The sequence below is a fragment of the Anabaena sp. EIM26 genome, from assembly GCF_057568715.1.
This window is the reverse complement of record NZ_CM172472.1, coordinates 3,162,570-3,623,942: the sequence shown is the minus strand read 5'-3', so window position 1 is coordinate 3,623,942 and position 461,373 is coordinate 3,162,570. Positions and strand designations below refer to the sequence as shown.

The following is a 461,373-nucleotide window of genomic DNA, read 5'->3' as shown; positions in this document are numbered from 1 at the left end:
ACCTCGTGCTGTGGTTGCTTTTACTTCATCTATTTGAAGGATAAACAAGCATTTTGTATTTAATTGTTCCTGTTCAGAGATAGAAAGGATATTATACTTACCAATTGAGTAATCTCCTTCCCCTAGAAAAAGTTGTTTCCTCTTCACAGGATCAACAGGTGACTTTTGATATTCTTGAGGAGGATATTGAGTATAAAAAGGAATAAATACGTGAATTGAACCACATTTTTTGAGGTAAAGCTGATTACTAACTACGATACAATCATAATTACTTTTTTCGGCATAGGTAATAGCTTCTTTCATTCCATATTGCCATTCACTGGTAGTATACTTTGGATAATCTAAAAAATATCGTTTTCCTAAAATGCCTAGACTCGCTACTAAAATAAATATAGTTGTTACCAACAATATTTTGCGTTTTGAATCTAAAAAATCAATTATTTTAACAACACCATAGCCAGAAAAAATAGCGAAGATGGTGACACCTGATATTGCCCGCAGTGCGTGTTCTGGTGTTGTCAGAGCAGCGGGTATAGGATACAGAAATAGCCAAAATAGGAGGATAAATTTTTCTGTTCTGTTTTCTTTTGCTATGTAAAATAAGCCAACTAGAACTGTAATTAATTCAAAATAGTAAAGTTCTCCAATTCCTTCCGGACTATGGCGATCAATGTAATCTCCCTTTAAAAACAGAAATTTTGGATTGAAGTAAGATAAATAGTATTGAAAAATAAGCAATGGATTAGTTTCTACTCCTGTTCCTTTAGCCCTTGCCATTCCTTCTGGTGATATCCAAAAGCTAAAAAGTGGTATAAAAATCAATAAAAATAATATAACAGCGATTAATGTTTGCTTTTTAATTCTCCACAAATATTTCCTGTATATCACTACTATTCCCAGTAAGAACAAAGGAACAAAAACTCTTGCTGCTTGATAAGTATGAAGACTTAAAGCAAAAAATAAAGAACTTAAAATTAGATAGTTTGATTGTTTAAAACTTTTAACAAAAAACAAAACTCCTAAAGTGAAGAGTAAAGGGATAAGAATGGCTTCAAAAGCAATTCTACTAAACTGTATATGCCAAGGACTGATTGCTAATAAAAAAGCACAAATTAAAGCAACTCTATTATTAAAAATTTCTTTAGCTAGATAATATAAAGCTAAAACAGTTCCTGTTCCTATAACAGCAGCAGGTAATCGGGTAGCAAACTCATTAAGTCCAAAAATTTTTATAAAAGGAACTGTTAAATATATATACATGGAAGGGCGATAATCATCTAATGCCCTGGCAAATAAAGGTAAAAAATTACCATGTTGATCGCGTAGTGTCTGAAGAATGGAGTAAGAGTCATATCCATTGGAAGCTTCATCACAAAAAAAACCATTTGGAATAATTCCTAAAAATAGGACTCTTAGTAAGGCGGCAATTAATAAAATGATTGAGATGTATATAAACTCTCCAGGAATCACTCGATTTGATTGTGACATAGTAGAACAATATTTTTCCCAAAATAAAAAGATTAAAGAGAGGGGGCTGATTTAACATGGTTATGGAAAACCATAACGACAACTCAAAAGCCACAAAAACTTTTGTTTAATATTATACTAGTGCTATAGCAAATAACAATAAATCTACGTTAATGCCTTTCACGCCATGATTTTTTATAAAGTGAGCGCGATCACTCTACAGGAATCCGGTTTGACATCTGCAAATTATTGGTGTAGCCATACAAAAGGGTTTCAGAGAATTTAGGTGTACAGAGTTTTTTCAAAAATCAAATAGGAGTCCTATATATTACAACGTAAATTCCGTATTTTATTGGTTTTTGTATAGTTTTTGTACATAAAAATATGTGGGGAAACAATCTGAGTCGTTTCCCCACATACAGGTTTTTTAAGCCTGTAAACAGTATGCTGTGAGCTGTAATAGCGTCATCGTCGCTTACCAGTGCTGCGTCTAAGTTCGCGGGTTTCGTCTTCTCGACGACGGCGATCGCGCCAATCTGCTAATGTCAAATAAACGACACCGCCTGTAACTGACACTAACAGCACTACGGCAACCAAAGCCAAAATACTCAAAAATGGACTTTCCACGATTCCTCTATAGTCCGTTGCGTCCCCAAACTACCATTGAAATCGACCAAGTGAACACAACCAAAAGTGATACCCAACCCAGTGTCAAAATCATAGTTCCACTTTTCAAATAATTACAAAACGGCTCTAATATTTATCATACCGGGAAAAGGCAGTTGATTCGTTAATGGACTTGATAGCAGATTTGGCAAAATTATGGAACTAATGGCAGAACGGTTAGAATCGGTAAAAGCGGGAATCATGGGTAGTATATCTCTGGGTTTAGCTTTCCTGATCACCAGTCTTTTCAATGGGTCTGTGCTAACTGAGTATCTTCCGATACTTGTTACTAAGGAGTTAAATTTAGAGGTATTAGCTAGTGGTGCGATTGCAGGGTTTTCTGGATTTCTATTTGGTGTCACCTACCGCTATATCATCCGCACCGATACAAATCCTCACCTGAAAACTGGTGGAATTTGGGCTTTTGGTTTGGTGCGGGGATTAACTCAAATAGAAGTGGGCTGGAATTATACTGATACCATTTTGCCTTTCTTGATATTTGCAGGAGAAAGTATATTATGGTTTAACTTTGCCGCTATTATTCTCGATACAGCTATTTTACTAGGTTGGCTCAAACCCTTTTCATAATTTATGAGTAATAATTATTTTCTGGTAGTCGATCTGGAAGCTACTTGCTGTAATCAACGTAGTATACCGCGTCACGAAATGGAGATTATCGAAATTGGTGCGGTAATGCTGAATAGAAAAACCTGGGAGATTGATTCTGAGTTTCAACAATTTATCCAACCTGTTCGACATCCCCAACTTACAGCTTTCTGCACGGAATTAACAAGTATTACTCAGCAACAAGTTGAGTCAGCACCTCTATTTATAGAGGTAATTCCCCAGTTTAAAGAATGGATTGATTTATTTCCTAATAATATATTCTGCTCTTGGGGTAATTACGACAAAACGCAATTTATCCAAGATTGTAAATTTCATAATGTCCCCTATCCTTTTGGTTCTGAACACAGAAATATCAAAACAGAGTTTTCCAAATATTTAGGTGTATCTTATAAGTTTGGTATGGCGCAAGCCCTTAACCATTTAGGCATGGAATTACAAGGTACACATCATAGAGGGATTGATGATGCCCGTAATATTGCAGCTATCTACAGATATATGCAAACTAGAAAATTTGGTTAGTTTAATTATTTTACCTCAGTTACCCGCCAGCTTAATTTGAGGTTAACCCAAAAATTCCAGATTGTGGCAACTGCGATCGCTACTAACTTAGCTAAATACTGATTCATACCCAAGCTATTGAAAAGGAAATTAACTACTAAAGTTTGAATAACTATCCCCGCTAAACAGACCATATTGAACTTTAAGAATCTTTTAAAACGCTGCCGATTTCCTATCTGTTTGCGGGAAATATCACCAAAAGTCCACAAATCATTCCAGAGGAAATTATTGAGAATTGCTATTTCAGCAGACACAATTGTACTACGAGTTAAACCCAAATTAATCACGGTACGCATTACGTGAAATATTGTTAAATCAACAAATACCCCACTAAATCCCACTGCACCGAAACGGAGAAATCGCTGCACAGGAAAGTTAACTTTTCTTCTAATTTTTCCTATACGTCCAGTAGATACCCGTAATCGAACTAAGTGATGGATATACTCTAAATATTGCTTCCATGTTACCTTGCTTTCGCCTTCCGTCCGTTCGCGGAAGACATAACCAGCTTCAGCAATTTCACCCACTTTTCCTCTGCCGATCACCTCTAGAAGAATTTTATAACCTACAGGATTAAGTGTGGCATTAGCGATCGCACTCCGCCTAACCATAAAATAACCACTCATCGGGTCAGACACTCTTCCCAGCACCCCTGGTAATATAATCAATCCCAACACTTGCGCCCCACGGGATAAAAAGCGCCTAATCACACTCCAACTACTAACACCACCACCATCTACATGACGGCTGGCTAAAGCCAAATCTGCCCCATCTTCTATCTTCTCCAAAAGTTGCATCAACACCTCTGGTGGATGCTGTAAATCTCCATCAATTACACCTAAAACACGCCCTGTAGCTGCTTGCCACCCACGAATTACTGCCGAAGACAGTCCCCGTTCCTCTTCTCGTCGCATCACTCGCAATTGGGGGTAATCTGGCATCAGTGATTGTGCTACTTCCCAAGTCCGGTCTGGGCTATCATCATCCACCACAATCAGTTCATAATTACCAGGAATAGCCTCATCCAGTAAGTGACTTAAAATATTGACTACATTTCCGATATTATCACGCTCTTTATACGTAGGAATAACTAGAGATAGAAAAATTGGCTGATCTACAGTCACATCAATGGGTGGATATTCAGAAATCTTTAATACGCCAGTGGGAACTGCTAACAGAGAGTTCGACGAGTTGGTATTCATAAATTCAAACTTGGATACTTAAGTGTAAGTGTAAAAATTTACTTTTTACTGAAACAGTCTTTCCCTATTGGATACACTATACTTTTTTATACATCCTTTCTATCCTCTTAGCAATTGTGCAGTTCTAATGTGAAGTATTGGAAAAGTTTTTTGTGCCAGTATTTTCATTTAGTTTATCGTAACTTTATATTTAAATACTGTTATTACATAAATATAGCAATCCGGAATCATTCATGAGAAAATACGGAGAGAGCTTAAAAGTAACGTTTGAAACCAAGGTGCAGGTGTGGTGATGTGGATACAATTATTAGAAGATTTTATCAAAAATAATAAAGAGCCACGTGAAATCAAGCGAGCTACAGCAGTAAAAATGCTGTTATGTGGATACAAGCATGAAGAGATAATGCCAATATTAGGTGTCTCATCTGGCTTCATTAGTACCTATAAAAAAGCATTTTTTAAACTGGGGCTGGAAGGGTTAAAACTAGGGCATAAAGGAAGTAAAGGTTTTCTAGATGAGCTTCAACGTGCCGAGGTAATGGAATGGTTGCAAACCAAAGACAGATGGACTTTAAATGAATTAGAGTACTATATTGCCTCAGAATATGGAGTAACATTCTCCTCAAAACAAAGTTACTACGATTTATTTGATGCTGCCAGTATTAGTTGGAAGAAAACTCAAGCAAATAATCCAAAATATAACCAAGAATTAGTAGATTCAAAAAAAAAAGAGATTTGTGAGTTGTTGGAGACGCGACGGCCTCAAATAGAGACAGGAGACCTAGTTGTGTTCATGGTAGATGAATGTCATTTACTTTGGGGGGATATAATAGGGTATGTTTGGGGGAAAACTAGTGAACGAGTAACAATACCAGTAGTAAATGCTCGTGATAAACAAACATATTTCGGTGCATTGGATTATAAAACCAAAGAATTTCTCACGTATAAAGCTGAAAAAGGTGACTCTAAAAACACAATTAATTTTTTAGAATATCTTCAAAAACAGCGACCTGGAGCCAAACTTTTAATAATTTGGGATGGTGCAAGTTATCATCGTTCACAAGAAATTCAAGATTATCTAGATTCATTAAATCGTGAACTTGAAAAAGAACAATGGTGGATTACCTGCTTGAGATTTGCCCCGAATGCACCACAACAGAATCCTGTAGAAGATATTTGGCTACAAGCAAAACGATTAATTAGAGAGTTTTATTTTTTCTGTCATTCTTTTACTGTAGTCAAGGCGTTATTTGAGTTATCCATTCATTGTCAAATTTTTGACTTTCCAAAACTTTATGAGTATGGTGTTTTCTCATGAATGATTTAGGATTGCTATAACACTTGTTAGGCATTTATTCCCAGCACATTTAGCAGGGTTGATGCTAACAAAATTGGTAGTGCGATTCGACAGCATTGGGGGATTGAAAACTCTGTTCATTGGACATTGGATGTCACTTTCCATGTTCGCGAAGCGGCTCTCTGAAAGAGCAGATGAATCTCGAATTCGTTCTATGCACAGTCCACAAAACTTTGCTTTATTACGTCGCATTGCCCTCAATGCCTTAGACCGAGAACCAACTTTTCGTCGTAGTATTCGACAAAAATCAAGACGATCTGTGATGAATGATCAATACATGGTTTCTGTATTAGCCGCATCCATAGCAAACTATTCTCCTTGAGTAGAATCCTCTTGTCAATAAGTTTTGAGATGCGCTAACCCTGGCACATTTAGTCATTTGCAGTTAACAACAACCGCTAATAAATTCACATTAAAAATCTATATTTACCCCTCTTTTGTCACTTTCCGGGTATTCTGAATAAAAGAATAAAAAAAGAAAACCCTGAAAGGTAAGTAGGGCAATGGATGTAGAGTTACAAATCCTGAAACATTTAGCAAGAGATGCTCACCCAACAGTTGCCATCATAGATGAATATTGTGCAGAGTATAAAGACTTATTTAAGGAAGTAAGAAATTATGAGTGCTTCAAATATTTACACTTGGGAATCATATCAGGGATAAAAAGGAAGTCATTACCAGAGATAGCGAAGGTAGTAAGTATAAACTCAGCCCAGTCATTACATCATTTCCTAGCTAATTCAAATTGGTCAGTGGATGAATTAAAACAACGAAGATTAAATAAAGTTAAGCAAGCATTGAATGGTCAGGCGATAACAGTAGTAATAGATGAAACCGGAGATAGAAAGAAAGGTAAAAAGACTGATTATGTAGCGAGACAATATTTAGGAAGTGTAGGAAAAGTTGATAATGGAATAGTTTCGGTCAATGCTTATGGAGTGTACTCTAATATAACTTTTCCATTAAGTGTAAAAGTATTCAAACCAAAAGGGACGCTAAAAGCAGGAGATAAATATAAAACTAAAATAGAGTTAGCGTCAGAAATAATTACAGAGTTAATTGAAGAGGGGTTTAATATCGAACTGGTACTGGCAGATAGTTTATATGGTGAAAGTAGCCAATTTATAAGAAAATTGGATGAATATGTAGGAAATAGTAATTTACAAACACAAAAAAGATTAATAAAAACAGCGATAAAGCTGTTGAAAAAATGTCGGATTGTGGTATTAGCAGACAGAGAGTTTCATAGTCCAAAACTCGCTAAATGGCTTGATGAGCAAGGAGTATACTTTGCTCTACGTCAGAAAAAAGACCTTCATTTTCAGGAAAACCCAGGACAAGAATATCAATTGCTTAAAAACCAAGGATTTAAGCCAGGAATGTCAAAGTTTTATGAGGGAGTCAAATGTGGTAAAGGGGATGAATTAGGCTTATTTAATATTGCTGTTTATTGGAAGAGAAAATATAGAAATAAGGGACCCAAAGAACCTTGGTATATTTTAACGAATCTGCCAACAATGGAGGGCGGGTTTTCCCCGCCCCTACAGGCTTTATCAATGTAGTGAAAATGAGGCAAGTTTATTTACTAAAGCTGTAAATTTGCTGTGTCTCCAAGCGATCGCTCAACGATGATGGCGGTATATCATGGGTGAAATGCTGCCGATCTAGTTGTACTTGCAAATTACTCAAGGGATCACTACCGGCAGAAATAAGAAATTCTAGCTTGTGGATGTAGGGTAAGTTGACTAGTTCATCGAGAATTTGGCAGATTGCTTGCAGGTATGGATGACCATTTTGTTGATACCAATTTGATTCAGCCACGTTGGCTTGGTCAAAACCCAAGTGTACAGTTAAAGATGGTTTATCAAATAGTGCGATCGCTAATGGACGAGCTTCTTCCTGTAATAATAAATCATTGGTTTTCGCTAAATGACGCAGTTTTTCTAACCTTTCATAGCGTTTGATTACTAATTGGGGGTCATCTTCCCAATGCAAAGCCACTGTCACCAGATAACTTTGTAACAACATATGCCCCAATTTTTTTGCTTTAGTCGCTAGGTAATAGGAATTGTAATCATTAGCCTCAATTAACAAGGGTAAACGATCTACTACTTCCAAACCATAACCCTTGACACCAGCAATTTTCCGGGGGTTATTGGTAATCAGGCGAATTTTTTTAATGCCTAAATCCATTAACATTTGCGCCCCCATACCGTAGTCCCGCAAGTCAGCAGGAAAGCCCAAACGCTCATTTGCTTCCACTGTATCCAGTCCCATATCTTGTAAAGAGTAGGCTTTGAGTTTATTAACTAAACCAATGCCTCGCCCTTCTTGTCGCAGATAGACAACAACACCTTGACCAGCAGATTCAATCATTTTTAATGCTGCTTGCAATTGCATTCGACAATCACAACGCAGAGAACCCAAAGCATCACCTGTTAGACATTCTGAGTGCATTCGCACCATGACTGCATCATCTTGGAAAGTTGCGGGATCTCCTTTGACAATAGCAACGTGTTCCGTATTATCTAGGGTGTGACGATAGCCGTAAATATCAAATTGACCAAATTGACTCGGTAGCTTGGTAACAATTTCTCGATATACCAAGCGATCGTTTTGGAGACGATAACTGATTAAATCGGCAATGCTAATAATTTTTAGCTTATGATTTTGGGCATATTGTACTAACTCCGTTAACCGCGCCATAGAACCATCAGGGTTTTGAATTTCACAAATGACCCCGGCGGGATACAATCCAGCTAATCGAGATAAATCCACTGCTGCTTCCGTATGTCCGGCTCTTTTAAGCACACCTCCTGCCCTGGCTCGCAGTGGGAAAATATGACCAGGGCGGCGTAACTCTTCTGGTTTTGTGGCTGGGTTAAGAGCGACTTGGATAGTACGGGCGCGGTCTTCAGCTGAAATGCCGGTGGAGACACCTAGATGAGGTCCAGCGTCAATGCTGACAGTGAAGGCAGTTTGGTTAGTATCTGTTAGAGTACTCACCATTAATGGTAAATCTAGTTCATCCAAGCGATCGCCTGTCATGGCTAGACAAATTAGCCCTCTAGCTTCCACTGCCATAAAATTGATCATGTCAGGTGTGGCAAATTGGGCGGCACAAATTAAATCGCCTTCATTTTCTCTATTTTCGTCATCTACTACCACAATGACACGACCTGCTTTGAGGTCGGCCAAAGCGGCATCTATCGAATCAAATTCAAAAGCTTGGCTAGTCTTAGGCTGTGACACAGAAAATTTCCAGCTACCAACGTAAATTTTTTTTACAATTTCTTATTATAAATTGTAGCCTCTTTATTGGACACGGAACTAGACGAGCAACGATTCAATAAAATGACGAAAATTTTTAATGCTGAAAATGGGGATTGGGAAAATGGGAGAATATTTATTTTGATGGTGATAGCGTGGCGTAAGCCATACTCCTAAACTCCTGATATTGTGGATAGCTAAGAACGAATTAACATTCATCGGATAAGGATTTCAGATCATGGGTAATTTAAGACGCGTACCAGTTGGGATTGTTGGCGCGTCAGGTTATGGCGGAGTCCAACTAGTCCGACTCCTAATGGATCATCCAGAAGTTGAACTGGTTTATTTAGGTGGTGAAAGCAGCGCCGGCAAATCATTTGCTGATCTTTACCCCCATTTTGGTAATATAGTTGACTTAAAAATTGAAGCAGTAGACCCAGAAATAATTGCTAGTCGTTGTGAAGTCGTCTTTCTTTCCTTACCCAACGGTCTAGCTTGCGAAATTGCTCCTCAACTGATAGAGAAAGGATGCAAAGTACTGGATCTGAGTGCAGATTATAGATTCAGTGACTTGGCAACTTATACAAATTGGTATGGTACACAAAGAAGCGATCGCACTGTTGCCGCTACAGCAGTTTATGGTTTACCGGAATTGTACCGCGATCGCATCGCCGAATCTCAACTTATAGGCTGTCCCGGTTGCTATCCCACAGCCAGCTTACTGGCACTTTCCCCACTGCTCAAACAAGGCTTAATCGTCCCCGAAACAGCCATTATTGACGCTAAATCAGGTACATCTGGCGGTGGACGACAAGCTAAAGTTAACCTCTTATTAGCCGAAGCAGATAACTCCCTCGGTGCTTATAACGTTGGCAGACATCGCCACACCCCAGAAATTGAGCAAATTTGCAGCGATTTAGCCGGACATGAAGTAACAGTCCAATTTACACCCCATTTAATTCCTATGGTGCGGGGAATTTTGGCAACTGTCTACGCCTCACTGCGAGATCCTGGATTAGTCCGTGACGACTTAATTACAATTTACACAGCTTTTTACCGTAATTCCCCTTGGGTAAAAATTTGTAATAGCGGCATTTATCCCCAAACCAAATGGGCGTGCGGTAGTAACGTTTGCTATATAGGCATAGAAGTTGACCCTCGCACAGGTCGCGTTATCGTCATGTCAGCCATCGACAACCTAATTAAAGGTCAAGCAGGACAAGCAATTCAGTGCATGAACATCATGCTGGGCTGGGATGAAACCTTGGGGTTGCCAAAAGTCGGATTTTATCCGTAACAGGGAACAGGGAACAGGGAACAGGGAACAGGGAACAGGGAACAGGGGGAAGACTATTTATCTTTCTTCTACCTTCTAACTTCTGCCTCTTTCTGTCACCTGTCACCTGTCACCTGTCACCTACTTCGGTCCCAAACCAACTGTACCAGCATAAACAGCGCGATCGCCCAATTCATGCTCAATCCGGAGCAAGCGGTTGTATTTTGCTACCCGTTCACTACGACAGAGAGAACCGGTTTTAATTTGACCTGCGCGAGTAGCCACAGCCAAATCAGCGATCGTAGTATCTTCAGTTTCACCAGAACGATGGCTAATAACTGACCGGAAACCGTTGCGATTTCCCAAATCAATGGTTTCCAAAGTTTCAGTTAGCGAACCAATTTGATTCAACTTAATCAAAATTGAGTTAGCTGCTTTTTGCTCAATGCCTTTTTGTAAGCGAGTAGCATTAGTTACAAATAAATCATCACCAACCAACTGCACTTTTGAGCCTAACTTCTGAGTTAGTAATTGCCAATTTTGCCAATCTTCTTCATGCAAGCCATCTTCAATAGACACAATTGGATATTCATCAACCAATTGTCCTAAATAATCAACAAACTCACTTGGTGCATGGGGTTTGCCATCATAGACATATTGCCCATTTTTGTAAAACTCACTCGCAGCCACATCCAAAGCCAAAGCCACTTCTTCCCCAGGCTTATAACCAGCTTTTTTAATCGCCGCTACTAGCAATTCTAAAGCCACTTGATTAGATTCCAGATTAGGTGCAAAACCGCCTTCATCACCTACACCAGTCAGCAAACCTTTTTCATCCAATACCTTGCTGAGAGTTGCAAAAACTTCCGCACCCCAGCGCAAAGCTTCCTTAAAAGAAGGAGCGCCAATAGGTACAATCATAAACTCTTGAAAATCAACGTTATTAGAAGCGTGCGCTCCACCGTTGATCACATTCATCAAAGGGACAGGTAGCAAATTTGATAAAGGACTGCCCAAATAGCGATATAGGGGAACATTCAAAGACTCAGCACTAGCCTTTGCAGCAGCCAAGGAAACCGCCAAAATTGCATTTGCACCCAAATTGGCTTTGTTAGGTGAACCATCCAAAGCGATCATCGTTCTGTCTAAGGCTTCTTGGTTGAGAGCATCCAAACCTAACAATTTTGGTGCTAACACCTCATTGACGTTCTGCACCGCCTTGAGTACCCCTTTACCTCCATAACGGCTTTTATCATCATCCCGCAGTTCATGAGCCTCAAATGTGCCAGTAGACGCACCACTGGGAACCTGTGCTAGTCCGACAACACCATTAGCCAAATGTACTTCCGCTTCCACTGTTGGTTTACCCCGTGAGTCGAGGATTTCGCGGGATACAATTGCTTCAATAGCGGTATCTAGAAATGCAGTCATTCGTGTTTTGTCCTTCGTTTCTATGGTGTTTAAGGGATAAGACTTTACAGTTTAGTCCTAACCCAATCGTTAGCATAGGCGTTTCCGAGGCAAAATCGCCTGACATTAAAGAAGATTTCCAATAGCGAAGGCTTGGAGTTGCTTTACTGGGTAAGAAACAAAACACAGATTACTACTACATCTGCAATCACAGCTAATTACGTTATAATTTGTCTGAATCAGGATTTACAAGATTAAAGGATGTACAGGATAATTTATTGATAATTTACTTATCTTGAATACATCAATGGCTATTTTTAATATTTATATATAAAATCTTGAAAATCCTCAAATCCTGAAAATCCTGCTTCAGACTAATGTTTGTTATTATTGCACATCGAAGTAGAGTTTATGATTAGGAAATTTCAGTGCCTAAGAAATGCTATTCCTACGGAGCGCTTCGCTATCGCTCTGAATGAATTTAAAGTGGCTAGAGAGCGATCGTTTGATTGATAATCTAGTTAATTTAATCACCAGTAATAGAAAAGATATACATGGTGACAAGTATTCAGGTACAAGGCATAAATCACCCAGACGTAAGCGCACAACTGGGGGGAAATTTAATGTATATACATGGAAAAATTGAGGTAAGAGCGATCGCACTCCATTGGGAATAAATTATGGCTATATACTGAAAAATATCGACACCCAATTAAATTAGCATCAAATAAAAATATGGCTATTCCTACCAAAGTAATTGAGTTGGTCGAGCGTTTTCAAGAAAACGAAAGTGCTTATCGCTCAGGTAAATATAATGAAACTCAAGTACGACGTGAGTTTGTTGATCCCTTCTTTAAAGCTCTGGGTTGGGATATTGATAATGAAAAAGGTACAGCCGAAAGCTATAAAGAAGTTATCCATGAGTATGCACTTAAAATTAATGGATCTACTAAGGCTCCCGACTATTGTTTTCGCATTGGTAAAGAGCGCAAGTTTTTTGTTGAGGCTAAGAAACCCTCCGTCAATCTCAAAGATGATATTACTTCTGCTTATCAACTCCGACGTTATGGATGGTCTGCTAGTTTACCCATCAGTATTTTGACAGATTTTGAAGAATTCGCTGTTTACGACTGTCGCATTCAACCTGTAAAGAATGATAAAGCTTCAACTGCTCGAATTCTTTATTTTAAGTATACAGAATATGCTGAACGCTGGGATGAAATTTACTCTCTATTTTCCCGTGAGGCGGTTATTACAGGTTCTCTAGATGAGTATGCTGAATCAATAAAGGTAAAAAAAGGTAGTACTACTGTTGATGCTGCTTTCTTGAAAGAGATTGAGTCTTGGCGGGAAATACTGGCACTTGATTTGGCATTGCAAAATCCTGAACTGAAACAGCGTGAGTTAAATTTTGCAGTGCAGATGACTATCAACCGCCTGATCTTTCTGCGAATTTGCGAAGACAGAGGAATTGAGCCTTATGGACTGTTAATGAGTTTACAAAATAGCAAGAATGTCTATAAAGAACTTGTTAAAATTTTCTATCAGGCTGATGATCGATACAACTCTGGACTATTCCATTTTCGCATAGAAAAAGACCGTCCTGAACTGCCAGATGAATTAACCCTAAATCTGAAGATTAGCGACGAACCACTTCAAGAAATTATCAAAAGCGTTTACTATCCTGATAGCCCTTACGAGTTTTCTGTTATTCCTATTGAAATATTAGGTCAAGTTTATGAGCAGTTTTTAGGCAAAGTAATTATCCTCACTTCTAACCATAGTGCTATAGTCGAAGATAAACCAGAAGTCAGAAAAGCTGGTGGTGTTTATTACACACCAAATTATATTGTAGATTACATTGTTAAAAATACTGTTGGGAAGCTTCTAGAAGGCAAAACACCTAAACAAGCGGAAAAGATAAAAATCATTGATCCTGCTTGTGGATCAGGTTCATTTTTAATTGGTGCTTATCAATATCTGCTAGATTGGCATCGAGATCAATATGTATCTCTGGGCATCAACAAATATAAAAAGCAAATTTATCAAAATTCAAGTGGAGATTGGTCACTAACTTCTGCTGAGAAAAAACGCATTTTGTTGAACAATATTTGTGGAGTAGATATTGATAATCAAGCAGTAGAAACTACTAAATTATCATTATTGCTAAAAGTATTAGAAGGTGAATCTCAAGAAACAGTTTCTAGACAGCTTGAGTTATTTAAAGAACGAGCATTACCAGATTTAGGCAGTAATATCAAATGTGGCAATTCTCTGGTCGAATCAGATTATTACGATAATATACAGTTAAGTTTGTTAGATGAAGAAGAACGTTATCGAATCAATGTTTTTGATTGGGAAGAGGAATTTGCAGACATTATCAAAGCTGGCGGTTTTGATGCAGTAATTGGAAATCCACCCTACGTCCGTCAAGAATCACTTGCGAAGTTTAAGGATTACTTGCAACAGCATTATACATCTTATAGTGGCGTTGCCGATTTGTATGTATTTTTTATTGAAAAAGGTTTAAAACTGCTGCGTTCTGATGGCATTTTCAGCATCATTGTATCGAGTAGCTTTTTACGAACAACTTATGCTGCCCCGTTGCGTCAATATCTTCGTAACACTGTAGCCTTACTTCAGTTCGTTGATTTTGGTGGTCTTCCTGTTTTTACAAAGGCCAAAGATACATATGTTTGTATTCCAGTTTTCAGAAAACAATCTCAGCCTGAACAGGTTGAAGTTTGCAAAATTGAGGTTCTTAAAAATTTAGAATTAACAAACTACGTTGATCAACAAAAATACTCTATTCCTATTTCCCGCTTTGTTTCGCAAGCTTGGTCACTTGATAGTGAATCTCACATGGCAGTTTTTGAAAAGATTAAATATCGTGGTATTGAGCTTGGTGAGTATATTGAAAAGAGAATTTTCTACGGTATCAAGACAGGATTAAATGAAGCGTTTGAACTCAGCAAATATAAACGAACGGAAATTATTGAAAATTCACCGCATTGTGAAGTTCTTATTAAGGAGTTTTTAGGAGGACAAGATATACGGCGTTACTTCGTCAGTAATTCCAAAAGGTATTTGATTGTCATTCCTAACGGTTGGACTGCAAAACAGATAACTAAATCCAATAAAAATATCCTTACAATTTCAGAAGAATATGCTTGGAACTGGCTCAAAGACAATCATGCACCTATTGCCCAGCACTTAGAATACTATATAGATGCAGCTAAACTTCGACAGGATCAGGGGCAATTTTGGTGGGAGTTGCGTTCATGTGATTATTACGAAGTGCTAGATTCTCCTAAAATTATCTATCCTGATATTGCTAAATATCCACGTTTTTCGTTAGATACAACAGGGACGTACATAGCAAATACTGCTTACTGTTTAGGCACAGATGATCTTTACTTACTTGGCATTCTTAATAGTAAACTTGCCTGGTTTGCGATCAGTTGTATTAGCATTCCATTTGGAAGTCGTGCTGGTGAATATAGATATAGACTAATTTATCAGTACATGGAAAAATTACCTATTCGTACTATTAATTTTTTAGATGCTAATGATCAATCGCTTCATGAAAGAATGGTGCAACTTGTAAATCAGGTGATTGGTTTACATCAGCAATTAGCAAACGCAAGAACGCCAAACCATAAAAGCATTTTACAAAAGCAGATTAACGCAACTGACCGACAGATTGATAAAATTGTATATCAACTATATACACTCACTGCGGAAGAGATTAAGATTGTAGAAGGAAAAACATGAAATTCCAATTTTTTGTGATTTGATAATGTCTAACAGTTTGCTGGTATTAAATATTCATTACCCAGCGACTTGCAAATTTTTAGGTATAGTATAATAAGCACAAAGTCAATACTTGTATCGTGATATAATGCCAGAATCATAGTTTAATTACGAGAGGTTAAAGAATTATATGACAGTACCTCAAGCAACAGTAACTACAAACGCTAATCTTTACGAACAAGATTTTTACTTATGGATAGAAACAACAGCCAAACAATTAAAAACAGGGAAATTGGCAGAAATTGATTTAGAAAATCTGCTTGAAGAAATCGAAAGCATGGGAAGAAGTGAGAAACATGCATTAGAAAGTAACCTAGTTATTCTCTTAATGCACCTGCTAAAATACAAATATCAACAAGATAAACGCACTAACAGTTGGAAATCCACTATTAGAGAACATCGGCGTAGATTGACAAGAACTTTTAAAGATAGTCCTAGCTTGAAGGCGTATTTTCAAGTAGTATTTATTGAATGTTATCAAGATGCGAGAAAGCAAGCCAGTGATGAAACTGGGTTAGTGCTTGATATTTTTCCTGTTGAGTCTCCTTTTACTGTCGATGAATGTTTGAATGAAGATTTTTTACCTGATTAATTAAATTTCTAACATTCTTTTTTTCTATTCTGTGATGGTGAAACCTAGAATATAAAGTTTATCCCGATACTTGCAAAAATACTCAAAGCTATGTGTTTTACTTATTTAAGATAGTAATAGTAATTACAGTATCTTGGAGTAAATATGAGTAAATCTGTAAAATTAGATTTGTTGGATGTTGTGTCTATAGCCAAAAATAAAAGTCCTATTGATGCTTCAACATTTCAGGTGGTGGAGATAACGGGTAATTTAGTGGCCAGGGTATATCGGGAATCTAGTAGTACATGGGATGAATGGTTGCTGACAGGTGTTGAGTGCGAAGTGTTGAAACAAACAGGAGGTGGTTGGCAAAAAGGGAGGGTGAGGATTTCCCTGGAATTTATCCCTGACGAGGAGGAACAGGTACTAGAAGCACAGCTAGACGAGGAATCAAATCACCCTAAATTACCAGAGTCACCACTAGATGATCTTCGTACACAACTAAATATTGATTAATTACCAAATAATATTAATGGTGCGTTAGCGACAGCGTAACGCACCCTACATGAGAGAATATTCTTAATGACTTAATAGCGTTTAGTGGGTGAGGAGGGAATCGAACCCGCAACCAATTGATTAAGAGTCAACTGCTCTACCGTTGAGCTACTCACCCACACTAGGACTCATGATATCAGACTTTTGACGCTGGCGCTAGTGTTGCAGTTAAAAAACTGGTTAAAGCGGGAATCTAATGGTGAAACTGATTTGCATATTGCTGCTTTCGACATAAATTGAACCGTTTAAACGTTTTACCATTGCTTTGACTAAAGCCAGTTCTAATCCCGTGTTGGTCGATTTCCAGGGAGAATTGTTAGGAAAGCGGTAAAATGGCTGAAAAACCTGTGTTAGTTCATGACTGGGAATCTCTACACCAGAATGAGTGACTTTTAATTCAACTGTGTCTGCATTCAAGTCAGCGGAGACTTTGATTGATTCACCTGCGGGGGTGCATTTACAAGCATGGTTGAGCAGTTCTGTGATAATGCGCTCAAAATCGGTGATATCGGTTTCTAAAAGCGGAAGTTTCTCCTCAATACTCAGGTTTAAGTTTTGTTTCTGACAATCAGCAACATCCCGAAAAGACTCGACAATGGGAGTTAGCCAGGTTTGTAAGTCAATGGCGATTAATGTCGGGGGTTCGGGTTCAATTTTGAGATAGGTGAGGGTGAGCAAATCGTTAATTAATTTGCTTTCGCGTCCACATTCGTTATGTAAAATCTGCAACAGTTGCGGTACTAATTCTAGATCGATAATACCGTTTGGGGTGAGCAGACTTTCTAGAGTTTGAGCAGCGAGGCTAATACTGGTAACAGGTGTGCGGAGTTCTTGAGAAAGGGTTTTGAGAAATTCGTTTTTGTGACGTTCGCGGTTTTCTAGTTCTTTTACCTGTGCTTTGTTTTTTTCTTGGAGTTGAGATTGACGAATTGCGATCGCACATTCATTAGCAACTTCCTGTACTAAGGATATCTCTAATTCCTCAAATATCGCCTCTGTTGGCTTAATTAACCAAATATTGCCCAAAATTCCCTGAGCATCAAAAATGGGACAAGCTAATTGGGAAACAACCTGCACTTGTAGATAGTTTCCTGGTAGAATTTCCACAGTTTGCAAAGGTTGTTTTTGCAGTAATGGCTGATATACTTCAGGAAAGTCTGCAATCTCCCTCATTAATCCCTGACAATGAGGTGAACTAGAACTATACTCACAAATCACTGTAGCTGAAGTTTGGCAAGGGTTATACAGTTCAATTTGACATCGTTCTAGTTGCAATAATTGTGCTAATTCCTGGGTTGCAGTTTGTAGCACTTGGTTAACATCTACACTATCGCGGATTTGTTCAGTCAGCCGTCGTAACAGTGCTTGAAAATTCTGCACCTGATGGAACTTAAATGCGTGCTGTTGCTTTTGTAATTCTATCTGCTCTTGTAAATATTTTACCTGTTGTTGCAGTTCTGCTTGTTGAGCAGCAATACCAAGTTGAACGGCTATTTGTTTGAATAAATCAATTTCTCCCTGTTGCCATTGTCGCTTTTCTCGGCAATGTTGAGCAATCAACAGTCCCCACAACTTTTGTTGGAATAAAATTGGTACAACTAAATTAGATTGTACCTGCATGGCAGCTAAGAAATCTCGCTGACAAGGATGCAAACCGGTGGCATAAATATCTTCAACCACATGAATACAACCGCGTCTGTAACGTTCTCGATGTTTGGTATCAAAACAGGGATCTTTGATTTTTTTGCCTAATAGGGTATCCCCAGCCGTAATTGTTGATTCAGCAATAATCACACCACCATTATCCGGCTCAAAGTGATAAATTAAAATGCGATCGCTCTCTAATAAATGGCGTAGTTCTTTAACTGTCTGCTGGAGAATCGTTTCTAAATCTTGAAATTGACGAATTCTCAGGGTAATAGCTTCTAGCAAACGTTCTCTTTCTGCTTGTTTGATTCCCGTTTGTTCTGCTAGTTTGGAGGGGGTAATATTGCTACTAGTGCCAATCAGTCTATAAATCCTAGAGTCTGCATCTCGTAATGGTGTTAAAGTTGTACTCCACCAAGTATCTATACCTTGAAATTGCAAACATTGCTCATAGGAAATCGTTTTGCCAAAGCGCACACAATCACTATAACGCTGACGGACTCTAGCCGCATCAATTGCAGAGAGAATATCCTCTGGTTTTTTACCCCGCAGTTCCTCTGAGCGAATCCCCAGCCACCTTTCATGGGTAGGATTAAGTGCTAGATAGCGAAAATCCCCGTCTTCTAGAACATCGACGATAAATATAGATGTCTGCACAGAATCGTACATACTGAGTAGAAATTGCTCGCTACTACTTGTTTTATCTATTTCTGTACCGAAAAAAACCTGCTGAGGTACTGAGTTTGTCAAATTGGAAATTGATTCAACTGGATTTATTTTCATGCGAGAGTCCATATTAGGTGTTGCTGACTCTTCTAGGCGCTCTTTTGGTATTAATTTTGGTGACAAATAATCCCTAGCGCCTAAAGCTAAAGTATTTTTCAGATTTTATTCATGGATTTTTATATCTTTCTCTAGTTATGAATCGAAAATGTCAGCCAGTTAATAGGAGTAGACTTCACCAATATTCCTAATAACAGCCTAAAACACGTCTATAATGCTGTTAATGGGGTGATACTGAAGTTATTGTTAATAATGTTCTAAGATTCTTGCATATACTGAATTATAAACTAGTATGATCCTTCATATTTGTTACAATTCTTCATACTTTCATAAATTCATCCCCACCCTATGAATACATTGAGAGTTAGGACTTGGGCGTGATTTTAAACAATTTGTAAGCGCTGATTCCTGTCAAAATTCCCACTACCAGCCAGGTAAGAACTAAACCGACAACTTCCCCGAAAAACAAGCGTGTGAAGCGGCGTAAAAATAGCCCTAAAATTGAACCAAGAGGTACAGCCACTGCCCAACTTGCCGAACTTACGAACATCCAACACCATGTCCAGGGAACTGATTGGGGGATTGCTAACCACCATTGTGTCAGTCCAATGACGAAACCGCCAGTACCTCCCGAAATAATTCCGAAGAAGATTCTCATTGGTAACAATTCTGTTGACGGTACACACCAACCCACAGCACCTATACCAATAGCCACAATTAGCACCCAACCTAAGAGAGTTGATAAGATCCAGCCTAAAGGAAAAATCTTCTGTTTGAGTATATAGCTTTGCGGGAGTGCGATCGCTAATCCACCTATCGTAGCCTCCACCACACCAATATGTTCTTTTTCCCCAATCTCAATCAAAAATAAACTTAATAAAAAACCAATCAAAGTCGCAAAAGTCCACAGAAATGTAAATGAAAAAAAACTATATTTAGTATGTTTAAATGCTAATTGCATCACGTCTTTTTTATATTTAAAGGTTTAAAAGCTTTAGTAGGAAACATCTCAGAAAAAACTTTACGCCGTTTTTGTGGTGATTCGGGTGTCATGTAACTCCATAAACTTTCCCAATAGAAAAAAGAAAAGCCAAAGAAATTATGATCACGGACAATTTGCACCTTTTCCTTAATGCTGTCAATATCCACAGGACTTGCTAAAGTTCCCGTTGATATGCCAATACTCACAGGAATCTTAGTCAGAGCCAATTTTATAGCAGGTTTTTCTATTTCCGCAATAAAGGCTTTTTTGTCATCTCTATATACCTGTAAAATTAACTCATCTACTAAATCTTTTTTGACCCAATTTTCCCAATCCTGCAAATAATATTTATAGGCAAAATACTGGGAATTAGGAGAAAGAGATATTTTAGCATAAGGCTTAATTGCCTTGACTTCCTGATTAATTTGGGTCATAAAATTAGTAATTTTGTCTGCCCTCCAGCGCATCCATTTAGCATCAAAAGGATCACTCGGTGGACTTTTACCTAAATGTTCTTTTTGATAAAGTTCAATAGTAAAATCATCATAACCAAATTGTACCGGCATTCCAAAATGATCATCAATTTGAATACCATCTACATTGTAATTTTTCACAACTTCCAAAATTAAACTTTTGAGAAATTCCTGTACTTGCGGGTGCAAAGGATTTAGCCAAGCTTGGCGATTAAACACACCATTATCAATTTCTTCCGGTAGATTTTCATCAACAGAGTTTAACCCTTCTTGTCCAATTGTCAACCATTCTGGATATAACTTTGCTAATGCAGAATCAGGTGGAGTCATTAAACCATATTCAAACCAAGGAATAACACTTAAATTTTTATTTTTTGCCAGTTTTACTAGCTTTGCTAAAACATCTTTATTTCCATGTAATAAATTCATCAAAGGCTGAACTTTTTCTCCAGTAATATTTTTAGCAATATCACTTTTGTAGAAAGTATAACCTCTATTCCAGACTACCGGATAAATTGTATTAAAATTGAGTGCGGCTAATTGATTTATTGCGCGTTCAATACCCCAAGGAACAAAAAGCACACCACTAGCAACATTTGTCAGCCAAACACCGCGAATTTCTGTAGTTACCAAACTACTCTTTTGAGAAGAAATCAAACTTGAAGAAATTGGCAATCCTGTTAAACTGAATACAAATCCTAAACACAAAAATAACAAAAAACAACGGCGTAACACCCTATTCATTTGGTAACTAGACTTAATTTGATCATATAAATATAACTACAAAATCAAATTATATTTATCAGGATTATGTAATGATATCGTAAGAATTCAGGAGTCAGGAGTCAGAATTTAGAATGCTTATGAAATCAAGAATAAAAAGAAGCAAGATTTTATCGAAATCATCCAATTTGACTCTAAAAGCCTTTATTATCCTGACTGTAAGTATTATCTAGCCTAAATACTTACATGATATCAATATTTTTTCATGAAAAATAAAAAATTTAGGTAAGGATTCAGGATACAGAATGTTTGATATAGCAGGGAACAGGTAACAGAAGAGAAAAATATTCTTCTTCCTTCTTCCTTCTTTTCTTCTTTCTCCTGACTCCTGACTCCTGACTCCTGAATTCTTACAAATTTAGGTTGGGTTAAGCGACAGCGCAACCCAACAAAAACTTCGATACAAGCTACGTAAATATTGATTTTGGTTACTTGAATAAACTGTATTAGCTTATACTTTGCTAATTAAAATCTCTCCACTCCTGGAAACTGCTGAATTGAAGCCTTTGCTGCTTCACCACAAGTGCGAGGTGTGGGGAAAATCTTCCCAGGATTTGCTAAACCTTGAGGATTAAAAACCTGTCTTACCCATTGCATAGTTTCTAAATCAGCATCACTAAACATATCTGGCATATAACATTTTTTATCAGCACCAATACCATGTTCACCAGAAATGCTACCACCTACTTTCACACATAGTCTGAGAATTTCTCCTCCTAATTCTTCTACTTTTTCTAATGCCCCATGCACGGAATTATCAAATAAAATCAAAGGATGTAAATTACCATCTCCAGCATGAAAGACATTAGCAATTGGATAACCATATTTTTGACTTAAAGCCTCAATTTCATTTAATACATAAGGTAATTGAGTCCGAGGAATTACTCCATCTTGTACATAATAATCAGGGCTTAAATGTCCAGCAGCAGCAAAAGCAGCTTTTCGTCCTTTCCACAATTTTAATCTCGTTTCTGGATCATTCGCCGTCGTAATATTTCGCGCCCCATTTTTTTGACAAATTTCAGAAATACGCTGTTTATTAACTGCAACTTCAACTTCTAACCCATCAATTTCTACTAACAAAATTGCCGTTGCATCACGAGGATAACAATTTGTAGCAACAACATCTTCAACGGCGTTAATACTAATATTATCCATCATTTCCATCCCACCGGGAATAATTCCCGCGCTGATGATATCGGAAACAGTTGCTGCTGCATCTTCAACACTGGTAAAATCTGCTAAAAGCACACAGATTGATTCTGCACTTTTGAGAATTCGCAAAGTGATTTCTGTCGCAATTCCTAAAGTTCCTTCTGAACCGACAAATACACCTGTTAAATCATAACCTGGCATTTCGGGAATTTGTCCCCCGACATCAACAATTGCACCGTCAGGAAGCACAAGCTTTAAACCCAAAACGTGGTTAGTGGTAACACCATATTTTAAACAATGGACTCCACCTGAATTTTCAGCAATATTCCCACCAATTGAGCAAATAATTTGGCTAGAAGGATCTGGTGCATAATAAAATCCAGCACCACTAACTGCTTGTGTCACCCAGCTATTTATGACTCCAGGTTGAACTACAGCCAACTGATTTTCTAAATCAATTTTGATGATTTGCCGCATTAAAGATGTGACAATTAAAACCGAATCTTCTGATGGTAAAGCACCACCAGATAAACCGGTTCCAGAACCCCGTGCAATGAAGGGAACGGAGTGTTGATTACAAATTTTGACTACTTCGGCTACTTGTTCTGTGGTGCGGGGTAAAACCGCAACTGGGGGTGTTTGGCGATAGCTGGTTAAGCCGTCGCATTCATAAGTGAGGAGTTCTTCCCGGCGTTTTACTACTCCTTTTTCTCCCAGAACTGCAATAAATTTTTTGATGATGGGTTTCCAGTCGATTTGTTTTTTTTCTTGGGTAAGCATAGTCAATGGTAGATGTTTATTTTTACTTTAGGGCTATTGGTGTGGTTATGGGAGTTGTTTTTTGCACGCAGAGACGCGGAGGCGCGGAGAGGAGGATTTTTGATGGGACGACTCTGAGTAAATTATATTCCCTCACAAAATCCTCACATTTTCAATTGAGAATCTATAACAGTAGAACTCAACCATAAATTTCTATGGAATGCCACAAATGTATATCAAACGGACAATCTTGTGGAAAAAAATCACGCGGATTGCGATTATTTCGCAAAAGGCAGGAATATAGGGAAGTTTCCTCAAGTCCCCCAATTGCTCTGGTAGGAATGCCCAATGTGGGGAAGAGTGTAATTTTTAATGCCCTAACTGGGATTTATGTAACAGTGTCTAATTACCCCGGTACAACTGTAGAGGTGAGTCGTGGACTGGCACAGATAGGGGAACAAAGCATAACAGTGATTGATACACCAGGGATGTATTCACTACTGCCTATTACTGAAGAAGAAAAAGTTGCCAGAGATTTATTGTTAATCGAACCTGTGGCAGCTGTGATTCATGTGGTAGATGGCAAGAATTTAGGAAGGATGCTGCCTCTCACTTTTCAACTCATTGAAGCTGGACTGCCTGTTGTACTCGCGGTCAATATGATGGATGAAGCGCATAATTGGGGACTGGATTTACGACAAGATCAACTGGAGATGGAGTTGGGAATTCCAGTAGTTTGTATGGCGGCAGCTTTGAAGCAAGGTATAGATGAATTGCGTCACAGGATTGCGCCATTCCTGCCAGTTCAGGCTGCCATGATACCAGCGTAAATATTTGAGATCAGGAGGAAAGGGCATGATTAGCCAAGTTATCTATCCAGAACCGATTGAAGCTGCGATCGCACAACTAGAATCGTGGTGGCAAACTTTAGGTAATCGCTATCTATTTGGGAATTACTCACTCTCACCCCGGAGTCTAGCTTTATTACTGTTACAGAAAGACCCTGGTTTATGGCAAGCTTTGCAACAGGATCAAGAACAGTGTCGCCATCTGGAAGTATTGATTACTGTTACGCAGAATCAACTTAAACAACCCATTGGATTAGCGATCGCCAATACTCGCCAAAGTCAGGCTCATGCTATAGAAAGAGCCGTTTTGCATGAAACTAGAGAGGCGCGATCGTCACTCACTGAAACAATCCACAAACTTACAGTTAATCCCATTACTGGATTCCCCATCCTTGTCGTCATCCTGTACTACGGAGTCTACAAATTTGTCGGTGAATTTGGTGCAGGGGAACTAGTTGATCGCATCGAAACTTTTTTTGAATCACAAATCAATCCATTCGTCAACCAAATCACTGCTCAAGTTATTCCCTGGAAGTCGATTCAAGACTTGATTGCTAATGACTATGGCATCATCACCTTGGGAATTCGCTACGCTACAGCGATCGTCTTACCTGTGGTTGCTACCTACTTCTTGATGTTCTCATTACTAGAAGATAGCGGTTATCTCCCACGTCTATCTTTAATGTTAGATCGCTTATTTAAATCCGTGGGGTTATCTGGTCGCGCAGTCATTCCCATGGTATTAGGCTTAGGGTGTGACACCATGGCCACGATTGTCACCCGCACCTTAGAAACCAAACGGGAACGGTTAATCGCTACCTTTTTACTCTCCCTGGCTATACCCTGTGCAGCGCAGTGGGGTGTGATTGTGGGATTACTGGCACAAAAACCAGCCGCCTTACTATTTTGGGGAGGCTTTATCACTGCCATCTTCTTAGTAGTTGGCTATCTCACAGCCAAATTATTACCCGGTACTTCTGGCAAATTTTATATGGAAGTCCCGCCTTTACGTCTGCCCAAATTGCGGAACGTGCTAGTTAAAACCTGGGTACGGATGAAGTGGTATTTTTTGGAAGTCTTACCGTTGTTTATTTGGGCTTCAGTGTTGATTTGGGCGGGACGATTAACTGGATTATTTGATGCGATTATCCGGGCGATTGAACCTCTGACTTTGGCTTTAGGAATGCCAACACAAGCAGCACCGATATTCCTTTATGGCTTTTTTAGAAGAGATTATGGTGCAGCCGGACTGTTTGATTTACAGCAACAAGGCAGCCTGTCAGGTAATCAGTTAGTGGTAGCAGCGATCGTGTTGACGTTGTTTTTACCCTGTATCGCCCAATTGCAAATGCTGATTAAGGAACGGGGAACTAAAACTACTGTTGCGATCGTACTGTTTATTTTTCCCTTCGCTTTCTTGATGGGATATCTCGTCAACCTCGGCTTAACCTTATTCGGAGTCAACTTTTAATATGAACGCCTTATCAACAGTCAAAATTGGTCAACCGCAAACCGTAGTTTGTTTGCAAACGCAAGATGATGCAGTGTTACAAAAGCTGATGGCATTCGGCATTTTACCAGGCAGCAATTTAGTTTTGGAACAACGCTTTCCATCCTACATCATCATGGTCGGCAGAACCCGCGCCGCCTTGGATCAGGAAACAGCACAAAGTATTTATGTGGAATCGAGTTGAGTCTGATCTGAGAACTGGGGATATTGAGATTTCAAACTCCTTATTCTCTCGGTGTGAGATAAATAATTCCACAACTAAGCAACGCCCAATCCAAAATCCAAAATAGTATAACAAGGAGTCAGAAATATGCTATCTCAAGCTATGATTGCTCGGTTGAATGAACAAATCAACTTAGAAATGTATTCTTCCCATCTTTATCTACAAATGAGTTCTTGGTGTGCCTACAAAGCTTTAGATGGATGTGCTACCTTTCTGAGTCAACACGCGGATGAAGAAATGATGCATATGCGTCGCTTACTCAATTATTTGCATGAAACAGGCTCATTAGCAGTAATCACTGGAATGCAAGCTCCACCTAGTAATTTCTCTTCTCTGACGGAACTGTTTGCACAAATTTATGAACATGAACAGTCCATCACTCGTAAGATTAATGATTTGGTACATTTAGCAAATACAGAACCAGATTATTCTACCCTGCAATTTCTGCAATGGTATGTTGCCGAACAACATCAAGAAGAGTTTTTGTTTAAAGGGATTCTCGACAAAATTCATCTAATTGGCACGGAAGGACAAGGTATATTTTTTATTGACCGAGAAGTCGCCAATCTAGCAGCTAATAAAGGAAAAGAAGCAACTGCAATGACTTCATCTGCATGAAGATAAATATGTTCGTAATCAGGACTAAAATCATTGTTGTAGTAAGCATTAAATTGCTTACTACAAACGCTAAAAATGTAGAATTAAATGCGCCAATCAACTAAAACATTCTCTAAGCAACTCCATAATCTGTATACGGACGTTTATAAGGAGGATGTAAACCCAGGACGATATCTTCTCTGGGAACACCCATTTTTACTAAATCTTCAGCGGGATTTTCTTCTGTTAAATTCTGTTGTAACCAAATTTTGCCGTTTTTAATATCGAAGTGGATAACAGTCATATAAACGCGAGTTAAATGTTCCCAACCAACGTTCATCCACTGATAATGGTCGCGTTCTGTATCAAAGATAAGTTCTACATCTACTTCGTTGGTGGAAATATCATCTTTGGCATAATTTGTGAGTAAGGTTTGAATTTATTCTCGATATTTAGCTATGTTATCCATCGTTAAAATTATTAAAATAAACCATACATAATTTTCTAAATTCCTTCAGGTAAAGCTCTCTGAAATTGACTCAATTTAACTAATAAAACTCTTCTGCGATTTTCCAGCATCAAAATTTCTTTATGCTTCTGTGGGTAACGCCCTTCAACATATTGAATGAAATCATCTATTGTACAGCTTTTCTGAGAACCTCCATTCCATTGATGGAAATCATCATGAATTTGTTCTGTTACTGTAATAATATTATCTGGATCATCAGCCAGAAATTTATAAGTCTTTCTGTCATATAAATGATGTCCAACTAATTCAATTGATTTATTTTCATATTTGTTACGTTCAATACCTGTAACTTGGCAACAACCATCTCTAGTTTTGACATAACGAATGGCTTTTTCTATATTCTCTTCTGGTGGAGTAGGAGTAAAAGCAAGAAATTCGACAACAGGTGGCGCAACTTCTCTCACTCTGATACAATATTCTCGTCTTTCTTTGGAACGCAAATTTAATGATAATTCAATACTTAACTTTTCTAGTCCAGATAAGGAAAAATACACTTGATCTACACTTTCAAAATCCGCATTAATTATCATTGGATCATCACTGGTTTGAATGCTATTAAACGCTTCTATAATCCTAGATTTACTACTTTTAAATATATTCACAACATCTTCAATATTGAGCCAGTGACGTTGGCGTTTCATAACTAAAGAAGAACTATTTTCATAAACAGAACGCCGCACTATGCTATCTATTTGATGAATGCGATACTCTTCAAATAATGCAAAAACTTGATTCAGGGCATTTTTACTGACTGTACCTTCAATATCTAAGTATTTAGCAATAGCTATTGCTCCCTCTCTGGAGAAAATTCTGATTATTTGTTTATTTACTTTTCCTTGAATAATAAAGTGTACCCATTCTTGGAGTCTAATACTATCATCAGATGAATCAATTAACTTTTCACATTTTTCATCAAACTTACGTTGTGTAAATTCAAATGCTTCCGCTAGTTTTTCTTCTTGTATATAAAAAGTTTCTCGATCAAATGACATATTTAAATCCTGGCACTAATACTTTTATACATAATTTCAATGCGCTCAAATATTGCTCTATCACCGGTTTCTGGATTATCAGGATGATATATTTTAGAAAGTCTATAATAAGCAGCTTTAATTTCTTCTTTTGTCGCTGTTTTTGGATCTAGTCCAAATACCTGCCAAGGTTTGAAGTAATTAAATACATTAATTCCATTAATACAACCATATCCCTCTTGGTTGTCTTCTCCTGGTAAAATACCAATAAATTTACGATATAACATTTCCCATGTTAGTTTGAGGCGAAAGTCAAGCTTTTCCATTCCATCCGTTGCCATTTTAAAAGCACCAGCATTTTTTAATTCTTGCGTATTGTTTACATTAAAACGTCGATAAACCGCTTGTTTTAAATCATTTATATTAACAAATGTGACCTTTTTAGATTGCTGCTGAGAATTTTGGATAATAAAACAAGCAAATTGTTCCAAGATTTTAGTATCAACTTGACTAACCCTGGAAAGACGAATAATTTCATCCTGTAATTGTTGGTTTAGAAGTAGTGTAGTCATCTCTTATCAGCTACATCTTTTATCTTATTATACCTTGAGTTGTAAAATAGCAATCTTACTCTGAAATAATTTGTTTCAATTCAGGCGTAAAGGATGTACTCATATATCAAGCCACCTGAATCAATTCTTGTCTATGACTGATTAACTCAAAGCTAATAGAACCGAAATAATTAGGAGTTACAATTTTATTCAATACCAGAAGTTCAGGAATTATTACGCGCAATTTTTCTGTCAAAACTTCAATTGTAGAAGCTTCCGTTACCAAACCTGGAACATCTTCGCTAGTTGCAACCCAAACCTCTGCTTCTGAATCCCAAAATGCTTCAACTTGATAGGTAATTGGTGTCATAATCCACGATTCTCTACACTGAACAGAAAAAATGGTGAAGTATAAAGGTTAGATTGATAATATCATCCATTATACTTCATTTCCTTACTTCCTTATTAAGGATTACATATCTTGTTACTTTCTTCCTTCGTGTACTTCGTCCCTTCGTGGTTCATTCTTTCATGATTTATGCATAACTCATACAATTAATACTTCCTCTCCTTTGGCTCAAACATATTAATCATTACCGGACGATATTGAATATCAATTCCCGCTGGTGAATAATAAGCCATTGTGTGTTGCAGAAATTGACTATCATCTCTATTTGGAAAATCTTCGCGGAAATGTGCGCCACGACTTTCTTGACGATTTAAGGCTGATGCTAAAATTGTCTGTCCTACAACCATTAAACTTTGCAATTCTAAAGCTTCTACTAATTCTGTATTCCAACAAGTTCCTTTATCATCTAAATAAATCTGTGGATATTGTTGTTGTAATGCTTCAAGTTTCTGCAAACCTTCTTGCATTAATTCTTCTGTTCTGAACACTCCACAATATTGCGTCATTGTGTCTTGAAATTCTTGACGAACTTGGTTAATCCGATATTTTCCAGGTTGTTCTAATAAAGATTGAATTTGTTGTTTTGCTTCGGTAATATAAGGTTGCTCATTTACATTTGGTAATTTGCGGTTCTGCACATATCTGGCAATACTTGCCCCTGTTCGCTTGCCATAAACTACACATTCTAATAGCGAATTACTACCAAGACGATTTGCACCATGAACGGAAACACAAGAGGTTTCCCCAGCAGCGTAGAAGCCTTCAACTAAACCATCTCCACTGCTGCGGACTTGTCCATCGGTGTTAACTGGTATACCACCCATGCAATAATGAATTGTGGGACGTACTGGCATCGGTTGAGTGACAGCATCAACGCCTACTAAACGGTGTGCTTCTTCCCAACAAAAGGGAACGCGACTCATGATTTTTTCTTTACCCATGTGGCGCAAATCTAGGTAAACAAAAGGGCCGCCTGAGCTACCATCGAGATTGACACCGCGACCGGCACGAATTTCATAAGCGATCGCTCTTGAGGTAATATCACGAGGAGCCAATTCCATTCTACTAGGCGCATAATTAGCCATAAAGCGATCGCCCTCAGCATTAATCAAATACGCCCCTTCCCCGCGCACAGCCTCAGAAATCAGCACTCCTACAGGATATAAACCAGTGGGATGAAACTGCACAAACTCCATATCTTCTAAAGGCAAACCTGCGATCGCAGTCATTGCCAAACCGTCACCAGTCGAAGCATAATCATTAGAAGTAGTGTTATAAACGCGACCATATCCCCCCGTCGCAAACATCACCGCCTTAGCCCGGACTACCTCAATTTGCCCATCCAACAGGTGAAACATCACCAAACCTTTCGCCTGACCATCTTCTAAAATCAGGCGCATTACATACCATTCTTCGTAAATCTGCACACCATAACGCCGTAAATTATTCACCAACTCATGCAGAATTGCATGGCCAGTTTTATCAGCAGCGTAACAAGTGCGGTTGTGCGAATGTCCACCAAAAGCCCGTTGAGCAATCCTACCATCAGCAAGACGGGAGAACAAAACCCCCATGTGTTCTAAATCAATGACCACACTTGGCGCTTCTTGGGTGAGAATAGCCACAGCGTCCTGATCTGCCAAATAATCAGAACCCTTAACAGTATCAAAAGCGTGTGCTTCCCAACTATCCTCATCATCAACATTTTTCAAAGATGCCGCCATACCACCTTGAGCAGCAACAGAGTGAGAACGAATCGGATGGGTTTTGGCGACTACTGCCACATTCAAACTAGGGTCAGTGCGGGCGATTTCTAACGCAGCCCGACATCCCGCCAAACCACCACCAACAATAATTACATCATGCTCTAACATAAATTTAACTCACATTGCAAAAAAAATACCCCGCCTCTAGACAGGGATGTTATCTTAAGTTCTTAGTTTATTGCCATTACCAATTACCGATTACCAATTACCAATTTATCAACTACTTGCTTGTACAGGTTGTTGCTGAGAAATATTGCCAGGTATAGGTTCAGTCTTTGTCCCTGGTTCTATAGCAGTTAATTCAATATGATTTAACAATGTCGTCACAAAGGCAAACAGTAAGAAAGGTAGTGTGAGAAAAACGACTAGTCCCACTGTAGCTAAAGCATATACTGGTCTTCTTGCACCCATTAGCGCCAAAGCCGATGCCAAACTAATGGTAATTGTGATTAACCAAACAATGATTTGACCGTATATATCACCAAATGTCAAGGTGCAGACAAACCGATAGTTTTGAATATTATTTTTATTCATCTTATTTGCCTCAATTTTATCCTATAGGTTCTACCTTAGAGCCATGTTTGGCTGACGGGCATTTTCTAAATATTTTTCCAAAGTTCGTAATATCACTTAACAATTTAGTTGTTAATGATCTAAAAAAGCCAGAGAATTAGTACTTTAGACTGTTCCTACTCTCTTCTTAATTTTTATCCCCTAGTTTTAACTATGGGCTAACACTCAGTACTCAATACTCGGTACTCGGTACTACTTAACCCGCGCTTGCTTCACCATCGCAATTAGGGTTTGATGAGCATCTTCCGCATCTGTGAGAACATGATCAAACTGAATGCGAACTGGCACTGTTTCTCCGTTCACCTGTGCAGTTAAATCCATGCCTTCGGCATCTATTGAGAGCATTTGGGCTGTTGTGGCATTTTTGGCACTACCAAAAGCCTGGGCATAGATAACAACAGCATTGGCATGATCTTCGTTCATGTGTTTGCAGATGCGATCGCTAATTTCTGGAGAAAACTGATCAGACATTGTACGGTTTCCACTGGGGTAGACAACTATCTTCTACATTCTAAGCCACCGTAACGCTTTTAGGACTTACTCAAGATTGAACTCAAAACCTGATTCTTGCGTAGGGGTAATTCATGAATTACCCACTACTTCCGTTTTTACCCAAAACCAGGTTTCAATTAAATTTTTATAAAACTTGGCTAATTTTCACAAAAGTTATGTTATGTCTGATAAAATTTAAACTAAAGTCACTTAATATTTTTGTTAAAAATAAATCATGTAATTAATCAAGTATTTAGTGATCCTTCCATACGGTAATCAGAAAAATAAAACCGTAATACAACTTCCTAGTAAATTTATTTAGAGCTAGAGCCGATGAACGAAATTAGTCCACGCAGAATTGTTATCGGGGATGTACATGGTTACTACCAAGGTTTAATGATCCTGTTGGAGAAAATTGCACCTACATCAGCAGAAAAAGTCTATTTTTTGGGAGATTTAATAGATCGGGGGCCTCAAAGCGCACAAGTAGTAGATTTTGTCAAACGAAATAACTACGATTGTCTGCTAGGTAATCATGAGCAGATGTTACTAAATGCAATTAATAACAACAAATTTAATTCTAATCAAACAATACAAGCATGGCTATATAGTGGTGGACAGGCAACAATTAGCAGTTATCAAACAGCCCAAATTCCTCAAGATCATCTAGATTGGTTTGAGAATTTGCCCACCTATATTGACTTAGGAGATGTGTGGTTAACCCATGCAGGTGTAGACCCCAATAAATCAGTTTCAGAACAAACCGCTGAGGAACTTTGCTGGATACGTGAAGAATTCCACAGTATGGAGCAGCCATATTTTAGCAACAAGTTAATTATCGTCGGTCATACTATCACCTTTACTCTACCTGGTGTTGCTCCAGGTCAATTGGCACAAGGACAAGGTTGGTTAGACATTGATACAGGTGCTTATCATCTCCGTAGCGGTTGGTTAACAGGATTAGACATTACCAATCAGTTGGTTTATCAAGTCAATGTTTTTAACAACTCTGTTCGGACTTTACCTTTAGAAGATGCAGTTACTATAGTTGAGCCAAAGGAAATTAAAAATAGTCGTCGTCATAGACAAAGAGTCTAAGAGGGTGTTTGAAAAGTCTCCTTCCATGTCATGCTGAGGAACGTTCGCTTTTAGCGTTCCCGCAGGGTAGCATCTCAGTATGTGGGCTAAACTCCAGATTCTTCGTTGCGTAAGACTCCACTCAGAATGACAAATTATACGTCCCTAAACTTTTCAAACATGCTCTAAGTTGAGAAAGTGTTTGAGTTTTAATTATCAAGGCTAATTTATAGAACTAGCCTTTGAGTATCACTTGAAAAATCTTTTTCTCTCTCTGTGTCTCTACGGTTTAAAAGTAATCTCTCTAACCACAGAGGCACAGAAAATACAAAGGAAAGAGGTTAATTAACCACCAATTACAGCAATACACTCAATTTCCACCAACACATTTTTAGGTAAACGCGACACCTCCACACAAGCGCGTGCGGGGGCTGTATCTTCAGGAAAATATTTTGCATAAACCGCATTCACAGCGGCAAAATCATTCATATCAGCTAAAAATACACCAGTTTTAACTACATCTGCAAATGTAGCTCCTGCTTCTGTCAGGATAGCTTCAATATTCCTCATTACCTGTTCAGTTTGTTTAACTACATCTTCGGTGTAGACAACATCACCCAAACGAGGATCAATAGCAATTTGTCCAGCGACAAACAACATTTGCCCAGAAGCAAGAATTGCTTGATTATAGGGGCCAACTGGTGCAGGTGCTTTATCAGTACGGATAACTTTACGAGTCATAATATAAATCTCTTTTGGATCTTTTGGTAATGGTGCTTCTAGTTTATCGAAATCTAAATCAACAGATGTTGTATAAACTTCTCCATCTGGCATTATCGCACCTGTGAGGTCAGCATTTTTAAAGGTTGCACCATAAATATTCGCGCCGGTTAAATCTGCTCTTCTCAAATTCGCACCATTTAGATTTGCTCTACTTAAGTTTGCAAATAGTAGTTTAGCTCTTTCTAAATTTGCCCCTTGAAGAACTGCTTTTGCTAGGTTTATACCTACTAGACTAGCTTCTGTAAAATCTAAATTAGCTAAATTCATCCCTGACAAATTAACTTGAGATAAATTTGCTTTATGAAATTTAGCTCCTTGAATTTTGGCTTTTTGTAACTTTGCTTCACTTAAAGTTGCGAGAGTAAAATTAGCTCCGATTAAATATGCTTCTTCTAAATTTGCCTTATTTAACATAGCCTTACTCAAATCCGCTCCGGCTAATGAAGCTATATTTAGGTCTGCATTAGTAAGATTTGCACCACTAAGATTAGCTGTATCTAAGTTGGCAAATGATAATTTTGCATTGGTTAAATTTACCCCTATCAGAGTTGCCTGTTGTAAGTTTGCAGAGTTAAACTCAGCATCATTCAAAGTTGACCAACTTAAATCAACACCCTCCAGATCTGCAAAAGTAAATTTTGCGGAAGAAGCATTAACACTATGCAAATTGGCATTTTTGAGAGATGCTTTAGTGAAATTCGCATTATTAAGGTTTGCTTTCGTTAAGTTTGCTTCGCTTAAATCAGTTCCTGTCAAGTTTGTACTATATAGAATTACCTCGCTTAACTCAGCACCTTTTAGATTTTCTTCCCTCAGATTTACTTGTCTAAAATCCCGTTCCCCAGCCGCGTATTTCTCTAAAAGTTCCTCAGCGTCCATAAAGCACCAATAAATACCCTGAACCAAGTATAAACGCAAAAATTTGTATCAATGGTCTTCCCTTCCTTCTTCCTTCGCGCACTTTCCTTCGGAACGCTGCGCGAACGCGCCTTCGCGGTTCGTTTCTTCTTTATCCGTCAAAATAACTAGGAACACTCCAAAATCCAGAATCCTCTACCCCAACCGAGGACGAATCCCATAATGACGATACCGCCAATAATCGCGCAAAATCCTGTCATGGTCAAAACACAAATTACCAGGAACAGACCAAGGCTCAAAAATTCCCACACCCTTAGCATCATCACCGGCTAAAGGCTCACCCGTCGCAGTTAAGAATATTCGTAGGTTGGGTTGAGGAACGAAACCCAACATTTTGGGGGATTTGTTGGGTTTCCTTACGTCAACCCAACCTACACATTTTTATTTTTTAGCCTTAACCAAGAAGTATTGAGTACAAATCTCATAGCAAAATTTCGTGAAAACGGAATGAATAAACTAGCTATTCAAATCAATATAGTCAATAATTAAAGATCGACATCTCTGGCAGATACATAAAATGATGCAACTTTATGGAAAAACTGATCCAAGAGATATTCCTTCCTACTCCATTAGAGATGCTGCTAAGTATCTCCGTATCCCAGCAGGAACAATTAGCTCTTGGGTAAAAGGTAGAAATTATCCTACTGCAAACGGGTCGAATTTTTTTAAACCACTTATTCTCACTCAAGAATTAAAACCAAAATTGCTTTCATTTACTAATTTAGTAGAAATTCACATTCTCAGAGCAATTCGGAAACATCATAAAATTCAACTAGATAACGTCAGAAAAGCTCTCGATTACATTGATGAGCAGTTTCAAGTACCACACCCCTTAGCGCGTGAAGAATTCCGAACTGATGGTGTTGACTTATTTATTGAAAGATACGGTTCTCTAATTAACGCATCTAAAGCTGGACAAACAGACATGAAAGAAGCTTTAAATGCTCATCTTGAACGCATTGAACCTGATGATACTGGGTTAGCAATCAAATTTTATCCTTTCACTCGCTCCCACGAGGAAGATAACCCTCGTATTGTTGTTATTGATCCCCGCATTGCGTTTGGTCGTCTTGTAATTGCTAATACAGGAATTACTACGAGTATTTTGGCGGAAAGATTGAAAGCTGGTGATTCAATAGAGGATCTAGCTGATGATTACGACTGCGATCCTGCAATAATTCAAGAAGCTATTCGTTGTGAATTACCTGCTGCTGCATGAGCCAATCCCAATCAATTACCTTTTTCATAGATAGATGCTTAGGTAAAAAATCTATTCCAGAAACACTTCGCGCAGCAGGTATCACTGTAGAAATTCATGATGATCACTTTGATAAAGGTGCTTTAGATGTAGATTGGCTACCACAAGTAGGTGAAAAAGGCTGGATTGTGCTAACTAAAGATGACAGAATCAGCAAAAATCAATTAGAAAGAATTGCTGTAGCACGCGCTCAAATAAAAATGTTTGTGTTAGCCTCACAAAGCTTACCAGGGAAAGATATGGGCGAAATCTTTCTCAAAGCAATCGTCCCCATGCAAGAATTTGTCCGCAAACATCCTGCTCCATTTATCGCCAAAATCTATCGTGATGGCAAAATTAATCTGTGGAAAGACAGTAAGGAATTATTGAAAGAATTAAAGCATTTTGATGAATCTATCTAAGTCTTCCTGTCTTCTCTCCGTGACCTCTGTGCCTCTGCGGTTCGTTTCTCTTATCCTAATCTTGGACGAATCCCATAATTTCTATACCGCCAATAATCGCGCAAAATGCGATCATGGTCAAAACACAAATTCCCAGGAACAGACCAAGGCTCAAAAATCCCCACACCCTTAGCATCATCACCCGCTAAAGGCTCCCCCGTCGCTGTCGCTAAAAACACAATGCTGATTGTATGCTGACGAGGATCACGACTGGGGTCAGAATATACCAACAACTGTTCAACCAACTCCACCTGTAGCCCTATTTCTTCCTCAGCCTCGCGCCGTGCTGCTACCTCCACTGGCTCACCATAATCTACAAACCCACCTGGTAAAGCCCATCCTAAAGGCTGATTATGTCGCTCAATTAATACAATCGGTCGATGCGGTCTGTCAATTAATTCAATAATAATATCAACTGTCGGCGCAGGATTTTTGTAACTCATATTTGTGAATCGTTATTTTTACCAATCTTCCCATTTCTTTACCGTTGTTCCTATTTCTTCATGAACAACAACTGTCAACACTGACTATGCCATGATAAATTCGATGCGTGTTTTACAGATTCCTATATTTCAGGTTCATTATGCCTTTTCCTAGATCAAGCGGTATTTTGTTACATCCAAGTTCCTTTCCCAGCCGTTTTGGTATTGGGGATTTAGGTTTAGAAGCTTATCGTTTTATTGATTTTCTCAAAAATAGTTATCAGCAATATTGGCAAGTTTTACCTCTTGGCCCTACTGGGTACGGTAATTCTCCTTATATGTGCTACTCAGCAATGGCAGGAAATTACTTTTTGATTAGTTTAGAAAAACTGGTAGATGAAGGTTTTTTAGCTGAAGCTGATTTTGCTAATTTACCGGAATTTCCAGCAGATAAGGTAGATTTTGAGCAAGCTATCCCTATTAAAGTTAATCTGCTCAAAAAAGCTTGCGAAAGTTTTAAAACTCAAGCAACTGCTATCCAACGCAAGGCATTTCACCATTTTTGTAACACCAAAGGCTATTGGCTCGATAATTATGCCTTATTTATGGCGCTCAAAGATGCCCAAAATGGTGCAAGTTGGCACACTTGGGAACCAGAACTGGCAAGAAGAGAACCAGCAGCATTATCGCAAATAGAAAGAGAACTGACAGATGAAATATTTTATTACAAGTTCGTTGAATATGAGTTTTTCCGTCAGTGGTCAGAATTGAAGAATTATGCTAATCAAAATGGGATAGATATTATTGGTGATATCCCCATTTATGTAGCTCATGATAGTGCTGATGTGTGGGCAAATCCTGATAATTTTGCTCTAGATGAAGAAACGGGTGAAGCGGCTTTAATGGCGGGTGTACCACCTGATTATTTTAGCGCTACTGGTCAATTATGGGGAAACCCGGTTTACAACTGGGAGGAGTTGCAAAAGCAAGACTTTAAGTGGTGGGTACAACGGTTTGAAGCAATGCTGGATTATGTGGATATAATTCGCATTGACCATTTCCGTGGTTTTGAGGCTTATTGGGCTGTACCTCAAGGGGAAGAAACTGCTGTTAATGGTGAATGGATTGAAGCCCCTGGAGTTGCTTTTTTTGAGGTTATTAAACAGAAGTTGGGTAAGTTGCCCATTTTGGCAGAAGATTTGGGGATTATTACACCGGAAGTGGAAGCACTGCGAGATCAGTTTGAGTTTCCTGGGATGAAGGTATTACATTTTGCTTTTGGTTCTGATCCTGGTAATCCGTTTTTACCTTTTAATTACCCCAGAAATGCTGTAGTTTATACTGGTACTCATGATAATGATACGACCGTAGGCTGGTTTAATAGTGCCAATGATTACGAAAAGCAAAATTTGTTGCTTTATTTGGGATCTATTAGTTCTGATGGGATAAACTGGGATTTAATTAGATTAGCTCTGAGTTCCATCGCTAATCAAGCGATTATTCCTTTACAGGATGTTTTAGGATTGGGGACTCAAGCCAGGATGAATTATCCTAGTACTGCTGAGGGTAATTGGGGTTGGCGCTATCAATCTGGTGTTTTGAGTGGGGAATTGTGCGATCGCTTGCAAAGTCTTACCAAACTCTATGGACGCGCTCCCAGAAATTCCTGATCACCTAATCATAATTGCGTACTCTCAATAGGAGTAAGCTGGTATTACTCAAAATTAAATGCTCTAATCAGGAGCTGGTTTAACCTAGTTGCTATGCAAACTTCAAAATAATTCTTCGTTTGTAATTACAATCAGTCTTAGCTCTGGGCTGATCACTGATTACACACAATCTTGATTCGTGATTATGGTAATGGCTTATACCCTCTTCAATTACGAATTAAGAATTACGAATGATTACTTAAACCAGCCCCCTAATTAATTCAGCACTTTTTAAGACCTGAGTTTAGCCGCAATCCTGATTTCTTCCACTTTCCCTGTTTTTCCCATTTGTTTGGGTTTTTGCTGATTGACACTCATCAAAACACCACCAGCATTATTAGTCTTGACTGTGAGTTCCTCAGACGCTTTCCAATTACGGTGAGATCCTTCCGGTAAAACCCCTTCAAACTCGGTTTTACCATCAGCGACAACACGAAGCCAAGATGATGACTTCAATGTGACACCAATCTCTACTGCTTTATCTTCTGAAGTACTGCTACTAAATTGGGTTTTCTGCAACTCATTGGCTTGGAGTACTTCTGATGTAACATCAGAGTTACTTTCTGCCTTTAGTTGATTTTGGTTATTTGCTTGCAAAGCGGCCTTGTTCAATAATTGAGATAAGCCGTTGACAGAGCAGATAATCAGAAAAATGTAAAGTAGGTAAAGATGAAGAGGACGTAATTGAGCAACAGGTTTAGGTTGCCAGCTGCTTTGTAAACTCACCTGTTGAGAACCGAGGGGAAAATTGCTGGCTAATTCTGTTCCCTTCAGCCCTAGTGCATCAGCAAATTGCCTAATTAACCCCTGTATATAAACTGGTTCTGGCAAATCGTTTAAATCACCTGTTTCAATTGCGTGCAGCAGTCTTCGGGGAATTCTGGTCATTACCACAATTTCGTCTAGGGATAAACCCTGTTCTTGACGCAATGAACCAAGTTTATTGCCCAATTGGGTCAATTTTTCTACTTGTTGTTGCTCTATTGACGGTTTGCTCGAATTTTCATCTTTCCTTCTCAGCCATTTCATGATTTCCCTACACTCCTTAACTCAACTGAATTGTTAATAGGTATCCGCTTTATCTGCTTGTTTAAAAAAATAATCTCTTCTGGTGTGAGATGACGATAGTCACCTAAACCGAGAAAATCGCTTTTTGATGTTTGTAATTGAATTGAACCTATGGCGGTGCGATGTAGTTGGATAACAGGATATCCTAATTGTTCAGCCACACGACGAATCTGGCGATTTCTTCCCTCCTGTAAAATAATTTCTAATTTGCTTTGGTTCGCCAAAGTTTCAATTAAGCATACTTTAGCAGGTCGTGTTTTTCTATTGTCCAGAACTACACCTTTACGCCACATCCCTAGAACTGTTTCTGGGGGATTTCCTTTCACCACAACATGATATGTCTTAGAAATATTATGACTAGGATGAGTTAGCGCAAATGTCAAGTCCCCATCATTTGTTAATATCAATGCGCCTGTAGAGTCTGCATCTAAACGCCCAACCGGGTGAATACCTAGACCTTTTTGTAATTTTGGCGGTAATAGCTCCAAAACAGTAGGTCTTCCTTGGGGATCATCGCAAGTAGAAAGCACACCCGCTGGTTTGTGTATCAACAAATAAATCAAAGACGGACGCTGGCTTTCAGAGACAGGTTTACCATCAATGCAGATTGTGTCTCGTTGGGGATCGACTTTTTGACCTAAATGTGCCAAAATCCCATTTATCTGCACTCGTGATTGTTTAATCATTTCTTCGGCCTCCCGACGTGAGGCTATACCTAGTTGAGAAATAATTTTTTGTACCCGTGCCTCCATGTGAAAATTGCTTCTTCCTTTAATACTTAAACTTAAATATTGGCATTTTGTAGTTAATAGTCATAAGTGCTACAGTTAAGAACTGTTTAAGGTTTGTGAATTTTTAAGCAAATACAGGCAATAAAGTTGTTAAATGACAGATAAAAGTTCCCCCGTTACGAATGGGAAGAAAATACGATTAATCACTCAAGTTCTGACTACAGCAATCAAGCTATGGCTGAGAACCCAATTAACTCAAGTATCTCAGATTGAGGTCGAGATTGGATCAAGCGATCGCCAACTTCTTTCTGGTTCTATCCCATCGGTATCTATTTTTGCCACTAATGCAGTTTATCAAGGTGTTCATGTTACAAAGGCTCAACTTTGGGCAAAGAATATACGCTTAAACATTGGAGCCATACTTAAAGGCAAACCACTAAAATTGTTAGAAGTAGTACCAGTAGTTGCTGAACTGCTGGTGGAAGAACAGGATCTTAATAACTCCCTCTCATCTGAATTATTATTGACAGCTTTAAATGATGTACTGGTTAAATTATTACCAGAAGAATGGCAAAAATCCAAGCCTATTAATTGGCAGGAAATTACCCTTGACAATCAGCGCTTAATACTCTGTGGTGTTTTATTACTTGAGAGTGAACCTGCTGTCATAGAGATTTCTGTGGGTTTAGAACTGCTTAATGGGCAAGAGCTACAATTATCACCAATTCAAATTAAATCAAATCAGGAAATTATTGGTGATAGTAATTCTAAATACCATATAGATTTAGGTTCAGATGTCGATATCAAAGAAATAACTTTGACATCTAGTCAATTAATATGTCATGGACAAATTAACGTCAACCCGTAAAATACTTGATTCGATAAACATTTACGCCTACTTACTTAATCAGTAGCGTCACGAAATAGTAAACTAAAGGAGCTGTAAAAATATAACTATCAGTACGGTCTAATATCCCACCGTGACCGGGGATCAATTGTCCTGAATCTTTGACTCCCGCATCTCGCTTCAACATAGATTCGGTCAAGTCACCTAAAAGACTAGCAATACCAATCAATAAACCCAACGCTGAACCAGTAATGAGGTAGTGAGGTAAATTGAGAAAATAAGCTCCTACTAGGGCTACTATAACGCTGCCTGTGATTCCAAATACGGCTCCCTCTACAGTTTTTTTCGGGCTGATATCCGATAAACGAGTTTTACCGAAAAACTTGCCAATCACGTAAGCACCGATATCAGCAGCCCAAATACATAAGAAAGTTAGAATTGTAAATGTTAAACCTTGTGGTAGAGCGGTTAAATTTCCCTGGGTTAAAACATCGTTCCAGTTGCTGGGCCAGTAACCACCAAAGGGGAGATTGCTGATAGATAGACTATCGAGATTTCGCAACCTTACCCAGTAACTAGGTAAATAACCTACATAAAACAGCCCCATAATAGAAGCAGAAATATCGGCTATGGTGGCTAATTGGGGTTGAAACAGCAGGTAAAAACAAATTAGTGTACCTGCTATTGGCATGACAGCATCAGCTAAACTGCTATCGAGAGTGCAAATTGCTAATAAAATTTGGCTGACCAATATGGTGGTTTTAGCAGCAGGAGCTATGCCTCTGGCGCGGACTAAATTAAAATATTCCTGTTGACCTAAAAAGACAACGATCGCGATCGCTACAGTAAAATACCAACCACCTAATAGGGTTGCAGTCAAAGCAAGAGCGATCGCAATAATTCCACTAATAATTCGAGACCAAGGCATAATATTATTTTGAATTTGAGATTTTGGATTTTGGATTTAGTCCAAAACCGACCCTGGGAGGCAATATTCAGACCCATAGAACTACGGAATTCTAGAGGCTATTCCCGATGAATTAGAAAGCCCCGTCCTATACGGTGGGGTAGTTCACTCTAGTTTCTCACCACTGAGAATAAAAATGGGATCAGCCGCTACAAAGGTTTGTGAAAAGCCTCGTGTTTCTAAGCGGTTAACAGCCGACTGCACAACTTCGATATTTCTGGCTCTTAACTGAGAAAAGCTTTGGGAAATAGCATACAGACTTTCTAGATTAGCAGCTGTAGCCACAACTCGACCGGATGTAGGTAAATAACGCCACACAGCTTGCAAAATATCCTGAATAGTGCGCCCTCCTTCAATGCAAACGCGGTGAGGAGCCAGCTTAATATCATGTAAACATTCAGGGGCGCTACCTTCAATTACCTCTACATTTTTGACCTCAAAGCGATCGCAGTTGCGTTTAATTAAATTAGCCACTTCTTCATCTCTTTCTACAGCAATAACCCGCCCCTGTGGACACAGCAACCCCACCTCAACAGGAATCGTACCCGTACCTGCACCAATATCCCATAACACCGAATCTGGTTTTAGTCGCAGTTGGGAAATCAATAGCAATCTTAATTCTCGTTGACTGAGGGGAATACCTGGTAAATTCTCAAATAATTCATCAGGAATACCTGGACTAATGTAAGGCCAAAGTTGGGAAGGCATAAAAGATTCAAAATAATAAAAGGAGTCAGAAGTCAGGATTCAGGAGTCAGGAGGTATAAGAAAGCGAAATATTTCCTGTTTCCTCGCTTAAACCAAATCAATTTATAAGGAGTCAGGAGTCAGGAGTCAGGAGGTATAAGAAAGCGAAATATTTCCTCTTTCCTCACTTAAACCAAATCAATTTATTTTGCAACACTACTTATAAACAATCATAATGACTAGGGAAATATTGGTAAATCGCTACGAAATTCAACAGCAGTTAGGAAAAAAAGCCGGACGACGGACTTTATTAGCGCGTGATTTAACAACTGATGAATTAGTAATTATCAAATTACTCTCTTTTGGTAGCGACTTTGAATGGGATGATCTCAAGCTGTTTGAGCGAGAAGCAGAAACCTTAAAATCTTTATCACATCCCTGCATACCTCGCTATCTCGACTATTTTGAAGTAAATTCGCCCACTTATAAAGGATTTGCTCTCATCCAGACGTATATCCCAGCCTCAACTCTAGAGCAATACTTACAAACCGGACGGACTTTTACAGAAATTGAAGTCAAAGCGATCGCATCATCAATTTTAGAGATTCTCATTTATCTACATGGGTTATATCCGCCTGTTATCCACCGTGATATTAAGCCTAGCAATATTTTGTTAGGAGAGCGATCGGGCAATAGTGTCGGTCAAGTTTATCTAGTAGATTTTGGCTCAGTTCAAACAGTCTTAGCCGCAGAAGGCTCAACCCGCACAGTAGTTGGTACTTACGGCTATATGCCACAAGAGCAATTTGGTGGGCGCACCGTTCCAGCCTCTGACCTTTATAGTTTAGGCGCAACTCTGATTTATTTAGCAACAGGTACTCAGCCAGCAGACTTACCTCAAAAAGATTTTCGCATTCAATTTCAGCAACTTACTAACCTCAGTCCCACCTTGACTAACTGGTTAAAGCAAATAACAGAACCAACTTTAGAAAAGCGTTTTGCATCTGCAACTGAAGCACTCACAGCTTTAGAACAGCCACAAGTTACTAACACCACCACTTTAACCATTGGTAAACCAGCGGGTAGTAAAATTCAATTAACTAAAAATGAAGAATTTCTAGAAATTACCATTCCCCCAGTTGGCTTTCAATCGTCAATGATGTTCTTAGGTTTCTTTGCAGTAGCCTGGAATTCATTTATCTTAATTTGGACTATTGGCGCTCTTTCTGCCCCCTTTCCTGCCAACATTCCCTTTGCTTTATTCTCCCTACCTTTTTGGGGCGTAGGCTTTTCTATGATCTACGGTATATTGTACGGCTTATTTGGCAGTGTCAAACTACGTATAGATTACCAACAAATTTCTCTTAATCATCAGTTGGGAAAATGGAAAATCCCTCGTCGTCGTTCAGCTTTTAGAGAAAGTATTAACAAACTGGTTTATACACCGAAATATTTTACTAAAGACTCTGACGGCGATAAAACTCAAATACCTGCAAAATTAGTACTTTGGGCAGGAGTAGAAAAATTTGAGCTTGATGTTAATAATACCAGTATCAAATCCGAAGCAGAATTAGAATGGTTAGCCCATGAATTGAGCATTTGGTTAAATATGGAGATCACCAGTCTGTAGGGGTAAAGCACAGTGCTTAATGGTGTCAACTTAAGCTTAAATCTTGATGATATCTCGTTCCCAGTCTCCGACTGGGAATGCTATTAAATAGGCTCTGCCTTCTAGAATTCATTCCCATACAGAGTATGAGAACGAGAAAGGGTGAAACTGATATTTTACAAGGCTTTCACGTTAAGTTGATACCAATGAGCTTTTGCTTTACCCTACTTGTGAAGGCAAGTAATAGGTTATAGAAAACAGATTTTTTAGATAATTTTTGTAATTTCTATTCACTTACTTGGCATTTAGTAGTTATCTAATCCATGATAGATTTGTTACAACAACTAAGGTGTAAACTTATGGAAAATATCTTAGTCAATCGCTATGAAGTTCAACAGCAGTTAGGCAAAAAAGCTGGACGACAGACCTTGTTAGCAAAAGACTTGAATACTGAACAACTAGTAATAGTTAAATTACTTTCTTTTAGTAGTGATTTTCAATGGGATGATTTGAAATTATTTGAGCGAGAAGCCGAAACCTTAAAATCTTTATCCCATCCCTGCATACCCCGCTATTTAGACTATTTTGAAATCAACTCATCTGAATTTAAGGGATTTGCCCTTATTCAAACTTATATCCCAGCTAAAACCCTAGAGCAGTATTTACAAACTGGACGCAAATTTACAGAACCAGAAGTTAAACAAATTGCTAAAGATGTACTCAACATTCTCGTTTATTTACATAGCTTAAATCCACCAGTAATTCACCGTGATATTAAGCCTAGTAATATTTTATTAGGAGATAGAACTGGTAATAGTGTTGGTGAAGTTTATTTAATAGATTTTGGATCAGTACAAACAGTTCTAGCTACAGAAGGAACAGGAACAAGAACTATTGTTGGGACTTATGGTTATATGCCACAAGAACAATTTGGAGGGAGAACTGTTCCCGCTTCCGATCTTTATAGTTTAGGATGCACAATAATTTATTTAGTGACAGGTTCACATCCTGCTGATTTACCAGAAAAAGATTTTCGTATTCAATTTGAAGAAGTTACTAATCTGAGTCCAAATTTTACTAGCTGGTTAAAATTAATGATTGAACCCAGTTTAGGAAAACGGTTACGTTTTGCGAATGAAGCAATCACAGCTTTGGATAGACCAAAGTCTTTAACACCAACCAACACTAATTTAACTTTCAAAAAACCGACTGATAGTAAAATTCAATTGACAAAAAATCAGGATTTTATAGAAATTATAATTCCACCGATTGGCTTAAAGGTATCTACATTAACATGGTTTTTAAGTAGCATGATTCTAGTTTTTATTAATTGGATTTATCTGGCTTTGTACATCCAAAATCCAGTAAATAATCTATTCATTTTGACGATATTATTGATATTTTTAACAGCAGGATTGATATCAATATATAAGTTATTTTTCCGCTTGTTTGGCAGGATAAAATTAGTAATAAATCAATATCAAATTACATTAATTCGTGAATTGTTTGGCACAAACATAAAAGTCCCTAAACCAGCAAAAAAAGAGGATATTTGTCTAATACAAAGAATTAGGAAACCTGTTTATAAAGATCTTCGTGTTAGTACATTAGAAATTAAAGCTCAAATTATAATTTGGGCAGGTAAAAAGAAAAAATTTATTATTGGCAATGATAATGATTTAGTATCTGAATCGGAACTTGATTGGCTGGTACATGAACTGAGTGAGTGGTTAGATATACCAATTAGGACAGAATAAATCTTATAGTTAGTTACAGTGGCTTAAAAGGAAACTTATATGTTTGGACTAGGATGGCCAGAAGTAGCAATTATTGCCATTGTCGCAATTTTGATTTTTGGACCCAAGAAAATTCCCGAACTTGGTAGCGTATTAGGAAAAAGCCTCCGGGGTTTTAAGGAAGAAATGAAAAATTCCGATGACGAGACGAAACTAGAACACGAAGAAAGATAATCACAAGTAGAGACGGGTTGATTCGCGTCTCTACTGTGGACTACAGTAGCGTATTTACTACAGAAGAAGGTGCTACTCCATTTTGGGAATCGTTAATTGTTGTTGAGTTTTGTGGTTGTATTTCTTCCTGTACACCCCGCACCTTAATTAACTTAATCGCCCGGTTAACACTTTCTGGCAAAATGACTACCAGACTACCATCAGGAGCCATATCTAAGGCTTTGTTGATAGCTTGGGTTTCATCTAGAATTGACTCAAAGCGGCAACTAGGCTTGGCTTGAGTAATGCCTTGAGTAATCAAATCAGCAGCTGAACCGCGCAACCTACCTCTGGTGTCATCATCCTCTTTGATAATGATGTAATCAAAGATATTTGCTGATAATTTACCCAGAGTTACAAAATCTTCGTCACGGCGATCACCAGGACCACCAACGACACCAATTCTCTGTCCAGTCGTCCAATTACGCACAAATGATCCCAAAGCTTCATAACTAGCAGGATTATGGGCATAGTCCACCAAAGCGTGGTATTTACCCAAATTGAACAAATTCATCCGTCCTGGTGTTTGACTAACTGAAGCGCGGAAAGTCTTTAAGCCAGCACGAATTTGCTCTATTGTCACATTTTGTACAAATGCTGCCAAACTTGCGGCTAAAGCATTGGCAATCATAAATGGCGCTTTTCCACCCATTGTCAAGGGGATATTTTCGGCTCTTTCTATACGGTGTGTCCAATCTCCTTTGGCAATTGACAGATAGCCATTTTCATATACTGCGGCTACTCCTCCCTTTTGGATATGCTTTCGCACCAATTCCGAGTCTGGGTTCATGGTGAAGTAAGCAATATTGGCTTTAGTTTTTTCTGCCATAGCGGCAACACGGAGATCATCAGCATTGAGAACTGCATAGCCATCAGGGTATACAGCTTCTGCAACTACACTTTTCAGGTTAGCTAACTGCTCAATGGTATCAATATCACCAATACCTAAATGATCCGCAGCTACGTTTAATACCACACCCACATTAGCAGCCTCAAAACCTAAGCCAGAGCGAAGAATACCGCCTCGAGCCGATTCAAGTACAGCTACCTCAACAGTTGGGTCTTGGAGGATCACATGGGCGCTTTGGGGTCCAGTATTATCTCCAGCTTCTACTAAATAATCACCGATATATGTACCATCAGTGGTTGTATAACCTACTACTTTGCCGGTCTGCTTATAAATATGTGCTAATAGGCGAGTTGTGGTAGTTTTGCCATTAGTACCTGTGATGCTGAGGATGGGAATCCGGCTGGGTTTTTCGTTGGGGAACAGCATATCCATGACTGCACCAGCAACGTTCCGGGGAGTGCCTTGACTGGGAGCGACGTGCATTCGGAAGCCAGGTGCGGCGTTAACTTCCACAATTACAGCATCTACTTCCCTAAGAGGACGGCTAATATCCGAGGTAACAATATCCAAGCCTGCAATATCTAAACCGATAATTCTCACTACCCGTTGGGCTAACCAAACGTTTTCCGGGTGGATTTCGTCAGTGCGGTCTACAGCACTACCACCTGTACTGAGGTTAGCGGTTGCCCGTAGATAACAAATTGTTCCTTTGGGTGGCACACTATTAAGGGTGTAGCCTTGCCTTTCTAATAATTGGTAACTGGTACGGTCAAGCTCAATTTTGGTGAGGACGTTATCGTGACCTTCACCTCGATTGGGATCTTGGTTAGTTTCTTCAATTAAATCACTAATGGAAGATCTGCCATTACCAATTACGTGAGCAGGTACCCGTTCAGCTACTGCAACAACTTTGCCATCTACCACTAGTACCCTATGGTCGCGTCCGTCGTAATAACGCTCAACAATAATAGAGCGGGATACTTGTCTGGCTGCTTCATAGGCGGCTTCAGCTTCATCCCAACTGCGGATATCAATGGTGATACCACGTCCATGATTGCCATCTAGGGGCTTGATAACAATGGGATAACCGCCAACATACTCAATAGATTCTTCCAAGTCGTCCAGGAAGTTGATGACTGTACCTCTGGGGACAGGTACACCGTTAGCAGCAAGGATGCGTTTAGTGGCTTCTTTGTCACAGGCTAGTTCTACACCGAGAATGCCTGTGTTATCGGTCATCGTTGCCTGCATCCGCTTCTGGTTGATACCGTAGCCCAACTGAATTAGAAAGCGTGCGGCTAAGGGCATCCAAGGAATGCCTCTTTTTTCTGCTTCTTTGACAATGGCTTCTGTAGAAGGCCCTAAAGAAGCTTCACGCAGAAAGTCTTTCAGGTCTTGGATATCTTGCTCTAGTTCTGCCTTGGGATAACGACCCCGATCAACAATACTTTGACATAGCCGTACTGCTGCACGTCCTGCATAACGTCCCGCTTCCTCATTTATGTACTCAATCACTACCTGATAAACTCCAGGTGTGGCAGTCTCACGGGTGCGGCCAAAACCTACGTGCATTCCAGCTAATTCTTGGAGTTCTAATGCTACGTGTTCTACGATATGACCCATCATTGTGCCTTCTCGTACCCGCATTAAAAAACCACCACGACAGCCAGGAGAGCAATAATGACCCTCCAGACTTGGCAGCGCCTCAACTAATCCTTCATAAAAGCCGGAGATTTCATTTGAGGGCATCTCAGCCAGGTTTTCGAGATCTAGGCGCATGACGATCAGTTTATGGCGTCGAATGCTCCAGTAGTTTGGGCCGCGTAAGGTCTGGATCTTGAGGATTCTCATGGGAATAGGTAGATGGAGATTCGGAACCAAAATTCTAGTTTCTTACTGGAATTGACCGCTAAACTGTTCATTACAAACAGTTTTTTCTTTTCAGATAGTAATTGTTTAAATCTGGTGGGAGTAAGAAATAAAGGCGCGGTCAAGTCAGTGTAACCTCAGATACTCTATACCGTCAGCTGGAGATCCGATGCACAGCAGGTAAAACAGTCCGTTGGTAAAGATGGAAACGATCTCCGTAACTGAGGATATGTAAGCGCAAATTATGCACGGTTAAGGGTTCATTGGCACTGACATGAGGTTCGTTGGTATGGGTGAGTTCTGTGGGATCAACAATTGTGACACTGCCTTTGCCCATGACTTGCAACCAACCGTCACGTTCAAATACAGCACAGGTGTCTTCATCAATGCCAATGCCTAGACGATCAGGATGCGCGGCGATCGCACTAATTAAACGTCCCATACGATTTCGGTTGTGAAAGTGCTGATCAACAACAACTTCAGGAATGAATCCCAAACCCGTTGCCATATCAACTAGGGAACGATTGGGTGCTTCACCACTCCCACCACCAGCAATCATGTGATGTCCCATCACTGCTGCTCCTGCACTTGTACCGGCTAAAGTCAATTGTCCAGCCCTTACCCGCTGCCGGATAATTTCCATGGCTGGTGTGTCTGACAGGACACCACAGAGACGTAATTGATCTCCCCCTGTTAAAAACACCCCTGTACAGGCTTCTAAGGATGCTTTAATTTGTGGGTTTTCGCATTGTTCCCGTTCTCGAATGTCTAAAATCTCAACCTTTTCAGCACCCATTTCTTCAAATATGCGAATATACCGGCCACCAATAATGGCTGGTTCACGGGAGGCTGATGGAATAATTGTAATATACGCCTTGCTAGCACCGGCACGAGCAACAAAAGTCCGCAGGATTTCGCGTCCGTGAACTTTGTCTTCTGCGCCTCCGATAACTAGAACAGCGGTTTTAGTTGCTTGGGGTGTCCTCATTTCCAGCGATTTAGCTTTTAATTGCTGCATTGTGTTTCTCCGGTCAACAACTTCAGAAGCCATCGCCTTGGACGGGTTTCCAAGGCACTCCGTTGGGGAGGCAGTGCGTTGCGGAGGTTCCCTCTGTTGAAGCAACTGCTGTCGCCAATGCCCAACTTGAAGGAAGTGCCGTCGGCTTGTGGCGAATGGCGGGTGAATTTAACAAGGTTTACCAGCCTGTTGATTTTCGCCCTTTGCTTCTTTGAGAGGACACTTGTGATCAGTGTGGAGTGGCTAAAGCCTTTTTGATACTCTTCTCCTATTGGAGATGCTACCAAGTGGCTTGCTTCCCTGGAAGGGTGCGGGTAAGGCTGTCACCTGAGACGGGCTAACCGTGCTTTAGTGCTTTCTCACCTTCTCTCCAACTTCTCATTTAACGCACACGATGCCTCAGTTTTCATGTGTCCGTTGCTGTCCCTCATCGCCAGAGCCTTGTTTTTTGCCTATCCACTTGTTCCAGATTGGCAAAATAGTACTAGGGGCTAGATTTATCCTCTGGATTTGGGGCAAGCAGGTCTTGACACTCTTATTTCTGAGGCTGGCTCGATGCATCCTGGAAGTTGTTAACTTTGGTTGGATTATTAATTTAAATTTAGTTGTGACAATATTTAAACATAAATTAAGTAATTAGAAAAACTTTTGATCGCACCAAAAAATATATAGTTCTGGTACTTTTAGATACTATTGATTAAGTTTCTCTATGGTCTTACCTCTCTTTGGCTGCTTTTGTTGGTTAGATATTTAAATCTTAGTTTAGTGTCCTTGAATACGAATTACTGTGCGTTTTGATATAGTTACGCTTTTTCCTGACTGTTTTAGCTCGGTTCTGAGTTCCGGTCTTTTGAGTAAAGCCCTAACCAAACAGATTGCCCAAGTGCATCTGGTTAATCCTAGGGATTTTACAACTGATAAGCATCGGAAGGTGGATGATGAACCCTACGGTGGGGGTGTAGGGATGCTGATGAAGCCTGATCCCATTTTTGCGGCTGTGGAGTCGCTGCCGACTTTACCCCGCCGAGAAGTGATTTTAATGAGTCCTCAAGGTCAAACCATAAATCAACCTCTGTTGCGCGAATTGGTGAGCAATTACGACCAATTGATCGTGATTTGTGGACATTATGAAGGGGTGGACGACAGGGTGCTAAATTTAGTCACTCGTGAGGTGTCTTTGGGTGATTTTATTCTGACTGGTGGAGAAATTCCGGCTATGGCTTTGATTAATGGGGTGGTGCGTCTGCTACCGGGAACGGTGGGTAAGGTGGAATCTCTCAAAGCCGAAAGTTTTGAGGAGGGGTTGTTAGATTTTCCCCAGTATACTCGTCCAGCCAATTTTCGGGGTTGGAAAGTCCCAGATGTTCTGCTGAGTGGAAATCATGCGGAAATTGCTAAGTGGCGTTTCCAACAACAAATTCAACGTACAGCTTCCCGCCGTCCCGATTTGCTGGAACAATGGCAACAGGAGAGGCAGGGGGGCAGGGGGCAGGGTGCAGGGGGGCAGGGGGAACATTAATTCTTTATACTGAATAGCGCAGCGTGGGTAAGCCATACTCCTGAACTCCTGAACTCCTGAAATCCTCTTTCTTATGAACATCAGAATTGGTAACGGCTACGATATTCACAGATTGGTGAGCGATCGCTCTTTAATTTTAGGCGGTATTCACATTCCCCATGAACTCGGTTTGTTAGGACACAGTGACGCTGATGTGCTAACTCATGCCATCATGGACGCGATGCTAGGCGCTTTGTCTTTGGGGGATATTGGTCATTATTTCCCCCCCACAGATCCTCAATGGGCTGGGGCTGATAGTCTTGTACTATTAACCCAAGTACACCAGCTAATTCGTGACCAAGGTTGGAAAATAGGCAATATTGATTCTGTCGTTGTTGCAGAACGTCCGAAATTAAAACCCCATATTTCTAAAATGCGAGATAAGTTAGCAGCGGTTTTACAACTAGAACCAAATCAAATTGGTGTCAAAGCTACCACTAATGAAAAATTGGGGCCAACTGGGAGAGAAGAAGGTATTTGTGCTTATGCTGTAGTTTTGTTGACAGCAGCATAATTAATTGATTAATAGGAGGATGGGAAAATGTTTAGTTTAGATAAACCCGAAGAATTAATCAAAATTAGACTTATTTCTAGTATTTGGAATAATCAATTTGATTCACCGGAAAAAATAGAAAGTTTATTTCTTCTTTCCCATCCAGATATTGTTGTATTAGACAAAAATAAGCAAATCGCACTATTAGTTGATGTTCAAGCTAAAAAACTCCCAAAAGGAGATGTGAAGGAAGAATATTTATCACAATTAACAAGGCTATATTTACAAAATGCTAAAAAAGATACTCGCTTTGCAATGTTAGCTGAATTAGAAGAAATCAATATTTTTAAATGGAGGAATGGCAAATTTTTAGAACCTTTAACTTTATTAAAAACTGCTGATATTCTTAGCCATTATGACCGAGATTTTAGAGACAAGAGCAACCGAATATTTTCTTTCTATTTGAAAACACTCATAGAAGCTTGGTTAAGAGACTTAGCTTATCACTGGAAATCAGAAATACCACCTGCATCTAAAGAATTGAAAGAAATTGAATTATTTTCCAGACTAGAAGGGGGAGATACTTATTTGCAGAATGATGAATAAAATATAGAATTTAATTATCAGGTAAATTCAGGTGACAATACTTTACATAGAAACTAATTTTTTGATTGCAATTGCCAAAGGACAAGATCCCGAAGCAGAAGGTTTACTATATAGCCCACCTAATGAAGTACTTATATTTATGCCAAACATTTGTTATGTGGAAGCTATATCTGTCTTTAAGATAGAAAAACAAGCAAGAGAGTCTTTTAAAACAGAAATAGAAAATAAAATTAAAGAAGCTAAACGCGATCTCTCTTCTCCCCATGCTCAATCTTTATGTAGAAATTTAGAGGGAGCAAAAATTGATAATGATTCATTGCTTAATGATATTCAATATCGTCTTTATAATGCTATCAATCGTAGGGTAAATGGCATAAATTTAGAACAAAATAAGCTCCAGAATATTTGTAAATCAATGCTAAACGAGCCAGAAACATTGCCAATCAAAAAAGATATCATGGATAACTTGATATTACAGTGTATACTCGATCATGCTAATTCACAACCTGATGAGGAAAAGGCATTTATAAGTGGTAATAGTAATGACTTTGGTAAACAGGAAGTAAGAGATGCTTTACGCAACGCTGAAATTAAATACTTTACTATGACACAGCCATTTCTGGGTTGGTTTTATTCTCCTTCATCAAACTAAATAATCAATTATTAAAAATATGTCAATTACTAAAAAAATATCCAATTCCATAAAACGCTTTTTTTTACTCATAACTATCCTGTCATTTACAGCAATCTCAATTACTGCGTGTAACCCAACTAAGCTGAAAAGTGATGCTGCTCAAATACCGCAATTAGTAACAAGTATTCTCAGTGATCCAAAAACTTTCAACTATGCACTAAGTTCCGAATCTCCTAATATTTTTGGTTACACTTACGAAGGCTTAATTAGCCAAAATCCGATCACAGGTAAACTTGAGGCAAATTTGGCAGAATCCTGGCAGGTTTCTGAAGATAAATTAAAGATTATTTTCACTCTACGGGAAGGTTTAAAATGGTCTGATGGGAAACCCCTCACCGTTGATGATGTGGTATTTACATACAACGATATTTATTTAAATGAAGCCATACCAACAAATGTTAGAGATATTTTGAGAATTGGTAAAAATCGCCAATTACCTAGTGTAAAAAAACTTGATGAGCGTCGAGTTGAATTTAGTGTACCAGAACCTTTTAGACCATTTCTACAAAATGCTAGTGCTGCTATTCTACCCTCCCATGCTTTGGGAGAATCAGTAAAAAAGAAAGACCAAGATGGAAAACCAACTTTTCTCACAAAATGGGGTGTGGAGACTCCACCTGAGCAAATAATTGTTAATGGCCCTTATAAACTCGAGCGGTACGATACCAGTCAACGTGTAATCTTTCGACGTAACCCCTATTATTGGCGTAAAGATGCTCAAGGTAATCCCCAACCTTATATTCAACGTATTATCTGGCAAATTGTCGAATCAACAGATACTTCATTACTGCAATTTCGTTCTGGTGGATTAGATGCTGTAGGGGTGACACCTGATTACTTTTCTTTACTAAAAGTCCAAGAAAAACAAGGTAATTTTAAAATCGAAAATGGTGGGCCATCTACTAGTACTAGTTTTGTGCTTTTTAACTTGAACAAAGGTAAAAGAGCAGGTAAGCCACTTATCGATCCTATCAAGTCCCGTTGGTTTAATAGTGTAGAATTTCGGCAAGCTGTAGCCTATGCTATTGACAGAAAAACCATGATCAATAATACGTTTCGTGGTTTGGGTAAAACACAAGATTCTCCAATTTCTATCCAAAGTCCCTATTATCTTGCTCCAGAAAAAGGGCTAAAAGTTTACAATTATAATCTAGAAAAAGCGAAGCAATTATTACTTAAAGCTGGCTTTAAATATAATGCTCAAAATCAACTGGAAGATGCTCAAGGAAACCGTGTGAGGTTTGCCTTGCTTACTAATGCAGGTAACAAAATTAGGGAAGCAATGGGTTCGCAAATTAAACAAGACTTGAGCAAAATAGGTATCCAAGTTGATTTCACGCCTTTAGCCTGGAATACTTTTGTAGATAAGCTATCTAATACTTTAGATTGGGAAGCATCTTTGCTAGGTTTGACTGGTGGGTTAGAACCAAATGATGGCGCTAATGTTTGGTCTCCTGAAGGTGGATTACATATGTTTAATCAGAAACCACAACCAGGACAAAAGCCGATAGAAGGTTGGGAAGTTTCACCTTGGGAAGAAAAGATTCATGCACTTTATATTCAAGGCGCACAGGAGTTTGATGAAGCCAAAGTTAAAGAAATTTATGCCGAAAGTCAACGATTAACACAAGAGAATTTACCATTTATTTACTTGGTGAATTCCTATTCTATGACAGCTATCAGGAATCGCTTTGAAGGTTTACAATATTCTGCTCTTGGTGGTGCATTCTGGAACATTCATGAAATTAAAATTACTGAATAGGTGACAGGTGACAGGTGACAGGTGACAGGTGACAGGTGACAGTTAAGAAGGTTAAGAAGGTTAAGAGGGTTAAGAGGGTTAAGAGTAAATAGCGAACAGCAAGTGAGAATTTTACCAATTACCAATCACCAAAAAATCAATCTAAAATCCAAAATCCAAAATCCAAAATTGTAATGACTCAACCTGAAGCTTTGCGATCGCTCTTAGCAGCCGTCGCCAATGGTAAAATCAGCCCAGATAGGGCATTCGACTCACTCAAAGACTTACATTATGAATCTGTAGGTGACTTTGCCAAAATTGACCACCACCGTCAATTAAGAACCGGGTTTCCAGAAGTGATTTGGGGACAGGGTAAAACACCTGATCAGATTGCTCAAATTATGGAAGTCATGCGTCAACGCGGTTCCGTAGTCATGGCCACCCGGATTGAACCAGCTATTTATGCCACTCTGCAACAGCAAGTAAAAGAACTGCAATACTACGAAATGGCGAGAATTTGTGCCATTAGTCCCGCCAATATTGAACCAAAATTCACCGGCACAATTACTATACTTTCAGCGGGTACAGCCGATTTACCCGTAGCCGAAGAAGCCGCAGTTACAGCCGAACTTTCTGGTTTCCGTGTTCAGCGTCTCTGGGATGTCGGTGTAGCCGGAATTCACCGTTTATTAAATAACCGTCACGTAATTGATTCCGCATCAGTATTAATAGTGGTAGCAGGAATGGAAGGAGCTTTACCTAGTGTAGTTGCAGGTTTAGCCGATTGTCCCGTAATTGCTGTTCCCACCAGTATCGGTTATGGTGCAAGTTTTTCTGGTTTAGCACCTCTACTGACAATGCTTAACTCTTGTGCAGCTGGTATAGGTGTAGTTAACATTGATAATGGCTTTGGTGCAGCAGTTCTCGCAGGGCAAATTCTCCGAACGGCTGAAAAATTGAGCTTGGCATCACAGAAATATGAAAGTTGACAAAATCAAATAGAGACCGAGAGTCAATAATGCGTAATGTCGCTTAAACTTTAGATGTCATCGGCTACTATAAATTGTCAAAACTAGGCTATAGAAAATATGGACTACCTAAGTGTAAGTGATTCAATCTCTCATATACTTTGGCATTTGCCTGTAGATATCACTTTCCTAGCTCAACACGTTCGTGATGCTGATCTTATGGGTCAGATACAACGAAATTGGAACCACTTTGTCCAGACCGGACAAATTTGGGCTTTATTAATCGGGTTGGTTATTGGCTATATGCTCAAAAGTTTAACTAGTTACGGTTAAGGTAATTTTAGATTTTAGATTTTAGATTTTAGATTTTGGATTGATTTCAAAGTCTAAAATCGCCAATTGTTATTTCCTCTCCCTTCTAATTTATGACCGAAAAACAAACTTGGAGTCAGCGGTTTGAATCCGCGCTACATCCGGCAATCGCTCGTTTTAATGCCAGTATAAGTTTTGATATTCAACTTATAGAATATGACATCACTGGTTCCCAAGCTCATGCCAAAATGCTGGCTCATACAGGAATTATTTCTCCAGAAGAAGGAGAAGAATTAGTTATAGGTTTAGAACAAGTCCGGCAAGAATACCAACAAGGCAAATTTCAGCCGGGTATTGATGCTGAAGATGTGCATTTTGCCGTAGAAAAACGATTGACTGAAATAGTGGGTGATGTTGGTAAAAAGCTACATACTGCCCGTTCTCGTAATGACCAAGTAGGTACTGATACCAGACTCTATCTCCGCGACCAAATTACCCAAATTCGTCAGTATTTACGGGAATTTCAAACTGTATTACTCGATATAGCTGAAAAAAATGTTGAAACCCTGATTCCTGGCTATACTCACCTGCAACGCGCTCAACCAGTGAGTTTAGCCCACCATCTGTTGGCGTACTTTCAAATGGCACAACGTGATGGGGAACGCTTAGGAGATGTTTACAAACGAGTGAATATCTCTCCTTTGGGCTGCGGCGCTTTAGCGGGAACTACTTTTCCCATTGACAGACACTACACAGCAAAACTATTAGATTTTGATAGCGTTTATGCTAACAGTTTGGATGGAGTAAGCGATCGCGATTTTGCGATCGAATTCCTTTGTGCAGCCAGCCTAATTATGGTTCACCTCAGCCGTCTTTCAGAAGAAGTGATCCTCTGGTCATCAGAAGAATTTCGCTTTGTCACCCTCAAAGATAGCTGTGCCACTGGTTCCAGCATCATGCCCCAAAAGAAAAATCCCGACGTTCCCGAATTAGTGCGTGGGAAAACAGGACGTGTCTTTGGTCATCTCCAAGCCATGTTGGTGATTATGAAAGGGCTACCCCTGGCATATAACAAAGACCTACAAGAAGACAAAGAAGGCATATTTGACAGCGTTAACACAGTTAAAGCCTGTTTAGAAGCCATGACAATTTTGCTGCGGGAAGGGTTAGAATTTCGCGCCCAACGCCTTGCCCAAGCAGTTACAGAAGACTTTTCTAATGCCACCGATGTTGCAGATTATCTAGCTGCGCGGGGAGTACCCTTCCGGGAAGCTTACAACATGGTGGGCAAAGTGGTGAAAACTAGTATAGCCGCAGGTAAATTGCTCAAAGATTTAACATTGGCAGAATGGCAACAAATACACCCAGCGTTTGCAGCCGATATTTATGAAGCAATATCCCCCCGTCAAGTAGTTGCAGCCCGTAATAGCTACGGTGGTACTGGTTTTGCCCAAGTTAACCAAGCTATCCTCGCAGCCCGTACTCAAGTCAATACTTAGTGAGTACCGAGTAGTGAGTACCGAGTGGTGAGTGCTGAGTTGTATTCATTTTCTGCCTCCTGCCTCCTGACTCCTGACTCCTGCCTCCTGACTCCTGCCTCCTGACTCCTGACTCCTGACTCCTGCCTCCTGCCTCCTAGTCCTAACGAAAAGACTTATTCAGCAACCCCTAAATAAGTAAGGGCGTACAAATAAAATAAATGTACGCCCGCAGATAAAAAATTAATTCAAGAGTAAATATTTAAAACAGTTAATTCATCTCAGCCCCATCAACTGCTGCTGCTCCTGTTCCTTCTTCTTCTTCACTCTTAGGTGGTCTTTGTTGGAACCTTCTTTGCATTCTTCCTGTAGTCGTCCGTTTACGAAACTTCCTGGCATAAGCCTGGTTCCGTAGCGCCTTTTCTTTTTTCGGATTACGGCGCTTGGCCATATTCACCTCATGAATAAACAACAAAAAATCGGCATCTAGGCAATATCAGCTACCGATGTTATTGATATACTTTTAGCCTAGTGCAGAAAATCAATATACTTGAAACAGTATACTAGTCTACCGTACTACAGGGGTCTTTGTCAAGCTAAATTGAGAATTATTTCTGCAAAAGTGAAAATTTGGATGTAATTCATTGTATGGGGGAAGGGGGATTTTACCCCCAATGCCCTATTCCCTGCTACTTACTTTTTAATCTTTTGCCGTTTCACCAAAATGAATAATGCTGCTGCACTGGCAACCAACATCCAGCCACCGGAGGATTCGGGGATGCTGGTTTTTAGGAGATTATTGGGTTTGGTGAGGGTTTCTTTACCATTTTCTATTTTGCGATTAAAGCGATCACTTGCGGCTTCAGCTTCTTTGAGTAACTGTCTTTGTTCATCATTGACTAATACCAACATAGAAGAATAGGGGCTAACAATTGCATACTTTTTAGCGATCGCATGAATTGCATCTAAACTTTTGATATTGTCCAACTTGATTTGTTTACTCAACCCTAAAATCAATTGTCGGGCAGCTAATGGTTGTAAATCCGCTGGCAGTTGAGGGCTATTCACATCTGCTGCCTCATTTTTTTGCAGATACCACGCATAATTATCTACCACATTCACCACAGAGTCGCCTAACGCCGATTTCGTAGCAATTCTTCCCAGCACCTCAGCAATATCTTCCGAAACTCCACCACCAGTATCTTGGATAGATTTGATGATTCCATCATTGTAAGCTGCGGGTAGTCCACCTAAATGCACTATCCATAAAGGTGCAGGTGAGACCACAATAGTTTTGTTATTACGCGACAACTCATAACTTCCTTCATCACTCACCAGTACAACCGCATCATAGGCTGTATCACCACGCAATTGATTAAACTGTGACAACATTTCCTGGGGTTGAATTGTGCCGTAAAAAGTAGTTTTTTCCGCAGTGAATTGTTGAATATCATCTAGCCGTTTGGGTGTTGCACCCTTAGCTACACTGACATATAAATCGCCATCGTTATTAGCTAAATTTTTGTCTGCAAAACCGTGCTGTTTCAACCAATGCCAGGTTTGGGATAATTCCTTGATATGACTACCCATACTGCGGGAAGTATCCAAAACTAAAGCAATGCGTTGTCCTTTGGGTAAAGAGTAATCTTTGAGAGATAAAGGCTTAATGACAATGCGATGGCCATTTTCTAAATTCACTTCATGCAGCGCAGGTTGAACCTTACCACTAGCGGGGACAAATTCTTCTAACCAAGCATCCTGTTTCAAATTCAAAGCTTTACCGTTGCGGGTACGTTTAGTATCCTGACTCCAGAAAATATTGCGTCTTTCTCCTAAATCTGGCATTTTCCAACCTTGTTCTTTACCCATCACCTTGTAGGTTAGCCAGAGGTGCATTTCCGTAGCAAGTGGTGGTTGTTCTGGAATTTGTTGCACATTTTTAGGAGGAATAGGAAAAGCCCGCAAACGATAATGTCTTGGCCCTACTTGTTCTAACAAAGCCGGATCTATAGGGCGTTCTCTTCTCACCTGGGAATTATAAACTTTTTGGGCAGCACCGCGAGGAGAAACAGTAAAAGGGAAACGTTGAGATAGTTTATTCGTATCTCCCAACCATAACCCTGTAATTACAGCACTTTCTGGTAAAGAAAAAGAATAAAAAACTTCTTGAACTTCCGAAGTTTGGTTTTTGTAAACTTCGTATAATTCTACATCAGCCCAATCACCATGTTCTTTAACTGTGACTTGTTGTGATGCCAACCAAACTTTTTTCTCATTAATATTTAATAAACCAGCTTTTACTTCTTGCTGATTAAAAGTTGACTGTACAGCATGGGTGACTGCTGATTTTTCAGCTTTTTGTAATGGAGTATCAAAAAATTCAGCATAAAGTTTTTCAGCTTTTTCTGCATCTTTTTCTGAACCTTGATACAAAAATGGTGACATCAGCAAATTGTAGCCATTTTGAATATTATTAGCTACTGATTTATCTAAGCCTATCCATTTATACATAGCACTAATATGATCATTATCTTCTCTACTGCTAAGATAACGGTAAGAAGATAAATAGGCGTTAACTAAACCGTCACGAATTTGATTTGATTTAGATAAAATAGTTTGGCGACTACGCTCATTATTGGGTGCATTAGCTAATAAAGAAAAAGCTAATACTTGAGGCTGTTGTTGTAAGGATACAAAGGTAATAACAAAGGCAATTAGAACAGCACTAGCCCCAGCAAAAGCCTTTTTAATCCCGTAATCTCTAGCAAAAGCTTGTAAAACTCTAGTACCAGAATGTATATACATTGCTGCTAGTGCCGAGGGCATAAAAATGAATAAAGTGGCACTAAAAGTAAAGAGAATTAACCAAAGACTAAAAAACCAAAATCCACTAAACCAGTAACCATGAGTCAATGCATACCATAAACCTTCTAGCCACTCAAATTTAAGAAACTCCTGCACCACAAATGCTGATAAAGGCAAGGCATAAAATAACAAAATTACACCTGCATAGATGCCGAATAGTAGCATTAAACTGTGTGCCACCATTTGCACCCATTGCAGGGTATTTTTGCGTCTAGAAGCATATCCAAAAAATAATTCTCCACCAAAAGCTGCAATACAGATACCAATTGTGGCGAAAATTTGAGTAGTAGCGGGTGTCAATTCCCTAATCACAAATAAACGCAGTAAACACAACAAAAATAATGGTGCTTCTACTCCGTAAAATAAGCGAATGAGTTGTAGGGGTTGTTTAGTAAAAAACTTGCCACCAATAATTGTAGAAACTGTTGGTATGGCAATTAAGACAACTAAAGTTAGAGAAAATTCTATGGGGATATCACCCCGTAAGGTAGCTTGGAATAATGGTACAGCTATCAAAGGGATCATCCCCAAATACACAAACATTAAAAATATTAAATTCCAGAGCCAAAAAATGGCGTAAAAAGCAGTATTCCAGAAAAACTTCATAGCCTGAACCCCTCCTATCAGCAATAATTGCAATAATTTATGCTTCTACAGAATGCAGCCAGTATATTCCTAGTTTGAGATAAATAAATTAGATAAATTAGATAAATATTTACATTGTCTTCAGAAAATCGGACTGTAACTTTATTAACCAACGTAGCGAGAATTAGATTAAACTAATTCTGTCAGCAGAATTTTAGCGGCTTTACAGAAAAGAATTGTCAAAAGTTAAGTTTTTTGGTCAAATTTTTTTGAATTTAATTTGCTAATATATAGCAGTTATAGTGCAAGGACGCAGAAGGCAAAAGGCTGTAAGGAAAAACCACACTTTATCAGCTTTTTAAACCTTTTCTACTGGATAGTTATTTTTGCCATTCTGTGTTATTGCAGGTGACAGTGCTAAAAGCCTTTTGATGTCCTAGTTATATAATCGTTTCATGTGCTAACCGCCTTGTCTACTGCTTTAAATGCTAGGTAACTAGAAAGTACAGTACAAAAATTTGCAAATTAAACATTCTTGCTATTTTTACACCAGTGATCCAGTTAACACGTTCTTTATGGCACTTTGGACAAACAGTATTGGGTATTATATTTCGACATCCCATTACTGGTACTAGTGTTATCCCGATTTTACCTGATGGTCGAATTGTGCTAATTCGACGGCGAGATGATGGTTGCTGGTCTTTACCTGGTGGTATGGTGGATTGGGGAGAGGATATTCCTAACGCAGTCCGTCGGGAGTTAATGGAGGAAACCGGACTTGAGTTGTTGAAAATTCGGCGTTTGGTTGGTGTTTACTCTGCACCAGATCGAGATCCTAGAATCCATTCAATTTGTATTGCGGTTGAAGCTGAAGTACAAGGAGAAATGAAGGTTAATGACTCCTTAGAAGTATTGCAAATTCAAGCTTTTTCTCCTAGTTCCCTACCTCAAGCACAGATGTCTCATGACCACTCTAGACAGTTAGAAGACTATTTGAATGGTTTAACAACATTGGCATAATAAAAGTTAGAGATTTTAGATTTTGAATTTTATATGTAATCTGGAATCTATCGTTTAAGATCTAGAATCTGTTAACAGTTAGTGCATAATTTCATATGGATATACTATTTCGTAACTCCCGGAGAAAACTTTCTCAAGGGCTATTGTTTTGGCTTGAAGTTGGTGAAGGGACTCCTGTAATTTTTTTGCATGGTGCTTGGAATGATAGTCATCAATGGGTATCAGTCATGCGATTACTTTCTCAAGATTTCCATTGCTTAACACCTGATTTATTAGGATTTGGTGAATCAGAAAATCCTCATATTCACCATTCAATAGATTTACAAGTAGATTGTTTGGCTGAATTACTCCAAGCTGTGAAATTAGAAAAAGTCTATTTAGTTGGAGATTCTCTAGGGGCTTGGATTGCCGCTAGTTATGCCTTAAAATATCCAGAACAAGTATCTGGTTTAGTATTGTTAGAACCAGAGGGTGTAGGGGTAGCAGGACAAGAACAGCATTGGCAAAAAATGCAGCGACTATTTAACTTTTCACCACTATTCGTCAAACTTTTACGCTTACTAAAACCTTTAATTAAATTAATTGGTTGGGAACAAAAAATTACTGAAGATTTACAACTCAGACAAAAATTGTTGCAATATTCGACAGCTTGTCACTTACTTTTTAACCGACAGCAACCGGAAATTGAGGCAGAGTTATTACAAAATCGTTTGTACTCACTAGAAGTACCTTGTTTAATTTTGCAAGGTGGTCAAGATACAGCACTTGCTTTAGCTAAAAGTAATACTTATGCGCGACTAATTCCTCAAGCTGAGTTAAAGATAATTGCCCATGCAGAAAATAATTTACCAGAATTTTGTGCTGGGGTTATAGCTGGATATATTCGTGATTTTGTCAAGGAAAACTTGTAATTGCTAATTTATATTATGGCTCGTTAAAACAAGGCTCCAATTTTCACTCATTTTTGCTGCTAGCGTCTAACTGCTGCATAATAACGTCAATCATTAATGTTTTAGACATAATTTCATGAGCTGTAAACTGCTATCTCTATTCTATGTCATCTGTAACTTGTTATGTTTACTTACGTTAAAAATTCATATTTCTATTAACTATTCCCAAATAATATTTTTCCCATTCCTAAAAAAATCAAATTTTTCTCGGCGATTAACCTTGCTGCTATGTCTGGAAATCTAGCTTGTAAATAGGTTATTAACAAATTACTATCTCCTCCTGTAATTACGATTTTGCTATTAGGAAATAAAGATAACCAAGATTCAACAAAATCTCTAATTCCTGCTAATAAGGTGTAAATTACTCCGCTTTGAATTGCTTCTGGTGTGTTCATGGCAAAACGCTGAGGTAAGTCTATAATTTCCTTAATTTCTAATAATGGTAATTGTCCGGTTTTTTGACCGAGTGTTGTTAGTTGTAAACCTAAACCTGGCAAAATTGCACCTCCAATTAAATGCTGATTAGCATCTGCACCTGTAAAAGTCAGTGCTGTACCAGCATCAATCACTAATATGGGAAAACCCCATTTTTTGCCTGCTCCATACAAAGCCAGGGCGCGGTCAATTCCTAAAGTGGGATACATACCCTGGAGAGGGATGTTGTTTAAGGTAATTAAGCGGACATTGGGGTAAGTTTGCCAAAGTTGTGTTTGACTAGGAACTACGGAGGCTAAAACGAGAGTGATGGTGAGATGGGGAGAGAGGAAGATGGGGATAGAAGAAGATGGTGAAAGAGGAAAAGTATTTGTTTGAGCTAACTGTTGTATATCAGACTCTGATATATGAGGTGTATGCCAGGTTGAGTGGAGAGTTTGGTTGATAAATAAAGCCCAATGCAAGCGGGAATTACCAATCATCAATGCTAACCAACGGTTTTCGTTCACAGTTTTAAGTTTCTTAAGTCAGCCATAGGTTTTTTAAGAAAAACTAATATTCAACCCGTGTCACAATAAAGCAAGAGGAATAAATACTCATTTTGTCAAGGAGGGGAGTTATGGTGTTACTCACCGATAAACATGAAGGGCAGGAAAATCCAAACCCAGAAAAACGGCTCACCATACAGACTGTAGAAATTGCTGAAGATACGACAGCGATTAGGTCTTTGGATTGGGATCGCGATCGCTTTGATATTGAGTTTGGTCTACAAAACGGGACAACATACAACTCTTTTCTCATTCGCGGTGAGCAAATTGCTTTAGTCGATACGTCTCACGAAAAGTTTCGTAAGCTTTATTTTGATACACTCACGGGTTTAATCAATCCTGAAGAGATAAATTATTTAATTATCAGCCATACAGAACCAGACCACAGCGGCTTGGTTAAAGATTTGCTGCAAATGGCTCCTGATATTACTGTAGTTGGGTCTAAGGTAGCGATTCAGTTTTTAGAAGATTTGGTACATCGACCTTTTAAACGCCGAATTGTCAAAAATGGCGATCGCTTGGATTTAGGAAACGGACACGAATTTGAGTTCGTTATTGCCCCTAATTTACACTGGCCTGACACCATTTTCAGTTTTGACCACAAAACCCTAACTCTCTTCACTTGCGATGCTTTTGGCTTGCACTACTGCACAGAAAGCACCTTTGATGATGACTTGGCAGCAATTGAAGAAGATTTTCAGTATTACTACGATTGCTTGATGGGGCCAAATGCTCGTTCTGTGTTGTCGGCGATGAAGCGGATGGCAGAATTGAAAACTATCAAGATGATTGCTACTGGACACGGGCCGTTACTTCTCCATAATGTCGAGGAACTAACCGGACGCTACCGCAGTTGGAGTCAAGGACAAACCAAAGCGGAAACACCGGTGGGGATATTTTACGTTTCCGAGTATGGCTATAGCGATCGCTTGGCGCAATCAATCGCCAATGGTATCAGTAAAACTGGCGTAGCGGTGGAAATGATTGATTTGGGTGGAGCAGTTGATTTACAAGAGTTGAGAGAGCTTGTAGGACGCTGTACAGGTATAGTTGTGGGAATGCCCCCAGCCACTGAAAACCCCACAATTCAAGCTGCACTTAGCACCGTTTTAGGTTCTGCAAAAGAAAAACAAGCGATCGGTATTTTTGAAACCGGTGGTGGAAATGATGAACCAACTTACCCACTATTAAATCAATTCCGGGCTGCGGGTTTGAGTGTTGCTTTCCCAGTGATTGAAATTCGGGAAACACCAACAGAAAACACCTTCAAAAAATGCGAAGAAGCAGGAACTGACTTAGGACAGTGGGTAAGCAGAGACAAAAGCATCAAAGCCATGAAATCCCTTGGTGCTGACTTAGATAAAGCCTTGGGGAGAATTAGCGGCGGTTTATATATCATTACAGCCAAAAAAGGCGACGTATCCAGCGCCATGTTAGCGTCTTGGGTGAGTCAAGCCAGCTTCAAACCATTAGGGTTTTCCATCGCTGTAGCCAAAGACCGAGCGATCGAATCATTGATGCAAGTAGGCGATCGCTTCGTACTCAATGTATTAGAAGAAGGCAACTATCAACCATTGATGAAACACTTCTTAAAACGATTCGCCCCCGGTGCAGATCGTTTTGAAGGAGTCAAAACCCAACCAGCAGAAAATGGCGCACCCATTTTAGGTGATGCCCTAGCATACATGGAATGTGAAGTAGTCAGCAGAATGGACTGTGGCGATCATTGGGCAGTATTCAGCACAGTTTATGCTGGCAGAGTATCAAATCCTGACGCACTCACAGCAGTTCACCACCGCAAAGTCGGAAACCACTATTAAATAATTCTTTCTTGTCCCCCCTCCTCGCTTGCGGGGAGGGGGCTAGGGGGTCTCACAGGGGTAGGTTTTTAATATTAACTGTAAAGGCAGGACTAGGAAGACAAGGAGGGAAGGTAGACAAGGAAGATTTGATACGCACAATGGTATTTTGACGGACTGTTCTTGTTACCAAGAGAATCTGATTTTGCACGGTTTTCCTCCCTTGTCCACTGTCCTCCCTTGTCATCCTTGTCTTGCCCTCACGGCAATGTAAAATACCTACCCTTGTGAGGGCTAGGGGGTGGGGTGTTATCGCTGTGGGAAAACGATTAGAGCCTAAATAACACCAACGATCAATATCAAATGATTCAAGATCATAAGATAACGGGTTTAGAAAAAGGGGTTCCTGTCCCTTGGCAAAGTCCACCAGAACTCTGGAAACAACTTAAACCTATAGCCAGACAGATGCGGACTGAGCCAACATTAGCAGAAAAGCAAATCTGGCAAAGATTAAAAAATAAGCAACTGCTAGGTTTTAAGTTTCGTCGTCAGCAGGTTATTGATAGATTTATAGTTGACTTTTATTGCCAGGAAGTCAAATTGGTGATTGAGGTAGATGGAGAAATTCACAATTACACTCAAGTAGAAGATACTATTCGGCAAGAGTTTTTAGAATCTTTGGGTTTGCGGGTGGTGAGGTTTAATAATGATGATGTTTTGTTCAAGATAGAGGGTGTTTTGGAGGAAATTTCGCATTGGTTGCAATAAAACCCCACCCCTAACCCCTCCCCGCAAGCGAGGAGGGGGATAAGAGGGTTGTTTTATTGGTTCTAAGCCTCTCCTTGTTTACGGGGAGAGGTTTGGAGAGGGGTCTTATTCTAAGGCATTTGCAGTATATACAAATACAACGAAATTCTTTTAAAGAAAGGAAATAAAACCATGTCAGAAAATACTAAACCCCGTGATGTGCAAATTCTCCCCATTGGGACAGATACAACAATATTAAGATCGCGCAGTTGGACAAGATTAAGATTTGAAATAGAATACGCTTTAGCTAAAGGCACAACAGCGAATGCCTTTTTAATTCAAGGTGATAAAATTGCCTTAATTGACCCACCAGGGGAAACCTTTACCGAAATTTATCTCCAAGCTTTACAACAACGGATTGATATTAAAGCAGTTGATTATGTAATTCTTGGTCACGTCAATCCTAACCGAGCCGCCACATTAAAAGCTTTACGAGAAATTGCCCCCCAAATTACCTTTGTTTGTTCAAATCCCGGAGCTATAAACTTAAAAGCAGCATTGGAAAATCAGGATTTACCAATTCTAGTCATGCGGGGAGAAGAAACTTTAGATTTAGGTAAAGGTCATCATCTGCAATTTATTCCTACACCTAATCCCCGTTATGCAGATGAACTTTGCACTTATGATCCCCAAACAGAAATACTATTTTCTGATAAGTTATTTGGAGCGCATATTTGTGGTGATCAAGTATTTGATGAAGGCTGGGAAGTCTTTAACGAAGATAGGCGCTATTATTTTGATTGTCTCATGGCTCCCCACGCCAGACAAGTAGAAACAGCTTTGGATAAATTGGCAGATTTACCAATTAGATTATACGCCACTGGACATGGCCCTTTAGTCAGGTACGCTTTACAGGAACTTACCCACTCTTATCGGGAATGGACTCAACAGCAAACCAATGCTGATATGAAGGTAGCTTTGATTTACGCTTCCGCTTATGGGAATACTGCAACTGTAGCTCAAGCGATCGCACGTGGTATAACCAAAACAGGTGTAAGTGTCGAATCTATTAACTGCGAATTTACAGAACCCGAAGAAATCAAAGCCGCAGTCGAAAAATCCGCCGGTTTTGTCATTGGTTCCCCCACATTAGGTGGCCACGCACCCACACCAGTCCAAACAGCTTTAGGAATTGTTCTTTCTAGCGCCACAAATAATAAATTAGCTGGTGTTTTCGGTTCCTTTGGTTGGAGTGGAGAAGCAGTTGATTTAATTGAAGGGAAACTCAAAGACGCAGGTTACAGATTTGGTTTTGATACCATTCGCGTCAAATTCAAACCCAATGAAGTCACCTTACAAACCTGCGAAGAAGCCGGAACCGATTTCGCCCAAGCACTAAAACGCGCAGCGAAAAAAGCAGTTGTGGCTAAACAACCCGCTACTAATGTAGAACAAGCAGTTGGTCGGATAGTTGGTTCTCTCTGTGTTGTCACCGCTACTCAAGGTGAAGTGAAAACGGGGATGTTAGCATCTTGGGTGACACAAGCCAGCTTTAACCCTCCTGGTTTAACCATTGCGGTAGCTAAAGAACGGGCGATGGAAATAATGACATACACTGGTAGTCAATTTGTCGTCAACATTTTGGCAGAAGGGAGAGAAATACGTAAGCAGTTTATGAAGGTTTACGCCCCCGGACAAGACAGATTTGCAGGTTTGGAAACAGAAGAAGCTAGTAACGGTGGTGTAATTCTCTCTGGTGCTTTAGCTTATCTCGAATGTTCTGTCCAAAGTCGCATGGAAGCTGGTGATCATTGGTTGGTTTATGCCACTGTTAATGATGGGAAAGTCTTAAATCAAGATGCTGTGACAGCAGTACATCATCGCAAATCCGCGAGTTATTATTAATAACACTGTCGCATTTTTATATCTTGCATCATTTTGCTCGTTCCCAGTCTCTGGCTGGGAATGCCTACCAGGAGGCTCTGCCTCCAAACCCAGAATACAAGCCACTTTACCCGATTTTGTAGTGCTTGAGGCAGAGCCTCATCAACTGCATTCCTAGTCTCTGACTAGGAACGAGAAAAGCTTATTTTATCGAAAAACTTATTGCGATCGCACAAATAATCGAAAAACGAACCGCAGAGGACGCAGAGGACACGGAGTAATAAGAGTTTGAGAGTTTTTTTGTAAGTCCTAAGATTATAGCGATCGCTTTCCTCCCCCCAAGCATCTCACAAATAAGAGTTTTTTGCTGGAAATTGCGCGGCTGGGTGGGTGTTAAAAAATGAGTTTCCGAAAAAATCGCTGAAATCGAGTTTACACAATACTTGTAAGGATTTATCTCTACTCAAGCCTCCGCGCACCTTACACAGCAAGGATTTCAGCTATTTTTACTCTTGACACAATTTCTGAAATGGACTATGATAAACCCATCCGCGCAACTGAACCTTGAAAATCAAATACAGTAAGGTTTCTAGCCTCCCGCTATTGCAATTTCTCTTAATCCCTATTAGGGATTGAAACAACTTCTGCAATTTCCAAGCAATCAAGATAATCTTGGAATTGCAATTTCTCTTAATCCCTATTAGGGATTGAAACTGACCAATGCTAATGACTAACAACCTATTAGGAGGATTAGATTGCAATTTCTCTTAATCCCTATTAGGGATTGAAACGAAAATCATCAATTTCTTCCTTCCACTCGCTAAAATTGCAATTTCTCTTAATCCCTATTAGGGATTGAAACGTCATCAGGGATAGCAAGGTTTACGGTGTACTGCCTTAATTGCAATTTCTCTTAATCCCTATTAGGGATTGAAACAGCCTTATTTTGCTCATCAACTGGTGAAATTATATTGCAATTTCTCTTAATCCCTATTAGGGATTGAAACGTATTGAAGGATGCCCCCCAAACTCTCTTGATTGCGATTGCAATTTCTCTTAATCCCTATTAGGGATTGAAACACCTTGCAATCTCCTAAGCTCGTGCTAATCATGAAATTGCAATTTCTCTTAATCCCTATTAGGGATTGAAACGGTCGATACCATCACCGAAGCACGTAAGGCGATAGATTGCAATTTCTCTTAATCCCTATTAGGGATTGAAACTGAAACTAAGACTCTTAAATCTGCCCGGAGATTTCTATTGCAATTTCTCTTAATCCCTATTAGGGATTGAAACCCGAAGTACAAAACTGTACCACTGGGTATAGCCCCTTTCAGATTGCAATTTCTCTTAATCCCTATTAGGGATTGAAACAATAATTTATTGGAACTAGTAGAAAAGCATAAAATTGCAATTTCTCTTAATCCCTATTAGGGATTGAAACAACTTTCCCCGCCTTGTAATCCTGGAATTTTTTCATTGCAATTTCTCTTAATCCCTATTAGGGATTGAAACTTGATTGTGTCGCTACATTTAATCAAATTTCTGCTATTATTGCAATTTCTCTTAATCCCTATTAGGGATTGAAACTTTTTATTTACTGAACTGCTTTCTTTAACTCTTTAAATTGCAATTTCTCTTAATCCCTATTAGGGATTGAAACTTCAAAATCTTCATAAGCATGATCTACAGAATCTAGATTGCAATTTCTCTTAATCCCTATTAGGGATTGAAACCGAACTTCGTAAAGTGCATCATTCCCAAGTTTACGTGCAGATTGCAATTTCTCTTAATCCCTATTAGGGATTGAAACTCTGATATAAACGCTGAAATCAAGCTTATACGTTCCATTGCAATTTCTCTTAATCCCTATTAGGGATTGAAACTTTTTTTTAGAATTTCAAGATTTCTGATTCGTTGCCGCATTGCAATTTCTCTTAATCCCTATTAGGGATTGAAACGCTTGCTAGTAGTTGGCGTTTCTGTAGCAGTATATTGCAATTTCTCTTAATCCCTATTAGGGATTGAAACCTAAGAAGAGGATGGGAAATTTCAGAAGATTCTCAAAAATTGCAATTTCTCTTAATCCCTATTAGGGATTGAAACACCGAATAATGTCCGATGCCCTCTACACCAAATTAATGGATTGCAATTTCTCTTAATCCCTATTAGGGATTGAAACTTACCCCTTCAAAATTAGCGGGGGCAATACTTATATTGCAATTTCTCTTAATCCCTATTAGGGATTGAAACAAGAATGCCAGTAAATTAGTCCCTCTTCAAAATGAAATTGCAATTTCTCTTAATCCCTATTAGGGATTGAAACAGCTCCACTCCTAAAGCTTGCACCTTTGTTAGGGGTATTGCAATTTCTCTTAATCCCTATTAGGGATTGAAACGCATTTCTCCCCAGTTACGCCGACGCTTGGGTGAAATTGCAATTTCTCTTAATCCCTATTAGGGATTGAAACTTCGATTCTGGGGCAGAGCAAGGCTAACCCACGCCGCATATTGCAATTTCTCTTAATCCCTATTAGGGATTGAAACGAAAATCAATAAAGCCATTTCGCGTGATGGACAGCAAAAATTGCAATTTCTCTTAATCCCTATTAGGGATTGAAACTTTTAGAAGAGGCGAAACAATAAAAAAGTCTCAGGAGATTGCAATTTCTCTTAATCCCTATTAGGGATTGAAACTTCATCAAGAATGGATTAGCGTATAAAAATGCTGAATTGCAATTTCTCTTAATCCCTATTAGGGATTGAAACTAGCTTTAGACTATTCTGGATACACACTCCCTAATTGCAATTTCTCTTAATCCCTATTAGGGATTGAAACGTTGCTGTAGGTTTCCCATTGACATCAAGAGTAAAATTGCAATTTCTCTTAATCCCTATTAGGGATTGAAACCTCATTTCCCCACAGTTTCGTGACTCTCATTGCAAATTGCAATTTCTCTTAATCCCTATTAGGGATTGAAACTCCTGAAGCAAAAGTAGTGAAAGCTGAAGCCGAAGATTGCAATTTCTCTTAATCCCTATTAGGGATTGAAACTGAGGTGGCAGTGTAGGTGTCCCCACGCCATAAAAATTGCAATTTCTCTTAATCCCTATTAGGGATTGAAACCATGAGGAGTTGGGCTGGTACTTCACTAGATTCGATTGCAATTTCTCTTAATCCCTATTAGGGATTGAAACTTAGCTTTAATCAAAGCCACAACTGCGTCAAAGTCTATTGCAATTTCTCTTAATCCCTATTAGGGATTGAAACTCCATTCATTAATAGGATTGCCTCCGGGATATAAAAGGTTATTGCAATTTCTCTTAATCCCTATTAGGGATTGAAACAAATTCCTCAACATATCCACTATAGAATCAGCTATAGGATTGCAATTTCTCTTAATCCCTATTAGGGATTGAAACACATTCTAGTTCCCCACAATCCTCCTTCTCAGGAATTTCACATTGCAATTTCTCTTAATCCCTATTAGGGATTGAAACATATAATATTTTTATATGTCTGTTGATTCTGAAAATTTCAACCCAGAACAATTGCACTAATAACCTGAAATGAATACCGTCACCTTAAACCTAGCGCCTATTATTCACCTTACAGATGAACAGTTTTACCAACTCTGTATGGCGAATAAAGATGTAAGCTTAGAACTAAATGCACAAGGAGAATTAATTATTGTGCCACCAGTTGGAGGGGAAAGCGGACGTAGTGAAGCGGATTTAATTTTTAAAGTTAGTCTTTGGAATTACCAAAGCAAATTAGGAATAGTATTTAGTTCTTCAACCATTTTCCGACTTTCCAATGGTGCAAAACGTTCACCTGATGTAGCTTGGATAAAACTAGAAAGCTGGGAAGCATTAACAACAGAAGAACGTGAAAAATTTCCCCCACTTACACCAGATTTTATAATTGAACTGAGATCAAAATCAGACAGACTCAAAACCCTGCAAGAAAAGATGCAGGAATATCTAGATAATGGTTTGCGTTTAGGTTGGTTAATTAATCCCCAAGATAAACAAGTAGAAATTTACCGACTAGGAAAACCTGTAGAAATCGTTCAACTTCCCGCGTTACTTTCTGGAGAAGATGTTTTACCAGGATTTGAACTACAGCTTTAAAATTAAATTTAAAATTAAAAACCAAAAAAGAAACCCACCCCGCAGCCGGAATGGGTTTCTTTTATCTAACAAAACTTAATGGTTTAGCAGATCGAGCGTCGTAGTTGCTACTTAGTAGCGACCACCGCCGCCGCCACGGCCACCACCACCGCCGCCATATCCGCCACGGCCACCGCCGCCGCCGCCGAAGGAACCACCACGGTCTTCTTTGGGCTTGGCTTTATTAACTTTTAAGTCACGACCCATCCATTCAGCACCATCAAGTGCTTCGATAGCCGCTGTTTCTTCTGCTTCTGTACCCATCTCTACGAAAGCAAAACCGCGTACACGGCCTGTTTCACGGTCAGTGGGGATCTGAACACGCTTTACAGAACCGTATTCTGCAAAGACCTGTGTTAAAGCATCCTGTGTAACTTCGTAAGAAAGATTACCTACGTAAACCGACATATTATGTCTCCAAAATCACGGGTTTGTAGAGATTTAGATTTCGGAGAGCAGTCTGTAAATACCACAAGTGGAAAGCCTGTCAATACTAACAACAAAACACTAATCGCCGAATTAATTCTCTCCACAATCATTACATATAAACCGGCTTTTTGGGTGAAAATTTCACAAAATTTTTATAAAAATTTTTTTCGGTCATTGCAAACCGCTGACTGGCTAGTATTTCAACCCGCTTGATGCTCGGTGAAGACAAGCCTAGCCAGGATAGATAAATGGAAGTTTTTCGCTCAATTATCCATTAATGCCCCCATCTGTTCCAATTTTAGCGGAGGAAAAGGATTTTATGCCTGGTTGCAGAATGAGGTTATTGACTTGCAACTAATGGGCTAAAACTGACAACACCTAACTGCTAATCCGCTTTTCCAAGTATTGACCAATCATTAACTGTTCACCTGCACGGGAAATTATACTTTGTCTGGTGCGGTATTTGTTACCAATGAGTTTGATTTCTTCTTCAAAGACTGAGTTGTTGTATTCGGTTCGCAAACACATGGTTTGGGGATTGGGGAAATAAAATTGGGCGGTGACTGGTTTAGTTGTAGCAAAACCGCGATCGCGATACAAAATTTTTCCTAACACGCCAAACACTGTCATCCCAGTCGATTCTTTTCTGGCTTTGTGTACGTTCGTGCTTTCCCAAGTGACTTTAGCACCACAAGTCAAAATCTCTAAATTTGGCAAATCATGTAACTGAGCCAGTTTTTGCAATTCATTATCCCCCTGTTCTAAAAACCGGATGGTAATCATACTCACCATCTCTTGAGTTTCTCCTTGGGGTAGGGTGTAATAGCGCCGTTCAGATCGCCAATCACCTACTGATGCGAGGAAAAACTCTGCAATCTCATGTTGATCAGCAGTTTGGATAATTTTAAGCGGTGATGTCACTGATTGCCTTCCTCATCTAAACAGTGAATAAGTTGCTTTCATAGCTGTATTTTTTCTGCACCGTAAGTCCATCGCCTGGTAATGAATCTGGACTTATATTATGATGGCGACTAAAGCAATAATTGTTTACTATTCGTAATAGTTACACAAAAAAGTCAAAAATACTAGTCCTTGAGATACATTTCGGATGAGGAGCTAGGAATGGTAAAACCGCTAATTAAGTTGAAAAAACGGCGTAAGCGTTACTCTTGTCAGCACAGGGTGGCAAAAGCGATGGTTTGATATTCTTGTTTTTTCATCCCATCTACTCAAACCATGACTAATTACCTATTACCTTTTGCTGACAAAATCTTTATACTTATTTTATAGTTTCTGGGATCATTAGAAATTATATACATCTATGTCCTCTGGATATAGTAAAAATTCTGTCAGTTTTATTTAGTAAAAAAAGTAATTGGGGATACATAAGTAGCATGAAAAAGCTAAATTTTTATCGCTATTTTTTGTCATTCGTATCTATTAAAAATTACTTGCTAATAAACTGCGATTTGAGTGCAAAGACTCCCTAAATTGGAGAAAGATTCATGATTTTGGACGGAAATAAGTCAGAAAAACAGGTGAAAAGCCCCACTTCTCTAGTTGCCAACCCAGTCATGAATGGCCATAGTTTATTAATATTCTGTTTACTGGGATTATTGACAGCAAGTTGTGGTTCATTGCCAAAAGAATCAGCTGAAGCGCAGTCTAGGCAACCGGGTGGTAGAGAAAGAGGGAACAATGAAACTGCTGTAGATGTAGCGATCGCACAGACCAACTCATTAAGCCCCTCACCGGAATATATAGGTAACACCACAGCATATCGGATAGTTTCAGTGCGATCGCAAGTAGAAGGGCGACTACTAGCATTAAATCTAGACGTTGGAGATACAGTCCAACGAGGACAAGTCATCAGCCAGCTAGATGATGTTCTCCTCAAAACCGGATTACAGCAAGCAGAAGCAGAACTAGCATCTCGTCAATCAGAAGTAGCCAGGGCGATGACACAGGTAAGTAATGCAAACGCCGAAGTAGAAAAAGCGCGGTTAGAAGTAGTACAAGCCAAAGCAGATTCTCAAAGACAACAAAAATTATTGAAAGAAGGCGCAATTTCCGAACAAGTCGCCCAACAAGCTCAAACCAAAGCTCAAACCGCAGCCCAAGCCCTACAAGCCACCATTGAACAAGTCAGAACCGAAAAGCAAGCCGTCGCTGCCGCCCAAGGTATAGTATTTGCCCAGCAAGCAGCAGTTTCTGCGGCCAAAGAACGCCGTTCATACTCCCGCTTAATCTCTCCCATTACTGGCATAGTCACAGAAAAAGTCACAGAACCAGGTAATCTCCTTCAACCAGGTAATGAAGTTTTAAAAATAGGTGACTTCAGTCGGATTAAAGTCGTAGTCCAAGTATCTGAATTAGAACTAGGAAAAATTCAGGTTGGACAATCTGTAAAAGTGCGACTAGATGCTTTCCCGGAGACAAATATCATAGGTAGAGTTACTCGCATTTCTCCAACAGCTGATAGTACAGCCCGTTTAGTACCGATAGAAGTAGTAATTCCCAATAGCGGTGGAAAAATTGGTAGCGGACTACTAGCGCGAGTCAATTTTACTTCTGGGACACCACAGCGAGTCGTAGTGTCACAAACAGCAATTACTGATTCCCAAAGACAAACACGACAAGAAGGAAACAATGGCAAAGTATTTGTCTTGGATGAAAAAGAGGGTAAACCCAAGGTCAAAGAAAGAACGGTAACTTTAGGGAAAACAGCAAACGGTAAAGTAGAAATTCTTTCTGGTTTACAACCAGGAGAAAGTTATGTTGTTCGCAGTAGTCAGCCATTAAAAGATGGTGCAGTTGTGAAATTATCAATTTTGTCAGAAAAATAACAACAAGCTGGAAAAATGCAGACAACAAACACTAACAACGGCTTTAGCATCAGTGCTACTTCTATCCGCCAACATATTGGTACACTCATGCTCACCTTGGCTGTGATCGTCATGGGCGTATTTTTCATTATTCGTTTACCTGTAGATTTACTTCCATCTATTACCTATCCTCGGATTGGGGTGCGGATAGAAGCCCCAGGGATTTCTCCAGAGGTAGCAGTTGATGAAGTCACCAAACGTTTAGAAGAAGCCTTTTCCGCGACAGAAGGTGTAATTCAGGTGTTTTCCCAAACCCGTGAAGGTCAAATTAGTTTGGATTTATACTTTCGACCGGGAGGAAATATTGACCAAGCCCTTAATGATGCCACAGCAGCCTTTAACCGATCTAGAAACCGATTACCAGATAATATTCAAGAAGCACGGGTATTTAAAATAGATCCTTCCCAATTACCTGTTTATGAATTTGCGATCACTTCACCCGCGCTTAAAGGTGTTGATTTACGAGTTTTTGCCGAAGAAGAACTAGCTCGTGAATTGGGCGTAGTAGAAGGAGTTGCCGGGGTCAGTGTATCGGGAGGAGTGAAGGAGGAAGTCAGGGTAAATATTGATTTAGACCGCCTCCAAGCCGTTGGTGTAGGTTTGACAGATGTACTCAATGAACTCCAAAACCGCAACCAAGATATTTCCGGTGGTCGGATTTTAGGAACAAATTCAGAAGCTTTAACCCGGACTGTGGGACGCTTCAAAAGTGCTGATGAACTTAATAATCTTTCCTTTGAAGTATCCGCGCCAAATTCTGCTATCAAAAACCGTGTTTACTTGCGCGACTTTGCTGAAGTTATTGATGGGTCAGAAAAACAGCGCGTTTATGTTTTTCTCAATGGCGAAGAAGCAGTAAAAGTCAGCGTTCAAAAACAGCCTGATGCTAACACCATCAACGTTGTCGATGGTGTGAAAAACCGTCTAGCAGAACTGCAAAAAGGGGGTGTGATTCCTGTAGAAGCAACTCTCACGGCTACCTTAGATGAATCAAAATTTATCCGTAATTCTATAGCTAATGTGACCACTTCTGGGTTAATTGGCTCAGGTTTAGCTGCGATCGCAGTTTTACTCTTTTTGGGTTCTTTACGTCAAACCTTTATTATTGTTGTCGCCATTCCCCTAGCATCTTTGACAGCAATTATCTTCATGGGTTTATTTGGCTTGTCACTTAACGTTTTTAGCTTAGGTGGTTTAGCATTAGGCGTGGGAATTGTGGTTGATAATTCCATCGTCATGTTAGAAAACATAGCTGAGGGAATTAGTCAAGTAAAAATTCGCAATCAAGACTCAAAATTATCAGCTGCATCAATTATTCAACAATCTGAAGACAGCAGCCGAGAAGTAGAATCAGCTTTAGTTGCTTCCACTAGTACTAATTTAGTTGCAGTATTGCCATTTTTATTAATTGGTGGTTTTATCTCATTACTCTTCAACGAGTTAATTCTCACCATCAGCTTTTCCGTAGCGGCTTCCATTTTAATCGCCGTTACCGTGGTTCCCATGCTGACATCGCGCTTATTAAGTTTACCCTTTTCCAGTTCCCTCAATAATTTTTGGCCATTGCGGGTATTTAATAACCGTTTTGAGGCAGCCACAAGAGCTTATAGCAGTTTTTTAAGTGGGATATTGCGGTGGCGATTGTTGACAATTGCGATCGCTATTATCTTATTAGGTGGTGGTAGTTGGTGGATAGCGCCTCAACTTCCCCAAGAAATTCTCCCTCGCATCAATACCGGACAAGTCAACTTAATTGCCCAGTTTCCCCCCGGTATACCCTTAGAAACTAACCAAAAAGTCATGAAAGCTGTAGATGACATTCTCCGTCAACAGCCAGAAACAGAATATGTATTCTCTACAGTTGGCGGTTTTCTATTTGGTAACAACAGCACTGCTAACCCTCTGCGAAGTTCCAGTACTATTACCCTTAAACCAGACACAAATATAGAGACTTATGTTGAACGTGTCACCAAAGAATTTAGCAAGCTGAACTTAGTAGATATTCGTCTCCGTCTCAACCCTGGTCAAGTGCGGGGTTTAATTCTTAACAACTCTCCTATCCGCAATGCTGATGTTGATATCATTCTCCAAGGAAATGATTCCGACACTTTAGAACGAGCCGGTCGGGAATTATTAGCAAGTTTAGAACAAAAAGCCACCGCAGTCCGTTTCCGTCCTGATGCAGATGCGCGTCAACCAGAAATTCAGATATTACCCGACTGGGAACGAGTTGCAAAAGTTGGTTTAAATACCAAAGATATTGGAGACACAATCCAGACTGCAATTGAAGGTAGTATACCCACCCAGCTACAACGCAATAACCGTTTAGTTGATGTCCGGGTACAGTTAAACGAAGCTGCTGTACAATCAACTTCTCAGTTAGAAAGATTACCTCTATTTATGGAAGGTAATCAACAAATCCGCTTGAGTGATGTAGCGAAAATTGCCGAAGCTCAAGCACCAGGAGAAATTCAACGGATTAATCAGCGTCAAGTCTTCCTCATAGCTGGTAATTTAGCAGAAGGAGCAAGTCTAACTCAAGCCTTAGAACAGGTAGATCAAGTCCTCAACAGTGCAAATTTACCTCAAGGGGTGAGTCTTTTACCCAGTGCGACAGCTGAATCTAATAAAGAACTACAAAACTCGCTGCAAGTGTTAGGAGGATTAGCGATCTTCTTAGTCTTTGTAGTTATGGCTGTGCAGTACAATTCCCTCGTAGACCCTTTAGTAATTTTGTTTACCATTCCTCTAGCATTAGCCGGGGGTATTTTTGGGCTTTATGTCACTGAAACTGCTATTGGTGCAACAGTAGTTGTCGGTGCGGTCTTGTTAGTAGGGATAGTGGTTAACAACGCCATTATTATGGTGGAACTAGCTAATCAACTTCGGGAACGAGAAAAGATTGACCGCAAAACCGCAATTTTAAAAGCTGCACCCCAGCGTTTACGACCCATTTTGATGACAACCATTACCACTGTTTTAGGTATGTTCCCTCTTGCATTGGGAATTGGAGAAGGTTCAGAATTTCTCCAACCATTGGGTGTGGTCGTATTTTCTGGTTTGTCTTTAGCAACGCTGCTAACACTGTTTATAATTCCCTGTTTTTATACTTTGCTACACGATTTAATCGGTGGACGTTGGGCAAAACCCATATTTATCAGGTTGCGGATTTGGAAAAAGAAGTATCAGTGAAATATTTTCTCCTTTACTTTTTCCTCTTTTACCAATTCCTTATATACTGCTAATGTTTCCTGATGTACACGTGCAATATTCAGCGACTCTAAATTTTCCTGTGACCGATGTTTCCAAGTTTGGAGAATGTTTGGGTTGCTTAATAGCTTGACTAATGCTTCAGCTAAAGCTTGACTATTTTGAGTAGGTACTAAAACTCCAGCTTGACCATGATCTAAGGCTTCGGGGATGCCGTCTACCTCTGTTGCAATAATGGCAGTCCCGGCTTCCCTGGCTTCTGAAAGTACAAGGGGACATGGGTCACGGTGAGAAGCAAGAACAAAAATATCACAAGAGAGTAAGTAGCGTTGTGGTTCTGTTTGAAACCCTTCAAAATGGATACGATCGCTCACAGAAGTGGCTTGTGCTTGTGCTGCAAACATTTCTATATCGGGACCATTTCCCACTAGATAAAGATGTGCTGTGGGGAAATCCGGGGAAATTTTCTCAAAAGCAGCGATTAATTCGGTGATACCTTTACGTTTATACATTCCCGCTACAGTTGCGATCGCAGGATGTTGTAAATTTAAAGGTTGATAATCCGATATTTGTCGGGTACGAGGACTACCTAAAGTCCCATTGCGAACTACTCGCAACTTATTTTCTGCTACACCACGTCGCACCATCGAAATTTGCACAGACTTACTGACAGCAATTACTCTTTCAGCTAAACCCATTAGTAAACTAGCACGCTGGAATTCATTATGTACTGTAGAAACTAAAGCATACTTGTTTTTGAATTTCAAAAAATGTGCTAAAACTAAGCCCGTCATCATATGGGCATGAACAATCTCCGGCTTAAATTCTTGTACAATTGCTCGATAAGCCACCGCTGCTTTTATTATATTTATCGGCTGGCGATTTTGGTCTATTTGGTAGTGTCTAACACCAAATCTATGCAATAGTTTTTCATACTCTCCCCCACCTGAAATTATTGCTACTTCATTACCATTTTTTGCCTGCAAACACGCAAGATCCACAGCTACATTAACAATACCATTACCTATTTCTTGAATATGATTCAATATATGTATGATTCGCATAACCTTGAAAAGGCTTGTTTTAATTGTACAGTTATTTAAATAAAATAGAAGGACATTAAAACTCCTTCTAAGAGGATATTTGAGAGGTTTATTCCCAGCATTTTTGTCATTTTGACACTTTGTAAAATCAAAGAAAAAATATCTTTCCTTAATTTAGGAGATGCTGAAAGTTACGGTTCCCTTTAAGAATAAATTGCCATCTATCTTCCTAACCTGAGTTAAGTAAGCTAAAGCATGACATTTTACACTTTTTAGATATCCTCTAAGTTTCCTTATATCTTATTCCTCATAAGTTTTATGTTATTGCAGTTTCTATTTCTGCTCTATCATATACAAGATGATTATATTGTCTCTACTCCTATATGGATATTTTTTGTTAGCTTTAATTGTCACTTGTAAATAAACTTTCATTTACGGAACAAATAATCAGCAAGTAAATTACAAGCAGTATGTTTTTGTCCACAGTATATTAAACTCAAAAGATACAATAAATAATTGAATTGTAAAAATTATTAATCACATCAAAGTTATTCGACGGATTGGATCATTTTGAAATTTGAAAAGACGTGTGAAAATAACTGATAGCAGAATTTTCCAAGCCTTAAAAGAAAAAATTGTTAAATCTAGTATTGGTAATAAATTTCTAAAATTTCTTTGCTTGATTGCTACCAAAATCCAATGTAATTTTAAGTATTTCTGTATATCTTTAAAATCAGGTATCTTAGAGCGATGCTGTTCGTTCACTAATGTGTAAATCTTTTTCTTCATCAGAATATTTGTAGCTAATCGTTGAGATAAAGAAATTTTTTGATTATAAGCACCAGTCCAAACAGTACGATAGGCAAGGCATTGATTTAGGAAAATAGCATCGCCAAACTGGGAAATATGAATCCATGAATCAATATCATCACAATTAGTATTAAGTGTAGAGTCCCAACCTTCTGTTTTCATAAAAGCATCACGCCGACAAGCTACCTGGGCAGGTGTACCAAAAGGTACAAGTTCTAAGAGCATACCGTAGTGAAGATCCGCTTGCGGGATATAGCAAGCTAAACTGCTTCCAGATGGTCGAGTGCGACTGAGTTCTACTTCTTTACTATCCACTTGAGCCGCAATACAAGAACATATGACAGCATGGGGATGGATAGAAATAGCTTTTTCCATTTCTTCAAGACAATTCGGCGCTAAGTAGTCGTCATCATCCAAAAACTTAATCCATTCACCGTTAGCTTTGGCTATACCAATATTTACAGATGCAGCATGACCTTGATTAACTGGGTTACGATGATAAACTATGCTATTTCCCAAGCTTTTAACAAAAACATCTGTATCATCAGATGAGCAGTCGTCCACAACAACTACCTCGCAATCAATCGTCTGGTTCAGCGCTGAGTAAATTGCTCTTTTCAGCAGATGTAAACGGTTGTAAGTGCTGATGAGAATGGTAAATTTCATAAAAAATACTGAACTGAATTCAGAAATACAACAGATATTGTGATGTTAATAGGATAAATTAGCGCTACTTTATTTAGTGTTCCCAATTGGATAGCTAAAATTGACCTCTATTTTCTAAAATTTAGCTACTAAGTGTTTTAATACAAAAAATCAACAATCTCAAATATCTGGACTGTCAGGCAGTTATAGATTTATGATTGATGATTGTGGGTTTTTTTCAGAAATATAGATAAATTATGAACGCTCAAGAGATTATCCGCTCTATTGAAGCGGAACACCTAAAATCAGATATCCCCATCATTTATGTGGGTGATACAGTTCGGGTGGGAGTCAAAATTAAAGAAGGCGATAAATATCGCGTCCAACCCTATGAAGGAGTGGTAATTGGGAAACGTAACGGCGGCATCAACGAAACAATCACCGTCCGTCGAGTTTTCCAAGGTGTGGGAGTTGAGCGAGTATTTTTGCTGCACTCTCCCAGAATTGACAACATCAAAGTCCTACGTCGTGGTAGAGTACGACGCGCTAAACTATATTATCTGCGCGATCGCGTCGGTAAAGCAACCCGAATTAAGCAACGGTTTGACCGCGCCTTGTGATCTCTTCTCGTCCAACTTAGGAGCGCAATCGCAAGCCACAAGCGGCATCCGCCGCTAATTTGCATTTTCAACAAAAACAGGTTATAATCAAAGTCGAAATTGCGTTAAACTAAAAAAGTTCAGCGCAATGACTGAAACAAAGACAGCTTGTGCGCTCTTAGTTCAGTTGGTAGAACGCAGGTCTCCAAAACCTGATGTCGGGGGTTCAAGTCCTCCAGGGCGCGCTCAAAAGCAAAAAATATTGCCCGAAGCAAAAACGCATCTGTTGAATAAGCAGTTAGCGTTGATTATTTCGGGTATAATTATTTTTTACTTGCAGCTTTCTTGTTTCCATATTAAATGGGGTCGAAGCTGTAAACCTTGGCGAAAAATAGCAAGGTGTAGCTATGTAAGAAACGGGGGGGATAACGACCGTGGCCAAAAAAAATGAAGCAGAAATGCCAGAAACCGGAAATGGGTTTAGCTTAAACAACTTCTTCCAAGGAACAAAAGAAGAACTTGAGAAAGTAGTTTGGCCTAGTCGGAAGCAGTTGGTGAGCGAATCAGCAGCTGTGTTGTTAATGGTGACACTCTCCGCATCTTTGATATATTTGGTCGATGGATTGTTTGCTTGGGCAGCAAAACAGGTATTCTGATGACTTCTGCAACAGATGAACCACGCAACACTTTGCAGTCGGAGGAAGCGCTAGAAACAGCGCATAAGGAAGCACGCTGGTATGCAGTGCAAGTAGCCTCAGGCTGTGAAAAACGCGTGAAAACAAACTTAGAACAGCGCATCCAAACTTTTGATGTTGCTGATAAAATCATCCAAGTGGAGATTCCTCACACACCAACGGTGAAAATCCGTAAGGATGGTAAACGCCAGCCAGCAGAGGAAAAAGTATTCCCTGGTTATGTGTTGGTGCGAATGTTGATGAATGATGATACTTGGCAGGTGGTACGTAACACCTCCCACGTAATTAATTTCGTGGGAGCAGAACAAAAACGTGGCACAGGTAAAGGTCGCGGTCACGTCAAACCATTACCCCTGAGTCATTTAGAAGTTGAACGCATCTTCAAACAAACCAGTGAACAAGAACCGATAGTCAAAATTGATATGGCTACAGGTGATAAGATAATGGTGCTTTCTGGTCCATTTAAGGACTTTGAAGGAGAGGTGATTGACGTTTCGCCAGAACGGAGTAAGCTAAAAGCTCTACTCTCGATTTTCGGAAGGGATACACCAGTAGAATTGGAATTTAATCAGGTAGAAAAACAGAGCTAAATCCAAATGGCGAAGAAAGTAGTAGCGGTCATTAAACTGGCCCTGAATGCTGGAAAAGCCAACCCAGCACCGCCAGTAGGCCCAGCATTGGGTCAACATGGCGTTAACATCATGATGTTTTGCAAAGAGTACAACGCCAAAACAGCAGACCAAGCTGGAATGGTAATACCTGTAGAAATTTCGGTTTTTGAAGACCGGAGCTTTACATTTGTACTCAAAACACCACCAGCATCAGTATTGATTCGCAAGGCAGCGAAAATAGAAAGAGGCTCTAATGAACCCAACAAAAAGAAAGTTGGGAGCATCACCAGAGTGCAATTGCGGGAAATTGCTCAAACCAAACTTCCTGACCTCAATGCCAATGATATTGATGCGGCAATGAATATTGTGGAAGGAACAGCCAAAAATATGGGTGTTACCATCACAGACTAAAAACTTAATAAATTTTGAGTTTTGAAAACTGAGTTAAAAATTAGACTCAATCCAAAATCCAAAATTTAAAAACCAAAATTGTATCGGGGGAGAGGCTAAAAACTTCGGAATTACCCCAGGAGAAAAAAATGGGCAAGAAATTATCACGGCGCTTGCAGGCATTGCAAGAAAAAGTGGAAGATAGGGACTACACACCGGTAGAAGCATTAGCTTTGCTGAAAGAAACAGCAACAGCTAAATTCGCAGAAGCCGTAGAAGCTCATATCAGACTAGGAATTGACCCGAAGTATACAGATCAACAGTTGCGGACAACTGTGGCACTGCCTAAAGGAACAGGACAAATTGTCCGAGTGGCAGTTATTGCTAGAGGTGAAAAGGTTACAGAAGCAACCAACGCTGGTGCTGATATAGCTGGTTCAGAAGAACTGATTGAAGATATTCAAAAAGGGATGATGGACTTCGACAAGCTAATTGCTACACCAGATGTAATGCCAATGGTGGCAAAACTGGGTAAGTTGCTTGGGCCTCGTGGTTTGATGCCATCACCTAAAGGTGGAACAGTAACATTTGACGTAGCAAGTGCGATCGCTGAATTCAAAGCTGGTAAATTAGAATTCCGTGCTGATCGGACTGGAATTGTCCATGTTATGTTTGGTAAAGCATCCTTCGCACCTGAAGATTTGTTGGTCAATCTCAAAGCTCTGCAAGAGACCATTGACCGTAACCGTCCTTCAGGAGCCAAAGGTCGTTACTGGCGTACATTGTATGTGTCCGCTACTATGGGTCCATCCATTAAAGTAGATATCAGCGCCCTACGAGATTTAAAACTGACCGACGCTGCATAATTTTGGCCATTAGCTATTTTTCCTTGGCAAATGACCAATGACTAATGACTAATGACTAATAACAAAATTTAATAAGCAAAGCCGGAGACAGCAGGTGCTAATAGCTTAATATCCTGCCGAGGTTACTACTTTCATGGCCTAAAGTTTGACAAAAACAGTTTAACAACTGTGCCATCAAAAGTACTAATGTGAAACCCCGGCAAATGTAGCTGGGGTTTGTTGTTTTCGGCTGGTCAGGATAGAAGGTTACAGATTACAGGTGACAGTGAAAAGTGAACAGTAATAAGTAGCTAAATCGCCGGTCACTAATAAGATTTTGCCCTTGGAGGTGAAACGAGTATGGGTAGAACGTTAGAAAACAAAAAAGAGATTGTAGCTGACCTCAAAGTTTCTTTGAGTGAGTCAACTTTGGCACTGGTAATTGATTATCAGGGTTTAACAGTTGCCGAAATCACTGACTTAAGACGGCGGTTACGTCCTAGTGGCACTGTTTGTAAGGTGACAAAAAACACCTTTATGGGCATTGCCATTCAAGACGAAGAAAAATGGCAGCCTTTGTCAGAATTGCTCAATGGCGCTTCTGCCTTTTTGCTAGTCAAAGAGGATTTTTCATCGGCAATTAAGAGTTACCAAGAGTTCCAAAAAGTTACCAAGAAGACCGCACTTCGTGGTGGCGTTATGGAAGGGCGCTTGCTGAAAGAAACAGATGTCAAGGCTTTAGGAGACTTGCCATCTAAAGAACAACTTATGGCACAAATTGCCGGCGCTATCAACGCCTTGGCTACCAAAGTTGCTGTGGGTATCAACGAAGTTCCCAGTTCTTTGGCTCGCGCTATTCAGGCTGTTGCTGATAAAGAACAAGGTGGTAGCACCGAAAGTACAGAAAGTGCTGAAAGTGCTGAAAGTGCTAGTGAGTAATCGGTAATGGGTAATAGTTTTTTGCCAATTACAAATTACCAATCATCAACAAAAAATTCAAAATTATTTAGGAGTCATATCCATGTCTGCTGCAACCGAACAAATTTTAGAACAATTGAAATCTTTGACTTTGCTGGAAGCTTCTGAATTAGTTAAGCAAATTGAAGAAGCTTTTGGTGTGAGTGCTGCTCCAGCTGCTGGTGGGATGATGATGATGGCTGCTCCTGGTGCTGCTGCTGCTGAACCAGTAGAAGAAAAAACCGAGTTTGATGCGGTTCTGGAATCAGTTCCAGCTGATAAGAAGATTGCTGTCCTGAAGATTGTCCGTGAAATCACAGGTTTAGGTCTGAAAGAAGCTAAGGACTTAGTAGAAGCTGCTCCTAAGGCAATTAAGGAAGCTGTAGCTAAGGAAGCTGCTGAGGATATCAAGAAGCGTGTTGAAGAAGCTGGCGGTAAGGTAGTAATCAAGTAATTAATAATTCGTAATTCGTAATTCGTAATTCGTAATTGAATTTTTCATTATCAATTATGAATTACTTTACCTTTTTATTTAAGGAGCCTAAATCAGGCTCCTTTTTTTGTGAAAGTATGAATTTCTAACATTGTTTAGCGTCCGCAGGATTTACAAAATCATGTAAGTCTTTGTCCCAAATACTAATGTAAATAAAATCGCAGTTTTGCCGCACAATTTGCCCTTTAACAGCACCTTGACTAAATTTAAAATTATCTTTTTGGCGCTGTTGTATTTGTTGTAGTCCTTGCTGAATTTCTCCCGTCGCTTGTCCGCCTAACATTCCATTCAATGTGGTCTGCATGACTTGGGGGTCTACAGATTGGGCAAAAGCCGCCTCTGTTTGGCGCAGTTTTCCTGAATTACGGTCAAATAAGTAGCCTAGATCAATTTGGTTAGGTACTACTTTATAAGTTACAGCACGAGTATTAGGCCACAAGCCTCTTAAATCTTTATTCTTACCAAGGGTTGCTTCTACGGTGCTTCTTGATGTACCTGTAGGAAAAGCTGGTACATTTTGCCTGGTATTAGTAGTAATTAATTGCTCACGCGACTTCTTTTTTTTCTGATCTGGCTTTTTCTGAGAATCTGTGAATACTTCTGCTGTGGAAACTATATCCGGTTGCTGCTGTTGATTTTCTATTTCTACTTGTGGTGTTGATAGGATTGGGGGTGCTGGAGTGTTTTCAATAACAGGCTCTTGATCTGGTGGTGATGTAAATGCTGTAGAGGGATTGGCTTCTGGTAAAGGCTGAGAAGTGATTCTTTGCTCAGTTGAGGGAGTGGGTGTCAGCGGAGTTGGGGTTGGCTCCACCACGGGGGAAGTTGTCGGTAAGGTATTGGGAGTTTGTGTTTCTGTAGCAACAGTAGTTGTGGGTGGCTGCTGGCGGGTAATGTTAGAAATTGCTACTGCACCAATTAAACTTCCTACTAGCACACTACCAAAAATCACAGCAGGTTTTTGCCAGTTTGTGGAATTGTTAGTTTCTCTAATAAAGGGAGTTTTTGCAGGTGGAGATATTGACTGGGTTGGCCTAATAGTAGCAGCAGGTGGACTCAGGCTAATTGTGGCGCTGGTAGCGGGAGATGGGCGAGAAATATTATTTGTTGATTTTAAAGCATAGAGCATTTTATTAGCTGTGGTGAAGCGATCGCTCGTTCGTGGTTCAATTGCTTGAGTAAGGATCTGTACCATTTCTGGAGATATACCAGCAGCGTATTGTTGCCACAGTATTTGCCCCGTCTGCGGGTGAGTTTCTAATTCTTGGGGTTGTTTGCCAGTCAGCAAATAAATCGCCGTCAAGCCTAAACTATAGATATCTGTGGCGTAAACTGGACGACCGATAGCTTGTTCACTCGGCATATAGCCAGGTGTGCCTATAACAATGGATTGTATAGGATTTCCCGAAGGATTGATGACAGTACGGATAGTCTCTTTAACCGCACCAAAATCAATTAAAACTGGTTTGTTATCTTGAGCGCGAAGAATAATATTATCTGGTTTTATATCTCGGTGAATAATGCCTTTGCTGTGGACATAATCCAATACTGACAGCAAACTTAACAGAATTTCCCGAACGATAGTTTCAGCTATATATCCTTTAGCTTCCATCATCTGGCTGAGAGTTTGTCCATGAATCCATTCTTGAACGAGGTAAAACTGCCCATTTTCAGAAAAATAAGCGTAAAGTTTAGGAATTTGATCACTACTTTCACCCAGGTATTCCAAGGTAGCCGCTTCTCTTTCAAACCGCTGTTGAATAATTTGATAGGTTTGTGGATCATTACTAATCGGTTTGAGTTGCTTGATTACACAGCGACGACGAGAAGGCATATGGGTATCTTCTGCGAGAAAAGTTTCCCCAAACCCACCAGCACCAAGTATCTGGATAACTTGATAGCGATTGTTTAGCAGTATTTGTTTCATGAAAGGTTAGATGCGATATCCTTCCCAAATGTATATCAGATACTTTGACGATGTAGCGATGGGATGTTTCCCACTTTTGACGCTAAGGTGTTGACTTTCGTTTTTTAGTTGTAGGCTGACTAGCTCTTGATTCTAAGGTAAATATGGGAATTTCCTCCAGTTCAGCCTCACTTAAATTATACTGTTCACAAACTAAACTTAAGCGATTTCCCGGTGTTTTGACTGCATTAACAGAATGGGTTAAATCACCTTGAAAGTAAACTAGGGTATTAGTTTGGGGTGTGACTTTCCCTACTTGGCGTTTAGTTGATTTCAGCATTAATTCCCCTCCTTCCATGTTTTCTGGTACACGCACATAGAGAACACTAACAATGTTAGGTGGTTCAATAGTTTTGCAATAGGAACGCAAAGAACGATCTATGTGTGGATCAACACGGGAACCTTCTTTTAGCAATAAGGGATTGAGGTAAAAAGCATTACAATTTGACTGAAGAGCTAAATCCAAATAAGGCTTAAAAAAGGGAAATTTCTGTTCAACTGTTTTTATTCCCTCACGCTGAAATACTACAGAAAATCCCTTGGTATTGATAAAATCGCGGTTGAGGTTGTTAATAGAGAAGTAAGGACTAGCTTGAATTTCTCCCCACAAGTCATTAAGGTAATTATTAGGTAAAACGTTGGTTTGTAGTTGATAGTATTTCACATTCTGTAAATCACAAATTTATCTATTTAGCTTGGGGTGTGGAAAATAAAAAAATTTGTAAGAATTCAGGTGTGATGATTATGAGAAAATATCACTTCTCTCTATTACTGAATTTTATGAGGATTCTGACTGCTGACTCCTGAATTCTTACATTTTGAAAATTCATACACTCCGCAAAATTCGTTCAATCATTTGATTTGCTTGGGAAGCATAACCACCACCAAATAAATTAAAATGGTTTAAAACGTGATAAAGATTATAAAGTGTTTTCCGCTTTTCATAACCTTCATCTAAAGGAAATACTTCCGCATATCCTTGATAAAAAATCGGTGGGAAACCACCAAATAATTCTGTCATGGCAATATCAACTTCTCTATCGCCAAAATAAGTGGCTGGATCAAAAATTACGGGTTCACCGTCAATAGTACACCCCGCATTTCCTCCCCATAAATCTCCATGTACTAAAGAGGGTTGGACATGATGATCTACTAATAATTCTGGAATAGCAGCTAATAATTTATCTTCTAAGGGAAAACTCCCACCTCGTCGTCTTGCTAACTGAAATTGATAACCTAAACGATTTTGAGTATAAAATTCTGCCCAATTATCTATCCAAGTATTGATTTGCGGTGTGGAACCAATAGTATTATTTATATCCCAGCCAAAACCCTTTTGACTGGTAAATTTGTGCATTGCGGCTAATTTGCGTCCTGTTTCTTGCCATGATTTGCTATTAGCACCTGTCATTTCTAACCATTCCATCACAATGTATCCAGAATTACCAGATATACCCCAGCACACAGGTTGAGGAACACGGATAGTTTTTGTGTTATACATCTGCTGTAAACCCAGCATTTCAGATTCAAACATCGCCACTTGGGATGCTTGGTTAATTTTGACAAAATAGGTGAGTGTACTATCAGTAACTGCATAACCTTGGTTAATACAGCCGCCACTTACGGATAAATGTTGTGAAGTGTGAAATTTTTGGCCAGTTACTTGGCTAATATGAGTATCAATTTCTTGCCAAATCATAGTTTTTTATGGGGGCGAATTGTGATTCGCCCTTATTTTTCAGTTGTTAAGAAGAGATCATGAAGTGGGGAAAACTTGCCCCTACGCTGGTTTGATGACAACTACACCATAAGCATCTGGGGAAAGAAAGTCTGTTGCGGCTTGCATCAAGTCTGTTGCGTTCTGGGCTTGAATATAATCTGGATAATTAAATGCTGGTTCTAAATCGCCAATTAAAGATTGATAATAACCATATAAGCCGGCGCGATCGCTTGGAGTTTCATTTCCAAACACAAATCTATTGGCCACACGTCGCCGTACACGGTCAATTTCCGACTCTTTTACGAATTCTGTTTGTAATTTTCGCAGATGTTGTGCGATCGCTTCCTCTACTGCGGCTAAATCTTCAACTTCACACTTAGCCGAAACAGAAAATGCACCTTGTAACAAATGGCTCATATTGCTCACAGAAATTGTACTCACCAATCCTCTTTCTTCCCGTAAATCATAAACCAATCTTGATGTCCGTCCATGTCCTAAAATTCCTGCCAAAACATCCAGTGCATAAGTTTGATTTAGTTCCATTAACCCAGGAACTCGCCAAATCATCACCAACCTTGCTTGCTGGAGAGTTTCATCAATAAATTCTTGTCTGACAATTTCTGTAAACGCTGGTTCAGGAACAACTGTTGACTTTTGACTGTTAGCTATTGACTGCGGATTATTTTTGATCAAGCCTTCAGCCACAATCTCTACTAATTCCTCCACAGGTAAATTACCCACAGCTACAGCAGTAACTGACTGCGGTTGATACCAATGAGTATGGAAATCCCGCATTTGCTGTGGTTTTAGTTGAGAAATCACATCTTCTGGCCCTAGTACCGGACGACGGTAGGGTAGGGAATCAAAAGCAGTTTCCATGATTCGGCGAAAAATCCGCCGACGGGGATTATCCTCCGAACGTCTAATTTCTTCCAGAACTACCAAACGTTCCCGTTCAAAGGCATCATCAGGAATACTAGCATTAAATACCACATCCATTTGTAGTGGTGCTAATTCTGCAAAATCTTGAGGCGCACTATTTATATAGTAATGTGTATAGTCTTGGCTCGTAGCCGCATTAGTCACCGCACCCCGTTCTTCAATTCGCCTTTCAAACTCGCCACTTACCAATTGCTGTGTTCCCTTAAAAATCATATGCTCTAAAAAATGAGCCATACCGTTAATAGGATCTGATTCTACAGCGGAACCAATTTTTACCCATAAGCTGAGGTTAACCGCTTCTACCGGCATTTGCTCGGCGATGATAGTTAAACCATTAGGTAAATGGTGTAGCTTTGGAGCATTTAGGCGAGGAAATTGTAGCAATGTTGATGTCATTGGTAGTGGTGAGTGAAAGGCTAGGTTACTTCTTATATCTTACAACCCTCTTAATGCTGTAAACCTTGTAGAGACGTTTCAATTCAAACATTTAAAATATCACAGAAATAAAAGTGAGTATATAGTGCTTATACTTAACTAATAATAATTGTTTATATGTTATAATATAAAAAATACTAAAACTACTAAAACTACTAAAAATAAGCTTCACCGCAGATTTATCATCTCGATTATAAGAACTTTCTGAGAACAACAAAGCAGGAATACTAACTTCAAAAAAAGGAGTATTGACACCATGATAACTGTAAAGACCCTGTATGAAACCGACTTTAATCTCTGGTTAACGTGAGTTCGGTGTTAGGAGTTTCTCCTGCGGAGACGCTACGCGAACGGAGTTATGATTTTTAAGAGCGAGAGAGTAAGGGTTTGAGACTCCTACTTGTGGCGAGTTTTCCACAAATTATCTTATGTCGAACTCACGTCTGGTTAGAAGAAACTGCAATTCTCCTGAAAAAAGGAAAACTAGACCAATTAGATATCGAAAATTTACTTGAAGAAATTGAAGGGATGAGTCGCAAAGAAAAAGATGCTTTAGAAAGTAATCTAATTCGGGTAATTCAACATTTACTTAAGTGGCATTATCAGATAAAAAAACGCTCTCCCAGTTGGTCTTATACCATTATTGAAAACTCTCGCAGACTAAATAAAGCCTTTAAAAATAGTCCTAGTCTGAAGCCTTACTTCGATGCTGTATTTAATGAATGTTATCATGAAGCTTGTAAAGCTGCGACTGTTGAAACTCAACTTCCTTTAACTACTTTTCCTGAATCATATCCCTTTACCAAGTCTGATGTTTTGGATATTAATGTTGATGATTATTTGATTGAATAAAATCTAATTACTGACATTTTACATAAAATTATTCTCGTTTTAAATTTGATTATTTTTTTGGGTAGGCACGACTTCGACGAACTCAATCCAAGGATGCCTACCCTAGAAAAATTAGACCACTTCTATTACTAAATTTTCATCAACTTTTTGCCATTGGTGGAAAAACAGAAATACTTCTTGGTGATTCAGATGAGGGTAGAAATTTCTCTGCCAATAATTGTTGGAAAGTTTTTAATGAATCTTGCCAATTCTGAATTATATTTTGCAAGTCTTGCAGTTTTTCTGCGGGAATATTTCCTAACAAGGGGTAATTAAAGTTACCTGAAAATAAGATTGCTGATGCTTGTTTATCAGGAAATTGGACATTTACTTGATTGATGCCTAGGTTTAGTGTTCCCCGTTTCAAAGGATAAGTTAACTGTAAGGCAGCATTTACTTTTCCTCCGCCAAACTCCTGCCATGAACCAGGTGATAAAAGTTTACTGCATATGTATTCATAGGCATCGGCATCTGAGTTAAAGGTGACAAATCCTCTGGGGTTAATTCCTACTCGCTGATACTCTACTTGGGATAGTTTTTCTATTAGGTTTAAAGTAACTTTTGGTACTTGTATTTCTGCAATTGGTTTTGTGATTATGCTCTCTAATATGCTCACACTATTGGGCTGGGCTACGATTCCTAAACCACTGTTAAAAAAAAGCTGGACTACACCATTTGCGTAAACTGGCTGTTTTGCTAACTCCCAATCTGCGGGGATAATGCCTGTATATTTCAAGAAATCGGGTGTGAGGACGGTGGGATTAAGATTTTTGGCGGTAATAGCGATCGCAAATTCTTGAATTTCAAAATCTTTGCTCATAAACCTATGTATTTTTTGACAGTACCAATACTGTATAACCAAACATAAGTACAAATATAGCGTTTCCTAAAATTGATTTTCCTCACTTCCCCCTTTTCCACGCCCAATTTAATTTAAAATTATGAGTAGTAATATTAAGAATTGTAAAATTAAGTATCAATGCCTAGTCTTTCCCTTAATAAAAATCAATCCCGCATCATCGTTATCGGTGCAGGTATAGGTGGACTTACAGCCGGTGCATTATTAGCACATAGAGGTTACAACGTCTTAATTCTCGACCAGGCTTTAGTTCCAGGTGGTTGTGCTTCCACTTTTAAACGTCAAGGCTTTACCTTTGATGTTGGTGCAACTCAAGTTGCAGGGTTAGAACCTGGGGGAATTCATCACCGCATTTTCTCAGAATTGGGAATTGAGTTACCAGAAGCAACGCCTTGTGACCCTGCTTGTGCGGTTTATCTCCCTGGGGAGTCTACACCGATTAATGTCTGGCGTGATTCTCAAAAATGGCAGGAAGAACGCCAAAAACAGTTTCCTGGGAGTGAACATTTTTGGCAATTATTAGCAACTTTATTTGATGCTAGTTGGGAATTTCAAGGACGTGATCCGGTTTTACCACCGCGTAATTTATGGGATTTAGGACAATTAATACAAGCGGTGCGTCCGAGTACTTTTATAACTGCACCTTTTACTTTGTTTACTGTGGGGGATGCTTTACGGTTATGTGGTTTAGGGAATGATTACCGACTGAGGACGTTTTTGGATTTACAACTCAAGTTATATTCTCAGGTTAGTGCGGAAGAAACAGCTTTGCTTTATGCGGCAACAGCTTTGAGTGTTTCCCAACTACCCCAGGGATTGTTTCACCTCCAAGGTAGTATGCAAGTTTTGAGCGATCGCTTACTATTTGCCTTAGAACGAGACGGTGGTAAGTTATTAATGCGCCACACCGTCGAAAAAATCAACGTTGAAAATGGCAAAGCTAACGCCGTAGTTATCAGAAACCAGAAAACCGGGGAAACTTGGACAGAAACCGCAGATCATGTAGTTGCTAACGTCACAGTCCAGAATTTAGTAGAGTTATTGGCAGAAAATGCCCCATCTGGTTATCAACAAAGAGTAGAAAAACTCCCCCCAGCTTCCGGTGCATTTGTTATTTATTTGGGTGTAGATGCCAGCGCAATTCCTGCTGATTGTCCACCTCATCTACAATTTTTATATGATGCTAATGGATCGATTGGTGAGAATAATTCTCTGTTTGTATCTGTGAGTCATGAGGGAGATGGCCGCGCACCAGCCGGAAAAGCCACAATTATCGCTTCTTCCTTTGTTGATTTTACTCCTTGGTGGCAGACTAAAGATTACGAAGGGCTAAAACAAAAATTTACCCAAGATGCAATTTCCAAACTTTCACAATATTTCTATTTGAAGCCAGAAACTATCATTCACGTAGAAGCAGCAACACCTCGAACCTTTGCTCATTTTACCGGAAGAGAACGCGGTATTGTTGGTGGTATTGGTCAAAGAATCCCCACTTTTGGCCCTTTTGGTTTTGCTAATCGTACACCTATTAATAATTTGTGGTTAGTTGGTGATTCTACTCATCCAGGGGAAGGAACTGCGGGGGTGAGTTATTCAGCTTTGACGGTAGTTAGACAAATTCAATCTCAAGGTTAAGATTCTTTTTTGCACGCAGAGGCGCAGAGGCACAGAGAAGAGAGAGTAGCAGCATTAGAAGCCAAATGAAGTAAAAAGATTGGACAAGTTGCGGCAACTCGTGCTTTCCGCACTTGGGTTAAATTAGTACTAAATGATTTTTTTTAAATAAAAAAGGGGCTGATTTCACACAGTCCCCAATTACCAATTTCTAATTACCGATTACAACCCATCACTAATTGGTGATGGCTGAGATTGCTGAATTTCCGGTGATGGTTCAGATGATGACTTGGGAAGAATAAATTGTCGCCAAGTCCTGATTTGTTGTTGGGCATCTCTGTAAGCAGAACTACCTTGTGGAATCAACCTAGCTGTCTCTATACTTTTAGCAACATCAAACTCGCTTTGAGAACGCGCCATTTGTAATAACTGTTGACTCCATTGATCAATAGCCAGGTTCGCATCCATACGTAAGACGTTACGATTTGATACCCGATTAGCTAACTTGATCGCCTCGGCTAAAGCTTCTGGTGTGCCAGTAATAGCGACTTCTCTGGCTTTCTTCCAGTTTTCTCTGGCACGGATTTGCTCTTGCCAACTATCAACGGCTGTTTGTGCTTCTCCTGCCAGCGCTCGTCCTGATGAGGCAATTTTTTGAGCTTCCCTCACAGCAGCAGTTAAATCACCACTATCAGCGATGATGCGTGCTTGATCTAGATAAGGTTGATCTTGAATTCGCTGAATTTTAGCCGTCCAAGTGCTGATTTTTTTCCGTGCTTCTGGATGTAGGGAACGACCAGATCGAATTTGACCTGCCTCTGCGATCGCTGCTTGTAATGAGTTAATATCCTCCAATAGAGCTATCTGTTCAGCACGATCTAAAAAAGGTTGGTCTTCAATAGACTCCACTTTGCTACGCCACCGTCCTATTTCTTGCCTCGCTTCTTGAGAGCGGGGGTTATTATCGGGAATCAGCTGCACTTCTGAAATTGCTGCCGTTAAATCGTTAATTGTGCCTTGACTAGCTAAATTTCGCGCTTTTTCCAAACGAGCAACATCTTCAATTTCTAATTGCCAACGAGCAATCAGTTGTTGGGCTTTACCATATACTTCCCTAGAAGCATCAATTTGTTGGGCTTGGTAAATAGCTGCCTCTAAACCAGCAACTGTACCTACCCAAGCATTCCTTTGTGCTTCACCCAAAACCACAAAATCATCTATTTCTGTCTGTAATGAAGTAATTGGCGGAATTTGTCTGACAATTTCTAATGCTGTATCGGCATCCCGTCTGTCCATTTTGGCTTGTGCCAATTGCAACATCTTGCGCCCAAATTCAGGAATCAACTCCTGAGCTTTTTGATGCAAATAGCTGTCTGACTTAATCGATTCAGCGAGTTTAATCGCCTCAAGTAGTTGATCTACCGAGCGGCTTTTTGCTATGCTCTCAGCTTTATAGAGCTTGTCGCCATCTTCTCTCGCTGTCACAATGATGCGATTTAATTGGTCATATTTGGTAGTAGACCAATATTTATTGTTGACGCGTAGGAGTTTAGATGACAGCATAAAAGCTGATTGCCAATTCCTTTGCCGCAGTTCCTTTTCCGATTCTTGGTAAGTCTCTTCTGCCTTTGACCAGATAGACTGCCATTTACCAATTTGTTCTTCTACCAGTTTACGTACTTCTAAGTCTTCAGGAATTTGGCGAGCAGTTGCGATCGCTTCTTCTAAATTTCCAGCTTGAAAACTCTGGTCAGCTAACTGTAAAATATCCCGTGACCACCCCTCTAACAAACCATTAATTTGTCCTCTGAGGGGATGATTTTTTGGCAGTTCCTTTACCAGTGCGATCGCTTGCAATAAGTCGTTTATAGTCTGCTTAGAAGCTGCCAACTGAGCGCAGTGCAACCTTACCGAAGCACTAGCCAAAGGCCAAAAAATTTCTGGGCAATTCGGTGCTGATGGTAATTTAAGCAGCATCGACATTGATATAAATCCTATAGTGCTGGGAATCAACGTTAATAATATTGACCACAGCACCCAATTTTTCATCCAGTGTGGTATTCTCTCAGTAATATAACTGAGCTTTAAATTTAGCTCTGGATGATTATCTATAGGTAATCCTTCTTTATTGCTTTCTTGTTGTTGCGTCACTGATTTAAAGTTAGAACCAGTAGCTAGGACACCAGATGATTGAGTAGTCCCGACATCTGGAGTTCGGGATAATCTTGTATTTTGATCTGGCTTTCTGGCTCTGGCAGGAGACCAACTATCTGAAATATCCCGATCTGTCATCTCTCACACCAAAGTAGTTGAATAGCAGCCATTCTCAGACTGATAATTCTATTTTTGCTATAGTAACTTCCTTTCTCATCATTAAAAAGCTATTTTTTTCATCTTCTATCTCCACAGATAACATTTATATTTTGGGGTTTTAGTATTATTTCATACTTATTCAGCGGCAGAAACTTCCTGCTGTAAATCAGCAATTAGTTGTGCTAGATTATCACTACTTGCTTGATAAACATTGCCACAAAAATCACAAGTTGCTTCTGCACCTTCATCTTTAAGAATCATATCTTGCAATTCTGCTTCCCCCAGCATTTTCAACGCTCCTAACACCCGTTCAAAGGAGCAACGACAATGGAAGCGCAACATCTGACTTTCAGGAAAAATTGTCAGACCCATATCTCCTAGCAAATCACCAAAAATTTCAGTCAGCGTCTTTCCAGCTTGCAATAATGGCGTAAACCCTGATAATGCAGATACTCTTGATTCTAAAGTAGTAACCAAGGCTTCATCTCTTGCCGCTTTAGGCAACACTTGTAATAGTATCCCTCCAGAGGCTGTAACACCACCGGAACCAACGAATACGCCTAAAACCAAAGCTGAAGGTGTTTGTTCTGAATTTACGAGGTAATGGGCGACATCATCACCAATTTCCCCAGAAACAAGTTCGACTGTACTAGAGTATGGATAACCATAGCCAATATCTCGAACAACATACAAGTAACCACTGCCTACTGCACCACCAACGTCGAGCTTACCTTTAGCATTAGGAGGCAATTCCACCGATGGGTTCTGGACATAGCCCCGTACCGTGCCATCCAAGCCTGCATCTACCAATATACCACCTAAAGGCCCATCGCCCTTAACTCGCACATTGACCCTAGACCCGACACGCTTCATACTAGAAGCCATTAACAATCCTGCTGACATCGTTCTTCCCAATGCGGCTGTAGCCACATAAGAAAGTTTATGACGTACTCGCGCTTCCTCAGTTAAGCGTGTGGTAATCACACCAACCGCCCGAATACCCCCATCAGCCGCTGTAGCCCGAATTAATTGATCCGCCATGAAAAACCCTTACAATTCTTAACAAGATGACTTTTCTATTGTAAGTTCTCTGGGGACTGGGGACTAGGAACTAGGAACTGGAGACTAGGAAAAATAGGGGAATATTTATCTTTCTCCTACCACCAATCACCATATGCCTAACGGCAGGCTACCGCCAACACCCATCACCAATTACCAATCACCAATCACCATGCTAGGCACTTTTCAACAAAGCCAACTGCGAATCGAAATTGAAGCATCAGCTACTGCCATTCACGATAGTCTATTGCGTCCAGCACAGCTAGAAAAATGGCTATTAGGACAAAGTTTTTCACCCGGAATGCCAGAAGAACTGCAAACCGGATTTCAGTTTACTACTTCCACTGGGCCAGTCCAAATACATCATCAAGTCGATGTCGTCAAACCTAATTGTCTGCGTTTGCTACTGAGTAATGGTATTGATGGTTTTCACGAATGGTATTGGGGGGAAGGTTGGGTACAATCCCGCTTGGAAGGCGTGTCAATTCTGCCCGTGAAGTTGGCTCAAACTATGAGCTTGTTGAGTTTACGTGAGTTCTTAAGAAATCAACGAGGTTAGAAAGGGTTTCTTGATGCTCACCCAGAAGCACGCACAGAGAGTTAAAGGCGAAGTTTTTTGTAGGGTGGGTTGAGAAATCAACAGATTTTTCAACCTGACTCAGTGAGAAATCACAATTTTGGTTATCAGTTCTAAATTAAAAGCGAATAAATTCTTTTTGATGAATATCTTCAGAATAGATAGCTATTGTATGCGATCGCCTATGGCACTGGCGAAGCCAATCGCACTCTCTTGGTTTTAGATAAATTTCAGTTATGTAAAAATCAAAATAGTTTATGATTTTATAACTTTTAGAGTTTTTCTCTTTATATTTTCTTAATAATTAATTGAGAATTATTTTTATTTATTAACGCTATTGCAATACTTTCAGCGATCTGCTAGGATTTAAGAGAATTTGTATAATCCCTTGTTATGTCTATTTTTAAGCTGGCTGTGAAAGCAAAAAATTAAAAGCCTTTATTTATGGGTGTTTCAGAACTAGCAAAACTGAAAATAGTAAAAAAATCAAGTGAATTATCAAAAATTCCTGACGGTAGAATTACAAAAATTTGATGCTGCTATTTGCGGCTTAGAAATGCAAGATTGACAAATAATATATTTTATGGTATTGAGCCTGGATTACTAAGCTTGATTTAATACAGGTCTTTGTAAAATTGATTTGTGGGAAATCGTAGAAGCAATTAACTACTTTAAAGAAGTTATATTAATTGCTAAAAATACAGATTGTCATAGATATGCAGTTACATCTTGGTATTGTTTAGCTTTTTTAAATTCTGTATTAAAATTGCATCATATCGCATTATATTGTGCTAACAAAAGTTGTAATGATGTAATTAATCTGCTATTGATTCACAAAATGTAAGGGTTTAGCAATGCTAAACCCCTAGTACATTCTTAATTACAAATTACTTACCGGGTTTCACCACTAATACCGAACAATTAGCCTCTTCCATGACCTGAGTACTAACAGAACCTTGGACAATTCTTTTCATCCCCGTTAATCCACGACTACCAATTACAACTAAGTCGGCTTTGTAAATATTGGCTAGTCGCACAATTTCGTCAGCAGGATCACCAGTTACCAGTTCTAATTCACTTTCAGATGATAATTTTTCTTGATAGGATTGCAGCTGCTTTTCAATTTGGAAATAAGAAAACTTTGGTGACTCAGGGTGAGGACGATCAGCGGGTAATTCTATTTCTGACTCTGGTGTGGGAAATACATGACAAAAAATGACTTTGGTGTTTGATGACAAGACCAAATCACCTAAAGCTTGAATTACTCGTTCGGCAATTTCCGAGCCATCCAGAGCTACTAAAATAGTTTTTAACACCGCTTTTGTTTCCTCAAAAGTAGACCCCTTAAATCGTCACATAGGGATTTTTATTGGTGCTAACACCAATAATTTCCCAAATGTAAACTTTAGTTTATTAAAGTTACAAACTTACTATCTTCAACTAAGGAGTAGCTCGTGTCAACCGTATTCAGTCAAGGTTAAGCATTACTAAATTACTCATTTTCCTTAACTCGCCGTCGTACTGAATCAGCGTGGGAAGGTAAACCTTCAGCGTTTGCTAGTGCGTCAATTGCACCAGCTACTTTGTGTAGTGCAGTTGGTGAGTATTGAATAATACTAGAGTGTTTGAGAAAAGTTTCTACACCTAAGGCAGAAGCATAACGGGCTGCACCGGAAGTTGGTAAGGTATGGTTCGGCCCTGCTAAATAGTCACCTACAGCTTCTGGTGTTGAATAACCCAGGAAAATAGCCCCAGCATGGCGAATCTGAGAAATCAAAGCCCAAGGGTCTTTAACTTCTAATTCCAGGTGTTCAGGAGCAAATTCATTTGAGAGTTCTGCCGCTGCGGTGAGAGATTCGACAACGACTATTAAGCCGTAATGAGCGATCGCTTTTTCTGTGTCTATCCGTCGTGGGTGATCTACTAATTGTCTGTCTACGGCTACTTGGACTTTTTTCGCCAAACCAGCATCTGTTGTCAACAAAACCGCCGCTGCCATTGGATCATGTTCTGCTTGAGCTAACATATCCGCTGCCACGTGTGCAGGATTAGCTGTTTCATCGGCAATAATCAGCACTTCGCTGGGCCCTGCTAATGAATCAATTCCTACTGTTCCATAAACTAATTTTTTGGCTAAGGTGACATAGATGTTTCCTGGTCCAGTAATCACATTCACTTTCGGAATTGTTTCTGTACCGTAGGCTAAAGCTGCGATCGCTTGAGCGCCCCCAATGCGATAAATTTCTTGTACTCCCGCCTCTTGTGCAGCTACTAAAACTGCGGAATTAATCGTTTTTTCTCCTCGTGTTGGTGTTACCATCACTACACGGGGGACACCTGCCACTTTGGCTGGAATCGCATTCATCAGCACCGTACTGGGATAGGAAGCGCGACCACCTGGGACGTATAAACCGGCCCGATCTACAGGGGTATAACGTTTACCAAGTACTATTTCATCCTCGCCAAAGTGTACCCAGCTTTTTGGTACTCGCTGTCGGTGAAACTCTTCAATTTGGCGACAAGCCAGTTGAATAGCTGCCAACAAATCCTTTGATACCTGTTGGTACGCTGCATCCAGTTCTGAACCTGTCACCCGTAGTTCTTCTGGCTGCAAGGTTTGGTGGTCAAATTCTGAAGTATAATGCAATACAGCTTTATCGCCTTGACGCTTGACTGCTTGCAAAACTTCCCTCACTGTTGCTTCTTTGTGAAGCAATTGTTCATCCTGGGTGCGTTCGCCTTCGGCGCGTTGGAGACGTTCGCAGATACGTTGTAGTTCGGCTCTAACGTCTGCCTGCTGAGTAATAATTCGCAGCATGGAATAAGGACAATGCCAAAATTAGAATGTTCCCGCTTGAGAATTAGTTTTGCTTTTGCTCACTAGGAGATCAAGCTTTCCCTAACTCTCTTCTCTAGCTTAACCTGGATTTTTTTGATACTCCCAGGATTGCCGTTTCCTTTTTTCCCTGGGGTTATTAATTTTAGTACCCTATCTTAACCTATTTCCCCATGTGAAAACATATCCTGAGCATAGGTATTTCCCAATATCACAGGGGTGATAGGGGACGACTGGATAGTGATTCTTGTTCTCCTGTTTGCTATTGCCTGAATTTTCTGCAACTTATTTTTTGCAGAAATTATAACATTGGCAATTTGGATGCTATATTAGTAAGTCTAGTAGTGTGTGTACATATTAATTAATAGTTTTTTTGGAATTGACTGTGGCGAATACAAAATCTGCTCTCAAGCGTGCCCAAATTGGAGAACGCAACCGACTGCGTAACAAAGCATATAAATCGGCTGTAAAAACGCTGATGAAGAAGTACATTAGTGCTGTTGAAGCCTATAAAGCTGCTCCTACTCCAGAATCAAAACAAGCAGTAGATACTCAGATGTCAGAGGTTTACAGCAAAATTGATAAAGCCGTGAAGCGTGGGGTGTTGCATCCCAACAACGGAGCCAGGAAAAAATCAAGATTAGCGCAGAAACTCAAACCACTGACTCAAACTGCACAGTAGTCATTAGTCATTAGTCATTAGTTTTAAAGCTAATAGATTAATGACCTAATAAATTCCCATCAATGACTCCTGAGCAACCCATGCAGCTAATAGATACCCATGTTCATCTCAACTTTGACCTATTTCAGCCAGATTTAGCAACAGTGCGATCGCACTGGCAAAAATCAGGAGTAGTGCGTTTGGTACATTCCTGCGTTCACCCAGAAGAATTTGCCAGCATTCAAGCCCTAGCCCAGGAATTTCCTGAACTCAGTTTTGCAGTTGGCTTACATCCCCTAGATGCGGCTAAATGGAATCATGAAACAGCCGAGAAAATTAAAACTCTAGCCAGTTCAGATGCCAAAGTAGTAGCAATTGGGGAAATGGGGTTAGATTTTTATAAAGCCCAAGACTATGACAACCAGCAAATAGTATTTGAGTCTCAGTTAGCGATCGCATCTGAACTGAATCTACCAGTGATCATCCATTGTCGAGATGCTGCACCACAGGTAAGAGCAGTCTTGCAAAAATGGCGGGAGAGTCAAGGAGAAAAAGCACGGGGTGTCATGCATTGTTGGGGTGGAACACCAGAAGAAACCCAATGGTTTCTTGATTTAGGCTTCTACATTAGCTTTAGTGGGACAGTGACCTTTAAAAACGCGCAAACTATACAAGCATCGGCTGCTATAGTAAATAGTGACCGCCTACTAATTGAAACAGATTGCCCCTTCCTAGCCCCCGTACCCAAACGAGGAGAAAAACGCAACGAACCTGCTTATGTCTTTTATGTAGCAGAAAAATTAGCCCAGTTGCGCGGGGAAACTATAGAAGCCATAGCCCATCAAACCACCCAAAATGCTTGTAAATTATTTGGACTGGCATTATAAAGAGCAAACCATAAAGGTGAATTACCATGATCTGGCTAACCATCAAAGTAAAGCACTTTTTTGTACCTGCTTTTATAGGCATTTCCTTGACCAATTGTATTAATTTAAAAAAATAAGACTCAAGGAGGACAAAAGTGTGCTAATATTATTCCCTCCAAAACATTTTACTTGCGCCATAATAATGATAAAGGAAGGAATTTATAACTGCTGAAAGCCACTTAATTTCAGGCGGGTATAAAATCTATACTGGGCTGATTAGGGATTTGTAAATATAAAAACCAAAATTTCACGGACATCTAAAACTATCTCTACAAGAAGATGCTCTCAATAGATAACAAATCCTGGCAGACTAGGTTGATATGGACTTTTGCACAACAGCGGATCTGCTGTGAATTGAACCTATACAAAATTGTTAAACATAAAGCGCCTTGTGACTAAAACTCAGCAATATAAATCCATCCTGATTCAGGGACGACTCTCGCGGATTCTTCAATTTTGGGTTCTCACTGTGAGTATAGATAAATTCTTTTAAAGATACAACAGTGTGAATGTGCATAGATTAATGAAGGCACTGTTCTGGAGGCGAAGTGAGGATACAAAATAAACCTCAGCAAGATATCAACAATCTGTTCTGGTTGAGTAAATCTCCTAAATGGATTTTAGCAACCCTTGCTTCTCCACAAGGGAGATTACCCCCTTGTCAAAAGCACCCATTCCAGATTTAATTGCTGCGGATAGCTTTTTTACCTGTTAACAGCAGGTAGTTTAAGAAGGAGTTTCCTCGCAACTTGTATACAAGGGCGCTTGAGTCGGGAACATAATCATAGCAGTGTTCAAGGGAAAGTTTAACCAGGTTGACAAAGGTAGAGGCATGACTAACGAAACATATATGGGACCCGCCTTTCTGTTACCCGACTTAATTGAAATCCAGCGTTCAAGCTTTCGCTGGTTTTTAGAAGAAGGGCTAATAGAAGAGTTGAACTCCTTTAGTCCAATTACAGACTACACCGGCAAACTAGAACTGCACTTTTTAGGTAATAACTACAAACTTAAAGAACCTAAGTACAGCGTCGAAGAATCTAAACGGCGGGATAGCACTTATGCAGTCCAAATGTACGTACCCACACGGCTTTTAAATAAAGAAACAGGGGATATTAAAGAACAAGAAGTATTTATAGGTGATCTGCCGTTGATGACGGATCGGGGTACGTTTATTATTAACGGAGCCGAACGGGTCATCGTCAACCAAATAGTGCGATCGCCTGGAGTTTACTACAAATCAGAAATTGATAAAAACGGAAGACGGACTTATTCTGCCAGCTTAATCCCTAACCGGGGGGCGTGGCTGAAATTTGAAACAGACCGTAACGACTTAGTTTGGGTACGCATCGACAAAACCCGCAAACTCTCAGCCCAAGTACTTCTCAAAGCATTAGGATTATCAGACAACGAAATCTTTGATGCCCTACGTCACCCAGAGTACTTCCAAAAAACCATCGAAAAAGAAGGGCAATTTTCTGAAGAAGAAGCCCTGATGGAGTTATACCGCAAACTACGTCCAGGTGAACCACCAACAGTATTAGGCGGACAACAACTTTTAGATTCCCGCTTCTTCGACCCCAAACGTTATGATTTGGGTCGTGTAGGACGTTATAAACTCAACAAAAAATTACGTCTCTCAGTCCCCGACACCATGCGTGTCCTCACCCCTGGAGACATCCTCGCCGCAGTAGATTACCTTATCAACCTAGAATATGACATCGGTAGTATTGATGACATCGATCACCTCGGAAATCGCCGAGTTAGAAGTGTTGGTGAATTACTGCAAAACCAAGTCAGAGTCGGATTAAATCGCCTAGAGCGAATCATTCGGGAACGGATGACCGTATCTGATGCCGAAGTTTTAACACCAGCATCCTTGGTTAACCCCAAACCACTAGTAGCAGCAATCAAAGAATTCTTTGGTTCCAGCCAACTTAGTCAGTTCATGGATCAAACCAATCCCCTGGCCGAACTGACCCACAAACGCCGTCTGAGCGCATTAGGACCAGGTGGTCTGACAAGAGAACGGGCAGGATTCGCCGTGCGAGATATCCACCCCAGCCACTACGGACGGATCTGCCCCATCGAAACCCCAGAAGGACCCAACGCCGGATTAATTGGCTCCTTGGCTACCCATGCCCGTGTTAACTTATATGGCTTTTTAGAAACCCCTTTTAGACCAGTAGAAAATGGCAAAGTGCGGTTTGATGTGCAACCAGTGTACATGACCGCCGATGAAGAAGACGACCTGCGGACAGCTACAGGTGACATTCCCGTAGATGAAAATGGCTACATCAAAGGTCCTCAAGTTCCAGTCCGCTATCGCCAAGATTGGGCGACAACCACACCAGAACAAGTTGATTATGTAGCAGTATCACCAGTACAGATTGTATCGGTAGCTACAAGCATGATTCCATTTTTGGAACATGACGACGCAAACCGGGCGCTGATGGGTTCCAATATGCAACGTCAAGCAGTTCCCCTACTGAAACCAGAACGCCCCCTAGTCGGCACAGGCTTAGAAGCTCAAGGCGCTAGAGACTCTGGGATGGTGATAGTTTCTCGGACTGATGGGGATGTTGTGTATGTAGATGCGGCAGAAATTCGCGTCAGAGTCAGAGAACAAACAACAGCACCAAGCCAGTTACCAGCTGTTAGCAAAGAGTCGCCAACAGGCAAACCCCAAGAAGTTACATATTATCTTTCCAAATATCAACGCTCTAACCAAGATACCTGTCTTAACCAAAAGCCCCTAGTCCGCATTGGGGAAAAAGTTGTGGCGGGACAAGTGTTAGCAGATGGTTCTTCCACTGAAGGGGGAGAGTTAGCACTAGGACAAAACATTGTTGTCGCCTATATGCCTTGGGAAGGCTACAACTATGAAGACGCGATTTTGATTTCTGAGCGGTTGGTACAGGATGATGTCTATACCTCAATTCACATTGAAAAATATGAAATTGAAGCTAGACAAACCAAACTTGGCCCAGAAGAAATCACTAGAGAAATTCCCAACGTGGGGGAAGATGCCCTCAGACAATTAGATGAGCAGGGTATTATCCGCATTGGGGCTTGGGTAGAAGCTGGGGATATCTTGGTGGGCAAAGTTACCCCGAAGGGAGAATCTGACCAACCCCCAGAAGAAAAACTGTTACGGGCGATCTTCGGTGAAAAAGCCCGCGACGTGCGCGACAACTCTCTGAGAGTTCCCAATGGTGAAAAAGGGCGTGTGGTTGATGTGCGGCTGTTCACCAGAGAACAAGGTGATGAACTGCCACCAGGGGCAAATATGGTGGTGCGGGTGTATGTAGCCCAAAAACGCAAGATCCAAGTCGGCGACAAAATGGCAGGTAGGCATGGCAACAAGGGGATTATTTCCCGGATTTTGCCAGCGGAAGATATGCCCTATTTACCTGATGGTTCGCCAGTCGATATAGTCCTCAATCCCTTGGGTGTACCTAGCCGGATGAATGTCGGTCAGGTGTTTGAGTGTTTGTTAGGTTGGGCTGGTCAAAATTTGGGAGTGAGATTCAAAATTACTCCCTTTGACGAAATGTATGGGGAAGAATCTTCCCGCCGCATTGTTCATGGCAAACTCCAAGAAGCTAGGGACGAAACTGGGAAAAACTGGGTCTATAACCCCGATGATCCTGGCAAAATCATGGTCTATGACGGACGCACAGGGGAACCTTTTGACCGCCCAATTACCATTGGTGTGGCTTATATGTTGAAACTGGTGCATTTGGTCGATGACAAAATCCACGCTCGTTCGACTGGACCTTACTCCTTGGTGACTCAGCAACCTCTGGGTGGTAAGGCTCAACAAGGTGGTCAAAGATTCGGAGAAATGGAAGTGTGGGCGCTGGAGGCATTTGGCGCAGCTTACACCTTGCAGGAATTGTTAACTGTCAAATCTGACGATATGCAAGGCAGAAACGAAGCCCTGAATGCGATCGTTAAGGGCAAAGCTATTCCCCGTCCGGGAACTCCAGAATCCTTTAAGGTATTGATGCGCGAGTTGCAATCTTTGGGATTAGATATTGCTGTCCACAAGGTAGAAACCCAAGCAGATGGCAGTTCCTTAGATGTAGAAGTCGATTTAATGGCAGATCAAGCCACCCGTCGCACCCCACCACGACCCACCTATGAGTCACTTTCTCGTGAGTCGTTGGAAGAAGAGTAGGAAGAAGGGAACAGGTGATTAGGTGACAGTTGACAGGTGACAGGTGACAGAGAAGAAGTAAATAATACATAATTCTCCTCTGCCCCCTGCTCCTCTGCTCCCCTGCTCCCCTGCTCCTCTGCTCCCCTGCTCCCTTACTCCCTCTTTACTGTCACCTGTTACCTATCACCTGTCACCTATTGTTATGAGACCCGCCCAGACTAATCAGTTTGACTACGTAAAAATCGGACTTGCTTCCCCTGAACGTATTCGTCAGTGGGGTGAGCGGACTTTGCCTAATGGCCAGGTAGTTGGTGAAGTCACCAAGCCGGAGACTATCAACTACCGGACTCTGAAGCCAGAGATGGATGGTTTATTCTGCGAACGCATTTTTGGCCCAGCTAAGGACTGGGAATGCCATTGTGGCAAATATAAACGGGTGCGTCATAGAGGTATTGTCTGTGAGCGCTGCGGTGTGGAGGTAACAGAGTCACGGGTGCGACGACATCGCATGGGCTTTATTAAGTTAGCTGCCCCTGTTGCTCACGTTTGGTATCTCAAGGGCATCCCCAGCTATATTGCTATTTTGTTAGATATGCCGCTGCGGGATGTAGAACAAATTGTTTATTTCAACTCTTATGTTGTTTTAGCTCCTGGTAATGCCGATACCCTCACCTACAAACAACTGTTGAGTGAAGACCAGTGGCTAGAAATTGAAGACGCTATTTATAGCGAAGACTCCCAACTGGTGGGGGTAGAGGTAGGTATTGGGGCAGAAGCGCTTTTAAGGTTGCTCGCAGATATTAATTTAGAGCAAGAAGCGGAAAATCTCCGAGAAGAAATCGGCAACGCCAAGGGTCAAAAACGAGCCAAGCTGATTAAAAGGCTGCGGGTGATTGATAACTTTATTGCCACCGGTTCTAAACCAGAATGGATGGTAATGGCTGTGATTCCGGTCATTCCTCCAGATTTGCGCCCTATGGTACAGCTAGATGGGGGTAGATTTGCTACTAGCGATTTAAATGATTTATACCGTCGGGTCATTAATCGCAATAACCGTTTAGCTAGACTCCAAGAAATCTTAGCTCCAGAAATTATTGTCCGTAACGAAAAACGGATGCTGCAAGAAGCAGTGGATGCCTTGATTGATAATGGTCGTCGGGGCAGGACTGTGGTGGGGGCTAATAACCGCCCGCTCAAGTCTTTGTCAGACATTATTGAAGGTAAGCAAGGACGTTTCCGTCAAAACCTGTTGGGTAAACGGGTTGACTATTCAGGACGTTCGGTAATTGTGGTGGGGCCAAAGCTGAAGATTCACCAGTGTGGTTTGCCTAGGGAGATGGCAATTGAGTTGTTTCAACCTTTTGTGATCAACCGCTTGATTCGTTCCGGCATGGTGAATAACATCAAGGCAGCGAAAAAGCTGATTTCTCGCAATGACCCCAGTGTGTGGGATGTGTTGGAAGAGGTGATTGAAGGGCATCCGGTGATGTTAAACCGCGCTCCCACACTGCACCGTTTGGGGATTCAGGCTTTTGAACCAATTTTAGTAGAAGGTAGGGCAATTCAACTCCATCCTCTCGTATGTCCGGCTTTTAACGCTGACTTTGATGGCGACCAAATGGCGGTACACGTACCTCTATCCCTAGAAAGTCAAGCAGAAGCACGGTTGTTGATGTTGGCTTCTAATAATATTCTTTCCCCAGCCACAGGTAAACCAATTGTCACCCCTAGCCAAGATATGGTACTGGGGGCATATTACCTGACAGCAGAAAATCCCGCTGCAACTAAAGGGGCTGGTGGATTTTTTGCCTCTCTTGATGATGTGATTATGGCTTATCAGCAAGATCAGGTTGACCTGCATTCCTATATTTATGTGCGGTTTGACGGAGAAATGGAAACAAGCGTTCCAGATACTGAGCCATTAGAAATCGTAGTTAACGAGGATGGGACTCGGACTTTGCTGTATAAATACCGTCGTGTCCGCCAAGATGCCGAAGGAAATTTACTTTCTCAGTATATCTACACCACCGCTGGTCGGGTAATTTATAACAACGCAATTCAGGAAGCTTTAGCTAGTTAGGTGATAGGTGACAGGTGACAGGTGACAGGTGACAGAAGAAGGGGAGAAGATTTATTTATCCCCTTTGTTCCCCTATCCCTACTCCTTTTCCTCTTTTCTGTTAAGAGTTCCCTATTCCCAATAACCAATGACCAAGGACTAATTACCAATGACTGAAAAAATGATTTTTCGTAACGTTGTCGTTAACAAGGGTCAACTGAGAAACTTAATTTCTTGGGCATTTACCCATCATGGGACAGCACGGACAGCGGTAATGGCGGATAAATTAAAAGAGCTAGGGTTCCGTTATGCCACCAAAGCCGGGGTATCCATTAGCGTTGATGACTTGATGGTGCCACCTTCCAAGCGATCGCTCCTAGAAGCAGCAGAAGAAGAAATTCTCAGCACCGAAGCCCGATTTAAACGGGGAGAAATCACCGAAGTGGAACGGTTCCAAAAGGTAATCGACACCTGGAACAGCACCAGCGAAAGTCTTAAAGACGAAGTTGTTACCCACTTCAAAAAAACCAACCCCCTCAACTCCGTCTATATGATGGCCTTTTCGGGAGCGCGGGGCAACATCTCCCAAGTCCGGCAGTTAGTAGGTATGCGGGGACTAATGGCAGATCCCCAAGGGGAAATTATTGACTTGCCCATCAAAACCAACTTCCGGGAAGGGCTGACAGTTACAGAATATATTATTTCTTCTTATGGAGCCAGAAAAGGGTTAGTAGATACAGCCCTCCGCACCGCCGACTCTGGTTATCTCACCCGACGATTAGTAGACGTATCTCAAGATGTAATTATTCGGGAATTTGACTGCGGCACTACTAGGGGTATCCCAGTCCGGGATATGACCGAAGGCGCTAAAATTTTAATTCCCATCGGCAACCGATTAATGGGCAGAGTGGTAGCAGAAGACATCATTCACCCCACCACAGGAGAAGTTATTGCTACTCGCAACACACCCATCTCTGATGACCTAGCCATAGAAATTCAAAAAGCTGACATCAAAGAAGTGATAGTGCGATCGCCCCTCACCTGCGAAGCCGCCCGTTCTGTGTGTCAACACTGTTATGGCTGGAGTTTAGCCCATGCCAAAATGGTAGACCTGGGAGAAGCAGTGGGAATTATTGCCGCCCAGAGTATCGGTGAACCAGGAACCCAGTTGACCATGCGGACTTTCCACACCGGGGGGGTATTCACCGGGGAAGTAGCCCAACAGGTGAGATCCAAAATTGACGGCACAGTCAAGATATCCCGCAAGCTCAAAACCCGCCCCTATCGCACCCGTCACGGTGAAGACGCACTCTATGCCGAAACCAATGGCACTTTAACCTTAGAAGCCAAGGGTGAAGCCGAGAACCAAGAAATTCAGATCACCCAAGGTTCAACTCTGTATATTGTGCCTGGTCAACAGGTCAAAGCCGCTCAACTGTTGGCAGAAGTAGCCCTGGGAGGCAGAACCACCCGTACCAATACAGAAAAAGCCGTTAAAGACGTAGCCTCTGACCTAGCGGGAGAGGTGCAGTTTGCCGATGTTGTTTCTGAACAAAAAACCGATAGACAAGGCAACACCACCACCACAGCATCAAGAGGGGGATTAATTTGGATTCTTTCTGGTGAAGTTTATAACTTGCCACCAGGAGCAGAACTAGTAGTTAACAACGGTGATGCGATCGCTTCCAATGGTGTATTAGCAGAAACCAAATTAACCTCTGTGCATGGTGGGGTAGTGCGACTGCCAGAAGCAGTTCCCGGCAAAGCCACCAGAGAAATCGAAATCATCACCGCCTCTGTGGTACTAGACCAAGCCACGGTGACAGTCCAGAGTTTCCAAGGACGCAACAACTACCTAGTGCATACAGGAAAGGAGTCAGGAGTCAGGAGTCAGGAGTCAGGAGGAGAAGAGGATAATTCTCCCCTGCACCCTGCCTCTTCTGCTCAAGTCTTTAACCTCCGAGCTACACCAGGCACAAAGGTCCAGAATGGGCAAGTAGTCGCTGAGTTAATAGATGACCGTTATCGTACCACCACCGGAGGCTTCTTGAAGTTTGCTGGTGTGGAAGTGCAGAAAAAAGGCAAAGCCAAATTAGGTTATGAAGTAGTCACCGGTGGCACACTACTTTGGATTCCTGAAGAAACCCACGAAGTCAACAAAGATATATCCTTGTTGTTAGTCGAAGATGGGCAATTTGTCGAAGCCGGCACCGAAGTCGTCAAAGACATTTTCTGTCAAACCAGCGGTGTCATTGAAGTCACCCAGAAAAACGACATCTTGCGCGAAGTGGTGATCAAACCAGGTGAACTGCTGATGGTCGATGACCCGGAAGCAGTATTAGGGAGAGACAACACCCTAATTCAACCAGGGGAAGAATTCCAAGGCACAGTAGCCACAGAACTGCGCTACATTCAGTATGTAGAATCTCCAGAAGGCCCCGCTCTGTTGAGTCGTCCGGTAGTAGAGTTTGCCGTTCCTAGCAACCCAGACCTGCCTTCCACCACATCAGTTAGTCAGCAAACAAGCCGCTCAATTCAGTTGCGAGCAGTGCAACGACTGCCCTATAAAGATTCCGAGCGAGTCAAATCTGTAGAAGGGGTAGAACTGCTGCGGACTCAACTGGTGTTAGAAATTGAGCAAGAGGGTGAACAAGACCACACAGCCTCACCTCTGGCAGCAGACATTGAATTAATCACTGATGCAGACAACCCAGAAATTCAGCGCTTGCAGTTGGTGATTCTGGAATCGTTGGTAATTCGCCGTGATATTGCTGCTGATGCTACCCAAGGTAGCACTCAAACCACTTTGGAAGTAGAAGATGGTTTAAGTATTGCCCCTGGTGCGGTGGTCGCACGAACACAGATTTTGTGTAAAGAGGGTGGTATAGTCCGTGGCGTGAGAAAAGGTACAGAGGCTGTGCGTCGCTGTTTAGTCTTGCGCGACAGTGACATGATCACCGTGACTACCAAAACTGCCCCCAAAGTCAAGAAAGGTACTTTGTTGGTCGAAGGTACAGAAATTGCGGCTGGTGTGTTTGCAGCCGAATCTGGACAAGTGGTAGAGATAAAAGCAGGCGACAAGGAACTCTTAACAGGTGACAGAGACTCTTCTTCACTATCACCTTCTGCTTATACTCTTACTCTGCGGGTAGGTCGTCCCTATCGCGTCAGTCCTGGTGCGGTGTTGCAAATAGAAGATGGGGACTTGGTGCAACGGGGTGACAACTTGGTGTTATTGGTGTTTGAAAGAGCCAAAACTGGAGATATTATCCAAGGTTTGCCCAGAATTGAAGAACTACTAGAAGCTCGCAAACCCAAAGAAGCCTGTATTTTGTGCCGTCGTCCAGGAGAAGTGAAGGTGGTTTATGGAGATGGGGATGAAAGCATAACCACATCTCGTGAAGCTTACGCTATCAAGGTTGTTGAATCTAATGGCGTTATCACCGACTATCCTCTGGGGCCTGGGCAAAACTTAATGGTTTCTGATGGTGTTCAGGTATTGGCAGGTCAACCCCTAACTGATGGCCCTTCTAATCCCCATGAGATTTTAGAAATTTTCTTTAGTCTTGGTTCTGATGATGGTATCTATGCCTGTGCTAGTCATGCATTGCAAAAGGTACAGAGCTTTTTGGTTAACGAAGTGCAGATGGTGTACCAGTCTCAAGGCATTGAGATTGCTGACAAACACATTGAGGTGATTGTCCGCCAAATGACTAATAAGGTGCGGATTGATGATGGTGGGGATACTACCATGTTGCCTGGTGAGTTGGTTGAGTTGCGCCAAGTTGAGCAGGTTAATGAGGCAATGTCCATTACAGGTGGTGCTAAGGCTCAATATACTCCTGTGTTGTTGGGGATTACTAAGGCATCTCTGAACACCGATAGCTTTATTTCTGCTGCCTCTTTCCAAGAAACAACCAGAGTCTTAACTGAAGCAGCTATTGAAGGTAAGTCTGATTGGCTGCGGGGATTGAAGGAAAACGTGATCATCGGGCGGTTAATACCTGCTGGTACTGGTTACAACACCTATGAAGAAACTACCATCGTTGAAGACTATGGGACTGATTTGGGTAACAGCGTCTTAGATGAAGTTGATGACCCGTTAGATATGGTGTTAGATGACCGCACGGCCAAGCTCTATAGTTTAGATGCTCCAGCTTTGGGAGATGGTAGCTATGGGGGAAGAAAGGCAGAAAAGTCAATTTTGGATGATGATGATGATTTGATTGCTGATGAAGTCAGCGACCTTGTAGAAGAGGAAGAAGAAGACGACGACTACGAGGAAGAAGAGGATGATGATTACGATGAAGACTAAAACTGTTTGCTTACGTTAGTAACGTTTGTAGCGTACCAAAAGTAAAAGGTAATAGTTGGAAAGGGCAAAAGATTCATTTCTTTTGCCTTTTTGTATGATTTCTAATTAACTGGAGTTCGACATAAGATAATTTGTGGAAACCCTTATTCTCTCGCCCTTAAAAATCATAACTCCGTTCGCGTAGCGTCTCCATTCGGCGAAGCCGTGCCGTAGGCATAGGAGAAACTCCGAACTCAGGTTAATTAAAGGATTTAATCAAAAGTTAGTAACGGTAACACTTAAACCAGAATCAAGCTTGGGAACCTTTAAATATTCAATCGGCTCATAACTTTGACGGTTTGGGTCATTGGTTGCGGAGCATGGTTGAAAGAAAGTCTCTGGGTTGTTGATATACTCCAGTGGTTTAATTTTTTTGCATTCTGGATCGCTTACTCTCAAGCTGCCATCAGTATTATGAGTCTGATCGCTCACAATATTATTCCATTTACTAGTAATTGTGGCTGCTTCCGTTATCAAATTAGCTGACTGATTATGTTTACCTGTAATATCTGAAGTTTGTTTTGGGTTAGCATAAGCACTAGTAGTAATAGCTACCGCACTAATAGAAACGGCTAAAGTTAAAAGATATAATTTCATAAATTAACGGAATTAAGATTTAGAACTAGTTAAAAAACTACCATTAACTCAGCACAAACACTAGATACTGTAAAACCAGTAGTCTGTCAAATACAGTTTTACGGATCAAGAAGAAATGAACCGCAAAGGATGCAAAGAGCGCGTTCGTCCAAGACGTTCCGTTCGCGCAGCGTCTCCGACAGGAGAAGAAAAGGAAGGAAAGAATAAGGAAGATTTATTTATCCGTCAATTAGTTTTTGACAGACTACTAGTTTAAAGTGCATTTCCTGTTTATTCTAGAACTAGTAGGCGTTTTCGCTGTTTTTCTTCTTAAAAGTCTGTCAAACTTCAAAATTCTTAATTTTAATATCGTTTTCCGATGGCTGACATAAATCCCAAAATCCCATAGGCTAATTTAAAGTGTGCAGTTCATACAAAAGTCATGTACAAGATATACTTAACGTTGTTGTAGGTTTTACTAACCTTTTTCTAGTAAAGGTAAAAATACCTCTCAAAGTGCAAAATCTGGCTATCCTCAATCATTACTCATTTATCGATCATAATTTGTAACCAAAATGTCTTTAAGAATTGTTCAAAATTTTGATAGTAGTTTTACACTCGCACCAGAAGCTCAAGAAACTCTGTTTAAATTATTGACTAGTGAATCATTTTTAAGCCAAATTTGTCAAAATTGGCAATGCGAAAAAATTGAATTTACCGAAATGCTTTTTCAACCAGTTCCTTACAGTCCAGCGACTCCCAAAGGGATGCCACCAGAATTTGAAGAATATCATAAATCTGAAGATTATACCATCATTAATGTCCCCCCAAATTTTATGTTTAATGCTAAAATTTTCAGACCAAGCCGCCTTTGTGCAATTTACAGGAAAAAGCTTTAAGCAGTGGTGAATAAAATATGTTTTGATGCCATTACAAACTATCCAGGCAAATAGTAAATTATTAACTTATAAAGTTCCATCATGACTACTGAAACTAATATTCCTTCTTTAGCTAATCTAGAATATGTTGCTTACATTGATGATAATGGTGAATTTCCAGTACAATTTCAGGGAAAAATAGGAGTTTATGCTATTTTTAATCAAGAAAGAATTCTCCAATTTGTAGGTTATTCCCGCGATATTTATCTCAGTCTTAAACAGCATTTAGTTCGTCAACCTGAAGAATGTTATTGGGTGAAGGTACAAACTATTGAACGACCTAACCGCACAATTTTAGAAAATATTGAAAATGCTTGGATGACGGAAAATGGCAGTCTTGATTTAGGTAATGTGGAAAATAAGCAAAAATGGACTAATCCTATTGATGCTAAGGCACTTATGACAGATGAAGAAAAGGCTAAATATCAAAATCCGTTAATTGATGATTTAGTAAAAATGAAACTTATTAAAAATGTAGCGCGGCGAGTTGAAGAAGAAATTTTAGCAGTATTAGTAGCACGAGGTTTACAAACTCAAATTCGCTTTAATCCTAAATTAAAAGAAGATGGATTACTGGATTTGAAATAGGTCCAAAGCTACTTTTCACACTACAATGTGTCTTAGAGGTTGTTTGAAAAGTCTCCTTCCATGTCATGCTGAGGAACGTAGCATCTCAGTATGTGGGCTAAACTCCAGATTCTTCGTTGCGTAAGACTCCACATGGCTAACGCCACGCTATGCCTACGGCACACTACGTGAACCCGAACAGAATGACAAATTATACGTCCCTAAACTTTTCAAACATGCTCTTAATACGGTGTGCCAGATGCTGAAAATATAAACTGGTATTTTTGACTCAGTACTCAGTACTCAGCACTTTTCCAAGTCAGTTGCTTGTAACCTGTTATGACACTACAACTACTAAACGATCGCTATCAAGTTCTCCAAGTCCTTGGTGCTGGTGGGTTTGGGGAAACCTTTCTAGCAGAAGATACTTATTTACCGTCAAAGCGTCGCTGTGTAGTCAAACAGCTACGACCAATACAAAATAATCCCCAGATTTACCAACTGGTACAAGAGAGATTTCAACGGGAAGCAGTCATTTTAGAAGCACTTGGTGGTGCAACTGAACAAATTCCTGGCTTGTATGCTTACTTCTCCTCTGAGGGACAATTTTACTTGGTACAAGAGTGGGTTGAAGGGGACACTTTAACAGCAAAAATCCAACAACAAGGATTATTTACTGAAAGCGGTATTCAAGAATTATTAGTAAATTTATTACCCGTTCTGGATTATATTCACTCGCAACATATTGTTCACCGGGATATCAAACCAGATAATATTATTTTGCGTCATCGTGATGGTAAACCTGTGCTGATTGATTTTGGTGCAGTAAGAGAATCAATGGGGACGGTGTTGAATTCTCAGGGAAATCCTACTAGTTCAATTGTAATTGGTACGCCGGGATTCATGCCCAGCGAACAAGCAGCAGGTAGACCAGTTTATTCAAGTGATTTGTATAGTTTAGGGTTGACAGCAATTTATTTGCTCACTGGTAGACAACCACAACAATTAGAGACAGATTCTCAAACAGGTGAGATTGTCTGGCGAGGGTATGCTGGTCATCTTAGTTCAATGATGGCAGCGATTCTAGATAAAGCTATTGCCTATCATCCACGCGATCGCTATCCTACAGCTAGATCAATGTTAGATGCTGTGCAAAGCCTAGCCAAACCTATTCCGTCCACGCTACCACCAACCATTCCCACGCCTATAGCACCGATATCACCAACCATTCCCGCTCATCCCCCACTAGTTGCTAAAACTAATAATCAGAATGGTATCCTCATTGGTAGTTTAATTGCAGGTGGGTTAATCGGCGCATCTGTAATTATTGGTCAGGTGTTAACAAAATCTCTCGAATCTGGCACAGATACGGAGGTGTCAGTTTCCACAAAAAGAACAAATACAATACCCCAAGTTCAGGATACTCCCAGTATTATACCAACTTCAGAAACTGCACCAAATCCCACACCCCAAGTTATTGCAACTCCTGAAATTACAACTACTGTTATCAACAAAAGGCTAAAAATAGAAAGCACAAATAAAAATATTAATAATTATGCTTGGCTTTCAGAAAGACAAGTTACAGATACAGATTTAGAAGGTAAAAATGGCTTTGAACTAGATATAATGAGGAATACAATTTTTGCTGTTCATGGTCGCCGTTTTGATACTCCTGGTTTACAAGATTACTTTGATCAACAGCCTTGGTATAATCCCCAATATTCACCCCAGCAATTCCCGATTACATTATTATCAAAATTAGAGCAAAGTAATGTAGACTATATTGCTAAATATCAAGACCGTTATAATATTAGATATTTTAGAAAATGAATAATTCCAGTGAGGTTTAAATTTTAATAAGCGTCTTTGCTCCTATCTTCAATGTCAGTAAAAGCAAATATTTAGAGAAACTACGATAAGCTGGATGCATGAACTACGAAATAGCCCGCAAATTACTCATAGACCAAACAATAAACGACGAAAATCCAGATACTTTCTTAAATCGTCTCAAACAAGGAAAACCTCCAGTACCAGGTCAAATTACTTCTGTTTTGTTAGCCTTGAAGGTAGTGTTTGAAGCCCTAAAAGAAACCCCTAACGTAGATAAAGAACTGGCTTACGCTTTATATAAATTAGGGATTAGAGCCTTGCAGTTATTTGCTACAGGACGCAAAGCAGGTATTGACTGGCCACCACTGTTGAAAGAAGATTTGCAACGCATTTCCCTCGCAGCAGAAAGCATATTTTCTGGTACATGGCAAACCCTAAGCATTGGAGGCTATCTGAAGGACGAAAACTTGAAGTAGCCAGACAAAATTAAATTCATTGGTGAAGAGATAAATAGGGAACGGGAAAATAATCTGTTTAGCCTCTATACGAGGTGAGAAATCATTTTATTCTAACTTAGGGCGGGCAAGATGCCATTGGTGTCAAGTTAAGAAAAATGGATTTGTGTCAAGAGTGGGAAATAAATGGTAAAAGTCAACACAGGGGTGTTGAAAAGAGCCATGAGTAAACCAAGGAAAAAACAAGGGAATCCAGACTTTCGCCATCAAGTTAGCGTACCTGCTCCAGCTAGTGAAGAGATAGAATCACGGTTGATTGGGCTATTAAGTCCAGGGACATTTGCCAACCTCAAAGGGGTAAAAGATAAAGAGCGAAGCTTGCGCTCAAGAGTATTAACCCTACCAGTAATGGCAGCAATAATATTGAGTCTAGTGTATCGACAAGTACAACACTTAACAGATGTATTGCGCTGCCTGGAAATAGAAGGACTAATGTGGGTAGAGGCAACAAAAGTCAGCAAGCAAGCTCTGTCCCAAAGACTCAACAGTTTACCGGCGCATCTGTTCGCCAAGATGTTTGAGCAAGTAGTAGAACGTCTAGCAGCAAAAAGGAATGCAAAAGAATTAGCTCCAGCCTGGGCATCAGTGGCGCAGAGATTTTCCGCCATTTGGATTTGTGATGCCTCAACACTCGAAGCCATGAAAAAGCACTTCGGACAATTGCAAGAAAAAACAGGTTCAGTGTTGGCAGGAAAAATGCTGATGGTAGTAGAAGCTTTCACTCATATTCCTGTAGCAGTTTGGTATGATGCTGATGCCAAGCGGAATGAGACTCGTTGGTGGCAAGCATTGTTAGAACTTTTACCTGATGGTGGTTTACTCATAGTAGACATGGGATTTTATGGTTTTGAGTGGTTTGATTCTCTAACTGCTGCCGGCAAGTATGTTCTCACGCGCCAAAAGGAAAAGGTTAGATATAAGGTAGTGCGTGTACTTTCTAGCGGCTCTCACTACAGGGATGAAATTATTCAAATGGGATTGCATCATACCAACCCATGTCGCTATCCCATGCGCCAAGTATCCGTATTATGGGGTAAGACTTGGTATCATTATTTGACTAATGTTCTTGACCCACAACAGCTTTCACCACAGGAGGTTTGTGATTTATACCGCCGACGTTGGCGAATTGAGGACGCATTTTTATTGACTAAGCGTTTATTGGGCTTGTCCTATTTGTGGGTTGGTGGCACTAATGGTGTACAGATGCAAATATATGCTACCTGGATTTTCTACGCTGTCCTCAATGACTTGTGTGCTGATGTGGCTATTGCTTTACAACAACCTTTAGAACGCATTTCTGTGGAAATGGTTTTTCGCAGTTTGTATTTTTTCCACCGCGCACTTTTACTTGCTCCTGATTTACAACTTATTCCTTGGCTTGTCGAACATCATCGTTACTATGGGCTTAATCAAGACCGTCCGTCAACGTCACCGACGAACGGCTGCTCGCTCTCTTGACATTTGGGCTGATGCCTTAACTTGACACCAATGGCAAGATGCCATTGGTGTCAAGTTAAGAAAAATGGATTTGTGTCAAGAGTGGGAAATAAATGGTAAAAGTCAACACAGGGGTGTTGAAAAGAGCCATGAGTAAACCAAGGAAAAAACAAGGGAATCCAGATTTTCGCCATCAAGTCAGCGTACCTGCTCCAGCTAGTGAAGAAATAGAATCACGGTTGATTGGGCTATTAAGTCCAGGGACATTTGCCAACCTCAAAGGGGTAAAAGATAAAGAGCGAAGCTTGCGCTCAAGAGTATTAACCCTACCAGTAATGGCAGCAATAATACTGAGTCTAGTATATCGACAAGTACAACACTTAACAGATGTATTGCGCTGCCTGGAAATAGAAGGACTAATGTGGGTAGAGGCAACAAAAGTCAGCAAGCAAGCTCTGTCCCAAAGACTCAACAGTTTACCGGCGCATCTGTTCGCCAAGATGTTTGAGCAAGTAGTAGAACGTCTAGCAGCAAAAAGGAATGTAAGAGAATTAGCTCCAGCCTGGGCATCAGTGGCGCAGAGATTTTCCGCCATTTGGATTTGTGATGCCTCAACACTCGAAGCCATGAAAAAGCACTTCGGACAATTGCAAGAAAAAACAGGTTCAGTGTTGGCAGGAAAAATGCTGATGGTAGTAGAAGCTTTCACTCATATTCCTGTAGCAGTTTGGTATGATGCTGATGCCAAGCGGAATGAGACTCGTTGGTGGCAAGCATTGTTAGAACTTTTACCTGATGGTGGTTTACTCATAGTAGACATGGGATTTTATGGTTTTGAGTGGTTTGATTCTCTAACTGCTGCCGGCAAGTATGTTCTCACGCGCCAAAAGGAAAAGGTTAGATATAAGGTAGTGCGTGTACTTTCTAGCGGCTCTCACTACAGGGATGAAATTATTCAAATGGGATTGCATCATACCAACCCATGTCGCTATCCCATGCGCCAAGTATCCGTATTATGGGGTAAGACTTGGTATCATTATTTGACTAATGTTCTTGACCCACAACAGCTTTCACCACAGGAGGTTTGTGATTTATACCGCCGACGTTGGCGAATTGAGGACGCATTTTTATTGACTAAGCGTTTATTGGGCTTGTCCTATTTGTGGGTTGGTGGCACTAATGGTGTACAGATGCAAATATATGCTACCTGGATTTTCTACGCTGTCCTCAATGACTTGTGTGCTGATGTGGCTATTGCTTTACAAAAACCTTTAGAACGCATTTCTGTGGAAATGGTTTTTCGCAGTTTGTATTTTTTCCACCGCGCACTTTTACTCGCTCCTGATTTACAACTTATTCCTTGGCTTGTCGAACATCATCGTTCTATGGGCTTAATCAAGACCGTCCGTCAACGTCACCGACGAACGGCTGCTCGCTCTCTTGACATTTGGGCTGATGCCTTAACTTGACACCAATGGCAAGATGCCCACCCCACAAGAGTTCCATCAAATTTAGATATGCAAAAATTAAGTATGTAGGTGTGTTTGAGCTTGCTTTTAACGAGTTCTGAGTTCTGCTTCTAATTTGTCGAGATCGGCTTTAAGTAAAACTGTTATTTGACCGACCAAAGCATTTCCTTGTCTGGGTTGAGCTATTTCTACCCAATAGGCATAGCGATCGCCTAACCGCAATTCTCCCTTCAATGCTTCCCGAATTGGAGTTTTTGCCAAACGTGCCTGATTAATTGCACTCTCGTTAGGATAATCGTAAACTACCTGAGCGCGATTATAGTCTTGGTAGATATCCAACCCATAAATTACCCGCAAAGACTCCTCAAGACGCTGAGTTGTAACGCCATTCACACCATCATACATAGTCATCCGCTCAGTACGAATTGTACTGCGGTCTTTGGTAAAAGTTATCTTACCTGGAGGTAATACTGACGCTTGAAAGGTGAATCTTTGGGCGGCTGTATCACTCTTACTCACAAACAATCGCTCCCCACTTCTAGGTTTAAGCGTTGGATGGGCTTTAATCCATGTGGTTACTTCCTCAGTACTTTCTCCTGGTAACGCCTGGGCGGGAGAATTCAGTATAATTTCCCCAGATAAGCAAGGTATAAGGGAACAAGACAAAATTAGAAAATTACGCAGAGATTTTTTTAGCATTTTTCTATTGAGATCGCAATTACCCCTAAAAAGGGAACAAAAAGGATAAGTATTCAGCTATCAGCGGTCAGCTTTTTAACGGTTACAAAAAGATTACAATCCGATCATCTACCGATTTATCAAACATTCTGACTTCTGACTCCTGACTCCTGAATTCTTACAAAAAAGGGATGAACATAGTTTTCCCAATTTTTCCATAGCAATGAACTTTATCCCCAGATTGATCTATTATTCAGTACTGCAAAGCTAAAATAATTACTATTAACACGGTAATATTGCCACTTTAATTACCTTCCGCGCCTTCATATCAGCAAACACCTGTTCTAAATCTTTTAACGGGCGATGTTCACTAATTAGCAATTCAAAAGGGATTTTTCTACTAGCTATCAGTGATAACGCTGTTCGTACATATTCGGGTGTATTATGAAACACGCCTTTGAGAGTCAATTCACTATAATGTAGCTGTTCTGTATTCACCGTGATTGTCGTATCTTTGGGACAACCACCAAATAAATTTACAGTTGCCCCAGGACGGGCGCAAGCGATCGCTTTTTCCCACACACTCGGAACGCCCGTAGCCTCTATAACTACATCTGCACCCCAACCCCCCGTTAATTCCTTCACCACACTAGGAATATCAGCAACTTGATGATAATTAAAAGTTTTGGATGCACCTAATTTTTTACCAATTTCTAACCGTTGGTTATTTCCTCCCCACAGCAACACCTCAGCTTTTGTTTGTGCAGCTAAAACCCCCACAAACATCAACCCAATTGCCCCATCTCCCAGCACAACTACCCGGTCTTGAGGTTTGACATGAGAACGCCCCACCCCATGTAAAACACAGGCTAGAGGCTCAGTCATTGCGGCCAATTCAAAGGGCAACTCATCGGGAATCCGCAACGTATTCTGTTGGACAATCGCTGCGGGAATTTTTAGATATTCCGCAAAAGTACCATTATTCCATGTCAAATTTGGACAGAGAGAATATTCTTGACGTTGACAAAAAAAGCATTTCATGCACGGGGCAGAATTATTAGCGACAATGCGATTTCCCACCTGCCAATTATGCACACCAGCACCAACAGCGACAATTGTTCCTGCCGCTTCATGACCAAACAACGTGGGGGGAATCAACATTTTCGCATGGCCACCACGCCGCCAAACCTTCAAATCCGTACCGCAAGTAGTAGCTGCCCCCACCTTAATCACCACTTCCCCATCTGCCGGAGTGGGTTCAGGGACTGTTTCTAAGCGTAAATCTTCCTGTCCATAAAGTAACGCTGCTAACAAAGCTTTTCACCTAAGAATTAAGCTGCTAAATGATTTTACAGGATATCGTAGAAACTCGGAGCAATCAATTAAGCCTGAATCAGGATTTACAGGATTTGAGTATTTTTAGGATGAAACTAATATCCAAAAATGGCATTTGTTTGAAATCGGGAGTTTTGGACTGCTATATTTTAATCCAAACCCTGTCTTACTCTCTTGAGTCTTTGAATTCCCTTCGGAGGAATCCCTGTAAATCGAATCAAGAAATGATTATCAACAGCAGATTTTTTCATCACCTTGGCATATATATCTGGTTCTTCTGTAGACAATGCTGTCTCTGTCAATAACTTGAGTTTGATATTAATTAATTTTTCTAAATCATATTCACACCGAATTTGTGCGCCATTTTCTGAAAGTCCAACTAATGACCCCAGTAAAAATTTTCCATCTACGTGTTTACCATGTAAAACAATAAATTCAATCGGTAATTCTTCGCTTAACATCTCTATATTTTCGTCAATATGAGGCAAAAATAGATTATATTTGCCACCGATACCACCAATTTCATAAATAGTAACGAGATGTTTTATCCCTTTTGGTTCTACCTGTAATTGACTATCAATTCTCAAATCAATCTTGGCATCTTCCCAAGTATGTTCGGAAATAAAAATTTGTCCTCCTACAGAATAAGATTCAATTCGCGCAGCTAAATTTACATGACTACCAATAACTGTATATTCAGCGCGTTTTTGAGAACCAATATTGCCAGCGATCACTTCACCTGTATTGATACCAATTCCCATTTCTAAAATTGGTAAATTCATTTCCTGATTTTTGGCATTTACCTGTTGCATTGCTAACTGCATCGCTACAGCACAAGCGATCGCTCTTTGAGAGTCATCATCTCGATGAATAGGCGCACCAAACATCACCAAAATGCCATCACCCATAAAATCATTAATCGTACCCTTGTACTGATTAATTACATCTGTCATCACTTCCAGATAAAGATTGAGAATTTCTACCACAGTTTCCGGGGGATATTCTTCAGAAATAGCCGAAAACCCCCTGACATCAGATACTAAAACTGTAACTTTTCTCCTTTCACCTCCTAGCTTTAACCCAGAAGGTGTTTCTATTAAACTAGTCACAACTTCATCTGTCAGATAACGTCCAAAGGTTTTTTGCATATTGGCAGCACTACGAGCCATATACTGGGTAATAGCAATGGTTGATCCTGCCAATGCCAATATTGGCGGCACGACAGGAATCCACCAGCCAGCTAAAAATGCTAGAAAAGAACAGGCAATCAACGCGCTACCAGCCAGGAAAATATTAACAGTAATTAGAGATATATTATGACGCTGCTGCCAACACAATAGAGAGCTAATAGTTGACCATAGCAAAATCCACAGCCATTCTACAGTGTCACTCCAAGACTTAATTAAGGGACGACCATCTAAAGTCGAACTTAAAATTTGACTAGTTAAATTAGCATGAATTGTTACTCCAGCCATCCTTTCCGGGGCAGCGAAAACTTGACTGGTGTAAGGTGTAAAAAAGCTATCTCTCAAACTCTCAGCAGTTGAACCAATTAGTACCACTTTTCCTTGCATCAGATTTGGTGAAATTTGATTTTTTAAAACTTCTGTCAGTGAAACTGTGGTAAATTGCTGCTGACGACCCCGGTAATTTAATAATATTTGGTAGCTTCCGGCTTTTGCTTTTACATAAGCACCATCATTAGCCTGAAATCTAGGAAAAACACTTCTATCTAATTGGAGATAATTGGGATTATTGGTTGCTGCTTTTTCAGTAATACCTTCCGGTTGCAAGTACAACAAAGCCAGTTTGAGGCTAAAACTTTCTAAAATATCACCATTATCTAAATATAAATACAACATTCCTCTGCGGATTTTACCATCCCCATCTGGAGGTAAATCATTTGCTCCCACTTGTTGGCGTTGCTTTAAGATAGGTGATGCTTCAACTAAAGAACTATCTATACTTTCAAATACTTTTTGGATGCCAATCAAATTGGGGGTAGATTTAAATAAATTAATCAGGTCTTGATGACCGGGATTAACTGCTAAGTTACGATAAATATCTAAACCGATAGCTCTAGGTTGTTGCTGCTTAATCTTTTCTAATAAGTCAGTTAATACTGCATCAGAAATAGGCCAACTTCCCTGATTACTGATGTCTTTTTCATTAATTTCAACTATAACTATGCGATTATCAATTGGTTCTTGTGGGCGAAGAATAAACAATTGATCTAAAGCTGTTAATTCTAGAGATTGAAGAAATCCAGTTAAACGTAGTGCTATGACAATAAATGTGACATTGGGAACGGCAATGAAAACACCCCGCCATTCCCACATTACTCTTTTCAGCTTTTCCCACATAAGAATTATTGTTTAATTCTTGATTGTGCAAGAATCAATTAATGGCTCAGATGCGATGTTAATCAATTCCACTGATTCTAAAAATTTTCGCCAATTCCGCTTGACTGTTAAATCATTTGGCTGAGTGCAACGTAATTGAACTAAAGAAGTTAGTGCTTCATGCCAAATTCCAGCTTCTGCATAGAGTGTTGGTATTTGGTGTAAGTCTGATTTGGCTAGAGAATCTGATAAAGTTAAATCTGGTTGGGTACGTTTTACAAAACCTTCTACATAAGGATTGTTGCTAGATTCTTCAGAATCGCAAATCAGGGTTAGATACCAGTGGTAAGTAGTATTTATTTGCAGTGCAGGAGCATTTGTCGGCAGAGTAAAACTGATAATTCCTGGCTGGTCGGGAAGAGTTAAAGTTGTTTTATAAATTACTTGTTCGTCTCCAGGAGCCAAAATTGTGAACTCAGCAGTTTTAACTGGAGTTGGAGGCACAGACCAATAAAAGGTAGGATGTTGATTGAAGGTCAACCCTAATTGATTGGTAGGGAGTAAGGGCGTTATTACTCGTTTATCCTTGATACATGAGGAGCTACGAGTTGCACCACCAATGGTGGGAGGATTAGGTTGATTATCTACTGGAGGTTTAAATTTTTGACTTATTTGCCAAGTTTTTTGTGTTGGGTATGACTGAGCCAGTACGGATGGTGCTTGGGAATATACGGTAAAAGAAAATGCCAAAAAACCTAGAGATGCCTGGAGCCATTTCATGGTTTAATAATCTCCTTGAATTAATTATTTTATACTTTACTACGGTATTTTTATTTGATTTTTGTTGGTGTGTGCGCTCTGTAATTAAAAACTGAGTACCGCTTTAATTCTCCTCATTCCCTTTTAGGAGTTGCCTTTGGCAATGACTTGAATGAGTGAATATTATCTAATACAAGGCGTTGATCGCTATTTACGAACTGCCTTAATGAATTGATATTTTTTATACAGGGTTTAAAGTCTTTATAGACGTGATATTTAGCAGCAGTGTTCCCACTATCAGGGTTAAATATAGCACTCTATAAATATAAATTTTAATGACTTAATTTAATGACTTAAAGCGATCGCAGTATTTTGTCCACCAAAACCAAAACTCAAACAGAGTATCTGCTGTATTTCACTATCTCTTGCGGCTGTGACGAAATTTAAATCAAATTCTGGTTGCTGTAATCCCACACAAGGGGGTAATTTTCTATGCTTTAAAGCCATGAGCGAAAAAGCCACACCCAAGGCTCCTGATGCTCCTAGTGTATGACCGGAACTGCCTTTAGTGGAGCTAATTGCTACTTTTGCAGGAAATAAATGCTGGATAATTTTGCCTTCGATCCGGTCATTGAGGAGCGTGGCTGTACCATGAGCATGGATGTAGTCTATATCGGCAGGGGTGAGGCAACTACGTTGTAAACATTGCTTGATGGCTGCGATCGCACTTTTTCCTTGATGTTCTGGTTGATTGCTATGAAATGCGTCTGCTGTCAAACCAAAACCCAGAATTTCACCATAAATATTTGCTTGACGCTGGTTTGCTAATTCTGCTGATTCCAGAACAAACACAGCACCACCTTCTCCCAAAACTAAACCTTCACGGTGGATATCAAAGGGATAAGCGCCTGTTTTTGCTAAAGCACCCATTTGTTGAAAACCACAGATAGTTAAAGGGGTAATTGGTGCTTCCACTGCACCTGCGATCGCTCTTTGACATTGCCCTGTTTGAATTAACATAGCCGCTTGGGAAATTGCCCAAATCCCTGTAGCACAGGCCGCCATTGGCGCTAAAACAGTGCCTGATGTGCCGATTTTTCGAGCTACAGCGATCGCATTCATGTGTGGTAAAGTATCCAACCAATTTTCTAAATTTAAGGCTGCTGGAAGGCAATCTGGACTATATATTTTTCGTGCCAAATTCTCCCAATCTGCTTGATAACCACGACTAGAACCAATTACCACAGCACAATCAGGTAAAGGCGTTACTAATTCAGCATCTTGCAAAGCCGAATTCACAACCATCTGAGTTAGGGTCTTTAAATCGGATGGTTGTTCAGCAATTAAACCTAGAGGGATTTTTAAGAGTTCTGGAAATGGCTGATGTAATTTAATACCAGTTTTACCTACCAGCAAATTTTGCCAGCTATCTTCTAAGCTTTCACCTAAAGCAGAAACCAAACCAATACCAGTGACAACAACCCTAATCAATTTTGGATTTTAGATTTTAGATTTTGGATTTTAGATTGTGCCAGTTATCAGCGTTTTTATAACAACCGACAACTGACCTAATCAATTTTAGATTTTAGATTTTAGATTTTGGATTTTAGATTGTGCCAGTTGTCAGCGTTTTTATAACAACCGACAACTGACCTAATCAATTTTAGATTTTAGATTTTGGATTTTAGATTGTGCCAGTTGTCAGCGTTTTTATAACAACCGACAACTGACCTAATCAATTTTAGATTTTAGATTTTGGATTTTAGATTGTGCCAGTTGTCAGCGTTTTTATAACAACCGACAACTGACTACTAACTACTTGCTAGGGGTTTTCAGGTTTTCAGCACCTTGAGTAACTTTCGCAGAATTAATGCGATCGCCTTGCTGAATTTTATTAACTACATCAAAGCCATCTGTGACATAACCAAACACAGCATAATTACCATCCAAGAAGCCCAAATCTGCCAACGCAAAGTAAAACTGAGAAGAAGCAGAATCAGGTGGTTGCGATCGCGCCATTGCTACTGCACCTAATTTGTGTGTCAACACAGGCTTATTAGTAATTGTTTTACTATAAACAGGCTGATCTGAACCTTCTGGCTTAATTTCTAGTGGTATGCGGCGTTCAGTCCCGATTTTTGGGTCTATATAGCCACCAGTTCCCCATCTTTCTGGTGAACTCTTGGGATCTTTACTTTGGGGATCACCACCTTGAACCACAAACGGCTGAGGTTCCCGCACCACCCGATGGAAAACTAAACCGTCATAAACACCTTTTTGAACTAAATCAACAAAGTTGCCAGCAGTAATGGGAGCATTAGTACCATCTACTTCGATCGTAATTGGTGCGCCATTAACTGTCATCACAACAGTAGCCTTACCTTCGAGACGTGGTAAATTTTTGATTCCCGGAATACTCTCACGACTAGTTTCTGATATTGTTGTCGCTTCAGTATTTGACGTGGAGCTTTCCTCAGTTATGTTTGAGGTTGCTGTGGAAGTGGGAGATGTATTAGAAGTTACTTTTTCTGTTGAACATCCTCCCAGCATCAAACCACCAATCATCAACAGAGAAACTAAAAAGTGTGAAAATTTTAACCGCATTGCCAGTTACTGACTCAACCAGAGTATCTTAGCCTCTCTTCGCAATTTTAGATTTTAGATTTTAGATTGAGAATTTTCTTAGTCAGGCTATGGCATAGGGTTAAACCAATAGACACTATCAGGATTTTGTCATCTGAGACAGTAGATTTTTGATTTACCACCAATCCAAAATCTCATCCAAAATCTAAAATCCAAAATTCTTAGAGTCCTTCTAAAGGAACTGCCAAAAAGCGGGCTAAATTAGCACCTTGAGTTTCTAAATCAGCTAAAGATAACGGTTGACCTATCCGTGTCAAAGGAATATCCCGTCTTCCTTTAACCCTTAGATAAAGTGCGCGTTGGGGATTTAGACCTTCCTTAATAGAGATGCGTACAGATTGTACGTCTTGGATGCGGTTTTCAATCTCAATTTTGCGGTTTTTTCCAGGAAAACCCCATCTAAAGATTTTGAATTTACCAGTTTCCTGATTGAATTCGTTATAGCCGCCACCAACATCCCATAAAATAACTAGCCACAGGTATAACGCTAAGAGCAACCCAGCTAGTCCATACAAGCCCATCACTAACCCTTGGGGTACAAATATCAGTTGAGTTGGATCGGTGACAATGAGTAAATTAACTTTGAGATAGCTAGAGATACCAGCCAATAAAAAGCCAGATGCTCCCAAGCTAACAATAGTTGCCCACCAGTAGTTACTAAACCGACGAGAACCGAGGACATTTTGATGCAGGAGGCCATCGCCTTTATTAATCGTTGTTGATGCCGTCATGGAACTACCTTGGCCTGTGAGATATTCTGCTATATAAAACCTAGACGAGTCTAGACATTTACTTCTTACTTCAACGGGAGTATGGGAGCGGTGATTCCACCCTTCGAGAAGCAAGCTACAGTAAGCTTACACGCTTTAGCCAAACGCGAAAAATTAATTGCTCTCTAGACGTAAGTGTGCCACTTGAACAGTCAGTATTGCAAGTTTTGACCGCATAAAGGTAGAGGGTAGGAAGGAGAAGGTTTGAGAAAATAAATCTTCTTTGTGCCATTCATGGCTCCAGAACAACTAAATATTTATTTATGAAAAATAAAAATTTGTATATTTTAAAACATCGTAGTCTAAAAAAGTACAGCTTCCTGAGTAAATACTGATTTAGCTGACGCTCATAATGGAAACTTAAATTTAGTTGTAGGTATCCCTGAAAACAATTAGCGACCTACTCATATAATGAGGTAACATTTATCTCAAAAAAAATTTTGTAAGATTTATGAGAAAATGTATGTCAGATTGTTAAAATTTTGGTATTTATAATTAATATCAAACCCAAACAAGACAAGAATCCTTAACTACAATTACCACAGATAAGTTGTAGCACGCCAAATACCCCATTGATTTGCGTGTCTCCACCGCAAACCCTGATTAATGTGATAAGTTAAGAATCATTAAGTTACCACAATCTAGAGTTTTAGTTAGTGGTACGCGTAATGGCATAATCCTGAGAAATGCCTAGCTAGTAAAGCATTAGGTTCTCAGAATTTCAGCCGCTTAACGAGTGGCGAAAAGTCTCAAAAAAACGTTTAATTCCTCGCGGTAGTAGCCCCAAATCAGTAAATCTGACCAAGGTACAACCCTAAAAACGTGGCAATTTTAGTAAAAAAGAGGATTTTAGTTCAATGACCATCGCAGTTGGACGCGCCCCCAGTAGAGGGTGGTTTGACGTATTAGACGACTGGTTAAAGCGCGATCGCTTCGTATTCGTAGGTTGGTCAGGAATATTATTATTCCCTTGCGCCTTCCTCGCACTAGGCGGTTGGCTCACCGGTACAACCTTCGTCACCTCCTGGTACACCCACGGATTAGCATCCTCCTACCTAGAAGGAGCTAACTTCCTCACAGTAGCAGTATCCACACCAGCAAACAGCATGGGACATTCCCTGTTGTTACTCTGGGGACCCGAAGCTCAAGGAGACCTAACCCGTTGGTTTCAACTAGGTGGCCTATGGCCCTTCGTAGCCTTACACGGAGCATTCGGTCTGATTGGCTTCATGTTGCGTCAATTTGAAATCGCCAGACTAGTAGGAATTCGTCCTTACAACGCACTTGCGTTCTCAGGACCAATTGCCGTCTTCGTCAGCGTCTTCTTGATGTACCCCTTGGGACAATCAAGCTGGTTCTTTGCACCCAGCTTTGGTGTAGCAGCAATCTTCCGATTCTTACTATTCCTGCAAGGGTTCCACAACTGGACACTCAACCCCTTCCACATGATGGGTGTAGCGGGAATCTTAGGTGGAGCATTACTGTCGGCAATTCACGGAGCCACAGTAGAAAACACCCTGTTTGATGACGGCGAAGGTTCCAACACTTTTCCTGCATTCAACCCCACCCAAGCTGAAGAAACCTACTCAATGGTGACAGCAAACCGTTTCTGGTCACAGATCTTCGGTGTTGCTTTCTCTAACAAACGTTGGTTGCACTTCTTCATGTTGTTCGTACCAGTCACCGGCTTATGGATGGCATCTGTAGGCATCGTTGGCTTGGCACTCAACCTGCGGGCTTATGACTTCGTTTCCCAAGAATTACGGGCAGCAGAAGACCCAGAGTTTGAAACTTTCTATACCAAAAATATTTTGCTGAACGAGGGTATCCGCGCTTGGATGGCTCCTCAAGATCAACCCCACGAACAATTTGTATTCCCTGAGGAGGTATTACCTCGTGGTAACGCTCTCTAATAGATCATCAGTTATTGGCGGTGGACGGGACCTAGAATCAAGCGGTTTTGCTTGGTGGTCTGGTAACGCTCGTTTAATTAACCTATCTGGTAAACTGCTTGGCGCTCACGTAGCCCATGCTGGTTTAATCGTCTTCTGGGCTGGAGCAATGACTTTATTTGAAGTTGCTCACTTTATCCCAGAAAAGCCCATGTACGAACAGGGCTTGATTCTTCTACCTCACATCGCCACTTTAGGTTGGGGCGTTGCCGCAGGTGGTGAAGTTATCGACACCTTCCCCTACTTTGTTGCTGGTGTACTGCACTTAATTTCCTCTGCCGTACTGGGTTTTGGCGGTATCTATCATGCCGTTCGTGGACCAGAAACCTTAGAAGAGTACTCCTCTTTCTTTGGTTACGACTGGAAAGACAAGAACAAGATGACCAACATCATCGGCTTCCACCTGATCATCTTGGGATGTGGTGCGCTGCTGTTAGTGCTGAAGGCTATGTTCTTCGGTGGTGTATACGATACTTGGGCTCCCGGCGGTGGTGATGTTCGCGTCATTACCAACCCTACACTCAACCCAGCGGTGATATTTGGTTATTTAATCAAATCTCCCTTTGGTGGAGAAGGCTGGATTGTTAGTGTCGATAACATGGAAGATGTTATCGGCGGTCACATCTGGATTGCCTTAATTTGTATTTCTGGCGGTATTTGGCACATCTTTACCAAGCCTTTCGCTTGGGCGCGTCGTGCTTTTATCTGGTCTGGTGAAGCTTACCTGTCTTATAGCTTGGGCGCTCTATCCTTGATGGGATTTATTGCCTCAACTATGGTTTGGTACAACAACACCGTTTACCCTAGTGAATTCTTCGGTCCTACTGGCCCCGAAGCTTCTCAAGCTCAAGCTTTAACATTCTTGATTCGTGACCAACGCTTAGGTGCTAACGTCGGTTCTGCTCAAGGCCCTACAGGTTTAGGTAAATACCTAATGCGCTCACCTACCGGTGAAATTATCTTCGGTGGTGAAACCATGCGCTTCTGGGATTTCCGTGGCCCTTGGTTAGAGCCTCTACGTGGGCCAAACGGTCTTGACCTAGAAAAAGTCAAGAACGATATTCAGCCTTGGCAAGCTCGTCGCGCTGCTGAATACATGACTCATGCTCCTCTGGGTTCTTTGAACTCTGTAGGTGGTGTGGCTACTGAAATCAACTCTTTTAACTATGTATCTCCCCGTGCGTGGTTAGCTACCTCTCACTTTGTGTTAGGTTTCTTTTTCCTCATCGGCCACTTGTGGCACGCAGGACGCGCTCGTGCGGCTGCTGGTGGTTTTGAAAAAGGTATTGACCGCGAGACTGAGCCAGTTATGTTTATGAATGACCTTGACTAACGACTAAGTTGTGATCAGGTTTTTTCATCACTGACAATTAATTTTTCTGCTCTTGCTCATAGCAAGAGCTTTTTTTATCACTTATTTAACAGATTTATGACTTACGCAAGATTGAACTCAAAACCTGATTCTTGCATAGGGGTAATTCATGAATTACCCCTACTTCCGTTCTGTTTTGCGTAAGTCCTGAGATTTAAGGATTTCATAAAATCAACGCTTTTATAAAAAACTAAGCCTGCTTGTGCAGGCTGAAATCTTATATTTTCAATGAGGAGAATTGAAAAATTTTCCCCAATTGTCAATCTTAATCTAGAATCCAAAAAACAACCTAACAATACCCAGAATAGTACCTAAAGGACCAGCTACAGTATTGACTGTATCACTGGTTTTAGCAATACCAGAACGGCCGACTACGACAACATCATTATTGCGAAGTATGGGATTGGTTTCGTCATTAATTTCTTTTGAGAAATCTATTTTGACTACTCGTTTGGATACAGTCCCATTGGGATTGAGGCGAATTAAATCTACCGCAGCACTACTAGCTCTAGCATCATTAAACCCACCAGCAGCAAGTAATGCCTGATTTAAAGAGCTATTGGGCTGTAAATCTGTTAATCCAGGTTTTTTAACTTCTCCTACTACCCCAACTTGAATTTTTGCTGGTGACAAAGTAGTGGTAGCTAATTGAGTGGCTTCGGCTGTGTTAATATCAGTGGCTGTGGGAACAACGATTGTATCTCCATCTTGTAATACTACATCTTGATTCAGATCCCCTGTCTGCAATAATTCCCAGAGATTAACATTTAAGCTTTGTTCTGAGCCAATTCTTGTAGGACGACGGATTTTAATACTACGAACATCCGCTTGTGATGTAATTCCCCCAGCTAGTTGAATTGCTCGCATGACAGTTGGTAAACCACTTCCAGGGGCTACAGTGCCTCCTTCCGTAGCAGAAGCACCTGAAGTAACAAGATAGGAACCGGGACGGTAAACTTGACCTGTAATGGCTACGGTGCGGGGTGAGCTTTGACTAGCTGCATAGTTAGTGGCGAATAAATTGCGGGCTTCAGCAACATTGAAATCTGTGGCGGTGGGTACAACGATGGTGTCTCCATCTCGTAGGGTAATATCTTGCGATATCCTGCCTGTTTGAGTGAGTTCCTTCAAGTTAAAGCTGACAACTTGCTCACCAGAACGTCCTATTTTACGGCGTAATTGTACTTTAGTTACATCTGCGGCTAGTGTTACCCCTTGGGCTGTAGTCAGTGCAGCTAATACAGTTGGATATTGTACACCTGGACTGTCTCCTCCACTTCCTTCTAAGCTGAGAGTGTAAGATCCTGGTCGTGTTACTTCTCCGGCTACAAAAACATTGATAGGACGAGAGGATAACAAATTCACAGAGATCAGGGGACGTTTAAGAAAACGAGCATATCTTCTGGCTATTTCATCAGATGCCTGTTCTGTTGTTAATCCCAGAACGGAGATGCTGCCAATTAAGGGCATATTAATCGCACCACCGGGGGGAACTTGGTATTCACCTGTATATTCTGGTACTTCAAATACATTAACGCGAATGCGATCGCCTCCCCCTAATAAGTAATCTGTAGATATACTCGAAGATGATACTGGTTGTTGCTGCGCTAGACTAACAGATGGTAAAGCGATATTGACAGTCGTTAATAAAACTACAGCCGTAGTTGAATGGGTGAAAATTTTCCACAAATGTATATTAAGCATATTTACCTGAGACTCAGAGACTACGATCTGTAAAGTATTGTCTAGACATTTTAACGTTGACTATACTTATTTATTGAAGTTCCTCAACACTGCTATTTTCCTAAGTAATTTTGATTTTCCGGATATAATTTAACGGGGAATTCTGAATCTTTAGTTAAGTTAATTTAAAGCAGAACTCAGTGAGAAAAATTTAATTGATAACGATTAGAGCAATTTTTATGCAAATAGTCAATAGTCAAGAATCAAAATTTATATTTGAAGTTTAAATACTTTGGTAATTTATGCAAACAGTAAAAAATAAAATTAATTAAAGCAGTTTGCGTATTTAGGAAGTCCAAAATCTAAATTTAAACCTATACACAAAACCAGTACATAGCGATGAGTAACAAGTAATGAGTAAGAAGGAGAGTCAAGCACTCGGTACTCCGAACTCCGTTCGCGTAGCGTCTCGGTTCGGCGAAGCCGTGCCGTAGGCATAGGAGAAACTCCTAACACCGAACTCAGGTGACTCCTGAATTCTGCTGTAAGGGTTATTAACACTACCAGGCCTTACGCAACTGGCACATTGGTAAGGTGCGTCAGATATCAACAATCTGTTTATTTGCAAGATTTATGCAGTCTGACGCACCCTACAACAGATTTTTAGTGTGACACTTGCGTAAGTCCTAACTACATTTTCAATTATTTTTTTAACTTAGATGTGGTCGCTAAAATAACTAGTAGAATTTATCAGTTTACGCCTCAGGAGAAGCAAGGTACACGTAGCGTCTCGTAGAAAAGCAGTACTAGTGGGGTTAATGATTTTGTTTTTGGATCTGCTGGATAAAGAATTCCTCTAAAGATTGACGAGATAAGTTCATGGTAATGATTTCACCTCCCATTAACCGGAGACTGGCCAGAAAATCATAGTAATCGTCTTGTAATATGCCTTGCCAAGAACCATCAGGCTTAAATTCTAGATCGGGTATCCTTTTTTTGAGAGTTGCTCCATCGCCCCCTAGACCTTTAACATGATATGAGTTTTCTGTACCTAAGAGTTCATTGAGGGAACCAGAGCAAATTAATTCTCCTTGATTTAGGATAGCTACGCGATCGCATATTTGTTCCACTTCACTCAAAACATGACTGTTGAAAAATATTGTTTTTCCAGCAGCTTTCAAAGCCAGGATAATTTCTCGCATTTGGTAACGTCCCAAAGGATCAAGTCCAGACATGGGTTCATCCAGAAATACCAAATCGGGATCATTAATTAATGCCTGAGCCATGCCAACACGCTGAAGCATACCTTTAGAATAACGACGCATCAGCTTTTTGCGAGCATCAACTTGAGATAAACCAACCAATTCCAGAAGTTGGGTAATGCGTTGACGTTGTAAATGACGGGGGATTTGGAATAAACCCGCTGCTAACTGCAAAAATTCCCACCCAGTGAGATAGTCGTATAAATAGGGATTCTCTGGTAAATAACCAATCTTTTGCTTCACAGAGCGATCGCCAATTGGCTTACCTAATAATAAACCCCTCCCAGAAGAAGGACGGATAATTCCCAGCAACAGTTTTAACAGCGTAGTTTTACCAGCCCCATTAGGGCCTAGTAAACCAAAGGTTTGCCCTGGATAAACTTGTAAAGAACAACTTTTGAGGGATACAACTTTTTGATTCAGCCAAAACCCAGTACGATAGACTTTTCGCAACTCAGAAGTTAGGACTACTGGTGGTTGTTCTAAAGGATTAAGTTGAGGTTCAGGGGTGTCGGCAACAGAATTCATTGCGGTTAAATGATCAATTCCCGGCTAGGTGTGATTAATTACAGAATATCTGGTAGGACGACAATAAATAGCACTCATTATTTTAATGTGTCATTTATCGCCAACCAATGAGCTTTTTAACACTTTTTTTAGCAACTTATAAAACACCTTTAGAACTAGGAATAGTCTCCGCACGTCGAGGATCTATTTCTACTGCCATTCGCATGGCTCTAGCAAAAGCTTTAAAAGTTGCTTCAATAATATGATGTGAATTTATACCATCTAACTGGCGAATATGCAAGGTCATTTGGCTATGATTTACCAATGCCACAAAAAACTCGCGTACCAATTGAGTATCATAAGTTCCTACCCGTTGAGTAGGAATTTCTAAACCATAGCTAAAATGAGGTCTTCCAGAAAAGTCCAAAGCCACCTGAATTAAAGCTTCATCTAAGGGTGCAAGAAAATTACCAAAGCGGACAATACCTTTTTTGTTACCTAGTGCTTGATATAAAGCTTGACCTAAAGTAATACCCACATCTTCATTAGTGTGGTGATCATCAATTTCCCAGTCACCTTGAGCTTGAATATCTAAATCAAACAGCCCATGAGAAGCTATTTGATGCAACATATGATCCAAAAAAGGAATACCGGTGGCAGCCTTACAGATGCCTGTACCATCGAGATTAATAGTAACTTGGATATCTGTTTCCCCAGTAGTCCGGTGAACTGTAGCAATGCGGTTGTTAGTCATTATTCATTGGTCATTGGTCATTGGTCATTGGGCATTGGTCATTGGTCATTGGTCATTGGGAGGATAAGGGAGATGAGGGAGACATATGAAATATTCAGTTAATAATCAAAAATAAAGAAATTTTTCCTGTTCCCTGTTCCCTATTCCCTGCTTTCTATCACATTCCCATAATTTCATATCCTGCATCTACATACAGGATTTGTCCAGTAATGCCGCTTGCCAAATCACTGCACAAAAAAGCTGCTGTATTACCCACTTCTAGCTGAGTAACAGTCCGACGCAAAGGAGCGACTTCTTCAACGTGATGAATCATATCCAAAATACCGCCCACAGCTGAAGATGCCAAGGTGCGGATAGGGCCTGCGGAAATACCATTAACGCGAATATTTTGGGGGCCAAGTTCAGATGCCAAGTAACGTACACTTGCTTCTAATCCAGCTTTAGCTACACCCATGATGTTATAGTTAGGGATTGCTCGGACTGCGCCCAAGTATGTAAGAGTAACAATACTGCCACCATCAGTCATTAGAGGTTTAGCAGCACCACTTAACTGCACTAGTGAATAAGTGCTAACTTCCAAAGCTTTATTGAAACCAGATCGAGAAGTCTGGCTAAAATCTCCAGTTAAATCATCTCTATTTGCAAAAGCTAGGCAATGAATGAGGATGTCTATCTTGCCCCATTGCTGGCGGACTGTTTCAAAGGTAGATTGAATTTGCTCTTCGTTTTCTACATTGCAGGGAAGGAACAAGCTGGGATTGAGGGGTTCTACTAATTCTGAGACTTTTTTCTCGAATTTGCCTTTTTCATCTGGCAAATAGGTAATACCCAAGTTAGCACCTGCATTGTGGAGTTGTTGGGCAATACCCCAGGCGATGGAGCGATTATTGGCAATACCTGTTACTAGGGCGTTTTTTCCGGACAGATTCAGCATAGAAATTGTTAATTTGATCAATCAATAGGAGCATACTAGAATCTGAGCCTATTTTGACTTTGTTGGCGACGTGATTTTCAATAAATCTAATTAATTAGGGTGCTGAGTGCAACAAAATTTTTGCTGATTGTTTAAGAAGTTATAAAGATATCGGAAGTTTTTATAGAAAAAAACCTTTTAACTTGAGGTTTTGAAACTACTTATGAACAATTGATGGCTAAAAATAACAAGAATTAGGTATCATAATAAACAAATGGCTATAAAGCAGCAAATTTGAGTATAGGAAAAAACAAAAAGGTTGACGGTGCTTTCTTGATTTTTCAGGTGTATTCTTAGGTAATCAGTTTTTGTTTTTCCGGCATTGGGTAGGGGAAGGGAGATGATCGTGACACAAGATAAAGCCCTAGCAAATGTTTTTCGTCAGATGGCGACCGGAGCGTTTCCTCCGGTTGTGGAAACGTTTGAACGCAACAAAACGATCTTTTTTCCTGGCGATCCTGCCGAACGAGTTTATTTTCTTCTCAAGGGTGCTGTAAAACTTTCCAGGGTATACGAGGCAGGAGAAGAAATAACGGTAGCGCTGCTACGGGAAAATAGCGTTTTTGGTGTGTTGTCGTTGCTAACGGGCAATAAATCAGATAGATTTTACCATGCGGTGGCATTTACCGCTGTAGAATTGCTTTCAGCACCAATTGAACAAGTTGAGCAAGCGCTCAAGGAAAATCCAGAATTATCTATGTTAATGCTGCGGGGTCTTTCTTCGCGGATTCTTCAGACAGAGATGATGATTGAAACGCTTGCTCACCGAGATATGGGTTCTAGATTGGTGAGTTTTTTATTAATTCTTTGTCGAGATTTTGGTGTACCTTGCGCTGATGGCATCACAATTGATTTGAAGTTATCTCATCAAGCGATCGCTGAAGCAATTGGTTCAACTCGCGTTACTGTCACCAGGTTACTGGGAGATTTACGTGAGAAAAAAATGATTTCGATCCACAAAAAGAAGATTACTGTGCATAAACCTGTAACTTTAAGTAGGCAATTTACATAAAGTTAGGGAACAGGGGGCAGGGAATAGGTGACAGGTGACAGGGATCAGGGGAAATTTATTTATAACCTCAATCTCCGATACCCATTCCCCATTCCCCATTTCCCAAACAATTAGAGGTAAATCTAAAAATTGAGTAATTCATGCTTTTGTCAATCTTCTTTTTCCCACAGACTATGGTTGAAAGTAGTAGGCTGTATCTGGAAAGATTATGCCTCCGGCACGCTCCGTGAACGGTAGTTAAAGATGGCCACTGGGTACATCCTCATTGCAGCAATTTTAATTTTGGGAGGCGTAATTGCCACCGTGGGCGATCGCATTGGCACACGAGTTGGCAAGGCACGTCTCTCACTTTTCAACCTACGTCCCAAAAAAACGGCGGTACTAGTTACTATTTTTACTGGTGGTTTGATTTCTGCATCAACTCTAGCGGTTTTATTTGCTGCTGATGAAGGATTGCGGAAAGGAGTATTTGAATTAGAGGACATTCAAAATGACCTCAGAAATAAGCGAGAACAACTCAAAACCGCAGAAACGGAAAAAAGTCAGGTAGAAGACAAGCTCAATCAAGCCAGGAAAGAACAAACCCGGGCACAACAAGATTTACAGAAAATTAATCAGTCCTTGCAAGCGGCGAATGCCAAACAACGGATAACACAAGCTCAACTTAATCGCACCATTAGCCAACAAGCTAAAACGCAAGCTCAACTCCAAGGTACTCAAAGCCAACTGGGGGAAGTGGCGAGTCAGTACCAACAAGCCAGAGGAGAATTAGAAAACCTTTATAATCAGCGTAAGACATTACAGGCAGCAGTTGAACAATTAAAGACAGAACGCCAGCGATTGTATGTGGAAGCGAAAAAAGCCATTGACGAAGCGAAGACAGCTATTGAAAAACGCGATCGCGAACTTGCTAATCGTCAAGAAGCGATTGAAAAGCGTGATCAGAAAATTACTCAGTTAGATAAACTTATTCAAAATCGCAATCTAGACATTAAAAATCGAGAGCAAGTCATTGCTACTAGAGAATCTCGTCTCAAAGAATTAGAAAAACAGCAAAAATATTTAGAACAGGAAGTAGCACGGCTAGAAAAATATTACCAGTCATACCGTGACTTGCGTCTGGGTAAATTGGCTATAGTGCGGGGTCAAGTCCTAGCCGCTGGTGTGGTGCGTGTAGCTCAACCTACGGCGGCTCGTCAGGTGGTAATACAAATTTTGCGGGAAGCTAACCGCAATGCCAACCTAGAATTAAGTGAACCTGGCACAAATCCGGCAAATGCAGAGTTATTGCGTGTTACTCAAGATAGGGTTGATCAACTGATCAAACAAATTAATGATGGTCGAGAATATGTGGTGCGAATTTTCTCAGCGGGTAATTACGTCAGGGGAGAAAACCAGATAGAATTCTTTGCTGATGCCACGCGGAATCAATTAGTGTTTTCCACAGGTGAAATACTGGCGACAACTTCTGCCGATATGAAAAATATGACATCATATCAACTAAGGCAACGCCTGGATTTATTAATTTCTGCTTCCCAATTTCGCGCTCGAAATGCGGGAATTATCGAAACTGTGCAGATAGATGGTACATTCCTCCGCTTTTTTGCCCAATTGCAACAGTCTGACCAACCTCTGGAAATTAAAGCTATAGCCGCTGAGGATACTTATACAGCCGGTCCGTTGAGAGTCAAATTGGTTGCTCTACTCAACGGACAAATTTTATTTAGTACTTAGGGATATGGAAGGCACGGAAGGTCGGGGAAGCAGCAGAAGAATAATTAACCAATGACCAATGACTAATACACAACCTGCAATTTTAGGCTTTGATCCCGGTCGAGATAAATGTGGTGTAGCCGTGATGGGACTAGATCGGCAATTGTATTATCATCAAGTTGTTCCTGCTGGTGATGCGATCGCTCAAATTGAGACACTACGACAAAGATTTCCTATTTCCTTAATCGTGATGGGCGACCAAACAACGGCGAAAAAGTGGAAACTGCGGCTAAATCAGGAATTAACAGATTCACTGAATATTATTTTAATAGATGAGCGATATAGTACCTTAGAAGCACGCGATCGCTATTGGCAGATGTTTCCACCCAGAGGACTCAGCAAACTCTTACCAAAGGGAATGCGTCAACCTCCACGACCAATAGATGACATTGTGGCCATCCTCTTAATTGAAAGATACTTAAATCGTCTGACTGCCAGTGGTAATACTGACTAATGACTAGTTAGGGCTTGCTCATAGCTAAGTCCAAGCGTAAGCCATAAAAGTCTTTTTGTGGGGACAATAGGTAATAGGCAAGAATTAATTAATCTACGGTTTTTGAGTACATTCTGACTCCTGAATCCTGACTCCTGAATTCTTCTATTTACAACTCAGCCCGAATAGTAAAAGCATAATCGCCTCCTGGCTCTAACTGGTAATCTTGTGTTTCCAGAAAGCGGCCGAGAGGTTCTTTTATTAAAGCCCGACCTTGGGAAGGCTTGACAGACAGTTCTCCCCGACGGAAATGCCACTGAAAATGCCATTCAAAATCGCCGGCGCTGACTTCACCTTCAAGAAAGCCATGTTGCCAAGATTGACGGGTAATTCTGACATTGGCGGTTGTTTCTGGTAGACGTTTAGCACTCACTATGCTTGATGTCAAGTATGGGATAAAAGTAAACCATGTAGGCTACTTAATCTTTATGTACCAAAAATACCTGAAATTGACAAATTGGCAAGAAATGAGAAACTCTCATTTTGTGAAGATGTTACTGTATCTTTATATGTATTGGTTGATGCAAGTATTAAGTTATGAAAATTGAAGAGTTGTTGCAGCGTTATGCTGCTGGAGAGAGAGACTTTAGTGGGATTAATTTGGAAAAGGCTGACCTGAGTAAGACTAACCTGAGCGGGGCTAACCTGAGTCGAGCTAATCTGTTGGCTGCCAATTTGAGTGGAGCTAATTTGAGTGGGGCTAATCTCAGCTATGCTGAATTGGGTTTAGCTAAGTTGACTGGTGCTAATTTGGGGGGTGCTAATGTGACTAGTGCTTCCATAGTTGGTGCCAGTTTGGAAAATGTCAACCTCAAAGGAGCTATTGGTAATTTCGGTCATGCCCACGGGGCTTTGTTTCAAAATACTATTTTGTCTAATGGTGAAATTATAGTCGATCCAGAGATTATTGAAGGATGAAAAATTGTTGGTTTCTCTATCAGCTAATAGAGAGTTACTCAAATCAGGATTGTCATATCTCTTTGTTTTTAGGCTGTACTGTTTCACTATCTCACTTAGGAAATTTGATAGTGCGATCGCCTGTAGGTTGGGTTGAGGAACGATACCCAACATTAATCAACTATCATTAACCTTATAAATATTTCTACATCATCAATATCTGAAGGAACTTTGATTGTCATTTTTTCTAGGGTTTGCCACAGATTTAGTGGGTTATGGTTATCTTTATATGAGTTGATTGATGTAAAGGCTGAGTTATGGATGCTGAAGAGTTGCTCCAGCGTTATGCTGCTGGAGAGAGAGACTTTAGTGGGATTAATTTGGAAGAGGCTGACCTGAGTGGGGCTAACCTGAGTGGGGCTAACCTGAGTGGGGCTAATCTGTTGGCTTCTAATTTGAGTGGAGCTAATTTGAGTGGAGTTAATCTCAGCTATGCCAAATTGAGTCTGGCTAGGTTCATTGGTACAAATTTGGAGGGTGCTAATGTGACTGATGCTGAGGCAATTTGTGCCAGATTTGAAAATGCTAACCTCAAAGGGTCTTACCTCAGTGATTTCGGTCGCGCTCACGGAGCTTATTTCCAAAATACTATTGTCGGTAATGGCGATATTCTTGTCGAAGAGAGTATTGAAGGGTGAAAAGCGCGATCGCCTGATCTTGTAGCGCGATCGCTGATCTTGTAGGTTGGGTTGAGGAACGATACCCAACATTAATCAATTATCATTAACCTTACAAATATCTCTACATCATCAATATCTGAAGGAACTTTGATTGTCATTTTTTCTAGGTTTTGCCACAGATTTAGTGGGTTATGGTTATCTTTATATGAGTTGATTGATGTAAGGGCTGAGTTATGGATGCTGAAGAGTTGCTCCAGCGCTATGCTGCCGGGGAAAGAGATTTTACTGGAGTCAAGCTGCCAGGAGTTCGTTTGGTCGATAAAATTCTTAACCAAGTCATTTTCAAGGGTGCTGACTTCAGTGATGCTTACTTTGAACGTAGTGGGTTTGATGAAGTTGACTTGAGTTTCGCTAACTTGAGAAGAATCCGTTTCTTTGACAGTGGTTTTGGAAGAGCTAATTTGGAAGCTGCTGACTTTAGTGATGCTATCTTCGGTCAAAGTAATCTCAAAGGAGCTAATTTTACTCGTGCCATATTCAGACGGGCTGTCCTTAGCGAAGTTAATTTCAAAAATGCCAACCTCAGCTATGCTGATTTGAGTGGAGCCAGTGAGTTTAGTATCTATTATTGCAAGGGTGCTATCTTCTACGAAACTATCATGCCTGATGGAAGTATCCGAAGTGATAATAGCTGAGGAAGTATCTGACACAATAGGAGTGCGATAGTGCGATCGCAATTCCTCGTAGGTTGGGTTGAGGAACGATACCCAACATTAATCAACTATAATTAACTCTACAAATATCTCTACATCATCAATATCTGCTTGAAGCAAACACAATATTTTGACCCACATTCCGCAGATGTGACTTAGATTATTGATATTTTTGAAAAATTCCAGCCAGGAAAATTTTATCTGCCTAATTTTTCTGGTTGAGTTTAACTTTGTTTGCCAAAAAATAGAGCATATTAAGTAACTTCATTTTATGAGGTTTTAAAATATCTTCTCTCTCTATATTAAATTAGTAATTTCGGGTAAAATAAACATGACAATTACAGCCAAGAATATTTACATCTTCGCTAAAAATTTATATTTACTAATTTTACCCTTGAACTATCTGCATCTTTTTCGGTCAAATAAACCACATCAAGTAATTAGATAATATTTACTACAACTCTTTCCTAAGTATCTAACAATCTTTTCACGTTCCTCTGTTAAATTGCTCATTTGTTTCTGTCCATTTATAATTACCAAATGTACAGCCTGAAACATCTGAAATACCCACCTCATTGTCGGTTTATTTGTGATTTTATTAACTTGATTTCTAATCCCATCATCGAATTTAGCTAATTCTTGTCTTAACTTTCTTTGTGCGAGGTTATAGACCAACAAACACAATCCCATTATCATTGCTATTGCTTCTACTCTTTCCGGGGTTTTGACAAATACACTTGATGTAAAAAACAACGGGTCTTTTAAAAATCTAAATCCTCTCTCGTTGGATTGTTGGGCTTTATATTCCTCTAATACCTGCTCATCACTCAATTCATTGTTATCTAAGATATTCGTTGCTAATATAAATCTACCTGCCTTAATTTTTTCAGCTTCTATTACTTCTTCTCTTATTTCTATTTGACCTTTAACTTGATATTTTATTTGACTTGGTTCGGTCAATTTACTTGGTCTACCTGCTGTTTTATATTCTGGTTTCTCTATGTACTCAATTTCTTTTATTTGGTGATATTTCCAGGATTTTGATAACTTTTCTATTGCTATTTTAGCATCTGGCTGACAAGCAAACTCTTGCCTGGATAGTTTACTAAGTAAGGCTTTTGCTTTTGATTCCTGTTTTTTTACTTGTTTTTCTACTTGTTGGATACTTGATTTTTTTCTTATTTCACTTTCGACGATTACCCATCTTTGTTTTATCCCTCCATATTCTGATTCTTTAGCTGCTATTTTATACCCTGATATTTGACTATCTTTCCATTCCAATTCTTTTATGCCTACGATTTTATTTTTTGCTTCTTTGATACTTAATGGTACTCTTGTTATCCATTTTATTTCTCTCATTGCTGCTAAGTTTTCTGCTGTATATAAGGCACTATATGCTACACATATTCCCTCAAATGTCCATTGTTTTTTAAATTCTTTTAATCTTTCTACAAATACACTTTTATCATCTACATTTCCTGAATCTACTTTTAAATATAAGGGGATGTCTCCATCTCCTGTTACTATCATGTCTATGATAAATTGTTTGAGGTCTGGTCTTTTATCTCTTGAGTATCCATGCACTATTTCTATTGCTTTCATCTCTGCTTCTATCTCTAATTTATTTTCTCCTGTTTCTTGCTTTGTTTCGTCTATTTCTTCGATTTCTTTTTTGTACTCTCCTTCTACACTCATTGATGTTCCATCTAAATGAATACTCTTGCTTTCTACTTGGAATTTATGGGCTGATTTTATGGCTACTGCTGTAAATATTTTTGTTGTTCCTATTTGATGATATTTGTCTAGTTCTCTTCCTAGTTTATCGTCATTTAAATGCTCTGGCAATACTCCTTCTCCTATTAAATGTTCTGTTGCTTTTCCTACAAAAAATTCCCCAAATAGATATAATGGGGCGCTTAAAAAGCCTAATCCATTTAAGATCATTGCTTTTACTACTTGTCCTGGTGTGAGAATTTCTTTTGTTTTTATTCCCACCATTTTATTCACTTCTTCTACCAATTCCATCTCGTCTATTATTCCCGCTACTATTCCTAAATGGTCTATATCTAGGATTTTCATGACCTCTTTTGACTCTTTCATTGTTTTTTCCCTTCTCTATTTGACGCTTATTATTTTACCAAAAAAGCCTGAAATCTTTGCTAGGCAATCTTTTCAGGCTTTACTTTTTCTAAATTTTTAATTCCTAAATTTACTTTAATATCTGCGGAATGTGGGTTTTGATATTGCTAACTCACTATTGAAAGCCAAAAACCAAGCCAGCTTTACTCCTGACTTCTGCGGTATATTCAAAAATAATTTAAAGATCGTACAGCGATGCCTACTGTACAGGCATCGCGGATTTTAGATTTGCGATTCATCCCTAATCCAAAATCTAAAATCCTCAATCAATTTAATGATTTACTGCCGCAGCTTCCCGCGCCGCAGCTGCTGATCTGGGTGGATACCCAAGCGTGTCAGGTTAATTCTACCTTTATTGTCAATTTCGCGCACTTTGACAATCACTTCATCACCAACTGCTACTTCATCTTCAACTTTGCCAACACGATAGTCAGCTAATTGAGAAATGTGAATCATGCCTTCTTTTCCTGGCAAAAATTCCACAAACGCACCAATGGGTATAATCCGTGTTACACGTCCTACGTAAACATCTCCCTCATGCAACTTGCGAGTCATGCCTTGGACAATGTTACGCGCTCTTTTCGCCTTGCTTTCATCAACTGCGGAAATGGTGACTGTGCCATCGTCTTCGATGTCAATTTTTGCACCAGTTTCTTCAGTGATACCTTTAATCGTTTTCCCACCGGGTCCAATGACTAGACCAATCATGTCGGGATCAATCTTGATCGTCAACAGACGTGGGGCATAAGCTGAAGTTTCCGCCCGTGGGGTGTCGATAGTCTGGAGCATTTTGTCCAGAATATGCAACCGAGCCGCTTTAGCTTGATGGACAGCTTGAGCAATAACTTCCAACGACAAACCAGATATTTTCATATCCATTTGCAAAGCTGTGATACCAGTATCAGTACCAGCAACTTTAAAGTCCATGTCACCTAAAAAGTCTTCAATACCCTGAATATCGGTGAGGATTCGCACGTCGTCCCCTTCCTTAATCAGACCCATTGCGGCACCGCTAACAGGTTTAAGAATGGGTACACCAGCATCCATAAGAGAAAGGGTGGAACCACAAACTGAACCCATTGAGGTGGAACCGTTGGAAGAAAGCACTTCCGAAACTATGCGGATCACGTAGGGGAATTGTTCTTTTGTCGGTAGCACAGGTAAAATCGCTCTTTCTGCCAATGCACCGTGACCGATTTCTCTTCTTCCTGGCGCACGCATTGGCTTGGTTTCCCCAACTGAGAAGGGGGGGAAGTTGTAATGATGCAGGTAACGCTTGTGTTGGTCTGCTTGCAAGTCATCATTGAGGTTTTGAGCATCTCCCGGTGTGCCGAGAGTGCAACAACTTAAGACCTGGGTTAGACCCCGGTTAAATAAACCGCTACCGTGAACCCGTTTGGGTAAAACGTCAACTTGGCAAGATATAGGCCGGACTTCATCTAGTTTGCGACCATCAACGCGAACGTTGTCTTCAACGATTTGACGGCGCATAAAGTATTTGGTAATGTCCTTGAAGGTATTACCAAGGGCTTTACTATTGGCGGATGCGGCTGTGCGAATGGGATCTTCTTCGGGAAGAGCTTGAATTTCAGCTTTTATGCCATCTTTGACAACATCTAAAGCGGCATCGCGTTGTGGTTTAGTTAACTCAAATTGCGCCAAGATTTTTTTAATTTCAGCACTTGCGCGATCGCGGATATAGTTTTCTAGTGTTTGGTCTGCTTCCGGTGGTTCTTCCTTAACAATTTTTAGACCCAGTTCATCCAACAAATCTAACTGTGCTTGGATTAAATCCCGCACTGCTTCGTAGCCAAAATCAATTGCCTCGATAATATCTTGCTCTGGTAACTGATTGGCACCTGCTTCCACCATGATCACGCCATCTGGTGAACCGGCAACAATTAGATCCAAATCGCTGGCTTCAATTTCTGCGTAGGTGGGGTTAATAATGAAATCATCACCCACTAAACCTACACGCACTGCTGCCATTGGCCCATTAAAGGGAATTTGGGCAATTAAGGTAGCAATTGAAGCACCAGTTACAGCTAATACATCAGGTGGTACTTGCTCATCCATTGACAAGGTGAAAGCAATAACTTGCAAATCATCCCGCAACCATGAAGGGAACAAGGGACGTAAAGGACGATCAATTAGACGGCTGGTAAGAATCGTTCTTTCTGGTGGACGACCTTCTCGGCGCATGATACCACCAGGAATTCTTCCCGCTGCATACAATCTTTCTTCGTAATCTACAGTCAGGGGAAGAAAATCAATGCCTTCTCTGGCTTGCGATCGCGTAGCTGTCACCAAAACAGCGGTATCTCCCGATTGTATCAACACCGACCCGCCAGCTTGGGGGGCTAATAGTCCAACCTTCAGCCGAATATCCCGTCCATCAAAGGATATTGACTTATCAACTTCTGCCATTCAGTTTTTTTTCCTTCTATGCACGCTATTCTCTTTCTGTGGCAATCCTAACATTTATGCACTATAGACGGCTTCTGTAACAAACAAACATAAAACAAAATTCTCTGCTTTTGGATAAGTTCTTCCTAGCTTGTCATCACACTCTTACTTATTGCCTTTTACCTACATTGTTTTTCTGTCGCCTATCCCCCGACTAATTACTTAAAATTTCGGCGGCTCGTCAAGACAAGAAATTGAGAGGCGATCGCTCTATAAACTCTACAATACGGTAGTTAAAATATTAACTAAGTCCGTTTAGCTTCACTCTGTGCAATGTTAAAATTGTTATTGGTAGTGGCTTCATAACATCTTGTGTATGTCTAACAACTCTTTACAGCCTGATTCAGATGCGCTACACCAGTCTGCTATTGATGTGATTACCCACGTCAGTAATGTGATGTCAAAAAGTTGTGCAATATTGAGAGATCATGATCGGTTGCTGGCGGAAAATCAGGGTGGGAATCGGTTGGGGGCTGAGATTAATGCTATTGAAGAAGATATCAGGCACGTCAATGAGAAGTTAGAAAGGGTGAAGCGTAAAGAATTGACGATGACGATTGTTGCGCCAACCAGTGCGGGTAAGTCTACTATTATTAATGCGATCGCAGGATAAGAAATGATACTTACAATCCAGGGATTTTTGTATGAGTTATTGTATTCAACCTACCTGCAATAAACAGAACCCAGACAATATAAGATTTTGCTGTCATTGTGGACTTCAGCTTCTGTTAAGGGATAGATATCGGGCAATAAAACAAATAGATCAAGGTGGATTTGGTAGAACATTTTTGGCAGTTGATGAAGATAAACCTTCAAAATCTAAATGTGTAATCAAACAATTTTTTCCTATAGATCAAAGTCCAGACATTGCTACTAAATCAGCAGAACTTTTTGCTCAAGAAGCAGTTCGACTAGATGAACTAGGTAAACATCCTCAAATACCTGAACTCTTAGCTTATTTCAAACAAGATGGAAATCAATATCTTATTCAAGAATTCGTTGATGGACAAAATTTAGAGCAAGAGTTCAAGCAAGAGGGAACATTTTCAGAAGCTAAAATTTGGATTCTCATAAATAGATTGATACCCTTGTTGCAATTTGTTCATGAGAATCAAGTAATTCATAGAGATATAAAACCAGAAAATATCATTCGGCATTTTGACGGAGAAATTGTTTTAGTTGATTTTGGGGCATCAAAGTTTACTACAAACACAATTTTATCCGTAACGGGAATAGTAATTGGCAGCGCACCTTATACTTCACCAGAACAAGCAAAAGGTAAACCAATATTTGGCAGTGATCTTTATAGTCTGGGAGTGACCTGTTTATATCTCTTAACAGGAGTTGATCCTTTTAGGTTATTCGATGATTCTGAAAATGACTGGATTTGGAGAAACTACCTAAATACTCCTGTGAGTGATTCCCTTGGCAAAATTTTAGATAAATTAGTTCAGCCAGCAACTAAAAAAAGATATCAATCAGCTAAAGAAGTATTTCAGGATATCAATGCTAAACAATATAATGCTAGTTCTACGAAAGAAAGAGCAACCCAAAAAAGCAAGTTATCATTTCCTTATCTATTTAGAAATAAATCCACAGGCACTATAATTCTTCAAGGAAATATGGAAGAAGTAATTAAATACATTGATAATCATCCTAAATGGTTAGCCCAATGTATATTGCCTTTAAAAGCTAATTTAATTGAAAGAAATGCTTATTCACTAAATATTGGCAAAATAGGGGCTTTGGGATATGAAATAGAGCCTACAGTTAATCTATACATGAACCAACAAAGCAGAGGATGTTATCAAATAAAGACAGAACCCATATCTGGAATAGATCCTAATGGATATGATGTTGACTTTTTCTCCAAAATAAAGCTTATAGACTGTTCTAGTGGGAAACAAGAACTTACTCGCATAGAATGGGAATTAATTCTTGTAACAAAGCTCGATTTTCCTGCTTTTATAATTTTCTTACCAATACCGCTTGTCCAAAAGACTGGGGATGCAATTTTAAACAACATTGTTAAGTCAGTGTCAGACAACTTTTCTGAGAAAATTTCCCGTAATTTTATCGAATTTCTAAAAGTATAATTCAACACCCAAATAGTTTTTATCAAAAATGCATACAAGCTAAAATATGTCTAGAAGAGATGATTTACATTTTCCCTTACGCCGTACCCTTGAAAAAGATGGATGGATAATTACCAGCGATCCGTTGATCTTGGTACTTGGAGAGACACTTTTAAAAGCTGATTTAGGAGCAGAAAAGCTTTTCACCGCCGAAAAAGAAGGGCGTAAAATAGCCGTTGAGATCAAAGATTTTGATGCTTCTTCGGTAATCAGTGAACTGGAGAAAACAATGGGTCAACTTCAACTTTACCAATGGGCATTAGAAGAACAAGAACCAGAGCGTCAATTGTTTTTAGCTATAAGTCAATCTGTGTATATTTCACAATTTCAAAGACCAATTTTTCAGATTGCTATCCAGCGCAATAAAATAAATTTATTAATCTATTCCCCAGATCAGGAGGTAATTGTCAAATGGATAACTCACTAAAGTATGTAGACATCCTCAAAAAAACAGTACAAGATGCCACAATTGATCAACCTAGTCTGCAAGCAATCAAACTTTATCCAGTTTGTGATGCTGAGTCTGGACATTTTGTAGTTCTTGCCACAGGTCGGGATAAACATCGTTGGATGGATAATGTCATATTTCATGCGCGACTCATCGAAGAAGATAACGGCAATTCTCAAATCATCATTGAAGAAGACAACTTTGAAGAAGGATTAGTTGATACACTCATCGAAGCAGGAATCAAAAAAGAAGATATCGTCACCAGTTGGCAACAAGCGATCGCAGGATCTCCAAAGTAGTGTACATCTTCTCCAAGATAGAACGCAACAACTTACTAATAATAGCGAACTGCTTGCAGCAGTACTTACGCGATCGCCTATAATACCAACTAGATAGGCAACTAAATAGCTAGAATACTTTCGAGGTTATTAGGAATAGGTTAAAAATGGCAAAGCGTGGGGAAGTACTTGTAGCAATTATGCCAGCAAAATCGGACATGAAAATTGCCTGTGAGCAAAACTGGTATCGGATTCCTGCTGATCAAGTGGAACGTCTTAAACAACGTAATGTTTGGGAACCAAAATGGTTAGCCTTTTATCAGCCAAAAGTTTTTCGTGATGAGGCATTTGCCGTTAATTACTATGCTTCTATAAAGTCTATTAGTCAGACTTTCAGACATGAGCTTTTTCCTGATGAATCACCAAACTCTAAAAGTCAGAAACGTTATTACAAAATAAACATACACCCTATGGAAAAACTACCGCAGCCAATTTATAGCCGTAGGCTCAGACGTATATTGTTTATTCCTACAACTTGGGAAAAGCTAATAAATGCAGCCGAAATTAACGATCTATGGGACGAAAGCCCATTAGAAGATAAGCTTTGGGCTGAATTCAAGCGTTATTCTATAGATGCCGAGCGTCAACAGGAAGAAAAAATTAAAGATAAAACTTATCTCCTTGACTTTGCCATTTACTGTGAAAAAGGAAAAATAGATGCAGAGACAGATGGCGATACTTGGCATTCAGCCAAAGACCGTATTGCTGAAGATAATCTCAGGGATAACGATCTTGAGACTGTTGGTTGGCGAACTATTCGTTTCAATTCTAAAAAGATCCGAGAAGAAATGACTGAATATTGCATTCCTACAATTCTAGAAAACATCAAAAACCTAGGTGGACTGAAAGATGACCAAAAAAGGATGCCTCGCAAAATTGGCTTAGATGGTTCGGAACAGTTGACTCTATTTTAATTTTAGAAGCATATATTATTTTCATAATATTGCTATAGATATGCGAAATCCTATCAGAACTAATTGCATTTCATTATTGATTATTGAATTGGCAAAAGTTAAATTTTCAATAAATTAAGAAATTAATAATTCAAATTATTACATGAAAGAAGCTAAAATCAAACTCGGATTGGTACTAGGAGGTGGCGGTGCTAAGGGCGCGTACCAATCAGGTGTGGTCAAATATCTGGCAGAAATTGACTTTCTAGCATCTTCACACAAAGCAGGTCAGATTGTCCCCACCATAGGCAATGCGATCGCTTCCAATCTGGGACAATCCGCCGAATATATCCATGTCCAATCAGCCAAAACCGATGAAGAAATTTATCAAACACTACTCGCCAGTGCTGCTATTCCTTTAGCCTTTAAGTCCCGTAAGGTTGATGGAAAGGATTATGTTGATGCTTGGCTGGGTGATAATGTCCCCCTCCAAGCCCTAGCAAATCGCGGCTGTACCCATGCGATCGTCATTCATTTAGGCAATGGTGAAGTTTGGAATCGTCATGATTTCCCTAACCAAACAATAATTGAAATTCGTCCAACAGAAGATATCGGTGGTAATCTGAGAGAATTACTAGATTTCAGCCCCCAACGGATTCAACTCTTGCAAAAACGGGGCTATCAAGATGCCAAACCCATTATCGATCCAATTTTACAAACACTCATGATCGAGCGATCGCGCCAAGAAAGTTTCGCGCGGCTTCAGGAAACATCACAGAGATTAAGAGACGATCCACCAATCTATTAGTTAAAACTGAATGATAAAATATTAGTACGAACCCATCATTGCTACATAGCAATTTATACAATGAATAGTTAGTATATTAAAAAATGGCAATTTTACACGGAAATTGGGTAATAAATAATCAAAATAGCTATTTCTTTATTTGGGGAGAAATTTGGCGTTCTTCACAGGTGCAGACTGAAGTATCTGCCGAAATTCCTTTACATCCATTGGCGATGACATCCGTCGAATTAAATGAATGTTTAGAACTATCTAATTTATCAATTGCTAATTTAATTCAGCCATCTTCCACTACTAAACAAAAACTTAAGAGTCAAGCAATAGCAAAAACAAAATCACCAAGTTATTCACAAATAGTTTCTTTACCAACTGATTTTTTAGCAACCAATAAATCAAAAGTTACAGCAATTTCTCCGATCTATTCTGTTGGTGTGGGCATAGATTTTTTGTCTTCACAACATTTACAACCTTGGCAAATTAATGGTTTCTGTCTCAATTCTACTACAGCAATTAAATTCCTCACTTCATTACCATTGAGTTCAACAGATGACAAATATGCCTTTTTGGGCGGAGATTTACGTTTTTGGGTACAAATAGCTCGTTGGAGTTTAGACTTAATCTCACGCTGTAAGTTTTTACCAACCATTCAAAAACAATCAGATGCTTCTTTAATTGCTAAATGGCAAGTACTTTTAGACAGTGCTGTAGATGTAACTCGGTTGGAAAAATTTGCCGCTAAAATGCCCTTAACTTGTCGCACATATCAACAAGAAATAGGAGATATTGAATCTTACTTAGCTGTTGATATACCTATAGAACCACAAGAATTAATTTTGGGATTTCTCAACAGTGTAATAGATTCCCAAATCCGTGAAATGTTTGGTTCTCAATCTCCCGTTGAAAATAGGGTCATGATATCTTTACCATCTGCGGTACAGCAGTGGTTACAAGCTTTAAACAGTGCATCTAACATCATTAATGCTGATGCAGTGGGACTAGAAAGACTAGAAGCTGCCCTGAAAGCTTGGACTCTGCCATTGCAATATCAATTAACAGGAAAAGCTTTATTTCATACTTGTTTTCAACTACTTCCCCCAGACACAGGAGAAACAGATTGGATATTGGCTTATTTTCTGCAAGCAGCCGATGATTCTGAATTTTTAGTCAATGCAGCAACTATTTGGGCTAACCCGATTGAGAAATTAGTTCATCAAAATCGCACAATTGAAGAACCCCAAGAAACATTTTTGCGGGGTTTAGGTTTAGCTTCTCGATTATATCCAGTTATAGCCCCTAGTTTAGAAACCGAATCTCCTCAATTTTGCCACCTCACACCCATGCAAGCTTATGAGTTTATCAAATCTGTAGCTTGGAGATTAGAAGATAGCGGTTTAGGAGTAATTTTACCACCAAGTTTAGCCAACCGAGAAGGATGGGCTAATCGCTTAGGTTTAAAAATTAATGCCGAAACACCAAAACAAAAACAAGGACGCTTAGGTTTACAAAGTCTGCTGAATTTTCAGTGGCAATTAGCAATTGGTGGACAGACAATTTCTAAAGCTGAATTTGATAAATTAGTAGCCCTGAAAAGTCCTTTAGTAGAAATTAATGGTGAATGGGTGGAATTGCGTCCCCAAGATATTAAAACAGCCCAAACATTTTTTGCCTCTCGCAAAGACCAAATGGCACTTTCTTTAGAAGATGCTTTACGGATTAGTAATGGAGATACTCAAGTAATTGAAAAATTACCTGTTGTAAGTTTTGAAGCTTCGGGTGCATTACATGAATTGATTGGGGCATTAACCAATAATCAAGCTATAGAAACTTTACCCACACCTGCAAATTTCCGAGGACAATTACGCCCTTATCAAGAACGAGGTGCAGCTTGGTTAGCCTTTCTAGAACGGTGGGGTTTAGGCGCTTGTTTAGCAGACGATATGGGATTAGGAAAAACTGTGCAGTTCATCGCTTTTTTACTTCACCTCAAAGAAGAAGACGCACTAGAAAACCCCACTTTGTTAGTTTGTCCCACTTCTGTTTTAGGTAATTGGGAAAGAGAAGTAAACAAATTTGCTCCCACCCTCAAAGTTTTGCAATATCACGGTGATAAACGCCCCAAAGGTAAGGCATTTACAGAAATAACTAAAAAACATGATTTAGTGATCACAAGTTATGCACTTATTCAACGAGATATTAAGCAATTTCAGAGCGTTTATTGGCAAATAATTGTTTTAGATGAAGCTCAAAATGTTAAAAATTCAGATTCCAAGCAATCCCAAGCAGTAAGGCAGTTAGAAACTACATTTCGTGTCGCTTTAACAGGGACACCAGTTGAAAATAGATTGCAAGAGTTGTGGTCTATTTTAGATTTCCTGAATCCTGGGTATTTAGGTAATAAACAATTTTTTCAACGACGGTTTGCCATGCCAATTGAAAAGTATGGTGATACATCATCTTTAATGCAACTGCGTTCGTTAGTGCAACCGTTTATTTTACGACGGTTGAAAACTGATAAAGATATAATTCAAGACTTACCAGAAAAACAAGAAATGACGGTGTTCTGTGGACTCAGTGCTGAACAAGCACAATTATATCAAAAATTGGTAGATGAATCCTTAGTAGAAATTGAATCTGCTGAAGGATTGCAGCGACGAGGGATGATTTTAGCTTTGTTAGTTAAACTCAAACAAATTTGTAATCATCCATCACAATATTTGAAATTAGCAACTTTAGCAGAACATCATTCAGTTAAATTACAACGTTTGGAGGAAATGTTAGAAGAGGTTTTAGCAGAAGGAAATCGGGCTTTAATTTTTACTCAGTTTGCAGAATGGGGAAAATTACTAAAACCCTATTTAGAAAAGCAGCTAGGTCGAGAAATATTCTTTTTATATGGTAGTACAAGTAAAAAGCAGAGAGAGGAAATGATTGACCGTTTCCAACACGATCCACAAGGGCCACCAATTATGATTCTTTCCTTGAAAGCGGGTGGTGTGGGTTTGAATTTAACGAGAGCAAATCATGTCTTTCATTTTGACAGATGGTGGAATCCGGCTGTGGAAAATCAAGCCACAGATAGAGTATTTAGAATTGGACAAACTCGGAATGTACAGGTGCATAAATTTGTGTGTACTGGCACATTAGAAGAAAAAATTAATGACATGATTGAAAGTAAAAAACAATTAGCAGAACAAGTTGTTGGTGCGGGTGAAGAATGGTTAACAGATATGGATACAGACCAACTCCGCAATTTATTATTACTTGACCGCAATGCAGTAATTGATGAGGATGAACAATAAAGAACAATAAGATAGTGATAATTACTAGAATTAGATAAAAATATGAGAGAAAATATAGACCATGACCGCTTATTCAAAGAACTAATATCCACGTTTTTCATAGAATTTATAGAACTCTTCTTTCCCCAAGTGCTGGAATATCTAGACACCAACTCAGTCACATTATTAGATAAAGAACTATTTACCGATGTCACCACAGGAGATAAACATGAAGCCGACTTAGTAGCCAAAGTAAAATTTTTAGGTAAACCTTTTTACTTTCTAGTTCATATTGAAGCAGAATCTGGTGCAAAATCAAAATTTAATAAAAGGCTATTTAACTACTTTGCTAAATTACACCAAAAATTTGACTTACCAGTATATCCTATCGTTATATTTTCCTATGAAGCACCCAAAAAAGTAGCAGTTAATAACTATGAAATTAACTTTCCTGACTTAGAAGTGTTAAAATTTAATTATCAAGTAGTACAACTAAATCGTCTCAATTGGAGAGATTTTTTAAATAGTCAAAATCCAGTAGCATCTGCGTTAATGTCAAAAATGAACATAGAACCAGCAGATAGGCCAAAAGTAAAAGCAGAATGTTTAAGGTTATTAGTAACCTTAAAACTAAACCCAGCAAAAATGCAACTAATATCAGGGTTTATTGACACATATTTGAGATTGAATAAAATAGAAGAGCAGTCATTTGCAGCAGAATTAAGTTCATTTATACCCAAAGAAAAGGATGAAGTTATGCAAATAGTTACCAGCTGGATGGAACGAGGAATTGAACGAGGAATTGAACGAGAGAAAAATTTAATTCTCCGTCAAATTAATAGAAAAATTGGCATCATTGATATTGAATTAGAAACCAGTATTAGAAGTTTAAATGTAGAAATTATTGAAGCTTTGGGAGAAGCAATTTTTGATTTAGATACTGTGGAAGATTTACAAAATTGGTTGAAAAATGTTTAATGGCAGAATCTTCAATAATACTTTTTTATAGGCTAAAATCATGTTATTTGTAAATTAGTTATGACTAACGATACCCTACAAGCAAGTAGAGAATGGTGGTCACAAAGGTGGCTTGATTTACTAGATTCCTATCGCTTTAAAAAGCGTTTGGAACGGGCGAGAAACTATTCTAGACAAGGTAATGTTTTAAGCATTGAGTTTAAAGGAGCAAAGGTATTAGCTAAGGTGCAAGGGAGTGAAGTTGAACCTTATAAAGTTTCTCTTGCTCTTGATTCTTTCACTGATGAAGAATGGGGTTATGTGATTGAAACTATGTCCCAAAAAGCTAGTTATGCTGCTAAGTTACTAGCGGGAGAAATGCCACAAAATATAGAAGATGTATTTACTAGTAATGGGCTGTCATTATTTCCTTTTACTCTAGGAGATGTTCATGGTAAATGTTCTTGTCCTGATAAAGCAGTTCCTTGCAAACATATAGGTGCTGTATATTATCAGTTGGGCGATCGCTTTAGTGAAGATCCTTTTGTTTTATTTCAGCTACGAGGACGGACTAAAGAACAAATTATTAGCGATTTACGACAGTTACGGAGTAATAAATCTGGAATCAAATCGGCAGAAGCATCGTTAAAACAGGAAAAATCTGCAAAAAAACAGGTAACTGTTAATCATCAATCTTCCATAAATCTAGATAGTTGTTGGCAATATAATGAACCTTTAGAATCCTCTTTAGTAGTCATTGTGCCTTCAGTTAATGAGACAATATTAGATGTTTTAGGTACAATTCCCTTAGCTAAAAATGAGGAAGGTCTAGCAAATTCATCAGCCGGTGATGTCGCCATGAATTATTTACAAACAGTTTACAAAGATGTTAGTCAAAAGGCTGTTTTAGTAGCGATGAATGTAGGTGGGTGAGGATTGCAATATGCCCATACAGCAGCAGGACTTACGCACAATACAACGAAAGTAGCGGTAATTCATGAATTACCGCTACGGAAGAATAAGGTTTTCGGTCACATCTTGCGTCAGCCCTGAGCAGTAAAAACTTCTTGGTGAAAGTATTGTTCACGCTTATTCTTTACCTCATTTAACGTGAGTTCGACATAAGATAATTTGTGGAAAACTTGCCCCTAGTAGGAGTCTCAAACCCTTATTCTCTCGCCCTTAAAAATCATAACTCCGTTCGCGTAGCGTCTCCTAAGGAGAAACTCCTAACACCGAACTCACGTTCATTTACCTGCAATAAGCTATATTTCCACGTTGCTAAGTGCTAAGTGTCCGTCGCGTAGAGTTACGGAGAATAAGAGTTTGAAAGCTGATAATTCACAATGGAGTTTTTTTTGGTAAAGTTAATAACAAGATTACTACTTGCCAGCTTGTAATCAAGGTGCTTTAATAGCTATGCGCTTCGTAGGAATAGTATTCCGCTAAAGTTTCCAATCTGTACAATATTTATAAAATTTACAGCTACTCATGTTCATAAAGTTACAAACTCAAAACATTTAGACTGACAGGTAAGAAAAGCCATTACCATACTCTTGACACTAAATTCTATCAACCGCTGAAAAGGAACATATATGGAGCCAATCATTGCTATAGTTTTAGCGCTTATAGGTTACGCCTTAGGATCTGCAAAAATAATTAATGAAGGGAATGAAGCCCTTGTAGAACGGATGGGGCGGTATCATCGGAAACTTACTCCTGGACTTAACTTCATAGTTCCCTTCCTTGACCAAATTGTCATGGAGGACACAACACGGGAACAGGTTTTAGATATTAAGCCTCAAAATGTGATCACCAAGGATAATATCTACTTAGAAATTGATGCTGTTGTTTACTGGCGCATTACTGAGATAGAAAAAAGCTTTTATGAAATTGACGATCTCCAACAGGCACTGTCAAACTTGGCTACAACTACGCTGAGAGAAATTATTGCCCAGAATAGCTTAGACGCAGCTAATATGTCTAGAGCCGATATGGACAAAAGCCTATTAGATTTATTGAATCCAATTACAAAAGGTTGGGGAGTTAATATTATCCGTTTAGATATTCAAAGAATTACACCGCCAGAAAGTGTAAGGAAGTCAATGGAAGATGAACGGGCTGCGGAAATAAAAAAACGGGCAGTGATTACCGAAGCGGAAGGGGAGCGACAAGCAGCGGTTAAAAAAGCGGAAGGAACTAAGACTTCGATGGAGATCATTTCTGAAGTCTTACGTTCCCATCCTGAAAGCAAGGATATTTTACGGTATCTTGTGGCTCAAGATTATGTACAAGCCAGCCAAAAACTTAGTGAAAGCAATAACGCTAAAATTGTTTTTGTAGATCCAGCTAACTCCACAGATATGTTTCAGGAATTGATTGCTGAATCAGTTACTAAAGAAGAACCGAAGAAAACTTCTGGTAACGGTAATGGTGCTGGTTAATATTTACAGCTTTTTTGACTGAGCTTTAAACTCAGAACTAAAGTTTGTTATCTGTTCCCTGTTCCCTTTTTTGTCAGTTATGCTGACTGTCGATAGATAGCATCAGCAACTAGGGAGACATCGCGTATTTCTGAAACATCGTGAATGCGAAGGATGTCAGCACCATTAAAAATAGCGGCACAACAAGCTGCTGCTGTTCCCCAAACTCTGGTTTTTGGATCTGGTTGGTTTAAAATGTTGCCTATAAAACTTTTACGGGAAGCTCCTACCAGTATTGGACAATTGAGCATTTTTAATGATGGTAAACGGCGAAAAATTTCTAAATTTTGTTCATAGTTTTTAGCAAAGCCAATACCAGGATCAATAATGATTTTATTTTCTTTAATCCCCGCAGCGATTGCGGCTTTTTTTTGCTGAGATAAAAAACTATAAATATCCTGTATTAAATTCTGATAATTAGTTTGTTGTTGCATTGTCTGGGGAGTTCCCCGGATGTGCATTAAGATAATTGGTGCATCTAAATTAGATACTGTTGCCAGCATTTCTGGGTCAAATGTACCGCCAGAAATATCATTGACGATATCAGCCCCGCCTTTTACAGCAGCTTTGGCTACGTCGGCTCTAGTTGTATCTACAGAAATTGGAATTGAAATTTCTGGTCGGATGACTTGTAAAACCGACAGTACTCGGTCAAGTTCTTCTGTGAGGGTGATTTGTTTTGCACCTGGACGAGTCGATTGACCACCGATGTCAATTATATCAGCGCCAGCAGTTACCATAGCTTGGGCTTGGGTTAAAGCGGCTGAAGCTGTGTTAAATAGACCACCATCACTAAAGCTATCAGGGGTGACATTTAAAATTCCCATTAAATAAGTGCGCTGTCCCCAGGTGAAACAGCGTTCTCGAATAATTAATTGCTTTGACATAAGTTCCATACCGCCCCGGAATAAATTCCGAGGCTAATAGCAAAAATCCGTTTTAGAGGGCTAAATTGATTTGTCAACAAGTTGTAAATGGCGTTCTACTGATAATTAACAATCCTGGCAAAACTATCAGCTTCTAGACTCGCACCTCCGACGAGAGCGCCGTCAATTTCTGGTTGAGCCATGATCTCATCAATATTATTGGGCTTAACTGAGCCACCATATTGAATTGAGACGTTGGGATTAGTCAATTGAGAGCGAATTAAGCCAATTACTCGATTTGCTTCTTTGGTTTCACAGGTGTCACCGGTTCCTATTGCCCAAATTGGTTCATAAGCGATAACCAAATTATTTTGATCAACATCGACTAAATCTTTTTCTAGCTGGGAGATAATCAGTTTTTCGGTTTCTCCTGCGTCTCGTTGTTGTTTGGTTTCACCAACACAGAGAATGGGGATGAGTCCATGCTTTTGGGCTGTTTGGAGACGGAGGTTAACGGTTGCGTCTGTTTCGCCAAAATATTGCCGTCTTTCGCTATGACCAACGATGACATAGCGGACACCAATTTCTGTGAGCATGGGAGCAGCAATTTCACCTGTGTAGGCTCCATTTTCTTCCCAATGGACGTTTTGTGCGCCCAGTTGGATCAGGCTACCGTGCAAATATTTGGACATGACGCTGAGGTCAGTGAAGGGAGGACACAGTACTACTTCTCGTTCTGAGGGTGTTTCCTCCAGGTGGGGCAGAAATCCGCGTAAAAATTCTTCGGACTCTGACCGGGTTTTGAACATTTTCCAGTTACCGGCTATAACGATTTTTCGCACAGGTGATTTTGTCAAGATGCTAACGCTACTAGATGCATTTTTCACTGTACTACTTTTTCGGACATTCCTTGTCTACAGGGAGGGGAAAGTGCTTTGCTTTGGCGATCGCTCTCTCAACCTTAAAAATGCTTTGCTGCTTCACCTGCTGGAGGTGATTGCGCTTCTTTGCCTTGATTCTAAAAGCGATCGCATAAGTCCTGTCTAAAATTAGCTAAGTTATATTGTGGAACAAATTGATTTCGCTTAAGATCAACAAAATAAGGTGGGGTACATTTCATTAACCCACCCTACAGGATCTGATTTTTTAGAAAAATTGGGGATCTAATAGCGAGCAACCTCACCTAAACCTTGCTCATTACCTGAAAAGCCGAAATATATGTGATCTCAATACTTTCCCCATAAAGCTCATTCATCTTTTCTCGTAAACCAGCAAATAAAGCATCCCGAATTGTAGCTTCTAACTTTAAATATGGTGAAAGAGTACCTAACAGCAGTAAATAATCATCAACACTATAAGTTACTTGACAGATAAAATGATCAGATACTAAATCTTTAAATTTACCGGAAGCTAGGGCTTTTTCTCCGAAAGATTTAACTATTTTTTCTTGCGTTGTTATATCTTCATATCTTGCTGAAGATGGAGCATGAATTTTATAAACTTGATACAAAGTTTGGTATACTTCATAATTAGGTTGAGGTGTCATATTCCACAACAAAATTAAAGCACCGTCATCTTCTAAGGCATCAGCAGTTTTTGTATAAGCTGTTTCAGGGTTCATCCAATGAAAAGAAGTTCCTGCTAAAACAGCATTAAATTTCTTTGGTGCTAATTTCCATTCTTCAAAAGTTGTCTGCTGAATCTCTATATTTGGATATTCTGCACAATTTTTTCTAGCAAACTGACAAGCTGCTGGGCTTGGTTCTAAACAAACCATTGGAAATCCTAGTTGAGCAAAAGATATAGTTGCATTCCCCGGACCACATCCTAGCTCAAGAATCTTGCTATCAGAAGTAAGTTTAGCAATTTCAACAGCACTTTTAATGATTGCTTGGGGATAGCGTGGTCTGACTTTATTATATGCTTCTGCGACAGGAGAATACCAGTTTTTTCTCAGTTCTAAGTCTTGGGAATATAACTTTTTAAGTTGATCTAATTTTTGCATAAATACTTAAGTAGTACTACTACAGAAGAAATTATCTATTTGAGGGAAGAAACTCTTAGAGGTGAACTATGAGAGAATAAAGGGATTTCACACACATTAAAGAATAGCTAAATATTTTGCCATGGGCGCTGATGATATGATAAGGTTTATTCTCTTTTATAGTAGTAAAATATGTATTTAGGACAATTAAACTTACACAGCACGCAGAAATAAAGATTTCTGGTTTTATAGGTTTATAAGAACGCTCCGTCTTGACTTAATTCAGCTATAAGATACTGTATATATTCTATAGTCATTATATTGAACTCAATTGTAAGAGTAATTATCCAAAAAGCAATAAACATACCTATCTAAACAATGTTTGTACCTGCAAAAGCACACACTCAAGCTGAACTCAGATTAGCTATAGTTCGTAACCCACTAGTAGTAACGCCAGAAACAACGGTAGTGGAAGCGATCGCTCAAATGAGTGGTGTCAGATCAGTGTGTTCAGTTTCCCAAGCCACTGACAGCAAACAAGAAAGCTTACTAGCAGAGGTACGTTCAAGCTGTGTCCTAGTTGTAGAAAATAATCAACCGATAGGGATTTTCACAGAAAGAGATGTGGTGCGACTCAGCGCCCAAAGACGAAAATTAAACAACCTAGCCATCCGCGATGTTATGGCTCATCCTCTTGTCACCTTGTACGAGTCGGAGTTTACTGACCTCTTTTTTGCCATTAATCTACTCCAACACCATAAAATTCGTCATTTACCAGTGATTGATGAGCAAAATCAACTGATGGGACTGCTAACTCATGAAAGTTTGCGGCAAAAATCACGGCCTGTGGACTTGTTGCGGCTGCGTCTTGTTAGTGAAGTGATGACAACAAAGGTGATTTGTGCTGCTCCTCATATTTCCATATTAATGATCGCTCGCTTAATGGCAGAAAACCGCATCAGTTCTGTCGTCATCGTACAAACACAGGCATCCCTAATCATTCCCATCGGTATTGTCACTGAGCGTGATATTGTCCAGTTTCAAGCCTTAGACCTAAATTTTGAAACCTGTCTAGCAGAGGCAGTCATGAGTACGCCGATTTTTTGTGTTAAGGACGATGAATCTCTGTGGAACGTACAGCAGATAATGGAGCAGCGATTGATTCAGCGTTTAGTGGTGACAGGAATAAATGGAGAATTGTTAGGCATCGTTACCCAAAGTGATATATTACAAGTTCTTAACCCCTTAGAATTATATAAATTAACAGAAATTTTAGAACAAAAAGTATCGCAATTAGAAGCAGAGAAAATAGAACTGCTAGAAAATCGCACCGTTGAACTAGAAGAGGAAGTAGGTGAGCGCACCATTGCACTCAGAAAAAAAATAGTGCGCGAGCAGTTAATTACTAAAATTGCTTCTCAAATTCGGTCATCTTTAAATTTACAAGATATTCTCAATACCACAGTTGCAGAAATGCGATCGCTCTTGCAATGCGATCGCGTCATTATTTACCAGTTCCGTCCTGACTTTAGCGGTACAGTTATCGCCGAATCCATAGTTGCAAATGGAGTGTCTATTCTCCATAATGAGCCTCAAGATCCCTGTATTACCCCAGAATGGCTGGAACCTTACCGTCAAGGGCAGATTCGGGTTATTAATGATATCCATTGCGAATCCATGAGTGATTGCTATCAGGATATGCTCATCGAGTTGGATATTCGCGCCAAACTCATGGTTCCTATCGTCATAGCAGAACAGCTTTGGGGATTGATATTAACAAGTTACCGCGATCAGCCCCACAATTGGGAACTTGAAGAAATCGAACTGGTGCAGCAACTGTCGATTCAACTTTCAATTGCTATTCAACAAGCAAACACTTACCAACAGTTATATCAACTCAATCAAGAATTAGAAAATCAAATTCAAGAACGTACTAAAGCTTTACAAACCAGTGAAGCCAAATACCGAAATTTGGTAGAAGCAGCTACTCATGTGACTTGGTTATGCAACACAAAGGGAGAATTGATCTACCTTTCACCGCAATTTCAAGAGTTATTTGGCTGGGAAGTAGAAAAATTTTATGGACAATCGTTCATATCATTAATCCATCCAGATGACCGCCCATACATGATTAGCACTTCTGAAGAGTTGGGCAAATCTGATAAGAATTTAGTAAGTGCAGAATTCCGTCATCTCCATCAAAATGGTAGCTATATTTGGGTGGAATCCAAAGCTTCAAACCTCAAAGATGCAAGCGGTGTAATCATAGGATGTCAAGGCGTACTTCTTGATATTAGCGATCGCAAGCAAACAGAAAAAATAATTAAGCAGCAAGCAGAAAGAGAACATTTGCTGTATCAGACCACCCAACGCATTCGTCAATCTCTGGATTTGGCTACTATTTTTAATACTGCGACTCAAGAAATCCGACATTTCATGAATGCAGATCGGGTAGGAATTTTTCAATTAGATCCTGATAGTAATTTTAATGATGGTAAATTTGTCTCGGAATCTGTAGTTGCAGGCTTTACATCTGCTCTAGCGACTCAAATTCATGACCACTGTTTTGGTGAACAATATGCTGCTAAGTATCAGCAAGGACGAATTCAAGCAGTAGACGATATTGACAATGCTGGACTAACAGATTGTCATCGAGATGTTTTGGTGCAATTTCAGGTTAGAGCTAACTTAGTTGTGCCATTGCTACATGGAGAAAATTTGTGGGGTTTGTTGTGTATTCATCAATGTTCTGAAACCCGTCATTGGCAGGAGTTTGAGATTGAACTTGTCAACCAAATAGCCAATCAATTAGCGATCGCCATTCAACAATCTATTTTATATGAGCAAGTACAATCTGAACTAATTATTAGAAAGCAAGCTGAAAATGCAATATCACTGCAACTACAACGGCAGAAAATTATTCAGGATATCACTCAGCAAATTCGCTCTACGCTAGATGTAAACCATATTCTTGCCACCGTTACCCAACAAGTTAAAGAATTAATGCAAGTGGAACGGGTGATTGTCTTCCGTCTGTTTCCTGAAGGCAGAAGTCAAATTGTGGAAGAAGTCGTTTCTAGCGGGTATGCAGCCCTGAAGAATCATCATTGGGAAGATGAAAAATGGTCACAAGAGATTTTAGACTGCTACTGGCAGGGAAAACCCCGGATTGTTCCTGATGTGATCAACGATATCTGGACACCTTGCTTAGTAGAATACTCCACTCAAGGAAATATTCAGTCTAAAATTGTCGCTCCCATCTTACAGGAACTTGGAGAAAACGAAACCGGACGCTGGGTAAGTTCTGAGCATAAACAGAAACTGTGGGGTGTGTTGGTTGTTCATGCTTGTAGCACAAAACGTATTTGGGAAGAAGATGAAGCCCAATTGTTACAACAAATAGCCAACCAATTAGCGATCGCCATTCAACAAGCGGATCTATTTGAGCAATTGCAACTGTCTCTAGTGCAAGAAAAGGAAGTCAGCAAAATGCGATCGCGCTTCATTACTATGGCATCCCATGAATTTCGCACACCTTTAGCCATTATCGCCTCATCTACAGGCATTGTACAAAAATTTCAAGAGCGTCTGACCGCAGAAAAACAACAAGAACATCTAGGAACCATTCAAAAAACCATTAAGCATATCATCCAACTTCTTGACGATGTTCTCATGATTAATCGTACTGAAACCGAGAAGATGGAATTCAACCCAGAAGCATCAGATATCATTGCTTTTTGTCATCATCTCACACAGCAAATAGAAGCCTCTGGCAACAAACACGTAATAGAATTTTCATTCAAAGCCAGTAAGCCAATATTAATATTAGATAATGTTTTCATAGTACAGTTTGACAAAAAAATCCTCCAACAAATTCTCACCAATATCTTGACAAATGCTATTAAATATTCTCCTCAAGCAAACTTAATTAAATTTGATCTGATTATAGAAAATGACAAATTAATCTTTAAAATCAAAGATTCTGGTATCGGTATTCCAGAAGACTACAAAATTAATTTATTTGCACCTTTTCATCGAGCTTCTAACGTTGGCAGTATCTCTGGTACAGGCTTAGGGTTGTCCATAGTCAAAAAGTGTGTTGATCTGCACAAAGGGGAAATTACCTTAGACAGCAAACTAGGAAAAGGAACAACATTTACAGTCAGTATTCCTTACAGCAGAATTTAGGAGTTCGGAGTCAGGTGTTCGGAGTCAGGAGTCAGGAGTCAGGAGTTTCTCCTATGCCTACGGCACGGCTTCGCCGAACGGAGACGCTACGCGAACGGAGTTCGGTGTTCGGTGTTCGGAGTAAAACTGGCTTGGTGTCTGGCTTTGACCTTAGATTCTGTATCTCATTGATCTGCAATCCGTTGTATTTACAGCTATGAAAAAGCTCAATTTTATTTTTTTAACAATAAAAATTTTCTCAATTCTTCTATTGATAAAGGGGGACTAAAAAAATATCCTTGAATTACATCACAATTATTTTGCATTAGCCAATCCAACTCATTTTTTGTTTCTACTCCTTCCGCAACAATATTAAGATTAAGATTATTAGCTGTCTGAATTATACTCTTCACAAGAGCTTGTTTATTTTTAAATTGGTCAATATTAGTAATAAAATAACGATCTATTTTCAGGCTATGAAAAGAAAAATCTTGCAGATATTTAAATGATGAGTAACCTGTACCAAAATCATCAATTGAGATTTTTATACCCTGATTGCTTAAATTATCTAATTTCTGTTTTACTAATTCAATATCTTGAATAAATACTGATTCAGTCAGTTCTAATTCGATAGATTCAGGAGCAATTCCTATTTTTTTAATAATGTCAATAATTCTTTTACTAAAGTTTTCTGTTCTGAACTGACAAGCTGATATATTTATAGCCATATTAAAATTATTAAATTGTTCAGATTGCAAAAGTTTAAATTCTCTACAAGCTGTTGCGATGATCCATTCTCCCAAGGGAATAATAAAACCAGATTTCTCCGCAATGGGAATAAATTCTGCTGGAGAAATCGTTCCATATTCTGGATGTTGCCAACGAATTAGCGCTTCTACACCAACAACTTTCCCTGTGCTAATATTGATTTGAGGTTGATAATAAAGCTGAAATTCATTTCTCTCTAAAGCAGGTATTAAATCAGCTTCTAAAATAACTTTTTGGCGGAAGTTATCTAGTATCTCTTGACTATAAAAATGATATAAATTTGTATCTTGAGGTTGATAATATTCAAGAGCAAATTCTGCACGAGTTAATAATTGGCTGACTTGTAATCCATCATTTGGATAACAAGAAATCCCGATTTTAGCTTGAAGAAATACTTTTTGATTGCTAATAAATAATGGTTCTAATAAATTATTTAAAAATTGTTGAGCAATATCAGTAATAGTCTTAATTTCTTGAATTGGTTTTAATAAAATTACTAGTTGATTTGTTTTTAACTGAGCTATTAGGTCAATCAAATTATTCTGCAAATTTAAATCTTTTAATCTTCCAGACAATATTTTTATAAGAAAATATTGCATACTGGTTTCAAAAAATAATTTGTGAGGATAAAGAATATCTATATCAATAAGTAAAAATGGCAGCATTTGTTGCTGGCTATAAACTTGTAAACGGTTTTGATTAAATTTCTCTTCTAAACAAAGTTGATTAGGTAAACCGGTTAAGCTATCATGACGAGCTAAATATACCAGTTCAGTTTCCATCTGCTGAACCTGATTGATATAGTGTTGGGTAACAGCTTGACGTTTTTTGAGTTGTGTCTTAATGGCTTGCAGGAGTTCAGAGGCTTCAAAAGGCTTGGTTAAGTAATCATCAGCACCAAGTTCCATTGCTTGACGCAGATCACATCGCTCGGCTTTAGCCGTCAAAAAGATCAAAGGAATTGTGGCATTAACTGGATTTTGGCGCAATGTTTGAATTAAAGAATAGCCATCTAATCTAGGCATCATCACATCACAAATAATCAGATCAGGCTGATGCTGTTCTGCCATCTGTAAACCTAGCCATCCATCTTCTGCGGTGATGCTAGAGAATCCTTCCAAGTCGAGAATTTGCTGAATAAGCTCTCGCATGAGAGGATCATCTTCAATGATCAAAATCTTGTTCATTTGCTAAAGTTTAATTAGAGGTAGGAATTTTGATTGTTTATTCAATATTGATGCTTTTTTATTCATAAAAAATTCTCCTTTCTATATTCGGTGAAAAAGGAGAGATAGTCAACTGCTATAATGCAGGAATTACACAGAATTATTTTTAGTAAGTTTAATTAAAATTCAGTAAAATTGCAGATAAAAGCAAAAATAGAGATTATCAGTGATGAAGTAAGAATTATAGGAGTTATGCAGTCAATGCTCTTGTAAGGTGCGTCAGGCTTGATAATGCGGGATCTGATGCACCCTACTAATAACTGAGTTCGACATAAGATAATTTGTGGAAAACTCTCCCCCAGTAGGAGTCTCAAACCCTTATTCTCTCGATTGAAAAAATCATAACTCCTAACTCCTAACTCCTAACACTGAACTCAGGTACTAATAAGTCAGTTACATAAATTATGGATTATAGTAATTTTCTCTATCCTATTTTCTCAAACTCCTGCTAAAAGTTACTAAGATCAGAAGCGAGGTCAATCCAAAATTCGTAGATTAACATGACATCAACATTACCAGAACCCCCTGCAAACGAATTACCCAACTGGGAAGAAGAATTGGACAGCGCCATTTTTACCTTTGAAGATATTCAGTCTGAACTCAACTATAAACAAGCCAAAACGGCGCTGAGAAATTTAGTTAATAGTCTCGACCTCACTGTCCAAGAAAAATCTGGATTGGAGGCAGAAATTGCCGACCTAGAAACCATGCTCTTAAAATTAGAAAGTATGGTGGTGCAAATTGCTGCTTTTGGGATGGTGGGACGTGGTAAATCTTCTTTGCTGAATGCTTTAGTTGGTGAATCAGTTTTTGAAACTGGCCCTTTGCATGGTGTTACCCGTACTGAACAAAAGGTGAATTGGAGAATTACAGAAGAAACAATTGGTAAAAAAGAAAAAGCTTTGCGAGTGACTTTAGGTACTAGTAGTCAGTCTCAAGTTGAATTAATTGATACTCCGGGATTAGATGAAGTTGATGGGGAAACTCGTGCGGTGTTGGCTGAACAGATAGCAAAACAAGCGGATTTAATTTTGTTTGTGATTACTGCTGATATCACAAAGATGGAACATGAGGCACTTTCTCAATTGCGGGAAGCTGGTAAACCGATTATTTTGGTGTTTAATAAAGTTGACCAATACCCAGAAGCCGACCGGATGGCAATTTATCATAAAATCCGGGATGAGAGGGTGCGGGAATTGGTTTCACCTGATGAGATTGTAATGTCTGCGGCTTCACCTTTGGTAAAAACAGCGGTGCGTCGTGCTGATGGGACTAGGGGAGTACAGTTGCGTTCAGGTGATGCTCAAGTTGATGAATTAAAGCTGAAAATTTTAGAGATTTTACAACGTGAGGGTAAAGCTTTAGTGGCTTTAAATTCGATGCTTTATGCTGATACGGTGAATGAGCAGCTTGTGCAGCGGAAATTGATGATTCGGGAAGAGAATGCGAATCAGTTGATTTGGAAAGCGGTGATGACTAAGGCTGTTGCGATCGCTCTCAATCCTGTGACTGTAGTTGATATACTTAGTGGTGTAGTCATTGATATCGCTTTAATTCTCGGTTTATCTCAACTCTACGGCATCCCCATGACAGAAAGCGGTGCTGTACAGTTGCTACAAAAAATTGCCCTGAGTATGGGCGGTATCGGTGCCAGTGAACTACTAGCAAATTTAGGTTTGAGTGGTCTAAAAAGTTTACTGGGTATCTCTACATCAGCTACAGCCGGAATTGCCCTAGCCCCCTATATATCCGTAGCCATCACTCAAGGAGGAGTTGCGGGAGTATCTTCTTATGGCATTGGACAAGTTACTAAAGCTTATTTAGCTAATGGGGCAACTTGGGGGACAGAAGGGCCGAAAGCAGTAGTGACTAAAATTTTGGCAAATCTGGATGAAACTTCAATTCTCAACCGCATTAAAGATGAGTTGTTGACAAAGGTGAAAGTGAGAAAGCGGTAATTGGTAATTGGGGAGGAAGGTTATTAAAAATCCCTGATCTACCTGTAACCTATCACCTACCTATCTTCTTTTTCCTTGAAAGAAGCTAACCATTCTCTCATTTGTTCTTGGGCGACATCACGGCCACCTAAACCAAATGCTAAAGCAATAGCGACAGCGATCGCACCAAATAACAACCCAAAGGCTAAATTCACGATATCAGGCGCAACCCCAATCTGTTGCAGTGCCATTGCTGAAACCAAGGCAATGATCGAAATCCGCGCTACTTGTGCCAAAACTCTGGCTTGGGAATTTCCAGAACTGCTAATAATGCTAAAAGCCAGATTTGCCAAAAATAACCCAATCGCAAATACTATCAATCCCGCTAAAATTCTTCCCAAGATAATGACAATACCTGTCACCAATGATGTTAATGCGGGAATATTTAAAATATTCACTGCTGCCACAGTTGCAAACAGCATGATCCCAACTAAGACGATAATTCCAGCTACTTCTGATGGCGTGCGGGTTGGGGCTGTGGGTTGTTCGGAATAAACTGCTTGCTGGTTGAGTGATGGCAAACCCAAGACGGTGAAAATGTTGTTAAAGCCTAAGCTGGTGAGGATAGTTGTCACTAATTCTGAGACAAACCTACCCAGAAAATAGGCAACAATGATAATTCCTGCTGCTGTGAAAATACTAGGTAAAGTATTGAGAACCTGTTGCAGCATGATAATTGCCGGTGCAGAAATCGCCTCAATTTTTAAAGCATTGAGTGATGCGATCGCAACAGGAATCAAAATTAAAATATAGACAATCGTGCCGATAATCTTGGATAAAGATTGCATCCCCGCAGCTGGAGATAGCCCAAACCGACTTCCTACATGATCAATCCCCGTTGTATGTAGTAAATTTGTGACAATCCGCTGCACGATATTGGCAATAAACCAACCAACTGTACCAATGAGAATTGCCGCTAAAATGTTGGGCAGAACTGAAAGAATCTGTGTAGTTAAAGCTTGTACTGGCAGTAGTGCCTCTTGAAGTCCTAAAGTTTCCAGAAGTAAGCCCAGAAACAATAAAAAGATGAACCAATACAAAGCATTACCAATAGTCTCACTGAGAGACAATTGATTCGTGCTGGGTGTACCATCTTGGGTTTCTTGACTCAGACGCTCATCAAATCGTAACGTCTGTAATGTCCGAATAGTCAATAGCCTGACGATAGTTGCTAAAAACCAAGCCACACCCAAAATTATGCCCGCACCAACTACTTGAGGCAAAAAGCCAATCAGTTGATTGAGGAAATTATTCAGTGGTCTGGAGGCTACTTCTAGGCCTAAACTCTGTAAAACAGCTACTACTGTCAACAGAATTATACTCCAAAAGACTAGCCCAGAGATTAGCTTCTCAATCTGGGGAGCATCTTGACTACCAGTGATTCCAGCAGCAATTCGGTTATCTATTTTTGTGCGATTGAGGATTTTTTCTATGGCCTTGGATGCGATCGCACCAATCAGCCAACCAACTAACAAAATCACAGCCAACCCCAGCAACCGAGGAGTAAACAGAATTAGTTGTTCAACAACTCCTTGAACATCAGCAACTCCTTTACTTACCTCTGATGTTTCAGTTTGTAAACTTGACGATTGTGCTAAAAATTGCTGCACCCGGTTCGACAAACTAACTTCTTTCAACTGGGTTATTCCTTGCCAAGTTGTGTTCATGGTTTTTCGATATTTTAGGTTTTCGTTGCATACACTGGAAACGCTTACAGGAGCGATGTTTCACTGCAATTGCAAACTTCCATAAGCTCATTAGTGTTTACCTATTCATTTACCAGTAAGCACATACATTGATATTTATTTTAAGTGTATTTGCTGAGGTTTATGAATTAGTTTTTGATTCGCTCAAGATATTAACTGTAAAAAATGAATCATTTTTGTGAATTACACAGTAAATATTCGGAACCTATGACACCATACAAGAACCAGGGTCTAAAACGAAACGTCTGAAAGATAGATTTATTTCCTCCAGGTATTCCTGGCAAATGCGATAATAAATGCATATTTAAGCTAAAAAATCATGAAATTTGTCGGCATTGATTTTGGCTGGAAATCCCAACCCAGTGGACTATGCTGCTTAGAACTGATAGATGAAAAACTGCAACTACTAAATTTAGATCGCCAAGAAGCGATTGCAGACATCCTCACATGGATAGATAAAATTGTACAAGCAGATGAAAGTGCAATTATTGCTGTAGATGCACCCACCCTGATCCCCAATTCTACAGGCAGTCGTTTACCAGATAAACTTAGTCATAAATACTTTGGTAAATATCACGCTGGCTGTTATCCCGCCAATCAAAACTTACCATTTGCCGAACGGACAATCAACTTTGGTTTAGAATTAGAAGCACGCGGTTTTGCACACGCACCAAGCATCGAACCGCAAAAACCCAACAGATATCAAATCGAAGTTTTCCCCCACCCAGCCATAGTAAATCTATTTAAATTAGAACGCATCCTCAAATACAAAAAAGGACGAATTAGCGATCGCCGTTCAGAACTAATCAAACTATATAATTATATCCTCGATATCCTCCCAACACTTTCCCCTCCTCTGCGTCTCTGCGGTTCGTTTCCTTCCGAAATACCCACCACAGGTGCAGCACTCAAAGCCACAGAAGATAAACTAGATAGCTTAATTTGTGCTTATGTAGCTGCCTACTGGTGGTATTGGGGAGAAAAACGCAACCTAGTTTTAGGAGATTTAACCACAGGTTATATTGTTATTCCCCAAAGAATTTGTATCTAATTTTTCCATAGATTTTTGTCGTGTTCTGAATAGACATCTCCAAAATAGTAATATTCTGTGGTAAAAGAGAGGATAAGAGATTTTTGATACACAAATATGAGTAGTCTACTGAATTATATTGAAGAGAATCAAAAAGAAACACAGAGGTTGATTGGACTGGAGTATGTGGAGCTACAACAGTTAATCGAAAATGCAGAAAACTTACACAATGAGAAACAAGGTTTATTAGAAGCAAGAAAAATTAGAATTATTGCAGGTGGAGGTGGACGTAAACCCAAATTATCTATCCGTGAACAAATAATTTTAACCTTGGTGTATCTGAGGCACATGACAACATTTCAACTGCTGGGGATTCAATTTGGAGTCAGCGAATCTACAGCCAATAGTACATTTAATTACTGGTTGCCACTCCTAAGAGAATTACTGCCATCTAGTTTACTTGAACAAGTAAAAAAAAACGCATCTGACTATGAAATAGTTAAAGAGATACTGACAGACTATGAATTAATTGTAGATAGCTATGAGCAAGTCAGGGAAAGACCTGGAGACAATCAAGAACAAGAAAAATATTACTCTGGCAAGAAGTGTCATCATACATTTAAAACTCAGATGGTTATCTTGCCAGATGCCAGTGACATAGTTGATGTAGTGGCTGGGGAAAAAGGTCCCAAAAGTGATATTACTTTATTCCGAGAACATCGCTCAAAGTTTGACCAAAACCAAAGATTTAAGGGAGATTTAGCCTATCAAGGAGAAGATTTAATTTCTACTCCCATTAAGAAACCAAAAAAGCGAGAATTAACCATTGAACAGAAAGAAGAAAACCAGAAATTCTCAGCCAAACGGGTGTTTGTTGAACACCGTATTCGTTCCGTCAAAATATTTCGAGTTGTCCAGGAACGATTCCGGTTAAATCCTCACAAATATGAACAAGTAATTTTGACAATTTGTGGCTTAGTCAGATTACGAATTGGCTCCCTCATATTACCAACAGAAATAAATCCCTTAACCCCTGGCTAAAATTGACGCATATAACTTCGTATTTTTATCTTGTTACTATCAGTAAATATCTCAAACACCTATTCTATCGTCTACATTAGCTAGTTTGCAATCCTGGCTTTTGCAGTTTGTCAGCTAGTCACAAAGCGGCTTTGATAGTTTTCGGAGATGTCTAATGAGTCAGGAAAGATTCACAACAATTCATATTATTTACGTTTAGTAATTAACCAACCGAAAATGATAAATAAGCAAGTAGCAATGATACTTAAAACTAAGGATGCGTAAAAAGGATGAGGTGGATTATGGGGAGAGATAAAAGCAATAGGACGGTTAATTTTTTCAATATTTGAAGTAACTACACCAGAAACTATCCCACCACCACCAAAACCAATTCCTAATATTTGAATAGTTTTTTCTAAAGAGCAATCGCTCTCCGTTTGTTCTATTTCCACTATACCACGAATACAGTAGCATTCTCATAAGCAGCGATCGCATTTTCCAGATTCTCGGCTTTATCTCCCCTGATTCTGTATAAGTAGGCAGTCGCTAGATTATTTTGCGTGGTTGCCCAACTTTCTGGGGAAGTAGTACGGGTAAAAACAGTGGAAGCGATTTCATAACCAGTAATAGCAATTTCCATATTATTGGCTTTATTGCCCAAAGGAAATTGTTGAATCAGATTACTAAAATTAAATATATCTACAGTGATTGATTCTGCTGAGTCTGGTTCTGCTTCCGCTAGTGTATTTGTTGCCCAAGCCTGTAATAATTGAGCAAAAGTCAGATTCAGTTTGTCTGTATTTGCTGCCAGTAAGGGGTAAACTACCTGGGGGTTGCCTTGACTTTCTGCGGTGGTTTTTAATACTGCTAATAAAAATTGTAAATAGGTATCTATATCTGCTTCAGTAACTTGATTTGTCTGGGTATTTCCATTTAGGGGTATATCTAACTCTTGACTTAGTTGAGACGCTAAAGCCAGTAACCAGTTAGCTGTATTTTCCTGTCCTTCTTGGGTAAACATCCCTGCTACCGCTACCACCATTTGTAAAAAGCCAGCATCTAATAATTCGTTATTAGCTGCTAATATTGCCGGTTCTTCCCCATTTGGGCAACTTAGCAGTTGTTGAATTAGCTGTTGATATGCCTGGAGACGCTGTTCATCCATAAATTAGGGGTAATGTAGGGTAGCATTTACATGATGCTTCAATAGTATTTTCCCCCATGGCGGACAATTTTATCCTGTAAATCTTGATTCTGACAAAAAATCATCAGCCGGTGCGTCAGATGTCAAATTTCTGTTATTTTGATAAATCATCGAATCTGACGCACCCTACAAAATCTCCAAAATCCTTATCCTGTGAATCCTTAAATCCTGTAAATCCTGATTCAGACAATTGCTAGTTTATAATTAATCTAAATGTAACTTTTCCATTTACCAAAGAGGTATGAGTGAATGAAGGAATGGGAAAATTTAGATGCTATAGAAAGACAACCTGATAAAGTAAGTGGAGCATGGGTATTTATAGTAGGACTTACGCAAGATTAAACTCAAAACCTGATTCTTGCGTAGGGGTAATTCATGAATTACCCCTACTTCCGTTCTGTTTTGCGTAAGTCCTGTATAGGAACGAGAGTTCCAGTTACTGCATTATTTGAAAATTTGCGCGATGGTGCAACAGTAGATGATTTTTTGGAATGGTTTCCACCTGTTCAAAGATCACAAGTTGAAGCTGTACTTAATTATGAGCTTGAAACATTAGCTGCCTAGATATAATGAGATAACCTAAGTTGCTAATTAGGAAAATTGTCAGAATCAGGATATCCAGGATTAAAGGATTTACAGGATAAAAACAGGGATTTGACCCCCAATGCTTATGAAGAAAGATGGTTTAATTTATCAAATAGAGATTTATTAAAAGCTGCTGAATCTAAAGGATATCAAATATTTATTAAACATCTCCAGAAATTAAATATGCTTATCCTAGAACCCTTGTAGAGACGTTCCATGTAACGTCTCTACATTCTTTTTCGGAGATTTCTATTACAACAGATCAGAATTTGCGTTATCAACAGAATTTGAGCGATCGCCAAATTGCAATTGTTGTTTTACTATCAACTTCATGTCCAAAAATTCGGACACAACTTGATAAAATTTCTTCTGTTATTAATACAACTGAATTGGGTGATTATCAAGAAATTCCTATATCTAGCTAAGTTGATTTATTGAGCGATAACTTCACAATCACATCCTGAAAATCCTTAAATTCTGGACATCCTGATTCTGACAAAAGGAGAATAATAAAGGCTCTTCAGTAGTTGCTATGCTAAACTAATAATATAGATGCCAATTAAGTAAACATCTAACTCGGAAATTGTCAAAGTTTCTAAACCCATAACTAGAACGTTTGATCAGCTTAAGTTTGTTATTAATTCCTTCTACAGTACCACTAGTTGTTCGGTTATCAAAGTAAGCAATAATTTCATCAAACCAACGAATAATAGTATTGTTACTATTTGGGAAATATTTTTTAGCTTTTGATAGCCACATACCCAGTTTAAAGACTCCCGTATACCAATCACGAGTATTATTAAAAATCGTTCTAATTTTCTCTTTCAGTTCATGCATTACTTTCAATACAGGGGATACATTTTGAACTTGAATAAGTTTGTGTAATTGCTCCTCATTTAAATTCTCTTCATTCTTAAGTAAGGGATATTTACTATTTTTCAGACCTGATAATATTTGTTCATATTTAGATTTTTCTTCTGCTGAATTTGCTTTTTTAATTAACTCTTCTACGCTGCGTTTTTCTTTTTTTCTTTGTGTATCTAGTTCTTTATTTATCTGTGCCATTACATGAAATCTATCTGCTACTACCTGGGCATTTGGCATTAATTCTATGACTAAATTTTTATAGCCTTGCCACAAATCTATACTGACTTCTTCTATTTGTTCTAAAACCTCAAATCCCCATTCCATAAGAGTTTTCTTGATTATTTCTTGCGTACGTCCATTTAATATAGTAATTAGTTGAGATGTATCTAAATCTATTAAGACTGCACAGTAATTACCTTTGCCTTTAATCAGAGCTATTTCATCAAGTCCAAGTCTTTTTAAGTTCAGAGGTTTTAAATTGGGTAATGTTTCGGATGCATCTTTTAGCATCCGTTCTATTTCTTCCGTTGTCACTATACCTTTTGACGCTACACTATGAATATCATTCTCTAAAACTTCTTGTATTGTCTTATGTGCCAGTCGCTTTGTAAAAGTCCTTTTTTTTCTGACAAAATCTAGGTCTTCGCTAAACGGTTTTTTACATACAGCACATTTGAACTGTCGTCTATTAATTTCTAAAAATACTGGCTTTTCTCCAAAAGGTAAGTCTTTAATAATGTGGTGATGGTTTTGATGTAATTTATGGCTTTTTGTGCCACAGTTGGGGCAAGTACCATATGACTTTTTTGATTCGGTTTGTAAAATCATTCCAATCCCACTATGAAGACGATGTGATATGACTTTTACATCATCTAAATCAAGAAGCTCTGTGAGAATTTTAATATCTCTTTTGCCAGTCATAACTCTAACTTTATCTAAAAATACGGTTAATTGTATTTATACTTAACAATATATATTGTTCATATGTCAATACCTGTAAGACTTTTAGTCAGTTTTTAATATGTTTTTTAATAGTATTTTATGCCTACTGCTAATAATTTGGCATAATAGGTAATGAAGAGCCATAATAAATTATGCAAAGTATGTACTTGTGATATTGTCAAATTTGAGCTTTATTATGGTGCATATAATTGTCATTCTAAATGTAACAAAGTGGAAAGAAAAATCTAGGGTTTCAGGCACATACCGAGATGCTTCACTCCGTTCAGCATGACATTAAAAGACCTTTTTAAAACATCCTCTTAAACCCTTATCTAGCTAAATTTATTTATTGAGCGATAACTTCGCAATTACATCCTGAAAATCCTTAAATTCTGGACATCCTGATTCTGACAAAAGGAGAATAATAAATTATGCAAAGTATGTATTTGTGATATTGTCAAATTTGAGCTTTATTATGGTGCATATAATTGTCATTCTAAATGTAACAAAGTGGAAAGAAAATCTAGGGTTTCAGGCACATACCGAGATGCTTCACTCCGTTCAGCATGACATTAAAAGACCTTTTTAAAACATCCTCTTAAACCCTTATCTAGCTAAATTTATTTATTGAGCGATAACTTCGCAATTACATCCTGAAAATCCTTAAATTCTGGACATCCTGATTCTGACAAAAGGAGAATAATAAATTATGCAAAGTATGTATTTGTGATATTGTCAAATTTGAGCTTTATTATGGTGCATATAATTGTCATTCTAAATGTAACAAAGTGGAAAGACTCTAGGGTTTCAGGCACATACCGAGATGCTTCACTCCGTTCAGCATGACATTAAAAGACCTTTTTAAAACATCCTCTTAAACCCTTATCTAGCTAAATTTATTTATTGAGCGATAACTTCGCAATTACATCCTGAAAATCCTTAAATTCTGGACATCCTGATTCTGACAAAAGGAGAATAATAAATTATGCAAAGTATGTATTTGTGATATTGTCAAATTTGAGCTTTATTATGGTGCATATAATTGTCATTCTAAATGTAACAAAGTGGAAAGACTCTAGGGTTTCAGGCACATACCGAGATGCTTCACTCCGTTCAGCATGACATTAAAAGACCCTTTTAAAACATCCTCTTAAACCCTTTCATTTACTGTCATATCCTTCATTCCGTGAAATCCTGAAATCAGTTAAATCAGTGATCAAAAAAGCGTTGCCAATTTCCATCAGCAACGCCTAATTTTAAAGATTAAAGAACTATTCAGCCCAAGCGATTAACCTGGGTTCATAAGGACTAGAAAGGTATTGATTTTGTGGTAATACCCGCAAAGATAAGCCTTGTAAACCAGAGGTAGTGTAGGTGATATCTACTGTGTAAATACTCAACCCTTGATTATCTTCTCCTTGATAATCCATTACCACTGGTACAGCGTTGACAATATCACCGTTAGCATCAATGGAACCTTGATATAATTCCACTTGCACATCATCTTTTTTCAAAGTGGCTAAATCAACTTTGGCTTTAACAGCAACAGTTTGATTAACTTCAATATCCGATGCTGCGGAGATATCAATATCTTTGATTCTGATGTTAAACCACTGTTCACCTAGTTTTGCTTTCCAGGCTGCTAATTCTTTCGCTGGGGCGTAGTTATCAACGGTGAGGGTGTGATAGCGATCGCTTGCTGGGAAATAAGCTCGTTGTGCATACTCCCGCACCATCCGGGCTGTATTAAAGAAAGGACAATTCAAACGAATTGCATCTTTCATTTTAGCTACCCAAGGACGGGGTAAACCATCTTCATCACGGTGGTCATAGAATAGAGGTACAACTTCCTTCTCTAGTAACTCATAGAGAGCGTTGGCTTCTACCTCATCCTGATAATTAGGATCTTCGTAATTTTCACCATGTCCAATAGCCCAACCGGTGCGGACATAATCAGCTTCATCCCACCAGCCATCGAGTACGCTTAAATTTGGCAAGCCATTCATAGCTGCCTTCATGCCGCTAGTACCAGAAGCTTCACGGGGACGACGGGGGGTATTTAACCAGATATCACAACCTGCAACCATCAAGCGGGCAATGTGAATATCGTAGTTAGGAACAAACACCACCTGTTTTTCTAAGTTTTGTTCGTGGATGAAGTGATTGATATCCCGAATCAGTTCTTTACCGGGGATATCTTTGGGGTGCGCTTTTCCAGCAATCACAAACTGCACTTTCCGATGTTTGTTAGCTAGTAAAATTCGTTTGATTCTGTCCAAATCACGCATCCATAAAGTAGCGCGTTTGTAGGTAGCAAAACGACGGGCAAAGCCGATAGTTAAAACGTTGGGATCAAGTACTTCCTGGGCTACAGCGATTTCTGAAGCTGAAGCACCGCGATCGCGCAAATGTTTGACCAAATGCTCACGCACATACAGTACCATGTCCAACCGGCAGCGTTCGTGATTGCGCCATAATTCCTCATCGGGAATAGAATCCATCCGTTCCCACAACTGATTATCTGGTGGTGCTGATGACCAATTTGGGCCAAGATAGCGATCGTACAACTCCTGAGTTGATTTAGCCACACAACTGCGAGCATGAACCCCATTGGTAATCGCCGCAATTGGCACTTCCTCTACAGGAACTTTTTGCCATAAACCTTGGAACATTTGCCGCGATACCACACCGTGTAGCTGTGCCACACCATTAGAAAATGTTGCCATCTTCAAGGCTAACACCGCCATACTGAAAGGCCCAGATAAATCCCCAGTATTTTCCCTTCCCAAACCTAAAAATTGCTCTTTAGGTAAACCAAAGATATCTGCGTAGTAACCCAAATAATACAAAACTTTGTCGGGCGCAAATAAATCAATGCCCGCTGGTACAGGAGTGTGGGTAGTAAAAATATTACTAGAAGACACCACCTGTTTAGCTTGAGCATAACTTAAGCCTTCTTCTTGAATCAAAACGCGAATGCGTTCTAAAGCAGAAAAAGCTGCATGACCTTCATTCATGTGGTAAGCCGTGACTTTATAGCCCAAAGCTTTCAACATTTGCACACCACCAATCCCCAGCATAATTTCCTGGTGGATACGCATATCTATATCACCACCATACAGCTGATCTGTAATATCGTGGTCATAGGCCTTGTTAGGCTCAATATTGGTGTCCAGCATATACAGTGGTACTGTTCCCACTTGTACACGCCACACTCTAGCATATACCTTGCGTCCTGGATAATCTACCGCAATCCGTAGCTCTGAGCCATCAGGATTACGTTCCAAATGCAAAGGCATATTATAAAAATCATTGATGGGGTAGCGTTCTTGCTGCCAACCATCAGCATTGAGATACTGGGCAAAGTAACCTTGTTGGTAGAGTAAACCTACACCAACGAGAGGTAATCCCAAATCACTAGCAGACTTGAGGTGATCTCCTGCCAATACACCCAAACCGCCAGAATAGACGGGTAGACAATCTACCAGTCCAAACTCAGCCGAAAAATAAGCGTAGCATTCTTTTGGGTTCTGACCGCGCTGCTTGTGATACCACGTCCGTTCTTGCAAATAATCTTCTAATTGACGTGCAGCGCGATCCATTTGCGCTAAGAAGCCTTCATCCTCTACGACTTCTAATAGCCGTGCTTGGCTAATAGTACCCAGCATCAACACTGGGTTATGCCGACTTGATTCCCACAAGTCAGTATCTAGGCGACGAAATAAGTCTTTACTCTCAACATTCCAATCAAAGTGTAGATTGTATGCCAGTTTCCGCAAGGGTTCTAGTCGCTGCGGTAGTGAAGGTGAAACGTTAAATGTGCGAATTGGCTGCATAATGTAGCAAAATTTTAAATTTCCGATATGGTTATTGTTGACCGTCTTTACGCAATGTTGCCAATTCTTTATACTATGTTTGTGGATTTTTGATGACTTTGTTAAGTATTGAGAATAATTCTCTCATACTTGGCTAGACTCTACAGTAAAACAAGTTTGCGGTCTATAGACTTATTTTGTATGTTACCTAAGATTAGTAAAATTTAATTATTTACTAAGTACTTGTATACAAAATGTCTTTCCACAAACTTATATGTACCATTGAACCTATCAATAATTTAGTCTAACGATTTTATTTACCTTGTATATTAACTAATTGCAGAAATTTTAATTATTTCTTAATGAGTAAGATTATTCCCCAGCCATGTTAGTGAGGACATCCCCTCAGAAATAGTAGTGTTATTTAACACATCTCCAGCTGATTCTAGAAAAACAATTCCTCAACATCCATTACACATTAGACATGGGAGTAAAAATTAAATATGCGTGATATGAAACCCTTGTAGAGGCATCTCCGGGAACGTCTCTACATTCATTACCGGAGATGTCTATTGATCAACCTCGTCCAAGTTGAGAACTGGAGTTTTTCAAAAGGGAACAGAGAACAGTATAGGATTGAAAAACAAAACCCAATTAAGAAAAAACTATTGGTTTCTAGACGTGCTTTAGTTATGTTTTTTGATTCTGAGACTTAAACCTGCCTGCAATAAACTCTCGCTTGTGTAAATGCTTCGTTTGACGGTTACTAACTCTCTCTCTCCACATCCGGAAACTAGATTGCTTCATTTCCCGTTTCATTAAAGCAATTACCTGTTTTTCAGGAAGACCAAACTGAGCTTCAATAGCATCAAAAGTTGTTCTATCCTCCCATGCCATTTCTATGATGCGATCTATAGTTTCAGAATCTAAGTTAGGTAGTTTCATTGCTTTATTTCAATGATTTTTAATATTTTTTGAAATCCCAACAATTACAATTATCTCTTAATAATACCATAGATTTGAGCTTGAAAAACAGGGTTTTCAAAAAAGAGTGGTAAAAATCTCGTGACTGTTTTTGACTCTCTATCATTTCATATTCCTAAAGTAGAGGAAATTTTAATCACGTTTAATCCGGATAAATCAAAACATAACTGAAGAGAAAATTATATTGCTATCTTCAATCTTCATGTCAAAACTTATGGAAATGCCACAACGTATATCAATTCGTTACAAAGATTCTGCATACAACATTCATGAAATTCGTTTAAAAACCTTCCGACTGGGATTCCAACTCTGGGAAGAACAAACTAAACCTAGAAAAACTGAGCTTTACGAATTTATATTGTGTTGCTTGAAACAAGTTGACCGCCAAGATCGATTTATGTTTTCTTTGCTGTTTATAGAATTAGCAGATATTATCCGTAATTCTGCAATTGAGAGAGGAATGAAAGAGATTATTCTCAAAACAGCTTTTAGTGAGTTTGGTTCTGCATTAACAGATTTTGAAAATAGTGCCAAATAACTATTTGTAAGAGGTTATACGATTTTTTATCAGGTTGCACCCAAATGTAAGGATTAAACTAGTATGTCAAAAAAAATACTTTGCAAGTATAGATTTGGTACTATCTTAATAATAAGATAAACTAAATGATAAATCGAATACTTTTCCATATCTATGATCAGATATTTTAGCCAAATTGCCAAAAAATATATGACAAATTATGGCTGTCATTAAATATGCCATATTCCAATTGTTACAGATACCCATTATAGAGAATTAACGGATTTTCGATTAAGAATCGTCCATTAAAAATAAAGTATGTTATTATTATTAATAACTGTTATTCAAAGTCGCTAATGTCCTTGAAAGCGTGATTTCTTTAGTCCGTACATTTGTGTGCAACATGATGAAAGCAGCATACTTTATAAATTCGTTGCCAGACAAACGTCATAGTAGTCGAGGAAGCGCTTACTTGTTTGCACCGATGATAAACTTTAACGTGATGGCAGAAGTTGGTGATAATCCACCTTAAATTACTTATACTTAAAAATAATAAAAATTTACCAACATTACATCATCTGCTAGATCAAAAAGTGATTGTAGCGAGAAAAAACCTGAACAGGTAGATGTGGCTTAGTTGAAATTTATCTTGTTGATCTACAGTTATAAGAGGATTCTTTAAAAGTATTTTTGGTAACATCAAATAAATCCTCTAAAACCTTCCCTAGCAGAGAAGGCGAGTAAGAGGATGTTTGATAGCTTGCATGGCGTAGCCATAAACTTTTTCCTGTAGGATCTAAAACTTGTAGATCCCTCTAAATCCACGCCAGTTACTCATGAGGGAAACCCGCCTTAGAAAGAGGGTCTTTGAAAAATTTAGCACACCTTTTTAAGGGGGATTGGGGAGAAATCAATCAATCCTGATACTTTTCAAACAACCTCTAAGTATCAAATTCTCTCTGTAGGACAGATGTACCCTGTGGTAAACAGATCTGTATCTACGGAAATTGTTTTTAGTATACTTTGTAACTTTTTAATCATCCTCTAAAAAGGTATGGAAACCGTCTGATAAAAAGTAGTTTAGAAGACGCATAACTGTATCTATGGTTGCATAACAAGCTTGGCAATTTTTGCCGATCAACAAAATAAAAATTGAACTGTTGAATTTACCAAAATCATGATTTTATCCTTGCTATTCCTAAACACTTTTATTTGCAGATTTAGTGCAATCAATTGTCACGTTTGAGACTATAAACGCAAAAATTGACGAATTAGAATCAACAAAAAATTATTTGAGAGATTTTGCCACCATGATCAACCAGAAAATTTCTGCTAAATTACAGCGATTTCAAGAGCTTTTAATAACTACTTTATTAGGAGATATTCCCACAATTAGTTTAGGCCCACGCCTCCGAAGGTTAGTATATCGCCATATTTTTGGGACTATGGGTGACAACGTGTATATTCAGCATGGTGTAGAGTTTAACAGTACTTCTGCCATTGAACTAAGTGAGGGAGTACACATATTTAAAAATGTCCGTTTAGATGCTCAAGGACACAAAAATAATAGAATTCATCTAGGAAATCGAGTAGCAATTGAGCGCAACGTAGATATAGGCTGTATGGAAGACACTTACATACATATTGATGATGAAACTTTCATTGCGCCTAATGTTTGTATTGCTGGGCCAGGAAATATCAAAATTGGCAAGCATTGTATGATAGCATCTCACTCTGGCATATATGCCAACAATCATAATTTTGCTGATCCTTTGTTACCCATGAGACAGCAAGGTATTACTCGTCAGGGAATTGTCATTGAAGATGATTGTTGGCTAGGACATGGAGTAACTGTATTAGATGGTGTCACCATTGGCAAGGGTAGTGTTATTGGTGCTGGTGCAGTAGTGAATAAAGATATTCCTCCCTATTCCGTTGCTGTGGGTATACCTGCACAAGTTATCAAAAGTCGAATCACCAAGGAATTAGTAAAATCTTCTGAGCATTGACAGAAAGTTGGCTAATTGGGAACAAGTGATTATTGCTCCCACAGGGAACATATCGGGCAGAATTTTCCGATTTTTTCTCTTCACACTCCCTTGTCTACTTTCCTTCCTTGTCTTCCAAGTCCTGCCTTCACCCAATTGTCAAAAACCTACCTCTGTCAGGGGAGGGTGTCAAAATGTTCAGTCGGGAACCCTTTAGGATCAAGCAACGTCAATATTTGTTAGATTTAGTTGGATTATTTGGATTAGCGAACAACCTCAATTCAAAATCCAAAATCCAAAATCCAAAATCCAAAATTGGCACGGTCAAGAGATACCTCCAAAAAGGAACCAGATTATGGGTAAGATAGAGGAGCTATCTTTTCAGCGTAGTAGATTGCTGAGAACTTTTTTGTCATACCCCTGGGAGATATTTCTATGGTGACTTTAAAAATCGCTGTTTATATTGTTGTTGCTTTCTTCGTCGGCATTTTTGTGTTTGGGTTTTTGTCGAATGATCCTGCTCGTAACCCCGGTCGTCGGGATTCAGAGTAAAAACGCAATAAATTATCCGCAACTGCTGGAAGGTGGAAGACACTAAACGCCCGAAACCTGGCGAAAAGTCTGGAAAAATGATACTGTGTCATCCTCTTGGCGGCTTACTGCAAGTCAGCAGAAGGCGAAAGTCGGAAGGCATAATATGTACTGAATCCTTCCGGCTTAAATATCTGCCTTTTTGTTAGCTTGATTGTCCTGAGATATGCTTCATCCAGTTTTGCCACCTGATTCACCTCCTGTTATCGAATATTTACGGCCGCCAATTCTGTCTCTTCAGCTTTAGTTGTAGAGGCTAAGACTGATGTGCAGCAACTGGTAACTCCAGGAAACATCGAGATTTCTCATGATCTGCCAACTCCTACACAGATAAATAAAGATAACTTAGTAGTTGCTAATGAGTTATCTCCAACCCCTCAGCCAGAAATTTTACCTCCTGAACTTTCCCCTGGTGATGCTTCTGGGAAGGCTTCAGATTTAGGAACATCCTTGGGAGTTGGTGATGCCAAGAAGGAAAATTCTGATGGTGAAAATAATTCAGCCGCTACCTCCCCACAAGTTGTTGATGAAGTTGGTAACAAAAACAATTTATGGTTGTCTGATTCTCCAGTTGTGATCAAAAAATTAGTCCTACCACAACAGCCAAATGCTGTTACTTTACAAGAATCAGCAGGTAAGATTAATCTTTCGGGAACATCTACGGCACAGAATATACCGAGTTCTCTCCCAGTCCAAAATATTATTGAGTTTAAACCACGTAATCCCAATAACCAACCTTCAACTTCTACTACGGTAGAATTTCCACCTCCTCCAGAATCTGTTTCACCACCAGATCAACCGTCTGGGAATACTCCACAAGTGAGACAAAGAGTGGTGGAGGTGATTGCCGACCGTCAAGAATATGATGAGCAAAGGCGAATTGTTACGGCTGAAGGAAATGTGGTGGTGAGATTTGATGGGGCGGTTGTAGATGCCGATCGCTTGCAGGTTAATTTGGATAATTTAATTGCGGTAGGGGAAGGTAATGTTGCTTTAACTAGGGGTAATCAGGTATTGCGGGGACAACGCTTTACTTATAACTTTATCCAAGACAGTGGGGATTTGGAAAATGGTAGGGGCGAAATTTATGTCCCTACGACTCAAACAGATTTTGCTTTTTCGCCTGCTGCTACTACAGATATTACAGCCGGTGGTGTACCCTCTCGCCCACTGAGCGATCGCATTCGCGCTAATCAGCCAGTTTCTAATATCAGTAGTCCTGGCGGCATTGATGTGACTCTTGGTGGTCAAGCAGATGCCAGAAACATTCCCCCTCCAAAAACAGGTGGTGTTGTGAAGCGGTTGCGATTTGAAGCCCAACGCATTGATTTCTATCCACGCGGTTGGCAAGCTGAGGATGTGCGGATTACTAATGATCCTTTTTCACCACCAGAATTAGAATTACGAGCTTCTAAGGTAACGTTGACGCGAGAAGCACCTTTGGTAGACCGTGTAACTACTCAGAAGCAACGTTTAGTATTTGACCAAAATGTGACATTGCCTATCCCCATTGATAACCAAACAATTGACCGTCGGGAAAGGGATGTGAATCCATTTATCGTCTCTCCAGGCTTTGATGGTGGTAAACGAGGTGGTTTGTTTGTTGAGCGCAGTTTTTCAGCTATCAATAATGATCAGACACGTTGGAGTATTACACCACAGTTTTTTGTCCAAAAGACTTTTGAAGACAGTAGTAATATTGCCGATTTATTTGGTGTAAAAACTAAGCTAAATAGTGTTTTAAGTCCCAGAACCATAGTTGAAGGCAAGGGAGAATTAACCAGTCTTGATCTCAATAAGGTAGAAGATAATTTACGGGGTAGTTTGCGGTTACGTCAGACATTAGGTGATGTCAATCCACATATCTTGAATCTAGAATCTAGCTACCGCGATCGCCTTTACAATGGTACTCTCGGTTTCCAAACAGTTCAGAGTAGCTTGGGTGGAGTGATTATTTCCCCGAATATTCCTTTAGGAAAAAGTGGGGTTAATCTCAGTTATCAAGGAGGCGCTCAGTATATTAATGCTAACACTGACCGCCAAGACTTACTAGAACCACAACGCAAAAATGATCGCATTTCTCTAGGTCGTTTACAAGGTAGCGCATCTCTCAATAAGGGTTTCTTACTGTGGCAAGGGAAACCTTTAGCAGCGACTGCTACAGAGGGATTAAAATACACAGCCAATCCTGTTGTCCCTTACTTGCAAGCGATCGCAGGTTTAACAGGCACTACAAGTTATTACACCAGCGGTGATAATCAAAGCACCTTAATTGGAACAATTGGTTTAGTCGGGCAACTTGGTCATTTTTCTCGACCATTTTTAGACTACACCGCTTTTAATGTTAGTTATTCCCAAGGTTTCAATAGCGGCTTATCACCATTTTTGTTTGATCGTTCAGTTGATAACCGAGTCTTGAGTGCTGGCATTTCACAACAAATATATGGGCCATTTCGTTTAGGCTTACAAACATCAGTTAACCTGGATACAGGTGAGGCAAGTAGCACAGACTACATCATGGAATATAGCCGCCGCACCTATGGCATCACATTGCGTTATAATTCAGTGCTAGAGCTAGGTGGTTTTAGCATTCGCATTAGTGACTTTAACTGGACAGGTGGTACTGATCCATTTTCTGGAGGAGACATTAAACCAGTTGTGGGTGGTGTAAGTCAGGATAATTAACTAATACTAATTTTAAGTAAGTAATCAAATCGTCAGGGGCGATTACATTGCCCCTATCTGCAATCAAATTGATAAATGAATTAAAATTATATTAATCGTTCTAGGTAATTGACTATGAAATGGCAAGAAGTTTGCGAAAATAGACATTTGCAAGATTTACCATTCAAAATTGAATTAAATAAATGGGGACAAATCGTAATGAGTCCAGTAAAGATTAAACATTCTTTTTATCAGGGAAGAATTCAACGTATATTAGAATCTTTATTGGATACAGGAGAAGTAATGCCAGAATGTGCAATTAACACATCAGATGGAGTCAAGGTTGCCGATGTGGTTTGGTGTTCTGAACAACGATTTGATATTATTCAAGATGAAGTATCAGCTTCAATTGCACCAGAAATTTGTATAGAAGTTAAATCTATTGGTAACACTTTAGATGAAATGGAATTCAAGAAAAAATTATATTTTGAAGCTCAAGCTATTGAAGTATGGTTATGTAATGAACAAGGTGAAATAAAGTTTTATAATGAACAACAGGGTGAATTGGCTAAATCTCTATTAGTTCCCGATTTTCCTAAGCAAATTAAACGGTAATTATAACTTTTCTGTAAGGATTCAGGATACAGAATTAAAGAAAGCAGAATAAATAAGAATTTGAACATCATACTGGATATTTTTGAAAAAATCTCGAATCAGTGAATTACTGGCTTGACAATTATTCTGACTCCTGAATTCTTACACTTTTCTAGCAGTTTCCAGGGCAGGTGAGACTTCGACAGGTCTTACAGTGAGCTTGTCGAACTGCTCAGTCCAAGAATACCTACCCCAGCAGAGACGGAAGAGTTAGCTAAACTAAAACTTGCGCTTTTTCCTCTTCCAGTTTTACCTCAGCTTCTGCTACCAAAAACTCAGCCACTTGCGCCTCAATTTCATCGCGGACAATCTGACGATATTCCATAAAATGCTCAATTTGAGCGCAAACGGCTAAATAACTACTGATACCACCAGGATTATGTTTGTACATATTCCACAGATTGCGCCAGAATTGCCAACGGGTATTACGTAAAGCACCTTGTCGCCAGCAAATAGTCAACAGCGCCCGTAATACTTTCCAATTCAATGGTTTTTTAGCACCTTTGCCCTTTTTCGGGTAAGTTGCTTCGCCTAAAATGCGGAAGTGTCGGTAAGCACGATCTAAAAACCGAGATGGTTCGTATAGTTCCCAAAACGCTTCTACATATTCGCTGGCAATTTCTGGTAAAGGCCGGGTAGGGACAAAATTCATCAATGTGGTTTGATTGATATTTGCCGATTTACTGCGGAGTCGGTTTTCCTTTGCTAATCTATGCCACAATGCTGTATCAGGCAGGGCTTGGAGCATACTAAATAAGGCAGTGGGGATTGATGTCTGTTCCACAAATTTAACGATTCTGCCCCCAGCACCTGTTTTTTCGCCATCAAATCCAATGATGAAACCTGCCATGACTCGCAACCCAGAGCGTGTAATTTTGTGTACCGCTTCACTGAGAGAATCTCGCGTATTTTGGAATTTTTGAGTAAAAGCGAGGCTTTCTTCGTCTGGGGTTTCAATACCGAGGAACACAGAACCGAAATTACACCTTACCATTGCATCCATCAATTCTTGATCTTGGGCTAAATCAACGGAAGCTTCTGTCGCAAAGGAGAAAGGATAGTGATGTGCAACCATCCAAGGTTCTAATTCTTTCAAGAATAATTTGACGTTGCGCTTATTGCCAATGAAGTTATCATCTACCATAAAGATACTGCGTCGCCAACCCAATTCGTAGAGATAATCAAGTTCTGCGAGGAGTTGGGCTGGTGTCTTGGTGCGGGGTTTGCGACCATAGAGGACGATAATATCGCAGAATTCGCATTGGAAGGGACAACCACGGGAAAACTGCACCGACATTTCCGCGTAAGCATCAAACTCTAGCAAGTCAAAGCGAGGAATGGGAGTAGTGCTGACATCTGGCTTTTCACCACCAGAACGAAACATCCCTGTAGACTCACCGCGATTTATGGCATCTACAAATAATGGTAAGGTAATTTCTCCCTCATCCAAAATCAAATAATCTGCACCCACATCTGTAACTTCGTTGGGTAACGCCGTCGGATAAGGTCCACCCACAGCCACACGCTTACCGCGTCGTTTCGCTTCTTGAATTTGTGCGAGCAAATCCTCTTTTTGGACAATCATCGCTGATAAAATCACCAAATCAGCCCAAGCCCATTCTGCTTCTGTGATGTCGCGAATATTCCGGTCTACCAGCTTAAATTTCCATTCTTGGGGTAAAATTGCTGCTACTGTCACCAAACCTAAAGGTGGTAACATCGCCTTACGGTCTAGCAGAGCCAGTGTTTTTTCAAAAGACCAAAAACTTTTTGGAAACAGAGGATATATAAGTAAAACATTCATTATCTTAATTGCAAACCCTGAATTTTGCTTGTAGGTTTATTTTAAACAAAGACTGAAAATAGCGGAATATTGTTCGCACTTGTATAACAATGCAGTGAAAAGTTGTTTATCTGAATTATAGGATAATTACTGGTGTCTTTGTTGTTAAACTGCATCATTTTACCCCATAACTTTTTGCCTTAACAATTCCATCAATTTACGCTTACGACCGTGAATTTCCATCAACTGGTGATAATATTTTTTCCATTCAGCTTGCTGATTCGATGCCAAATAGGCAGCACGAGCTTTTTTCAACCACTCAACTGAATCACGATAATATTCTGATTTTCCTGCATCCATAATTTTTTCAGCACGAAAACGGTAATTTTCAATTACCCATGCAGGATTGATAGAAATTGCTGATCCATAACTAGATAAATTAATTCAGCATTGTTAAGAGAGAAGTGCGCTGATACAAGAAATTGCATCAAATTATTTAATGTAATTCATAGAAAGATTCTTTGTCTAAATGTTTTACATATTTTTCGATGAGTTTCTGGAGAGTATCTGGAGATCCTATGTTTATCCAATCATCAATCGAGCCTAAAAAGCAAAATCTCTCAGTTTGAAATATTCGCTCCTTTTCATCACAAAGAATAAATCGCAGCATTGATGAATAAGATATAGATTGAGAAATATTATCCTGTATATATTTAGCTTCTGCTAATGGGTGAGACGAGTATAGTCTTGTTAGATTAGTTACATTCTGGTCGGGAGTATAAACATAAATTGTGTTTTTCTTTACGTTTATTTGATAGTACTGTAAGCTAGAGAATTTCTTCATTCCTGACTCTACAGTGGCTACTTCATCATCGGTAATAAGTTTGGGTTGGATTCTTTGTAAAAAAACCTGAGCGTTAGGATTTTCATATATTTCAAAGCCATCTGGTATGCTTGTAACCAGAGTACCTTCATTTTTCATAGAAAAGAAATATTTTGGTTTCCCTGTTTTAGTAGTACCTTGATGGAGATAATATTTCTTACCTTTTCTATTAATATGTTCTACAGCCATTTAATTTTACCTCTAGCTATGTTGTGTTTATTAAAATATCCTCAAAATTCCAATGATCTAATTGAATGGTCAGTACTTTATTTTTGTATCCTATATATTACCGTACTTTACATTTAAAATATGTAATTTTGATATATAAATTATTTTTATGGCTACAATAATAGTATCAAACTGATCATTATATTTAGTTTAAATTTCCTCGAAATGTTCAACAGTGGGAAATGGTTCATAAAAATGGTGAAGAAGTTTCTTCCATTCTTGATACTCAACAGAACCTCTAAATCCCACAGTATGAGCTTCTAAAGTTTCCCATTTAACAAGTAATAAATATTTGCCTTTGACTTCTATACATTTATGAAGTGCATGGGATAAATATCCATTCATTGATGAAATAATAGCGGCAGCTTTTTTAAAAGTAGATTCAAAATCAGATTCCATTCCCGATTTAACATTAAGCATTACAGCTTCAAGAATCATCAAATTATCAGTTAATGATTAAATATATTGTTTAAGGATATATACTATTGCAGCACAAAACTCTTCATTTTGACCATTTCCATCAGATTGACTAAAGCGTTGAAATAGGATTTCTCTCTCATCATTTGTCAAATCTTCTAAACCTTCTAAAATTGCTTCTATTGCGCCAACACGCATTTTTTTAAGCTTATCAATATTGAGGTCAAGTTTATCAATAGTTGTTTGAGCAGCAAGTGCTTTATCTGGATTTTCCGTTGATAAAATTTGTCCATCTTCTGTATATCTAAAAAACTCACCACAGTTAATATCTAATGGTGAAACCATTAACTTTTTATCATACCATTTATCTTTTTTCTTACCACAATGTAAAGGTTCTTTGGGTACAGTATCTTTTTGGCATGATGCAAGTAAATTTGTGTAATCTAGAGATAATTGAGGATAAGTTGTTCTTGGTTGCAAATGTTCAATATGGCTACTATCAATAGTAATTAACCTACCACAGTAACAGCAAATACAACCTTGTTCTTGTAACAAGGAATTATGAACATCCGTTTTTTGAGGTTTGCTAAAATTATTCCAGCTTGGTTTCCACTCATCATTTTCCAACTCTTTCCAAGTAGTAAAGCTTTCTGGTTCCTCACTTTTATTGATATATTTCACCGTTTCAAAATCTCTTTTCTTTTAATAGATACACGCGCTTTTACTAATTCTGGCTCACTTTCTCCCATGATATCAGCAATTTGTTGAGATAATTGCCTAGCACCATCCAGATTTCCTTCCTCAATTAATTGAAATAACTGATGTAAACTATCTTGAAATTCTTGTGGACGTTTGGGAACACCCATTAAATCTTCTAGAATTTGATTACTATCTCTACCATAAGAACTTTCAGGACGCACAGCAATAATACCATTATCTGTTTTTTTTAAAATATAAATTCCTTCAGGTTTTACTTCACTAATTACCTGGGGTGAATGAGTAGTAACAATAAATTGACAATTTGGAAATGTTCTGGTTAAAGCTGGAATAATTTCTCTTTGCCATTTTGGGTGTAAATGTAGTTCAATTTCATCAATTAAAACAACACCAAAACCTTGAAGTGGATTTTCTAAACCTGGATTAGCAATTGCTAAACGTCTGGCTAAATCTCCCACCATTGCTAATAAGCATTTTTCACCATCAGATAATTGATTGATTATAAGTTCTTCATCATTTTTTTGTAAAGTCATCCTCAGAGGAGAACGACGTACTCTCAATTTAGAAAAACCTGGCATTAATGAAGATATAGCGACTTTCACAGCTTCTAATTGCTTGTCTCGATAATCACGATTATCTCGAAGTAACTCACTTTCTAAATCTTCTCTATTTCTAAACCATTGAAAAAATATTCCAAAATCAATTCTTCCTCCTGTAAGTGCTTGTTCATAGGCATCTGTTTCTTGGAATTCAGGCTGATTTGAAACTTCTAAATTAATATCAATAAATCCACGATATGCGGGATAATAAACCAATAAAATATTACCTTTATTATTTTCATGTAAATTATAAAATAAAGAATCAATGGTATTCCCTAATAAATATGCTCTCTCAATTCTTTTTACTATTTTATCATCAATTTTATTCTCGTTACTCTCTTGGATTATTTTAAGTAATAATTTAAGTGAATCATCTTGATTTGCACCTTTATTATTGCTTCTTACTTCATTTATTAAAGGCATAAGTAGCTTTAAAATTTCATCGTCTTCACCTTTTTTCCATTTCAAAAGCCATGTAAATTCTTGCTGAATATTAGCTGAAACAGTAATTTCATTCTGAGTTTCATCGTATCTATTAGTTATGTCTTCATTGCTTAAATCACGTACAAATTTAGTAGTGTTTTGAATCCGTCCAGCAAACGGTGACAACAAAATCGCAAGACAATCAAGGATACTTGATTTACCCACACCATTAATACCAACAAGTACCGTTGGTTCTTTTTCATCAAAATCCAAAGTCAAATCGCCAATACCGCGAAAAGATTGCATTTTGAGCTGCTTAACCCTCATAACTTTAATCCAATTAATTTTCTAAACACATCTCAATCATTCCTCATTTCTGTGCCTCTGCGCCTCTGCGTGAGAAAAAACCTCCATATCTAAACACTCCTCAACTTAATCACACCCTGATCAAAAACACGATTATCAGTACCAATACCACTCACTTCAATTCTATCTGCATACACATCATAAGCCGCAAAACTCAAATTACTAGTCGAATATTCAGTCCACTCAGAACGACCAACAGGACGATTACCTGCACCAGCACCACAAATTAAATAACTCGTCCCATTAATAGAACGAGTGCGTTCATAATTGTGTTCATGACCATTGATATAAAGTTGAACATTGTATTTTTGAAACAAAGGAGTAAAAGTTTTAATAAACTTTGAATTACTCCCATATTGGCCAGATGAATAAATCGGATGATGACCAAAAACAACTTTCCAGTCAGCTTTACTTAAACTTAATTCTTTCTCTAACCAAACTAGCTGATTTTTCCAATCAGCATTACCATTAGTATCTAACGCAAAAAACTGAATTTTATCTTGACCAAATGTATAATAACGTCCCTTCATATTAAAGCCAGCATATTTGACTTGGGGAACACCATTATCAGTACGGATATCGTGATTACCTAAACAAGCATGAAACTTCACACCTTTTTGAAGCAACGGTTGATAAGGACGCTCAAAAACTGCATTTATTTTCTCAATTTCGCCGTTGTTATAAATGTTATCACCAGCTAAAACTACTAGATGATATGGATTTTTCTGGTGATAAAAATTCATTGCTTTAGCTACAGAATACTGACCTTTAGCACCAGTTCCTGTATCAGCTACAGATACAAAACGCAATAACCAGTCTTTTTTAGCTGGGTTAGCGGCTATTGCTGGTTCTAAAAGGGAATTTTCAGCATTTTGACCAAATAATTTCCAACCTAGAAATCCTGTACTAATAGCACTAAGACTACCTAAAAACAAAAATTGACGACGTTTGAGTTGCATAAATCACTAAGTTCAATAAATGGCACAATAGACTGCAATAGTCAGAATCTATTGTCTGTATCTTTGATTCGTTAATCTGGGTGAAAGTTCCATGTCACAAGATAAGCAGCAAAAACCAAGAGGTGAGAGAGAAATTCAACCTTCTCAAAAACCTTATCAGAAAAACCAGCCAATTTGGAAGGTGACAATTATCCAATTTCTGAGGGGAACAATTGGGATTTTAGAAAACACATTAGTGAAACTGGAGACAGAACAGCCTTCTAGTACTGAGATAAAGCCTAATATCTTACAACGGCTTTTATTGAGTTGGGATGGATTTTTAAGAACATTTCGCTTGTTTTTACCATCAAATGTTTCTAACAATCTATCAGATACAGTTCTGGCGGGAATTTTTGCGGTAATAACTGCGGTGATAGTTTTGACAACTTCTGTAACTATTTTTAGTTCTAAACCTGCTGAAATAGCAACACTTCCTCCAGTTGAAGAACTTCCCACACCTACGTCAACTGTAATTGAACCAGAACCGACACCAGAAATAAAATCTGAACCAGAACCGACACCAGAAATAAGTCCTGAACCAGAACCGACACCAGAAATAAGTCCTGAACCAGAACCGACACCAGAAATAAAACCTGAACCAGAACCGACACCAGTTATAGAATTAACACCTGAACAAGCTTTAATTGTGGCTATTGAAAATCAATTAGCAGAAATTAGTGTTCCTACAGAAAGTGATGGAAAAGAAATTATTTATACTAACTTGATAAAATCTATTCAGGCGAATTTTCGTAGCAGTGATTTAACTGTTAAAATTAATAATAATTGGTATAGTTTGGAAGTATTACAACAAAATAAATTAATGGCAGATATATTACAACGTTCTCAAGAATTAGATTTTAGTCATTTAGAAATTGTTGATGATCAGGATAATTTAATAGCGCGTAGTCCAGTGGTGGGTAATGAAATGGTGATTTTTAAACGACGAAATAATAAATACAACACAATTCAGAAGTCAGAAATCAAAAGTAAAAGTCTTTTGTAGTAGGAAGAATCCCAAATGTGTAGACTTACAGCACTTCCCGGTGTCATGAGGTACAAGAACCCCAACCCCCTCCCCCTTCGGGTGATGCCTCCGGCTCCCGTAAGGGATACACCAGTCACCTACGGTGGGAAACCCGCCTACATGGCTGGTTCACCGGAAGCGATGAGGGGGATCTAATGTACCTCATAACAAAGCAATACGCTGTATATATAGCAATCCTATTTGATTTATGAACGGAATTTTTAAAACGAACCACACAAGAGGAAGAGAGCGCAGAGGTAGAAAAAAGAGGTGTTCATATCCTATTTAGGATTGCTATATAACGTTTCTACACTCAGGAATACAGCACATAGCACATCTTCATAAAAAAACGGTACTCATACCAAATCTTGTTTTCATAGACCACTTAAAAACTAAGGTAAATTAAACCACTGAAAAAAACTGGCAAGATGCCCGCAATACAAAAAATCAATCAAAAAACTAAGCAATCACACTAAAATCACTACCACTCAAAGTAATCGCAGAATTGCCTATTTTAGCAGGGTAAGAGCATCTCAATTAGGCTTGACATAAGGGATGTGAGGAATCTAATGTAGAGTCAAGAAAACAACAACTGAGAACTTGAATCATGTAATTGTTGTCCATACCAGTGCGTTTCATTTTTTGGCGGAGACTACGTTTGTAAGTTTGTTCGCGATTGAGAGCATTGAGAGCAATGCGCCGTAAAAGAGCAAAATTACGGGGACTATGGAAAGAGCGAATACGGCAGGAATCCTCAGCAAAAGTGCAATCAAGAGTCCAATGAGCTTGGTTTTCAATCCCCCAGTGTTTACGGATAGCCCGACCTAAAAGTTGAGCATCACTGGGTAAAGAAGAGAGATAAAATTGAACTTCACGAGTAGTTTTATTCCAAAGACGACGCTCCCGAACAACCATGACTACAGTTTGAAGTCCAGCCCAGATTTTGGGTTGGTAAAGTTCACCAACAGCCGAAATAGGAACAGACCAAACTTGACGGATTTCCGTGCGGTGATGTCCTTTCTCAATGCGGTGATCGTAACTGACATCAATGCCTTGAAAATCCTGTGTAGATGATGTTTCAAACCATTGTTTTACCTGATTATAGAGAGTTGGATGATTTGCCTTGAGTGCTAAAACATAATCTGCTTTTTTATCAATAATCTTTTTGGCAATCTCAGTTTGAGTCCCCATTGCATCAATAGTGATAATAGCTCCTGTCATATCCAATAATTCTAATAATGCCGGAATTGCTGTAATCTCATTGGATTTATCTTCCACTTTCATCTGTGCCAAGACCAAATTCTGTTCACTTGCCCAGGCACTAACAACGTGCAGTGCTGATTTCCCTTGATTTCGGTTGTAAGAACCCCTAATGGTCTTCCCATCTATGGGAATTATCTCTCCTCCCATGTTTGTGACTAGGCTTTCTATCCATCTGCTGAAACAACGATTTAATTCTTCAGGGTTAATGAACTCAAATACCCTTCGGAATGTGTCATCTGAGGGGATGCCATTTGGTAGTTCTAAAAACTCTTCCAACCACTCCTGCTTGCTGATGCCGTAGTTCTCTATGTCTTCCCATCCTTGCGCTCCTCCTATCACTGCCAGAATTGCAATCACCAGGATATCTGTAAGTTGATGTTTCTTTGTTCGCTCTACTCTTGGGTCTTTGATGTCTCCAAAATTCTCGACTAAACTCTTTTGAATTGCTTCTATGGATGCCACCTGTACTGGCTTTGACTGACGGCAATTTCTCTTCTTGGAATCACTTGATTTAGTTTCAAATCCTGCCGACATAAAGTTTCTTTCCCGGTGTTTTCAGAGCGATTGCATTGCTTTCATCCCATGTCTTTTGCTCTGCTGTCAAGTGTATTTTTTATCCCTTTGCTTATGCTTATCTTAGTCATTTTGTCAAGTTCATACTATACCAAATTAGATGAGCTTACCCTGCATTAATGGCATTTTTACCCGATAAAGTTAGGTTTTCTACTCCTGTGGGTAAGGTAGTGGTAGTGGAAGAACTCAGGGTATCAGTAATAGTTGTAATTACACTACTAGCTGTTCCTAAATTAGCATTAGTAGGATTATTAAGGGTGAGTAAAAAGGTTTCGTTTGCTTCATGAACGGAATTATTAATGATGGGAATACTAATGGTTTTACTGGTTTCCCCTGGGTTAAATGTTAATGTTCCACTGGTGCTGGTGTAGTCTGAACCTGCTTTTGCTTGGATATCAGATGTGGCATATTCAACGGTGATAGTTTGGGTACTTGTGTCATCTAAAGTGACGGTATAAACAACATTTTGGGGGTTGGTTCTACCTTCTACTACTGTTTGTTTTTTGCTGAGGTTGATATTTACAGATGGCGTATTTTCTCCATCGTCAATAGTAACAAGTTGATCGGAAAATTGTAATTTCTGAATATTATATAAAGTATCTATACCATCACGATTACTAACTGTATCTGTGATAGTAAATACTCCATTATTGTTGGTAATTTGATATTGGGAAAAAGTACCAGAATAAACAGCAGTATCATTTCCTAAACCACCATAGAGAGTATCATTACCAACTCCACCTGTTAATATATCATCACCCTGTTCACCAAATAATCGGTCATTTCCACCACTACCTTGTAGAGAATCGTTACCCAAACCACCAAATAAATCATCACTGGCATTTGTACCAGTAATGCTATCATTATTAGCAGCAACATTGAAGAGAAAATCACTAGCTTGTAATTGAGTTTTACTAATACCATTGATTTTTGTGCTATAGCCATAGATGGGATTAGTTGAGTTGAAATAACGAACTTGAATTATCGCATTACCAGCATTATCATTATTTGTGAGCAGTGAGATAGTATCAAAGTCACTAATACCAAGAGTTCTCAGATCAATTTTATCTTGTCCTAAGATGAAATCAGCGACTATATCTTCATTTATTGTCAGTGTACTAGAACCTTGGAAATACTCTACAACAAAGCTATCAGAATCTTCTCCACCATAAAGGGTATCATTACCAAACCCACCCAATAATTGATCATTTCCTTGTTCACCAAATAATCGGTCATCACCATTTTGACCTTGTATGGTGTCGTTACCCAAACCACCAAATAAATCATCGCTGGCATTAGAACCAGTGATACTATCATTATTAGCAGCGACATTGAAGAGAAAATCACTAGCTTGTAATTGAGTTTTACTAATACCATTGATTTTTGTACTATAGCCATAGATGGTATTAGTTGAGTTGAAATAACGAGCTTTGATGACAGCATTGCCAGCATTATCATCACTGGTAAGGAGTGTGATAGTATTAATGTCACTAATGCCCAGAGTTCTCAAATCAATTTTATCTTGTCCCTGGATAAAATCAGCGACTATATCTTCATTTATTGTCAGTGTACTAGAACCTTGGAAATATTCTACAACAAAGCTATCAGACCCATCTCCACCATACAGGGTATCATTACCGAACCCACCGAATAATTGGTCATTTCCTTGTTCACCAAATAATCGGTCATCACCATTTTGACCTTGTATGGTGTCATTACCGAAGCCACCAAATAAGTCATCACTGGCATTTGTACCAGTAATAGTATCATTAGTAGAGGTGGTATAGAAGTTAAAATCACTGGCTTGTAATTGATTTTTACTAATACCATTGATCTTCATTCTATAGCCATAATTACTATTGGTTGAGTTGTAATAACGAACAGCAATTACAGCGTTTCCTGCATTATCATCATTGGTGAGTAGTGAAATGGTATTAAAGTCAGCGATACCAATACTACTCAAATCTATTTTGTCTTGTCCTTTTACAAAATCTGTAACTATATCTTCGTTGAGTGTGAGGGTACTAGAAGCTTGGAAGTATTCAAGAACAAATTGATCATTACCCGTTCCTCCTGTTAAGGTGTCATTTCCCAAACCCCCAAATAATTGATCATTTCCACCTTGTCCAGAGAGTGAATCATTACCAGCTAAACCATACAATTCATCATTTCCAGAACCTCCTGTTAGAGTATCATTACTGTTAGTTCCGGTAAAGGTTAATTGTTCTACTAAAATGGTTTGCCCATTGAGGGTAATATAGGCCGTATCATCTTCTGCTTTCAAATTTTGCAAGGTTGCATCATCTAAAATGTCACCCTGGACTAACTCAGAAAATATTGCCCCTTCATCTCCTGGTGCATCTAAAGTATTAATTTGAGCATCTACAAAATGCCCAATTTCCTCTAACAGAACTGCACTAATAGCTTCTGCTAGTGTGGTAGTTGCTAAGAGGCTATCTGATAAATAAATCTTATTAGTACTGGTGGCGTAAGCACCGTTAGCAGTTCCCAGGATGCTGCTGTCAAGAATTTTTATTTGCGGAATTTGGCTAAAATCACCAGTTTGCCACTGTAAACGCAGAATTTCGGCTGTACTACGGTTGTATTGCGTGCCAAAGGCAGTATCTAAAATCTGCCAAAAATTGTCTGAATTCGCAAAAGCTGTTAATTGAATGTAAGTGAGAGTCAAAGCTTCGTTTGGTAAGAGGTTCATAAAATAAGACTTGTACGCAGGACATTAGACATCTTCAAAAATTAGGTTGCAGATTCCGCAAATTTACCTAAGAAAAAATAATTATGCCCAAAAGTGCTGTGTTTGTAACGTATCTAGCTATAACCGTACAAACCAATCCAAAAAGTACTATGTCTTCTTCTAGTCCTTTTCTATTTGATTAGGACTTACGCAAGATTAAACTCAAAACCTGATTCTTGCGTAGGGGTAATTCATGAATTACCCCTACTTCCGTTCTATTTTGCGTAAGTCCTGTTGATATAACTACAAACATAATATTGCTGTCTAGATGATTGAGTTTTTGGCTCTTCCGTACATCCTATGCTAAATCTAGTTCAGGAAAAGCATAAAACTCTTGCCATATAAACAATACAGGTTTTATTTATTAACATTTTAGAGTTTTTTCGTGGATTTTAGTTTTTTGCCTTATTTTTTAACGAAATTTTGATGTTTAATTAATAGTTTGGCATAACAAGTACCGAAGAGTCGAGTTTTTTGACCTTATAACCATGCAAGAGGAAAAACGAAGAAAACTCCATCAATTCTTGTGGTGCGTAAATATTTAGCACGTTTTAATTGCTGAATTATAAGCCTTAACTAACAAGTCAATTCCAGTAATTGCGCCACCAACTACAACAGCGTTAGCACCTAAATTTAAAGCTTTTTTTGCCATTTCTGGTGAAGAAATGCCGCCTTCACAAATTATAAAAGCATCTATATTTTCTACTATTTGTGTGAGTAATTCCCAGCCAGGAGGAGAAAAATTTTTGGTTTCCGCAGTGTAACCAAAAAGAGTAGTTCCGACAACATCAGCACCAGCATCAACAGCTAATTTTGCTGCTGCAAATGTATCTACATCTGCCATAACTGGTTTACCTAATTCTTGATGAATACGTTTAATAATATCAATTAATTTTTCATCACCAGGGCGATTTCTAGTAGTTGCATCTATCGCAATAATATCTGCACCTGCTTCTGAAACGGCAACAGCATGATGAAACTGTGGTGTGATGTAAACATCTGAACCTGTTATTATTTGTTTCCAAAGTCCAATTATTGGTACTTGTACTTTTTCTCTGACAGATTTGATATGATTTGGCGTATCAATTCTCACACCGATAGCACCATTATTAACTGCGGCTTGTGCTATTGCGGCTATGATATAAGCATCATGTAATGGTGAATCTGTAGGTGCTTGACAGGAAACAATTAAGCTTTTATTGAGGGTTGCAATTAAATTATTCATTAGTTATTTGATATTAAGTTTGGATAATTTGACTAATTACCAATTACCAAGCCAAATAGTGGAAGAACCCCACCTCCAACCCCCTCACAGGTGTAGGTTTTTTACATTGTCGTGAGGGCAAGATGCTCATCCCACAAGATTGGATCATCTTTTTTGTGGAGTTCTCTAATGGTATTAATTGGCATTTGCATGGGCTGGTATCCAGACAGTGAAAATTGAACCTATACCTACAGTAGATTCTACTTCAATTCGACCACGATGGAGTTCTACAATTTGTTTAGTTAGAGCTAAACCAACGCCTGTACCTTCGTAGTGACGACGATAGGGTGTATCAAGTTGTTGAAATTTTTCAAATATTAGTGGTAATTTTTCTTCTGGGATGCCGATACCAGTATCTTCTACTTGAAAGATGGCTGTGTTTTCTTCTACCCACAGACGCAAGGTGACGCTACCGCCTTCTGGGGTGAATTTGATGGCATTAGTTAATAGATTCCAGAGAATTTGTTCTATTCTACTAGAGTCGGCTGTAAAGCGATCGCGCAAAGGGTTTATTTGCAAGTCTAATTTCAGATTAATTTTTTCGCTAGTAGCCTTTTCTTGCAGGGATTCTAGGGTATTTTGCGCTGTCTTTACCAAAGAAAATTCAGCAATATTTAATACGGTTTTACCAGCCTCAATTTGTGATAAATCGAGGATGTCATTAATCATTTCCAATAAATGTTCACCACTATCATGAATGGTTTGTAAATAATTCCGTTGTCGTTGACTCAATTCACCCAAAGGCCAGCGCAACAGTGTAGAAGACATCCCAATCACATAGGTTAACGGCGTAAGTAGTTCATGGCTGATTGTCGCTAGAAATTCGCTTCTGAGACGACTTGCAGCTTCAGCGGCTAGTAATGCCTCCCGTAGTGCCATTGTGCGTTCAATTACTCGTTGTTCTAGAGTTTGCTTTTCCTTGGTGAGACATCGCATTAACTCTGTTTGATGAATAGCGATCGCTAATTGTTCTGCAATTGATGTTAGCAATTTTTTTTCGCTTTGAGTCCACTCATGGGGAGCATGACATTGATGAGCAATCAACAGTCCCCAGAGTTTCTCTTCAAACATAATCGGAGCTACAAATTTCGCCCGAATTTGACTTCTGTTGAGAAATTTCAACAAACACTCTTCTAGAACATAAGTCTTTTCTACATCATCAACGGCTAAGGTAAATCCTTGGCGATACTTTTCCCAACATTGAGAATTTTGCTTTATACAACTTTCTTCCTGATAATTCAATAATGAAGAAATAGTATTTTCTCCCAGGGCTTCATGAACAACAGAACCCTGATAATATTGACTGTTTTCTTGTAAAGATTGAGAGCTAAGTGAATCTTGAACATTCAATAATGTTTGTTGATTATTAACTTTAGTAGATTCAAATTTATAAATTACTAATCTGTCTAATTCCAGAAATTCACGTACTTGTGTAATTACCGTTGTCATAATTACTTGTAAATCTAGGCTTTTACGAATTTGCGTTGTTACCTGATTTAACAGCCGTTCCTGGGCAATTTGTTTTGTGAGAGCATCTTCTACTGCCTGACAAATATAATGTTGAGTACCATTTGCTGGTGCTGTTGCTTCTAAATTTTGCTGCTCAACAAGATAGTCTAATAACAATAGCGTGAATTTACTTTGAAGTGTGGCATTATTAGGAACAATTATTTGCTGATAACCTTCGAGTTTTTGATATGTATAAGAATCACATTCCAGCAAATTTCTTAATTTCGAGACAAATGAAGTTATTACTTCGGAATTAAATGTCAAACTAGCATTTAGTATTGAGTTAACTCCTGGTTTTTCAGATCCTCTACTTCCCTGATCTATATCCTCTATGTTACCCACCAACAGCGCACTAAATTCCTCAGAAACCAGCAGCGTAAACCGTTGTTCTTGCCATTCCACTGGTATGCAAATTCGCACCAGCACAGCTTCTGTTAGTATCAAGGCAGTACTTTCTACAGATTGAACCATCTGCTGCAATAATTCCCCAAGCCGATTAAATAAACTCAAAGGCAAGGTGCGAGAAAAGCTCAAATCGGGAGAACTAAGCATTTTCAAAAATCTAGTGAGATGGGCTAATGGGTAATGGGCAAAGGTAATTTAAAATCCTGTTCCCTAGTTTTTTGATTATTTACTAACCAACATTTTAAAGCGGTAAAACAGGATTATGCATCGTATAAGTGCCACATCAGGTGGATGGAATCAGTCAGAAGGTTTAATTTTTCTAGAACAAACTCCGGCTCCTTTAGTGTTGATTACTGCGGCTGATACCGACATTCAAACCCTAGCCGCAGCAGTGACAAAATTACCTGCACAATTTCCAGCCTTCAGAGTCGCCAGCCTCTTGCAATTACAGCAACAAATAAGTATAGATACTTATGGTGAACAAGTATTAGAACTTGCTCAAGTAATTGTTTTGCGTCTATTAGGAGGGCGTTCCTATTGGGCTTATGGCTTAGAAGTGGTGCAGGAGATTGCACAACGTCAAGGTACAACTTTAATTGTAATGCCAGGAGACGACGCTCTTGATCCCGATTTACTTTCTCACTCTACCGTTTCCTGGGATATTGTTAACCAAATATGGCAGTATTTTAAAGAAGGTGGTGTAGAAAACTTTGTTAATGCCCTCCAATTTATTGCTGATACGTCTCTTTCCACAGCCTTTAATCCCCCACCACCGCAGTCTGTTCCTCGTGTGGGAATGTATGAGTGGGGAGGCAGGGGGGCAGGGAGCAGGGGAGCAGGGGAAGCAGGGGAAGATTTTTCCCAATCACCAATTACCCATTACCAATTACCCATTACCAATTACCCATTACCCAAAGTTGGTATTTTGTTTTACCGCGCTCATTATTTGGCGGGAAATACTAAGGTTATTGATGCTTTATGTGCGGCTTTGGTAAAGAAAAATTTACAACCTATACCAGTTTTTGTTTCTTCTTTACGTGAACCTGGTGTGAGTGAACAGTTAAAAGAGCTTTTCCAGCCAAAAGATTCTGAGCATATTGACCTGTTACTGAATACTACCAGTTTTTCTCTCGCACGGTTGGAAACAGAAACGCCACAAATTGAACTTTGGGAAAAATTAGATGTACCCGTTTTACAGGTAATTCTTTGTGCTAGTTCAGTTGAACAATGGGAGTCACAGTTACAAGGTTTGACTCCTCGTGATATTGCTATGAATGTGGCATTACCAGAGGTTGACGGTAGAATTATTAGTCGGGCTGTTTCTTTTAAAACTCTGCAAACTCGCAATAATGATTTAGAAACAGATGTGGTAGTTTATGAACCAAAGAGCGATCGCATTGATTTTGTCGCTCAACTAGCCGCAAATTGGGTGAAACTCCGCACTAAAACCCCCCAAGAACGCCGCATAGCTCTAATTTTGGCAAATTACCCCAACACTAATGGTCGTCTCGCTAATGGCGTAGGACTGGACACTCCCGCTAGTTGTGTGGAAATTCTCAAAGCTTTACAGTTGGCTGGTTATGAAGTTGAAAATATCCCCGATACTGGAGATGAATTAATTCAACTTCTCACATCTGGCGTTACCAATGATCCAGAAGGAAGAGATTGGAAACCTGTACAGCAAAGTCTTTCAGCCGAAGAATATCAAGAGTATTTTGCAACTTTACCCGAATCTGTACAACAAGAAATGACTGCACGTTGGGGAGAACCAATTTTCGATTCAATCCAAAATCCAAAATCCAAAATCCAAAATTGGGCAATTCCCGGTATTCAATTTGGCAATGTATTTGTAGGCATTCAGCCTTCACGGGGTTATGATCTTGACCCTAGTTTGAATTATCATGCACCGGATTTAGAACCAACTCACGCTTATTTAGCGTTTTATTATTGGGTAAGAGAAAATTTTGGTGCTGATGCGATCGCTCATGTCGGCAAACATGGAAACTTAGAGTGGCTACCTGGTAAAAGTATTGCCTTATCTAATACTTGTTATCCTGAAATTGCATTTGGGGCCATGCCTCACCTGTACCCGTTTATTGTCAATGATCCTGGTGAAGGTTCCCAAGCCAAACGACGCGCCCAAGCAGTCATTATTGACCATCTGACACCACCAATGACTCGCGCTGAACTATATGGCCCTTTACAACAAGTAGAAAATTTAATAGATGAATATTACGAAGCCGAAAGTTTAGATCCTACCCGTTTACCAACAATACGCGATCGCATTCAAGAACTAGTCATCAAAGAAAATCTCTACAAAGACCTAGGAATTACCGACGAAAAAGACATCGCCAACTTTGAAACCCTAATCTTAAACTCCCTAGATGGCTACTTGTGCGAACTCAAAGAAGCCCAAATCCGCGACGGCTTACACATTTTTGGTCAATGTCCCCAGGGTACACAACTGCGAGACTTAATAGTAGCGATCGCTCGTCTCCCCAACCGCCATTCTATCGGCATTACCCGCGCCATAGCCCAAGAATGGGGCTTAGACATAGACCCCCTCACCGACCACTTCAGCACGTCCTTTACCCCACCCACAACCCACTTTGCGCCTTTGCGCCTTTGCGTGAGACTTAATTCTTCCCACATCATCGGCGACGTAGTAGAACTCCTAGAAGAAGAAGCTGCCTTTCTAGTTGAAGAAATTATTGCAGTTGAGGAGTCAGGAGTCAGGAGTCAGGAGTCAGGAGAAGGAAGAAAGAATAAAATTACCAATTACCAATTACCAATTACCCAAACCCTTGACTGGATAAAATTCAAACTCCTCCCCGCACTACAAAAAACCAACGAAGAAATCACCAACTTCTTACGCGGACTAGATGGAAAATATATTCCCAGTGCAGCTTCTGGCGCACCCACACGCGGCAGGCCAGAAGTCCTCCCCACAGGTAAAAACTTTTACGCCGTTGACATTCGCGCCATACCCACAGAAACCGCCTGGGATATCGGCAGAAAAGCCGCTGAAACCCTCATTGAAACCTACACCCAAGAACATGGTGAATATCCCAAAACCCTTGGTCTATCATTATGGGGAACTGCCACCATGCGGACTGGAGGTGATGATATGGCTGAAGCGTTGGCTTTACTCGGAGTTCAACCTGTTTGGGATGGTGCAGCTAGGAGAGTAGTAGATTTTGAAATATTACCTCTATCAATTTTGGGTCGTCCTCGTGTAGATGTGACCTTAAGGATTTCGGGATTTTTCCGCGATGCTTTCCCCAATTTAATAGATTTATTTTCCCAAGCAGTTGCCGCAGTCGCTACATTAGATGAACCAGCCGCAGAAAACCCTCTAGCCGTTGCAGTTCGTGAAGATACGGACTTATGGACTACAGAAGGTTTAAGTTTAGAAACAGCACAAGAGCGATCGCTCTACCGTGTCTTTGGATCTAAACCAGGTGCTTACGGTGCAGGACTTCAAGGCTTAATTGCATCCCAAAACTGGCAAAATGATCAAGACTTAGCCCGCGCTTACATGAACTGGAGTTCTTACGCTTATTCTTCTAGTCAGGGAACAGAAAATAACACTGTCACCTGTCACCTGTCACCTGTCACCTCTACCGCAGCTTTTGAGCAACGCTTGAAGCAAATGCAAATTGTGTTGCACAATCAAGATAACCGTGAACACGATTTACTCGATTCCGATGATTATTATCAATTTCAGGGTGGTTTAACAGCAGCGGTGCGTTCTCTTCAAGGTAAAAATCCCGAAACCTATTTTGGTGATAATTCTATTCCCAGCCAGCCAAAAGTCCGCCAACTCAAAACAGAAATTGCGCGAGTCTATCGTTCTCGTGTCGTTAATCCCAAATGGATTGCAGGAGTGATGCGTCACGGCTATAAAGGTGCATTTGAAATGGCCGCGACAGTAGATTTTTTATTCGCCTACGATGCTACAGCCCAATGTGTCGAAGATTATATGTATCAGGGTGTTGTGCAGGCATACTTAGAAGATCCTATTGTCTGTGAATTCATTCAAAACAAAAACCCGTGGGCGTTGCGTGATATTTCCGAAAGACTACTAGAAGCCCATCAGCGCGGTTTATGGCAGGATGCAAATATACAGACTTTAGATAATTTACGAAATTTAGTACATCAAGCAGAAGCAGCTATCGAAGAAAAATAACTAGTGTAGGAAACATATATTATGGAAAATCTTGCGTATTTACACTTGGCTTTTGCTTACGAAGATAGGGAATCTATGGAACTAGTTCCTTTTGTATTCAACAAAGCCGCAGCACCAAACTGGAAAAGGCTTTCTGGTAAGGCTTGGAAGTATATGCTTCCCCTCGTGTTAATGCTTTCTATCCTCAGTTCTGTCAGCAGCGTCTTCGCATTACAAAAAGGTGATCAAGATGGTTCTGTGAGGGATCTAAAACAACAGTTGACAACAGCAGATTTTCACCAAACTAAAATCACACAAATATATGCAGTTCCCACAGAAAATACTGAGTGGCAGTTTCAAAATGCTGCTAATGTCACAGTCGATGACATCATCGAACTTGACAATTCACAAAACGTAGAAAGTGAGAAAAAATTACCTGCAAGTAACTCAGTCACTACGGCAACGGCAACTACTACCAAAATCCCTATTATTTATTCGGTAACTCCTAAACGCCAAAATCCTAACTTACTCACCAAAGGAGATGAAGGTGAAGATGTCAGAATTTTGCAAGAACGCTTGCGAATCGCTGGCTTTTATTATGGGAATGCTACTGGCATATTTGGGCCAATTACCGAAGAAGGTGTAAAAAGATTTCAACAGGCTTATAAATTAAAGGTTGACGGTGTTGTTGGTGCAGCCACACTTGCCAAATTAACACCCATTGATACAGCTGATGGTGAAGCAACTTCCAAGAAGGCAGTTAATCGAGATCAACTCAGTTTAGGCGATCGCGGTGAAGCTGTCAGAATTCTCCAAGAACATCTCATCAAAGCTGGATATTTACAGGGTCCAGCCAATGGCTACTATGGTTCATACACAGCAGATGCTATCAGTCGCTTTCAGAAAGCCCATCGTCTCGACATGAACAGCATTGCTGACACCACTACCCGCATGAAGTTACATAGCTTGGCCAAAACTTCACCCAAGAGTGATTTTAGTATCCTAGAAATTCAAATGCGACTCCAAGAACGAGGTTTCTATAAAGGTCAACTCAACGGCATGATGGCAGATGACACCAAAAAAGCAATCAAGCGAGCGCAAGAATTTTACGGTATCAGTTTCAGGGATATCAAAAGCGGAGGCTTTTAAACCATCCGCTGAGATTTTGTAGCCAGATTCCCTCACCAATTGATACCATCTGCTCACAGTAAGTTATTGTAGGGTAAATTTGAGTATCTTACCTTGTATCCTACCCAAGTGTTAAAGCGGCATTAGCGCCCTTTGACACTTGGGACAGACAGCATGAATTGTCAGTTGACAGTCAAGGAGGTGAAAACCTTCTTTTTGGGCTGTTTTAGCGCCAATTTTCAAAATTGATTCGTTCTTGAACTCAATCGTAGTGTTGCACTTCACACAAATTAGGTGATGGTGGTGATGGGGATAAGGTTGGTTAAGTTCATAATGTTTATGTCCTTCACCCAATTCTAGTTCCCGCAAAATGCCCATTCTCGCCATCAACTTCAAAGTCCGATAGATAGTTGATAGGCTGATGCCTTCACCGTCAGTTTCTAACCGATGATAAAGATCCTCAGCGCTTAAATGTTCACCTTGCGGAAGTTCTTGAAAAATGTGTAGAATTATTTCACGCTGGGGAGTTAAACGCCAGCCTCGGTCGTTTAGTTCTGCCTTGAGTGAACCAGTTGTGTAGACAGTCATACTAAATTTTCTCAACAAAGCCCGTTAATTGAGAATATAACAAATTTTTGCCCTGATTTGCAACAACCATATCTTATTGAGAATATTTGGTAATTGGGCAAAGAGTACTGAGTAGCGAGTACCGAGTATTCCCTATTCCCTTTACTAAGTTAAAGACTCCAAATAGTCTCTGATCAGATTACGGCGCTTGGGTTGACGGAGTTTTTGCAAAGCTTTGGATTCAATTTGTCTTACTCGTTCCCGTGATAAATCAAGAGCGCGGCCAATTTCGGCTAATGAGTAAGCATGACCATCTGATAAACCAAACCGCATCAGAATTACATCACGCTCACGGCTAGTTAAATCGTCGAGAAGGTTATGCAAATCTTTTTGTAAAGATTCTCGCATTAACATTTCTTCTGGGGTGACGCTATCAGTTTCTAGCAATTCCCCTAATTCTGTATCTTTATCCTTACCTACCTTGGTTTCCAAAGAAACAGAACGAGGTACTCTTAACAACACTTCCCTCACTTGGGTAGGTGTCATATCTAATTCAATTGCGAGGTCTTCTAGGGTGGGAGTACGACCTTTTTCTTGGGCAATTTTACGTTGTGCCTTTTTAATTTTGTTGAGTTTTTCTGTAATATGTACAGGGAGGCGAATTGTGCGACTAGAGGTGGCGATCGCTCTGGTAATTCCCTGACGAATCCACCAATACGCATAAGTACTAAAGCGATAACCCTTTGTGGGGTCAAATTTCTCCACGGCTCGCTCTAAGCCGAGAGTCCCTTCTTGGACTAAATCTAACAATTCCAAACCACGATTTTGATATTTTTTCGCTACAGAAACCACTAAGCGAAGATTCGCTTTAATCATGTGTTCTTTAGCTTGTAGTCCTTGTGACTGAATTTTTTCTAGTTCTATCACTGTCAATTCGGCAATTTCCGCCCAGCGACGTTTACCTTCTGACAAAGTAGGCTTGAGATTCGATAATTCAATACCCGCCGTAGTAGCCCATCTTTCCAACGACGGACGATGTCCTAATTCAGAGGATAAACGCTCTTGAACTTCAATTAATCGCTGATAAGGTACAATCACCTCGTCACCTTGCTTGGCGGCGTTAGCCAGTACTATTCGCAACCGCAAATATCGCTGTACTTTTTGAGCTTCGGAAACTTCTTCATCTCTTCCTAACAATCGCACCCGACCAATTTCTTGTAGGTATAGACGTACTAAGTCTGTACTACGTCGGTTGTTGTTAGCGGCTAAATTATGAGGATCAACCGCAGCTATTTCCAAATCTTGTAAATCCTCTACCGACAAATCGCTGTCATTAAGGTTTAGATCAGAGTCTAATGTTGGTCTAGATTTTTGGGAATCGTAGGCTGCATCTGTATAAAAGGATGTTGCTGGCATAAAGTCTTAATTACTCCAGGTAAAAATAAATTACGGTCAGCTAAAATTACGGTCAGCTAATCAACTGTTGCTATTGTTCCCGTAATTCACGATGAACTAACAAAATTGAGATTTATAGTACAATTCTTTGCAAAAAGTTGTACGAGTGCAAAAAAGTAGAAAGCGGAAGGCAGAAAGCAGGAGGGAATAAAGCAAGTTTTATCAGCTTTTTGACCTTTTTTAACTGGATAGTTATTTTCGCCATGCCGCACTAGTTAATATGGCATTTTTTAGGAACATTAACCGTTATTTTTATAACAGGGTATAAAGATATTCCTAGTAATTTTGCTGTTTATAAACTACATAGTTATATTTACATGACTATGGTGGTAATTTCCTGACGATTTAATAATTTTTTTAGTGATTATTTGGTAATTAGTTGCGGTGAATTACGAAATAATGCTGATAGCACCGTGTGGCACAAGCCATAACTTATTGGTTATACTCTGGCTTGATGTCCCTTAACATTAGTTCATCTAGTGCCTGTTCAGGTGTAACCTCAGTCTCCAGTAACCGATAAACTTGCTCAGTAATAGGGATAGTAATATGTTGTTGCTGGGATATTTGCATCAAAACTCGACAAGTGTTCACTCCTTCAGCCGTTCCTGGTAAATTGGTGAGAATTTCTGTCAGCGTTTTACCATTAGCCAACTGATAACCCACTTGGTAATTGCGACTTAAGGGGCTGTTGCAGGTTGCTAACAAATCCCCTAGACCTGCTAAACCGTAAAATGTTTCCGTCTTTGCACCAAAGACTTTACCAATGCGAACCATTTCTGTCAAGCCGCGAGTGACTAAAGCTGCTTTGGCATTAGTTCCTAAATGTAAACCATCACAGACACCGGCTGCGATCGCTATTACGTTTTTGAGTGTACCACCCAATTCAACACCCACCGGGTCAGGATTGGTATAAACACGAAAACGATTAGAAGAAAATACCAGCTGCACCATTTCAGCAGCAGCAGTATTTTTGCTGGCTACTACCGTTGCAGCTGGTAATTCTTGTTCAATTTCTTTTGATAAATTAGGCCCCGATAAAACCACTACTGCATGATCAGGAAATTCTGCTTGCCAAATTTGCGACGGTGTAAGAGTAGTTTGCGGATCTAAACCTTTTGTCGCTGTGACAAAAATTGTCTGTGGAGATAAAGGGCAAGATTTTACTACAGAAGCTACATCTCTCACCCCTTTCATGGAAATAGCAGACAGGACTATATCAGCATCTTGTAAAACCGCTGCCAATGTTTGCGAACCCTGACGCGACCACAACTGCACCCGATGACCGTTTGCCCGTGCCAGATTTGCCAGGGCTGTACCCCAAGCACCAGCACCCAGAATAACAACAGATTTTGGAATTGGTGATTGGTGTTGGCGGTAGCCTGCCGTTAGGCATATGGTCATTGGTAATTGGTGATTGGTCATTGGTCATTGGTCATTGGTAAAGAAACTTCTTCCCTTGCCTCCTATCGTGGGTAGCGTTTCATTAATTCCCTAACTTGTTCTGCATGATATGAGCTTCTTGTCAATGGAGAAGAAACAATTTGAAGAAAACCTAGTTCTTCTCCATAAGCTTTCCACGCTGCAAATTGTTCTGGGGGGATAAAATCAGCTACTTGCAAGTGTTTTTGACTGGGTTGGAGGTATTGCCCAATTGTCAAAATATCACAATCCACGGCTCGTAAATCTTGCATAACTTGGCGAACTTCTGCATCAGTTTCACCTAAGCCCACCATAATGCCGGATTTGGTGTATGTGCTGGGAGAAATTTGGCGCGATCGTTGTAATAATTCCATCGTCCGCTCATAATTACCTTGGGGACGTACTCGACGATACAAGCGTGATATCGTTTCTGTATTATGGTTTAAAACCTCTGGCGCAGCTTGAAGAATGATTTCCAGCGCCTTCCAATTACCGCATAAATCAGGAATTAGTACCTCAATTGTTGTTTTAGGTGATATGGCACGAACAGCGTTAATACACTGTATAAATTGAGATGCACCACCATCTGATAAATCATCTCGATTCACAGAAGTGATGACTACATGATTAAGCTGCATTCGTCGAACAGCTTCTGCTAGTCGTGCAGGTTCAGTCGGATCTAGAGGTTGAGGTTTTTTTTCAAAATCAATATCACAATAAGGACAAGCCCTGGTGCAAGCTGGCCCCATAATCAAAAATGTGGCAGTACCAGCATTAAAACACTCGCCAATATTGGGACAGGACGCTTCTTCACAAACCGTATTGAGCGATAAATCCCGCAAAATTTCTTTAACGTTACCAACGCGCTCCCACTGAGGCGCTTTTACCCGCAACCAGTCTGGTTTTACAGTCACAATCCACTTTTACCACTGAAGTTATACAAATATAATGGTAGCAAGCAAAGACCAGGGTGTGAAAAAGAGGCTTTTGTGCAGAGGGAAATGACTCCTGACTCCTGCGGTGAAGGGGAGCGCAACATGGGTATTCGACCCCATTGCCCCCTGATAAGTTAATCTATGTTTAAAATCTAAAAATAATGTTAAAGTTCAGCATATTTGCTTGGGAACAATGAATTATCTCTCTGTCAACTGGATTGCCAAGAGATTCGGCAAGGTGTCGCTACAAACCTTGTTGATTGTGCCATTTGTACTGCAAACGGTGGGAGTTGTTGCACTAGTAGGTTATTTGTCATACCGCAGCGGAAAAGTGGCAGTAGAAAACTTAGCAGATAAGTTGATGGATCAAACAGCGCAACGGATTAGCGATCGCCTCAACACCTCCTTGCAAATTCAACAACAAGCAGTGGCAGTCAATAACCCCAATACCCAGCCTTTTGCCTCTGCTACTAAGTTGTCAGATATCAGTACATTTTTGAACCAGCTAAAATTCTCACCTTCAGGACAAACTTTTATCCTAAATCGTTCTGGTGATTTGGTTGCCACGTCTACCCTAGAAATACCCTTGATCAAGCACGACAAGAAACCACCGATACGGTTGCCGGCTACCCATAGTCAAGATGCCCGAACAAAGGCAGTTGCGGCACAACTACAGCAGAAATATGGTGATTTCCAGCAAATTCGAGCTAGTCAACATCTTAAAGTAGCGTTTAGAGAAGAAATACTGTTTGCCCACGTTGATCCTTATGGAGATGAATACGGTCTTGATTGGTTGGTGGTGACAGTCATTCCCGCGTCTGACTTTATGGGAGAAATTCAAGCAAATACCAATTCCACAATTGTATTATGTGGGTTGACATTATTTGCCATCACTGGCATGGGAATACTTACAGCAGGTTTGATTACTCGACCAATTATTCAGCTAAGTCGAACCAGTCAGGCTTTAGCAGATGGAAAATGGCAGGAACCTTTACCGGAAAATGAAGTAATAGCAGAGTTGCAAATTTTGGCAATATCCTTTAATCGGATGGGTGAGCAACTCCAAAAAGCTATTCAAAAATCAGAAGAAAAATTTGCAAAAGTACTTTGTGCTAGTCCCGATCCTATTACTATTATCAATCTTAAAAATGGAATTTATTTGGCTGTAAATGACCAATTTCTTACCCTCACCGGCTATACCAATGAGGAAGTAATCGGTCATACAATAGATGAATTAAATTTGATAGTTCATTCCCAACAAGCACAAGAAATTTACCATCAGTTACAAACTGAGCAGACAATTCACAATTATGAAATGGAGTGGCGAAGCAAATCAGGAGAAATCAAAACTGGATTGCTCTCTTCAGAGTTGATCGAGCTAGAGAATGATATATTTGTGCTTTCAGTTTTTAAAGACATTAGCAATGTCTATAATGAGCTTCGTTTGCGCCAAAAAGCTGAAGCAGAGTTACGCGAAAGCAATCACTTTATCCAACAAGTTACGGATTATTCACCGCAAATTTTATATATTTTGAACCCAATTACTTGGGCTAATCTATATGTAAATCGTCAGTCTCTAGAGATTTTAGGCTACACACCTGAAGAGTTTTTGCAAGGGGGTTCTCAGTTTTTCTTAGATATCTTGCATCCTGAGGATTTGCCTTTGCTATATCGAAATATGGCTCACTGGAAAATTGCCCATGATGGGGAAATTTTAACTACTGAATATCGGATGCGGCATAAAAATGGTTCTTGGTGTTGGTTGCGATCGCGTGATGTGGTTTTTGCTAGAGATGAAAATAATCAAGTGATCAAAATCTTGGGTACTGCCCAAGATATCAGTGAACGTAAACAAGTCGAAGCTGCCCTAGAAAAAGAATTAATTCGCACTAGAACACTTTTTAATACTTCCTTTGATGGTATTGTTCTTATAGACAGCAAAGGTAAAGTATTAGACTCTAATTTAAGCTTTGCTAAGATGCTCGGCTATACTTTAGAAGAAGTTAAAACTTTGCATATTTCTGATTGGGATGCTAAATGGACAAAATCAGAAATTCAAAAGGGAATTGATGAATTCAAGCTCAAAAAAAGAGTCTTATTTGAAACTCGCCATCGTCGTCAAGATGGGTTGATCTGCGATGTGGAAGTCAGTGCCAACAGCGTAAATTTGGATAATGAAATAGTACAGTTCTGTATTTGTCGGGATATCACCCAACGTAAACAGATAGAAGCCGCTCTACAACAAGCCCACAATCAGATTACCTTCCATATTGAAAATACTCCATTGGCCACTATTATCTGGAATGATCAATTTCAAGTTCAAGAGTGGTCAAAACAAGCTGAAAAAATATTTGGTTGGAGCGCAGCAGAAGTATTGAATAAAAATATGCTCGATTGGCCGTTTATTTTTGAGGAAGATTTAGAGCAAGTAAAACTTGAAGCAGAAAGATTAATAAGTAAAGAAAGCAGAGGTATTCGTAATAATCGTAATTATCGGAAAGACGGTTCTGTAATTCACTGTCAATGGTTTAACTCAACTCTTCTAGACGAATTTGGTAATCTGATTTCTATTCTATCTTTCGTCCAAGATGTGAGCGATCGCGTTCAAGCTGAATTAGAACTCCAACAAGCAAAAGAAGCCGCAGAAGCTGCAAACCAAGCCAAAAGCGCTTTTCTGGCAAATATGAGCCACGAACTTCGGACTCCCCTCAACGCTATTCTGGGGTTCGCTCAACTCATGAATTGGGACTCTAAACTACTCCCAGAACATCAAGAACAGATCAAACTCATTTATAGCAGTGGAGAGCATTTACTTAGGCTGATTAATGAAATTCTTGAATTATCCAAAATTGAAGCTGGAATCATGACTTTGGATAAACAAGAGATTGATTTATTTGAACTGCTTAACTCATTAAATAGTATGTTCAGTCAGCAAGTAAGAAAGAAGAAATTGCAGTTACACCAGGAAGTTTTGCCAGAAGTTCCTCAATACATCACTGTTGATGCTCAAAAGTTGCAGCAGATATTGATTAATTTGATTGGTAACGCCATTAAGTTTACTCAAAAAGGTAGCATTTATCTATCTGTTTCCTTAGCAAATCAGCCCACAAAATCCAGTCCTGAATTTAATAACCTTTCCTACATACAATTCCAGGTTATTGATACCGGAGTCGGCATCGCTCCCCAAGATTTAGACATAATTTTTGATGCCTTTACCCAAGCACCAGCAGGTCAGCACAGCCTCCAGGAAGGAACAGGACTCGGACTCACAATTAGTCGTCGGTTAGTGCAGTTAATGGGTGGAGAAATTATCCTCAACAGTACCTTAGGAAAAGGCAGTACATTTCAGTTCACAATTCCCGTTGTGGTAATTACGGGAACCCATATAAAACCTAAAAAACCAACTCAAAGAGTTATAGGACTAGCCACCAATCAACCTAATTATCGGATTTTAGTCGTGGATGACCAGGCTTTAAATCGGCTATTTCTGGTAAAACTGCTCAGTAAACTGAAATTGGAGGTACGAGAAGCCATCAATGGAGAAGAAGCTATTTCTCTATGGCAACAATGGCAACCCCACCTCATCTACATGGATATTCGGATGCCAGGATTAGATGGGTATGAAGTGACGAAACAAATTAGAGCTATTGAGCAATCAGAGCAATCTACTATTATTATTGCCCTTACGGCTCAAGCTTCTAACGATGATAACGAAGAGCGCAGCCATCGCCATCTTGCCTTAGAAGCAGGCTGTAATGACTATATCAGTAAACCCTTTCGAGCCGAAACCTTGTTTAGCAAAATGGCTGAACATTTGGATATATGCTACACATACGACAACTCAGCACCACTCCCATTAGTCCTCAAGCCAGCATTAACGGCTGAAGATTTGGCAGTTATGCCTCAAGCTTGGGTGGTTGAACTCCGTCAAGCTTCGGTATCTTGTGAACAAACAGCAGTCGAGCAGTTGATTAAGCAAATTCCCCCCGAACACTCTTTTCTGGCTCTCAGTTTAGACCAACTCACCCAAAACTTTGCCTTTGAGCAGATTATGAAACTAGCACAAACCTATCTTTGTGGACATAACTTCTAAGCAGAGATAAGTTTTGGATTGTAGGGAGCAAGATATTTTTATTATTTAGGAATTTTTATGATATGATGGCTTGATAATTGGAATTTTTATGACGGGATGTGGCGCAGCTTGGTAGCGCACTTCGTTCGGGACGAAGGGGCCGCTGGTTCGAATCCAGTCATCCCGATTTTACATTCGCAAATTAGTGTTGTTTTTTGCAATTTAACCTCCATATACCTGAGGCCAAGTTGTCCACAGGAAAATTATTACTGCACCAACTGCTAATAAACCCTGAAGCAAATTACCTACCAACGTTCCTACAGTAATTCCTATACCGGCTTTAACTGCCTTTCCTAAATCTTTTTGATAAAGATATTCACCGACAATTGCACCTAAAAGTGGACCGATTAACATTCCCAAGAGTGGGCCACCAAATGGTAAAGCTGGTAATAAGCCAAAGAATCCTAAAAACAAACCCACAAACGCACCAATTTGTCCCCATTTACTAGCACCGGCTTGTTTAGCACCCAAGTAACCAGCTAGGAAATCAACTCCCATGCTCAGAAGTAGGACAACAACTGTAACAATTAGGGAAATTTTAATCGCTGCAAAGGAACTACTAACGATTCCCCAAATAATAATTGCAATTAAAATTAAGCTGCTTCCTGGAATGGCTGGAACTACGGAACCAATTACACCCACGAACATGACAGCTATTAATAACCAGTAAATAATTTGCATAATTAATTGCTCATAATTGAGGAGTTAGATAAATATTATCCATTACCCATTGTCACCGCTAATTTATCAGCGATTCCCGCAATCCAGGTTTCATCTTGTTTGGTGTAACTACGAGGAGCATTTGCTCCTAAAATTAGAACACCTTCTTTACCTATAGGTTGACAAATTACACCTTGTGTATTTTCTGGTAAATAATCAAATTCTATTTTGCCTGGATACACATATAAAGCAACTAGATAAATTGGTTTTTGTGTTTCCAAGACTCGTTTTAAGATTGTTCCGGGGATGACTTCAGATTTAGGAGCCAGAATACCGCGACGTAACAAAACTTGGCCTTGATAGTAAACTATGAGCGATCGCGTCACTGTATTGGTTAATAATAAACGGGATGCCCAAGCTAGTTCTGTTTTCACGGTTTCTGATAAATCTGGCGCTAAGAAAAAACCTTCTTCCCCAATTAGTTCTACTGTATCAGGCGATCGCGGTTGTACCTGCTGCCAAATTAAACCTGTTAAAATTAACACCGCACTCAAAATTACTCCCAACACATCCCCTCGTGCTTGAGAATTTGTCAGTTCCAGTGTTAACAACCGATTAATCAACAAAAGTACAGCACCTAAACCCCCAACTACCAAGGGTAAACGCCGCAAAACTCGATTTGGATCAGATTTGGTCATTAGTCAGTGGTAATTGGTAATTGGTAATTGGTAATTGGGGAAGAATATTTATCTTTCCCCTGTACCCTGCTTTTCCTCAGTCACCTGTCACCTGTCACCTTCTTCACTCTTCTCCCGCTTCTAGTATGCGTTGAAAAAGATAACCAGTACCTCTGGCTGTGAGAATCAGTTCTGGGTTACTAGGATCATCTTCTAATTTTGCCCGTAAACGGGAGATATGCACATCTACCACGCGAGTATCTACGTGGCGTTCTGGTGTGTATCCCCAAACTTCTTGTAAAATTTCTGAACGGGAAAAAGCTTCTCCAGAGCGACTTACTAACAATTCTAGTAAGCTGAATTCCATACCTGTTAAGCGAATACGCTCATCCCCTTTGTATACTTGGCGTTTATTCGTATCAATTTTGATATTGCCGACATGAATTACCCCAGAACTGGGAATACCTGTTGCACCTGTTTTATCTACTCTTCGTAATACTGAGCGAATGCGAGCTTCTAGTTCTTTGGGAGAGAATGGTTTAACTACATAGTCATCAGCACCTAATTCTAGTCCGGTGATGCGATCAGCTACGTCCCCTAAGGCTGTTAGCATGATTATGGGGACATCGGACTCCTTACGTAATTCTTGACAAACACCATAGCCATCTAGCTTTGGCATCATTACATCTAAAACTACCAAATCTGGTTCAGTTTTGCGAAATATGTCTAGGGCTTCTTCTCCGTCGCCAGCAGTTACTACATCGTAGCCAATCATGGAAAGGCGTGTTTCCAAAATCCGGCGAATGCTGGCTTCGTCGTCTACTACCAGGATTTTTTCTTTATGACTTTCCAAGTTTCCCTAAGCTCCCTAACTAAAATTTTACATGATGAATTTTAATACCATAATATTAAGATATCATTCCATCAACTGATTAGAAAAAACCTGTAAATACTACTCTGATTAGATTTCTGTTTTTTCTAAAACTTAAGAAAGAATTAAGATTCTTTAAGAAAAATTAAGCATGGCAAAGCCAAAAACTATATTCATTTGCAGTAATTGTGCAGCAGAGTTCTCCCAATGGTTTGGAAAGTGTTCAAATTGTGACACTTATGATTCTTTGATAGAACAGAATTCCAGCCCTTTTGGAGTGGATGTACCTAATCGGGGGGGAGTTGGTAATTGGCACGCTGCTCAAACTCACAATAAATCTAGTGCTAAATTAACTAAACCGGCTAAAGCAAGAGCTTCTCTGACATTTGATCAAATTAGCGATCGCCAAATTGCTCGTTGGGAATCTGGTTATGGTGAACTAGATCGGGTGCTTGGTGGTGGAGTTGTTCCTGGTTCAATGGTGCTAATTGGCGGTGATCCAGGAATTGGTAAATCTACTTTACTCTTACAAGTATCCAATCAATTGGCGCAAAAATACCGCATTCTCTACGTCACTGGGGAAGAATCAGGACAGCAAGTAAAATTACGTGCCTCTCGTTTGGGAATGTCAAAACCCTTAACTGTGATTACTGAGGAGAAAGCAAGCGAAGAATTAGAAATAAAAGAAACTAACGATTTACAAGAAATTACTGAAGTAGAAATCGATCCTGACAGTATCGGTGCAGACTTATACGTTTTACCAGAAACGGATTTAGAAGAGATATTACGAGAAATAGATTCCCTCAAACCAAACGTGGCAGTGATTGATAGTATACAAACTGTCTTTTTTCCGGCTTTGACCTCTGCACCCGGTTCAGTAGCCCAAGTTCGTGAATGTACAGCAGCCTTAATGAAGGTGGCAAAACACGAAGATATTACCATGTTAATTGTCGGCCACGTCACCAAAGAAGGTGCGATCGCCGGGCCAAAAGTTTTAGAACATTTAGTTGATACAGTATTGTATTTTGAGGGCGATCGCTTTGCCTCTCACCGATTATTAAGAACAGTAAAAAACCGTTTCGGAGCAACCCACGAAATTGGTATATTTGAAATGGTAGCGCAAGGATTACGGGAAGTTGACAACCCCTCAGAATTGTTTTTAGGTAATCGTGATGATCCCGCACCGGGTACAGCTATTGTCGTAGCTTGCGAAGGAACAAGACCAATAGTTGTAGAATTACAAGCTTTAGTTAGTCCTACCAGTTATCCTTCACCCCGAAGGGCTGGAACTGGGATAGATTATAACCGTTTAGTGCAGATTCTCGCAGTATTAGAAAAGCGAGTAGGGATACCCATGTCTAAATTAGATTCCTACGTTGCATCTGCTGGGGGTTTGAGCGTAGAAGAACCTGCTGTAGATTTAGGAATAGCGATCGCAATTGTTGCCAGTTTCCGTGACAGAATAGTTGATCCCGGTACTGTTTTAATCGGGGAAGTAGGCTTAGGTGGACAAGTGAGATCAGTGTCCCAAATGGAATTGCGGTTAAAAGAAGCAGCGAAATTAGGCTTTACAAGAGCGATCGTTCCCAAAGGGACAAAATTCCCCGATTTGAATATCGAGATTTTACCAGTATCCAAGGTAATAGATGCAATTATCGCCGCCATTCCCCACCAAGAACTGACAGAAGGAGATTTAGAACCTGACGAAGAAGATGAGGATGATTGATAACCTGACTGAGTTCGGAGTTTCTCCTATGCCTACGGTACGGCTTCGCCGAACGGAGACGCTACGCGAACGGAGTTATGATTTTTTTAACGAGAGAATAAGGGTTTGAAACTCCTACGGGGAGGGAATTTTCCACAAATTATATTATGTCGAACTCAGGTATAACCTGATCAATAGAGTCTGTTGAAAAAGTTGTTTATTGACAGGATTTAGTAGGGGTAAAGCGCATTGCTTAATGGTGTCAACTTAAGCTCAAATCCTGATGATATCTTGTTCCCAGTCTCCGACAGGGAATGCTATTACAGAGGCTCTGCCCCTGTTTTCATAGAGGGCGGAGCCTTCTAGAATTCATTCCCATAGTCTGTATGGGAACGAGGAAAAAGTTGTTTAGTAGGGGTTTGGCAATGCTAAACCGTAAGGATTCAGGAAAATTTATGAGAACTGGAAGCAAGTACTAAATAGATCAAAACAAATCATCTTGATTCGTAATTTTGTTTAATCCAGTTTTGGTATGTACCTGTACATACAGAGTCTACCCAAGCAGAGTTATTGAGATACCACCGAACTGTTTTTAACAGACCACTATCAAAATTTTCTTTTGGTTGCCAACCTAAATTTTTGTTAATCTTACTACAATCAATTGCATAGCGGCGGTCATGACCAGGACGGTCTTTAATAAAGGTAATGAGAGAAGAATATTGAAAATCTTCTTTAGGTGCTAATTCATCAAGAATCGCACAAATCTTTGCCACAACTACCAAATTAGTTTGTTCATTTACACCCCCAATATTGTATGTATCCCCAATACTTCCCTCTCTGAGAACAAGATAAATAGCCTCACAGTGGTCGCCTACATATAGCCAATCTCTGATATTTTGTCCATCACCATATATAGGTAAAGGTTTACCATTCAAAGCATTGAGAATAGTCAAAGGAATCAGTTTTTCAGGAAATTGCCAAGGTCCATAATTATTTGAACAATTAGTTGTTAAAGCAGGTAGTCCATATGTGTGATAGTAGGAACGAACTAGATGGTCAGCACCCGCCTTAGAAGCTGCATAGGGACTATTCGGCGCATAGGGTGTATCTTCTTTGAAGGCTGGATCTGTGAGACTTAATGAACCATATACTTCATCTGTGGATATGTGTAAAAAGCGGAATTTTTCTTGTTTTGATGATGTTAGCTTTTGCCAATAAAACTTACTAGATTCTAATAATTGAAATGTGCCTACTACATTTGTTTGAATGAAATTTTGAGGACTAAGAATTGAACGATCAACATGGGTTTCAGCTGCAAAATTGATTACTCCATCTGGCTGGTATTGATTGAGCAAATAACTTACTAACTCAAAGTTATTAATATCTCCTTCAATAAAACAATAGTGGGGATCATCCTGCACATCTGCTAAATTTTGTAAATTACTTGCATAGGTCAGTTTATCTAAATTAATGATATTAGCCCATTTTTCTTTTCTAGCTTGGAGGATAAAGTTAGATCCAATAAAGCCTGCTCCACCTGTTACTAATAGAGTAGGCATATCATCTTTTTTGAAGTTTGACATATAACCTGTTATATTCAGGACTTACGCAAAACAGAACCAAAGTAGGGGTAATTCATGAATTACCTCTACGAAAGAATAAGATTTTCAAGCACATTTTGCGTAAGTCCTAATATTCTATTCATTTGTTAAATTAAGCGTAAATTCGGCAATTTCAAAAATACGGATAATAAAGGAAATAAGGCATAAATATGTGTATTTTTCAAATGTAAAGCGCAGGCTAAACCAACAAAAAGCAAATAGGATTCCTAAAGTTTTTATCGTAATTAAACAGTCCTAATTTATCTCCTTAGATTATATTTATACGGAATTTTTCTACCTAACACCATCAGTAAAGATATTATACATAAACTTTGAATACAACTATCAGGTATAGAGCATTCTTACATAATTTTTATATGTATCTTTATAAACTTAATAATATATAGATAATTCCCATATCTCTATCTGAGAGGATTGTTCATAAGTCAGTCACTTAGAAACAAGTATAAATTATAGTAGGGCGAACGGACGTTCGCCCCTAACCGTCTACTTCATTTACCAGAAAAAACGTAAATAAATTACAAATCTAGGGTGTTGGTGACGGCTTTGTTGTCGGTGCTGGTTTGGCTGTGGGTGTAGCTGTTGGTGACGGTTTTGTTGTTGGTTTTGGTTTGGCTGTGGGTGTAGCTGTTGGTGACGGTTTTGTTGTTGGTTTTGGTTTGGCTGTTGGTGACGGCTTTGTTGTTGGTTTTGGTTTGGCTGTGGGTGTAGCTGTTGGTGACGGCTTTGTTACTGGTTGACTAATTATTTTCTTGGCCTCTTCATTCAACTTCTGACGAAGTACCAAATCAGCAATTCCAGTTTCCTGAAGTTGATTTTTTTTCTGATACTCCTTCACTAATTCTTCTACGCGGGGACTGTAAAATTGATCACGAGGTAAGACAGGATTTGGCTTGAGTACAGCATTCAAATTCCCTTGCAGAATTTGTACAATGTTGGCAGCAAAAGCTTGAGTTTTTGGGCCGACTTGACCATCAACACTTAACTTATAGCCTTTTTGAAACTCAGTAATGGCTTTTTTAGTTTCTTCATCTGTTAGTGGACTGTTTGTCACTTTGACGTTATAGCCTAAACCCCGTAAAACAGCACGGAATTCCTCTGGGTTATAATTACGCTGACGGACTGCAAAAGCAGTATCTGAGATTACTGCACCAACTGTCACTACACAGACCAAAGCTATGGTTGTTCCTGATTTTCCTAAATCACACCACATTATTAAAACTCCTTGAGATGAAATCAGCAAAATCCAAATGCTAACAAATGCATCTTAAGTTTCTTTAAGTTATTTTTTGCTAATTATTCATTAATTTTGATTAATTTGGAATCATCAGAATTATTAACTAATATAAATAAGTTGATCCTTTGATATCTATACAATGGTCTGGTTTTTATTAGCAGTAGTCATCACCAGTCCGTAGCTTACACCAAGAGTAAGAAATATCAAAATTCGGTATATTCCATAACTAGTAATGATTAAAATAAAATCCCGCAAGCAAAACAACCTATGGTTTGAAAGGTTAATGGCCATTACTGCTACTGTTAATTTAGGGTTAGTTTTGTTTGATTTAAGTTATGTACCTTGGCGGGATTTCTACTTCCGAAGAGTTCCTCAGATCACTCAGATATATGATCCAGTTAAAGGTATTGAAACTCATCGAGACACGAAAAAATATCTGGAAACAGTAGCTGCATTAGAAGAACAGGTAAGTCAAACAGGGTTAAACTCACCTGTGGTAATCGCCAAGCTAAAGGAAATTAACCGTCTCAGCAGTGAGATGATTGATAGTAACCCTTTTGCGGGTGCGGGTAAGAGTGGATCTTTGGAAAAAATTAAAAACCGGATGCGGGAACATATTGGCCAAGAATCTGCAAAACGCGCCTTTGCTACTTTTTGGAGTCCGGGGTATTTATCTAAAAATGGTTGGATTCAAGAAATTAGTTTTTTCAACCAGCGAATTCGCCCTTCAATGGCTACTAATTATTACCGAAAAATTGAGGAGAATGGGGAGTTTTCCGATACTTTTTGGTTAATTGATTTACCGTTTGTAGTAATATTTGGCTTGGAATTGCTAGGACGTACTTTTTATATCAAACGTCAAAATCCGCATTTAAGCCTGTTAGAAGCGATTTTGTGGCGTTGGTACGATTTATTTTTACTAATTCCTGTTTGGCGTTGGTTGCGAGTTTTACCAGTAATAATTCGTCTAGATCAAGCCCAGTTAATTGATCTACATTTAGTGAGGCGACAAATCCATCAAGGTATAGTGGCCAACTTTGCCGAAGAAATCACAGAAATAGTGGTAGTGCGAGTAATAAATCAAGTACAGGGTTCAATTCAGCGAGGTGATCTGACTCGGTGGCTTTTGCAGCCAGAAAAAGAGCGTGCCTACATAGATATTAATAATATCAATGAAGTGGAAGCGATCGCTGGACTGTTATTAAAAACCATTGTTAATCAAGTACTACCCAAAATCCAGCCAGAAATTAATGCCATTTTGAGCCACAATATCGAAACCGCTTTCCAGCAAATACCAGCTTATCGTCATCTACAGATGCTTCCAGGTGTGGGACAAGCACAAAACCAAGTCAGTAAACAATTAGTCAACCAAATTACCACTAACCTATATAGTGCCTTGGTTAGTGCCATTCAAGATCCAGTGGCAGCAAAACTTACTAACGAGTTAATCGAAAAGTTCAGCACGGTTTTAGGTTCCCAAATCCAGGAAAAACACGTAATTACAGAAATTCAAAGTTTACTCAACGACTTTCTCGAAGAAGTCAAAATTAACTACGTCCAACGTTTATCCCAAGAGGATATTGACCAAATTATTGAGCAAACCAGGCAGATGAGAAATAAAGCATCTGTCCAAACAGTAGTACATAGAGGCGTTCTCCCAGAAATCCGCGATAGGTAAAGGAGATGGGGAAAATAACTAATTCCCTATTCCCTGTCAACTTACTAATGACTAATGACTAACGAAAAAAATACGCTACACTCATGTTAGGGGCGAACCAACGACGGTTCGTCACAAGACTTCTTGGAAGATATCCCTATCGCAGGAAGTGGGTAAATGCCCACTTTTTTTATTGAATTCTCGCATGACTCATCCCTTAGTCCCACAAATTATTGAATTAGCCACACCAGTAGCAGAAGAACTGGGATTGGAAGTTGTTGGTATAGTTTTTCACACCAACCAGCGACCACCAGTTTTGCGGGTGGACATCCGTAATCTCCAACAGGACACTGGCCTGAATGATTGTGAACGGATGAGCCGTGCTTTAGAAGCCTCCTTAGATGCGGCAGAGATAATTCCAGATGCTTATGTATTGGAAGTATCCAGTCCTGGTATTTCGCGACAAATAGTGACCGACAGGGAATTTATTTCTTTTAAGGGATTTCCTGTAACTATCTCCACTTCTCCACCCTACGACGGACAGCAAGAATGGATTGGTCACTTGATTCGCCGGGATGAAACAACAGTTTACCTAAATCAGAAAGGTCGTGTAGTTGAAATTCCCCGTTCCCTAGTTACCAGGGTGCAGCTGGATGAGCGCCACTAATCGATTTTAGATTCTAGATTTTAGATTTTAGATTGGGGGTTTTAGATTTTTATCTAAAATCCAAACTTTAAAATCCAAAATTTTACTGGATGCTGACATAAAATTTAAGGAGATTGCTTATGTCAATGGTTACTTTACCTGGATTAAAAGAGTTAATTGAAAGTATCAGCCGCGAGCGAAATTTACCTCGTTTAGCAGTTCAATCATCTATTAGAGAAGCACTACTTAAAGGTTACGAACGTTATCGTCGCGCCCAAAATTTAGAGCGTAGACAATTTGATGAAGAATATTTTGATAATTTTGAAGTAGAACTTGATATTGAAGGAGAAGGATTTCGCGTTCTTTCTACAAAAACTATTGTTGATGAAGTTAGTAACACCGACCATCAAATTTCTTTAGAAGAAGTACAACAAGTAGCGCCTGAAGCCCAGTCAGGGGACTCAGTAGTACTAGATGTTACCCCAGATCAAGGGGAATTTGGTCGCATGGCGGCAATGCAAACCAAACAAGTACTAGCACAAAAACTGCGGGATCAACAACGGCAGATGGTGCAAGAAGAGTTCCAAGATTTAGAAGGAACTGTACTGCAAGCTAGAGTTTTAAGGTTTGAGCGTCAATCTGTAATTTTGGCAGTTAGCAGTGGTTTTGGTCAACCAGAAGTAGAAGCTGAATTACCAAAACGGGAACAGTTACCCAACGATAATTATCGGGCTAATGCCACCTTTAAGGTATATCTCAAAAAAGTATCTCAAGGTCAGCAACGAGGCCCTCAGTTGCTCGTTTCTCGTGCTGATGCCGGATTAGTAGTTTATTTATTCGCCAACGAAGTCCCAGAAATTGAAGATGAAGTGGTGCGAATTGTAGCTGTAGCAAGAGAAGCCAATCCCCCTTCCCGTTACGTAGGTCCCCGGACTAAAATAGCAGTAGATACCTTAGATCGCGATGTAGACCCAGTTGGGGCTTGTATTGGGGCTAGAGGATCTCGAATTCAAGTGGTAGTTAATGAGTTAAGAGGTGAGAAGATTGATGTAATTCGCTGGTCTCCAGACCCCGCAACCTACATCGCTAACGCCTTAAGTCCAGCACGGGTTGATGAAGTCCGCCTGATGGACCCGGAAACTCGGCAAACCCATGTTCTCGTAGCTGAAGATCAACTAAGTTTGGCTATTGGGAAAGAAGGACAAAATGTCCGATTAGCCGCCCGATTGACCGGTTGGAAAATTGACATTAAAGATAAAGCTAAATATGACTATGCCGCAGAGGATGCTAAATTTGTGGCTGTAAGAGCAAAATATCAACCGGAGGATGATGAAAATGAGATGGAGGAACTAGAAGATGAAAATCAAGAAGAATTAGAATTAGAGCATGATAATTTTGACACTGGGGAAGAAGATTAATCCTTAACTGTGGTTAGGAACTGTCTACTAACTGTCAAATGTCAAAATGGGCGAATCAGAATTAATTTTAGGGGATTATAAACTTCTGAACTGACTGATGAAACCAAACTATCGGCGTTGTATTAGTTGTCGCCGCATAGGACTCAAAGAAGAGTTTTGGCGGATTGTCCGCGTCTTTCCATCTGGAAAGGTACAATTAGATCAGGGCATGGGGCGTTCTGCCTATATTTGTCCCCAAACTAGCTGCTTACAAGTAGCTCAGAAAAAAAATAGATTAGGGCGATCGCTACATGGAACAGTACCTGAAGCAGTTTATCAGGAACTGAGTCAGCGTCTAGCCCAAAGCAATACCCAAAAAAATCACATTTAATTGGAACAACTTAAAGACGGTAATCTCTAGAGCAATTGTGATGAAAGCCAAACAATTGGCACTCTCATCACTCCCTCTGGTATCGTTGGGGTTAGTGCCAAAATAGTAAATGGGTAGTAGAAAGCAAGTTACTCTCCTTTCATTGAGAGAAATGACTAAGCAATACTCCCAACAAGTTTTACTCGATTGTGTTGTGGAAGACTCAGAATCAGCAAAACAAAAAACTCAAGTATGGCAACCTGGTAGCGCTTTAGCGCAGTTCGGCTTCAAGGCTGTCCATAAAAATTTTTTAAATCAAAAATTTTTGTGGGAATCAGTCAACCATCATTCCAGATGGGGATGCCAGAATTAAACCGAAACATCTCTCTTTCCTAATTGGAGGCACCGGCAACATCACCAAGGGCAACCTAAAAAACAGTGATCAAAGGATGGAGATGTCACAAACCAGGCAACCATCCGCTAAAACTGTAAATTAAAGGGGAAAGAGTGGATGAACAACGGCAAAGTTAGAATCTACGAATTATCAAAGGAATTGAATTTGGATAACAAAGAGCTATTAGCAATTTGCGACCAGCTCAACATCGCGGTCAAAAGTCATAGCAGCACAATCTCAGAATCTGAGGCTGAACAAATTCGTATGGCTGCGGAAAAACTCGCAGCTACGACTGTCTCGCCCAAAAAGGAATTAGGTACAAATAACCATAAACCAAATTCACCTCAAACTGGCGGACGTAACCGACCTGCTGCATCCCACAAACAGCAAATTTTGGAAATTCGCAAACCCAAAATATTGAGAAACACTACCTCCAACGCCCCAGAGGCGTCAATTGATACTAATAACCAAGCGGCTTCGTCTGATAGCCTGAGTGACATTCGCGATAGCGCGCAGGAGGCATCAGCCATGGCTAATTCTCCTTCACCCCCAAGGCCTTTCGCTACACCAGTCTCGCCCATGAAGCCGACGGCACCAACTCGACCTGTACCCCGGAATCAATCGGAGACTCCGCAAAAACCTAATATTGCGGAACCGGATCAGCCAACTAATAACGCCAATCCAGTAGGGGAAAAACCAGAAAAAGTGGTTGCCCCAAGAGCAAAACCAGAAAAAGCTCAAAAACCGCAGTTAGTTTCTCCGCCCTCAAGACCGTCAGAAGAAACCGAATCTGCCACTGAGCCGCTGGTTCCGGCAATCAAACCTGTCCTCAAACGGGAACGACCGACGCGGGGTGAAGACGAACGCGACCAAGCCAAGCCCAGAAGCAAACCAAACACAGATCAGAAGGTACGTTCAACCCCATCACCGCTCAAACCTGAACACAGAGCGAGTAGACCATCTGCGCCTGGAACATCAACGGATGTACAACGTCCTAGACCAGCGCGTCCTGGTGAATCGCCAGCTACACCAACGGCGACTCCACCAAGGCATATGGTAGGAGCAGGGGCGAAAAAAGAGGGATTAGATGATAATACCCCGATCGCACCTGATCTCCTGGATTTGAAACGCCCCACACCTCCTCGACTAGCCAAAGGTGGAAAAAAATGGCAAGAAGAGGAGATAATTGACGAAATTAAAGAAAAGGCGAAGATTGGCCCGAAAGGCAAACGAGTCAAACCCATCCTAGATGATGATTTTGAAGAAGACGATTTGCTGGATGAAGAGGGTCTGGAAATTCCAGCAACCGTCCAGGTAAGTCTTTCTATCGCACGTCCTCCTAAGCCCAAATCTACTCGACCTGCACAGCAACCAACATTAGTTGCTGCTGCTCCAACTACCAGAAATAATAAAAAGTCTGGTTCTTCTTACCGTGACAACAATCGTCGTCAACAAGAAGCAGAGGTCAAACAGGAACGTCCAGAAAAACTGGTTGTCACTGGGCCGCTGACAGTCCAAGAGTTGGCTGAAGGCTTGGCTGTTGCCGATACAGAGATTGTGAAAATCCTGTTTATGAAAGGCATGGCGGTAAGTATCACCCAAAATCTGGATATTCCGACCATTACCCTGGTAGCTAAAGAGCTAGAAGTAGAAGTCGAAATTACTGAACCAGAAGCAGAAGCCCGGAAAGTCACGGAAATGATCGACGTGACCGACTTGGAACACCTGATTCGTCGTCCACCAGTTGTGACGATTATGGGTCACGTAGACCACGGTAAAACCACTCTACTCGACTCAATTCGCAAAACTAAGGTGGCGGCTGGTGAAGCTGGCGGTATTACCCAGCATATCGGCGCATACCACGTGGATATAGAACATGATGGCAAAAAGCAACAAATTGTTTTCCTAGATACTCCTGGTCACGAAGCTTTTACAGCTATGCGGGCAAGGGGAGCGCGGGTAACAGACATTGCTATTTTGGTAGTAGCTGCCGATGATGGTGTCCGTCCCCAAACTATAGAAGCTATTAGCCATGCTCAAGCAGCAGGTGTACCAATCGTTGTTGCCATTAACAAGATTGATAAAGAAGGCGCACAGCCAGAACGGGTTAAACAAGAATTAACCAATTATGGACTGACGGCAGAAGATTGGGGTGGTGAAACAATCATGGTTCCTGTCAGCGCTATTAAGGGCGAGAACCTAGATACGTTACTAGAAATGATCTTGCTAGTAGCTGAGGTAGGAGAACTATCTGCTAACCCAAATCGTGTGGCTAAGGGAACAGTCATTGAAGCTCATTTGGATAAAGCTAAGGGTGCAGTTGCTACCCTGCTGATTCAAAACGGTACTCTCCATGTTGGAGATATGCTGGTAGCTGGTTCTGCCTTTGGTAAAGTCCGGGCGATGGTTGATGACAGAGGCAAACGAGTAGATGTTGCTAGTCCTTCCTGCGCTGTTGAGGTACTGGGTTTAAGTGATGTACCCGCAGCTGGTGATGACTTCGAGGTGTTCGAGAACGAAAAAGTAGCACGAACTCTAGCAAGCGATCGCGCCGACAAACAACGCCTATCACGTCTGTTACAAGGACGTGTAACCCTCACAACCCTTTCTGCTCAAGCCCAAGAAGGCGAGTTGAAAGAACTCAACTTGATCCTCAAAGGAGATGTTCAAGGTTCAGTAGAAGCCATTATCGGATCTCTCAAGCAAATTCCCCAAAACGAAGTCCAAATTCGGATGCTGTTGGCTACTGCTGGAGAAATTACCGAAACAGATATCGACTTGGCTGCTGCTAGTAACGCCGTCATCATTGGTTTTAATACCACTTTTGCCAGTGGTGCCAGACAAGCTGCTGATGAAGCAGGTGTAGACGTGCGGGAATACAACATCATCTACAAACTTCTGGAAGATATTCAAGGAGCCTTAGAAGGTCTTCTCGAACCAGAATTGGTGGAAGAACCCTTGGGACAAACAGAAGTCCGTGCTGTCTTCCCCGTTGGTCGTGGTGCGGTTGCCGGTTGTTATGTTCAATCAGGCAAACTACTTCGCAATTGCAAAGTACGAGTGCGTCGCGGTAGTAAGGTGGTCTATGAAGGCGTACTTGATTCCCTCAAACGGATGAAAGAAGATGCCCGTGAAGTCAACTCCGGTTATGAGTGCGGTATCAACATTGATAAGTTCCATGACTGGGTTGAAGGTGACATCATTGAAGCCTATCAGATGGTAACCAAACGCCGTACCCTCACCCTCACTAAGTAATGTTGAGTAGGGAGTGCTGAGTTAATTTATGAATGTTGGGTTGGCGTAGCTTTTAGTTCAACATTCAAACCTGAAACCTCAGCACTCTTACACCTTCAAACAACAAAACAGGAGGCAGGGGGAGCGCAGCCAGAGGCAGAAGGCAGAAAGCAAAAGGAAAAAAGATTTTGTTTCATTTGTTGCTAGTGCTAACTGCCACTAGTTGGAGTCTCACTTACTTAAAAAAATCTCTTTTTAATTACAAACAACTTGTTTTTACACAAAAATTTGAGTGTAGTGCCAATTTTAGTGACCAATAACACAGAACTTGTTGCTACATAAACGTTATCTTTAGAAAAGATTTAAGTAAAATTTCAGAATTTGAGGGGTACAGGTGAATTACATCTTGACCCTGTTTACAGATTTTAGGTTTGACTTCGTTCATATCTTCCCCCTTGTGGGCAAAACAAATCATCAATCCGAAGTCAAAAATCTAAAATAGTCTAACTCTGGAAGTTAAAAATGAGGAATGAGAAACTATGGCTCAAATTTCAGCTTCTAGCACTGGCCAATTCTCTCGTGATGCTCAATTTTGGCACAACCTTAAGAATGCAATTTCTACTAGTTCCGGTTTCCAGCGCTGGCAACTAGAATGTACTGCTCAATTACAAGGTCTGCGCCTAGAACAGCAAGTCCAAAGGTATTTACGAGAAACCTTAGAAACTTTAGCTTATTAAAAAAAACAGTAAATCTTTTGAGACCTGTTGACAACTAGCGGAGTGTATGGGAAAAATTTCCCAGAGCTTTAACCGCAAACTCCATGACAAAATTTCACAATAGCAAAAAAATTACCTCTTTTAATCTAATACGGTTTAATTAACCCCCCAGACTAAACACTGTGGCTCAAGTTAATTGAACCGTATTATTTTGTAATCACAATTTTGGCTGAACAAGCGTTAATCATCCAGTATAGTTTCGCATGGGTTTTACAGTTAAACCCTGTTACCTTAGACTATGTTAAAAGTCGCGTCATCAAGTACATCAGAAAAATAAAAATGAAATATAGGGGTTTTCATATCTCTACCTTAACCTTAGGAACCAGTCTAACAGCTTTGTTAGTTATTGCTGGCGCTTCTATGCTACTGCCCAGTACAGTCAATGCTAGTTCCAGACCAACTTTAACTGCACAAATTCCAGCCAGTGCCACAGTGATTTACGTAAATCCTGTTACTGGTAACGATCGTAACAGTTTTGGTACTACTCCAGAAGCACCATACAAAACAATTACCTTCGCTATTTCGCGGGCCCAATCAAATACAGTTATTCAACTAGCACCTGGTAGCTATACCAAGGATACTGGAGAGACTTTTCCCTTGTTACTCAAACCAGGAGTAATACTTCTGGGTAATGAAGCTATCAAAGGTCAAGGAACAGCAATTATAGGTGGTGGTTATTACACCAGTCGCACCTTTGCTAGACAAGACATTACAATCTTGGCTGAGAATAACACTACTATTACAGGTGTCACTGTTACTAATCCCAATTCACGGGGTACTGGGATATGGGTAGAGTCAAGTAATCCCACTATCAAAAACAGTACTTTTACAAACAGTGCTAGAGATGGTGTTTTCATTACAGGTACAGGAAATCCCAAAATTGAAAATAACGTCTTTGTGAAAAATCAAGGCAATGGGGTTTCAGTAACTAAATCTGCTCAAGGTGAGATCCGCAATAACTTATTTCAAGATACTGGTTTTGGTTTGGCTATTGGTGGTGCTGCCACAACTCTAGTAGTAGGTAACAACATCGTTGGTAACAACGACGGGATGTTTATCTCAGAATCGGCTCAACCTGTACTGCGTAACAATGTTATTCAGAGTAATAAACGAGATGGTATTGTAGCCACAATTGATGCTCTTCCCAATCTCGGTACTAATGACAACCCTGGTGGGAATCTGATCCGTGATAACGCCCGTTATGACTTGAATAATTCGACGAAGGTTAACAGGATTGTTGCTATTGGGAATGATATCGATCAAAAGCGCATTTTCGGCGCAGTCGATTTTGTGGCTGCAACTGTTAACCAACCTGGTGGGCCTGTAGTTTTTCAGGATGTGCCTACAGGTTATTGGGCAAAAACCTATATTGAAGCTTTAGCTTCCCAAAATATTATTGCAGGTTTCCCCGATGGTACTTTTAGACCCAATGAGCCTGTTACTCGCGCTCAATTTGCTACCATTATCACCAAAGCGTTAACACCCCCGGCTAAACGTACAGCTATTCAGTTTAGGGATGTGGCAAGTAATTTTTGGGCTTATGGAGCAATTCAATCGGCTTACCAAAGTCAATTTGTAGCTGGGTATCCTGATGGTACGTTTAAACCACAGCAACAAATTCCCAGAGTACAGGCATTAGTTGCTCTAGCTAATGGTTTGAATTTCACTGCCAATAATAACAATATTCTCAGTTTTTACACTGATGCGGCTCAAATTCCCAATTATGCGATCGCTCCTGTTGCGGCTGCAACTGCAAGGCAACTAGTGATTAATTATCCTATGGTGCAACAACTTGATCCTAATCGTGAGGCAACTAGAGCAGAAATTGCGGCTTTTGTTTATCAGTCACTTGTGACTATTGGCAGGGCGCAACCAATTTCTTCTCCCTATTTGGTGACAGCACAGTAGGCTAAGTTGAGAAACTGAAAGCGCCAGACTATGGGTAAAATTTTCATCGGGCGCTTGATGTAATGTGACGTGAGTTCGACGAATTTGTAGAACCCCTCTCCAAACCTCTCCCCGTTGCGGGGAGAGGCTTAAAATTCTTAATTTTAAGCCGTTAAAGACGTTTTTGCCGACTTTGTTCCCATTTCCAAAGAAATATCATCAAGGCAACTATTCCCACTTGCAGCGCGAAATTGGGCAAAGTGCTGTCGATATTCTTGCCAGCCAAGAGTTTAAAAAAGAAGGTGAATGCGCCGATAAAACCAGAAGCACCAACACCTATATAGATAAATTGCCGCAAACCACGATAGGGGGCTGCTATTTCGGCTTTCAGGTGGGCATATTGTTTAGAGTTAAAACGATTTTGGGAATTTGGGTCTATCATAGGTAAATAATGATATAATATCAAATTGTGTATGCCGATGTGGCTCAGGGGTAGAGCAACTGATTCGTAATCAGTAGGTCGTGGGTTCAAATCCCATCATCGGCTTTGGTTATTCAATATTATTACCGTCGCTTTCTCTTATAAAATTTGATCGCATCCCTCTATGAAGGTAAACCTGTGATTCCTGCTTGGCTGGACTTGATTTATCAGCCTACGTTCACACCCTCAAAATTAATCGCATCAGCACCGTAAATAGACCTATTTAGATAATGTGGTGCTTTATAATGAGTATGTATAAAATTTAGTTCACATAAAACCGACTGAATATATCACTCCTTTGGTAACTAAAGTTATCGTTTTTTGCTGTGTAAAAATTAGGAAATTTGAAATTAGAGGAAAATCTTGCTTATGAACACCGGATTTTTTGCTTACAGTGGTACACCAAGCTATTCTGGTGAATCAATTGAAGATGCAATTCATCGAATTAACAATACTAATGTAACTACTCTTAGGTCTTGGAAAAATTCTAGTGTAAGTGGCAAGATAATCATTAAAGAAGTTATAAATGCTATAGATGAGGCAGACTATTTCTGTGCTGATTTAACTGGTCTTAGCGATAATGTTTTATTTGAATTAGGCTATGCAATTGCTAAAGATAAACCTATTTGGCTTATACTCGATACATCTCATACCGTATCAAAAAGAAGGTTTGATGAATTAGGGTTACTAAGATCAATCGGTTATACTCGATATCATAATACTAATGATATTGAAAAAAATTTTTTTATTGATAATCCGTTTAATGATGAAAGCGGTCACTACAAAAAATTTTTAGAAATGGTTGATCGCAATAGAAGTAAAAGTATAATTCTATTTTTAAAAAGCCAGATTGATACAAATTATAGTCAGACAATTACCAATTGTATTATGAAGGATAAATTGCCTTGTATAACAGATGACTCATCAGAGGTGAGAATTCAATCACTTACATGGTATTTGCAAGGGTTAAATAGTGTTAATGCTGTCTTAACAGAGTTTTCAAGTACAGATAGAGAAGGATTTGAAATTCAAAATTCTAAATGTTCTCTAATTTCAGGTATGGCTCTTGGTTTAGGTTTAAACCTTTTAATGGTGAGTGAAGAGCCATATAAAGTTCCAATAGATTACCAAGAATTTTTCATAAAATATGATAATCAATCAAAATGTAAAGATGTAATTACATCATTTTTAAGACCTATTGAAGAAACTGCATTAGAATCATTATCAAAACAACGTACTAATAGAAGAATCGAAAGGCAAAGAACAGAACTACAAAAAATTAATTTTGGAGAATATTTAGCAGAACAGGAAAGTAATGAATTGTATGAATATTATATTGAAACATCTAGATTAACGAATATATTAAAAAATGAATACAACATAGTAGTAGGTAGAAAAGGTTCTGGTAAGACTGCTACTCTTTATTTTATGAATGAAGATTTAACTAGAGATGCTAGAAATCATGTATGCTTAATTAAACCAATTGATTTTGAATTGGATGCTCTACTTCACTTACTTAAAAGTTTGCCAGAGGAGTATGAAAAGAGCTATTTAATTGAGAGTGTATGGAAATTTTTAATTTATACAGAAGTTTCTAAATCTGTATATGAAAAACTAAAGTTAAAGTACCTATACGCTCTAAGTCAGGCAGAAATTAGTTTTATCGATTTTATAGAAAGCAAATCTAATATTTTCTTAAAAAATTTTTCTGTCAGACTTGAAGAAGAATTATCTAATATTACTAACTTTGGCAACAGAGAAAAAATTTCAGATTTCAAGGTGAAAGTCTCGGAAGTATTGCATGAAGAAACCCTAAAAAACATCAGAGATTTGCTTAGTGAAATTTTTGACAAAGGCAAGAAAATTATAGTACTTATAGATAACCTTGATAAATCCTGGAGAATAGATGCTAAACTTGAAATTCAAAGTAAATGGATTCTAGGCTTACTAGGATTAACAGAGCGAATAATTAAAGATTTATATTCTTTTAGAGTTAAGGGTGTAGAAAAAAAGATAGGATTTCATTTAACAATCTTTTTAAGAAGTGATATTTTTAACTATATTCTTAAATATGCTATAGAACCAGATAAAATAGCGTTCACTAGACTTGAATGGAATGACAGAGAAATTCTGTTTAGAATTATCGAAGAAAGATTTGTACAATTAAATAACAAAACAGTATTATCTTCAGAATTATGGGAAAAATATATCACTGAAAAAATTGATAATATGCCGATTAAAGAATATATTTATCAGAATATAATGCCACGACCTAGAGATATTATTTACTTCTTTAAAGAAGCTCAGAATGCTGCCATTATGAAAGGGCATTCCAAGATTGAGGTAGAAGATGTACAATTAGCATACAAGGGATATTCCAGCTGGTTCTTTATATCTCTCATTGCAGAAAGTAAAATTACTGTAGAGCAAATAGAATCTTTTTTATATGAATTAGTAGGTTCACCAAATATCATAAATAAATCAGTTATCGTTGATGGTATGAAAAACGCTAAAATTACCATAGATACAGAGGAAAAAATTGACGATTTTATTGATTATCTGGCCTCAGTTTCAATTATTGGAAGAGAAATTAGATTGAATGAATTTCGCTATGAGTATGATGCTGAAGAAGCAAATAAAATAAAAATATTAGCAAAGAAATTTAATAGCGATAGATTCAGAATTCATAACGCATTGCTTTCCTATCTTGAATGTTCATTTATTCTGTAATACAGCGTTTATCTTCAGAGAGATAAAATGTAAAATTATTTTATCAGCCTTAAAATAGCATAAGTCATCAACATTAAGTAAGGAATTGCCATCACTAATGGTATATATTGCTCAATATTCGCTAAACGAATATATTTTCTAGTTTTGTCTTCTTTAAGAATTTGCCACTCTCTATCGTAACAAGGAAATGGAAGATAAGTTTCCATTTCATGAATTACTTTAAATTTTAAAGAGTTTAGTTGCTTGTAAGAACGCACATTTATATTCCATAAAAAACATACGACTAACCCTAAAAAGCAGATAGAAATAAGAACTATATTCTGAGAAACATCAAAAACTTCTTTATTATTTGTTATTGCTAATAAAGCAAGCAAAGCGGAAAGGATTGATATATAAATACTACTAGTTTGTAGTCGTCTTGAAGTAACCCTATCCATCATTTCAACGTAAACTTTATATTGTTCTAAAAGGTGAACGTGAAAGTCTTTTCCATATATATCTTCGGATAATTTAGTTGTATTTATCTTGTTTGTTTGGGTATCTAAGCTTTCTTGCGGAGAAGTGTTAACATTACTATTCAACTTTTTCTTCAAAATGTCATCGTGCATAATAATACTTAGCAATTCTATTTATATGGTATATCAACTATGTATCAAATATCTAGTAAAAATCTATATAGATAAATTACTTCATAATGGAACTTAGTTAGGTAAAAAACACCGATAAAATAGCTGAAAACACATATCCCAAGAGACTTTGACTAAATGACTCAGTGATCCTCTAGTGAGCTTTAAGCGACTCCTTTTATAAGAATTTAGTATATAAAGTTACAATCATTGGCTGTTACTTCTCTGACTTCTGTTCAAGGTAGTGAATAATAAAGTTCAATAAAGTTGATTTACCAGAACCCCAAGAGCATAAAGTACCATTCAATCCTATGACAAGGTGACTCAATATAACAAGCAGTACATAACCAAATCGGCTCTATTTTCATCCCCGCCCCAGCAGATGCTAACATCTGCAATAACCTATCCACATCAACCCCCACAACCTTAGCAAATGCCTCAAACTGCTGCCGAGATGGTGGGGGGTTAAACCGAAATTTTTCCCAACGAGCGATGGACGTAAGCGATCGCCGTAAGCCCCAACCTAAGCGATACCTTTCCTACGGAACACTACGTGAACGGTCAGCTTTGCGATCGCACCCCAATCACCCCAGGCCTTTCAAGTTACCCAAAAAGGTTGACAAGTTCTGTGTCAATTCAGGTATTTTCCCATGCAAGGCCGTAACTTTTAGCAGGAAATGGCGTAAATCCTTGCGTTGTATTACAGAGATAGTAAGAAAACCCCAGTACCGCTATAATTTATCTCTATCGGATACCTATAACTCGTAGCAACCAGAGATTCACCAATGCAGACTCTATTTAGCCTTGACGAAGTAACTAAAAATTTAGAACAACATGAAAACTCAAAACGGATTAAAAAATTAATCTTTTGTGCTTGTAAAAATGTTTGGGAGAATGATCAAGATACCTTAGATCAGTTTAAATTACAAGAATTAATTGAAGAATTATGCAGCTTGAACCCCACCATAGAACATTGGAATTACACTTTATCTGAAGTTGTCAAAACCCTGAATAAAAAGTCCGAATATACTCTTGTCGCCAGTGTAATTTTAAATGAAATAGAAAAAATATATATAGTACCCGAAGAAGTAACAGCAATAGTATTAAAACAACCTACTCAAAATGAAATATCATCCAAAAGCTTACCAGAAAAATCTCATAGCAAGGCAATTAAATCTCAATATAACCAATTTGATTTACGTCAAAATCTAATGAAATATACTAACCCACTTAGGGCTAAAATAGTTTTATTTTCTGCACTTTATAATAAATTTACTTTCAAGGAAGAAGACTGGCTAAAATTGAAGACTAAAGAACTTGATGTTTTGTTGCAAAAGTTATTTGATTCTTGTGCCACTCTCAAAGAGCTAGAATCTAAACTAAATAATACTATTAGACATCTAGGCAACTCAGATGAAAATACTCAAGCATCTAGTGCAATCATTCGCGTTATGCAAGATTTTTATGGCGATATTGTATCTACACAACAAGAAAAAGCGTTGAATAACTATTCAATTCCAGAAGTTAAAACTATAGTCAATACCAGTTATCAACCTACACCAATTGATGAATATGAATATGACGAAAATGAGGATAAGGATGAATATGAAGAGGATAATAACACTTGTCAAATTGTCATGTCACCTCTAACAAATACACCTGACAAAAAAGAATAATAGCAATTTTAGACTATTTTAAATCTTGTAAAAATTGAGAACTTGTAATAACTGAAACTGAAAAATATGAATGCTAATGAACTTCTTAAGCAATATGCAAATGGAGAAACAAAATTTATCGAGGCTGACTTAAATGGGGTCAATTTATTTGGAGCAGACTTAATTGGTATACGTTTAAGTCGCGCAGATTTGTGTAACACTATCCTAATTTTTAGCTATCTCAATAGAGCAATTCTCGATAGGGCAAATCTCATTTGTGCAAAACTAAGTGGTGCTAACCTAAATCAGGCAAGTTTAATCAGTGCTAACTTACATGATGCGGATTTGCATGGTGCAAGTTTACAGGGTGCTGATTTGCGTAATGCGAATTTAACTTTAGCGGATTTGCGGGATGTTAACTTAATGGATGCAGATCTGCGTGGTGCTGATTTAAGTGGTGCTAACCTAAAAGGTGCTTGTTTACGTGGTGCGAACCTGCGAGAAGAAAAAAGAACCTACAGCGCTATTCTCCGAGGTGCTAACCTCAGTAAGGCTGATCTGCGGGGAACCAATTTAACTGGTGCAGACTTAGCTAAAGTTGATTTTAGTGGTGCTAACTTGAGTGAAGCAATGCTGCGTAATGCTGATTTGAGTGATGCTAACTTGAGTGAATCTATTTTGAATCAAACAGGTTTGAGTGATACTAACCTGGAGCGTGCTAATTTGAAAGGTGCCAACATGATCAATGCCAGATTGGAACGGTCAAATCTGAATGAAGCCGAACTTACAGGTGTTAATTTGTATGGTGCAATTATGCCAGATGCTAAACTAACTAAAGCCAAGTTGAGTCGAGCAAATTTGAGTTTTGCTAGATTGAGTAGAGTTGATTTAAGTCGGGCTAACCTGCGTGAGGCTAACCTAACGGAAACCGACTTGGTTGATGCCTATCTTGCCAAAACAGACTTGACGGGTGCTAATTTAAGTCAAGCGAATCTGATCAGAGCAGAAATTAGCAGTACAAATTTGACTGGTGCAGATTTAACTGGCGCAGTAATGCCTGATGGTAAAATCAATTACTAAATATTAGGTTGTGAATTTTAGCTTTGTAAATACAGCGTATTTATAGAAAACTTGATAAGTGTAAAACTCAGTCTCTTTCAAGTTGAAATATAAGCGATTCGTAGAGTTTAGTAGGATCAGAACTTACACAAAACATCACGAAAGTAGGGGTAATTCATGAATTACCCCTGCGAAAGAATCAGGTTTTTGATTATTTCTTGCGTAAGTCCTAAAGCTCTCTTGATGGTATGCAAATTACATTTCAGAAAAAATTAATAATATGATCCAAATACCAACTTTTAATTCTGTTGCAGAACAACGGTTATATCTTCAGCAGCGCCTAGCTGCTGCATTTCGCTTATTTTCTCGGTTTGGGTTTGATGAGGGTGTTGCTGGTCATATTACTGCACGCGACCCCGAAAATCCTCAAAATTTTTGGGTTAACCCCTTTGGAATGCACTTTGGTTTAATTCGAGTGAGCGACCTCATTTTAGTTAATCATCAAGGTGAGGTCATTTACGGTAGTAGTCCAGTAAATCGGGCAGCTTTTGCTATTCATTCCCAAGTTCATGCAGCCCGTCCTGATGTCATTGCAGCGGCTCATGCTCATTCTATCTACGGTAAAAGCTGGTCAAGCCTTGGCCGTCTGCTTGACCCGATTACCCAAGATGCTTGCGCTTTTTATCAAGACCATAGTCTGTTTGATGACTACACAGGTGTTGTTCTTGACCCTAAAGAAGGTCAACGTATTGCTCAAACTCTAGGTCAAAATAAAGCTGTCATTCTCAAAAATCATGGACTGCTGACAGTTGGTCAAACAGTTGATGAGGCTGCTTGGTGGTTCATCACAATGGAGCGTTCTTGCCAAGCTCAATTATTAGCGGAAGCGGCTGGAAAACCTAGCCTGATCAAACCAGAGTATGCTAGTTTGACCCAGAGCCAGGTTGGTTCCCATGAATTGGGTTGGTTTAGCTTTCAATCGTTGTACGAGATGATTGTCCGACAAGAACCCGATTTATTGAATTGAGCGCCTTTTGTTTGCGCTTCATAACTCCTGTCGCACCCAAAGCCCCCAGTGCCAACATTCCCAAAGTTACTGAAGGTTCAGGAATCTCTTTCAGTGATTCTTGCGCTCCTCTTGCTACTATGCTGTGCATATAGGTTGTAGGATGCAATTTATCCCAAAATAAATACTCGTCTGGGTTGTTACAAAGTGTCTTAGCATCGCTGTCAAAACAAGCGTCAGTCACATTTTGTAAACCAAATTTTTCTGGTAATGCGATCGCACTATTTACTAAAGAATTAACATCAAAAAGAGTGATATTCAGGCTTGGTTGCTGCTGATTCAACCCATTGAGAGCCTGGCTTAAAGTCGAATTATGCAATCCAGTTAAAAAGTTGAGTTGATCAGAATAAAGACCCCCATTAGTCAAAGGAACATCACCCAAATTAGGTAAATTAGCCACTAAGAAATTTTTAGCACCAATAGACGCAAGTGAAGTAATTGCACTCGCCAAATTGTTGACTATTTGAACAAAATTTGTGTTTCCTTCACCAAGATAATCATTAGCACCTGCTGATATTATGTATAAAGCGTTTTTATCAGCTTGCGAATTAGTTCCCTTAAAAGCCTGAATTTGTTGTGTCAAGCCTGGGAAATTTAAGGGATTCTCAATAATATCCGGGGTTAACGGATCATTAAACAGGGTGTTAACAGTACTAGTAGTAGCGCCACCAAATGCATAGTTAGTTTCTTTTAAACCTAGATTCCCTGCCAGGTATTCTACCCAGACTGGCCCATTAGAAAAACGTCCATTAAAGTATGGAGCAGGTGGAATTCCATCATCTATAGCTGCTTCGGTGAATTTGAATGTATTGCCGTTATCAACAGTGCTGTCTCCAAAAGCAATAATTTGACTAAAAGTTGCTGCTGAAGCTTTCAGTGGCAACATAAAAGAGAAAACAACAAACCCGGCCGCTACAACTTGTTTTTTCATGTTTATTTAGATTGTTGGTATTTTTTGTGAATCTTGCACATCAATAAATCTGTAGGGATTAGTAAACCTACGGTTATTTATGAAGTTGTTAAAAAACTCATGCAACAAAGTGAAAAATTACGATGCTTGCAATCTAAGTATTTTTACAAAATTTGAGATCTGTTTTTTCTGCCAGCTTGACTCAGCGCAAACTGCTGTAAGTTAATTTACGTAATTATATTTAGTTTATGTCAAGATATAGGATCTTATTTCAATAAAAACCCTGAGATTTACTTTAACTTTATAATTAATGGCGTATTATAAAGGACTTATGAAGTTATAGATATCAAAAACCCATAGTCCAAATCTTGTGTCTGGTGATAGGAAGTTGTATACTCAACACGCCTTAATCATTTGATTCTATGGGTAGGAGTTTAGCAGTGTTCATTGGTGTCAACTTAACGTGAAAGCTTTGTAAAATATCAGTTTCACCCTTTCTCGTTCCCATACTCATATGAAAACAGAGGCAGAGCCTCTGTAATAGCATTCCCAGTCAGAGACTGGGAACGAGATATCATCAGGATTTGAGCTTAAGTTGACACCATTAAGCAATGCACTTTACCCCTACAAATCTAGGTTTTTCGTAATTTCGTAAAAGTCCATGTCCCAACCGTGTTTAGTAGACAAAGCTAAAAACGTCTATTCTGGTTTTTAATTTTTTAACTTTAAAGCCTCAGTTGCTGTTATTCCCTCGCTCTGAATGCCGAAATACCACAAAGCTGCACCAGCTTCAGCACGAGTCACGGCTTTCTTGGGTTGAAACAGCGTTGTATAGCCAAAGACTCGCCGGATATTTGATTGTTCAGCATTTTGGAAATCTGCCAAAATTGCTTTTAATGCTTTAGGCTCAATTTTTTCTGTATCTTGGAAACCCCAGGTTTGTTTGACTGCTTCTAAATTGGCAGCAGGTAAAGCTTGGCGAGTATCTAAAGGTACTTTCCACAATAGTAATTGTTCTCGTGTTAAAGGTGCATCAGGACGAAATAAAACTGCTGTAGCATCTCCAGATAGAGAACTGGGAATTAAACCAGCTTCGGCTAAACCCTGAATTGCCGGAAAATCAGGATCTTTGGCTAAAACATCTCTAAAAGCGGGTTGATTGCTTTCTGATGCCAAACGCACCTTTTTAGCGGGATTATTACCATACATGGCATTATTAGCAGCCACTAACCAACGTGCATATTCTCTGCGGGTAATGATTTTATTGGGTTCAAGAAGCTTAGTTTGAGTTGTGGAGTTGCTTTTAGTTGTTTTTGGTTCTATGGACAACACACCTAAGGTTGCTAAATCTTGAATGTGTTGTCGCCATTCTGGTGGGACTTTATTTAAATCGGTGAATTCTTGAGATTTAGATGTTTCAGATTGGTTTATTGGCGATTTAACTACATTTGTAGTGGGGGGAACTGTAGCGGGTGAAACAGGGCCAATAAATGTTGGATCACTTGACTGGGGAACTTCGCTAGAATTGGTATTTGGTTGAGTTGAAGTAGTTGTATTATTAGTTACGTATTCAAGTAGTAATTCAGTTGCTGTTTGGGGTTGATTGGGTGCAGCGTTGGTAACTGATTTTGGTTTAATTGTTACGTTCAACAGTAAATTATTTCGTTTTACTTCAAAAGCGCTTTCGACATCATCTTTTGGCTGTTGCAAGATTTGCCAGTTATTCCCTTGGAACTGACTACTGTAAAAGCTGGCAATTAAATTGCTGGGGTCAGAACTTTGCCAACGAGTACTTATTTTATTTTCTGATTTATTTTCTGAACTACTCGCAGGTTTAACTTCTTCAAGTTTGGCATTGGGATATATGGGAATATCTTGGGGAAAGTCAGCAGGTAACTGAACTGTGGATGCGGTTGCTACTTCCTTACTCTTAGTTTCGTCAAAAACCGCAGGATTAGTTTGCAGCCTGGGGTCTGCCGCCAAAGACTGCTCCAAATTTTTAGCGGCTGGGCCGTTAGCGCAGGCTGTTAAGGAACAAAGTAAAACAGCCAAACTGAGAAAGATAAGTGGACGTTTATAGAGCAGCACAGGAAATTACAAATCGAGTTTCCGTTTCTACCCTAGCATTTTCAACGAAACTGGTAATGGGTAATTGGTAATTGGTAATTAGGAAAAACTCTTCTCCCTCTGTCACCTGTCACCTGTCACCTGTCACCTATTCACCTATTGACATAATTCTCTAAATCTTCAATTTCTGGTGTGGGTAACTGTTTGAGAACTCGCCAGAGAATGGTGTAACTGCCATCAGGGCGGCGGCGGACGGCGCGGAAGGCAAGAATAGTATCACTACTAGGTATTTGTCCTATTTGCTGGGTAAGGCGGCTATTTTGGGGGGAAATGGGTTGACGATTTAAGATAATTTCTGGAAGTTGGAATTGAAGCGATCGCACTAAATAAGTATGATTTATTTTGGCTGTAGCACCAGCTAAAAATATTTGCTGCTCCTGCCAGTTCTGATCCTTACCTGTTAAAAACCTCCGTCTGTCTATTTGTAAGGCTTCCAACTGCTTCGGAGGCTGGTAATTAAGCAAAAATTCTCCCGTAGAGGCAGAAACAGCTTGTAGTTTTTCATCCAATTTTGCTAATGGCACATCACCCACATCTATGATGAAGCCATAATCTATTCCTTGATGGACTAACTGGAAGTTATCGCCCATCATCTTCAGTGCTAAACTAGGATTAAAATCTCCCTTCACCTCACCCACCGAGGGAAAAGGATAACGCTCACTAACACTGGCTTGCAATCTATTCTGGAGAAGATTCAGCGGACGACGGTAAGCTGAATCAGGTAAAACTCGGAAAATTCCCGTGTTAGGCAGTTTCAAAAAATGAGCGTAGGTTTGTCTTTCTTGGGAATCAATGTCGTAAGCAAAACGGTCAAGTGTCGCAACGTCTTCCTGAGGATTTATAAATTTAATATTTGCGGGAAATGCTTTTTGGACTGCTGTCAAGATTTGATTAGCAGTTTTAAGAGTACTAACAGCTTCCTCTGGTACAGCAATAGCAGGTTGCATGGGCGCTACATAGTTAGCTAGTGCTGTTTTTGCAGTGCTGCCAACTACAGGTAATGGAGATGAAGTTAAATTTGGTTCCCTACTAGCAAAAGGTGTGGCTGGTTTGCCAAGATTAGGAAGCTGCACTGGTGCAATGGTAAGTACCGGATCTGATTGTCGTTCTCCAGAAACTAAGGGTAGGGGTTTAACTAAAGCTAACTCACCTCGTCTAGACAACAACCGATCTATAACTGGGTACAACTTCAACAATTCTTGGTTAGAAGCGTACAAAGAGCAGTAAATTTGTGATTGGGACTCAGTTAACTGGACAGCTAAAGAAGACTGTGGGGAAAATTCTCCTCGTGAATTACACAATGTTTTCGGACTTGAGTATTGACGCGTAAGAAACCTTTCCACAGCATAGGTACGAACAGTTAATTGTCCTCGTACGGATCTCATTTTATTGGGGTCTGGATCAATAAATGCTTGCTCAAGACGGGCTACTAAATAAATTTGCTGCTGTACTAGTTGCACTGCTGTAGTATAAAATTTTTCAGTAGCTTCTTCTGAAGCCAGATTTTGACTCAGGTCAAATTCCGCTTTATTTTGACTCAAGTCAAATCCCGCTTTATATTCCATAGCTAAGGTGAAGTTGGGAGTAGAAACTAGTGAAAAAGGAAGCAAAAGTCCCAAAAAGATTTTACTCATGTCAAAAATGTAGATCAGATAAGAGTATGAAAAATCTAAAATAGATATTAAATTGGAAGAAAACAACGACCATCGACAACCGTCAATCTAGTTTACTTTCTGTAAAGCGTCGCCAGGTTGTTACCAGTGCTGAAACACGATTACATGCAAGTTTCCCAGGATCAGCCTATCTATTCTGAGGCTCCACTCCAGCTGTTGCTGTTTGTCGATGGGCGACCGAAGTCCCGACAACAGGTACAGCGAATACGCGCCTATCTAAAAGAACTAGAAGCTGAGTATAGTTTTGAACTTCAAATCATTGATGTCGGGCAACAACCCTATTTGGCGGAACACTTCAAATTGGTAGCTACGCCCGCCTTAATCAAAATCCACCCTGAACCCCAGCAAAGTCTGGCTGGCAGTAATATCATAGCCGAATTGAAAAACTGGTGGCCTCGCTGGCAATCTGCGGTAGACGCATTTTTAAAGCTACAGGAAGATCTACATGAATGTATGGATGAGAATGTCCTGGTGATTTCACCTAAATCTACAATCCGTTCTGTGGCTGTTTCTGCTGAGTTAATCAAGCTTTCAGATGAAATTTTTCACTTGAAGCAAGAAAAAGAAAAGCTGCAAGAACAGCTACAGTTTAAAGATCGAGTGATGGCGATGTTGGCACATGACCTCCGCAATCCTTTAACAGCGGCGGCTATAGCTATAGAAACTCTCCAATCTAACTACAATGCTGATAGGGGAGAATTCCAGCGTCTAAAACCGGGCATGATTGTCCATTTATTAAAACAAGCCCGCAGTCAAACGCGAATCATTGATCGGATGATAGCTGATTTGTTAGAAGTTGGCCGTGGTAATGATACGGAATTCCCGATTATACCGCAAAAGCTGGAATTGGGTAAGCTCAGTTTAGATGTTTTGGAGGAATTGCGCGATCGCTATATTGCCAAATCTCAAAAAATAGAAACAGATATCCCCAGCGATTTACCCTCTGTATATGCAGATCCAGAACGTATCCGCCAAGTGCTAGTTAACCTTTTGGATAATGCCATTAAATACACACCAGAAGGCGGGATTATTAGTATTGCTGGACTGCACCGCACCACTCAAAAAATCCAATTTAGTATTGGTGATACTGGCCCTGGTATTCCCCTAGAAACCCGCGATCGCATTTTTGAAAATCATTTCCGTTTGCAACGTGATGAAGGCAAAGATGGTTATGGAATTGGTCTTTCTTTATGCCAACGCATTATCCAGGCGCACTATGGTCAAATTTGGGTAGATTCATCCGCTAATGGGGGTGCATGGTTCCACTTTACTTTACCAGTTTATCCGTCTTAGATAAGCGGTCAGGAGGCAGGAGGCAGGAGGCAGGAGGCAGGAGGCAGGAGTCAGGAGTCAGGACTTACGCAAAACAGAACAGAAGTAGAAGGAAGTGAAGTAAGACCCTTAAGGGAAGAAAACTAAATGCTTACATGAACTTTAATAAGCAATTTAATAAATGCCAAATCCATTAATGTATCAACAGGATAACTTTGTTGTTCTGGAAACAAACCAACCAGAACAATTTTTGACGACATCAGAGTTATTAGAAAAGTTGGCAAATACTTTGCAGCAACTTCCATTTGATGACTTACCTCCTGATGTGCAGAAATTTAAACTGGTATCAGATCAAGCACAATACTTGATAGATACCAGTTGTGAGTTAGATATTGGCCCTGGAAAATATTTACAGTGGTATGCAGTGCGACTAGAAAAGTAAATATTTGGTCATTGGTCATTGGTCATTGGTCATTGAAAGAACTTCTACCCATTACCCATTACCCATTATCCATTACCCATTACCCATTACCAGCAATTATTGTTGAGTGGTAATTAACTCCAGTTCAATTTTATCTTCACTAGGTTGTGTAATTTTCACATCAACATTAGGAGCGAAATATTTGATCATTTTTTCGTGTTTTTCTTGCCAAATATCCAGCGGAATGAGGGGTGAATCAAATTCTAAAATAATACAATAAGCCCCATTAACTTCTGTTTCTCGCAAACCAGTAACTATTGGTCGTTCGTCGTTGCTAGGATTCAAACCCAGGTAAGTAAGCGCCCTATCAAAATGACCTGCTTGACCATAGCAAAATCGTGTGATATCAGTACGAACTCTGTTTTGAGTCACAGTTGCTTGCTGTTTCCTTAACTCCAACACTGACGGTGTGGTAGTTTGACTAAAAGGGATGGGCTTGAGTTCATTGGCTTTGAGTGCTAAACCTCCCAAGAAGAGAGGAAACCCATAGAAAAATCCCACAAGATTAAGAGAAGCATTATCAGCAGCATAGGCGACAAAGCCAACTATGATTAATATGCTACCCACGGTTAAACCGAGTGTTCCCAAAGAAATGTTGCCTAGCATGATTTGAGGTTAATATAATTACGTCACATCTTAGTTTCATAATCATAAAACCTTACGGTAGTTTGGCAACACGATTAAAAATACGTTAGGAAATAAGCTGAAGCTTTTATCCTATTTTGCGTTAAGTTAAAAACTGAGAATACTTATTAAGACTGGAAAAAACAATGGATTTGCAAACAGTTAAAGAACGAATTGCTGTAGTACAGAATAAACGTGACTACCTGCTGAGTCTATTAGAACAACCCAATCTAGGAACTTTGAGAGTTGATGTCAATCAGGCTTTAGAAGAATTAGATGATTTAATTGATGAATTTCGCCGCACTATTCCAGAAGCAGGAACTAATTAAGCTGGACTGGTTCTGAAGATAGAATAGAACGTCGGTCAACCGTAAATTTACGGTTAAACCGACACTTATAAACTTAAAAATAATTTTTTCTGAACCAGAATTTAGATAATTTAGCCTCTAACTGAATTTTTGATAGATAGCACGCTGGCCCATCTGTCTAACTAAAGCGATGAGTTGAGTTGTAGGTGCATCTTTGTTGCAAACTTCATCGAAGTTAGGCATCGCCTTTGTCTGCTGCAAATGTGCATCATCAATCGAGGAGTAAGCCAGAATTTGAGTATTAGGAGATATGGATTTAATATAACTAGATGCTCGCCAACCATCCATAACTGGCATATGTAAATCTAGAACAATCACATCAGGTTGAGAAATTTTGACCATTTCTATAGCTTCTTGACCATTACTAGCTACACCTACTACCAGCATATTTTCTTGGCAAGAAAAAGCTAATTGCAGGCTTAAACGAGTCAATTCATGATCATCAACCAATAAGACACGCAAGACAGAAGACTCACAGGACAACATTAACATTCCCGGCCACAGACAACTACATACAAGAATTCTTATAGTTTATGGGAACTAGTGTCATTCTTGACTCTATCTTATGGTGGAATAAATGGGGTTTATTTATGAAGTAATGATGAAGTTATGATGAGAGTTTTTAGAAAAAATAAATTTTTCTTAAAAACTCCTAAATTAGTACACCTTTCAAGGTATATTTATGCGTCTCTTTTAAGGTTTTAGATTTTTAAGTCATACCTACAGAGCGTAATGCCATAGACATGAGATTTTTTTGTGAATTAGTTTCTGTGCAATCATCACTGGGAAGTCTTTGGATATAACTACCATCAGGTTGTAATTCCCAAGCTTGACGATTATCTGCCAACATAATTCCCAATATTTCTTGCAAATCTTTAGCAATATCTTGGTCTCTAATTGGAGTAATTACTTCTACCCGACGGTCTAGATTGCGGCGCATCCAGTCAGCACTACCAATATATATTTCTTCTTGGCTGTTGTTGTAAAAGTAGAAAATGCGAGAATGTTCTAAAAATCTGCCGATGATGCTGATGACGCGAATATTATCGCTGATGTCTTTGAGTCCTGGACGTAAACAGCAAATACCTCTGATAATTAAGTCAATTTGGACTCCAGCGCGGGAGGCTTCGTATAAGGTAGCGATGATTTTGGGATCGACGAGGGCATTCATTTTAGCGACGATGCGGCCAGAAAATCCATTTTGGACATTTTCGATTTCTCGCTGAATAAGTTCAAAAAAGCGATCGCGCATATTCACTGGTGCAACTAATATTTCTCGATAAGTCTTTTGGAGAGAATAACCGGTTAAAAAGTTAAATACATCTGTTAAATCAGCACCCAATTCTTCACGACAACTAAACAACCCTAAATCTGTATATAGTCGTGCTGTTTTCGGGTTATAATTTCCAGTCCCAATATGCACATAACGACGCATCCGGTCTTTTTCCCGCCGCACCACCATGACAATTTTGCTATGGGTTTTTAGACCTACCAAACCATAAACAACGTGGACACCAACTCTTTCTAAACGCCTAGCCCAGTAAATATTATTTTCTTCATCAAATCTGGCTTTTAATTCCACCAACACAGAAACTTGTTTGCCATTTTCCGCAGCAGCAATTAAAGCGTTAACGATTGGTGAATCTCCAGAAGTGCGGTAGAGAGTCATTTTGATTGCTAACACATTCGGGTCATGGGCTGCATGGGTAATAAAGCGTTCCACTGTCCCAGAAAAAGATTGATAAGGATGATGCACTAGCAAATCTTTTTCTCGAATAATGGCAAAGAAGTCTTTTCCTTCTTCTAGTTCCAATAAATCTGGATTGACGCTTGGTTCTCTCAGACGTTGTAAGCGGGAAGGGACGACTGATTGACGGGGAGGTTCTTTGAGTTCTGGTAATGGTAAAGCCATAAAATACATTAAATCTCGCAGTCCCAGCAAACCATCTACTTCATAAATATCGTTGTCGGTTAATTCTAAATCTTGCAATAACCTGTAACGTACTGATTCTGGAGTTTGAGATTTAATTTCTAAGCGGACTGGAGTTCCACCCATGCGGCGTTTGCGGAGTTCCTGTTCAATGGCTAATAACAGGTCATCGGCTTCGTCTTCTTCTAGTTCTAGGTCAGCATCACGAGTAATGCGGAAAGGGTGATATTCCTGAATATTCATCCCTGGAAACAAATCTTGGAGATTATGTGCGATCGCTTGTTCTAAAGGTACACCTGACCAATAAACAGGTTTTCCCTGATTTTGAATTGCTAAATCTGCGGGTAAAGGTAAAAAACGCGGTAAAACTTTAGGAACTTTGACTCGCGCAAAAAATTCTTCTTCCGTATCTGGGTTTTTTACCACCACAGCCAAATTTAAGCTGAGATTGGAAATATAAGGAAAGGGATGACTAGGATCAACAGCTAAAGGAGTCAGAACGGGAAAAATTTGTTCTTTAAAGTAATTATCCAGATAACTGCGCTGTTTTTGATTTAATTCTATGTAATCGAGGATGTAAATTCCCTGATTTACCAATAGAGGTTGTAAAATCTGCTCAAATTGCTCATTTTGTTTTTTGATTTGGGGACTGAGTTTTGAGCGAATATCATCTAGTTGTTGTTGTGGTGTGCGTCCATCGGGAGTTAATAAGTTAACTTTAGCTTCTACCTGTTGCTTGAGTGCTGCAACTCGCACCATAAAAAATTCATCTAAATTAGAACTAAAAATAGCTAAAAATTTGAGGCGTTCTAGTAGTGGTGTGCGCTCATCACAAGCCTCATGCAACACTCTACTATTAAACTCCAACCAGCTTAACTCGCGGTTTATATAGTATTGTGACTCATTCAGATTAATGGTAGGGTTAATTTTTTTGGGTTTTGGCATGATTACTTAGGAGTGAGTAGCTGTCGCGCAGCCAACGGGAGAAGTCTTAATCAATATAGTCAGTTTTGGTTAAGTGAAATTTAACAACCACATCCAATTTTAGATTTTAGATTTTAAATTTTGGATTGGTTCCACAGATCAATCCGGGGGCTTGTACCATCAAGGAATTATTGCAGGACTTACGCAAAACAGAACGGAAGTAGGGGTAATTCATGAATTACCCCTACGCAAGAATCAGGTTTTGAGTTTAATCTTGCGTAAGTCCTATATTGGTAAAAATAATGTTTCAAGCCACTCGTCGCCGTCTTGCCCTTTGGTACACTGCTGTTACTGCTATCTTACTACTCCTGTTTGCGACTGGTGTGTATTTATATGTTCGCAGTACGCTAGTTGAACGAGTTGATGATACTTTGAATCATGTAGTAGAAGTAGTAGAGCGATCGCTCGTCATTGAACCAGTTAACTTCCAAACTAATCAAATTCGCGTCAATATAGAAGCCAGTTTTCGCAACAATGCTGATAACGCAGAAGATGATCACATTGATCTAGAATGGTTTAGCCCCACGGGAAAATTACTTTGGTCAACATTCTCCGAACCTTTAGATATTCCCATTCATAACAATCCCACTGGGGAAACTGTGCGCGTAGTCGGAATGGGACAATGGGGTGATAGTGATCCTCACTCACCACTCTTATTAAGACAAATCACACAAAGAGTAGAAATGGGAAGACAGGTATTAGGCTATCTGCGCGTCAGTCATCCCTGGTTTGAAGTGACTAAACCCAGTCGTCAGTTGATATTCGATTTGGCTTTGGGTACTGGATTAATGGTGATTTCTGTAGCAGCTAGTGGTTGGTTTCTTTCTGGTAAAGCAATGGAACCAGTAGGGGAATCTTACCAACGTCTCAAACAATTTACTGCTGATGCTTCCCATGAACTCAGAAGCCCGATAGCTTTAATTCAAACCAATGTCCAAGTAGCCCTTGCTGATTTAGAATTAGCAGAGATAACAGCGAATAATTTTGTAAATTATCGACAACAATTAAAAATTGTAGAACGTTTAACCCAGCGTTTAGGTAAATTAGTCAATGATTTACTATTTCTCGCACGACAGGATAGTGGTATTAGCAAAGAGGTTTTTTCACCATGCCCTCTTGATGCTTTATTAATAGAAGTTGTGGAAGAACAGCAACTTTTAGCTACAGAAAAAGACATTACGCTAATTCTCAATTTAATTGATCCGCCATCAGAACTCAACCCCGAATTGCTAGAAAATTGGTTTACTTTAACAGGGAATTGGGATCAACTAGTGCGTTTATGTACAAATTTGATTAGTAATGCTTTGCAATATACCCCGATTAAAGGAGAAGTAAAAATCGAGTTAGCGAGATTAGAGGGAATAAATCGGGTTTCGGGAATGCGTTACACCAGTTCCCAGTTACAAATAAAAGTTAGTGATACCGGAGTTGGGATTCCTCCAGAGGCTATACCACGCTTATTTGACCGATTTTATCGAGTTGATCCAGCGCGTACTCATCAGACACCAAAGATAGCTAATACCACAGGTTCAGGATTAGGATTAGCGATCGCGCAAGCTATAGTCGAACGTCATCAAGGTCAAATTCAAGTCGATAGTATCGTTGGTCAAGGTACTACTTTCACCGTTACTTTACCAATAACTCTTCAAAATTAATGCTTAATGCAATGTGAGTTCGGTGTTGGGAGTTCGGAGTTTCTCCTCCGGAGACGCTACGCGAACGGAGTTATGATTTTTAAGGGCGAGAGAATAAGGGTTTGAGACTCTTACTTGTGGCGAGTTTTCCACAAATTATCTTATGTCGAACTCACGTTAATGCAATATAGCCGTTCCCATACTCGTGAGGTACAAAGTTTTTTCATTTTAGGGAACTCTTATAGCGGTTTTTTGAAAAGTCTCCTTCCATGTCATGCTGAGGAACGAAGCATCTCAGTATGTGGGCTAAACTCCAGATTCTTCGTTGCGTAAGACTCCACATGGCTAACGCCACGCTATGCCTACGGCACACTACGTGAACGCGAACAGAATGACAATTATACGTCCCTAAACTTTTCAAACATCCTCTTATAGCGGTTTTTTGAATTTTGGAATTGCTAATAATCGCAGACATTTAATTTTCTAATTTTGAATTAACCGGATTCATCCATTTTTCTAATTGACTAATGGCTTGAGAAGAAATCAGTGTTAAACACAAGTAAATCACAGCTACGGCAGCATAAATTTCAAAGGCACGATAATTTCCTGCCACTATTAGCTGTCCTTTACGAAACAATTCTTCAAAACCAATTACCGCTACTAAACTAGTATCTTTTAATAAACTAATAAATTCATTACCTAAAGGTGGAATCATGCGTCGGAAGGCTTGGGGGAAAATAACATGGCGCATTGTTTGTAAAGGATTTAAACCCAGTGAACTCGCTGCTTCTGCTTGCCCAAGTTCGATTGATTGAATCCCAGCCCGAACAATTTCGGCAATGTAGGCAGAACTATTTAAACTTAAAGCAATTACTCCAGCGACAAGGCGATTTAATGAAAAGGTAAAACCTAATTCTTGAAAAAATGCCGGTAAACCAAAGTAAATCATAAATATCTGCACGAGTAAGGGAGTGCCTCGAAAAAAATCTACATAAGCCCTCGCTAACCAATGTACAGGTTTAAGTGCAGAAAGGCGAAAAATACCAATTAATGAACCAAAAATTAAACCAAATATGATTGATATTAATGCTAATTGCAATGTTACTAATACGCCAATTAATAATGTGGGTAAAGATTGCCATATTAAACTAAGAGAATTTAATTTATCTGTATTTTGATTGGCAAATAATGATTTTTCTGGTAAAATTGGTGGTGTGGATTTAAACCATTTTTGGTAAATTTGTTGATAAGTTCCGTTTTCTAATATCTTGGTTAAACCTTGGTTAATCGAAGATAAATAAGGGGAATTTTGAGCGGTAGCAATTCCGTAGAATTCCTCTGTTAGCAATTGTTGTATGACTTTGATTCCTTGCAGATTATTTGTATTAATGGCGTATAACGTTACGGGTGCGTCATTAATAACTGCATCGACATTGCCATTGAGTAGTTCTTGCAGTGCTAGAGGTGCAGAATCAAAACTGCTAACTTGCGCCCCAATGACACTTTTGGCTTTTTCTGCGCCTGTGGTTCCAATTTGGACGGCGATTTTTTTATTTTGGAGACTGTCAAAACTAGTGATATCTTGATTATCTGTGCGAGTTGCTATCGCTAATCCGGCTTTAAAATAAGGACGGGAAAAAGCTACAGTTTTTGCCCTCTCTGGGGTGATGGTAATTGAACTAATCGCCGCATCTATGGTTTTTGCTTGCAGTGCGGGGATGATGCCATCAAACGGTAAACTCTGAAAATCTACCTGAAAATTAGCCGCATTCGCAACCGCCCTCATTAAATCAATTGAAAAACCTTCTAACTCACCACCTTTCCCCTGTAACTCAAAAGGAGGAAACGCTGGTTCAGTAGCTACTCGCAAAGTTTTCCCATCAACAGAATTGACACTACAGCCAGTTAATAACCAACAACTAAACCCAAGCACCAAACACCAATGCAAACAACGCTCAAAAGTACATTTAAACATTTTTATTGATTAATTCAATCTTTGTTTTAACCATAAAGCCAATAAAGGCAAAGCTAACCGATAACCTTGTTCAGCATTATAAATTAAACCTTTATTTTGTAACCCGGTTAAACCACCTTGGAGACTACCACCTCTAGAAAGTCCATGTTTTTGGATATATTCTTTACTTTGTGGTTTGTCTGTAGGATCAATCGCTAAACATTCTAAAAGATGTATCTGACTTGCAGGAAGTAACATTAATAAAGATTCATAAGTTATAGATAAATCTTTGAGCATTCCTTCAATGACTTGCTGTACTTCTTGTTCAGTAATTAACCCTTGATGATGTGGCAAAGTTAATAATCGGCGAATTAATGTCATCGCATCACCGACGTTTCCCTGAACTGCATCTAAGAATATTTGTAATGCTTTGGAATGAGGATCAAATTTAAGATTTTCTGTATGTAAAATTTCTCTTGCCCACAATGCTAAAACATCTTTGGCTAAAGGAACTAATTGGATTGTGTCTATTGAATAGCTATTCTCATCTGTATGATTGCTTGTCTCACCAATTGTCGCCAGTAAAACATAACTAACATGAGGATGATCTTTAACTTCTTGTCTAAATTTTGATTCCCATAAACTATTGCGATCCCAAGAGCGAATATGAGGGAAACTCTGTAAAATTAAAACTATTCTCTGATCTAAATCAACAGCGATGATTTGCAACAGATCAAGCAAGATTATAAATGCTTGCCATAGCTGTTTTTGATCCAGAGAACGCACTAATTTAAGTTTACTTTCTGCATTAAATATAAAAAACTCACTTGCAGTTTGTTGAAGCCATTTTTCGATTTTTTTTGATTCCCAGTTTTGGCTAATTGCTTCTGCTAATAATTGCAAAAATCTTTCTCCATCTGTAGCACGGATACAGTCTATATCCAAAACCACTGCACTCACTTCCTGCGCTGCTACCCTAACTAAAGTCCGTCTTCCGCTTCCAGGGACTCCAGTAATCAGCAAATCACCATCCTGGGCAAGTATTTCTACAATGCGCTGAAATTCTAGGGAACGCCCAATTAATTGTAAAGAAGTAGACAAATCCAAGTTCACGGGTTTCTCGACTCTGGTTGTGGTTCGCGCTGTTAGGGAAAACATAAATCATTAAGTATAATTATGATTATCATTTAAATAATTTAGTGCTTTAACGAACTTAGCACTAAAGATTCGTGCTATTAATAATTTAACACTTTATACAACTGAAAAACAACCTAATATCCAAATCCCCACTCAAGGAAGTCGGGGACACATCCCCTATCCCTTATTAAATTATTAAATAGGTAATTTTTGTGTTAGAAGCGTGCGTACTGGCAACAATACTGTGCGGGTTTTTCGGCATCATCCTCAAAAAAAACCTGGTGATGAAGATTGTCTCGATGGATGTGATGAGTACGGGGGTGATTGCCTTTTACGTGCTAATTGCATCACGAGAAGGTTTATTTACTCCGATTATTTCTGAGGTAAAAAAAGCTGCTTATGCTGATCCTGTTCCCCAAGCAGTGATTTTAACAGCGATCGTCATCGGTTTTTCGATTCAGGCTTTGATGCTAGTTGGTGTCATGAAGTTGGCACAGGATAATCCGACGTTGGAAAGCAACGAGATTGAGAACAATAATACGCCATGAATACTATTACTATTGCTTGGGTTGCAATCCCATTTTTTTTAGGGTTCATTATTTTTCTAGTTCCCAAACTTAACCGACATTTGACGCTGTGGGGTGCGATCGCATCTGCGGCTTATGCAGTGCAACTATTTCTAGAACCATCACCTCTAAATCTGAATTTACTGGATAGTTTTGGTATCACTTTAGTCGCTGACCAGTTAAGTGCCTATTTTATCTTAACTAATGCTTTGGTAACGGCTGCTGTAGTCCTCTACTGTTGGGGTAGTGATAAAACGGCTTTTTTCTATGCCCAGATGATTATTGTGCATGGTAGCCTGAATGCGGCCTTTATCTGTGCAGATTTCATCAGTTTATATGTGGCTTTAGAGGTCAGCGGGATAGCTGCTTTTTTGTTGATTGCATATCCTCGAAGCGATCGCTCAATTTGGGTAGGTTTACGCTATCTGTTTGTCAGCAACACAGCCATGTTATTTTATCTGGTGGGTGCGGCGCTGGTTTATCAAACACATCATTCCTTTAGTTTTGCAGGTTTAAAGGGTTCACCACCAGAAGCACTAGCATTAATTTTTCTCGGACTATTAATCAAAGCTGGGATTTTTGTTTCAGGATTATGGCTACCCTTAACACATTCAGAATCAGAAACTCCAGTTTCCGCTTTGCTTTCAGGTATCGTCGTTAAAGCCAGTGTTCTACCCCTTTTGCGTTGCGCTGGCATTTCTGATGAAATTAATACCATAGTCAATATTTTTGGTGTGGGAACAGCTTTGCTGGGTGTATCCTATGCTGTTTTAGAAAAAGATACCAAGCGCCTGTTAGCATTTAGCACTATTTCCCAGTTAGGCTGGATACTCGCTGCACCTGAAGTAGGAGGCTTTTATGCCCTAACTCATGGAGTGGTAAAATCATCTTTATTTCTGACTGCGGGTTCTTTACCCAGTCGCAATTTTAAAGAACTGCAATATAAACTTATTAATACTAAGATTTGGATTGTCTTAGTTATAGCCAGTTTATCAATTTCTGGTTTTCCTTTATTGTCAGGTTTTGCAGCCAAGGTGTTAACTCTGAAAAATTTAGAATCTTGGCAATTGATAGCCATGAATGTGGCAGCAGTGGGAACAGCCATATCCTTTGCTAAATTTATCTTTTTACCCCATAAAAAAGACGATGAACAAAAAGTAAAACCCGGTTTTTGGGTAGCAGTAATATTCTTGCTGACTGGTTTAGTTGCAGCAAATGTTGTCTATTTACAAGCTTATAATATTGCCGACATTACCAAAGCGATCGCAACTATAGCCGTTGGTTGGTTAGCATATCATCTGATTTTCAAACGATTAGCAATATATCTACCCCGTGTATTTGAAGAATTTGAGCATTTAGTTGGTGTAATGAGTCTAACTTTAATCCTGCTATTTTGGATGGCATTAGCATGATCGGACATTTGATATTAAGACTAACAATTTGGTTTTTACTCACATCAGATGTGAGTTTGATAAATATTATCATTGGCGTAACAATTGCCCTTCTCTTACCACGTGGCTACACATCACGGGAAAAATTAACAGAATGGGTCAAGGTTCTCAGTCAAATCTTGGTCGCTATTCCGGTGGCTTTTAAAGAGGCATTTGAAATTATCTTTTTTCCTCATCAGCAAGAAGAAATTATTATGGAAACAGTGAAAATTAAACGTTCTCCTCTCCTAGTTTTCATAGATATATTTCTCATTACCTTTACACCTAAAACTATAGTTGTTAAACACCATGAAGAAGAAGGCTCTTATGAAGTCCACTACATTAAACCCAGGGGGAAATAATAATCATGAATCTAGAAATAGTCTTAATAGCCATGATAGTGGCTTTACTTATCCCCATTTATGAAGCCTGGAAAACCGATGATACCTGGCAGAAAATGTTAGCTTTTGCCAGTATTTCTAGTAAAGCAGCAATCATCATTTTAGTCATTTCTGTTTCGAGAGATGATTGGATGATTGGTGTAGTAGCAGCGATTATTTTGAGTGTAGGAAATGCCGGATTAATGTTATTAGCACATATTTTGAGGAGATTGAGTGAAGCATGATCAACATTATTAGTTATATCTGTATTGGCATAGGCATAGTTTTTTGGTTTTGGGGAACTTCTCATCTAGTCAGCAACAGATCAGTATTATTCAAATTACACGGACTTTCTGTTGCTGATACTCTGGGTTCAATGATTATTATTGTCGGATTATTACTAAAAATACCCAGTGAATGGCCATTACTTATTTTGGGCATTATTTCCTTAGCAATTTGGAATACTATGCTTGGTTATGTATTAGCATACTGTTCAACTGAAGAGGCGAAAAATGAATGATACCTATCTCTATTTAATTATTGCTTTGTTACCATTAACTGCGGGAATGCTAGTCACTCAAGTTAACCCCTACCATGCCTTAGTTATGCGTGGGGTATTGGGTGCAGTAGCAGCAATGGTAGATGCAGTTTTAGGAGCAGCAGATGTAGCTTTAACAGAAGCATTGATGGGAACAATGTTATCTATTACTCTCTATGCAGTGGCGGTACGTTCATCCTTAGTTTTACGTTTGGGTGTAATAGAAGAACAGTCAATAGAAAAAAATCAGGATAGCAATTTTCAAGAACTGATACACAACTTCCGTAGCATTTTTAATAAACATTATATGCGTTTGGAACTTGTACCTTACAACAGTAATCAATGTTTGCAAAAGGCTTTGATAGAAAAAGAAGTTCATGCAACTTGTGCGCTCATTGAAGAAACCGAGCAAACACATAAAACTTACAAAACTGCGATTCGAGTACGACGCATTTATAAGATCGTAGAAAGCGAACTATCATCACCAAATACAATTTTAACCTATCACAATCTTTTAGATTTAGGGGAGAAGAATTCATGAAATTTGTTTACATTTTCGCGGGAATAGCTTTGTTTGTAAAAATGCTAATTCTACCTGATTCAGCACCTAACTTAGCAGATATTTCTATTACAGAAACAGTGGTTAAAGAAAGTGGGGTTATTAATGCGGTATCAGGTATTATTTTCCGAAATCGTCTATATGATACTATTTTTGAAGTAATTGTATTTACAATTGCTATTCTCGGAGCTAATTTTTTACTCGCTAATGAAACTCCTTCCTGCACAATTTATCAATTCAAGGATCAACCATCCATTATTTTAGCTCGTTTGGGGGCGACAATTGCGGCGTTAGTTGGTATTGAATTAGCAATTAGAGGACATTTGAGTCCTGGGGGTGGTTTTGCTGCTGGTGTGGCAGGTGGAACAGCAATTGGATTAATAGCAATCACTTCATCATACCAATGGATGCAGGATATTTACCAGCGTTATCATGCTGCTATTTGGGAGAAGATTTCGGTGTTAGTTTTTATCGTTTTATCAGTGATAACTTTGTCGGGAATAGAGTTACCACATGGGGAGTTAGGGACGCTATTTAGTGGTGGCATTTTGCCGATATTAAATATCCTAGTTGCTGTGAAGGTAGCGTTAGGATCTTGGGCAGTTCTTTTGATTTTTATTCGTTATCGGGGTTTGTTGTAGCTTTGAGTTTGAGTTCGCGCAAAGTATCAGAAAAATTACTATGATAAATTGCGCTACCCATAAAATAAGCTATCAATCTCAAAGACATAATATTAACATCGCTTTATTTGTGATAATACAACTACAATTTCGTCCATTGCTTTTCTAACAATGCTTGCAGGTTGTTCAGATTGATTTACCATAATACTGAACACTAAAGGTTCATAATTAGGTGCATTTATATATCCAGATAGGGCAACTACACCCATCATTGTACCTGTTTTTGCTTGCACAATTCCCTGAGCAGATGTGTTAAGAAAGCGATTTTTTAAAGTCCCACTCATAGCTGCAACAGGTAAGGAAGAACGGAACACTTCTGCTTGGGAAGATTTACCCATAATTTGCAAAAGTTGTACTAAAGCTTCTGGACTAATTAAGTTTTTGCGAGATAATCCAGAACCATCTACTAAAATGTAACTTGTTGGTTCAATTCCTAATTCAGTTAAAGTAGTTTTTAAAACTTGCAATCCTACATTAACAGTAGTTTGATTTTTTTCTAGTGGTTGTTTATTAGCTATAGTCCTGAGTAAAGCCTCAGCATATAAATTATTACTATTTACATTTGTTTCTACCAATAACTCAGACAAAGGTGGAGATTCAACAGATGCTATTTCTTGTTCATTTTTACCAATATCACTGCTAGAAGATGTTTGTTTAACAGCAATTCCTTCTGATGCTAAACTCTGCCGAAAATGCCTTAAAAAATTATCAATGGGATTAAAAACAGCCAAAGCTGTGATATCAGGTTTGGAATTAATAGGTAACTGTCCATTAATATGTAAAGTTTGTCCTTTTAAATCACGGGTAACTTCAACATAACCCGGTTCATCTTTTTGAGTAGTTACAGAATTATTTTCGACTTGCCACCAATATCCTTCTATCGGTTCAGCCCAATTAATTTTTAGAGGTTGCCCAATATTTTGAGGTGATAATGTTAATATAGAAGCGTTTTCATTTAAAATTAAGCTATTGACTGGTGCGCCATAATAAGCCTGTACATCTTCCCATTGCCAACTAGGATGAACAACTTCACCTTGAAAATAACTATCATCAGCAATTAATTGATTAATTTCACGAATACCTTTTTGCTGTAGTTGTTTAGCCAAGATTGTTAATTGGGTATATTTTAAACTTGGATCTCCTCTACCTACAACACGTAAAACACCATTATTATCTTGATAAATAGAGGTACGAATGCGAAAATTTGCTCCCAATTTTTGCAATGCAGCAGCAGTAGTAAATAATTTGGTATTAGAAGCAGGAATAAAATATTTATTTGCATCTAAACTGTAAAGAGTTTTTGTGGATACGAGGGGTTTGACCAAAATTCCCCAACGCATTCGACTAAATGGAGGACGATTAATAACTGCATCTATAGATGATTGTAATTGATAGGGACAGGTGGATTTTGTATTAGTGACTGGTGCAGTTGGAGTTTGTGCTTGAACTATTTGCTGGTTAACACCAATTTGGACACTAATAAATAGAAGCATCAAGCTAATAGAAATTTTTTTGTAAATCATTTTTGTAGATAATTTTAAGTTCGGATAACTACACATACTAAAGCTATAATAATCATATTTGATTTCTGAAAAAATCTAGGTATATGTAGTATATGTAGGGTGTACTAGGCGTAAGCCGTAACGCACCAAAGGCTTCGAGGAAGGTGCGTTACGCTCCGCTCTAAGCGTAGCCATGCGCCCTAGGGCTTTACGCACCCTACGTGTATTTCAAAAGTCAAATATTAGTCCTATAGTAGTCTGTCAACTCAAAAATGACGGGTTCATTCGTCAGATGTCAAATGTCTGTTAATTGTTGGTAAATTATCGAGTCTGACGTAGTTGGTGAGCTTGCCGAACCACACCCTACAAAGCAAGCCAATTGGCTAAGTCCTGAATCAGTCAAAATGTCTTTGACAAACTACTAGTATATTTGATAATTGCGATCGCTCAAATCCATGATATTCAAGGTAAATAAGTTAAAAAAAATGCTTCACATTAATTTACTTACGTAAAGCCTGAAACTAGGCAATTTCGTTCATACATATCATATACAGTTTGTACAGTGCGTAAGTCATAGCTGTAATCAATTTTACCGATTCAATGAAAGTAGTCGTTTTTTAGCTACTTTAGTTCTCAGCCTGAGTTTTCTAAATAAACCTCGTCCAAGTTGAGAGCTGGAGTTTTTCACAAGGGAACTCTTAACAGGGAATAGGGAAGAGTATAGGATTTAGGAACAAAACCCGATTAGGAAAAAACTATTGGTTTCAAAGTAGACGTGGTTTATGTCCCTGTATATGTAGCCGAGAGAGTTCTAGAGTTCTCCAATTAAAAAAATATCCCAAAATTTCTTGTGGTGCGGGCATCTTGCCCGCTAATAATACAAGGACGGGCAAGATGCCCATCCCACAAGATTGGATCATCTTTTTTGTGGAGTTCTCCTATGGGTTGTTGAGAAAATGTTACTTGTCATGAGTTCATATTTAAAGGCTGTGCTATACTCGCGGATATAAGGATTACTTTCGGTTGAGTTAGTCGTTTTGATTTCTTTTAAATGAGTCTCTCCGAATCTAACTCTCTACAATCGCTGGTTTGGGAGACTACCCATTTATGTCGATTTACCTTGGCAATTTGTCCTATCATGTTATAGAAGAAGGACTGAAAGCCTATTTTTCTGAATCATGGAAAAATTAGCCTTGTGCAGTTTACCCACTGATGCGGAAACAGGTCAGCCGCGTGGCTTTGGTTTCATGGAGATGAAATTTGAAGGACAAGAAACAACAGCTATATAAGTGCTTGATGCTTCTGAGTGGATGGGGCGCAATTTCAAAGTGAACAAAGCTAAAACCCGTGAAGAAAAAATTTCTCCTCGTGGTGGTAGTTGGGGTCATAACAATTGTGGCGATCGCTAATAATCCTGTTTCTGAAAAATTTTCCAATCTAGAGTCTCTAGTAAATAACGCCAAACGTTCGACGCTGCTGAGACATTTTTTTAATTCTAGTATAGTATATATTCACCCACAATAAGGAGTAATGAATATGACGCAAGTGGTTTTGGGAGAAAATGAAGGTATTGAATCGGCTTTGCGGAGATTTAAGCGAGAAGTTTCCAAAGCTGGAATTTTCCAGGATATGCGTAAAAATCGCCATTTTGAAACACCTTTAGAAAAAGAGAAGCGCAAAGCAATAGCTAGACATAAGCAACGTCGTCAACAACGTTCTCGCTTCAAGTAATAAATCAGGGTAATGTTCACTGCGACTGGAAACCCAGTCAGAGTCTCTTCATTATTCCGCGTGACTTCTGTTCTGTGTGGCAATGTATTTTAAAAGCCGCAACTAACTAGCAGAAATTAATAAAAAAACCTGTTTGTAGTAGCGCTGTATATGCATTCGGCGCTACTACAAGTTGTATTAAGGCTAGAAATGTCTAAATTTCCGCAAAGGCTCTTTCAATCAAACGTCGAGCTAAAGTCTGTGTTCCGGTGTGTTCATAGTAATTTGTAGCCACATCCAGGAACGCTGCCAGATAGTCTAATTTATCATCAGCAAGTTCCATAAAACTTTGTAAGTTTCCAACGACCTTTTGTGGCGTTAAATTATTGGCTGTCACAATCCCATTCATCCAACCTTTAACTGAATCAAAGCTTTCACCGATAAAGTTGAGTTTACCAGCATCATTACTGCCCGGAATTGAATCTTTGATAGTTTGGAAAGTCGAGTTTTGTGCTAACTCCTGTGGATTTGTTTGACTAGTTAAAGATAAAGCTTTGTTGATGAAGTCAGGTCCCAGGGGTATTAAACCATCAACACAAATTAAGGCTACCATGCGGATGAGTGACTCACCGCTATACTCACCTAAAGCGCCGACGAAATCACCAATGCTGTCTCCGGGAATACCGTTAATTTGGCAAAAGGCTACTAATTCAGCGACTACTTTTAAAGTTAAGTCAATGGTTTGGGCTTTGTCTGGTTTGGGAGTGAGGGAGTTTAAAAAGCCCAACATGGGTATGTTTTGACCGACTTTGTTAGCCAAAGCTGCTGCACCAAGCGCCCTGTCAGTACCGTCAACGGTTTGATAAAGCCACATGGCTCTTTGATATCCTTGGGATTTATCGTTATATAGATAAATCGCTCGTTCACCAATTTGCTGAATTAAACTTTCATCATCTTCACCAGTGACGGTTTTAATTGTGTTGACGAAGCCAATGGTATTTTGCCACTCACCAGGAGCGACAAAATCTAAAGCATTCAACATGGAAACTGTCAAGTTGCTACTTGGTAGCTGATCAACTAATTCAAAGATAGATTTACTCACAAAAAAAATCTCCTGATTTTAGGTTTAGCGTAATTTAGACATTTAAATTAGTGCTGAGTGCAATTATGACTATAATTACTCAGCACTTAGGAATATTGTGATAATTCAACTCATTTTAATTCAGCCAAGTCGTCGAGATTAAATTTTTCTATCCATTCAGAGCGATCGCTTGCAGTAAATAATGGATCTTTAGAAATCACCTTCACTTGGTACTTACCAACCAAAACAGAAGTTTGGGTTTTGCCCTGTTCCACAGCAGGATAGCCGTCAATTTTCTTAGTGCTATTAGCATATTTTGACGCTGTTGCTGGTGTGCTGCTAGTGTCAGAAATCGCTAATTGAGCAACAACTTTACCGTCTTTTTTCAAATTCGCTTCCGAAAAGCCTTTTTTCTCTTGGGTATAAACTCGATCATAGCCATCTTCCCCTGTTGGGAAAAATTTGTTTAATTTACTACCTTGAGTTGCATTCTTGACAACAGCCTGTCCACTTTTTTGCTTAGTACTTTCCTGTTGTACTTGATCAAAGCGATTAGGTGCTGCTGTAGAACAAGCTGTAGTTAGTAGTAACACAGACAGCAATAAACTAGCTAAAATCCTGCGCCCACGCAATAAACTCACCTTTGTTCTCCTTAAAAATGCTTGAGAGTTGAAGCAATTATCTGTTCTACTATCGTCTTTACACCAGAAAATTTACTTTTTGATCATTATTCGTATTGAAGATTACTAATTTCCAGGGGCGAAGCATTCAGACAGGTCTAATGGCTTGGACGACAGGTTATAGCCCGAATGCTTCGCCCGTTAGCAGTCAGTCGATTCTGCTTCACAGCGATAAGCTACCACCGCATAGAATGGATCTCCTGCACCTACACCCAACCACTGTAAAAAATTTGGTGCTGTTGATTGATTAACAATCACCTCAGGAGTAGTAAATCCCGGTACAGAAGAAAAGTAACGCTTCACTAATTCGACTCTGGACGCTTCAGAAGCATCTCGCCAGACTTGAATCGCCTTTTGATGAAACATCCGGTTAGAAAAGCTGATAATTGCCACACCACCAGGTTTGAGGATGCGATGAATTTCTGAAAATATCGCCTCTGGATATTGTACATACTGCACAGAAACACAGTTAATAACAGCATCAAAGTCTTGATCCGGAAAGGGTAACTCAGGCTTTTGATTGAGGTTCTGCACCAAATAATGATTCAAGCGAGGATTACGCGCCAGTTCCTCAGCATTGAGTCCATGTCCTTCAACATGATCAAACTCTATTTCTTCTGGTAGATGAGACACCCAGCTGCTCATCATATCAAATATCCGTGTATTGGGCTTAAGTCGCTGACGATATAAATCTGTCAACTGTTGAATAAAGCCTTCATCCACATGAGTAACAAAGCGCGGATAGTCATAAAATAACTTGTCATCACTATCATCTAACTTAAGACGTTGATTTGGTCGCAATATCATACAAATTTGTTTGGAAAAATTTTTTTGCCTGATTTGGGTCAATTTAGTTAGTATTTTGATTTTAAATTGTGTATACTAACCAAAATAATTTTAGAATAAATCCGTCACTGTATTTAAAAAAATCGGCTTTTTATCAGTATTAATTAAATGTTTTATAAATCACCTTTATTTACCTTTATTTGGCATCAAATTCGTCTATCATCAAAATCTCATTTTACTAACTTGTTAATTTGGCTATTACCTTTATTGCTATTTAGCTCTGGTGAAAATAGCCTCATGGCACACGATGAAGCGCTTTATGCTAGGCGAGCGCGGCTAATGTTTGAATCTGGTGATTGGATAGCTCCTTGGGGTAATGCCCATCATAAAACCCCTGGTTTTTATTGGTTAATTGCTATTTTTTATAAATTATTTGGTGTTAGTGATATTAGTGCGCGAATACCTAGCATGATTGCTGGAATATTGAGCATATTTGTCATATATGAAATAACTAAAATATTCTTTAATGAAAAATTGGCATACCTAACATCAGCTATTTTAAGCGTAACATTTCTCTGGTTGCAATATTGTCGCCTAGCCACACCTGATGTGCCGATGATCTTATTGGTATTGATAGCTATTTATTCTTTACTGCAAGCTGAATTATATCCAGAATCTCGATCTATTTACGGTTTTATTGTCGGTGCTAGTCTTGCTTTATGCTTCTTGATGAGAAGCTTTATGATTGTATTACCAATAACAGCATTATTACCTTATTTAATTTGGGAAAATCCCCGCCATCGTCATCTTACCAACCCAATGTTGTTTGTAGGGACTTTAGCCGGGTTAATTCCTACTATAATTTGGTTGTCGTTTAACTGGCTACGTTATAGTAGTGATAGTTGGAGACAGCTATTAGGATTTGTAGTACAACTGGGTAGCCGTGAACAAAATGGTAACAACATACTTTTCTATTTCTGGAATCTGCCTTTAAAATCTTTTCCTTGGTTTGGTTTCGCTATTTTAGGGTTAATTTTGGTAATTCGTAACCCAATTCCCCGCTACCAGTTGCTATTAGTAGGTTTTCCCTTAATTCTATTTACAGAAATTAGTCTATTCTCCACTCGTTTGTCTCACTATAGTCTTTCTCTTTATCCCTTTATCGCCATATTTGCTGCTGTGGGTTTAGACTGGTTAGCAAAAATTTACCAACACAGAAAATCGACTAAAATAAAAGCATATTTTCCTCGGAATATTAGTTATGCAATTGGCATTTTAGGATTTATCTGTGCTTCGGCTGGTGTAGCGGTTTTAATCGCAGGCATTGTTGATATTCAAAAATATGCAATTCTCGCCTTAATTTCGGGTTTAGCTTGTTTAATTGTACCTTTAATTTGGATTGGGCGTTACCATTTTAATTACAAATATCTTACTGCTAGTCACTGGGTAAGTGGTTGGTTAATTGCAAGTTGGCTATCTATAGCTACCGCAGGTAGTTTAGGCTTGTTAGGAGATTTTAACCCTGCATTTAGAATTTTCTTTCAGCAAAAATCTATCGCTGCAATTCTGCAAAATCATCCTGTCTCTTTTGTTAAATCAGACGATAAAAATTCTGTGTTAATTAATTTCTATACTCCTATTCATGGTCAGCAAGTAGACTCAATTTCTCAATTGTCAGCTTTGAGTTATGCTTGGATTTATGCACCTGAAACTGTTAATGTATCTAAAAAATATCGTGTTATTGGTACTGTTAAAAATTATCAGTTAATTCAAGTTTTATAGCCTTTCCCACTCTAGTTAGATACAAAATTACCCCTCCCCAACCCTCCCCTTGGTAAGGGGAGGGTGCGCGACAGCGCGGGTGGGGTGTATTTCATGAGCTTGGGAATTGCTATATCTTTTTAATAGATCGCAGAGGCAAAGAGATAGAGCAAAAATAGGAATTAGATAATTTTGTGCTTAAAAGAAGTAGTTTGTAGTTCTAAGCTGGATGATAATAATAACGAACTACAAACTAACCAGAAAGATGCAAAATTTACTTAACATTAGTCTCTTCTTTACTGGCTTCTTTGTCTTTAAATAAGTCAGCAGTTGTTAATAGCAAATCTCTCAAAGTTTGCTTTAATTGACGTTCTTTTTTCGCTATTGATGCACCTGCTTCACCCAGCTTATTTTCTAATTGAGAATGTTTTTCTCCTACCTGTGTAACCATAGATTCAGCTTGGGGACGTGCTTGATCATACCAAGTTTTTGCTTCGTCTAAGTAGTCTTTGACTTCCCCAGAACGTCCACCATAACGTGCAGCTAGATTAGCACGAATAATCGCTAATTGTGCTTGCAGTTGTGCGTAGCGTTTCTTTAACAAAGAAACTTCTTCACTATCTTGGATAGCATGGATAGCAGATGCGATCGCACTTTTAGTATTAGCAGATGTTTCTTGACCAGTTTCTACTATCTCTGCTAACATTCCATCAACTTCATGCTGGAGTTGTTCTTCTTCATGATCTAATCTAGTCTGTAGCGTCTTCAATTCGATTTGGGTTTGTGCGATCGCTTCATGTCTTTTACTATTTACCCCTTCTAACGCACCTTCAATAGAGGCCGTGACCTCTTCTTTGATTTCGCTACCCTTATCTTGTAAATTTTCAATTACTGCTGAAACCGCATCTTTAACTAAAGTGCGTAACTCGCTAGAACCTTCTTTCAATTCAGCAGCTACCTGAGAAACTGCGGATTTGACAATTTCGCGAATATTCTCAGTTCTCAACTGTCCAGTAGCTTTAGCTTCCTGTAAATCTGCTTGAATTGTTTCTTTAATGTTGTTAGTCATGTTTACCCTTAGGAATTTAGCTAATTTGCATAGCAATCGGACATGATGCTACATCTTCATTATGGCGCAGTCTTCTTTATCCATACACCTCCTTTAGATAGAAAAACACAAGTTCAAATAGATGATTTTTACTGCGTTACCAGTTTGTGAGATGATGAATATGTACTGATAATAATTGCAAATTAATTATGTGGAAAGTAAATATCACCTGTAACGATGAAGCCTGGAAGCTTTATGGCGTTGAGTTTAAGACACTTGCAGGTAAATATAAAGGCGAATTGATTGGTTCTAAAAAAATGCCAGATGGGATACGTATCATGTCCTATAAAATCGAGGATGTCAGCGAAGCAGAAGCTTTCCAAGAAGAATGTGCAAAATTTGCAGGATTTACATCCGACTTTGAATCACTGTAAAAATATTTTTGGCTACTTATTTCTGTCAAAATTCAGAACAAAATTAGGAGATGTGGGGTGATAAGACTACTAACATTAATATTAGTTACTATGTCATTATGGACAAGTATTTTAATTTTACCTGCCAGTGCAGTAGATACCGCAAATGGCACAGAAATTTTTAGCGTGCATTGTGCAGGTTGTCATCTTAATGGTGGTAACATTATTAGAAGAGGAAAGAACCTCAAAAAGAATGCACTTAAGAAATATGGTATGGATTCCCTAGAGGCGATTACAAACATCGTCACTAATGGTAAAAATAATATGTCAGCCTATAAAGACCGTTTGACAACCGAGGAAATTCAAAACGTTGTAGCTTATGTTTTGGAACAAGCAGAAAAAGATTGGAAATAATACAAAAAATATGACTTTACCCCAAGAAAGCTATCTTCAATTTACCCCTGATTTAAAAATTTGCCGAATTTTAAATGGAATGTGGCAAGTTTCCGGTGGACATGGACGCATTAACCATAAAACTGCTGTTGAGTCGATGTTCCAATATGTCGATGCTGGTTTTACAACTTGGGACTTAGCAGACCACTATGGCCCAGCAGAAGATTTAATAGGTGAATTTCGTCGTCAATTAATTGCGACTCGTGGTGAAGAAGCTGTAAATAATATTCAAGCTTTTACAAAATGGGTTCCTCGTCCTGGAAAAATGACGAAAGAGATTGTCGAGAAAAATATTGATATATCTTTGGGTCGAATGGATGTGGAAGCCTTAGATTTAATGCAGTTCCATTGGTGGGAATATCGAGATTCTGGCTATTTAGATGCTCTCAAATATATGGCAGAATTGCAAACTGAGGGCAAAATTAAGCATTTAGCTTTAACTAATTTTGATACGGAACATTTGCAAATTATTACCGAAGCAGGAATCAAAATTGTTTCTAATCAAGTGCAGTTTTCATTAGTTGATAGAAGACCACAGGTAAATATGGTTAAATTCTGTCAAGAACATGATATTAAATTATTTACCTATGGTAGTGTTTGCGGTGGTTTGTTATCAGAGAAATATTTGGGAAAACCAGAACCAAAAGGTTTTGACCTCAACACCACAAGTTTGAAGAAATACAAAACCATGATTGATAATTGGGGTGGTTGGGTATTATTTCAAGAGTTACTTTCTGCCCTAAAACAAATAGCTGATAAGCATCAGGTGAGTATTACTAATGTAGCTGTAAATTATATTTTACATCAGCCAGCAGTGGGGGGTGTAATTGTCGGTGCAAGGTTAGGAATTGCGGAACATTTAGAAGATAATGCTAAGGTGTTTGGATTTAATTTAGATGCTGAGGATATAGCTAAAATAGATGCGGTTTCTCAACAATCAAAAGATTTGTATAAATTAATTGGTGATTGTGGGGATGAGTATAGACGGTAGAAATTAGGGGTTGGGTGTTTGGGTGTCTTGAATCAAAGCTTGAAAACGTTTATCTTCCCGAATAGCATCAAAATCAGAATCAGCTTTTGCCATTTCACGGTATTTGTCAGGATTCAAATTAATTACTGTTTGCAGATTTTCAATGGCTTTTTCAATATTACCTTGCAAGGCATAGCTACAAGCTTTATTGTTCCAAGCTAGGTGGTAATCAGGTTTAAATTCCACTGCTTTGTCGTAGGAAGATATCGCTTCTTCATACCTGCCTAAATTCTTGAGGGAAATGCCCCGGTTGTTCCAAGCTAGGTGGTAATCAGGTTTAAATTCCACTGCTTTGTCGTAGGAAGATATCGCTTCTTCATACCTGCCTAAATTCTTGAGGGAAATGCCCCGGTTGTTCCAAGCTTCGTGGTAATCAGGTTTAAATTCCACCGCTTTGTCGTAGGAAGATATCGCTTCTTCATACCTGCCTAAATTATGGAGGGAAATGCCCCGGTTGTTCCAAGCTAGGTGGTAATCAGGTTTAAATTCCACTGCTTTGTCGTAGGAAGATATGGCTTCTTCATACCTGCCTAAATCATCTAGGGAAATGCCCCGGTTGTTCCAAGCTAGGTGGTAATCAGGTTTAAATTCCACTGCTTTGTCGTAGGAAGATATGGCTTCTTCATACCTGCCTAAATCATCTAGGGAAATGCCCCGGTTGTTCCAAGCTTCGTGGTAATCAGGTTGAATTTCTATTGCTTTGTCGTAGGAAGATATGGCTTCTTCATTCCTACCTAAATTGCGTAGGGAAATACCCCGATTGTTCCAACTATGGTGGTAATCAGGTTGAATTTGCAGTGCTTTGTTGCAGGAAGATATCGCTTCTTCATACCTGCCTAAATTTCGTAGGGAATTACCTCGGTTGTTCCAAGCTAGGTGGTAATCAGGTTGAATTTCTATTGCTTTGTCGTAGGAAGATATCGCTTCTTCATACCTGCCTAAATTTCGTAGGGAATTACCTCGGTTGTTCCAAGCTAGGTGGTAATCAGGTTGAATTTCTATTGCTTTGTCGTAGGAAGATATCGCTTCTTCATACCTGCCTAAATTATGGAGGGAATTGCCCCGGTTGTACCAAACTTCGTGGTAATCAGGTTGAATTTCTATTGCTTTGTCGTAGGAAGATATCGCTTCTTCATACCTGCCTAAATTTCGTAGGGAATTGCCCCGGTTGTACCAAGCTAGGTGGTAATCAGGTTTAATTTCTATTGCTTTGTCGTAGGAAGATATCGCTTCTTTGTAATCTTGCTCAGAACGTTGTAATTTACCTAATTCAACTAACAAAGTAGCTTTTTTCTCACTAAATATTTCATGTTCAAGGAGTTCTTGAATTTCCAGAATTTTCCTGTTTCTTTCTCCATCAGTTAAATTTACATATTGTTCATAATCTCCCTCTTCTAAAATGCGCGTTGATTCTTGTTCTAGAGTTGTTGAATCTAAAGGAAAATCAAAGAAACCAGAACGCCAATCAAAGAAATCAGGAGCGCGTTGAATAAAATATTTAATTGCAAACTGAGGTAGTAAAAATATAAAACAGATATTAAAAGTATCTCTAAACCTTTCTCGCTGCTGATTTATGTTAATTAAAATAGGTGGTACACTTTCCCAACTATATGAATAAAGTTCTTTACTATTCCAACCTGCTAATTTTTTACTTTCTTCATATTGATATAAAGCAGACTCTAAACCTGTAATAAATAAAATGTTTGTCTCGTTTTTATTATCTAGGTTATCAATTATTTCATATAAGTTATGAGCATCTTTATCTAATTTGATAACTTCTATATTTTTATCATTAATATCTTCTTTAATTTTTAAAATTAATTGTTCACTTCCAGCCGGAGAACAGCGTACAAACAATAGACCAAAGCCTTCTGTAAACCTAAGTGTACGAATAAAGGCTTGATATTCTTCATCTTCTTCTATTGGTAAATCATGATCCCAATCGGTTAATTTAAGAGGCATAATTTTAGTTAGATAATACTAATCAAATAATGTAGGTTGGGTAGAACGAAGTGAAACCCAACAAAATTACGGAATAAAGTTGTGAAAATGTTGGGTTTCGTTCCTCAACCCAACCTACAATTTTCTATTTTTATTCAGGATATGATTGATTATAAGCGTCCTGAAAATCTTTTATGCCTTTAATTAAAGGATGAATATCATACCAAATGTTACTTTCTCCATCAGGTTTTTGATAACGATATTCTAAGATACAACGATTAAATAATAAACCTCGATATAGTTGATCATTAACTATTTCTTTGGTATGATAAACCTTTGCCAGTGCTTCCCATTCATTAGCATAAATGGTATTTTTATAGGTGTTTCGCAATTCGCTAATTGAATGCTGCAAAGCTTTGTTAGAAATAGGCAAAGTGTTTGTATATTTCAAGGCTTCCTTCATTAATAATAACAAATTCCGCGCATGACCTCCACTCATTAAACATAACATCTCTAGAGATTTTCTACTTTCAAACAAATCAACAATAGATTTACTCTCATCTACTGTATTTAGTCGTTTTTGGAGAAGTTCAATAACTTTATTAATTCCTCTTTGGTAAGGTTCATTTTTAGAAGTTTGTACCATAATCATCGGTAAAACTTGAGGAGTTCCATAGATATCTACTAATGATGCGGCTCGGTCAGAATAAAGTAAAGAAATTGGTACGGTATAAATTAAATGACAATCTAAATCTTTTATTTGTTCGTTACGGTCTATAAAAATTTGGTCATGATTGCTGCGTTTATCTTCTTGGATGACAGGAACAATTCTATCTAAGTTATCGGCAATTAAGACTATTTCAGAATATCCAGAAGGTAGATTATTTTTGGCATCTTGAATAAATTCATTCAATGCCTTAGTCAAAGTAATAGTATGAGGATTAATCAAATCACGAATTTTTCGGCGTTCTCCAGGTTCACTCCGCATTTTTGTAGTAATTTTCGCAAATTGCGAAACCTGTGCCTCAATTGATAATTCTTCTATAGAAATTTTTGTTTGTAATAAATCTTTTAAATCTTCACATCGTTCTTTTAACCAATTCAATACAGCTTTAGAGTTAGTTCTATCTTTAAATGCTGCTAAAATATTACGTGTGCAAGCTAAGAGAATATCTGTATATTGAACATCCTCTGGATCAATATCTTCTTCATCAGCCGCAAAGTAGACGACAAAAAAACCTTTTTCATCTAAAAATTGTTGTAATCGCAGTAATTCTGTAGATTTACCCGCACCACGATGACCTGCATAAAGTTGACAGGTTATTCTGTCAGAATATAAAATTCCTCTCCCCACTGCTTCCAATATGTCACCATCTCCCCGGACTTCGTGACAATCAACATAAGCAGGATCTCCAGCCGGTAAAGGTCGGAATGGGTCAAAAGCATTATATAGCCGTTTTAAGAAAGCGAAATCTGATGTCATAGTAGAAAAGCTCACCACCTAGCGTCATATTAACGCAAAAATACTGAGATTTAGACATTTGCTGGCGTTACAGTATATTAAAAAATACTCGATAATCAAAAATGATTGCGAACAATACTATTCCAACAGGATATTTACGCAAAGTTCATCATATCGCTTTAAATGTCCGTGATATGCAAGCTTCCCGCCATTTTTACGGTCATATTTTGGGTTTACATGAACTCACAGGAGAAGAAGTACCCGCAACTTTAATAGAACTTGTCGCATCTGGTAAAGTTGCTAATTTTGTCACTCCTGATGGGACGATTATTGATTTATTTGGAGAACCGGAATTATCACCACCAGATTCTGACCCAGAAAAGGCTTTTACTAGAGCTTATCATTTGGCGTTTGATATAAATCCAGAACTATTTGATCAAGCTGTGGCCGTGATCAGGGAAAATAATTTAGTTATTGCACACGGCCCAGTTACCCGTCCTACTGGTAGAGGTGTGTATTTTTATGACCCTGATGGGTTTATGATTGAAATTCGTTGTGATCCTCATTAAATGCGAAAATGGAAAAAATATTAAAGGTCATTGAAGACGTAATTACTAACCCACCAATTCCCCACGAACCCTATAAGCAATCATTGAAAAATTGGGCTATGTATTGCTTACGTGATAGAGGTTTTATTGTGGTTTATGCTCAAAAAGCTGATTTTGCGGTCGAATTTAAAAGCGGAGAAAAGTTTTATTTTAAAGTGTCTAATACTGCTGATGATTTAGATAATAAATTTAACTGGATTGTTTGGGATAGTGTTGCTAAAAAAGTTAGTTTGATTAAGCAAGTTGTTGAGGCTGGTAATTAGTAATTGGGGCGCAAAACTATCACATGGACTAGTAGAATATAGAGGGTGGGGAACCCCTCACAAGGGTAGGTATTTTACATTGTCGTGAGGGCAAGACAAGGATGACAAGGAAGGACAGTGGACAAGGGAGGAAAACCGTACAAAATCAGATTCTCTTGGTAACAAGAACAGTCCGTCAAAATACCATTGTGCGTATCAAATCTTCCTTGTCTACCTTCCCTCCTTGTCTTCCTAATCCTGCCTTTACAGTTAATATTAAAAACCTACCCCTGTGAGGTGGGGAACCCCGCCCCTAAAGGTTTGGTCATGATAAATTATTGGTAATATATCCAGTTTGATTTTCGGAAGTTCTTTGCTTAAACCTATTTTTGATGAAGAGTAGAAAATTTAATACTTCTTCGATTAAAAAGTCCGGTGCTTGAGCAATTTTTTTAATGAGTTCTTCTTTTGTTGTCATGATTTCACATCATTTACTTCTTGATTTATATCATCTTTAGCTGCACGCTTTTGTGTAATTCGTTTTAGAGCATCATGTACCTGATAACGTTCACGTCGTGATATTACATAATTAGTTGGTTGATTCTCGTACCATTGATTCACTAAAGAAACAATATCATTTATTGCTTCGTTTGTTAATTTTCTAAATTTTGGACTTTCATTAGATTTTAATTTGTTACTGTTTTCGTTATCAAGAATTGGTTCTCTAATCCATTTATAGTAGCCATTATCATTATCGAGGGTAAAGAAAAATAGACATATTGGGAAATTACACTTTATGAATCGTGATTGCAGAACATTTATATCTGCTCCTTCAATATTGAAAATATGATCATTTTCAATGATTTTAGGGCTAGATTTTATTGCCTTTACCTCAACGCCAAAAATCCTATTAATATTTTTACCATTTTGCCTAATTGAAACTAAAATATCTAAATCATGCTCTTTTTTTTCGGTATCAACAATCAAGTCATCACGACGAGTTAAGTACACAACTGCCAAAGCTTTTGAACGTAAACCAATATACCAAGCTTGCTCTGTTTGCATAGTTTTATCTCCATTGTTGATCAGAAAATTGTGAAGCTAAATTCTTATTCTTATATTGACTCCAAAAATTATTGACTTCATGTCAAAGGATTTGTCTATTTTCTTTATTAATAGGAAATTTAGTAGATAGACTTGAGAGAGCTTTTAAATTTTCTCCATTGGCAGAAACTAAATAACCAACTTCTTGAATTTCATCAATTCCAACTATATAAGTTGGTGCTGGATAGGATGCTATACCAATTACAGATTCTTCTTCTACTTTCACCTTGAGGCGATGCTCTTTTTTAGTATAACCTTGCCTCGTAGTTTTGACTTGAACAAAGAAATAGGGAATATAAGAATCAGCACCTACTAATTCAACAATAAAATCAAGATACTGCCATTTATCTCCTAAAAACTGCGGCTTAAAAATGGGACTACCACCCAAGGGAAACGGTGTCATTAAAAGGTGAAATAGCGATTCTCCTCTCGCTCCCAGTGCATCTCTCATTTTTTTACATATACTCCTATCATAATTCAATCTATAATTTTCTTCACACAATAAAGGGTAGGCAATTTTGCCCACCCCATACAGATTTTACACAGTTATGAAAAGCTATCCTAAATTAATTCCCCTCTCGCAACTTATCCAAAACACTACGATCTTCTAAGGTTGAAGTATCACCAGATACCTCCTCACCCGCAGCCAGATTCCGCAACAAACGCCGCATAATTTTACCCGATCGCGTTTTTGGTAAAGCGTCAGTAAACCTGATTTCACCTGGACGGGCGATCGCACCAATTTCACTCACAACGTGCTTCTTCAGTTCCTTACTCAACTCTTCACTGGCTTGATAAGTCCCCTCTAAGGTCACAAAAGCCACTACTTCCTCACCCTTCAAATCATCCGGTTTACCCACTACCGCAGCTTCCGCAACCGCAGGATGAGACACCAACGCAGATTCTACTTCCATTGTTCCCAGACGGTGTCCTGACACATTCAGTACATCATCTACACGCCCCATGACCCAGAAATAACCATCCTCATCCTTTCTGGCACCATCACCAGCAAAGTACGTATAATTACCATCTTTGGGGGGAATATGTTCCCAATAAGTCCGCCGGAAACGGTCTGGATCACCGTAGACATTCCGCATCATTCCCGGCCAGGGATGCCGAACGGCTAAATAACCACCTTCATTATCCGAGACAGAGTTACCTTCTAAATCAACAATATCGGCAATAATTCCAGGAAAAGGACGAGTTGCAGAACCGGGTTTAGTGGGAATTGCACCAGGTAGGGGTGTAATCATAATCCCACCTGTTTCCGTTTGCCACCAAGTATCCACAATGGGACAACGTTCACCACCAATGATTTTGTGATACCACATCCAAGCTTCTGGGTTAATTGGTTCACCGACGGTTCCCAGTAAACGCAAAGAAGACAGATTCCGCGTATTTGGTAAATGTTCACCCATTTTAATAAATGCCCGAATCGCTGTCGGTGCTGTATAAAATGTGGTTACGCCGTATTTTTCAATGACATCCCAGAAGCAACCAGGATTAGAAGCACGGGGCGCACCTTCATACATGACAGTGGTTGCACCGTTGGAAAGCGGGCCATAGACAATGTAGCTATGTCCAGTAATCCAACCGACATCAGCAGTACACCAATATACATCTGTGTCTTGGAGGTCAAAAATCCATTTAGTGGTGATATGGGTGTATAAGTTATAACCCCCGGTGGTATGCACAACCCCCTTCGGTTTGCCGGTACTTCCAGAAGTGTAGAGGACAAACAGCATATCTTCGCTGTCCATTGGTTCGGCGGGACAATCAGCGGAAACACCTTTTTGTAAATCATGCCACCAATGGTCGCGCCCTGCTGCCATCTGTGTTTTTTGACCTGTGCGTTTGACCACTAACACATCTGTAACGCTGGGAACAACGCCATTATCTAAGGCTTTGTCTACCTGTTCTTTGAGGGGAACGATCGCATCTTTACGCCAGCCACCATCGGCTGTGATTACTAGTTTAGCCTCAGCATCATTCAAGCGATCGCGCAAAGCTTCGGCACTAAAACCCCCAAAAACCACGCTGTGGGGTGCGCCAATTCTGGCACAGGCTAACATCGCAATAGCCGCTTCTGGTATCATCGGCATATAAATCCCAATGCGATCGCCTTTTTTCACCCCTAACTGCTTCAAGACATTGGCAAATTGACAAACTTCCCGATGTAATTGAGCATAAGTAAGAGTGCGAGAATCTCCCGGTTCTCCTTCCCAAATCAACGCCGCTTTATTTTTCCGCCAAGTAGTCAGATGTCTGTCAAGACAGTTGTAAGAAATATTAATCTTACCGTCAACAAACCACTTCGCAAACGGAGGTTGCCAGTCTAGTACTTTGTTCCATTTTTGGAACCAATGCAACTCAGTTTCTGCCAAGTCTGCCCAAAATTCCTGAGGATCAGCTTTAGCTTTATCATATAGACGCTGATAGTCTTCTAAACTTTTGATCTTCGCTTGTTGCGAAAAATCACTTGGAGGATGAAACAGACGCTTCTCTTGTAAAATGGACTCTATAGTCGGTTGAGACATAATGATGTATGCAAAGAATATTGTGACTAAAAACTATAGTAGTGGTAAATTATGTAGTGATAATAAAATTATGCGGTACAACAAGAATTTTAATAATGAATAAAATGCCAAGTAGCACAAATTATGATTATCTATCCTTTTAGAAAAGGATAAAGTATATTTAACGGTGCGTTACACTTCATTAACTCACGCTACAAAATCAGCGATTCCTACGGATCGCACTATGGAATACCGCAGAGCTAAGGTAGAAGAAGGGACTTTCTTTTTTACTCAAGTTACCTACAATCGTCGTCAATTTCTGTGTGATCAAGAAAATATTTTCCTGTTACGCAAAGTTTTTAGAAAAGTTATCCAGCGGCATCCATTTACTGTAGATGCAATTGTTATTTTACCAAACCATTTACATTGTATTTGGACATTGCCACCAGGAGATGATGATTTTTCTCGGCGGTGGCGGTTAATTAAGAGCAATTTTACTCGTCTTTGTCATCCACAATATAGGGGAAAAATCTCTGCATCACGTCAACTCAAGAAAGAGCAAGCTGTTTGGCAACGTCGTTTTTGGGAACACCAAATTCGTGATGAGTTTGATTTTCAGCAACACGTTGATTACATTCATTATAATCCAGTGCGACATGGATATGTAACAGCACCCAAGGATTGGCAATATTCGAGTTTTCATCGTTATGTCACCCAGGGTATATATACAATTGATTGGGGTGTTGGTATGAAGTTAGAATTTCCAGATGATGTAGGAAGTGAGTGAACAATATCAAAATATTGTGTTGGTTTAAAGCAATATCTTGTCCATTTTTTGTAGGTTGGGTTGCGCTGTCGCTTAACCCAACAAATGCGTTGGGTTTCATTCCTCTACCTACAAATTAAGACTTTTTTCGATTTGGACAAGGTATTGTTAAAGTGAATATATATTATGTGGGAATATTTGTACAGTTAATTTATATTTATCAATTCTTTTAGATATCGTTAATGTTGGGTTTCGTTCCTCAACCCAACCTACGAGGAATTGCGATTCCACTGGTTATGATTTTTTCTCTAATTTGCTAGTGGATGTACAAGCGCAATTAGAAGCTAGAAAAACAGATCGGTTTATTAACGGTGTTCCGCTGCTTGCTGATAATCCCTTAATGTCTTCAGAGATTTTCTCCTTCCAATCTGGGGAGGGTGTAAATCTCCCCATCCGGCAAGGTAACTCTGACAGCACGATGATCCACAACATCGCTAATGCTAATTTTGGCTCCAGTAAAGTCAGTATCAGTAAAGCTGAGATCGCTGGACAGAATATCTTCAAGATTAGCTCTTCTGAGGGTGGCTTCTTGGAACGAAGCTTTACGCAAATCGGCTCCTTTGAGAGAGGCATCATCCAAGTTGCACCGATTGAAGTAAACACTAACCAAGATACTATTGTCAAAGTTGGCTCGACGCAGGTTGGAATCTTGGAATCTAGCCCCATTCAAGTCAGCACTCTCGAAACACGCTCCTTCCAAGTTGGTATCGTCGAACATAACGTCCTTCAAGTTAGCCCCAGCGAGGTTAGCCCCAACCAAAATAATTCCAGTCAGATCCAAAGTGTGCAAACTGGCATCGCTCCAATCAACACCAGAGAAGTCTCTTTCTCCAGCATAAATCCGTCTTTCCAATTCTTTTCTATCCATAATCTAATTTCTCAAATAATTAATCAAATCAATAGTAACCCACTCAACCTCTGGCAAAGCCTCTTCGACCCCACGAATCCCTTCAACATCAACCTCCAAATAACCGACCTCCCCACAGGACAACTAACAGAAGCCCAAATCACCTCCTTCGACCAATACGGTCGCCCCAACAGCGGCACAATCCTCATCGACGACAACGCCAACGGAATCGGCTGGTTCATCGACCCCACTCCCTGGGAAAACAGTGAATTCACCTCCACCCTCACCGACACAGCTTTCCGCGCCACCACTACAGTAGGTTGCGTTAAGCGATCGCACTGTGTCCCGCAGGGATACGTTCACGTTCCACAAACCAACCTACAAATCAAGACTTTTTTCGATTTGGACAAGGTATTGTTAGAGTGAATATATTATGATGTAGGAATATTTGTACAATTAATTTATATTTATCAATTCTTTTAGATATCGTTAATGTTGGGTTTCGTTCCTCAACCCAACCTACGAGGAATTGCGATTCCACTAATGTAGGTTGGGTTAAGCGACAGCGCAACCCAACAAATGCGTTGGGTTTTATCCCTCTACCTACAAATTAAGACTTTTTTCGATTTGGACAAGGTATTGTTAAAGTGAATATATATGATGTAGGAATATTTGTAAAATTAATTTATATTTATCAATTATTTTAGATATCGTTAATGTTGGGTTTCGTTCCTCAACCCAACCTACGAGGAATTGCGATTCCACTAATTTATAGTGGTCAATTATTTTAGATATCGTTAATGTTGGGTTTCGTTCCTCAACCCAACCTTGTATCTTAGAGGTATGTTAGAAGAAGTGGTAGACCGTCAGGAATATCTGCCAATTTAATAGTCGGTTTCGATAGCTCCTTCAGGGAAATTTCTTCCTTCAGTCCACAAACAGTTCTCGAAGGTAACTTGGGCTATTCGAGTCCTGTGAAAGAAAGCGTTCCTAAAGTCACACTCTTCGATGATCAGTCGGTAAAAACTTCCATCGGAGAGGTCGGCATTACTGAAGTTACTTTTGGTAAAGGCAGTTTCAATTCCGACACCGCCCATAGAGGCATAGGTGAAATTAACTTTGGTAGCGTCACAATACATGAGAGCGGCATTAATCAAGTTAGCAGCAGTAAAGTTGGCATAGTCAAGCACCGCGTACTCTATCCTAGCTCGCTCCAAATTGGCTTTTCTCAGATAAGCTCTGTTGAAGAAGCCATGCGTAAAATTAGTGCAGACCGCTTGAATGGAAGCCATTACAGCATCGACAAATTTGCACATTATAAGATCGGCACAAGTCAAGTCGGCATGGCTGAGGATCGCTTCAGTCAAATCCAATTGAGTGAGCTTGCTAAATCCCAGATTAGCTCTGGTCAAGTTAGCTCTTTGCCAATTAGATTCATGAGCTTCCAACCCTCTCAAATCGGCTCCAGTCAGATTGGCTCCAGTCAGAGTAACATCGTGCATCCCAGCTTTGAGCAAGATTGCCGCACTCAAATTGGCATTGGTCAAGTTAACCGAGCCAAGCACAACTTGAGTGAGATCGGCTCCACTGAGATCGATACCAGTCAGATCAATACTAGTGCCATTGATAGGGATACTATTGAAATCAACCCCACTCAAGTCAATCCCACTAAAGTGTCTCTCCCCAGCAGCATATCGCTTCAGCAATTCTTCACCAGTCATGCCAATACCTTTTTACTAACTAACATCTACTCTACCGCTCAAACCCTGTGGCAAACTGCCACACCCAACAACAACTTCATCGGTACAGACACCTTCACCTACATCATCCTAGACAACAACGCCATTTCAAACGAAGCCACAGTCACCGTCACCGTCAACAACATCGACCCCACGATCAACAACGTTACGGTAGAATCAAATATTCAAGAAGGTAAAATCAGCACCTTCAGCGCCACAGCCACCGACCCTGGTAATGACCTCACCTACAGTTGGAACTTTGGCGATCGCACAGATGCAGGCATCCTTAACCCCACTTACACTAATAGTGGATACTTACACTTTTAGTCAGCCTTTACTCAAAACCCTCCAGAATTTGGTTAAACCTAAAGGAATTGTTAAGTGTGATTTAGGAAAATACAAATTGCACCTCTTGTCCCTTCTTAAAGGGTAAAATAACAATACATCCATAAATTAATAGGTATATTGCACCCATTAGCCTGAGAAAAGCCCGTGTTGTTACATACTCGAAAGATTGTTAATTAAAATACTTTAGAACAATGAGCTTTCTAGAGAATCTTCTTTTAAAACCAGATTTTAACACTCAACCATGTTTTCGATACTGCTTTGGCAATGTATAAAATTTTAACAAAATTGTTAGTCACTGAAGAGTAGGACGTAGTTTGCAAGCAAAAGAGATTAAGGAGAAACTCAAGTCACTGATCGATAAAGCCTCAACGATAGATCCTCAGTTAGCAAAAAGGCTAAATGAGATTAATCGCTGGGTAAAATTTATTCGACCTGGTTCTCTGACTGCTAAACCATTTGTACTTGCCTTCCTCCTAGAGGTAATTACGGACTCTACAATTTGGCTGATCATTCAATCATTACCTTCGGAAGCAGCACGAGAAGCAAAATTTGCTCAAATGACACCAAATGAGCGATATTGGTATAGTTATCTCTTTCCTAGATGGATAAACTCAACAGATGCCAAATTTTATATTTGGAAGAAAAAAATAATGGCAGGAGAGTTTAATCATTTGGATGGTGATATTATTAAATTAATAGCTCAAGATGTTGTCCGTCGTGAAGGTAGTTTTTGGCAGCGCTATATTGCCGACCTTTCTATGGCAACAGATTTAATTATTAGTAATCATCAACAAAAACCACTTTGTATTCAAGTTACCAGTGTTAGTGAAGAGTTTCATGGACGAAAGTATGAGAAGTGGCAAAATGCACTGCAATTGTGGGAAATAGAAAGAGGATTGTTCCTAAGTTACAATCCCGGTTCAAGTGATTTTATCAATCAGTTAGTCAATGTGGCACTGTATAACAGTGACCATCTTGCTGAAGGGAAGTATGTCAATTTTTCCTGATGTCAATTTTTTGATGTCGAATATCTGAGTCCTAGCCCTACATCGTTACCTGCTTACAACAGCATTTATGGTTAACCAACAAGAAATGAACAGCATTACTCAAGTAGATGAATTTGCTGAAATTTTAGCAGCAGCCCGCAGGATGCAGCAAGACTGGCTAGAAAATGGGTTAAATTTTGTTCATCTTTATGTTGAAGATGTAGATGGAGATTGGCTAGAAACTTGGGAAGATGATGAAATCTCTAATTCTTTATTTGATGCTATTAAAGAGTTTCTGGTGAGTGATGATGATGTGGCTGTGAAAATTAGGTATTATTTGAGAAATGAATCACTGTTTGATTTAGCTGTAAATTTAGAAGAATCTTTGCGGATTTATAGAGGAGATGAAAAATTATGTGCTGTGAGGGATATCTTAATTGGTAATGGTGATATTTGTCATCAGGAATTATTAAATTTAGCAAATAATCTAGTTGATAGGTTTTCTAGATTTTCGTAAATCGAGAAATTGAATATTTAGTCCAATTTATTTGCTAGAAAATAAGCATTACCTACTCTAAGTAATGCTTAGATCTTTCTTTGTCTAGTTTAGGACTTATGCAAAATGTGCTTGAAAATCTTATTCTTTCGTAGGGGTAATTCATGAATTACCCCTACTTTAGTTCTGTGTTGTGTAAGTCCTGTAGTTATCAACAATTTTGTAAATTACCGTCTCCCATGGCTGTGCGAGAAGGTTAACCACTAAGAGGATGTTTTAAAAGTATAGTTTCAACACTGTTCGGTTAAAACAACCACTAAGGAACAATAACAGTTCTTAATTCTTGTACGTGTGGTTTATAGACAAACCAGGTGGGATTATTGTCTGTATCCTGTTGACAAGGTAGTGGTTGTTCAAACGTAACTTCCCAATAATCACTCAATTTCTCAGTGTTACCTTGAGGACGTGCTGGGGCATTCTGAATTTGTCTTCTGATGGCAGAAACAAAAAATTTCGTACCTTGTCTCACTGAGCATTTTTCTTCATTACTGGTTATATCTTTTGATTGTTTATACCAGTTTTCTCGGCGCTTAAAAGTAGTACTGAAATTAGGTTTAACCCTTAAAATGCGGTCTACAGAAGTAGTTTGAGAAGATACAGTTTCAGTATTTATTATACCCAAAATACCACATACCACCGTTAGAGATAAAAGTAATTGCTGAGGACGTAATGTAATGTTACTAATTTTCATCTTGTAGTGTTTAGTTTTACGTTAGATGTTAATAACACCATTTTTGCATAAATTCTGTTTGTAGTTAAGTACCCACGCAATATTAATAAATCCTATTCTGTATAGAAGTGTGCCTTGATGACTACAAGTACTTGTATATCTGCCATCTTTTTAGGATTGTTGACACCGCAAATATACTGATATGATAAAATTTTTTGGGATTTATTTCTCAAGAGGGTCGTCATTAAATGCGCTAACTACACGTTAAACTGGACTAAAGTAGCAATTTCTTGCACTCTTGATCATAAAAAATATCTAAATCCTCTTAATCGAGATTTTCACTGTCTGAGAAATTGGAATGCTAGACCAAATTTTTAATTACTTAAACTTTCATTTCAGCATAGAAGCCTCTATAGTTCTCTTAATCTTAGTGTTTTTAGAGGCTGTGCTATCAGCAGATAATGCGATCGCACTGGCTGCGATCGCACAAGGACTAGAAGACAAAAAGCTGGAAAATCAGGCACTAAACATCGGTTTAGTATTTGCCTATGTGCTACGAATTACATTACTACTCACTGCCACTTGGGTACAAAAATTCTGGCAATTTGAACTGTTGGGTGCTGCTTACCTGCTGTGGCTAGTATTCCAACACTTTATATCACAGGAAGATGAGGACAATCACCATCACGGGCCACGTTTTAAATCTCTGTGGCAAGCTATACCCGTGATTGCTTTTACCGATTTGGCATTTTCCTTGGATAGTGTGACAACTGCGATCGCAGTTTCTCAAGAAAAATGGTTAGTAATTACAGGAACCACAATCGGGATTATCACACTTCGATTCATGGCTGGGTTATTTATTCGCTGGTTAGATGAATATGAAAATTTAGAAGATGCTGGCTATATCACCGTAGCATTTGTGGGTTTACGCCTATTGTTGAGAGTGATCAATGATGATTTAGTGCCACCTCAATGGATCATGATTAGTGCGATCGCCATCATCTTAGCTTGGGGATTTTCCAAACGCACCATCATTGAATTAGTCCCAGAAGAACCAGAAAAAAGCGAAGTATCGAAATAATTAGGAGTTCGGAGTTCGGAGGCAGGAGTCAGGAGTCAGGAGTCAGGAGTCAGGAGTCAGGAGTCAGAAGAAATATTCTTCCCTTGCACCCCTGCTCCCTTTCCTCTTCCCCAGTACCTAATTACTCATGTAACCAAGGAGTTAAGTGTGGCTGCCAAGTTACTAATTCTTCATCCTTAAACCAGAGTGCAATTTCCTTTTGTGCAGTTTCTGGAGCATCAGAACCGTGGATCAGATTACGGCCAACATTAATACCGAAATCGCCGCGAATCGTTCCTGGTTCTGAGTTTAAGGGATTAGTTGCCCCAATAATTTTTCTGGCAGAAGCGATAACGCCATCACCTTCCCAGACCATCGCCACAACAGGACCGGAAGTGATAAATTCGACTAAACCTGGAAAAAATGGTCTTTCCCGGTGAACATCATAGTGTTGTTCAGCTAATTCCCGGCTGACTTTCTGGAACTTCAAGCCAACGAGGGTAAAGCCTTTAGTTTCAAAGCGACGGATAATTTCACCTACCAGTCCGCGCTGTACACCATCAGGCTTGATTGCTAAAAATGTGCGTTCCAAAGCTATCTCCCAAAACTTAATAAAGCTTTTATGCGTTAATTGTCAGTCGTCTTTGATTTTTTGTCCAGTACTCCCAGAAGATTATCTGAGTCATGAGTACCGAGTACCGACTACCAATCACCAATCACCAATCAAAAATTCTTGCTGGGTGCATATCGCTTCCCTGCCTAATTTGTTAAATTGTTATCTCGTGGGCGAAAAATAGAGGTCAGGAATCAATGGGTGTCGAGTCAACCGCTGATGAGATTATCAAAATGCCTCCCAATGGGCATAAATCTGAATTGAAAAACCACAAGCACAAAAAGCTGCTACCACCTATTACCACGACAAGCGATTTACCTCGTACTTGGAAAATTGAGGATAGCGAAGACCTTTATCGAATTGAAGGTTGGGGAAAGCCTTATTTTTCCATTAATGCGGCTGGACACGTTACAGTTTCCCCCAAGGGCGATCGCGGTGGTTCGCTAGATTTGTTTGAATTGGTTAATTCATTAAAGCAACGTAATTTGGGGTTGCCCATGTTAATTCGCTTTTCCGATATTTTGGAAGATCGAATTGAACGATTAAACGCTTGTTTTGCTAAAGCGATCGCTCGTTATAACTATCCCGGTGTTTATCGCGGTGTTTTTCCCGTCAAATGTAACCAGGAAAGGCACTTAATTGAAGACTTGGTACGTTTTGGCAAACCCCATCAATTTGGTCTAGAAGCCGGTTCCAAGCCAGAATTAATGATTGCACTGGCTGTACTGGATACACCAGGCGCATTGTTAGTTTGCAATGGCTACAAAGACCGAGAATACATTGAAACAGCAATGTTATCCCAAAGGCTGGGACAAACGCCAATTATCGTCATAGAACAGATTGAAGAAGTTGATTTGGTAATTGCTGCTAACAAGCAATTGGGAATTAAGCCAATTTTGGGAGTACGGGCTAAGTTAAGCACCCAAGGCATGGGACGTTGGGGAACTTCCACAGGCGATCGCGCTAAATTTGGGTTAACCATTCCTGAAATTATGGAAGCGGTTGACAAGTTACGGGAAGCTAATTTACTCGATTCCTTACAGTTGTTACACTTTCATATCGGTTCACAAATCTCGGCCATCAATGTCATTAAAGATGCCATCCAAGAAGCCAGTCGCATTTATGTAGAATTAGCGATGTTAGGCGCAGATATGAAATATTTGGATGTTGGTGGTGGTTTGGGTGTCGATTACGATGGCTCTCAAACCAACTTCTACGCCTCCAAAAACTACAATATGCAAAACTATGCAAATGATATTGTAGCCGAATTAAAAGATACCTGTTCAGAAAGTCAAATACCCGTACCTACACTGATTAGTGAAAGTGGCAGAGCGATCGCATCCCATCAATCAGTCCTGATCTTTGACGTTCTCAGTACCAGCGATGTCCCCCTCGAACTCCCAGAATCACCACAAGAGGGAGAATCACCAATTATTAATTACCTTTGGGAAACCTACCATTCCATCAATCAAGAGAACTATCAGGAGTTTTACCACGACGCAGCTCAATTTAAAGAAGAAGCCATCAGCCGCTTTAACTTAGGAATTTTGCGTCTCAAAGAACGTGCTAAAGCCGAGCGTCTCTACTGGGCTTGTTGTCAAAAAATTCTGGAGATTACCAGACAGCAGGAATACGTACCTGATGAATTAGAAGACCTAGAGAAAATCATGGCTTCTATCTACTACATCAATCTTTCCGTATTTCAATCAGCACCGGATTGTTGGGCAATTGATCAACTATTTCCCATCATGCCCATACATCAGCTAGATCAAGAACCCACACAACGGGGAATCTTAGCAGACCTCACCTGTGATAGTGATGGTAAAATTGACCGCTTTATTGACTTGCGTGATGTCAAATCAGTTTTAGAACTGCATAAATTTAAACCTGAACAACCCTATTATTTGGGAATGTTCCTGAATGGAGCGTACCAAGAAATTATGGGCAACTTACATAATCTTTTTGGTGATACTAACGCTGTTCATATCCAATTAACACCCAAAGGCTACCAAATTGAACACGTTGTCAAAGGTGATACAATGAGTGAAGTAGTTAGCTACGTGCAGTACGACTCTGAGGATATGGTGGAAAACATCCGTCAGCGTTGTGAAAAAGCCTTAGAAGAAAATCGTATTACCTTAGCTGAGTCTCAGCGACTACTACAAACCTACGAACAAAGCCTCAGAAGATACACTTACTTGAATAGTTAGAATCGGTAATAGGTAATTAGTAATAGGTAATTGGTAATTGGAAAAGCTGTTACCCATTACCTATTACTCATTACCTAATTAATATTTGTTCCCAACAATTCTGCGATCGCTTGGTGTTCCAAAGGAGTTTCCGTCGGTGGGGTTTGACGAGCATCCGTAATCAGCCAGTCTAAAGCAGCCGCTTGCACATCAATCGCCGCCCCAGTCTTATCTACGCAATAACGTCCAAACACCAGCTTATCTACCAACCGCACTCCTGGAGCTAAACGCGACCATTCAAAAATCACGCTGTTATCTACAGTTGCACCATTACAAATCCAGCAATTGGGGCCAATCATTGCCGGGCCAACAATCTTCGCTCCATCTTCAATTCTGGTCATACCACCAATGTAAACTGGCCCTGTAATATCTACCTTATCCCAATTTACCGCTACATTTAAGCCAGTGTATATACCCGGTGCTACTTCATGACCAGGAATTTGCACATTTTTAATTTCTCCTAGCAACACACCGCGAATAGCCCGCCAATAATCTGGAACTTTTCCAATATCTACCCATTCAAAATCCATCGGGATAGCATAGAAAGGCGCATTAATTTCCACCAATTTGGGAAACAAATCACCACCAATGTCATATTCCACCCCAGACGGAATATAGTTAAATACTTCTGGTTCAAAAATGTAAATACCTGTATTGATATTAGTGCTAAGAGCTTCTTCAGTAGAAGGTTTTTCTTGGAAAGCTTTGATGCGATTATCCTCGTCAGTAACCACTACACCATAGCTAGAAACCTCTTCCTGTGGAACAGATTTAGTAATGATCGTTGCAATTGAACCCTTAGATTTATGCCATTTCACCGCCGCAGTTAAATCTAAGTCAATTAAGGCATCACCGCACAGTACCACAAAGGTATCATCAAAAAAAGGCGAGAAGTCTTGGATACGGCGCATCCCCCCAGCAGAACCAATTGCTTCCCCTACTAATTTACCGTCATCATCAATTTTGCCTTCAAAAGAATAGGCAATCTGCACCCCAAACCGTTGACCATCACGGAAATAATTTTCTATTTCCTCAGCTAAGTGGCTGACATTAACCATAATCTCGTCAAATCCATGCTGACGCAGCAGTTCTAGCAAAAATTCCATCACTGGCTTTTGCAGAATAGGAATCATCGGCTTGGGAATAGTATAAGTTATCGGACGGACACGAGTACCCTTACCCGCTGCGAGAATCATTGCTTTCATAAAATTTTATTCCTCAACCACGAGCCAGTTTACTTTCATCAAGAGCTTCTTAATCATCAGTTTTTATTCTGTTCTCAGCTAAAGGTATAACTAGATGATCATTAGTCAGTTATCTTTAAATTTACTAGGATTCTGGGTTTTGCTGAAGCAAAAATTTAGTTGATCGAGTTGGAACTGTTGGCTAAACTAGGCAAGCGGATTTTTATCTCCTGATAAAATTCTTCTTGAAATAGCTCTACCTTAGATTGAGCAGACAGCAGTAATAAGGCCCAAAAAACACTGACTAAGTTACCATGTTCCGACTCATGGGACTCCCGATTTTTATCTGCTTGCTTTGTTTGCGTCCACAACTGTACCAGTTGTTCTAAATTCAAACATTGTCCCTCTAAATTTAGGTCTTTAGCCGAAAGATGCAACACCTGTTCTAGTTCTAAAGCTACTTCTGTCAGATTCTCTTGGTGAGCTAATTCTAGTGCTTCCCGCATGGTTTGCATACTAGGCTGACGCTTAGGGCGGTGAGGCTTGCTGGCCTTATCTACCCGTTTTAGCTGGTTAGCCATAATCTGCAATTGCTCAATTAGCTCTTGCAAAGTCACCCGACGTTTTGGTGGCGGCATTGCGGCTGGACGGCGACGCAACTGGCGCTCTAATTGCAACCGCTGAATGGGATACAACTCACCATCTTCCCCATCCAAAAGTGAATCATCTGACACATTTTCTATATTATTATCTACTGTTGACAATTGCACCAAAGTATTAGCTTTGAATAATACAAGCATTGATGCAGATAAAAAAGCTTGCCCAGATTGAGACAAGTCAGCCTCATAGCCTCTTGCTGTTGACTCTGGTGCCATTAACTCTAAGTAGCGGTCTATTACCTCAATTACCTGCACATCCCAAGGATCAATTTCCCCCTGTTCAGCTTGGTGGATTAAATGTGTAATTGTTTCTAATAGCTCGGCAGCATCCATCAATTTTAGATTTTAGATTTTAGATTTGTCTTGTCCTTTAAAGACAAGGTTTTTTATTGATACAACTTAAATTACGAATTACGTTAGTGCAGCGGGGCGTAGCCCATTACTAAGTATCTTAATGGTCTGTATCGGACGGAGAATCATAGTTGATTGTAAAATTTGATGCAAAATTACTATGTTTACTGTTTTTGATAGCATCGAAAGTGCCTTTGATAGTACCAGCTATTGGCACTGCCACCAGTGTTCCCAACAAACCAGCAATTTCAAATCCCATCAAAATAGACACAAAAATCCAGATGGGATTGAGTCCGATAAATTCGCCCATTAACTTAGGAGCTAAGAGATTATCTTTAATTTGCTGTAAAATAGTTGCTACCATTGCCACTGGAAATGCTAACCACGAATTTTGTAATAAAACCAACAATGTTACTAAGCCTATACCTAAAGCTGCGCCCACAAAGGGTATAAGTTCAGAAATACCAATAATGATCGCAAATAGCAGAGCAAATGGTACTTTCATAAATAAGAAAATTGGCGTTAGCGCTATTACCATAAACAGTCCCAGCAATAGTTGACTCAGGAAAAAGTTCTGGAAATTTAGTTGTAAGGATTTAGTTAAAGGGACTCCAATATTAGATGGTAAGAGATTAACTAGACCAGACCAGACGCGATCGCCATATAACAGCATATAAAACGCCAGTACCACCACTAACACTATGTTCAATAACCCTGATAATAGCGACCCAGCGAATCCCACAGCACCAGAAGCTATCTGTTGTACCAAATTTTGAATATTAGCATTGATTTGATTGGTCACTAAGCTCAAATCAATATTGATACGTCTCTGACGTGCCAATAACTGTAATTTACCTAGGTTATCTTGACTAGAGACCAACCAATCAGGAAGCTTATTTAAAAGTTGGATTGCTTGGTCAACTACCATTGGTACAAGCGTAACACCCAAAACAATTAACAAAGTTAAAGTAAAGAGTAAAACTATAATCACCGATTGAGTGTGAGTAATTCTAGCCTTCTCAAATAATTTCACCGGATAATTGAGTAAAAACGCCAAAATAGCCGCAATACTCAAGATTGTAATCGGGTGCTGGAAATAGCGAAACAGCACCGACAGTAGCCAAACATTGAGCGCGATAATCGGGCCACTCAAACCGTAAATTAGCAAACTTTGAAGGGAGGTTGAACGGTGCATCTTGAGCAAACTAAAGAAATTTTATCAACTAAACCCGATATGAGTCCCCCACAATAAACTTTCTCTTGATAGTGTAGGTAGTTGACTCTGTGTTGCTACTGATTCCTATGATAGATATTTTTCTTCAACAATCCCACAATCGTATCAGCGTAGCTGATGAGAAGGAAGCAAAAAACTATGGATAAAAACATAGCAGACCTACGCAAAGACTACACTTTGCAAGATTTGAATGAAAATCAAATTGACCCTAATCCTTTTATACAATTTAAAATTTGGTTTGATCAGGCAACAGCAGCACAATTACCTGAACCTAATGCAATGACTCTGGCTACCTGCACACCAGATGGTAAACCCTCAGCGAGAATGGTACTACTCAAAGATTTTGACGAGCGAGGTTTTGTTTTATTCACCAATTACAACAGTCACAAAGGACAAGAACTAGCAGCAAATCCCCATGCCGCTTTAGTTTTCTGGTGGGCTGAACTAGAACGCCAAGTCAGAATTGTGGGGACTGTAGAAAAGATTTCAAAAGAGCAGTCTGATGGGTATTTTGAGATACGTCCACCTCATAGTCGCTTAGGTGCTTGGGCTTCTAATCAAAGTGAAGTAATTGCTGGCAGAGAAGTTTTGGAGCGACAATTACAAGAATTCCAGCGCAAATATGAAAATCAAGAAGTTCCCAGACCACCTCATTGGGGCGGATTTCGGGTAATTCCCCAAGAAATTGAATTTTGGCAAGGACGTTCTAGCCGTTTACACGATCGCTTGCTTTATACTCGGTTAAATGATGGCAGTTGGAAAATAGAGCGGTTATCACCTTAATTTTTTAGCGGGCAAAGATGCCCGCAGCACAAATTTACAACAATTCCGGATCAACACCTAGCTCACGTAACTTAGCTGCTAATAAATCAGCCCGTTGGCGTTCTTGTTCAGCCCGTTGATGTTCCTGTTCAGCCCGTTGATGTTCCTGTTCAGCTTGTTCACTACTCCAAAGTAGCAAATCTCCTCCCCTATCCCACCACCGCAACCAGTTCATGGTTTGACATAATCTTTCACCTGGCCAAATTCCTAAAAATAGCTCTAACTCAGGAATCCAAAAACGCCCATTAGTATCTGCTTGTTGTTTGGTGTATTCTCCATTTTGCAAACAGCGTACTTCTAAACTGGGTTCGTAGGGGTCGTAGGTGACATAAGTGGGAACTTTGAGTATGTGTTCGTAAAAATACAGCTTTCCATAAGGTGGTGTGGAACGCACAGATAATTCTCCACCTTCTGTATCTGAGAGAAATTCCATCACCACAGCCACGGGTTCCCCTTCTAGATTAGGGGTATAACTGCGACGTACCACTTCAGTCGCCACAGGATGCACCTGTGGTACATAAAACCAGTCAGGAGCTTTGATGATGATTTTTTTGTTTAAGGTGGCTACAAGCCCAAAATTAGAGCCAATTAGCATTTGTGGTAGAATGCACCCTGTTGCACCTAAAGCATCGGTTAATGCAGCAGCGAGAGGAGGTTGTTGAATGTTTTCCACTGGGTCGTCAGGTAAAATAAAATCTGCTGGGAGTGCTTCCCAAGTGACAGTTGGTGTTTTTTGGATGGGTTGCGTTTGTAGAATCATAGATTTATTTATAGGTTGTCAGAATCAGGATTTGCAGGATTTTCAAGGTTGAAATCAGAAACAATTTGGATATTCTTTAACCTCCCATTTTCAACCAAGCAAATATTTGATTAACAGTTAATTGTAAATTGATTCCTTCTAAAATTGGTAATTGCTGTTCACCTCTGAATAACTCCGGTTATTGGTGGGGACGAAAAACTAAAATAGAACGATCTTCAGGATCTATTAACCAACCCAATAAACAACCATGATTTAAACAATATAAAATATTATCTATCACCCGATTTGAATTCTGTTCAGGAGAGAGAATTTCAATAGTCCAATCTGGAGGAATGAAAAAATCATTAGGAACTTCCCCTTCAGCAGTAAAAGAAATATTTGACCATTTCAAAACCGTGATATCAGGAACTACTGAACGCACATCAAAACTGCAACGCAACTCAGGAAAAGCATAAGCGATTTTTTCCGCTTCGGTGATATCGTTAATACTGTTGCATAGTCTTAATTGTAAGCGGCTATGTTTTCCTTTGGGCATGGGTTTAGTGATAATTTCTCCGTTGATATATTCTCTAACTGGTTTTGTTTCTGGGAGTTGGAGAAATTCTGCTAAGGTGAGGGATTGATTAATTACTGTTGTCATTATTTCTCAATCCTGTAAATGGGATACTATTCTAATTTAACCTTTTTTGTCTGAATCAGGATAACCAGGATTTGAGGATTTTCAGGATGTTGTTTAATGATGGTTGGTTATTCTTGAAGGATTTTTTTGTCTGAATCAGGATGTCCAGGATTTGAGGATTTTCAGGATGTGATTTAATGATAGTTGGTTATGCACAAGTCACTAAAGAATGAACCACGAAGAAACGAAGGACACGAAGGAAAGAGGTTGCAGAGAGATTTTCCTCTTTCATCCTCTACATCCCTAAATGTTGGTTGTCCTCATTCTCACCATCTGCGTCTATCTGCGTTCATCTGCGTTCTTATCCTGTACATCCTAAAATCCTGGTTATCCTGATTCTGAGAATAACAATCTTTTAATTCTGCAAATCCTGTAATCCTGAGTCTAAAAATGTATATCTGAGATAAAAACCACCCCAAACGAATAGGATAATTATCAAAGTCCCGATACCCAACATATTGGGAAGCCAAAAAACTACTTCTATATGGTTTAATTCACCGGGTTTGAGTTTCCATATTAGTTGTTTACCATTTTTTTCTGGTTGGATTGGATCTTCAGTTTGTTGAATATTTTTAACTCCCCAAGGTGTTTGTAGGCTAAAGTCTAAATTTATGATTGAACCTGTACCAGTTAAAACATTTCCTTTACTGGTTAAAACAGAAAGAGAACGCAAATCTAAATCATAAATCAAGCGATTTCTAGATAAGAGTAAAAAATTGTTATTTTGTACGAGTAAGTTTGAGGAGATATTCGGCAATTCTGAATCACTGGAAACTGTATCGGGTTTTTGGGAAGTGCGATAGTTGAAAAATCCACTAAATTTTTCTTGTAATTCTCTTCCATTACTAAAGGGAATTTTGAGAATGATTTCTTCTGGAGAAATTCGTCTTGCTGATCCTGCTAATTTTTGGGCGCGTCGCTCTAAACTATTTAACCATTCGGAAACATAATCACTGCTAAAACTGGTGAGTTTGTCAGATAATTGAATGTGCTGTATTATTTCGCCGTTATTGGCATTATTAAAAGTAACACCTAAATCATATTGAACACAACCAGATAATATGAAAGAGGCGCATATTAACAACCACAAAATAGGTTTTACTCGGAAATTAGGTATATTCATAAAACTTCGACATCTCCACAAAGTTGAAATTCTGATTCCCTGTTTACATACTTAACCAAACTAAATAAGAAATGGTGATACCAACAGCAATAAATGCTACCCAGATAAAACGATTATCTTTTGTATTAACTGTGCTGAGATCAACATATTCTGGTTCCGCAGACTTCTGTCTTGAGGTAGATTTTGTGGGCTTGACGGTGACGAGCCTTTTGGTGTCGTTGTCAGAAATTGCGCCCAAATCGGGAATTTCGCTCATCCACTCTTTTGGTCTTTTGAGTTTAGGCGCTTGTAAAATATAAATTAATTGTCGTGCTTGTTTTTTGGTTTCAGCGTGGGGATGACGACGAAGTTGTTGACAAAGTGCGATCGCATCATCAGTCCTGTCAGCCGCTTCATAAGCTGTCACTAACCATATATCAACTTCGCCAGCAAAGCGTGTATTCCGAGCTAATAAAGCACTGGCTTTTTCCAAATTTTCTACCGCCTCTCGATATTGTCCATTTTCAAAGGCGAGTTTTCCAGTTTGGTAACGAGATTTAGCAATTTCTAAACTTTCTGTCATTAGTCATTGGTTATTCGTCATTTGCTAATCGGTAATGGGTAATTGGTAATAGGTAATAGTTTTTCCTAGTCGCCAATCCCCCATCACCAAATCATTTAAACTGAGAACCGAGAATCATGGTTCCAATCCCCACATCTGTAAAGATTTCTAACAGGAGGGCGTGGGGAATGCGGCCATCAATGATGTGTGAAGCTTTGACTCCTTGGGCGAGCGATCGCACACAACAAGTTACTTTAGGAATCATACCCCCACTGACAACACCATCATTAATCAATTGGCGAGCTTCCCGAATATCTACTTTAGGAATCAAGGTAGATGGGTCTTTGTAATCTGTTAAAATACCCCGCGTATCGGTCAACAAAATCAGCTTTTCTGCCCCTAAAGCCGCAGCTATTTCCCCCGCTACAGTATCAGCATTAATATTGTAAGCTTGTCCGCTATCATCAGCAGCGACGCTAGAAACCACGGGAATATAGCCGTTACTAGAAAGAGTTTCTAAAATCTTGATATTCACATTACTGACTTCCCCAACAAAACCAATACCTTCATCACCTTGAGGACGAGCAGTAATTAAGTTACCATCTTTACCACAAAGCCCCACAGCCATACCACCAGCTTGGTTAATCAGAGAGACAATTTCTTTATTGACTCTACCCACTAACACCATTTCTACCACATCCATTGTTGCCGCATCGGTGACGCGTAAACCATTCTTAAATTGAGCCTCAATTCCCAGTTTATCTAACCAACTGTTAATTTCTGGGCCACCACCATGTACTAAAATTGGTCGCAACCCGACACAGGATAAAAATACAATATCGCGGATAACTTTATCTTTCAGGGTGCTATCTTTCATGGCCGCACCTCCGTATTTGACAACCACAGTGCGACCTGCAAATTTTTGAATGTAAGGTAGTGCTTCGCTGAGGATTTCAACGCGATTAGCTTCAGCTTGCCTGATATACTCTGTATCGTTTACCATTCTGAGGATCGTCCAATTTTGGATTTTAGATTTTGGATTTTAGATTTTACAGGATACAAGAAAAGACAACGGCGAATCTACTTCACCCTTCTCAGAGATCCTCTTAGCAACTTAGTATCACAAAATTTCCTCAGATCAATTTTGCTGTTGAAAATCTTGATTTTTGAGAACGCTAGGAATTGCGTCTAGGATGCAGGTGACAATTTGTTCTGGTGTTTGTGTTGCCGCGATGGTAATATGTAAATCCGCTTGGGAGTAAAGTGGTTGACGTTGTTCGAGCAGCTTTTGGATTTTAGATTTTGGATTTTAGATTGTACAGGATACAAGAAAAGACAACGGCGAATCTACTTCACCCTTCTCAGAGATCCTCTTAGCAACTTAGTATCACAAAATTTCCTCAGATCAATTTTGCTGTTGAAAATCTTGATTTTTGAGAACGCTAGGAATTGCATCTAGGATGCAGGTGACAATGTGTTCTGGTGTTTGTGTTGCCGCAATGGTAATATGTAAATCCGCTTGGGAGTAAAGTGGTTGACGTTGTTCGAGCAGCGATCTCAATTTACCTTCAGCGTCAGAATTTTGTAAAAGCGGTCTTGTATCATCCTCCGCTAACCGATTTAATAATATTTCCACTGGTGCATCTAGCCATACAATCAACCCATGACGCAGATAACCCCAGTTTTCCCGCCGCAACACAATACCCCCGCCAGTAGCTATAGTTAATTTGGTATAAGCACAAACTTGAGCCAAAACATCACTTTCTAACTGACGAAACTCTGCTTCACCCTCATCAACAAATATCTCATTGATAGATTTTCCAGCCGCTTTAACGATGACATCATCAGTATCTAAAAACCCGTAACCAAGTTTCTTCCCTAGTAAGCGTCCTACGGTTGTCTTACCAACACCCATCATCCCAATTAAATACAGGTTGACTCCTCTTAATAAGTTACTCACAAATACCCTTAACTCCAATTAAAAATTCTGATTTTTCTTATTTTTACTCAGAACTCAGTCCAAGATTGAAAATCTTTTTCCATTAACCGCTCAATTAGATAATTCCTCCAGACTGTGCTGAGGGATAAATTGGCTGCTTCTATATCCAGTAAAGATCTCCGTCGGAGCAATTCTAGAGTTTCTAGGATTAATCTTTGTCCTAATTGCACCGGCCATCCCGGTATCATATTGGTTTTTAAAGTCATCACAGAAGTACAATCTGGATTGAGTACCAGACAATACATCATATACTTCTCTAATTCAGACAAGCGATTAAACTGCTGCTCTAGACTTCTGCGAATTTCACCAAAAACTAGAGTACCGTGTTCCAAAAACTCATAAACACTACCGCCAAATAAATCTTGAATAGTAGTGGCAACTAATTTCAAAAATAACGGATTACCAGCATACCAGTCAATCAATACAGTGCATTCTGTATATTCTAATTCGGCTAATCCTTTAGTTTTGAGGATAGCCAGGCTTTCTGTTTTGCTCAAACCAGTCAAGTTTAAAGACCGTACAGGTAGCTTTTCTCCTTCAATCACAGCAATTTCTGGTGGTTTTTCCCGACTAGTTAATAACAGGCAACTTTGATGTTGAGAATCTCCTATCCTTCTAATTAATTCACCGTAACCTTCATAACCAGGAAGATATTGGATTTGTGAACCCAGATCAGGTTTACTAGCTGCTACGGAAGATTGAGCTTGTATCTCATCTCCATTGCTAGATAAAATCGAGTCAACGTTATCTAAGACCAAAAGACAACGCACCTTACGTAAACAATTAATCAATTGGGAAATTTTAGTATTCAAAGTTGCATTTTGGTCTATCTCGATAGTTGGTGATAATATCTGCACAACATTATTTAACATCGCATCTATCGAAGGACATAGATGTAGCGATCGCCAAATTACATATTCAAACTGCTCTTGAATCTCCTCAGTTAACTTAATCGAAAAAGCCGTTTTACCAATTCCACCCATCCCTAACAGTACAACTAACCGACAGCGGTGTTGTAAAATCCATTTTGCAGCAGTGGTTAGTTCTTTCATCCTTCCAGAGAAGCTACTAACATCAATTGCTTCACCCCAATCTTGAATATTTGGGGATTTAATTTTCAGTAACTCAATTTCTTGCTCTCTAGTACTTTTATTAAAAGTAGTTATTGGTTTGACTTGGAACCAATTTTTTTTATACCCAGCTTTTTCTAATAGATGAGTCACATGACTCCAATTTTTTACCTTAACTGAGTAACCTAATTGATTACCCAGCATATCTTCTATGTATTTATATAGTCCATTTGACAGATAAACTCTCACAGTACTACTACTGCGACTTTGATACATTTTATTTGCTATTTCCGCAGGACTACAACCACAAAGTAAACCCCTCAAAAGCTTCTTTTCGACAGGTGTTAAGGCTTTTCTTTTGACAGAAGCTAAATCTACATATAATTTTTCTAACTCCCAATTTTTTTGAGCTTCTATAAATTCTTCTTCTGTAACTTGGGAATTGACTACCACCATTGTTATTAGTGTATTTACAGTTACGTTAGATATATACTAACGTTTATACCGTAAAGTCCGAATAAAGTAACAGTAAATTTATAACGAATTTCATAACAAGTGTTAGGTGCATTTTCATTTATTACTTAGGTATGCTTATGCTTAATGGAAAATTCACATAACTTGTTTGAAACTTTAAGGAAATAAATTCTGTCAATATAAAAAGGCGAAATCCGTTGTAAGTAACAATAATGTTGTTGACAACACAGTATTATGCTGCTCAAATTTACTGTTAAATCAAATGTCTATTGTTTACTAAGTGCTAAAAACAACCAAAATTTCTGTCTTTTACAAAAAAGCTTCTCTCCCTTGAGTAAGCTCTCATCAAATAATGTGGTATGCATGGGGTGTCAGCTATGACTCGAATTAGAGATATTGTGCAAACAGCTTTAGCAACTGGATATTTAACGTTGCAAGCAGAAAACCAACTCAGAGAACTTTTAACTAGTCAGTATGACTGTGAGGACTTGAATGCCTTTATGGCTTTACAGGAAGCTGCGATGACGGGTCAAATCAAGCAAGAGTCACGAGAATCAAGAGAACAGTGTGTCATCAAATAGACTCAAGTTACTGACGGGGGCGTTTATTTTCATCATCCAAATCCTCGTCTTCAAAAAAATCCCAATCATCATCATCTGTTTGATTAGTGGTTGATGGTTGATAAGGAGGGATAATTACCCGGTAATCAGCGTCGTAAATAGATTCAGTTTTTCCCACACCAGTATTTTTAGGTTCTTGGGAACTGTAAGAGTAAACCGAGTCAGATGGGGAAGCATTTTTAGGTACTTGTTGATCTTCGTAGGTTTTCGGGCTGGAAGCGCGTCGTGATTCTTGATAATCCCAATCATCACCTTGATTAGGGTCTGTCTCCCAATCATCAAAGTCGTTGCTGGTAGTGTACTCAGTTGGATTCACTGGCATCTTTGGACTGCTAGTAGGCTGTGTAGTTTTTTTACTGCTAGTTGTCTTCACACGGGATGGTGCTGCATTTGATGTAAATGAAGTTTTTGATGTTTGTTGAGTCGATACATAATTAGCAACTTGAAACAAGGCAGCAATTAACAAAGATGTAAAAGCACCAGCGGCTATACTCAATAAAACCCATAAAGCCAGTGGTAATGGTTGAGTCCGCATACCTAAAAATACTAGCGGGAGGGTAGGAGACAAGTTTTGAACTAACAACAGTGTTAGTCCTCCCAGCACCACCACCAACAAAATTAAGCGAATTACAGCCATTTTAATTCAGTTATTAATTATCAGTTATCAGTGGTTATACTTATAGCAGTTTCCATGCTCGTGAGGTACAAAGTTTTTTCGTTTTAGGGAACTCTTAACAGGGAACAGGGAATAAATTGGTGTGTACTTCATTAGACTGGGAAACGCTATATCATCTCCCATATTCCCAGTCCTCAGTCTCCTAATTTAAAGATGACCTTGCCAACGCTGAATGGGAATACAATCAATATCTAGTTGATCTAAGGCACGAGCTACGACAAAATCAACTAAGTCTTCAATGGTTTGAGGGTTGTGATACCAAGCTGGAATAGCGGGAACAACTCTAACTCCTGTTTCTGCTAAGGTTGTTAAGTTCCGTAGATGAATCAGGCTAAAGGGAGTTTCCCTAGGGACAATAACCAGCTTACGTCCTTCTTTAATTTGCACATCTGCTGCCCGTTCGAGTAAGTCTGAACTCAGACCTACTGCTAGTTTAGCTACTGTACTCATGCTACAGGGCATGATGATCATTCCCAGAGTTTTAAAGGAACCACTAGCGATACCAGCACCAACATCACTCCAAGGATGACAGCGGAGTTGCCCAGATAGGGGAATTCCGGCTTGCTTTCGCCAGAATTGCTCTTGTGCTTCTGGTTCTGCTGGCATTCGGATATCTTGCTCTGCTTGCCAAACCATGTAAGTTGATTTTGAAGCAACTAGTTCAATTTTATACTCTGCTTCCAGAAGAAATTTAAGAGCGCGAACGGCGTAAATCAGGCCGGATGCGCCTGATACGCCTAAAATAAGTGGTTTTATGTTATTGGACACGAATTTATACGGGAAATTTACTCATCCTCACTATAGGGATCTAAGTCAAAAGATTCCATGTTGTTTGGTAAGTAAATATTGGATGTATCTTCATTGCTGATTCCCAAGCCTTTGACTACACCATCAGGGCCAACGGTGACTAGATCAATTTGCTGGCGGTAGTAATCAACACTTTTAACTTGTACCGCTACGCGATCGCCCAATCTATAGGAAGCACGATTTTTGCGGCCAAATAGAGCTTGTTGTCTAGCTCGGTATTCATACCAATCATCTTTGAGCGAACTGACGTGTACTAGTCCTTCTACTCGTAGGGGTGTACTTAGCTGGGAGCCGATTTCTGACTCTGTAGCGGGAACTTCGATTTCGACAAAGAATCCGTAAGATTGCACCCCAGTAATTACACCGGGAAATACTTGACCGATGCGCTGTTTCATCAGTTGGGCTTTTTGCAGTCCTGCTAAATCAGCTTCGGCTTCTTGGACTTCTTTTTCTCTGTCGTTAATCTGGACGAGTACTCTAGTTAAGTCGCTTTGGAGTTCTTGTTGTAACTCTGGGGGGAGAACGTTCCAGTTAATTTCTTCATGGGAGGAGGAATGGCGCAGGTTGACACGCTCTTTGACACGGGTGTTGCGGCGATCGCGCCCGTATTCTAATAAGGCATGATATACCCGTTGCATCAGTAAATCTGGATAACGCCGTAAGGGGGCGCTGAAGTGGATGTACTGTGGTAGAGCCAAACCAAAGTGTAATCCTTTAGTTGTGTTGTATACAGATGGTTTGAGGGTATCCTGTAACAGGTAGGTGAGAACTTGCTCTGATGGTGACTCAGCGAAGGCTCTAGTTAAATGTTGATAATCTAGGGGTTGAATGTCTAACTCTGGATCAAGTGTTAATTCCACACCTAAATTCATCGCTAGTTTGAGCATTTCCTGAACATCTTCAGGATCAGGTGTGCCTTGGACTCGCCAAATGGCAGGAACTCCCAAAGCGTTGAGATGTTCTGCTATTAGTTCATTCACCAACAGCACTAACTCTGAGAGGAGCGATCGCACGGGTACATCATTAACTACCACAGCGCCCATTACGCCCTCATCATAGTAAGGATTTTGGCTTGGTGGTAGATTTAATTGCAAGCTACCGCGAGATAATCGAGCTTGTTTAGCTGCTTTGGCTAGGGTTGCTAGGTCATGTAACATCTGGATAGTCTCAGCAGACATTTTGGGTGCATCACCGCTGAGTATTGCTTCTGCTTGTTGTTTGCTCACAGATGTGTCTACTTTGATCACGCTGGGTTGAATTTCCCACTCCAGCACTTTTCCTGATTGGGGATCAATTGTGATCACAAAGGAGAGAGCTAGGCGATCGCTACCAGATATCAAAGAACAGCGTTCAGCCACTGCTTCTGGCAACATCGGCAAAATTAATTCTCCCAGATAAACTGACCTGCCGCGTTTGAGTGCTTCCCTATCTAGGGCTTCATCAGCTTGAATGTAGTGAGATAAATCAGTTATATGAACCATCAATCGCCAAGGTTCGCTTGGGGTTTTTTCCAAGCTAAAGGCATTCTCTACTACTTTATCGTCACCATTTACCCCCGCAATCGTGATGGTGAACAAATTACGTAAATCTACGCGGTTTTTTAAATCTGCTTTCAGTAACTTTTTAGGCAACTTAGCTGCTGCATCCAGGATATTATCCGAAAAAGTCCGAGATAGATCGTGCTTACAAGTTACCAAATCTATATCAGCAGCAGCTTCTGCATCACTACCAAGGATTTGTACAACCCGACCCAAAGGTGGATACTGAGCCAGAGGATAACGCAGGACTTCTACATGGGCTAGATGGTCTATAGCTTCAGCCAATTTCAAGCCGTTTGTCAGCAGTTTCAATTCAAAAAGCAAGCGATCGTCTAAAGGAACAGCACGGAAACCCCCTTCTACCTGTTTAATCCGTGCTAGTAAAGTGTGATTAGAACGCTCCAGAATCAGTTTTACCTCACCTTCAGGAGAACGTCGGCGACTACCTTCCTTGAGAACTCTGACCAAAACGCGATCGCCATTCCAGGCATTACTCAGATAACTTTCGCGGATATAAATATCCTCCGAGCCTTCCACATCTTGAATGGCGAAGCAAAAGCCTTTACTAGAGCAACGAAGTTTAGCTTCAATCAGCCCCTCTTCGGATACACGACGATACTTACCTCGTTCCTTGACCAACAACCCGATTTTTTCTAGCACCTCCAAAGCAATGTGAAGTTTTTCTAAACTGTCTTCATCCTCACAACCCAGTTTCTTTTCCAAAACCTTACGAGCTACCAATTTATCATCCGTGAAATTGGCAAGAAGTGTAGCGATTGAAAATTCCATGCAGTGAACCGACCTTTGGTCAAAACATCATTTTTTGAGGACACCTGCGTGCGGGAGTTCCCCCCTCACAAGGGTAGGTTTTTAACATTGTCTATGAAGGCTGGACTGGGAAGACTTGGAGGGAAAGTAGACAAGGAAGATTTTCTCCGCAAAATAGTCTTTTAACGGTGTGTTGTTGTTACCAAAAAACATCATCCTGTAGGTTTTTCCTCCCTTGTCACCTTGTCCACCTTGTCGCCCAAGTCTTGCCCTCACGAGAATGTAAAAAACCTACACCTGTCAGAGGGGTTCCCCCCCGTTCAGGAACCAGCACTATGGGAAAATTTCCCAAATCGAGGAGCCACTACATTCCAGGAGTTCCCCCCCGTTGTAGCAACTGGCCTGTGATTGGCGTTAAAGTGTCCGGTGTTTAATCTGGTTCTTCCCTGTATACCCTCACGGCTTACAGACACTTGCTACAAACGAATTGCCCGTACTCCTGCAAAGAAGTAAGCTAAGGTAAGGCTGCCAAAGTTCCTGTCAGAGTAAGACTCTGCTCGGACTTCTCACTGCAAGATCCTCTCAGAATTCACCTGGGTGAAACTTTCTTCAACTAAGCAATCTTAACAAGGCACTCCTGATACTCGACTTGGCCTCACCAGGTAATTACACAATGGGTTTTTGAGAGGTTTGATTTACACAACTCTCGATGTTACCCAAAAGCAGGTACGCAGGGAAGGCACAGGTGTTTGATTGTCTAGATTAAAGGTAATTTCACGCCATGATCATCTGAAATTTAACTGAGAGAAACTGCCTATTAACCCAATTTTACCATCTGTAGAATCGGTAACAATCAGGTAAGCAGCTGTCACTTGCAATGAGGGCGAACCTTATCTTTATTATTGTAGATTTAGAGCGCACTTCCACAAAATACTTCTAGATATCGAATTGGGTAATTAGTATAGCATTGAAAGGAAGAACACCCTGATTTAGTCAACAGTAGCTAAAAATTTTCGCAAAAAACAGCTACTGCTACAATCGTGACAAACGATCATAGCGTGAAAAGTACCTGGAAATCTTACAAGTACAACTAAAGTTAAACATATTTAGATGGGTGGCATGATTATGTTGGCTCAATTTCAGAGCTTGTATCCCAATGGCAGCATTATTTCGGAATTAGTACAAATTTTCCAAGGAAAATATATCGTCCGAGTTAGCCTACAAATTGAAGGCGTTACCCGCGCTACGGGAATGGCAGCAGCAGAAACCGTAGAAACTGCGGAAGACCAGGCCAGAAATAGGGCATTAATGGTTTTAGGAATCACAAATGAGACAGAGGGAAGAGTAGCATTTTCCCCAAAACCTATTTCCCCAGTCCCAGTCAAGACAACTGTAAATACCACAACTGCTTTACATGAGTCTGTCCCCACCTCCCAGGATGTTGCCAGTACTCAATGGTCAGTGACTAAAAATACAGAAATATCTTCATCTTCTGCGATCGCACACAACAACACGAGTGATACCTACAACCAACCCTTAACTCAAGGAACTTTGGGAAGTGTCACCAGAGAAGAACAACTGGATACCGCAACAGAAAAACTGGAGATGTCATTTAGTTCAGAACCTGAACATCAATCTTCACTAGGAATCACTGCTAGTAACGTTACACCCTTTACACCACGCAATTATTCTTCCCCAGAAGATATTGGTTTTCCATCAGGACTAGGAATCAGGAAGAAGAAAAATGAACCAGTTAATTTATCTGATGTTATTGCTCAAACAGATGTACAAATAGAGCGATTAGCCTGGACAAAAGAACAAGGACGAGAATATCTCAAAAAAACCTACGGTAAGTTAGGGCGTTCTTTACTCAGTGAAGAAGAGTTACTAGATTTTCTCAACTACCTTAAATCTCAGCCAGATCCTATTGCGGGGTTTTAAAAGGAGTTCGGAGTTCGGAGTTCGGAGTTCGGAGTTCGGAGTTCGGAGTTCAGGAGTTAGGAGTTCAGGAGTCAGGAGTCAGGAGTCAGGAGTCAGGAGTCAGGAGTCAGGAGTCAGGAGTCAGGAGTCAGGAGTCAGGAGTCAGGAGTCAGGAGTCAGGAGTCAGGAGTCAGGAGTCAGAAGAATAGTCTTCCCCCTTGCTCCCTGCTCCCTGCCTCTTCTACACCACAGCCATTGGACGAATACCGACGGCGTGACGGTCAATTACTTGGTCAATTAAACCGTATTCCTGGGCTTCTCCTGGAGACATGAAAAAGTCACGTTCGGTATCCTCAGCAATACGTTCAATCGGCTGACCTGTGTGTTCAGCTAAATAATCATTCAACCGTTTTTTGTGGTATAAAATTTCCCGCGCCTGAATTTCAATATCAGTCGCTTGTCCTTGAGCGCCACCTAGAGGTTGATGAATCATAATTCGTGAATGGGGTAAACTCATCCGTTTACCCTTAGCACCAGCACTGAGCAGAAAAGCACCCATACTTGCGGCAAGTCCGGTACAAATAGTACAAACATCAGGGCGGATGTGCTTCATGGTGTCAAAAATACCCATCCCTGCCGTTACCGAACCACCGGGAGAATTTATGTACATATAAATGTCTTTCTCCGGGTCTTCAGAATCTAAGAACAACAATTGGGCAACAATCAAGTTAGCAAGACTGCTATCAACCTGTTGACCTAAAAAGATAATGCGCTCACGTAACAGCCGTGAGTAGATATCAAAGGCGCGTTCGCCGCGACCCGATTGTTCAATAACGATTGGAATCATTGAGCGTATTTGTAGCTATTTGTCATTTATTCTATCGACGACAAAGGCTATTTGTGTTGATACGGCTAAATTAACCTTGGGCAAAATCTTCATAAATTCAAAATTTTACTTCCTAATCGGTTCTCAGCAAGCGGATTCGGCTAAAAGGTCAGTCTACAATCAGATATCTCAAATCAAAAAAAATTTTCAGGCACTTTTTGATGGTGATAGGTGTCTAAGTGGGTATGGTGAGATGAAAAGAGGCTAAATGAAAGGAAGATAAAGTCCTGTTCTGCCCCTTGTACACTGCACCTTAACTATGTAACTTATTGCACTGCCTTGTCTTCATTTAGCGATCGCAGATTAGTTGAAATTATTTTTCAGGTGTTAGTAACTTTTTTCACATTTTTTCACATTTTTTTTGGTTAATTATCCGGACATATTTAGCAAATCCGGTAAACCGGGAGTAAGAGGTGTATTCAGAATAACCAATCTTACTTGAAATGCTATTCATCAAGAGAGAGAGAGAGAGAAGTACTATGCTCGAAAGATTTATACAAGCTGCTTTAATCACCTTTTTGCTGCATCTGATCGCTGGACTAAACGCTAGTACTCAAATTCCTCGAAAAACTATATCACCTATCACAGAAATACCACCTGCTGTTATCGGTTCAACGATTCACTTTTTCAAGTAACAGATGCCAGCAATAAGGCAGGGATCAAGAGAAAGATCAATTTAAGAGAACTCCATAGAATAATTGATCCTGTTTTAATATCATTCCCCTAAAGCTTGTCCCCGCGAAAGTAGGGGTAATTCATGAATTACCCCTACTCCATTGGATCAAATTTTTTATGAAGTTCTCTAAATACTCTCCCCAATGCCCCATGTCCAATGCCCAATCAACAGGCTAGACTGGTGATAAAAGGGCAGATGCTTAGATCATGACTAATCGCCTTGCTGAAGAGAAAAGCCTTTATCTCCGCAAACACGCCGAAAACCCGATTGATTGGTGGCCTTGGTGTGATGAAGCACTGGAAACTGCAAGGGTGCAAAATAAACCGATTTTTCTCTCCATCGGTTACTCTAGTTGCCACTGGTGTACTGTGATGGAAGGGGAAGCATTTTCTGATTTAGAAATTGCTCAATATATGAATGCCAACTTTCTACCTATCAAAGTAGACAGGGAAGAAAGACCTGACCTTGATAGTATCTATATGCAGACTTTGCAATTCATGAGTGGTCAGGGGGGTTGGCCGTTAAATGTTTTTCTGGCGGCAGATGATTTAGTGCCGTTTTACGCTGGAACTTACTTTCCTGTAGATCCCCGCTATGGTCGTCCTGGATTTTTACAAGTTTTGGAAGCTCTGCGCCGTTACTACGATACAGAAAAAGAAGAGTTACGCCAACGCAAAGCGTTAATTGTTGAGGCTTTGCTGACATCTGCGGTATTGCAAAAGGTTACTAGTCAGGAAGTCGCAGATAATCAATTATTGCAGAAAGGTTGGGAAACTTGCACGGGGATCATCACTTCTAAGCAGGTTGGTAATAGTTTTCCAATGATCCCCTATGCTGAATTTGCATTGCGCGGAACTCGGTTTAATTATCAATCTCAATATAATGGACAGCAAGTTTGTACTCAATGGGGTCTAAATTTAGCTTTGGGTGGTATTTATGATCATGTGGGTGGTGGTTTTCATCGCTACACTGTTGACCCCACTTGGACTGTCCCTCATTTTGAAAAGATGCTTTACGATAATGGTCAGATTTTGGAATATCTGGCGAATTTGTGGAGTTCAGGAATACAGGAACCGGCTTTTGAAAGGGCTGTGGCTGGAACTGTAAAATGGTTGCAACGGGAAATGACTGCTCCAACGGGTTACTTTTATGCTGCTCAAGATGCTGATAGCTTCATTAATCCCACAGCCATAGAACCGGAAGAAGGTGCTTTTTATGTCTGGAGTTATAGGGAATTACAACAACTGTTAACAACTGAAGATCTAAAAGAATTACAACAACAGTTTGCTGTTACTGCTAACGGAAATTTTGAAGGACAGATTGTTTTACAAAGGTTACATTCAGGGGAATTGAGCCAAACGCTGGAAATTGCTTTAAGTAAGTTGTTTATGGCTCGTTATGGTGCTACACCTGAGTCACTGTCAACTTTTCCACCAGCGCGAGATAATCAGGAAGCGAAAACGACTAACTGGCCTGGTCGGATTCCGGCGGTGACTGATACTAAGATGATTGTAGCCTGGAATAGTTTGATGATTTCTGGTTTGGCTAGGGCTGCTGAGGTTTTCCAACAACCAAATTATCTGGAATTAGCAGCACAAGCAGCTAAGTTTATCTTAGATCATCAGTTTGTCGATGGACGTTTTCACCGACTCAATTATGAAGGTGAAGCGACGGTTTTGGCTCAATCTGAAGATTACGCTTTTTTTATTAAAGCATTGCTGGATTTACACCAAGCTGCTTTGGGACAACTTGATGATGTTTCGACTCAGGACTCTGATTGGTTAGAAAAAGCTGTTTCTCTCCAAGATGAATTTGACGAATTTTTATGGAGTATCGAACTAGGTGGTTACTTCAACACATCTAGTGATAATAGTCAAGATTTAATTGTCCGAGAGCGTAGTTATATAGATAATGCTACACCTTCAGCCAATGGGATTGCGATCGCTAATTTAGTACGTCTAGCTTTATTGACTGATAATTTGCATTATCTCGATTTAGCTGAACAAGGTTTAACAGCCTTTCAAGGTGTAATGAGTAATTCTCCTCAAGCTTGTCCTAGTTTATTTACTGCTTTGGATTGGTATCGTAACTCAACCTTAATTCGGACTAGTACTGAACAAATAACATCATTAATCAACAAATATCTGCCAACTGTTGCTTTTTCAATGGTATCAGATTTACCAGAGGGAAGCGTTGGTTTAGTCTGTCAAGGTTTGAAATGTCTTCCCGCACCAGCGAGCGTTGAGCAGTTGTTAGAACAAGTGCAGCGCAGCCAAAATAGAGGTTAGTGGTAGTATATACTACACATGGTGGGCAATGCCCACCCTACAAAATATAGAAATTATTCACCTTTTCCCTGCTTTCCAATCTTCACCACCTGGTAGCTGAGTTAATGTTTCTGCTACAATTGTGGGTAATTCTTTAGCTGAATAGGAATAAGTTAAAGTTAAAAACTTCAAAGCAGTTGCAATTAACTGTGTTCTATCTATTAAATCACCAAGCTGAAATTGGCTATAGATACCATTCATTACTTCCAAACTGGCATCAGCTATAGCATCTTCAATTACTTCCTCTTCTATGAAATTTTCCCATTCATCTTGATTGATATAGTAAGATTTTTTATTATCTTTAATATTCACTTTTTTAATTTCTCTAATTGAATTACGAATAGAAGCAGACCAAGAATTTGTTAACCGCTTTTCTATTTGATTTTTAATTAAATGAATCAGTAAAATCTTTAAATAAGATTGGATATTACCCAGAATTGCTTGTTTACTCATTCCTTCTAATTCATCCACAATTGCTAAAGCATCTGCGTAACGTCCTTGTACAATACTATTTCTGAGGTCGATTAATTCTTGTGTCATTTGTATTCACCTCAAGCTCTAAAGAAATGAACTTTAATTAAGCTGGTATAATGTGGGTATTTTGGTAAGAATTCAGGAGTCAGGAGGAAGAATATTTTTCTCTTCTGTTAAGAGTTCCCTGCTATATCAAATATTCTGTATCCTGAACTCTTACGTATTTTGCTATATATATTATATATGAACCTAAATGACAATCTATCAATGACTGATTTAAGCGTCATCATCTTAGCCGGTGGGAAAAGTTCACGTATGGGTGAAGATAAAGCCTTAATTCCTATTCAGGGAATCCCATTATTGAAAAAAGTTTTTAACGTTGCTAAAAGTTGCACTGATACTATATATATAGTTACACCTTGGCCAGAACGTTATCAAAACTTGCACTTACCTGAATGTGAATTTATTCAAGAAGTCTCCACAGAAACACAAGGTCCCCTAGTAGGTTTTGTTCAAGGACTAGAAAAAGTAAAAACAGAATGGGTATTATTATTAGCTTGTGACTTACCAAACTTGCGAATTGAAGTGTTGCAAAATTGGGTAAAAATAGTTGATACTGTAGAAACAAAGAATATTGCCGTTTTAGTAAAAAATCCTAAAGGTTGGGAACCTCTATGTGGCTTTTATCGCTGTAACTGTTTACCCCTGCTTCAGGATTTTATTAACCAAGGAGGACGCTCATTTCAAGAATGGCTAAAACTATATCCAGTAGCGGTTTTACCATTATCATCACCAGATATGCTCTTTAACTGTAACACCCCAGAAGATGTACAACAATTTTTATTGAATTGAGCCATAATAAAAATACAATCATCTCTCTCCTCTTAACCTCAAAAAACTCTGTGTTCCTCTGTCCTACCTCCGCATACCTCTGCGTTAAAAAACAATAATCATGCGTTGGAAATCATCTGCAATAGCACTCATATTAACTCTATTTCTATTCTCTTGTACTACAGCAACAACTCAAACCCCATCTAACGTCGTACCAGTACAACAACTACCAAAAACCTCAGCTAAAAGAGTTGTAGCACTTTCCTCTCTTTCTGCTGATATTATTTCTCAACTTGATCAAACTAAACTTGTAGGAGTAACTGGTAGTACCTTATTTAAAGATAACCCTAAACTGCAAGATATTCCCCGCGTTAGCGAAGGTCGGAGTATCCCCAACTTAGAAAAAATTGTTTCTTTAAAACCAGATTTAGTTATTGGTGCAGCAGGATTTTCTGATGTAACTATTCAGAAACTTAAACAGCTAGGAATACCTACTTTATCAACTAAAGTAAATAATTGGCAATCTCTAGAAGAACTAACTAAAACACTTGCTCAATCAATTGATGTAGATCCCCAGCCTTTATTAAATCGCTACAAAACCTTTTTACCTGCCAACTCAACTCAAAATATTTCTACTTTAGTCTTGGTTAGTCGCCAACCAATTTTAACACCCAATAAAAACAGTTGGGCAGGTGATTTAATTTCTAGATTTGGTGCTAAAAATATAGCCGCAGAATTACAAGGTACGAGTCCCATAGGTGGATATGTGACACTCTCGGCTGAAAAAGTTTTAGAGGCTAACCCAGAAGTTTTAATTGTAGTTAATGCTGAACCAACGCTGTTAGATTCATTAAAAAAAGAACCGTTTTGGCAGCAGTTACAGGCGACTAAAAACAATCGAGTTTATGTTTTTGATTATTACGGACTTGTGAATCCAGGTAGTCTAGAAACGATTGAAAAAGCTTCTCTAGAGTTAAAGAAGATTTTTGTAGCAAAAGAAATATAGCACATTTCATCTGATACAAGGGTTTGTTGGGTTTTACTTTGTTCAACCCAACCTACGAAAATCCTTTTACGAATTACGAATTATTTTAATCCTTCAAAGAACTAATTGGTTTTTGATTACCTCTAAGATTCTTTTTATCCTGAGGAGAACCACCTGTAATACTGCGTAAATACAAACCGCCAATGCTGAGTAGAAACACAAAATATCCTACAGCTTGAACAATATAGATTTTATCTCTGTAGCCAAACAAAGATTTAAAAATAATACCGGGAAAATTGTCATCAGGCAAAATGTTGGCAGTATTCCAAACCATTGGCCCTAAAATACAAGAATGAACTCTGGTAAAGCGTTCGTAATAGAAACAAAGATTTTCGGAAGCGCGACTGCTGAGTGCAAGACTAGACATTGCGGTATCAAAATGTTGTAAAGCTGAAACTACTAATCCAGCCACAATCAAAACTAATAAAATGCCCATTACCTGAAAAAACTGGCGGATATTAATTTTGACACCCCATTTAAATAACAATACACCAATTACTGATGCTGCTGCTAAACCACTAAGTGCGCCTAAAGTAGGTATTAATCCTTGTTGAAAATTTGCAGCCACAAAGAGAACAGTTTCAAAGCCTTCCCGAACAACGGCGACTAAAATTAAACTAAAAACTCCCCAACCTGCATTTGAGTTTTGCGTTAGTGCTTCTGTAACTGCGCCTTCAACTTGCGCTTTCATAAATCTGGCTTGTTTAGTCATCCAGATGAGCATCCAACTGAGCATGACTATTGCTAACATACTAAATACACCTTCTAACATCGGTTCAACGACAGGGGTGTATTGAGGATTAATTGCTCCTAATATTTTAATCAGCCAACTAAATAAAATGCCTATTAATGCACTAACAACAAGCCCGACGGCAACACCTGCATACACCCAAGGGTTGAGTCGAGATTGTTTTGCTTTTTTTAATAAAGCCAGGACAATACCCACCACTAGAGCAGCTTCTACGCCTTCTCGGAGGGTAATTACAAAGGTAGGTATAGCAGTACTAAAATTCATAGTGATTTAGTTATTAGTTATTGGTCATTAGTCCAAAACTTATTGGACTAATGAGTATTGATTATTAGCTGAAATCGCGTAACATTTTTTTCAGTTCAAGATTATGCATCTCTTCTTGTCCAATCATGCCACGAGCGAATTCTTCTAAATAGATGCTGGCATTAGTTACAGTTTCTAGCAGATTTTTGTACAAATCTAGTGCTGTTTTTTCGTGAGTTAAGCTTTCTGCCAGAATATCCTTGACGTTGTGTTTATAAGTCTCCTCCATCTGGGCGATTTTTAGAGAGGGATGTCCATCTAAACCTGTGAGAATTTCGCCTACTTGTTGAGCGTGGAGTAGAGATTCAGCGGCTTGGGCTTTGAAAAAAGCTACAATGGGAATACGGTTTGGGCCTGTCACCATTAAGGAATAATGTGTGTAGCGAACTACCCCAGCTAGTTCAAATTCCATGATGGCATTTAGTAGGTCTATGGCCTTTTTTTGATCAAGTTCTTGCATCAGTTGTTAAGATAAGCAAAATTACCATTGGAGAATATTTAGTTAGAAGTTGTGAGTTAGAAGTTATGCTTTCTTCAGGTGTTGAAAAACCAAACTATCCTCTCTCTTCACTGCTAACTCTTTTTTCTCTTCTTATTCATTTTAAACTTGTTATTCTGTACTTCCAATGGTATGGAAATACTAACTTTGTGCTTTAGTGCTAGTTTTTTCTAGTACTTTTTGAGTGTTTTCCTCTATGGTTTTCACTAGTTTGGTAACATCCTCAGGGGTTTTAACTGCTTGGGTTGGTGGGATAGCTGTAGGCCAAACTTTCACCAGTTCAGCCAAAGCTGTATCTATTGCTTTATATGCTTCAGGATTATCTTGTGCTATTTGGCTAGAAATGCCTTGATATAGTTCATTAGAGTAGACTACAAAGCCACGGGAGTCTTGATACTCAATAGGGGCGCTAATTTTGCCTTTTGTAATCGCTGCACCATATTCTGAGTTAGCAGAATCTAGCAAACCGTTGATGACTTGGAGAATAAATTCGGGTTTTGAGCGTTGCTCTGTGGGTAAAGCTGCGATCGCACTATCAACAGATGCCATCGAACTGGTAAAATTGGTTTTTATCTTGGCATCTTTAGGATTGGACTTAACTAAATCAGTTAAACTGACCAAATTTGTTTTAAATTCTTTAACTTTGCGTTCATTTAATTGTTCTTCAACATCAACATAAATCTCCTCAACTGGATGTCCAATATGGGGTTCAGCTTGCTTTGGCTGATTTTGGTCTAAGAGTTCTTTGGCTACTAAAAGATGTCCCTTCATTAATCCCAACTTGGTCATGTAGTCAACATCTTTAGCCTCACCTGTCAGCACTACTTCCTGAACAGTCACCATCTCTTTAATTTGGTCAAACTGATCTTGAGTAATTACTTTTTTGCTGACTAAATCTTCTGGAGAAACATAGGGACGGCTGGCTTGAATTTTGTTCGACAATGCTGGCACACCTAGTTTAGCCTCAAATTTATCTAACTCGGACAAGATAGCAGTATTAATATTAATTTGCGCTTTACCACCGTGACCACTGTGACTTTTTGTTTCTGTAACTGGAGTAGTACTTGGGTTGGATGGACTTTCTGCTGTTGGTGCGTTGTTAGTGCAAGAACTTAGAGTAATTATGGCACAAGTAGCGATCGACAAAAATATGTAACGAGATTTGATCATTTTTGTTCCTGATTAAGTAAATTTATTTATAACGTTAGATAAGTATCTAGCATAAATGATATTTATTATCAACTATTTCATAAAAAGTATACTTTGTCCTATTCGCTACCAGAATCAACATGATAATACGCGTATTGTAAATTACGTTGATACTCAAGAATCTTTTTTTGAGCGATCGCATAATCTATACTAGAAATTTACGTTTTGCTTATTTAGAAAAATATAAAATATTCTAAAAAGTGACAAATGAGCCAACTGAAAAACTAGGTCAGGTATTCTTTCCAGGTGTTTTAACGTCCTTTGCGGCTATGACTTCAAATTGACCCATACATCCATTTTCAGCCACAGCATCTTGATGAGGATGAAACATATACTTACCCGGATAACGAAATGCAAATTCCAATATATGCCTTTCCGCAACACCCATTGTTAAAACATCGGTTTTCTCACTAGGAGTCATTGTCATCCCTGAACGATAAACATTAAAAAAATTGGCGTGGAGATGAAAAGTCACAGCAGGGTCAAATTCAATAATATTCAGCACATAGGCCCGAATTAACTGATTTTGATAAATTGGAATTGGATGGTGCATATAGTGATGGGGTACACCATTAAACGCATAATATTCGTTTCTATTATCGTCATTCACGTCATACCCAGACATGATTAACACAATTTCATCAGCCGGGGGACGGGGTTGAGGAGGATCAATAATAAACATTCCATACAAACCCTTAGCAATGTGACGGGTCACTGGTGCTACATGACAGTGATATAAGTGAACACCATAGGGTTCAGCATCAAATTCGTATATTGCCGCCTTATTATTACTAATTGGGCGCACACCATCCATTTCTGAGGGATGAACACCATGAAAATGGAGAGAATGGGAATGTCCCGCTTGATTAAGGAACAATACCCGTACCCGTTCCCCTTCTTTGGCCCGTAGGGTTGGCCCTGGAATGCGACCATTTAAATCCCAAATATTGTATGAGACAGCACTATTAAGCTGAATTGTGGAAGTACCTGCTGTTAATTGAAATTCTCGGATTGTGCGACCATTTTCTTGTTTAAGTGTCCCATAATCGAAATTACGTAGCACCTGCATGGGATTGGTAGCGCCCTTAGATGCCTCCATTTCCATTGGTGGTATCCTGACATTATTGGCATGATTGTTTCTATTTAGCATTTGCCAAATTGTGGCTGCACCAGTCACACCAGCACCGGCTAAACCCAAATTTAGCAGTTGACGGCGACTCCAAAGTTTATCTTTACTCAGGGTGAAGTGGTCAGACATGAGATTAAACAGGGTAAGCACAGAAATTAAATTGCAAATTATTTGCAATTACTACTGCGTATAATAGAAGGCTTAGGAATTATTGTCAATAATCTTTCAAGTTAATTCAAGTAAGGGTCTGTTGTCGGAGTTTCCCAAACAACTAAGCCTCATGTGCAACTTTCGACTAATCCTTCTTTCCTCAATTTGGTTAGTTGAACAATTACCACGTCGAACCCAAATTACTTTCGGTGGATATCCACGCAGGATGCTTAATTCGTTAAAATCTGCATTTCTGGTGACAACGATCAATTCATTTTGTTTTGCATATTCCCACAAAATTCGATCATCTGCTTGATCTAAACCTAAAAGAAAAACGTGGTGAGAATTAGGGTAAACAGCAGCGAGTTTATCTATTAACCGAGGTGATAGATTATGATCAAATAGTAACTTTATACTTGCACAATGAGCATTTGTCTTTCTCTATCGGCCGCATAAATAAGACAAGCTAAAATATCTTCTTGTGTCAAACAAGGAAAATCATTAAGTATTTATTCATAAGTCATATCAGAAGCAAGATATGATAAGACATCATAAACAGTAATTCGCATCCCCAGAATACAAGGTTTACCTCCTCTTTTTCCTGGTTAGATGGTAATAATATTTTGATATTGCATATTGTTGTTTAAGTATTGGTTGTTTGTTCTATTTTAATGTTAGCAAGTTCAGGTGATAGCGAAGCGCTCCGTAGGAATCGCTTTTTTTTATTTCGCGCAAAGTCGCAAAATCGTGAATAATAGCCTTATCAATTGGTAAATCATAAAAAGTAAACTATTTTTATGGAAGCAGTTAGAAATCTGAGATTATGTCATAAAGATTTATAAATATTAACGATTCAAAAAACAAATATATTATTTACAGTATCATTTTTAATATAAATCCACCCTCCGTAACACCAAAATATCCCCCAATAGGGCATTGTAAAAGAAGGAAAAATATTGTTCTCTTATAAAATTGATACTGTAGTTATATTGCTTAAGTTAGTGTAAAGAAAACACGAAAATAGGGATTTTCATGCATATACCCGATGGATTTATTTCAGTTCCAGTGGCAGGGGCTACTAGTTTAGCAAGTGCAGCAGCTTTATTTGTGGCCTTTGGGCGATCGCAAGAAGCTTATGGAGTTCGTCGCGCTCCCATACTAGGATTAACCACAGCCTTTATTTTTGCTGCCCAGATGATTAACTTCCCTGTAGCGGGAGGAACCAGTGGACACTTACTAGGAGGCACTTTAGCGGCAATTATTTTAGGTAGTCCTTGGGCGGGAATGTTGTGTATTGCCACAGTATTAATTATTCAAGCAGTGTTATTTGCTGATGGTGGTATTACTGCTTTAGGCTCGAATATTTTGAACATGGCAGTTATTGGCGTTTGGGTAGGCTGGGGATTAACCCAAACTTTACAACGGCTATTTGGTGGTTCCAAAGGGCGTTTACCCTTAGCGGCTGGGATTGCAGCTGGTTTCGGTGTCATTGTCGCTGCGATCGCTTGTGCCATTGAATTAGCCCTTTCGGGAACAGCATCAGTCAACGTAGTTTTACCCACCATGACGGGTGTACATATTTTGATTGGTATTGGTGAAGGAGTAATTACAGGGGGTGTGCTGACTTACCTAGCCACCACCAGACCAGATTTATTACCAGGAGAGGAAGAGAAATTTAAAGGCTGGTTAGTACCCATTGTTAGCATTATTCTAGTTGCAGGTGTGCTGTCGCTATTTGCTTCGGCTTGGCCTGATGGTTTAGAAAAAGTAGCGGAAAATTTAGGCTTTATCAATTTAGCGGAACAAGTCAGGGTAGAAGTACCAACACCCTTCGCTGATTATGGAATTCAAGGTTTGGAACAAATCGGGACTAGTATTGCAGGTTTGGTAGGTGCTGCGGTTTGCTTTGCGGTAGCCTTTGGAATTGCCAAAGTTATGAAACCGAAGAATGCTTAAACTTTCTTTGCCTTTACGGTTACAACTATCTTTAGTAATAGTGATTGGGGCAGCTTTTTTAAAGCATCATGCTTGGTCTAATTTACTTGTGTATGGTGCGATCGCATTTTTGTGGATGTGGCTATTACGCGTCCCCATTCGCAAATTAGGCGGATTACTGGGTACAGAATTAATCTTTCTATCATTAGTGGCTTTACCATTGGGATGGGAGCGAGCTAGTTTTTTGCTAGTGCGATCGCTAATCTGTTTAATTACCATGAATAGCTTTTTACTCACCTTACCACCCCACAGCTTTGGCATCGCCCTCAAAGGCTTACCCATACCAGCACCATTAAAGGAAAATTTACTTTTATCTGGGCAATACTTAGAAATATTGTTATCAGAAGTAGCGAGAATGCAACGTAGCGCCCAATTACGAGGACTCAATGGTGCAGCCGGATGGTTACGTTATGCTAGTACTGCTATGATTGGAGCTTTATATCTCCGTACCCTCGACAGAGCAGAGCGAGTTTACGCCGCAATGGTTACTCGTGGTTATAATGGGCAACTACCCATAGATTCCACCCTCAGACCAAAAGAACGTCTTACAATATTAACAGCTGGAGCGATCGCTACTTGTATAACTCTCAGTTCTTATTTTCAGAGTTTTGCTCATAATTAAAATATGAGTAAAAGAGCAGTTGTGAATCTTGAATTGTGAATTTTGACATCTTTAACATCTCATCCCCAAACTTCTATCTCTCATCCTCATACTGCTGTAGTTGAGGTAAAAAACCTGGTCTATGCCTATTCCCACCAGCAGCCAGTATTACGAGAAATTTCCTTTACACTAAATTCAAGCGATCGCGTCGCCTTAATGGGTGCAACCGGCTCAGGCAAAAGCACCCTCCTAGAAAACCTCATCGGCTTAAAACATCCCCAAAGTGGCTCAATTTTCATCAACGGCATCCCCGTAGAACCAAAAACCCTACCTCAAATCAGAAAGCAAATCGGCTTTACCTTCCAAGATGCCAACGACCAACTATTTATGCCCACCATCTTAGAAGATGTCACCTTTGGCCCACGCAACTACGGTGTCTCACCAGCAACAGCAATTGATAAAGCACTGCAATTATTAGCTGACTTTGGACTAGAAGAATATGCCCACCGTTCTGCCCACGAACTATCAGGAGGACAAAGACGTTTAGCAGCCCTAGCATCAATATTAGCCTTAGACCCAGCAATTCTCATTCTAGATGAGCCAACCACCGGACTAGATCCCGCATGGCGACGGCATTTAGCCCAAGTATTATTAAAATTGCCAGTTCAGGTCATGTTAATTGCTTCCCATGACCTACATTGGTTAGGAAGAGTCACAGAACGCGCTTTAGTCCTCTCTGCTGGACAAATTCAAATAGACAGCCATATTCAACCACTTTTGCAAGATGGAAAAACCTTAGACCAGTTAGGTTTACCAGTAGATTGGTAATTTGTAATTCGTAAAATTAAGTAGTCGGACAAAATTAAATTCATTGGTGGAGAGAAGGAACTCGTTCCTAGTCTCTGACTAGGGATGCGATCGCAGTCAACTCCCATTAATAGCACCTCATTGTAAGCGCCATTATCTCGTTCCTAGTCTCTGACTAGGAATGCGATCGCAGAGGCTTTGCCTCAACTCTCATTAATAGCCCAGCAAGCAGAGCCTCCTAGAATTCATTCCCGAATGAAACCCAGTTTTTACGTTAAGTTTACACCAATGGGTTTCCCCCCTCGATTGTATTGCATCCGACCAAAAACTATTATTTACAGGAATTACGAATTGATGATCTACTTACACCACAACTACTAAATTATTCGGTACTATTAATAGGATTTTACTGCCGTTGGATATTAATGTTTTTTGTGCGTAAAAATACCGTTATCACTTCCCTAAGTCTGAGTATTGCTTTATTGGTAACTAGTTGTAATGAAACTAAAGTTTCCCAGTGTCAACGATTGATTAAAGTTGTTAATCAAGGAACATCTCTAATTGATAACAATAAAGGAAAACAGGTAACAACTAGCTTGCAACTATCCAGAGATTTGCAAACAGTTACCAAGTCGATTCAAGAACTAAAATTAGCAGACCCCAAACTCCAGGAATTTCAAAGCAATTTTGCCAAAGTTTTTGATAATCTCAGTCAAGGATTTTACACAGCAGCTAAGGCTCTAAGTACCGCTAAGACATCAGAAGCCTCCTCAGCTGGTAGACAAAAAATCCAAAAAGCCCGAACAGATATTAACTCCACACTCACCGTAGCAGCCACAACCGCTGGTAAACAATCGGATACCTTCGGGAATCAACTGAATGAGTACTGTAGTCAATCGAAATAGACATCTTTGATCAACAGGACTTACGCAATTGGCATATCAGATATTTGATATCTGACGTGGTTGGTGAGCTTGCCAAACCACACCATAAAATAGATGTGTGACACTTGCGTAAGTCCTAATCAAGCAGAGACGTTTCATATAATGTCTCTACAAGTATTCCAAAACAAGCAAATTTAATTTTTGGAGATGTCTAAAAAAAGCACGGTTTAACCGATTCTAGATTAATCAAACTTATTGCGTATGAAATCAGAATTAATTGAATTAACAGCTATTGTAACCCAAGTATTACAAACCAATATGCGTTGGATGACTTGGAACTTATTTTTGGCTTTTATCCCCTTGGCTTTGAGTATTTGGCTGTTTCGCACTAAAATTGGACGCTCTTGGGTTTGGTGGCTAGGATTTCTAGCTTTTTACGCCTTTTTACCAAATGCGCCTTATTTATTGACTGATGTCATTCACTTAATAGATGATATCCGTCGGATTCCATCTGTGTGGATAATTACATTAATATTAATACCCGTTTATCTACTAGTAATTCTTAGTGGATTTGAAGCTTATGTAATATCCCTCATAAATGTAGGTCACTATTTGCATCGCATTGGCAAAAGTAAATGGATCTTTGGTGTTGAATTAATTACTCATGCTTTGTCTGCTATTGGTATTTATTGGGGCAGATTTTTGCGTTTTAACAGTTGGGATTTTATTACTCAACCAGATGCCATACTCACTAAAGGTGTGGAGGAACTCTTTGGTAAACAGCCCTTGGTGATTATGACTGTCACCTTTGTGATTCTTTTTGGGCTGTACTGGATTATGAAACGAGTAACTTTGAGTTTTGTGAAGAAAGATGTCAATTCACCACCAGGTAATCCTCACATCTCCAAAGCAGGATAATTAACAGGTTGATTTACAACTCATGCCGATTCTATCTAAAGAAAGGAATAAGAAAATATAATTTCTCGTCACAAGAAAGATGCAGCGATACCACGACAGAGGTTGAATAAATTTAGATTATTCAAAATTATTGACGTGGAATAAATCATAATATGACACTATTGTCTATTGATGAACTCAAAACTTTAGTTGCAAATCCTGAAACCCCATGTATATCTCTGTATATGCCTATGCAAAAAGCCGGGCCAGAGATTCGACAAAACCCCATTCGCTTCAAAAATTTAATTCGAGAAGCCGAGGAACGTTTAGATGCTATAGGGATACGCCACACAGAAGCATTAAATCTGCTCAAACCAGCTATGGAACTGGATAGAGTTGATTTCTGGGAACACCAAGATCAGGGATTGGTAATTTTTATTTCCCCAAATTTATTTCAGTACTATTGTTTACCAATTGAATTTTCTGAATTAGTAGTTGTTGGTGAGCAATTTCACCTCAAGCCGTTGCTGCATTTAATTAACAATGATGGTAGTTTCTACGTTTTGGCTTTGAGTCAAAAAGACGTGAAATTATTTGCAGGAACAGCCCATAGCCTCAATGAAGTTAAAGTGGACAATATACCACATCGTCTAGCAGAAACTCTCTTGGAAGACGAGTTACAAAAAGGGGTACAGCACAGAATTGGTACACCAAAAGGAGCAACTGCTTCTGCTCAACACCCCGGTTCAGTTCATGGACAAGGTAGCCCTGATAGAGAAAAGCACGAAGAAGACATTCTCCAATTTTGTTATGCTATTGATACGGCATTACATGAGAAATTAAAAGAGGAAAAAGCGCCTTTAGTATTAGCAGGAGTAGAGTATTTGTTTCCTATTTACCAAGAAGCAAATACCTATCCTCATTTAGTAGAAGAAAGTATTAATGGTAATCCAGAAATTATCAATTTAGAACAATTACATGATGAGGCTTGGAGAATTGTCGCACCTTCTTTTCAAGAAGAAAAAAAAGCAGCTATAGAACTTTATCAACAATTCGCTGGTGAAGATAATGGAAAAGCAACTAGTGATATCAAAGAAATTATCCCAGCGGCTTACTATCAAAGAGTCGATTCTTTGTTTGTATCGCTAGGTGAGCAGAAATGGGGAAAATTTAATTCAGAAACATCAACTGTGGACTTACACGCAGAACCAGAACCAGATGATGAAGATATGTTAGATTGTGCTGCTGTTCATACGCTGTTAAATGGTGGCAGAGTTTATACTCTTGAATCTCAGGAAATGCCACATGGGGCAACAGCAGCGGCAATTTTTAGATATTGATTGTTAATGGTGTGTTGCACCTCCTGGGACAACGCACCTGTTTCTAAATTTAACTTAATTTGCGATCGCTTGTTCAAGTAACTGAGTTATTGCTGTAAAGCTTCTGTAATAAGGCTTATCAGCTATTGTGTCCGACAAGTGATGATAAAATGGTTTTTGTAAGAAAGCGAGTTTCGAGAAAATTCATCAATCTGTTTTTGAACATCTCGCCGTGATTCAGTGGGAACTTCATCCAGTCCATCTAAAAAAATCAAGACTTTACCTTGCTTGAGAATTTGCTTTGTTTGTTCCTAATTGGGTAAATCAAATTCTTTATGTATTTCGTTAAATAAATTGAATTGACTAGCATTCGTGATGGATCTAAGTTCAATAAACACTGGAATATTCTCAGATTTAAACTCACCCTGACAACAAGCAACAACTAAGTGTCTTAAAAATGTAGTTTTACCCGAACCTGGTTTACCCAAAATCATTAATCTGCTGCGTTTCTTTGCTACTTCAAATCCATCTATTCTACCTCGACGCTTACCTAATCCAAAACTGTCAAAGTTATCTTGCAAATTTGAGTTTTTAACTAGACTATCAATTGTTGCTAAAATCCCACATTCCGCAGATATTAAAGTAAATTTAGGAATTAAAAATTTAGAAAAAGTAAAGCCTGAAAAGATTGCCTAGCAAAGATTTCAGGCTTTTTTGGTAAAATAATAAGCGTCAAATAGAGAAGGGAAAAAACAATGAAAGAGTCAAAAGAGGTCATGAAAATCCTAGATATAGACCATTTAGGAATAGTAGCGGGAATAATAGACGAGATGGAATTGGTAGAAGAAGTGAATAAAATGGTGGGAATAAAAACAAAAGAAATTCTCACACCAGGACAAGTAGTAAAAGCAATGATCTTAAATGGATTAGGCTTTTTAAGCGCCCCATTATATCTATTTGGGGAATTTTTTGTAGGAAAAGCAACAGAACATTTAATAGGAGAAGGAGTATTGCCAGAGCATTTAAATGACGATAAACTAGGAAGAGAACTAGACAAATATCATCAAATAGGAACAACAAAAATATTTACAGCAGTAGCCATAAAATCAGCCCATAAATTCCAAGTAGAAAGCAAGAGTATTCATTTAGATGGAACATCAATGAGTGTAGAAGGAGAGTACAAAAAAGAAATCGAAGAAATAGACGAAACAAAGCAAGAAACAGGAGAAAATAAATTAGAGATAGAAGCAGAGATGAAAGCAATAGAAATAGTGCATGGATACTCAAGAGATAAAAGACCAGACCTCAAACAATTTATCATAGACATGATAGTAACAGGAGATGGAGACATCCCCTTATATTTAAAAGTAGATTCAGGAAATGTAGATGATAAAAGTGTATTTGTAGAAAGATTAAAAGAATTTAAAAAACAATGGACATTTGAGGGAATATGTGTAGCATATAGTGCCTTATATACAGCAGAAAACTTAGCAGCAATGAGAGAAATAAAATGGATAACAAGAGTACCATTAAGTATCAAAGAAGCAAAAAATAAAATCGTAGGCATAAAAGAATTGGAATGGAAAGATAGTCAAATATCAGGGTATAAAATAGCAGCTAAAGAATCAGAATATGGAGGGATAAAACAAAGATGGGTAATCGTCGAAAGTGAAATAAGAAAAAAATCAAGTATCCAACAAGTAGAAAAACAAGTAAAAAAACAGGAATCAAAAGCAAAAGCCTTACTTAGTAAACTATCCAGGCAAGAGTTTGCTTGTCAGCCAGATGCTAAAATAGCAATAGAAAAGTTATCAAAATCCTGGAAATATCACCAAATAAAAGAAATTGAGTACATAGAGAAACCAGAATATAAAACAGCAGGTAGACCAAGTAAATTGACCGAACCAAGTCAAATAAAATATCAAGTTAAAGGTCAAATAGAAATAAGAGAAGAAGTAATAGAAGCTGAAAAAATTAAGGCAGGTAGATTTATATTAGCAACGAATATCTTAGATAACAATGAATTGAGTGATGAGCAGGTATTAGAGGAATATAAAGCCCAACAATCCAACGAGAGAGGATTTAGATTTTTAAAAGACCCGTTGTTTTTTACATCAAGTGTATTTGTCAAAACCCCGGAAAGAGTAGAAGCAATAGCAATGATAATGGGATTGTGTTTGTTGGTCTATAACCTCGCACAAAGAAAGTTAAGACAAGAATTAGCTAAATTCGATGATGGGATTAGAAATCAAGTTAATAAAATCACAAATAAACCGACAATGAGGTGGGTATTTCAGATGTTTCAGGCTGTACATTTGGTAATTATAAATGGACAGAAACAAATGAGCAATTTAACAGAGGAACGTGAAAAGATTGTTAGATACTTAGGAAAGAGTTGTAGTAAATATTATCTAATTACTTGATGTGGTTTATTTGACCGAAAAAGATGCAGATAGTTCAAGGGTAAAATTAGTAAATATAAATTTTTAGCGAAGATGTAAATATTCTTGGCTGTAATTGTCATGTTTATTTTACCCGAAATTACTAATTTAATATAGAGAGAGAAGATATTTTAAAACCTCATAAAATGAAGTTACTTAATATGCTCTATTTTTTGGCAAACAAAGTTAAACTCAACCAGAAAAATTAGGCAGATAAAATTTTCCTGGCTGGAATTTTTCAAAAATATCAATAATCTAAGTCACATCTGCGGAATGTGGGTAAAATCTCGCTAGAAATCTTTTCCAATAAGATATCCAGGGAATAAATTCCCTGTCTAAAAGCGAAAGTCGGTTAAAACCGACTAACAAAAAATCTCTCTTCCTCTCTGCGCCTCTGCGTGAGAAGATATTAACTATGATTACCCATCCAACTCAGCCAAAGATATTTTCACACAATTACAAACACCCAGCCAATCACGTTCTGATAAATGACCAATTAAAATCAAATTGCCTGAAGGTGGAAGAGTAACAATATAACTGCGAAAAATAGATGCAACTCGCAAACCAGCTTCATTCCAATCTTGAAGTATATAGTCAGTAATACCCAATGCTGTTGTTTGAGAAGTAATTAATCAAATGATAACATCAGGACGATTTGCATGATAAATAGCAGATGATAGAACTACAGCCGGACGGCGTTTAATACCTGTAACACCAGGAAAATCAACCGTTACTACATCCCCAGGATTAAATTTCACTGTGTTATTTCCTCACTTTCTGGAAATATTGAAGCTGCATATTGTAAGGAGAAAGATGTAATATCAAGTTGGTCTTCTTCAGTCCAAGTATCACCGTCATCAATAATAGATAAACCTTTCTCAACTAAATTATTTTCTAAAGCATTAAGAATAAATCTAGCAATCACATCTTGTTCAGTTTCAGGCAGTTGTTTTATTTGTGCGATCGCTTGTTCAAGTAACTTAGTCATAAGTGTTCACTATGAATCATTATCTATTTTACTGGATCTAAAATCCAGGGAATAAATTCCCTGTCTAAAAGCAAAAGTCGGTTAAAACCGACTCACAAAAAATCTCTCTTCTTCCTCTCCGTGCCTCTGCGCCTCTGCGTGAGAAAACTCCTAAAAATCCTCATCATCAATAAAAAACTCCGCTTCCTCATCAATCCTAGACTTCGACACACCCAACCCCCAGAGAGGCTGCAAAATCGCTACACCAAGCAAACCCACAGCCACAGAAAAAGCCAACACCAACCCAAAGGGAATTTGAATTGATTGAAAAACCAAAAACCGTAAAGATACAGGCGTAGCATTCTGCACAGAAATAAGTGCGATCGCAATTACCCAAACAGCTATAACTACAGATATAAATAAATTCGCAAAACTTTTCATAACTTCAAATATAATTTCCTAACCAATTGTAGAGACGTTTCATGAAACGTCTCTACATAATTATCAGGTAATGGATTAACCTAACTTAGCAATTTCACTCTCCATAAATTGAGCAATCTGACTAAGTTTTTCTGGCGAGTTAGTTTCCATATACACCCTCACCAAAGGTTCTGTACCAGAAGGACGCAGCAACACCCAGCTACCCTCTTCTAAATACAATTTAATCCCATCCTTCCTCCCGACTTCCTTCACCTTAATTCCTGCCACTACTGAAGGCGGATTTTTGGTGTAAGCATCAATCACAGCATTTTTGTGAGATTCAGTCAGGTGTAAATCCAAGCGATTGTTATACAGCGGGCCATCAGCTTCTGCGATCGCTTCCTGAACCAATTGACTTAGAGGCTTACCCTCATAAGCGATCGCCTCAGCCACTAGCATATCGGCAAGAACGCCATCCTTTTCAGGAATATGACCAATGATACTCAAACCGCCAGACTCTTCCCCACCAATCAAAACAGCGGTTTCCCGCATTTTCTCACCGATGTATTTAAAACCCACAGCAGTTTCATAAATTTGCAGACCATATTTAGCCGCAAAATTATCTAATAAGTGAGTAGTCGCCACAGTCCGCACAATCGCGCCGCTTTTACCCTTGTTTTTTATCAAATGCCGTGCTAGAACTAACAGCACTGTATTGGGAGTGAGGACATTACCTTGTTCATCGACAATACCAAAGCGATCGCTATCGCCATCTGTCGCCAGACCTAAATCCGCATTATCAGCGCGGACAGCATCCACCAATTCAACTAATTGTTCCCCTTTCGGTTCCGGCATACCGCCACCAAAAAGTACATCCCGCCAATCGTGGAAACTTTCTAACTGGCAACCACATTGTTGCAAAACTTCATCTAAATAACCGCGAGAAGTAGAATAAAGGGCATCATACTTGACCTTTAAATTCGCGCTTTTGATTCTTTCTACATCCAGTAGAGTGTAGATAAAATTCAAATAATCGGGCTTCGGATCAAAAGTAGAAATTGAACCTGATGGATTGCTTCCGGGCAACTCATCAGATGCACTCTCTATATTTGCCACAATAGTATCAGTAATTTCTGGTGTGGCAGGCCCCGCATAATCGGGTATATATTTAATCCCACAATAAGGTGCAGGATTATGACTAGCAGTAAACATCAAAGCCCCTGCGGAATTCAGGTGACGGGCGTTGTAGGCAATTACAGGAGTCGGACAATCCCGATCTGTAATTTTCACATTCCACCCTAAATCAGCCAGAACTGCGGCAGATGTCCGGGCAAACTCGTCAGCTAAAAACCTAGTATCGTAGGCGATTAGGACTGGTCTGTCTTTACTGTAGGCTGTTTCCAGATAACTAGCTATTGCCCTGGTTACTTTTCGCACATTGGGAAAAGTAAAATCATCAGCAATAATGCCGCGCCAACCATCAGTACCAAATTTTATCTTGCTGGAATTGCTACTGTTGCTCATTTTGCCACTCTCTCCCCTGCATCATTATCACTATTAGGAAGCTTCCCGCAAAGCGTGCGTAGCCGCAAGTATGCCACCGTATTTTCTCTCACTCTACCTGAGCAATGTCAACCCCCGATAGACCTTTTGCTAGTTATCACCTTTGGTCTTTAGTTGCCCCAGCCACAGGGCAAGAACGTTGGCATTGTCAAATGAGGCGAGGATTTATCAAGGCACGACAACATGAACCACAAGTAAAAGCTTTGTTAGCCCAAGCCACACCACCCCAGCGGATTGGCATACTTGCCCAAAAAGGTGTTTATGAGTTTCATCATCATCACCATTTGTTAAATCAGTCTGATGGCGTAGAAAAAGTTGCCCAGTTACTGAAATTAAGTAACTTCACTTGTCAAGTTAAGCAAAGGGTACTACAAATTTTACGAAAATATCACAAATCGCCTTTGTTGTTGGGTAAACGGATTATCCAATTAACCCCAGGCGATGAAGGATTTCCCAAACCAATTGTGATTGAACAAGAAAACTATTGTTTTCGTTTGTATGCAGCGATGGATTGTGTGTTTATTGAGTCTGATAGCACTTTACATATTTTAGATTTTAAAACTGGCAAATCTGCCTTTGATAAACGACAAGCATTAGTTTATTTACTAGCAGCCCGCTATCTTTATCCTGGGAAAACTGCTGTCGCCTCATTTTATAATTTGGAAGTTTGTCAAAAGTCTGATTTAATCACTATTAATAATAATGAATTAGCAACTCTTGAATTTGAGTTATCTAATATAGCGAAGCAACATCAACTAGACTTAAAAAAATATCAATCAAGAAGCAGTAATTTTAGTAAAATATTTCCACCAAATCCCGGCTATCATTGTCGGTTTTGTCCATTTAACTCAATTTGCGAATTTGCTGATTTTAAAGCTGGTGAATCTCACTCAATGCCAATTACTAAAAATCGCAGCTAATTTGGCTAAACTCTGATTTTATTTTTAACAAAACTGCTTAAAAAATGATAAATCAATTTCACCAAAATTAATACTCATAGCAATATTTAATTGTTCTAATGTTCTCACTAACCAAATAATACTCTCAGTCGTAGCAGATTCATAGTGGTTAAACAGAATTGCAAATCTTTTTTCTAAATACGGTTTGACCTTATGACAAATTAATACAACTTTTAACAACAACCCAATTGTTGTTAATGAACCTTGATTACTAATCAAATCCAAAAATGTTGAGTGTTGAGGTGATGCTTGGCTATTGACAACTAAGAAGTTTAGTAGTTGGCTACAAGTTCTCACCAGCAAGAAGTCATTGGGTCTCTGGTAATCCGCTTGGGGTAATGTATTTTGTAAATGAGTGTATAGGCGCTGACTAAACTGATTCTTGACATATTGTCCATCTACAGATGATATTAAATATTCATATAAATCATCTTTGAAATCATGGAATTTGGTAGTTTGACTGCTGTATTTTAAGAACTTTTGCGCTCCTTCTTGATAAGTATGGCCATTTTCAGCATTACCAATAAATTGTTTGAGAGTGCTGTAAAGATCGCGATCGCTTAATAAAGTAGGGTTATTAACATGGCGCAACATCCGATTAGCTTCAGATGGAGAAACTTTACTTAAAATTTGAACTCTGCGTACTTTATAAGTTACGTATTGTGATAGATCGATTTCAAATTTTCTCTGCACCTTTGATTGAAAGTGTCTAACTGTTTCCTGTTGTTCAAAAGTAGAGTCTTCACTAATTAAACAATGTTCATATAAATAAGGGTAACGACTAATCAAATTGATCAAAGGTTGATTATCTTGACTTTGATTTAATTTAGAAGTTTGACTCACTATCTGACTAAATCGTCGCAAGATCAAATACTGCTCGCTGTCAGAGAAAATCTGCACTAGCTCACGCAAGCGTCTAATTTCTCTTACACGGAAGCTATTTATGCCTAATCTATTAGATGGAGTTTCAAATAAGTTGATTAACTCAGCAATAGCATGATGCAACCCCAATTGCATATACCAGCGGTTAATTAAGATATGGCAACAACGGTTTAGGAAGAATTTAAAATCTTCTGTTGCGTTCTTGCACGATGTAATTTTATCTAAAATCGTGATAATTTCAGGCTCAGGATAATTAGCCCTTTCAATAAACAAACAGCGAAAACGCTCAATCATTTGGCCAGGGGATTCCATTTGCACCAAATGAAGAAAATGTTGATATATCAACTGTTCTTCTTGAAAACAGTGATGATAATTGTGTAGGTATTCTAGCCTACCACTGGCTATCTTAGCGGAGGGTGTTTGTTCCACAGTTTTTTCAGATTCAGAACTAATACAATTATTCACCTGTTATTACCGTTTACAAACTTACTTATATGTTATTTCTCATATTTAAAGCTGGGTATGTCAACCGCAGAAATTCGGGTTTTCAACTACTTTAACTATTTTCAACTCCATATTTCTATTGAATACTGTTATATTAACAGCTTACTACCTATTCCGAAAAATTACTGAGTTTTTTATTAAAGTGAACATGAATTTTCGCTATACAAGCGTAAACTTTTGATTAACTCAGGTAAGAAACTTGCAGCAAAGGGCAAATTTCGGGTAAACGCACCAAAAAATGCTCCTACCTAATACCCCATTGCTAACTACAAGTTCCCAGTTCCTCATTTCCGAACTAGAAAGGCGGTAATTCTTTAAGAATTGTAAACCGAATATGGTTAATAGCCAAATCGCCAATGGATGTTTCTTCTTTAGTTAACCGCTGACCGTTACTGGTCAAAGTTTCAAAAGTAACTCCTTTGCCAATTTCGATATGATACCAGCACAATCCCATAAAAAAGCGTGTAGGATAAGGCCCATCTTCGCCTATATCATCAGGATTGGATTCCATTGGCACCCAACCAAAATTAGGGATGTAGAATTCTAGCCAGACATGATTAAAATCAGGTTGCAGTGGAACTCCCTGTTGTTCACCATAAGGTGGGCATTTATACCTACCTACAGTTCGGCAGGGAACACCATTCAAACGGCACAAAGCTAACAGTACACCAACATATTCGCCACAGGAGCCAATACCCCGTTCTAAAACTATATCTGGCGTGTCAATGTGGGGTTTAATGCCATAGGATAACTCATCATATACATAGTTACGGATATTGTACATTTTCCGTAACACATTAGTTTCTGAACCGACTGCTTCACGGGCTGCACGGCGAACAATAGCCGTATCCATTGCTAAATCGTCATCATCCACCAAATAGCGACTTTGTAATTCTGATGTTATTTCAGGTACTTCTTCTACATCTCTTGGTGTGATGCGATATTTAATTCCTCTAACTTCCAAAAGTGCTTTCCAGCCAAATATGTGCCGTTCTCCTGGGGTAAGGGAATCAAACTTAAATACTGCTACCCGTTGTCCATCAATAATTTCTTCTGTGAAGGGTAAACCAACTGGTTCAACTTGCTTGACTTTTTGACGTTCAGTTTCTGATGGTAGGGCAATACGCCATTCTACATTGGGTAAATAAACTTCATCTAGGGGAGAAATTTCTTCCACGTAGGACATTTCTATGAGATAACCATTGGAAAGGGCGTAACGCTTATTTGGTTCGTAATGATAATAGAGGGGATGAATGAAGGTAATATCTCGGTAGGTTAGTTCGTGATTAGGTTCGGCGTTGGGGTTATCCCGAATATAAGGCTCTTCATTGGCATAAGCGATGTAAATATTTTCCTGATTTGTGTCGAAATTTTTATGAACTGCTATGCCTGTAGGAGATGCAAAGGGAGTGAGAACACTGAATTGAATTTCTCCAGTTGCCCTGTCCATGAAGTAAACTGTTTGTTCTGTGCGATCGCAAACCCAAAGCGTTTCCTGGGTAACTGCCAAATTTTCTATACCGACACCAGGAGCATAAAATCTGGTAATTTCTTTGCGTGTATCGAGGTCAAAAACCAGAATATAGCCAAGTCGATGACAGCTGACGTAGACTGTTGACTCCCACACAGCAACACCGTCAGCGGAATAAGGTAAAGTCACAAAATGCTCTAAACCCAAAGAAGAGAGTTTACATAAATAAACACTATTCCCACGGCTGACCCATAGCGTATCTTCCCACACTGCTAAACCAGTGACTTCGCTAAATTCTTTGACTTGGTGGGGATTAATAATGGTGCTGTTATCGGAGTTAAGGTCAATCTCCAGTAGATGCCCTTTGATTGTGTCGATAGCAATAAGTCTATCTTTAATGAAAGCAATACCACATAGGCTGGCAGCAGTAAGCGGTCGGATTGTTCTTTGCCCAAACATCTGGCTAACAGTAAAACTAGAGAGTGCAGAACTCATAATTATTCGTCATTAGTTATTGGTCATTAGTCAGAAGAAGGAGTTCAGAAAAAGGAGTTCAGGAATATGGCTATAGCTTGAGTGCTGACGTAGGAGTCATACGCCACACTATCAGTAGTGAAGAGAATATGTTCCCCAGTCTCCAGTCCCCAGTTCCCATTCCCCAGTCCCAAAGTAACTTTAGTTGATGGTTTTCCTGCCACCACTCAATTATGATCGAATTTTGTAACCATTTCCTGTGACTTACACGATGTCTGCTCATTCTTTACCTGAAGGTGCCGCAGTTTGGCATAGTTTGGAGGTTGATAAAGCTTTAGACCTGCTTGATAGTAACGCAGACCGTGGCTTAACACCTCAAGAAGTTGAACAACGTTTGCAAAAATACGGAACCAATGAACTAGAAGAACATGGTGGCCGTAGTCCTTGGGAGATTTTACTAGATCAGTTTACAAACATCATGTTGTTAATGCTGATTGGTGTAGCTCTCATTTCTGGTTTTTTAGATTTTTGGGCGTTGCGACAAGGTACATTAAAAGTTGGTGAGGTGCCATTTAAAGACACAATTGCGATTATGGCGATTGTTGTCCTCAATGGTATTTTGGGCTACGTGCAAGAAAGCCGTGCTGAAAAAGCCTTAGCAGCCCTGAAAAAACTATCCTCTCCCTTAGTCCGCATTATCCGTAACGGTAAGCTGGCAGATGTAGCAGGGAAAGATTTAGTACCTGGGGATGTAATGCTACTAGAAGCTGGTGTGCAAATAGCTGCTGATGGGCGCTTAATAGAACAATCAAACTTGCAGGTACGAGAATCTGCACTGACTGGCGAAGCTGAAGCTGTTAATAAGCAAGCAATACTAACGTTACCAGAAGATACGGCTTTAGGCGATCGCATTAATTTAGTTTTTCAAGGAACCGAAGTAGTCCAAGGACGGGCTAAAGTTCTTGTTACCAACACTGGCATGACAACAGAATTAGGCAAAATTGCCGCTATGTTGCAGTCGGTGGACAGTGAACCTACACCCCTACAGCAGCGCATGACTCAATTGGGTAATGTGCTGGTATCGGGTTCTTTGATACTCGTGGCAATTGTCGTAGTCGGTGGTATTATCCAAGCCAGAGGTTTTAGCAACTTACAAGATTTGCTAGAAGTTTCCCTGAGTATGGCTGTGGCTGTAGTTCCTGAAGGTTTACCTGCTGTAATTACCGTTACCCTAGCCCTAGGAACTCAGCGCATGGTACGCCACCAGGCCTTGATTCGCAAACTCCCAGCGGTAGAAACATTAGGTTCTGTCACTACCATTTGTTCCGATAAAACCGGGACTTTGACTCAAAACAAAATGGTGGTGCAGTCAGTTTATACCAATCAAAAAACTTTCCGGGTCACCGGAGAAGGTTATACTCCCACAGGAGATTTTCAGTTAGATGGACAAAACATTGATCTAGATGAAAATCCAGAAATTTCAGCTTTGCTAGTTGCTTGCGCTGTGTGTAACGACTCGGTGCTGCAAAAAGAAGCCGGTGAATGGGCTATTTTGGGCGACCCCACAGAAGGCGCTTTGGTAACATTGGCAGGAAAAGCCGGGATTGAAAAAGACCAGTGGCAAAGTAAATTACCCCGTGTATCTGAGTTTCCCTTTTCTTCAGAACGGAAGCGCATGAGTGTAATTTGTCAAGCAGAAGCAGTGGCCACAGGTGAACCGACGATGAATGGGGTTGACCCAGTAATTGCGGGATTTTTAGAATCTGAACAATATTTAATGTTTACGAAAGGTTCCCCAGAATTAACCTTGGCACGTTGTACTGAGATTTATGTGGGTAATACCTCAATCCCCATTGACAAAGAACGACGCGCTCAAATTTTGGCAGCAAATGACCAAATGGCGAGTCAAGGTTTAAGGGTATTAGGTTTTGCCTACAAACCTCTAGCAGAAGTGCCACCAGAAGCCTCAGAAGACACATCTGAAAACGATTTGGTATGGTTGGGCTTAGTGGGAATGTTGGACGCGCCACGCCCGGAAGTCAGGGCATCTGTGGCAGAATGTCGGCAAGCTGGGATTCGCCCCATTATGATTACTGGCGATCATCAATTAACAGCACGAGCGATCGCAATAGATTTAGGAATAGCTGATGCCGATGCTAGAGTTCTGACTGGTCAAGAATTGCAACGCATGACTGACCAAGAACTAGAAGAACAAGTTGATTTAGTCAGTATTTACGCCAGAGTTTCCCCAGAACACAAACTGAGAATTGTCCAAGCACTGCAACGTCGTGGTCGATTTGTGGCTATGACAGGTGATGGTGTCAACGATGCCCCTGCCCTCAAGCAAGCTGATATAGGCATCGCTATGGGCATTACAGGTACAGATGTGAGCAAAGAAGCCAGCGATATGGTATTACTAGATGACAACTTTGCCACCATAGTTGCCGCTACCAAAGAAGGTAGAGTGGTTTACACCAACATTCGCCGTTTTATTAAATACATTTTGGGTAGTAATATTGGCGAAGTTCTCACCATTGCGGCTGCACCTTTAATTGGCTTAGGAGGTGTTCCTCTCACACCGTTGCAAATTCTCTGGATGAACTTAGTCACGGATGGTTTGCCAGCTTTGGCATTAGCTGTAGAACCCCCAGAACCAGATGTCATGCAACGCCCACCTTTTAGTCCCCGCGAAAGTATTTTTGCTAGAGGGTTAGGTGCTTATATGGTTCGGATTGGGATTGTGTTTGCCGTCATTTCTATTGCGTTGATGTCTTGGGCTTATAATCACACCCATGCAGCAGGGTATCCGGGCGATCCTGATACTTGGAAAACAATGGTATTTACTACTTTGTGTATTGCCCAAATGGGTCATGCGATCGCAATTCGTTCTAACAACCAACTCACAATTGAGATGAATCCCTTCTCTAATCTTTTTGTACTAGGTTCTGTGGTTGTAACAACGATTTTGCAGTTGATGTTAGTTTACGTACCACCCCTGAGAGATTTCTTTGGTACTCATGAATTAAGTCTCTCGGAATTAGGAATTTGTGTCGGTTTTAGCGCCTTAATGTTTGTTTGGATTGAAGGAGAAAAAATATTTTTCCGCTTGATAGGTAAAAAGACTGTTTAATTTGGTGATTGGTGATTGGTGATTGGTGATTGGTGATTGGAAGAAACTCTTACCCATGACCCATGACCCATGACCCATGACCTATGACCCATGACCCATTACCCAACTTTATGTATCTGAAAACCCTACACCTCCGACAGTTTCGTAATTACCAAGACCAAAAGGTTGAGTTTAATGCTGCCAAAACAATTTTGGTGGGTAATAATGCTCAGGGAAAATCGAATTTGTTGGAGGCAGTGGAGTTGTTAGCCACATTGCGATCGCATCGCATGGCACGCGATCGTGATTTAATTAGGGATGGGGAAGCTGTAGCCCAAATCAACGCCACCCTAGAACGAGCCGCAGGTATCAGTGAATTAACCCTCACCCTTCGCCGTCATACTCGTCGTAGCGTCGCTATTAATGGCGAAATATTTCGCCGACAAATGGACTTTCTTGGTGTTATCAATGCAGTTGAGTTTTCCAGCTTAGATTTAGAACTAGTACGCGGTAGCCCCGAAAGTCGTCGTAATTGGTTAGATACACTCTTAATTCAACTCGAACCAGTTTATGCTCACATTTTGCAGCAATATAACCAGGTCTTACGTCAACGCAATGCTTTTTTAAAACGTCATATAGACAAGCCTGTTAAATTGCTACAATCAGAATTAGCAATCTGGGATGCACAGTTAGTTACCACAGGAACAAGGGTAATTATCAGAAGGGAAAGAGCTATCCAAAAATTAGCACCCATCGCCGCTGCATGGCACACTAGTATTAGCGGAAGTACAGAATTTTTGCAAATCAACTATGCACCTAATGTCCCTCTCTCCAACAATCACCCCGAAGCAGTCCAACAAGCTTTTTTAGCTAAAATTCAACAGCGTTCTGTGGCTGAATCGCATCGAGGTACTACTTTAGTCGGACCACACCGTGATGAAGTAGAATTAATTATTAACCAAACACCTGCTCGCCAATATGGCTCCCAAGGTCAGCAACGAACATTAGTTCTGGCTTTAAAATTAGCGGAATTACAATTAATTGAAGAAGTCGTCCAAGAGCCTCCTTTACTTTTACTAGATGATGTCTTAGCAGAATTAGATCCATCACGCCAAAATCAATTGCTTGATGCCATTCAAGACCGTTTCCAAACCTTAATTACTACTACTCATTTGGGTTCTTTTGACTCTCAGTGGTTAAAGTATTCGCAAATTCTCTTTGTGCAAGCAGGAGAAATAAGTGAGTCGGTGTAAATATTTATGTAAGGAGTCAGGAGTTCGGAGTTCGGAGTTCGGAGTTCGGAGTCAGGAGTCAGGAGTCAGGAGTCAGGAGTCAGAAAGAAGGAAGGAAGGAGTCAGAAGGAAGGAAGGAAGAATATTTTTCTCTTCTGTTCCCTATTACCTATTCCTTGGCATATCAAACATTCTGTATCCTGAATCCTTACATATTTATAGTAATTCATACTCATCCATTAGTAAAACCATTTGATAGAAGATTTTTATCATTTATTGATGTCTTCACCACCTTGTTCGTTGCTATAAATAAAGAATTTGAGGTTTCTCTCTCTATTTTTGGTAATTGTATTCTTAAATTATCCGGTAACTAGTTTAGAAATGAATCACAGAAATTATTTTGTAGATCAAGACGAGATTGCATCATTAAGTGCATCATTGAGAACTATTGAACCAAGGCTACTGAAACCTTGTCTACAAGCAAATACAGTAAAAATTTGGTTACAAGGAGGAGAACCTTATTTTGATATTTTTTTGGAATTAAAAGATGAGCAAATTATCTGGTTTCAATTCACATTACGTGGTAAGTCCCTTTCTTGGCATATTGATAATACTAAATTACAAACAGGTGTGACTAATGAATTATCTGTTGATGATGTTAATTTTTATGCGGCTAGTAAAACTATAAACAATGATGATATATCTGATATTGAATTTATTAATATAGTAAAATCAATTCTTCAAACAAGAGCAGATGAAGAAATTTTTGCCAAGGCATTGACATTGTTTACTTTTACAAATGACTAATATAGCGATTTTATTTGAGTTGAGAATTGATTGGTATGGGCAGGGAATAGGGAATAGGGAACAGAACCAGAAAAATATTCTTCCTTCCTTCCTTCTTTCTTTCTGACTCCGAACTCTGAACTCCGAACTCCTGACTCCTGACTCCTGACTCCTGACTCCTGACTCCGAACTCCGAACTCCGAACTCCTGAATTCTTCCGTTTGACTAATGAGATTTTTCTACTTTTTTAACAAGATTGAGAACCACAACCGTCAACACAGCACCAATTAATCCTAGCTGCCATAAACCACACCCAGAAGCAATGCCTAAAGATGCTGCAACCCATATAGCTGCCGCAGAAGTAAGTCCATGAATTTCTGCTAATTTAGGTTGTTGAGAAGATGAACGCAAAATTTCTCCCGTACCGAGAAAGCCCACTCCGGCAGCAATACCTTGAATAACACGACTAAGAGCATCGGGATTTATGTCTTTTCCACCTATTTGGATAGCAATAATAGTAAATATGGCTGAACCCAAAGTTACTAACATATGAGTTCGTAAACCTGCTGGTTTGTCTCTCAGTTGACGTTCCAAGCCGATCATTCCACCCATCAACAATGCAAAACATAGTCGAAAGCAGATATTTACCCAATCATTGCTGGCAATGTAGTAAGAGGTTATCAATGATGTCGGTTGTATAAATAATGCTATAACTACTTTAAACTAAATTGAGTGCCTGATAATGTGGTTAAAGGAGTAAGATATTTTGGCGATCGCTTCTTTGATGGGTGAAACAGCTACTCATCGGTAGATAATAATAATTGCAACTCCACAACTGACACCTAAATAATTGAGTGGAACAACTCTACTGGCTTGACCAAATTAAATTACAAGACCGCGCCAAAGTTGGTGATAAAGCGTTTTATTTGAGCAGAATTATGCAGCGGGGCTATCCAGTAATGCCTGGTTTTGTAGTTTCGGCAGATGTTTGGCGGCAATTTCTAGAAACCCTCAATAGTTCAGAGTCTTTAGTAGCTGATTTGCCCTATTCTTCCCTGCATTTGGATGTAGCTAATTGGCAACAACTTCAACAGGTGGCTGGTCGCTTGCGGGAGGAAATTATTTCGGCTCATGTGCCACAGCATTGGGTGAGTACGATTTTTGAGGCTGCGAGAATGTGGGAAAAGAAATGTTTAATTTTGCGTCCAACATTAGCGGTATCATCTGTTACCCAGGCGGTGGGAAATATTTCTGGCTTGCTGGAGTCGGTGTTTTGTTTATGTAATGAGGAAGCGATCGCTCAAGCATTAAAGGCTGTGTGGAGTCAGTTGTTTCGTGCCAGAAGTCTACTATATTGGCAGAGTGTAGGTATTAATTTACAAAAAATTAATTTAGCGGTGTTGGTACAACCAGTTGAAAATGCGATCGCTTCTGGTTTATTCAACGCTAACGCCTTAAGCTCAGAAATTGAGGCCGCTTGTGGATTAGGAGTAGCAATTACCAATGGTGAAGTATTACCAGATGTTCACTATATCCACGAAAAAACAGGAGTTGTCAAAGAACAACAATTAGGAAATAAAATTCTTGCTTATTATGTTCATGATTCTACATCTGTCACTACAGGGGAATCCCTTACAGATAACAATTGTTTGCTTGTCTCTCTACTGAGTGAATATCAACAAAAACAGTATGCTTTATCAGAAAATCACTTACAACAAGTAATTATTTTAGGTAATCAACTAGTGAGTGAACTAGGTGCAAAGTTAACAATGAAGTGGACAATTACCGAAGCAACTTCAGACCCCAAACTCTACATCACTCAAGTTAGTACCCTTCCATCTGTAATCCCCAGCTTACACTTCCTCAAAGGCATAGGGGCTGCTAGGGGACGTGTGCAGGCTAATGCTTATGTGATTGTGAGTTCCCAGCCCAAACCAGCGCAAATCCCCAAAGGCGTGATTGTAATTGCACCAGCAATCACACCTGATTGGTTGCCTTTATTACATGAGGTAGCGGGAATTATTACAGAAAGAGGTGGACTAACAAGTCATGGGGCAATTTTGTCTAGAGAATTGGGTATTCCGGCTGTAGTCAACGCCACAAATGCTACTAACCTGATTCAAACTGGTGAACTAATATTGCTTGATGGTGAGAGAGGAGAGGTTTATCGTAGCAGAGGAGAGGGTGATAAAGTTTTTGATGGTGAGGTGGAAATATGGGGAGATGGTGAGAAAATCTCATTACCCAAAAACACCACTGCACCACAGGATGATAAGTCACAACAGTCTCAGTACGGATTTAGCAATGCTAAACACTTACCCATGATTGCTACTCAACTATTAGTTAATCTCAGTCAGCCTAACCTGATTGAAAAAGTCCAAAATTTACCTGTAGATGGTGTGGGATTGTTACGTTCAGAATTGATGATATTGAATATTTTGGAGGGACAAAATCCTCATGCTTGGCTTTTGGGTGGCAGACAAACAGAATTATTAGAAACTTTATCTGAGCAGATTAAAAAATTTGCGCGGGCTTTTGCACCACGTCCGGTTTTATATCGGTCTTTGGATTGGAGAACCCAAGATTTACCTTCATTAAGTGATAATAAACAATCTTCATCACAATCAATGCTTGGTGAACATGGGGCTTTAAGTTATGTACGCAATCCCGCAATTTTTGAATTAGAATTAAAGGCTTTGAAGGCTGTACAAAAAAGCGGTTATAGTAATATAAATTTAATGTTGCCTTTTGTGCGGACTGTGGAAGAATTTGTATTTTGTCGGCATAAAGTTGAGCAAGCTGGTTTAACCCAGAATTCCTTTTTTCAATTATGGATAATGGCAGAAGTACCAAGTGTGCTGTTTTTATTGCCAGAATATATTAAAGCAGGTGTGGCAGGTATTTCTATTGGCACCAATGACCTCACGCAATTAATGTTAGGGGTGGATAGAGAGCAAGGAGAACTAGCAAATATATTTGATGAGCGTCATCCAGCGGTTATGGGTGCGATCGCTCAATTGATTAAAACAGCCAAAGCTGGGGGGATTCCTTGTTCAATCTGCGGTCAAGCACCAGCACTGTATCCAGAGATTATTGATAAATTGGTAGAATGGGGTATTACTTCTATTTCAGTGGAACCGGAAGCGGTGGAAAGGACATATAGTGCGATCGCTCGTGCAGAACATCGGTTAATTTTAGCAGCAGCACGCAGGCAACTGGGCAATTAAAAATTATAAGACAGACTTATTCAAATTTGGTTGCTGAAATATAGCTACTCATTCAAGATATAATTGATTTTATGCCTTTAACTAATCTTTCTATCCCTAATTTTGCTGTTTCTTGTTGCAATGCACCATAAGCAACGCGTAAATAACAACCGTCTTTCATGCCAAATGTAGTACCGGGGATAACTGCTACTTGATGTTCTTGAATTAATCTTTTAACTAATTCAAAAGCATCTATTTGGGTATGCACTTTCAAGAAAAAGTAGAAAGCACCGTCTGCGGGGGTAATGGTACATACACCTTGGAGTTGACTGAGTGTGTTTAAAACTAGTTGTCTAACTTGTGCGATCGCTCTGATATGATCTCTTAAGTAGTCGTCTTTTGCTTGTAATGCCCCTACAGCAGCATATTGGGAAACCACAGGAGGACAAATCAAAATCGTATCTTGTACTTTTTTCACAGCATTTAGCAGGTGTTGGGGAATCACCATATAGCCAATACGCCAACTAGCAAAACCGTAAGCTTTAGAAAGACTATAAAGCGAAATTGTATATTCACTACTTCCCAAAAATGCACCAGGGGAAATGTGTTTTACTCCATCATAGGTAAAATATTCATAGGCTTCATCACTAATATGATAAATACCTCGTTCCCGACAAATTTCATTAACTTGTTTTAATGCTGTTTCTGAATAAACTACCCCTGTGGGATTATTCGGCGAAATTGTAACGACAGCGCGGGTTTTCTGCGTAATTGCTTGAGCTATTGCTTCAGGAACTAATTGATAATTTTCATCTGTTTCCACTAATACCGGATGACAACCCGCCATTTTTATCGCCATTTCATGATTGAAATAGTATGGTGTATTTAATATAATTTCATCACCTGGAGAAGTAATTGCTAAAATGGCATTCATAAAACCCATATTGCTGCCCGCTGTGACAACAATACAATTTTCTTCATTAATATCAATGCCATTAAAATTTGATAACTTGGCTGTTAATACTGTGATTAATTCGGGAATACCTACAACTGCTTTATAAAGATGATTTGTGGGTTCAGCGAGGAATTTTGGTAATAGTTCTATTACTTCCATTGGTGGGCTATAGTAAACTACACCTTGTCCGAGAGAAATTGTACCGGGAGAGTTTTTAATAAGTTCTCCAACAACTGGAATAATTGGCGATTGGATCGCATTCATACGAGAAAATGGGGAATTCATAATTCTTAATTCGTAAATATTACAAGACTTAGATAAAATGGTATATGGTGGGCAATGCTCACTATATATAGTATATAGGAATTCTAAATTCTATATTATAAAAAATAATAGGTATGTGTGGTATCTTATTCAAGAAGATCAACATTTATTAAAAGATTGAATATATAGGGTGCTTCATGCGTAGAGATTCTATTTTTTATAAACTATTCCAACAATATCCATCTGTGCTATTTCAACTATTAGCACAACCACCAAAGAATGCAGATAATTATAGATTTGATTCTGTCGCAGTAAAAGAACCTAAATTTGAAATTGATGGTGTATTCTTACCGCCGGAAAATGATAGTCCGGGAATAGTATATTTTTGTGAGGTACAATTTCAAAAAGATGAACAACTTTATGAAAGAGTATTTGCCGAATCTCATTTATATTTCTACCGTAACCGGAATAGATTTAGCGATTGGCAAGCAGTAGTAATTTATCCATCTCGCAACACAGAACAAGGTGATATTTACCCTCATCGGGCATTGCTAAACAGTGACCAAGTACATAGAATATACTTAGATGAGTTGGGAGATATTCACCAATTACCTGTATGGGTAGCATTAATGGTACTGACAACTCTAGAGGAGAGTCAAGCACAAGAAGCAGCCAGGTATTTGTTAACAAAAACTAATCAAGAAATGTCATCTTTATCAAGTCAGGTCATAATAGAAATGATCACGACGATAATGATGTACAAATTTGAACAACTTACATTAAGGGAGGTTGAAGTCATGCTGGGAATTTCACTAGAAAGAAGTCGCGCTTATAGAGAAATTAAACAAGAAGGACGAGAAGAAGGACTACAACAAGCAACTTTAAATCTAGTTATTAGACAGTTAACAAAACGTTTTGGAGAATTACCAAAAGAAATACGCAATTCTATTTCTGCTTTACCTTTACCTGTAATGGAAAATTTGAGTGAAGCATTGTTAGATTTTAGCAGTTTAAATGATTTACAAGTTTGGTTAGCAGCAGTTGAAAACTAACTTCATGGTAGGGGTTTAGCAATGCTAAACCCTTAAATTAGTTAATATTTACAAATAAAGTATCTAATTATAGTGAATTCTAACTACTCAGTGGGGTAGGAAAGCGGATATCATAATTCAATTGGGCAATATTTGCACTTTGATGAATTGGTAAAACATATTCTAAATTTTCATGGGGACGGGGAATAATGTGATGGGAAAGTATTTCACCACCATTAACTTTTAAAACCGATTCTAATCCCTGATTTACTGCCATATTCACTTCACCGATATCACCACGAATTAAAATCGTAATTCTTCCTAAATCGGTGTTTTCATAACCAACAAAAGTGATACGGGCAGCTTTACACATTGCGTCTGCTGCTTCCACTGCTGCGGGAACTCCGTATACTTCTATCATGCCCAATGCTAATGTCAATTTCGTTTTACTCCTATTCAAATCTATTGATAATTTTCTGGAATACCTGCGGGTGATAAACCTGAAATAGCTCTCAAGTTTTGACAACGAATTAATTCGTTAAAGTCTAAACCAGAACGTCCTTCTATCTTGGCTACCGTCTCGATGGCGGTTAACAAATGCTGGGCGGCTTCTGTTTCTGAATAATTGCGTCTTTGGGCAATGAGAAGGGCGGTTTTATCGGCGGTTATTTCTGACTCTTGTGATTGATTCATGCGCCATATCCGTACCCCAGCGACAGCACTTAATCCCCCAGCGATAGCGACACCAACCACATCAGATTGTGCAACTTCCACCACTCCACCTAATAACCCTGCTAAAACCACACCTTGATAAATATCTGGTTTTATCCACTTCACCCCAGTCAACCAACTAACTTGATGTAGCAGTAGCAAATCCCGTTGCGGTTTAGTTAAACGTCGCCACAAATCGAAATTAATATATATCGGGCGTTCTCGATTCCAGGGTAAGGGAAAAGCCGCATCTATGACCTTTTTTTGCTCTGGTTTACTGACGATTTTGGTCATCATGCGTCCAGAAGCCGGCATCACATCTAACAAACGGCGAATTTCAATATTTGGCTCCATCGTGTCTGTTTTTAGGCATAATAATATTTGTATATTAAATTACTACCAAGACTTCACTGCAAAGATTTTAATTATATGGATGCTTTTGCTCCCACTCCACCAGAATGGACACATCAGGCTATTCACGCTTATGAATTTTGCTGCCCCAAATGTCACTCCAGTAGTCGCGAAGCGGTAGAAGTTTGGCTAAATAGGCGATCGCCTGTCAGCACCGCAGATCATCGTCGCAAGTGGCAAGAATTCTACCATTGTCATTGTGGTCATGTTTGGTGGGCTTGGAGTAATGACAGGCCACCGACAGATTTCAAGTAGGTTGTGTAGCCCGCGTCAGCGGGTGAAGAATTATAAATTATTACTCCCAGTGGTAGTAAAACAATTAAAGTTACACCTCCAAAAACAAGGAGTAAATAATGTTTGTAACCAAATTATATACAGACAACTGGACAGGAAACAGAAATGAAGAAAATTGCATTGAAAATCCCAGTTGGCAACAAATCAAAACAGCTATTTGTGAATTAGATGGTAGCACTAAAACGTTAGTCAGTTTAGAAGCTGATGATGAAAGTTATATGATGATTGGTGGAGGTAATGCAGGTAAATATGTTGTGACGACTACTTTAGATAACGAGATTTTTTATTCTCTCTTGCGTCAGGTTGATATATCTAAATCACATACTTCTGCTCAAAAAATCAATTTATCTATTTTTTATCAAGCATTAATAAATACAAATAACGATATTCAAAAATTAACGGTGGGTGGACAAGAAGGAAATTATCCTGCGAAAATTTGTGTTAATTTACCCCAATGCTTAATAGCTGCAATCACTTTTTATGAATCAGGTGAACTTGAACCTTTGTTTACCTGGGAAGAAGATGAATCTTTAGTTACTGCATAAATCGCCTGTCGCCACCTCAGATCATCGTCGTAAGTTGCAAACCATGTCCCTAATAAATCTATTCTTGCTTACGGTCAAATTTGGAATAATGGTGGTTTTAAGTGCGTTTCCCAAAGAACTGGACTCACTTGCACTAATACTAATAATATTAGTTTCTTTCTAAGTCGGGAAAAATGGCGAGTCCTGGGTATTTCACAACCTTAGTTTTTTGAAATCGGTGTTTTTTGCCTAATACAATTTCTTTGTGAGGCTGCACCGAATTTTTTGACCTTTTCTTTTCTGTCTCTGCGCCTCTGCGATTAGTTTATCTTTTATAGGGTTCTATTTCTGCAAAGGGTAATAATAAAGTGTCTTCTATATACTGGCGTACATCACGGCTGACATAACAATCACTATTTAAGCAATCTGCTAATAATTTATTGGAATCATAATATTGTTGTAGTAATCCTTTTTGTTCTTTGCTGAATTGCCAATCATGACCAATATTGCGATGTTTAATCATAACATTTTTTAATTCTTCAGTCCAATCTTTACCATTAGTTCGCCACCAATTTTTATAAGCTTCTTTATCTTCGTTTATATTTGGTAGTTGCTCTTTCAGTTGTTGTAGAGAATTTCTGATTTCTGGGTTGAGGGAGAGGTCGAGGGAGAGGGATCGGGAGAGGGAGAGGTCGAGGGAGAGGTCGAGGGATTGGGGGAGGGAGAGGGAGAGGGAGAGGGAGAGGGAGAGGGAGAGGGAGAGGGAGAGGTCGAGGGAGAGGTCGAGGGATTGGGAGAGGGAGAGGTCCAGGGAGAGGGAGAGGTCGAGGGAGAGGCCAAAATAGAAAGCTCTAACTGCTGCTGATTTGTAAGAAACCTGAACGGAAAGAGACTTATTTTTTACCCAGATGAGAAACTGCTGTAACTTCTGATCCTTACTTACTAATTCATCAATTGTATCCTTCATTAATAGCAATAAACGGTCGGCATTAGGTGACATCCCCACGGCTAATAAACAAACTTCCCGCCAGCGTTTTTCAGTAAAATGATTAACCAGACTTTGTAAAGCATCATCTGATGACTGTTTGACAATTACAAATTCTCTAGCTGTGAAATATTCATGAAATGTCAAATGAGAAAAAGAATAAATACCTTTTGCTCTTTCTACTAATAATCCATGTTGAGCTTCAATTGATTTGAGAATTTTTTCACTATCCAGTTGCAATGCTTCTGGGTCATTATTGGCATCTGGTAAATTTCTAATATATTCTATGATGTATTGTTCTGCTGCTTTCTGCTTGAAGAAATATTCACTACCATCAAAGGTAGTCAAAGCAATTTTACTTAGCAAGTCTTCCTTGCGTTGCACTGATAGTTTTTTGTAAATCTTTTCACGTTGAATACCCCGCTTGGCATCCCATTTTTTTAGCAGTGCATCCAGTCCTTCTTTGTATAACTCAGAACGATTTGCGGGAAAATCTCCTGATTCTTCAAATGCTAAACATAGTAAAGTAAGAAGTAAGGGACTAGAGGCTAGTTCTTGAATAGGTTTATTATTTTCAATGTGTTTAATAAAATTCTCTGGTTTGACAGGCTTATTTTTAAACCAGTTAGTTGCAAAAGTAGCAATTTGTTCATTATCAAAATCAGCAACTTCTACCTCTGTGAATTTCTCAAAAGTGTATTCTTTCGCAGCAATGCGACAAGTCATCACAAATTGATTTTGCTGAAAATCTCTGGAAAAATTATTAATTTCTTTTAAAATGCGGTTGTTATCTTCTTCTCTAACCTCATCTAAACCATCAAGTAGAATCAATATTCTCCCTTGAGTTAATAATTTTTCTGCATCCTGAGAACTAAAATATCTAATTGACCCTTCTGCAATGATAAATTTTAATAAGCTTGGTGTATTATCCGCTTCGGCAAAGTTTTTGAGAGTGACAAAAATCGGCACAAGATGGGAATGAAATACACCCTCGATACATTGAATTGCTAAATATTTCAAAAATGTAGTTTTACCTGCACCTGGCTTTCCCAAAATCATCAACTTGGGATGTTCCTTCACTGCGTCCAGTCCAGGTACTCTCTCGATACTAATTTTCCCCATTCCAAAGCGGTCAAAATCTTCTTTAGTACATTGCTGGAATAAGTCTTCAATTTTTAGTCGTTGTCTTCCAGTGATTGTTTCTAAAATGTTGACGCTAGTGTAGATATCATTTAAACCTATTGGCTTCGTCATATCTAGCACTCGCATTGTGCCGCAGCGTTCTTGAATGAGGGGTTTTATCTTGGTGCGTACTTCTTGGACAAGGGTATCTATATCAATGCTGTTTTCTTGATTTGCTTCTGTTTCTGGTTCGTTGACTTGAGTAACTACCTGTTCCCAGTCCAGTTCTAACCTTTCGCAAATTTGGACAAAGAGATTACGGTCAACTGTTTTACCTGTCAAGAATTTACCAATTGGTTGACGAGTGACGTTTAACTCTTCAGCTAATGCCTTTTGAGTTAACGAAAAGCGGATTAAAGCCTTTTTTGCTTTTTGGATACCTTCTGGAGAACAGGAAAGGGAACGACCCATCATAATCTAACCACAGCACTTTTACTGATTTTAACCGCCAATTTGGTAATTCATCCTTTCCGCATACACAAGTCACTCAGATCACAAACCTTGCTGCAACTCGATTGCAACCATTCACCTGTCAATCTAGAGATGTAAATAAATGATTGGGGAATCGGTCAATGTTAAATAAGAAATTTCCTTCTAGAGAAGATGTTTTAGCTGCTGTCACCCTAATTATGGTGATTGGTTCTTTAACTCTCGCTGTTATCGACGAAAAAAGCCGTCCTCAATTTATGGATTTAACTAAGTTTGCTGTCGGTACATATATCGGTTTATTAATACCTCGTTCAAAGGGCAATTAGAAAAGATATCTCCGCAAAATAATGTAGAGACGTTCTATGTATCGTCTCTACAACATATATGGTTCCATTAGCCTTTAAAAATAACTATAGTCATCAAAGCTGAAAAATCTGCTCAACAGTCAAATTCAGTTCTGGGAATGTCGGCGATTTTAAGGTTTCATTTCCCCGGAATTGAGTAACTTGATATTCTCCTTCTAGTAATTCATAAACAGAAATAGTCGGTTGTTTAGGATTACCAATGAAATTTCTACCACCCAAAGCTAAATAATCAAAAATCCAATATTCAGGAATACCTAACTCTTCATACTCACCTAGTTTTTTGAAATAATCATCACGCCAATTTGTACTGACAACTTCAATGATTAATTTGACTGAATTTCCTTGAGTGATAATTGATTCAGCTTCCCATCTTGGTTCGTTGACAAGGGCTGCTTCATCTAAAACTATCACATCTGGTTCATATCCAGATTTCCCGTCTAGAGATTTAATGATACATTCTCTAGGTATAAAGAAGGGTAATTGCGATCGCTTAATTTCCACAAATAGCTCACCAGAGATAAATCCTGCGAGTTTGGAATGCTTACCTTTTGGTTTTGGCATTTCCACAATTACTCCATCATGCAACTCATAACGGTGATCTGTGTTTTCTGGATACCAGGAGATAAATTCGTCTAATGTGACTTCTTTCTGTAGAGTCTGAGTCATTGTTGCTGTTTCTCCCCAGATTGACAATGTTTGCATTGATGCTTGATAGACTTAAAACAGTAGAGATTTGAACTTTGATAAGATTACGAAAACTTCTAGATGTGTAGGGGTTTAGCACTGCTAAACCCCTACCTATGGAATCAAACGATTCAGCCGTTTTGAGTATAATAGACCGTTACTTACTCAGAATAGCATTTTCACGCCAACACCATTTACGTAGGCTGGTTGACGCGAATGAAACCAAAATTATCAAAGTTGTTGTTGGGTTTCCTTACGTCAATCCAACCTACAAATTTTCTTGATTGATTTCTCTTCAAACCATAAAATAGTGAAAAAAGAAGTCAAGATATTGTAAATTTTTGTAAAATTGATGTCTTTAAGACTAGAAACCTGCTCTTTGAATCGCTAAACTAACAAAGAAGTGCATCTGTACTGTTAATTATTAAAATTTTAGATATGGCGATATAGCCTGAATGATTCCTGTACAACTTATCCTCAAAAATTTTCTTAGTTACCGTGATGCAACTTTAGATTTTGGCGGTTTGCATACGGCTTGTATTTGTGGTTCTAATGGTGCGGGTAAGTCTTCTCTACTCGAAGCAATCACTTGGGTGATTTGGGGTGAAAGCCGTGCCACTGTTGAAGATGATGTAATTTATTCTGGTGCGAAAGAAGTCAGAGTTGATTTTACTTTTCACAATAACCAACAAACTTATCGGGTAATTCGTACTCGTGTTAGGGGTGCAACTAGTATACTCGAATTTCAGATTGAAACTCCTGCTGGTTTTCGTCCTCTGACTGGTAAAGGGGTACGAGCAACTCAGGATGTGATCTTACAACATATCAAGCTCGATTACGATACTTTTATTAATTCGGCTTACTTACGTCAAGGACGAGCAGATGAGTTCATGCTCAAGCGTCCCACAGAACGCAAGGAAATTTTAGCGGAGTTATTAAAACTCAATCAATATGATCAATTAGAAGAACGAGCTAAGGACTTTTCTAAACAGTATAAAGGCAGACTGGAAGAGTTAGAGCGTTCTTTGGAACACATTAAAACTCAACTCCAACAGCGGGAGACGACACAAGCGCAAAAAGTCGAGCTAGAAGTTCAATTAGATAAACTGCAACAGCAGCAAGCTTTTGATAATATTCAATTACAAAGTCTGCAAGTTGTCCAACACCAACGTCAAAGCTGGGAACAGCAGTTGAGTTTTGTGAGACAACAATACCAAAATCTGAGCCAAGATTGCGATCGCTTGCACAAAGAACAATTAACGGTACAATCTCAGTTAGCAGATTTAGAAACTACTCTCAATCAGGAATCAGAAATTACGTCTGGATATGCAGAATATCAAAGTCTGCAATCTCAAGAAGAAGCTTTTGCTACCAAATTCGCCCAACATACTCAAGCTACTGGCTTACGACAACAACAGCAACAACAACTAAATAAACAAATTCAAACCCTTGAACGTCAACTACAACAATCTCAAGCTCAATTAGAAGCTTTAGAACAACAAGAGCGAGAAATTCAACAAACTCTCACCAAATCCCCAGAAGTAGAAACGGCCTTAGCTCAATTAGCTACCGCACGCAATCATTTATCTCATTTAGATCAATTGCAAATGCAAGTGAATCCTTTGTTACAACAAAGAGCCACTTTACAAACTCAATTAGATCGCACCCATGCCAGTTTAGTAGCACGTCTAGAACAACTGCAAAATACAGAAAACCAACTTCAAAACCAAAACCGTCGTCAACCGCAACTACAGCAAGCAGTGATGGATGTAGGTGTGCAAATTGAAGAACTGGAGAAAAAGCGGGTTTATTTACAAAGAGTACAAGAAAAAGGACAGGAACGCAGGCACTTTATAGAGCGGTTACAAACTACACAGAAAGACTACGAGAAATTGCTGGCAGAGCTAGAGCAAAAATTGCAAATGCTGCAAAACCCAGATGCGTTATGTCCTTTGTGCGAACGTCCTTTAGATGAACATCACTGGAGTCGAGTTATCCAAAAAACCCAACTTGAGTATGAAGATACCCAAGGACAATTTTGGGTAGTGCGAGAACAAATGGCGGTTTCAGATAAAGAAATTCAAATACTGAGGCAGGAATATCGGGAAATATCGCAACAATTAGCGGTTTATGATTCTTTGCGGGAAAAACGGGGACAATTAGCAGCACAGTTACAAGCAACTACAGATATTCAAGAACAGTTAAGACAACTTGGTTTAGAACGAGAACATTTAGAGCGTTCTTTGCAAGGTAATTATGCACCCGATAAACAAGCAGAACTTCAGCAGTTAGATGAATATCTGCAACAACTTAATTATAGTGAACAAGACCACGCCTTAGCAAGAAATGAAGTAGAACGTTGGCGATGGGCAGAAATTAAACAAGGACAAATTAAAGAAGCAATTAAGCGTCAAACTCAATTAGCAGCGAGAAAGCCAGAATTGCAAGCTAATATTGAGCAGTTGAAAGAGAGAATTCAGTCTGAACAAACATATTCTGATATTGCTAAACAAATAGAAGCTTTAACTGTGCAACTTGCGGAACTTGGTTATAGTTCTGAAGAACACAATCATATCCGTCAAGCTGTGCGTGAGTCTCAATCTTGGCAGTTGCGTTATCAACAATTTTTGTCTGCACAGCAACAATATCCTCAATTACAAACGAGATTGCAAGATTTGGCAAGTTCTCAAAATACTAGATTAGCAGATCAGCAAAATCTCGCTAGTCAAATTGATAGTATTATTGAGCAGTTAAAATTAACAGCTAATCCTAGCGAACAAATACAGGCTTTAGAACAGCAAATAGCAATTCGCAGACGAGAACTTGATGAAAAAATCGCTAATTTAGGTCGTTTAGAACAGTTAATACATCAATTGGCAACGCTGCAAATTCAGTATGAGCAAGAACAGGAACAATTGCAATCTTGCAAGCAGCAGCAGCGGGTTTATCAGGAATTAGCGCAAGCTTTTGGTAAAAATGGTATCCAAGCTTTGATGATTGAAAATGTGTTACCGCAACTGGAAGCTGAGACAAATCAATTGCTGTCGCGGTTGAGTGCCAATCAATTACACGTACAGTTTGTGACACAGAAGGCAGGAAGGAGCGGGAAGTCAAGCAAGAAAAATGCCAAGTTGATAGATACTTTAGATATTCTAATTGCTGATGCGAGGGGGACACGAGCTTATGAAACTTATTCTGGGGGAGAAGCGTTTAGAATCAATTTTGCAATTCGCTTGGCTTTAGCGAAATTATTAGCGCAGCGAGCGGGTGCATCTCTGCAATTATTGATTATAGATGAAGGGTTTGGTACTCAGGATACAGAAGGATGCGATCGCTTGATTGCCTCTATTAATGCGATCGCTGCTGATTTCGCCTGTATCCTCACCGTAACACATATGCCCCACCTCAAGGAAGCCTTTCAAGCCCGGATCGAAGTTAATAAAACTCAGCAAGGTTCACAGATATCTTTGTTAATTTAATACTTTCAATTTTTCCCTAAAATTAATAACTAAGTAATCAATACTTACATAGCATATATATATTGCTTATTTATAGCATCAAAAATAAGTATTTTCTGCTAATTATCTTGACATTTTAGTTATTTAATAGTAATAATACGTATGCTGGTGTAAAAATGTAGGAGGCAAGAAAGCAAGATTGATGGATCAGCTTTTTAAACTTTTTTCCACTGGATATTTATTTCTACCAGGCGATACTAGGGTATAAATAAAAGAGATTAACTATGCAACATCAAAAATACAAAAATCATAAAATCAGAAGCACTCTACTAGAGAAAAGGCTAATATAATGACTTTGATGGTTGGGCTAATCACTTGTATAGGAATTCAATTTGTTGCTTTATGGGTTTCAAAATTTCTAGTTTCAAAATTCATTAATCAACAAGAAAAAAAATATCGGACTCACAATAAATATATAAAAGAATCCTCTTTGGTAGAAAAATTACAAAGAGAAATTTCTGAAACCAAAAATATACAAATTGCATTAGAAAAATCACTAGCTTTACAAAAAGTAACTCTAGAATCTACGACCGATGGTATTTTAATTTTAGATAATCTCAATAAAATTGTCAGCTTTAATCAAAATTTTCTGCGGATGTGGTACATCCCTGAGTTATTAATGAAATCAGGTAATCATAGACAAATATTGAGATTTGCACTCAAACAGCTAGAAACCCCTAGATATTATCTAACAATAATTAGAGAATTAAATAGTCATCCAGATCAACAAATTCATAATCCCCTTTTTTTTAAAGATGGAAGAATATTTAAGCCTCATTTTCAACTACACCATATCGGTGAAAAAAATATTGGGAGAGTTTGGAGTTTTCGTGATATCACTGCTGAAAAATTAGCATCAGCAACAATTAGCTATCAAGCGTTACATGATATTTTGACTAATTTACCAAACAGAGTATTATTTAATGATTTACTCATTGCAGCTTTGGAAAAAGTTAATCACAATCATCACCTAGCAGTGTGTCTTTTGAATTTAGATCGCTTCAAAAAAGTTAATGATAGTCTAGGTCACGGAATTGGTGATAAATTATTACAACTGGTTGCTCAACGATTAAAACAATGTCTGCGTGCAGATGATATAATCAGTCGTTGGGGTGGTGATGAGTTTATTATTTTGTTACAAAAAATAAGCGACATTAACGATATTGATGTCATCCAAAAGCGGATATTTGCAGCTTTTAAACAAGGATTTGAAATAGAAAATTACCATTTAAATATTAGTCCTAGTATTGGAATTTCGCTCTATCCCCAACACGGAGAAGATGCAAATACCCTAATTAAAAATTCTGATGCAGCTTTATCTCGTGTGAAATCTCAAGGACGTAATCACTACAAATTATATCACACAGCTATCAATTCTCAAGCGCCAGAATTATTCATTTTAGAAAATAGCTTACACCATGCTTTAGAGCGAGAAGAATTTAAACTTTTTTACCAACCGCAGGTAAATAGCTCTACGGGTGAAATCACTAAAATGGAAGCTCTCTTACGTTGGCAACATCCAGAATTAGGTTTAATTCCCCCAGCAACTTTTATCCCTATTGCTGAAGAAAATGGATTGATTTTACCAATTTCTGAATGGGTTTTAAGAACTGCCTGCTTACAAAACAAAGATTGGCAAGAGAATATTAAAATACCACATTTATCAGTAGCTGTCAACCTCTCAACTAGACAGTTTCAGCAACCGAACTTAGTTAATATAATTGAACAAGTACTATCAGAAACACAATTAGAACACAAGTATTTAGAATTAGAGATTACTGAAACTGTTGCCATGCAAGATGTAAAATTGACTCAACATATTCTCAGGGAATTAGATAATATAGGAGTCTTTATATCTATAGATGATTTTGGTACGGGATATTGTTCTCTCAGTTATTTAAAGGATTTTCCTGTCCATTCTTTAAAAATTGATCAGTCCTTTGTACGTGATTTGGCTAATGGTGATAATCAAACAGCAATTACCACAGCCATAATTGCCTTAGCACATAGACTGAATTTATCAGTAGTTGCGGAAGGAGTAGAAACTCAAGAACAATTGAATATCTTGCGAATTCTTGAATGTGAAGTTATGCAAGGGTATCTGTTTAGTCATCCTTTATCAGCTGATGACGCAACAATCATGCTGACAAAATATCAACAACAACGGGTGAGTAAATCTTATGTAGTTGCATCTAATTATGTCAATTAACAAACCCTTGCATGGTGATTATACTACTCTTTTACTATTCTACTTTTTTAGTGTTACCTGCTTTTACCCAACCTTCTTGATCACTACCTTCAACACGAATTTTTTGCCAGTTTTTATCCTGGCTTTCTTCTAAAATGATCACTTTTTGATTAGCAGAAACTCCACCCACGCTCTTTGCATCCATAGTGGGTTGGTCTCGCAGACTCAAGCCTTGAGGCCAAGTTACTAAACCTTGGTAAGCCCCTGGTGGTAATGACTTGGGTGATTCTGTGGGAGTAGGGGTAGGAGTAGGAGTGGATTCAGGGCTAGATTTAGGAGTAGGAGTAGCTTTGACCTGAATTGCTTTTGGTTTATCCGGTTTCGGCTTGGGATTATCATTAGCAAATTTGGGTCTTTCTGGCGGTATGGCGGTACGATTGACAAAATAGAGAGCTACTGTCAGTCCACTACCTAATAAGACAGCGATCGCTAATAAAAAACCAAGTATATATTTAAATACACCAACAATCATAGTGAGAACCTCAAATCCACTAAATCAATAGTCCATATTAATTCATGATTAAGGATGAACTATTGATTAAGTATTATTGACTAAATTATTACAGCAGATTGTAGATCAATGAGGTACAGAAGCTAGACTCCAAGTCAGTTTTACTCCTGATTCCTGACTCCTGACTCCTGAATTCTGCTATGGTTAGCGCAGTTTACCAAAGGTATCACTCAATGGATTCTGCTTGGAAGCTAGACGCGCTCTCCCCGCAGCAGCCCATTCTTGCAATTTTTGAATCTGCTCTACCGCAGTTCGCGCCAAAGGTATGATTTGACTGGCTGATTCTAAAACATCATCGGTGGTAAAGTCACGATTTTGACTAAATCCGATGTGCATCGCTTCAATTAAGGTTTGCTCAATCTCTGCGCCCGAAAAATCAGGAGTTTCGTAAGCTAACCTATCAATGTCATAGCCTTTCAGGTTTTGGGGACGCAATCGGGATAAATGGACGTTAAAAATTGCTTTTCTCTCTTCTTGGCTGGGTAAACCGACAAAGAAAATTTCGTCAAATCGCCCTTTCCGTAACATTTCTGGGGGTAAGGCTTGGATATCGTTAGCGGTACAGACGACAAACACGGGGGATGTTTTTTCTGCTAACCAGGTGATAAATGTTCCAAATACGCGGCTAGTTGTTCCTGCGTCACCTTTACTACCTAAACCAGAAAAGGCTTTATCAATCTCATCAATCCACAAAATACAAGGTGCGAGGGCTTCTGCTACTTGAATCATTTGACGAGTGCGAGATTCTGATTCACCGACTAAACCACCAAATAAACGCCCTACATCTAAGCGTAACAGGGGTAAATGCCAATTATGTGCGATCGCTTTGGCTGTTAAAGATTTACCTGTTCCCTGAATTCCCACTAACATTAATCCACGGGGGTGCGGTAATCCGTACTGTCGAGCTTTTTCTGTGAATGCACCACCCCGACGAATTAACCAGTCTTTAAGGTTATCAAGTCCACCTATATCAGAAATCTGCTCAGTGGCTGGGTAAAAGTCCAGGATTTGGGTTTGACGGATAGTTTGGCGTTTTTCCTCCAAAACTAAATCAACGTCCTCTGGTTGTAATTGTCCGTGGGATGCGATCGCTCTGGCTAAAACTCGGCGTATCCGTTCCATAGATAAACCTTGACAAGAACGCACCAAGTCATCAAGAAATTTACCAGATGGTGAGTTACCAGTAGCTTGTAATAACCGTTCTACCTCGGCTTTAATTTCCGGTGCTGCGGGTAAGGGAAACTCAACCACCGTTAACACTTCCATTAAATCGTCAGGAATAGCAATACGTGGCGATAATAAAACAATATTTTTCGGTTGGGATTTCAGGAGTCGGGCTAAGTTGCGGAGTTTGCGAGAAATAGCGACATCATCTAAAAATCGGTGATAATCCCGGAGAATTAAGACTGCTGGGGCGGAAGCTGGTAATTTTTCGATAAATTCCAATGCTTGTAACGGGTTGCGTTTTCCAAATCCGACATCATTGGGGTTTCCTTGATAACCATCGACAAAATCCCAGGTATAAACGGGGCGATTTCCTTGGTTTGTGGCTTCTTCGCGGATAGCGGCTTCTACCCGTTCTTCTTCGTAGGTGGGTATATAAATCAGCGGGTAGCGGGCGCGGAGGAGGAGTTTAAATTCGTCGCGGAAGTTCATAAGGTAGTTGTTTGGTGATTTGTTATTCTCCTATTGTTAAGGGTTGTATTGTGTCTAACAACTGGAAATTACTCTCTTTTTACTGAATATGGATTTAATGAACCGCGAAGGCGCGAAGAGCGCGAAGGAAGAAGGGAAGAAGAGAAGATCCGCCTGGGAATTAATTCCCAGTCTTATAGCGGAAGTCCGTTTTAACGGACTCAATAATTCTCAATAATTCAATATTTTCTTAGTCGTCTTCAGACGACTTTTGCTATTAGCCTGAGATTTCAATCTCCGGCGGATGTGGGCGATAGTCGATAATTATGCAAGATATTCAATTTATTAATTATCTTTATTCAACAATACTGTAGCCAAATTACGAGGGTTCAACGGCTGTAGAAGCATTGTGAATACGACCAAGAGAGGTAAGCTTGGCAAAAATCTGGGATAATAAAATAGGCTCAGGCTGTTGCGGAAGCATTTTTAACATTTCCCGAACATATCGAAAACCACGACAGTAAGCCTGAAGATCAACAATGCCAGAACCAGGATTATCTTGACGGAACTGAGCTAGAAGATAATGAGATAAATTGACCATAAAAAATGAAAGGTTGACAGCATTAGTCACCGCAGTTTGACCCCTGTTCATAAAATCTTCCAATCCCCAAAATTGTTTAGCATCACGAAAATTAAATTCGATTTGGAAGCGCAGTTTATAATAGTCAATTATTTTGTCATATGATAAAGTTAAGTCACTAGAAAACAGAATTACGTGACTGCAAGCATTAGTTTTCAAATTGGTTTTTACTAAAATCACTACATTCAAAGGCTGGGCAAATTCTTTGTGCAGTAAGGTAGATTGATAAGTATTTGTTTGGATATCTTCTTCAATACTAATTTGACACAAATATTTATCAGATATATTGTGCCAGTCCAGCTTATCTCCGTATTTACGACGAGAACGATGATTGGGGTCAGGATGTTGGTAAGGTATATATAATGCCGAATCGTGGCGTAACTTGGAAATTATGTGTAACTTTACCTGCCTAGCCATCTGCAAAGCATTATTGTTCCCAAAGTGACCATCTACGACTAAGTAAGTGAGAGGAATAAAATTAGCTATTAACTTGAATAACTCATTAATCATCTTCTGAATTCGTAGTAACTCAGATGTCAAAAAGACTTCCGTTTTATTTTTGTTTTTACTTCCTTTAGGTCGTCCTCGTCCACGTTTTTCTTGAGATTTTATTTCTGGGATTGACGATACAGTATTTTTTTCTACATCACTCTTGATTACTTGTTCTATTTGAATCGGAAATGAGTGTCTTTGTTGAACACTTACTAATGATAAGGTAAAGAAAGATAACCCCGATATTGGTTTGCTTATTAAACTGGAAAAAAACCTATCTAATCCGTAGGTTTTTTTCCCGGCTTTGCTTATTACTACTTCGTCTCCTGCCAACAAATAAACATCATTTGGGCAGAACAAATGCCGCCGAAAAAACACCCAGAACACCGTTTTCCACGGTATGACTGTACGAAAAAATCTGATTACCGTCCGATAACTACCACCACTAAGCGTCCAACGCGATATTCCCAACATTGTGACTCGCCCGCTCATGGCTAACATGGCCGTGATGATCTGGCTCAACTGCCGCATCGTCGTGACTTTTATTTCTGGCAGTAGGCATTGCAACAGTGCTAGTATGTCAAACATGGGCTGTATGTGGCTTTCGAGTTGTCGTTGTGGAAGACTATAACTCTACTACATCAGCCCTCTTTTTATACTCTTTTTTTGGCTACAGTATTGTTCAAGCATTCTTTTAACTCTTTTGCCAGTTCAGATAAAAATTTTGGTTGATTTTTGATTAGCCATTCTGTAATTTTGTATGAGTGTGTGGTTTTTTTAAACTCTAATAGAGTTCCACAGAAGTTTTGGAACACATTTTCAAGAATATTTGCCCCATGAACTTTAGACAACCAATTCTCATCTGCACCATTTTTTTCTTTGACACCTGGAAGCAAATGGCTTTTTTCGTGTTGAATTTTGTCTAGATATTCCTGAACTTGATTTATAGTGATAGGTGTTTCTAGCCATACAGCTTCTTCATTAATTATGGCTGATATTGCTTCTGGGTTAAGGATATAATTTTCATACATAGGTAGTTTTAAAAACTTAAACCCTATCCTCTTTAAATCTTCAATCTGCTTGTCTGTCTTCTTTTCTCTATCAAATATAAATATAGATTTCTCTGGTATTAGGCTTATTCCTGACTTAAGTTTTTCGTAAATATTAGCCACAAGAGAGGAATGCTTACCATCAAGTAGCGCATCTGTACTTTTTACAGATAAAATTTTCATACCTTTCAATGGCATTTCTGCTAAAAATGTATCTATAATTAGCGGAAAACATTTTTCTTCAGTCGGTCCCTCAACCCAAAGAACACTATCAGCACCAAAAACGTCAGATAATCTAATTCCCAGTTCATCTAAAATTTCCTTTTGTAGATTTATATCTTTTGCATCTATGACTGATGCAGTTGTTTCACAATTTTCATATTTCAGTTTGATAATATTAGAAGGATCTGCCGTTGTGATAATATCTGGTGAATGAGTAGCAATAAAATATTGATGCTGCGGAAATTGTTTAATAGTCTCTATTAGCCTTTTCGCTGCACCTGGATGTAAAAATGATTGTGGTTCATCAATAATTAATGTTCTAGGTTCTTCTGAAGAAACTAAAATATATACAATTGCTAATACCTGACCAACTCCACTTCCACATGAAGATAGAGGAAGTGATAAATCATCTCTGTTAAGTTCTTCGGTAATCCATACTTTAATTTCAACCTCTGAATTATCTCTTGGTACTACAGAAATCCATTTTATTTCCTCCAGAATCTCTGAAACTAGTTTATTAAATTTGGCAAATGTCCCTGGTTTTTTACCCGGCAATATAAATAATACTTCGGCAAGATTAGACGCATCTGATTTTAGTTGTTCATTATTTTCAGATTTGCAAATATCTATATGTCGTTCAGCTTTAAATCTATAAATACGACTTCTCAATATGTTAAATTTGTCCGTAAATTTATCAATATTTCTGAACTTACTAATATTAATACTGCCAAGAGGATGTTTTTCATAAGTGTAATTAATATCATTAATTTTTGTATAGTTCACAACCTCTGTTGTACGACGAACAACTTGGTCTATTTTATAATCAAAATAGAGAGTTATTTGTATTTCTAAATAATCCTGTTTTACTAAACTTTCTATTAACAATAAGTCTGGATTTTTTTCAAATTCCTCTTTTATAAGTATATAATTATCTTCATCTGAAGCTATATAAAAAGTAATTTCTATTTTTGATTCTTCTTTTATCCCATAAATCTTATTGGGCAATGTCCTTAAACTTCTATCAGGATATTTTTCAAAATCCAAAATTCTATGCGGCTGATTTTCAAAATCCAGCGCCAGCACCTCAAGTAACGATGTTTTACCCGCATTATTTCGTCCAACAATAATATTAATACCAGGCGTAAATTCCATTACCCCAGAGTCGAAATAAGATTTATAATTAAATACTCGCAGCTTTTTGATATACATCTTGTGTCATTTATTTACTCGGTTAATTCTATTATTGGCGATTTCACGTAATTTGCCAAGTAAAAGTAAAATAGAATAAACACAATAATCACATAAAAGATGCGATGCCATTAATCTATACTAATTTTTATATTCCAGCTTGATTTAATACTTCCATAAACTCATCAACTAAATCTAAAACCTCAGCCCATTCTGCTAAATAACCATAATCTAAATTTTCTCCTTGTAACTTAACTATCCCCAAAACATCACGCCATTGTTTTTCTGATTTACTTTCCTTTCCCCAGCGTAATTTTTGTAAAATAGTATCTTCTGCTGATGCTATCCAAAAAGCAGGTATTTCATCTAAATTTATTAATACTCTGCGATTCATTTGTGATATTGCAAAAGGTGAGTTATCTGTAATATATATATCAGCATTAGCAATAGTTTCTGTATGGGTAATATTCAACATATTACCATGCCCAATTTGTAAGTCTTCCACCGCACCTGCTGGACAATAATATCCAGATGCTTCCAAAGTTTTTACTAATGAGTTTATTTGAGTTTGGTTAATTTCTATAACTAAATCTAAATCACGAGTAGAACGAGGTTCTCCATGAATAGAACTAGCGACACCACCACTAACATAGTAAGAAATATTAATTGATTCAAAAATTTGATGTAGTTCACCTGCTAAAGAAATAGAATCTTGAATCCACATACTTTCATCAATACCTTTTGGTCGAAAATCAGGAGTAAATTTTTCTCCTAATACAGCGCGAGTAAATACATCCCGAATTTCCTGTATATTAAAATTCTGATGTCGAGATTTAATTCCCATAAGGCATAGTTGTTTAACTCCTCTATCATGGGAAATAAACATTGCCAAACGCTGTTTTAATGTGAGTTTCCGTAATCTATTAAATAAATAAACCTCAGCTTCTATTGCTGTATCTTGACTTTGTGGTTGATAATTAGATTTGGTAATTTTGGGAAAAAACAATCTTGATTTTTCTAGCATTGATAAAGTTTAGTAGTCAAGAAAATTATGATCCTGATTCTACTTAGCTACCCTTTCTGTGAAGCGGTCTTTTATCACCCACATTGGCACAGTTTACATAGGTTAGAAATGAGGAATAATCCAGCATTTCAAACCCTTGCAAAATACTATTCTGGAAGTTGCTTTTTCAAGCTTTGTAAAGAAGCCCAACGGCTATCGACAATCTCCTCAGAACTAGCAACAGTATCTAAAATACCTGGACAATTGCGATCGCACAACTGACGCTGAGGAATCGCTAAACACATCTGCTCATACAACCATTCACTAGGATAAAAATAACCATTAGGTGATACCGTTTCTACTAAATCTTCTACAGCCACTTCCATTTCTAACGGTAAGTGTTCCGCTTGATTAGCATTTTCCTCTAACCAAATAATTTCTTTAGTATTAACAGCCAACCGTTGATTATATTGCTGCAAGCAGCGATTACAGGTACAAGTGATAATTGTTTCTGCCTGACTGGATACCTCTAAATAAGTACCCTGATGCTGCACTTGGATAGTTCCACGCACCGGGGTTAAAGTTTCCAGACCAGGCAGAGACTCATTAACTTGAATTTCCTCTGTTCGCTCCGGGGCTTTAGTTAGCTGCGGAATAAAAATAGCGTCCATAGGATTTGTGAGAAATCCTCACGAAAAATTACAGTTGATCATCAGCGAAATTGCTGATACTACATCTCTTATTTTAGCTCTCATAACCAGGATCTGTTGGTGGTTCAGTCGCAGGACGAACCACCAAATGGCGATGAGGTTCTTTACCTCGGCTGAAGGTTTCCAAATCAGGAAAATTCTTCAAAAAGCTGTGAATTTGTCGCCGTTCAGCCGAACTGAGAGATTTAATTTCCACTTCTCGACCAGAAAAGCGGACTTCTTGAACCGCTATTTCCGCCAAGTTGTTAATTTCTGCCTGTCGTCTGACGCGGTAGCCATTTAATTCAATGGTATAAGATGCTTGCTCATCCTCTGGTGCGTTCAAGTTCAGCACCGAATTTGCTAGATACTGCATCGCATCTAACACGGAACCACCAGCACCTATTAACATCCTGATTTGTTCCGGCATCAAATTGGTTTGCTCAATTGTCAACCAGTGGCTATCCGGTTCAGGAGAATCTGCTCCGATAGCTGGAGCAGATCCTAAATTACCCTTAACATTAGTAGAAACACCAATGAGTTGCAGCAGTTGCTTTAACCATTCTTCACCACGCTGCATGGAAATATCACTCATAATCAGCCTGTAGCCTTTTTCTTAGAACTTTTTGGCTCAAAGGGCAACGTCTTTTGATCTGCGCTTGCAGCTTCTTTTTCTTTTTCTTTCTCCTGGACTGCTACCATCTTTTGCAATTCCTCAGATAGAGGTTCACGGGAAAGAATGTAGGTTTGCAGGGTTTGGAAAACGTTACCAATTACCATGTACATCAGTACACCAGCTGGTAAAGGGAAAAACAGAAACATCCCTGAAAAGATAACAGGGGTAATTTTGTTAACTGTGTCCTGCTGGGGATTACCACCACTGGAATTTTGCCCAGAAAGCAATTGACTAACATAAAGACTGATGCCAAAAAAGACAATCATGGCCACAATATCCCAGTGGATTGTACCATCTGGATCTTGTGCGCCTACCCTACCTAGAGCATCAATAAACAGAAATCCTTTATCTGCTGCGAGTCCGGGAATTGTACCTTGGATGGTAACATCTCCTGGCTGCAAGGCTTCTATATTGCCTTCAGCATCAATTCTGACCCTTTCTTCCCCTTTGGTAATTTTCCATTCTGGGGTTAACTGGGTTTCTGGATGTTCTGCTAAGAGCGCATTAAAGGGTTTACCCTCTACTGTCTGATATTGAATCTTTGTTTTTTCTCCCACAGCCAATTTGTTACCACTGGGAAGAATAGCAGTAATTTTTGTGTGATCTCCATCAGCAATATAAATATTTTGCGGGGGAGTAGCAAAAGCTTGGGGTTGAATTTGTTCGATTTGTTCGGCAGGGAAAACTTGCAAGTTAACGGAGTAATTAACTCCTGCAAATGGTGAACCCCGCAAAGTAGCAAACAGTGCTAGTAGTACTGGCATCTGTAACAGCAGTGGCAAACATCCCGCTAATGGGTTGCCAAATTCTTTTTGGACATTGACCATTTCCTCTTGCTGCTTTTGAGCATCATCTTTATAACGCTCTTTGACTTCTGCCATCCGCTTTTGCATCAAGGGCTGCACAATCCTCATTCGTCGCATACTACGAATGGAGCCAGCACTCAGGGGATAGAGCGCAAAGCGGATTATCAATGTCAAGGCAACTATAGCCAATCCATAGCTAGGCACAATACCATAGAAAAAATCTATGATTGGCAGCATCACATTGTTCGAGAGGAACCCGATACCAAAATCCATTATTCTGAATCCAACCTGAGGTACTGTTAACTGAACTGAATCTAATTTATCTAAATCGTGATTTGTTAGCGACTACCCTGAGCTACGGATAGCCGCACATGATATGAAAAGAGAATGCTAAATGTAGTGGAGTTAGTAAGTCATCAAGTGAAAATGAAAAAATATCTAACTCAGAACTGTGACTATTTAGAACTGCTATATTCGGGGTTTTTAGCAGCAATTCTTTCATTAATGTAGTCATAAACTTCTAGGAAGTTGGGAACAGCCCGCATTTCTAAACGAGTACCGTTTTTGAGAGTTAGTACCATATCTCCCCAGATGCCAATGCCACGAGGGACTTTGACGATTTTGACTATTTCTGAGTAAATTACATCGGTGCGATCGCGTCCTAGCCAACCACCAGTTACACCAACTCGTCGGTCAGTAATGCGGAAACGTAGCCACAACGCTCTCACAATTGCCCCAACAGTTAATGGTAAACCAATCACGGTTAGCCCAATCAGCACATTGAGAATTAAATCCCCAATATGGGGGCCACCCTCATAATAAATTTCTTCACGAATGCCCATTTATTACCTCAGCTTTTGCCAACAACTGCTCTAATTCTTGCAGAAATTGTTGGCTTACGCACTCAGATTCTGCTGACTTTGGCTTCACAATCACTACTAATCGCCATCCTGGGGATAATTTAGGCAATAATTGATACAAAGCACCTGTAATTTGGCGTTTAATTCGGTTGCGAACTACTGCTCTTTTACTGACTTTGGTACTAATGGAAATGCCAATTTGGGTACTGGTTAAATTTTCATTGCCATTGGCTTGTGTAGTTGCAGGGGCAGTATCCAAAGAAGGTTCTTTTGAACGCGACGGCTTTAAAGCTCTCAAAGTGAAATGAGAGCTATGACACCGAATTCCTTCCCGGAAAACTGCCTGAAAATCCCTGCGGGATTTTAGTCGATATGCTTTGGGCAAAGCCACAGTTACTCTACTGGCTGAATGTACCCTAAACGCTCAGACGATGACGACCCTTTCTTCTTCTGGCGCTGATCACGTTTCTACCATCTGGTGTCCGCATTCTAGCGCGAAAACCAGAGGTTCTTTTTCTCTTACGGCAAGTACCGCCCAACGTTCTTTGCATACCGTTCTCCTCTTAGACGATTTTTATAAAAAGTCACAATCTGCTATCATACCACTTTACAGGCAATCTCAACATATTTCTGGATAGAGTTGCTGAGGCACTGGGGTAAGTATTTATCTTTCTCTTGCCTGTTCCCTGTTACCTTTTTAAGAAATACTAATAATCCAAGAGCCAAGATAACGTAGTAGTGGCACATCTCCAGGGGAGAGAACTTGGCAGTTAAAATAGTAAATCCCCCCAAAGGTTGGATTCTGCACGTTATTTAAAACTAACTCAACGTTACTACCTGCTGGTACTGGTTCTTCAGGAAATATCTCCAGCACTCGTCCTTCTTTGTCCCATTTCACTTCAGATAGGGGAAGGCTTTTTCCTTTAACTTTGACTTCAACTTTTTTAGTGTCAAAGCTGCCCTTGTAATATTTGGGGTAAGTAATGGCAAATTGAGCCACTGCCAATTTCATTTTTTCGGCAGGAAGTCTGAGTATATATCTATCCCAGGCGTTAGTTTGACCGCCAAAATCTAACCGGAAGGGCAACTGATTTTCTCTTTTAACACCGCTAAATAGCGTTAAACCAGGTAGGCTCTGCGCCCAAGTCATAGCCGGAAGACTTGTCAATAAACAGCCAGTCACAGCCAAGGCAGAAAGTACACGTCGCATAGTTATGCTTCCTCTAGGAAATGGTAAAGATTATGATCTTAAGTAACAGAGATTTAGTATTCTTAACTAAACTTTACTACTGTCTTCATCAGAATAGACGATAAATAAAAGCCAAAGTGCCTTTTTAGGTAAAAAATTCATCCTACTTATGTACGCAGTTGCTTATTTAACAATGTTAACTCAGTCAATAAATTCCATAGCATTTCATGATCATTAACTTCATCATGAATTCTCTGCGTACCTCTGCGCTTACATCTGCGCCACTTTGCGTTTAAATTTCTACTTTCAATTTGCCACAATTTCAAGATGCCAACTAGAAAGACCACACATTATCAATCCCGAAAATAATCTGAAGACATAGATATAACATCAGAAAATCACCATAAGATGTGCAATAAGTAAATTAGTTTGTGTGCAAATATCTGGAATTGTTACTTATGTAAGCGGCAGAGTGAAGCTTTGCTTGGAGAAAATAAGAGTGGGAAAGACAAAGTTAAAGGTGAAATCTACTAGAAAAACTGAGGGCTGAGATTACTCACCGATGCTTTATTAAGTGCGGCAAATCCTTCATCAACAGAGAAATTCCATAGTTAGTAGATATTTAGGTATTTATCTTCAGGAGATTGCATGAGAATAGCAGTTGCTAAAGAAATTGAAGTTTGTGAACGTCGTGTAGCATTAATTCCCGACACCGTATCCAGATTAGTCAAACAAGGTTTAGAGGTTTTTGTAGAAACAGGTGCGGGAGAAAAAGCATTTTTCAGTGATTCTGACTATGAAGCAGCAGGAGCGACAATTGTAGCTGATACTGCCAAATTATGGGGAGAAGCGGATATTTTGCTCAAAGTCAGCCCTCCCCAAGAACGAGAAGATGGACGCTCAGAGATTGAACTACTCAAGACTGGATCTGTTTTAATTAGCTTCCTCAATCCTTTGGGTAATCCCGTAATAGCGCAACAATTGGCAAATCGGCAAATTACAGCGTTGAGTATGGAATTAATTCCCCGTACTACAAGGGCGCAAAGCATGGATGCTTTATCTTCCCAAGCTTCACTAGCGGGTTATAAAGCCGTATTAATTGCGGCTGCGGCCTTACCGAAATATTTCCCCATGTTGACGACTGCGGCGGGGACGATCGCACCAGCTAAAGTATTTATTATGGGTGCGGGTGTAGCGGGATTGCAAGCGATCGCCACAGCTAGAAGATTAGGCGCAGTAGTAGAAGCCTTTGACATTCGCCCAGCCGTTAAAGAAGAAGTGCAAAGCTTAGGTGCGAAATTCGTCGAAGTCAAACTCGAAGAAGAAACCGTCGCTGCTGGTGGTTACGCCAAAGAAATCTCCGAAGCCAGCAAACAACGTACCCAGGAAGTAGTCGCCGAACACGTCAAAAACTCTGATGTTGTCATTACTACCGCCCAAGTACCAGGCAGAAAAGCCCCCAGACTCGTTACCGAAGAAATGGTAGCACAAATGAAACCAGGTTCAGTAATTGTCGATTTAGCTGCTGATCAAGGTGGAAACTGCGCTTGTACAGAAGCAGGTAAAGACATTGTTTGGAACGGCGTAACAATCATTGGCCCCATCAATTTACCCTCATCAATGCCAGTACACGCCAGCCAACTGTATGCAAAGAACGTCACCTCATTAATGCAACTGTTGATTAAAGACAAAGCCTTGCAAGTCAACTTTGGTGACGACATCGTTGACGCAGCGTGCGTTACTCATGGTGGAGAAATTAGAAACCAACGAGTAAAAGACGCTTTGCAAGCAGTAGCGGTTTAACCTTCTTACCTTTGCGCCTTTGCGTGAGCCTTATTCCTCAATCCAAAATCGAAATGACAGAAGCATTACTTGCGGCCTTATTCGTACTCGTCTTAGCCTCCTTCATTGGCTTTGAAGTTATCAACAAAGTTCCCCCAACTTTACACACCCCTTTAATGTCGGGTTCAAACGCTATTTCCGGCATTTCCGTAATTGGGGCAATCCTCGCTGCTGGGGAAAGAAACACTAATTTATCAGTAATTCTCGGTTTAATTGCCGTTATTTTGGCAATGGTTAACGTTGTCGGTGGTTTCCTCGTCACTGACAGAATGCTGCAAATGTTCAAGAAAAAGGAAGTTAAAGCATGAGCGACTTTTTACCAACTGGGATTCAGCTGACGTATTTAGTCGCTGCATCATTATTTATCCTTGGTTTGAAAAAACTCGGTTCTCCGGCTACAGCCAGAAACGGTAATCTTGTGGCTGCGGTGGGAATGCTGTTAGCAGTTGTCGCCACAATGCTAGATCAGCAAGTCTTAAATTACGAGATGATATTGATAGGCTTGGCGATTGGTTCTGTTATTGGTGCGATCGCAGCTTACAAAGTGCAAATGACCGAAATGCCCCAAATGGTGGGTTTACTCAATGGTTTGGGTGGTGCATCTTCCGCACTTATCGCAGTTGCCGAATTTTGGCGGTTATTAGGAAGTTCACAACCTATCCCCCTCGATGTCAACATTTCCATGTTATTGGATGTGTTAATCGGTGGAGTGACATTAACCGGAAGTTTTCTAGCTTTTGCCAAATTGCAAGGTTTAGTTAGTGGTACTCCCATTACCTTTCCTTTGCAACAACCATTTAACCTCTTGCTGTTGGGTTCATATCTAGCCGGAAGTGCTTATTTAATTAAGTCACCGGATAGTTTACCCATCTTTTTAGCGGTGGTGGCTGTCTCCTTAGTATTGGGTGTAATGTTTGTACTGCCCATTGGTGGCGGTGATATGCCCGTTGTCATCTCCCTGTTAAACTCTCTATCAGGTGTAGCTGCGGCTGCGGCTGGGTTTGTGGTGATGAACAATATGTTAATCATCGCCGGTGCTTTGGTGGGTGCTTCTGGTTTAATCCTTACCGAAATTATGTGTAAGGCCATGAACCGTTCTTTGTTCAGTGTCTTATTTAGTGCCTTTGGTTCAGTTTCTACTGCTACTGGTGGTGCTGCTGCTGGTGCAACTAATCAAACTGTCCGCAGTATTGATCCCGAAGAAGGGGCGATGATGTTGGGATATGCCCGTTCTGTGGTGATTGTCCCAGGATACGGTATGGCGGTTGCCCAAGCACAGCATAGCGTCCGCGAGTTGGCAGATCAATTAGAACGCATGGGTGTGGATGTGAAATATGCGATACATCCAGTTGCGGGTAGAATGCCAGGACACATGAACGTGTTATTGGCTGAAGCTAATGTGGCTTATACCCAGTTGTATGACATGGAGGATATTAATCCCCAGTTTGAACAAGCTGATGTAGCGTTAGTAATTGGTGCTAATGATGTGGTCAATCCAGCAGCACGTAGTGATGTGAATAGTCCTATTTATGGGATGCCGATTCTGGAAGTTGATCGCGCCAAGCAAACTATTGTAATTAAGCGCGGTATGAGTGCCGGTTTTGCTGGTGTGGATAATGAGTTGTTTTATAAGGATAAGACAACCATGTTGTTTGGTAGTGCTAAGGATATGGTGGCTAAGTTGGTTTCGGAAGTGAAGCAACTTTAGGTTAATTTTAGGGGTGTAGTTTTTTGACTATGCCCTTTTTTTCTCACGCAGAGACGCAGAGGCGCAGAGAGGTTTGAAGATTTTGGATAAAAATAGGTCAAAAATTAAAATTAGCCCCAAGATTCTTGATATATAATTTTATTATTTAATATATTTTTACAAGTGGTAACTGTTGGCTGATAAGGTTCTTTTTCATAGAACACGTTTTTACAATAAACAAATACTCGTGGTAGACAATTTTTTGTATTGTTAACACTTTCAAAACATTCATTAGATAGTAAAAAATAAAGTGACAAAGATATTAATATCATACATATAGATATTAATTTAAAGTTTTTAATTTTTTCAGACATTAACCCAGCTAAGAAGCAAAGAGAAACCCAAAATATAAAAATGATAAAACTATTAAATTCTGACATAATAAAGGTTATGTTAAGAAATTTAGATGTAGTAAAAACTGTATATTCTATGATGCTGATGTATCACTAACCATTGACTGTTCTTCATATGTATTAACTACAGCAGAAACTGCCTCACCTCCGATTTTTATTAGAGCATCAATAGCATAACTTCTAAAATCAGAATCTTTAAGTAAATTAATCAAAAATGGTATCGTTTCTTGTGAATTATATCCTATATTCACTAAAGTTTTAAGAGCATGAGTACGAATGTCCTTATTAGATGAAGTATCTTCAATTACTTTTATTAGTTCTGACAAAAGTTTTTCACTTTTTAGTTTTTCTAGAGAATTAATAGCTGCAATGCTAATTTCTCTTCCTTTATCTAAATTTTTAAAATTTGTAAGTGTATCAATAAGAGCTTCTACAGATTCTTGTGAATCTACTTGCACTTCACCTAAAATTTTGACTGCAATCAACTTTATTTCGTTTTTAATTGAAGAGTCTGTAAGCAATTTAATTAAATCTGATCCTGCTACTGAAGCAAGCTTTTTTAAGCTATCATAAATTTTATTTCTAAACTGGTTTAAATTTTTATTTTTATCATCATATAGTTTAATTAAAATGGGTACTATTTTTTCAATTTTTGCATTTGCATTTGCAAGGTTCATAGCTGCATAATAACGGAATAATACATTTCCATCATCCAACATTTTATCCAGAGACTCTAATTCTGAATCACTTAAAGTATTTACGTTAACTTCATCTCCTGATTCTTGAGATTGAGATTTAGTTTTTTGAATTTTTCTATTATTTTTAAGTTTTTCAAATTTATATTGAAAATCTAAGCAGTATTCAATTAAAGCATAGGTAAAATCTAAAATATGTCGAGCTTCATCTTGATTAAATATTTTGAACTGATGTACTGCATTGTTGCCAAATTGGTTTAAAGTGTTTGCCCAATCGTATAACATTTGATCTATATATTTTTCATCTAACATTCTTTGAATTTTGTCTGATAGATTGTAAGGCTCTCTAATACGTAAATCTATTACACACAAACATTCAATTGTTTTTCTACACATAATTACTGTTGGCGTATATAGCTCTAACTTAAAGCAGTTTAAAGCATCTTGATATGTTCGCTTAATTTGTGGAGAAATTCCTTGTAAATCACTCACATCCTTGAATGATCTATATAAATATTTTCTAGTGGGAATTGGAAGAGTCCATATTTCACGACCATCCTCATCATATTCTCCGGTAGGTTCATGATCAGCATCTAACCATTCTGAATCCTCAATAATATTAACATTTTTACAAATGCAGCATACTAAAATCATCCATGTGTATTTAATCCTATTTACATACATCTCTTCAGGTTTAGTATCAGTATGAAGATAAGTTTTATTCGCTATCTCTTTCATAAAAGTTGTTTTACCACAATGCTCACAGCAAAATACTTTTTCTGTAAGCGGATATTCAATTTCTTTACAACTATCCATTTTGATACACTCTGAGATTATCTACTGGTGAGAATATTTATAAATTTTATACTAAATTTGGTGTATTAATTACATATTGTAAGTGCGATCGCTCTCTCTTCTCTTCTTCCTTCGCGCTCTTCGCGTCTTCGTGGTTCGTTAAAAAAGAGATGTTTGGTAATTTGAAGGGATGCGATAGAGCAAGCGATGACTTGTCAGTTCCCTGTTGGGGTGTTGAGGGAGTGCGATACTAGGGGGATGATGTGCGATGTCTGGGGTGAACGATGCGATCGCTTTTAGGGAAGTTGAAGGGATGCGATACTTGGGGGATGATGTGCGATGTCTGGGGTGAACGATGCGATCTCTTTTGGGGAGTTGAGGGAGTGCGATATTTGGGGTGTGTGCGATCGCTATTTGGGAGTTGAGGGAGTGCGATCGCTATAGTATAATTATAAAAAAGTCAACATTTTAAACAATATGGCAACAGGAATACCTAGTAAAAATGGGCGTAATAATAAACAAAATACAACATCTTTCCGAATTGAATATGAAGGAAAAATGCCTATAGAAGATATATTGAAAATTCAGCCAGCTAAGTTAAATCATATAATTAGCGTTGAAGGATATCCTAGAAATCAACTAATATATGGAGATAATTTAAACGTTCTTTGCACATTATTAAATAATGATAATGTTGCCGGAAAAATTAACTTAGTATACATTGATCCACCATACTCAACAGGTAGCAGTTTTGAGTCTCGTAATAACAATCATGCTTATCATGATCTCATGGAAGGTGCAGAATATTTAGAATATTTGCGTCAACGTCTTATTTTAATTAGAGAAATTCTATCAGAGGAAGGTTCTATTTATGTACATTTAGATGAAAAAATGGCTTGTACTGTCAAAATTATCATGGATGAAATTTTTGGGGTTAAAAATTTTCGTAATTGGATTACTAGAAAAAAATGTAATCCTAAAAACTATACACGCAAACAATATGGTAATGTTGCAGATTTTATTCTTTTTTATACAAAAACAGATAATTATGTATGGAATCAACCTTTTGATGCTTGGACAGAAGACTCAATTAAAAAAGAATATCAATATGTAGAAGAATCAACAGGAAGACTATATAAAAAAGTTCCTATTCATGCTCCAGGGGTAAGAAAAGGAGCAACAGGTCAATCTTGGAGGGGTACGTTACCACCTCCCGGTAAACATTGGCAATATACACCAGAAACATTAGATGAAATGGATGCACGAGGGGAAATATATTGGTCTTCAACAGGTAATCCCAGAAGAAAAGTATATTTAGATAATAGTCAGGGTATTTCGATTCAAGATATTTGGCTTGATTTTAAAGACGCTCATAATCAAAATATTAAAATCACTGGTTATCCAACGGAGAAAAATTCAGAGATGATGAAACGGATAATTATGGCTTCATCAAATCCAGGAGATATTGTTTTAGATACCTTTGCAGGAAGTGGAACTACTCTAACTGTATCTGAAGAATTAGGTAGAAAATGGATAGGTATTGATAATTCTCCATTATCTATTGATACTATAATTAAACGTTTAGTTAATGGTAGTGAAGCAATGGGTGATTTTGTTAATGGTAAAAATGGTAATTGTAAATATAAACAAATAAACTTAATTGAAGTTAATAGAATTTTAAGAACAGGGTTAGATTTTTATATTGAAGAATCACTAAATCTAGAGTTAATTTCTGATCAAATTATCAAAAATTGGAATAGTAAACTTAACTCTCTAACCAGCTTTGTGTAAATCTCTCCTCTAACATTTTTAAAGTACAAACCATCACTCTACTTTGTCCATATTGTTCTAAATTAGCGTAATCATTCCACATAGAACCTAGAAGTAATCCAGGACCATCATTCAGGATCAATACTTTTAATGGCAAATTGTATGTTTTAGCATAACCCAAAATTTCTGTGATTTTATCTCGATTTCCTCCTATTCTATCATCTTCTTGAGAACCTCCTCTGTCGGAGTCATAACGAGCAAATCCAATTACTAATGGAGTTCCATCTAAGCGAGAGATTAACATATCCGCAGGAATTTTAGATGGAAAGTTATTCAAAGCCTTATGTAACATCACATCTTTCCCACCACGAATCGGTCCTTTAATAGAATAATCTTTGCTAAATTTCTCGTTAAACCATAAGAAAAAACTTTCTGTTAAATCATACCCTTTTTTTCCTTTTGTCTTGTATTCAAGAAGAAGTGCCATGAGAGTTTCATCAGGTATGGGACGACTGTGCAACTTTTGTTTAACTTCCTCTATCGGACGAAATTTATCACTAAAGTTTCTAATAGTATTAGGGATATCGCCTTTCTTTTTAGTCATTTCTACAGATGTATCTGGAGAGACGTATCTACGAAAAACTCTAAGTAATTGATTTCGTAAAGGATTAGGTTCTTTAGAGATCATCTCCAGTAATTCTGTAGACGTTTGTGCTTTATCAACAAGTTCTATAAAGCATACTTGTACTTTTTCATAAAGTATTTTAGCTTCATCCAAGTAATCTGGATAGAACGGTGAATCAAATATAGTAATCCACTTAGATGCTGTTGTTTTGTAACTAGCAAATGTAGTCAAAATTATTTCCTTATTTTCATAAACAGTACAGGTTATTACTATAAGCAATAGTGGTATTTTTGTCCAGTTATTTGTTAAAAAACAGTAGTTACTCACTTATAAGTATGCTATGTCCGAAACTTCCAAATATCGCTCTTTCTTCTCTTCTTCCTTCGTGTTCTTCGCGTCTTTGTGGTTCGTTAAAAAAGGATACTGGGGTAAAATGAGCGATCCTCTGCGTTCTCTGCGTCTCTGCGGTTCGTTTAAAAAGAGATGTTGGGAAGTTGATGGAGTGCGATACTAGGGGGATGATGTGCGATCGCTTTCACTGCTTAAATTTCTTGCCATTCTCTAGCATCAATAAAAATAGAAAGATGCTTTTTATTACTCGTGGCAATAATTACTTCATTTCCATAATTAGCAACTAAAATAGATTGAGCAGCTAAAATAACATCACCATCTAAAGCCTTATTATCTGCTGTAGATTTACCTTGATTTCTCACTTCAGCCCATAATTCTGCTGCTTTTAACATTACTTCTGTAGTAATAGGAAGATAAATAATTTCTGATTTAAGTTGATTTAGTTTTCTAATACCTGATAACTTATTTGCTCTTAATAATTCCCGTCTAATTTCATAATCTATAATTTCTGGTAAAATTACCTCATAACCTCTTTCAAAAAGACTATAAAACCATTCTTGACATTGCACAGCTAGAGGATTTCCTTTAGGATTAGTAATTAATCCCACAGGTGCAGAATCTAAAACAATAACCTGACTCATTTTATTTTAAATTGAAATACCATTCATAGATTCAATGATTTCTAAAGTTTCTTGTTGTTCTTGTTGATCATCTGATTCATTCCATGACTCGAACAATCTTTTAATATTAGTTTTTCTATGTTCTTTTTTAATTGCATCACTTTCATTAATTTCATTAATAGCATTTTCCCAGTTTTTTAAAGATGTCTGTTTCAGCGTCACACTTTGACGGAATAACCGGACAATTTGTAGTAATTCGGGTATGTATTCTTCTGGAGTATGTTCAATTTCTAGCAATAAATCATTGCGGCTTTTTGCTGATGATTTAGCTGTAATAGATTGGTGATTATTAATCATAAAATGCTAGATTTGATTATTTTGGTATATTATCAGTATATCAAAATTTGGGAAGTTAAGGAAGTGCGATAGCGTTCGCGTAGCGTCTCGTAGAGATAGCTGACCGAAGGTATCGCTTTTGGGGAGTTGAGGGGATGCGATACTTGGGGAAGGTGTGCGATAGCGTAAGCGCTGACTTGTCAGTTCGCTGTTTGGGTAGTTGAGGGAGTGCGATCGCTATGATATTTAAGCAGTAGCAAATTCAGTATATTTCCTCTCTTCAGGAGGATGAAAGGCTAAAACAATATCAAGATTAGAAATACCTAATTTCATTAACTCATTAGCTATTCCTTCTTCAGTCCAATCTTCTTCAATCCAAATTTTATCATTTTTAATTCTGATATTAACTTGGATATTATTTGTTCTTTTTTTGCCATCCCAACCCAAAAAACACCAAATATAGTGATGATTATTATCATCAAAAATCAAACAACTTTCATCAGTTAAATTTGCTGCGCCAGAAACCCAATTATGATATTCTGTGAGAACTTGTTTAATTGCTATTTGATATTTTTCTAGTTTATCCATTGTAATATCTCCTCTTTTTCTACATTCACTACAATCATCAAAATCTGATTTAGTTCGACAATCTCTTTGATTGAATCTCTTGTAAAAAAGTTTTCGTAAGTACTTTCTTTAATAGCCAAATAAATTGTATACTCTGGTTCTGTAAGATTAATTAAATTACGATATAAAATATATTGCCCTAAAGCTAGTTCAAAATCTCTCATGGGTGAAGGACTAAGAAAACTCTTAATTTCAACAACTATTTTTCGTCCATTTTGTTCTGCTGCAATGGGTTTTTCAACGGACAAATCAGCAAATAATTCAGCATCTTTATACTTGATTTTATAAGGATCAGCAGTAATTATCCAACTTTAATTAAGGCATTTTTAACAGCATCATGGTAAATATCTTTTGCTGGCATTGTTTTCTTGATAATATTTTAGTCAATACGAATTAATCTTAATAGTGCAATCATATCATATAGCTATGCGTTAGCATTCGCGGTAGTGTCTGGTAGAGATATCTTACCATTCGCGCAGCGTGTCGAAGAGATAGGTATCGCTATTTGGGAGTTGAGAGAGTGCGATAGCGAAGCTGACCGAAGGTATCGCTAACCTCTTCCTTTGCGTCTTTGCATGATGTAAAAAGAGATGTTGGGGAAAAAGTGCAATCCTCCTCCGGCTTTAAATTTAACTTCTCTGCCAAATTTTAATCGTCTTATCTAAACTCCCACTGACCAACATTTCTCCAGAAGCTGTGAAAGTTAAAGCAGTAACCGTATTAGCGTGACCAGTAAACGTAGCTAATAATTCACCCGTTTCTAAATGCCACAATTTGATAGTTTTATCAGCACTACCACTAGCTATAATTTGTTCATTGGGACTGAGGGCTACAGCATATACACCATCTCTATGACTTTTGAGAGTGTGAATTAATTTCCCTGTCTCCAAATTCCAGACTTTGATAGTTTTATCACGGCTACCACTTACCAAAAATTTAGCATCAGCACTAATTGCTAAAGAACTAACAATGTGAGAATGACCCCTGAGAATATGTAGGGGTTGTATATCTTCAACATTTTTATTGCTAACTGTAGAAGATGTATGCCAAATTTTAATCTTACGGTAACTACCTGTAATCAAAATTTGCCCATCTTGACTTAACACCATTGAATGAGCAGCGGTATCATCTAGAGATAGGGATTTTTTAACTTGGCGATGGCACAAATCCCAAAACAAGATTCTTCTGTCATCACCACCAGTTGCGATCATATTACCATCGGGAGTAAAGGCAACACAACGCACACTTCCATTATGTTTATGCAAAATATCAATTAAATCTAGTGCGCCAGTATGCCAAATTTTAATAGTAGAATCTGCACCTACACTAACTAAACTTTGTCCATCTGCACTAAAAGTCAAGGAATTTACTTCATCTACTAATCCCGATATTACCCAAGGATATTCTGACAAGGTTTCTATTAATTCACCCTTGGTTAGATCCCATAATTTCGTTTCTCCCCGACTACCACTAGCTAATATAGGCACAGTTTTACCATACTGATATCCAGAACTTTCTATTGGCACGGTTTTAACAGTGTAAGCTAAACAGTTAATACCTCTAGTGTGTCCTTGCAAAGTCTGCCAAAATTCCCATTCACCAATAATACTCTTTTGCGGATGGTCTGACGGCAAGGTTTGAATAGTCTCTGTTATGATGATTTCATCTTCTATGGGCAGATCATTTTTTTTGCCATTTAACGATTCTAAATACCAATTTAATCCTCCTGCATACAATAAATTACTAGGATTTATAAACAGTTTCGGTTCAGTAAATTGAAGTTGATGTGTTGGTAAAAAACCAGCCATGACAGTTTGCTTTTCGTAGCCCAATTTGGTCGTTGCTGGATACAACAAGCAAAGAAAAATTAAAACTTGGTAATTTTTTACGTCTTCTTGAGTGACTGACCAGCGAATTTTATCTTTTTTAATTCCGTTGAAACTTTCTCCATCTGCTACATAAACTTGAATACTAATTTTGGGATTACTAGTTAACCAATAAGGAAATTTACTTTCACCACGTAAATTTCCTTCATCATCTAATACCATATTTTTTAAAGTGTCTTGCGGCACTTTTTTAACCAATTTACCTAACCTTTCTGTCATCAATTGATGGACAATTTGTTCTCGAACTAGATAATCTTCTGCTTGCAGTTGAAAATATTTAGGAAAGGGAATTATCCAGTCCGGTGGTTCAGGATATTCTGGTGGTATTGGTGGCGGATTTTTGGCGAGAATTTCTGCTTGTTGGCGCGAACATTCTACTATTTTTGCCAATGGCTCACCGCAAAATGCTACAATTTCACTATGACAACCTTTTACTTGACCTTCTAAAAGAGAAAGATCCGCAGTTTTAGGTTTTTTCACACGTTGTAGAAAGTCTGTTTGTTGAGCTTTGAGTAAGCTAATCCAATCCATCTGCATGATAGCGGCACAGTATTGCATACTTAAGGTAAATTATACTAAGGCGATTAGTTGGTTTTATAACTTTTACTTAAATAAAAATCTAGTAATTATCACGGTTTTATAGAACACAAATATAAGTTTGTGTTAATGGTAAAGAGACATCTGAATATTCATCAGATATTTCTAAAATTTTCCTAGGGATATTTAGATGGTTTCCATAGATTCTAACTAACTTAGAAAGCAAGTTACTGTTTCTAGAGAAACAGTTATGCCAATAAAGAGGTGTATGTCAGTAAATCCAAATTTTCGATTAGATAATTTTAAAATTTTAAAAATCATGCAAAGCAATATATATTAATTATTTGTGTAGCTAACGCATCTATCTAGAAAAATATTTATGTTAAGCACGTCATATATTAGGAGTCTTAGACCCTTTCAGTTACCAAAAATTCCTTGATTCCGTGAAATCCTTAAATCTGTTAAATCAGTGATAAAAAAGGGCAGGTATTAAACCCACCCTCAATATAAATCGTAGTTGTAATTACGAATTAATTACCAATTATTGGCGCACTGAAAGAGACCGTTTCTACGGCTTTCTCTGCGGTCAAAGTGGGTACAGAATCACGCAATCTTGCTGTTAATTGTACAGTTGTAGCGTCGTACATTTGTGTTAGCAATTTGGGATAAAAACCAATGCCGATAATTGGTATCAACAAACAAGCGATGATAAATACTTCACGGGGTTCGGCATCGATCAAAGCTTGGTGAGAAACTAATTCTTCGTTTTCTTGACCATAGAAAATTTCTCGCAACATTGATAACAGATAAATTGGTGTTAAAATTACACCAACTGCCATCAAGAAAATGACGATAACTTTGAATGTCGGGTTATAAGCATCGCTAGTAGCAAAACCAACGAATATCATTAATTCTGCGACAAAGCCACTCATTCCTGGCAATGCTAAAGATGCCATTGAACAAGTTGTAAACATGGCGAAAATCTTCCGCATTCTTTTACCAACACCACCCATTTCATCTAACATTAGGGTGTGTGTACGGTCGTAAGTTGCACCGACTAAGAAGAATAAACTTGCCCCAATTAATCCGTGGGAAACCATTTGTAAAACTGCCCCACTTAAACCTAAATCGGTGAAGGAGGCAATACCAATGAGAACAAATCCCATGTGGGAAATTGAAGAATAGGCAATTTTTCGCTTGAGGTTACGCTGGGCAAAGGATGTTAAGGCAGCGTAGATGATATTTACTACCCCCAAAACAACTAATACTGGTGCAACGTAAGCGTGGGCATCGGGGAGCATTTGGGCATTCATGCGAATTAAGGCATAACCACCCATTTTGAGCAAAATACCTGCTAGTAACATATGCACAGGCGCTGTAGCTTCACCGTGGGCATCTGGTAGCCAGGTATGGAGGGGGATGATAGGCAACTTGACAGCGTAGGCAATCAGGAAGCCAGCGTACAGTAAAAGTTGTAAGTTGAGGCCGTAGTCTTTGAGGGCGAGCGATCGCATATCGAAAGTCACTGTATCGCCGTAAAAACCCATTGTCAAGGAAGATAGCAAAATAAATAGCGACCCGCCAGCAGTGTATAAAATAAACTTGGTCGCTGCATATTGGCGCTTTTTACCTCCCCAAATCGACAGCAGGAAGTAGATCGGCACAAGTTCCAATTCCCACACCAGGAAAAATAACAGCATATCCTGGACAGCGAATACAGCAATTTGACCACCATACATAGCCAGAATCAAGAAGAAAAATAATTTCGGCTTGAAGGTGACAGGCCAAGCTGCTAAAACTGCCAAGGTGGTAATGAATCCAGTTAAGAGAATTAGGGGCATAGACAAGCCATCTGCCCCTACTGACCAATTCAAACCTAGCTGGGGAACCCAGGGGTAACTCTCCACCAGTTGCAAATCGGGATTGGAGAAATCGTACCCAGTACAAAAAGCGTAAACAATCAGTGCGAAATCTATCAACCCGACAATCAGGGAATACCAGCGCACTGTTTTGCCGTCTTTATCTGGGATGATAGGAAGTAGTAGTGACGCGGCTATTGGGAACAAAATAATCGTCGTCAGCCACGGAAAATTAGCTATATTCATCACAATCAGTCTGCAATTAAAATCTTGTTTGGCAAAAAGTCACTAGTTATTAACTAACAGCTTTTTGGCAATTTTCTCTTCATTGTTAGGTTGATTTAATTAAATTGGCAATCCCCAATTTTTCTGCGGAAGAGTCTTTTTTGACATATGAGGGTGCAGAATGTAGGTTGGAATACTCCCAGTCCAGTCAAAAATTTACCCAAAAAAAGCAGCTAAACTGGCATTTACGCACAGGATAAATTCGTGTTACACCTGCCAACGTCGTCTAAAAACTCTGACTAAATGCGAACTCCGAACTAAGGTTTTTTAGCTTCCTGACTCAGGGAACGAGTGTAAAGCTTGGCAGTAAATTGGTCAAGGGGCATTGTACCTAATAGATTTTGAGTATTTTTTAACTGAAATTGAGATGACAAAACTTGTTGAATTTTTTGTTGTTCCCTTTCTACTTCCGCTTCTGTTTTTAAACGTGACCATAAAGGATTAGCACTGTCTAACCAAATGATCCGAGCATATTTTGTTGGTTCTTCCCTCAGAACTTTTTCTAAAGAAGCAGCTAGTTCTGACGGCTTTTGAGAAAGAAGCAGAACAGGATACTGGGTGGGAATATAATAAGCCACACGCATGACATGACCCCAAGCTTTGGAATTCATAGCAATTAATGTGGGCTGATTTGCATCTTGGGCAATTAATTCGGTAACTGGACGAAAAACTGAACGATGTCGCAAACTCAAGTCACCAACGCTAATAGTTAGATACACCAACAACACACCAGCAGCTGCCAAGGTACGCCATTGTTTAGCAACTGCTTTTTCTACCCACAAAGCTATTAATAATAAACAACCTGGGACAATAATGATCATTGTCCGTCCAAACCCAAAACCCAAGGTAAACTTTTTCGTAGCGATATCTACTAACAAAGCTAGTAATAACGGCAAAATTCCTAATATTAAAACTGTACCTAAGTTTTTCTGTTCACCTTTTCGCCAGAGATGAATACTAACGGCTAAAAATAGCAAGATTACCAAACCACCAGCTACAGTAATAATCATAGGGTCTAAACTACTTGCCCAGTCTCCTATAAGTACGTCAGTACCCAAAGTGTTAGTAAAATCCTGTAAGTGTCTTAACAAGGGAGGTAATGTAGCCTTGGCGTTACCAAAACGATCTAAGTCAGCATTACGTAGTTGCTTGATTGTACCCCACAACACCCAAGGCATGGTTAATAAAACTCCAGCACCTAAGCGCAAACCATGCTGTAACCAATGTCTTCTATCTAAATAGAGTACCAATACTCCTAAAACTATTAGCCAATAGGCATATAAATAAAAAGTCATCAAACCAACAGCACTGGAGACAATTAAAAGTCCATTCCAGAAGATCTGACTACGACGACTTTGGGGATTTTGAGAATTTTGTTGTTCAATAAGATGCAATAGTGACCATGCACTTAATACTGCCCACAATACAAGGGGGGCATACATCCTGAAATTTAGAGAATGAAATAAGTAAAAAGGACTTATTCCTAACAGTGCAGCCAAGAATAATCCGCCCCGATGTCCTAAAATAAATTTTCCTAAACCATAAGCCCCACCCATAGCAGCAATGCTAATTAATGTGTTTAAACTTCGCATCGCTGCTTCGCTGTTGCCAAAAAGACGCAGCCAAAAATGCTGACTTAAAAAGAATATTGGTGGATGAGGTTCTGCCCCTAATAGACTTTTAATTAAATCCCTGATATTTAAAAAAAAGTCACGAATACTGGACTCAACAGGTAAACGCAATAAGGATGTATATTCTGCTAATACTACTGGTGCATCTCCAGGCATTTTGTAGGCATTGTTTTTACTGGTAGAAAGTAATAAAGATAAAACCTCATCATACCAAAATTCTCTAGTTCCCAGATTGATAATTCGCAGCAAAACTGCTAAAGCAATAACAATCAGAGATATATTTTCTACAGATACAAGATTTTTGAGGTGATTAACTGGTGAGTCTGTTTTCATTTTTTAAATTTACTTATTTTTATAAATCAGGCTTTTGGTTGATTTTCAATAATCGTTGCTTCTTCTATTCTGTATCTTTTATTTTGGATGATTTTTTTGAATTGAATAGTTACATTTTTCTGGTTGGCAGACAATTCTAATTTATCAGGTATTTGTGGGGAAGAAAAACATTTATCATAAACAGGACATATATAAATAAATTTCTCATAGCTTTGTTCATGTAATGCCAAACCTAATTTACTTAAATCGTCAGGTTTTTTAGTCAGAAAAAAGATTTTTTGCTTGAAGGTAGTTTCAAAACTTTGACCAACATACTGGTTAGCAACAGCTACAATTTTATTGCTATCTTTCCGTAAGAAATCAAGTACAGCCAGATTTTCTATTTTGCCTTGTTGGTAACAATTTATAGTACCTTGAATTGTATTGAGGTGAAATCCAAGTATAAATAAAGTTACAAAAATACCGCTGCTAATATATTTCATCCCAAATTTTTTAATCTTCCATGTTCTATCCAAACAAGATATGGCGATGAAATTAAGTAATGGGATGAGGACTAATAAAAATCTTGATCCCCATTGTTTACCTCCGTCACTAGGAATGAGTACAGGTACTAAACAAAGGAATAAAATAGATATTAATAATATTTGTTTAATTGCTGGAGTAAAATTGATATTTTTCCTAAATAAAGAAATCATCAAAACTGGAATTGCAAAATAGATAATAGGGAAATATTGGAGTAAGTTATTTCTCAGTTCATTAAAAAATTTCACAGACTTTAATAGTCTTGCTTGCAGTGAAAAATTTTCTACTACTTGGAAGGCATGAGCGCCTAAAGGATGGTTATAAATAATCTTATTTAAGGCAAAGAAACACAACACAGTCAATATCAGACTGGCAAGAAATATTATTTGTTTACTTTTGAGAATAGTTATTAAATCGAGATATAGCAATCCTAAATAAGATGCGAACACCCCTTTTTTATCTTCCTCTGCCTTCTCTGCTTCTCTGCGGTTCGTTTTCAAAATTCCGTTCATAAATCCAATAGCATTGCTATATGATGTAATAACTAACATAATTACAATAGCTACTAATGCCAGAAATTCAGGTCTAAACCAGACTGATAGACCAATTAATATGCCACTGAGGACTGAATTTTTTGTGGAAAAATCTTTTGCTCCTTTAGTTAACATAATCAGCAACCCATTGAAAGCTAAACATACTGCAAGTGTATGTTCCCAATACATGGCGCTATACATAGTTAATGGAGAAGCGAATATTAGAGTGAGTAATCCTATGGCTGTTATTAGTTGATTTAGTTTATAAAATTGGCAAAGTCGATCAAAACTAAACCAGATCAACCATGTAGAAACTAGAGGAATTATATAAAAACCTCTGAAACCAAAAAGAGCATAAAATGGTGCGGTGACGAGGGGAAATGTAAAGGGAAATGTTATATAGTAAAGATTAGAAATTTTGTAACTAAATGGTGCTTCAAAAGGATATAGTCCATTATTCCAGAGATTATGTACCCATTGCGGTGCAGACAGGTCTAAATTAAAGTGCAGCTTACCAGAACTAATTTGTTTGGCTAATAATGCTTTGAGTCCACCATCACCGCTATAGTAAATTTCATCTGGTATTTGAGATAGTAAGTATAAGGAAAAAATCACACCAGATAAGATTATTAATAATGACGCATTTACTTTTAATTTATACATACACTAATAAAAGGATGATTATTGTCAATATCTAGCAAATTCAATTATTTTCAGTCTTGGTTACAAATATCTAAATTTATACACAAAAACCAATGAGGCATATAAATTGCTGCTAATCTGTCAAGATAGTAAAGTTAGTGGATTATGATTAGATTTAAATAATCAATTTTGTAGAAGACTTAGCATAATCAAAAGGTTAGTGTCTAATATAACATTACAAGTTGAATTTTTGAATTTATTGCGAAAATGAAATAAGTAGTTTACGTTTGATGAACTGTGCCTAATATAACTATTGATAAAATTCTTAACTTAGCTTTAAATGGGTATAATATATCACCATGCGATGGTGTTGTATTATTGAAACAAAAAGACCCAGAAGCGATCGCAGCTATTCGAGCTACTGCTGACCAACTTCGTCGCACTCAAGCTGGTGATACAGTCACTTATGTAATTAATCGCAACATTAATTTTACCAACATCTGTGAACAGCATTGTAGTTTTTGTGCTTTCCGGCGGGATGATGGTGATGCTGATGCTTATTGGTTAAGTTGGGCGCAGATTCTGGAAAAATCTACTGATGCGGTGCGTCGAGGAGCAACAGAAATTTGTATGCAAGGGGGATTACACCCACAAGCACAAATCAACGGGAAATCTTTACCTTACTACCTCAAACTAGTAGAAACCATCAAGCAGGAGTTTCCCCAGCTACATCTACACGCATTTTCTCCCCAAGAAGTCCAGTTTATCGCCAGATTAGATGGAATTTCTTATGCTGAGGTGATTACAGCTTTGCGTGATGCTGGTGTTGGTTCTATGCCAGGAACAGCCGCTGAGGTGTTGGATGATGAGGTACGCAGGGTACTATGTCCAGAAAAAATTGATACGGCTACGTGGCTAGAAATCGTCAGTACGGCGCATAAATTAGGTGTACCTACCACTAGCACCATGTTATCTGGGCATATTGAAACCCCAGAACAACAAATTGGACATTTAGAAAAATTGCGATCGCTCCAACAAAATGCGATCGCGCAAGAATACCCAGCCAGAATTACAGAATTTATTGTCTTACCATTTGTGGGACAAGAAGCCCCTAAATCCTTACGTCGTCGTGTGGGACGAGATCAACCAGTTTTAAAGGATGCATTATTACTAACTGCTGTAGCGAGAATTTATTTAGGAAATTGCATCCCTAACCATCAACCGAGTTGGGTAAAATTAGGGCTAGATGGAGCGATAGAAGCATTAACTTGGGGTTGCAATGATATCGGTGGCACATTGATGGAAGAACATATCACCACCATGGCCGGGGCTATAGGTGGAACTTGTATGGAAGTTGAAACCTTACAAAAAGCGATCGCTTCGCTAACCGCAGGCAACGCTTCCCTAAAAAGATCTTACCAAGAACGGAATACTTTATATCAGAAAATTGGTAATGGGTAATAGGTAATAGGTAATAGGTAATTGGGAAAACTCTTCCCCTGCCCCCTACCTCACAGGTGTAGGTTTTTTACATTGTCGAGAGAGCAAGACTTGGGGGACAAGGCTGACAAGGTGAAAAGGGTGGAAAACTTGACAAACTCTGCATGATTAGCAACAAGAATAGCCCGTCAACAGACCATTATCCGTATAAAATCTTCCTTGTCTACGTTCCCTCCTTGTCTTCACAGTCTTACCTTCACAGACAATATTAAAAACCTACCCTTGTGAACTACTCCCTGCTCCCTTTCTTCTCACTCTATCTCCAGGATACCAATCCGAGATAGGATGGACGTTAATTTACGTATTGTTTTGATTAATGCATATGAAGCGTTATTGGTCGCGTCTACTTGCTCTAGTTTTGGTTCTAAGCATCGGCTTAATGGGATGTTCTGGTACTCCTGATGGATTGACTGGGGATTATCGTCAAGATACCTTGACTCTAGTTAATACAATGAGACAGGCTCTAGATGTATCACAAGAATCCCCAAATAAAGCAGAACTTCAAGCAGCCACACGTCAACAAATTAATGACTTTTCTGCTCGCTACCAACGAGCTAATTCTTCTGTTTCAGCCCTTAGCTCCTTTACAACCATGCGAACAGCCCTCAACGCTTTAGCTGGACACTACAGTTCTTATCCAAATCGTCCCGTCCCTGAAAAGCTCAAAACTCGTCTAGAGAAGGAGTTAAACCTTGTAGAAATAGCGCTAAAGCGTGGTAGTTAAGGATCACCTATTTGATTGTCAAGAGCTAAAAATTCAAAGTTCCAAATTTTGACTTTGCATTTTTTACTCTTGGCTACTTCATAACAAATTTAGTTAAACATAGGGTTGAAACTGTAAATATTCAAGATAGAGAATACTTCAAGTCATGAAAATAAAGGCTTTTTGTCAAATTTGATGATTTTGATAAAATCTTACTTCTCTCTATTCTTCATTTCATAAGCATTCTGACTTCTGACTCCTGACTCCGAACTCCGAACTCCGAACTCCTGACTCCGAACTCCGAACTCCGAACTCCTGACTCCTGACTCCGAACTCCGAACTCCGAACTCCTAACTCCTAACTCCTAACTCCTGACTCCTGACTCCGAACTCCGAACTCCGAACTCCGAACTCCTAAATTCTTACTTGAAAATGTATTTTTATCAATAATTTTGGCAACAAAAATAAGAATTTATAAGTCTATAAAAATTAGCTTTTATCTCAATTACAAGAAAAAGATTTGAAAAATATGGCTCTTAATTCATTATTTAGAGTCGATAATTGTTTCGTCAATTCAATGTTCTATATGTCTGAAAGTCCCTTGAAATTTACAAAACCAATATTATTTTGTCGAAGTCTTTTCACTCTCCTTTTTAGCAGTAGTTTATTAATTCCCAGCGTGGGGATTCAACCAGCAAGGGCGCAAATAAGCCAATATTGTCAGTTATCTGCCAAAGCAATCCAAGAAAAAGAAAACCTCAGGCTGTCAGCACTTAGAGGCAAAAAAGATCATCAAAAACGCTATCAAAAACTTGTCAAACAACACGCACAAGAATTACAAAATTGCCGCACACGTAATTGGCCTCAAACTCAAGCTATTTGGTTGCGTTTGTATCCCTGTGACACTCAGCCGGGAGCAATTGATCAGATTATGGATCGAATTGTCAGCCGTGGCTATAACCAAGTTTATTTAGAAGCATTTTATGACGGACAGGTGTTATTGCCAGCAGCAGCAAATCCGACAGTTTGGCCAGCGGTAATTCGGACGGTTGGTGCAGAAAGAATTGATTTGCTAGAAGCAGCGATTAAAAAAGGGCAAGAGCGTGGTTTGAAGGTATATGCTTGGATGTTTACCATGAATTTTGGCTATACATACAGCCAGATTCCTAGTAGACAAGATGCGATCGCTCGCAATGGTAAAGGCCAAAACAGTATAGAGGTTGTAGATAACCGTTCTCAAATATTCATTGACCCCTACAACACCCAAGCAAAAACCGATTATTACCGCATGGTACAAGAAATCCTGCGTCGTCGGCCAGATGGGCTTTTATTTGACTATGTGCGCTATCCTCGACAAGCAGGAAGCGATTCTATAGCCACTAAAGTTTCCGATTTATGGTTATTTACTCCAGCAATTCAAGAAGCTTTATTTCGTCGCGCTAAAAATGCTAAAGGATTGGAATTAATTCGTCGCTTTTTAAGTAGGGGATACATCACCGCAGGAGATATAGGTCAAGTCGATAAACTTTATCCTCAAGAAGGTGAACCGCTTTGGGAAGGACGCAATATTCCACCAGCGCAAAAGTCTCTATTAACCGCAACCGAAAGACAAAAAATTCTGCAATTGGAGTTGTGGCAATTGAGTGTAGCCCATGCTATGCAAGGAATAATAGATTTTGTAGCTTTAGCTAGTTACCCAGCACAGCAGCAAGGCATTCCCGCTGGGGCAGTGTTTTTCTCCGATGGTAATCAAGCTGTAGGACAAGGTTATGATTCCCGTTTACAACCTTGGGATCGTTTTCCTAGTTCTTTAGAATGGCATCCTATGGCTTATGCAACCTGTGGAGATAATAATGCTAGTTGTATTGCAGCACAGGTAGAACGGGTTTTAAGTGCAGCACAACCAGGCACAAATGTGATTCCAGCTTTAGCTGGTAAATGGGGAGAATCAATTAGTAATCGTCCATCCTTAGAAGCGCAAATGCAAGCACTACGCCAATTTTCGCCTCAACTGAAGGGAGTGAGTCATTTTGCTTATTCTTGGCAATATCCTGAACATGATGGCGATCGCAAATTCTGCCGCAATCAATAAACTACCAATCACCTAATTGCGTACCCAAAAAGTAACGCACATGATCAACAAATGTCGGGCCGGATTTTCTGTTTCCATGTCCTAAACCCGGAACTACATAACAATCACCATCTGGGAAACATCGAGCGCAAGCTTGAGCATTCTTAACATTTACAATCGGGTCATTAGCACCTACTAAAAATCTCACCCGTCGAGGTGATTTCACTTGCTCAATATAAGTCATCGGGTTGCAGATTTGAGCATATTTATCAGGGTATTTCAAATCTTTCGCTAATTTGAGCATCTGCACCACAGGTTTTAATCGTGGTTGCACTTTTGCCAAAATATTTTCTGCTAATGTTCCTAAACCAGAAGCAGCTAAATCTGGCAAAATCGAATAACCCCAACTACTAGCAAAAGTTTGCAGATTCGCATGACCAATTGTACCTAATAACCTTTCCCCAATTCCATGAGCAGTAAAAGCATAGGAACTAAATAAAACTCCCATACTCACCCCAAACAAACCCAAACGGCTATTAAGTCCATATCTTTCACAGCAAAATTGATGGATGCTGGTAATATCTACCGCTGTCTGTTGAAATATTTTTGATAAAAGTTCTGTATTAAATGGGATACCTCTGTCAACTAAAGGCTTAATTTCGTTTTCCACCACCGCAGTAGATGTCCGCACCAAACTACGTTCACCTGCAAAGGGCGTATCAAATAAAGCCACGGCTATGCCCATTTGTGTCAGCGTCGGGACAATAAAATTATTCCAGCTATATGGCGCACACATCCCCTGTAAGCCAATTATTAAGGGTGTATCCTGTACAGGCCGATGGCTAGGAAGAAAAACTGCCACGGGAAAACCACTTAATGTGTTATCAATATCCGCTACAGCAGTGTAAGAGTGTGGTTCATGAAACCAGTATCTTTCCCCATTCACACCTTCAAAATTAATCGCATCAGCACCGTAAATAGGCATATTTAGCTATTTAATAACATAAATAATGTATTTTATACTAATGATATGCGTTAATCACCCTGAAAGAGCTAGTATTGTAGGACTTACCTAAGTGTCACACCATAAGTAATTGAAATCACGTTATACAACCTTTTTCTTAGCACGTTTATGTTTATACATTAGTTCATCAGCCATAGTAATCAAATGACTTAGAGGAACTGGTTCATTAGGGTTATAATCAACCACCCCTATACTCATTGACACAACAAACGGCTTATCACCGGACTGATTATACTTATCAATAGAAGATTGTAGTCGCTGAATCATTACCTCAACATTGAGGTCGTGACTTTGGAAAAGTACCACAAATTCATCACCCCCTAATCTACCCAAAGTATCGGAAGTACGAAAAGTTTGGTTGATTAAATTTGCAGATGCCAATATAGCAAAATCACCAAATTCGTGTCCCAATTGATCATTGATTTGTTTGAGTCCATCTAAATCAATGAACATTAAACAAGTAGGAATTTGAGTTCGTTGGGCTAATTTTAATTGTTGTTCTGCTAATACAAAAAATCCTCGACGGTTGTATAATCCTGTTAACTCATCAGTTAGAGATAGATGCAGCACTTCAGCTTGAGCAGCTTTTCGTTCTTCAATTTCTTGTTCTAGAGCAAGAGTACGTTCTTTTACTCGCTGTTCTAATTGTGAATAGACTTCTACATTCTCAATCGCTATGGATGTAATATCTGCCAATGCCTGCAACACTTTGACTTCTTCTAAAGTAGGCTGATGGAAAGTTGCCCAATAAGTCCCAATAGCTCCTATTGGTTCTTGAGTGCGGATTGGAACCATAACCATACTCTTGATAAATGTAGGTTGATAGGCAATATAAGGAACACGCTCATCAACACTCACATCTTCAATAATTGCGGCTTGATGGTTCAACATTGCCCAACCACCAATACAAATATTCATAGGAAATCGCTGACCTTTCCAGAGTGGTGCGATCGCATCCTCATCAGCATAGTAACAAAAACCATTGTCTCTAAGTACAAAACTGGCTCCATCGGATGCCGTTAATTCTCGTGCAGCTACCCGCACAATTTCCATGATCCTGTCTAAAGTCCGGGCAAGAGAAAGGTCTTGAACTACTAATAATAAACGTTCCATTGCCTGTAAGTATTGCCTAGTCGCATTACTTTCTGTATCAAACAGTATTGGACCAGACAATGGTGAAAAAACATTGGTTTTTTTCATGTACACCTCGTTTATGTTGTCCCAAAAGCCTGTAAAACCTATTATCGTCGATTCATCTCATGTCCAATTTGTATAGTGCATAAGTCCTAGACACATTAACAAACAGCTTTTATTGCTACTAGCTCATCTAATACCTATTAGGCTAGTTTAAAGTAAATTTTTTAAAATGGTATAAAAACTATGTAATCTTTATGTAGTTTTTGTTGCTATCATAAAAGTTATCTCAAAGATACGATTAATTAATACGCTCTAGTGCTGTTGCATATTTAGTTATGCCTAGATTCTATAACTACGCAATTGTATTACTTTGTTTCCATCCAGTTGTCACCTGCACGCACATCAACAACTAAAGGCACACTTAAAGAAACAGCATTTTCCATCAGCGATTTAATTTGTGGTTGCAATTCTTCCCACTCTTGTGGAGGAACTTCAAACACTAATTCATCGTGAACTTGTAACAACAACCGTGCTTGATATTGTTTTAAAACTTTATGTAATTGCGCCATTGCAATTTTGATAATATCAGCACTAGAACCTTGAATTGGTGCATTAGCAGCAGAGCGCAATAACCCCGCATCATAAGCACCTAAATTCTTTAACTTACTCAAATCAATATCTTCTATATTCCTATTTTTCAACTCACGTAAACTATTACTAGTAAAATCAAAATAACGCCGTCTACCCAAAATAGTTTCTACATAACCTTGAGAAATAGCTTGTTTTTTGACTTCCTCCAAATATGCAAACACCTTAGGATATCTTTCATTAAATCGCTTAATAAACTCATTAGCAACATTCTTATCTACACCTGTTGAACGTGCAAATTTGAGAGAACCCATTCCATAAATTACACCAAAATTAATTGTTTTAGCAAAACGCCGTTCTTCTGATGTTATTTCTTCTTTTTCAAAAACTAATTTTGCAGTGACAGTGTGAATATCTTCATTTTGTTGATATGCTGTTACTAAAATTTCTTCTTGACTCAAATGAGCCAAAATTCTTAACTCAATTTGTGAATAATCCGCAGCTACCATTAACCAACCTGATTCAGGTAAAAACGCCTTGCGAATTTGACGACTAAAAGCAGTACGAATAGGGATATTTTGCAAATTTGGATTAGAAGAAGATAACCTACCCGTTGAAGTTGCAGCTTGATTAAAATCTGTATGTAAGCGTTGACTCTTGGGATGAACTAATACTGGTAAAGCATCCACATAGGTAGATTTTAATTTTGATAAAGTCCGATATTCCTGAATCGCATCCACAAAACCAGTTTCATCAACTTCTTGGAGTTTTTCTAAAGTCGCTGCGTCTGTAGAATAACCTGTTTGAATTTTGCGGGAATATTTGGTACTTAATCCCAATTTTTCAAATAAAATGTAGCTCATTTGTTTGGGAGAACCTAAATTAAATTTTTCTCCTGCAATTTCAGTTGCTGTTATTTCTAATTTTGCTAATTCTGTTTCCAACTGCTGAGAAAGTTCTTTGAGATAATCTGAATTAATTCTCACTCCTGTATATTCCATTTCTGCTAAAACTTCTTCTAGCGGTTGTTCTACTTCTTGCAATAGTTTATCTAAAGCCGGAGTTTTTTCTAGTTCTTCCCGCAATTTTGGTACTAAACCAAATGTTGCATAAACATCCATTCCGCAATAATCAGCAACAGACGGAATATCTATATCAGCAATGGTTTTGCCTTTAGGAACTAAATCTAAATAACTTGTTGCTCTTAATCCTAAATATCGTTGTGATAAGTCAGTTAAATTATGGCTACTATCTGGATTTATCAAATAACTAGCCAGCATGGTATCAAACACCACTCCTGCCAAATTAATTCCCTGACACCGCAGAATTAAACGGTCAAATTTAGCATTTTGTAAAGATTTAGGATAATCAGCACTTTCCAAAATTGGACGTAATGCAGCTAAGACCAAATCTTGATTTAAATTATTACCAATTTTATGATTTAAAGGAATATAAGCCACTGCATCAGGTTCTGCTCCCCAACAACAACCAATTCCCACTAAATCTGCGTCTCTTGGTTCTAATGCGGTGGTTTCTGTATCCCAAGCAACTGGTATTTCTGGATTAGTGAATGTTTTTAATAGTTTGACTAATTCGATTAATTTAGCTTCTGTATTAATGATTTGTGGTTGAATTGGCGAAGCAGATTGTTTTTTAGCCTCTGCTGTTTCCGCAGCACTGAAGAAAGACAAATCATCATCTTCATTATTAATTGCTTCGGATGTCTTTTTTTCTACAACTTTTCCACCAAATTTAAGTTGCAGTTCGTTGATTTTATCTAAAAAGTTATTAAATTCTAATTTCTCTAAAATAGGGGTAATGATGCTGCTATCAAATCCTGTTAATTTACAATCTTCTAAGTCAACTTCTATGGGGACATCAACAACTATTTGCGCTAAAAATCGTGATTTTTCTGCATTCTCTTTTCCCTCAATTAATTTTTGTTTAATTGTACCTTGAAATTGTTCTATTTCTGCATAAACATTATCAAGAGAGTTATAGTTATTTAGCAGTTTTACCGCAGTTTTTTCGCCAATTCCTTTGACTCCAGGAATGTTATCTGATGGATCACCACAAAGTGCTTTGTAATCAACAATTTGTGTGGGTAATATTCCTAATTTTTCTTTAACTTGTTCTGCTCTAAATTCAGTGATGCTATTTGCAGAACGTTTTAATGCATCTGGACTAAAATTTAAAACTGTAATCCCTTTGTCAGCATCAATTAGTTGAAATAAATCCTTATCACCCGAAAGAATTTGCACCCGATATCCAGCCGCAGCAGCTTTTTGTGCTAAAGTTCCCAAAACGTCATCTGCTTCGTAACCGGGGGCAGTTAAAACTGGTAAATTTAAGCTATTTAGCAATTCTTTTAGGTTTGCTAAGTCAGGAATAAAGTCTTCTGGTGTTTCTGCACGTCCGGCTTTATAAGTATCATCAGCTTCATGACGGAAAGTTGGTAAACTTAAGTCAAAAGCTACGGCCATTGCTTGTGGCTGTTGTGTTGTCATTACTTCCAGCAAGCATTTAAGAAAGCCAAAACAAATGCTGGTAGGAATTCCCGCTTTTGTGCGTAGTCCTCCATTTTTACCTTTAGCAAAAGCGAAGTAGGAACGATAAGCTAGTGAATGTCCATCTACGAGGATGATGGTGGGACTGGTTGTAGTTGGGGAATCTGAAATCAACTGATTAACCGAATGTTGGGACATACCTATTTTAACTAGTGCGATCGCCTGTTAATCTCTAACTGGAAGTTCAATGCTGGGGAATTTATGCATAAAGCATCTACTACTGATTTATCATCAACTAGCAATCTAGCTCAAGTTGGAAAAGATATTAAACTACTGGTATTAGATATAGATGGTACGATCGCAGGTCACGATAACCAGGTGAGTGAAACTGTCAAGGATGCGATCGCCAAAGTACAAGCAAAAGGTATTCATGTAGCCATAGCCACTGGTAGGATGTACTGTTCAGCTTTGCGGTTTCATCAAGACATTAAATCTACTTTACCGCTTGTAGCCTATCAAGGAGCTTGGATTCAAGACCCAAAGAATCAAAAAATTCATCGTCATTTAGCTGTTCCTAGAGAAATTACCCAGCAATTACTAGACTACTTTGAACAGCCGCAATTACGTTCTTTACTCTCCGTCCATTTTTACATCAATGACCAACTCTATGTGCGGGAAATAACTACAGAAACTGAACTTTATTCAGAACGTTGTGGTGTAACCCCTATTCCCGTTGGTGATTTGCGTCAAGTTTTGAGTGATGAACCTACCAAGGTTTTAGCTTTGTGTGACGACGCAAATTTAATTCAAGAACTTTTGGGTAATTTACGTCTTCAATACACACCCGCAGAACTCTATATGACAACATCCGTGGCTACTTTCTTAGAAGCAGCTAATCCATTTGTGAATAAAGGAACTGCTGTCCGTTACCTCGCAGAAGAACTGCTGGGACTAGAAAGAGATAATGTGATGACTATTGGGGATAACTTTAATGATGTAGAAATGCTGGAATATGCAGGTATTGGTGTGGCTATGGGTAGCGCTCCCGATCCAGTGCAAGCGATCGCTAATTGGGTAGCACCAAGCGTAGAGAATCATGGAAGTGCGATCGCTATAGAAAAGTTTTTGCTTTCCTAGCAAAATTCGCTCAATAACTACTCATAGACATCAGAAAGGACACCGACGACTGGCCGTGTTTCGTCTCGGTGTCCTTGCTGGTTCGCTCCTCACACACCTGATAATATAGCGGACAAGAAGCATTACGTCAATAGCTCTAAAATTTATTCGGTAAAAAAGGCAAAATCATAACTCTAGAGGTGCAAAAACCCTCAATTTTGTTTCTAACACAGACTTTAAAACCAACTGAGTAGCTATCAACAATCCCAGTCTAGCTTGGGCTAACTCCAAGGAATTAATTTTCACATCACCCCAAATCCGACAATTACACCAGAAGCGCTCAAAAGCTTGGCTCAATTTTAGTGCTGCTTTTTCCCAGTTAACAGAACTTTGAGAATCAGGGAATACCAAATCGTCTACTAATTTTACCAAGTTATGAATCAGACGAACCTCATCTGGTTGATGAAGACATAGTTTTTGATCAGAATTTAACCAGGGTATAGCCTGTGCAGACAAGACACACCCAACATCAACCCGATTATCTACAAGTTGAATCAATCCCTCTCGGTGAGCTAATCGTAATAACGAACAACACCGTGCATGAGCATATTGAATTGTAAAAAAGTTATTTTTATTTTCCAGAAGGGAGGAGGTATTTTCACCCTTGCTCCCTGCTCCCTGCTCCCTTTCCTCTTCCCAGTCCCCAGTCGTTAGACTATGTAACCAAGCAGCTAAAGCAGGATAAGTGAGTTCTATATGAATTAAACCAGGGGGGACTATTTTAACGCTAAAAATTTTACTGCAATTTGCCGATAGATAACTAGCAAGTTGCTTGGCAATAAGCATCGCTTTTGAATTGTCAGATAGAGAAAGTTTTATAGCTACGCTAGAAATATATAAAAATTTTTCACTATCTCCACCTTGATATAGAGGAATTTTTCCCTTTCCTATGCCTAGAATTTCCTCATCCTTAGTATAAACACTTAGAAATTTCACTAAATGGATATATACTAAATGTTTAATTGAGGTATACTTCTTAAAAAGTAGCCAATGATGCACGTAGTTGTTTGGGGAACTTTTTCGATTATCACCATTTTATCCTGTTCCATCCACCTTTAGATAGAAGTTTAGTCTAGGTAAAGAAAAATGAGAATAGGATAAAATTTGATGAATAATTGATGAATGATTAGTAAACTTTACTACCCTCATTGTACAGTAAGAAGTATAACAAAAGAGTAGAGAGTAAATTGACTTTCTACACTTTGGATAGCTGACGCTGTTAGGCGTTAAGCCTACCCTGTTAACACAAAGACACTCCTTGCACCTTTTTATTTAGTCTTTGTCTTCAGCCGAACGCTCTTTGTTACCTATGCAATCTCAATCCTCCTTTTCCGAGGCATCACGGCCTTTCTTAACTTGGCAACGAATTCTTGATTGGGCTCAAGAACACTACCGCTGCCGCACTTTCAGCAAAGATGAGCGCATTCCAGCCAGACCCGGATTGCTATATTTAGTCCAGAGAGGTGCGATCCGAATGGTAGGAACCGCCCAAGTTAGTGCCACTGCCAGTCAGCTAACATCACGACGCATCAATAGAACTCCAGAAGAAGCTTTTTTGGGTTTTGTGGGAGCAGGGCAACCTTTTGAAATTGTTGCTCAGTCACCATTCACACTCCAGTCTTACGCCCACGTTGACCAAACTGCGGTGCTATGGATGTACTGGCATGATTTAGATAACTGGCCTCATTTCCGTCGTGAAGTTATGGATGCCTTTAGGTATCAACACCAGCGTAAGCTTTTGTGGCTAAGTGCCTTGGGACAAAGGCGCACAATTGACCGGCTTCTAGGATTTCTCACCTTGTTAATTGAGGAATATGGAGAACCGGCAATGAGTGAAACCGATCCCGATGTCATTCGCGGTTATTGCCTACCTTTCCCACTCACCCATGCTCAAATTGGCAGTGCTATTGGTTCAACGCGCGTCACTGTCACCCGCTTAATGGGTAAATTGCGTCAACGCGGACTAATCCTCACTCAAGGGGATAATTTGATTTGCCTACCAGCAGAGTCGATTAACAGAACCAACTAAGGCGCACTTAGAAGCCACTTTGGAAGCGTGTAAGTTTGGTATTTGCCATTGTTGAAGCCATCAACAGCAGGAGTCAGCGGATTTTAACAAACCCAGTTTGGGTAATTAGTTCCTGTCCCTGCTCTGTTAGCAGTAAGTTAGCATAAGCAACACCTGCTTGCTCCTCAGTTTGACCAATCTGTTTGACCACCACAAACAGATTTCGGGTAATCGGGTATTTTCCTGATTGAAAAGCCTTGATGTTCAATTGATTCCGTTTATCAGGACACTCATTAGGGAGAACAAATGGTTCTTGATAGGGAGCAATATATTGCCCTGGCATTCGCCCCAAAGGCAAGGGTTTAATGGAACATTGAGGAACAACCTCTGGGGCAGAAGCGTAATAGATGCCACCAGGACTATCAGCCACCTTTTTTAAGGCTTGGGTGGTCGTAGAGATAAACTCTACTTGGGGACTGAAAGCTTGACCACCCAAAATGTCTTGGACAAAAAGTTCAACTGTACCACCATCACTGATACGACGAGAATACGGCTTGATTGACAAATTGGGACCACCGACCTGGTTCCAATTATTGATCTTGCCTGTGTAGATAGATTTAAGTTGATCTATAGTCAATCCTGGGATATTCAGATTAGGGTTCACGGCTACAGCTAACCCATCAATAGCTACAGGAATTTGACTGAGTTTGAACCCACGCTGCTGGGCGCGATTTAACTCTTGGTCTAAAATCGGTCGTGAGGACTGAGCAAAAGTTAGTTGACCATCAATTAATGACTGTATGCCTGTACCAGAGCCAGCAGTCGCATTACTGGGTTGTACATAACGTAGCCGGAACTCTGGCCTTGCTGCTTGAAGTGCTGGATCTATTGCCAGTCGAATTGGGGCCCAAGAAGTACTACCACCGTAGTTGAATAATCCTGTAGGGACATTTTGGACATTAGCAAATGTTGTACCTTGAGAGTTTTTTGATGTATTCTGGGTTTGATTTTGATTACTAGAGCTAGAATTGCTTGACTGAGAGCTAATAATTTGATCTAGGTCAACATTTGACTTTCTGGTAAACCACCAAAAACCGCCACCTATGAGCGATATTGTCGTTAACAGAGATAAGGCGAGAATAAGCGTTTCATTTTTTTGAGTCATGCAAAGTCCGATGTATTTAAAGTATTAATTTATTTTTCAAATATTCTCATAAAACTTTATTCAGATTGGATTTACCAATCTGAATTCTATCTAGAACATAGGTTTTAATTTTTACCCCAAGTATTTGTGAATACAAATTCCTGTTGGGGTTTGCGTTGTCGCGGCGCAAATTCACGCTGTTGGTATTGTTCAGATAGCGCTTGGGGATCGCCTGGATAACCAATTGCGATCGCACTTACTGCCTCATATCCCTCTGGAATGCTATATAAATCTTGCGCTTTAGATGCATCAAATCCTGCCATCTGGTGAGCAAACAAGCCGAAGGAAGTTGCTTGAATAACAAGACTGCAAACTGCTCCTCCTAGATCATAAAAAGCATGACGATTCGGTTGTCCATTCTTTTCAAAATTAAGTTTGGCTACCGAGATCATGAGAACAGGAGCATTCTTTGCCCATACTTGATTTGGTTCTACTAGACAACTCAGCAGCTTGCTAAATTCTTCTGGATTTTCCTGAGTGGCAATAATAAAATACCAAGGTTGCTCATTATAGGAAGAAGCAGACCAACGCACCGCTTCTAATAAACTGCAAAGTGTTTCTGCTTCTATCTGTTTGTCTGCAAAGGCTAAGGGACTCCAGCGTTGTTGCAGCAACTGATGAATTGGATATTGGGGATTAGCTAGTTTTTCCATGATTTTTTCTCTTGAACAACAGTTTGGTAATTTAATTCCCAGTAACTTACAGCAGTTTGCGTAGTTAGGAGGTACAAAATCTAAATTGCAACCTATACACAAAGGCAGTTTTACTTCTGACTCCTGACTCCTGACTTCTTCTGTATGTGTCAAAGTATCAAGCCCCAACACATAACTTAATTACAAATTATGAATTATAAATTACGAATTATTTTAAATTGTCTCGTATCGGCTCAAAATCATACCCAGTGCGGGAACGATTACCGGGAACAATTTTCACAAGTTGGACTGGAGCATTGCGATCGCCTGATTGTAAAAAGCGAATTGACCCAGAAGCACCTGTAGTAGAAAAATCTGACGAAAGTAAAGCTTGTTGAATTCCAGACCGGGTAGGATTAATTTCTAGCGCCGCAATAAAGGCTTTTGTGGCATCATATGCGAGGGCAGTACGCCAACTCACATCACCACCCCATAACTGCCGGGATTTTTGGGGAAAATCTGATTTAGAATCACCGTCAATATGCCAAGGAACAGCCACTACCATTCCTGTTGCTTGTTCTCTACCAACTTCTAAAGTTTTTACAGTATAAACATCATCACCTCCCATAACAGTCAGGCGTTTTTGATTCACCTGAACTACTTGCAGTGCTTTGTCTAAAGTGTCGGTATTAGTTGCTAACATTAACACTTCTACCTCTTCCTGAATTGCCTGTTCTACACTTTTAGCTGCACTAAAATTCCCTTCAAATAAATCAACCTCCCTGAATATTTGTCCACCTTCCAATGCTAGAGAGGAAACAAATTCAGATTTTAAAGATTGACTATAGTTACTTTGGGAATTAAAGAAAACGACTGCCTTTTTTTTCTGTAATTTTTTTACCATGTAATTCGCTAGGTTTCTAGCAGCCATAAAATCACTAGGAACAGTGCGAAAAACATAGCGACTAAAGTTAGAAATTTTTACTGAAGTACTAGTAGGAGAAATGGCGACAAGTTCTCCAGAATTATAAACAGTACCTGCGGCTAAAGTTGTATCGCTGGTATTGGGGCCAATTACACCTAATACATCAGAATTTTTGACTAACGTGGCGGCAATTTGTTTGGATATTTCGGGATTATCTTCATCGTTGGCGATTCCTATTTTTAAAGGTACACCTTTAATACCTCCAGCAGTATTAATTTCACTTTGAGCTTGAGCCATACCCCGTAAAATCTCTAATGCGGCATTGGTGTTATTACCCATAGGTAAAGATGTAACTATAGTATAGTTTTTGCCGTTGCCAATGCGGGCATTATTCAGATATATCAATGCTTCTGGGTCATTACGATTGTTTTTTAGCGAGGCTGTGAAATCTGCAATTGCTTTTTCATAGTTTTGATTAGCTATTGCTTGTATCCCATCTTTTTTGGCTGGAGAAATATTGCCAATAGTTAAACTTTTTTCTCCAAAGCTAATTCGTTCATTTATTGGTTGGTTGTTATTTGTTTGATTAGGAGTATTGGCATTTTCAAATTTCACTCCAGCTTTATTGACAAAAAACCAAATACCACCACCCAGTATGCCAATTGTTAACAGCAGAGATATAACTAAAACTTTGGTTTCATTTTTTTGGGACATAAAGTATGTTTTTAAAGTATTGAAGATAATAATTTATAAATTAGTCTAAATATGGTTGTCATAGCAATGCTTACTAAGGCAGCAGCAACCGCTAAAATAACTACTTGTTGAAGGACAATACCTCCCCGTAAATAAGGGAAGAAAAATATAATTGCCAAACTGATTCCCGCAATAATTAACAAGTCATATTTTTCTAGCCAGCGTTTAGTTTGGCTAAAAATGATGATACCCAAAACCACAAAAGCAATTGCCAAAGTGATGATTGGATTTTTGACTAAACTCAAAAGTGTGATCGCTATTAATGCCCCTTCAAAACCGCTAAAAGCCGCTCCTGCCAATAATTCCCAGGTAGCAAAGGCTGGTTGAACTGGTACTGTTTGTTGTGGTGGCTGTGGTATTAACGGGGGTGGTTGTATTTGTGGTGGTGCTGTTGGAGGAACCGAGGGAGGAGAAAGGGCTTCTAGGACTTCCTGGGCTGACTGAAAGCGTTGACTAGCAGCAGGTAGCAGCATTTTGTCTAAAATATCAGCAAGTCTGGGGTTGACTTTGATTTGAGAACGCCATTTCCATTGGTTGCTGTAGGCATCAAAAAGTTTATTTGCTTCTTGACCAGTCATTAAAGTGATGAGGGTAACAGCTAAAGCATATAAATCTGTAGATGGAAATACTTGACTTCCTGACATTTGTTCTGGTGGTGCAAACCCCATAGAATAAATTCCTGTGGAACCAGCAGCACCAGAAGGAGCATTTGCGACTAACTTAACTGCACCAAAATCTAGTAAAAATAGTGTGCCATCTCGACGACGCATGATATTAGAGGGTTTAATGTCTCTGTGGATAATGCCTCTATCGTGGATAAATGTCAGGACTGGGAGAATTTCTCTGAGTATTTCTAGTACTTGGACTTGGGAAAAATTGCCATTTTGAGCTAATTCTTCTTCTAAGTTTTGCCCATCAATATATTCTTGGACTAAATAAAAAAACTGGTCTTGAGTTCCTGGTTGTAAACCCTGAACTACGACGGGAAAGAAAGCAAATAAGTCAGGAATTTGTTTATGTTCATTACCTATTTGTGCTAAAACTTCTGCTTCTCTTTCAAATAAATTTTGTGCTAATTGTAGTTGATCTGATGTTAAGTTGCCTGCCGGCTGGAATTGTTTGACTACACATAAACGCATTCCTGGAATCCGGCGATCGCTTGCTAAAAAGGCGGCTCCAAAACCTCCTCTGCCGAGTAAACTCGTAGGAACATAGCGACCATCTAACAACAGCGGCATTCCGCAACTAGTACAGTATTTTTGTTGTGTAGTTTTTAGCGTTGTTAGATTATCTAAATCGGCAAAATAATTTTTTGGGCGCGGGCAGCGTGGACGAGTGCAGTAAACTTCCATGTTAGTTTTTAGTCATTGACCATTAGTCATTAGTCACTAGTCATTAGCTACAGCAATGGACAGGGTGATTAGGATATCAATAAATGACAGGGTTTTATCGAACAGAATTCAGGAGTCAGGAGTCAGGAGTCAGAATTCAGTTGGGTATTCTGTGCGAGTGGCAGATGAATAACCGGGTTTAAGACCCCCACCAAATCTACCATTTGGTGGTCTACCCTTCGGGAACGCCAAGGGCGAATAATCAGTCGCAGGTCTGTAGCTGGGGAAGCAGGGTATCTTCGACTGATAGCGCAGCGTTAGCGAGGAACGAGCGTCTTGATTCTGACTCCTGGCTACTGACTCCTGACTCCTTCTTCAACTCTGAATTCTGACTCCTGCTATATTTACTTTTGACTACTGACTATTGACCTTTGACAAAATGTTTATTCTGCGTCAGATGAATTGGGCATTAGTGTATCTAATGTAGCTACCGCTAAATCCTTGTGTGATAATTTTAACGTATCTCCATCCCATCCAGGAGTAGCAAATTGGGGTAAGATTTCCTGACTAAAGGCTTCTGCGGCTTTAGAACGATAGCGATTAGGATTAACAATCAACCACAGAGTGCGTTTGACAATAACGCCTTCAATAGGAACACGATGCAGCACACCCATTTGTAATTCTTTAGCGATCGCAGCAGTAGAGACAAAAGCTGCACCCAATCCAGATTGCACAGCGTTTTTAATAGCTTCAATGGAATTTAGTTCCATTTCAAATTTAAAACGTCTAGTATCAATTTCACAGCGTGCTAATACCTGATCAATGACTTTGCGGATAGTAGATTGGGAGTCTAGAGCAATGAATTGTAGTTTATATAGGTCTTCTTTTTGAATGGTTTCGAGTTTGGCAAAGGGATGGGATGTTGGTAAAATCAGCGCCAGTTCATCTTCAGCGTAAGGAACGATTTCCAAAGATTCTGCCAGTTCTCCGGGAATCTCGCCACCGATGATCGCTAAATCAACTTGTCCATTTGCCACACTCCAAGCCGTGCGACGGGTAGAGTGGACGTGTAATTGTACCGCCACATCTGGATATTTTTGTCGAAACATTCCAATCATGCGCGGTAAAAGATAAGTGCCGGTAGTTTGAGAAGCTCCGACAATTAAAGTACCACCTTGGAGATTTTGTAAATCCTCAATAGCGCGACAAGTTTCTTGACACAGACTGAGGATTTTTTCACCGTAGCTCAGGAGTAGATGCCCTGCTTCGGTTAATTGGGCGCGTCGTCCTCCCCGATCAAATAAGGGGACATCCAGTTGGCGTTCCAGGTTTTGGACTTGCAAACTGACTGCTGGTTGGGAGACGTAAAGACTGTCAGCGGCGCGTTTGAAGCTCCCTTCTGCCGCGATCGCTTTGAGAATGCGTAACTGATCTAAAGTGAAAGGAAGGTCAGACATAAGGCTCAACCCACAAACTTTGAAAGGAGCGGATTTGGCAATAAATCAAATTTTACAGCTATAAGCCGAGTATAATTTATTGCATCTTCGAGGTAGAAGCTTTACTTGAACAAGACATTACCACAACATCCTGAATAAAGTTCTCTTTTAAACACTAAGTGGTATTAGTTGTATTGCATTTTCAACTTCGAGGCTTGACACCAAGAAGACGTTACCACAACATCTTGACTAAAGTCTCCTTGTGCATACTTTGTGGTATTGGTGGTACTGAATTTAGTTTTCTTTAAGATTACTTCACTTGTGTCTATGATGCCGAATCCTTGGTTCACCTCCAGTTATTTTGTCATGCTGGGGCTACAATTAGCATTTGCGATCGCTCACAGCGGAGGCGCAGCCCTTCGTCCTTGGGCAGAAAAATACATCGGACCAAGACTTTATCGCATTTTATTTGCATTAGTTAGCTTACCCTTAGCAGGAATATTAATTGTTTACTTTTTTAACCACCGTTATGATGGCTTGCAACTGTGGCAAGTGCAAGGTATACCGGGAGTAAAAGTAGTAGTTTGGGTGCTATCAGCGATTTCGTTTTTGTTTTTATACCCTGCCACCTTCAATTTACTAGAAATTGCGGCTATTCAAAAGCCAGAAGTTCGTCTCTACGAGACAGGAATTATGCGGATTACTCGCCATCCGCAAATGGTAGGACAAGTGATTTGGTGCGTTGCCCATACCCTCTGGTTAGGGACTACTTTTACCCTAGTCACATCACTGGGTTTAGTGCTACATCACCTCTTTGGGGTTTGGCATGGAGATCGTCGTTTGCGCGATCGCTATGGAGAAGCATTTGAAGTAGTTAAACAGCGAACTTCAATTATTCCCTTTCAAGCAATTTTTGATGGTCGTCAATCTCTCAAATGGGAAGAATTTCTGCGTCCTGCTTACTTGGGAGTTGCCATTTTTGTCGCTTTGTTTTGGTGGTCACACCCCTTGTTAGTCGTAGCAACTAGTAGGATAGCGTGGTAGTTTTTAGTGATCCCCAAGATCACAATAAATACTAATTTAATAAAAATGCCCGGTTATCAAATACCACCAAATCAATGTAGGATAAATTCAAATAGCTTTCAGTGGGGTTTTCCTCCGTTAGTTTGAGATTTTATATTTGGTAGTTGCTGGTCAAGTTACTTTCCTGGGGAGGAAACGGCAATCAGGAGTTAAACATCAACAAAAGCCAGCGCGACATTCACGGTGGCTTTTTTGTCAGCACAACCATAAAAGCGATGAATTATTACATATCCATACTGTAATTATAAGCGCTAATATTCCTAAAGACTGACTTGCCAATCCCTGCTAATGCTAGTTACTTTGATATAAAAACCCTATAAATCAAGAGGCGTCATGGTGTTGTCGGTCAGTGAGCGGACATTTACTCAAGAAGTTTTAGAATCTCCAATTCCTGTGTTAGTTAATTTTGAGGCTCCTTGGTGTGGCTTGTGTCGCATCATCCACCCTTTGTTGCTACAATTTCAAGCTCAATGCGGCGACGAAATTAAACTTGTGGGAGTTAACGCCGACCAGAATTTCAAGCTATCTACCACTTATAGACTTAAGTCACTACCAACTTTACTGTTGATTGAAAAAGGTATAGTCCGACAGCGCTTAGAAGGTTTTCGCAGTAGAGACGATTTACGTCTGGCCTTAGAAGAAATAAAACTAAGCTACATTACTAACCATAAAATATACAGTATCCCCAAAACAGCGGACTTAGAATGCCGCACAGTTTGATGGGAGGCAGAAGCAGCAGGTTGGCAAAGATGATTTTCTCAATCACCAATTACCCAGTAAAAAGTCCCCAAATCTAAAACCATGCTTAACACCCCACCAAGAGCTTCATAGGTGGGGTATTTTATCCTCTAGGGTGTGTGTCACAATTATTAACAGTTCCGACCTGGACAGTTGCCTGCAAAGGAAGCTTCCGCAGCACTATCCTAACTTAGTCAAGAATTATAAAAGTAGGCGTCAGTGATGGAAGTAATCTATCAGTATGCCTGGCTGATTCCAGTATTACCTCTTTTAGGAGCAATGCTGGTCGGTCTAGGGTTAATCTCGTTAAATCAGGTGACAAATCGCCTGCGGCAGCTTAACGCTGTGGTAATCATCTCCCTGATGGGAGCAGCTATGGGGCTATCGCTGGCCTTGCTGTGGAGTCAAATTCAAGGACATGAGCCTTATCTCCGTACCTTGGAATGGGCCGCAGCAGGTAATTTTCACCTGACAATGGGCTACACTATTGACCACCTGACAGCCTTAATGCTGGTGATTGTGACAACAGTAGCCTTCTTAGTCATGATTTACACTGATGGCTACATGGCGCATGACCCAGGTTACGTGCGGTTTTATGCCTATCTCAGCTTGTTTGGTTCCTCAATGTTGGGTCTGGTGGTCAGCCCCAACCTGGTACAAGTTTATATTTTCTGGGAATTGGTAGGGATGTGTTCCTACCTCCTAGTCGGCTTTTGGTACGATCGCAAGGCAGCAGCAGATGCTTGTCAAAAGGCATTTGTCACGAACCGGGTAGGTGACTTCGGTCTATTACTTGGCATTTTAGGGCTGTTCTGGGCGACAGGAAGCTTTGATTTCATGATTATGGGCGATCGCTTATCTGAACTAGTCGAAACCGGTTCTGTGAGCAATTTCCTCGCCATCGTGTTAGCAATTCTTGTCTTCCTCGGCCCAGTTGCTAAATCTGCTCAATTTCCCCTCCACGTCTGGCTACCAGATGCAATGGAAGGCCCCACCCCCATTTCTGCCCTCATCCACGCGGCAACAATGGTGGCAGCAGGTGTGTTCCTGATTGCCCGGATGTACCCGGTATTTGAAAACGTTCCCGCAGCTATGAACGTGATTGCCTTCACTGGGGCATTTACCGCGTTTTTAGGTGCGACTATCGCTATTACCCAAAACGACATCAAAAAGGGACTGGCTTATTCCACCATTTCCCAACTCGGTTACATGGTCATGGCGATGGGAGTAGGCGCTTACTCTGCTGGATTATTTCACCTGATGACCCACGCCTATTTCAAGGCGATGCTATTCTTGGGTTCAGGTTCGGTAATTCACGGCATGGAAGGCGTTGTTGGTCATGATGCCGTATTGGCGCAGGATATGCGCTTAATGGGCGGACTGCGGAAGTATATGCCTGCAACTGGAATCACTTTCTTAATTGGTTGCTTGGCAATTTCCGGGATTCCTCCCTTTGCTGGTTTTTGGTCAAAAGATGAAATTCTCGGTGCGGCTTTTGCTGCTAACCCTCTGTTGTGGTTGATTGGTTGGCTAACTGCCGGCATTACCGCTTTTTATATGTTCAGAATGTATTTCTCGACATTTGAAGGGCAATTCCGGGGTAATGACGAAAAAATCAAAACCCAACTCAAAAATGCTGCGGCTGCGGCTGCTGAAAAATTAGGTGTAGCAGCAGAATTAGCCCCTAACTTTGGCCCAGGGGCAATGAAAAAAGGAGAATTGGCTGCACATGACTCCCATGACTCCCACGGACACCACAGCACCTCTCCCCATGAGTCCCCTTGGACAATGACTTTACCGTTGTTGGTGTTGGCAATTCCTTCCATGTTGATTGGTTTGGTGGGTACTCCCTACGCCAATTATTTTGAGCAGTTCATCTATTCTCCTAACGAAAGTTTGGCGGAAGTGATGGAAAAAGCGGCTGAATTTGACCCCCATGAATTTTATGTGATGGCGGGTAGTTCAATTGCTATTTCTGTAGTGGGTATTACTTTGGCGGTGCTGATGTATTTAGCCCGGAAAATTGACCCCGCTGCGATCGCATCTAAAATCAAGCCTCTTTACGAACTATCCTTGAACAAATGGTACTTTGATGACATTTATCATCGTGTTTTTGTTCTCGGTTTACGTCGTGTTGCTAGACAAGTGATGGAAGTTGACTTCCGCGTTGTTGATGGTGCTGTTAACCTGACAGGCTTCTTTACTCTTGTCAGTGGAGAAGGGTTGAAATACCTAGAAAATGGTCGGGTTCAATTCTATGCCTTGATTGTATTTGGGGCTGTTTTGGGCTTGGTAATTGTTTTTGGTGTTACCTGATTTTTATAGGGGTGGGCGTTTGTCCGCCCCTAGATTATTTTTTTGCACATTAAACTAACCTGAGTTCGACATAAGATAATTTGTGGAAAACTCACCCCTAGTAGGAGTCTCAAACCCTTATTCTCTCGCTCTTAAAAATCATAACTCCGTTCGGCGAAGCCGTGCCGTAGGCATAGGAGAAACTCCTAACACCGAACTCAGGTCTTATCAAATGGTAATTTAGCATAATAAGTACCGTAGAGCCTTAATTGTTTACATTTTTAGTTATTTAGTTTGGAAATTCCCATAGTTTTAGGTAATACAAACATTCATGATTTTCTACAAAGTTGAATTCATCCAACGGCGTGTACCAAAATGTTGACAAGCTGTTGCTGCAATTTGACTGGCCAGTGCTAATGCTTCTGTAAAACTTGTTTGCAAAATATAATGGCAGAAAGCACCGTGAAATATATCTCCTGCTCCTAGTGTATCAACGGGCTGTATTTGTGGTACATTGATCACACCATTATTATAACCGCTTAAGTATTGAATAGGTTTTTCCCCTTGAGTAATGGCGATGTGAGGAATGTTAAATTTCTGAAAATATGTAAAAACATCTTCTTGATTTTGGCAATTTGGGGGGTAAAAATTCGCAGAACAAATAGCATAGTCAACAAAAGGTAAAATTTCTTCAAAGCCTGGTTTCCAGCTACCTCCATCAATCACAACTGGGATATTTTGAATTTTAGCAGTTTGGGCAATAATTTGACTAACTGCCATTTGATGCCCATCTATAAGTACAATATCAATATTTTCTAATATATTTGCTGGTATAGAGGTGCTATTTGCTTGAGTTTTGACCGCATTAATGGAAATTACCGCCCTTTCACCAGTATTTTGGGTGATAATAATTGAAGAAACTGGTGGTGATGTACTTTTATTAGAGTCTAAGTCGAGAATTGCAACTTGGTGATTGATCAAATCTGTTTGAATTAGCTGTATCATGGGGTGAGAACCCATCACACTTAAGAGTTTAGCTTGATTACCTAAATAGCTGAAAGTGACAGCCGCATTTGTTGCCGGGCCACCTGCTGCCACTGTATAGTCAATAGCAACTAGCTTTTGATTATTTTGTGGAGATGAGTCTGCAAGGTAAATTAAATCTAGGGTAATTAAACCTACAAATAGGGCAGAATTGGTCATTGGTAATTGGCAATTTTATTAATTATTAAGTAGATGATAGGAGAATCTATGAATTTAACCACCCATGATTATGATTTTTATGCTTGGACACAAGAACAAGCACATTTGCTGCGAACTGGACAATTTAATCAAATTGATTTTCATCATATTGCTGAAGAGATTGAAGATATGGGACGTTCTGAAAAACGGGAATTAGAAAGTCGATTAGAGGTATTACTTATGCACTTACTCAAATGGCAATTTCAACGTAATTTGCGTTCTCGAAGTTGGCAATTAACCATAAAAGAGCAACGCTTACGCTTAGAAAAACTCCTCGCAGAAAACCCAAGTCTTAAATCATTTTTAGCCGATTTTCTGGATAAAGCTTATCAACTTGCTACTATTAGCACTGAACGAGAAACTGGATTGTCTTTATTTCCTGATAGTTATCCTTACAGCTTAACAGAAATTTTTACACTTGAATTTTTACCCACTGATATATAATAAACATTATAAAAGTATAAGTTGTTTTCTTGCTGGAGATTTATAAATTATGTTCAAAAATATGGCGATGGATGCACTAGGTTTGAGTGATATTGGTGCTGTGATCAAACCGGAAGATTATAACAAAGTTGATAGTGATGACTATGTGATCCATGAAGAAGGTGAAAAAATCTATTTTTTGATCAAGTCAAAAACTGATGAATACTGTTTTACTAATCTAGCTTTAATTCATCTGGATGGAACTTCTGCGGTCAGTAAAAAACGTTTGCTCAAACGTTTTAGCTATAGTCAACACATTATTAAAGATGTGAGGTTAGAAACCGCAGGAACAATAGATATGGATATTGAAATCAAGTTAACAATGGGTGAACAATCCTATTCTATTGATGTGGCTAAAAGTTATATTGCGCCCTTAAAAGATTTGTACAAAGCTTTACTGAAAATTGCTTCAATTCAACGTAAAAATGCCCTTTATCATCAATATGCTCAAACTAGTTTAAATACAGCAGCGACCACAGTTAGTCGTTCTACAACTACATCTACTTCAGAAGAGCAATTTAAGGCAATTAACTGGTATGCTTTTAATTGGTTAAAGTATGCCCATGAAACTTATGTGCGTAAGGATTTTGGTGAGATTTTTGAGAAGTTTATTAACAATTAATTGGTAGTTGTATATACTCAAAAAGGCTTAATCATTTGATTCTATAGGTAGGGGTAAAGCAAAAGCTCATTGGTGTCAACTTAACGTGAAAGCCTTATAAAATATAATCAGTTTCACCCTTTCTCGTTCCCATACTCTGTATGGAAATGAATTCTAGAAGGCTCTACCTTCTATGAAAACAGAGGCAGAGCCTCTGTAATAGCATTCCCAGTCGGAGACTGGGAACGAGATATCATCAAGATTTGAGCTTAAGTTGACACTATTAAGTAATGCGCTTTACCTCTACATATCTGAGTTTTTCGTGATTTTGCAAAAGTCTATTTCCCAAACGTGTTTAGTTGAGGATCTAATAATACATAGAGGGTGGGGAAAACCCGCCCCTACGGGATTGGCTATAAAAGCTAATGTAATTGAGGAGTTGTTAAATATTCTTCAAATCAACTCAAATTATAAATTAGAATTTTTGTTTTTTATCATGTAAAATACTTTATGCAAACTGACCCCAAACCATCAACACTTTATATTGTCGGTACGCCCATTGGCAATTTAGAAGATATCACTTTTCGGGCGGTGCGAATTTTGCAAACGGTGGATTTAATTGCGGCAGAAGATACACGCCACACGGGGAAATTATTGCAACATTTTCAGGTAAAAACGCCCCAAATGAGTTACCATGAACATAATCAAAATAGTCGGATTCCTGAGTTATTAGAGCATTTGACTAATGGTAAAGCGATCGCACTAGTGAGTGATGCAGGAATGCCGGGAATATCTGATCCTGGTTATGAATTGGTAAAAGCTTGTATTGACGCGGGAATTACAGTTGTGCCTATTCCCGGTGCTAGTGCGGCAATTACGGCTTTAAGTGCAGCAGGATTACCAACAGACAGATTTGTTTTTGAAGGCTTTTTACCAGCTAAGAGTCAGCAACGACGACAACAGTTAGAATATTTGCAAGCTGAACCCCGGACTTTGATTTTCTACGAGTCACCTCACCGCTTACGGGATAGTTTACAAGATTTAGCTACAGTTTTGGGGAGCGATCGCACTATTGTTATAGCACGAGAGCTAACTAAATTATACGAAGAATTTTGGCGGGGGACAATTGGCGATGCGATCGCACATTACACCCAAAAAGAACCCCAAGGTGAATATACCCTCTTAGTTGCCGGCACACCACCAAGTCAACCCCAACTCACAGAAACAGAACTCAAAGCCGAATTATTACAGATTATGAAACAAGGCGTATCGCGATCGCAAGCCAGCCGACAATTAGCTAAAGATACAGCAGTATCCCGTCGTCAACTCTATCAACTAGCCTTAGCTATAGACATCACTTCTGAATCGGAAACAAATTTGGAATAACGGGAAAATCAGAGAGAAAGACATAATACAAATTAGTATTCTTTGGACTAAATGGCTTTGCTAAGTTTGAGGCTAATATTACAATGGAAATTATTGATAAATTGAGGATAGACTGAGCATGACCCAGGTGGTTTTAGGAGAAAACGAAGGAATAGATTCAGCCCTCCGTCGGTTTAAACGCCAAGTCTCCAAAGCTGGTATATTAGCCGATGTAAAGTATCATAAGCACTTTGAAACTCCCCAAGAAAAACGCAAACGTAAAGCAGTCTCAGCTAGACGCAAACGTCGTTTTTAAACATTCTTTTTAAACATTCATTCAATTATTTGGCTTGGTAATGGTGTGATAGCAGGTGACAAAAAGTTTACCTATTACCCATTGCCAATTACCAATTACCAGCCTAAATCTAGATAACTAGCCACCTGGGTTAATCTCAAAAGTTCGGCTATTACAACGATTCATAGCCTTTTCTACACCTTGTTTAAAGCTGAGTTCCACACACTCAACCACAAACTCCAGCACGAGAGACATCAATTTATTTTCCGCAGCCGAAAACCGCCCCAACACATGAGAGACAGTCTCAGAATTATCATCAGCGGCACCTTTAGGTTTACCAATACCAATTCGTAACCGGGGAAAATTTTGGCTACTTAAATGTGAAATAGTACTTTTCATCCCATTGTGTCCACCAGCAGAACCAGACAAACGCAGACGAGTTTTTCCCAAAGGTAAATCCATATCATCATAAATTACCAGAACCGACTCAGGCGGTAATTTATACCAACTTGTTACCGCTTGAATAGACTGTCCTGAGCGATTCATATAAGTTAGAGGTTTCAGCAGACGAACTTTACCACCACCAGGTGCGATACCTTCACCAAAATTTCCCTGAAACTTACGATTTTCCGCCAGTGGAATTTGCCAAGCACGCGCTAAAACATCCACAGCCGCAAAGCCAATATTATGGCGAGTTTGGTCATATTTAGGCTCTGGATTCCCCAAACCGACAATTAGCTGGGGAATTACCAAAGCAGGTTGCTTCTCAACTTCTGTCATTTTTGCTATGCAGTATTTTCCTAGCTGCTGGGAGAGGAACCAGCATTTTCTGGCTGTGGTGCAGCAGCTTCAATGTGTTTTGTTTCCAATTCAGCAGTTGTTTTCACAACTTGTTCCAACTGTTCAGCTTCCCGTTTGAACTCGTTTTGAAATTCATTAGAAGCTTCTTGGAAACTACGAATTGTTTTACCCACACTCCGACCAATTTCAGGTAGCTTCTTGGGGCCAAAGATTAACAGCGCCACTACCATAATTAGAGCCATTTCTGGTAGACCAATACCAAATATATTCATTTCAACCTGCCACAAAACCTGACATTACATCTGTAGTTTAATCAATAGTTAGGATTAATTGAGCCGTCATCCAAATTTTGGATTTTAGATTTTGGATTTCGGGTTGATTCCACGGATTTATCCGGGGGCTTGTAGCATCAAGAAATTATTGGTCATACTTAAACAAATAAGCACCTACGAAATATAAGACACCCGGACGAGCCGGGTGGACGCTAACTTGTTATCCAAGTCTGAGGGCTGTATAGCAGTTAACCGCCTAAACTCCGCCAATCAACAAGTACATCCTGAATCAACAGTGACTTATTGTAAACTTGCAGGATAATTAGCAGAAATACGAAAAATAAACCCATAAAAACAGCCATTAAAGGTGTCGTACCCCAACCTGGAGCCACCTTACCATACTCAGCATTTAAGGGTCTGAGGATATCTCCCAACCTAGTCCGTTGTGCCATAGTTCACCTAAGATCAGTTGCCAAAGCTTTATTAATTTTCTTATTGCTGCCCATTGTAAAGTTCTGCAATATTTCAGCAGGATTTTCACCTTACAACTGGGGCTATTCTGACTATGACGATAATACCACTATGAGGGTAGGGTCGTTTACCTGAGTTCGGGCAATACTTTGATTGTATTTGCGTTAATTTTTGTAATATTCTATAACATAGTTCTCATAATATATGCCTAACCTTATGGACTTAGAACCTGGTTTAGTTATTGGTATTTCTGTCGGTGTAGCACTACTGGTAATTACTGGTATGGCAATTTACACCTCATTTGGGCCTCCTAGCACTCAGTTAGATGATCCTTTTGATGACCACGAAGATTAGAAACGTGATTGATTTGACTTTATGGTGGGCAATGCCCACCCTCATGGTTAAAATTTTTATTGTCTGAATCAGGATTTACAAGATTTACAGGATGTTAGTTGGTATCGTAATTTTCCTTGTCTGAATCAGGATTTACAGGATTTAAGGATTTACAGGATGTTGGTTGAAAATATGATTTTTTCAATCCTGATTCAGACAGCAACTCATATCACGTCCGGTAAAATGCTTGTCATTCTGATAGCACAGCGTGGCGTTAGCCATAAGCTGCACTACGTTCCGCTCAGTATGACACATATATTTTATTGTAAGTGATTAGGCGGACATGATATCAGCCTATGTTTTTGGTTTAATTGCAAAAGTAGCAATTTTCCAAGGTGCAATTTTATCAACTTCTTGATTTATCGGGTTTTCTAATAAATCAACGGCTTCTCCTAATGTGAATAAATCACTTTCTAGAGATAAATTCCCTGTTTTTCCGTGACATTCATAAAAGCGCATTATGAATTTTTGCGGATTATCTTTACTGGGTTTCAAAGCCATTAAAATTAAATTCTCATCTGATAAATTGAGAAAACTTTGGTTTTGAGAAAAGTTCAATGCAGATTGTTGATTTTCTGGATTGACTAAAACTTGTAATGGAATATTCAACTCATAACCGTGTTTGACTGTATCTGCTTGTTCCCAACTTTCAAGATGAGGGTATAAAGTGTAAGTAAATTCATGTGTTCCTCTATCAGCTTTTGGATCTGGCCAGTTGGAACTTCTCAGAAGTGTAAGACGGAGTTGATTGCTTTTAGCATCGTATCCATATTTACAATCATTTAATAAACTCACACCGTATTTATCTGTAGATGAATTTGTGGTTAAATCTGCCCAACGTAAAGCCGGAACTTCCCATTTTGCTTTTTCTGCGGGGGTTTGGGGATTTGTAGAACGACGAATTGCACCGCAGGGGATTTCATAAGTGGCAAAATCGGCTTCGAGGTTAAGAGGAAAAGCTGTTTTAACTAATACTTGATTTTCTTGCCAATTTACAATATTAGAAATTTTCAGCAGTGGTGCAGCGACTTGGAGAATGTAATCTTGACAAAATTCCGATGTTCCGAGTTGACGAACTACGCGCAGACGTTGTTGTATTTCTCCATTTTCTAGCCATTGAATAGATTTGAGTTGGGTTGGGGGTAAAGGATGTTCGCTATAATTGGGGTCAATGTTCCAAGCGTCCCAATATTGGCCACTGTCTTGAAAGGCTTGGAGTTGATTTCCTGCACCACTGAGAAATTCACGGTTTTGGATTTTGTCAAATACACTTGTTAAATCTCCTGTTTCCGAGTTGACCTCAACGCGCAGATATTGATTTTCTAATATCCATTCGGGGTTATGGGGTGGTGAGGTGGGAAAATGGGGAGAGGGGGAAAGCCAATAGATGCTATATCCTACAGATGGGACAGTAGCGAGAAATAATAAAGAGTTTTCACTTTCTTGGGACGGAAGTTGGTTTCCGTCAATGTCGTAAATTTTCCATGATGGGTTATGATTACCCTCAGAATAGAATTCTGGATTTATATCATTTAGATTAGAATTACCCTCAGAATAGAATTCTGGGGCTATACAATCAAAGTCCACCTGCGTGGACTGGGATGATGTTAAAATCGTTGCGGGTAAGGTAACGCTGACGACCTCGGAACGTTGCCAGTTGAGAGAATTAAAAATTATGATGGGTATGCTATTAGGTTGTGGTGGTTGTGATAAATTGATGTGAGATGCGATCGCTCTCAAAGATTGATCTAAGATCTTTTTTCCCACCTGTTCCACCTGTTGCCATTCCGGTAAAGCATCCTCATAGACTTGAGTAATAGAAGAACCGGGTAAAATATCGTGAAACTGATTAAATAAAACTTGCTTCCAAGCAGTTTCTATTTCTGCTTGAGGATATGTCACCCCACAGACAACATTTGCTAAAGTTGCAAATAACTCAGCTTCATATAAAAGATTTTCAGATTTGCGATTCCAGCGTTTTTGGTCTGCGTGGGTAGTATAACATCCGCGATGAAATTCCAAATAAAGCTCATCTTCCCAAATCGGTAAATTTTGACTTTGGGATTTTATTAATTGCAGATATTTTTCCGCAGTTGTAAATTCTAATTTCGGGAAAACAGGAGAATCTTGCCAACGTCTGGCTATTTCCAACATATCACGAGTTGGCCCACCACCATGATCACCAACACCAGGAAGCCAAAGAGAATCATGTAAACCCGTTTGAGATTCCCATTCACAGGCATATTGAGTCATCTTAACAGGATCAATAGTTTGGCCAATCAGCGCAGACATAAAACTAAATATTTGACTACCATCAAGCGATCGCCACCAAAAAGCGCCATAATCAAACTTAGTAGTATCATTCCAGCGTAATTTCTGAGTCACAAAATACTCAATTCCCGCATTTGTGAAAAATTGAGGTAACGTCGCACAGAAACCAAAAGTATCAGGAACCCAAACCACAGGAGAAACTTTCCCGAACTTCTCCTGAAAATAACGCTGTCCATATAACAACTGACGGACAATAGACTCACCAGAAATCAGATTCAAATCTGGTTCCACCCAAAACCCACCTAAAACTTCCCACTTCCCCGTCTTAACTTGGTTTTGAATCTTCTCAAATAAATCAGGACGATGTTCCTCAACCCAAGCATACAAAGCCGGAGTAGTGTGACAGAAAACCAACTCAGGAAAATCAGCCTGTAAACTTAAAGCCGACTCAAAAGTATTTACCGCAGCATTCCAAGTTTCAGAAACAGGCCATAACCATGCTAAATCTAAATGAGCATGACCCAACAGGTGGATTTTAGATTTTAGATTTTGGATTTTGGATTGAATTAAAGACTCACGAAGATTAAAAAGAACACTTTCCCACTCTTCCTCTGTGTCCTCTGTGCCTTCGCGGTTCAATACCTCTTCAACCGCTTCAACCAAAGCAGATAACTTATCAGGTGATAACTGCTGCAAAAATATTTGAACAACGGCCAACTCATCAGCCAGAAAGCCCGGATCTAGCCTATCATAACCTAAAGACTCGTAAACGAAGAGCGATCGCACCAAAGCCCCATCAGAATGTCCCGGACTCACCAAGCGCAAAGCAATCAAAAACTCATCTCCAGTTTTTACCCCTTGACTTAAAAGCACTCTAGGTGAACAATCAAACAAATCACCAGCCAATACCAACTTACCATTAACATAAATCTCTGCCGCATCAGCCCACCAAACCAAAGCCAACCGCAAAGACAAACCCGCTAAATCATAACCCTGTAAATCTTGGGGAACAACCAGCTTTTGCACCAACCACAGCACCTGCTTCCCCCCAGTCCAAGCAACATGGGCTTTATCATTTAGCTGTACAGGTTCCCAAACAGACAAATCTGAATTCATCACCTCGTCAATTCCCCAGTCAACCTGCTGATAAAACCAACAGGACTGGATATTAACTTGACAGCAAGCGCGTAACTTTGCGATCGCTTCTGATATAGATTTAGTATCGAATGGATAAACAGGAAGAGTCATATTTCGCTAAGATGATGGCACTGACTGACGATAACTAACAGTTTTGTGGGAGTCTCAAAACTTAATCACACTCACACTAACAAATCTCTACCATGTCTTCTGGTTCCTCAGGTCGTTATCAAAGTAAACTATTTAACTTTTTCAACCAGCAATCTCAGCGGTTGACACAGCAGTGGGAAAACTCCTTCCGCAATTTGCAAGTTGCTACCAAATGGAGTGTAGAAGCCCTACTTTACCCACTTTATCAACTGTTTCAGCCAGATGAACTAGCAGGAAAAAGGCTACAACCACAAACTCCTCCGCCTGTTGATGCACCCATTCAGCACGTACTAGAGTTAGTTCAAAATCTACCATCTGCCGCAGCTTCTAATACACAAAATATACAAAATGTCAACCAATTGAAATTATTGGGTGATAGCTTGCGGGAAACAGCTACACGTTTTGGTTTGTGGAAAGCTGTTAAAAATCAGCCTGAATCTAATATTACTAAATCTCTATCACCAGAAAACACACTCCAGAAGCATATACCAAAAGTCCTAGGAATTGCGGTAAATTTGGAAAATCGTAATTTGGTACTTATTAGCAACGATAACAAAATTCTCGATGTTTTGACAATTCAACAACAGACAAAAATCACAGATAAAATTAATAGCGAAATCGCTGAATATAGTTATTCCTTAATATTAGCTGAAGATAAAAGAGAACAAGAACTACTACCAGAAATTGACCGCTTATTAACAAAGTTAACTGGTCAAAATAACTCAGATATCACGAATTTATCTGAAAACAATATTGTAGTAAATCTTCCAGCTTATCCTGGTAAACTTCTAGCATTACTAGATAACGTTATCGCCAAGTTGGAAATTACATCTTTAGCACCTGTAAAACAACGTAGTCAGGAAATTATTCAAAGTGCTAAAAACCAACTTGACATATTTATCTATGGTAGAGAACAGCTAGAAGCCAGAGAAAATAATTCATTTAATGCTAATGATTTGGAAAATCAAACTCCGAATATTCCAGCCTTAATTGAAGCGGCAATAAATTACTTCTTTGGTGGTAGAAACATCCACCAAATTGATAATCAAGCAAATGCAGAAAAACCACCGATTCAACCTGCAAAACAGGTTAACCAAAATCATCAATTACCGCAATCTGATTTAATAAGAGATGCTTGGTTGAATTATGGTGATTTATTTGGTGATGTAGAAATAAATGCTGATGATGTAAATTCTGATTTAACTGCTAATTCATTTACCGAAGATACTCAGCTAGACTTTTTACCAAAATCAAAAAAAGGTGTATTTAGAAATAAAAAATCATCAAAAGTAGGTGCTAATCCCCAAGTTGAGACTGATAAAAAAAATCAACGTCAAATTCAACCAGATTGGATAGAAACCACCGCCACATTTTTAGGATACGAAATACATCCCTTAGAGCAAATTTTAGCATGGTTAGATCATGTCATGCTGTGGCTAGAAATGATATTTATGAATATGATTTATTTCTTTAAAGGGTTATTACAGGTAAGGTGAAAATGTCTGAATCAGGATTTACAGGATTTAAGGATTAGCAGGATTTTAAGATGAGAATTCTTATTTGGTGTTTTGATTATTGGATTTTTTGTCTGAATCAGGATTTACAGGATTTAAGGATTAGCAGGATTAAGATTTCTATTTGATGTTTTAATTTTTGTCTGAATCAGGATTTACAGGATTTAAGGATTAGCAGGATTAAAGATGAGGATTCTTATTTGATGTTTGGATTTTTGAAAAACCGTTAATATCTCGACCTTATGAAGATAAAAAAAATCAAAGCGAAAACTTCAATAAAAACTCTGCGTCACTTTGCGTTTACCTCAGCGAACCTCTGCGTTTAAAAGTAAAATTTCCAATCGTTTTTAGCATATTCCCTGTCACCTTCTTCTCAAGCAACACAAATTCCATATTGGGGTAGCAAATCGTGAATAACATAAAATTGATGTGCTTGTAAAGCATCATGAAATAATTTCCAATTGCTGACAAGAAAACTAGGATGATAGGGAAAAATTTCATTATCTTTATCAACAGGGCTTTCAGTTCCCAAAGCGAGGTATTTCCAGGAACTTTGACCTTTGGGGATATAGTCAATAATTGCTGCACCAAAACTAAATTTACCTTGTGCGATCGCATCTAGCCATTTTTGATGACGTACATGACCCTTAATATCCTGAATATTCTCAAACATAAAAGCAATTAAACTTTTATCAGCTTCTGGTAATCCTGGAACAACAGCATCAGGATCACCTTTTAAATAACGCTGCATAGCCTTACACATATGATCAGCAGCTTCCAGAAAATCTTCAGGATTGTTACGTCTAATTTTCTCACCCCTACCGTTGATATAACCCCAACGTAAAAACGGCTTATCAGGATGACTCAAAACCGCACCATGTCCCAAAGGTAAAGCCTCACTGACAAAATAATTCTTCAATCTATCCATCAAATTCCGATCAGGTTGATCATTTTCATCAAGTAATTTTTTCGCTTCATTGACTCGATGATTAACACCAGCAAAACCTTGATGCGCCCAGGTATCAACATAAACGTGCATAGTAATACCCAGACGATGTAAACCATAAGCACTTTCACGGCGTTGAATACATTCCCGCACCATTTGCTGCGCGACATCACTATTAGGACGACAAATCAACTTTTCAATAAACTTCCCTTCAGGATCTTCACCTGCTGGTTTGCCGCCATTTCCAGGTAAAAAATGAAAAGGAATCCAAACATGATGAATTGCTAACGCCTTAAAATTGCGATAATCTAGCATTTTGTGTGCAGAACTGATGCGAGTAAACATCGCACCATTATCGAATCGGATTAAACCGCTATTGATAGCATCATCTACATATTGAGCGCAGTAAGCGACAATACCAGCATCTTCATGGTCAAAACCCGCTAGTCGCGCTACTACGTAGGTGACACCATGATGAAAGTCTATTTGCATCTTGAGTCAGTTGTGAGGGAATTTACGTATAGACTATAACAATTTGGGCGCTGTTGCGTAATTTTTTACCTGATAGCGGTTCTCAAACTGCGACATCTGTTTGCTAAACTCTAGTAATCACAGTTCAGTAATTGTTCATGACTGAGGAAGAACTACTACAAGCGATCGAACAAGCAGCAAGAGATGGTGTAACAGAACTTGACCTCAAAAGCAATCAACTCAGCAGTCTGCCAGGGGAAATAGGACAACTCACCAACCTCCAATCCCTCGACCTCAGAAGCAATCAACTCAGCAGTCTGCCAGGGGAAATAGGACAACTCACCAACCTCCAATCCCTCGACCTCAGAAGCAATCAACTCAGCAGTCTGCCAGGGGAAATAGGACAACTCACCAACCTCCAATCCCTCGACCTCAGTGGCAATCAACTCAGCAGTCTGCCAGGGGAAATAGGACAACTTACCAACCTCCAATCCCTCGACCTCAGAAGCAATCAACTCAGCAGTCTGCCAGGGGAAATAGGACAACTTACCAACCTCCAATCCCTCGACCTCAGAAGCAATCAACTCAGCAGTCTGCCAGGGGAAATAGGACAACTCACCAACCTCCAATCCCTCGACCTCAGTGGCAATCAACTCAGCAGTCTGCCAGGGGAAATAGGACAACTTACAAACTTGAATCAGCTTGAACTTGAAGGCAGCCAATTAAGAATACTTCCACCAGAAATAAGAAACAAAAAAGCACAAGTAATTCTTAATTTTTATAGGCAACAGCTAGAACAAACAGTAGAAAATTTATATGAAGCAAAACTCTTGATTATCGGTGAAGGAGGTGCGGGTAAAACCTCTTTGGCAAAAAAAATTGAAGATGAAAACTACGAACTCCAATCAGATGAAAAATCAACTGAAGGCATTGATGTCATTCAGTGGAAATTCAAACTAGATAATGGTCAAGAATTTCGTGTTAATATCTGGGATTTTGGTGGACAAGAAATCTATCACCAAACTCACCAATTTTTTCTGACTAAACGTTCTCTATATGCCTTGGTCGCAGATTCCCGTAAAAACAATACCGATTTTTATTATTGGCTGAAAGTCGTTGAAATGCTATGTGACAATAGCCCAGTTATCATTATTAAAAATGAAAAGCAAGACCGTCAATGCGAAATCAATGAACGCCAATTGCGAGGAGAATTTCTAAATCTCAAACAAGTTTTACCAACTAACTTAGCCACTAATCGCGGTTTAACAGAAATTAAAGATGCTATTCAGCAATACATCAAGACACTTCCCCATGTTGGTACACTTCTACCAAAAATCTGGGTGAAAATCCGTTCTGAATTAGAAAACGACTCACGCAACTATATTAGTCTTGAAGAATACTACAACCTTTGCAAACTCAATGGGTTAACTAAACGTGAAGATATGAAGCTGCTAAGTCGCTATTTGCACGACCTTGGTGTTTGCTTACATTTCCAAGATGATCCTACACTAAAACATTATGTAATCCTTAAACCAGAATGGGGAACTACAGCAGTTTACAAAGTGCTGGACAATAAAAACGTTATTAAGAATTTAGGATGTTTTACCCAACATAATCTGGCAGAAATTTGGAAAGATATCGAATATACCGACATGAGAGATGAACTGCTGCAATTGATGATGCGGTTTAAACTTTGTTACCCAATTCCTAATTGTGATGGTAAATATATTGCACCCCAACTACTCGACATCAACCAACCTGAATACACATGGGATAAATCCAATAATTTAATTTTACGCTACAAATACGAATTCATGCCCAAAGGTATTATCACTCGCTTCATTGTCGAAACACACCCTTGGATTGAACAACAAAAACAAGTTTGGAGAAGCGGCGTTATTCTCAATAAAGACCAAACTCGTGCTGAAGTGATTGAAAACTATAATCAAAGAGAAATTAAAATCCGTGTAGCCGGAAATCGCAAGAAAGACTTGCTGAACGTTATCACATATGAACTCGACAAAATACACCGTTCTTTTGAGCGTTTGAAATATGATACTCTTGTTCCTTGTAACTGCAAAGAATGTAAAGGAAGTCAAACACCTCATGTTTATCCTCTAGAATCATTACGTAAGCGTTTGAATGCTGATCGCTATCAGATTGAGTGCGAAAATAGTTTTGAAATGGTTGATGTTCGTAGTTTAATTGATAATTCTAATGTTATAGATAAAGAAGAAAATAATATCAATAATATCATAGTAGATGTATTAGAAGAATATATTGAAAACCAGCGAAACGAAGTCGTAATAAAATCTGACCAAAATAAAAATATTTGGCAACGATTAGCAGATTTATTATAGTGAGATTAATCATAATTATAACTAAATCATTAGCTTATATAATACAATATATGTTTAATAAATTGATGAACTTGATTAAATTTAATTCAAAGCAAAGCAATAACTGTACAGGATGTTATGTTATTTTTCCTAAAACAGAGGAAGAGTTTAGTAATAATATAACAACTTACATTTATGAAAATTTTAAAATAAGCTGTCATAACTATAGTTACAAAGAATTAACTAAAGATGAACTAAACAACATTAATGATAAATTACAAAAGCCTTGTATTTTTATACTAGGATATTTAGAGGAATTAAAACCTGAAAACTACTATAAATTAGGTTTAGCCCATGCTTATAAAAGCTATGTAATATTGATAGATTACAAAAATATTCACAAATCTTACAGTAAAATACCTTCATATATAAAATGGGATTTTATTATAGATTATGAAAATGAAGATGGCAAGTTATTTCTTCAAAAGCTTAAAAAACGAATTAAAGCACTATTGTCTGATGATAATATATTTGAACTAATGTATTTACAAGCTATTGAAATTTGTGAACAAATTGAAAGGAAAAGAAATTGTCGAATATACAAGATTGAAAAAGAAGAATTTTTTAGCAAGTTAACTAATGAAGATGTAAAATCATATCTCAATGACGAGAAAATGTCTTATTATAATTTATTGCATAAAATTGCTCCTGATCTAGAAGAATATCTTTCAAATCTGATGAGTGATCATGAAAATTCATCAACACAGGAAGAAAAACGAAAAAATTTATTTCCAAGTGAACTTGACAACAAAAAAAAAGAACCATTTAATGTAATTAATATTCACTTAGATCAAAAGAGTAATGTTCAAGTTGACAACAAAGTACAGAATAAAAATATGAATAACAGTAATGATTCCAGCCGTAAAATTGAAATTGGTAGTGTTGGTAGAGATTTTAATGCCAGTGGACAAGCTTTGAATTTAGGTGAAATCAGTGGTACGGTAACAAATACTATTAATGAATTACCATCCGCACCCGAACCAGAGAAACCGGGAATTAAGGAAATTTTGACACAACTGCAAACAGCAATTGAAGCTGATACTGAATTAACAGCAAAAGATAAAGAAAAGGCACTCAAACAAGTCAAAGCTTTAGCAGAAGCTGCACAAAATCCTCAAGAAAAACAAGATTTAGCCGATACTGCAATTACTATGTCAATACTGTAGCCAAATTACGAGGGTTCAACGGCTGTAGAAGCATTGTGAATACGACCAAGAGAGGTAAGCTTGGCAAAAATCTGGGATAATAAAATAGGCTCAGGCTGTTGCGGAAGCATTTTTAATATTTCCCGAACATATCGAAAACCCCGACAATAAGCCTGAAGATCAACAATGCCAGCACCGGGATTATCTTCACGAAACTGAGCTAGAAGATAATGAGACAAATTGACCATAAAAAAAGAAAGATTAACAGCATTAGTCACAGCAGTTTGACCTCTGTTCATAAAATCTTCCAATCCCCAAAACTGTTTGGCATCTCGGAAATTAAATTCGATTTGGAAGCGCAACTTATAGTAGTCAATTATTTTTTCAGATGATAAAGTTAAGTCACTAGAAAACAGAATTACGTGACTGCGAGCATTAGTTTTGAGATTGGTTTTCACCAAAATAACTACATTCAGTGGTTGGCCAAATTCTTTGTGCAGTAGAGTAGCTTGATAAGTATCAGTTTTAATATCTTCTTCAAGACTACTTTGACGCAAATATGCCCCAGGAATATTACGCCAGTCCAACTTCTCTCCGTATTTACGACGGGAACGATGATTAGGGTCAGGATTGTGGTAAGGTATATATAATGCCGAATCGTGACGTAACTTGGAAATTATGTGTAACTTTACCTGCCTAGCCATCTGCAAAGCATTATTGTTCCCAAAGTGACCATCTACGACCAAGTAAGTGAGGGGAATAAAGTTAGCTATTAACTTAAATAGCTCATTAATCATCTTCTTAATTCTTAGCAATTCAGGTGTAAAAGTCACCTCCTTTTTATTTTTGTTTTTACTTCCTTTTGGTCGTCCCCGTCCACGTTTTTCTTGAGGTTTTACTTCTGGACTTGGCGAGACACTACTTTTTTCTACATCGCTTTTTATTACCTGTTCTATCTGAATCGGAAATGAGTGTCTTTGTTGAACACTTACTAATGATAATGTAAAGAAAGATAGTCCCAATATTGGTTTACTTATTAGACTGGAAAAGAACCTATCTAATCCATAGGTTTTTTTCCCGGCTTTGCTTATTACTACTTCGTCTCCTGCCAACAAATAAACATCATTTGGGCAGAACAAATGCCGCCGAAAAAACACCCAGAACACCGTTGTCCACGGTATGACTGTACGAAAAAATCTGATTACCGTCCGATAACTACCACCACTAAGCGTCCAACGCGATATTCCCAACATTGTGACTCGCCCGCTCATGGCTAACATGGCCGTGATGATCTGGCTTAACTGCCGCATCGTCGTCACTTTTATTTCTGGTAGTAGGCATTGCAACAGTGCTAGTATGTCAAACATGGGCTGTATGTGGCTTTCGAGTTGTCGTTGTGGAAGACTATAACTCTACTACATCAGCCCTCTTTTTATACTCCTTTTTTGGCTACAGTATTGCTATGTTAAAAGGAGTTCTTAGCAGCTTACCAACTGCGACAAAATTGGTTGAGGAATGTAGTAAGCTTTTACCAATAATTTCTACTTTTCTGGGTTTAGGGTAAAATGCTGTTAGGATGGGAGGTAGAACCTCCGGGAGAGCATTCCCAGTCAGAGACTGGGAACGAGGAACCATCAAAGGATTTTTAGAAGCAGAATAAATTCTCTCTGTGCCTCTGCGTCTCTGCGTCTCTGCGTGAGAAAAAATCTTCTTACCACAACATCCGATTTAGAAAATGCCGGAACAACTTTATCCCCGTTGGTTCTTGATAATTTGTAGGTAACAAAGCCTGAATCGCCTTTTCCAAAGCTTCCAAAGCAGTATCTATTTCCTGACGCTTCGGCCTTGTAGTTGGGGGAAAATATAAAGGTTCACCCACCCGAATTGTTAACTCTTTTCTCAAAAACAAATCATGAGTGCCAATTAATGCAATCGGTATAATTGGTAATCCAGCCCGCAAAGCATAAATTACAGTCCCGCGTTTGAAAGGATGCAAATGACCCTCAGCAGTTCCCAGTCTTCCTTCAGGAAAAAGAATCAACCCATCTCCACGATTAAAAATTGCCGCAACAATCCGATCTATGCGGCGTAACGTCTGGATATCTCCACCGGGGTTGACATTTTCTTGAATGGCTGTAGCTAATTCCTTCACCTCCTCCTGTCCAGCTTTCGCCGCAGCCATGACAGCGAGTTCTTCACCCCAAATTCGCTCTAAAGGAATTACACCACCTGCAAAACCCAAAATAAAGCGTTTCCACCATTTGTTGTAGAGAGTGCGGGCATCGCCGAGAATGTAATAATGGGGTTGGGTGGGAATTTCTGCAAGTAATACTAAAGGGTCGATGTGGTGAAGATGGTTAGCCGCTAAGATAGCTGGTGTGGGCGGAATATTTTCAATGTTTTCGACTCTGATAGAAAAAAGAGCATGAATGAGCGATCGCACCACCCAACGTCTGATATGAGCATTAACTCGTGGTTCCCTATATTCCTGACTAATAGCAGATAACTGATTGAGAGTAGTTTCTATAGTATGACGAATAGAGCGATCGCACGCCGCAGCCACACCTTCCCTTACCCGCTTGATAGTTGCATCAGTCAAAGGCGGTAAAGTTTCTGATTCTGGTTGATGATTTGATCTCAATTCCCCATCAACTTGGACTTCAGGAGAAGATTCGCTCGAAGAACTATTCATGAACAAATCATATACTTGATCGTTTACTCTAAAACACTCCCCTGTCAGAAGTCTACATATTATATTTCTCTTTTGTCGTAAGCATTCAGCTATCACCAGTCAGCTTTTTAACGTTTACATAAAAGATCGCTATTCGCCCATCTACCGATTTATCAAACATTCTGACCCCTGACCCCTGACCCCTGACTCCTGACTCCTGACTCCTGACTCCTGACTCCTGACTCCTGAATTCTTACCTGTTGTCATATCCAAGACATAACAATATTTAAGCAAATCCGTCACAAAAACCCAAAATTTCTGTAATTACTCCCACAGTTAGAAGATATTTTCCCTACAATGTACGTTGATAGGCTAATAGCTTGCTGGGAAAGAACGTAAAAAAATAACCCTATGATTTACCACAGCGTAGGCACATTTAAAGGTGTTGGGGGACTTGACCTGTATTACCAAAGCTGGAATCCAGGGAATAAGGTACGGGCAATATTAGTACTGGTACATGGACTCGGAGGACACAGCGGACTTTACAAAAATGTAATTGAGCATTTGCTACCCCAGCAATATGCCATCTATGGCTTAGATTTACGTGGACATGGGCGCTCACCAGGCCAAAGAGGTTACATAAATACTTGGGCTGAGTTTCGTGATGACCTGCAAGCCTTCTTACAAATGATTCAGCAGCAGCAACCAGGATGCCCAATTTTCCTATTTGGTCATAGCATGGGCGGAATGATAGTTTTAGACTACACTCTGCACTATCCAGATACATCTGCATTGCAAGGTGTGATTGCCTTTGCACCAAGCATTGGAGAAGTGGGAGTATCACCTATTCGCATCCTGTTAGGAAAAATGCTCTCCCAGGTGTGGCCGCGTTTTTCCTTAAATACAGGACTAGACACAACTGCTGGTTCACGAAATGAGAAAGTTATCACTAACTACAATCAAGATAATTTGCGGCATACCCGCGCCACAGCCCGTTTTTCCACAGAATTCTTCGCTACAATTGCCTGGATTCATGCCCATGCTACCGAATGGCAAGTACCTCTATTAATTTTACATGGTGGTGCTGACAGAGTTGCTTTACCTAAAGGCAGTGAACTTTTCTACCAGCGAGTCACTTACCCAGATAAACTACGCATAGAGTATCCAGAAGCCTATCATGATTTACATTGTGACATTAATTATCGTCAAGTCTTAACTGATTTAAGTAATTGGATGGAACAGCATTTACCTGCTGAAATAGAGCGATTAGAGCCGGCAATGAGTAATGATTGATTGGTAATAATTAGTGTTCAATTGTTTAAAACTCTCCGAAAAAAAAGTAGCGTCGTTCCCGGAAAAATCATTTTTATCAACGAGTTCAGAAAACTAAACTTCCTACCCACAAAGGGAAGTTTAGTTTAAGAGAGCTAGAGTTAGCTTCAATGCCCTAGGTTGTGCCAATGGTCATAATTTTACCGTAACTTTACGGCTCTAAGTGTAACTTTATCGAAGCTTTAAAGATTGCTACAGTTATATAATTTACTCTAAATTTAAGTAGAAAATCTGAACTATTCAAAAAGAAATAGCTCTATCTTGGAGCAGAGGTGAATCCTTATTTGAATTTGATTAGCAGTCAGATTGATTAGTTTACAGTGTGTAAAAAATTATGTCGCAACCTCAAGTAAAAATCACAGTTACCCCTGCTGGCGGCCCACAGAATACACCTAGCTATAAGGATATAGTATCAATTACTGGTGTTGGCACTGATAATACTTATACTTATTTCAACCAACTGGGTGTTATTGATGCTTGGTGTCTTGACAGTGCTACTCCCATTGACGCTAATGCCACCTATACAGCTAATGTCTATTCCAGCTATGAACTAGCTCCATTGGCAACATTAGGAACGCCTGCGAGGATAGGCAACCTGTATAATTTAGATTTGGTGAACTGGATTATTAACCAAAACTTTACGACTAATCCTCAATATAACTATGGTGAAATTCAGGCAGCCATTTGGACCTTACTGGGGGACACCTATAATGCCAGCGGTTCGGATTTAACAAAAAACGGGTCTGTAGTTGCCAGTGATGTTACATCTATCGTCAATCTGGCTAAGGCAAACGGTGAAAACTTTGTTCCCGACACCAATCAATTTATTGGAGTCATTTTTGACCCGTTTGTAGTTAATAGTAATGGCTCGGTGACACCTAAACAACCACTGATGGGTCAAGTCAGAGCAGCAAAACTGGGCGACTTGGTATGGAACGACCTCAACGCCAATGGCATCCAAGATTCTGGGGAATCAGGAATTGCAGGAGTCACCGTCAATTTGGCACGGGACAGCAATAGCAATGGAATCATCGAAAGTAATGAAATTTTAGCAACCACCACTACTGGTGCAGGTGGTTTATATGAATTCAGAGGGTTGACCCCAGGTTTAAGCTATCAGGTACAATTCGCTACTCCAACTGGCTTTGATGCGGTAAGTCCGAGGCAACAGGGAGGCAATCAGACGACAGATTCCGACGGTTTAGTGTCCAATGTGGTCATTTTAAACCCTGGAGAATTCAACCAAACCATTGATGCTGGTTTCTATAAGTATGCCTCACTGGGAGACTTTGTATTCAACGATGGCAACAACAATGGCATCCAAGATACAGGTGAAGCAGGAGTTGGTGGAGTCACAGTCGAGTTAATCAACCCCGCAAATGGTAATGTCATTGCTACAACCACAACCGATGAGACTGGTGCTTATACCTTCACAGGCTTAACCCCTGGAAACTACCAAGTTAAATTCACATCACCAACAGGTTATGTCTTCAGCACAGCGAATGTGGGAGATGACACCAAAGATAGCGATGCCAACACCAGCACAGGCTTGACTCAAACAGTCACCCTGACAAGTGGAGAATTCAATGGCACATTAGACGCAGGTTTAGTCCAACTAGCCAGCTTGGGAGACAAAGTTTTTCATGATCTAGATGCAGATGGCATTCAAGATGCAGGGGAACAAGGCATTGCTAACGCTAGTGTCAAGCTGTTGGATGCAGCAGGTAATATCATTGCTACCACTACTACAGACGGTGATGGTTTGTATTCCTTCACAAACCTGCAACCAGGGGATTACAAAGTCCAGTTTGTTCAACCTGATGGCTTTAACGGCGTAAGTCTCGCTAATGTTGGTGGTGATGATAGCATTGATAGCGATGGACTCATCTCCGATGTCGTCAACCTGTCTCCTGGAGAAAATGACACCACAGTTGATTCAGGCTTCTACAAAACAGCTTCACTGGGAGACTTCGTATTTAACGATGGTAACAACAACGGCATTCAAGATACAGATGAAGCAGGAGTTGGTGGAGTCACAGTCGAGTTAATCAACCCTGTGGATGGCAGTGTCATCGCTACAACCACCACAGATGATAATGGTGCTTACACCTTCACAGGCTTAACCCCTGGAAACTACCAAGTTCAATTCACATCACCAACAGGTTATGTCTTCAGCACAGCGAACCAAGGTGGAGACGATACTGTAGATTCTGATGCCAACACCAGTACAGGCTTGACTCAAACAGTCACCCTGACAAGTGGAGAATTCAATGGCACCTTAGACGCAGGTTTAGTTCAACTAGCCAGCTTGGGTGATTTTGTCTTTGAAGATAGCAACGCCAACGGCATTCAAGATGCATGGGAACAAGGCATTGCTGAGGCTAGTGTCAACCTGTTGGATACAGCAGGTAATGTCATTGCTACCACTACTACAGACGGTGACGGACTCTACTCATTTACAAACCTGCAACCAGGAGACTACAAAGTCCAGTTTGTCCAACCCACTGGTTTTAACGGTGTAAGTCCTAGCAACGTTGGTGGTGATGATAGCGTTGATAGCGATGGACTCATCTCCGATGTCGTCAACCTGTCTCCTGGAGAAAACGACACCACAGTTGATGCAGGCTTCTACAAAACAGCTTCACTGGGAGACTTCGTATTCAACGATGGTAACAATAACGGCATCCAAGATGCAGGTGAAGCAGGAGTTGGTGGAGTCACAGTCGAGTTAATTAACCCCGCAGATGGCAGTGTCATTGCCAGCGTCATCACCGATGATAATGGTGCTTACACCTTCACAGGCTTAACCCCCGGAGACTACCAAGTTCAATTCACATCACCAACAGGTTATGTCTTCAGCACAGCTTACCAAGGTGGAGACGATACTGTAGATTCTGATGCCAACACCAGCACAGGCTTGACTCAAACAGTCACCCTGAGCAGTGGAGAATACAACGGCACATTAGATGCAGGTTTAGTCCAACTAGCCAGCTTGGGAGACAAAGTTTTCCATGATCTAGATGCAGATGGCATTCAAGATGCAGGGGAACAAGGCATTGCTAACGCTAGTGTCAACCTGTTAGATACAGCAGGTAATATCATTGCTACCACTACTACAGACGGTGATGGCTTGTATTCCTTCACAAACCTGCAACCAGGGGATTACAAAGTCCAGTTTGTTCAACCTGATGGCTTTAACGGCGTAAGTCTCGCTAATGTTGGTGGTGATGATAGCATTGATAGCGATGGACTCATCTCCGATGTCGTCAACCTGTCTCCTGGAGAAAATGACACCACAGTTGATTCAGGCTTCTACAAAACAGCTTCATTAGGAGACTTCGTATTCAACGATGGTAACAACAACGGCATCCAAGATACAGATGAAGCAGGAGTTGGTGGAGTCACAGTCGAGTTAATCAACCCTGTGGATGGCAGTGTCATCGCTACAACCACCACAGATGATAATGGTGCTTACACCTTCACAGGCTTAACCCCTGGAGACTATCAAGTCAAATTTATACCTCTAACAGGCTACAGTTTCACCGCAGCCAACCAAGGTGGAAATGATGCTGTTGATAGTGATGCCAACCCCAGCACAGGCTTGACTCAAACAGTCACCCTGACAAGTGGAGAATTCAACGGCACATTAGACGCAGGTTTGGTACAACTAGCCAGCTTGGGAGACAAAGTTTTTCATGATCTAGATGCAGATGGCATTCAAGATGCAGGGGAACAAGGCATTGCTAACGCTAGTGTCAAGCTGTTGGATGCAGCAGGTAATGTCATTGCTACCACCACTACAGACGGTGATGGTTTGTATTCCTTCACAAACCTGCAACCAGGGGATTACAAAGTCCAGTTTGTCCAACCCACTGGTTTTAACGGTGTAAGTCCTAGCAATGTTGGTGGTGATGATAGCGTTGATAGTGATGCGGCTGGTAACTTAACCACTGGAGTTGTGAACCTGTCTCCTGGAGAAAATGACACCACAGTTGATGCAGGCTTCTACAAGACAGCTTCATTAGGAAATTTTGTATTCAACGATGTCAACAACAACGGCATTCAAGAGGCATCTGAAGCAGGAGTAGCAGGTGTAACTGTTACTCTGACTGGTGGGGGAGCAGATGGACTGATTAGTACCACTGCGGACAACATTACTATCACCACAACTACTAATGCTAGTGGCAATTACAACTTCTCTGGACTAACACCTGGTCAAGAATATCAAGTTGGATTCTCTAATTTGCCTGCGGGATATCAGTTTACTCAAGCTAATGCAGGTACTGATGATGCGTTAGATTCCGATGCTAATACCAGCACTGGCAAAACCCAGATTGTCACTCTTGCTTCTGGTGAAAATAACACCACTTTAGATGCAGGGATTTATCAAAATGCCGGTGACTTGTCGATTACCAAAACTAACGGTTTGACGACAGTAAGCCCCGGACAGCAGATAACTTACACCATTGTGGCTCAAAACAATGGTCTGATAACTGCTACCAATGCCCTGGTGAGCGATATCATACCCGCCAATCTGACCAATGTTACTTGGACAAGCGTGGCAACTGGGGGAGCGACTGACAATCAAACCACTGGTACAGGCAACATTAACGATTTTGTTACCCTGACAGCAGGTAGTAGCATTACTTATACAGTGACAGGTACGGTAGCTACTAATGCTTTGACTCCGGTCTACAACACGCCTACCACCATCAACTTGACCAGTAACTTTAGCAGTGCGCTCAATGGTACGGCTGGCAACATCCGTAATTTCTCTGCTAATGGTATTTCTGTCAATGCCAGTGCTTTTAGTAGCACCAGTACAGGAACTTGGAATACAGCCTATCTAGGTCTTTACGGTAGCTACGGTTTAGGGATAACAGATGGCAGTGAAAATGGTAGTAATGGCACTCACCACATTGATAATGATGGTCGCAACAACTACGTTCTGCTGGAATTTTCTGAGTCAGTGGTGATTGACAAGGCGGCATTATCTTATGTGGTTGGAGATAGTGATATCTCTGTATGGATTGGCAACTTCAACAATCCTTATACCAATCACCTGACTTTAAATAGTTCGGTTCTGAGTAGCTTCGGTTTTACTGAAATCAACTTAGGTGGTAGTAGCGATCGCACTGCGGATATCAATGCAAGTAACTTTGTAGGTAACGCTGTGATCATCGCTGCTAAAGTTGGCGACACGAACGATGAGTTTAAGCTCAAGTCTCTGAATATTCTCAAAGCAACGACTCCAACCACTGCCTCTCTTGTTAACACTGCCACTATCAACGCTCCGAATGGTTTCACAGACACCAACTCCAACAACAACAGTGCTACCGATACTGACACGATTGTCGCTGCTTCTACTGTGAAGATAGGCGATCGCGTTTGGTACGATACTAATGCTAATGGTATCCAAGAGATAGGTGAAGCTGGCGTTGCAGGTGTAGCTGTTAATCTCTTTAACCAAGCAGGTACTCAAGTCGGGACAACCACCACCGATACCAATGGTTTCTATCAATTCACTGCTAACACCAATAGCACCTACAGCGTTCAATTCGTCCAACCCACTGGCTTCAATGGATTCACCACCGCCAATGTAGGTAACGATGGGGCTGATAGTGATGTTGTCAATGCCAACGGCACAACGGCTCAATTCGCTGTCGGCACAACTGATAACCTCACCATTGATGCTGGACTAATCAAAAATATCGGCGACTTGTCGATTACCAAAACCGACGGTTTGACGACAGTCACTGCCGGACAGCAGCTAACCTACACCATCGTTGTCAGCAACACTGGTTTCATCACCGCTACCAACGCCCTAGTTACCGATGTAATCCCCGCTCTACTGACAAACGTCACTTGGACTAGCGTAGCCAGTGGAGGCGCTACGGGCAACCAAACCAGTGGTACAGGCAGCATCAACGATTATGTAAACCTGACAGGTGGTAGTAGCATCACTTACACAGTTAACGGTACAGTAGCTGCCAACGCTGTATCCTCTAGCCTCACTTATACAGACACCACCTTTGACTTCAATGGCAATAGTTCGTCTGATGGCACAGATGGAAATACTCGAACCTTCATGAAGGACGGCATTACCGTTACAGCAAGTGCCTTTAGCCGTGTAGATGGCACAAATGGAGCTTGGAGTAAGGCTTATCTGGGTAGCTATACTGGTGGTTTAGGTGTTACCGATAGCAGCGAAAGCACTAGTTATCATCGCGTTGATAACGGCGGTGGCAGAGATAACTACATCCTATTCCAATTCTCTGAAGCAGTTGCTGTTGATAGCGCTTACCTGCAATACGTCGTTACTGACAGTGATACATCTGTCTGGATTGGTAACTTTAACAATACCATCACGACTTTAAGCGACTCTGTTCTCAATAGCTTTGGGTTCACCGAAGTTAACTTAGGTAGTGGCAGCGATCGCTGGGCAGATATCAATGCCAATAAGATCCTGGGTAACACTCTAGTTATCGCCGCTAAAACAGATGATACAAACGATAACTTCAAGATTCGCTATTTAGATATTCAGAAACCTGTCGCACCAGCAACCGTTTTTCTGACTAACACTGCCACAGTAACGGCTCCTAATGGTTTCACCGACACCAACACCAGCAACAACAGCGCTACCGATACCGACACTGTAACTGCTGCACCAACTGTCCCATCAGCCCCTGGTGTGCGTACTCCCGGATTCTGGGCAAATTGCGACTGGCAGAAGTTCTGGGATGGTATTCAAGGCAATGAACCATCACAAAAAACACAATCCAATTTCGCCGACAGCGATCTTCTATTCGCGCCTTATACCAACTCCGCACAAGCTGGAAAAGTTCTTGATCCAGTTAAAGGACAGTATGATATAGGACTCCTCATCGGTGACTACAACCGGAATGGCAAAACTGACGCAGGTGAAGATACTCTCTTCTACACCCGCGCTCAAGCACTCCAGATGGTTGATGCCTCAGCACACCCCAACTCAGATAAGCGTTACGATCTTGGTCGTTCCTTGGTTGCTGGTTGGTTGAATTATCTCGCTGGCAACCCCATTGATACCGTCAACACATCTGATAAAGATGCTAGATACTACATCAGCGAAGGCATCAATTGGTTGCAAGCCATAACTCCAGACGAAAATGGCGATAAGAAAGGTGATGGTGCAATTTATCAAATGACTGGTAGCAGTGTCAGTAGCCCATCGGCTAATACTTACTGGAGTTATGGTATTTCCAGCGCCTCCAGCTTACCAAGTCCCTACAACACCAACACCAACGTTCTCTATCCCTTAGAGGCTGGTAGTGTAATTAATACTGCACTGGATAATTACAACAACGGTTTAGGTCTTGCAGACAATGTTTACTACGGAGGAAACTAATAAATCGCTATAGAATCAGGACTTACGCAAAACAGAATGGAAGTAGGGGTAATTCATGAATTACCCCTACCCAAGAATCAGGTTTTGAGTCCAATCTTGCGTAAGTCCTAAGAATACCAAATCTTGGCGATAATGCTTCCTGCTTGAACTAGACAATCCCCTGCTAAACTAAATTTTTGGCAGGGGATTGCCATGCTAATCATCTCTGTTATGGGCAATTAAAAAAATCTGCCCAAAGTATTAATTTAGTCAAAAATTTAGATTAATTATGAAGAATATAAAAGATACCTCTCTAGAGTCCTATGCAAATCCTGAAAAATTCTGGCGTAGTTTTTTGCGCGGTTTCATAGCCCCTGTTACATTACCTGCGCTGACACCTTCCTCTTCATCACACCTATCCCATGCAACCCAAGAAATCCACCTATCAGGTAGTAAAACTTCGGATTTAACTACTTTTTCCCAAAACAATAAATTAAGCCTTTATACTCTCATTCAAGCGGCAGTAGCTTTACTTTTGAGTCACTATACTAGAGAAACAGATATTCTGTTTGGTGCAACCACCGAAAATCCTGACTTCAACATTGTACCTGTGCGAGTTTCCGTTGCATCTGATGCTTCAGTTTTATCATGGTTGATAGAACTACAAGGACAATGGTCTACTTTGACAGACTATGAATATATTCCCCTAGAACAAATTCGACACTATAGTGAAATTCCCCCAGAATTACCATTATTTGAGATTCTGGTAATATTTGGAAATTATAAAAAATTAGAATATTTTCAAAAGGTTCAATATCCTCTGATTTTGTCTGTTGATGCAGAGTCAGATGTATTACTTAAAATTGATTATGATCAAAATAAGTTTGCCGATGATGCCATAAACAGAATGTTAGGACATCTGGAAACTCTATTAACAAATATAATTAATTTTCCTGAAAAATTCCTTGCTGATATTCCTATACTTACAGAAAGGGAAAAACATCAATTATTAATTGAGTGGAATCAGACTGAGGTAGAATATCCCCAAGATAAATGCATACATCTGTTGTTTGAGGAACAAGTAGAGAAAACACCTGATGCCGTTGCAGTGGTGTTTGAAAATGAACAACTTACTTATCGAGAACTTAATCAACGTGCAAATCAATTAGCAAATTATTTGCAAAAATTAGGAGTCAATGCCGATAAATTAGTAGGATTGTGTTTAGAACCATCTTTAGCTAGAATTATTGGGTTATTAGGAATTTTCAAAGCTGGGGGTGTTTATTTACCGCTAGATCCGGTTTATCCTCAAGAACGTCTCAGATTTATGATCGAGGATTCGCAGGTTTCCATTCTTTTAACTCAAAAATATTTAGCTGCTAAGTTATCAGAAAATTCGCCGCAAGTTGTGATTGTAGATGCAGATTGGGAGAAGATTGCCACAGAATCTACAAATAATCTACAAAGTTGTGTAACTGGGGAAAATGGGGCTTATGTTATTTATACATCTGGTTCAACAGGAACACCCAAGGGGGTTTTAACTTCCCATCAAGCGATCGCACATCACTCTCAGAATATCATTGCACATTATCAACTCAATTCGATCGATGGTGAACCTTCCACCTCTAGTGATCGCATTTTACAATTTGCATCTTTGAGTTTCGATGTTTCTTTAGAGCAAATTCTACCAACTTTAGCAGTTGGAGCAACCTTAATCTTAATTAATACAAAATTATTAACTATCGGGGAATTTAATCAAAAATTACTTGATTATGGTTTAACAGTTGTTAATATCCCTCCAGCTTATTTCACTCAATGGTTACTATTTTTAACAGAAAATGCTTTTACTAATGTTCCTAATCAACTCAGATTAGTTATTTGTGGTGGTGAAGCATTACCAGTAGAAAGTTTGAAAATCTGGCAAAATAGTCCACTCAAGAGAATACGTTTAATCAATGCTTATGGACCAACTGAAACAACCATAACAGCAATCACTTTTTCAATTACCGAAGAAAATACACCAATAGAATCTTACACAAATATTCCTATTGGTCGTCCATTACCGAACCGCAAGGTATATATTCTTGATCAACAAAAAAATCCCGTTCCTATAGGTGTAGCAGGAGAGTTATATATTGGTGGAAAAGGGTTAGCACAGGGTTATTTAAACCGACCAGAATTAACAGAAGATAAATTCATTTCCCATCCTTTTAAGGATATCTCTTTAAGAGAATATTCGCTAACAAAATTGTATAAAACTGGGGATTTAGCTCGTTATTTACCTAATGGAGATATTGAGTACCTTGGACGAATTGACAACCAAGTAAAAATAAGAGGATTCAGGATTGAATTAGGAGAAATAGAAGCAGTATTAAACCAACATCCAGATTTGAGGGAAGCTAAAGTTATTACTAGAGAAGATATTCCTGGGGATAAAAGATTAGTTGCTTATATTATTTCTAAATCAAACCAAAACTCTCCATCAGAAATATCTCATCAACTACGTGAGTACCTCAAACAGAAGTTACCTGATTACATGATTCCTTCTGCCTTTGTAGTGTTAGAGTTTTTCCCCTTAACTACTAATGGTAAAATAGACCATCGCGCTCTTCCTGCTCCCGATTTTGCAGATTCTGGAAGTAATTATGTTGCACCTCGCACACCCACAGAAGAAATTATCGCTAATATTTGGAGTCAGGTACTCAAAGTAGAAAAAATTGGCATTGATGATAACTTCTTTGAATTAGGAGGACACTCATTACTAGCCACACAAGTTATATCCAGAATTAGACAAACATTTAACCAAGAAATACCACTACGCTTACTATTTGAATATCCCAGCATTGCCCAATTATCCTCACAAATTGGCAACAATAATAGTCTACCAATACCACAAATTAAACCAAGAAAACAACAAGAAAATCTACCACTTTCCTTTGCTCAACAGCGGCTTTGGTTTCTAGACCAATTAGAACCTAACAGCACTGCTTATCATATGTCCTATAGATTGCGGCTTCAGGGTACACTCAATATCAGTGCATTAGAGCAAAGCTTGTCCGAGATTTTACAACGTCATGAAATTCTGCACACAAATTTTATTTCTATAGAAGGACAACCAATTCAGGTAATTAGTGACAATATTTATTTAAATTTACCTATCATTGATTTACAGTTTCTGCCTGATGAACAACGACCAGCAGAAGCTGAAAGAATAGCTAACCAAGAAGCACAGCAACCTTTTAATTTAGCTGAAGATTCTCTATTTCGTGTCCAATTATTGTGCGTCAATCAAACAGAACATTGGTTGTTATTTAACATTCATCATATTATTTTCGACGGTTGGTCTTTTGGTATCTTATTTACAGAACTAAAAGCACTTTATACAGCTTATGCTGAAGGTGTCACCTCTGCATTACCACAACTACCAATTCAGTATGCAGACTTTACATTGTGGCAAAGACAGTGGCTTTCTGGAGAAGTATTAGAATCACAGTTAAATTACTGGGAAAGACAATTAGGGGGAATTTTACCCATATTAGAATTACCAACAGACCGTCCTCGTCCCAGAATAAAAACCTACGCAGGAGCCACAAAAACCTTCATTTTATCCCCAGAATTAACAGCCAATATTAAATCCCTTTCACAAAAAGAGGGTGTAACTTTATTCATGACCCTAGTCACAGCATTTAAAATATTACTTTGTCGCTACAGTGGTCAAGAAGAGGTGATAGTAGGAACTCCCATTGCAGGACGTAACCGCACAGAAATTGAGGGATTGATGGGCTTTTTTGTGAATACTTTGGCTTTACGGACTGATGTAAGTGATAATCCTATTTTTCGAGAATTATTAGGTCAAGTCAGGCAGGTATGTTTAGACGCATACACTAATCAAGATGTCCCCTTTGAGCAGTTAGTTGAGGTACTACAACCAGAAAGAGATTTAAGTCATACTCCGATATTTCAGGTGATGTTTGTTTTGCAGAATGCACCAATAGGAGAATTAGAATTACCAAATTTAAATTTAACAGCTTTAGAACCACCAAGACAAACTGCTAAATTTGACCTCACTCTGTCAATGGAGGAAAACAATGAACAATTAATAGGTGAGTGGGAATATAATACGGATTTATTTGATAGTTCAACGATTGAAAGAATGATAGATCATTTCCAGATGTTATTGTCTGGGATATTGGCTGCTCCTACTCAATGTATTTGGGAATTGCCTTTAATCACAGAACCAGAAAGACATCAGTTATTAGTTGAATGGAATAAAACTGAGGTAAATTATCCTCAAGATAAATGTATTCATCAATTGTTTGAAGAACAAGTAGAGAGAACACCTGATGCCGTTGCGGTGGTGTTAGAAAATGTACAACTTACTTATCGAGAACTTAATGAGCGTGCTAATCAATTAGCGCATTATCTGCAAACATTGGGAGTGAAAGCAGAGGTTTTAGTAGGCATTTTTGTAGAACGCTCACTAGAGATGATTGTGGGCATATTAGGGATTTTGAAAGCAGGTGGAGCTTATCTGCCACTTGATTTTACATATCCTCAAGAGCGTATTTCCCGCATACTTGATAATGCTCAAGTAGCTGTGTTATTGACCCAAAAACATCTAATTACAAGGCTTCCACAACACCAATTAGAGATGATTTGCTTAGATACTGACTGGCTTTTGATCTCGCAAGCAATAGAATCAAATCCTGTCTGTGAAATTCAACCTGAAAACTTGGCTTATGTAATCTACACTTCAGGTTCCACAGGGGAGCCAAAAGGAGTAATGATTCAGCATTCCTCCGTTGTAAATCTTGCTAATGGACTACATCAAGCTATCAATTCTGATCACCAGAATTCTCCATTGCGAGTCAGTTTGAATGGGTCTTTAACTTTTGACACTTCTGTTAAACAAATTATTCAACTGATATATGGTCATAGTCTGAACATAGTTCCAGAAAAGGTGCGATTTGATGGAAATGCTATGTTGTCCTACTTGCAGCAGCAAAAAATAGATGTGTTGGACTGCACTCCATCGCATCTGGGACTGTTGATTGCAGCAGGATTGCTGGAAAGTGATGCTGCTCCTCAATATGTACTCGTAGGGGGAGAACCGATTGATGAATCTATGTGGACAACTTTAGCACAGACTCAAAATATTAATTTTTATAATGTTTACGGCCCTACAGAATGCACTGTAGATACTACGGTGTGTTTGATCAAAATAGCTAAGATCAAGCCAGTTATTGGTCGTCCTATAGCTAATGTCAAAACCTACATCTTAGATGAATATCTGCACCCAGTTCCCATCAATATACCAGGGGAATTGCACATTGGGGGTGCGGGATTGGCAAGAGGCTATGTCAATGCCAAAGAGTTAACACAAAAGAAATTCATCCCTAACCCTTTTGATCAAGCAGCAGGGAGTAGATTGTATAAAACTGGGGATTTAGCTCGTTATTTACCTAATGGAGATATTGAGTACCTTGGACGAATTGACAACCAAGTAAAAATAAGAGGATTCAGGATTGAATTAGGAGAAATAGAAGCAGTATTAAACCAACATCTAGATTTGAGGGAAGCTAAAGTTATTACTAGAGAAGATATTCCTGGGGATAAAAGATTAGTTGCTTATATTATTTCTAAATCAAACCAAAACTCTCCATCAGAAATATCTCATCAACTACGTGAGTACCTCAAACAGAAGTTACCTGATTACATGATTCCTTCTGCCTTTGTAGTGTTAGAGTTTTTCCTCTTAACTACTAATGGTAAAATAGACCATCGCGCTCTTCCTGCTCCCGATTTTGCAGATTCTGGAAGTAATTATGTTGCACCTCGCACACCCACAGAAGAAATTATCGCTAATATTTGGAGTCAGGTACTCAAAGTAGAAAAAATTGGCATTGATGATAACTTCTTTGAATTAGGAGGACACTCATTACTAGCCACACAAGTTATATCCAGAATTAGACAAACATTTAACCAAGAAATACCACTACGCTTACTATTTGAATATCCCAGCATTGCCCAATTATCCTCACAAATTGGCAACAATAATAGTCTACCAATACCACAGATTAAACCAAGAAAACAACAAGAAAATCTACCACTTTCCTTTGCTCAACAGCGGCTTTGGTTTCTAGACCAATTAGAACCTAACAGCACTGCTTATCATATGTCCTATAGGTTGCGGCTTCAGGGTACACTCAATATCAGTGCATTAGAGCAAAGCTTGTCCGAGATTTTACAACGTCATGAAATTCTGCACACAAATTTTATTTCTATAGAAGGACAACCAATTCAGGTAATTAGTGACAATATTTATTTAAATTTACCTATCATTGATTTACAGTTTCTGCCTGATGAACAACGACCAGCAGAAGCTGAAAGAATAGCTAACCAAGAAGCACAGCAACCTTTTAATTTAGCTGAAGATTCTCTATTTCGTGTCCAATTATTGTGCGTCAATCAAACAGAACATTGGTTGTTATTTAACATTCATCATATTATTTTTGATGGTTGGTCTAATGATGTATTTCAAAAGGAGATAGCAGCACTTTATCAAGCATTTTCTAGAGGGAATACCTCACCATTATCACCACTTACTATCCAATATGCTGACTTTTCTCTGTGGCAGCGTCACTGGGTTACAGGTGAAATTTTAGAGTCTCAACTTGCTTACTGGAAACAACAATTAGGTGGGAATTTACCTGTATTAGAATTGCCTACAGATTATCCCCGTCCGAAAATACAAACTTATCAAGGAGCAACTCATTCTCTGATTTTATCTTCAGAATTAACTGCAAGTATCAAATTATTTTCACAAACAGAGAATGTAACTTTGTTCATGACTTTACTGGCAGCATTCAAGATATTACTTTGTCGCTATACTGGGCAAAATGATGTAATTGTGGGAACTCCTATTGCGGGACGCAACCGCAGAGAAATTGAAGATTTAATTGGTTTTTTTGTCAATACTTTGGCTTTGCGGACTGATTTGAGTGGCAATCCTAGTTTTCGAGAATTACTAAATCGTGTGCGGCAAGTTACTTTAGATGCTTATGCTCACCAAGATTTACCTTTTGAAAAGTTAGTCGAGGAACTTCAACCTCAAAGACATTTAAGCCATACTCCGATATTTCAAGTTTGGTTTAACATGATCAATTTGAATACAGATGCTCTCGAACTCAATGATTTAAAAATTGAGCCTATAACGATTATTGAAACTGCTTCTAAGTTTGATTTGAATCTTTATATAGAAGAAAAAAATTATGAGATTCATCTGCAATTTGTTTATAATAAAATTCTCTTCAATGCAGATACAATTCAATGGATGACAACACATTTGCAGCGATTGTTGTTAGAAATTTCTGCTCATCCAGAAAGACCTATTTCGACATTTTCTTTTATAACTGAAAGGGAAGGTTACGAATTATTTCATCTCCGTAATTATCATTATCCCATTAATTCTTTTATTGAATTTACAAAACCAGAAATTGAACAATCTATCCCTGCACGCTTTGAAGAACAAGTTAAAAGATATCCAGATAATATTGCTATCAAAACCAAAAATTATCAATGGACTTATCAAGAATTAAATCACCAAGTCAATAGAATTGCTAAAATTATTCTAGCAGAAAGTTTAAATACACAGGCTAATATTGCTCTATTATTTGACCATGATGCACCAATGATAGCGGCAATTTTGGGAGTTCTCAAAGCGGGTAAAACTTATGTTCCTCTTGACCCTAAATATCCTCAAGATAGGATTATCTATATTTTAGAAGATTCTCTTGCTCAAGTGGTTTTAACTAATCACAAAAATTTGGTTGATGCTCAAGAATTAATTCAAGAAAAAATACCCATTATTAATGTTGATGAAATTAATATTAGTGGTTCTGATATAGAAATTAATCAAGCAATATCACCAGATACTCTTGCTTATATTCTGTATACTTCTGGTTCGACAGGAAAGCCGAAAGGGGTAATCCAAAATCACCGAAATGTTTTACATTTCATCAGAAACTATACAAATAATCTCCATATTTCACAAAATGATAAATTAAGTTTATTTGCATCTTATAGTTTTGATGCAGCGGTGATAGATATATTCTCTGCTCTTTTGAATGGTGCTACTCTCTACCCCTTTGATATCAAAGCAGAAGGTTTAGCTCATTTATCCACATGGTTAGAGGTAGAAAAAATCACTATTTATCATTCGATTCCCACTGTTTATAGAAGTTTTATGCAGATTTTATCTGAAAAACAATCAAGAGCAAAAACACAGCTTTCTCAAGTGCGTTTAGTAGTGTTGGGAGGAGAACAGGTTGTTAAAAGTGATGTGGAGTTGTATCAAAAGTACTTTGATGATGAATGTATTTTTGTGAATGGTCTTGGTTCTACAGAATCTTCTTTTAATCTTCAATATTTAATTGATAAAAATACCCAAATTACTCAGCAGTATGTTCCTGTCGGTTATGCTTTTGAGGATACCGAAATTCTTTTGCTTGATGATGAGGGTAAACCAACTGATATTTATGGAGAAATTGCGATTAGAAGTTCTCATATTGCACTGGGTTATTGGCAGAAGCCAGAATTAACAAAAGCTGTGTTTTTAGATGATCCTCAAGGAAATAAGAGAATTTATCGCACGGGAGATTTAGGTCGATTAAGAGTTAATGGTACGATAGAATGTTTGGGTAGGAAGGATTTTCAAGTAAAAATTCGTGGTTTTCGGATTGAATTAGGGGAAATTGAAGCTGTTTTAAATCAACATTCCTATGTGAAGGAAACTGTTGTGGTTGCTAGAGAAGATATGCCTGGAGAAAAGCGATTAGTTGCTTACATTATTCCTAGCACAAATATTGATGCATTAATTTATGATCAATCTTCAATTATCAAAGAAATAAAACATTACCTGCAAGAGCAGTTACCTGATAATATGGTTCCTGCGGCTTTTGTCATGCTTGATATGATGCCTTTAACTCCTAATGGAAAAATTAATCGTCTTGCACTTCCTGCTCCCGATTGGACAAGGTTAGTAGCAGAAAATTATGTAACTCCATCTGATAATTTAGAACTACAACTCACAAAGGTTTGGGAGAATGTTTTAGGTGTCCGTCCTATTGGGTTAAATGATAACTTTTTCGATGTGGGGGGACATTCATTACTAGCTGTAAAACTATTTGCACAAATTGAAAAGATATTTGGTAAAAATATTGCGCTGACTACTCTTTTTCAAGCTCCGACAGTGAAACAATTAGCTAATGTGCTGCGAGATGAAGGATATTCTAGTTCTTGGTCTTCGTTAGTTCCGATTCAACCTCATGGTTCCAAACGACCATTTTTTTATATTCATACTATTTACGGAGGTTTGATATACAGTCTGAATTTGTTATCTAAGCTGGATGCAGATCAACCAGTTTATGGCTTACAAGCACAGGGTTTAGATGGTAAAAATCCTTATCATACTTGTATTAAGGATATGGCATCTCATTATATTAAAGAAATACAAACTGTTCAACCGCATGGCCCTTATATATTGGGTGGGTGGTGTGCTGGAGGAATGATAGCTTATGAGATAGGGCAACAACTTTATGCACAAGGGGAGACTGTTGAATTATTAACTATTTTTGATGCTTATCCTCCCAAAATGATACCGCCATGTGATCAAGTTGTGAATTTTGTATCTATCAGAAAAACAAACTCTCGTATTTCTGAATCTATATTGTATTTAATGGATATGATCAAGCGTAATCGCAACTATTTTGCTAATTTGACACTTCAACAGCAAATTATGGCGATTTGGGGAAATATTAATCGACGGATTGAGGATAAAATTAAGGAAATTGTCTATCAATTTTATGTGCAGAGGAATCTGCCTTTACCGCATGGATTCCGGCATTTAGTAGTTAGAGATGCGATCGCACAAGCTTACAAAAATTATTGTCCCACGGTTTATCCAGGTCAAGTGATATTTTTTAGAGCGGTTGACCAATCTCAAGAATATGCTCGTTATCTCAAAAGGTGGGAAGAATTAGCTGCTGGTGGCTTAGAAATTCATGATATTCCTGGTAATCACGATAGTATCATGGCTGAACCTCATGTTTCGGTTTTGGCTGAAAAATTAAGGCGCTGTTTACATACTTAAGCAGTGAACTGGTAGAGTAAAAACATAGCAAAATATAAACTCGCCAGATTTCACCGCAAAACATGGGCAGTATTTGGGAACTCGATTTTTACTCCCGTCCGATTTTGGACGAAAATCAAAAAAAAGTTTGGGAAGTCTTAGTTTGCGAAAGCCCCTCGGATGTCCGCACGAAAACAGATTCTTTATTTCGCTATGCTCAATATTGCCCTAGTACCCAGGTAAATTCGGGTTGGTTGCGGACTGCATTACAGGAAGCTATTGAGAAAGCGGGGGAAGCACCAATCAAAATTCGCTTTTTCCGCCGCCAAATGAATAATATGATTACTAAAGCTTGTGAAGGTGTGGGTATTCCCGCTATATCTAGCCGCCGCACTTTGTTTCTGAATCAATGGCTACAGGAGCGCATGGAGGAAGTTTATCCCCAGGAACCAGGGTACCAAGGGGTCGCAAATCCGTCAGTACGTTTAGATAAACCTTTACCCCAACGTTTACCTGATGCTTTGGAAGGAAAACAGTGGGCATTTGTGACTTTAGATGCGGGGGATTTTGCAGAAATGCCAGAGTGGGAAATCGGCTTTGGTGAAGCTTTCCCCCTAGAATTGGCGAAATTGTCACCAGAAGCTCGGATTCCAGGAATTTTGATTTTTTCACCAAGAGCTTTACCCTTAGCTGGTTGGATGTCTGGTTTGGAAATGGCTTACTTGCATTTTGACACCAAGCAAGGAGATAGATTGATTTTGGAAACCGGTGCAACTGAAAGCTGGATTGTTGCAAATATCAAAACTCCTCAACTTCTAGCTGAGGCTCAAGGTTTTGCACAAGCGAAGGACAAAGCTAATGGAGTTCATTTTATTGGTGTGCAGTCAGATCCCCAAGCTCAGTCTTTTGCTGGGTTTTGGCTGTTACAAGAGGTGAATTTATAGCAGGTGACAGGTGACAGGTGACAGGTGACAGGTAACAGGTAACAGAGAAGAAGCAGGGGATGAGGGGGATGGAGGAGATGGGGCTAGGAACTGAGAATAACAACTAACAACTTACCAATCACCAATCACCAATCACCAATTACCTATGAAAATTACAACGGTTGCGACACGCTGATGGGATAATAAACTGCGTCTATCTGGGGTTTACGATCCAAAGTCCACAATTAATCAAGGGAAATGGCTTCTGCAAATTTGTCACAAGATACACTAGCGGAACAGCTGCTAGAACTTGCCTTAAAATCTGGCGCAGAGGCTGCGGAGGTGTATCAGTCGCGATCGCTTTCTCGTCCTGTGTTTTTTGAGGCTAACCGCCTAAAACAACTAGAAACCAGTCAATCGGAAGGTACAGCACTGCGGCTGTGGCTCAATGGTCGTCCCGGACTAACGGTGGCTTACGGTTCTGTAGATCCACAAGTCATGGTAGAGCGATCGCTGGCTTTGAGCCAACTCAATCAACCGGAACTATTAGAATTAGTCGGTAATTCTCCTACATCCTACTCTGATGTTGGGGAAGCTGTACCTGTAGAAAAGCTGATTAAATGGGGCAAGGAAGCGATCGCCCTGATTCGTGATGTTTATCCAGATGTTCTCTGTCATAGTGACTGGGAATGCGATGTGGAAAACACCAGATTAATCAATAGCAAAGGTTTAGATTGTCACTATACTGACACCACTCTTAGCTGTTATATTTCAGCAGAATGGGTCAGAGGTGATGATTTTTTGAGTGTTGCGGATGGACAAACCCAACGGGGTGAACTCAACCCGGATAAAGTTGCTCACCAAATTTTACAGCGATTAGCTTGGTCAGAAGAGAATAATGTTGCTACCCCTAGCGGTCGGGTTCCGGTTTTGTTCACTTCCAAAGCTGCGGATATGTTGTGGGGAACTGTTCAAGCTGCTTTGAATGGTAAACGCATCCTAGAAAAGTCTTCCCCTTGGGGAGAAAGATTAGGTAAACCCATTGTTTCACCGAGTCTAACTGTTTACCAAGACCCAGAAGCAGGGCCTTACAGTTGTCCTTTTGATGATGAAGGTCAACCTACACAGTCTTTGATATTTATCGAAAACGGCATTTTACAAAATTTTTATAGCGATCGCACAACTGGACGACAATTAAATATTGCTAGTACCGGCAATGGTTTTCGTCCTGGTTTGGGTAGCTATCCCACCCCCGGTTTATTTAACTTCCTCATTCAACCCGGTACTGCATCCCTACAAGAACTGATTCAAGACATGGATGAGGGTTTAATCGTTGACCAAATACTAGGAGGAGGTGACGGCATTTCTGGTGATTTTTCTATCAATATTGATTTGGGCTATTGGGTGAAAAAAGGCCAGGTAATTGGCCGTGTTAAAGATACAATGGTCGCTGGTAATGTCTACACAGCCCTCAAACAACTAGTTAAACTCGGTGGAGATGCTGATTGGAATGGTGCTTGTTATACGCCTTCCCTAATAGTAGAAGGACTTTCAATCAATGGGAGAAATAGTTAAATTCAAGCGATCGCAAAAAGTAAGAAGTTCGGAGTTCGGAGTTCGGAGTTCGGAGTTTCTCCTTTGGAGACGCTACGCGAACGGAGTTCGGAGTCAGGAGGCAGGGGTCAGGGGTTAGGAGTTAGCCCTTCGACTTCACTCAGGGCAAGGAGTCAGAATAAAAAAATCCCCAATTTGTAGGGTAGTTTAGCGCAGCGTAACCTACCATTATCCTCATCTTAATCCTGAAAATCCTTAAATCCTGAAAATCCTGATTCTGACAATTAATCATGTTAAAATGTTGATAAATATAAGTGCAAATATAGTTTACTAAAACTAAACCTCTACCAACTAAATGACATCTGATCACTGCTGTAAATTAAATTGAAGAGTTACCACAATGACCTCAATTGAAACTACTACCAATCAACTACCCAAAAGTTCATTGTATGAGGAGGATTTTCATCTCTGGATAGAAACTACTATCAAAATTCTACGTGATCGTCAATTTAACCAATTAGATATTGATAACTTGGTTGAAGAAATAGAAACGATGGGTAGGAGTGAAAAGCGGGAATTAATCAATCGTCTCAGAGTATTGATAGAACATTTATTAAAACTAATATATTGGGAACAAGTAAGAACAGAAAATCAACGCGGTTGGTTAGATACAATTGTAGAACAACGGCGACAAATTCAGGAATTATTAAAAGATAGTCCGAGTTTAAAACCTTTATTATCAGAAATATTCACAGAATGTTATACAAATGCCAGAAAGGACGTTTTGATAAAAACAAATTTTCCTAGTAATAAAATTCCTACTGACTTATCATTTACCCTTGAGCAAACCTTAGACATTAATTATCTACCTTAGAGGATAATATTAGAGGCAGAGCCTCTATCATGGCATTCCCAGTCGGAGACTGGGAACGAGATAAAATGGGTAAATTGATAGCATTATTAAAATACTTGCAAATACAGCAAATTGCAGATTAATGAAGCTTTGCCGTGAGTTTTGACTTGTCTTCGACACACTACGTGAACGCTCAACTACCGCGTCAGCCGATAGCTTGCGTGGCGCAGCCATACGGTACAGAATGAAAATTGAAACATAGACACCAAGCCAGTTTTAATCCTGACTCCTGAATTCTGCTGTATCATTTAGGATTGCTATATCAATTCAATATTAAAAATTATGATTTTGCTTCAGATGCTGACTCAACGCCTTCGCCTTTTGTGGCAGCCGAGAAGAGGTTTAGCCATAGCTGAAGCTTGTATTATTGGTATTGTCGCTGCTTTATCTGCTGTATTACTCAAACAGGGTTCGGGATGGTTAGGAACATGGCGAGTCCATAGTACTCAAGTGTTACCAGCTTGGCTGACCTTACCAATCATAGGTATGGTTTTCGGGTTTTTGGCTGGTTGGTTAGTGCAGAGGTTAGCACCAGAAGCTGCTGGTAGTGGTATTCCTCAAGTCAAGGCTACCCTGGCAAATATACCCATGAAGCTATCCTGGCGGGTAGCATTGATTAAGTTACTCAGCACAATCATTTCCTTGGGTTCGGGTATCACTTTAGGAAGACAAGGCCCCACTGTTCAAGTTGGTGCGGGTTTAGCGGCGGGAATGAGTCGTTGGGTTCCCACCTCCCCAGAACATCGGCGACAAATGATCGCAGCAGGGGCGGGGGCTGGGTTAGCTGCGGCTTTTAATGCGCCCATTGCCGGGGTATTATTTATTATTGAAGAGTTACTACAAGATTTATCAGGACTAACTTTAGGAACTGCGATTATCGCCTCTTTTATCGGTGGGGTAATTTCCCGATTATTAGGCGGTGGAAGTCTGCAACTTAACCTGCAATTGATGGAGTATTCTAGCAGTTTCTCTTTGCTAGAAATTCCGGTTTTTTTAATTTTGGGTATTTTGGCTGGGTTGCTAGGGGCGTTATTTAATCAGGGATTAGTTTTTAGTATTAAAGTCTACCGAAGATTACACGTCAGCTTACCGCTACGAGTTGCTTTGGCTGGCTTTGTTTCTGGTTTAATCGTGGCTTTATTGCCTGAGTCTTATCGAGATAATACTGGGTTAAGGGAGTATATGATTACGAGTGAAGCAAATCTTCCCTTTGCTGCGATCGCATTTATTGCTCAATTTATTTTAACCTTAATTGCTTTTGGTTCCGGCGCACCAGGGGGTTTATTTGCGCCCAGTCTCATTTTAGGTTCTTGTTTAGGACATTTAGTTGGGGTATGTGAGTTTCATCTTTGGGGGTTAGGTTCTCTGACTACCTATGCTTTAGCAGGTATGGGGGGATTTTTTAGTGCTGTTTCCAAAGTTCCCATGACAGCAATTGTGATTGTGTTTGAGATGACGACGGATTTTAATTTGGTTTTACCGTTAATGATTGTCTCTGTCACATCTTATTTAGTAGCAGATAAAGCAGTACCTGGTTCACTGTATGACAAACTTTTACTATTAAATGGCATCACCATTCAAAAAGATGCCCCCATAGAAGGAATTTTAACTCAGTTAACAGCCAAAAACGTGATGCAACAACGGGTGGAAACTCTAGAAACAGATATGGCTGTAGAAGAAGTTATCCAGGCGTTTTCCCGTTCTCATCATCGGGGTTTTCCTGTAGTAGAAAATTCTAAATTAGTAGGAATTGTTACTCAATCAGACTTGCAGAATCGCTATTTATCTAACGGTATTTCTTTAAGAGAAATCATGACACCCCAACCGATCACAGTCACACCCACGCAAACACTGAGTGATGTACTTTATTTACTAGACCGCTATCAAATCAGTCGTTTACCAGTGGTAGAACGACAAAAACTGATTGGGATTATTACCCGTGCAGATATTATTCGGGCGGAAGCAGACCACATTAATTGCGAAAATGGAGTTAGTGGACCCCAACCAGAACCTTCTTATGTAGTTTACCAGACGCGATCGCCCAGTATTGGTAGAGGGAGATTATTAGTAACACTTGCTAACCCAGACACAGCAGACACTTTATTACAAATGGCCGCAACTATTGCCCGCGATCGCCATTATGAATTAGAGTGTTTACAAATTATCCTCGTCTCCCGTCACAGTTCCCCAGCCGAAACCCAAGTCAGTACTACAAAAAGTCGTCGTTTACTCAGACAAGCAGAAGCTTTAGCCAAAAAACTGCACATTCCTATACATACCCAGATTCGAGTCGCCCATGATGTCGCCCAAGCCGTTTTGGAGACAATTAAAGAACGACATATCGACCTGATTTTTATGGGTTGGAAAGGTAACACTTCAACCCCCGGCCGTATTTTTGGTACTGTTGTTGATACTGTAATTCGTCAAGCTTCCTGTGATGTTGTCTTGGTAAAATTAGGCAATATTTCCGACTGTTCTCATTTCAATCGTTGGCTAGTACCAATGGCTGGCGGGCCAAATGCACGGGCTGCAATTAAATTATTACCGGCTTTGGTGACATTAGGAAATGATGCTCAAATTCGTCTTATGCAAGTATTTAAACCATCAGAATTAAAGCCAGACATGATAGTTTTAGAAGAATCAACTCGTCAACTAATGCGTCACCGCAATTTACACAGTACTGTTGTGGCTTCACCAATACAAGCTAATTCTGTTACCGAAGGGGTAATTGATTTAGTGAAAACGGAAGGTTACGATGTTGTAGTTTTGGGTGCTTCTCGTGAGGGATTATTACAACAAGCAATTCAAGGTAATATTCCTGAAACTATTGCTTCTGGTGTAGAAAGTACGGTGATTTTGGTAAGAGGTGCAAATAATTCGTAATTATCAATTACCAGAGACGTATTGCAATACACCTTTTCTTGGGGTTGTGATTAATAAATTTTTTGTAAAAGTTTTTTACTACCGAAAAGGACAATCATCAACAAACCCAACTGAATTTGCCAAGGTGCTAGAATAAGACTCAAAATCAAACTGACAGATGTAAATATACCGGCTATGTAAGCAATTTCATCGTTTTGGTTTAAAAAATAGCCAGTTACTAAACCAGTACAAATTGGAATTAGAAAAAACAGAGGCATTTTACTAAAATCCTGAAATGACAACAGACAGAATGGTCGATCTCAATAGATTCAACCTAGTACTTGCGAATAAATTCTAATTATACACTTAAGTATGTTTGATTTACAATAGTTTACAAAAACAGGGAATTTGAATTTTGTTCAAATTATATAATCATCCAGTAGATTATTAACAGTTTTTCCTATTTTCTGTTCCCCGTTACCTGTTCCCTGTTTAAAAGTAATATTTTCCACTTAAACACCCAAATGTTGAACATTCCGCAACTACTAGCAACTGAACTAGAACTTAACCCCAATCAGGTGCAAAATGCACTGGAACTTTTAGCCGAGGGTGCGACAATTCCTTTTATTGCACGTTACCGCAAAGAACGCACCAATGAGATGAATGAAGTGCAATTGCGGGATTTATCTGATAGGTATACATACTTAACAGAATTGGAAGAAAGGAAAAAAGTGATTTTAAATGCGATCGCAGAACAAGGTAAACTCAGCGATGAACTTAAAGCTAAAATCACCACCTGTTTACAAAAAACAGAACTTGAGGATTTATACCTACCATATAAACCAAAACGCCGCACTCGCGCCACCATCGCCAGAGAGAAAGGACTAGAAACCCTGGCTGCATTTATAAAATCCCTAAATGTAAAAAATTGTGTAGCAGCAGCATTAGAAGAAGAAGCTGCAAAATATATTTCTGAAACCCTGGGAGTGAAAACCGCAGGAGAAGCATTGAAAGGTGCTGCTGATATTCTCGCGGAAGAAGTTGCCGAAAAAGCCGAATTACGGTCATATGTGCGTGATTTTCTCTTAGAAACTGGGGTGTTTATCTCTCGGATTAAAGACGATCATCCCGAAGGTACAACCAAATTTGAAATGTACCGTAACTACCAAATCAAAGTTAAAAATATTGCTCCCCATAATATGCTGGCATTGTGTCGGGGAGAAGCCGAGAAAATATTAAACTTTGAAATTGCTTTTGACGAAGATTTCGTACTTTCTTATTTAGAATCACAAGAAATTAAAGCCAAAGTTCGCAACCTTAGAGACTTTTATCAAACAATGTTAAAAGATGCATTTAACCGATTGATGAAAACCTCTCTCATTGGCGAAGTAATTTCTGAAAAGAAAACCTACTCTGATATTGAATCTATCAAAACCTTTGAAGCAAATTTACGGGAATTGCTACTATCTGCACCAGCAGGAATGAAACCAACCTTAGCCATAGATCCAGGTTTTAGAACAGGATGTAAAGTTGCAGTACTTGAACAAACCGGCAAATTTTTAGAATATCAAGCAGTGTTTCCTCACCAAGCGGCCGAACAACGTAAAAAAGCCGCACAAACTATCAAAACCTTAATTGAAAAATACAAAATTGAATTAATCGCCATTGGTAACGGCACAGCTTCCCGTGAAACCGATGAATTTGTTTCCGAAGTATTAGAAATCTGCGAACGCAAACCCGTTAAAGTCATGGTAAATGAATCTGGTGCATCTATATATTCTGCCAGCAAAGTTGCACTAGAAGAGTTTCCTGATTTAGATATTACCGTGCGTGGTGCAATTAGTATAGGACGGAGATTGCAAGATCCTTTAGCAGAATTAGTCAAAATCGATCCCAAATCAATTGGTGTCGGACAATATCAACACGACGTTGACCAAAAATTGCTGAAAAAGAAATTAGATGAAACAGTAGAAAGCTGCGTTAACTATGTTGGAGTTGACTTAAATACCGCTTCCAAAGAACTGCTGACATTTGTTTCTGGAATTACACCCGCAGTCGCTAACAATATTATCGCCTATCGCAACCAAAACGGAGCCTTTAAAAATCGTCGTCAACTCTTAAAAGTGGCCAAACTAGGCCCAAAAGCCTATGAACAAGCAGCCGGTTTTTTAAGAATTCGCAGTGGTGAAAACCCCTTAGATAGCACCGCAGTACATCCAGAAAGTTACTCACTGATAGAATCCATCGCCAAAGATTTAGGCGTATCATTAGATCAAGTCACAGAAATAGCCGAAAAACTCAAAAAAACCAACATCAAAAAATACGTCACCGAAACCATTGGTGAACCAACACTGCGCGACATTCTCAGCGAATTAGAAAAACCAGGAAGAGATCCTCGTGCAGAATTCAAATATGCCACCTTCAAAGCCGGAATTAAAGAAATTAGAGATTTACAAGTAGGAATGGAACTAGAAGGAATCATTACCAACGTTGCTAACTTCGGTGCATTTGTTGATATCGGTGTACATCAAGATGGATTAGTGCATATTTCCCAACTTGCTGATAGATTCGTAGATGATCCTCAAAAAATAGTCAAAGTTGGACAAGTTGTCAAAGTCCAAATCTTAGAAGTCAACGAAAAACTAAAACGCATTGGCTTATCAATGAAAGCAGTCAAACAATAGAATCGTCAGGAGTCAGGAGTCAGGAGATAGAAAGAAGGAAGGATAAGAATATTTTTCTCTTCTGTTCCCTGTTTCCTGCTATACATAAAACCTCATGCAAAAATGTAAAAAAAACTCTCTCTGCGCCTTTGCGTCTCTGCGTGCAAAAAAATCATATCTTCACCTAACAACACCAAAATTGATATGAATATCTATCAAGTGAGATTAATCAACGAAAAACTAGGATTAGATCGCACAATTCAAGTACCCGAAGATCAATATATAATTGACATAGCAGAAGAGAAAGGTATTCGTATACCATCTGGCTGTAAACAAGGAGAATGTTCAGCTTGTGTAGCTAAACTCATTAGCGGAGAAATTAATCAAAGTGAGCAAAAATTTCTCCGTCCCCAGGAAATCCAAGCTGGTTATGTCATCACCTGTGTCACATATCCCTTATCTGATTGCGTAATAGAAACCCATCAAGAACAAACTCTATATAAATCCTCCCTCTACTACAAACCAGAATAATTGGAAAACCCTCTGCGTACCTCCGCGTTAACCTCCGCGTTCCTCTGCGTTAAAAAAATCCTCCTTTCGGCATAACCCAATCTATCTAAAACTAGATGTAAAAATCCAGAATTTACGCCAAAATAGGATTAAATGACCGTAAAAGAGGTGAAAATAATGTGGGGAATATTCATAACCACACTCGCTACAGCTTTAAGTTTGTTAATTGTCGATATCATTTTTCCAGGAGTGGATATTGCTAATTTTCCCGCAGCTTTAATTGCGGGTTTAGTCATTGGTTTAATTAATGGTTCAGTGAAACCAATTCTCACAACACTATCTTTACCATTGACATTCTTAACATTAGGTGGATTTTCCTTAGTTGTAAACGGAATCTGCTTTTGGTTAGCATCAGTTTTAGTTCCTGGGTTTAGAGTTCAAGGACTAATTGCTTTTATTCTCGCGCCAGTAGTCCTATCTTTAGCTAATACATTTCTCAGTAAATATTTTGCGGAAAGGAATGTGGAATTACAAAGTAAAACTACTGAATCTTAATCTAGAAATAGGTGTGAGATCAAGTTCTAGCTTGACTGCATTGTTAGATTTTGTCTCCACAATAAACGTAAGTAAAGTTGAAAAAATAGTAGAACTCCCATGAAATTAACTCGTTTACTTCTTGGTTTATTCTTACCTCCAGTAGGTGTATTTCTGACAGTTGGTGTTAGTCCAACTTTGGTAATTAACATTTTACTCACGCTTCTCGGTTGGCTTCCTGGTAGTATTCATGCACTTTGGGTAATTACCAAGCATGATGAAAGACTCAATAGAGAGGAAGGTACTTTCTAAATCTAATACAGCATAATTCAGGAGGCGTATCGCCATACGCCCCTACAATAATAATATTCAAGCCTGTTTTGCAAACACCATGAAATGCTGCTGAGGTAATGAATTTTTGGTTTCCTTCCAAACTAAACCTACAGTTTGCATTTCTTTTTTAATTTGCTTTTGAGTCATTTTGTGCAAACGTTTAATCATAATTAAGGGATTTTCACCCCGGTATTCTACTAAAACAACTCTACCACCTGGTTTTAAGGCTTTAAAAATTGCCGTCATCACTTCTTGAGGATATGCTAATTCATGATATGCATCTACCATGATTGCTAAATTTATACTTTCAAGAGGTAAATTAGGATTAGTTAAAGTTGCTAAAATTGGTTCAATATTATTAATTTTTTTCTCTTGTTTAAAATAATCAATAATCTCTAACATTTCTGGTTGAATATCTACCGCCAAAACTTTACCTTGTGGTAATAATGGGGCTATTAAAAAACTTAAATATCCTGTACCAGCACCAATATCTGCAACTATATCATCAGGTTTTAAATTGAGAAGATTGACAATTTTACTCGGCTGTTCTTCTACTTCCCGGTTAGGTCTTTCTAACCAACCTGCACCTGTATATCCCATCACTTGAGCAATTTCTCGCCCCATGTAGTATTTACCGATACCATCAGGGCTATGATTCTGGCGTTGTTCGTAAACTGTAGATGCTGCTGTCGGGGGGTTGGAGAAAGTTAGTAAGATTCCCCAACTGAGAAAAATGATGATGATTAAATTATAAAAGGTTCTAAAGAGCGATCGCACCATTCTCCCTCAATCCGTTCCGTCACTAGTGGTGTCACAACAAACTTAGCAGGAAACCCCGCTTTTACATCCACCCGCACACAGGAATAAGGTTTTCTCCTTTGGGAACCGTGACCACTCCTCCCCACATACAGCAGCGAATCTGCCACTTTACGAGTCGAAACACCAGCAGCATCATTAAAAGTTTCCATCAACTCTGTCCCTTCCTGACGTTGACGACGGGGACGACGGCCACTCCCCCCACAAACAATATAGTTAATGTGAGAATCAGCATATCCTGTATTCCCAGTCCGCAGATGTTCCAAACAGTGTGCGTGACCATTAAAAATCACATCCACAACAGGTCTACCTTGAGTCATCTTACCCAAAGTTGCCCCTACTTGTTCAAATACCCCGCGCAAACGATGACGTACAGCCAAAGTTTGACCTTGATGCCACTTGGTCGCCTCTGTAACATAAGGAGGATGATGAAAAAATATTACCCGTCCCCGCACATCTGAACTATGCCAAGATTCAATCAACCGACTTCGCAACCAATCAAGTTGTTCAAAATCCACATCAGCACTCGTGTGAGGTTCTAATTGCTTATCAATATCAATTTTCACCTCATTGAGTTGGTCTACCTTCGCAACCAAATCAGCCAGATGTTCAGCTTCTAACGTATTTTCGGAATTAAGTTTGTCGCACTCCGCCAAAATTTGCAACTCTTCTCGTTCTAATTCTTGACGACGTTGTAGCAACTCCCGACGGAAAACATCTCCCGCTTCATCTCCCGGTAAAGGTGCTGGTGTATTAAAAGTATTAGAATCGAGAGCAAAAAAATCAATTCCGCCATAACGAAACGTATAATACCGATTAGGTAAGCGGGTAAATTTTTCCGGTTGATAACGCAAACAACGTCCTGACTCAGTTTTTGCCGTGTAATGTTCGTCTAAATGACGGTTTAAATCTATTGGAGACATTGTTGCCAAATAATCAATAAATGCTCTTGTATAAGCATCACCTTGATTTGAACCATGCCAACCAACCTCAATATCTTTGTAACGCAACATCCGACGCAGAGGTAAGGTAGAACCAGTTACTAATCTGTATAACCAAGGCACATCATAGTAATCATGATTACCCAAAACTGGCAAAATGGGTAATTTAAACACCATTTTGTTATAAGCAATACTTTTGGGATTTTCACCACCTACAATAAATTCCCGGTAAGGTTCAATAAAATTAGCCGGATAATATTCACGAGAACCTACCAAATAAACTACATCACCAGTATGTAAAACAAAACGACAATCATCATTATGACTCAGCAGCATTTCCATAACTTCGCGTTGTGGATGTTGTCCATAATCGGATTTCGTGCCACTATCACCAATTACCATAAACGAAAAATCAGGACTTTCCTCCTTGCCATCATCTAGAATCATGGAGGTTTGGTCAATTCCTCGTTCTTTAATACTAGGATGCATCCATCGCACCCTTTGCTTCATCTTTTGAATTTTGACAGGAACTGATGGTTCAGAAATCAATTTCATAGCTGAAATTAGCTAACATCTAAGCTGATTCTAACGAGTTAATCAATTTTGGATAATCACACATCCTATGTGATGTTGCTTAGTACAGTAACACAAACTAGGGTCTAATACTAATTCTACCTATGTCTTAAGGATGATATTCAAGTATTTAATTAGTTTTCTTAATAAATATATCCAGTTTCCTGTCATCCGTTTGGTACAATCCCCACATACAGCAGAATTCAGGAGTCAGGAGTAAAACTGGCTTTGTGTATAGGTTTCAATTTAGATTTTGTAACTCCTAACTATGTAAACTGCTGTATATAGAAACTACAAGAAAGTTTTTCAGCTTTATCGACTGGGAAGAAGTAAGTATTCCCGAAATATTGTAGTTGCAACTCCTGTAACCAAAAGTTATGGAGAATACTATTTAGTATCATTTGAGATGACATTACCCAAAAACAACCTTGGCAAATTTTTTATTTTATATTTGTCAAAAAATATTGACATAACTACCTAAATTATTGTCCCTTCCTAATTACAAAACATGAACGAATTTATTATTAATCTATTTCTATCTCCTCAAATTCAAAAGCTGTATGCACAAATTATTATACCTTACCAAAAATGGATATTAATTGTTTCTTTACTAATGGTAATGGATATATTATTTCTAATTGGTTTCCAACAAAGCTGGTTGAAATATCTAGAAATTCCCTTGGGTTTATCAATATCAATTATATTTGGGATCTTAGCATCTCGGCTATTTGATCAAGTATTTAATTTTTATTTACTAGAATTAGCTACCAAGCAAAAACTAAATGGTGAATTATTAGTAGTAATTAATATTATAGCCAAGGGCTTAATCTGTATTATCATATTTTGCGTTTTTGCTCAAACTCATCAAATCAACCTCTTAGGTTTATTAACTAGTTTAGGAATCGGTGGATTAGCCTTTGCTTTTGCAGCCAAACAAGCTTTACAGCAGTTATTAGGTGGAGTAGTTATTTATATTGATAGACCATTTGTAGTTGATGACTATATCGGCTTACCAGACGGTACATTTGGTAAAGTAGAATCAATAGGTTTACGTTCCACTAAAATTCGCAATTCCGGCAAAGGAACTTTAACCATAGTTCCCAATGATTCCCTCATCCAATTAAGTATCGAAAACTTCACAGGAGGAAGAAAAGTTGTTTCCCTAATTTATTTGAAATTCTCTCAAAAAATCAACGAAAATGAAAAAGCTTTGATTCGTCAAGTTATTTTAGAAAGTACCAAAGATTTATTTGGTATTGATTCTCGTAATACCGAAGTAAATTTTAAAGATCTATTCAAAGATGGAAAAGCTAACACTACTCAGGCACAAATTAGCTTTTTCATTCTCGGTGCTGGTGAAATAGGTATGGATATGCGTCATCAATTACTAGATATCGCTAAACAAAATATTACCATGCAACTTCAAGGATTTGGTATTGATTTTGAAGTTGCAGATGAACCCGTTAATATTGATGCACCAATCACAATTTAAACAAGTGAAATACAGATTGTATGATCACATTTAATATCTCTTGTAGGGTGCGTTAGATGTTATATATCTGTTAATAATAACCTGTTTATAGGTCTGAAGCACCTTACTAAACTAATATGCCAGTTGAATAAGTCCTGTAATGCATCAAATACAATATAAATTAGAAAAATGCAGATTTTAGTTGATATCCAAAATTGGTTTCCATTTGACGCAGAAGTAAGAAAATCACTTATGTCATTGGTTATCAGTTTGGGAGTTTTTTGTTTCTTTTTTCTCTGGTCGTTGCTAGTTGGTAAATATACTCCTAAGCTTTTAACAATAATTATTCATAAATTTTCACCCCTATCAATTTCCAAGATTTATGAAAGCTTAATTGACCCTCTAGAAAATATCCTGAAAATCACAGGAACTTTAATTCTTGTTTCTGTATCTTTGAATTTACTGCAACAATATACAGGATTTTATCAATTCTTAAAATTTTTCCTAGATTTAGCACTAATTAGCAGTTTTGCAGCTTTATCATCTCGATTATTTCGTCAGCTATTGCGCGTCTACGGAATTGATTTAATTCGTAAAGTAGGTTTAGAAGTTGATGAATTACTGCTCGTTGTGGAAACAATTACCAATGTCGTAATTGGATTTATAGCAGCTTTAGCATTTGCTCAAAGTCAGAATGTTAATTTAATTGGTCTAATTGCTGGTTTAGGTATTGGAGGTATTGCAGTTGCATTTGCTGCTCAAAGTACCCTAGAACAGATTTTCGGCACAATGGTTTTATATCTAGATCGTCCTTTTGTACCTGGGGAATACATTCGCGTCAATTTAAGTTCTCAAGGCACATTATTTGCTCGTGTAGAATCTATTGGATTGCGTTCAACCAAACTCAGAACTGCTGCTAAAAGTACCTTGGTAATTGTTCCTAATTCAGTAATGGCAAAAGTTGATATTGAGAATATCACTAGAGGTAAAAAGTTAATGGTTTTGCTTTATCTTGATTTTCCGCGCATACTAGAAAAACCTGAAGAAGCATTATTAGAAAAAGTCATTAAAGAAAGTACCAATACTCTATTTGGAATTGACCCCAACAGTACCAAAATTAATTTATTTCCCCAAGATAATCAACTAGGAGTGCGTGCGAGAGTCAGTTTCTTTATTTTAGGTTCACATGAAAATTCTATTGACTTCCGCAAGCGGTTACTAGAATTAGCAAATGAAGCTATCTCTAAAAAACTGCTTACTTACGGTATAGAATTCACTATGCAAGAACCGACACTGTATGTCGAGTCTCCTATGACAATTTAATTTTGATTTGATTTTGTAAATACCTTAGTTTACCAACTGAATCACACCCCATTGTCCATTTGTCAACCAATTAGGGTCAATTGTTGCTAATTCTTCAATAGCTTCTGACTTCAGACCTGCTGCTACTTCTGACTTGAGAGTACGTAAAGCTACCACTGGTGCAGGTAAGTAAGAAACTATATCGGCAAAATTCGTAGTAAAATCCCAATT

380 protein-coding genes, 4 tRNA genes, 10 pseudogenes, 1 CRISPR repeat array and 1 other annotated feature (2 of these 396 running past the window's edge) are annotated in these 461,373 nt (G+C 39.1%); of the genes and pseudogenes, 198 read left to right on the top strand and 196 right to left on the bottom strand.

The genetic code is table 11. The annotated features are described in order from the left end of the window. From AC012T_RS15785 to petN, 3 genes are all read right to left on the bottom strand, one after another. On the bottom strand, nt 1–1,488 hold the 5' portion of the coding sequence (locus tag AC012T_RS15785; protein ID WP_487059743.1) for a glycosyltransferase family 39 protein. Its footprint begins 87 nt before the window's first position; 1,488 of the gene's 1,575 nt are visible here — the first part of the coding sequence; it begins with the start codon at nt 1,486–1,488; its stop codon lies beyond the left edge, outside the window. A gap of 444 nt (nt 1,489–1,932) precedes the next feature. Next, nucleotides 1,933–2,094 (bottom strand): hypothetical protein, encoded by a 162-nt coding sequence (locus AC012T_RS15780; protein ID WP_487059742.1) that lies wholly within the window; start codon nt 2,092–2,094, stop codon nt 1,933–1,935. Between the two features lie 7 nt (nt 2,095–2,101). Then, on the bottom strand, nt 2,102–2,188 hold the full coding sequence (gene petN, locus AC012T_RS15775) for a cytochrome b6-f complex subunit PetN (RefSeq protein WP_013189847.1): 87 nt from the start codon (nt 2,186–2,188) through the stop codon (nt 2,102–2,104). Nucleotides 2,189–2,289: 101 nt separating this feature from the next. On the opposite strand from petN, the gene AC012T_RS15770 reads away from it, so the two are divergent. Together AC012T_RS15770 and AC012T_RS15765 are read left to right on the top strand one after the other, a co-directional pair. Next, nucleotides 2,290–2,721: a hypothetical protein gene (locus AC012T_RS15770; RefSeq protein ID WP_487059741.1), complete on the top strand. Its 432-nt coding sequence runs from the start codon at nt 2,290–2,292 to the stop codon at nt 2,719–2,721. A 3-nt stretch (nt 2,722–2,724) separates the two neighbouring features. Beyond that, nucleotides 2,725–3,279: a 3'-5' exonuclease gene (locus AC012T_RS15765; protein WP_487059740.1), complete on the top strand. Its 555-nt coding sequence runs from the start codon at nt 2,725–2,727 to the stop codon at nt 3,277–3,279. Between the two features lie 5 nt (nt 3,280–3,284). Here AC012T_RS15765 and AC012T_RS15760 read toward each other — a convergent pair whose 3' ends face one another. Next, the gene (locus AC012T_RS15760; protein WP_487059739.1) at nt 3,285–4,520 is read right to left on the bottom strand and encodes a glycosyltransferase; all 1,236 of its coding nucleotides are present in this window, start codon (nt 4,518–4,520) and stop codon (nt 3,285–3,287) included. A 292-nt stretch (nt 4,521–4,812) separates the two neighbouring features. Between AC012T_RS15760 and AC012T_RS15755 the strand changes: the two genes are divergently transcribed. From AC012T_RS15755 to AC012T_RS15745, 3 genes and pseudogenes are all read left to right on the top strand, one after another. Next, nucleotides 4,813–5,838: an IS630 family transposase gene (locus AC012T_RS15755; protein WP_487059111.1), complete on the top strand. Its 1,026-nt coding sequence runs from the start codon at nt 4,813–4,815 to the stop codon at nt 5,836–5,838. A gap of 81 nt (nt 5,839–5,919) precedes the next feature. Then, a pseudogene (locus AC012T_RS15750) lies at nt 5,920–6,199 on the top strand (transposase); the annotation flags it as partial. 181 nt (nt 6,200–6,380) lie between these two features. Then, nucleotides 6,381–7,397: pseudogene (locus AC012T_RS15745) on the top strand (IS701 family transposase); the annotation flags it as partial. A 58-nt stretch (nt 7,398–7,455) separates the two neighbouring features. On the opposite strand, the gene ribBA reads toward AC012T_RS15745, so the two are convergent. Then, entirely contained in the window at nt 7,456–9,129 is a 1,674-nt protein-coding gene (gene ribBA, locus AC012T_RS15740) for a bifunctional 3,4-dihydroxy-2-butanone-4-phosphate synthase/GTP cyclohydrolase II (protein WP_487059738.1), read from the bottom strand. Nucleotides 9,130–9,385: 256 nt separating this feature from the next. Here ribBA and argC point away from each other — a divergent pair, with 256 nt between their 5' ends. Then, on the top strand, nt 9,386–10,444 hold the full coding sequence (gene argC, locus AC012T_RS15735) for an N-acetyl-gamma-glutamyl-phosphate reductase (protein WP_487059737.1): 1,059 nt from the start codon (nt 9,386–9,388) through the stop codon (nt 10,442–10,444). A 120-nt stretch (nt 10,445–10,564) separates the two neighbouring features. Here argC and eno read toward each other — a convergent pair whose 3' ends face one another. Next, on the bottom strand, nt 10,565–11,854 hold the full coding sequence (eno, locus tag AC012T_RS15730) for a phosphopyruvate hydratase (RefSeq protein ID WP_487059736.1): 1,290 nt from the start codon (nt 11,852–11,854) through the stop codon (nt 10,565–10,567). 533 nt (nt 11,855–12,387) lie between these two features. Here eno and AC012T_RS15725 point away from each other — a divergent pair. The 4 genes from AC012T_RS15725 (at nt 12,388) to AC012T_RS15710 (ending at nt 16,733) form a co-directional block, all read left to right on the top strand. Then, nucleotides 12,388–12,510: a hypothetical protein gene (locus AC012T_RS15725; protein WP_487059735.1), complete on the top strand. Its 123-nt coding sequence runs from the start codon at nt 12,388–12,390 to the stop codon at nt 12,508–12,510. A 58-nt stretch (nt 12,511–12,568) separates the two neighbouring features. Continuing rightward, entirely contained in the window at nt 12,569–15,607 is a 3,039-nt protein-coding gene (locus tag AC012T_RS15720) for an Eco57I restriction-modification methylase domain-containing protein (RefSeq protein ID WP_487059734.1), read from the top strand. A gap of 169 nt (nt 15,608–15,776) precedes the next feature. Beyond that, complete coding sequence (locus tag AC012T_RS15715) at nt 15,777–16,238, top strand: DUF29 domain-containing protein (RefSeq protein WP_487059733.1); 462 nt, start codon at nt 15,777–15,779, stop codon at nt 16,236–16,238. A 144-nt stretch (nt 16,239–16,382) separates the two neighbouring features. Continuing rightward, the gene (locus AC012T_RS15710) at nt 16,383–16,733 is read left to right on the top strand and encodes a KGK domain-containing protein (protein ID WP_487059732.1); all 351 of its coding nucleotides are present in this window, start codon (nt 16,383–16,385) and stop codon (nt 16,731–16,733) included. Between the two features lie 85 nt (nt 16,734–16,818). Here the strand turns inward: AC012T_RS15710 and AC012T_RS15705 are convergent. The 5 genes from AC012T_RS15705 to glcD all read right to left on the bottom strand — a co-directional run bounded on the left by AC012T_RS15705 (nt 16,819) and on the right by glcD (nt 23,375). After that, nucleotides 16,819–16,890: transfer RNA gene (locus tag AC012T_RS15705), tRNA-Lys, on the bottom strand. 62 nt (nt 16,891–16,952) lie between these two features. Further along, entirely contained in the window at nt 16,953–19,202 is a 2,250-nt protein-coding gene (locus AC012T_RS15700) for a sensor histidine kinase (protein ID WP_487066619.1), read from the bottom strand. Nucleotides 19,203–19,566: 364 nt separating this feature from the next. Next, nucleotides 19,567–20,163 carry a hypothetical protein gene (locus AC012T_RS15695; protein ID WP_487059731.1) on the bottom strand — a complete coding sequence of 199 codons (597 nt, stop codon included), beginning with the start codon at nt 20,161–20,163 and terminating at the stop codon, nt 19,567–19,569. Beyond that, nucleotides 20,163–21,401, bottom strand: a complete 1,239-nt coding sequence (locus AC012T_RS15690) for a glycoside hydrolase family 10-like protein (protein WP_487059730.1) — start codon at nt 21,399–21,401, stop codon at nt 20,163–20,165. The genes AC012T_RS15695 and AC012T_RS15690 overlap by 1 nt, the downstream gene beginning before the upstream one ends. A gap of 504 nt (nt 21,402–21,905) precedes the next feature. Continuing rightward, nucleotides 21,906–23,375 carry a glycolate oxidase subunit GlcD gene (gene glcD / locus AC012T_RS15685; protein WP_487059729.1) on the bottom strand — a complete coding sequence of 490 codons (1,470 nt, stop codon included), beginning with the start codon at nt 23,373–23,375 and terminating at the stop codon, nt 21,906–21,908. 194 nt (nt 23,376–23,569) lie between these two features. On the opposite strand from glcD, the gene AC012T_RS15680 reads away from it, so the two are divergent. The 4 genes from AC012T_RS15680 (at nt 23,570) to ftnA (ending at nt 26,553) form a co-directional block, all read left to right on the top strand. Next, nucleotides 23,570–24,184, top strand: coding sequence for a FeoB small GTPase domain-containing protein (locus AC012T_RS15680; protein ID WP_487059728.1), 615 nt, complete (start codon nt 23,570–23,572; stop codon nt 24,182–24,184). 25 nt (nt 24,185–24,209) lie between these two features. Next, complete coding sequence (locus tag AC012T_RS15675) at nt 24,210–25,673, top strand: nucleoside recognition domain-containing protein (RefSeq protein WP_487059727.1); 1,464 nt, start codon at nt 24,210–24,212, stop codon at nt 25,671–25,673. A 1-nt stretch (nt 25,674) separates the two neighbouring features. Beyond that, nucleotides 25,675–25,896 (top strand): FeoA family protein, encoded by a 222-nt coding sequence (locus tag AC012T_RS15670; RefSeq protein ID WP_487059726.1) that lies wholly within the window; start codon nt 25,675–25,677, stop codon nt 25,894–25,896. A gap of 126 nt (nt 25,897–26,022) precedes the next feature. Further along, entirely contained in the window at nt 26,023–26,553 is a 531-nt protein-coding gene (ftnA, locus tag AC012T_RS15665) for a non-heme ferritin (RefSeq protein ID WP_487059725.1), read from the top strand. A gap of 112 nt (nt 26,554–26,665) precedes the next feature. Here the strand turns inward: ftnA and AC012T_RS15660 are convergent, their stop codons facing one another. From AC012T_RS15660 to AC012T_RS15630, 7 genes are all read right to left on the bottom strand, one after another. Further along, complete coding sequence (locus tag AC012T_RS15660; RefSeq protein WP_487066617.1) at nt 26,666–26,971, bottom strand: element excision factor XisI family protein; 306 nt, start codon at nt 26,969–26,971, stop codon at nt 26,666–26,668. A gap of 65 nt (nt 26,972–27,036) precedes the next feature. After that, nucleotides 27,037–28,053 (bottom strand): hypothetical protein, encoded by a 1,017-nt coding sequence (locus tag AC012T_RS15655; protein WP_487059724.1) that lies wholly within the window; start codon nt 28,051–28,053, stop codon nt 27,037–27,039. 2 nt (nt 28,054–28,055) lie between these two features. Continuing rightward, nucleotides 28,056–28,604, bottom strand: coding sequence for a J domain-containing protein (locus tag AC012T_RS15650; protein ID WP_487059723.1), 549 nt, complete (start codon nt 28,602–28,604; stop codon nt 28,056–28,058). A 106-nt stretch (nt 28,605–28,710) separates the two neighbouring features. Beyond that, nucleotides 28,711–28,953, bottom strand: a complete 243-nt coding sequence (locus AC012T_RS15645; RefSeq protein ID WP_487059722.1) for a DUF1902 domain-containing protein — start codon at nt 28,951–28,953, stop codon at nt 28,711–28,713. A gap of 185 nt (nt 28,954–29,138) precedes the next feature. Then, nucleotides 29,139–30,866, bottom strand: a complete 1,728-nt coding sequence (locus tag AC012T_RS15640; RefSeq protein ID WP_487059721.1) for a succinate dehydrogenase/fumarate reductase flavoprotein subunit — start codon at nt 30,864–30,866, stop codon at nt 29,139–29,141. 108 nt (nt 30,867–30,974) lie between these two features. Further along, nucleotides 30,975–31,292: a hypothetical protein gene (locus AC012T_RS15635; RefSeq protein ID WP_127051707.1), complete on the bottom strand. Its 318-nt coding sequence runs from the start codon at nt 31,290–31,292 to the stop codon at nt 30,975–30,977. Nucleotides 31,293–31,523: 231 nt separating this feature from the next. Then, complete coding sequence (locus tag AC012T_RS15630; protein WP_015214737.1) at nt 31,524–31,802, bottom strand: DUF2470 domain-containing protein; 279 nt, start codon at nt 31,800–31,802, stop codon at nt 31,524–31,526. Nucleotides 31,803–32,156: 354 nt separating this feature from the next. Between AC012T_RS15630 and AC012T_RS15625 the strand changes: the two genes are divergently transcribed. After that, entirely contained in the window at nt 32,157–32,921 is a 765-nt protein-coding gene (locus AC012T_RS15625) for a metallophosphoesterase family protein (protein WP_487059718.1), read from the top strand. A gap of 324 nt (nt 32,922–33,245) precedes the next feature. On the opposite strand, the gene AC012T_RS15620 is transcribed toward AC012T_RS15625, so the two are convergent. Both AC012T_RS15620 and AC012T_RS15615 read right to left on the bottom strand, forming a co-directional pair. Beyond that, complete coding sequence (locus AC012T_RS15620) at nt 33,246–34,562, bottom strand: Rid family detoxifying hydrolase (protein ID WP_487059716.1); 1,317 nt, start codon at nt 34,560–34,562, stop codon at nt 33,246–33,248. 174 nt (nt 34,563–34,736) lie between these two features. Further along, nucleotides 34,737–34,901 (bottom strand): annotated as a pseudogene (locus AC012T_RS15615) (NUDIX hydrolase); the annotation flags it as partial. Between the two features lie 217 nt (nt 34,902–35,118). Between AC012T_RS15615 and AC012T_RS15610 the strand changes: the two are divergent. Together AC012T_RS15610 and AC012T_RS15605 are read left to right on the top strand one after the other, a co-directional pair. After that, entirely contained in the window at nt 35,119–35,820 is a 702-nt protein-coding gene (locus AC012T_RS15610; RefSeq protein WP_487059714.1) for a DUF433 domain-containing protein, read from the top strand. Then, nucleotides 35,817–36,260, top strand: coding sequence for a PIN-like domain-containing protein (locus AC012T_RS15605; protein WP_487059712.1), 444 nt, complete (start codon nt 35,817–35,819; stop codon nt 36,258–36,260). The genes AC012T_RS15610 and AC012T_RS15605 overlap by 4 nt, the downstream gene beginning before the upstream one ends. A 50-nt stretch (nt 36,261–36,310) precedes the next feature. On the opposite strand, the gene AC012T_RS15600 is transcribed toward AC012T_RS15605, so the two are convergent. Further along, nucleotides 36,311–36,742: an NUDIX domain-containing protein gene (locus AC012T_RS15600; RefSeq protein ID WP_487059710.1), complete on the bottom strand. Its 432-nt coding sequence runs from the start codon at nt 36,740–36,742 to the stop codon at nt 36,311–36,313. A 140-nt stretch (nt 36,743–36,882) separates the two neighbouring features. Here AC012T_RS15600 and malQ point away from each other — a divergent pair, with 140 nt between their 5' ends. After that, nucleotides 36,883–38,391 carry a 4-alpha-glucanotransferase gene (malQ, locus tag AC012T_RS15595; RefSeq protein ID WP_487059708.1) on the top strand — a complete coding sequence of 503 codons (1,509 nt, stop codon included), beginning with the start codon at nt 36,883–36,885 and terminating at the stop codon, nt 38,389–38,391. 270 nt (nt 38,392–38,661) lie between these two features. Here malQ and AC012T_RS15590 read toward each other — a convergent pair whose 3' ends face one another. Both AC012T_RS15590 and AC012T_RS15585 read right to left on the bottom strand, forming a co-directional pair. Continuing rightward, on the bottom strand, nt 38,662–39,459 hold the full coding sequence (locus AC012T_RS15590; RefSeq protein ID WP_487059706.1) for a helix-turn-helix domain-containing protein: 798 nt from the start codon (nt 39,457–39,459) through the stop codon (nt 38,662–38,664). Further along, complete coding sequence (locus AC012T_RS15585; RefSeq protein ID WP_487059704.1) at nt 39,456–40,250, bottom strand: pseudouridine synthase; 795 nt, start codon at nt 40,248–40,250, stop codon at nt 39,456–39,458. Before AC012T_RS15585 ends, AC012T_RS15590 begins: the two co-directional genes overlap by 4 nt. Before the next feature lie 133 nt (nt 40,251–40,383). On the opposite strand from AC012T_RS15585, the gene AC012T_RS15580 reads away from it, so the two are divergent. Further along, nucleotides 40,384–41,097, top strand: coding sequence for an LmeA family phospholipid-binding protein (locus AC012T_RS15580; protein WP_487059702.1), 714 nt, complete (start codon nt 40,384–40,386; stop codon nt 41,095–41,097). Between the two features lie 31 nt (nt 41,098–41,128). On the opposite strand, the gene AC012T_RS15575 is transcribed toward AC012T_RS15580, so the two are convergent. Further along, nucleotides 41,129–42,004, bottom strand: coding sequence for a phosphatidate cytidylyltransferase (locus AC012T_RS15575; protein ID WP_487059700.1), 876 nt, complete (start codon nt 42,002–42,004; stop codon nt 41,129–41,131). A 144-nt stretch (nt 42,005–42,148) separates the two neighbouring features. After that, nucleotides 42,149–42,751, bottom strand: a complete 603-nt coding sequence (gene cbiT / locus AC012T_RS15570; RefSeq protein WP_438889851.1) for a precorrin-6Y C5,15-methyltransferase subunit CbiT — start codon at nt 42,749–42,751, stop codon at nt 42,149–42,151. A gap of 214 nt (nt 42,752–42,965) precedes the next feature. Between cbiT and AC012T_RS15565 the strand changes: the two genes are divergently transcribed. The 3 genes from AC012T_RS15565 (at nt 42,966) to tatA (ending at nt 46,309) form a co-directional block, all read left to right on the top strand. Beyond that, the gene (locus tag AC012T_RS15565) at nt 42,966–44,360 is read left to right on the top strand and encodes a serine/threonine protein kinase (protein WP_487059698.1); all 1,395 of its coding nucleotides are present in this window, start codon (nt 42,966–42,968) and stop codon (nt 44,358–44,360) included. Nucleotides 44,361–44,698: 338 nt separating this feature from the next. Further along, nucleotides 44,699–46,096 carry a serine/threonine protein kinase gene (locus tag AC012T_RS15560; protein WP_487059696.1) on the top strand — a complete coding sequence of 466 codons (1,398 nt, stop codon included), beginning with the start codon at nt 44,699–44,701 and terminating at the stop codon, nt 46,094–46,096. Between the two features lie 39 nt (nt 46,097–46,135). Continuing rightward, nucleotides 46,136–46,309, top strand: a complete 174-nt coding sequence (gene tatA / locus AC012T_RS15555; RefSeq protein ID WP_438889854.1) for a twin-arginine translocase TatA/TatE family subunit — start codon at nt 46,136–46,138, stop codon at nt 46,307–46,309. A gap of 40 nt (nt 46,310–46,349) precedes the next feature. Here the strand turns inward: tatA and cphA are convergent, their stop codons facing one another. Next, nucleotides 46,350–49,049, bottom strand: a complete 2,700-nt coding sequence (gene cphA / locus AC012T_RS15550) for a cyanophycin synthetase (RefSeq protein WP_487059693.1) — start codon at nt 49,047–49,049, stop codon at nt 46,350–46,352. 172 nt (nt 49,050–49,221) lie between these two features. Then, complete coding sequence (locus AC012T_RS15545) at nt 49,222–50,085, bottom strand: cyanophycinase (RefSeq protein ID WP_015214722.1); 864 nt, start codon at nt 50,083–50,085, stop codon at nt 49,222–49,224. Between the two features lie 787 nt (nt 50,086–50,872). Between AC012T_RS15545 and trmD the strand changes: the two genes are divergently transcribed. The 8 genes from trmD (at nt 50,873) to argH (ending at nt 57,956) form a co-directional block, all read left to right on the top strand. After that, the gene (trmD, locus tag AC012T_RS15540) at nt 50,873–51,604 is read left to right on the top strand and encodes a tRNA (guanosine(37)-N1)-methyltransferase TrmD (protein ID WP_487059691.1); all 732 of its coding nucleotides are present in this window, start codon (nt 50,873–50,875) and stop codon (nt 51,602–51,604) included. A 73-nt stretch (nt 51,605–51,677) separates the two neighbouring features. After that, nucleotides 51,678–52,157 carry a 2-C-methyl-D-erythritol 2,4-cyclodiphosphate synthase gene (gene ispF / locus AC012T_RS15535; protein WP_487059689.1) on the top strand — a complete coding sequence of 160 codons (480 nt, stop codon included), beginning with the start codon at nt 51,678–51,680 and terminating at the stop codon, nt 52,155–52,157. Between the two features lie 27 nt (nt 52,158–52,184). Further along, complete coding sequence (locus tag AC012T_RS15530; protein ID WP_487059687.1) at nt 52,185–52,742, top strand: hypothetical protein; 558 nt, start codon at nt 52,185–52,187, stop codon at nt 52,740–52,742. A gap of 31 nt (nt 52,743–52,773) precedes the next feature. Beyond that, nucleotides 52,774–53,394 carry a PIN domain-containing protein gene (locus tag AC012T_RS15525; protein WP_487059685.1) on the top strand — a complete coding sequence of 207 codons (621 nt, stop codon included), beginning with the start codon at nt 52,774–52,776 and terminating at the stop codon, nt 53,392–53,394. A gap of 19 nt (nt 53,395–53,413) precedes the next feature. Next, nucleotides 53,414–55,198 (top strand): ABC transporter substrate-binding protein, encoded by a 1,785-nt coding sequence (locus tag AC012T_RS15520; protein WP_487059683.1) that lies wholly within the window; start codon nt 53,414–53,416, stop codon nt 55,196–55,198. Nucleotides 55,199–55,371: 173 nt separating this feature from the next. Further along, nucleotides 55,372–56,166, top strand: a complete 795-nt coding sequence (gene larB, locus AC012T_RS15515; RefSeq protein WP_487059681.1) for a nickel pincer cofactor biosynthesis protein LarB — start codon at nt 55,372–55,374, stop codon at nt 56,164–56,166. A gap of 99 nt (nt 56,167–56,265) precedes the next feature. Beyond that, nucleotides 56,266–56,478 (top strand): hypothetical protein, encoded by a 213-nt coding sequence (locus AC012T_RS15510; protein ID WP_487059679.1) that lies wholly within the window; start codon nt 56,266–56,268, stop codon nt 56,476–56,478. Nucleotides 56,479–56,570: 92 nt separating this feature from the next. After that, nucleotides 56,571–57,956 carry an argininosuccinate lyase gene (gene argH / locus AC012T_RS15505; RefSeq protein WP_487059677.1) on the top strand — a complete coding sequence of 462 codons (1,386 nt, stop codon included), beginning with the start codon at nt 56,571–56,573 and terminating at the stop codon, nt 57,954–57,956. Between the two features lie 250 nt (nt 57,957–58,206). Here argH and AC012T_RS15500 read toward each other — a convergent pair whose 3' ends face one another. Next, on the bottom strand, nt 58,207–58,386 hold the full coding sequence (locus tag AC012T_RS15500) for a hypothetical protein (RefSeq protein WP_015214714.1): 180 nt from the start codon (nt 58,384–58,386) through the stop codon (nt 58,207–58,209). 242 nt (nt 58,387–58,628) lie between these two features. Further along, on the bottom strand, nt 58,629–61,406 hold the full coding sequence (locus tag AC012T_RS15495; RefSeq protein WP_487059675.1) for a TIGR02921 family PEP-CTERM protein: 2,778 nt from the start codon (nt 61,404–61,406) through the stop codon (nt 58,629–58,631). A gap of 531 nt (nt 61,407–61,937) precedes the next feature. Here AC012T_RS15495 and AC012T_RS15490 point away from each other — a divergent pair. Next, nucleotides 61,938–62,405, top strand: coding sequence for an NUDIX hydrolase (locus AC012T_RS15490; RefSeq protein ID WP_487059673.1), 468 nt, complete (start codon nt 61,938–61,940; stop codon nt 62,403–62,405). A 95-nt stretch (nt 62,406–62,500) separates the two neighbouring features. Beyond that, nucleotides 62,501–63,316 (top strand): alpha/beta fold hydrolase, encoded by an 816-nt coding sequence (locus AC012T_RS15485; RefSeq protein ID WP_487059671.1) that lies wholly within the window; start codon nt 62,501–62,503, stop codon nt 63,314–63,316. Between the two features lie 194 nt (nt 63,317–63,510). Here the strand turns inward: AC012T_RS15485 and AC012T_RS15480 are convergent, their stop codons facing one another. Then, nucleotides 63,511–64,272, bottom strand: a complete 762-nt coding sequence (locus AC012T_RS15480) for a pantothenate kinase (protein WP_487066615.1) — start codon at nt 64,270–64,272, stop codon at nt 63,511–63,513. Nucleotides 64,273–64,409: 137 nt separating this feature from the next. Here AC012T_RS15480 and AC012T_RS15475 point away from each other — a divergent pair, with 137 nt between their 5' ends. The 4 genes from AC012T_RS15475 to AC012T_RS15460 all read left to right on the top strand — a co-directional run bounded on the left by AC012T_RS15475 (nt 64,410) and on the right by AC012T_RS15460 (nt 72,903). Then, nucleotides 64,410–66,158, top strand: a complete 1,749-nt coding sequence (locus tag AC012T_RS15475; RefSeq protein ID WP_487059669.1) for a diflavin flavoprotein — start codon at nt 64,410–64,412, stop codon at nt 66,156–66,158. A 342-nt stretch (nt 66,159–66,500) separates the two neighbouring features. Further along, on the top strand, nt 66,501–66,905 hold the full coding sequence (locus AC012T_RS15470) for an endonuclease domain-containing protein (protein ID WP_487059667.1): 405 nt from the start codon (nt 66,501–66,503) through the stop codon (nt 66,903–66,905). Between the two features lie 171 nt (nt 66,906–67,076). Then, complete coding sequence (locus AC012T_RS15465; protein ID WP_487059665.1) at nt 67,077–68,789, top strand: diflavin flavoprotein; 1,713 nt, start codon at nt 67,077–67,079, stop codon at nt 68,787–68,789. A gap of 581 nt (nt 68,790–69,370) precedes the next feature. Further along, a CRISPR array of direct repeats spans nt 69,371–72,270; the repeat unit is 37 nt; unit sequence ATTGCAATTTCTCTTAATCCCTATTAGGGATTGAAAC. A 69-nt stretch (nt 72,271–72,339) separates the two neighbouring features. Continuing rightward, complete coding sequence (locus tag AC012T_RS15460) at nt 72,340–72,903, top strand: Uma2 family endonuclease (RefSeq protein ID WP_487059663.1); 564 nt, start codon at nt 72,340–72,342, stop codon at nt 72,901–72,903. A 111-nt stretch (nt 72,904–73,014) separates the two neighbouring features. On the opposite strand, the gene AC012T_RS15455 is transcribed toward AC012T_RS15460, so the two are convergent. Continuing rightward, nucleotides 73,015–73,350 carry an RNA recognition motif domain-containing protein gene (locus tag AC012T_RS15455; RefSeq protein ID WP_487059661.1) on the bottom strand — a complete coding sequence of 112 codons (336 nt, stop codon included), beginning with the start codon at nt 73,348–73,350 and terminating at the stop codon, nt 73,015–73,017. 3 nt (nt 73,351–73,353) lie between these two features. Between AC012T_RS15455 and AC012T_RS15450 the strand changes: the two genes are divergently transcribed. Further along, complete coding sequence (locus tag AC012T_RS15450) at nt 73,354–73,584, top strand: hypothetical protein (RefSeq protein ID WP_487059659.1); 231 nt, start codon at nt 73,354–73,356, stop codon at nt 73,582–73,584. Nucleotides 73,585–73,749: 165 nt separating this feature from the next. Here AC012T_RS15450 and AC012T_RS15445 read toward each other — a convergent pair whose 3' ends face one another. Next, nucleotides 73,750–74,292 (bottom strand): phycobiliprotein lyase, encoded by a 543-nt coding sequence (locus AC012T_RS15445; RefSeq protein WP_487059657.1) that lies wholly within the window; start codon nt 74,290–74,292, stop codon nt 73,750–73,752. Between the two features lie 584 nt (nt 74,293–74,876). Here AC012T_RS15445 and AC012T_RS15440 point away from each other — a divergent pair. After that, entirely contained in the window at nt 74,877–76,217 is a 1,341-nt protein-coding gene (locus tag AC012T_RS15440; RefSeq protein ID WP_487059655.1) for an efflux RND transporter periplasmic adaptor subunit, read from the top strand. Between the two features lie 15 nt (nt 76,218–76,232). Next, nucleotides 76,233–79,448 carry an efflux RND transporter permease subunit gene (locus AC012T_RS15435; RefSeq protein ID WP_487059653.1) on the top strand — a complete coding sequence of 1,072 codons (3,216 nt, stop codon included), beginning with the start codon at nt 76,233–76,235 and terminating at the stop codon, nt 79,446–79,448. Here AC012T_RS15435 and AC012T_RS15430 read toward each other — a convergent pair. Beyond that, nucleotides 79,442–80,530: a glycosyltransferase gene (locus AC012T_RS15430; RefSeq protein WP_487059651.1), complete on the bottom strand. Its 1,089-nt coding sequence runs from the start codon at nt 80,528–80,530 to the stop codon at nt 79,442–79,444. The two genes, AC012T_RS15435 and AC012T_RS15430, sit on opposite strands and share 7 nt — an antisense overlap. A gap of 516 nt (nt 80,531–81,046) precedes the next feature. Further along, on the bottom strand, nt 81,047–81,985 hold the full coding sequence (locus AC012T_RS15425; RefSeq protein WP_487059649.1) for a glycosyltransferase family 2 protein: 939 nt from the start codon (nt 81,983–81,985) through the stop codon (nt 81,047–81,049). 236 nt (nt 81,986–82,221) lie between these two features. Between AC012T_RS15425 and rplS the strand changes: the two genes are divergently transcribed. The 8 genes from rplS to rplL all read left to right on the top strand — a co-directional run bounded on the left by rplS (nt 82,222) and on the right by rplL (nt 86,515). Beyond that, a complete protein-coding gene (gene rplS / locus AC012T_RS15420) occupies nt 82,222–82,584 on the top strand; it encodes a 50S ribosomal protein L19 (protein ID WP_015214696.1) in 363 nt (120 codons plus the stop codon). Between the two features lie 151 nt (nt 82,585–82,735). Continuing rightward, nucleotides 82,736–82,808 (top strand) — tRNA-Trp (locus AC012T_RS15415). Nucleotides 82,809–82,997: 189 nt separating this feature from the next. Beyond that, nucleotides 82,998–83,219 (top strand): preprotein translocase subunit SecE, encoded by a 222-nt coding sequence (gene secE, locus AC012T_RS15410; RefSeq protein WP_013190422.1) that lies wholly within the window; start codon nt 82,998–83,000, stop codon nt 83,217–83,219. Next, the gene (gene nusG, locus AC012T_RS15405) at nt 83,219–83,848 is read left to right on the top strand and encodes a transcription termination/antitermination protein NusG (RefSeq protein WP_487059646.1); all 630 of its coding nucleotides are present in this window, start codon (nt 83,219–83,221) and stop codon (nt 83,846–83,848) included. Before secE ends, nusG begins: the two co-directional genes overlap by 1 nt. Nucleotides 83,849–83,854: 6 nt before the next feature. Then, complete coding sequence (gene rplK / locus AC012T_RS15400; RefSeq protein WP_015214693.1) at nt 83,855–84,280, top strand: 50S ribosomal protein L11; 426 nt, start codon at nt 83,855–83,857, stop codon at nt 84,278–84,280. Nucleotides 84,281–84,408: 128 nt separating this feature from the next. After that, entirely contained in the window at nt 84,409–85,125 is a 717-nt protein-coding gene (gene rplA, locus AC012T_RS15395; RefSeq protein WP_487059644.1) for a 50S ribosomal protein L1, read from the top strand. Nucleotides 85,126–85,188: 63 nt separating this feature from the next. Next, nucleotides 85,189–85,355, top strand: a sequence feature (ribosomal protein L10 leader region). Nucleotides 85,356–85,464: 109 nt separating this feature from the next. Further along, nucleotides 85,465–86,043, top strand: a complete 579-nt coding sequence (gene rplJ, locus AC012T_RS15390; protein ID WP_487059642.1) for a 50S ribosomal protein L10 — start codon at nt 85,465–85,467, stop codon at nt 86,041–86,043. 82 nt (nt 86,044–86,125) lie between these two features. After that, nucleotides 86,126–86,515, top strand: coding sequence for a 50S ribosomal protein L7/L12 (gene rplL, locus AC012T_RS15385; RefSeq protein WP_487059640.1), 390 nt, complete (start codon nt 86,126–86,128; stop codon nt 86,513–86,515). A 124-nt stretch (nt 86,516–86,639) separates the two neighbouring features. Here rplL and AC012T_RS15380 read toward each other — a convergent pair whose 3' ends face one another. The 4 genes from AC012T_RS15380 to AC012T_RS15365 form a co-directional block, all read right to left on the bottom strand. Further along, nucleotides 86,640–88,481: a protein kinase domain-containing protein gene (locus tag AC012T_RS15380; RefSeq protein WP_487059638.1), complete on the bottom strand. Its 1,842-nt coding sequence runs from the start codon at nt 88,479–88,481 to the stop codon at nt 86,640–86,642. A gap of 82 nt (nt 88,482–88,563) precedes the next feature. Beyond that, on the bottom strand, nt 88,564–89,184 hold the full coding sequence (locus AC012T_RS15375; protein ID WP_487059636.1) for a 2OG-Fe(II) oxygenase: 621 nt from the start codon (nt 89,182–89,184) through the stop codon (nt 88,564–88,566). A 162-nt stretch (nt 89,185–89,346) separates the two neighbouring features. Beyond that, complete coding sequence (locus AC012T_RS15370; protein WP_487059634.1) at nt 89,347–90,219, bottom strand: fructosamine kinase family protein; 873 nt, start codon at nt 90,217–90,219, stop codon at nt 89,347–89,349. Nucleotides 90,220–90,300: 81 nt separating this feature from the next. Next, nucleotides 90,301–91,578, bottom strand: a complete 1,278-nt coding sequence (locus AC012T_RS15365; protein ID WP_487059632.1) for a M16 family metallopeptidase — start codon at nt 91,576–91,578, stop codon at nt 90,301–90,303. 441 nt (nt 91,579–92,019) lie between these two features. Here AC012T_RS15365 and AC012T_RS15360 point away from each other — a divergent pair, with 441 nt between their 5' ends. Continuing rightward, nucleotides 92,020–92,469 (top strand): DUF29 domain-containing protein, encoded by a 450-nt coding sequence (locus tag AC012T_RS15360; RefSeq protein WP_487059630.1) that lies wholly within the window; start codon nt 92,020–92,022, stop codon nt 92,467–92,469. 139 nt (nt 92,470–92,608) lie between these two features. On the opposite strand, the gene AC012T_RS15355 is transcribed toward AC012T_RS15360, so the two are convergent. Further along, complete coding sequence (locus tag AC012T_RS15355) at nt 92,609–93,328, bottom strand: hypothetical protein (RefSeq protein WP_487059628.1); 720 nt, start codon at nt 93,326–93,328, stop codon at nt 92,609–92,611. A gap of 159 nt (nt 93,329–93,487) precedes the next feature. Between AC012T_RS15355 and crtD the strand changes: the two genes are divergently transcribed. After that, on the top strand, nt 93,488–95,002 hold the full coding sequence (gene crtD / locus AC012T_RS15350; RefSeq protein ID WP_487059626.1) for a C-3',4' desaturase CrtD: 1,515 nt from the start codon (nt 93,488–93,490) through the stop codon (nt 95,000–95,002). Between the two features lie 201 nt (nt 95,003–95,203). Here the strand turns inward: crtD and AC012T_RS15345 are convergent, their stop codons facing one another. Continuing rightward, nucleotides 95,204–97,273 (bottom strand): chromosome segregation ATPase, encoded by a 2,070-nt coding sequence (locus tag AC012T_RS15345; protein ID WP_487059624.1) that lies wholly within the window; start codon nt 97,271–97,273, stop codon nt 95,204–95,206. 156 nt (nt 97,274–97,429) lie between these two features. Beyond that, the gene (hslO, locus tag AC012T_RS15340) at nt 97,430–98,335 is read right to left on the bottom strand and encodes an Hsp33 family molecular chaperone HslO (protein WP_487059622.1); all 906 of its coding nucleotides are present in this window, start codon (nt 98,333–98,335) and stop codon (nt 97,430–97,432) included. A 190-nt stretch (nt 98,336–98,525) separates the two neighbouring features. Between hslO and AC012T_RS15335 the strand changes: the two genes are divergently transcribed. Further along, nucleotides 98,526–98,912 (top strand): hypothetical protein, encoded by a 387-nt coding sequence (locus AC012T_RS15335; RefSeq protein ID WP_487066613.1) that lies wholly within the window; start codon nt 98,526–98,528, stop codon nt 98,910–98,912. A 905-nt stretch (nt 98,913–99,817) separates the two neighbouring features. Here AC012T_RS15335 and AC012T_RS15330 read toward each other — a convergent pair. After that, complete coding sequence (locus tag AC012T_RS15330; protein WP_487059620.1) at nt 99,818–100,246, bottom strand: universal stress protein; 429 nt, start codon at nt 100,244–100,246, stop codon at nt 99,818–99,820. A 176-nt stretch (nt 100,247–100,422) separates the two neighbouring features. Continuing rightward, nucleotides 100,423–101,748, bottom strand: coding sequence for a histidinol dehydrogenase (gene hisD, locus AC012T_RS15325; protein ID WP_487059618.1), 1,326 nt, complete (start codon nt 101,746–101,748; stop codon nt 100,423–100,425). A gap of 403 nt (nt 101,749–102,151) precedes the next feature. On the opposite strand from hisD, the gene rpsT reads away from it, so the two are divergent. From rpsT to AC012T_RS15300, 5 genes are all read left to right on the top strand, one after another. Further along, entirely contained in the window at nt 102,152–102,448 is a 297-nt protein-coding gene (rpsT, locus tag AC012T_RS15320; RefSeq protein ID WP_487059616.1) for a 30S ribosomal protein S20, read from the top strand. Nucleotides 102,449–102,528: 80 nt separating this feature from the next. Beyond that, nucleotides 102,529–103,314, top strand: coding sequence for a TatD family hydrolase (locus AC012T_RS15315; RefSeq protein ID WP_487066611.1), 786 nt, complete (start codon nt 102,529–102,531; stop codon nt 103,312–103,314). An 871-nt stretch (nt 103,315–104,185) separates the two neighbouring features. Continuing rightward, nucleotides 104,186–107,536 carry a DNA-directed RNA polymerase subunit beta gene (rpoB, locus tag AC012T_RS15310; protein WP_487059614.1) on the top strand — a complete coding sequence of 1,117 codons (3,351 nt, stop codon included), beginning with the start codon at nt 104,186–104,188 and terminating at the stop codon, nt 107,534–107,536. A 184-nt stretch (nt 107,537–107,720) separates the two neighbouring features. Continuing rightward, nucleotides 107,721–109,598: a DNA-directed RNA polymerase subunit gamma gene (locus AC012T_RS15305; RefSeq protein WP_487059612.1), complete on the top strand. Its 1,878-nt coding sequence runs from the start codon at nt 107,721–107,723 to the stop codon at nt 109,596–109,598. A gap of 148 nt (nt 109,599–109,746) precedes the next feature. After that, entirely contained in the window at nt 109,747–113,892 is a 4,146-nt protein-coding gene (locus tag AC012T_RS15300) for a DNA-directed RNA polymerase subunit beta' (RefSeq protein ID WP_487059610.1), read from the top strand. A 255-nt stretch (nt 113,893–114,147) separates the two neighbouring features. On the opposite strand, the gene AC012T_RS15295 is transcribed toward AC012T_RS15300, so the two are convergent. Continuing rightward, nucleotides 114,148–114,528, bottom strand: coding sequence for a hypothetical protein (locus AC012T_RS15295; protein ID WP_487059608.1), 381 nt, complete (start codon nt 114,526–114,528; stop codon nt 114,148–114,150). Nucleotides 114,529–114,643: 115 nt separating this feature from the next. Between AC012T_RS15295 and AC012T_RS15290 the strand changes: the two genes are divergently transcribed. From AC012T_RS15290 to AC012T_RS15260, 7 genes and pseudogenes are all read left to right on the top strand, one after another. Further along, nucleotides 114,644–114,784 carry a hypothetical protein gene (locus AC012T_RS15290; RefSeq protein WP_487059606.1) on the top strand — a complete coding sequence of 47 codons (141 nt, stop codon included), beginning with the start codon at nt 114,644–114,646 and terminating at the stop codon, nt 114,782–114,784. A 298-nt stretch (nt 114,785–115,082) separates the two neighbouring features. Next, nucleotides 115,083–115,406 carry a hypothetical protein gene (locus AC012T_RS15285; protein ID WP_487059604.1) on the top strand — a complete coding sequence of 108 codons (324 nt, stop codon included), beginning with the start codon at nt 115,083–115,085 and terminating at the stop codon, nt 115,404–115,406. 81 nt (nt 115,407–115,487) lie between these two features. Further along, nucleotides 115,488–116,033 (top strand): GIY-YIG nuclease family protein, encoded by a 546-nt coding sequence (locus AC012T_RS15280; RefSeq protein WP_487059602.1) that lies wholly within the window; start codon nt 115,488–115,490, stop codon nt 116,031–116,033. 318 nt (nt 116,034–116,351) lie between these two features. Further along, nucleotides 116,352–117,842 (top strand): protein kinase domain-containing protein, encoded by a 1,491-nt coding sequence (locus tag AC012T_RS15275; protein WP_487059600.1) that lies wholly within the window; start codon nt 116,352–116,354, stop codon nt 117,840–117,842. 98 nt (nt 117,843–117,940) lie between these two features. Continuing rightward, complete coding sequence (locus AC012T_RS15270) at nt 117,941–118,318, top strand: Dethiobiotin synthetase (RefSeq protein ID WP_487059598.1); 378 nt, start codon at nt 117,941–117,943, stop codon at nt 118,316–118,318. Between the two features lie 201 nt (nt 118,319–118,519). Then, nucleotides 118,520–119,840, top strand: a pseudogene (locus AC012T_RS15265) (IS4 family transposase). Between the two features lie 103 nt (nt 119,841–119,943). Further along, nucleotides 119,944–121,263 (top strand): IS4 family transposase, encoded by a 1,320-nt coding sequence (locus AC012T_RS15260; protein ID WP_487066609.1) that lies wholly within the window; start codon nt 119,944–119,946, stop codon nt 121,261–121,263. An 87-nt stretch (nt 121,264–121,350) separates the two neighbouring features. On the opposite strand, the gene AC012T_RS15255 is transcribed toward AC012T_RS15260, so the two are convergent. From AC012T_RS15255 to AC012T_RS15225, 7 genes are all read right to left on the bottom strand, one after another. Beyond that, nucleotides 121,351–121,962, bottom strand: a complete 612-nt coding sequence (locus tag AC012T_RS15255) for a hypothetical protein (RefSeq protein ID WP_487059596.1) — start codon at nt 121,960–121,962, stop codon at nt 121,351–121,353. A gap of 261 nt (nt 121,963–122,223) precedes the next feature. Then, nucleotides 122,224–123,255 (bottom strand): zinc-dependent alcohol dehydrogenase, encoded by a 1,032-nt coding sequence (locus tag AC012T_RS15250; RefSeq protein WP_487059594.1) that lies wholly within the window; start codon nt 123,253–123,255, stop codon nt 122,224–122,226. 170 nt (nt 123,256–123,425) lie between these two features. Next, nucleotides 123,426–125,639: a CHASE2 domain-containing protein gene (locus AC012T_RS15245; RefSeq protein ID WP_487059592.1), complete on the bottom strand. Its 2,214-nt coding sequence runs from the start codon at nt 125,637–125,639 to the stop codon at nt 123,426–123,428. Nucleotides 125,640–125,651: 12 nt separating this feature from the next. Further along, nucleotides 125,652–126,398, bottom strand: coding sequence for a DUF928 domain-containing protein (locus tag AC012T_RS15240; protein WP_487059590.1), 747 nt, complete (start codon nt 126,396–126,398; stop codon nt 125,652–125,654). Nucleotides 126,399–126,722: 324 nt separating this feature from the next. Then, nucleotides 126,723–127,868, bottom strand: coding sequence for a beta-ketoacyl-ACP synthase (locus tag AC012T_RS15235; RefSeq protein ID WP_487059589.1), 1,146 nt, complete (start codon nt 127,866–127,868; stop codon nt 126,723–126,725). Between the two features lie 324 nt (nt 127,869–128,192). Continuing rightward, complete coding sequence (locus AC012T_RS15230) at nt 128,193–128,981, bottom strand: peptidylprolyl isomerase (RefSeq protein WP_487059587.1); 789 nt, start codon at nt 128,979–128,981, stop codon at nt 128,193–128,195. 200 nt (nt 128,982–129,181) lie between these two features. Further along, nucleotides 129,182–129,751: a photosystem I assembly protein Ycf4 gene (locus tag AC012T_RS15225; protein WP_487059585.1), complete on the bottom strand. Its 570-nt coding sequence runs from the start codon at nt 129,749–129,751 to the stop codon at nt 129,182–129,184. A gap of 896 nt (nt 129,752–130,647) precedes the next feature. Between AC012T_RS15225 and psbD the strand changes: the two genes are divergently transcribed. After that, a complete protein-coding gene (psbD, locus tag AC012T_RS15220) occupies nt 130,648–131,703 on the top strand; it encodes a photosystem II D2 protein (photosystem q(a) protein) (protein ID WP_487059583.1) in 1,056 nt (351 codons plus the stop codon). Next, the gene (gene psbC / locus AC012T_RS15215) at nt 131,687–133,075 is read left to right on the top strand and encodes a photosystem II reaction center protein CP43 (RefSeq protein ID WP_015214654.1); all 1,389 of its coding nucleotides are present in this window, start codon (nt 131,687–131,689) and stop codon (nt 133,073–133,075) included. The genes psbD and psbC overlap by 17 nt, the downstream gene beginning before the upstream one ends. 309 nt (nt 133,076–133,384) lie before the next feature. On the opposite strand, the gene AC012T_RS15210 is transcribed toward psbC, so the two are convergent. From AC012T_RS15210 to fabI, 5 genes are all read right to left on the bottom strand, one after another. Next, nucleotides 133,385–134,818, bottom strand: a complete 1,434-nt coding sequence (locus AC012T_RS15210) for an SLBB domain-containing protein (RefSeq protein ID WP_487059581.1) — start codon at nt 134,816–134,818, stop codon at nt 133,385–133,387. A gap of 303 nt (nt 134,819–135,121) precedes the next feature. Further along, entirely contained in the window at nt 135,122–135,295 is a 174-nt protein-coding gene (locus AC012T_RS15205) for a hypothetical protein (RefSeq protein ID WP_487059579.1), read from the bottom strand. Between the two features lie 317 nt (nt 135,296–135,612). Beyond that, the gene (locus tag AC012T_RS15200) at nt 135,613–136,587 is read right to left on the bottom strand and encodes an ABC transporter ATP-binding protein (RefSeq protein ID WP_487059577.1); all 975 of its coding nucleotides are present in this window, start codon (nt 136,585–136,587) and stop codon (nt 135,613–135,615) included. Between the two features lie 136 nt (nt 136,588–136,723). Further along, nucleotides 136,724–137,320 carry an imidazoleglycerol-phosphate dehydratase HisB gene (gene hisB, locus AC012T_RS15195; protein WP_487059575.1) on the bottom strand — a complete coding sequence of 199 codons (597 nt, stop codon included), beginning with the start codon at nt 137,318–137,320 and terminating at the stop codon, nt 136,724–136,726. 157 nt (nt 137,321–137,477) lie between these two features. After that, nucleotides 137,478–138,254, bottom strand: a complete 777-nt coding sequence (fabI, locus tag AC012T_RS15190; protein WP_487059573.1) for an enoyl-ACP reductase FabI — start codon at nt 138,252–138,254, stop codon at nt 137,478–137,480. Between the two features lie 379 nt (nt 138,255–138,633). Here fabI and ntcA point away from each other — a divergent pair, with 379 nt between their 5' ends. From ntcA to AC012T_RS15175, 3 genes are all read left to right on the top strand, one after another. Next, nucleotides 138,634–139,305, top strand: coding sequence for a global nitrogen regulator NtcA (gene ntcA, locus AC012T_RS15185; RefSeq protein ID WP_015214649.1), 672 nt, complete (start codon nt 138,634–138,636; stop codon nt 139,303–139,305). Between the two features lie 243 nt (nt 139,306–139,548). After that, nucleotides 139,549–141,039, top strand: coding sequence for a DUF3084 domain-containing protein (locus tag AC012T_RS15180; RefSeq protein ID WP_487059571.1), 1,491 nt, complete (start codon nt 139,549–139,551; stop codon nt 141,037–141,039). 58 nt (nt 141,040–141,097) lie between these two features. Next, nucleotides 141,098–141,532, top strand: coding sequence for a pre-16S rRNA-processing nuclease YqgF (locus tag AC012T_RS15175; protein WP_487059569.1), 435 nt, complete (start codon nt 141,098–141,100; stop codon nt 141,530–141,532). Nucleotides 141,533–141,680: 148 nt separating this feature from the next. Here the strand turns inward: AC012T_RS15175 and AC012T_RS15170 are convergent, their stop codons facing one another. Further along, a complete protein-coding gene (locus AC012T_RS15170; RefSeq protein ID WP_015214646.1) occupies nt 141,681–141,944 on the bottom strand; it encodes a DUF3146 family protein in 264 nt (87 codons plus the stop codon). Between the two features lie 164 nt (nt 141,945–142,108). Between AC012T_RS15170 and AC012T_RS15165 the strand changes: the two genes are divergently transcribed. The 3 genes from AC012T_RS15165 (at nt 142,109) to AC012T_RS15155 (ending at nt 143,843) form a co-directional block, all read left to right on the top strand. After that, nucleotides 142,109–142,489 carry a pentapeptide repeat-containing protein gene (locus AC012T_RS15165; RefSeq protein ID WP_487059567.1) on the top strand — a complete coding sequence of 127 codons (381 nt, stop codon included), beginning with the start codon at nt 142,109–142,111 and terminating at the stop codon, nt 142,487–142,489. 296 nt (nt 142,490–142,785) lie between these two features. Next, complete coding sequence (locus AC012T_RS15160; RefSeq protein WP_487059565.1) at nt 142,786–143,166, top strand: pentapeptide repeat-containing protein; 381 nt, start codon at nt 142,786–142,788, stop codon at nt 143,164–143,166. Nucleotides 143,167–143,381: 215 nt separating this feature from the next. Then, nucleotides 143,382–143,843, top strand: a complete 462-nt coding sequence (locus tag AC012T_RS15155; RefSeq protein ID WP_487059563.1) for a pentapeptide repeat-containing protein — start codon at nt 143,382–143,384, stop codon at nt 143,841–143,843. Nucleotides 143,844–144,293: 450 nt separating this feature from the next. Here AC012T_RS15155 and AC012T_RS15150 read toward each other — a convergent pair whose 3' ends face one another. Together AC012T_RS15150 and AC012T_RS15145 are read right to left on the bottom strand one after the other, a co-directional pair. Then, nucleotides 144,294–145,961, bottom strand: a complete 1,668-nt coding sequence (locus AC012T_RS15150) for an IS1634 family transposase (protein ID WP_487059307.1) — start codon at nt 145,959–145,961, stop codon at nt 144,294–144,296. Nucleotides 145,962–146,271: 310 nt separating this feature from the next. After that, a pseudogene (locus AC012T_RS15145) lies at nt 146,272–148,427 on the bottom strand (polyribonucleotide nucleotidyltransferase). Between the two features lie 355 nt (nt 148,428–148,782). Here AC012T_RS15145 and AC012T_RS15140 point away from each other — a divergent pair. The 10 genes from AC012T_RS15140 (at nt 148,783) to AC012T_RS15095 (ending at nt 159,764) form a co-directional block, all read left to right on the top strand. Next, nucleotides 148,783–149,079 (top strand): hypothetical protein, encoded by a 297-nt coding sequence (locus AC012T_RS15140; protein WP_487059561.1) that lies wholly within the window; start codon nt 148,783–148,785, stop codon nt 149,077–149,079. A 175-nt stretch (nt 149,080–149,254) separates the two neighbouring features. Continuing rightward, the gene (locus AC012T_RS15135) at nt 149,255–150,562 is read left to right on the top strand and encodes a protein kinase domain-containing protein (protein WP_487059559.1); all 1,308 of its coding nucleotides are present in this window, start codon (nt 149,255–149,257) and stop codon (nt 150,560–150,562) included. A 46-nt stretch (nt 150,563–150,608) separates the two neighbouring features. After that, entirely contained in the window at nt 150,609–151,028 is a 420-nt protein-coding gene (locus tag AC012T_RS15130) for a XisH family protein (RefSeq protein WP_487059557.1), read from the top strand. After that, nucleotides 151,013–151,348, top strand: coding sequence for an element excision factor XisI family protein (locus tag AC012T_RS15125; RefSeq protein ID WP_487059555.1), 336 nt, complete (start codon nt 151,013–151,015; stop codon nt 151,346–151,348). The genes AC012T_RS15130 and AC012T_RS15125 overlap by 16 nt, the downstream gene beginning before the upstream one ends. Before the next feature lie 146 nt (nt 151,349–151,494). Further along, a complete protein-coding gene (locus tag AC012T_RS15120; protein WP_015214639.1) occupies nt 151,495–152,301 on the top strand; it encodes an endonuclease domain-containing protein in 807 nt (268 codons plus the stop codon). 142 nt (nt 152,302–152,443) lie between these two features. Further along, nucleotides 152,444–153,088 (top strand): patatin-like phospholipase family protein, encoded by a 645-nt coding sequence (locus AC012T_RS15115; protein ID WP_487059553.1) that lies wholly within the window; start codon nt 152,444–152,446, stop codon nt 153,086–153,088. An 83-nt stretch (nt 153,089–153,171) separates the two neighbouring features. Continuing rightward, nucleotides 153,172–156,384 (top strand): DEAD/DEAH box helicase, encoded by a 3,213-nt coding sequence (locus AC012T_RS15110; RefSeq protein WP_487059551.1) that lies wholly within the window; start codon nt 153,172–153,174, stop codon nt 156,382–156,384. A gap of 42 nt (nt 156,385–156,426) precedes the next feature. Continuing rightward, the gene (locus AC012T_RS15105; protein ID WP_487059549.1) at nt 156,427–157,341 is read left to right on the top strand and encodes an Rpn family recombination-promoting nuclease/putative transposase; all 915 of its coding nucleotides are present in this window, start codon (nt 156,427–156,429) and stop codon (nt 157,339–157,341) included. A 60-nt stretch (nt 157,342–157,401) separates the two neighbouring features. Further along, entirely contained in the window at nt 157,402–158,253 is an 852-nt protein-coding gene (locus tag AC012T_RS15100) for an SWIM zinc finger family protein (RefSeq protein ID WP_487059547.1), read from the top strand. Between the two features lie 662 nt (nt 158,254–158,915). Continuing rightward, on the top strand, nt 158,916–159,764 hold the full coding sequence (locus AC012T_RS15095) for an SPFH domain-containing protein (RefSeq protein ID WP_487059545.1): 849 nt from the start codon (nt 158,916–158,918) through the stop codon (nt 159,762–159,764). Between the two features lie 77 nt (nt 159,765–159,841). Here AC012T_RS15095 and folP read toward each other — a convergent pair whose 3' ends face one another. From folP to AC012T_RS15080, 3 genes are all read right to left on the bottom strand, one after another. Then, entirely contained in the window at nt 159,842–160,690 is an 849-nt protein-coding gene (gene folP, locus AC012T_RS15090) for a dihydropteroate synthase (protein ID WP_487059543.1), read from the bottom strand. 95 nt (nt 160,691–160,785) lie between these two features. After that, nucleotides 160,786–161,511, bottom strand: a complete 726-nt coding sequence (gene tpiA / locus AC012T_RS15085) for a triose-phosphate isomerase (protein ID WP_487066607.1) — start codon at nt 161,509–161,511, stop codon at nt 160,786–160,788. 341 nt (nt 161,512–161,852) lie between these two features. Continuing rightward, nucleotides 161,853–162,674, bottom strand: a complete 822-nt coding sequence (locus AC012T_RS15080; RefSeq protein ID WP_487059541.1) for a class I SAM-dependent methyltransferase — start codon at nt 162,672–162,674, stop codon at nt 161,853–161,855. Nucleotides 162,675–163,031: 357 nt separating this feature from the next. Between AC012T_RS15080 and AC012T_RS15075 the strand changes: the two genes are divergently transcribed. Both AC012T_RS15075 and AC012T_RS15070 read left to right on the top strand, forming a co-directional pair. Continuing rightward, a complete protein-coding gene (locus tag AC012T_RS15075) occupies nt 163,032–166,841 on the top strand; it encodes a GAF domain-containing protein (RefSeq protein ID WP_487059539.1) in 3,810 nt (1,269 codons plus the stop codon). Between the two features lie 53 nt (nt 166,842–166,894). Further along, nucleotides 166,895–167,041: a hypothetical protein gene (locus AC012T_RS15070; RefSeq protein WP_487059537.1), complete on the top strand. Its 147-nt coding sequence runs from the start codon at nt 166,895–166,897 to the stop codon at nt 167,039–167,041. 12 nt (nt 167,042–167,053) lie between these two features. Here the strand turns inward: AC012T_RS15070 and AC012T_RS15065 are convergent, their stop codons facing one another. Continuing rightward, nucleotides 167,054–168,775, bottom strand: a complete 1,722-nt coding sequence (locus AC012T_RS15065; RefSeq protein WP_487059535.1) for an EAL domain-containing response regulator — start codon at nt 168,773–168,775, stop codon at nt 167,054–167,056. 539 nt (nt 168,776–169,314) lie between these two features. On the opposite strand from AC012T_RS15065, the gene AC012T_RS15060 reads away from it, so the two are divergent. Further along, nucleotides 169,315–170,772: a GTP-binding protein gene (locus AC012T_RS15060; protein WP_487059533.1), complete on the top strand. Its 1,458-nt coding sequence runs from the start codon at nt 169,315–169,317 to the stop codon at nt 170,770–170,772. Nucleotides 170,773–170,828: 56 nt separating this feature from the next. Here AC012T_RS15060 and AC012T_RS15055 read toward each other — a convergent pair whose 3' ends face one another. Further along, entirely contained in the window at nt 170,829–172,478 is a 1,650-nt protein-coding gene (locus tag AC012T_RS15055) for a mechanosensitive ion channel (protein WP_487059531.1), read from the bottom strand. A gap of 358 nt (nt 172,479–172,836) precedes the next feature. On the opposite strand from AC012T_RS15055, the gene AC012T_RS15050 reads away from it, so the two are divergent. Then, nucleotides 172,837–173,568 carry a DUF429 domain-containing protein gene (locus AC012T_RS15050; RefSeq protein WP_487059529.1) on the top strand — a complete coding sequence of 244 codons (732 nt, stop codon included), beginning with the start codon at nt 172,837–172,839 and terminating at the stop codon, nt 173,566–173,568. A gap of 96 nt (nt 173,569–173,664) precedes the next feature. After that, nucleotides 173,665–174,588: a transposase gene (locus tag AC012T_RS15045; protein WP_487059527.1), complete on the top strand. Its 924-nt coding sequence runs from the start codon at nt 173,665–173,667 to the stop codon at nt 174,586–174,588. 185 nt (nt 174,589–174,773) lie between these two features. On the opposite strand, the gene AC012T_RS15040 is transcribed toward AC012T_RS15045, so the two are convergent. Next, nucleotides 174,774–175,019, bottom strand: a complete 246-nt coding sequence (locus AC012T_RS15040; protein WP_487059525.1) for a hypothetical protein — start codon at nt 175,017–175,019, stop codon at nt 174,774–174,776. After that, nucleotides 175,019–175,732 carry a hypothetical protein gene (locus tag AC012T_RS15035; protein WP_487059523.1) on the bottom strand — a complete coding sequence of 238 codons (714 nt, stop codon included), beginning with the start codon at nt 175,730–175,732 and terminating at the stop codon, nt 175,019–175,021. The genes AC012T_RS15040 and AC012T_RS15035 overlap by 1 nt, the downstream gene beginning before the upstream one ends. A 414-nt stretch (nt 175,733–176,146) precedes the next feature. Between AC012T_RS15035 and AC012T_RS15030 the strand changes: the two genes are divergently transcribed. The 3 genes from AC012T_RS15030 to AC012T_RS15020 all read left to right on the top strand — a co-directional run bounded on the left by AC012T_RS15030 (nt 176,147) and on the right by AC012T_RS15020 (nt 176,781). Beyond that, nucleotides 176,147–176,335, top strand: a complete 189-nt coding sequence (locus AC012T_RS15030) for a DUF433 domain-containing protein (RefSeq protein WP_487059521.1) — start codon at nt 176,147–176,149, stop codon at nt 176,333–176,335. Nucleotides 176,336–176,371: 36 nt separating this feature from the next. Then, the gene (locus AC012T_RS15025; protein WP_487059519.1) at nt 176,372–176,563 is read left to right on the top strand and encodes a hypothetical protein; all 192 of its coding nucleotides are present in this window, start codon (nt 176,372–176,374) and stop codon (nt 176,561–176,563) included. Nucleotides 176,564–176,625: 62 nt separating this feature from the next. After that, nucleotides 176,626–176,781 (top strand): hypothetical protein, encoded by a 156-nt coding sequence (locus AC012T_RS15020; RefSeq protein ID WP_487059517.1) that lies wholly within the window; start codon nt 176,626–176,628, stop codon nt 176,779–176,781. A 115-nt stretch (nt 176,782–176,896) separates the two neighbouring features. Here AC012T_RS15020 and AC012T_RS15015 read toward each other — a convergent pair whose 3' ends face one another. The 3 genes from AC012T_RS15015 to AC012T_RS15005 form a co-directional block, all read right to left on the bottom strand. After that, nucleotides 176,897–178,144, bottom strand: a complete 1,248-nt coding sequence (locus AC012T_RS15015; RefSeq protein ID WP_487059515.1) for an ISL3 family transposase — start codon at nt 178,142–178,144, stop codon at nt 176,897–176,899. A 1,292-nt stretch (nt 178,145–179,436) separates the two neighbouring features. Then, nucleotides 179,437–182,001, bottom strand: coding sequence for an alpha-glucan family phosphorylase (glgP, locus tag AC012T_RS15010; RefSeq protein WP_487059513.1), 2,565 nt, complete (start codon nt 181,999–182,001; stop codon nt 179,437–179,439). A gap of 669 nt (nt 182,002–182,670) precedes the next feature. Further along, entirely contained in the window at nt 182,671–182,925 is a 255-nt protein-coding gene (locus tag AC012T_RS15005; protein WP_487059512.1) for a TIGR03643 family protein, read from the bottom strand. 253 nt (nt 182,926–183,178) lie between these two features. Here AC012T_RS15005 and AC012T_RS15000 point away from each other — a divergent pair, with 253 nt between their 5' ends. The 5 genes from AC012T_RS15000 to AC012T_RS14980 all read left to right on the top strand — a co-directional run bounded on the left by AC012T_RS15000 (nt 183,179) and on the right by AC012T_RS14980 (nt 189,339). Further along, on the top strand, nt 183,179–183,502 hold the full coding sequence (locus AC012T_RS15000; RefSeq protein WP_487066605.1) for a hypothetical protein: 324 nt from the start codon (nt 183,179–183,181) through the stop codon (nt 183,500–183,502). A 1,289-nt stretch (nt 183,503–184,791) separates the two neighbouring features. Next, nucleotides 184,792–185,490 carry an acyltransferase gene (locus tag AC012T_RS14995; RefSeq protein WP_487059510.1) on the top strand — a complete coding sequence of 233 codons (699 nt, stop codon included), beginning with the start codon at nt 184,792–184,794 and terminating at the stop codon, nt 185,488–185,490. Nucleotides 185,491–185,904: 414 nt separating this feature from the next. Beyond that, on the top strand, nt 185,905–186,021 hold the full coding sequence (locus tag AC012T_RS14990) for a photosystem II reaction center protein I (RefSeq protein WP_015209277.1): 117 nt from the start codon (nt 185,905–185,907) through the stop codon (nt 186,019–186,021). Nucleotides 186,022–186,327: 306 nt separating this feature from the next. Further along, nucleotides 186,328–188,745, top strand: a complete 2,418-nt coding sequence (locus tag AC012T_RS14985) for a DUF3769 domain-containing protein (RefSeq protein WP_487059508.1) — start codon at nt 186,328–186,330, stop codon at nt 188,743–188,745. Between the two features lie 114 nt (nt 188,746–188,859). Beyond that, nucleotides 188,860–189,339 (top strand): Uma2 family endonuclease, encoded by a 480-nt coding sequence (locus AC012T_RS14980; protein WP_487059506.1) that lies wholly within the window; start codon nt 188,860–188,862, stop codon nt 189,337–189,339. Between the two features lie 253 nt (nt 189,340–189,592). Here the strand turns inward: AC012T_RS14980 and AC012T_RS14975 are convergent, their stop codons facing one another. The 7 genes from AC012T_RS14975 to AC012T_RS14945 all read right to left on the bottom strand — a co-directional run bounded on the left by AC012T_RS14975 (nt 189,593) and on the right by AC012T_RS14945 (nt 195,753). Next, nucleotides 189,593–191,182: a B12-binding domain-containing radical SAM protein gene (locus AC012T_RS14975; protein WP_487059504.1), complete on the bottom strand. Its 1,590-nt coding sequence runs from the start codon at nt 191,180–191,182 to the stop codon at nt 189,593–189,595. A 159-nt stretch (nt 191,183–191,341) separates the two neighbouring features. Continuing rightward, on the bottom strand, nt 191,342–191,521 hold the full coding sequence (locus AC012T_RS14970) for a hypothetical protein (RefSeq protein ID WP_487059502.1): 180 nt from the start codon (nt 191,519–191,521) through the stop codon (nt 191,342–191,344). A gap of 136 nt (nt 191,522–191,657) precedes the next feature. Beyond that, on the bottom strand, nt 191,658–192,233 hold the full coding sequence (locus AC012T_RS14965) for a hypothetical protein (protein WP_487059500.1): 576 nt from the start codon (nt 192,231–192,233) through the stop codon (nt 191,658–191,660). A 189-nt stretch (nt 192,234–192,422) separates the two neighbouring features. Then, on the bottom strand, nt 192,423–192,710 hold the full coding sequence (locus AC012T_RS14960) for an antibiotic biosynthesis monooxygenase family protein (protein ID WP_487059499.1): 288 nt from the start codon (nt 192,708–192,710) through the stop codon (nt 192,423–192,425). An 18-nt stretch (nt 192,711–192,728) separates the two neighbouring features. Beyond that, on the bottom strand, nt 192,729–193,370 hold the full coding sequence (locus AC012T_RS14955; RefSeq protein WP_487059497.1) for a retron system putative HNH endonuclease: 642 nt from the start codon (nt 193,368–193,370) through the stop codon (nt 192,729–192,731). Next, nucleotides 193,367–194,734 (bottom strand): AAA family ATPase, encoded by a 1,368-nt coding sequence (locus AC012T_RS14950; RefSeq protein WP_487059495.1) that lies wholly within the window; start codon nt 194,732–194,734, stop codon nt 193,367–193,369. The genes AC012T_RS14955 and AC012T_RS14950 overlap by 4 nt, the downstream gene beginning before the upstream one ends. Nucleotides 194,735–194,844: 110 nt before the next feature. After that, nucleotides 194,845–195,753, bottom strand: coding sequence for a metallophosphoesterase (locus AC012T_RS14945; protein ID WP_487059493.1), 909 nt, complete (start codon nt 195,751–195,753; stop codon nt 194,845–194,847). A gap of 91 nt (nt 195,754–195,844) precedes the next feature. On the opposite strand from AC012T_RS14945, the gene AC012T_RS14940 reads away from it, so the two are divergent. Then, a complete protein-coding gene (locus tag AC012T_RS14940; RefSeq protein ID WP_487059491.1) occupies nt 195,845–196,795 on the top strand; it encodes a hypothetical protein in 951 nt (316 codons plus the stop codon). A 558-nt stretch (nt 196,796–197,353) separates the two neighbouring features. On the opposite strand, the gene AC012T_RS14935 is transcribed toward AC012T_RS14940, so the two are convergent. From AC012T_RS14935 to AC012T_RS14920, 4 genes are all read right to left on the bottom strand, one after another. Then, on the bottom strand, nt 197,354–198,613 hold the full coding sequence (locus tag AC012T_RS14935; protein ID WP_487059489.1) for an ISAs1 family transposase: 1,260 nt from the start codon (nt 198,611–198,613) through the stop codon (nt 197,354–197,356). A 145-nt stretch (nt 198,614–198,758) separates the two neighbouring features. Next, nucleotides 198,759–201,365 (bottom strand): M10 family metallopeptidase C-terminal domain-containing protein, encoded by a 2,607-nt coding sequence (locus AC012T_RS14930; protein WP_487059487.1) that lies wholly within the window; start codon nt 201,363–201,365, stop codon nt 198,759–198,761. Nucleotides 201,366–201,945: 580 nt separating this feature from the next. Further along, a complete protein-coding gene (locus AC012T_RS14925) occupies nt 201,946–202,629 on the bottom strand; it encodes an N-acetylmannosamine-6-phosphate 2-epimerase (protein WP_487059485.1) in 684 nt (227 codons plus the stop codon). Between the two features lie 174 nt (nt 202,630–202,803). Further along, nucleotides 202,804–204,729: a GAF domain-containing sensor histidine kinase gene (locus AC012T_RS14920; RefSeq protein WP_487059483.1), complete on the bottom strand. Its 1,926-nt coding sequence runs from the start codon at nt 204,727–204,729 to the stop codon at nt 202,804–202,806. A 115-nt stretch (nt 204,730–204,844) separates the two neighbouring features. Between AC012T_RS14920 and cobN the strand changes: the two genes are divergently transcribed. Continuing rightward, nucleotides 204,845–208,771 (top strand): cobaltochelatase subunit CobN, encoded by a 3,927-nt coding sequence (cobN, locus tag AC012T_RS14915; RefSeq protein WP_487059481.1) that lies wholly within the window; start codon nt 204,845–204,847, stop codon nt 208,769–208,771. Between the two features lie 21 nt (nt 208,772–208,792). Further along, nucleotides 208,793–209,899, top strand: a complete 1,107-nt coding sequence (locus AC012T_RS14910; RefSeq protein ID WP_487059480.1) for a peptidoglycan-binding domain-containing protein — start codon at nt 208,793–208,795, stop codon at nt 209,897–209,899. Between the two features lie 111 nt (nt 209,900–210,010). On the opposite strand, the gene AC012T_RS14905 is transcribed toward AC012T_RS14910, so the two are convergent. The 4 genes from AC012T_RS14905 to lipA all read right to left on the bottom strand — a co-directional run bounded on the left by AC012T_RS14905 (nt 210,011) and on the right by lipA (nt 214,233). Continuing rightward, on the bottom strand, nt 210,011–210,466 hold the full coding sequence (locus AC012T_RS14905; RefSeq protein ID WP_015214948.1) for a Fur family transcriptional regulator: 456 nt from the start codon (nt 210,464–210,466) through the stop codon (nt 210,011–210,013). A 144-nt stretch (nt 210,467–210,610) separates the two neighbouring features. Next, nucleotides 210,611–211,861: an RNA polymerase sigma factor SigC gene (gene sigC, locus AC012T_RS14900; RefSeq protein WP_487059478.1), complete on the bottom strand. Its 1,251-nt coding sequence runs from the start codon at nt 211,859–211,861 to the stop codon at nt 210,611–210,613. Between the two features lie 471 nt (nt 211,862–212,332). Continuing rightward, the gene (locus AC012T_RS14895) at nt 212,333–213,301 is read right to left on the bottom strand and encodes an NAD(P)H-dependent glycerol-3-phosphate dehydrogenase (RefSeq protein ID WP_487066603.1); all 969 of its coding nucleotides are present in this window, start codon (nt 213,299–213,301) and stop codon (nt 212,333–212,335) included. Between the two features lie 62 nt (nt 213,302–213,363). Next, the gene (gene lipA, locus AC012T_RS14890) at nt 213,364–214,233 is read right to left on the bottom strand and encodes a lipoyl synthase (RefSeq protein ID WP_487059477.1); all 870 of its coding nucleotides are present in this window, start codon (nt 214,231–214,233) and stop codon (nt 213,364–213,366) included. 214 nt (nt 214,234–214,447) lie between these two features. Between lipA and AC012T_RS14885 the strand changes: the two genes are divergently transcribed. Both AC012T_RS14885 and AC012T_RS14880 read left to right on the top strand, forming a co-directional pair. Then, on the top strand, nt 214,448–218,347 hold the full coding sequence (locus tag AC012T_RS14885; protein ID WP_487059475.1) for a PAS domain S-box protein: 3,900 nt from the start codon (nt 214,448–214,450) through the stop codon (nt 218,345–218,347). Nucleotides 218,348–218,439: 92 nt separating this feature from the next. Further along, nucleotides 218,440–218,513: transfer RNA gene (locus tag AC012T_RS14880), tRNA-Pro, on the top strand. Between the two features lie 35 nt (nt 218,514–218,548). Here AC012T_RS14880 and AC012T_RS14875 read toward each other — a convergent pair. The 3 genes from AC012T_RS14875 to rpaB form a co-directional block, all read right to left on the bottom strand. Further along, nucleotides 218,549–219,067, bottom strand: coding sequence for a DUF456 domain-containing protein (locus AC012T_RS14875; protein ID WP_487059473.1), 519 nt, complete (start codon nt 219,065–219,067; stop codon nt 218,549–218,551). A 35-nt stretch (nt 219,068–219,102) separates the two neighbouring features. Beyond that, nucleotides 219,103–219,744 (bottom strand): cofactor assembly of complex C subunit B, encoded by a 642-nt coding sequence (locus AC012T_RS14870; RefSeq protein ID WP_487059472.1) that lies wholly within the window; start codon nt 219,742–219,744, stop codon nt 219,103–219,105. Between the two features lie 103 nt (nt 219,745–219,847). Next, a complete protein-coding gene (gene rpaB, locus AC012T_RS14865) occupies nt 219,848–220,576 on the bottom strand; it encodes a response regulator transcription factor RpaB (protein WP_438891085.1) in 729 nt (242 codons plus the stop codon). 169 nt (nt 220,577–220,745) lie between these two features. Between rpaB and radA the strand changes: the two genes are divergently transcribed. Beyond that, entirely contained in the window at nt 220,746–222,320 is a 1,575-nt protein-coding gene (radA, locus tag AC012T_RS14860) for a DNA repair protein RadA (protein WP_487059470.1), read from the top strand. A gap of 473 nt (nt 222,321–222,793) precedes the next feature. Here radA and rfbB read toward each other — a convergent pair whose 3' ends face one another. Both rfbB and AC012T_RS14850 read right to left on the bottom strand, forming a co-directional pair. Then, nucleotides 222,794–223,882, bottom strand: a complete 1,089-nt coding sequence (gene rfbB, locus AC012T_RS14855; RefSeq protein WP_487059469.1) for a dTDP-glucose 4,6-dehydratase — start codon at nt 223,880–223,882, stop codon at nt 222,794–222,796. A gap of 565 nt (nt 223,883–224,447) precedes the next feature. After that, nucleotides 224,448–225,134 carry a peptidoglycan-binding domain-containing protein gene (locus tag AC012T_RS14850; RefSeq protein WP_487059467.1) on the bottom strand — a complete coding sequence of 229 codons (687 nt, stop codon included), beginning with the start codon at nt 225,132–225,134 and terminating at the stop codon, nt 224,448–224,450. Nucleotides 225,135–225,390: 256 nt separating this feature from the next. Between AC012T_RS14850 and AC012T_RS14845 the strand changes: the two genes are divergently transcribed. The 8 genes from AC012T_RS14845 (at nt 225,391) to AC012T_RS14810 (ending at nt 235,540) form a co-directional block, all read left to right on the top strand. Further along, the gene (locus AC012T_RS14845; protein WP_487059465.1) at nt 225,391–226,836 is read left to right on the top strand and encodes a hypothetical protein; all 1,446 of its coding nucleotides are present in this window, start codon (nt 225,391–225,393) and stop codon (nt 226,834–226,836) included. Between the two features lie 184 nt (nt 226,837–227,020). Further along, on the top strand, nt 227,021–227,482 hold the full coding sequence (gene rimP, locus AC012T_RS14840; RefSeq protein WP_438891091.1) for a ribosome maturation factor RimP: 462 nt from the start codon (nt 227,021–227,023) through the stop codon (nt 227,480–227,482). A gap of 119 nt (nt 227,483–227,601) precedes the next feature. Further along, nucleotides 227,602–228,879: a transcription termination factor NusA gene (nusA, locus tag AC012T_RS14835; protein WP_487059463.1), complete on the top strand. Its 1,278-nt coding sequence runs from the start codon at nt 227,602–227,604 to the stop codon at nt 228,877–228,879. A gap of 97 nt (nt 228,880–228,976) precedes the next feature. After that, a complete protein-coding gene (locus AC012T_RS14830) occupies nt 228,977–229,249 on the top strand; it encodes a YlxR family protein (RefSeq protein WP_323312969.1) in 273 nt (90 codons plus the stop codon). 151 nt (nt 229,250–229,400) lie between these two features. After that, complete coding sequence (locus AC012T_RS14825) at nt 229,401–229,601, top strand: hypothetical protein (protein WP_487059461.1); 201 nt, start codon at nt 229,401–229,403, stop codon at nt 229,599–229,601. Nucleotides 229,602–229,739: 138 nt separating this feature from the next. Beyond that, nucleotides 229,740–232,877 carry a translation initiation factor IF-2 gene (infB, locus tag AC012T_RS14820; RefSeq protein ID WP_487059459.1) on the top strand — a complete coding sequence of 1,046 codons (3,138 nt, stop codon included), beginning with the start codon at nt 229,740–229,742 and terminating at the stop codon, nt 232,875–232,877. 518 nt (nt 232,878–233,395) lie between these two features. Further along, entirely contained in the window at nt 233,396–233,593 is a 198-nt protein-coding gene (locus AC012T_RS14815; protein WP_487059457.1) for a hypothetical protein, read from the top strand. A gap of 318 nt (nt 233,594–233,911) precedes the next feature. Further along, complete coding sequence (locus AC012T_RS14810; RefSeq protein WP_487066601.1) at nt 233,912–235,540, top strand: DUF1565 domain-containing protein; 1,629 nt, start codon at nt 233,912–233,914, stop codon at nt 235,538–235,540. 151 nt (nt 235,541–235,691) lie between these two features. On the opposite strand, the gene AC012T_RS14805 is transcribed toward AC012T_RS14810, so the two are convergent. After that, complete coding sequence (locus AC012T_RS14805) at nt 235,692–235,961, bottom strand: DUF3493 domain-containing protein (protein WP_487059455.1); 270 nt, start codon at nt 235,959–235,961, stop codon at nt 235,692–235,694. 33 nt (nt 235,962–235,994) lie between these two features. Between AC012T_RS14805 and AC012T_RS14800 the strand changes: the two genes are divergently transcribed. After that, nucleotides 235,995–236,066: transfer RNA gene (locus AC012T_RS14800), tRNA-Thr, on the top strand. A gap of 303 nt (nt 236,067–236,369) precedes the next feature. Continuing rightward, complete coding sequence (locus AC012T_RS14795) at nt 236,370–238,730, top strand: P-loop ATPase, Sll1717 family (protein ID WP_487059454.1); 2,361 nt, start codon at nt 236,370–236,372, stop codon at nt 238,728–238,730. A 35-nt stretch (nt 238,731–238,765) separates the two neighbouring features. Here AC012T_RS14795 and AC012T_RS14790 read toward each other — a convergent pair whose 3' ends face one another. Both AC012T_RS14790 and AC012T_RS14785 read right to left on the bottom strand, forming a co-directional pair. After that, nucleotides 238,766–239,338 carry a RipA family octameric membrane protein gene (locus tag AC012T_RS14790; RefSeq protein WP_487059452.1) on the bottom strand — a complete coding sequence of 191 codons (573 nt, stop codon included), beginning with the start codon at nt 239,336–239,338 and terminating at the stop codon, nt 238,766–238,768. 235 nt (nt 239,339–239,573) lie between these two features. Then, nucleotides 239,574–239,663: a P-loop NTPase fold protein gene (locus AC012T_RS14785; protein WP_487059450.1), complete on the bottom strand. Its 90-nt coding sequence runs from the start codon at nt 239,661–239,663 to the stop codon at nt 239,574–239,576. A gap of 478 nt (nt 239,664–240,141) precedes the next feature. On the opposite strand from AC012T_RS14785, the gene AC012T_RS14780 reads away from it, so the two are divergent. The 3 genes from AC012T_RS14780 (at nt 240,142) to AC012T_RS14770 (ending at nt 243,097) form a co-directional block, all read left to right on the top strand. After that, complete coding sequence (locus AC012T_RS14780) at nt 240,142–241,032, top strand: hypothetical protein (protein WP_487059448.1); 891 nt, start codon at nt 240,142–240,144, stop codon at nt 241,030–241,032. A gap of 66 nt (nt 241,033–241,098) precedes the next feature. Continuing rightward, on the top strand, nt 241,099–242,091 hold the full coding sequence (locus AC012T_RS14775; protein WP_487059446.1) for a pentapeptide repeat-containing protein: 993 nt from the start codon (nt 241,099–241,101) through the stop codon (nt 242,089–242,091). Between the two features lie 259 nt (nt 242,092–242,350). Then, nucleotides 242,351–243,097, top strand: coding sequence for a class II aldolase/adducin family protein (locus AC012T_RS14770; RefSeq protein ID WP_487059444.1), 747 nt, complete (start codon nt 242,351–242,353; stop codon nt 243,095–243,097). Here the strand turns inward: AC012T_RS14770 and AC012T_RS14765 are convergent. The 3 genes from AC012T_RS14765 to AC012T_RS14755 all read right to left on the bottom strand — a co-directional run bounded on the left by AC012T_RS14765 (nt 243,039) and on the right by AC012T_RS14755 (nt 247,807). Beyond that, nucleotides 243,039–244,067 carry an SGNH/GDSL hydrolase family protein gene (locus AC012T_RS14765; RefSeq protein WP_487059442.1) on the bottom strand — a complete coding sequence of 343 codons (1,029 nt, stop codon included), beginning with the start codon at nt 244,065–244,067 and terminating at the stop codon, nt 243,039–243,041. The two genes, AC012T_RS14770 and AC012T_RS14765, sit on opposite strands and share 59 nt — an antisense overlap. A 690-nt stretch (nt 244,068–244,757) precedes the next feature. Beyond that, the gene (locus AC012T_RS14760) at nt 244,758–246,134 is read right to left on the bottom strand and encodes an S-layer homology domain-containing protein (protein WP_487059440.1); all 1,377 of its coding nucleotides are present in this window, start codon (nt 246,132–246,134) and stop codon (nt 244,758–244,760) included. Nucleotides 246,135–246,265: 131 nt separating this feature from the next. Next, nucleotides 246,266–247,807, bottom strand: a complete 1,542-nt coding sequence (locus AC012T_RS14755; protein WP_487059438.1) for a hypothetical protein — start codon at nt 247,805–247,807, stop codon at nt 246,266–246,268. Between the two features lie 126 nt (nt 247,808–247,933). Between AC012T_RS14755 and AC012T_RS14750 the strand changes: the two genes are divergently transcribed. Both AC012T_RS14750 and AC012T_RS14745 read left to right on the top strand, forming a co-directional pair. Next, complete coding sequence (locus AC012T_RS14750) at nt 247,934–249,139, top strand: histidine kinase (protein ID WP_487059436.1); 1,206 nt, start codon at nt 247,934–247,936, stop codon at nt 249,137–249,139. Between the two features lie 160 nt (nt 249,140–249,299). Next, nucleotides 249,300–249,560, top strand: a complete 261-nt coding sequence (locus tag AC012T_RS14745) for a CRR7 family NDH-1 assembly protein (protein WP_015214612.1) — start codon at nt 249,300–249,302, stop codon at nt 249,558–249,560. Nucleotides 249,561–249,656: 96 nt separating this feature from the next. Here AC012T_RS14745 and AC012T_RS14740 read toward each other — a convergent pair whose 3' ends face one another. Further along, on the bottom strand, nt 249,657–250,205 hold the full coding sequence (locus AC012T_RS14740) for a DUF2854 domain-containing protein (RefSeq protein WP_487059434.1): 549 nt from the start codon (nt 250,203–250,205) through the stop codon (nt 249,657–249,659). A gap of 164 nt (nt 250,206–250,369) precedes the next feature. On the opposite strand from AC012T_RS14740, the gene AC012T_RS14735 reads away from it, so the two are divergent. After that, nucleotides 250,370–250,552, top strand: a complete 183-nt coding sequence (locus AC012T_RS14735) for a hypothetical protein (RefSeq protein WP_438891112.1) — start codon at nt 250,370–250,372, stop codon at nt 250,550–250,552. Between the two features lie 117 nt (nt 250,553–250,669). Here AC012T_RS14735 and AC012T_RS14730 read toward each other — a convergent pair whose 3' ends face one another. Further along, on the bottom strand, nt 250,670–251,083 hold the full coding sequence (locus tag AC012T_RS14730; protein ID WP_487059432.1) for a response regulator: 414 nt from the start codon (nt 251,081–251,083) through the stop codon (nt 250,670–250,672). 217 nt (nt 251,084–251,300) lie between these two features. Further along, the gene (gene ppk1 / locus AC012T_RS14725; RefSeq protein ID WP_487059430.1) at nt 251,301–253,466 is read right to left on the bottom strand and encodes a polyphosphate kinase 1; all 2,166 of its coding nucleotides are present in this window, start codon (nt 253,464–253,466) and stop codon (nt 251,301–251,303) included. A 281-nt stretch (nt 253,467–253,747) separates the two neighbouring features. On the opposite strand from ppk1, the gene AC012T_RS14720 reads away from it, so the two are divergent. Further along, nucleotides 253,748–255,160 (top strand): sensor histidine kinase, encoded by a 1,413-nt coding sequence (locus AC012T_RS14720; protein WP_487059428.1) that lies wholly within the window; start codon nt 253,748–253,750, stop codon nt 255,158–255,160. A 454-nt stretch (nt 255,161–255,614) separates the two neighbouring features. Here the strand turns inward: AC012T_RS14720 and AC012T_RS14715 are convergent, their stop codons facing one another. Further along, on the bottom strand, nt 255,615–257,114 hold the full coding sequence (locus AC012T_RS14715; protein ID WP_487059426.1) for an ABC transporter permease subunit: 1,500 nt from the start codon (nt 257,112–257,114) through the stop codon (nt 255,615–255,617). A gap of 9 nt (nt 257,115–257,123) precedes the next feature. After that, nucleotides 257,124–258,251, bottom strand: coding sequence for an ATP-binding protein (locus AC012T_RS14710; protein WP_487059424.1), 1,128 nt, complete (start codon nt 258,249–258,251; stop codon nt 257,124–257,126). A 191-nt stretch (nt 258,252–258,442) separates the two neighbouring features. Here AC012T_RS14710 and AC012T_RS14705 point away from each other — a divergent pair, with 191 nt between their 5' ends. From AC012T_RS14705 to AC012T_RS14675, 7 genes are read left to right on the top strand one after another with little or no spacing between them, the layout of a single operon-like run. Next, nucleotides 258,443–258,778 (top strand): cation:proton antiporter subunit C, encoded by a 336-nt coding sequence (locus AC012T_RS14705; RefSeq protein WP_487059422.1) that lies wholly within the window; start codon nt 258,443–258,445, stop codon nt 258,776–258,778. Continuing rightward, complete coding sequence (locus tag AC012T_RS14700) at nt 258,775–260,208, top strand: cation:proton antiporter (RefSeq protein ID WP_487059420.1); 1,434 nt, start codon at nt 258,775–258,777, stop codon at nt 260,206–260,208. Before AC012T_RS14705 ends, AC012T_RS14700 begins: the two co-directional genes overlap by 4 nt. After that, nucleotides 260,205–260,588 (top strand): Na+/H+ antiporter subunit E, encoded by a 384-nt coding sequence (locus tag AC012T_RS14695; protein WP_487059418.1) that lies wholly within the window; start codon nt 260,205–260,207, stop codon nt 260,586–260,588. The genes AC012T_RS14700 and AC012T_RS14695 overlap by 4 nt, the downstream gene beginning before the upstream one ends. Nucleotides 260,589–260,593: 5 nt before the next feature. Further along, nucleotides 260,594–260,851: a hypothetical protein gene (locus tag AC012T_RS14690; protein ID WP_487059417.1), complete on the top strand. Its 258-nt coding sequence runs from the start codon at nt 260,594–260,596 to the stop codon at nt 260,849–260,851. Further along, on the top strand, nt 260,848–261,126 hold the full coding sequence (locus AC012T_RS14685; RefSeq protein ID WP_487059415.1) for a monovalent cation/H(+) antiporter subunit G: 279 nt from the start codon (nt 260,848–260,850) through the stop codon (nt 261,124–261,126). The genes AC012T_RS14690 and AC012T_RS14685 overlap by 4 nt, the downstream gene beginning before the upstream one ends. Continuing rightward, complete coding sequence (locus AC012T_RS14680; protein WP_487059414.1) at nt 261,119–261,685, top strand: DUF4040 domain-containing protein; 567 nt, start codon at nt 261,119–261,121, stop codon at nt 261,683–261,685. Before AC012T_RS14685 ends, AC012T_RS14680 begins: the two co-directional genes overlap by 8 nt. Next, on the top strand, nt 261,682–262,344 hold the full coding sequence (locus AC012T_RS14675) for a Na(+)/H(+) antiporter subunit B (RefSeq protein WP_487059412.1): 663 nt from the start codon (nt 261,682–261,684) through the stop codon (nt 262,342–262,344). The genes AC012T_RS14680 and AC012T_RS14675 overlap by 4 nt, the downstream gene beginning before the upstream one ends. 92 nt (nt 262,345–262,436) lie before the next feature. Here the strand turns inward: AC012T_RS14675 and dacB are convergent, their stop codons facing one another. Continuing rightward, nucleotides 262,437–263,903: a D-alanyl-D-alanine carboxypeptidase/D-alanyl-D-alanine endopeptidase gene (gene dacB, locus AC012T_RS14670; RefSeq protein ID WP_487066599.1), complete on the bottom strand. Its 1,467-nt coding sequence runs from the start codon at nt 263,901–263,903 to the stop codon at nt 262,437–262,439. A gap of 1,089 nt (nt 263,904–264,992) precedes the next feature. Here dacB and AC012T_RS14665 point away from each other — a divergent pair. Together AC012T_RS14665 and rpsU (AC012T_RS14660) are read left to right on the top strand one after the other, a co-directional pair. Then, a pseudogene (locus AC012T_RS14665) lies at nt 264,993–265,294 on the top strand (RNA recognition motif domain-containing protein). A gap of 127 nt (nt 265,295–265,421) precedes the next feature. Next, nucleotides 265,422–265,616: a 30S ribosomal protein S21 gene (gene rpsU / locus AC012T_RS14660; RefSeq protein ID WP_013192888.1), complete on the top strand. Its 195-nt coding sequence runs from the start codon at nt 265,422–265,424 to the stop codon at nt 265,614–265,616. 193 nt (nt 265,617–265,809) lie between these two features. Here rpsU (AC012T_RS14660) and AC012T_RS14655 read toward each other — a convergent pair whose 3' ends face one another. The 3 genes from AC012T_RS14655 to AC012T_RS14645 all read right to left on the bottom strand — a co-directional run bounded on the left by AC012T_RS14655 (nt 265,810) and on the right by AC012T_RS14645 (nt 268,163). Continuing rightward, complete coding sequence (locus AC012T_RS14655; protein WP_487059410.1) at nt 265,810–266,697, bottom strand: hypothetical protein; 888 nt, start codon at nt 266,695–266,697, stop codon at nt 265,810–265,812. 110 nt (nt 266,698–266,807) lie between these two features. Next, on the bottom strand, nt 266,808–267,317 hold the full coding sequence (locus AC012T_RS14650; protein WP_487059408.1) for a hypothetical protein: 510 nt from the start codon (nt 267,315–267,317) through the stop codon (nt 266,808–266,810). 180 nt (nt 267,318–267,497) lie between these two features. Beyond that, complete coding sequence (locus AC012T_RS14645; protein ID WP_487059406.1) at nt 267,498–268,163, bottom strand: methyltransferase domain-containing protein; 666 nt, start codon at nt 268,161–268,163, stop codon at nt 267,498–267,500. 147 nt (nt 268,164–268,310) lie between these two features. On the opposite strand from AC012T_RS14645, the gene AC012T_RS14640 reads away from it, so the two are divergent. Continuing rightward, nucleotides 268,311–269,924, top strand: a complete 1,614-nt coding sequence (locus tag AC012T_RS14640) for an ArnT family glycosyltransferase (RefSeq protein WP_487059404.1) — start codon at nt 268,311–268,313, stop codon at nt 269,922–269,924. Between the two features lie 253 nt (nt 269,925–270,177). Here AC012T_RS14640 and AC012T_RS14635 read toward each other — a convergent pair whose 3' ends face one another. After that, nucleotides 270,178–270,972 (bottom strand): histidine kinase, encoded by a 795-nt coding sequence (locus tag AC012T_RS14635; RefSeq protein WP_487059402.1) that lies wholly within the window; start codon nt 270,970–270,972, stop codon nt 270,178–270,180. A gap of 188 nt (nt 270,973–271,160) precedes the next feature. On the opposite strand from AC012T_RS14635, the gene AC012T_RS14630 reads away from it, so the two are divergent. Genes AC012T_RS14630 through AC012T_RS14620 form a run of 3 tightly spaced genes read left to right on the top strand, consistent with a single transcriptional unit; the run spans nt 271,161 to nt 272,808 of the window. Continuing rightward, nucleotides 271,161–271,385 carry a hypothetical protein gene (locus AC012T_RS14630; protein WP_487059400.1) on the top strand — a complete coding sequence of 75 codons (225 nt, stop codon included), beginning with the start codon at nt 271,161–271,163 and terminating at the stop codon, nt 271,383–271,385. Between the two features lie 57 nt (nt 271,386–271,442). Then, nucleotides 271,443–271,778, top strand: a complete 336-nt coding sequence (gene petJ / locus AC012T_RS14625) for a cytochrome c6 PetJ (RefSeq protein WP_487059399.1) — start codon at nt 271,443–271,445, stop codon at nt 271,776–271,778. 10 nt (nt 271,779–271,788) lie between these two features. Next, on the top strand, nt 271,789–272,808 hold the full coding sequence (locus AC012T_RS14620) for an aldo/keto reductase (protein WP_487059397.1): 1,020 nt from the start codon (nt 271,789–271,791) through the stop codon (nt 272,806–272,808). 3 nt (nt 272,809–272,811) lie between these two features. Here AC012T_RS14620 and AC012T_RS14615 read toward each other — a convergent pair whose 3' ends face one another. Together AC012T_RS14615 and AC012T_RS14610 are read right to left on the bottom strand one after the other, a co-directional pair. Continuing rightward, complete coding sequence (locus AC012T_RS14615) at nt 272,812–274,809, bottom strand: tetratricopeptide repeat protein (protein WP_487059395.1); 1,998 nt, start codon at nt 274,807–274,809, stop codon at nt 272,812–272,814. A 130-nt stretch (nt 274,810–274,939) separates the two neighbouring features. After that, nucleotides 274,940–276,271, bottom strand: a complete 1,332-nt coding sequence (locus tag AC012T_RS14610) for a P-loop NTPase family protein (protein WP_487059393.1) — start codon at nt 276,269–276,271, stop codon at nt 274,940–274,942. Nucleotides 276,272–276,372: 101 nt separating this feature from the next. Between AC012T_RS14610 and AC012T_RS14605 the strand changes: the two genes are divergently transcribed. Continuing rightward, nucleotides 276,373–276,819 carry a VOC family protein gene (locus tag AC012T_RS14605; RefSeq protein WP_487059391.1) on the top strand — a complete coding sequence of 149 codons (447 nt, stop codon included), beginning with the start codon at nt 276,373–276,375 and terminating at the stop codon, nt 276,817–276,819. 8 nt (nt 276,820–276,827) lie between these two features. Continuing rightward, nucleotides 276,828–277,121, top strand: coding sequence for a hypothetical protein (locus tag AC012T_RS14600; RefSeq protein ID WP_487059389.1), 294 nt, complete (start codon nt 276,828–276,830; stop codon nt 277,119–277,121). Between the two features lie 304 nt (nt 277,122–277,425). Here the strand turns inward: AC012T_RS14600 and AC012T_RS14595 are convergent, their stop codons facing one another. From AC012T_RS14595 to acs, 4 genes are all read right to left on the bottom strand, one after another. Continuing rightward, nucleotides 277,426–277,578 (bottom strand): DUF2281 domain-containing protein, encoded by a 153-nt coding sequence (locus AC012T_RS14595; RefSeq protein ID WP_487059387.1) that lies wholly within the window; start codon nt 277,576–277,578, stop codon nt 277,426–277,428. Continuing rightward, nucleotides 277,575–278,165 carry a DUF4365 domain-containing protein gene (locus AC012T_RS14590; protein ID WP_487059385.1) on the bottom strand — a complete coding sequence of 197 codons (591 nt, stop codon included), beginning with the start codon at nt 278,163–278,165 and terminating at the stop codon, nt 277,575–277,577. Before AC012T_RS14590 ends, AC012T_RS14595 begins: the two co-directional genes overlap by 4 nt. Nucleotides 278,166–278,247: 82 nt before the next feature. Further along, nucleotides 278,248–278,655: a DUF4365 domain-containing protein gene (locus AC012T_RS14585; RefSeq protein ID WP_487059384.1), complete on the bottom strand. Its 408-nt coding sequence runs from the start codon at nt 278,653–278,655 to the stop codon at nt 278,248–278,250. 115 nt (nt 278,656–278,770) lie between these two features. Further along, complete coding sequence (acs, locus tag AC012T_RS14580; RefSeq protein WP_487059382.1) at nt 278,771–280,741, bottom strand: acetate--CoA ligase; 1,971 nt, start codon at nt 280,739–280,741, stop codon at nt 278,771–278,773. A gap of 223 nt (nt 280,742–280,964) precedes the next feature. Here acs and AC012T_RS14575 point away from each other — a divergent pair, with 223 nt between their 5' ends. Then, nucleotides 280,965–281,507: an REP-associated tyrosine transposase gene (locus AC012T_RS14575; RefSeq protein WP_487066597.1), complete on the top strand. Its 543-nt coding sequence runs from the start codon at nt 280,965–280,967 to the stop codon at nt 281,505–281,507. A 385-nt stretch (nt 281,508–281,892) separates the two neighbouring features. On the opposite strand, the gene AC012T_RS14570 is transcribed toward AC012T_RS14575, so the two are convergent. The 3 genes from AC012T_RS14570 to AC012T_RS14560 form a co-directional block, all read right to left on the bottom strand. Next, nucleotides 281,893–282,264, bottom strand: a complete 372-nt coding sequence (locus tag AC012T_RS14570) for a pentapeptide repeat-containing protein (protein WP_487066595.1) — start codon at nt 282,262–282,264, stop codon at nt 281,893–281,895. 273 nt (nt 282,265–282,537) lie between these two features. Continuing rightward, nucleotides 282,538–282,756 (bottom strand): hypothetical protein, encoded by a 219-nt coding sequence (locus tag AC012T_RS14565; protein ID WP_487059380.1) that lies wholly within the window; start codon nt 282,754–282,756, stop codon nt 282,538–282,540. Nucleotides 282,757–283,277: 521 nt separating this feature from the next. Further along, nucleotides 283,278–284,114, bottom strand: a complete 837-nt coding sequence (locus tag AC012T_RS14560) for a pentapeptide repeat-containing protein (RefSeq protein WP_487059379.1) — start codon at nt 284,112–284,114, stop codon at nt 283,278–283,280. Between AC012T_RS14560 and AC012T_RS14555 the strand changes: the two genes are divergently transcribed. From AC012T_RS14555 to AC012T_RS14545, 3 genes are all read left to right on the top strand, one after another. Further along, on the top strand, nt 284,067–284,459 hold the full coding sequence (locus AC012T_RS14555) for a PKD domain-containing protein (protein ID WP_487059377.1): 393 nt from the start codon (nt 284,067–284,069) through the stop codon (nt 284,457–284,459). The genes AC012T_RS14560 and AC012T_RS14555 overlap by 48 nt on opposite strands. Nucleotides 284,460–284,794: 335 nt before the next feature. Next, the gene (locus tag AC012T_RS14550; RefSeq protein WP_487059376.1) at nt 284,795–285,487 is read left to right on the top strand and encodes a hypothetical protein; all 693 of its coding nucleotides are present in this window, start codon (nt 284,795–284,797) and stop codon (nt 285,485–285,487) included. A 67-nt stretch (nt 285,488–285,554) separates the two neighbouring features. Beyond that, nucleotides 285,555–285,983 carry a hypothetical protein gene (locus AC012T_RS14545; protein WP_487059374.1) on the top strand — a complete coding sequence of 143 codons (429 nt, stop codon included), beginning with the start codon at nt 285,555–285,557 and terminating at the stop codon, nt 285,981–285,983. A 295-nt stretch (nt 285,984–286,278) separates the two neighbouring features. On the opposite strand, the gene AC012T_RS14540 is transcribed toward AC012T_RS14545, so the two are convergent. Beyond that, on the bottom strand, nt 286,279–286,713 hold the full coding sequence (locus tag AC012T_RS14540; protein ID WP_487059372.1) for a hypothetical protein: 435 nt from the start codon (nt 286,711–286,713) through the stop codon (nt 286,279–286,281). A gap of 337 nt (nt 286,714–287,050) precedes the next feature. On the opposite strand from AC012T_RS14540, the gene AC012T_RS14535 reads away from it, so the two are divergent. Further along, on the top strand, nt 287,051–287,773 hold the full coding sequence (locus tag AC012T_RS14535; protein WP_487059371.1) for a TerC family protein: 723 nt from the start codon (nt 287,051–287,053) through the stop codon (nt 287,771–287,773). A gap of 121 nt (nt 287,774–287,894) precedes the next feature. Here the strand turns inward: AC012T_RS14535 and ndk are convergent, their stop codons facing one another. Then, nucleotides 287,895–288,344, bottom strand: a complete 450-nt coding sequence (gene ndk / locus AC012T_RS14530) for a nucleoside-diphosphate kinase (RefSeq protein ID WP_487059369.1) — start codon at nt 288,342–288,344, stop codon at nt 287,895–287,897. 218 nt (nt 288,345–288,562) lie between these two features. Here ndk and speA point away from each other — a divergent pair, with 218 nt between their 5' ends. After that, entirely contained in the window at nt 288,563–290,575 is a 2,013-nt protein-coding gene (speA, locus tag AC012T_RS14525; protein WP_487059367.1) for a biosynthetic arginine decarboxylase, read from the top strand. A 74-nt stretch (nt 290,576–290,649) separates the two neighbouring features. Here the strand turns inward: speA and AC012T_RS14520 are convergent, their stop codons facing one another. From AC012T_RS14520 to AC012T_RS14510, 3 genes are all read right to left on the bottom strand, one after another. After that, nucleotides 290,650–291,819, bottom strand: coding sequence for a nucleotidyltransferase family protein (locus AC012T_RS14520; protein ID WP_487059366.1), 1,170 nt, complete (start codon nt 291,817–291,819; stop codon nt 290,650–290,652). Between the two features lie 155 nt (nt 291,820–291,974). Further along, nucleotides 291,975–292,790 (bottom strand): segregation/condensation protein A, encoded by an 816-nt coding sequence (locus tag AC012T_RS14515; RefSeq protein WP_487059364.1) that lies wholly within the window; start codon nt 292,788–292,790, stop codon nt 291,975–291,977. Nucleotides 292,791–292,908: 118 nt separating this feature from the next. Continuing rightward, a complete protein-coding gene (locus AC012T_RS14510) occupies nt 292,909–294,003 on the bottom strand; it encodes an AI-2E family transporter (protein ID WP_487059363.1) in 1,095 nt (364 codons plus the stop codon). A 177-nt stretch (nt 294,004–294,180) separates the two neighbouring features. Between AC012T_RS14510 and pdxH the strand changes: the two genes are divergently transcribed. Next, nucleotides 294,181–294,825 carry a pyridoxamine 5'-phosphate oxidase gene (gene pdxH / locus AC012T_RS14505; protein ID WP_487059361.1) on the top strand — a complete coding sequence of 215 codons (645 nt, stop codon included), beginning with the start codon at nt 294,181–294,183 and terminating at the stop codon, nt 294,823–294,825. Nucleotides 294,826–294,859: 34 nt separating this feature from the next. Here the strand turns inward: pdxH and AC012T_RS14500 are convergent, their stop codons facing one another. The 7 genes and pseudogenes from AC012T_RS14500 to AC012T_RS14470 form a co-directional block, all read right to left on the bottom strand. Continuing rightward, nucleotides 294,860–295,624 (bottom strand): Uma2 family endonuclease, encoded by a 765-nt coding sequence (locus AC012T_RS14500; RefSeq protein ID WP_487059359.1) that lies wholly within the window; start codon nt 295,622–295,624, stop codon nt 294,860–294,862. Nucleotides 295,625–295,700: 76 nt separating this feature from the next. Further along, nucleotides 295,701–296,264 (bottom strand): annotated as a pseudogene (locus tag AC012T_RS14495) (Uma2 family endonuclease). Nucleotides 296,265–296,658: 394 nt separating this feature from the next. Further along, nucleotides 296,659–297,426: a DUF3153 domain-containing protein gene (locus AC012T_RS14490; RefSeq protein WP_487059357.1), complete on the bottom strand. Its 768-nt coding sequence runs from the start codon at nt 297,424–297,426 to the stop codon at nt 296,659–296,661. Nucleotides 297,427–297,469: 43 nt separating this feature from the next. Beyond that, nucleotides 297,470–297,988, bottom strand: coding sequence for a hypothetical protein (locus AC012T_RS14485; RefSeq protein WP_487059356.1), 519 nt, complete (start codon nt 297,986–297,988; stop codon nt 297,470–297,472). Between the two features lie 91 nt (nt 297,989–298,079). Next, nucleotides 298,080–298,970, bottom strand: coding sequence for an acetylglutamate kinase (gene argB / locus AC012T_RS14480; RefSeq protein ID WP_487059354.1), 891 nt, complete (start codon nt 298,968–298,970; stop codon nt 298,080–298,082). A gap of 402 nt (nt 298,971–299,372) precedes the next feature. Beyond that, the gene (locus AC012T_RS14475; RefSeq protein ID WP_487059352.1) at nt 299,373–299,927 is read right to left on the bottom strand and encodes a shikimate kinase; all 555 of its coding nucleotides are present in this window, start codon (nt 299,925–299,927) and stop codon (nt 299,373–299,375) included. Nucleotides 299,928–299,974: 47 nt separating this feature from the next. Continuing rightward, nucleotides 299,975–301,492, bottom strand: a complete 1,518-nt coding sequence (locus AC012T_RS14470; protein WP_487059350.1) for a helix-turn-helix transcriptional regulator — start codon at nt 301,490–301,492, stop codon at nt 299,975–299,977. Between the two features lie 395 nt (nt 301,493–301,887). Between AC012T_RS14470 and AC012T_RS14465 the strand changes: the two genes are divergently transcribed. Then, nucleotides 301,888–302,091: a hypothetical protein gene (locus tag AC012T_RS14465; protein WP_487059348.1), complete on the top strand. Its 204-nt coding sequence runs from the start codon at nt 301,888–301,890 to the stop codon at nt 302,089–302,091. A 7-nt stretch (nt 302,092–302,098) separates the two neighbouring features. Here the strand turns inward: AC012T_RS14465 and AC012T_RS14460 are convergent, their stop codons facing one another. The 3 genes from AC012T_RS14460 to AC012T_RS14450 form a co-directional block, all read right to left on the bottom strand. Continuing rightward, entirely contained in the window at nt 302,099–302,767 is a 669-nt protein-coding gene (locus AC012T_RS14460) for a LapA family protein (protein WP_487059347.1), read from the bottom strand. A gap of 186 nt (nt 302,768–302,953) precedes the next feature. Next, entirely contained in the window at nt 302,954–303,574 is a 621-nt protein-coding gene (locus AC012T_RS14455; RefSeq protein ID WP_487059345.1) for a flavin prenyltransferase UbiX, read from the bottom strand. A gap of 17 nt (nt 303,575–303,591) precedes the next feature. After that, complete coding sequence (locus tag AC012T_RS14450) at nt 303,592–305,940, bottom strand: ribonuclease R family protein (protein ID WP_487059343.1); 2,349 nt, start codon at nt 305,938–305,940, stop codon at nt 303,592–303,594. A gap of 1,089 nt (nt 305,941–307,029) precedes the next feature. On the opposite strand from AC012T_RS14450, the gene AC012T_RS14445 reads away from it, so the two are divergent. After that, nucleotides 307,030–307,860 carry a hypothetical protein gene (locus AC012T_RS14445; RefSeq protein WP_487059341.1) on the top strand — a complete coding sequence of 277 codons (831 nt, stop codon included), beginning with the start codon at nt 307,030–307,032 and terminating at the stop codon, nt 307,858–307,860. Further along, entirely contained in the window at nt 307,847–308,140 is a 294-nt protein-coding gene (locus tag AC012T_RS14440) for a hypothetical protein (RefSeq protein WP_487059339.1), read from the top strand. Before AC012T_RS14445 ends, AC012T_RS14440 begins: the two co-directional genes overlap by 14 nt. On the opposite strand, the gene clpP is transcribed toward AC012T_RS14440, so the two are convergent. After that, nucleotides 308,081–308,686: an ATP-dependent Clp endopeptidase proteolytic subunit ClpP gene (clpP, locus tag AC012T_RS14435; RefSeq protein WP_487059337.1), complete on the bottom strand. Its 606-nt coding sequence runs from the start codon at nt 308,684–308,686 to the stop codon at nt 308,081–308,083. The genes AC012T_RS14440 and clpP overlap by 60 nt on opposite strands. Before the next feature lie 518 nt (nt 308,687–309,204). Here clpP and AC012T_RS14430 point away from each other — a divergent pair. Next, nucleotides 309,205–309,360: a hypothetical protein gene (locus tag AC012T_RS14430; protein WP_323313909.1), complete on the top strand. Its 156-nt coding sequence runs from the start codon at nt 309,205–309,207 to the stop codon at nt 309,358–309,360. Nucleotides 309,361–309,607: 247 nt separating this feature from the next. Continuing rightward, nucleotides 309,608–311,689: a thioredoxin domain-containing protein gene (locus AC012T_RS14425; RefSeq protein ID WP_487059335.1), complete on the top strand. Its 2,082-nt coding sequence runs from the start codon at nt 309,608–309,610 to the stop codon at nt 311,687–311,689. A 57-nt stretch (nt 311,690–311,746) separates the two neighbouring features. Here the strand turns inward: AC012T_RS14425 and AC012T_RS14420 are convergent, their stop codons facing one another. Further along, nucleotides 311,747–312,268: a DUF29 family protein gene (locus tag AC012T_RS14420; RefSeq protein ID WP_487059333.1), complete on the bottom strand. Its 522-nt coding sequence runs from the start codon at nt 312,266–312,268 to the stop codon at nt 311,747–311,749. 201 nt (nt 312,269–312,469) lie between these two features. On the opposite strand from AC012T_RS14420, the gene AC012T_RS14415 reads away from it, so the two are divergent. Both AC012T_RS14415 and AC012T_RS14410 read left to right on the top strand, forming a co-directional pair. Beyond that, nucleotides 312,470–313,054 carry a molybdenum cofactor guanylyltransferase gene (locus AC012T_RS14415; RefSeq protein WP_487059331.1) on the top strand — a complete coding sequence of 195 codons (585 nt, stop codon included), beginning with the start codon at nt 312,470–312,472 and terminating at the stop codon, nt 313,052–313,054. A 100-nt stretch (nt 313,055–313,154) separates the two neighbouring features. Continuing rightward, nucleotides 313,155–314,039, top strand: coding sequence for an ABC transporter substrate-binding protein (locus AC012T_RS14410; protein WP_487059329.1), 885 nt, complete (start codon nt 313,155–313,157; stop codon nt 314,037–314,039). 85 nt (nt 314,040–314,124) lie between these two features. Here the strand turns inward: AC012T_RS14410 and AC012T_RS14405 are convergent, their stop codons facing one another. The 6 genes and pseudogenes from AC012T_RS14405 to AC012T_RS14380 form a co-directional block, all read right to left on the bottom strand. Further along, entirely contained in the window at nt 314,125–315,093 is a 969-nt protein-coding gene (locus AC012T_RS14405) for an FTR1 family iron permease (protein ID WP_487059327.1), read from the bottom strand. 64 nt (nt 315,094–315,157) lie between these two features. Then, nucleotides 315,158–315,592: a ferritin-like domain-containing protein gene (locus AC012T_RS14400; RefSeq protein WP_015214988.1), complete on the bottom strand. Its 435-nt coding sequence runs from the start codon at nt 315,590–315,592 to the stop codon at nt 315,158–315,160. A gap of 180 nt (nt 315,593–315,772) precedes the next feature. Beyond that, on the bottom strand, nt 315,773–316,801 hold the full coding sequence (locus AC012T_RS14395; protein WP_487059325.1) for a ComEA family DNA-binding protein: 1,029 nt from the start codon (nt 316,799–316,801) through the stop codon (nt 315,773–315,775). Between the two features lie 268 nt (nt 316,802–317,069). Further along, complete coding sequence (locus AC012T_RS14390; RefSeq protein WP_487059323.1) at nt 317,070–318,098, bottom strand: multicopper oxidase domain-containing protein; 1,029 nt, start codon at nt 318,096–318,098, stop codon at nt 317,070–317,072. Between the two features lie 96 nt (nt 318,099–318,194). Then, nucleotides 318,195–318,494, bottom strand: coding sequence for a DUF5615 family PIN-like protein (locus tag AC012T_RS14385; protein ID WP_487066593.1), 300 nt, complete (start codon nt 318,492–318,494; stop codon nt 318,195–318,197). A 35-nt stretch (nt 318,495–318,529) separates the two neighbouring features. Then, a pseudogene (locus AC012T_RS14380) lies at nt 318,530–318,697 on the bottom strand (DUF433 domain-containing protein). Between the two features lie 454 nt (nt 318,698–319,151). Here AC012T_RS14380 and AC012T_RS14375 point away from each other — a divergent pair. The 6 genes from AC012T_RS14375 to AC012T_RS14350 all read left to right on the top strand — a co-directional run bounded on the left by AC012T_RS14375 (nt 319,152) and on the right by AC012T_RS14350 (nt 324,643). Then, on the top strand, nt 319,152–320,075 hold the full coding sequence (locus AC012T_RS14375) for an energy-coupling factor ABC transporter permease (protein WP_487059321.1): 924 nt from the start codon (nt 319,152–319,154) through the stop codon (nt 320,073–320,075). Then, the gene (locus AC012T_RS14370) at nt 320,068–320,736 is read left to right on the top strand and encodes an energy-coupling factor transporter transmembrane component T family protein (RefSeq protein ID WP_487059319.1); all 669 of its coding nucleotides are present in this window, start codon (nt 320,068–320,070) and stop codon (nt 320,734–320,736) included. The genes AC012T_RS14375 and AC012T_RS14370 overlap by 8 nt, the downstream gene beginning before the upstream one ends. Nucleotides 320,737–320,778: 42 nt before the next feature. Next, nucleotides 320,779–321,543, top strand: coding sequence for an energy-coupling factor ABC transporter ATP-binding protein (locus AC012T_RS14365; RefSeq protein WP_487059317.1), 765 nt, complete (start codon nt 320,779–320,781; stop codon nt 321,541–321,543). Between the two features lie 404 nt (nt 321,544–321,947). Next, nucleotides 321,948–322,427: a hypothetical protein gene (locus AC012T_RS14360; protein ID WP_487066591.1), complete on the top strand. Its 480-nt coding sequence runs from the start codon at nt 321,948–321,950 to the stop codon at nt 322,425–322,427. Between the two features lie 240 nt (nt 322,428–322,667). Then, nucleotides 322,668–323,324 (top strand): DUF1361 domain-containing protein, encoded by a 657-nt coding sequence (locus AC012T_RS14355; protein WP_487059315.1) that lies wholly within the window; start codon nt 322,668–322,670, stop codon nt 323,322–323,324. A 152-nt stretch (nt 323,325–323,476) separates the two neighbouring features. Beyond that, nucleotides 323,477–324,643 (top strand): baeRF3 domain-containing protein, encoded by a 1,167-nt coding sequence (locus AC012T_RS14350; protein WP_487059313.1) that lies wholly within the window; start codon nt 323,477–323,479, stop codon nt 324,641–324,643. A 122-nt stretch (nt 324,644–324,765) separates the two neighbouring features. On the opposite strand, the gene AC012T_RS14345 is transcribed toward AC012T_RS14350, so the two are convergent. Next, nucleotides 324,766–324,897 (bottom strand): hypothetical protein, encoded by a 132-nt coding sequence (locus AC012T_RS14345; protein WP_487059311.1) that lies wholly within the window; start codon nt 324,895–324,897, stop codon nt 324,766–324,768. Nucleotides 324,898–324,933: 36 nt separating this feature from the next. Further along, the gene (locus AC012T_RS14340) at nt 324,934–325,203 is read right to left on the bottom strand and encodes an NACHT domain-containing protein (protein ID WP_487059309.1); all 270 of its coding nucleotides are present in this window, start codon (nt 325,201–325,203) and stop codon (nt 324,934–324,936) included. 174 nt (nt 325,204–325,377) lie between these two features. Between AC012T_RS14340 and AC012T_RS14335 the strand changes: the two genes are divergently transcribed. Then, complete coding sequence (locus AC012T_RS14335; RefSeq protein WP_487059307.1) at nt 325,378–327,045, top strand: IS1634 family transposase; 1,668 nt, start codon at nt 325,378–325,380, stop codon at nt 327,043–327,045. Nucleotides 327,046–327,482: 437 nt separating this feature from the next. On the opposite strand, the gene AC012T_RS14330 is transcribed toward AC012T_RS14335, so the two are convergent. From AC012T_RS14330 to AC012T_RS14310, 5 genes are all read right to left on the bottom strand, one after another. Further along, complete coding sequence (locus tag AC012T_RS14330) at nt 327,483–327,671, bottom strand: hypothetical protein (protein WP_487059305.1); 189 nt, start codon at nt 327,669–327,671, stop codon at nt 327,483–327,485. A 24-nt stretch (nt 327,672–327,695) separates the two neighbouring features. Then, entirely contained in the window at nt 327,696–327,821 is a 126-nt protein-coding gene (locus tag AC012T_RS14325) for a type II toxin-antitoxin system PemK/MazF family toxin (protein ID WP_487059303.1), read from the bottom strand. Next, complete coding sequence (locus AC012T_RS14320; RefSeq protein WP_487059301.1) at nt 327,818–328,051, bottom strand: hypothetical protein; 234 nt, start codon at nt 328,049–328,051, stop codon at nt 327,818–327,820. The genes AC012T_RS14325 and AC012T_RS14320 overlap by 4 nt, the downstream gene beginning before the upstream one ends. A 150-nt stretch (nt 328,052–328,201) precedes the next feature. Further along, nucleotides 328,202–328,471, bottom strand: a complete 270-nt coding sequence (locus AC012T_RS14315) for a DUF1049 domain-containing protein (RefSeq protein WP_487059299.1) — start codon at nt 328,469–328,471, stop codon at nt 328,202–328,204. A 75-nt stretch (nt 328,472–328,546) separates the two neighbouring features. Then, a complete protein-coding gene (locus AC012T_RS14310; RefSeq protein WP_487059297.1) occupies nt 328,547–329,974 on the bottom strand; it encodes a phosphoglucomutase/phosphomannomutase family protein in 1,428 nt (475 codons plus the stop codon). Between the two features lie 104 nt (nt 329,975–330,078). On the opposite strand from AC012T_RS14310, the gene AC012T_RS14305 reads away from it, so the two are divergent. Next, the gene (locus tag AC012T_RS14305) at nt 330,079–330,933 is read left to right on the top strand and encodes a PD-(D/E)XK nuclease family protein (protein WP_487059295.1); all 855 of its coding nucleotides are present in this window, start codon (nt 330,079–330,081) and stop codon (nt 330,931–330,933) included. Between the two features lie 24 nt (nt 330,934–330,957). Here the strand turns inward: AC012T_RS14305 and AC012T_RS14300 are convergent, their stop codons facing one another. Both AC012T_RS14300 and AC012T_RS14295 read right to left on the bottom strand, forming a co-directional pair. Continuing rightward, the gene (locus tag AC012T_RS14300; RefSeq protein ID WP_487059293.1) at nt 330,958–332,319 is read right to left on the bottom strand and encodes a hypothetical protein; all 1,362 of its coding nucleotides are present in this window, start codon (nt 332,317–332,319) and stop codon (nt 330,958–330,960) included. 334 nt (nt 332,320–332,653) lie between these two features. Continuing rightward, a complete protein-coding gene (locus AC012T_RS14295; RefSeq protein WP_487059291.1) occupies nt 332,654–334,324 on the bottom strand; it encodes a transglutaminase domain-containing protein in 1,671 nt (556 codons plus the stop codon). Between the two features lie 250 nt (nt 334,325–334,574). On the opposite strand from AC012T_RS14295, the gene AC012T_RS14290 reads away from it, so the two are divergent. From AC012T_RS14290 to AC012T_RS14275, 4 genes are all read left to right on the top strand, one after another. Beyond that, nucleotides 334,575–337,433, top strand: coding sequence for a cation-translocating P-type ATPase (locus AC012T_RS14290; protein WP_487066589.1), 2,859 nt, complete (start codon nt 334,575–334,577; stop codon nt 337,431–337,433). Between the two features lie 110 nt (nt 337,434–337,543). Next, a complete protein-coding gene (recF, locus tag AC012T_RS14285) occupies nt 337,544–338,665 on the top strand; it encodes a DNA replication/repair protein RecF (protein ID WP_487066587.1) in 1,122 nt (373 codons plus the stop codon). Then, nucleotides 338,652–338,900: a hypothetical protein gene (locus tag AC012T_RS14280; protein WP_487059289.1), complete on the top strand. Its 249-nt coding sequence runs from the start codon at nt 338,652–338,654 to the stop codon at nt 338,898–338,900. Before recF ends, AC012T_RS14280 begins: the two co-directional genes overlap by 14 nt. Nucleotides 338,901–339,025: 125 nt before the next feature. Then, the gene (locus AC012T_RS14275; RefSeq protein WP_487059287.1) at nt 339,026–339,451 is read left to right on the top strand and encodes a hypothetical protein; all 426 of its coding nucleotides are present in this window, start codon (nt 339,026–339,028) and stop codon (nt 339,449–339,451) included. A 204-nt stretch (nt 339,452–339,655) separates the two neighbouring features. On the opposite strand, the gene AC012T_RS14270 is transcribed toward AC012T_RS14275, so the two are convergent. Further along, nucleotides 339,656–340,114: an MgtC/SapB family protein gene (locus tag AC012T_RS14270; RefSeq protein ID WP_487059285.1), complete on the bottom strand. Its 459-nt coding sequence runs from the start codon at nt 340,112–340,114 to the stop codon at nt 339,656–339,658. A 170-nt stretch (nt 340,115–340,284) separates the two neighbouring features. On the opposite strand from AC012T_RS14270, the gene AC012T_RS14265 reads away from it, so the two are divergent. After that, on the top strand, nt 340,285–342,657 hold the full coding sequence (locus AC012T_RS14265) for a putative PEP-binding protein (RefSeq protein WP_487059283.1): 2,373 nt from the start codon (nt 340,285–340,287) through the stop codon (nt 342,655–342,657). Between the two features lie 52 nt (nt 342,658–342,709). Here the strand turns inward: AC012T_RS14265 and AC012T_RS14260 are convergent, their stop codons facing one another. Next, nucleotides 342,710–343,876 (bottom strand): pyridoxal phosphate-dependent aminotransferase, encoded by a 1,167-nt coding sequence (locus tag AC012T_RS14260; protein WP_487059281.1) that lies wholly within the window; start codon nt 343,874–343,876, stop codon nt 342,710–342,712. A 176-nt stretch (nt 343,877–344,052) separates the two neighbouring features. On the opposite strand from AC012T_RS14260, the gene AC012T_RS14255 reads away from it, so the two are divergent. Then, a complete protein-coding gene (locus AC012T_RS14255) occupies nt 344,053–344,907 on the top strand; it encodes an Rpn family recombination-promoting nuclease/putative transposase (protein ID WP_487059279.1) in 855 nt (284 codons plus the stop codon). 79 nt (nt 344,908–344,986) lie between these two features. Here the strand turns inward: AC012T_RS14255 and AC012T_RS14250 are convergent, their stop codons facing one another. Together AC012T_RS14250 and AC012T_RS14245 are read right to left on the bottom strand one after the other, a co-directional pair. Then, complete coding sequence (locus AC012T_RS14250; protein WP_487059277.1) at nt 344,987–345,325, bottom strand: carbon dioxide-concentrating mechanism protein CcmK; 339 nt, start codon at nt 345,323–345,325, stop codon at nt 344,987–344,989. Between the two features lie 23 nt (nt 345,326–345,348). Then, nucleotides 345,349–345,951 carry a DUF3318 domain-containing protein gene (locus tag AC012T_RS14245; protein ID WP_487059275.1) on the bottom strand — a complete coding sequence of 201 codons (603 nt, stop codon included), beginning with the start codon at nt 345,949–345,951 and terminating at the stop codon, nt 345,349–345,351. A 75-nt stretch (nt 345,952–346,026) separates the two neighbouring features. On the opposite strand from AC012T_RS14245, the gene AC012T_RS14240 reads away from it, so the two are divergent. Together AC012T_RS14240 and AC012T_RS14235 are read left to right on the top strand one after the other, a co-directional pair. Further along, nucleotides 346,027–346,263 (top strand): hypothetical protein, encoded by a 237-nt coding sequence (locus AC012T_RS14240; protein WP_487059273.1) that lies wholly within the window; start codon nt 346,027–346,029, stop codon nt 346,261–346,263. 98 nt (nt 346,264–346,361) lie between these two features. Next, nucleotides 346,362–346,847 carry a hypothetical protein gene (locus AC012T_RS14235; protein ID WP_487059271.1) on the top strand — a complete coding sequence of 162 codons (486 nt, stop codon included), beginning with the start codon at nt 346,362–346,364 and terminating at the stop codon, nt 346,845–346,847. A gap of 304 nt (nt 346,848–347,151) precedes the next feature. Here AC012T_RS14235 and AC012T_RS14230 read toward each other — a convergent pair whose 3' ends face one another. Beyond that, nucleotides 347,152–349,407: an NACHT domain-containing protein gene (locus tag AC012T_RS14230; protein WP_487059269.1), complete on the bottom strand. Its 2,256-nt coding sequence runs from the start codon at nt 349,405–349,407 to the stop codon at nt 347,152–347,154. A gap of 158 nt (nt 349,408–349,565) precedes the next feature. On the opposite strand from AC012T_RS14230, the gene AC012T_RS14225 reads away from it, so the two are divergent. Beyond that, entirely contained in the window at nt 349,566–349,748 is a 183-nt protein-coding gene (locus AC012T_RS14225) for a hypothetical protein (RefSeq protein WP_487059267.1), read from the top strand. Between the two features lie 93 nt (nt 349,749–349,841). On the opposite strand, the gene AC012T_RS14220 is transcribed toward AC012T_RS14225, so the two are convergent. Beyond that, nucleotides 349,842–350,453 carry a Uma2 family endonuclease gene (locus AC012T_RS14220; protein ID WP_487059265.1) on the bottom strand — a complete coding sequence of 204 codons (612 nt, stop codon included), beginning with the start codon at nt 350,451–350,453 and terminating at the stop codon, nt 349,842–349,844. 473 nt (nt 350,454–350,926) lie between these two features. Between AC012T_RS14220 and sbcC the strand changes: the two genes are divergently transcribed. Next, nucleotides 350,927–353,950: an exonuclease subunit SbcC gene (sbcC, locus tag AC012T_RS14215; RefSeq protein WP_487059263.1), complete on the top strand. Its 3,024-nt coding sequence runs from the start codon at nt 350,927–350,929 to the stop codon at nt 353,948–353,950. Nucleotides 353,951–354,278: 328 nt separating this feature from the next. Next, the gene (locus AC012T_RS14210) at nt 354,279–356,198 is read left to right on the top strand and encodes a putative bifunctional diguanylate cyclase/phosphodiesterase (protein ID WP_487059261.1); all 1,920 of its coding nucleotides are present in this window, start codon (nt 354,279–354,281) and stop codon (nt 356,196–356,198) included. Between the two features lie 34 nt (nt 356,199–356,232). Here AC012T_RS14210 and AC012T_RS14205 read toward each other — a convergent pair whose 3' ends face one another. The 12 genes from AC012T_RS14205 to AC012T_RS14150 all read right to left on the bottom strand — a co-directional run bounded on the left by AC012T_RS14205 (nt 356,233) and on the right by AC012T_RS14150 (nt 367,218). Beyond that, a complete protein-coding gene (locus tag AC012T_RS14205) occupies nt 356,233–356,709 on the bottom strand; it encodes an SH3 domain-containing protein (protein WP_487059260.1) in 477 nt (158 codons plus the stop codon). Between the two features lie 183 nt (nt 356,710–356,892). After that, on the bottom strand, nt 356,893–358,404 hold the full coding sequence (locus AC012T_RS14200; protein WP_487059258.1) for an AAA family ATPase: 1,512 nt from the start codon (nt 358,402–358,404) through the stop codon (nt 356,893–356,895). Between the two features lie 358 nt (nt 358,405–358,762). Then, nucleotides 358,763–360,103: a transposase gene (locus AC012T_RS14195; RefSeq protein ID WP_487059256.1), complete on the bottom strand. Its 1,341-nt coding sequence runs from the start codon at nt 360,101–360,103 to the stop codon at nt 358,763–358,765. Between the two features lie 65 nt (nt 360,104–360,168). Beyond that, the gene (locus AC012T_RS14190; protein WP_487059254.1) at nt 360,169–361,938 is read right to left on the bottom strand and encodes an ATP-dependent nuclease; all 1,770 of its coding nucleotides are present in this window, start codon (nt 361,936–361,938) and stop codon (nt 360,169–360,171) included. A 184-nt stretch (nt 361,939–362,122) separates the two neighbouring features. After that, nucleotides 362,123–362,998 carry a hypothetical protein gene (locus AC012T_RS14185; RefSeq protein WP_487059252.1) on the bottom strand — a complete coding sequence of 292 codons (876 nt, stop codon included), beginning with the start codon at nt 362,996–362,998 and terminating at the stop codon, nt 362,123–362,125. Between the two features lie 146 nt (nt 362,999–363,144). Continuing rightward, the gene (locus tag AC012T_RS14180) at nt 363,145–363,648 is read right to left on the bottom strand and encodes a YceD family protein (protein ID WP_487059250.1); all 504 of its coding nucleotides are present in this window, start codon (nt 363,646–363,648) and stop codon (nt 363,145–363,147) included. A 73-nt stretch (nt 363,649–363,721) separates the two neighbouring features. Beyond that, nucleotides 363,722–364,261, bottom strand: a complete 540-nt coding sequence (locus AC012T_RS14175; RefSeq protein ID WP_487059248.1) for a Jag family protein — start codon at nt 364,259–364,261, stop codon at nt 363,722–363,724. Between the two features lie 2 nt (nt 364,262–364,263). Then, nucleotides 364,264–365,421 (bottom strand): membrane protein insertase YidC, encoded by a 1,158-nt coding sequence (gene yidC, locus AC012T_RS14170; RefSeq protein WP_487059246.1) that lies wholly within the window; start codon nt 365,419–365,421, stop codon nt 364,264–364,266. Between the two features lie 182 nt (nt 365,422–365,603). After that, entirely contained in the window at nt 365,604–365,990 is a 387-nt protein-coding gene (locus tag AC012T_RS14165) for a PH domain-containing protein (protein ID WP_487059244.1), read from the bottom strand. Then, entirely contained in the window at nt 365,977–366,399 is a 423-nt protein-coding gene (gene rnpA, locus AC012T_RS14160; RefSeq protein ID WP_487059242.1) for a ribonuclease P protein component, read from the bottom strand. The genes AC012T_RS14165 and rnpA overlap by 14 nt, the downstream gene beginning before the upstream one ends. Before the next feature lie 25 nt (nt 366,400–366,424). Beyond that, nucleotides 366,425–366,559 (bottom strand): 50S ribosomal protein L34, encoded by a 135-nt coding sequence (gene rpmH, locus AC012T_RS14155; RefSeq protein ID WP_015209090.1) that lies wholly within the window; start codon nt 366,557–366,559, stop codon nt 366,425–366,427. A gap of 146 nt (nt 366,560–366,705) precedes the next feature. Further along, entirely contained in the window at nt 366,706–367,218 is a 513-nt protein-coding gene (locus tag AC012T_RS14150; RefSeq protein ID WP_487059239.1) for a DUF2808 domain-containing protein, read from the bottom strand. A gap of 627 nt (nt 367,219–367,845) precedes the next feature. Here AC012T_RS14150 and AC012T_RS14145 point away from each other — a divergent pair. From AC012T_RS14145 to AC012T_RS14135, 3 genes are read left to right on the top strand one after another with little or no spacing between them, the layout of a single operon-like run. Beyond that, nucleotides 367,846–369,000 (top strand): Re/Si-specific NAD(P)(+) transhydrogenase subunit alpha, encoded by a 1,155-nt coding sequence (locus AC012T_RS14145; protein WP_487059237.1) that lies wholly within the window; start codon nt 367,846–367,848, stop codon nt 368,998–369,000. A gap of 53 nt (nt 369,001–369,053) precedes the next feature. Then, complete coding sequence (locus AC012T_RS14140; RefSeq protein WP_015214883.1) at nt 369,054–369,347, top strand: NAD(P) transhydrogenase subunit alpha part 2; 294 nt, start codon at nt 369,054–369,056, stop codon at nt 369,345–369,347. Further along, a complete protein-coding gene (locus tag AC012T_RS14135) occupies nt 369,344–370,747 on the top strand; it encodes an NAD(P)(+) transhydrogenase (Re/Si-specific) subunit beta (RefSeq protein WP_487059235.1) in 1,404 nt (467 codons plus the stop codon). The genes AC012T_RS14140 and AC012T_RS14135 overlap by 4 nt, the downstream gene beginning before the upstream one ends. A gap of 466 nt (nt 370,748–371,213) precedes the next feature. Here the strand turns inward: AC012T_RS14135 and AC012T_RS14130 are convergent, their stop codons facing one another. Beyond that, nucleotides 371,214–372,650 carry a DUF4145 domain-containing protein gene (locus AC012T_RS14130; RefSeq protein ID WP_487059233.1) on the bottom strand — a complete coding sequence of 479 codons (1,437 nt, stop codon included), beginning with the start codon at nt 372,648–372,650 and terminating at the stop codon, nt 371,214–371,216. A gap of 456 nt (nt 372,651–373,106) precedes the next feature. On the opposite strand from AC012T_RS14130, the gene AC012T_RS14125 reads away from it, so the two are divergent. Further along, the gene (locus AC012T_RS14125; RefSeq protein WP_487059232.1) at nt 373,107–374,420 is read left to right on the top strand and encodes a site-specific DNA-methyltransferase; all 1,314 of its coding nucleotides are present in this window, start codon (nt 373,107–373,109) and stop codon (nt 374,418–374,420) included. Here the strand turns inward: AC012T_RS14125 and AC012T_RS14120 are convergent. The 9 genes and pseudogenes from AC012T_RS14120 to AC012T_RS14080 form a co-directional block, all read right to left on the bottom strand. After that, complete coding sequence (locus AC012T_RS14120; protein ID WP_487059231.1) at nt 374,395–375,255, bottom strand: hypothetical protein; 861 nt, start codon at nt 375,253–375,255, stop codon at nt 374,395–374,397. The genes AC012T_RS14125 and AC012T_RS14120 overlap by 26 nt on opposite strands. Before the next feature lie 311 nt (nt 375,256–375,566). Beyond that, nucleotides 375,567–376,016, bottom strand: a complete 450-nt coding sequence (locus tag AC012T_RS14115; RefSeq protein ID WP_487059229.1) for a PIN domain-containing protein — start codon at nt 376,014–376,016, stop codon at nt 375,567–375,569. A 6-nt stretch (nt 376,017–376,022) separates the two neighbouring features. After that, nucleotides 376,023–376,352, bottom strand: a complete 330-nt coding sequence (locus tag AC012T_RS14110; RefSeq protein WP_487059227.1) for a hypothetical protein — start codon at nt 376,350–376,352, stop codon at nt 376,023–376,025. Nucleotides 376,353–376,577: 225 nt separating this feature from the next. Next, complete coding sequence (locus tag AC012T_RS14105) at nt 376,578–376,919, bottom strand: XisI protein (protein ID WP_487059225.1); 342 nt, start codon at nt 376,917–376,919, stop codon at nt 376,578–376,580. After that, nucleotides 376,907–377,319 (bottom strand): annotated as a pseudogene (locus AC012T_RS14100) (XisH family protein). The gene AC012T_RS14105 and the pseudogene AC012T_RS14100 overlap by 13 nt, the downstream one beginning before the upstream one ends. Before the next feature lie 268 nt (nt 377,320–377,587). After that, a complete protein-coding gene (locus AC012T_RS14095; RefSeq protein ID WP_487066585.1) occupies nt 377,588–379,381 on the bottom strand; it encodes a WD40 repeat domain-containing protein in 1,794 nt (597 codons plus the stop codon). A gap of 530 nt (nt 379,382–379,911) precedes the next feature. Further along, the gene (gene ndhD1, locus AC012T_RS14090; protein ID WP_487066583.1) at nt 379,912–381,480 is read right to left on the bottom strand and encodes a photosynthetic/respiratory NAD(P)H-quinone oxidoreductase subunit D1; all 1,569 of its coding nucleotides are present in this window, start codon (nt 381,478–381,480) and stop codon (nt 379,912–379,914) included. Nucleotides 381,481–381,782: 302 nt separating this feature from the next. Continuing rightward, entirely contained in the window at nt 381,783–383,489 is a 1,707-nt protein-coding gene (locus AC012T_RS14085) for a glycosyltransferase family 39 protein (RefSeq protein WP_487059224.1), read from the bottom strand. Between the two features lie 26 nt (nt 383,490–383,515). Next, on the bottom strand, nt 383,516–385,207 hold the full coding sequence (locus AC012T_RS14080; RefSeq protein ID WP_487059223.1) for an LA_3751/LA_3752 family putative glycosyltransferase: 1,692 nt from the start codon (nt 385,205–385,207) through the stop codon (nt 383,516–383,518). Nucleotides 385,208–385,483: 276 nt separating this feature from the next. On the opposite strand from AC012T_RS14080, the gene cofH reads away from it, so the two are divergent. From cofH to AC012T_RS14065, 3 genes are all read left to right on the top strand, one after another. Then, nucleotides 385,484–386,647: a 7,8-didemethyl-8-hydroxy-5-deazariboflavin synthase subunit CofH gene (gene cofH, locus AC012T_RS14075; RefSeq protein WP_487059221.1), complete on the top strand. Its 1,164-nt coding sequence runs from the start codon at nt 385,484–385,486 to the stop codon at nt 386,645–386,647. Between the two features lie 361 nt (nt 386,648–387,008). Beyond that, nucleotides 387,009–387,410 carry a photosystem II protein Psb27 gene (gene psb27 / locus AC012T_RS14070; protein WP_487059219.1) on the top strand — a complete coding sequence of 134 codons (402 nt, stop codon included), beginning with the start codon at nt 387,009–387,011 and terminating at the stop codon, nt 387,408–387,410. A gap of 564 nt (nt 387,411–387,974) precedes the next feature. Continuing rightward, the gene (locus tag AC012T_RS14065) at nt 387,975–389,480 is read left to right on the top strand and encodes a family 10 glycosylhydrolase (RefSeq protein WP_487059217.1); all 1,506 of its coding nucleotides are present in this window, start codon (nt 387,975–387,977) and stop codon (nt 389,478–389,480) included. A 1-nt stretch (nt 389,481) separates the two neighbouring features. Here AC012T_RS14065 and AC012T_RS14060 read toward each other — a convergent pair whose 3' ends face one another. The 3 genes from AC012T_RS14060 to polA form a co-directional block, all read right to left on the bottom strand. Continuing rightward, nucleotides 389,482–390,444, bottom strand: a complete 963-nt coding sequence (locus tag AC012T_RS14060) for an alpha/beta hydrolase family protein (RefSeq protein WP_487059215.1) — start codon at nt 390,442–390,444, stop codon at nt 389,482–389,484. 120 nt (nt 390,445–390,564) lie between these two features. Continuing rightward, nucleotides 390,565–391,683, bottom strand: a complete 1,119-nt coding sequence (locus AC012T_RS14055) for a sensor domain-containing diguanylate cyclase (protein ID WP_487059213.1) — start codon at nt 391,681–391,683, stop codon at nt 390,565–390,567. Nucleotides 391,684–391,985: 302 nt separating this feature from the next. After that, nucleotides 391,986–394,913, bottom strand: coding sequence for a DNA polymerase I (polA, locus tag AC012T_RS14050; RefSeq protein WP_487059211.1), 2,928 nt, complete (start codon nt 394,911–394,913; stop codon nt 391,986–391,988). A 63-nt stretch (nt 394,914–394,976) separates the two neighbouring features. Between polA and AC012T_RS14045 the strand changes: the two genes are divergently transcribed. Further along, the gene (locus AC012T_RS14045; RefSeq protein ID WP_487059209.1) at nt 394,977–395,852 is read left to right on the top strand and encodes a Cof-type HAD-IIB family hydrolase; all 876 of its coding nucleotides are present in this window, start codon (nt 394,977–394,979) and stop codon (nt 395,850–395,852) included. 165 nt (nt 395,853–396,017) lie between these two features. Here the strand turns inward: AC012T_RS14045 and AC012T_RS14040 are convergent, their stop codons facing one another. Continuing rightward, nucleotides 396,018–396,890 (bottom strand): DALR anticodon-binding domain-containing protein, encoded by an 873-nt coding sequence (locus AC012T_RS14040; RefSeq protein ID WP_487059207.1) that lies wholly within the window; start codon nt 396,888–396,890, stop codon nt 396,018–396,020. Between the two features lie 310 nt (nt 396,891–397,200). Between AC012T_RS14040 and AC012T_RS14035 the strand changes: the two genes are divergently transcribed. Then, nucleotides 397,201–397,920: a Crp/Fnr family transcriptional regulator gene (locus tag AC012T_RS14035; RefSeq protein ID WP_013189801.1), complete on the top strand. Its 720-nt coding sequence runs from the start codon at nt 397,201–397,203 to the stop codon at nt 397,918–397,920. Between the two features lie 73 nt (nt 397,921–397,993). Here the strand turns inward: AC012T_RS14035 and AC012T_RS14030 are convergent, their stop codons facing one another. From AC012T_RS14030 to AC012T_RS14010, 5 genes are all read right to left on the bottom strand, one after another. Then, a complete protein-coding gene (locus AC012T_RS14030) occupies nt 397,994–399,064 on the bottom strand; it encodes a PstS family phosphate ABC transporter substrate-binding protein (RefSeq protein ID WP_487059204.1) in 1,071 nt (356 codons plus the stop codon). Between the two features lie 104 nt (nt 399,065–399,168). Beyond that, complete coding sequence (locus tag AC012T_RS14025; protein WP_487059203.1) at nt 399,169–399,909, bottom strand: nitroreductase family protein; 741 nt, start codon at nt 399,907–399,909, stop codon at nt 399,169–399,171. A 55-nt stretch (nt 399,910–399,964) separates the two neighbouring features. After that, the gene (locus tag AC012T_RS14020) at nt 399,965–401,374 is read right to left on the bottom strand and encodes an ABC transporter substrate-binding protein (protein ID WP_487059201.1); all 1,410 of its coding nucleotides are present in this window, start codon (nt 401,372–401,374) and stop codon (nt 399,965–399,967) included. Nucleotides 401,375–401,385: 11 nt separating this feature from the next. Beyond that, nucleotides 401,386–402,765, bottom strand: a complete 1,380-nt coding sequence (locus tag AC012T_RS14015; RefSeq protein ID WP_487059200.1) for a protein kinase domain-containing protein — start codon at nt 402,763–402,765, stop codon at nt 401,386–401,388. Nucleotides 402,766–403,187: 422 nt separating this feature from the next. Continuing rightward, nucleotides 403,188–404,201, bottom strand: a complete 1,014-nt coding sequence (locus AC012T_RS14010; RefSeq protein WP_487059198.1) for a LysR substrate-binding domain-containing protein — start codon at nt 404,199–404,201, stop codon at nt 403,188–403,190. 306 nt (nt 404,202–404,507) lie between these two features. On the opposite strand from AC012T_RS14010, the gene AC012T_RS14005 reads away from it, so the two are divergent. The 3 genes from AC012T_RS14005 (at nt 404,508) to AC012T_RS13995 (ending at nt 408,317) form a co-directional block, all read left to right on the top strand. Beyond that, on the top strand, nt 404,508–405,224 hold the full coding sequence (locus AC012T_RS14005; RefSeq protein ID WP_487059196.1) for an NnrU family protein: 717 nt from the start codon (nt 404,508–404,510) through the stop codon (nt 405,222–405,224). A 372-nt stretch (nt 405,225–405,596) separates the two neighbouring features. Beyond that, nucleotides 405,597–405,983, top strand: a complete 387-nt coding sequence (locus tag AC012T_RS14000) for a thioredoxin family protein (protein ID WP_487059194.1) — start codon at nt 405,597–405,599, stop codon at nt 405,981–405,983. Between the two features lie 240 nt (nt 405,984–406,223). Then, nucleotides 406,224–408,317, top strand: a complete 2,094-nt coding sequence (locus AC012T_RS13995; RefSeq protein ID WP_487059192.1) for an NAD(P)H-quinone oxidoreductase subunit 5 — start codon at nt 406,224–406,226, stop codon at nt 408,315–408,317. A gap of 318 nt (nt 408,318–408,635) precedes the next feature. Here AC012T_RS13995 and AC012T_RS13990 read toward each other — a convergent pair whose 3' ends face one another. Further along, nucleotides 408,636–409,499 (bottom strand): sugar kinase, encoded by an 864-nt coding sequence (locus tag AC012T_RS13990; RefSeq protein WP_487059191.1) that lies wholly within the window; start codon nt 409,497–409,499, stop codon nt 408,636–408,638. Between the two features lie 48 nt (nt 409,500–409,547). Between AC012T_RS13990 and AC012T_RS13985 the strand changes: the two genes are divergently transcribed. From AC012T_RS13985 to rpsU (AC012T_RS13970), 4 genes are all read left to right on the top strand, one after another. Further along, entirely contained in the window at nt 409,548–409,982 is a 435-nt protein-coding gene (locus tag AC012T_RS13985; RefSeq protein WP_487059190.1) for a DUF29 domain-containing protein, read from the top strand. A 49-nt stretch (nt 409,983–410,031) separates the two neighbouring features. Continuing rightward, nucleotides 410,032–410,643, top strand: a complete 612-nt coding sequence (locus tag AC012T_RS13980) for a PH domain-containing protein (RefSeq protein ID WP_487059188.1) — start codon at nt 410,032–410,034, stop codon at nt 410,641–410,643. A gap of 489 nt (nt 410,644–411,132) precedes the next feature. Continuing rightward, nucleotides 411,133–412,008 (top strand): 16S rRNA (cytidine(1402)-2'-O)-methyltransferase, encoded by an 876-nt coding sequence (gene rsmI / locus AC012T_RS13975; protein WP_487059187.1) that lies wholly within the window; start codon nt 411,133–411,135, stop codon nt 412,006–412,008. A 118-nt stretch (nt 412,009–412,126) separates the two neighbouring features. After that, nucleotides 412,127–412,303: a 30S ribosomal protein S21 gene (rpsU, locus tag AC012T_RS13970; RefSeq protein WP_015214505.1), complete on the top strand. Its 177-nt coding sequence runs from the start codon at nt 412,127–412,129 to the stop codon at nt 412,301–412,303. Nucleotides 412,304–412,420: 117 nt separating this feature from the next. Here the strand turns inward: rpsU (AC012T_RS13970) and pth are convergent, their stop codons facing one another. The 3 genes from pth to psbH form a co-directional block, all read right to left on the bottom strand. Further along, complete coding sequence (gene pth / locus AC012T_RS13965; protein WP_487059185.1) at nt 412,421–413,062, bottom strand: aminoacyl-tRNA hydrolase; 642 nt, start codon at nt 413,060–413,062, stop codon at nt 412,421–412,423. 20 nt (nt 413,063–413,082) lie between these two features. Beyond that, entirely contained in the window at nt 413,083–413,355 is a 273-nt protein-coding gene (locus AC012T_RS13960; protein WP_438889048.1) for a TatA/E family twin arginine-targeting protein translocase, read from the bottom strand. 248 nt (nt 413,356–413,603) lie between these two features. Further along, nucleotides 413,604–413,807 (bottom strand): photosystem II reaction center phosphoprotein PsbH, encoded by a 204-nt coding sequence (psbH, locus tag AC012T_RS13955; RefSeq protein WP_015214502.1) that lies wholly within the window; start codon nt 413,805–413,807, stop codon nt 413,604–413,606. 235 nt (nt 413,808–414,042) lie between these two features. Here psbH and psbN point away from each other — a divergent pair, with 235 nt between their 5' ends. Then, a complete protein-coding gene (gene psbN, locus AC012T_RS13950) occupies nt 414,043–414,180 on the top strand; it encodes a photosystem II reaction center protein PsbN (RefSeq protein ID WP_042464920.1) in 138 nt (45 codons plus the stop codon). Between the two features lie 333 nt (nt 414,181–414,513). On the opposite strand, the gene AC012T_RS13945 is transcribed toward psbN, so the two are convergent. Then, nucleotides 414,514–417,738: an alpha-mannosidase gene (locus tag AC012T_RS13945; protein WP_487059183.1), complete on the bottom strand. Its 3,225-nt coding sequence runs from the start codon at nt 417,736–417,738 to the stop codon at nt 414,514–414,516. Nucleotides 417,739–417,830: 92 nt separating this feature from the next. Here AC012T_RS13945 and AC012T_RS13940 point away from each other — a divergent pair, with 92 nt between their 5' ends. Next, nucleotides 417,831–419,273 (top strand): hypothetical protein, encoded by a 1,443-nt coding sequence (locus tag AC012T_RS13940; protein WP_487059181.1) that lies wholly within the window; start codon nt 417,831–417,833, stop codon nt 419,271–419,273. Between the two features lie 391 nt (nt 419,274–419,664). On the opposite strand, the gene AC012T_RS13935 is transcribed toward AC012T_RS13940, so the two are convergent. Beyond that, nucleotides 419,665–420,729, bottom strand: a complete 1,065-nt coding sequence (locus AC012T_RS13935; RefSeq protein WP_487059180.1) for a DUF6765 family protein — start codon at nt 420,727–420,729, stop codon at nt 419,665–419,667. A 137-nt stretch (nt 420,730–420,866) separates the two neighbouring features. On the opposite strand from AC012T_RS13935, the gene AC012T_RS13930 reads away from it, so the two are divergent. Beyond that, entirely contained in the window at nt 420,867–423,068 is a 2,202-nt protein-coding gene (locus AC012T_RS13930; protein ID WP_487059179.1) for a COR domain-containing protein, read from the top strand. An 839-nt stretch (nt 423,069–423,907) separates the two neighbouring features. Further along, nucleotides 423,908–424,261 (top strand): annotated as a pseudogene (locus AC012T_RS13925) (pentapeptide repeat-containing protein); the annotation flags it as partial. 17 nt (nt 424,262–424,278) lie between these two features. Here the strand turns inward: AC012T_RS13925 and AC012T_RS13920 are convergent. The 3 genes from AC012T_RS13920 to AC012T_RS13910 all read right to left on the bottom strand — a co-directional run bounded on the left by AC012T_RS13920 (nt 424,279) and on the right by AC012T_RS13910 (nt 427,226). Further along, nucleotides 424,279–425,619, bottom strand: a complete 1,341-nt coding sequence (locus AC012T_RS13920; protein WP_487059178.1) for a transposase — start codon at nt 425,617–425,619, stop codon at nt 424,279–424,281. Nucleotides 425,620–425,963: 344 nt separating this feature from the next. Next, nucleotides 425,964–426,944 carry a lysophospholipid acyltransferase family protein gene (locus AC012T_RS13915; RefSeq protein ID WP_487059176.1) on the bottom strand — a complete coding sequence of 327 codons (981 nt, stop codon included), beginning with the start codon at nt 426,942–426,944 and terminating at the stop codon, nt 425,964–425,966. 141 nt (nt 426,945–427,085) lie between these two features. Continuing rightward, nucleotides 427,086–427,226: a hypothetical protein gene (locus AC012T_RS13910; RefSeq protein ID WP_487059174.1), complete on the bottom strand. Its 141-nt coding sequence runs from the start codon at nt 427,224–427,226 to the stop codon at nt 427,086–427,088. Between the two features lie 108 nt (nt 427,227–427,334). Between AC012T_RS13910 and AC012T_RS13905 the strand changes: the two genes are divergently transcribed. The 8 genes from AC012T_RS13905 (at nt 427,335) to AC012T_RS13870 (ending at nt 452,020) form a co-directional block, all read left to right on the top strand. Then, nucleotides 427,335–428,216 (top strand): lysophospholipase, encoded by an 882-nt coding sequence (locus AC012T_RS13905; RefSeq protein ID WP_487059173.1) that lies wholly within the window; start codon nt 427,335–427,337, stop codon nt 428,214–428,216. Nucleotides 428,217–428,589: 373 nt separating this feature from the next. Then, nucleotides 428,590–435,639, top strand: coding sequence for an SdrD B-like domain-containing protein (locus tag AC012T_RS13900; RefSeq protein ID WP_487059171.1), 7,050 nt, complete (start codon nt 428,590–428,592; stop codon nt 435,637–435,639). A gap of 268 nt (nt 435,640–435,907) precedes the next feature. Continuing rightward, nucleotides 435,908–445,768 carry a non-ribosomal peptide synthetase gene (locus tag AC012T_RS13895; RefSeq protein WP_487059169.1) on the top strand — a complete coding sequence of 3,287 codons (9,861 nt, stop codon included), beginning with the start codon at nt 435,908–435,910 and terminating at the stop codon, nt 445,766–445,768. A gap of 62 nt (nt 445,769–445,830) precedes the next feature. Further along, complete coding sequence (locus tag AC012T_RS13890; protein ID WP_487059167.1) at nt 445,831–446,691, top strand: Tab2 family RNA-binding protein; 861 nt, start codon at nt 445,831–445,833, stop codon at nt 446,689–446,691. 237 nt (nt 446,692–446,928) lie between these two features. Continuing rightward, nucleotides 446,929–448,245: a TldD/PmbA family protein gene (locus AC012T_RS13885; RefSeq protein ID WP_487059166.1), complete on the top strand. Its 1,317-nt coding sequence runs from the start codon at nt 446,929–446,931 to the stop codon at nt 448,243–448,245. Continuing rightward, on the top strand, nt 448,229–448,363 hold the full coding sequence (locus AC012T_RS13880) for a hypothetical protein (RefSeq protein WP_487059165.1): 135 nt from the start codon (nt 448,229–448,231) through the stop codon (nt 448,361–448,363). Before AC012T_RS13885 ends, AC012T_RS13880 begins: the two co-directional genes overlap by 17 nt. Nucleotides 448,364–448,624: 261 nt before the next feature. Then, nucleotides 448,625–449,098, top strand: coding sequence for a DUF29 domain-containing protein (locus tag AC012T_RS13875; RefSeq protein ID WP_487059163.1), 474 nt, complete (start codon nt 448,625–448,627; stop codon nt 449,096–449,098). A 321-nt stretch (nt 449,099–449,419) separates the two neighbouring features. Next, the gene (locus AC012T_RS13870; RefSeq protein ID WP_487059162.1) at nt 449,420–452,020 is read left to right on the top strand and encodes a chloride channel protein; all 2,601 of its coding nucleotides are present in this window, start codon (nt 449,420–449,422) and stop codon (nt 452,018–452,020) included. Nucleotides 452,021–452,070: 50 nt separating this feature from the next. On the opposite strand, the gene AC012T_RS13865 is transcribed toward AC012T_RS13870, so the two are convergent. Beyond that, nucleotides 452,071–452,277 carry a hypothetical protein gene (locus AC012T_RS13865; RefSeq protein ID WP_487059160.1) on the bottom strand — a complete coding sequence of 69 codons (207 nt, stop codon included), beginning with the start codon at nt 452,275–452,277 and terminating at the stop codon, nt 452,071–452,073. 246 nt (nt 452,278–452,523) lie between these two features. Here AC012T_RS13865 and AC012T_RS13860 point away from each other — a divergent pair, with 246 nt between their 5' ends. The 4 genes from AC012T_RS13860 (at nt 452,524) to AC012T_RS13845 (ending at nt 456,018) form a co-directional block, all read left to right on the top strand. Then, nucleotides 452,524–454,683 carry a Tex family protein gene (locus tag AC012T_RS13860; protein ID WP_487059158.1) on the top strand — a complete coding sequence of 720 codons (2,160 nt, stop codon included), beginning with the start codon at nt 452,524–452,526 and terminating at the stop codon, nt 454,681–454,683. A 183-nt stretch (nt 454,684–454,866) separates the two neighbouring features. Beyond that, nucleotides 454,867–455,193 carry a 2Fe-2S iron-sulfur cluster-binding protein gene (locus AC012T_RS13855; protein WP_487059157.1) on the top strand — a complete coding sequence of 109 codons (327 nt, stop codon included), beginning with the start codon at nt 454,867–454,869 and terminating at the stop codon, nt 455,191–455,193. 156 nt (nt 455,194–455,349) lie between these two features. Further along, nucleotides 455,350–455,727: a phage holin family protein gene (locus AC012T_RS13850; RefSeq protein WP_487059155.1), complete on the top strand. Its 378-nt coding sequence runs from the start codon at nt 455,350–455,352 to the stop codon at nt 455,725–455,727. A 99-nt stretch (nt 455,728–455,826) separates the two neighbouring features. Next, on the top strand, nt 455,827–456,018 hold the full coding sequence (locus tag AC012T_RS13845) for a YqaE/Pmp3 family membrane protein (protein ID WP_487059154.1): 192 nt from the start codon (nt 455,827–455,829) through the stop codon (nt 456,016–456,018). 57 nt (nt 456,019–456,075) lie between these two features. On the opposite strand, the gene AC012T_RS13840 is transcribed toward AC012T_RS13845, so the two are convergent. Both AC012T_RS13840 and AC012T_RS13835 read right to left on the bottom strand, forming a co-directional pair. Further along, entirely contained in the window at nt 456,076–456,819 is a 744-nt protein-coding gene (locus AC012T_RS13840) for a class I SAM-dependent methyltransferase (RefSeq protein WP_487059152.1), read from the bottom strand. Continuing rightward, entirely contained in the window at nt 456,783–458,351 is a 1,569-nt protein-coding gene (locus AC012T_RS13835; RefSeq protein WP_487059150.1) for a metallophosphoesterase family protein, read from the bottom strand. Before AC012T_RS13835 ends, AC012T_RS13840 begins: the two co-directional genes overlap by 37 nt. Nucleotides 458,352–458,877: 526 nt before the next feature. Between AC012T_RS13835 and AC012T_RS13830 the strand changes: the two genes are divergently transcribed. Beyond that, nucleotides 458,878–459,861: a mechanosensitive ion channel family protein gene (locus tag AC012T_RS13830; protein ID WP_487059148.1), complete on the top strand. Its 984-nt coding sequence runs from the start codon at nt 458,878–458,880 to the stop codon at nt 459,859–459,861. A 168-nt stretch (nt 459,862–460,029) separates the two neighbouring features. Then, nucleotides 460,030–461,163, top strand: coding sequence for a mechanosensitive ion channel family protein (locus AC012T_RS13825; protein WP_487059146.1), 1,134 nt, complete (start codon nt 460,030–460,032; stop codon nt 461,161–461,163). 24 nt (nt 461,164–461,187) lie between these two features. Here AC012T_RS13825 and AC012T_RS13820 read toward each other — a convergent pair whose 3' ends face one another. Beyond that, nucleotides 461,188–461,373, bottom strand: the 3' end of a protein-coding gene (locus AC012T_RS13820) for a damage-control phosphatase ARMT1 family protein (protein ID WP_487059145.1). Its footprint extends 1,044 nt past the window's final position; only the last 186 of its 1,230 coding nucleotides appear in the window; the start codon falls outside the window, past its right edge; the stop codon is at nt 461,188–461,190.

Bases quoted from the DNA above. Each gene is read 5' to 3' on its own strand.
- petN (WP_013189847.1), bottom strand. From the start codon at position 2,188: ATGATTTTGACACTGGGTTGGGTATCACTTTTGGTTGTGTTCACTTGG.
- AC012T_RS15770 (WP_487059741.1), top strand. From the start codon at position 2,290: ATGGAACTAATGGCAGAACGGTTAGAATCGGTAAAAGCGGGAATCATG.
- AC012T_RS15765 (WP_487059740.1), top strand. From the start codon at position 2,725: ATGAGTAATAATTATTTTCTGGTAGTCGATCTGGAAGCTACTTGCTGT.
- AC012T_RS15760 (WP_487059739.1), bottom strand. From the start codon at position 4,520: ATGAATACCAACTCGTCGAACTCTCTGTTAGCAGTTCCCACTGGCGTA.
- AC012T_RS15755 (WP_487059111.1), top strand. From the start codon at position 4,813: ATGTGGATACAATTATTAGAAGATTTTATCAAAAATAATAAAGAGCCA.
- argC (WP_487059737.1), top strand. From the start codon at position 9,386: ATGGGTAATTTAAGACGCGTACCAGTTGGGATTGTTGGCGCGTCAGGT.
- eno (WP_487059736.1), bottom strand. From the start codon at position 11,854: ATGACTGCATTTCTAGATACCGCTATTGAAGCAATTGTATCCCGCGAA.
- AC012T_RS15725 (WP_487059735.1), top strand. From the start codon at position 12,388: ATGGTGACAAGTATTCAGGTACAAGGCATAAATCACCCAGACGTAAGC.
- AC012T_RS15720 (WP_487059734.1), top strand. From the start codon at position 12,569: ATGGCTATTCCTACCAAAGTAATTGAGTTGGTCGAGCGTTTTCAAGAA.
- AC012T_RS15715 (WP_487059733.1), top strand. From the start codon at position 15,777: ATGACAGTACCTCAAGCAACAGTAACTACAAACGCTAATCTTTACGAA.
- AC012T_RS15710 (WP_487059732.1), top strand. From the start codon at position 16,383: ATGAGTAAATCTGTAAAATTAGATTTGTTGGATGTTGTGTCTATAGCC.
- AC012T_RS15700 (WP_487066619.1), bottom strand. From the start codon at position 19,202: ATGAAAATAAATCCAGTTGAATCAATTTCCAATTTGACAAACTCAGTA.
- AC012T_RS15695 (WP_487059731.1), bottom strand. From the start codon at position 20,163: ATGCAATTAGCATTTAAACATACTAAATATAGTTTTTTTTCATTTACA.
- AC012T_RS15690 (WP_487059730.1), bottom strand. From the start codon at position 21,401: ATGAATAGGGTGTTACGCCGTTGTTTTTTGTTATTTTTGTGTTTAGGA.
- glcD (WP_487059729.1), bottom strand. From the start codon at position 23,375: ATGCTTACCCAAGAAAAAAAACAAATCGACTGGAAACCCATCATCAAA.
- AC012T_RS15680 (WP_487059728.1), top strand. From the start codon at position 23,570: ATGGAATGCCACAAATGTATATCAAACGGACAATCTTGTGGAAAAAAA.
- AC012T_RS15675 (WP_487059727.1), top strand. From the start codon at position 24,210: ATGATTAGCCAAGTTATCTATCCAGAACCGATTGAAGCTGCGATCGCA.
- AC012T_RS15670 (WP_487059726.1), top strand. From the start codon at position 25,675: ATGAACGCCTTATCAACAGTCAAAATTGGTCAACCGCAAACCGTAGTT.
- ftnA (WP_487059725.1), top strand. From the start codon at position 26,023: ATGCTATCTCAAGCTATGATTGCTCGGTTGAATGAACAAATCAACTTA.
- AC012T_RS15655 (WP_487059724.1), bottom strand. From the start codon at position 28,053: ATGTCATTTGATCGAGAAACTTTTTATATACAAGAAGAAAAACTAGCG.
- AC012T_RS15650 (WP_487059723.1), bottom strand. From the start codon at position 28,604: ATGACTACACTACTTCTAAACCAACAATTACAGGATGAAATTATTCGT.
- AC012T_RS15645 (WP_487059722.1), bottom strand. From the start codon at position 28,953: ATGACACCAATTACCTATCAAGTTGAAGCATTTTGGGATTCAGAAGCA.
- AC012T_RS15640 (WP_487059721.1), bottom strand. From the start codon at position 30,866: ATGTTAGAGCATGATGTAATTATTGTTGGTGGTGGTTTGGCGGGATGT.
- AC012T_RS15635 (WP_127051707.1), bottom strand. From the start codon at position 31,292: ATGAATAAAAATAATATTCAAAACTATCGGTTTGTCTGCACCTTGACA.
- AC012T_RS15630 (WP_015214737.1), bottom strand. From the start codon at position 31,802: ATGTCTGATCAGTTTTCTCCAGAAATTAGCGATCGCATCTGCAAACAC.
- AC012T_RS15625 (WP_487059718.1), top strand. From the start codon at position 32,157: ATGAACGAAATTAGTCCACGCAGAATTGTTATCGGGGATGTACATGGT.
- AC012T_RS15620 (WP_487059716.1), bottom strand. From the start codon at position 34,562: ATGGACGCTGAGGAACTTTTAGAGAAATACGCGGCTGGGGAACGGGAT.
- AC012T_RS15610 (WP_487059714.1), top strand. From the start codon at position 35,119: ATGATGCAACTTTATGGAAAAACTGATCCAAGAGATATTCCTTCCTAC.
- AC012T_RS15605 (WP_487059712.1), top strand. From the start codon at position 35,817: ATGAGCCAATCCCAATCAATTACCTTTTTCATAGATAGATGCTTAGGT.
- AC012T_RS15600 (WP_487059710.1), bottom strand. From the start codon at position 36,742: ATGAGTTACAAAAATCCTGCGCCGACAGTTGATATTATTATTGAATTA.
- malQ (WP_487059708.1), top strand. From the start codon at position 36,883: ATGCCTTTTCCTAGATCAAGCGGTATTTTGTTACATCCAAGTTCCTTT.
- AC012T_RS15590 (WP_487059706.1), bottom strand. From the start codon at position 39,459: ATGAAATGGCTGAGAAGGAAAGATGAAAATTCGAGCAAACCGTCAATA.
- AC012T_RS15585 (WP_487059704.1), bottom strand. From the start codon at position 40,250: ATGGAGGCACGGGTACAAAAAATTATTTCTCAACTAGGTATAGCCTCA.
- AC012T_RS15580 (WP_487059702.1), top strand. From the start codon at position 40,384: ATGACAGATAAAAGTTCCCCCGTTACGAATGGGAAGAAAATACGATTA.
- AC012T_RS15575 (WP_487059700.1), bottom strand. From the start codon at position 42,004: ATGCCTTGGTCTCGAATTATTAGTGGAATTATTGCGATCGCTCTTGCT.
- cbiT (WP_438889851.1), bottom strand. From the start codon at position 42,751: ATGCCTTCCCAACTTTGGCCTTACATTAGTCCAGGTATTCCTGATGAA.
- AC012T_RS15565 (WP_487059698.1), top strand. From the start codon at position 42,966: ATGACTAGGGAAATATTGGTAAATCGCTACGAAATTCAACAGCAGTTA.
- AC012T_RS15560 (WP_487059696.1), top strand. From the start codon at position 44,699: ATGGAAAATATCTTAGTCAATCGCTATGAAGTTCAACAGCAGTTAGGC.
- tatA (WP_438889854.1), top strand. From the start codon at position 46,136: ATGTTTGGACTAGGATGGCCAGAAGTAGCAATTATTGCCATTGTCGCA.
- cphA (WP_487059693.1), bottom strand. From the start codon at position 49,049: ATGAGAATCCTCAAGATCCAGACCTTACGCGGCCCAAACTACTGGAGC.
- AC012T_RS15545 (WP_015214722.1), bottom strand. From the start codon at position 50,085: ATGCAGCAATTAAAAGCTAAATCGCTGGAAATGAGGACACCCCAAGCA.
- ispF (WP_487059689.1), top strand. From the start codon at position 51,678: ATGAACATCAGAATTGGTAACGGCTACGATATTCACAGATTGGTGAGC.
- AC012T_RS15530 (WP_487059687.1), top strand. From the start codon at position 52,185: ATGTTTAGTTTAGATAAACCCGAAGAATTAATCAAAATTAGACTTATT.
- AC012T_RS15520 (WP_487059683.1), top strand. From the start codon at position 53,414: ATGTCAATTACTAAAAAAATATCCAATTCCATAAAACGCTTTTTTTTA.
- larB (WP_487059681.1), top strand. From the start codon at position 55,372: ATGACTCAACCTGAAGCTTTGCGATCGCTCTTAGCAGCCGTCGCCAAT.
- AC012T_RS15510 (WP_487059679.1), top strand. From the start codon at position 56,266: ATGGACTACCTAAGTGTAAGTGATTCAATCTCTCATATACTTTGGCAT.
- argH (WP_487059677.1), top strand. From the start codon at position 56,571: ATGACCGAAAAACAAACTTGGAGTCAGCGGTTTGAATCCGCGCTACAT.
- AC012T_RS15500 (WP_015214714.1), bottom strand. From the start codon at position 58,386: ATGGCCAAGCGCCGTAATCCGAAAAAAGAAAAGGCGCTACGGAACCAG.
- AC012T_RS15495 (WP_487059675.1), bottom strand. From the start codon at position 61,406: ATGAAGTTTTTCTGGAATACTGCTTTTTACGCCATTTTTTGGCTCTGG.
- AC012T_RS15485 (WP_487059671.1), top strand. From the start codon at position 62,501: ATGGATATACTATTTCGTAACTCCCGGAGAAAACTTTCTCAAGGGCTA.
- AC012T_RS15480 (WP_487066615.1), bottom strand. From the start codon at position 64,272: ATGATTGGTAATTCCCGCTTGCATTGGGCTTTATTTATCAACCAAACT.
- AC012T_RS15475 (WP_487059669.1), top strand. From the start codon at position 64,410: ATGGTGTTACTCACCGATAAACATGAAGGGCAGGAAAATCCAAACCCA.
- AC012T_RS15470 (WP_487059667.1), top strand. From the start codon at position 66,501: ATGATTCAAGATCATAAGATAACGGGTTTAGAAAAAGGGGTTCCTGTC.
- AC012T_RS15465 (WP_487059665.1), top strand. From the start codon at position 67,077: ATGTCAGAAAATACTAAACCCCGTGATGTGCAAATTCTCCCCATTGGG.
- AC012T_RS15460 (WP_487059663.1), top strand. From the start codon at position 72,340: ATGAATACCGTCACCTTAAACCTAGCGCCTATTATTCACCTTACAGAT.
- AC012T_RS15455 (WP_487059661.1), bottom strand. From the start codon at position 73,350: ATGTCGGTTTACGTAGGTAATCTTTCTTACGAAGTTACACAGGATGCT.
- AC012T_RS15450 (WP_487059659.1), top strand. From the start codon at position 73,354: ATGTCTCCAAAATCACGGGTTTGTAGAGATTTAGATTTCGGAGAGCAG.
- AC012T_RS15440 (WP_487059655.1), top strand. From the start codon at position 74,877: ATGATTTTGGACGGAAATAAGTCAGAAAAACAGGTGAAAAGCCCCACT.
- AC012T_RS15435 (WP_487059653.1), top strand. From the start codon at position 76,233: ATGCAGACAACAAACACTAACAACGGCTTTAGCATCAGTGCTACTTCT.
- AC012T_RS15430 (WP_487059651.1), bottom strand. From the start codon at position 80,530: ATGCGAATCATACATATATTGAATCATATTCAAGAAATAGGTAATGGT.
- AC012T_RS15425 (WP_487059649.1), bottom strand. From the start codon at position 81,985: ATGAAATTTACCATTCTCATCAGCACTTACAACCGTTTACATCTGCTG.
- rplS (WP_015214696.1), top strand. From the start codon at position 82,222: ATGAACGCTCAAGAGATTATCCGCTCTATTGAAGCGGAACACCTAAAA.
- nusG (WP_487059646.1), top strand. From the start codon at position 83,219: ATGACTTCTGCAACAGATGAACCACGCAACACTTTGCAGTCGGAGGAA.
- rplK (WP_015214693.1), top strand. From the start codon at position 83,855: ATGGCGAAGAAAGTAGTAGCGGTCATTAAACTGGCCCTGAATGCTGGA.
- rplA (WP_487059644.1), top strand. From the start codon at position 84,409: ATGGGCAAGAAATTATCACGGCGCTTGCAGGCATTGCAAGAAAAAGTG.
- rplJ (WP_487059642.1), top strand. From the start codon at position 85,465: ATGGGTAGAACGTTAGAAAACAAAAAAGAGATTGTAGCTGACCTCAAA.
- rplL (WP_487059640.1), top strand. From the start codon at position 86,126: ATGTCTGCTGCAACCGAACAAATTTTAGAACAATTGAAATCTTTGACT.
- AC012T_RS15380 (WP_487059638.1), bottom strand. From the start codon at position 88,481: ATGAAACAAATACTGCTAAACAATCGCTATCAAGTTATCCAGATACTT.
- AC012T_RS15370 (WP_487059634.1), bottom strand. From the start codon at position 90,219: ATGATTTGGCAAGAAATTGATACTCATATTAGCCAAGTAACTGGCCAA.
- AC012T_RS15365 (WP_487059632.1), bottom strand. From the start codon at position 91,578: ATGACATCAACATTGCTACAATTTCCTCGCCTAAATGCTCCAAAGCTA.
- AC012T_RS15355 (WP_487059628.1), bottom strand. From the start codon at position 93,328: ATGAGCAAAGATTTTGAAATTCAAGAATTTGCGATCGCTATTACCGCC.
- crtD (WP_487059626.1), top strand. From the start codon at position 93,488: ATGCCTAGTCTTTCCCTTAATAAAAATCAATCCCGCATCATCGTTATC.
- AC012T_RS15345 (WP_487059624.1), bottom strand. From the start codon at position 97,273: ATGACAGATCGGGATATTTCAGATAGTTGGTCTCCTGCCAGAGCCAGA.
- hslO (WP_487059622.1), bottom strand. From the start codon at position 98,335: ATGGCGGATCAATTAATTCGGGCTACAGCGGCTGATGGGGGTATTCGG.
- AC012T_RS15335 (WP_487066613.1), top strand. From the start codon at position 98,526: ATGCTAGGCACTTTTCAACAAAGCCAACTGCGAATCGAAATTGAAGCA.
- hisD (WP_487059618.1), bottom strand. From the start codon at position 101,748: ATGCTGCGAATTATTACTCAGCAGGCAGACGTTAGAGCCGAACTACAA.
- AC012T_RS15315 (WP_487066611.1), top strand. From the start codon at position 102,529: ATGCAGCTAATAGATACCCATGTTCATCTCAACTTTGACCTATTTCAG.
- rpoB (WP_487059614.1), top strand. From the start codon at position 104,186: ATGACTAACGAAACATATATGGGACCCGCCTTTCTGTTACCCGACTTA.
- AC012T_RS15305 (WP_487059612.1), top strand. From the start codon at position 107,721: ATGAGACCCGCCCAGACTAATCAGTTTGACTACGTAAAAATCGGACTT.
- AC012T_RS15300 (WP_487059610.1), top strand. From the start codon at position 109,747: ATGACTGAAAAAATGATTTTTCGTAACGTTGTCGTTAACAAGGGTCAA.
- AC012T_RS15295 (WP_487059608.1), bottom strand. From the start codon at position 114,528: ATGAAATTATATCTTTTAACTTTAGCCGTTTCTATTAGTGCGGTAGCT.
- AC012T_RS15290 (WP_487059606.1), top strand. From the start codon at position 114,644: ATGAACCGCAAAGGATGCAAAGAGCGCGTTCGTCCAAGACGTTCCGTT.
- AC012T_RS15285 (WP_487059604.1), top strand. From the start codon at position 115,083: ATGTCTTTAAGAATTGTTCAAAATTTTGATAGTAGTTTTACACTCGCA.
- AC012T_RS15280 (WP_487059602.1), top strand. From the start codon at position 115,488: ATGACTACTGAAACTAATATTCCTTCTTTAGCTAATCTAGAATATGTT.
- AC012T_RS15275 (WP_487059600.1), top strand. From the start codon at position 116,352: ATGACACTACAACTACTAAACGATCGCTATCAAGTTCTCCAAGTCCTT.
- AC012T_RS15270 (WP_487059598.1), top strand. From the start codon at position 117,941: ATGAACTACGAAATAGCCCGCAAATTACTCATAGACCAAACAATAAAC.
- AC012T_RS15260 (WP_487066609.1), top strand. From the start codon at position 119,944: ATGAGTAAACCAAGGAAAAAACAAGGGAATCCAGATTTTCGCCATCAA.
- AC012T_RS15255 (WP_487059596.1), bottom strand. From the start codon at position 121,962: ATGCTAAAAAAATCTCTGCGTAATTTTCTAATTTTGTCTTGTTCCCTT.
- AC012T_RS15245 (WP_487059592.1), bottom strand. From the start codon at position 125,639: ATGTGGGAAAAGCTGAAAAGAGTAATGTGGGAATGGCGGGGTGTTTTC.
- AC012T_RS15240 (WP_487059590.1), bottom strand. From the start codon at position 126,398: ATGAAATGGCTCCAGGCATCTCTAGGTTTTTTGGCATTTTCTTTTACC.
- AC012T_RS15230 (WP_487059587.1), bottom strand. From the start codon at position 128,981: ATGCGGTTAAAATTTTCACACTTTTTAGTTTCTCTGTTGATGATTGGT.
- AC012T_RS15225 (WP_487059585.1), bottom strand. From the start codon at position 129,751: ATGACGGCATCAACAACGATTAATAAAGGCGATGGCCTCCTGCATCAA.
- psbD (WP_487059583.1), top strand. From the start codon at position 130,648: ATGACCATCGCAGTTGGACGCGCCCCCAGTAGAGGGTGGTTTGACGTA.
- AC012T_RS15210 (WP_487059581.1), bottom strand. From the start codon at position 134,818: ATGCTTAATATACATTTGTGGAAAATTTTCACCCATTCAACTACGGCT.
- AC012T_RS15205 (WP_487059579.1), bottom strand. From the start codon at position 135,295: ATGCCTACGGCACGGCTTCGCCGAACCGAGACGCTACGCGAACGGAGT.
- AC012T_RS15200 (WP_487059577.1), bottom strand. From the start codon at position 136,587: ATGAATTCTGTTGCCGACACCCCTGAACCTCAACTTAATCCTTTAGAA.
- hisB (WP_487059575.1), bottom strand. From the start codon at position 137,320: ATGACTAACAACCGCATTGCTACAGTTCACCGGACTACTGGGGAAACA.
- fabI (WP_487059573.1), bottom strand. From the start codon at position 138,254: ATGCTGAATCTGTCCGGAAAAAACGCCCTAGTAACAGGTATTGCCAAT.
- ntcA (WP_015214649.1), top strand. From the start codon at position 138,634: ATGATCGTGACACAAGATAAAGCCCTAGCAAATGTTTTTCGTCAGATG.
- AC012T_RS15180 (WP_487059571.1), top strand. From the start codon at position 139,549: ATGGCCACTGGGTACATCCTCATTGCAGCAATTTTAATTTTGGGAGGC.
- AC012T_RS15175 (WP_487059569.1), top strand. From the start codon at position 141,098: ATGACTAATACACAACCTGCAATTTTAGGCTTTGATCCCGGTCGAGAT.
- AC012T_RS15165 (WP_487059567.1), top strand. From the start codon at position 142,109: ATGAAAATTGAAGAGTTGTTGCAGCGTTATGCTGCTGGAGAGAGAGAC.
- AC012T_RS15160 (WP_487059565.1), top strand. From the start codon at position 142,786: ATGGATGCTGAAGAGTTGCTCCAGCGTTATGCTGCTGGAGAGAGAGAC.
- AC012T_RS15155 (WP_487059563.1), top strand. From the start codon at position 143,382: ATGGATGCTGAAGAGTTGCTCCAGCGCTATGCTGCCGGGGAAAGAGAT.
- AC012T_RS15150 (WP_487059307.1), bottom strand. From the start codon at position 145,961: ATGAAAGAGTCAAAAGAGGTCATGAAAATCCTAGATATAGACCATTTA.
- AC012T_RS15140 (WP_487059561.1), top strand. From the start codon at position 148,783: ATGTCTAACAACTCTTTACAGCCTGATTCAGATGCGCTACACCAGTCT.
- AC012T_RS15130 (WP_487059557.1), top strand. From the start codon at position 150,609: ATGTCTAGAAGAGATGATTTACATTTTCCCTTACGCCGTACCCTTGAA.
- AC012T_RS15125 (WP_487059555.1), top strand. From the start codon at position 151,013: ATGGATAACTCACTAAAGTATGTAGACATCCTCAAAAAAACAGTACAA.
- AC012T_RS15120 (WP_015214639.1), top strand. From the start codon at position 151,495: ATGGCAAAGCGTGGGGAAGTACTTGTAGCAATTATGCCAGCAAAATCG.
- AC012T_RS15115 (WP_487059553.1), top strand. From the start codon at position 152,444: ATGAAAGAAGCTAAAATCAAACTCGGATTGGTACTAGGAGGTGGCGGT.
- AC012T_RS15110 (WP_487059551.1), top strand. From the start codon at position 153,172: ATGGCAATTTTACACGGAAATTGGGTAATAAATAATCAAAATAGCTAT.
- AC012T_RS15105 (WP_487059549.1), top strand. From the start codon at position 156,427: ATGAGAGAAAATATAGACCATGACCGCTTATTCAAAGAACTAATATCC.
- AC012T_RS15100 (WP_487059547.1), top strand. From the start codon at position 157,402: ATGACTAACGATACCCTACAAGCAAGTAGAGAATGGTGGTCACAAAGG.
- AC012T_RS15095 (WP_487059545.1), top strand. From the start codon at position 158,916: ATGGAGCCAATCATTGCTATAGTTTTAGCGCTTATAGGTTACGCCTTA.
- folP (WP_487059543.1), bottom strand. From the start codon at position 160,690: ATGTCAAAGCAATTAATTATTCGAGAACGCTGTTTCACCTGGGGACAG.
- AC012T_RS15080 (WP_487059541.1), bottom strand. From the start codon at position 162,674: ATGCAAAAATTAGATCAACTTAAAAAGTTATATTCCCAAGACTTAGAA.
- AC012T_RS15075 (WP_487059539.1), top strand. From the start codon at position 163,032: ATGTTTGTACCTGCAAAAGCACACACTCAAGCTGAACTCAGATTAGCT.
- AC012T_RS15070 (WP_487059537.1), top strand. From the start codon at position 166,895: ATGCCTACGGCACGGCTTCGCCGAACGGAGACGCTACGCGAACGGAGT.
- AC012T_RS15065 (WP_487059535.1), bottom strand. From the start codon at position 168,775: ATGAACAAGATTTTGATCATTGAAGATGATCCTCTCATGCGAGAGCTT.
- AC012T_RS15060 (WP_487059533.1), top strand. From the start codon at position 169,315: ATGACATCAACATTACCAGAACCCCCTGCAAACGAATTACCCAACTGG.
- AC012T_RS15055 (WP_487059531.1), bottom strand. From the start codon at position 172,478: ATGAACACAACTTGGCAAGGAATAACCCAGTTGAAAGAAGTTAGTTTG.
- AC012T_RS15050 (WP_487059529.1), top strand. From the start codon at position 172,837: ATGAAATTTGTCGGCATTGATTTTGGCTGGAAATCCCAACCCAGTGGA.
- AC012T_RS15045 (WP_487059527.1), top strand. From the start codon at position 173,665: ATGAGTAGTCTACTGAATTATATTGAAGAGAATCAAAAAGAAACACAG.
- AC012T_RS15035 (WP_487059523.1), bottom strand. From the start codon at position 175,732: ATGGATGAACAGCGTCTCCAGGCATATCAACAGCTAATTCAACAACTG.
- AC012T_RS15030 (WP_487059521.1), top strand. From the start codon at position 176,147: ATGAATTACCCCTACTTCCGTTCTGTTTTGCGTAAGTCCTGTATAGGA.
- AC012T_RS15015 (WP_487059515.1), bottom strand. From the start codon at position 178,144: ATGACTGGCAAAAGAGATATTAAAATTCTCACAGAGCTTCTTGATTTA.
- glgP (WP_487059513.1), bottom strand. From the start codon at position 182,001: ATGCAGCCAATTCGCACATTTAACGTTTCACCTTCACTACCGCAGCGA.
- AC012T_RS15005 (WP_487059512.1), bottom strand. From the start codon at position 182,925: ATGAAACTACCTAACTTAGATTCTGAAACTATAGATCGCATCATAGAA.
- AC012T_RS15000 (WP_487066605.1), top strand. From the start codon at position 183,179: ATGGAAATGCCACAACGTATATCAATTCGTTACAAAGATTCTGCATAC.
- AC012T_RS14995 (WP_487059510.1), top strand. From the start codon at position 184,792: ATGATCAACCAGAAAATTTCTGCTAAATTACAGCGATTTCAAGAGCTT.
- AC012T_RS14990 (WP_015209277.1), top strand. From the start codon at position 185,905: ATGGTGACTTTAAAAATCGCTGTTTATATTGTTGTTGCTTTCTTCGTC.
- AC012T_RS14980 (WP_487059506.1), top strand. From the start codon at position 188,860: ATGAAATGGCAAGAAGTTTGCGAAAATAGACATTTGCAAGATTTACCA.
- AC012T_RS14975 (WP_487059504.1), bottom strand. From the start codon at position 191,182: ATGAATGTTTTACTTATATATCCTCTGTTTCCAAAAAGTTTTTGGTCT.
- AC012T_RS14970 (WP_487059502.1), bottom strand. From the start codon at position 191,521: ATGGATGCAGGAAAATCAGAATATTATCGTGATTCAGTTGAGTGGTTG.
- AC012T_RS14965 (WP_487059500.1), bottom strand. From the start codon at position 192,233: ATGGCTGTAGAACATATTAATAGAAAAGGTAAGAAATATTATCTCCAT.
- AC012T_RS14960 (WP_487059499.1), bottom strand. From the start codon at position 192,710: ATGATTCTTGAAGCTGTAATGCTTAATGTTAAATCGGGAATGGAATCT.
- AC012T_RS14950 (WP_487059495.1), bottom strand. From the start codon at position 194,734: ATGCAATCTTTTCGCGGTATTGGCGATTTGACTTTGGATTTTGATGAA.
- AC012T_RS14945 (WP_487059493.1), bottom strand. From the start codon at position 195,753: ATGCAACTCAAACGTCGTCAATTTTTGTTTTTAGGTAGTCTTAGTGCT.
- AC012T_RS14940 (WP_487059491.1), top strand. From the start codon at position 195,845: ATGTCACAAGATAAGCAGCAAAAACCAAGAGGTGAGAGAGAAATTCAA.
- AC012T_RS14935 (WP_487059489.1), bottom strand. From the start codon at position 198,613: ATGTCGGCAGGATTTGAAACTAAATCAAGTGATTCCAAGAAGAGAAAT.
- AC012T_RS14930 (WP_487059487.1), bottom strand. From the start codon at position 201,365: ATGAACCTCTTACCAAACGAAGCTTTGACTCTCACTTACATTCAATTA.
- AC012T_RS14925 (WP_487059485.1), bottom strand. From the start codon at position 202,629: ATGAATAATTTAATTGCAACCCTCAATAAAAGCTTAATTGTTTCCTGT.
- AC012T_RS14920 (WP_487059483.1), bottom strand. From the start codon at position 204,729: ATGCTTAGTTCTCCCGATTTGAGCTTTTCTCGCACCTTGCCTTTGAGT.
- cobN (WP_487059481.1), top strand. From the start codon at position 204,845: ATGCATCGTATAAGTGCCACATCAGGTGGATGGAATCAGTCAGAAGGT.
- AC012T_RS14910 (WP_487059480.1), top strand. From the start codon at position 208,793: ATGGAAAATCTTGCGTATTTACACTTGGCTTTTGCTTACGAAGATAGG.
- AC012T_RS14905 (WP_015214948.1), bottom strand. From the start codon at position 210,466: ATGACTGTCTACACAACTGGTTCACTCAAGGCAGAACTAAACGACCGA.
- sigC (WP_487059478.1), bottom strand. From the start codon at position 211,861: ATGCCAGCAACATCCTTTTATACAGATGCAGCCTACGATTCCCAAAAA.
- AC012T_RS14895 (WP_487066603.1), bottom strand. From the start codon at position 213,301: ATGACCATATGCCTAACGGCAGGCTACCGCCAACACCAATCACCAATT.
- AC012T_RS14885 (WP_487059475.1), top strand. From the start codon at position 214,448: ATGAATTATCTCTCTGTCAACTGGATTGCCAAGAGATTCGGCAAGGTG.
- AC012T_RS14875 (WP_487059473.1), bottom strand. From the start codon at position 219,067: ATGCAAATTATTTACTGGTTATTAATAGCTGTCATGTTCGTGGGTGTA.
- AC012T_RS14870 (WP_487059472.1), bottom strand. From the start codon at position 219,744: ATGACCAAATCTGATCCAAATCGAGTTTTGCGGCGTTTACCCTTGGTA.
- radA (WP_487059470.1), top strand. From the start codon at position 220,746: ATGGCAAAGCCAAAAACTATATTCATTTGCAGTAATTGTGCAGCAGAG.
- rfbB (WP_487059469.1), bottom strand. From the start codon at position 223,882: ATGTCAAACTTCAAAAAAGATGATATGCCTACTCTATTAGTAACAGGT.
- AC012T_RS14850 (WP_487059467.1), bottom strand. From the start codon at position 225,134: ATGTGGTGTGATTTAGGAAAATCAGGAACAACCATAGCTTTGGTCTGT.
- AC012T_RS14845 (WP_487059465.1), top strand. From the start codon at position 225,391: ATGATTAAAATAAAATCCCGCAAGCAAAACAACCTATGGTTTGAAAGG.
- rimP (WP_438891091.1), top strand. From the start codon at position 227,021: ATGACTCATCCCTTAGTCCCACAAATTATTGAATTAGCCACACCAGTA.
- nusA (WP_487059463.1), top strand. From the start codon at position 227,602: ATGTCAATGGTTACTTTACCTGGATTAAAAGAGTTAATTGAAAGTATC.
- AC012T_RS14830 (WP_323312969.1), top strand. From the start codon at position 228,977: ATGAAACCAAACTATCGGCGTTGTATTAGTTGTCGCCGCATAGGACTC.
- AC012T_RS14825 (WP_487059461.1), top strand. From the start codon at position 229,401: ATGACTAAGCAATACTCCCAACAAGTTTTACTCGATTGTGTTGTGGAA.
- infB (WP_487059459.1), top strand. From the start codon at position 229,740: ATGAACAACGGCAAAGTTAGAATCTACGAATTATCAAAGGAATTGAAT.
- AC012T_RS14815 (WP_487059457.1), top strand. From the start codon at position 233,396: ATGGCTCAAATTTCAGCTTCTAGCACTGGCCAATTCTCTCGTGATGCT.
- AC012T_RS14810 (WP_487066601.1), top strand. From the start codon at position 233,912: ATGAAATATAGGGGTTTTCATATCTCTACCTTAACCTTAGGAACCAGT.
- AC012T_RS14805 (WP_487059455.1), bottom strand. From the start codon at position 235,961: ATGATAGACCCAAATTCCCAAAATCGTTTTAACTCTAAACAATATGCC.
- AC012T_RS14795 (WP_487059454.1), top strand. From the start codon at position 236,370: ATGAACACCGGATTTTTTGCTTACAGTGGTACACCAAGCTATTCTGGT.
- AC012T_RS14790 (WP_487059452.1), bottom strand. From the start codon at position 239,338: ATGCACGATGACATTTTGAAGAAAAAGTTGAATAGTAATGTTAACACT.
- AC012T_RS14780 (WP_487059448.1), top strand. From the start codon at position 240,142: ATGCAGACTCTATTTAGCCTTGACGAAGTAACTAAAAATTTAGAACAA.
- AC012T_RS14775 (WP_487059446.1), top strand. From the start codon at position 241,099: ATGAATGCTAATGAACTTCTTAAGCAATATGCAAATGGAGAAACAAAA.
- AC012T_RS14770 (WP_487059444.1), top strand. From the start codon at position 242,351: ATGATCCAAATACCAACTTTTAATTCTGTTGCAGAACAACGGTTATAT.
- AC012T_RS14765 (WP_487059442.1), bottom strand. From the start codon at position 244,067: ATGAAAAAACAAGTTGTAGCGGCCGGGTTTGTTGTTTTCTCTTTTATG.
- AC012T_RS14755 (WP_487059438.1), bottom strand. From the start codon at position 247,807: ATGAGTAAAATCTTTTTGGGACTTTTGCTTCCTTTTTCACTAGTTTCT.
- AC012T_RS14745 (WP_015214612.1), top strand. From the start codon at position 249,300: ATGCCAAATCCATTAATGTATCAACAGGATAACTTTGTTGTTCTGGAA.
- AC012T_RS14740 (WP_487059434.1), bottom strand. From the start codon at position 250,205: ATGCTAGGCAACATTTCTTTGGGAACACTCGGTTTAACCGTGGGTAGC.
- AC012T_RS14735 (WP_438891112.1), top strand. From the start codon at position 250,370: ATGGATTTGCAAACAGTTAAAGAACGAATTGCTGTAGTACAGAATAAA.
- AC012T_RS14730 (WP_487059432.1), bottom strand. From the start codon at position 251,083: ATGTTAATGTTGTCCTGTGAGTCTTCTGTCTTGCGTGTCTTATTGGTT.
- ppk1 (WP_487059430.1), bottom strand. From the start codon at position 253,466: ATGCCAAAACCCAAAAAAATTAACCCTACCATTAATCTGAATGAGTCA.
- AC012T_RS14720 (WP_487059428.1), top strand. From the start codon at position 253,748: ATGTTTCAAGCCACTCGTCGCCGTCTTGCCCTTTGGTACACTGCTGTT.
- AC012T_RS14715 (WP_487059426.1), bottom strand. From the start codon at position 257,114: ATGTTTAAATGTACTTTTGAGCGTTGTTTGCATTGGTGTTTGGTGCTT.
- AC012T_RS14710 (WP_487059424.1), bottom strand. From the start codon at position 258,251: ATGTTTTCCCTAACAGCGCGAACCACAACCAGAGTCGAGAAACCCGTG.
- AC012T_RS14700 (WP_487059420.1), top strand. From the start codon at position 258,775: ATGAATACTATTACTATTGCTTGGGTTGCAATCCCATTTTTTTTAGGG.
- AC012T_RS14695 (WP_487059418.1), top strand. From the start codon at position 260,205: ATGATCGGACATTTGATATTAAGACTAACAATTTGGTTTTTACTCACA.
- AC012T_RS14690 (WP_487059417.1), top strand. From the start codon at position 260,594: ATGAATCTAGAAATAGTCTTAATAGCCATGATAGTGGCTTTACTTATC.
- AC012T_RS14685 (WP_487059415.1), top strand. From the start codon at position 260,848: ATGATCAACATTATTAGTTATATCTGTATTGGCATAGGCATAGTTTTT.
- AC012T_RS14680 (WP_487059414.1), top strand. From the start codon at position 261,119: ATGAATGATACCTATCTCTATTTAATTATTGCTTTGTTACCATTAACT.
- AC012T_RS14675 (WP_487059412.1), top strand. From the start codon at position 261,682: ATGAAATTTGTTTACATTTTCGCGGGAATAGCTTTGTTTGTAAAAATG.
- rpsU (WP_013192888.1), top strand. From the start codon at position 265,422: ATGACGCAAGTGGTTTTGGGAGAAAATGAAGGTATTGAATCGGCTTTG.
- AC012T_RS14645 (WP_487059406.1), bottom strand. From the start codon at position 268,163: ATGATATTGCGACCAAATCAACGTCTTAAGTTAGATGATAGTGATGAC.
- AC012T_RS14640 (WP_487059404.1), top strand. From the start codon at position 268,311: ATGTTTTATAAATCACCTTTATTTACCTTTATTTGGCATCAAATTCGT.
- AC012T_RS14635 (WP_487059402.1), bottom strand. From the start codon at position 270,972: ATGACTAACAACATTAAAGAAACAATTCAAGCAGATTTACAGGAAGCT.
- AC012T_RS14630 (WP_487059400.1), top strand. From the start codon at position 271,161: ATGTGGAAAGTAAATATCACCTGTAACGATGAAGCCTGGAAGCTTTAT.
- AC012T_RS14620 (WP_487059397.1), top strand. From the start codon at position 271,789: ATGACTTTACCCCAAGAAAGCTATCTTCAATTTACCCCTGATTTAAAA.
- AC012T_RS14615 (WP_487059395.1), bottom strand. From the start codon at position 274,809: ATGCCTCTTAAATTAACCGATTGGGATCATGATTTACCAATAGAAGAA.
- AC012T_RS14610 (WP_487059393.1), bottom strand. From the start codon at position 276,271: ATGACATCAGATTTCGCTTTCTTAAAACGGCTATATAATGCTTTTGAC.
- AC012T_RS14605 (WP_487059391.1), top strand. From the start codon at position 276,373: ATGATTGCGAACAATACTATTCCAACAGGATATTTACGCAAAGTTCAT.
- AC012T_RS14600 (WP_487059389.1), top strand. From the start codon at position 276,828: ATGGAAAAAATATTAAAGGTCATTGAAGACGTAATTACTAACCCACCA.
- AC012T_RS14595 (WP_487059387.1), bottom strand. From the start codon at position 277,578: ATGACAACAAAAGAAGAACTCATTAAAAAAATTGCTCAAGCACCGGAC.
- AC012T_RS14590 (WP_487059385.1), bottom strand. From the start codon at position 278,165: ATGCAAACAGAGCAAGCTTGGTATATTGGTTTACGTTCAAAAGCTTTG.
- AC012T_RS14585 (WP_487059384.1), bottom strand. From the start codon at position 278,655: ATGAGAGATGCACTGGGAGCGAGAGGAGAATCGCTATTTCACCTTTTA.
- acs (WP_487059382.1), bottom strand. From the start codon at position 280,741: ATGTCTCAACCGACTATAGAGTCCATTTTACAAGAGAAGCGTCTGTTT.
- AC012T_RS14575 (WP_487066597.1), top strand. From the start codon at position 280,965: ATGGAATACCGCAGAGCTAAGGTAGAAGAAGGGACTTTCTTTTTTACT.
- AC012T_RS14570 (WP_487066595.1), bottom strand. From the start codon at position 282,264: ATGTTCGACGATACCAACTTGGAAGGAGCGTGTTTCGAGAGTGCTGAC.
- AC012T_RS14560 (WP_487059379.1), bottom strand. From the start codon at position 284,114: ATGACTGGTGAAGAATTGCTGAAGCGATATGCTGCTGGGGAGAGACAC.
- AC012T_RS14545 (WP_487059374.1), top strand. From the start codon at position 285,555: ATGGTTAACCAACAAGAAATGAACAGCATTACTCAAGTAGATGAATTT.
- AC012T_RS14540 (WP_487059372.1), bottom strand. From the start codon at position 286,713: ATGAAAATTAGTAACATTACATTACGTCCTCAGCAATTACTTTTATCT.
- AC012T_RS14535 (WP_487059371.1), top strand. From the start codon at position 287,051: ATGCTAGACCAAATTTTTAATTACTTAAACTTTCATTTCAGCATAGAA.
- speA (WP_487059367.1), top strand. From the start codon at position 288,563: ATGGGTGTCGAGTCAACCGCTGATGAGATTATCAAAATGCCTCCCAAT.
- AC012T_RS14520 (WP_487059366.1), bottom strand. From the start codon at position 291,819: ATGAAAGCAATGATTCTCGCAGCGGGTAAGGGTACTCGTGTCCGTCCG.
- AC012T_RS14515 (WP_487059364.1), bottom strand. From the start codon at position 292,790: ATGGATGCTGCCGAGCTATTAGAAACAATTACACATTTAATCCACCAA.
- AC012T_RS14510 (WP_487059363.1), bottom strand. From the start codon at position 294,003: ATGCACCGTTCAACCTCCCTTCAAAGTTTGCTAATTTACGGTTTGAGT.
- pdxH (WP_487059361.1), top strand. From the start codon at position 294,181: ATGGATAAAAACATAGCAGACCTACGCAAAGACTACACTTTGCAAGAT.
- AC012T_RS14500 (WP_487059359.1), bottom strand. From the start codon at position 295,624: ATGATTCTACAAACGCAACCCATCCAAAAAACACCAACTGTCACTTGG.
- AC012T_RS14490 (WP_487059357.1), bottom strand. From the start codon at position 297,426: ATGAATATACCTAATTTCCGAGTAAAACCTATTTTGTGGTTGTTAATA.
- AC012T_RS14485 (WP_487059356.1), bottom strand. From the start codon at position 297,988: ATGACAGAAAGTTTAGAAATTGCTAAATCTCGTTACCAAACTGGAAAA.
- argB (WP_487059354.1), bottom strand. From the start codon at position 298,970: ATGGTAAACGATACAGAGTATATCAGGCAAGCTGAAGCTAATCGCGTT.
- AC012T_RS14470 (WP_487059350.1), bottom strand. From the start codon at position 301,492: ATGGTGGTAGTCAATTCCCAAGTTACAGAAGAAGAATTTATAGAAGCT.
- AC012T_RS14465 (WP_487059348.1), top strand. From the start codon at position 301,888: ATGACTCGAATTAGAGATATTGTGCAAACAGCTTTAGCAACTGGATAT.
- AC012T_RS14460 (WP_487059347.1), bottom strand. From the start codon at position 302,767: ATGGCTGTAATTCGCTTAATTTTGTTGGTGGTGGTGCTGGGAGGACTA.
- AC012T_RS14450 (WP_487059343.1), bottom strand. From the start codon at position 305,940: ATGGAATTTTCAATCGCTACACTTCTTGCCAATTTCACGGATGATAAA.
- AC012T_RS14445 (WP_487059341.1), top strand. From the start codon at position 307,030: ATGGGTGGCATGATTATGTTGGCTCAATTTCAGAGCTTGTATCCCAAT.
- clpP (WP_487059337.1), bottom strand. From the start codon at position 308,686: ATGATTCCAATCGTTATTGAACAATCGGGTCGCGGCGAACGCGCCTTT.
- AC012T_RS14430 (WP_323313909.1), top strand. From the start codon at position 309,205: ATGCTCGAAAGATTTATACAAGCTGCTTTAATCACCTTTTTGCTGCAT.
- AC012T_RS14425 (WP_487059335.1), top strand. From the start codon at position 309,608: ATGACTAATCGCCTTGCTGAAGAGAAAAGCCTTTATCTCCGCAAACAC.
- AC012T_RS14420 (WP_487059333.1), bottom strand. From the start codon at position 312,268: ATGACACAAGAATTAATCGACCTCAGAAATAGTATTGTACAAGGACGT.
- AC012T_RS14415 (WP_487059331.1), top strand. From the start codon at position 312,470: ATGACTGATTTAAGCGTCATCATCTTAGCCGGTGGGAAAAGTTCACGT.
- AC012T_RS14410 (WP_487059329.1), top strand. From the start codon at position 313,155: ATGCGTTGGAAATCATCTGCAATAGCACTCATATTAACTCTATTTCTA.
- AC012T_RS14405 (WP_487059327.1), bottom strand. From the start codon at position 315,093: ATGAATTTTAGTACTGCTATACCTACCTTTGTAATTACCCTCCGAGAA.
- AC012T_RS14400 (WP_015214988.1), bottom strand. From the start codon at position 315,592: ATGCAAGAACTTGATCAAAAAAAGGCCATAGACCTACTAAATGCCATC.
- AC012T_RS14395 (WP_487059325.1), bottom strand. From the start codon at position 316,801: ATGATCAAATCTCGTTACATATTTTTGTCGATCGCTACTTGTGCCATA.
- AC012T_RS14390 (WP_487059323.1), bottom strand. From the start codon at position 318,098: ATGTCTGACCACTTCACCCTGAGTAAAGATAAACTTTGGAGTCGCCGT.
- AC012T_RS14375 (WP_487059321.1), top strand. From the start codon at position 319,152: ATGCATATACCCGATGGATTTATTTCAGTTCCAGTGGCAGGGGCTACT.
- AC012T_RS14370 (WP_487059319.1), top strand. From the start codon at position 320,068: ATGCTTAAACTTTCTTTGCCTTTACGGTTACAACTATCTTTAGTAATA.
- AC012T_RS14360 (WP_487066591.1), top strand. From the start codon at position 321,948: ATGTTTTTTGTGCGTAAAAATACCGTTATCACTTCCCTAAGTCTGAGT.
- AC012T_RS14355 (WP_487059315.1), top strand. From the start codon at position 322,668: ATGAAATCAGAATTAATTGAATTAACAGCTATTGTAACCCAAGTATTA.
- AC012T_RS14350 (WP_487059313.1), top strand. From the start codon at position 323,477: ATGACACTATTGTCTATTGATGAACTCAAAACTTTAGTTGCAAATCCT.
- AC012T_RS14335 (WP_487059307.1), top strand. From the start codon at position 325,378: ATGAAAGAGTCAAAAGAGGTCATGAAAATCCTAGATATAGACCATTTA.
- AC012T_RS14320 (WP_487059301.1), bottom strand. From the start codon at position 328,051: ATGACTAAGTTACTTGAACAAGCGATCGCACAAATAAAACAACTGCCT.
- AC012T_RS14315 (WP_487059299.1), bottom strand. From the start codon at position 328,471: ATGAAAAGTTTTGCGAATTTATTTATATCTGTAGTTATAGCTGTTTGG.
- AC012T_RS14310 (WP_487059297.1), bottom strand. From the start codon at position 329,974: ATGAGCAACAGTAGCAATTCCAGCAAGATAAAATTTGGTACTGATGGT.
- AC012T_RS14305 (WP_487059295.1), top strand. From the start codon at position 330,079: ATGTCAACCCCCGATAGACCTTTTGCTAGTTATCACCTTTGGTCTTTA.
- AC012T_RS14295 (WP_487059291.1), bottom strand. From the start codon at position 334,324: ATGAGTTCTGCACTCTCTAGTTTTACTGTTAGCCAGATGTTTGGGCAA.
- AC012T_RS14290 (WP_487066589.1), top strand. From the start codon at position 334,575: ATGTCTGCTCATTCTTTACCTGAAGGTGCCGCAGTTTGGCATAGTTTG.
- recF (WP_487066587.1), top strand. From the start codon at position 337,544: ATGTATCTGAAAACCCTACACCTCCGACAGTTTCGTAATTACCAAGAC.
- AC012T_RS14275 (WP_487059287.1), top strand. From the start codon at position 339,026: ATGAATCACAGAAATTATTTTGTAGATCAAGACGAGATTGCATCATTA.
- AC012T_RS14260 (WP_487059281.1), bottom strand. From the start codon at position 343,876: ATGAATTCCCCATTTTCTCGTATGAATGCGATCCAATCGCCAATTATT.
- AC012T_RS14255 (WP_487059279.1), top strand. From the start codon at position 344,053: ATGCGTAGAGATTCTATTTTTTATAAACTATTCCAACAATATCCATCT.
- AC012T_RS14245 (WP_487059275.1), bottom strand. From the start codon at position 345,951: ATGGAGCCAAATATTGAAATTCGCCGTTTGTTAGATGTGATGCCGGCT.
- AC012T_RS14240 (WP_487059273.1), top strand. From the start codon at position 346,027: ATGGATGCTTTTGCTCCCACTCCACCAGAATGGACACATCAGGCTATT.
- AC012T_RS14235 (WP_487059271.1), top strand. From the start codon at position 346,362: ATGTTTGTAACCAAATTATATACAGACAACTGGACAGGAAACAGAAAT.
- AC012T_RS14230 (WP_487059269.1), bottom strand. From the start codon at position 349,407: ATGATGGGTCGTTCCCTTTCCTGTTCTCCAGAAGGTATCCAAAAAGCA.
- AC012T_RS14225 (WP_487059267.1), top strand. From the start codon at position 349,566: ATGTTAAATAAGAAATTTCCTTCTAGAGAAGATGTTTTAGCTGCTGTC.
- AC012T_RS14220 (WP_487059265.1), bottom strand. From the start codon at position 350,453: ATGACTCAGACTCTACAGAAAGAAGTCACATTAGACGAATTTATCTCC.
- sbcC (WP_487059263.1), top strand. From the start codon at position 350,927: ATGATTCCTGTACAACTTATCCTCAAAAATTTTCTTAGTTACCGTGAT.
- AC012T_RS14210 (WP_487059261.1), top strand. From the start codon at position 354,279: ATGACTTTGATGGTTGGGCTAATCACTTGTATAGGAATTCAATTTGTT.
- AC012T_RS14205 (WP_487059260.1), bottom strand. From the start codon at position 356,709: ATGATTGTTGGTGTATTTAAATATATACTTGGTTTTTTATTAGCGATC.
- AC012T_RS14200 (WP_487059258.1), bottom strand. From the start codon at position 358,404: ATGAACTTCCGCGACGAATTTAAACTCCTCCTCCGCGCCCGCTACCCG.
- AC012T_RS14195 (WP_487059256.1), bottom strand. From the start codon at position 360,103: ATGTTTGACATACTAGCACTGTTGCAATGCCTACTGCCAGAAATAAAA.
- AC012T_RS14190 (WP_487059254.1), bottom strand. From the start codon at position 361,938: ATGGAATTTACGCCTGGTATTAATATTATTGTTGGACGAAATAATGCG.
- AC012T_RS14185 (WP_487059252.1), bottom strand. From the start codon at position 362,998: ATGCTAGAAAAATCAAGATTGTTTTTTCCCAAAATTACCAAATCTAAT.
- AC012T_RS14180 (WP_487059250.1), bottom strand. From the start codon at position 363,648: ATGGACGCTATTTTTATTCCGCAGCTAACTAAAGCCCCGGAGCGAACA.
- AC012T_RS14175 (WP_487059248.1), bottom strand. From the start codon at position 364,261: ATGAGTGATATTTCCATGCAGCGTGGTGAAGAATGGTTAAAGCAACTG.
- yidC (WP_487059246.1), bottom strand. From the start codon at position 365,421: ATGGATTTTGGTATCGGGTTCCTCTCGAACAATGTGATGCTGCCAATC.
- AC012T_RS14165 (WP_487059244.1), bottom strand. From the start codon at position 365,990: ATGGGCATTCGTGAAGAAATTTATTATGAGGGTGGCCCCCATATTGGG.
- rpmH (WP_015209090.1), bottom strand. From the start codon at position 366,559: ATGCAAAGAACGTTGGGCGGTACTTGCCGTAAGAGAAAAAGAACCTCT.
- AC012T_RS14150 (WP_487059239.1), bottom strand. From the start codon at position 367,218: ATGCGACGTGTACTTTCTGCCTTGGCTGTGACTGGCTGTTTATTGACA.
- AC012T_RS14145 (WP_487059237.1), top strand. From the start codon at position 367,846: ATGAGAATAGCAGTTGCTAAAGAAATTGAAGTTTGTGAACGTCGTGTA.
- AC012T_RS14140 (WP_015214883.1), top strand. From the start codon at position 369,054: ATGACAGAAGCATTACTTGCGGCCTTATTCGTACTCGTCTTAGCCTCC.
- AC012T_RS14135 (WP_487059235.1), top strand. From the start codon at position 369,344: ATGAGCGACTTTTTACCAACTGGGATTCAGCTGACGTATTTAGTCGCT.
- AC012T_RS14130 (WP_487059233.1), bottom strand. From the start codon at position 372,650: ATGGATAGTTGTAAAGAAATTGAATATCCGCTTACAGAAAAAGTATTT.
- AC012T_RS14125 (WP_487059232.1), top strand. From the start codon at position 373,107: ATGGCAACAGGAATACCTAGTAAAAATGGGCGTAATAATAAACAAAAT.
- AC012T_RS14115 (WP_487059229.1), bottom strand. From the start codon at position 376,016: ATGAGTCAGGTTATTGTTTTAGATTCTGCACCTGTGGGATTAATTACT.
- AC012T_RS14110 (WP_487059227.1), bottom strand. From the start codon at position 376,352: ATGATTAATAATCACCAATCTATTACAGCTAAATCATCAGCAAAAAGC.
- AC012T_RS14105 (WP_487059225.1), bottom strand. From the start codon at position 376,919: ATGGATAAACTAGAAAAATATCAAATAGCAATTAAACAAGTTCTCACA.
- AC012T_RS14095 (WP_487066585.1), bottom strand. From the start codon at position 379,381: ATGCAGATGGATTGGATTAGCTTACTCAAAGCTCAACAAACAGACTTT.
- AC012T_RS14085 (WP_487059224.1), bottom strand. From the start codon at position 383,489: ATGAAAACAGACTCACCAGTTAATCACCTCAAAAATCTTGTATCTGTA.
- AC012T_RS14080 (WP_487059223.1), bottom strand. From the start codon at position 385,207: ATGTATAAATTAAAAGTAAATGCGTCATTATTAATAATCTTATCTGGT.
- psb27 (WP_487059219.1), top strand. From the start codon at position 387,009: ATGAAGCGTTATTGGTCGCGTCTACTTGCTCTAGTTTTGGTTCTAAGC.
- AC012T_RS14065 (WP_487059217.1), top strand. From the start codon at position 387,975: ATGTCTGAAAGTCCCTTGAAATTTACAAAACCAATATTATTTTGTCGA.
- AC012T_RS14060 (WP_487059215.1), bottom strand. From the start codon at position 390,444: ATGCCTATTTACGGTGCTGATGCGATTAATTTTGAAGGTGTGAATGGG.
- AC012T_RS14055 (WP_487059213.1), bottom strand. From the start codon at position 391,683: ATGAAAAAAACCAATGTTTTTTCACCATTGTCTGGTCCAATACTGTTT.
- polA (WP_487059211.1), bottom strand. From the start codon at position 394,913: ATGTCCCAACATTCGGTTAATCAGTTGATTTCAGATTCCCCAACTACA.
- AC012T_RS14045 (WP_487059209.1), top strand. From the start codon at position 394,977: ATGCATAAAGCATCTACTACTGATTTATCATCAACTAGCAATCTAGCT.
- AC012T_RS14035 (WP_013189801.1), top strand. From the start codon at position 397,201: ATGCAATCTCAATCCTCCTTTTCCGAGGCATCACGGCCTTTCTTAACT.
- AC012T_RS14030 (WP_487059204.1), bottom strand. From the start codon at position 399,064: ATGACTCAAAAAAATGAAACGCTTATTCTCGCCTTATCTCTGTTAACG.
- AC012T_RS14020 (WP_487059201.1), bottom strand. From the start codon at position 401,374: ATGTCCCAAAAAAATGAAACCAAAGTTTTAGTTATATCTCTGCTGTTA.
- AC012T_RS14015 (WP_487059200.1), bottom strand. From the start codon at position 402,765: ATGGAAGTTTACTGCACTCGTCCACGCTGCCCGCGCCCAAAAAATTAT.
- AC012T_RS14010 (WP_487059198.1), bottom strand. From the start codon at position 404,201: ATGTCTGACCTTCCTTTCACTTTAGATCAGTTACGCATTCTCAAAGCG.
- AC012T_RS14005 (WP_487059196.1), top strand. From the start codon at position 404,508: ATGATGCCGAATCCTTGGTTCACCTCCAGTTATTTTGTCATGCTGGGG.
- AC012T_RS14000 (WP_487059194.1), top strand. From the start codon at position 405,597: ATGGTGTTGTCGGTCAGTGAGCGGACATTTACTCAAGAAGTTTTAGAA.
- AC012T_RS13995 (WP_487059192.1), top strand. From the start codon at position 406,224: ATGGAAGTAATCTATCAGTATGCCTGGCTGATTCCAGTATTACCTCTT.
- AC012T_RS13990 (WP_487059191.1), bottom strand. From the start codon at position 409,499: ATGACCAATTCTGCCCTATTTGTAGGTTTAATTACCCTAGATTTAATT.
- AC012T_RS13985 (WP_487059190.1), top strand. From the start codon at position 409,548: ATGAATTTAACCACCCATGATTATGATTTTTATGCTTGGACACAAGAA.
- AC012T_RS13980 (WP_487059188.1), top strand. From the start codon at position 410,032: ATGTTCAAAAATATGGCGATGGATGCACTAGGTTTGAGTGATATTGGT.
- rsmI (WP_487059187.1), top strand. From the start codon at position 411,133: ATGCAAACTGACCCCAAACCATCAACACTTTATATTGTCGGTACGCCC.
- rpsU (WP_015214505.1), top strand. From the start codon at position 412,127: ATGACCCAGGTGGTTTTAGGAGAAAACGAAGGAATAGATTCAGCCCTC.
- pth (WP_487059185.1), bottom strand. From the start codon at position 413,062: ATGACAGAAGTTGAGAAGCAACCTGCTTTGGTAATTCCCCAGCTAATT.
- AC012T_RS13960 (WP_438889048.1), bottom strand. From the start codon at position 413,355: ATGAATATATTTGGTATTGGTCTACCAGAAATGGCTCTAATTATGGTA.
- psbH (WP_015214502.1), bottom strand. From the start codon at position 413,807: ATGGCACAACGGACTAGGTTGGGAGATATCCTCAGACCCTTAAATGCT.
- psbN (WP_042464920.1), top strand. From the start codon at position 414,043: ATGGACTTAGAACCTGGTTTAGTTATTGGTATTTCTGTCGGTGTAGCA.
- AC012T_RS13945 (WP_487059183.1), bottom strand. From the start codon at position 417,738: ATGACTCTTCCTGTTTATCCATTCGATACTAAATCTATATCAGAAGCG.
- AC012T_RS13940 (WP_487059181.1), top strand. From the start codon at position 417,831: ATGTCTTCTGGTTCCTCAGGTCGTTATCAAAGTAAACTATTTAACTTT.
- AC012T_RS13935 (WP_487059180.1), bottom strand. From the start codon at position 420,729: ATGCAAATAGACTTTCATCATGGTGTCACCTACGTAGTAGCGCGACTA.
- AC012T_RS13930 (WP_487059179.1), top strand. From the start codon at position 420,867: ATGACTGAGGAAGAACTACTACAAGCGATCGAACAAGCAGCAAGAGAT.
- AC012T_RS13920 (WP_487059178.1), bottom strand. From the start codon at position 425,619: ATGTTTGACATACTAGCACTGTTGCAATGCCTACTACCAGAAATAAAA.
- AC012T_RS13915 (WP_487059176.1), bottom strand. From the start codon at position 426,944: ATGAATAGTTCTTCGAGCGAATCTTCTCCTGAAGTCCAAGTTGATGGG.
- AC012T_RS13905 (WP_487059173.1), top strand. From the start codon at position 427,335: ATGATTTACCACAGCGTAGGCACATTTAAAGGTGTTGGGGGACTTGAC.
- AC012T_RS13900 (WP_487059171.1), top strand. From the start codon at position 428,590: ATGTCGCAACCTCAAGTAAAAATCACAGTTACCCCTGCTGGCGGCCCA.
- AC012T_RS13895 (WP_487059169.1), top strand. From the start codon at position 435,908: ATGAAGAATATAAAAGATACCTCTCTAGAGTCCTATGCAAATCCTGAA.
- AC012T_RS13890 (WP_487059167.1), top strand. From the start codon at position 445,831: ATGGGCAGTATTTGGGAACTCGATTTTTACTCCCGTCCGATTTTGGAC.
- AC012T_RS13885 (WP_487059166.1), top strand. From the start codon at position 446,929: ATGGCTTCTGCAAATTTGTCACAAGATACACTAGCGGAACAGCTGCTA.
- AC012T_RS13880 (WP_487059165.1), top strand. From the start codon at position 448,229: ATGGGAGAAATAGTTAAATTCAAGCGATCGCAAAAAGTAAGAAGTTCG.
- AC012T_RS13875 (WP_487059163.1), top strand. From the start codon at position 448,625: ATGACCTCAATTGAAACTACTACCAATCAACTACCCAAAAGTTCATTG.
- AC012T_RS13870 (WP_487059162.1), top strand. From the start codon at position 449,420: ATGATTTTGCTTCAGATGCTGACTCAACGCCTTCGCCTTTTGTGGCAG.
- AC012T_RS13865 (WP_487059160.1), bottom strand. From the start codon at position 452,277: ATGCCTCTGTTTTTTCTAATTCCAATTTGTACTGGTTTAGTAACTGGC.
- AC012T_RS13860 (WP_487059158.1), top strand. From the start codon at position 452,524: ATGTTGAACATTCCGCAACTACTAGCAACTGAACTAGAACTTAACCCC.
- AC012T_RS13855 (WP_487059157.1), top strand. From the start codon at position 454,867: ATGAATATCTATCAAGTGAGATTAATCAACGAAAAACTAGGATTAGAT.
- AC012T_RS13850 (WP_487059155.1), top strand. From the start codon at position 455,350: ATGTGGGGAATATTCATAACCACACTCGCTACAGCTTTAAGTTTGTTA.
- AC012T_RS13845 (WP_487059154.1), top strand. From the start codon at position 455,827: ATGAAATTAACTCGTTTACTTCTTGGTTTATTCTTACCTCCAGTAGGT.
- AC012T_RS13840 (WP_487059152.1), bottom strand. From the start codon at position 456,819: ATGGTGCGATCGCTCTTTAGAACCTTTTATAATTTAATCATCATCATT.
- AC012T_RS13835 (WP_487059150.1), bottom strand. From the start codon at position 458,351: ATGAAATTGATTTCTGAACCATCAGTTCCTGTCAAAATTCAAAAGATG.
- AC012T_RS13830 (WP_487059148.1), top strand. From the start codon at position 458,878: ATGAACGAATTTATTATTAATCTATTTCTATCTCCTCAAATTCAAAAG.
- AC012T_RS13825 (WP_487059146.1), top strand. From the start codon at position 460,030: ATGCAGATTTTAGTTGATATCCAAAATTGGTTTCCATTTGACGCAGAA.